Genomic DNA, 455,817 nt, shown 5'->3' with positions numbered 1-455,817 from the left:
GTTGATCAAGGATGTCCAGGTCACCAAAAACGCCAAGGCCGGCAAGCCCTTGGCGTTGTCCATTGACCTGCGCCTGCAATACCTGGCCAACCGCGAACTGCGTAACGCGATCATCGAGAACGGCGCCAAGGCCGGCAGCCTGGTGATCATGGACGTGAAGACCGGCGAGATTCTCGCGATGGTCAACCAGCCGACCTACAACCCGAACAACCGCCGCAACCTGCAGCCGGCGATGATGCGTAACCGCGCGATGATCGACGTGTTCGAGCCAGGCTCGACCATGAAAGCGATCTCGATGAGCGCCGCCATCGAAACCGGCCGCTGGAAACCGAGCGATACCGTCGAGGTGTATCCGGGCTCCCTGCAGATTGGCAAGTACACCATCAAGGACGTATCCAAGACCGAAGGCCCGGTGCTCGACCTGACCGGCATCCTGATCAATTCCAGTAACGTCGGCATGAGCAAGGTCGCGTTCGATATCGGCGGCGAAACCATTTTCCGTCTGGCGCAGAAAGTCGGCCTCGGCCAGGACACTGGCCTGGGCTTCCCGGGCGAGCGCGTCGGCAATCTGCCGAACTACCGCGAATGGCGCAAGGCAGAAACCGCCACGCTGTCCTACGGCTACGGTGTTTCCGTGACCGCGATCCAGCTGGTCCACGCCTTCTCGGCCCTGGCCAACAACGGTCGCCTCGCACCGCTGACCCTGATCAAGACCGACAAGGCGCCGCAAACCACCCAGGTACTGCCGGAGGCCGTCGCAAAAACCATGCAAGGCATGCTGCAACAAGTGATCGAAGCCCCGCGCGGTGTGTTCCGTGCGCAGGTGCCGGCGTATCACGTGGGCGGCAAGTCGGGTACTGCGCGTAAAACCTCGGTCGGCACCAAGGGTTACGCCGTGAACTCCTACCGTTCGCTGTTCGCCGGTTTCGGCCCGATGAGCGATCCGCGTTACGCCATCGTGGTGGTCATCGACGAGCCGACCAAGGCCGGTTACTTCGGCGGCCTGGTTTCCGCGCCGGTGTTCAGCCGTGTGATGTCGGGGACCCTGCGCCTGATGAACATTACCCCGGACAACCTGCCACCTACTCAACAAGCGAACGCAACACCGGTCGTTCCGCTGAAAGCCAATGGAGGGCGCGGCTGATGTCCCTGAGCCTGAACAAGATTTTCCCTCACGCCGGCCACGATCTGCTGATTCGCGAACTCGCCCTGGACAGCCGCAATGTGCGTGCGGGTGATCTGTTCCTCGCTGTGCCGGGCGGGAAATTCGATGGGCGCGCGCATATGGTTGACGCCTTGCAGCGTGGTGCTGCCGCGGTGGCCTATGAAGTAGAAGGCGCCACGGTCCTGCCGATCACTGAAGTGCCGTTGATTCCGGTCAAAGGTCTGGCGGCTCAGCTGTCGGACATCGCCGGGCGTTTTTATGGCGAGCCGAGCCACCACCTGAACCTGGTGGGCGTGACCGGTACCAACGGCAAGACCAGCGTGACTCAATTGATCGCCCAGGCGCTGGACCTGCTCGGCCAGCACTGCGGCCTGGTCGGCACGCTCGGTTCGGGTTTCTATGGGGCGCTGGAAAGCGGCCTGCACACCACGCCGAACCCGATTGCCGTGCAAGCGACCCTGGCGGACCTGAAAAAGGCCGGGGCCAAGGCCGTGGCGATGGAAGTTTCTTCCCATGGCCTGGATCAGGGGCGCGTGACTGCCCTGGCGTTCGATGTGGCAGTGATGACCAACCTGTCCCGCGATCACCTGGATTATCACGGCACCATGCAGGCCTACGGCGAAGCCAAGGCCAGGCTGTTTGACTGGAATGACTTGAAATGCCGCGTGGTCAACCTCGACGACAAGTTCGGCCGGCAACTGGCCGCCGACAAGCGCGAGTCGCGGTTGATCACCTACAGCCTGGAAGACTCCAGCGCCTACCTGTATTGCCGTCAGGCGCAATTCGACGACGAAGGCGTGCGCGCCACGCTGGTCACGCCACAGGGCGAGCACCACTTGCGCAGCACCTTGCTCGGTCGCTTCAACCTGAGCAATGTCCTGGCGGCGGTCGGTGCGTTGCTCGGTCTGGATTACGCCCTGGACGAAATTCTCAAGGTGCTGCCGAAGCTTGAAGGCCCTGCCGGGCGCATGCAGCGCTTGGGCGGTGGCTCGCAGCCGCTGGTGGTGGTCGATTACGCCCACACCCCGGATGCCCTGGAAAAAGTGCTGCTGGCTCTGCGTCCACACGCCAAGGGCCGGTTGCTGTGCCTGTTCGGCTGTGGCGGCGACCGCGATCGCGGCAAGCGTCCGTTGATGGCCGAAGTGGTTGAGCGCCTGGCCGATGGCGTGCTGGTGACCGATGACAATCCGCGCACTGAAGACCCTGCAGTGATTTTCGATGACATCCGCGCCGGTTTCACGGCTGTGGATAAAGTGGAGTTCGTTGCCGGTCGTGGTCAGGCGATTGCCCGGTTGATCGCCAGTGCCTCGGCGGATGACGTGATTGTCCTGGCCGGGAAAGGTCACGAGGACTATCAGGAAATCAACGGCGAACGCCATGCCTTTTCCGATCTGGTCGAGGCCGATCATGCCTTGACCGCGTGGGAGGTGGCCCATGCTTAAGGCCTTGAAACTGAGTGAACTGACCGGTGCGCTGAGTGCTCGCCTGGTGTCCGCCGATGCCAGCTTCGACGGCGTTAGCATTGACAGCCGTGCAATCAAGCCGGGCCAGCTGTTTATTGCCCTGACCGGCCCGCGTTTTGACGGTCATGACTATCTGAATGAAGTCGCCGCCAAGGGCGCCGTGGCTGCGCTGGTCGAGCGTGAAGTCGCTGGCAGCACGCTGCCGCAGTTACTGGTCAGCGACACTCGCCAGGCCCTCGGTCAGTTGGGCGCGCTCAATCGCGCCGCCTACACCCATCCGGTCGCGGCCGTCACCGGTTCCAGCGGCAAGACCACGGTCAAGGAGATGCTTGCGAGCATTCTGCGCACCCGTGGTCCGGTGCTGGCGACCCGTGGCAACCTGAACAACGACCTCGGCGTGCCGCTGACCTTGCTCGAACTGGCACCGGAACACGCCGCTGCCGTGATCGAACTGGGTGCCTCGCGCCTGGGTGAAATTGCCTACACCGTCGGCCTGACCCGGCCGCACGTGGCCATTCTCAACAATGCCGGGACCGCCCACGTCGGCGAGTTCGGCGGCCCGGACAAAATCGTCGAAGCCAAGGGCGAGATCATCGAAGGGCTGGATGCCGATGGCGTCGCCGTTCTCAATCTTGACGACAAGGCATTCGGTATCTGGAAGGCGCGCGCCGGTGACCGCAAAGTGCTGACGTTTGCGTTGAGCAACGCCAGCGCCGATTTCTACGCCAGTGACCTGACTACCGATGCCCGCGGCTGCCTGGCGTTCAACCTGCACAGCCCTGAAGGCGTGGAGCGCGTTCAATTGAACCTGCTCGGCACCCATAACGTCGCCAATGCCATGGCCGCCGCCGCAGCCGCCCATGCCCTGGGTGTGTCGCTGTCTGGCATCGCCACCGGCCTTGACGCGGTGCAACCGGTCAAGGGACGAACCGTTGCGCAACTGGCCAGCAACGGCATGCGCGTGATCGATGACACTTACAACGCCAACCCCACCTCCATGTGCGCTGCCGTTGATATACTGGCCGGCTTTTCCGGTCGCACCGTCCTGGTGCTCGGGGATATCGGCGAGTTGGGCGAATGGGCGGAGCAGGGGCACCGCGACGTGGGCGCGTACGCCCGTGGCAAGGTTTCTGCGCTGTACGCCGTCGGGCCAATGATGGCTCACGCCGTGAACGCATTCGGTCCTCAGGCTTTTCACTTCAGCACGCAAGCTGAACTGATCAAGGCCCTGGACGCCGAGCAAGACACAAACACCACCATTTTGATCAAGGGGTCGCGCAGCGCTGCGATGGAAAACGTCGTCGCCGCCTTGTGCGGGTCCAGCCTGGAGAAACATTAATGCTGCTGCTGCTAGCGGAGTATCTGCAACAGTTCTACAAAGGCTTCGCGGTCTTCCAGTACCTGACCCTGCGCGGGATTCTCGGTGTACTGACCGCGCTGGTCCTGTCGCTGTGCTATGGCCCGTGGATGATCCGCACGTTGCAGAACCGTCAGATCGGTCAATCCGTTCGCAACGACGGCCCGCAGTCGCACCTGTCCAAGTCGGGTACACCGACCATGGGCGGCGCGCTGATTCTGTCGTCCATCGGTGTCAGCACCCTGCTGTGGGCTGACCTGAGCAACCGTTACGTCTGGGTCGTTCTGCTGGTGACCTTGCTGTTCGGCGCCATCGGCTGGGTCGACGACTACCGCAAGGTCATCGAGAAGAACTCCCGTGGCTTGCCGAGCCGCTGGAAATATTTCTGGCAATCGGTATTCGGTCTGGGTGCGGCGATCTTCCTTTATATGACTGCCGCCACGCCGGTGGAAACCACGCTGATCCTGCCGATGCTCAAGGACTACAGCATTCCGCTGGGCGCCGGCTTCATCGTGCTGACCTATTTCGTCATTGTCGGTTCGAGCAACGCGGTCAACCTGACCGACGGCCTCGACGGCCTGGCGATCATGCCGACCGTGATGGTTGGTGGTGGCCTGGGCATTTTCTGCTACCTGTCGGGTAACGTGAAGTTCGCCGAATACCTGCTGATTCCTTACGTACCGGGCGCAGGCGAGTTGATTGTGTTCTGTGGCGCGTTGATCGGAGCCGGCCTGGGCTTCCTGTGGTTCAACACCTATCCGGCACAAGTCTTCATGGGTGACGTCGGCGCACTGGCGCTGGGCGCGGCCCTGGGCACCATCGCGGTGATCGTCCGTCAGGAAATCGTCCTGTTCATCATGGGCGGCGTGTTCGTGATGGAAACCCTGTCAGTCGTCATTCAGGTCGCCTCTTTTAAACTGACCGGTCGCCGCGTATTCCGCATGGCGCCCATTCACCACCACTTTGAACTCAAGGGCTGGCCCGAGCCGCGCGTGATCGTCCGTTTCTGGATCATCACCGTGATTCTCGTGCTGATCGGCCTTGCCACCCTGAAGCTGAGGTAGAAACAAGTGTCTCTGATCGCTTCTGACCACTTCCGCATCGTTGTCGGCCTCGGCAAGAGCGGCATGTCCCTGGTTCGCTTCCTGGCGAACCGGGGCGTGGCGTTTGCCGTGGCCGATACGCGGGAAAATCCACCGGAACTGGCCGCGCTCAAGCGTGACTATCCGCACGTGGAAGTGCGTTGTGGCGAGTTGGATGTCGAGTTCCTGTGCCGTGCCGACGAGCTCTACGTGAGCCCCGGCCTGGCGCTGGCGACCCCGGCCCTGCAGGCCGCCGCCGCCCGTGGCGTGAAATTGTCCGGTGACATCGAGCTGTTCGCGCGTAACGCGAAGGCGCCGATCGTGGCCATCAGCGGCTCCAACGCGAAAAGCACCGTCACCACGCTGGTCGGCGAAATGGCGGCTGCGGCTGGCAAGCGAGTTGCCGTCGGCGGCAACCTCGGCACCCCGGCGCTGGACCTGCTCAGCGACGATATCGAGTTGTACGTGATGGAGCTGTCGAGTTTCCAGCTGGAAACCACCGACCAACTCAACGCCGAAGTGGCGACCGTGCTCAACATCAGCGAAGACCACATGGACCGTTACAGCGGTCTGCCGGCCTATCACCTGGCCAAGCACCGGATCTTCCGTGGCGCCAGGCAGTTCGTGGTCAATCGCCAGGACGCCCTGAGCCGTCCGCTGATGGGCGAGGGCCAGCCATGCTGGACCTTCGGCCTGAGCAAACCCGATTTCAAGGCTTTCGGTATTCGTGAAGAAGACGGCGAGAAATACCTGGGCTTCGAATTCCAGAACCTGATGCCAGTGCGCGAATTGAAGATTCGCGGCGCCCACAACCAGTCCAACGCCCTGGCAGCCCTGGCCCTGGGCCATGCCGTCGGCCTGCCGTTCGATGCCATGCTGTCGAGCCTGCGCACCTTCGCCGGTCTCGAGCATCGCTGCCAATGGGTCCGCGACCTCGACGGCGTGGGTTACTACAACGATTCCAAGGCCACCAACGTCGGTGCCGCACTGGCGGCCATCGAAGGCCTCGGCGCGGACATCGACGGCAAGATCGTGCTGATCGCCGGTGGCGACGGCAAGGGTGCCGAGTTCAAGGACCTGCGCGATCCGGTGGCGGCCAACTGCCGCGCCGTGGTCCTGATGGGGCGTGACTCCGACAAGATCGGTGAAGCCATCGGCGATGCCGTACCGCTGATCCGCGCCGGTTCCCTGGTCGAAGCCGTCGAGCAATGCCGCGCTGCAGCCCAGTCGGGCGACGTGGTGCTGCTGTCGCCTGCCTGCGCCAGTTTCGACATGTTCAAGAACTACGAAGACCGTGGTCACCAGTTCGTCCAAGCCGTGGAGGATCTGGCATGAGCCTCAAAGGCATCATCAAGCCGTATCCATCGCCGCTCATCACCGGGCGCGGTATCGACCTCGACTTCCCGATGCTCGCCGGCTGCCTGACGCTGCTCGGCCTGGGGCTGATCATGATCGCCTCGGCATCGACCGAAGTGGCGGCCGTGCAGTCGGGCAGCGCCCTGTATTACATGATTCGCCACCTTATTTACGTGGTGCTGGGCCTGGGTGCCTGCATCGTCACCATGATGATCCCGATTGCCACCTGGCAACGCCTGGGCTGGCTGATGCTGCTGGGGGCGTTCGGCCTGCTGGTGATGGTGATCATCCCGGGGATCGGTCGTGAAGTGAACGGTTCGATGCGCTGGATCGGATTCAGTTTCTTCAACGTCCAGCCATCCGAGATCGCCAAGGTGTTCGTGGTGATCTACCTCGCCGGTTATCTGGTGCGTCGCCAGAAAGAAGTGCGTGAAAGCTGGATGGGCTTCTTCAAGCCGTTCATCGTGCTGCTGCCGATGGCGGGCCTGCTGCTGATGGAGCCGGACTTCGGTGCCACCGTCGTGATGATGGGGGCCGCGGCGGCGATGCTGTTCCTTGGCGGCGTCGGGTTGTTCCGCTTTTCCCTGATGGTGGTCCTGGCCGTCGGCGCAGTGGTTCTGTTGATTCAAATGCAGCCGTATCGAATGGCGCGTCTGACCAACTTTGCCGACCCATGGGCCGACCAGTTCGGCGCTGGCTATCAGTTGTCCCAGGCATTGATCGCCTTCGGTCGCGGCGAATGGCTGGGCGTGGGCCTGGGCAACAGCGTGCAGAAACAGTTCTACCTGCCGGAAGCCCACACTGACTTCGTGTTCTCGGTCCTGGCCGAAGAGCTGGGTGCGGTGGGTTCGTTGTGCACCGTGGCACTGTTTGTCTTCGTGTGTATTCGTGGCATGTACATCGGTTTGTGGGCTGAAAAGGCCAAGCAGTTTTTCGCAGCTTATGTGGCATACGGTCTGTCGTTCCTGTGGATCGGCCAGTTCCTGATCAACATCGGCGTGAATGTCGGCCTGCTGCCGACCAAGGGGCTGACCCTGCCGTTCCTCAGTTATGGCGGTAGTTCGTTGGTGATTTGCTGCGCCTGTCTCGGCTTGTTGCTGCGCATCGAGTGGGAAAGTCGAACCCACCTGGGCAGCGAAGAGATGGAGTTCCATGAGAGCGACTTCGCCGAGGAGCCGAACCATGGGCGCTAACGTCATGATCATGGCTGGCGGTACCGGTGGCCACGTGTTCCCGGCGCTGGCCTGTGCCCGCGAATTCCAGGCGCGCGGCTACACCGTGCACTGGCTCGGCACCCCGCGTGGGATCGAGAACGATCTGGTGCCGGCGGCCGGTATCGAACTGCATCGGATCAATGCCAGCGGTCTGCGCGGCAAGGGCAAATTGTCCCTGCTAAAGGCACCGTTCATGTTGTTCAAGTCGGTCTGGCAGGCGCGGGCGATCATTCGCCGTCTGCAGCCGGTCTGCGTCGTTGGCTTTGGTGGGTTTGTGACCGGTCCTGGCGGCGTCGCGGCCAAACTGGCCGGTGTGCCGGTGATCGTTCACGAACAGAACGCCGTGGCCGGTACCGCCAATCGGTTGCTGGTGCCGTTGGCCGCCCGAGTCTGTGAAGCGTTCCCCGACACCTTTACCCTGTCGGACAGCCGCCGGACCACCGGTAATCCGGTGCGCACCGAGCTGTTCCTCGAGACATCGCGACCTGCCCTGGCCGGTCGCAAGGCGCGTTTGCTGATCCTGGGCGGAAGTCTGGGCGCAGAACCGTTGAACAAGTTGCTGCCTGAAGCCCTGTCGCAAGTCGCTGCCGATTTGCGTCCGGAAGTGTTCCATCAGGCCGGCAAAAACCACGATGAAGTGACTGCAGAGCGTTATCGCGCGGCTGGCGTCGAGGCGCAGGTGCAGCCCTTCATCAAAGACATGGCCCAAGCCTACAGCTGGGCCGACCTGGTGGTATGTCGCGCAGGCGCGCTGACCATCAGTGAACTGGCCGCCGCCGGTCTGCCCTCGATGCTGGTGCCTTTGCCTCACGCCATCGATGATCACCAGACCCGCAACGCCGAATATTTGGCCCGTGAAGGCGCAGCCTTCCTGATGCCACAAAGAACGACTGGCGCAGCGGATCTTGCCGCTCGCCTGACAGAGGTCCTGATGCAACCACAACGACTCAACGAAATGGCTACCGCGGCACGCCGCCTCGCCAAACCCGATGCCACCCGTAACGTGGTCGATAGCTGCCTGGAGGTGGCCCATGGTTGAGAGTCAGAAAGCCATGCCGCAACCAGAAATGCGCCGCATCCGTCGCATCCACTTCGTCGGTATCGGCGGTGTGGGCATGTGCGGGATTGCCGAAGTGCTGCTGAACCTGGGTTATGCCGTGTCCGGCTCTGACCTGAAGGCTTCGCCGGTGACTGAACGCCTGGAGTCCTTCGGCGCGCAGATCTTCATCGGCCATCGCGCCGAGAACGCCGCGGCCGCCGACGTGCTGGTGGTGTCGAGCGCCGTGAACACGTCCAACCCGGAAGTCGCTACCGCGCTGGAACGCCGTATCCCGGTGGTGCCACGTGCAGAGATGCTGGCTGAGCTGATGCGTTATCGCCACGGTATCGCCGTTGCCGGTACCCACGGCAAAACCACGACCACCAGTCTGATCGCTTCGGTGTTCGCCGCCGGTGGCCTGGACCCGACATTCGTGATCGGTGGCCGCCTGAATGCCGCGGGCACCAATGCCCAGCTTGGCACCAGCCGCTACCTGATCGCCGAAGCCGACGAAAGCGACGCCAGCTTCCTGCACTTGCAGCCGCTGGTGGCTGTGGTCACCAACATCGACGCCGATCATATGGCGACCTACGACGGTGACTTCAACAAACTGAAGAAAACCTTCGTCGAGTTCCTCCACAACCTGCCGTTCTATGGTCTGGCCGTGGTGTGCCTGGACGATCCGGTGGTGCGTGAAATCCTCCCGCAGGTCAAGCGTCCGACCGTTACTTACGGCTTCGGCGAAGACTGCGACGTGCGCGCCATCAACGTGCGCCAGCAAGGCATGCAGACCTTCTTCACCGTACTGCGTCCCGACCGCGAGCCACTGGATGTTTCGGTGAACATGCCGGGCAACCACAACGTATTGAATGCCCTTGCGACCATCTGCATCGCCACCGACGAAGGCGTCAGCGATGAAGCCATCGTCCAGGGCCTGTCCGGGTTCCAGGGGGTCGGCCGACGCTTCCAGGTCTACGGCGAACTGCCGGTGGACGGCGGCAATGTGATGCTGGTCGATGACTACGGTCACCACCCGACGGAAGTCGCGGCCGTGATCAAGGCCGTACGCGGTGGCTGGCCGGAGCGCCGCCTGGTGATGGTCTACCAACCGCACCGTTACAGCCGCACCCGTGACCTGTACGACGATTTCGTCAATGTGCTGGCCGACGCCAACGTACTGCTGCTGATGGAAGTCTATCCGGCCGGCGAAGAGCCGATTCCGGGCGCCGACAGCCGCAAGCTGTGTAACAGCATCCGTCAGCGTGGCCAGCTCGACCCGATCTACATCGAGCGTGGCGTCGACCTCGCGCCAGTGGTCAAGCCGCTGCTGCGCGCCGGCGACATCCTGCTGTGCCAGGGCGCCGGTGATATCGGCGGTCTCGCACCAAAACTGTTGAAAAGTGAGTTGTTCGCCGGTGCCGTTGCCGCACCGGAGAAGGGGAAGTTGAAATGACTGTTGCCTACGCCAACCTGGTCTCCACGATCGCGCCGAAAGACTTCGGCCGCGTCGCCGTGCTGTTCGGCGGCAAGAGCGCCGAGCGTGAGGTCTCCCTGAAGTCGGGTAACGCCGTTCTGGACGCACTGCAAAGCGCCGGTGTGGACGCGTTCGGCCTCGACGTGGGCGATGACCTGCTGCAGCGTCTGCTCAACGAAAAAATCGACCGCGCCTTCATCATCCTCCACGGCCGTGGCGGTGAAGACGGCAGCATGCAGGGCCTGCTCGAATGCCTGGGCATTCCGTACACCGGCAGCGGCATCCTGGCTTCGGCCCTGGCCATGGACAAACTGCGCACCAAGCAGGTCTGGCACAGCCTGGGCATTCCAACCCCACGTCACGCGGTACTGAGCAGCGAGGCCGATTGTATTTCGGCGGCGACGGAACTGGGCTTCCCTTTGATCGTCAAACCGGCCCATGAAGGTTCAAGTATCGGTATGGCCAAAGTGAGTTCCGCGTCCGAATTGATCGACGCATGGAAAGCGGCCAGTACCTACGATTCGCAAGTGTTGGTCGAGCAATGGATTCACGGTCCGGAGTTCACCATCGCCACCCTGCGTGACCAGGTGTTGCCGCCGATTGCCCTGGGCACCACGCACAGCTTCTACGACTACGACGCCAAGTACATCGCCAACGATACCCAGTACCGCATTCCGTGCGGTCTGGACAGCGCCAAGGAAAAGGAACTCATGGACCTCACGGCGAAAGCCTGTGAAGCGCTGGGTATCGCCGGTTGGGGCAGGGCAGACGTGATGCAGGACGCCGAAGGGCAGTTCTGGTTCCTGGAAGTCAACACCGCACCGGGCATGACCGATCACAGCCTGGTGCCGATGGCGGCGCGTGCCGCCGGTCTGGATTTCCAGCAACTGGTTCTGGCCATTCTGGCCGAGAGCGTTGTCGGCAAGACTGCCGGTAACCAAGAGTCGACGAGAGGTTAAGGCCATGCAAGGCGCTCAGCTCAGACATCAGCCCACCGCACCGACCGGCCGCAAGCCGGTACCGCGGGGGGCCAGCCGAATGGTGGCCAAAGAGCCGATGTCCGCGCGCCTGCCGAAAGCCAACTTCGGTTTTCTCAAAGCGTTGTTCTGGCCGGTACTGCTGGTGGCTTTGGGGTTCGGTACTTATGAAGGCGCGACACGGTTGTTGCCGTATGCCGACAGGCCGATCACCAAGATCAACGTGCAGGGCGACCTGAGTTACATCAGCCAGCAAGCGGTGCAGCAGCGGATCGCCCCCTACGTGGCGTCGAGCTTCTTCACCATCGACCTGGCGAGCATGCGCACCGAGCTGGAACAGATGCCATGGATTGCCCACGCCGAAGTGCGCAGGGTGTGGCCGGATCAAGTGGTGATCCGCCTGGAAGAACAACTGCCGGTGGCCCGTTGGGGCGACGAGTCGCTGTTGAACAACCAGGGCCAGGCCTTCACCCCGCGCGAGCTGGCGAACTATGAACACCTGCCACAGCTGTTCGGCCCACAGCGGGCTCAGCAGCAAGTGATGCAGCAATACCAGGTACTGAGCCAGATGCTCAGGCCGCTGGGCTTCTCGATTGCACGCCTCGAACTGCGTGATCGCGGCAGCTGGTTCCTGACCACCGGCCCCGGCAGTGCGGGTCCCGGGATAGAACTGCTGCTGGGACGCGGCAACCAGGTGGAAAAGATGCGCCGTTTCATCGCCATCTATGACAAGACGCTCAAAGAACAGATTACGAACATTGCGCGCATCGATCTGCGCTACGCCAACGGCCTCGCTGTTGGCTGGCGGGAACCTGTAGCGCCCACGGCAGCCCAACCCGCTGTCGCGAAGAATTAAGAAGAGGCAGGACCCATGGCAAACGTGCAAAGCGGCAAAATGATCGTCGGTCTCGATATCGGCACCTCCAAGGTGGTGGCGCTGGTGGGCGAGGTCGCGGACGACGGCACGCTGGAAATCGTCGGGATCGGCACCCATCCGTCCCGTGGCCTGAAAAAAGGCGTGGTGGTGAACATCGAGTCCACCGTGCAATCGATCCAGCGCGCCATCGAAGAAGCGCAGCTGATGGCTGGTTGCCGCATTCACTCGGCGTTCGTCGGCGTGGCCGGTAATCACATCCGCAGCCTGAACTCCCACGGCATCGTGGCGATTCGTGATCGCGAAGTCAGCTCGGCGGACCTTGAGCGTGTGCTCGACGCTGCCCAGGCCGTGGCGATCCCGGCTGACCAACGCGTGCTGCACACCCTGCCGCAGGATTACGTAATCGATAACCAGGAAGGCGTCCGCGAACCGCTGGGCATGTCCGGCGTACGTCTGGAAGCCAAGGTCCACGTGGTCACCTGCGCCGTCAACGCTGCGCAGAACATTGAAAAATGCGTGCGCCGCTGCGGTCTGGAAATCGACGACATCATTCTCGAGCAACTGGCTTCCGCGTACTCGGTACTGACCGATGACGAGAAAGAGCTGGGCGTGTGCCTGGTGGACATCGGTGGCGGTACTACCGACATCGCGATCTTCACCGAAGGCGCGATCCGTCACACCGCGGTGATCCCGATTGCCGGTGACCAGGTGACCAACGACATCGCCATGGCGTTGCGCACTCCGACCCAGTACGCCGAAGAAATCAAGATCCGCTACGCCTGTGCACTGGCCAAACTGGCCGGTGCCGGTGAAACCATCAAGGTACCAAGCGTTGGCGACCGTCCACCACGTGAGCTGTCCCGCCAGGCCTTGGCCGAAGTGGTCGAGCCGCGCTACGACGAGCTGTTCACGCTGATCCAGGCCGAACTGCGCCGCAGCGGCTACGAAGACCTGATCCCGGCCGGCATCGTGCTGACCGGCGGTACGTCGAAGATGGAAGGCGCTACCGAACTGGCCGAGGAAATCTTCCACATGCCGGTGCGCCTGGGCGTGCCTCACGGCGTGAAAGGTCTGGATGACGTGGTACGCAACCCGATCTATTCCACCGGCGTCGGCCTGTTGATGTACGGCCTGCAGAAGCAGTCCGACGGCATCTCGTTCTCGGGCATCGGCAGTCGCGACAGCTACAGCAACGAAGAGCCACAGGCTCCGCTGCTGGACCGCCTGAAGAAGTGGGTCCAGGGCAATTTCTGAAGATTTACCGCAATACCGTTACACCGAAGCACGCAGTAGGCGAAAAAACTAGAGAATGTAAAGGAGAGGGAAAATGTTCGAACTCGTAGACAACATCCCCGCAAGCCCGGTAATCAAAGTTATCGGTGTCGGCGGTGGCGGCGGCAACGCTGTCAACCATATGGTCAAGAGCAACATCGAAGGCGTTGAGTTCATCTGCGCCAACACCGATGCTCAAGCGCTGAAAAACATCGGCGCGCGGACCATCCTGCAACTGGGCACCGGCGTGACCAAGGGTCTGGGCGCTGGCGCCAACCCTGAAGTCGGCCGTCAAGCCGCTCTGGAAGACCGTGAGCGCATTGCCGAAGTGCTGCAGGGCACCAACATGGTGTTCATCACCACTGGCATGGGCGGCGGTACCGGTACCGGTGCTGCGCCGATCATCGCCGAAGTGGCCAAGGAAATGGGCATCCTGACCGTTGCGGTCGTGACCCGTCCGTTCCCGTTCGAAGGCCGCAAGCGTATGCAGATCGCCGACGAAGGCATCCGCATGCTCTCCGAAAGCGTCGACTCGTTGATCACCATTCCCAACGAGAAGCTGCTGACCATCCTCGGTAAAGACGCCAGCCTGCTGTCGGCTTTCGCCAAGGCAGACGATGTACTGGCCGGTGCCGTCCGCGGTATCTCCGACATCATCAAGCGTCCGGGCATGATCAACGTCGACTTCGCCGACGTGCGTACCGTGATGAGCGAAATGGGCATGGCAATGATGGGCACTGGCTGCGCCAGCGGTCCGAACCGTGCACGCGAAGCCACCGAAGCGGCCATTCGCAACCCGCTGCTGGAAGACGTGAACCTGCAAGGCGCTCGCGGCATCCTGGTGAACATTACCGCCGGTCCGGATCTGTCCCTGGGTGAATACTCCGACGTGGGTAGCATCATCGAGGCATTCGCCTCCGAGCACGCGATGGTCAAGGTCGGTACCGTTATCGATCCGGACATGCGCGACGAGCTGCACGTGACTGTCGTTGCCACAGGTCTGGGCGCTAAAATCGAGAAGCCTGTGAAGGTCATCGACAACACCGTTCACACTTCGATGGCTGCACAGCCACAACAACAGGCCCCTGTTCGTCAGGAAGCTCCAGCGGTGAACTACCGTGACCTGGACCGTCCGACCGTCATGCGCAACCAGGCTCAGGCCGGTGCTGCGACTGCCGCGAAGATGAATCCGCAAGATGATCTGGACTACCTGGACATCCCGGCTTTCCTGCGTCGTCAGGCCGATTGATGGAATGTATCAGGGCTATGAAGGTGATTGGTGTTCAGCAAAGGCGTGGTCTGCTATCATCGCCAGCCTTTGTTGATACCAGTTCGCAATTTGCGCTGAAGCGGCCCAAGCCATGATTAAACAACGCACACTGAAAAATATTATCCGTGCCACAGGTGTAGGCCTGCACTCCGGGGAGAAGGTCTACCTGACCCTCAAGCCTGCGCCTGTCGACACTGGCATTGTGTTTTGTCGCGCTGACCTCGACCCTGTGGTGCAAATTCCTGCCCGCGCGGAAAACGTCGGTGAAACCACTATGTCGACCACGCTGATCAATGGCGACGTCAAAGTGGACACGGTAGAGCACTTGCTCTCGGCCATGGCTGGCCTGGGCATCGATAACGCCTACGTCGAGCTCTCCGCGTCCGAAGTCCCGATCATGGATGGCAGCGCTGGACCCTTCGTATTCCTGATTCAATCGGCAGGCCTGGAAGAACAGGACGCCGCCAAGAAATTCATCCGCATCCTGCGTGAAGTGACAGTGGAAGACGGCGACAAGCGCGCCACTTTCGTCCCTTTCGAAGGGTTCAAGGTGAGCTTCGAGATCGATTTCGATCACCCGGTTTTCCGGGACCGCACCCAAAGTGCAAGCGTGGATTTTTCCAGCACTTCGTTCGTAAAAGAAGTCAGCCGCGCCCGTACTTTCGGTTTCATGAGTGACATCGAGTACCTGCGCAAGCACAACCTCGCACTCGGCGGCAGCGTTGAAAACGCTATTGTGGTCGACGCCGATGGCGTACTGAACGAAGACGGCCTTCGCTATGAAGACGAATTTGTGAAGCACAAGATTCTCGATGCAATTGGTGACCTCTACCTGCTGGGCAATAGCCTGATTGGTGAGTTCAAGGGCTTCAAGTCCGGCCACGCACTGAACAACCAGCTGCTGCGCAAGTTGATTGAGCAGACAGATGCCTGGGAAGTCGTGACGTTCGAAGACGCCAGCACTGCACCGATCTCTTACATGCGTCCGGTTGCGGCCGTGTAAGCAAAAAACCTCTCTAGTTTTTTAAAGGCTGCCTTCGGGTGGCCTTTTTTTATGTTCCGAAGTTTGTAGTGCCTGGGCTGGCCTCATCGCGAGCAGGCTCGCTCCTACAGTGGATTGCATTCCCCTGTGGGAGCGAGCTTGCTCGCGATGGCGTCTGCCCATCCAATGAAAATCCTATTCGGCACACACCACCCGGTTACGCCCCCCTTCCTTGGCCTGATACAGCGCCTTGTCGGCACTGAACAGCAATTGCTCCAGGTTGATATCGCTGGCCGCCGTCCAGGTGGCAATACCGATACTCACACTCATCGGCGGCTCACCGGCGTCCACCAGTGGCAGTTTCTGCACCGCCTCGCGGATGTACTCGGCGATCTGCTTCGCGCCTTCACTGTCAGTTTCGGCCAGGACCACCGAAAACTCCTCGCCGCCATAGCGCGCCACCAGATCCGTCGGGCGATGGACATTGGCGCGCAGGACCTCGGCCAACGCCCGCAAGGCTTCGTCGCCGGCCTGATGTCCGTGCCGGTCATTGAAGGCCTTGAAGTGATCGGCATCGATCATCAGCAACGACAACGGCCTGCCACTGCGCTGCGCACGAAACCACTCATGGCGCAGGGTCTGATCAAGGGATCGACGGTTGGCCACGCCGGTCAAGGCATCGGTGGCCGCCAGTTGCGCCAATTCCTGCTCGGCACTTTGGCGCCGTCGCAGCTCGCGGCAGAGCAGCCAGGTCAGCCACAACAGGCCAATGCACAAGACCCCTGTTGCACCGCTGATCACATAGGCCGTGCGGTTCCAGGTGGCGAACACTTCGTCGATGGAAAGGGCCACGATGACGGTCAGCGGAAGATTGCCGACCCGGGTAAAGGTGTACAGGCGCCGTTGATGATCGACACTCGATACGCTTTCAAAGGTACCACTGCGCTCGCGCAGCATGCGTACGACGTTGGGACGGCTGGAGAGGCTATTGCCGATGGCGTTTTGCTCCCGGTACGGTTTCTGCGCCAGGAGGATCCCGTCATCGTTGATGATGCCCAGCGTACTGCCGTTGCCGATGTCGAGGCTGTTGAACAGTTGGTCGAAGTAGCTCATGCGCATCGACGCCACCGCGACCCCCAGAAACTCACCCGTGGGCGAAGAAATGCGCCGGCTGAAACTGATGCGCCATTCGTCGCTGTCATCGCAGTCGCAGCGTGGCTTGAACGGTCGGCTGATAAACATGCCGGTGTCGTGATTGAAGGCATGGGCCAGGAAATAATCGCGGTCAGCGAAGTTGCCCGGTTTCGGCTCGATCAATGATGAGTCGGCCAGCACGTCGCCGTGCTTGTCCAGCAGCAGGATGTCGCCCTTGTAGCGCGCAGTGGTGGAGCGGTCGAACAGCACCAGATGACGGATCTGCGGTGCAACCTGTTTAAGGTCGTCCCGTTGGGCGGCGGCGATCAGGCCCTGCAAGGTCAAGTCATAGAGCTCGACCGTACGCAGGACATCGGTATCGATCAGTTGCGCGATGGTGGTCGCGCTGCGTGTGGCGGTCTGCTGGGCGTAGGCGTGTTCGCGGATCAGCAGGAAAGTGACGATGCACAGGATCGAGATGACGGTCAGGGTACTGCCGAAGATCACCATGATCTCGGGTCGCCCGGTCGGGCCTTGAAAATGTGCGGTGCGGCTTGCGGTCATAGGGCTGACGTTCGCTAAAGGGACGCTCTAAGCGTAGTTGCATAAACGTAGCAGCCGAGTGAATCGTTCCCGTTGCTCGAACGATTGATCTTGGGTGTGGGCGTCAGTGACTTTCATTGCGCAAATTGCAATGAAGGCCGAGTCGCCACTATAAAAAAAGCCGCTGACAGCAGCGGCTTTGAAGACAACCTCTCAAAGGGAAGAGCCGATGAAAAGTGTTGAGGGAAACGGGAGTGATCGGTGCGGGTCAGCTGTCTTTCTCGGCCAGTGGCTGGGCCTGGATGCTGGATGCCTGCGGGGCTTGGGAGTCTTGAGCAGCCTTGGCCGTCATCTCGATCTGATGCTCTTCGAACGTTGCAGCGCGTGCGGCGTTATGCGCAACGAAAGTCTGCGATTCTTCCGCCATCGCCAATGGCGACAGGAACAAAGAGGACAAAACGAAAGCGCTGGCAATACCCATACTGTTGGACATTTTTAAAACCTTCTTGCTTGGCAAGTGCTGTTTGGTGCGGGCAAAGATAAGGATATGAGGCGAGGGGAAAAAGAGCGGATTCATGAAAGGACTATTGCGGTTATGGCAATAGTTGGTTGGCCGCACACTTGTGTTCAACCCGTAACCAAGGTGGGAGCGAGCTTGCTCGCGATAGCATCACCTCGGTTCAGAAGTTGCACCGAGTCGCCTGCATCGCGAGCAAGCTCGCTCCCACAAAGGAGAGGGTTTCAGACGGGCAGATGAATCCCGAACGTATTCATCCCATGATCACTGCGCACGAACACATCGCCGCCATGCATCAACGCAATCGCCTTGACGATGGCCAGCCCCAAACCGTGATTGTGGCCGCTGTTGCTGCGCGACGCATCGACCCGGTAGAAGCGTTCGAACAGGCGCGGCAGATGTTCGTTGGCAATCGGCGAACCCGGGTTGGCGACGCCGATGCTGACTTGATGCTCCTGGGCTTCGATCCGCACTTGAATCACCTGCCCGGGCGCGGTGTGCTGCACCGCATTATTCAGCAAGTTGATCAATGCCCGGCGCAGATGGGCGATCTCGATGCGCACCTGCGCGTCACCACTGACCTCAACCTGGACCTGAGCGTCTTCGAGAATGAAATCCAGATATTCCAGGGTCGTGGCCACCTCATCGGCCAGCGAGGTTGAGGTGAGCTTGGTCGCCTTGCTGCCCTGGTCGGCGCTGGCGAGAAACAGCATGTCGTTGATGATCGAACGCAGTCGCTCAAGCTCTTCGAGGTTCGATTGCAGCACTTCGAAGTAGTGCTCGGCGGAGCGCCCGCGGGTCAATGCGACCTGGGTCTGGCCGATCAGGTTGGTCAGTGGCGAGCGTAGTTCGTGGGCGACATCGGCGTTGAATGACTCAAGGCGCGAGTAGGCTTGCTCGACCCGTTCCAGGGTCGAGTTGAACGAGCTGACGAATTGATCGAGTTCCGGCGGCAACGGTGACAATCGCAAGCGCCCCGAGCGCAACGGCGGGGCCAGGCGCTGGGCTTCCTGGGACAGTTTGATCAGCGGCTTGAGCCCGATCCGCGCCACCCAATAACCCAGTGCCGAGGCCAGCAGAACACCGGCAATCGCCAGGCTGATCAGTGCGACCAGCAGGTGATGCTGGGTATGGAAAAACGTTTCGGTGTCGATGGCGATCATGAAGCGCAACGCTGGGCGCTGGTCCTTGGCCGGAAACTCGCTGACCAGCACTTTCAGCGGATACGGGTGCTCCGGCAGATGCATGTCGCGCGTGCCCAGCGGGCCTTGGGCAAAGGCACGGATCTGCGAGGTCAGGTTGCCGTATTCGTAGTGTGGATCGCCGCTGATGATCCAGAAACTGATGCGCTTGTCTTCTTCGCTCAGCAGGTTGAGCTTGTTGTTGATCTTCACCCAGTGCTCAGGCGTGCCGTAACGGCCGACCGTGGATTCGAGCACGCTGTAGCGCGCATCGAGTTCGGCTTCTGGCAGCAGGCCCAGGCCCTTGTCGACCTGCTGGTACAGCGCCCAGCCGATCAGCAGGAACACCAGCAGCGCCACCAGCGTGAACATTGCGCTCAGACGCAGGGCGATGGAATTACTGGACACCACGGCTCTCCAGCACATAACCCATGCCACGAATGGTGTGCAGAAGTTTCTCTTCGAACGGCCCGTCGAGCTTGGCCCGCAGGCGTTTGATCGCGACTTCGACGACGTTGGCGTCGCTGTCGAAATTGATGTCCCAGACCATCTCGGCAATGGCGGTTTTCGAGAGGATTTCACCCTGGCGCCGGGCCAGTACACTGAGCAGCGAGAACTCCTTGGCGGTCAGGTCCAGGCGTGTACCGGCGCGGGTGGCCTTGCGGCTGATCAAATCTATCCACAGGTCGGCGATGCTCACTTGCACCGGTTCATGACCGCCGCTGCGCCGGGTCAGCGCTTGCAGGCGTGCCACCAGTTCAAGGAAGGAAAACGGTTTGCCCAGATAGTCATCGGCGCCTTCACGCAAGCCCTTGATGCGGTCTTCCACACGCTCGCGGGCGGTGAGCATGATCACCGGGGTTTGCTTGCGCGCACGCAGGGCGCGCAACACACCGAAGCCGTCGAGGCCCGGCAGCATGACGTCGAGGACGATCACCGCGTAGTCGCTCTCCAGCGCCAGGTGCAGACCTTCCACACCATCGCGGGCCAGATCCACGGTGAAACCCTGTTCCGTCAGGCCGCGATGCAAATAGTCTGCGGTTTTTTCTTCGTCTTCGATAATCAGAACGCGCATGACCCCGCCTCAGTCTGTGGTCGCCAGCACCGGTTCTGGCGCAGGTTTAGGTCGATGGAATAGCCGCTCAAGCCACAAGTATATGACCGGTGTGGTGAACAGCGTCAGCGCCTGGCTCACCAGCAAACCGCCGACCACCGCGATCCCCAGGGGCTGGCGCAATTCGGCGCCGGTGCCATAGCCGAGCATCAACGGCAGAGCGCCGAGCAGGGCGGCGAGGGTAGTCATGATGATCGGCCTGAACCGTGTGATGCAGGCCTTGAAAATCGCGTCCTCAGGCGACATTCCGCCATTGCGCTGCGCTTCGAGGGCGAAGTCGATCATCAGGATGCCGTTCTTCTTGACGATACCGATCAACAGCACCAGTCCGATCAAGGCCATGATGGAAAAGTCCTGGCCGCAAATCCACAGCATGATCACCGCGCCGAGGCCCGCCGAAGGCAAGGTCGAAATGATCGTCAGCGGGTGCACGAAGCTCTCGTAGAGCACGCCGAGAATGATGTACACCGCCAACAGCGCCGCCAGGATCAGCCACGGCTGGCTGGCCAGCGAACTCTGGAACGCCTGGGCCGCGCCCTGGAAATTACCGCTGATGGCGGTCGGCATGCCAATGTCGGCCTTGGCCTGGTTGAGCATGATCACCGCATCGCCCAGTGCCACGCCGGGGGCCAGGTTGAACGACAGGTTGGCGGCGGGGAACATCCCGTCATGGGCGATGGACAGCGGGCCGACAGTCGGCGCATCGAACCTGGCCAGGGCCGACAGCGGCACCATTTCCCCGCTCAGGGGCGAGCGCAGGTAGAAGTAGTTGAGGCTTTCGGCCTTGCCGCGCTGCTTTGTATCCAGTTCCAGGATCACGTTGTACTGGTTGATCTGGGTCTGGAATTCATTGACCTGACGCTGGCCGAAAGCATCGTACAGGGCTTCGTCGACGTCACTGGCGGTGAGGCCGAAACGTGCAGCGGCGCTACGGTCGATGCTGATGTGGGTGATGCTGCCGCCCAGTTGCAGGTCGTTGGAAATATCGCGGAACGCCGGGTTGCTGCGCAGTTTTTCCGTCAAGCGTTGGGTCCAGGTGCTGAGGGTCGCACCGTCGTTGCTCTTGAGCACGTATTGGTACTGGGCGCGGCTCGGGCCGGAGCTGAGGTTGATGTCTTGCCCCGCACGCAGGTACAGGACGATGCCCGGGACTTTCATCAGTTGCGGGCGAATCCGGTCAATGAACTGACTGGCCGAGACATCGCGGTCGCTGCGTTTTTTCAGGGTGATCCAGAAGCGGCCGTTAGCGATGGTCTGGTTGCTGCCGGAAACCCCGACCGAGTGCGAGAACGTTTCCACCGCAGGGTCGGCGGCGACGATTTCCGCCATTGCCAGGTGTTTTTTCACCATGTCGCCGTAGGAAATGTCGGCAGCGGCTTCGGTGGTGCCGAGGACGAAACCGGTGTCCTGGATCGGGAAGAAACCTTTCGGGATCAGAATGTACCCGGCAACGGCCAGGCCCAGTGACAGGCAGAACACGCCGATCATCAAGCGCTGATGGGTGAGGGCGTGGCGCAGGCCTTTTTCGTACCATGCCAGCAGACGCTCGCCAAAGCCCGGTTTGTCGTGGGCATGATGCACGGGCGCGCGCATGAACAGCGCAGCGAGGGTCGGTGCCAACGTCAGCGAAACCACCACCGAAATCATGATGGTGGAGGTGGCGGTCAGGGCGAACTCCTTGAACAGCCGGCCGACCACACCGCCCATGAACAGCAGCGGAATGAACGCCGCCACCAGCGAGAAACTGATCGACACCACGGTAAAACCGATCTCGCCGGCACCCTTGATCGCCGCCTCGCGCATGCCGTCGCCGGCCTCCAGATGCCGGTGAATGTTCTCCACCACCACGATCGCATCGTCCACCACAAAGCCCACGGCGACCACGATCGCCACCAGCGTGAGGTTGTTCAGGCTGAAGCCCATGACGTACATCAGCGCAAAGCTGGCGATCAGCGACACACCGAGCACTGCCGACACGATCAGCGTGGCCGACAGTTGGCGCAGGAACAGCGCCATCACCGCCACCACCAGCATCACAGCGATCATCAAGGTGATTTCCACCTCGTGCAGCGAGGCGCGGATGGTCTGGGTGCGGTCGATCAACACCTTTACCTGCACCGAGGCGGGCAACATCGCTTGCAGCGCCGGCAGCGCGGCCTGAATGCGATCCACGGTCTCGACGATGTTGGCGCCTGGCTGGCGGAAAATCACAAGGTTCACGCCCGGTTGCGAGCCCGCCCAGGCCTGAACGTAGGCATCTTCCGAACCGTTGACGACTTTCGCGACATCCTTGAGGTGAACCGGTGCACCGTCCTTGTAGGAAACGATCAACTGGCTGTATTCGTCGGGGTGGAACAACTGGTCGTTGGTCGACAGGGTTGAAATGCTTGATTCGCCGTACAGCGCCCCTTTGGCCAGGTTGAGGCTGGTCTGCTGGATCGCCAGGCGAATGTCCGCCAGGGTCAGGCCGATGGCGGCGAGTTTGTCGGCGGACACCTGGACACGGATCGCCGGACGCTGCTGACCGGTGATGACGACCTGGCCTACACCGTCGACCTGACTGAGCTGACGGGACAACAGGGTTTCCGTCAGGTCGCTGAGCTCAGGGCCAGGCATCAGCGAGGAGTTGACGCTGAGGATCAGCACCGGGCTGTCGGCCGGGTTGACCTTGCGCCAGGTCGGCAGGTTCGGCATGTCCTTGGGCAGTTTGCCCGCGGCGGTGTTGATCGCTGCCTGCACTTCCTGGGCGGCGGTGTCGATGCTCTTGTCGAGGGTGAATTGCAGGGTCAGGTTGGTCGAGCCCAGTGCACTGCTCGAGGTCATCTGGGTTACCCCGGGAATGGCACTGAATTGTACTTCAAGGGGTGTGGCCACCGAGGAAGCCATGGTTTTCGGGCTGGCGCCGGGCAGTTGCGCGGCCACCTGGATGGTCGGGAATTCTGCCTCCGGCAACGGCGCTACCGGCAGGCGCGGAAACGCGATGACACCCAGCAGCACCAGGGCGAACGTCAGCAGGACCGTGGCCACCGGGTGGTCGATGCACCAGGCTGAAATCGAACCATGGCCCTTCATTGCGCCGCCTCCGATCGCACCACCTGAGGTGGCTCGGTCAGCACTTGCACAGTAGCGCCGGGCTTGAGCCGCGACTGACCATCGCTGACCAGAACATCACCCGGCTTCACACCCTTGATGATGTCCTGGCCGCTGCCTTGATAGACCATCTGCACCTGCACGGCTTCGACCTTGTCACCATTGACCCGGTACACGAAGTGCTGGTCGAGGCCGCGTTGTACGACTGTCGGCGGCACCACCAGCGCGTCTTTATCCAGGGCTGTCTGAATCTTTACCGTCACCAGCAGGCCCGGCCAGAGTTTCTGTGCGTCGTTGTCGAATTCGGCTTTGGCGCGGATGGTGCCGGTGTTGGCGTTGATCTGGTTGTCGATCAGGGTCAGGTGACCTTCGCCGAGCAGGTTGCCGGTTTCGCCGTCGGTGTCGGCCCCAATGTAGGCCTTGACCCGGGCGTGCTGTGGGTCGTTGATCAGGCCTTGCAGGGTCGGCAGCATTTGCTGCGGCAGGGAGAATTCCACAGCGATCGGGTCGATCTGGGTCACGGTGAACAGGCCTTGGGTGTCGGTCATGCGCAGGAAGTTGCCTTCGTCGACGGTACGAATGCCGACACGACCGCTGACCGGGGAGCGAATTTGTGTGTAGGAAAGCTGTACCTCGGCGGAGTCAATCGAGGCCTGGTTACCTTGGGCGGTGGCCTTGAGCTGGTTGACCAGGGCTTGTTGCTGGTCGTAAGTCTGCTTGGACACGCCGTCGTCGACACTCAACAGCTTGTAGCGCTTGAGGTTGACCAGCGCCACTTGCAGTTGCGCCTGGCTTTCGCCCAGTTGTGCCCGGGCCTGGTCGAGGCTGGCGCGGATCGACCGGTCGTCGATGGTGGCCAGCAGGTCACCTTTTTTCACCAGTTGGCCTTCCTTGACCAGCAGTCTGGTGAGGATGCCGTCGATTTGCGGGCGGACCACGACGCTGTGCAGGGACAGTACCGAACCGATGCCGCTGACGTAGCGCGGTACGTCTTTTTCGGCGACGGCGACCACGCGCACCGGGATGGCGGTGGGGGTGGCGAGTTTGGCCTTGGCCGGTTTGGTGGCGTACCACAGGCCCAGCGCTGCCAGGACGATCAGAAGGGCGACGAGCAGGGCGGATTTTTTCTGGATTCGCATGCGAGTGGGGCGCCGGGGCTGGGTGGTCGGTAGGTGGGTAAGGTAGTTTCCTTTATAAACCTGTTTGCTGGTCAGGAGGGTGACGGCTAACTGACGGCGCTGTCAGTTTGGGGGGACTTGGCGGCCTTTGGGCCGACCATGTTCTTGGTTGACCGTGTACATATCCGTTTCTTCGGTAACGGCCACTTCTGGTTTCGCCCTTACGGCGACTCACTTTTTTTAACAAGCGCCTCAAAAAAAGTAAGCAAAAAAAGCGCTCGCCCCGAACGTCCGGCCCCTCGCTGGGGCTCGGCGTGCCTTCGCTCCGGCATTCATCCGGGGGCATTGCCCTCCGGTCGGCTTCGCTTCGACCTACATGCAATGAGTTCGACTGCGTCGAACGGCGCTGCGCGCCAATCCCCGGATGAACACCTCCGCTCAGCCTACCGAGGGGGCGGGTGGATCAAGATCAAGAGCTGCAGGCGAGCTAACGCTCGGCCTGATGAGTGGTGAGAAGCGTGGGTGTACGCTGATCTGTTTTTGCTCTTCTGTGGGAGCGAGCCTGCTCGCGATGGCGGTGTATCTGCTCACAGAGATTTGAATGTGAGAACGCCATCGTGAGCTCCCACAGGGGATCAATCCTTGAACCGATGGATCAATTCGCCACCCGAACCCCACCCAGGCTCCCGCTCAATTCATACGCCGCCAATTCCGCCTGATGCGCCGCCAGCAATTCTGGCAACGATCCACGCAAATACTCGACCCAGGTCTTGATCTTCGCATCCAGGTACTGGCGCGACGGGTAGATCGCATACAGGTTCAGTTCCTGGGAGCGGTAGTTGGGCATCACGCGCACCAGTGTGCCGTTGCGCAGGCCTTCTATCGCGGCGTACAGCGGCAGCACCCCAACGCCCATGCCGCTGATGATCGCGGTTTTCATCGCGTCGGCGGAGTTCACCAGGAAGGGTGAGCTGTTGATGGTGACCATTTCCTGGCCATCAGGGCCGTCGAAGGCCCATTTCTCCAGCGGAATCACCGGGCTGACCAGGCGCAGGCAGGCGTGGTTGAGCAGGTCGCTGGGTTTTTGTGCGCAGCCGTTGGCTTTGACGTAGGCCGGCGAGGCGCAAACGATGCTGTAGGTGATGCCCAGGCGCTGGGAGACGAAACCCGAATCCGGCAGTTCGCTGGCGAGGACGATGGACACGTCGTAACCCTCGTCGAGCAGGTCCGGCACGCGGTTGGCCATGGTCAGGTCGAAGGTCACGTCCGGGTGGGTCTTGCGGTAGCGGGCGATGGCGTCGATCACGAAGTGCTGGCCGATGCCGGTCATGGTGTGCACTTTCAGTTGCCCGGCCGGGCGTGCGTGGGCGTCGCTGGCCTCGGCTTCGGCTTCTTCGACGTAGGCCAGGATCTGTTCGCAGCGCAACAGGTAGCGCTTGCCGGCTTCGGTCAGGGCGATGCGGCGGGTCGTTCGGTTGAGCAGGCGGGTTTGCAGGTGGGCTTCCAGGTTGGAGACCGCGCGCGAGACGTTGGCCGTGGTGGTGTCCAGTTGAATGGCGGCGGCGGTGAAGCTGCCGGCTTCGGCCACGTAACTGAAGGCGCGCATGTTTTGCAAAGTGTCCATGGGGTGCTCTCTCGTCGAATGACAAATTGTGACACGAAGTTTCTGTTTATTTACAGGCGACTAAAGATCTACCAACGGATTATCTCGTTAACGGTAACAAAGATTCACAGGAATCCCAGCTTATCGCCCTTCAGGCCGCCCCATAGAATTGCGCAACTTGGCAAACCGGGGGCACGGCCCCAGCCGCACAACCTGTGGGAGCGAGCTTGCTCGCGATGGCGGCGGTTCAGCCAACACAGATGTTGAATGTGGCTCCGCTATCGCGAGCAAGCTCGCTCCCACAAATGCGGCGCTGTTTCCAAAAAACGTGTACCTCTCCCTATTTCAGGAAATCGCAGCAGTGCCGCGTCGCATCAGCAGAGCGCTTCAGCCGCTCAGTGTTTTGGCTTTATCCCTGGCAATCAGCGGCTGCATCGGAACCGGAGGTATTGCCCCACAGGGCAAGGCGCTGGAAGCCAACTCACTGGCTACCGACGAAGCGATCCAGAGCGCCGCGCAAGATGCGCACTGGCCCACCGCACAATGGTGGCAAGCCTACGGCGACCCGCAACTGAATCGCTGGATCGACCTCGCCCTGCAAGACAGCCCGACGCTGGCCATGGCCGCCGCCCGGGTGCGTCAGGCCAGGTCCATGGCCGGCGTGGCCGAAGCGGCCGAATCGCTGCAGATCAATGGCGAGTCCACCCTCAAGCGTCACAACTGGCCTACCGACCAGTTCTATGGCCCTGGTGAGCTGGCCAACAGCACCACTTGGGACAATAACGCAGCGCTGGGTTTCAGCTATGCCCTCGACCTCTGGGGCCGCGAAAGCAATGCCACCGAGCGCGCCGTGGACATGGCGCACATGAGCGTTGCCGAGGCTCGTCAGGCCCAGCTCGAGTTGCAGGACAACATCGTCCGGGTCTACATCGAGCTTTCGCTGCATTACGCACAGCGGGACATCGTTGAAGCGACCTTGAAGCAGCAACAGCAGATTCTCGAACTGGCGCAAAAGCGTCTGGACGGTGGCATCGGCACCCATTTCGAAGTCAGCCAAGCTGAAACACCGTTGCCGGAAACCCATCGCCAGATCGATGCCCTCGATGAAGAAATCGCCCTGAGCCGCAACCAGCTCGCCGCCCTCGCCGGCAAGGGCCCGGGGGAGGGCGCGCAGTTGCTGCGGCCAACGCTGTCGCTGGGTGCGCCGCTGAAACTGCCGTCGTCGCTGCCGGCGCAATTGCTCGGTCAACGCCCGGACGTGGTCGCCAGCCGTTGGCAAGTGGCGGCGCAGGCGCGGGGTATCGATGTCGCCCATGCCGGTTTCTACCCGAACGTCGATCTGGTCGGCAGCCTTGGCTACATGGCCACCGGCGGTGGAGCCCTGGAGTTCTTGACCGGCAAGAAACTCAACTACAGCGTGGGACCGGCGATTTCGTTGCCGATCTTCGATGGCGGGCGCTTGCGCTCGGAGTTGGGCGAAGCCTCGGCGGGTTATGACATCGCCGTGGCCAAGTACAACCAGACCCTGGTCAACGCCCTGAAAAACATCTCCGACCAGTTGATCCGCCGCGAGTCCATGGACAAACAGCAGGCGTTCGCCGCCGAGTCGGTGGCCACTGCGCAGAAGACCTACGACATCGCGATGATCGCCTACCAGCGTGGCCTGACCGACTACCTCAACGTGCTCAATGCCCAGACCTTGTTGTTCAAGCAGCAGCAAGTGCAGCAGCAGGTTCAGGCGGCGCGCCTCAGTGCCCATGCCGAACTGGTGACGGCGTTGGGCGGTGGTCTCGGTGCCGGTATTGACGTGCCGAACGCCGAACAGACTCAAGTGCCGAAAACCCCGAGCCTTTTGCGTTGAACACGAACCCACAGGTCCTGAGTCTGACCTTATTTTTATTGAGCAGGATTTCATGACTCCCTTGCCCGCACCCTTGCGCTGGCTGTACTCCCTGGAATGGCGCCGGGGTTTCTTCGACTGGGCACGCAGCGACGGCGTGACTTGGGTCTACATTTTCAAGGTACTGTTCGCGGCATTCCTGGCGTTATGGCTGGCCATGCGCCTGGAGCTGCCGCAACCGCGTACGGCGATGATCACCGTGTTCATCGTCATGCAGCCGCAAAGCGGCCAGGTGTTCGCCAAGAGTTTCTATCGTTTTCTCGGCACCCTGGCCGGGTCGGCGGTGATGGTCGCGCTGATCGCCCTGTTTGCGCAGAACACTGAGCTATTCCTCGGTTCGTTGGCGATCTGGGTCGGTATCTGCACGGCCGGCGCCGCCCGCTGCCGCAACTTCCGCGCCTACGGTTTCGTCCTCGCCGGATACACCGCGGCGATGGTCGGCTTGCCCGCGCTGGCCCACCCGGAGGGGGCGTTCATGGCGGCGGTCTGGCGGGTGCTGGAAATCTCGTTGGGTATTCTCTGTTCGACCCTGATTAGTGCCGCCATCCTGCCGCAATCGGCTAGCGCGGCGATGCGCAATGCCTTGTATCAGCGCTTTGGTGTGTTCGCCCTGTTCGTCACCGACGGCTTGCGCGGTCGCAGTCAGCGGGAGGCGTTCGAGGCCGGCAACGTGCGTTTCATCGCCGAAGCCGTGGGCCTGGAAGGCTTGCGCAGTGTCACGGTGTTCGAAGACCCGCACATGCGTCGGCGCAATGGCCGGCTCAGTCGCCTGAACAGTGAGTTCATGGGCATCACCACGCGCTTCAATGCCTTGCACCAGTTGCTCGAACGCTTGCGCAGCAGCGCGGCGGACACCGTGGTGGCGGCCATCAAGCCGGGTCTGCAGGACCTCGCCGAGTTGCTCGACGGCTTCAGCGGTCGTGCCCTGACCAGCGCCGATGCGGCACGCCTGGTCGCGGTGCTGAGCGCCTACAAGGAAGGTTTGCCGGCGCGAGTGCGCTGTCTGCGGGCGACGTTCCAGCAGCACAATCCGAGCGATGCCGAGCAACTGGATTTCCACACCGCGTACGAGCTGCTCTATCGCTTCGTCGACGACTTGCACGGTTATGCACAGACCCACGCCTCCCTGGCCGATCACAGTCACGAACGGGAGCGCTGGGACGAGCCGTTCACCCCGCAAACCAACTGGATGGCAGCGGCAGCATCGGGAATTCGCGCAGCGTTCATTCTGGCGGTATTGGGCAGCTATTGGGTGGCAACCGCCTGGCCGAGCGGGGCGACCATGACCCTGATTGCCGCCGCGACGGTGGGCCTGTCCGCCGCCACCCCGAACCCGAAACGCATGGCCTTTCAGATGGCGTGCGGGACATTGCTCGGGGCGCTGATCGGCTTCGTCGAGATGTTTTTCATTTTCCCGTGGATCGACGGATTCCCGTTGCTGTGCGTGATGCTCGCGCCGGTGATCGTGCTGGGCTCGTTCCTGACTTCGCGGCCGCAATACGTCGGCGTCGGCCTGGGTTTGCTGATCTTCTTCAGCACCGGTTCGGTGCCGGACAACCTCACGGTCTACAACCCCTACACCTTCATCAACGACTACATCGCCATGGTGCTGGGCATGCTGGTGTGTGCAGCGGCCGGGGCGATCATTCTGCCGCCCAACAGCCGCTGGTTGTGGCGTCGGCTGGAGCAGGATTTGCGCGGCCAGGTGGTGTACGCCATCAGCGGCAAGCTCAAGGGATTGGCGTCGAGTTTCGAAAGCCGGACCCGCGATCTGGTGCATCAGGCCTACGGCTTCGCGGCGGGCCAACCGCAAGTGCAGCGGGACTTGCTGCGCTGGATGTTCGTAGTGCTGGAAGTCGGCCACGCGATCATCGAGTTGCGCAAGGAACAGGCGATTTTGCCGGTGCATCCGGCCTATGCCGAATCCCGGCCGTGGCGCCAGGCGATCCGGGTGATGGGGCGTGCGCTGGTGCGGCTATTCCTGCAACCGAACAGCAGCAATCTCGAACGCGCGCTGATTGCCGTCGATCACGCGATCAGCCGTGTGCAGTCCACCGACGAACCCTTCGCCCCGCACTTCGATACCTCGGCGTTGCGCCGGGTGAAGAGCTACCTGCACTTCATCCGCACCTCTCTGCTCGATCCGCAATCACCGCTCGCCGCCTTCGCAAACAGCCAGCCCCAAGGACTTGAACATGCCTCGTGAAATCGCCTTCCACGGCGTGTACATGCCGACCATGACCCTGATGTTTTTCATCGCCGCGGCGCTTTCCTGGGCGCTGGACCGGTTCCTGTCCGGGTTCGACCTGTACCGTTTTTTCTGGCATCCGGCGTTGCTGCGCCTGAGCCTGTTTACCTGTCTGTTCGGCGCGCTGGCGCTGACTGTCTACCGTTGACTCTCTATCACTGAGAATGCCCCGATGAAAAAGTTTTTCAGCCTGCTCGCGACCTTGCTGGTGCTGGCCCTCGCGCTGTGGATCGGCCGCTCCTTGTGGGAGCACTACATGAACACGCCATGGACCCGCGACGGCCGCGTGCGCGCCGATATCATCAACGTCGCCGCCGACGTCACTGGCGAAGTGGTGGACGTGCCAGTGCGCGACAACCAGTTGGTGAAGAAGGGCGATTTGCTGATGCAGATCGACCCCGAGCACTACCGTCTCGCAGTGAAACAGGCACAGAGTCTGGTGGCATCGCGCAAGGCGACCTGGGAGATGCGCAAGGTCAACGCCCATCGTCGCGCCGATATGGACAACCTGGTGATCTCCCGGGAAAACCGTGACGATGCCAGTAACCTCGCCGAATCGGCCCTGGCCGATTACCAGCAGGCCCAGGCGCAACTGGAAGCCGCCGAGCTCAACCTGAAACGCACTGAAGTGCGCGCGGCGGTGGACGGCTACGTGACCAACCTCAACGTGCACCGCGGTGACTACGCGCGCATCGGCGAGGCGAAAATGGCCGTGGTCGACATGAACTCGTTCTGGGTCTACGGCTTCTTCGAGGAAACCAAGCTGCCCCACGTGCGCGTGGGTGATAAGGCCGACATGCAACTGATGAGCGGCGAAGTGCTCAAGGGCCACGTGGAAAGCATCTCGCGTGGCATCTACGACCGCGACAACCCGGAGAGCCGAGAGCTGATTGCCGATGTGAACCCGACGTTTAACTGGGTACGTTTGGCGCAGCGAGTACCGGTGCGGATTCACATCGATGAAGTGCCGGAGGGTGTGCTGTTGGCGGCGGGGATCACTTGTACGGTGGTGGTCAAGCAAGGTGATGGGGCATAACCCATTCCCCTGTAGGAGCGAGCCTGCTCGCGAAAAACCTGAGAGCGACGCGTGCTTTCTGAATGCCTGCGTTATCGTTGACGTCCATCGCGAGCAGGCTCGCTCCTACAGTTGATCAGCAAAACGTCTCCTGCAAATGCCGCCAAAGGATCTTGCCTTCCACCTTCTCGAACACCACGGTCGAGCGACGATCCGAGTGTAGTCCGGTCGCATCGGTCTGCTGTTCGCGGTAACTCACGGTCGCGCCACCGTCGTGCAACGCAATACCACGCAACTCACTGAGCTCGATGCGGAACCCGAGCTTCTTGCCGCCCGCCAGCGAGAACAATTCGTTCAGCGCGTCAAAGTCCAGCACCCGGCCGAGCGGCGAGACCATGGAGAACTGCGGCGAAAAACGTGTCAGCAGTTTTTCGAGTTCGCACGCGTCACGTTCTTCGGCCAGCCATTGTTCGATGGCCACGTGGGCCTGGATCACTTCTTCGAAGTATTCGGTGTAGTCGGGCATGTTGATACCTGAGTTCTGGGGTGTTTGTTCCGGCGCCATCGCGAGCAAGCTCGCTCCCACAGGGGGCATCTGGGTGGCATAGATGGCATTCATACCCACAATCCCTGTGGGAGCGAGCTTGCTCGCGATAGTGGCACCGTGGTCTCAGAGCTGCCCACGCAGCCCGAACCGCTTCATCAGCCCGGACTCGAGCCAACCCTTGGGCAACAAACCCGCCAGCAGCGGCAACGCGCGGCTGCCATTGCCCAGGCGAATCAGTCGCGGTGGCTTGTCCTGCTGCACAGCCTTGAGCAAACCGACGGCAAATTCACTGGCCGGGGTCGGGTTGTCCTGAGAGGCTTTGGCCCGGGCGCGTATGCCTTCGCGCAGCGGAAACCATGGCGACTGTTCGCTGATCAGTTGCTCGGCTTCGTGCCCGGCATTCCTGGCGAAACTGGAAGCGATGGCTCCCGGCTGGACTTCCATTACCCGCACACCGAACGGCGCCAGTTCCATGCGCAAGGCATCGCTCAAGGCATGCACGGCGGCTTTCGAGGCACAGTAGGCCCCGGCGAATGGCGTGACCAACACACCCGAAACGCTGCCGATATTCACAACCAATCCTTTGGTCCGGCGCAGCACGGGAAACATCGCGCGAGTGACGCCGACGATGGCGAACACATTGGTTTCGAACTGGCGCTGCATGGCTGGTACGCCACCATCGAGCAGCGGTCCCATGGCGCCATAACCTGCGTTGTTGATCAGCACGTCGAGACCACCGCGCTCCTGGTTGATGCGTTCGCTCAACTGCTCAAGGGCAACACCGTCGTTTACGTCAAGTTGCACGGCGGTAAATCCGGCAGCGCTCAGCATGGCAACATCTTCGGTCTTGCGCGCACTGGCCCAGACTTCATAGCCGGCGACTTTGAACGCGTCGGCAAGGGCGCGGCCAATGCCGCTGGAGCAACCGGTAATCAACGCAACGGGCATGGCGCATTCCTTGTGCAAAAAGGGGGGAGGGATCAGTCGGAAAAACTACCCTGCAATCGCTCGGCGCGAAACTCCAGGGTTTCCGGACGGTAGCCAGGGCGCAGTGGCGGCAGCGGCAAACAGTCTTCCCAGTTGCCACCGGCCTGCAACTCACCAGGACCACGATAGCGCGGGGCGGTGTATTGATTGTCGGCCAGGTTCACCGTATCGCCCGGTGCATAAGCCGCGACCCGCCAACGCAACTCAGTGAGCGGCACGTCATTGCCGTTGTTCAGGGTCAATTGCAATGGGCGGTCGGCGGGGCACTGCTGCGGCGCGTAACTGATGCGCAACTCCAGGCGTTGCAGTTGCTTGAGTTCGTGGTGGTCCATCCAGATGACCCAGGTGGCGACGATGCCCAGCCCCACGGCGGCGGCCACAGATACGGGCAAGGCCTTGGCCGGATAGCGCAGCAACAGGATCAGCCAGGTGATGACCAGCAGGACGCCGATGAACATGACGTGAAATCTCGGGAATAGAGAGGGTCATCCTACCTAAGCGCGGGTGGGGTTGGCGATGGGCGATTCGGTGGTGTGCCGACTGGCCCCATCGCGAGCAAGCTCGCTCCCACAGTGTACCGAGCCGAGCACAAAATATGTGATCAACCCAACACCCTGTGGGAGCGAGCTTGCTCGCGAAGAGGCCAGGCAAGGCACTACAAAAACTCAGTACAAAAAAGCCCCCGCCCAGCCTGCTGCGGATAGGGAACGCAGCAGGCTGGACGGGGGCTTCTGTTTTACTGAACGTTACTGCGCGATGGTTTTCACCGACACGCCACGCTCGACCGGCGTCGAGCGCCCGTAGATATCTTCAAACCGCTCGATATCGTCTTCGCCCAGGTAGCTGCCCGATTGAACTTCGATGATCTCCAACGGAATCTTGCCCGGGTTGCGCAAACGGTGAACCGAAGCGATCGGAATGTAGGTCGACTGGTTCTCGGTCAGCAGGAACACGTTCTCGTCACAGGTCACCTCGGCGGTGCCGCTGACCACGATCCAGTGCTCGGCGCGGTGGTGGTGCATCTGCAGGGACAGGCAAGCCCCCGGTTTGACCGAGATGTGCTTGACCTGGAAGCGACCGCCCATGTCCACCGAGTCGTAGGAGCCCCACGGACGGTAGACCTCGCAGTGGTTCTGGGTTTCGCTGCGGCCTTGTTCGTTGAGGGTGTTGACCATCTGCTTCACGCCTTGGACCTTGTCCTTGTGGGCGATCATCATGGCGTCCTTGGTTTCGACCACGACGATGTTTTCCAGGCCGATCACCGACACCAGCTTGCCGTTGCCGTGGATCATGCAGTTTTTGCTGTCCTGGATCACCACGTCGCCTTTGGTGACGTTGCCGTTGGCGTCTTTTGCATTGACTTCCCACAGCGACGACCAGCAGCCGACATCGCTCCAGCCCGCGGTCAGCGGCACGACGCAGGCGCGTTGGGTTTTTTCCATCACCGAGTAGTCGATGGAATTGTCTGGGCAGCACGCGAAGGTGGCTTCGTCGAAGGTGATGGTGTCGGCATCCTGGTGGCTGCGCTCCAGGGTCAGCACGCAGGTGTCGTAGATGTCCGGATCGTGCTTCTTCAGCTCTTCAAGGAAGCGGCTGGCGCGGAACAGGAACATGCCGCTGTTCCAGAAGTAACCGCCGGACTGGACGAACTCGGTGGCGCGCTTCACATCGGGCTTTTCGACGAAGTGCGAGACGCGGCTGACGCCTTCAGGCAGCAGCGAGTCGTTGGTCGACTTGATGTAGCCATAACCGGTTTCCGGCTTGGTGGCCGGCACGCCGAACAGCACCATTTCACCGTTTTCTGCGGCGACGGTGGCCAGGGCCAGGGCGCGTTGCAGGGCTTTCTGGTCTTCCAGCACGTGGTCCGCCGGCAGCACCAGCATCAGCTCGTCGCGACCTTCATTGACCAGCATCAACGCGGTCAGGGCCACGGCCGGCGCGGTGTTGCGACCGAACGGTTCCATCAGGATGCGCTGGGTTTCCAGCTTGCGCGCGGCCAACTGCTCGTTGACGATGAAGCGGTGGTCCTTGTTGCAGACCACGATTGGCGAATCCATGCCTTCGAACACCAGGCGTTCCAGGGTTTGCTGGAACAGGGTGTGTTCGCCGGTCAGGGCCAGGAACTGCTTGGGGAATTGCTTACGGGAAAGCGGCCAAAGACGTGAGCCACTACCACCTGACAAGATCACCGGAATCATGTTTTTACTCCTTGAAAATCGATTGGTTAGAGCTACTGCGTTCTGTCGTTTCACTCTTGTTTTTGTTCCGTGTCCGGATTGACGCCTCGGTCCTTGTGGGAGCTGGCTTGCCTGCGATGGCGGTCTCAAGGGCCTCATCGCGGGCAAGCCCGCTCCCACAGGGATTGGGTCAAGCCAGACGAATGTATTAGCGCGTCGACACCGGGCGTTTCACCCAGACCGGCGACAGGCTGCTGCCGCTGCCAGTGACGTACAGCACCGCGGCTTCACCGCGTTCCAGGGCGACCGGTTTCACGTCGCCGACTTTGGTGGTGCCGTCGTACAAGGCCAGGCTGACCTTGACCGGGTTGATTTCACGCTCGCCGCGACCCTTGGGCGCAACGTTCGGGACCACGTCGGTCTTACCGTCGGCGGTCTTCAGGGTCAGCGCCTTGTCGCTGAGGTTTTGCACGCGTACCAGGGACTTCTGTTTGTTCTTGAACGGCGGCTCTTCGATCAGTTGCGGGGCGCCACTGGCGTTGTTGACCAAGGTGTAATAGTGGTCGCCGGCCAGTTTCACCGGCAGGCTCTGGCTACCGACCTTGGCGCTGTAGTCGCCGCCCGGCATGAAGCTGAAGTCAGTGCTGGACAGTGGCGCGACGTCGCTCAGGTTGGTGCTGCCGACGGTGGCGCTGACTTCGGCGTTGCCGGCGTTGTAGATGCGCACGAAGGTCGAGCCTTTCGGTGCGGTCGGGCCGTACAGGGCGGCGTCGCCTGCGGCGAAAGCCTGTACCGACAGCACGCTGAGGCCGGCAACCAGGGCAAAGCTTTTAGCGAGACGACGAGGAGTTGTAGTGAAAGTCATGGTGTACCTCTCTTTCAGTTTTGCGCCCGGTCGGGCGTCTCGGATTTAGTGTTTGCAGCTACGTTTTGTTGGCGGGCGCCGGCTTGTTTAAGCTCTGCGACCCACTGCGGGTCGGCGTCGCCGATTTCGTTGTTCACGGGCAGATATCGTTCAGGGAACTCCCAGATCAGCACCTGTGGCGGGCTGTTCTTGAAGGCGTCGCTCTTGAGGTAGCTGAGCATCGGCAGAATCGGGCCGTGGCCGTCTTCGGCGTAATTGACCACGTCGCTGTTCAGCGCTTGCTTGAGCGCACCGACGAAGTTCCAGTTGGGGTTGGCGCTGTAGCTGGTGCCGATCAGGGCCACCGGCACTTCGGTGTTGGCGAACAGCGCGTCGTCACCGGCGGATTGATCTTCAGCCACGACCGTATTGCGCTTCTGCAATTGCTCCTGTTTAGGCATCAGGTTTTCGAACAGCGGGTCCAGTGGCAGGAACAGACGCAGGTCGCCCTTGTGCGTAATGGTTTCCGCAGGTTCAGTGACGAAACGCTGGGGCTCGCCGCTTAGCGGGTACTTGTCGGCAATGGTCCTGGCCAGACGGTTGGCGGCGATCTCGGCACCTTGCGGCGTCCAGTGGGTGTCGGTGCGCAGGAACACTTGCTGGCCATTCTGCTTGGCCTGTTGCAGCGGGCCGAGCAGGTCAGGGGCCGGAATACGGTCGGCGGCCAGGCGCTGGTGGAAGTCCTTGTAGAGGTTGGCGTGGATGCTCGCCGGTTTCACTTCACCGAGGTGTTCCGGGTACAGGCGCACCTTGGCCGGCACCACCGCCATCACCAGTTGCACGCCTTTTTCCTTCAAGGTCTGGCGTACGCCTTCGACCAGCGCGTAATTGCCTTGCAGGTTCAGCTCTTCGTTGACTACCGGGTGGAATTCTTCATCGCTGTACAACCACTGGTCGCGACCGAGCACCACGCCCGGACGACCTTCGTTGAACAGTTTGAAATCCAGCGCGGCCCAGAGGTTGGTGCCCAGGCGTTTGATCGGGAACTCGTCGTCGTAGTGCGTTTCCACGGCTTTGCTCCAGCGGCCGTTGAGCACAGTCGCATCGGCGTTGGTGCTGAAGCCGAAGAAGCTGCGCACCGACCACAGACCGAGCACCAGCAAGGTCACCAGGAACAGCGCGATGTAGAAGATGCGTAATGAGCGGGTCATGGTCAGATCCCTCAGAACTGGAAGTAAAGGAACGGCGAGAAGCTCTGCGCCGAGAGTTTGAGAATCGAGGCAATGAACAGCAGCAGCACCAGCGCACGCATCACGTAACGCGACCAGTCAGCGGTCCAGTAGGCCGGTTGCACCTGGGCTTCGACGCCGACGGTGTAGCCTGGCTGGTGGATGCTCGCCGGGTTATCCCCAGGCACGGCCTTGATCGTTCCCGGTGTCGCAGCGGCCGGGCCGTCGGTGTCGACGCTCACGGCAGGCTTGGTCTTGACCGGAGGCTGGTTGGTGTAGAAGTCGCGCAGGCCGAAGAACGCCAGGGTCACGTAGGCCACGATCAGGGTCGCCACTTGCAGACCGGTGAGGCTGGCCTGGTTGAGTTCCGACAGCGACCAGTCGCCGAAGCTGAACATCGCGCCGTACATGCGCCCGGCGACGTGCAGGTTTTCCGCGCGGAAGATCACCCAGCCCATCACCACCAGCAGGAAGGTCAGTGCCCAGCGGATCGGGTTGAAACTGCGTGGCGAGGTGTTCAGGCCGATGGCTTTTTCAATCGCCAGCCACATGCCGTGCCACGCACCCCAGACGATGTAGGTGATGTTCGCGCCGTGCCACAGACCACCAAGCAGCATGGTCAGGAACAGGTTGCGATAGGTCATCAGCGTGCCTTTGCGGTTACCGCCGAGGGTGATGTACAGGTAGTCACGCAGCCAGGTCGACAGGCTGATGTGCCAGCGCCGCCAGAACTCGGTGATCGACTGGCTGATGTACGGCTGCTTGAAGTTTTCCATGAAGCGGAAACCCATCATCAAGCCCAGGCCGATGGCCATGTCGCTGTAACCGGAGAAGTCGAAATACAACTGCGCGGTATACGCCAGGGCGCCGAGCCAGGCATCGCCCGTGGTCGGGTTTTGCAGGGCAAAGCAGTGGTCGGCCACCACCGCCAGGGTGTCGGCGATGAAGACTTTCTTGATGAAACCCTGCATGAACCGCGTGCAGCCCTCGGAGAACTTGTCGAGGGTGTGGGTGCGGTTGTTGAACTGGTCGGCCAGGTCACGGAAACGCAACACGGGGCCTGCGATCAAGTGCGGGAAGATCGCCACGAACGCTGCGAAGTCGATCAGGTTGCGGGTCGCCGGGGTGTCGCCACGGTAGACGTCGATGATGTAGCTGATGGACTCGAAGACGTAGAACGAGATCCCGATCGGCAGCAGCACGTGGGTCAGGATGAAGGGTTCCAGGCCCACCGACGTCATCATTGCGTTGATGCTGTCGACGCCGAAGTTGGCGTACTTGAAGTAGCCGAGGATGCACAGGTCGACAGCCACGCCGAGCAGCAGCCAGCGCTGCGCCGGTTTGGTCCTGACCCCGGCGGCACCGACTTTCAGGCCGATCCAGTAGTTCCACAGCGTAACGCCGGCGAACAGCGCGAGGAAGTCCACACGCCACCAGGCGTAGAACACGTAACTGGCAATCAGCAGCAGCAAATTGCGATAGCGTTGCCCGCTCAGATAGTACAAGCCGAGGAAGATCGGCAAGAATAAAAACAGGAACACGTTGGACGAAAAAACCATCCCGATCTCTCCTTGTTTGAACCAACAGTCAAGGGCCAACGGCCCCCCCAAACCCCCCACGGAAATCCGGGGGGCTAACTCACAAAACTCACTTTCGACACCGACCCTGTGGGAGCGAGCTTGCTCGCGATGAGGGAGTGTCAGTCGACATCGATGTTGAATGTCAGACCGCTATCGCGAGCAAGCTCGCTCCCACAGGTTTTGTGTCTGTCTTCAAGAACCCTTGCTGCCCTTTTCATTGGCCGGGTCGTAGACCTTGGTCAGGTCACCGCCGAGGCGGAAGGTCTTGAACGGTTGCATCTTGTGCTTCTTCGCCAGCACCTCGGGCGAGCAGGTGTAGAGCGAGCAGAACGGTTCGAGCCAGGCGAATTTCGAGTCGACCTTCAAGTCGGTCATGTCCTGTTCCTTGCCGTTCTTTTCCTCGAACTCATCCGGGTCTTTCACCCCGGCGAGCACGCGATCACCCAGGCGTTTCAATGCGCCGTTGTTTTCCTGGCGCAAATCCACACCGTTGACCTGGGCGAAACTGGCGATCATCGCCAGCGGCGGCAGGGCGTAGTTGTGGTAGGCCAGGGCCCGTTGCTGACGCTTGAGTTCGTTGGGCAGGTAGCCGTCGGCGTCGACCTGGTTGGCGCCGACCTTGTATTCCTTCACTGCCCAGTCGAACAGGTCGCGACGGTTGGTGGCGACGGACGTGGCCATCACCGACCAGGCGGCCCAGTACGAGTGGTTGTTGGTCTGGTCGAGCGGCAGGTTGTCCCAGTCGCTGACCACCTGGTCGGCCATCTTGCTGAACCAGGCTTCGATCAGCTGCGACTCTTGCTGATGGTTGGCCAGCGGACGGGAGTCGGAGAATTTCAGGCGAATGTACGACGACGCCATGCTGCCCAACGCCCATTTGCGCATGGACTTGCCGGTGTGGTTGAAGTCCTTGGACATCAGCGCATCGGCCTTGGCCCAGGCGGTCAACCAGGTCAGCGTGCACTCCAGTTGTTCCGGGCGGCCGTCACGCATGAACTGCATCACGCGCTTACTGATGCCTCGCTCGATCTTGGTGATGTCGGCGGTGCTTTCGCGGAAGGCTTTTTCCGACTGCTCGTTCAGGGTCGCGCGGGCCTTGTCCGAACCTTCGTATTTGCTGCGAAATTGCAGCGAGCCGGTGTACGGCGTCGGCATCGCATCGCAGCCTTCGCTCTTGTCGCCGGTTTTGATTTTTTCAATCGGCGCGAAGTATCCCTGCGGCGGGCGCAGTGGCGCCGCAGCCTGCGCTGCACCGGCGAACATCGCCAGGCTTAACAGGGTGGGTGCCAACAAATTTGAAAGTATCGGATTTCGCATAGCAGACCTCATTGCCCGACCGAAGCAGTACGCTGTTCGGCGCTCGGGAATACGTTGCGTTTGCAGATTTTCGCTTCGACTTTCTGTGGCGTGGTGGCGTTTTCAGGCCCCTGGATTTCGACGGCCAGCAGATTCTGCGTGGCCCAGTCTTCGTCCGTGCGCAACTCGAAGGCGAAACGCCCGTCGGTATCGGAGGTTTCCGGTTTTTCGATCTTGATGTCCTCGTGGCGTCCGTTCATGTACCAGAGGGTGGCTTGCAGGGTTTTCACCGAGGTGTCGGCGAAGCGGATGTCGACCTGGTGACTGCCGTTTTGCAGGTTCAGGTTTTTGCTGTTGACCATCAGTTCATTCTTGCCCGGCTTCAGGGTGGTGCTGCCGGACATCTGCGCATCCTTGCCTTCGCAACCGTTGTCCAGCAGCGCCATCATCTGGCGGTAGATGGTTTCCTGGTCGAGGCGATACAGCGGCGAGAATTCCCAGATGAGAATCTTCGGCGGGTTCTTCTGGAACTCGTCGCTGCCCAGGTACTGCAGCATCGAACCTTCCAGGCCGCCGCCGGGGAACGCCACGTTGAGAATGTCGGCGCCGATGGCCTCTTCGAGGAAACCGGCGAAGTTGTAGTTCTTGCCGCTGTGGGAGGTACCGACCAGGGTGATTTCCGGATTGCCGGAATCGCCGAACAGATCGCCATCGCCCGCTTCGCCCTTCGGCTCGGTGGTGAACTGATCCATGTACTGGATCGCGTAGCTGGTGCCACAGAGTTGACCGGCCATGTTGTGCAATGTTCCGGTCTTGCCCATGCGCCCCGACTTTTTGGTCTCGAATTCGCGCTTGGGAATGTCGGCGAATTCAGGCAACTGTTTGACTTTCTCGGCGACGATTTTCGCCGTGCGCTGGGCACCGTACGGGGTCCAGTGCTGGTCGCCACGGAAGTAGAAATCGTGGGCGGGCAGGGTGTCGGGCAGTTGCTCGTTGGTCAGCGGCGACAGGTCCGGAACGACATAGCCCATCTGCGCAAAACGACCGAGCATGGACTTGTAGTTCCTCAGCGCCTTGTCGAAGTCGAAGCTGGCTTTCTCTGCCGGATTGAGCTTGTTGCGGTTCACCAGGCCACGGGTCGGCTGATAGACCACGACCAGTTCGACGCCTTTGCTCTTGAACGCATCGTGCAGTTGTTTCATGCGTTTGTAGCCGGCGGGCGTGGTGTCGAATTCGGTGCGCAGGTCTTCCTGGGTCCGGAACAGCCAGTCGCCCTGAGCCTGTACCAGGGTGGTGAAGTTCTGCTGATAACGGGTGGTGTAGTTCTTCGCATCGTGGGCGGCCGGGCACAGGCTGCAGCACGGTTCTGCGGTGAAGCTAGGCGCTTTGACCTCATCGGCGCGAGCACCACCGCTGGCGGCGAGAATGCCGGCGGTCAGGGCCGACAGGCTGAGTAATTTGATCAAGTGTGGGTGCATAAGATTATCCTCAGTCCCGCATTTCGGTCTGGCGTTCGACGGGGTCGATCAGCACGGCTTTCTGCTGGCGCACCAGCAGGTCGAGAATTTCATCCTGGCGCTCGCCGAGAATCCCCGAAAAGCTGATGCCGCTGGATTTGGTCGGGGCGAGCATGGACACGCGATACAACTCGACACTCAGCGGCGAGTCGATGGACAGCGGCCCGCTACCGTTGGCCGCCAACTCACCGCCGACCACGATCAGCGACACCTGGGCGTCGAACGGGTCGAGCTTGATGTCACGGTCGGTGTTGCTCAGGTCCTTGATGTGGCCATAGACGCCGGTCAGGCCGTTGGCCATGGCGACGTTTTCGTACAGGCGAATGTTCACGCTGTTACGAATGCGGATGCCGTGGCGACGGTTGCTGACGACTTTGTTGCCCCACAGCAGGTTGTCGGCACTCTCGTAGAGGGTGATGCCGTCGGTGTGGTTCTGGTAGATCTCGTTGTGGGCGATCAGGTTGTTCACGCTGTTACGGTCGATCACCAGGCCCGACAACTTGTTGTCGTAGCTGCGGTTGTTGAAGATGAAGCTGTCGTTGACCTCACGGGAAATAATGATCCCGTGCTTCTTCTTGGTCCCGTACACCGTGTTGTCGGCAATGATCAGACCGTGGGAACGGTCGTGGGGGTCGATGCCGTAGACGATGTTGTCTTTGTAGGTGTTGCCCTTGACCACGAAGTCGCGGGTTTCATAGCAGTAGAAGCCGTACCACATGTCCGAGAACTCGGAGCCGACGATCCAGCCGGTCGGCTCAGGGCGCTTGAGCACCTTGGCCATGTTCGGCGTGTACTGGGAAATACTCACGCCGTAGGATTTACTGTTGGCGTAGCCGAAACTGGCGATCTTGCTGTTGGCGATGTAGGTCTCGGTGCCGCCCCAGGACAGCAGGAACGGACGGAATTCCTTGGGCGAATTGAACGTCGCCGGGCCGTTGTCTTTCTCGCGCCAGCCAGTGATTTTTGTGTCACGCACGAACAGCTGGCCGTCGTTGACCAGGAACGAGCCGGCTTCCTGGGACAGGCGCAGTTCCTGGGTCTGCTTGTCGATTTCCAGGATGCCGTGGCGACCGACCACGATCGGCAACTTCGCCAGGAACACACCCGGCGAGGTTTCGCTGAAGTACTGCTTGGGGACCTTTTTCGCCAGGTCCTTGAGGTTCATGTAGCCGTCGTCGACGAAGATCGCCTGGGGGATGCCGTGCTGACGCACTACCCACTCGGCCATCTTGTTGTCGCCACCGATGAAGTCCTTCAGGGCGTCTTCCTGCATCATCCGGCGCAGGCTGATCTTGCCCGGTTTGCTGCGCACGATCTTCGCGGCGATGGCTTCGGCTGTGTAGCCGGAAACGTCCGGCAGTTTCGGCGTGGCCAGTTCCAGCGGCGCGGTCGGTGCGCTGCTGACGGTGTAGGTCTTGGCCTGTTGCAGTTCCTTGGCCGTGGTTGCCGGCTTCGCCGGCTCCACATTGGCGAAGCCAGTCGCACTGGCCAGGAGCATCGCGCCGGCCAGCAGGCTGATCGAGCCTTTTCGGGCTGGATGATTCATCTGGGAGACTCCCTTCGCAATGTGCATCAGAAGCGCCAGATCACGTCGATGAACGCGCGGTGCATGTACGAATCGACTTCCTTGCCGTACGCATCGCCTGGCTTGAACACGCCGCCACGAAAGCGCACCAGGGCCGAAGGCTCATCGATCGCCTGACTCATCGAAGCCGGCAACAGGCCTTGCTTGAAGTACTTGGTCACCACCAGGTCCATTTCCTGACCGAGGTCTTTCTCGCCATCGTTCAGCGGCAGGGACGTACTGGAGAGGATCGCGCCAGTCACGTCATCGGTATTGTTCTGCACTGCGTCGATGCCGTTGCTGCCGACCGGCTTGTTGCCGTCGACGCGCCAGAATTTGTGGTAGATCAGGCTGGCGTCGTATTCGTCGTTGAGCATCCACGAACCGAACAGAGTGGCGCTCTGCATGTTGTTCATTTCGCCACGGAAGGCCTCGCCGAAACGGTGCACGCGCGAGCGGGTACCGGTGTAGTTCGAGCGGTTACTTTCCAGACCGTTCTGTTCATAGTCTTCGCTGGCGCGGGCGTAGGCCGCACCGACTTGCCATTGCGGATCGAGGCGCAGGCGAACACCCAGATCGGTGGCCCAGCCATCGACATCGCCGCTGCGCTTGGCTTGTGCGGGAGCGGTGCCATCGGCGTTCAGCGGATTGACCGTGTCACGGTCGCCGCTCATGCCGGTGATGCTGCCCCAGTAGTTGACTGTGTTGGTATTGCGCCAGTTGTAGGCGTCGCTGTCGGCAGTGAGGCCGAGCCAACTGATGTCGCCGTTCTGTTTCTTGTCCAGCGAATCGCTCGGCACGCCCGGTTGTGCGTAGTCGAGTTTGCCGTCGTCGTGGGTGTGATGACCGCGGATGCCCACCCAGTTGCCCGGTGTCCACTGGTACGCCGCATCGGCGTAAGCGTGCAGACGATCCTTGTCCTCTGGCGCAAGCTCCTTGAGGTCGGTGCGGTACTCGCTGAAGCGTTCGGCGATACCGACGTTGGCGCGCAGCAGGGTGGTGTCGAAGGTCCAGTTAAGGGCTTCGATGTTGGTGTCGCGCCATTGGCCGTCGTCATTGCGCAGGCGCTGGCGACCGAGCTTCAGGATCTCGCCGGGGTAGGGCGTGAAGCCGCTGTAGCCGACCCAGAACTCACGCATCGCCAGGTAGTTTTTCTTGGTCTCGCGATCACCATTGTCGGTGTTCTCGGCGCCATCGGATTGTTGCAGGGTGTCGGTCTCGATGATGTCGGTGGACGTCACCGCCTGACCCATGGCGTAGGCGCTCCACGCGCCGCTTTCGCCGTAGACCCAGGGACGCAGGTCGAGACCGACGCCGTTGACGTCGCCGCCGTCGGCGGTGCCGAGGTCACGGTCGTCTTCGGACTGGCCGGTGATTTTTACGTCCAGGCCGAAGTTCTTGGTTTCTTCAGTCATCGCAGCCAGCGTCGGGCAAGACCAGATCAGCGCGAATGTCAGGCCGATGCCGGCCTTCATGAATGGATTCAACTTCATTGGGATTCCTCGCCATCTTCTTCTTGCAGGGCATGCAGTTCCGGCGTGTTCGGGCTCAGGGCACCGCGCACGGCCTGTTCTTGTTTCAACAGGCGTTGGGCCTCGGCCAACCGGTCGGGCGGCAGTTGCGTTTGGATTGTTTGCGCAAGCTCGGTGGCTTGCGGAGTGTTCTGGGCCAGGGCCAGTTGGCTGAAGACATAGGCGTTCAGCGGATCCGGCTTGGTGCCCTTGCCTTGGGAAAACAGTTGGGCGATGGCGAAGTCGGCGCTGTTCTGGCCGTTGCGCGCAGCGGTCAACAGATGGTCGAGGGCCTTCTGCGGATAGACCTTGCCCAGGTAGCCACGGCGATAGATCTGGCCGAGGTAGTAATCGGCAGCGACTTCACGGCCGACGGCTTTCTGGAAATGCGCTTCGGCAACCTTGGCGTCGGCCGGTACCAGTTTGCCTTCGAAGTAGAGCTTGCCCAGCAACAGCTCGGCGCGGGGCTGGTCGGCAGCGCGACCGTTGTCCAGGTACTTCATCATCTGGTCGACGTCGCCGAGTTCCGGGAAGTCGTAGAGCAGTTGCGCGAGGGTGACCCACGACGCCGGGTAGCCCGGTGCGATCGGTTCGAGCAGCGACTGTGCGGTCTTCTCGTCGGTCTTGCCCAGGGACGCATCGGCAAGCACGCGGGCGACGCTGTCGACGCGCTGCGCCGAAACGGTGCCTTGGGCATGAGCCGCTTGCATCTGCTTGATCAGCTCGGTCTGTTGCTCTGGCTTGGCCTGTTTCTGATAAACCGTGGCCAGTTCGACGTAGCAGATGTCGCTGGTGTTGAGCGCGGCCTTGCAGATTTTTTCCACGTCATCCAGATGCTGGTCGTAGGTGCCCTGGGTGCGATAGAGCAGCACCTGCGCCAGACCCGCTTCCGGCTTGCCTTCGGCGCGCCATTGGCTGATCTGCTGCTGGGCATTCACGTTGGGGAAGCTGTGCGGGTATTGCAGGTACAGCATCGCCAACGGGATCAGCGTATTGCCTTCGCCCGCCGCGGCGGCTTTTTTCAACAGGGTTTCGGCTTCGTGTTGCTCCGCTTCGGTGGAACCGGGCTTGGCTACCAGCAGACGACCGAGGCGTGCCTGGGCGCGCGGCGAAACGCTGGCCGCGGCGCGGTAAGTCGCCTCGGCCTGTTTCATCTGCGTCGGGTCACGGCTGTCGACCTGGATATCGGCCAGGCCAACCTGGGCTTCGCTGTAGCCCAGGTCTGCCAGTTGCCGATAGTTCTGCGCGGCGGTGGCGGTATCGCCACGTTTGAGCGCTTCGTTGGCCAGGCGCTGGTCGGGCAGGCCGGCGCAGCCGCTGAGGCTGACCGCCAGGGCTAGCGAACAGAACGCAAATCCCATGTGGGAGCGAGCTTGCTCGCGATGCGGCTGGCTCGGTGCATCAGACAGACCGCGTCGATCCCATCGCGAGCAAGCTCGCTCCCACAGGGTCGGCGGCGTGTTGAGGGTTGGAGTAGTCACAGGCATGTCCTCGACTTAAAGACCGACAGCCATGGCTTTGTCGATCAGCCAGTTCAGGTTCGGGCCACGGTCGCTGTTCACTTCCACCGGGCGGCCGGCGAGGGAGCTGTCCAGGGTTTCGTCCGGCTGGATCAGCACGCGGATGTCCGAAGACAGGTCGGCGCTTTTCAGGCTGGTGCTGCTGACGATCTTGCCGGTGCGGCTCTTGTCCTCGCCGGCGATCTGGAAGCGCACCGAAGTACCCGGGCGCACGTCGCCGAACTGGCGATAGGAGAAGCGCGCTTCAACATTGGCTTCGCTGTTACGCGGCACCAGTTGGAAGATCACGTCGCCCTTGCTGGCGTACTGACCGTTGGCGACCATTTGCTGGGCCACGGTGCAGTCGCAAGGCGAGGTCAGGGTGCCGGTCATCTGCTTGCCGAACAGTTCTTCAACCTTGGCCGGTTGCAGTTGGTCTTCGTCCAGATGGCCCTTGAGCACGTCGAGCATGCTGGTGCTGAAGGTCGCCAGCGGTGCGCCCTTGGCGGCCACGCCGTCGGCTTTCACCAGGCTCTGCACGGTGCCGTCGCGGGGCATGGTGATGTTCACGCCCGGCACGCTGACCAGACCGGCCTGGGCGTGGCTGACGAAGTACATGCCATACACCGATTTGAAGACAAAGCCGAATGCAGCCACGCCGACAACGAAGATCCCCAGGCTGAAGGTCACGGCTTTCAGGCGTCCGAACGCGGACATGCCGTGGCCGCCGTCCTTGACCTTGCGCGCCTTGGTGAAGTTGTCGCGCTGCAGGGTCGCCAGCATTTCACCCACGCTGACGATGTCGCCAGCCAGGTGCGAAGTGATCAGGTGGCGCAGGGTCGAGATGTCCCGTGGTTCCAGGTTCTGGAACTGGCAGCCGGCGCGTCCGGTCTCGCGATCGAAGGAGCGGACCTGCAACTCGACGTCCATGGCCAGGCCGAGGTTGTCGATGACGAATTGCAGGCGGGCCTTGTACACGTCACCCATCTTCAACGGCAATTGACCGGCATTGAACGCCAGGCCACCGGCGGACAGGTCGATCACCCGGGCTTCGACCGGCGTCCGGTCAGGGCCGAAGAAACGCAACTTGGCCGGGATTTTCACTCGGGCGTGTTGGCGCTGGGCTTCGGATTCGTGCACTACGTTGGCGTTGACGGCGGTATTCATAAAGGCGATTTCCTGGTTAATTCAATAAGGGGGCGGTCAGACCATCAACAGCAGCACGGCGACAAAAATGCTGCCGGCAGAGAAGGTCATGGTCCGAGACGACCAGGTGTTGAACCAACGTTGAAAGCTGGCGAGATCACGGGTCAGAGACGTGGGTTGGCGGGTCCAGGACTGTTGGTCGAGGCGGAAGAACACGTAGATCTTCACCAGCGCGCCGACGATCTGGTTGTAATAGAGAATCGCCGGGTAAGCCGGGCCGATCCGGTGTCCGGAGCACGACAGCAACAAGGTCAGGATGAACCGGGTGATGCCGATCCACAGCAGGTACACCAGGATGAACGCGGTGCCGTACTTGAAGCTGGCGATCAACGCCACGGTCAGGCCCAGCAGCGAGGTCCACATCGACACGCGCTGGTCGAACAGCACCACCGAAGTGAACACGCCGAGGCGTTTGACCCCCAGGCCCAGGGCACGGGAGTTCTGCCGCAGGTTGTTGCCGTACCAGCGGAACATCAGTTTGCGGCTGGCCTTGATGAAGCTCTTTTCCGGCGGGTGTTCAACGGTGTTGATCGCCGCGTCGGGCACGTAGAACGTGTCGTAGCCCAGGCGCATCAGGCTGAACCAGCTCGACTTGTCATCGCCGGTAAGGAACTTGAAGCGACCCAGGCGCCAATGTTGCAGCGAGTCGCTTTCCACGTCGGCGATGAAGTCCGGGTTGGTGACCACGGTGGCGCGGAACACCGACATGCGGCCGGTCATGGTCAGCACGCGCTTGGACAAGGCCATCGAGCACATGTTGATGTGACGCTGGGCGAAACGCAGCTTGTGCCATTCGCTCATGATGTAGCCGCCGCGCACTTCGCAGAATTCGTTGGTGGTCAGGCCACCGACGTTGCCGAACATCTGGAACCACGGCACGGTCTTGAGCACCACGCCTTCGGCCAGCACGGTGTCGCCATCGATCACCGCGACCACGGCGCGATCATCCGGCAGGTGCCGGGAGATGGCGCGGAAGCCGTAGGCCAGGCCATCGCGTTTGCCGGTGCCGGGAATGCGCACGAAGTCGAGCTTGACCCGGGACGGCGGGTTCATCCGTTTCCACAGGCTTTTGACCAGCAGCTCATCGGACATTTCCACGATGGAGCAGACCACGGTGGTCGGCAGACCGCAGTCGATGGCCTCGCGGATCACCGAGCTGTAGACCTGCGCGGTGGTCAGGGCGTCGATGCGGAAACTGGTGACCATCAGGAACACGTGGGACGGGTCAGCCGCTTTGCCCAGCTTGCGCACTTTGCGCCGCAGGTGCGGGTAGACGATGTACAGAAAAATCATGCCGCGCACAAAGTGGGTGGCACCCATCGAATAGCGCCAGATACCCACGGCGCCAATCAGGAAAATAAAGTCCTTCGACTCGGAGTCGAACGTGGACACGGGCAACGCCATGGCGAGGCCCATCAGTAAACTCAGGTAGAACAGCCAACCGGCGGCCTGGAGTAGGCCGTGTTTTAGCCTGTGCATAATCGGAATCCTAAAGTCAGTTGCAAGCCCCAAGCTTCAAGCCCCAAGCGAGGAGCTTTGAACTTGCGGCTTGGAGCTTGAAGCTTGCGGCTGCTTTACCAGCAGATACCTTCAGTCCGGCCAGTCACGCTGGTGGCCTTGGACATGAAACCGACCAGGTCGATCACTTGCTTGCCGTGTGGAACTTCCTGCACCAGCGCGCGGAACTTCTCGTCGCGGTTGCCGAGGATGATCACGTCGGAGTTGTTGATCACCGCGTCGAAGTCGGAGTTGAGCAAGGACGAGACGTGAGGGATCTTCGACTCGATGTAGTCCTTGTTCGCACCGTGAACGCGGGCGTACTCGACGTTGCTGTCGTAGATGCTCAGGTCATAGCCCTTGCCGATCAGCATTTCCGCCAGGTCGACCAGCGGACTTTCGCGCAGGTCGTCGGTGCCGGCCTTGAAGCTCAAGCCCAGCAGGGCGACTTTGCGTTTGTCGTGGCTGGAAACGATGTCGAAAGCGTTCTGCACCTGGGATTCGTTGCTGCGCATCAGCGAGTTGAGCAACGGGGCTTCCACGTCCAGGGAACCGGCGCGGTAGGTCAGGGCACGTACGTCTTTTGGCAGGCACGAGCCGCCGAAGGCGAAGCCTGGGCGCATGTAGTACTGGGACAGGTTGAGGGTCTTGTCCTGGCAGACCACGTCCATCACTTCACGACCGTCGACGCCGACCGCCTTGGCGATGTTGCCGATTTCGTTGGCGAAGGTGACCTTGGTGGCGTGCCACACGTTGCAGGTGTACTTGATCATCTCGGCGACCGCGATGTCCTTGCGGATGATCGGTGCGTCGAGCTCTTCGTACAGCGATTGCAGAACGTCGCCGGACGCCTTGTCGAATTCACCGATGACGGTCATTGGCGGCTGGTCGTAGTCGGCGATGGCGGTGCTTTCGCGCAGGAACTCAGGGTTCACGGCCACGCCGAAATCAACACCGGCCTTCTTGCCGGAGCAGTCTTCGAGAATCGGGATGACCACATTGGCCACGGTACCCGGCAGTACGGTGCTGCGCACCACGATGGTGTGGCGGGTGGTCTTGTCACGCAGGACAAAACCGATTTCGCGGCACACTGCCTCGATGTAGTTCAGTTCCAGATCGCCGTTCTTCTTGCTCGGCGTGCCTACGCAGATCATCGACAGGTCGGTGTCGCGAATCGCCTCGGCGAAGTTGGTGGTGCCACGCAGACGACCTGTCTGGATGCCCTGGGCCAGAAGTTCACCCAGGCCTGGTTCAACGATCGGCGATTTGCCGGCATTGATCATATCGATCTTGTCTTTGGCCACATCGACGCCAACGACGTCATGGCCCCGTGCAGACAGGCAACCGGCACATACTGCGCCGACGTAACCCAAACCAAAAATGCTGATGCGCATCGCAATTACCTCTCTGTTATCAAGCCTGTAAACATCAAGCCATTAAATGGCCGGAGTTAATGGTATTCAGCGTGTTTTAGTGCACTCGCAAGTGTGCCTTACAGGCACGACAATGCCCTGTGCTGGCATATAAGTTACGAGTGTCTAAATAAATGCACTCAAGGGGTGCGCAACTAGGCCTTGTTGTTATGATTTGCCCTGTTATGCAGCCGATCCTCCTGTCGGAAGGATGCAGGTGCAACAGCCTTGCACGCCTGATGTCAGGCCGAAAGCCCGTGGATCAAGCGGTTGGGTGCTCGGGTGAGCACGTTTATAGGGGCGCTGTCGTGGCCTTGTAGGGGATAGTCATACCGCGTTATCTCCTGTCCGATTGCTGTTGTCCAAATCGGTGATTAGTCAGCGCAAGTTAATATTACAACTTCGCTACACGAATCGCTTATCTGCGTAAGTTATCTCGTACACGCTCGGCGAGAATCGTTACCGGTGGTATGAGCGGCTCGTTTGGACATAGTTCCAGCCCACTCATCGCGAAATCTGAAATTTCTTGAAATATTGAGAAAGATGGCACTGCTCTCAAATTGATAGCACTTGCCGTTTCGCCCTTTATATATAGGCGGCTCAACAGAGGGGATATTTTTTTGCCACTACTGTTAAAAAAAGTCAGTGCCACTACGCAAAAAAATGATTGAAGTCGAGTGAAACTAAAGTTAGAAAATCAGTTGGTGTTTTTATGGCGCCAAAAAAATGGCGAAATGACAGGGAAGTCTGAAGTGAATCAAGGGTCGGCGCACGAGGGTTTGTGGAGGTCGTGCACCGACCGGATGCATCACTCTGGTGCGTGATCGCGTAGAAACACCAGATTGTCCGGCTTGGACTGTTCGGCGCTGTAGCGATAGCCTTGAACGTCGAACTGCTTGAGGGTGGCCGGGTCGTTAATGCGTTCTTCGATGACGAAGCGACTCATCAAGCCACGGGCCTTTTTCGCGTAGAAGCTGATGATCTTGTACTGGCCGTTCTTCAGGTCCTTGAATTCGGTATTGATGATGCGTGCGTTCAAGGCGTTGCGTTTGACGGCCGAGAAGTACTCGTTGGACGCCAGGTTGAGCAGCACGTCATCGCCTTGATCGACCAAGGCTTCGTTCAGCCACTCGCTGATGCGCGTGCCCCAGAAGGCATACAAATCCTTGCCCCGAGCGTTGGCCAGTTTGGTGCCCATTTCCAGGCGATAGGGTTGCATCAGGTCCAGCGGGCGCAGCAGGCCATAGAGGCCAGAGAGCATGCGCAGGTGTTTTTGGGCGTAATCGAAATCCGCTTCGCTGAGGGTTTGCGCATTCATGCCGGTGTACACATCGCCCTTGAAGGCCAGCAGCGCCTGCTTGGCGTTTTCCGGGGTGAACGCGGGCGTCCAGCTGCCGAAACGCGCGGCGTTGAGCCCGCCGATCTTGTCGGACACGTGCATCAATTCGCTGATTTGCGCGGGCGTCAGCTCGCGCAATTGCAGGATCAACTCCTGGGAGTGGTCGAGGTACTGCGGCTGGGTGAAGCGCTGGGTCGCCGGCGGTGTTTCATAGTCGAGGGTCTTGGCGGGTGAAATCACCATCAGCATGAAGTCGTCTCCTTTAATCGTGGCGGCGATTCTAGGGGGTTGTCCTCGTTGACTCCAGCTATCGCGTCCATAGGTGATGACTGGTGGCATAGCACAAAACCTGTGGGAGCAAGCTTGCTCGCGATGACGGTGTGTCAGCTGACATCATTGTTGAATGTCAGATCGCTATCGCGAGCAAGCTCGCTCCCACAGTGGTTCAGTGTTGCTGCAGGAGGTGTGTGTGGATCAGCTATAGTGCCGCGCGGGTTTTGTTATGGAGACATCCCATTGCGTATCGCTTTTCTCATTTCGATCTGGCTACTGAGCTTCGGCGCCATTGCGGCTCCGGGCGATGTGGCGACGCTCGATCGCAGCACCTGGCCGGAGAAACTCGGCAACCCGACACTGTTCGACGTGGCGTCCAGGGCCGAGATCCTCATGTTTTCCAGTGTCCTGTTGGCCAGCGAGTCGCTGGATGAGCCCGCCCTGGCCCAGCGCCTGGGCCTGCGCACGATCAATCTGGAGTCGGTCGACCGGGTTCGTCAGCGCATGTGGCAACGGCTGCTGGCCAACTACAACTTCGCCCAACAGAGTTGCGACCAGGATGCCTCCTTCTGTTTTCTGGTCGAAGACATGCCCACCTTGCGCGAGCAGGCTGCCAAATTCCAGGTCGGCGCAGACAGCTATTACATCAAGTGGGCCGAGCCGAGCCGTGCGTTCCACACCCAGTACCTGGACGAACAGTTGCGCAAGGCCGCTTTGTTCCCGCAAACCAGCAGCGAAGTCGATCATTTTGGCGACTATGAGCGCAGCGGCGACGGGATGCATGACCGGCTGTTTCTGCTGACCTTCGACAGTGCCGCCAACGCCGCACCGGATAACACCGCCTGGGTCGCCGAGTACCTGCGCAAGTCGAACATGAGCGGGACGTTCTTCGTCCTCGGCAAGGACATCCAGGCCCGTTTGGCCGAACATTCTGTGAGTAACCTGCAAGCGACCTACTCGAGCCAGTGCATCGGCGTACAAGGCTGGGAGTTCCGTTCCCACAGCCACTGGCAGGACTGGCAGGACTCGGTGCGCCGCAGCGCCGAACTGGTCAAGAGCAAGCTGCCGGAGAACTACGTGCCCCTGTTCCGTCCGCCCGACGGTCAGCGCCGTTCCGATGCCGAAGGCTTCTTCAAGACTCAGGGGTTGCAGGTAGCGTTGTGGGACATCGACGCCCAGGATGGTGCCGGCAAACTCAAGGGCAACCCGAGTGCGCAACGGGTGCTGACCCTGATGCTGCTGTGGCGGCACGGAGTGATCAATTTCAATGTGAAACAGGATGCAGTGAAAACGGCGTTGCCGTGGCTGGTCACGCAAACGGCGCCTGTCGGGATCGGCTGGGAGGATTGCCAGGATGCGTTTCGCTGAAAATGACAAAACCCCGTAAACATTGGGTTTTTGGCAATTTTGGAAGGGGATTCGTTGCAGGTGGACTTCCGACTTTAAACGGGTGATGGCAGTCCGCCAAGTGCTATTGGTCAATCTGCAAAATAAACTTCAAAAAAGCGTCAAAGTACTTTTTTCTGTCACACGTTTTGGAGTATTACGAAGACAGACCGCCGAAACCTGCAACACAGGTGGCGTCTTCCAAGACCCCGCATGTATGCAGAACACTTGAGTCCCCGCAGGTGTATTCGGCAGTCACTTCGAGGCGCAGCACCGTCAAGGTATTGCGTCGAATGGCTCCCACAAAGGTGACCGAGTATGGATGATCACGGACGTAGCTCTTCTTCCAACCAGCCAATCCTTTATGTACTCGATACCAACGTATTGATTCACGATCCAAACGCGCTGCTTAACTTCGAAGAACACCACGTCGCGATCCCGATGACCGTGCTTGAAGAGCTCGACAAGCTCAAGAGCGGGCATCACAGCGTAGCCGCCGAATGCCGCCAGGCCATCCGCCTGATCGACAAGACTCTGGGCGATGCCTCACCCGAGGACGTCGAGCAGGGTGTGCCGATCCAGCGTGGCAAAAGCGGACCCAAGGGTTTGCTGTCAATTCTGATGAGCAAGCATGCCGAGCCGAATCTGATTCTGCCCGAGCACCTGAACGACAACAAAATCATCAATCAACTGATCGACCTGCACGCGCGCGATCCGAAGAAGCCCGTAGTGCTGGTCACCAAAGACATCAACATGCGCCTCAAGGCGCGCGCCTGCGGAATCGCGGCCGAGGACTACAGCACCGACCAACTGGTCGACGACGTGTCCTTGCTGCCCAATGGCTACCACAACATGACCGGCTCTTTCTGGGACCGCGTGAGCAAGGTTGAAACCCGTCAGGACCACGGCCGCACCTGGCATCAGGTGCAATTGATCGACAACCTGCCGGCGGTGCACATCAACGAATTCATCATTGATGAACAGGGCTTTGTCGGCTGGATCAAGGAGATTGAAGAGGACCGCTTGCTGATCCTCGACCTGCACCAGGAACCGCTGCTGCACCAGGAAGCCTGGGGCCTCAAGCCGCGTGATATCTATCAGAGCCTGGCGTTGTACGCCTTGCTCGATCCGGATATCCACCTGGTCAACCTGTCGGGTGCCGCGGGTTCGGGTAAAACCATCCTGGCGCTGGCCGCTGCGATCGAGCAGACCATGGTCAGCAAACGTTATCGCCGCATCATCGCTACCCGTAGCGTGCAGGGCCTGGATCAGGAAATCGGCTTCCTGCCCGGTACCGAGGCGGAAAAAATGGAGCCGTGGCTGGGCGCCATCACCGACAACCTCGAAGCCTTGCACATGGATGACGAAAGCACCCATGGCAGCGTCGACTACATCCTCAGCAAAGTGCCGTTGCAGTTCAAATCCCTCAACTACATCCGGGGCCGCAGCTTCCAGCAGAGCCTGATTCTGATCGACGAATGCCAGAACCTCACGCCGCACCAGATGAAAACCATCATCACCCGTGCCGGTGCCGGTTCCAAAGTGGTGTGCCTGGGCAACCTGGCACAGATCGACACCCCTTACCTGTCCGCGACCAGCTCCGGGCTGACCTACCTCACTGAACGCTTCAAGGACTTCCCGAACGGGGTGCACATCACCCTGCAAGGGGTACCACGTTCGATCCTGGCCGAATACGCCGAATCGCATCTGTAACAGTCCACCGGAACCGGGCGGCCGCAAGGTTGCCCGGTTTTTTGTACGCGACGTAAAGGCTGTGCCTCAGGGCAGACCCAATACCGATGAGTGTGTTTCTGCAAAGCCTGGGGCGAAAGCAGTCTTGTTTACAGAGGTTGCGAAAAATAGCCCTTGAGGGTTTCCGTAAGAATTGATTGAGCGTTCAATACCACTTGGGTCGGCTCAGACTGTGAGCTACTAAACTTTTTTCGCGCCCAACTGAAAAAGAAGGGGCCATCAATAATATGTTCATTGTGTTCCGACAAATATAACTTGGTCACGGAAGCATATCTGGGGAAAACGTGAAAATGCAGTTCATGATTGAGTTCGGAAATACGCATTATGTATACTTTTTCAGGAGAAAATAGAGTGTTTAAGGCTCGCTCCGTAAATGCTAGCCCACTCATCAGTTCGGCACTTTCCTCTGCGCTTAGTTCTGCAAGTCTTGTTATGTCCCGCTTAAGAGAAATAATCATGTAGCCAGGGATATCACAGTCCCGGCAATGAGAGATTATGATGTGTTTTCCTGAGTAAATTGTCCGTGCTGACATGACTAACCTTCCGTGTGCCAACCATGGTTAGCGTGTAGGGCCCGCGCCGTTGAGCTCCTGCCGGAGGTCGGCAGAAAAGGGCGCGTGTTCATGATTTCTTCAGGAGATCCTGGCTGATGACTGCCGGAAACTGCGCCGGGAGCAATAGCGTAGACTTGGATATTGGATTTACTGAATTCGCGTGCCAAAGACCTTTTGTGATACCACTGACTTGAGTTTGTAGGGTCGTGAATTTTGTTGGTCAGTTTTTCTCGAATTAACAACTCGGTCAATCATTCAGTTGTAGGAAGTTTCACGGCAGGTTATGGGTGCGGACTTTCGGAGAGTTCTTACGTCGAGACTTGTTATAGGATAATCAGTAAGTTATCAACTGGTGAACAAGGTTGAGTCGTTCGGCGATGTGAAAAAAAGCGCATTTCCAGTAGGGTTTTGTTACATGTATTTCTGTTGTTTGGCAGTGTTTGTAAGCTTAATAAGGAATCGCATTTGTAACAGTCCACCGGAACCGGGCGGCCGCAAGGTCGCCCGGTTTTTTATGCCCAACACAAATCCAAATGTAGGAGCGAGCCTGCTCGCGATGGACGTCAACGAAAACGCGTGCTGCCTGAATGACCGCGTTGTCCCTGCGTTTTTCGCGAGCAGGCTCGCTCCTACAGGGGGATTGTGTGAGCCGATAATCGTGCGTGCGGAAAATTGACCCGCAGGTTTACAATCGACGCTCCTGATCAGGAGTAATCCCGTGCTGACTCATCTCGATTCCCAAGGTCGCGCCAACATGGTCGACGTCACTGAAAAAGCCGTGACGTTCCGTGAGGCGACCGCTCAAGCGCTGGTGCGCATGCTGCCCGAAACCCTGCAGATGATCGTCAGTGGCGGCCACCCCAAGGGTGATGTGTTTGCCGTGGCACGCATTGCCGGTATCCAGGCGGCGAAGAAAACCAGCGATCTGATTCCCCTGTGCCATCCGCTGATGCTGACCGGTGTCAAGGTCGAGCTCAGTGCCGAAGGCGAGGATTCGGTGCGCATCGTGGCGCGTTGCAAGCTGTCAGGGCAAACCGGCGTCGAGATGGAGGCCCTGACCGCTGCCAGCGTCGCCGCGCTGACGATCTACGACATGTGCAAGGCCGTGGACCGTGGCATGACCATCGAAAGCGTGCGTTTGCTGGAGAAGGTCGGCGGCAAGAGCGGACATTTCCAGGCGGAGCAGTCATGAACGTTACCGTAAAGTTTTTCGCCCGTTATCGTGAAGCGTTGGGTCTGGATTCGGTGAAAGTAGAAGGCAACTTCGCCACCGTCGACGACGTCCGCGCACTGTTGGCCCAACGTGACGGTGCCGAGGTGTTGAGCGAGCAGAACCTGATGTGCGCCCGCAACGAAGACCTGTGCCAGCTCGACGAGCCGGTCAGCGACGGCGATGAAGTGGCGTTCTTTCCGACTGTGACCGGAGGCTGAACCATGGCGATTCGCGTGCAGTCCACGGCGTTCGACCCTGGAGCCGAAGTCAACGCCATGCACGATGCCAATGTCGGCGTGGGTGCAGTGGTGAGTTTTGTCGGCTACGTGCGCGACTTCAATGACGGCCTCGACGTCGCCGGGATGTTCCTCGAACACTATCCCGGCATGACTGAAAAAGCGTTGGGCAAGATCGCCATCGAGGCAGAGCAGCGCTGGCCGCTGCTCAAGCTGGAAGTGCTGCACCGCATCGGCGCCCTGGAGCCGGGCGAGCCGATAGTCTTCGTCGGCGCGGCCAGCGCCCATCGTCAGGCGGCATTCGACGCCTGCGCCTTTGTCATGGATTACCTGAAAACCCGTGCGCCGTTCTGGAAGAAAGAAAACACCAGTGATGGGCCGCGTTGGGTCGAGGGGCGTGACAGTGATCATGCGGCGGCGGATCGCTGGAAGCAGTAGTTTCTGCGGCGTTCTTTAGTCAGTCTTCGCGGGCAAGCCCGCTCCCACAGGGTTCTGCGTCGTACACAAAGTTTGTGTTCATCCAGATCCACTGTGGGAGCGAGCTTGCTCGCGATGAGGCCTTTCGATTCAACCAATCATTCCCGGATTCACCACCCGACCATCGGCCGGAACGGGCTGCATTTACCTCATTGACGGTTAATACATAAAAGTCCAGTATGGAATTATAAGTACAAAAAAGTTTCCACCCGTTTCAGCTTTTTCTTCTGTCTTGCCAAACCAACAACAACCGCGAGAAAACGAACATGAAGAAGTTCCCCCTCATCACCGGTCTGGCCCTGAGCCTGTTGGCGTGCAGCTCTGTGTTCGCCGCCGAGAAAACCCTGCGCATCGGTATCGAAGCGGCGTATCCACCGTTCGCCTCGAAAACCGACAAAGGCGAAATCGTCGGTTTCGACTATGACATCGGCAATGCCTTGTGCGCACAGATGAAGGCCAAGTGTGTGTGGGTCGAAGGCGAGTTCGATGGTCTGATTCCGTCCCTGAAGGTGAAGAAAATCGACATGGCGCTGTCGTCCATGACCATCAATGAAGACCGCAAGAAGTCGGTGGACTTCACCCACAAGTACTATTTCACTTCGTCGCGTCTGGTGATGAAGGACGGCGCGGTGGTGGATGACCAGTACGCCAGCCTCAAGGGCAAGACTGTCGGTGTGCAGCGCGCCACCACCACCGACCGTTACGCCTCCGAGGTGTTCGAGCCCAAGGGCATCAACGTCAAGCGCTACAGCAACAACGAAGAAATCTACATGGACCTGGCCGCCGGTCGCCTCGACGCGATTTTTGCCGACACCATTCCACTGAATGACTTCCTGTCGATGCCCCGTGGCAAGGGTTACGCCTTTGTCGGGCCGGAGCTCAAAGATCCGAAATATGTGGGCGAGGGTGCCGGGATTGCAGTGCGCAAGGGCAACACCGAGTTGGTCAGCGAGCTGAACACGGCCATTGATGGCATTCGCGCCAGTGGTGAGTACCAGAAGATTTCCGAGAAGTACTTCAAGTCTGATATCTACGGCGACTGACAAACCGCCATCGCGAGCAAGCTCGCTCCCACAGGTTCAGTGGTGTACATATCTCTTGCGCACGACTCGGACACTGTGGGAGCGAGCTTGCTCGCGATGAGGCCCTTCCAGCACATTTCTCAGGGCTCAGCCCTTCAATTCCTTCAAATGCTTGTACACCGTCGCCCGGCCCATGTTCAGCACATTGGCCACGTAGTTCGAGGCGCTTTTGCCCTTGAATGCGCCTTCGGCGTGCAACGCCAGCACCAGTTCGCGCTTGTGGTCGCGGGTCAGCAGATTCAGGCTCAACTGGCGCTCACGCAGCCAGGCGTGGAGGAAGGTGTTGATCCGCTCCTGCCAGTCATCGCGGAACAGTGCATCCGGTTGCGGGATCAGCTTGGTCGGCGACAGGAACAGGTCCAGGGCGGCCTTGGCATTCTCGAACAGCGAAATATTCAGGTTGATGCACAGCACCGCCAGCGGATGACCTTCGCTGTCCCGTAGCACCGTGCTGAGGCTGCGAATCTTCTGACCATCCCAGTTGAGCTTTTCGTACGGCCCGATATTTCGTTCGCTGACATCGTCGCTGAGCATGTCTTCCAGCGCCGAGTCGTCGCCGATTTCCCGCTTGGACAGGTTGTTGGCGATGTAGTCGACCTTTTGCGTGCGCAGGTCGTGCAGCACCACTTCGGCGTGGGGAAAAAACAACGTGGCGATGGCGTCGGCAATCGCGTGGAAGTTATCCAGGGACGTGTCGTCCAGGGCCGAGTCTTTTTCGGGGGCGTTCATACAGTGGAACTCCAGGCAGCGTCAGCGCCCCATCAAAGGGGCGCTGAAAGTGTGCCGTAATCGTGTGGGCACGTCACCTGAGGATCAGGATCAGCCGAGGCGGGCAGGGGAGAGCATTTCGGCATTCAGGCCGAAACGGCCGAGCGACTCGGGCAACGCTGCACCGCGCACCAGTGCCGCGCTGGCCTGGCCCATGGCCGGCGAAGTCTGGATGCCATAACCGCCTTGTGCCGCGACCCAGAACAGCCCCGCTACCTGTGGGTCGAAGCCGGACAACAGGTCGCCGTCGCCGACGAAGCTGCGCAGGCCGGCCCAGGTGCGGGTCGGGCGGCGAATGGTCAGGGTCGTGGCTTCTTCGATCTGGTAGATGCCCATGGCGATGTCCAGCTCTTCGGGCTGCACGTCGTGGGGTTCCACCGGGTCGGCGTTGGCTGGCGAGCCGAGGAACATCCCGGCGTCGGGTTTCATGTAGAAGGACTCGTCGAGGCTGACCAGCATCGGCCAATGGTGGATGTCCACGCCTTCGGGGCCGGCGAAGATGAACGCGGCACGGCGTTTGGGTTGCAGGCCCAGGGGTTTGGCGCCGGCCAGTTCGCCGATCTTGTCGGCCCAGGCGCCAGCGGCGTTGATGATGATTGGCGCGTTGAACGTCTGGCTGTTGGTCTGAACGTGCCATACACCTTGTTCGTCGCGGCTCAGGCCGACGACTTCGCTGTCGGTATGCACTTCGCCCTGGTTGCGGCGGATACCGCGCAAATAGCCCTGGTGCAGGGCGTCGGTGTCGATGTCGCTGGCGGTCGGGTCGTAGATAGCGCCGTAGACCTTTTCCCGGCGCAGGATCGGCACCAGCGCGCAGGCCTCGTCGGTGCCGAGCAATTGCATCTCCGGCACCGTGGTTTTTGCGCTCTGGTATTGCCTGTTCAGTTCGTCCGGGTCGCCGGTCAAGTCCACGGTCATTTCGCCCCGCGGGGTCAGCAGCGGGTGTTCGCAGAAACCGCTGGGCGGGTTGTCGAAAAAGTCCCGGCTGGCCAGGGTCAGCGCCCGCACTTGCGGGGTGCCGTAGGCCGCGGTGTACAGCGCCGCCGAACGGCCGGTGGAGTGATAGGCCGGATGGGATTCGCGTTCGAGCACGATCACGCGGCCGTGCTGCGACAACCAGAAACCTGTGGAAGCACCGGCAATTCCGCCGCCGATGATGATGAAGTCTGCCTGGCTCATGAACGTCTCCTGATGGGGCGTAAGTGCCTATGGTGAAGAAATTTTCTGTGGGAGCGAGCTTGCTCGCGATTGCGGTCAATCATTCAGCATGGATGTCGACTGACTTGACGCTATCGCGAGCAAGCTCGCTCCCACAGATGAGTGGTGGTGTCAGTGAGATAGGCGATAGATCGCATTGGCCAGCGCAATGTCTTCCAGGCCCAGGCCGATGGAGCGGAAAAACACGTGACGGTCGTAGTCGGGGCGCTGCACCTTCTCGCTGAGCAGGTCGGGCAGGTCGCCAACAATCGCGCCCTTGTCCCAGCCGTGCCGTTCGGCGGCGATCAGCATTTCGCCGGCCGAGCCCGGGGTAGTCAGGCGATAGTCACAGAACACCTGCATGTCGTTGAGGCTCTGCGGCGGCACTTCGTGGGCACGCGGCGCATTGGTGCTGATGGAGGTGATCAACGCCGGTTTGCGCAAGCTCGATGGATCGATCACCGGACCGGCGGACGAGGTGCAGAGCATGATCACGTCGGCGTCCTGAACGGCAGCTTCGCGACTGTCGACGATGTTCAGGCGTGGCTCGATGTTTTTCAGCAGGCTCACGGTTTCGGCATCTTCGCTCAAGCTCGGCGAGTACAGGCTGATGCTCTGCCAGTCGCGCAGGCCTTTCACGTAGTGCAGGTGCGCCTGGGCCACTTTACCGCTGCCGATGATGGCCAGACGATTGGCTGTGAGTGGCGCCAGGGCGTCGACTGCCACGGCGGTGGTGGCCGCCGTGCGCGCGGTGGTCAGTTCTCCGGCATCGCACAGCAACAGCGGCTGGCCGGTCTGCATCGACATCAGCAGCGTCCATGCAGTCACCAGCGGCCCCTGTTCACGGACGATGTACGGTGACGTCTTGATCCCGTACACGCCGTCTTCGGCCAGCACGCCCAGGTAATTGATGAAGTCGCCGGCACCCTGCGGGAACTCCACCAGTTGCTGCGCCGGTTGCACCGCTTGCCCGGCGGCCAGGTCGCGGAACAGTTTGCGTAGAATCTGCGGCACATCGACTCGCGCCAGATACTCGCGGGCCTGGGCTTGGGTGATCACTTGGGGAGTACTGGACATGGTCGGCTCCGGGATTTGAATTAAACTAATTTGTCCATTATGGACTTTTAGTTCTCTAGAACAATATCCGGGCGAAAAAAAAGCGCAGTCCGTTGCCGGCTGCGCTTTTCTTTTCAGCGTCGCTTAATGAGGACGCTTGCGCTCAACCGCCCGCAACAGATGCGTCGGTGGCGTTTCACAGCTGATCTTGCGCCCCAGCTTTTCCTCGATGGACGGTAACTGGTAGGAGTCGTCTTCACCGGCAAAGCTGATGGACACACCGTCGGCACCCGCACGACCGGTACGACCGATGCGGTGCACGTAGTCGTCCGGCACTTCCGGCAGGGTGAAGTTGATCACGTGGCTGATGCCGTCGATGTGGATACCGCGACCGGCGACATCGGTGGCGACCAGTACGCGGATCTTGCCTTCGCGGAAGCCTTCGAGGGTCTTGATGCGCTTGTGCTGCGGCACGTCGCCGGACAGTTGCGCGGCGTTGATGCCGTCGCGCACCAGGCGTTCTTCGATGCGCCGCACTTCATCCTTGCGGTTGGCGAAGACAATGACCCGCTCCCAACCATTGTCGTTGACCAGGTTGTAGAGCAGCTTGTACTTGTCGGCACCGGCCACCGCGTAGATGTGCTGCTCGACGTTTTCGTTGGCAACGTTCTGCGATTCGATCTCGACGATCGACGGATCGGTGGTCCATTGCTTGGCCAGGTTCATCACGTCTTCGGTGAAGGTCGCGGAGAACAGCAGCGTCTGGCGCTCGGACTTCGGCGGCGTCTGGCGAATGATCTGGCGCACTTGCGGGATGAAGCCCATGTCGAGCATGCGGTCGGCTTCGTCCAGCACCATCACTTCGACCATGTCCAGATGCACGTCGCCGCGCTGGTTGAAGTCCAGCAGGCGGCCCGGCGTGGCCACGAGGATGTCGCAGTGGCGGGCTTCGAGGTGCTTGAGCTGCTTGTCGAAGTCCATGCCACCGACGAACGTCATGACGTTGAGGCCGGTGTACTTGGTCAGGTCGGCGGCGTCCTTGGCGATCTGCACCACCAGTTCGCGGGTCGGCGCGATGATCAGTGCCCGTGGCTCACCCATGTAGCGCTCTTTCGGCGGCGGGGTTTGCAGCAACTGGGTGATGATCGAGATCAGGAACGCAGCGGTCTTGCCGGTACCGGTCTGGGCGCGGCCGATGGCGTCTTTGCCCGCGAGGGTGAAGCCCAGCACCTGTGCCTGGATCGGCGTGCAATACGGGAAGCCCAGATCCTGGATGGCGTGCATCAGTTCAGGGGCGAGTTTGAAATCGTGGAAGCGGGTCTTGCCTTCCTGGGGTTCGACGACGAAGTCTTCGAGTTTCCATGGGATGACCGGTGCCTTGGGCTTGGGTTCGCGGCGCGGTTTGGCGGGTTTCGGCGTGTCGCTGCGCGGCTGCTCCGGGGCTGTGATCGCCGCAGTGTGGGCGTCTTCTACGGTCTTCGGCTCGTGCTTGGGTGCAGTCGTGGTGGCGGTCCGTTCAGACTGATTGCCGTCGGTGCGGTGGCCGGGAGCGTGAGACGGAGCGCTGGGGACTGGCGCGAGTTGCTCAGTCTCGCTTTTACCGAACATTTTCTTGAGTGCTTTGAGCACGGTCATCTCATCAATTGGTTAAGGAATGTACGCCGGGCAGTGTAATGCAAGAATCGGGCGCGGCGTAGTGGGATGGATCAAAGGGCGCTTTTAAACAGAAATGCTTAACGCAAGCGCTCGGCGAGCCAGACGCCGATGTCGCGAATTTCTTCGGGTAACACTTCGTGACCCATTGGGTATTCCTGCCATGTCACGGTGACACCACGCAGCTTCAAGTGCTCGTAGGCGCTGCGCCCCATCGAGTTCTGCACCACATCGTCGTACTGGCCGTGCAGGCACAGCACTGGAATGCGCTGCTGGCTGGCGGACATTTCCAGTTGGTCACTGAAAGTCGGTGCATAAGTGGAGAGGGCGAGTACGCCACCCAGTGGTCCCTGCCATTTCAGAAACGCGGTGTGGAGCACAACCGCACCACCCTGTGAAAAACCTGCCAGGAAAATCCGCGAGGCGTCTATTCCGCTGGCCTTCTGCGTTTCGATCAGTTCGATGATCCAGTTGGCAGATTCTTCCAATTGCTCGCGGTTGATCGCGCGCGCGGGGCTCATGGCCAATATGTCGTACCAACTCGGCATCTCGTATCCGCCATTGATGGTGACGGCGCGGCTCGGCGCCTGGGGCAAAACAAAGCGGGTGCTCAACAGGGTTTCCTGCAGGGCTTCGGCCACTGGCAGGAAGTCGTAGCGATCGGCACCCAGGCCGTGCAGCCAGATAACGCAGGCATCTGCGGTCTTGACGGGTTCAAGAATCAAGGGGTTGGTCATGGCTGCTCCAAAAGTGTGCGTGCGCTCTTATTGAGTGCTAAGGCTGAGTGCGTGTCTGGTTGATCAGTTACGAAGATGTCGCAAGGTTACAAGTTTTGCTATTGACCTGCAGCTGAACCGCTTCGGAGAGCAGTGTGGTACGGGCTTTGCTATGGCGAAGTCTGTATGAAAAATCCCACGCCTGTCGGTAACACTATCAGGCCAAGGTTATTAGTGGGATTGAAAAGAATCCGGTGATGGATGTTCGCCAAAGGCCGATATGGGGCTTCGCGAACGTGAAAGGGCTACAGCCCGTTCGGCCGACTGGTGAGAGTGAGTTTTCCATGACGTGGATTTTCTCCTACTAGACTCATAGCTAACGTCTTACGTCGGTTGACCCCCAAAACAAGCCAACACGGGTCGACTACGCCTCAAAAGGGTGCGACAGGACTCACGCTCCGACACAACAAGAGCAAAACTGGAGGTTTGAATGAAGATGTTGAAATCCACCCTGGCTATCGTGACTGCAGCCGCAGTACTCGGTGTCAGCGGGTTTGCCCAGGCGGGCGCAACCCTGGATGCAGTGATGAAGAAAGGTTTCGTGCAGTGTGGCGTCAGCGATGGCTTGCCAGGCTTCTCGGTTCCGGATTCCACCGGCAAGATCGTGGGTATCGATGCTGACTACTGCCGTGCAGTAGCGGCGGCTGTCTTCGGCGACGCGACCAAGGTCAAGTTCAGCCAGTTGAACGCCAAGGAGCGCTTCACCGCGCTGCAGTCCGGCGAAATCGACATTCTGTCGCGCAACACCACCATGACCAGCTCCCGTGACGCGGGCATGGGCCTGAAATTCCCGGGCTTCATTACCTACTACGACGGTATCGGCTTCCTGGTAAACAACAAGCTGGGCGTCAAGAGCGCCAAGGAACTGGACGGTGCAACCATCTGCATCCAGGCCGGTACTACTACCGAGTTGAACGTTTCCGATTACTTCCGCGGCAACGGCCTGAAATACACCCCGATCACCTTCGACACCTCCGACGAAAGCGCCAAGTCGCTGGAATCCGGTCGTTGCGACGTACTGACCTCCGACAAATCCCAGCTGTTCGCCCAGCGCAGCAAGCTGGCTTCGCCGAAGGACTACGTGGTTCTGCCGGAAACCATTTCCAAGGAACCTCTGGGCCCGGTCGTACGTAATGGCGACGACGAGTGGCTGGCCATCGTGCGCTGGACTGGCTACGCCATGCTCAACGCTGAAGAAGCCGGCATCACTTCGAAGAACGTCGAAGCCGAAGCCAAGGGCACCAAGAACCCTGACGTTGCCCGTCTGCTGGGTACCGACGGTGAATACGGCAAAGACCTGAAAGTGAAGAAAGACTGGGTCGTGCAGATCATCAAGCAAGTCGGCAACTACGGCGAAGTGTTCGAGAAAAACCTCGGCAAGAGCACTCCGCTGGAAATCGACCGCGGGCTGAACGCTCTGTGGAACGCTGGCGGCATTCAATACGCACCACCAGTGCGCTGATGGTTCTATCACCCGGTGGGCCAACCACCGGGTGATGTTCTGTTCCATTATTTCCGGGGCACTTCATGCAAAATTCAATCGGCGCACCAAAGCAGAGGCTCAGCCTCAGCGATCCACGCGTGCGTGCTTGGGTATTCCAGATCATCACGATTATCGCGGTGGTCTCGCTGGGCTGGTATCTGTTCGATAACACCCAGACCAACCTGCAACACCGGGGCATTACCTCCGGTTTCGACTTTCTGGAGCGCAGTGCCGGTTTCGGCATCGCTCAACACCTGATCGACTACACCGAAGCGGACACATACGCCCGGGTGTTTGTCATTGGTCTGCTCAACACCTTGCTGGTGACCTTCATCGGCGTGATCCTGGCGACGATCCTGGGTTTCATCGTGGGTGTGGCGCGGCTGTCGAAGAACTGGATCATCGCCAAGCTGGCGACGGTATATGTGGAAGTCTTCCGCAACATTCCGCCGCTGCTGCAGATCCTGTTCTGGTACTTCGCGGTGTTCCTGACCATGCCGGGGCCGCGCAACAGTCATAACTTCGGCGACACCTTCTTCGTCAGCAGCCGTGGCCTGAACATGCCGGCCGCGTTGATGGCGGACGGCTTCTGGCCGTTTATGACCAGTGTTGTAGTCGCCATCGTCGCCATCGTGCTGATGAGCCGCTGGGCCACCAAGCGCTTCGAAGCCACCGGTGTGCCGTTCCACAAGTTCTGGGTTGGCCTGGCGATGTTCCTGGTCATCCCTGCGCTGTGTGCGCTGATTTTCGGTGCACCGGTGCACTGGGAAATGCCGAAGCTGCAAGGCTTCAACTTCGTCGGCGGCTGGGTGTTGATCCCGGAACTGCTGGCGCTGACGCTGGCTTTGACCGTGTACACCGCGGCGTTCATCGCCGAGATCGTGCGCTCTGGCATCAAGTCGGTCAGCCACGGCCAGACCGAAGCGGCGCATTCCCTCGGCCTGCGCAACGGTCCGACCCTGCGCAAGGTGATCATCCCGCAAGCCCTGCGCGTGATCATCCCGCCGCTGACCAGCCAATACCTGAACCTGGCGAAGAACTCCTCGCTGGCGGCCGGTATCGGTTATCCGGAAATGGTCTCGCTGTTTGCCGGGACCGTGCTCAACCAGACCGGCCAGGCGATCGAGGTGATTGCCATTACCATGAGCGTGTACCTGGCGATCAGTATCAGCATTTCCCTGCTGATGAACTGGTACAACAAGCGCATTGCGCTGATCGAGCGGTAAGGAAAAGCGCATGAGTACTCATACTTTCAAACCCGACATGCCACCGCCGGCCAAGGTCTTCGGCCCGATGGCGTGGATGCGCGCGAACATGTTCTCCAGCTGGCTCAACACCCTGCTGACCCTGTTTGCGTTCTACCTCATCTACCTGGTGGTACCGCCGATCCTGCAGTGGGCGATCCTTGACGCCAACTGGGTCGGCACCAGCCAGGCCGATTGCACGAAGGAGGGCGCCTGCTGGGTGTTCATCCAACAGCGCTTCGGCCAGTTCATGTACGGCTACTACCCGCCGGTACTGCGCTGGCGCGTGGACCTGACGGTGTGGCTGGCGATTGTCGGCGTGGCGCCGTTGTTCATCTCGCGCTTTCACCATAAGGCGGTGTACGGGCTGAGCTTCCTGGTGCTGTACCCGATCATTGCCTGGTGTCTGCTGCATGGCGGCGTATTGGGTCTGGACGCCGTGGCGACCAGCCAGTGGGGCGGCCTGATGCTGACCCTGGTGATTGCCACCGTCGGCATCGCCGGTGCGTTGCCACTGGGGATCGTCCTGGCGCTGGGCCGTCGTTCGAACATGCCGGCGATTCGCGTGGTCTGCGTGACCTTCATCGAGTTCTGGCGCGGCGTGCCGTTGATCACGGTGCTGTTCATGTCCTCGGTGATGCTGCCGTTGTTCCTGCCGGAAGGCATGAACTTCGACAAGCTGCTGCGGGCGCTGATCGGCGTGATCCTGTTCCAGTCGGCCTACGTGGCCGAAGTGGTGCGCGGTGGTCTGCAAGCAATTCCCAAGGGACAGTACGAAGCGGCGGCGGCGATGGGCCTGGGTTACTGGCGCAGCATGGGTCTGGTGATTCTGCCGCAGGCCCTGAAACTGGTGATCCCCGGCATCGTCAACACCTTCATTGCGCTGTTCAAGGATACGAGCCTGGTGATCATCATCGGCCTGTTCGACCTGCTCAACAGCGTCAAGCAAGCCGCCGCCGACCCGAAATGGCTGGGCATGGCCACCGAAGGCTATGTGTTCGCCGCCCTGGTGTTCTGGATTTTCTGTTTTGGTATGTCGCGCTATTCCATGCATCTGGAACGCAAGCTCGACACTGGCCACAAGCGCTAAGTCGCTACCTAATTTAGGAAGTTTTGTGATGAGCGAAGCAATCAAACAGCCTGTGAGCCCTGAAGGCATTATTCAGATGCAGGGCGTGAACAAGTGGTACGGTCAGTTTCACGTACTCAAGGACATCAACCTCAACGTCAAGCAGGGCGAGCGTATCGTGCTGTGCGGCCCGTCGGGTTCCGGAAAGTCCACCACCATCCGCTGCCTCAACCGTCTGGAAGAGCACCAGCAGGGCCGCATCGTGGTCGATGGCGTGGAGCTGACCAACGACCTCAAGCAGATCGAAGCGATCCGCCGTGAAGTCGGCATGGTGTTCCAGCACTTCAACCTGTTCCCGCACCTGACCATCTTGCAGAACTGCACTCTGGCGCCGATGTGGGTGCGCAAGATGCCCAAGCGCAAGGCCGAGGAAATTGCCATGCACTACCTGGAACGCGTACGCATTCCGGAGCAGGCGCACAAGTACCCGGGGCAACTGTCCGGCGGTCAGCAACAGCGCGTGGCGATCGCTCGCGCGCTGTGCATGAAACCGAAGATCATGCTGTTCGACGAACCGACGTCAGCACTCGACCCGGAGATGGTGAAAGAGGTACTGGACACCATGATCGGCCTGGCCGAAGACGGCATGACCATGCTCTGCGTGACCCATGAAATGGGCTTCGCGCGCACCGTGGCCAACCGCGTGATCTTCATGGACAAGGGCGAAATCGTCGAACAGGCTGCGCCGAACGACTTCTTCGACAAGCCGCAGAACGAGCGCACCAAGCTGTTCCTGAGCCAGATCCTGCATTGATCAACCCCAGGCACTGAATTAAACCCGGACATGTTCCGGGTTTTTTTTTGCCTGCGGAAAACTCATACCCCTGTAGGAGCGAGCTTGCTCGCGATGGACTGGAGAGCGCCGCGGGGTACCTGCCAACCAGCGTTATCGTTGACGACCATCGCGAGCAAGCTCGCTCCTACAAGGGGGGCTGTTGCCGTTCTGGGATATGTTGACTAACATGTCAGAAAATTCATCCTATGATTGGATGAAAGGGCGAATTCCATGTCAGAAATTTCTCCATTAGTGAAACGATCCCTGGTCGATCAGGCCCTGGATCAGTTGCGCCTGCGCATCAACCAGGGCACCTGGGTCGTGGGTCAGCGCTTGCCCACCGAGCCTGAGTTGTCCGCCGAGCTGGGCATCAGTCGCAACACCGTGCGCGAAGCCATGCGCGTGTTGGCGTTTTCCGGGTTGATCGAAATCCGTCAGGGCGACGGCAGTTACCTGCGGGCGGTGGTCGATCCGCTCGATACGTTGAAGGCGCTGTCCCGTTGTTCTCTTGATCAGGCCCGGGAAACCCGGCACATCCTCGAAGTCGAGGCCATTGGCCTGGCGGCAGTGCGCCGAACCGATGAAGATCTGGTGGCTTTGCGCGAGGCCCTGAGTGTCAGCGGCAGCCACTATCACGGCGATCTCGACACCTACATCGCCTGCGACCTGGTGTTTCACCGCCGGTTGGTGGACGCCGCACACAACCCGACCCTCAGCGAGTTGTATCGCTATTTCTCCAGCGTCGTCGGCGCCCAATTGCGCCAGATCCTGAACATCGTCCCGCGCCGTCAGGAAGTGTTCGACCTGCACATCGCGTTGCTCGATGCCGTCGAGCAACGCGACCCGGAACGAGCCAAAGCCCTGTCGAGGCAGTTGATCAATGAACCTTGAAACCGAGAAGTCCATGCACCGCAGTGAGTTATCCACAGCCCTCAAACGTTCGGCCGAGCTGGAAGAGTTGCTGATCGATGCCGAGGCCGATGACGAACAGGTCCAGCAAGCTCACCCGGTTCTGCACCGGCCCTGGCTGTTGCTGCTGGGCCTGATTCTGGTGGCGCTGAACCTGCGCCCGGCGCTGTCGAGCATGGCGCCGATGCTCAGCGAGGTCTCGAAGTCCCTTGGCTTGTCGGCGTCCGCGGCGGGGTTGCTGACCACGTTGCCGGTGCTTTGCCTTGGCCTGTTTGCGCCGTTGGCACCTGTGCTGGCGCGGCGATTTGGTGCGGAGCGGGTGGTGCTGGGCATTCTTCTGACCCTGGCGGGCGGGATCATCCTGCGCAGTTCGTTCGGTGAAATCGGTCTGTTTGCCGGCAGTGTGCTGGCCGGTGCCAGCATCGGCGTGATTGGCGTGTTGCTGCCGGGCATCGTCAAGCGCGACTTCCCGAAACAGGCCGGGACCATGACCGGTGTCTACACCATGGCCCTGTGCCTGGGTGCGGCGATGGCGGCGGGTGCGACCGTGCCGTTGAGTGAACACTTCGACAAGAATTGGGCGATGGGCCTCGGCTTCTGGGTCATTCCGGCATTAGCGGCCGCGCTGTTCTGGTTGCCGCAAGTCGGCCAGAAACACGGCGCGCACAACGTCGCCTACCGGGTTCGCGGATTGCTGCGCGATCCGCTGGCCTGGCAAGTGACCTTGTACATGGGCCTGCAATCGTCCCTGGCCTACATCGTTTTCGGCTGGTTGCCGTCGATCCTGATCGGACGCGGCCTGACTCCGACCCAGGCCGGTCTGGTGCTGTCGGGTTCGGTGATCGTTCAACTGGTCAGCTCCCTCGCCGCGCCATGGCTGGCGACGCGCGGCAAGGATCAGCGCCTGGCGATTGTGATCGTGATGGCCCTGACCCTCGGCGGTCTGTTCGGTTGCCTGTACGCCCCGATTGAAGGTCTGTGGGGCTGGGCGATTGTGCTGGGGCTGGGGCAGGGCGCCACGTTCAGCCTGGCATTGACCCTGATCGTGCTGCGCTCGCGGGACTCCCACGTTGCGGCGAACCTGTCGAGCATGGCCCAGGGCTTCGGTTACACCCTGGCGTCCATGGGGCCGTTCGCGGTCGGCATCGTGCATGACTGGACCGGCGGCTGGACGGCCGTGGGCTGGATCTTCGGTGTCATCGGCCTTGGTGCGATCCTCGCCGGCCTGGGGGCCGGACGTGCGTTGTACGTGCAGGTCGAAAGCGAAAAGGTCTGATTCCCGCACACTGTCGGTATTCGTCTTGCGAATGCCGATAGTGTTCGACCCATTTGCAGACTATCGTGCAGGCAATCTTTCGATACCCATTGCACAACAGGGAGTCTGCCCATGAGTGAAGTCCACAGCGCCTTGATCACCCGTTTCTACCAGGCCTTCCAGCGTCTCGACGGCGAGGCGATGGCTGCCTGCTACACCGATGACGTGGTGTTCAGTGACCCGGCGTTCGGCGAGCTTCGTGGTCGTGATGCTGGCGATATGTGGTGCATGCTCACCACCCGCGCCAAGGATTTCTCCCTGACCTTCGATCATGTCCGTGCCGATGATCGTATCGGTAGCGCCCATTGGGTCGCGACCTATCTGTTCAGCCAGACTGGCAATACCGTGGTCAATGACATCCAGGCACGCTTTGTCTTTCGCGATGGCAAGATCTGCGAACATCACGACAGTTTCGACCTGTGGACATGGTCACGCCAGGCCCTGGGTTTCAAAGGTCTGCTGCTGGGCTGGACGCCACTTGTTCGCAACGCCGTTCGCTCACAGGCCCTGAAGGGGCTGAAGGCATTCCAGGCCAGTCGCTGATAAGATCGCGGCTTGTTTTCCTTCAAGCCCTGATCGTTACGTGACCACCCTCAGCGAAAGCCCTGTCGACGCCGACACCCCCGCGAGCAAAACCTGGTTCGTCTACCTCGTTCGCGCGGCCAACGGTTCGCTCTATTGTGGGATCAGCGATGATCCCGTGCGTCGCTTCGCCAAGCATCAAAGCGGCAAGGGCGCGCGATTCTTTCTTTCCAGCCCGGCCATGGCCCTGGTCTACACCGAACGCTGTCGCGACAAAAGCGATGCGTTGCGTCAGGAGCGGCTGATCAAGAAACTCAAGAAGAGCGCCAAGGAATGCCTGGTGGCGAGCGCAGCGAGCACAGCCCCTGGCTTATCACTCTGACTGATCGGTTCCCATCAGGCAGATCTGTAGGCTGCCAGGTGATTGCGCGCTAAGCTGCGGACTCCTGATCCTTGCGGCGGAGCCGAGCATGTCCGAGTTGATTCTGCATCATTACCCGACGTCCCCCTTTGCCGAGAAGGCCCGCCTGCTGCTGGGCTTCAAGGGCTTGTCCTGGCGCTCGGTGAAGATCTCGCCAGTGATGCCAAAACCGGATCTCACGGCGTTGACCGGTGGCTATCGCAAGACACCGGTGTTGCAGGTCGGTGCCGATATCTATTGCGACACGGCATTGATTGCCCGGCGACTGGAGCAGGAAAAGGCCTTGCCGGCGTTCTTCCCGGAAGGTCAGGAAATGATTGCCGCGTCCTTTGCCGCCTGGGCTGATTCGGTGGTGTTCCAGCATGCGGTGAGCCTGGTGTTCCAGCCGGAATCGATTGCCGTGCGTTTCGGTAATTTACCGCAGGAAGCGATCAAGGCGTTCCTGGCCGACCGCGCCGGTTTGTTCAGTGGTGGTAGCGCGACAAAATTGTCTACCGAACAGGCGAAGCACCAGTGGCCGACGATCATGTCGCGTCTGGAGCAACAGTTGCAGCGCGAGGAGGGTGACTACCTGTTTGGCGAGCCGTCGATTGCCGACTTCGCCCTGGCTCATTGCCTCTGGTTCCTCAAGGCCACGCCGGTGACGGCTCCGTTGGTCGAAGCTTATCCGGCAGTCAATGCATGGCATGCGCGGGTATTGGGCTTCGGTCATGGCGCATCCAGCGAGATGAGTTCCGAGGAGGCTCTGGCAGTGGCGCGCACGTCCACGCCAGCGGCTTTGCCGGATGAGCAATTCGTCGATCCCAATGGATTCAAGGCAGGGCAGCAGGTAGTGATCGCAGCCACGGACTACGGTGTGGATCCAGTGGCAGGGGAGTTGTTGTTTGCCGGCCGCGAAGAACTGATTGTACGGCGCGAGGACGAGCGCGGCGGTGTGGTGCATGTGCACTTCCCGCGGTTTGGTTTCCGGATCGAAGCCTGCTGAAAAAAAAACCTTGTGGGAGCGAGCTTGCTCGCGATGGCGGACTGACATTCGACAAAATTGTTGGCTGTGTTGGCCTCATCGCGAGCAAGCTCGCTCCCACAGTTACTTCAACGCAGCCAGAATCGCATCCGGGTCATACCCGCGAATCAGCGTCCCGTTCACATCGATGATCGGAATGCCCCCACCGCCCAGCGCCTGATAGTCCTCGCGCGCGGCAGCATCCTTCTCGATGTCGAACTCCTTGTACGCAATGCCTTTCTGGTCGAGGAAGCGCCGGGTCAGCTTGCAGTAACCACACCATTCGGTGGCGTAGAGCACAACGTTGGCCTTGGCCTGCGTCTGCGCCGACACCACTTGCGATGGATTGAACACCCGCTCGATCTTGCCCCAGTTCTGATAGGCCACGACCACCAGCAGGATCAGCAGGAATTTCTTCAGTACGCCGCCGAGCATCAGTTGCGACGCTTCAGCTGATCGGTGAGCGAAGTGGGCAGGCCCTTGATGATCAACGTGCCGGCTTCCTCGTCGTACTCGATCTTCGAGCCCAGCAGGTGTGCTTCGAAACTGATCGACAGGCCTTCGGCGCGACCAGTGAATCGGCGGAACTGGTTCAGGGTGCGTTTATCGGCCGGGATTTCCGGCGAGAGGCCGTAATCCTTGTTGCGGATGTGATCGTAGAAAGCCTTCGGGCGTTCTTCGTCGATCAGCCCCGACAACTCTTCCAGGCCCATCGGCTCACCGAGCTTGGCCTGGCTACTGGCGTAATCCACCAGGGTCTTGGTCTTCTCGCGGGCGTCGTCTTCCGGCAGGTCTTCGCTTTCAACGAAATCACTGAAGGCCTTGAGCAGGGTGCGGGTTTCACCTGGACCGTCGACGCCTTCCTGGCAGCCAATGAAGTCGCGGAAATACTCCGAAACCTTTTTGCCGTTCTTGCCTTTGATGAACGAAATGTACTGCTTGGATTGTTTGTTGTTCTGCCACTCGGAAACGTTGATCCGCGCCGCCAGGTGCAACTGGCCAAGGTCGAGGTGGCGGGATGGCGTCACGTCCAGTTCGTCGGTTACGGCCACGCCTTCACTGTGGTGCAGCAGGGCGATGGCCAGGTAGTCGGTCATGCCTTGCTGATAGTGTGCGAACAGCACGTGGCCACCGACCGACAGGTTCGATTCCTCCATCAGTTTCTGCAGATGCTCGACCGCCACGCGGCTGAACGCAGTGAAATCCTGACCGCCCTCGAGGTACTCCTTCAGCCAGCCGCTGAACGGGAACGCGCCGGATTCCGGATGGAACAGGCCCCAGGCTTTACCCTGTTTGGCGTTATAGCTTTCGTTGAGGTCGGCGAGCATGTTCTCGATGGCCGCAGACTCAGCCAGTTCAGAGTCGCGGGCGTGGAGAACTGCAGGTGTGCCGTCGGGTTTTTTGTCGATCAGGTGGACGATGCAATGACGGATCGGCATGGGCTTCTCGGCTGAATGAAGAGAGGAGGGCGCGCTCCCCCGAAAAAGCGCCCAGTGTACCGCAACCACTGGTTTTGGCGCGGTGCGAAGGGCAATTGACGGGCGACCGACGGCGCTTATGCAGTTTTTTCCTGTTTTAGCGCAATAAAGCTGACCAAATGGGTAGCTGGAGGCGGATATTTCCCCGTCTCTGTGCTAGCTTTGCCCGGTCTTGCGCGAAGTCACTGCGTTAAGCGTGCAGTCAGCATTTGTCAGGTCGAACCAAACCCTGATTTCGGTATCTATAACCCCGATCCCGAGGTTATTTGGCCGAGGGTGCCAGATCCAGAAGATCGGGCTCGATAGCTGACATTGCACTCTGCAATCCATATGAATTTGATAGGGAAGGAACACTAAATGGCTCTTACTAAAGACCAACTGATCGCCGACATCGCTGAAGCTATCGACGCGCCGAAAACCACCGCGCGTAACGCTCTGGACCAACTGGGCCAAATCGTTGCCGATCAGCTGGAAAACGGCGGCGAAATCACTCTGCCAGGTATCGGCAAGCTGAAAGTGACTGAGCGCCCTGCCCGTACTGGCCGTAACCCTTCGACTGGCGCTGCCATCGAAATCGCTGCCAAGAAAGTGATCAAGCTGGTTGTGGCCAAAGGCCTGACCGACGCTGTTAACAAGTAAGACTTGTTAAAAAAAACCGTGCACCGGAGCGATCCGGGCACGGTTTTTTTGTGCCTGCGATTGTAGGAGCGAGCCTGCTCGCGATGGGCGCAAACGATAACGCGGGCAGTCTGAATGAACGCGTTGCTCTCAGGTTTTTCGCGAGCAGGCTCGCTCCTGCAGGTGGACGTGTTTTAGTTTTTAGGCGCCCAACGTTCGCGCCAAACCTGTTGCTGGACTGGAGTCTGGAAAGTCCACGCCACGAAGCGGCTCTGCTTCTGTCCCTGACCCATTTCCACTACCTGACTGTCCAGCGCGCCAGCCTTGTTCAGGGCCGCCTGGATCGCCGGCAGGTTCGACGCCTTCGACACCAGTGTGCTGAACCACAGCACTTGTTGCGCCACCTGCACACTCTCGCTGACCAGTTGCGTGACGAAACGCACTTCTCCGCCCTCACACCACAATTCCGCCGCTTGGCCGCCAAAGTTCAATACCGGCAGCTTGCGTTTCGGATCGGCCTTGCCCAGGGCTCGCCATTTGCGTGTGCTACCCCGTGTGGCCTCGTCCAGCGAGGCGTGGAACGGCGGGTTGCACATGGTCAGGTCGAACCGCTCTGCGCTCTCCAGCAGGCCGGTGAGGATCTGCTTGGGGTTGCTCTGCTGGCGTACCTGGATCGCTTTGTTCAGGCCATTGGATTGAATGATCGCCTTCGCCGCGGCGATGGCGGTCGCATCGATATCGGAACCAAGGAACTGCCAGCGATAGTCGCTGTAACCGATCAGCGGATACACGCAGTTGGCGCCCATGCCGATGTCCAGCACCTTCACGGCGGCGCCACGGGGGATCACACCGTCATTGCCACTGGCCAGCAGGTCGGCGAGGAAGTGCACGTAATCGGCGCGGCCTGGCACCGGTGGGCACAAGTAGTCGGCCGGAATGTCCCAGTGAGCGATGCCATAGAACGACTTGAGCAGTGCTCGGTTGAACACCCGCACGGCTTCCGGGCTGGCGAAGTCGATGCTTTCCTTGCCGTACGGATTGATGATTACGAATTTCTTCAGTTCCGGGGCACTTTTGATCAGCGCCGGAAAGTCGTAGCGACCCTGATGGCGATTGCGCGGGTGCAGGCTGGCCTTTTCCTTCGGGGCGACGGCCGTGGCCGGGGTCTTCGGGGCAGGCTTTTTGCGCGCAGGCTTGGGGGAGCGGGGGGCGGTCATGGCGGTGGTCGATTCGGGTATGGCTAAAAGTGGCGGGCATTGTCCCACATCCGGCCCGTGTGAACCCAATTGTGGCAAACACCGCTGTCCCTTGTGGGAGCGAGCTTGCTCGCGATGGCGGTCGGTCAGTCAATATTGATGTTGAATGTTATGGCCTCGTCGCGAGCAAGCTCGCTCCCACAGGGGATTTTTGGCGTTTGGGAAAATGGGACAGCAGGCACAAAAAAGGGAGGCCATTGCTGGCCTCCCTTTTTCATTGCGACTCGCCGTTACAGGCTGGCAATCCGCGCATGCTGCTCGGCCAGCTTGCCCAGGGCCTGTTCGGCCTCGGCCAGTTTGGCGCGTTCTTTCTCGATGACTTCAGCCGGTGCCTTGTCAACGAAACCGGCGTTGGACAGCTTGCCGCCGACTCGTTGCACTTCACCTTGCAGACGCTGGATTTCCTTGTCCAGACGCGCCAGTTCCGCACCTTTGTCGATCAAGCCGGCCATTGGCACCAGCACTTCCATCTCGCCGACCAGCGCGGTGGCGGACAGCGGTGCTTCTTCGCCAGCAGCCAGTACGGTGATCGATTCGAGGCGCGCCAGCTTCTTCAGCAGGGCTTCGTTCTCGGTCAAGCGACGCTGGTCCTCGGCGCTGACGTTCTTCAGGAACAGCGGCAGCGGTTTGCCCGGGCCGATGTTCATTTCGCCGCGGATGTTACGGGTGCCGAGCATCAGGCCCTTGAGCCATTCGATGTCATCTTCGGCCGCCTGATCGATGCGTGTTTCGTTGGCCACTGGCCAAGGTTGCAGCATGATCGTCTTGCCTTCGATGCCGGCCAGCGGCGCGATGCGCTGCCAGATTTCTTCGGTGATGAACGGCATGAACGGGTGCGCCAGACGCAGGGCGACTTCCAGTACGCGAACCAGGGTGCGACGGGTGCCGCGCTGGCGTTCGACCGGAGCGTTTTCGTCCCACAGCACAGGCTTGGAGAGTTCCAGGTACCAGTCGCAATACTGGTTCCAGATGAACTCGTACAAGGCTTGTGCTGCCAGGTCGAAACGGAACTGGTCAAGCTGGCGGGTCACTTCGGCTTCGGTGCGCTGCAGCTGCGAAATGATCCAGCGGTCAGCCAGGGACAGCTCAAAGGCTTCGCCGTTCTGGCCGCAGTCTTCGCCCTTGTCCAGTACGTAGCGCGCCGCGTTCCAGATCTTGTTGCAGAAGTTGCGATAGCCTTCGACGCGGCCCATGTCGAACTTGATGTCACGACCGGTGGACGCCAGCGAGCAGAAGGTGAAGCGCAGGGCGTCGGTGCCGTAGCTGGCGATGCCTTCGGCGAACTCGTCGCGGGTCTGCTTCTCGATCTTCTTCGCCAGTTTCGGCTGCATCATGCCGGAGGTGCGTTTCTGCACCAGGGCTTCGAGCTCGATGCCGTCGATGATGTCCAGTGGGTCCAGGACGTTGCCCTTGGACTTGGACATCTTCTGGCCCTGGCCATCGCGCACCAGGCCGTGGACGTAGACGGTCTTGAACGGAACCTGCGGAGTGCCGTCTTCGTTTTTCACCAAATGCATGGTGAGCATGATCATCCGGGCAACCCAGAAGAAAATGATGTCGAAGCCAGTCACGAGGACGTCGGTGGAGTGGAATTTCTTCAGGAAGTCGGTTTTTTCCGGCCAGCCGAGGGTGGAGAACGTCCACAGGCCCGAGCTGAACCAGGTGTCGAGAACGTCGTTGTCCTGTTGTAGCGCAACGTCCGGGCCGAGGTTGTGCTTGGCCCGCACTTCGGCTTCGTCGCGACCGACGTAGACCTTGCCCGACTCGTCGTACCAGGCCGGAATCCGGTGGCCCCACCACAACTGGCGGCTGATGCACCAGTCCTGGATGTCGCGCATCCACGAGAAATACATGTTTTCGTACTGTTTCGGCACGAACTGGATACGGCCGTCTTCAACGGCGGCAATCGCAGGCTCGGCCAACGGCTTGGTGGACACGTACCACTGGTCGGTTAGCCAAGGCTCGATGACGGTGCCGGAGCGGTCGCCTTTCGGCACCTTCAGGGCGTGATCGTCAACGCTGACCAACAGGCCGGCGGCGTCGAACGCGGCCACGATCTGCTTGCGCGCTTCGAAGCGGTCGAGACCGGCGTATTCGGCCGGGATCTTGCCGTCGATGGTTTCGTTCAGCGTGCCGTCGAGGTTGAACACCTGGCAAGCCGGCAGGACCGATGCGTTCTTGTCGAAGATGTTCAGCAGCGGCAGGTTGTGACGCTTGCCGACTTCATAGTCGTTGAAGTCGTGGGCCGGGGTGATTTTCACACAGCCGGTGCCGAATTCAGGGTCGCAATAATCGTCGGCGATGATCGGGATGCGGCGGCCAACCAGTGGCAGCTCGACAAATTTGCCGATCAGGGCTTTGTAGCGTTCATCGTTCGGGTTAACGGCCACGGCGGAGTCGCCGAGCATGGTTTCCGGGCGAGTGGTCGCGACGATCAGGAAGTCGTTGCCTTCAGCGGTCTTGGCGCCGTCGGCCAGCGGGTATTTCAGGTTCCACAGGAAACCTTTCTCGTCGTGGTTTTCCACTTCGAGGTCGGAAATCGCCGTGTGCAGCTTGGTGTCCCAGTTGACCAGGCGCTTGCCGCGGTAGATCAGGCCGTCTTCGTGGAGGCGGACGAAAGCCTCTTTAACGGCCTCCGAGAGGCCGTCGTCCATGGTGAAGCGCTCGCGGCTCCAATCTACGGACGAACCGAGACGACGGATCTGACGGCTGATGTTGCCACCGGACTCATCTTTCCACTCCCAGACTTTCTCGAGGAATTTCTCGCGGCCCAGGTCATGGCGGCTCTGGCCCTTGGCTTCGAGCTGACGCTCCACCAACATCTGCGTGGCGATACCGGCGTGGTCGGTACCCGGCTGCCACAGGGTGTTGCGACCCTGCATGCGGCGGAAACGGATCAGGGCGTCCATGATCGCGTTGTTGAAGCCGTGACCCATGTGCAGGCTGCCGGTGACGTTCGGCGGCGGGATCATGATGGTGTAGGACTCGCCCGCGCCTTGCGGGGCGAAGTAATTCTCTGACTCCCAGGTGTTGTACCAGGAAGTTTCAATGGCGTGCGGCTGGTAGGTCTTATCCATGCGCGGCGGGACCCTATTGGCATTTATTCAGGAAAAGCCGGGAAGTATAGCGGGGATGAGCCCATGCGCGTAGAGCGAGGTGACAATGGGTGGGGGAAAAGTTGTGGTTTTTCGGGGAGTGTTTTGTCTGCAATGACGCCATCGCGGGCAAGCCACGCTCCCACAGGATCAGTGTCGATCACAAAATAGTGGTTCGACAAAAAACCTGTGGGAGCGGGCTTGCCCGCGAAAGCAATCTGTCAGGCGATCTGATTCAAATCGTTATGCCGCGTTTCCTTCAGGCACAGCACCGCGATCAAACTCAGCACCGCCGCCGCGGACACATAACCGCCGACATAACTCAACCCGCCCATTGCCACCAGTTTCTGGGCGAAGAACGGGGCCGCGGAAGCACCGACGATACCGCCCAGGTTGTAGGCCGCCGAGGCGCCGGTGTAGCGCACGTGGGTGGGGAACAGCTCCGGCAGCAACGCCCCCATAGGCGCAAATGTCACACCCATCAGAAACAGTTCGATGCACAGGAACAACGCCACGCCCCAGGTCGAGCCTTGGGTCAACAGCGGTTCCATGAGGAAGCCGGACAGGATCGCCAGCACACCGCCGATGATCAGCACCGGTTTGCGACCATAACGGTCGCTGGCCCAGGCCGACAGCGGGGTTGCGGCAGCCATGAACAACACCGCGAAGCACAACAGGCCGAGGAAGGTTTCGCGGCTGTAGCCGAGCGTTGCCACGCCGTAACTCAGGGAAAACACGGTGGAGATGTAAAACAGCGCGTAGCACACGACCATCGCGCCGGCGCCCAGCAAGACGGGTACCCAGTATTGGCCGAACAGCTCGAACAGCGGGATCTTCACTCGTTCCTGGCGCGCCATGGCGTTGGCGAATACCGGGGTCTCATGCAGCTTGAGACGAACGTACAGGCCGACCATCACCAGTGCGGCGCTGAGCAGGAACGGAATACGCCAGCCCCATGAGCGGAACTGTTCGTCATCCAGCACCACGGCCAGGGTCAGGAACAGCCCGTTGGCCGCCAGAAAGCCGATGGATGGACCCAGCTGCGGGAACATGCCGAACCACGCGCGCTTGCCTTTCGGCGCGTTCTCCGTGGCCAGCAATGCCGCGCCGCCCCATTCGCCGCCCAATCCAAGGCCCTGGCCGAAGCGCAGGACGCAAAGCAGGATCGGTGCCCAGGCGCCAATGCTGTCGTATCCCGGCAGCACGCCGATCAGCGTGGTGCACACGCCCATCAGCAGCAGCGAGGCGACCAGGGTCGACTTGCGGCCGATACGGTCGCCGAAGTGACCGAAAAGGGCCGAACCCAAGGGGCGTGCAAGGAAGGCGATGCCGAACGTGAGAAAAGCCGAAAGCATCTGGGCGGTGCCGGATGTCTGCGGAAAGAACACCGGGCCGATCACTAGCGCGGCGGCGGTGGCATAGACGTAGAAGTCGTAGAACTCGATGGCGGTACCGATGAAGCTTGCGGTGGCCACGCGGGTGGCGGAGTTCGTCGGTTGCGCAGGTGTGGAGTCGCTGTAAGTCGTGCTGGTCGTCATGCGGTTATCCCTGACAGTCATGTGCTCCAGTGGAGCGAATTATTATGGTCGAGAACCCAGGGATGTGGGCGGAGGCACGGTCGCTGTTCAAGGTAGGAACAGTCGTCGGTTTGTTGCGGACTTTGCTGGTGGACAGGCCGGATACAGCGAAGTGCGGGGTAAGCACGGGGCCGGCGAGGCTTGGGTAAGCGTTTCGATTATAGGAAGGTGGCTAACGATCGAACAAGAGGGCTTGCGAGGACATTGTGGCGAGGGGGCTTGTCGGAACGCCGCACCGCCCCGTTCGGCTGCGAAGCAGTCGTAAAGTCGGCAGCCACGGTGTACCAGATGAAAAGTAGTTGCATGGTTTAGCACTGCTTCGCAGCGCAACGGGGGCAAGCCCCCTCGCCACAAGGATTTGTGTCGGGTTTTAGATAACGACAGGCATCGGGCTGGTCTGCCAGATCAGCACTCGCGTGACACGGTTTTCCTCGGTCTCGAGAATTTCCAGGCGATACCGACCGATCTTCAGGCACACCGCGCTTTCGGGAATGGTTTCCAGGGCCTCGGTGACCAGACCGTTCAGGGTTTTCGGGCCATCGCTGGGCAGGTGCCAGCCGAGGCTCTTGTTCAGCTCGCGAATGGACGCGGCACCGTCGATCACCAGGCGTCCGTCGGCTTGCGGATGAATGTGTGGGTTGTCCAGGCTCTGCTGGCTTTCGAACTCGCCGACGATTTCTTCGAGAATGTCTTCCAGGGTGACGATGCCCAGCACTTCGCCGTATTCGTCGACCACCATGCCCAGGCGCCGCTGCTGCTTGTGAAAGTTGAGCAGTTGCAGTTGCAACGGGGTACTTTCCGGCACGAAGTACGGCTCGTGGCTGGCTGCCAGCAACGCTTCCCTGGTCAGGCTCGCATCGGGCAGCAAGTGAAGGATGTGTCGGGTGTTGAGGACGGCTTCGACCTGGTTGATATCACTGTGGAACACCGGCAGGCGCGTGCGCTTATTGTGGCGCAGTTGTTCGATGATTTCCTCGATGGAGTCATCGAGATTGATGCCGTCCACGTCGCTACGCGGTACCAGGATGTCATTGACGGTAATGTTGTCCAGCGCGTGGATGCCTGGCAGCGGGTGGGGGCGGCTTGCGGTTTCGGAGGGCGCATGCCGCTCCGTCAGCGTTTCGTCCTCGCTTTGTTGCACCACTTTGGCTTTACGGGCGAATGGGCGCGTCAGCAGCTGACTGATGCTGTTGAGCAGCCATGCCGCGGGATAGATGACTTTCAGCGGCAACCGCAGCAGGTTGTTGCCCTGGGCCAGGATCGCATCCGGATAGCGGGTGGCGAGGGCGCGTGGCAAATAGTCGGAAAACACCAGCAACATGGCGCCCGCTCCGAGGCAGGCGACCCACGGGCCGTTCTCGGCCCAGGTGAACAAGGCCAGCAAGGTGCTGATGACCACCACGAGTGCACGGCAGAGGGTGTTGCAAAAAATCAGGCTGGCCAGTGGGAAGCTGAGTTTCGCTACCGGTTTGTCGCTGGAACGCGTTGCGGTGCGCTGGGCCAGCAAATGCTGGTGCGCCGCTTCGATGGCGGTAAACAGCCCTGACCATAAAACCAGCAGGGTCAATACCGCGAGCATCGGCCCTATGGGCAAGTCGTCCATTAATGCCGCCCGTCAGATATGCAGGATGTATTCACGAACCAGCTTGCTGCCGAAATACGCCAGCATCAACAGGCAAAAACCGGCCAGGGTCCAGCGAATGGCTTTGTGCCCGCGCCAGCCAAGGCGATTGCGTCCCCACAGCAGCACGCTGAAAACGACCCAGGCCAGGCAGGCCAGCAGTGTTTTGTGCACCAGATGCTGGGCGAACAGGTTCTCGACGAACAGCCAGCCGGAAATCAGCGATAGCGACAACAGCGTCCAGCCGGCCCAGAGGAAACCGAACAGCAGGCTTTCCATGGTTTGCAGTGGCGGGAAGTTCTTGATCAGCCCGGATGGGTGCTTGTGCTTGAGCTGATGGTCTTGAATCAGCAGCAACAAAGACTGGAACACCGCGATGGTGAACATGCCGTAGGCCAGGATCGAAAGCAGGATGTGGGCGAGGATGCCCGGCTCCTCAACGATGACCTGTACCGTGCCGGCGGGAGCAAAATGCGCCAGCAACACGGTCAAGGCCCCAAGCGGGAGCAGCAGGACCAGCAGGTTCTCCACCGGAATCCGCGAGCAGGCCAGCAGGGTCAGTGCGATGACCGCCACGGCTATCAGGCTGGCGGCACTGAAGAAGTCCAGGGCCAGGCCGGTCGGGGTCAGCAGGTGGGTGAGCAGGCTGGCGCTGTGGGCCAATACGGCGAGCACGCCGAGCATGACCAGCAGGCGTTTGTTGACCTTGGCGCCGGACGCCAGGCGAGTGCCCTGGTAAATGGTCGCAGCGGCGTACAAGCAGGCGGCGGCGAGAGTAGTTAGCAAGCTGGGTGACAAGGGGAGCATAAATCCTGTTAGGCAAGCCCGAAAGTCGCTGAGTTTGGCATAGAACCCCCGCCACACGAAAGACCGCGCAACCCGACGGCGAGGTGTCCGCCGGCCGCAGTCTTCGCTATAATCCGCGACCTGCCCACGCCGCAGGCTCGCCGAGCACACGTTTAGTCCGGTCCGGGCCGCCATTATCCCGGTCTACACAGGGCCTGAAAGGATCGCGCAATGTTTGAAAACTTAACCGACCGTCTCTCGCAGACGCTGCGCCATGTCACCGGCAAGGCCAAGCTGACTGAAGACAACATCAAAGACACCCTGCGTGAAGTGCGCATGGCGTTGCTCGAAGCCGACGTCGCCCTGCCGGTGGTCAAGGACTTCGTCAATTCGGTCAAGGAACGCGCCGTCGGCACCGAGGTGTCACGCAGCCTGACGCCGGGCCAGGCCTTCGTGAAGATCGTCCAGGCCGAACTCGAAAGCCTGATGGGCGCGGCCAACGAAGATTTGAACCTGAGCGCAGTGCCGCCAGCGGTCATCCTCATGGCAGGTTTGCAGGGCGCTGGTAAAACCACCACCGCCGGCAAGCTCGCGCGCTTCCTTAAAGAGCGCAAGAAGAAGTCGGTCATGGTCGTGTCCGCCGACGTTTATCGTCCAGCGGCGATCAAACAGCTGGAAATGCTCGCCGGTGAAGTCGGCGTTACCTTCTTCCCGTCCGACCTGAGCCAGAAGCCGGTCGCGATCGCGCAAGCGGCTATTAAGGAAGCCAAACTCAAATTCATCGACGTGGTCATCGTCGATACCGCCGGTCGCCTGCACATCGATGAAGAGATGATGGGCGAGATCAAGGCCCTGCACGCCGCGATCAACCCGGTCGAAACCCTGTTCGTGGTCGACGCCATGACCGGCCAGGACGCCGCCAACACGGCCAAGGCCTTCGGCGATGCATTGCCGCTGACCGGTGTGATCCTGACCAAGGTCGACGGTGACGCCCGTGGCGGTGCCGCACTGTCGGTGCGCGCCATCACCGGCAAGCCGATCAAGTTCATCGGTATGGGCGAGAAGAGCGAAGCGCTCGATCCGTTCCATCCTGAGCGTATCGCCTCGCGCATCCTCGGCATGGGCGACGTGCTCAGTCTGATCGAGCAGGCGGAAGCGACCCTCGACAAGGACAAGGCCGACAAACTGGCCAAGAAGCTGAAGAAGGGCAAGGGCTTCGACCTCGAAGACTTCCGCGATCAGCTGCAACAGATGAAGAACATGGGCGGCCTCGGCGGGCTCATGGACAAGCTGCCGAACATGGGTGGCGTGAACCTGGCGCAAATGGGCAACGCCCAGGGTGCGGCAGAGAAGCAATTCAAGCAGATGGAAGCCATCATCAACTCCATGACCCCGGCCGAGCGCCGCGACCCTGAGATGATCAGTGGTTCGCGCAAGCGCCGGATCGCCATGGGTTCCGGCACCCAGGTGCAGGACATCGGCCGCTTGATCAAGCAGCACAAGCAGATGCAGAAGATGATGAAGAAGTTCTCTGCAAAAGGCGGAATGGCCAAGATGATGCGCGGCATGGGCGGAATGTTGCCCGGCGGCGGCATGCCAAAGATTTAGTGTCCAGTCACGCCAATACTGCTCAATTTTGGCGGCGCCTGTGGACCTCATGCTGCGTTGCCGCTCCTCGCCATAGCCAGCTATGACTCGTCGCGGCGCCTTGCCTGAGGTCCACAGTCACTCGCCAAAATATGAGCATTATTGGCGAGACTGGACAGAAGAATCCGCGCCGGTCATCGCACCGGCGCAGACCCGCAAGGAAGCGGGATCTCCAGCAAACCCGCACTTGGCGGGAGCTGACCGGCCGTTTTCAACGACGGCTCTATAGCAAATCTGCATGGCGGCCGATAGACCGCCGGAAAAAGTCATTTGCAAAAGTCCGGATATTCCTTAGAATATGCGGCCTTTCGGGCACCCATGCCCGCTGTGCCTTTAGATTTGCAGCACCGACTACAGGAACGATGTTCACATGCTAACAATCCGTCTTGCCCTTGGCGGCTCCAAAAAGCGCCCGTTTTACCACTTGACCGTAACCGACAGCCGCAACCCGCGCGACGGTTCGCACAAGGAACAGGTTGGCTACTTCAACCCTGTTGCCCGTGGTCAGGAAGTTCGTCTGTCCGTGAACCAAGAGCGCGTAGCCTACTGGCTGAGCGTTGGTGCACAACCTTCTGAGCGCGTTGCTCAGTTGTTGAAGGAATCTGCTAAGGCTGCGGCCTGAGCAATATGAACGCGACGCCAGCCATTGCTGATGATTTGATCGTTATCGGCAAGATTTATTCTGTTCACGGCGTTCGCGGCGAAGTGAAGGTGTACTCCTTTACTGATCCGATTAAAAACCTGCTGGACTACAAAACCTGGACGCTCAAGCGTGACGGTAATGTAAAGCAGGTAGAGCTGGTCAGCGGACGCGGGAATGACAAGTTCCTGGTCGCAAAGCTCAAGGGTCTCGATGATCGCGAAGAAGCTCGTCTTCTGGCCGGTTATGAGATCTGCGTGCCGCGCAACCTGTTCCCTGAACTGACCGACGGCGAGTACTACTGGTACCAGCTGGAAGGTCTCAAGGTCATCGATACGCACGGACAATTGTTCGGAAAAATCGATCACCTGCTGGAGACCGGCTCGAACGATGTCATGGTGGTCAAGCCTTGCGCTGGCAGCCTGGATGATCGCGAACGCCTGTTGCCCTATACGGAGCAATGCGTGTTGGCCGTCGACCTGGTCGCGGGCGAGATGAAGGTGGATTGGGACGCGGATTTCTAAGCGTGGCTAACTTGCGCGTAGAAGTGATCAGTCTGTTTCCCGAGATGTTTTCCGCCATCAGCGAGTACGGCATCACCAGTCGGGCGGTGAAACAGGGGCTCTTGCAGCTCACCTGTTGGAATCCGCGAGACTACACGACGGATCGACATCACACTGTGGACGATCGCCCGTTTGGCGGTGGTCCGGGCATGGTGATGAAGATCAAGCCCCTGGAAGATGCTCTGGTTCAGGCCAAGGCAGCAGCCGGGGAGGCGGCGAAGGTGATTTACCTGTCCCCCCAAGGCCGTCAACTGACTCAGTCGGCGGTACGCGAGTTGGCGAATCTGGATGCATTGATCCTGATTGCCGGCCGCTATGAAGGCATTGACGAGCGTTTTATTGATGCTCATGTCGATGAAGAGTGGTCGATTGGCGACTATGTACTGTCTGGCGGCGAGCTGCCGGCGATGGTCCTGATCGATGCGGTTACACGACTGCTGCCTGGAGCTTTAGGGCATGCGGACTCCGCAGAGGAAGATTCCTTTACGGATGGTTTGCTGGATTGCCCGCACTACACCCGACCGGAGGTGTATGCGGATCAGCGTGTTCCCGACGTATTGCTAAGTGGCAATCACGCGCACATCCGGCGTTGGCGTTTACAGCAGTCCCTTGGTCGGACCTTTGAACGACGCGCCGATCTTCTGGAAAGCCGCTCGCTTTCTGGAGAAGAGAAGAAGCTGCTCGAGGAATACATCCGCGAGCGGGACGATAGTTAACAACGTATCGATGGTAGATCCGACGATTTACCTTAGGAGCACAGCATGACTAACAAAATCATCCTTGCACTCGAAGCAGAGCAGATGACCAAAGAGATCCCTACCTTTGCCCCGGGCGACACCATTGTCGTTCAGGTGAAAGTGAAGGAAGGCGACCGTTCGCGTCTGCAAGCGTTCGAAGGTGTTGTTATCGCCAAGCGTAACCGCGGCGTAAACAGTGCATTCACCGTTCGTAAAATCTCCAACGGTGTTGGCGTAGAGCGTACTTTCCAGACCTACTCCCCGCAAATCGACAGCATGGCTGTCAAGCGTCGCGGTGACGTACGTAAAGCCAAGCTGTACTACCTGCGCGACCTGTCGGGCAAAGCAGCTCGCATCAAGGAAAAACTGGCTTAAGTCCAGCTTCCGATGCAAAAAAAGCAGCCTGCGGGCTGCTTTTTTGTTGCCTGCGGTTTAACGAATTCTCCGGATCGCGGCCTGACGCGAGACCGGGTTGCGGCCATCGCGAGCAAGCTCGCTCCCACAGTAGATCTTCTGCGACCACAATGCCTGTGAACGCCATAGATCCCCTGTGGGAGCGAGCTTGCTCACGATGCAATTTACGTAGCGTCGCTGGTTTCAGGCTGAATCAACGCCAACAACGTCCACCCTGCTGAAGGCTTGACCGCACTGTCCGGCGTCACCACATGCACCCAGCCACTGTCATCACGAGCAAACAGCAGAGTCGCACGCTCGCCATGCAACGCCTGATAATCCTCCCAGCCAAAGCCCTCGGTCAGGTTCGTGCTGTACAACTCACCCCCCTGATGCAGCTGATTGGCCAGCTTGATGTAGGTTAACTCCTCATTGCCTAGCAAACGCCCGCGATGTTCATGGCTGGCGCGATGCTTGTCGGTGCGTCGGCTCTCCTGGCCGCTGGCCAGTCCGAACAGCCGTTGATGGCCGAAATCATGGCGAAAACGCATTGCGGCGAGGGTGTTCAACTCGCCGGACGGTGACAACGCCAGCAAATGTCCAAGCCCGACCAGATCCAGATGCGCATCGGCATGTTGCGAGGCCGGGTTGCCAAAATAGGTCGGCAAGCCTTCCATCCGGGCTGCGCGAATGTTTTCCCAGCTCGAATCCGTCAACAGTACGCGACTGCCCAGTTGCTGCAGGGCCTTGCCCAGCGTGCGCGCAGGTCCGTTGGCGCCGATGATCAGAAAGCCGCTCGGTGCCGGTTCCGCCACCTTCAGCAGGCGCGCCAGCGGTCGTGCCGTCGCGCTTTGCAACACCACCGTGCCGATGATCACCGCAAAGGTGAGCGGCACCAGCAGCAACGCTCCCTGGTGACCGGCCTCATGCAAGCGAATGGCGAAGATTGCCGACACCGCCGCTGCCACGATGCCCCTTGGGGCAATCCACGCCAGCAGCGCCCGTTCGCGCCAACCCAGGCTGGAGCCCGCCGTGCTCAGCAGCACATTCAAAGGGCGGGCGATGAACTGAATGACCAGCAGCAAAATCAGCACCAGAGGCCCGAGACCGATCATGGCGTTCAGGTCCAGCCGTGCCGCCAGCAGAATGAACAGGCCGGAGATCAGCAACACGCTGAGGTTTTCCTTGAAATGCAGGATGTGCCGTACATCCACGCCTTTCATGTTGGCCAGCCACATGCCCATCAGTGTCACGGCCAGCAACCCGGATTCATGGGTGACCTCGTTGGAGGCAATGAAAATACCCAGGACTGCCGCGAGCGCCGCCAGGTTGTGCAGGTATTCCGGCAGCCACTGGCGGCGAATCAGGGTGCCGAGCAACCAGCCACCAAAAATACCGAACAGGCTCCCGCACAAAATCACGCCGCCGAAGGTCAGCAGGCTTTCCTTGAGGCCGTTACCTTCGGCACTGGCAATGATGAAGCTATAGACGACTACCGCCAGCAGGGCGCCGATGGGGTCGATGACAATGCCTTCCCAGCGCAGGATATTGGCAATCGACGCTTTCGGGCGCACGACGCGTAGCATCGGTACGATCACGGTCGGCCCTGTCACCAGGGTCAGGCTGCCGAACAGGATGGCCAGCAACCAGTCGAACCCCAGCAGCCAGTGAGTGGCGACAGCAATGACCACCCAGGTGGAGAGGGCGCCAATGGTGACCAGGCGATGGACGACGCTGCCGATTTCGCGCCACTCGGACAGATGCAGGGTCAGGCTGCCTTCGAACAGGATCAGCGCCACCGCCAAGGACACCAGCGGCATCAGCAATGGCCCGAACATTTCTTGCGGGTCGAGCAAGTGCAGTACGGGGCCAGCCAGGATGCCGGTCAGCAGCAGAAAAAGAATCGCCGGCAATTTCAAGCGCCAGGCCAGCCATTGGCAAAGCAGTGCCGCCGCGCCTATCCCGCCAAATGCCAATAAAATCTGCTGCTCGCTCATTGCTGCTCCCTGTTCCTTGAAATGGCGGCCTATGAAAGACTAGCGGCCGTTTTCATGTCCAATCTTAATTTTGCGTGCAGCCTCAAGGCTGCATGATTCGAGTACCCATGCCTGCCATCGATCACCCGCTGATAGACCAATTCCTCGATACCCTGTGGTTGGAGAAAGGTCTTTCCGACAACACCCGCGATGCCTATCGCAGTGACCTGGCGCTGTTCAACGGCTGGTTGCAGGAAAAAGGGCTGGAGCTGATCAACGCTGGCCGCGAACTGATCCTTGATCACCTGGCTTGGCGTCTGGAACAAAACTACAAGCCTCGTTCCACTGCGCGATTTCTCTCCGGTGTGCGTGGGTTCTATCGCTATTTGCTGCGGGAAAAACTCATCGCCGTCGATCCGACCCTTCGCATCGACATGCCGCAGCTGGGTAGGCCGCTGCCGAAATCCTTGTCGGAAGCCGACGTGGAGGCGCTGTTGAAAGCGCCGGACCTGAGCGAAGCCATTGGCCAGCGTGACCGGGCCATGCTTGAAGTCCTGTACGCCTGCGGCCTGCGAGTGACAGAGCTGATCAGCCTGACGCTGGAGCAGGTCAATCTACGTCAGGGCGTGCTGCGTGTGATGGGCAAGGGCAGCAAGGAGCGTCTGGTGCCGATGGGTGAAGAGGCAATTGTCTGGGTCGAGCGCTACATGCGCGATGGCCGTGGCGAACTGCTCGGCGGGCGTCCCAGCGATGTGTTGTTCCCGAGTCAGCGTGGCGAGCAGATGACCCGTCAGACCTTCTGGCACCGGATCAAGCACCAGGCCAAGGTGGCCGGGATCGGCAAGTCGCTGTCGCCGCACACCTTGCGCCATGCCTTCGCCACGCATCTGCTCAATCACGGTGCAGACCTGCGGGTGGTGCAAATGCTGCTGGGGCACAGCGATTTGTCTACGACGCAGATCTACACCCATGTTGCCCGGGCGCGCTTGCAGGATTTGCACGCCAAGCATCATCCACGCGGGTGAACTTCCCGAGATCCGCTTTTCTGTGGGAGCGGGCTTGCCCGCGAAGAGGTCGGCACATACAACATTGATGTCGCCTGATACGACGCTTTCGCGAGCAAGCCCGCTCCCACAGGAGATTGTGTCGCCACAAATGTCTTGCATCAGGTGCATTCGGCCATGTGGGCCTTATGTGATAGGCTGGGCCGGTTTGCACGATGGGCGTTTATGACCCGGTGTTTCGGCACGGGCGTTCTGATCGTCCCATTTGTCCGTCTTCAGGAGTTCTCATGCGTCTGACCCAGATTTTCGCCGCCGCAGCCATTGCGTTGGTCAGCACCTTTGCCGTCGCCGATGACGCGGCCGACAAAGCCATTCGTAAAAGCCTGGAAAACCTCCAGCTCGAAGTGCCGGTAGAGACCATCACCGCCAGCCCGTTGCCAGGCCTGTATGAAGTCAAGCTCAAGGGCAGCCGTGTGCTGTACGCCAGCGCCGACGGCCAGTACGTGGTTCAGGGCTACCTGTTCGACCTCAAGGACGGCAAGCCGGTCAACCTGACCGAGAAGACCGAGCGCCAGGGCATCTCCAAGCTGATCAACGCCATCCCGGTTGCCGAAACCGTTGTCTACCCGGCCATTGGCGAAACCAAGTCGCACATCACCGTTTTCACCGACACCACCTGCCCGTACTGCCACAAGCTGCACGCCGAAGTGCCTGAGCTGAACAAGCGCGGCATCGAAGTGCGTTACGTCGCGTTCCCGCGTCAGGGCCTGGGCTCGCCGGGTGACGAGCAACTGCAAGCGGTGTGGTGCTCGAAAGACAAGAAAGCGGCCATGGACAAAATGGTCGACGGCAAGGAAATCAAGGCCGCCAAGTGCGATAACCCGGTCTCCAAACAGTTCGCCCTCGGCCAGTCGATCGGCGTGAATGGCACACCGGCCATCGTTTTGGCCGACGGTCAGGTCATTCCGGGCTACCAGCCTGCGCCACAAGTCGCCAAACTGGCGCTGGGCGCGAAGTAAATTCGCATCGTCACGGCAAGCCTTGACGATCATGGTCCGGTAGCGACATTCGCCGGGCCATCAATAGAGAGCCGCGAGTCTGCGGTTGTTTTCACGGCCGGCCTCGAGTCGGCCGTTTTATGGGGAGTTCACAGTGAAACCGGTCAAAGTAGGCATCTGTGGGTTAGGAACCGTCGGTGGCGGTACCTTCAACGTACTTCAGCGCAACGCCGAGGAAATTGCTCGTCGTGCCGGGCGTGGAATCGAAGTGGCACAAATTGCCATGCGCACGCCAAAGCCTCAGTTCCAAACGACCGGTATTGCGATTACCAACGATGTCTTCGAAGTGGCCACGAACCCTGAGATCGACATCGTCATAGAGCTGATGGGCGGCTACACCGTTGCCCGCGAGCTGGTACTCAAGGCCATCGAGAATGGCAAGCATGTGGTCACCGCGAACAAGGCGCTTATCGCCGTTCACGGTAATGAAATTTTCGCCAAGGCCCGCGAGAAGGGCGTGATCGTTGCGTTCGAAGCGGCGGTGGCCGGTGGCATCCCGGTGATCAAGGCGATCCGCGAAGGCCTGTCCGCCAACCGCATCAACTGGGTAGCCGGCATCATCAACGGCACCGGCAACTTCATCCTGACGGAAATGCGCGAGAAGGGTCGCACCTTCGAAGACGTATTGGCCGAAGCCCAGGCCCTGGGTTACGCCGAAGCCGATCCGACCTTCGACGTCGAGGGTATCGACGCCGCTCACAAGCTGACGATCCTGGCATCCATCGCGTTCGGTATTCCGTTGCAGTTCGACAAGGCTTACACCGAAGGCATCACCAAGCTGACCACCGCCGACGTGAACTACGCCGAAGCGCTGGGCTACCGCATCAAGCACCTGGGCGTGGCGCGCAGCACCGCGGCCGGTATCGAACTGCGCGTGCACCCGACGCTGATCCCGGCCGATCGCCTGATCGCCAACGTCAACGGCGTGATGAACGCGGTGATGGTCAACGGCGATGCTGCCGGTTCGACCCTGTTCTACGGCGCTGGCGCCGGCATGGAACCGACCGCTTCGTCGGTGATCGCCGACCTGGTGGACGTGGTCCGCGCCATGACTTCCGACCCGGAAAACCGCGTACCACACCTGGCGTTCCAGCCGGATTCGCTGTCGGCTCACCCGATCCTGCCGATCGAAGCCTGCGAAAGCGCCTACTACCTGCGCATCCAGGCCAAGGACCATCCGGGCGTATTGGCTCAGGTCGCGAGCATCCTTTCGGAGCGCGGCATCAACATCGAGTCGATCATGCAGAAGGAAGCCGAGGAGCACGACGGCCTGGTGCCGATGATCCTGCTGACCCACCGTGTGGTGGAACAGCGCATCAACGACGCCATCGCTGCTTTGGAAGCCTTGGCGGGTGTGGTCGGTCCAGTTGTACGGATCCGTGTCGAGCACCTGAACTAAGCCGATATCGTTGACCGGGCTCGCTTGCGGGCCCGGCACTACGAACACTGTCCATTGGAGTCAGTCATGCGTTACATCAGTACCCGCGGCCAGGCACCGGCCCTGAATTTCGAAGACGTCCTGCTGGCTGGTCTTGCCACCGACGGCGGTCTGTACGTCCCGGAAAACCTGCCACGTTTCACCCAGGAAGAAATCGCTTCCTGGGCCGGCCTGCCGTATCACGAACTGGCCTTCCGCGTCATGCGCCCGTTCGTCACCGGCAGCATTCCAGACGCCGATTTCAAAAAGATTCTTGAAGAAACCTACGGCGTGTTCGCCCACAGCGCCGTTGCGCCGCTGCGTCAGCTGAACGGCAACGAATGGGTGCTGGAGCTGTTCCACGGCCCGACCCTGGCGTTCAAGGACTTCGCCCTGCAATTGCTCGGTCGTCTGCTCGACTACGTGCTGGAAAAGCGCGGCGAGCGCGTGGTGATCGTAGGCGCTACTTCCGGTGATACCGGCTCGGCCGCCATCGAAGGCTGCAAGCACTGCGAAAACGTCGACATCTTCATCCTGCACCCGCACAACCGTGTGTCCGAGGTGCAGCGTCGCCAGATGACCACGATTTTCGGCGAGAACATCCACAACATCGCCATCGAAGGCAACTTCGATGACTGCCAGGAAATGGTCAAGGCGAGCTTCGCCGATCAGAGCTTCCTCAAAGGCACTCGCCTGGTCGCGGTGAACTCGATCAACTGGGCGCGGATCATGGCCCAGATCGTTTACTACTTCCACGCATCCCTGCAGTTGGGCGGCCCGGCGCGTTCGGTGTCGTTCTCGGTGCCAACCGGCAACTTCGGCGACATCTTCGCCGGTTATCTGGCGCGCAACATGGGCCTGCCGATCAATCAGTTGATCGTCGCCACCAACCGCAACGACATCCTGCACCGCTTCATGAGCGGCAATCAGTACGTCAAGGACACCCTGCACGCCACGCTGTCGCCGTCGATGGACATCATGGTCTCGTCGAACTTCGAACGCCTGCTGTTCGACCTGCACGGTCGCAACGGCGCGGCCATCGCCGGGCTGATGGATTCGTTCAAGCAGGGTGGCGGTTTCAGCGTCGAGCAAGAGCGCTGGACCGAAGCCCGCAAGTTGTTCGACTCGCTGGCCGTGGATGACGCGCAAACCTGCGAAACCATTGCCGAAGTCTACGAGCAGACTGGCGAAGTGCTGGATCCACACACAGCCATCGGCGTGAAAGCTGCCCGGGAATGCCGTCGCAGCCTGGATATTCCAATGGTGATCCTGGGCACCGCCCACCCGGTCAAATTCCCGGACGCCGTGGAAAAAGCCGGTGTAGGAAAAGCGCTCGAACTGCCGGTACATCTTTCTGATTTGTTTGAGCGAGACGAACGTTGCACCGTATTGCCAAATGACCTGAAGGCCGTGCAGGCCTTTGTCAGCCAGCATGGCAACCGCGGCAAGCCGCTGTAACCGGTCAGCGCTGTTACATTTTGAAGCCCGTCTCCTGACGGGCTTTTTCATTTCTGCATGCACACTTGTCGTGTTATCGCCGCGAAGGGACAGGCGAATGGATCACCAAGGACGTGGGAATGCTGTTTACAAGTGTGTTCAAGCCAGTCGCGCGCTGGCTGTTTTTATTCGGCATGCTGGGAATCGCCGAATGGGGAGGGGCAAGCCCTGCATCGATTCAGGAGCGTGGGAAGTCTGCCGCACGGTCAATGGTCGTGCTGGATGACCAGGAGTTGCAGTGGATGGCCAAGCATCCTCGGGTCGTGGTCACGGCGCTGGAATACCCGTTGTACCTGTTCAAGGATGAACATGGCCAATGGACGGGCTTGAACAGTGACCTGCTCAAGCGCATCAGTGACATGACGGGGTTGCAGTTCGTTTACCAAGAGTCTTTTTCCACCGATCAGATGCTGGCCCATCTGGAAAGCGGCGCTGCGGATTTGAGTACGACCCTGGCGATGAATGACGAACGCAAGGCGTTTCTCGATTTCAGTCATGCGTTCGGCGGTGCAGGATGGGTCTTTCTCGGGCAGGCCGGAGCACCACCGGTGCAGTCGCTGGAGGATCTGGCGAAGCGGGTACTGGTGCTGCCGACCCGGCATGCACTGGAAGCGATGATCCGTCGCAATTATCCGTCCATCGAGTTGCGTTCGGTTAAAACCTACGCCGAAGCCCGTGCCTGGGTGGAAAGCGGCGAAGCCTACGCCACCATCGAAAGCGAAATCGGCGCCCAGCTTATTCCGTCGGGCCGGCTAAAGATCGACGCCGTGGTGCCGGGAAAATGGGATGCGGATTATCTGGCGGTGCGAAAAGGCCAGCCGCAGTTGCTGAGTATCCTCAACAAGGCGCTTGAGGCGTTTCCTGAACAGGAGTTGCGCGGCCTTCGCCTGAAGTGGTTCGGCGGCGCTACCGCGCCACAGGCGCCTGGCCTCTGGCAGCGGATTGACCAGTGGGTTTGCTGGGGCGTGTTGGTGGTCAGCCTGTTCGGTCTGTTGTCCCTGCTCTGGAATCGGCGGTTGGCGGTGGTGGTCAGGCAACGGGTCGAGGCTCAAAGCAGTCTGCGCGATCAGCTCGCCTTCCAGCATGCCCTGATGGATGCCATGCCTGACCCGATGTTTGTCCGTGATCTGCAAGGGCGTTTGATCATGTGCAACAAAAGTTATGAGGACGCCTTGTCGACGCGTTTTGACCGGATGCAGGGGCGGCAGTTGATCGAGGTCGATGCCATGCCCAGACAAACCGCGGAACTGCTGCATGCCGAGTTCATGGCGCAATTGAGTACGCGCAGGACGCGCTTTTTCGAGCGTCAATTGATGTTCAAGGACGGTGTCAGGGATATCTACCAGTGGACAGTGCCCTTTTATACGGCGGATGGCCAGCTACGAGGATTGTTGGGGGGATGGGCCGACATCGCCCGGCGCACCCGACAGACGTGATGGTTGGGTTTTTTCTCTGTCATGTTCGCCGTGCATGCTCTCTTGACTGGGCTGCAGGTTCGCCTGCAGTCAGTACCCAGAACTTTCTTCTCGGGCCAGCGGTCATTTGTAGTAGGCATGCCCCAGGCACGTTGTTTTCGGACTATTGAGTGGTGATCGGGATGGAAAGTATCAGTCTGTTGCTCGGTGAGGCGCTAAGCCCGTATCAGGTTACGTTGACCCCGTCAGGCATTCGTGGCGAATGCCGGGTGACCCTGAAGAATGCTATCGGCGCGACCGTGGTCGAGCGCGAGTTCAATCAGGCCCAGTTGAATGACAAACGCCTGCTGACGGATGTGGTCGACGGTTTGCATCGCGACGTGCTGATTGCTGAAGGACGCCTTGAGCCTTGTGTGATCGCAGCATTGCGTAATGCGGCGCAGGACAAGCTGCTGGCCAGCCGCAATTGAACGGTTTTTTGCGGGAACCTTCCCGCGCCCAGGTCAGTCAGACTTTGTAACAGCAGGATCAAGCATTGTGCTCCGGTGCTTGTAGCTTGCTGCTACTGGTCTCCAAGCAGACCACGTTTGACCCCGAGTCGTCTCCCCACTTCTCGGGGTTTCTTTTGCCCGGGATTTGTCAGGGGTGCGCCAGATTGTCGAAAAACGCCTTGGTGTCTTTCAGGTAGTCGCTGCGGCTTTCGGGATCCAGCCAGGCGGCGTAGGCCTCATCTAGGCGTTCACGGGGAAGGGTGCGCAACACCTGATTGATTTCGACAATGGCCTGCCGGCCCTTTGGCGTGTCGGTGCAACCGATATAACCGGACAGGTATTTGCCCGTGCCACGGATCGGATAGAACTGCAATTCATCCTCGGCAATGCCTTGCAGCGAGGCCTGGTAACGTATTTCCGGGCGATAACCCAACAGCAGGCGCAAGCGTCCCAGGCGCTGCATCTGCAGCAGGCTGCCCAAGGCGTCGTTACCGTAATGAGGGGCCAGCGCGTCGACTGGCGCTTGCTTGAGCAGTCCGTCGAGGTATTCGCCGTAATTGCGCTCGGCAATAATTCCCAGTTTTTCGTTACCGCTGGCGAGCAGCGCTGCCAGGTCCACTTCGTCGTCCTTGATAAAGGGTGTCAGCACTTTCTGGTCGACGCGCCGCACGGCCAGGCCATTGCTCATGGCGCGGAAGACCGGAATGGAAAAGGCGATCCACTTTTCCCGTTCCTTGCTCCAGTTCAGCGCCGCGTCGCAGACGAGGGACGGTTCGTGGAGCATTTGCAGGCCACGCGCGCGATTGACCCTCATCACGCTGTGCTGGTATTGCGGCATGCCGGCAATCAACATTGGAAGCAATTGATCGATAACGCCCAGACCCTTTTTCGGCCCGTCGAAAATCGTCAGCGGCGGCAGGTCGCGCTTGAGCCAGATCAGGGGTTCCCCGGTTTGCGCCAGGGCTGACGGGATCGGTCCAGGGAGCAGGAACAAGATCGCCAGCATGCACAGCAGCCGCCCGCCGCGTGGCGGGCAGTGTCGAGTGGGCCATGCGGGCAGGTGCCTCAGCCTAGATGGCTCCGTCTTTGCGCAACTGTGCAATCTGCGTCGCGTCATAGCCAAGTTCCTGGAGTACCTGTGCGTTGTGCTCACCCAGTTGTGGCCCGACCCATTCACATTCCCCGGGTGTCTCTGAGAGTTTCGGCACAATACCCGGCATCTTGAAGTCTTTGCCATCCGGCAGCTTGGCTTGCAGGAACATTTCCCGCGCCAGGTACTGGGGGTCATTGAACATGTCTTCGGCGCTGAAGATCCGGCTGGCCGGCACCTCGGCCTGATTGAGCTGCGCCAGCACCCTGTCCAGCGGCAACGAGTTGACCCAGCGATCGATGACGCCATAAATCTCGTCGCGTCGGGCATCGCGGCCATCGTTGCTGGCAAGCTGGGGGTCGTTGGCCAAGTCTTCCCGGCCAATGATCAGCATGAAGCGTTTGAAAATCGCGTCGCCATTGGCGCCGATCTGCACGTGCTTGCCATCGGCACTGGTGTGGATCGAGGACGGGGTGATGCCGGGCATGATATTGCCCGTGCGTTCGCGGATGAAACCGAATACGTCGAACTCCGGAACCATGCTTTCCATCATCGCGAAGATGGCTTCGTACAGCGCCACGTCCACCACTTGCCCCAGACCGCCGTTGACTTCGCGATGACGCAGGGCCATCAGCGCGCCGATCACGCCCCAGAGCGCGGCAATCGAGTCGCCGATGGAAATGCCGGTGCGCACGGGTGGGCGGTCTTCGAAACCGGTGATGTAGCGCAGGCCCCCCATCGACTCACCGACCGCGCCAAAGCCGGGCTGATCCTTCATCGGGCCGGTCTGGCCGAAACCCGACAGCCGCACCATGACCAGTTTCGGGTTCAAGGCGTGCAGGACGTCCCACCCCAGGCCGAGTTTTTCCAGGACGCCGGGACGAAAGTTTTCGATCAGTATGTCTGCCTCACCCAGCAGCTGTTTCAGGATGGCCTGACCGTCGGGGTGCTTGAGGTTGAGAGTCAGGGACTTTTTGTTGCGGGCCTGGACGAACCACCACAACGAAGTGCCTTCATACAACTTGCGCCATTTGCGCAATGGATCACCGCCGTCCGGGGATTCGATCTTGATTACGTCGGCGCCGAATTCCGCGCAAATACGCGAGGCAAACGGGCCGGCAATCAAGGTGCCCAATTCGATGACTTTCAGACCGGAAAGCGGTTTGGCGGTGAACGGCATGCTGGATCCTGTGGGGCAAAGGTTGAGCGGATAGAGCGTTTTAACATAGCCGACTGTCAGACGCTCCAGCTTGATTGTGTTCAATTCGTGGATTGCCCGTCGCATCGGTTAGACTTGCCGCCTTTCCTCGTATCAAGAAGCCCGTACATGGCCCAGCCGTCCACGACCTACAAGTTTGAACTGAACCTCACCGACCTCGACCGCAGCGTCTATGAGAGCGTGAAGCAGACCATCGCCCGTCACCCTTCGGAAACCGAAGAGCGCATGACCGTGCGCCTGCTGGCCTACGCCCTCTGGTACAACGAGCAGTTGTCTTTTGGCCGTGGTCTGTCGGAAGTGGATGAACCGGCCTTGTGGGAAAAAAGCCTGGATGACCGCGTCCTGCACTGGATCGAAGTCGGCCAGCCGGATGCCGAGCGCCTGACCTGGTGCTCGCGCCGCACTGAACGTACCAGCCTGTTGGCCTACGGCAGCCTGCGCGTGTGGGAGGGCAAAGTGGTGCCGGCGGTGAAAAACCTGAAGAACGTCAACATCGCTGCCGTGCCTCAGGAAGTCCTGGAAACCCTGGCCAAAGACATGCCCCGCGTCATCAAGTGGGACGTGATGATCAGCGAAGGGACGATCTTCGTCACCGACGACCGTGGTCAGCACGAAGTCCAGTTGCAGTGGCTGGCCGGTGAGCGCGGCTGATTTTTCGCAACTGCCCCGCGTCACCCGGTTTTATCCTACGTATTGAAGAGAAGCATCTTTCACCCCATGCGCATCGAACCTCGCCTGCTGCCCGACACCCTGCCATTCCTCGGTGATATTCCGCCGCTGTTGACCCGCCTGTACGCGGCTCGGGGCGTGCTGTCCGAGGCGGAACTGGACAAGAGCCTGGCGCGGTTGATTCCGTTCCAGCAACTCAAGGGCATCGATGCCGCCGTGGATCTGCTGGTGACTGCGCTCGAACGGCGTCAGCGCATTCTGATCGTCGGCGACTTTGATGCCGACGGCGCGACGGCAAGCACCGTGGGCACCTTGGGTTTGCGTCTGTTGGGGGCGGCACATGTCGACTATCTGGTGCCCAACCGATTCGACTACGGCTATGGCCTGACACCGGAAATCGTCGCGGTGGCGCTTGAGCGTCAGCCGCATTTGCTGATCACCGTCGACAACGGCATCTCCAGCGTCGAAGGCGTGGCAGCGGCGAAAAAGGCCGGGCTCAAGGTGCTCGTCACCGACCACCACTTGCCCGGTGACGAGCTGCCGTTGGCCGATGCCATCGTCAATCCGAACCAGCCCGGCTGCGAGTTTCCGAGCAAGGCGCTGGCCGGCGTCGGGGTGATTTTCTATGTATTGATGGCCCTGCGTGCGCGGTTGCGCGAGCTGGGCTGGTACACAAGCAAGCCGCAGCCGAATATCGGCGAACTGCTCGATCTGGTGGCTCTTGGCAGCGTGGCCGACGTGGTGCCGCTGGATGCCAACAACCGGATTCTGGTGCATCAGGGCCTGGAGCGGATTCGCGCTGGACGTGCCCGGCCGGGGATCAAGGCGATCCTCGAAGTGGCCAAGCGCGATCATGCGCGTATCACCTCCACCGATCTGGGCTTCATTGTCGGCCCGCGCCTGAACGCAGCAGGGCGCCTGGACGACATGAGCCTGGGCATCGAATGCCTGCTGACCGAAGACGCAGGTCTGGCCCGTGAGATGGCGGCGCAACTGGACGGCATGAACCAGGATCGCAAATCCATCGAGCAAGGGATGCAGCGCGAAGCGCTGGCGCAGCTCAAGGATCTGCCGGTGGAGTCGATGCCGTTCGGCTTGTGCCTGTTCGATCCCGAGTGGCACCAAGGCGTCATCGGTATCCTCGCGTCACGGATGAAAGAGCGCTATTTCCGCCCGACCATCGCCTTTGCCGATGCCGGGGATGGCCTGCTCAAGGGCTCGGGGCGTTCGGTCCAGGGCTTTCACATCCGCGACGCCTTGAGCGTGGTGGCGGCGCAGCATCCGAATCTGATCACCAAATACGGTGGCCACGCGATGGCGGCCGGCCTGACGCTGCCGGAAGCAAATTTCCCCTTGTTCGCCGAAGCCTTTGACGCTGAAGTGCGCCGGCAGCTGCGCGAAGAAGATCTGACTGGTCGCCTGTTGTCGGACGGCACCCTGGCGGTGGAAGAGTTCCACCTGGAGCTGGCTCGTGCCTTGCGGCATGCCGGTCCTTGGGGACAACACTTCCCGGAACCGTTGTTTCATGGGGTGTTCCAGTTGGTCGAGCAGCGCGTCGTTGGCGAGCGGCATCTTAAAGTCGTGCTCAAAAGTGAATGTGGTTCGGTGAAACTCGACGGCATTGCCTTCGGGATCGATCGCGATATCTGGCCGAATCCGACCATCAAATGGGTGGAGCTGGCCTACAAGCTCGACCTCAACGAGTTTCGCGGGAACGAAACGGTTCAATTGATGATTGCCCACATCGAACCGCGTTGACCCGACACCTGCAGGAGCGAGCTCGCTCGCGATAGTCGTGAACGATGGCGCTGGGGGCCTGATACCCCGCGGTGTCCTGTCGTCCATCGCGAGCGAGCTCGCTCCTACAAGGGGCAACATCCCTCGATGTCGACTAGGCTCTAAGCACTGCTTGATTTTGGCCTTGTGACGTCTTGTCGAATTTTTTGCCCGCGGGGGCGGGTGCTGTACCTTTTTCCTGTCACTCGTCGACTATTCAAACAGAACCTGGAGCCTGCCCACTGATTCGAGAGGTGCCCCATGAGTCTGCTGCTTGAACCCTTTACCCTTCGCCAATTGACTTTGCCCAACCGCATCGCGGTATCGCCGATGTGCCAGTATTCCAGTGCCGATGGCCTGGCCAATGACTGGCATCTGGTCCACCTCGGCAGCCGTGCTATCGGCGGGGCCGGGCTGGTGTTTACCGAAGCCACGGCGGTCACCGCCGACGGGCGTATCACGGCCGAGGATCTCGGTCTGTGGAATGATGAACAGATCGAACCCCTGCAACGCATCACCCGCTTCATCAACGCCCAGGGCGCCGTTGCCGGCATTCAGCTGGCCCATGCCGGGCGCAAGGCCAGCACCCACCGGCCGTGGCTCGGCAAGCATGGCAGCGTCAAACCCGACGAGGGCGGCTGGGTACCGGTCGGACCTTCGCCGATTGCGTTCGACCCGCAGCACACCCAACCCAAACAACTGGATGACGACGAGATCGCCAAAGTGATCCAGGCCTTTGTCGATGCGGCAAAGCGCTCACTGACGGCCGGTTTCAAAGTGGTCGAAGTGCACGCGGCCCATGGTTACCTGTTGCATCAATTCCTGTCGCCGTTAAGCAATCAGCGTCGCGATCAATATGGCGGTTCGTTCGAAAATCGTATTCGGCTGGTGCTGCAGGTCACCGAAGCGGTGCGTGCGGTGTGGCCTGAAGAGTTGCCGGTGTTTGTCCGGGTCTCGGCCACCGACTGGGTGGAAGACGGCTGGAACCCCGATGAAACCGTAGAGCTGGCCCGCCGCCTCAAAGCCTTGGGGGTCGACCTGATCGACGTCTCGTCGGGCGGGACGGCAGTCAATGCCGAAATTCCCACAGGCCCCGGTTACCAGACCCGCTTCGCCGAGCGGGTGCGCAAGGAGTCGGGCATGGCCACCGGCACAGTCGGCATGATCACCGAACCGGCCCAGGCCGAGCACATCCTGCGCACCTGTCAGGCGGACATCATCTTCCTGGCCCGTGAGTTGTTGCGCGATCCGTACTGGGCGCTCCACGCGGACGACGACCTGGGCGGGCACAAGGCCGTGTGGCCGGCGCAATATCAGCGGGCGACTCACCGTGAGCAGCCCATTCATGAATCGGATTTGCGCGACTGAAATCCATCGATACGAAAAAGCCCCTGAATCGTGAGATTCAGGGGCTTTCGTTTATCCGGATCGTGTTCAGGCCGCTTCGATCTTGTTGCGGTTTTGCTCGACCTTGTTCAGGTAATCCTTGAGTTTTTCCTGCTCCGCGGCTGTGGTGAACAAGCCGAGCTTGCTGCGCCGCCAGAGGATGTCGTGTGCGGTAGTGGCCCATTCTTCACTGCACAGGTAATCGACCTCGCGGGTGTAGAGACCGCCGCCGATATGCTCGCCCATATCGCTGAGGTCCTGTACGCCTTCGAGCATGCGCCAGGTACGGCTGCCGTAGGAGGTGGCCCAGCGGCGAGCAATATTGCTTGGTACCCAGTCGAATTTGTCGCGGATACGTGAGCTCAAGGCCTGCGGGGTGGTCATGTCTTCACCGCCCGGCAGCGTGGCGCTTGCGGTCCAGCTTGGCTGGATGTGCTTGAAGTAGGGTGCCAGTTGCGCCAGCGCCGACTCGGCCAGTTTGCGATAGGTGGTGAGCTTGCCGCCGAACACCGACAGCAACGGAGCCTCTTCGCCAGTGCCGGACAGCGCCAGGGTGTAATCGCGGGTCACGGCCGACGGGTTGTCGGATTCGTCGTTGCACAGCGGGCGCACACCGGAATAGCTGTGCAGGATGTCCTCGCGGCTGATTTGCTTTTTGAAATGGGCGTTGACCACGTTCAACAGGTAATCGGTTTCGCCGTCGGTAATTGCAACCTTCGCCGGATCGCCGGTGTACTCGCGGTCGGTGGTGCCGATCAGGGTGAAGTGATTCAGGTACGGAATGGTGAACACGATGCGCTGATCTTCGTTTTGCAGGATGTGCGCGTGTTCGCCTTCGTACAGTTTCGGCACGATCAGGTGGCTGCCCTGGATCAGGCGGATGCCGTAAGGCGATTCCATCTTCAGGTCATCGCGAATGAACCTGGCGACCCAGGGCCCGGCCGCATTGACCAATGCCTTGGCGCGGATCGAAAGCAGGCTGCCATCGGCGCGCTCCAGGTGCAGGTGCCACAGGCCCTTGGTGCGACGAGCGCTGACGCAGCGGGTCTGGGTGTGAACGTGGGCGCCTTTTTCCCGGGCGGCCATGGCGTTCAACACCACCAGGCGGGCGTCGTCGACCCAGCAGTCGGAGTATTCGAAGCCCTTGGTGATTTCGCTTTTGAGCGCGCTGTCGGGGCCGAACTTCAGGCTTTTCGAACCTTGCAGTTGCTCGCGCTTGCCCAGGTTGTCATAGAGGAACAGACCGGCACGAATCATCCACGCCGGGCGCAGGTGTGGGCGGTGCGGCAATACGAAACGCATTTGCTTGACGATGTGCGGCGCCTTGGCCAACAACACTTCGCGTTCAGCCAGGGCCTCACGCACCAGGCGGAATTCGTAATGTTCGAGGTAGCGCAAGCCACCGTGAATCAGCTTGCTGCTGGCCGACGAGGTATGGCTGGCCAGGTCATCCTTTTCACAAAGGAACACTGAGAGACCGCGTCCGGCGGCGTCCGCTGCGATCCCCACGCCATTGATCCCGCCACCGATGACGGCGATATCGTAGACCTCGGCGAGAGGGGGCGTAGGCAAGGTGGAAGTGGGCATCGGCTCGGCCTCGGAATTCTTTGATGTTCTGTATTTGAATTCGAACATTAATGTTCATTTGCGAAAATACTAGCCCATAAAGACGCCCACAGCCAGTCAGCTTCGATTGAAAATACTCATCGAAGGGCCGTTAAAGGAAAATTTACGAACATTGAAAGGTTGCAGGCTGCTTTTGTGGCGAGGGGGCTTGCCCCCGCTCGACGGCGAAGCCGTCGCAGGTTGGGGCTATGAATGTGCCTGTCTGAACTCGGCTGAATGGTTTTAGGGCCGCTTCGCAGCCCAACGGGGGCAAGCCCCCTCGCCACGGGGGAAGGAGGGGGGTTAAACGACTTCCAGCCGAACCTTGTGCTGGTTCAACAACTGCGCCAGCGCCGGGGAGGGCTGCTGATCGGTGACCAGGCAGTCGACCAGGCTGATCGGCCCCAGGCGAATCATGGCGTTGCGCCCGAACTTGCTGGAGTCGGCCGCGAGGATCACTTGCCGGGCATTGGCGATGATCGCCTGGGATACCCGCACTTCCTGATAGTCGAAGTCCAGCAGGCTGCCGTCTTCATCGATGCCGCTGATGCCGACCAGGGCGAAATCGACCTTGAACTGATTGATGAAGTCGACACTGGCCTGACCCACCACGCCACCGTCGCGCCGCACGTTGCCGCCAGTGAGCAGGACATCGAAATCGTCCTTGGCGCTGAGCATGGAGGCGACGTGCAGGTTGTTGGTGATGATCTTCAGGTGACTGTGGTTGAGCAGTGCCCGGGCAATGGATTCGGTGGTCGTGCCGATGTTGATGAACAGCGAGGCATGGTCGGGAATCTGCGCGGCAATGGCTTCGCCGATACGCTGTTTTTCATCGCGCATCTGATCGGCGCGCATGGCGTAGGCGGTGTTTTCAACGCTGGAGTCGTAAGCCGCGCCGCCGTGGTAGCGACGCAACAAATTGGCTTCCGCGAGCTGATTGATGTCGCGGCGAATGGTCTGCGGGGTAACTACGAACAGCGTGGCCATTTCCTCGATGCTGACATAGCCGCGTTCGCGGACCAGTTCGAGGATTTGCTGCTGACGGGGAGGCAGATTCATGGGGCGTCCTTTGGGCTGCCGTGCAAAATTTGCCCATGATGCCGCAGGAATCTGCTCCCGACCAGTTACATACAGATACGAGCCTGCGTCTTGGCTTATTCAGTCTCGTCTTCAGCCGCCCAATCGCGGGTACGGCTGACCGCTTTTTTCCACCCCGCGTAGAGTTTTTCCTTCGCCGTTTCATCCAGCGTCGGCTCGAACTTGCGTTCGATCACTGCCTTGCCGCGCAACTCTTCCAGGCTGCCCCAGAAGCCGCAGGCCAGACCTGCCAGGTAAGCTGCACCCAGTGCCGTGGTTTCGCGCATTTGCGGACGCTCGACCTGCGTGCCGAGGATGTCGGCCTGGAACTGCATCAGGAAATTGTTCGCCACCGCGCCGCCGTCCACGCGCAGGGCCTTGAGGCGTTCGCCGGAGTCCTGTTGCATGGCGTCGAGCACGTCGCGAGTCTGGTAGGCAATCGATTCCAGCGCTGCGCGAATGATGTGATCTACGCGCACGCCGCGGGTCAGGCCGAACAAGGCGCCACGGGCGTACGGGTCCCAGTAGGGAGCACCAAGACCGGTGAAGGCCGGCACCAGGTACACACCGTTGCTGTCCTTGACCTTGTTGGCGAAGTATTCGGTGTCGTGGGCGTCGTTGATGATCTTCAGTTCGTCACGCAGCCATTGCACTGTGGAGCCGCCGTTGAACACCGCGCCTTCCAGCGCGTAGGCCACTTCGCCACGTGGGCCGCAGGCGATGGTGGTGAGCATGCCGTGTTGGGACTTAACGGCTTTGTCGCCGGTGTTCATCAACAGGAAGCAGCCAGTGCCGTAGGTGTTTTTCGCCTGGCCTGGCTCGACGCACATCTGACCGAACAGGGCGGCTTGCTGGTCGCCAGCGATGCCGCCGATGGCGATACCGCTTTTGGTGTGACCGTAGATTTCCGAAGAAGACTTCACTTGCGGGAGCATCTCACGCGGGATGTCGAGGACCTCCAGCATCTTCGCGTCCCACTCCAGGGTGTGGATGTTGAAGAGCATGGTGCGCGACGCGTTGGTGTAGTCGGTGACATGCACCTTGCCACCGGTGAATTTCCAGATCAGCCAGCTGTCGACGGTGCCGAACAACAGCTCACCGTTGCGCGCGCGTTCGCGGCTGCCTTCGACGTTGTCGAGGATCCACTTGAGCTTGGTGCCAGAGAAGTACGGGTCGGTGACCAGGCCGGTGGTGTCGCTGATGTATTGCTCGTGGCCATCGCGCTTGAGCTGCTGGCAGATCTCGGTGCTGCGTCGGCACTGCCAGACGATGGCGTTGTAGATCGGGCGGCCGGTGTTCTTGTCCCAGACCACGGTGGTTTCGCGCTGGTTGGTGATGCCGATGGCCGCCACCTGGTCGTGGTGCAGGCCGGCTTGTGCCAGGGCCTCGACCATCACGGCGCTTTGGGTCGCGAAGATTTCCATCGGATCGTGTTCGACCCAGCCGGCTTGCGGGTAATGCTGTGCGAACTCCCGTTGGGCGGTGCAGACCACGTTCGCGTCGCGGTCGAAAATGATCGCGCGGGAGCTGGTCGTACCCTGATCGAGGGCAATGATGTAGTTCTTATTCTGTGTGTCGGTCATGTCGATTGCCTTGGACGAAATAAGGGAGTGAGGTCTGGCGCGCGATCAAAGGGCAGGGGCACGCGCCAACGGTATCAAGAAGTTCTGGGTTTGCCGTCAATGGCAGCTGTTGCATCCTTTGTAGCAGGTACGGCGCTGGGCAGATGGCGGGCAATCAGCCCGCGATAGGCGGCAGCACCGAGGCAGGCACCGACAATCGGTGCAAAAACAGGAATCAGGAAATACGGGATATCGCGTCCGCCAGTGAAGGAAATTTCACCCCAGCCAGCGAAGAAAGTCATCAGTTTAGGGCCGAAGTCCCGCGCAGGGTTCATGGCAAAACCGGTCAGCGGTCCCATCGAGCTACCGATCACCGCAATCAACAGGCCGATCAGCAGCGGTGCCAGCGGGCCTTTGGGCAGGCCATTGTTGTCATCGGTCAGGGACATGATCACGCCCATCAGGATGGCCGTGATGATCACCTCGACCAGAAATGCCTGGGCGGTGGTCAGCACCGGGTTCGGGAAGGTGGAGAACACGGAGGCCAATTCGAGGCTGGCTTGAGTGCCGCGAACCATATGGTGCGTTTGTTCGAATTCGAAGAATAGATTGCTGTAGAGCGTGTAAACCAACAGCGCTCCACAGAAGGCACCCGCCACTTGGGCGAGTATGTAGAAAGGCAATTTACGTTTTTCGAAGTCCGCGAAAATGCTCAGGGCAATGCTGACGGCAGGGTTCAGATGAGCCCCGGAAACCCCAGCGGTAAGGTAGATCGCCATGCTGACGCCGACACCCCAGATAATGCTGATTTCCCACAAGCCAAAACTGGCACCCGCGACCTTGAGCGCGGCAACGCAACCTGTACCAAAAAAGATCAGCAGCGCCGTACCCAGAAACTCGGCCATGCATTGGCTCGAGAGCGACGGTTGTTGTAAAGCAGTTGTCATTGAAACCTCATTTTTTTTGTTGTCTGGCGCTTTTTCCATCATGGTCGGAGCGCGGTTTTCGCCGAGGCAGGATCCCCATCCTGGTCGCGGTTTACTGCTGGGTGCAGCGGTAGGACGTTTCGTACAGTTTCATAAACGAAAAAATATAGACAAGAAACGCTGCTGTCAAAGGTCGAAAGTGAACCGTCGGTCACAAAGAAACTATTCGCTGTATGAATGACCGGGTTGTTGAGGAATGGGGTGGCCAGGCAATGGCGTCATGAATGCGCCGCCGTAGAGCCTTTTAATGATCAATGTCCTAGAATCGGGCGCAGTATTTTTCTTCTGCCGCCCAGTCTGGAGCTGTCATGACCCCCGCATTGGATTTGTTGAAAAAGGTTCGGGCCGAACATCGCGTACACAGTTACGAACATGACCCCAAGGCCGCCTCCTACGGATTGGAAGCGGCGGAAAAACTCGGGCTCGATCCGGCGCAGGTGTTCAAGACCTTGCTGGCGGCCAGTGAAAAGGGCGAGTTGCTGGTGGCCGTGGTGCCGGTTGTCGGCAGCCTGGACTTGAAAGGGCTGGCCCACGCCGCGGGCGTGAAAAAGGTCGAAATGGCCGACCCGGCGGCAGCGCAGCGCTCTACCGGCTATCTGTTGGGCGGGATCAGTCCGCTGGGGCAGAAAAAGCGCTTGCGTACCTTCATTGATAATTCGGCCCAGCCCTTCGCCAGCATTTTTGTCAGTGCGGGGCGGCGTGGGCTGGAAGTCGAACTGGCACCGGCGGTGCTGGCCGAGCACACCCAGGCCAGATTTGCCGATATCGGCCGTGCGTGAACATCATCGGAGTCCGCGCAGCGCTGTATGGTGAAAATCAGCCTGCTCTGTCACTGGTGCCGGTTTGGTCAGCACGGCATGCTCGACGGTCTGACAAAAGGGAGAAGCTTATGCAACTGGAGTTTCATCAGGTCGACGCGTTCAGCAATCAGCCATTTAGCGGCAATCCGGCGATGGTCTATCGGCTCGACACATGGCTCGCCGATGAGTTGATGCAAAAGATTGCCGCCGAACACAACCTCGCCGAAACGGCGTTTGTCGTGCGTGAAGGGCAGGGCTGGCACATCCGTTGGTTTACACCGACCACCGAGGTGCCATTGTGCGGTCACGCGACGCTGGCTAGCGCTCATGTGCTGTTCGATATTTATAAGGAGCCCGTCGAGCGACTGGACTTCACCTGCAAATCCGGCCCGTTGGGCGTGACCCGTGAAGGTGGGCGGCTGTGGCTGGATTTCCCGGCGATCACTGCATCGCCGGTGAACGTGATCTCGGACATCGAGCGTGCACTGGGCGTGAAGGCTGTTGAGGTACTGGCTTCAAATGAGCTGTTCGTGGTGCTGGAGTCGGAGCAAGCCGTGCTCGACTGCAAGCCGGACATGGTGGCCCTGGCGAAACTGCCATGGCTGGGTGCCATCGTGACGGCGCGGGGCGAGCAGCACGATTTCGTTTCCCGCTACTTCGCCCCGGCAATCGGCATCAATGAAGACCCGGTGACCGGATCGACCCATTGCCTTCTGATTCCGTACTGGTCAAAGCGTTTGGCCAAGTCGAGCCTGACGGCTTTTCAGCGTTCGGCGCGGGGTGGGGAATTGTTCTGCCAACTGGAAGACGATCGGGTGAGGATCGGCGGCAATGCGACCCTGGTTGCCAGTGGCACGCTGATGCTGGGATAACGCAAACCCACTGTAGGAGCGAGCTTGCTCGCGATGGACGTCAACGATAACGCGTGCAACCGGAATGAACGCGTTATCCAGACGTTTTTCGCGAGCAAGCTCGCTCCTACAGAGGGGGGGTGTATCAGTTGGCCGTGCTGTAGCGCCGGACACCTGATTCAACAGCTGGAATCTGCGCCGCCGTGCTGCCGGACGCCTGGAACAGCACCAGGTGTTCAGCCGCGACACGAATACCCACCTCCGCCCCAATCTGACGATCGACATGGCTCGGGAAGATCGCCTCCAGCTGTGCGCCTGTCGGCAGTTGCAAGCGATACAGGGTCGTTGCACCCAGGAACGTCTTGCCGGCAATTCGCGCCTTCAGTGCGCTGTCCGGGGCATAGACGATATCGTCCGGGCGCAGCAACACATCCACGGCGCCACCTACCGGCCAGGTGTAGGCCCGATTGCCGCGCAGCTCACCCAGTTCGGTTTGCACCGATTCTGGGCTGCTCAACTGACCGCGAATGAAATAGCCCTGGCCGATGAAACTCGCGACAAAAGGTGTCAGGGGTTCGTGATACAGGTTGTAGGGCGTATCCCACTGTTCCAGGCGACCTTCCTTGAACACTCCAACGTGGTCGCTGACCGCGAAGGCTTCTTCCTGGTCGTGAGTCACCAGAATCGCGCTGGTGCCACGGGCCTTGAGGATGTCGCGTACTTCATGGCTTAGCTTGCGGCGCAACTCGCCATCAAGGTTGGAGAAGGGTTCGTCGAGCAACAGCAGTTGCGGTTCCGGCGCCAGGGCACGGGCCAGTGCGACACGTTGCTGCTGACCTCCTGAAAGCTCGTGGGGGAAACGCTTGCCGAGATTCTTCAGGTTGACCAGTTCCAGCAGCTCTTCGGTCACGCGATCCTTTTGCGGATGCTTGCGAATGCCGAAGGCGATGTTGTCGGCCACGCTCAAATGCGGAAACAGCGCGTAGTCCTGGAACACCATGCCGATGCGACGTTTCTCCGGCGCAAGGGTGAAGCCGGCGCTGGAAATGGTCTCGCCAGCCAGCTGGATTTCGCCTTCGTGCACCGGTTCGAAACCGGCAATCGCCCGCAGGGTGGTGGTCTTGCCGCAGCCCGACGAGCCCAGCAGGCAACCGATGTCGCCTGCGTTCAGGTGCAGGTTGAGGTTCTGCACCACGCGCTGGTCTTGATAGCCGCAGGCGAGGTTGCGCAGGTTGAGCAGTAATGGCTGGCTCATGCGTGGTGATACGCCGGTTCGACGAGGAACTCGAGCAGGGCTTTTTGCGCGTGCAGACGGTTTTCGGCTTGATCCCAGGCCACCGAGCGCTTGTCATCGAGCAGGTCGATGCTGATTTCCTCGCCGCGGTGCGCTGGCAAGCAGTGCATGAACAGCACGTCTTCAGCGGCCAGGTCGAGCAGGGCGCGGTTGACCTGATACGGCGCGAACAGTTGCAGACGCTTGGCGGTTTCCTCTTCCTGGCCCATGGAGGTCCAGACGTCGGTGCTCACCAGATGTGCACCACGCACGGCTTCCTTCGGATCGCGAACGATGGTGACCCGATCGCCGGCCTTGGCCAGGAACACCGGGTTGGGTTCATAGCCTTCCGGGCAGGCTACGCGCAACTGGAAGTCGAACTGGATCGCCGCTTCTATATAGCTGTTGCACATGTTGTTGCCGTCGCCAATCCAGGCCACGGTCTTGCCCTGGATGGAGCCGCGATGTTCGAGGAAGGTCTGCATGTCGGCCAGCAACTGGCACGGGTGCAGGTCATCGGACAGGCCGTTGATCACCGGTACGCGGGAGTTGGCGGCGAATTCGGTCAGGTTGCTGTGGGCAAAGGTACGGATCATCACTGCATCGAGCATGCTCGACATGACGATGGCGCAGTCGCCGATCGGCTCGCCACGACCCAGTTGGGTGTCACGTGGCGACAGGAAGATCGCCTGCCCGCCGAGCTGGATCATGCCGGCCTCGAAGGAGATCCGGGTACGAGTCGAGGATTTCTCGAAAATCATTCCCAGGACGCGGTTTTTCAGAGGCTCGAACAGTACGCCGCGGTTACGCAGGTCCTTGAGCTCAACGCCTCGACGGATCACGCTGACCAGCTCTTCGGGCGTGCAATCCATCAGGGAGAGAAAGTGCCTTGCGCTCATCATTGACTACCTTTTGCTACAAACCGCAGATGCTCAAAGCCTTGTTTAACGGAACAACGGGCGAGACCTGCGGCGTAAGCCGCACGGGGCGACGAAATAGGGGAAGGCGCGATCTTATAATTAAATGTCGCGTCTTACCAATAGGGCTACAGTTTTTAGGGAGTTTCAGAGGTGCTACGGGTTTACCGAGGTAGCGCTTTTGAAGCCTGTTTCCTGATAGCGGCGGTTCATTTGTACACCGGCCCCTCGGGGCTTGGCAATCAGGCGCGGCGGCAATGGTGCGCTGACAGTCGGTTTTTGACTTGTCATTCATCAGCGCCGGACTTGATGTGCACTGGCGCCTGATCGGCGAGCAGACCGGCGCGCATGGCCCCCACGGACCGATTGAAACCCTTCAGGAAATTCAGTTGCAGACGCCGCCCAGGCTGCCTTCGAACTGAACTCGGAGGGCCATCGGCTGGCCTGATAACCCTCGATTCACAAGACGAACGTCGCTGGCGTGTCGGCGGCTCTGGCGCCATAGTTTTGTTTCCGCGGCCTACGTTGCCCGCCCATAACAAGACAGAGACTGGCCATGACCAAGACTCTCCATCACCGTGCGTGCCATTTGTGCGAAGCCATCTGTGGCCTGACCATCGAAACCACCAGGGTCGAAGGCGGTAACGTCCAGATCACTTCGATCAAGGGCGACCCCCAGGATACGTTCAGTCGTGGGCACATCTGCCCCAAGGCCGTGGCGTTGCAAGACATTCAGAACGATCCGGATCGCCTGCATCAGCCGATGCAGCGGGTGGGCAATGAATGGCAGCCCATCGAGTGGGAAGCGGCATTCAATCTGGTCGCCGAACGCCTCGCCGCCATTCAGGCGCATCACGGGCAAAACGCGGTGGCGGTCTATCAGGGCAACCCGAGCGTGCACAATTACGGGTTGATGACCCACAGCAATTACTTCCTCGGCCTGTTGAAAACCCGCAACCGGTTTTCCGCGACGTCGGTCGATCAATTGCCCCATCACCTGACCAGTCATTTGATGTACGGCCACGGTCTGCTGCTGCCGATCCCGGACATCGACCACACCGATTTCATGCTGATCCTGGGTGGCAATCCACTGGCTTCGAACGGCAGCATCATGACCGTGCCGGATGTGGAGAAACGCTTGAAGGCGATACAGGCCCGGGGTGGCAAGGTGGTGGTGGTCGATCCGCGCCGTAGTGAAACGGCGGCGATTGCCGACCAGCATCTGTTCGTACGCCCGGGTGGTGATGCAGCGCTGTTGTTCGGCCTGCTCAATACCTTGTTCGCTGAAGGTCTGACCCGCGACAGTCATCTGCCGGTGGACGGCCTGGAGGACGTACGGGAGGCCGTCGCACCGTTCACTGCCGAGGCCATGAGTCCGTTGTGCGCCGTACCGGCCGAACAGATCCGCCAGTTGGCGCGGGACTTCGCCGCGGCACCGAGTGCAGTCTGCTATGGCCGCATGGGCGTCTCGACCCAGGCCTTCGGTACTCTGTGCCATTGGGTGGTGCAGTTGATCAACCTGGTCACCGGCAATCTCGATCGCGTGGGTGGTGCCTTGTGTACCGAGCCAGCAGTGGATCTGGTGGCGTCGACCTCGGGCGGGCATTTCAATCTGTGGCAGAGCCGGGTTTCCGGGCGCCCGGAGTACGCCGGAGAGCTACCTGTCTCGGCGCTGGCCGAAGAGATGCTCACTGAAGGGGAAGGGCAAGTCCGCGCGCTGATCACCGTGGCGGGCAATCCGGTGTTGTCCACACCCAATGGCCGACAACTCGAACAGGCGCTGGACGGGCTGGAGTTCATGGTCAGTATCGACCTGTACATCAATGAAACCACGCGTTACGCCGACCTGATCCTGCCGTCCACATCGGCGCTGGAAAACGACCATTACGACACCACGTTCAACCTGTTCGCGGTGCGCAACGTCAGCCGTTTCAACCGCGCCATCCTCACCAAACCCCAAGGTGCATTGCACGACTGGGAGATTTTCGTCGGCCTGGCCAAGGCATTTGCCGTCAGGACCGGCAAAGAACTGAAGCCCACCATCGCCCCTGCGCAAATGATCGATCGCGGCTTGCGCATGGGAATGTACGGCGACAATTCAGAGCACAAGCTGTCGCTGGCGACTTTGTTCGATCATCCCCATGGCGTCGATCTGGGCGCGCTCAAGCCTAACCTGACGCCACGCCTGAAGACAGCCAATCAACGCATCCAGGCCGCGCCTGCGGCGATTCTCGCTGACCTGGCGCGCTTTGCAGCCTTGAAGGCGCCGGCCGCCGACGAGTTGTTGATGATTGGCCGCCGGCATGTACGCAGCAACAATTCATGGATGCATAACTATCATCGGTTGGTAAAGGGCAAGCCACGTCACCAGTTGCTGATGCATCCGGACGATCTGGCCAGTCGCGGGCTCAGCGACGGACAGCGCGTTCGGGTCAGTTCGCGGGTGGGTGTGATCGAAGTCGAAGTGCTTGGCAGTCTGGACATGATGAAAGGCGTGGTCAGCCTGCCTCACGGCTGGGGGCACGCGCGGCCGGGCGTGCAAATGTCGATTGCCAGCAGTCAACCGGGCTCCAGCGCCAACGACCTGACCGACGAACGCCAGATTGACGAACTGTCGGGAAATGCCGCGCTCAATGGTGTGCCGGTGATCGTGGTGGCGGCGTGAATCAGTCAGACGGAGAGACCGAGCAGGGCGCTCGGCTTTCCGTTACAATGCGCCACCGTGCCGACCCATGAGTCGGAAAGTTCAGCCGAGGTGCTCCATGGATATCATCGAAACGATTAAAGAGCAGATTGCCAACAACACCATTCTGCTTTACATGAAAGGCTCGCCGAATGCCCCGCAGTGCGGCTTCTCCGCGAAAGCCGCGCAGGCCGTGATGGCGTGTGGCGAAAAGTTTGCGTACGTGGACATCCTGCAGAACCCGGAAATCCGCGCCAACCTGCCAAAATACGCCAACTGGCCAACCTTCCCACAGCTGTGGGTTGCCGGTGAACTGGTCGGCGGTAGCGACATCATGACTGAAATGGCTGCTGACGGTTCGCTGCAGAGCCTGATCAAGGACGCCGCCGCCAAGGCTGCTGCTCCAAAGACCGAAGCCTGATTCGCTTCCTGTAGGAGCGAGCTCGCTCGCGATGGACTAAAGAACGCCGCTGGGTGTCAGGCTCCCAGCGTTATCGTTAACGACCATCGTCGGAACGCCGCCCGGAGCAAGCTCGCTCCTACAAGAGCAGGCAATAAAAAGCCCCGCCACTCGAAAGAGGGCGGGGCTTTTTATTGCATCGAGATTAATGGCGTAGAACTTACTCGTCTTCGCCCATCTGCGATTGCAGATAGTTCTCAAGGCCCACTTTATCGATCAGGCCCAGTTGGGTTTCCAGCCAGTCGATATGTTCTTCTTCGGACTCGAGGATATCTTCAAGCAGTTCACGGCTACCGAAGTCGCCAACTTTTTCGCAATGCGCGATAGCCACTTTGAGATCGGCATGGCCGGTTTTCTCGATACGCAGGTCACACTCAAGCATTTCCTTGGTGTGCTCGCCGATGTGCAGCTTGCCCAGGTCCTGGACATTCGGCAGGCCTTCAAGGAACAGGATGCGCTTGATCAGCTTGTCCGCGTGCTTCATCTCGTCGATGGATTCGTGGTACTCGTGCTTGCCGAGCTTGTTCAGGCCCCAATCTTCATACATGCGCGCATGCAGGAAGTATTGATTGATCGCGACCAGCTCATTGGCGAGGATCTTGTTGAGATGCTGGATGACTGTAACGTCGCCTTTCATGATGGGGTCCTGCCCTGTATTAGCTGTCAATAGAGCAGAGTTTGAGCCTCGTATTTAATAGTGTCAAACCTAAGTTATTGAAACTTAAATGAAAATTAATCGGAATAAGAATGTTTGTGTTCCGCGTCTAGAGCATAACTAGTTGATTTTGAGGCATAAAAAAACCGGACATATGTCCGGTTCTTTGAAATTCGGTGTTTAAGCCGCGGTAAATTCTGCTGGATAAGGAATTGCAGCCTGGGCCGTTTGCAGTTTGGTCAGGGTCTCGCGGACCACTTCCTTGGCGAGGCAGGCACATTTGCCGCACTGGCTCGCAACGCCGGTGGCCACACGGACTTCCTTGTAGCTGCAGCATCCTTCATAGATCGCATCGCGGATTTGACCGTCGGTGACGCCAGTGCAGAGGCAAACATACATAGGGAAGGACCGTCGCTGATTGTGACTCAATTGCGATGGATCTTAATGTTAACGAGAATGATTGTCAAAGTGGTTTCAGAGCACTTTTCGTCATAAACGGGTATGGCTGACGAACGGTCTGCCTGGCAAATCGGTGATCCAAAACCGGCGGGGATTTCATCGTACGGGGAAAAAACAGCTAAGCCAGCTCAAACACGCGGTGTATGATGGCCGGTCTTTTGCGACCGGGGATCGTGTCACAGGGCTGTCGCCTCAGGGTGGCAGGCTGATGCGAACCCTGTTTCTCACGCTATTACACCAGGAGATATCCAATGAGCGTACTCGTAGGCAAACAAGCCCCTGACTTCACCGTACCGGCCGTACTCGGCAATGGCGAGATCGTTGACAGCTTCACCCTGTCCTCGGCGATCAAAGGCAAATACGGCCTGGTGTTCTTCTATCCACTGGACTTCACCTTCGTTTGCCCGTCCGAGCTGATCGCTCTGGACAACCGCATGTCTGACTTCAAGGCACGCAACGTTGAAGTGATCGCTGTTTCGATCGACTCGCACTTCACCCACAACGCATGGCGCAACACTCCAGTGAACAATGGCGGTATCGGCCAGGTTCGCTACACCATGGCTGCCGACATCAAGCAGGACATCATGAAGGCCTACGACGTTCAGTCCGCTGATGGCGTGGCTTTCCGTGGCGCGTTCCTGATCGACGACAAAGGCGTTGTCCGCTCGCAGATCGTCAACGACCTGCCGCTGGGCCGTAACATGGAAGAGCTGATCCGTCTGGTCGACGCTCTGCAATTCCACGAAGAGCACGGCGAAGTCTGCCCTGCCAACTGGAAAAAAGGCGACAAAGGCATGAACGCTTCGCCAGAAGGCGTTGCTGCTTACCTGACCGAGCACGCTGCCGCTCTGTAAGGCGTTCCAGGTATAAAAAAACCGGCCTTCGAGGCCGGTTTTTTTATGTGCTGAAGTCCTTGTAGGAGCGAGCTTGCTCCGGGCGGCGTTCCGACGATGGAATCATGAACACTGCGGGGAACCAGGCTCCCCGCGTTATCGTTCACGACCATCGCGAGCAAGCTCGCTCCCACATTGATTCGTGAGTGCACTCAGTCGCCGAAATCTTCCCAACCACCCATCTGCTTCCAGCGATTGACGATGCCGCAGAACAGCTCTGCCGTCTTCTCGGTGTCGTAGCGAGCCGAGTGAGCCTCGCGACCGTCGAAGTCGATGTCCGCTGCCTGGCACGCTTTGGCCAACACGGTCTGGCCGTAAGCGAGACCGGCCAGCGTTGCGGTATCGAAGCTGGAGAACGGATGGAACGGATTGCGCTTCATGTCCAGCCGCGCAACCGCCGCATTCAGGAAGCCCAGGTCGAAACTGCTGTTATGCCCGACCAGGATCGCCCGTTTGCAACCGTTGGCCTTGAGGGCCTTGCGCACGCCGCGGAAGATATCGTTCAGGGCAGACTCTTCACTCACCGCCATGCGCAGCGGGTGATCGAGCTTGATCCCGGTGAATTCCAGGGCTGCCGCTTCGATGTTCGCGCCTTCGAACGGCTCGACACGGAAAAAGTAGGTGTGATCCGGGTAAACAAAACCCTTTTCATCCATGGCGATGGTGGTCGCGGCGATCTCCAGCAGGGCATCGGTGGCCGAGTTGAAGCCACCGGTCTCTACATCGACGACAACCGGCAGGTAACCACGAAACCTTGCCGCCATTGGATGACGAGGGCCGCCTCCGCCGCCATTGCCTTCCAGTTCGTCGTCGAAATGGTCTTCACTCACGCGTGTTCCTCCAGCAGGCGCCAGCGCAGTTTTTCACCGGCGCGCAGCGGGATAACGGTCAGCTCGCCAAATGGCAGGCTGGTCGGGGCGGTCCACTCTTCGCGGACCAGGGTGATGCGATCGGTGTTGGCCGGCAGACCGTAGAAGCGCGGGCCGTTGAGGCTGGCGAAGGCCTCGAGCTTGTCCAGCGCATTGCGCTGTTCGAAGGCTTCGGCGTACATCTCGATTGCCGCATAGGCGGTGTAGCAACCGGCGCAGCCGCAGGCCGCTTCCTTGGCATGCTGGGCGTGGGGGGCCGAGTCGGTGCCGAGGAAGAACTTGTCGCTACCGCTGGTGGCCGCGTCGAGCAGGGCTTCCTGGTGGGTATTGCGCTTGAGGATCGGCAGGCAATAGAAGTGCGGCCGAATCCCGCCCACCAGCATGTGGTTGCGGTTGTACAGCAGGTGATGCGCGGTGATGGTCGCGCCCACGTTGGCCGAAGCCGAGTTGACGAACTGCACGGCGTCCGCGGTGGTGATGTGTTCGAAGACCACTTTGAGGGTCGGGAAGCGCTCGACCACACGACGCAAGTGCTCGTCGATGAAGATTTTTTCTCGGTCGAACACGTCGACATCGCCCCGGGTGACTTCACCGTGGACCAACAACGGCATCCCGACTTCGGCCATGGCCTCGAGTGCAGGGAAGATTTTGTCGATGCTGGTGACGCCAGAATCCGAGTTGGTGGTCGCGCCGGCCGGGTACAGCTTGGCGGCGTGAATGAATCCGCTGGCCTTGGCCTCGCGAATTTCTTCAGGCTGGGTGCGGTCGGTCAGGTACAGGACCATCAGTGGCTCGAACAGGCTGCCGGTCGGGCGGGCAGCGAGAATCCGCTGCCGATAGCCGTCGGCTTCGGCCGCATTGCGTACCGGTGGAACCAGGTTGGGCATGATGATGGCGCGGCCAAAGGTGCGCGCGACATCCGCGACGGTATTGGTCAGCACGGCACCATCGCGAAGATGAATATGCCAGTCGTCGGGACGCAGCAGGGTCAGGCGGTCGGACATGAGGGGATTCCAGGCGGGTCAAACTCAAGGGAATGCTACCGGAAAAGACTCTTGCAGGCACTCGCTATCAAGTTTTGCAGGAAGCTTCCGATATCCAACAGGTATGCCGTAAACATGTGTGTGTCGGTCTTTTCGTTGTAGAAGCCAGTGGAGCCTCCCGTGCGCCAGCGTTATTTAGCCTTGCTCAGTGTGTTTGCCAGCCTTCCGGCCATGGCGCTCACTTTCCAGACACGTCTGGAGAACATTGAGTGGACGGTCGAAGGCGACAAGTTCGAATGCCGCCTGACTCAGCCGGTTACCGATTTCGGTTCGGGCGAGTTCGTGCGTCGTGCCGGCGAGCAGGCGACTTTCCGTCTGAAAGCCTACAACCCGATGATCGGCGGTGGTTCGGCCACCTTGCTGGCCGCTGCCGCGCCGTGGCAGCCGGGCCGTGACGATATCAACCTGGGCACGGTGAGAATCGGCAGTGGCAACGTATTGTTCAATAGCTCACAGGTTCAGGCCGGGCGTCTGATTAGTGGCCTGATGGACGGTCGCAGCCCGGTCGTTCGACATTCCTCGGGGGATGGGCGGGTGTCGGAAGTACGCTTGTTGCCGGTCAGGTTCACCAAGGCGTTTGCCGACTACCAGGGTTGCGTGGCGAAACTGTTGCCACAGAATTTCGAACAGGTGAAGCAATCGGAAATCGGCTTCCCCGGCGGCGGAATCGAACTCGACAGCGCCGCAAAAGCCAAACTGCAGGTAATGCTGGAGTACATGAAGGCCGATCCGACGGTCAATCACATCGAGCTCGACGGTCACTCCGACAACAGCGGCAATCGCCTGACCAACCGCGACCTGTCGCGGCGCCGAGCCCTGGCAGTGATGGAGTTCTTCAAGGCCAACGGCATCCAGGAATCGCAAATCACCCTGCGTTTCCATGGCGAGCGTTATCCGGTGGCGCCTAACACCAACAACACCAACCGCGCGAAGAACCGTCGAGTAGCAGTGCGCCTGGAGCGCGGAGCACCCGCGGAACAAGTCGCCCCGCAAGCGACGAAAGCGGCCACTTCGGCCACTTCCTGACCCGGCTGTAATCGTCGCGCCCTCGACATAATCTGTCGCTTCGTCGTCATAAGCTGTCGCGCCACTGTAAATTATTCTGCATGAGCGGTAGACTTCCCGGCTTTCCGTAGAACCCCGTGGAGTGATGGCATGGCGGACGTAAACAAGGTCGTTCTGGCGTATTCCGGCGGCCTGGACACTTCGGTGATCCTCAAGTGGCTGCAGGATACTTATAACTGTGAAGTAGTGACCTTCACCGCTGACCTGGGTCAGGGCGAAGAGGTCGAACCTGCACGCGCCAAGGCTCAGGCCATGGGCGTCAAAGAGATCTACATCGACGACTTGCGCGAAGAGTTCGTGCGCGATTTCGTTTTCCCGATGTTCCGCGCCAACACCGTTTACGAAGGCGAGTACCTGCTGGGTACTTCCATCGCTCGTCCGCTGATCGCCAAGCGCCTGATCGAAATTGCCAACGAAACCGGTGCAGACGCCATTTCCCATGGCGCCACCGGCAAGGGTAACGACCAGGTTCGTTTCGAGCTCGGTGCGTACGCCTTGAAGCCAGGTGTGAAAGTGATCGCTCCTTGGCGCGAGTGGGACCTGCTGTCCCGTGAAAAGCTGATGGATTACGCCGCGAAGCACGCGATTCCGATCGAGCGCCACGGCAAGAAGAAGTCCCCGTACTCCATGGATGCCAACCTGCTGCACATCTCCTATGAAGGCGGCGTGCTGGAAGACACCTGGACCGAGCACGAAGAAGACATGTGGCGCTGGACCGTTTCCCCGGAAAACGCTCCAGACAAGCCGCAGTACCTGGAACTGACCTACCGCAACGGCGACATCGTCGCGCTGGACGGCGTCGAAATGACTCCGGCCACCGTGCTGGCGACCCTGAACCGTATCGGTGGTGAGCACGGTATCGGCCGTCTCGACATCGTCGAGAACCGCTACGTGGGCATGAAGTCCCGTGGCTGCTACGAAACCCCTGGCGGCACCATCATGCTGCGTGCCCACCGTGCGATCGAATCGATCACCCTGGACCGCGAAGTGGCTCACCTCAAGGACGAGCTGATGCCCAAGTACGCCAGCCTGATCTATACCGGCTACTGGTGGAGCCCTGAGCGTCTGATGCTGCAACAGATGATCGATGCGTCCCAGGTCAACGTGAACGGCGTTGTGCGCCTGAAACTGTACAAGGGCAATGTGATCGTCACTGGCCGCAAGTCCGACGACTCGCTGTTCGACGCCAACATCGCTACCTTCGAAGAAGATGGCGGCGCGTACAACCAGGCGGATGCCGCGGGCTTCATCAAGCTCAACGCCCTGCGCATGCGCATTGCGGCGAACAAAGGCCGGAAGCTGTTCTGAGACCTTTGACATCGTGATGGATACCTGACCTCGTCCTCGACGAGGTCAGGTACCTGAAAACGGGGTGTGATACCAGTTACTGTGTTGTCGGGTGTTTTCGTTTCCGCTGATGATTTACTGTTTTTCTCCTTCTCGATGGCCTGACCTGTACTACAGGTTGCTGTTCGCCGGTTGCCCGGCGTGATCAATGACCGACAATCTGTGCGAGTCCAGATTGTAGGCCACATAAAAGGCGGCACCGCGTTTGCTGGCCTGCTTTGTATGTCCAAGCGCACTGGCTTTCAGTAATTTCTCCGAAACGGCACAAGTGACAAACAGAATCACGTACGCCGTCTTTTCCCGTGGCCTCTGGATTTTTTCCAGCAGCGCTCCAAACTCGACCTCTTCGCTCATCCAGCGCACATCAACGATGTACAGGTCTTTTACCGGTTCCGGTAACTGAAGGTGATGCTGAACAGAGACAGTGGTTTGCAGACCAATCCCGGTTGGCGGGTCCTGTGCGCCACAGGGCGTTCGGGCTGACCGCCAGTCATTCGCTGACGTTTCCAGTGTGGGGTTTTCAGGCGGTTTTGCGGACGCTTTTTTTTCCGAGCGCCCAACATCATCCATGACCTTCATGAAGTGCTTTCCCTTTTCAAAATCGGAGGGTGCATAAAGTGATTTATAGTTGAAGTTGAGTGTCGCGAAAAAAAGCAAAAGTAAATAAAACGGAAAGCTGATCAGGAACCAGACGTAGAGTTCTCTTTCCTCCTGATCAAGGAAGGGTAGAGAGACGGCTGCCGACGTTTCAGAGAGCGCTGCGAATATCGCGATAATTGTCATTGGGTTGGTGATTCGTTTTTTTATCATATTCTGTACTCATGCCGGGTTGTCTGTTCTCGAGTGGTTTATGAAGTTGGTTCGATGTGGTGCCTATTGTAGTGATTTTGATTGTCTGCTGGTTTTTGACAGGTTTTTATTTGTTTGTTGTATTGCTCTTCGGTTTCTTGAATTTTTGGCGTGTTTTAATGATTGCTCAAAAAATATTATTTGCTGTAAGAGTAATTGGATGCGAAGTGTGTGATATTTCTGGTGTGAGTGTTGAGTGCGAAAATATCAGTTACGTTTTAGCGGAAAGGTAGGGGCTAGTGTTTGTCAGGGCGCGACCGGATCAAGCTGGCTCTCGAAAAATTCTGGTCGTAAATCGACACAGGTGGCTGCTGGAAAGTGCGACACACTGACGCTGATACAGTTTTAAATTCATTCTGTTCGAGGGATTTTTGTAGGAGGAATCCGTGTTGTTTGTAGGGGATGTCTCTTGGTGTGGGTGGCCGGGAGGGGCGACATGCCATGGGTGAAACGACTAGGCTATTGTGCGGGCTCTAAAAATTCGAACAGCGAAAATTGGACTTGCCCATGAATAAAGTGCTGATCGTGGATGATCACCCCGTCATTCGTCTTGCGGTACGTATGCTAATGGAGCGTCATGGCTACGAAGTTATTGCAGAAACCGATAATGGTGTGGACGCACTGCAACTAGCCCGAGAACTTATGCCGGACATTGTCATTCTGGATATCGGGATTCCGAAACTGGACGGGTTGGAAGTCATCGCGCGTTTGTCTTCGACTTCAATGCCGATGAAAGTGCTGATTTTGACTTCCCAGGCGCCGGGAAATTTTTCGATGCGTTGCATGCAATCCGGTGCAGCCGGTTATGTCTGCAAACAACAAGATCTCACGGAGTTGCTCAGTGCAATAAAGGCCGTTTTGTCAGGCTACAGTTACTTTCCTAATCAAGCCTTGCATACCGTACGATGCAGTTTGGGGAATGCCAGTGAGGCCGATATGGTCGATCGATTGTCGGGGCGGGAAATGATGGTCCTGCAGCAGTTGGCCCGAGGAAAGACCAATAAAGAGATTGCCGATGGGATGTTTCTCAGCAATAAAACAGTCAGTACTTACAAGACCCGCCTGTTGCTCAAGCTGAATGCGCGGTCTCTGGTCGATCTGATCGAACTGGCACAACGCAATGGTCTGGTGTGATGGCATAACTGCGCGACAAGGGGCGCCTATCGGGGTACGGCACTTAGCAAAAAAAAGCCTCCGTTTCGGGAGGCTTTCAGGTGTCATAAATCAAAATCGTAATCGGCCAATTGCTTTTGCAGTCGGCGCTCCTCCAGCAGGTTGTCGATGGTGCGGCGTTTGCTCAGATTAGTTTTCGCTACTTCAACCACCGGTTCAGCATCATCGGTTTCGGCGGTGGTGAAATCGTCTTCTACGTCTAATTGCTCTTTGCCAGTACTCATTTAGTTGCTCCAGGCTAAGAAGGCCTTTGGCGCCCCTTATATCGACATTCTCCCGGCGGGTAAAAAAGATTTTTTCAATCGACAAATCAATAAACCCAATAGCGCCTCAATCGTCGGAGGTTTTGTGCTTGTATTCGCACAAATCCTCGATCCGGCAGCTTCCGCATCGGGGCTTGCGGGCCAGGCAAACATAGCGACCATGAAGGATCAGCCAGTGATGGGAGTCGAGCAGGTACTCCTTGGGCACGAACTTCATCAGTTTTTTCTCGACTTCCACCACATTCTTGCCGGGAGCAATGCCAGTCCGGTTGCTGACCCTGAAAATATGCGTGTCGACGGCCATGGTCAGCTGACGGAATGCCGTATTGAGTACCACGTTGGCGGTCTTGCGGCCGACGCCGGGCAGTGCTTCCAGCTCTTCGCGGGTTTGTGGGACCTCGCCGGCGTGACGCTCGACCAGCAAACGGCAGGTTTCGATCACGTTTTTCGCTTTGCTGTTGTACAGCCCGATGGTCTTGATGTACTCCGACAGCCCTTCGACACCCAGGGCATGCATCGCTGCCGGGGTATTGGCGACCGGGAAAAGCCTGGCTGTGGCCTTGTTGACGCCGACATCGGTGGACTGCGCCGAGAGAATCACGGCAATCAGTAATTCGAAGGGGGAGGAATAGGCCAGTTCGGTCTTTGGTTCCGGGTTGTCCTCGTGCAGTCGGCGGAAAATTTCCAGACGTTTTGCGGCATTCATGGGCAGTGCGTTTCCTCGAAGGCAATCAATGTGTGGGCGTCGGGCGCCAGGCCTGCCAGGCGGCGATCAGGAGTCCGAGCATGATGAACCCGCCAGGGACCAGTGTGGTCAGGCGCAGTCCGCCGTCAGCCACCAGCACCCAGCCATGCCAGTCAGTTTGCGTTGCACCGAACAGCCACGATAGATGGTTTCCAAGTGTTCCGTTGCCGATGAGTTCGCGCAGCAGGCCCAGCGTGATCATCAGCGTGGCAAACAGGCTATTGAGTCGCAGGCGTTGACGCCAATCGCTCTGAAAGACCCCGGTGTGTTCCAGTACAACGCATTGCAAGGCGATCAAGGCTCCATAAATCCCCAGATGCTGCTGCCATTGCAGCGACCAGGCTTGTGCCATGAGTTCCGCGCAACTGGTGAGGGTGGCTGCCAACAGGATGCTGGCCAGCATACGGGTCGCCGGGACCAGTCGAGATCGCAGGGCACCCATGGCCAGACCGAACAACTGAGTCACCACCAAGAACATCAGGCACAGGCCAACTGCAGCCATCAGCGAGTGGGTGACGCCGATCAGTGGCGTCAGCATCAAGGCGTTGCGCAGAGTCGATGAGTTATCCATGGGCAGGGATTCCGAGCAGTTGTTGCCGGTGTTCATCGAAGTAGCGCAAGGCATCGTGGACGGCATTGATCACCGCTCTTGAGGTGATGGTTGCGCCTGCGATCTGATCGAACTGTCCCTGATCCTTTTTCAGCGCCCAGCCGCTGTCACCGGGTTCTGTTCGAGACTTGCCGGAAAAAACCTGGAGCCAGGCATTGGGCCAGTCGGCGATCCGAGCCCCAAGTCCTGGTGTTTCCGACTGTTTGAGGGTTTTGACGCCCAGCAACCTGCCATTGGCGTCGACTGCGATCAACAGGTCGATGGCACCGGCGTAGCCAAGGGTTTGACTGCGCAGCAAGACCGCGACGGGCTGATCGGCCCGGGTCGCCAGATAACCACCCAGCAAGGTGCTGTTGGTCAGTGCGGCTGCTTCAATCGTTATGGGGTGTTCGAGTGGTTGATTGTCGTAGCTGTCCGGCGCGATCAGGTCCAGCAGGTTACGGCTGTCGATCAGGCGCTGTTCGGCTGCAATGCGTGGCGCGCTGCCGAGTTGTACGAAGTACGTCACGCCAAGGCCCAGTGCGGCCAAAAGCACCACAAGCGCGATGCTTGATGTCCGGTTCATGGCGCCTCCGGCTGTTGCCTGGCCGCCACGAACCGCTCCAGCGCCGGCACGCACAGGTTCATCAACAGCACAGCGAAGGCGATGCCGTCCGGGTAGCCACCCCAGGTACGAATCAGATAAGTGAGAAGCCCAACACCAGCGCCGAACAACAGTTTCGCGCCAGGGCTTCTGGCGCCGGACACCGGTTCGGTGATGATGAAGAACGCACCCAGCATGGTCGCGCCGGTCAGCAGATGAAACAACGGCGAGCCATGGGAGTCGGAGCCCGAGCCGTTCCAGCACAACAGGCTGATGATGAACAGGCTGGCCAGCATGCCGACCGGTGCATGCCAGCTGATCACCCTTCGTTGCAGGAGAAACGCTCCACCCGCCACAAAGGCCAGGTTCACCCATTCCACCCCCCGGCCGCCAAAGTGGCCGAATGCCGGGTTGCCGGCAAACAGTTCATCCATGGTCAGGCTTTTGTTGATCCGCAGACTGTCCAGTGCCGTGGCCTGCACCCACGCATCCGGCACATGGCCGATGCCAAACACGTGCTGCAGGCCGCTCAACAGATCCATGCCATGGGGCAATGGCCAATGGGTCATTGGTTGGGGAAAGGTCACCAGTACCAGAGCCAAGCCAAGCATCGCCGGGTTGAAGGGATTCGAACCGACGCCACCATACAAGTGCTTGCCGAACACCATCGCAGAAGCGGCAGCACTGAGGGTCAGCCACCATGGGCAGTAAGGCGGCAGTGCCAGAGCCAGCAATGTGGCACTGACCAGCGCGCTACCGTCACTCAAAGTTGGCCCCGGCGGCTGCTTGCGCCATTGCACGACGGCGGCCTCGACGGCCAACGCGGCAGTGGCCGCCAGAAGCAGATTGATCAACACACCCCAGCCGTACAGCCAGAACGCCGCCAGGATTCCCGGCAGCGTGGCCAACAGCACCAGTTTCATCGCCTGTTGCAGGCGATCATCCACCACGTCAAGGGCTGGCATGGGCGTCCACCAGGCGTTCGGCTTCACCGAGTGCGCGTTCCAGGGCTTCGATTTGTTCCGCTGGTGCTTCGTTGGCCTGAGCCTTCTTGAGTTCGGCGCGACGCATGGCCAACTGGATCTTGGCCCGTTTCAGATCGGCATCATTTGACGACGCAGCTGCGACCGTCGGCGCAGGGGAAGGTGGAGCGGCGCTTTCCAGTTGCGCCAGGTTTTGTTCGGCGGCTTCGAACTGTTGTTGCAGTGTGATCAACTGCGATTGCTGTTCGAAGGTCGGCGGATGCCCGAAGGCCTTCAGCGATTTGTGCAACTGCGCCCGACTCATCGCCACCTCGATCTTGGCCTTTTTCAGCGCGGCATCGGCATTGGCGGTTTTCTGTGCGCGGACGCGCTCGAGGGCCGCCTGCACCGGGTCGGCTGTCGTCTCGGCAGGTTGTGCGGCTCGCTGCCTTGCCTGGCGCTCGGCGATTTTCTGTTGCTCCTCACGCTGCAGGCGGGCATTGCGTTGTTCGAAGCGGCGCCGTGCGTGATCGCGCTTGAGGTTGCGGGCCTGCCGCGCCTGCGGTGTGAGAGCCAGGCCCCCGACAACAGGCAGTACAGTGTTCGGCTGCAATGGGCGCATTTCGATGCAGTCCACCGGGCACGGTGCCACGCAGAGGTCGCAACCGGTGCACTCATCAATGATCACCGTGTGCATCAGCTTGGCCGCGCCGACGATGGCATCGATCGGGCAGGCCTGAATGCACTTGGTGCAACCAATGCACTCGGCCTCGCGGATATAGGCGATCTGCGCAGGTGCCGAGCCGCGAGTGATGTCCAACTCCAGCACCGGCACCTTCAGCAGTTCAGCCAGGGCCGCGATGGTTTCGTTGCCTCCGGGCGGGCACTTGTTGATCGGCTCACCGCTGGCGATGCCTTCGGCATACGGCTTGCACCCGGGGTGCCCGCACTTGCCGCATTGGGTTTGCGGCAAGAGTGCGTCGATGCATTGAATCAGACTCATGTTTTGATCAGTCCGCTGAATCCGAGAAAAGCCACTGCGATCAGGCCGGCACCAATCAGGTCGATCGGCAAGCCGCGAAAGGGCAGGGGAACATCGTTGTCGGCCGTGCGTTCACGCAAATCAGTGAACAGGCTCAACACCAGCCAGAAGCCCAACCCTGCACCGAGGCTCAAGGCAGTGGCGTGAAAGAAGCCCTTGTCTTCCTGAGCATTGAGCAGGGCCACGCCGAGTACGCCAGCATTGCCTAGCAGCAACGGCCAGAGGCCTTCGAATGGTAGTGTCGAAAACAACCGCGCCAGCAACTTCAGCAACGGGCTGATCAGCAGCACGCTCAATGGCAGAAACACAAACAGACGCAGCGGCGTCAATTGTAGTGGCACCAGCATCCATTGATAGAGCGCGTAGCCGAGCATGCCCACGACCAGCATCAGGCATGTCGTCGCAATGCCCAGGGCATGTACCTGACGACGCTGACCGGCCAACAGTGGATCGACGGCCAATGGCCATTGCAACACGAGGTTGTTGATCAGGGCAGCACTGATAAGCGTAAGCAGGATTTCGGTCATTGTTCGTGCCGACAAGAACGGTAGTTTTTGTAGGAGCGAGCTTGGTCCGGGCGGCGTTCCGACGATGGACTCAAGGGCGCTGCGTTCAACCTGTGGACACGCATAATCGTTAACGACCATCGCGAGCGAGCTCGCTCCTACAGGAGATGGTCTAAAAAGCTTAGGCATTATCCGGCAAGGCGGGAGGGTGGGCCAGACATGAAAATCCCACAGCCGCGCCAGGCACGACTGTGGGATCGATTTGCCGCAGACCTTACTTGATGCGCTGGCCAGGCTTGGCGCCGCTGTCAGGGCTGAGCAGGTAGATTTCTTCTCCGCCAGGGCCTGCCGCCATCACCATGCCTTCGGAGATACCGAACTTCATTTTCCGTGGCTTGAGGTTGGCGATCATCATGGTCAGGCGCCCATCGAGCTTGGACGGGTCCGGGTAAGCGCTCTTGATCCCGGAGAATACGTTGCGTTGCTCGTCACCGATATCCAGGGTCAGGCGCAACAGCTTGTCGGCACCTTCCACGTGTTCAGCCTTGACGATCAGCGCGACACGCAGGTCGACAGCGGCAAAGGTGTCGAACTCGATTTCCGGCGACAGCGGATCCTTGGCCAGTTCGCCATTGCCGGCAGGTGCGGCTTCGCCAGTGTCGGTCTGGCTGGCGGTCAGGTCTTCTTTCGAGGCGTCGGTCATGGCTTGCACTTTTACCGGGTCGATGCGGGTCATCAGCGGCTTGAACTCGTTCAGCTGGTGATTGCCGAGCAAGGTCGCGTGATCGTTCCAGGTCAGCGGCGCGACGTTGAGGAACGCCTCGGCGTCGGCGGCCAGCAGCGGCAGCACCGGCTTGAGGAAGATCACCAGTTGGCGGAACAGGTTGACGCCTGTGGCGCAGATGGCCTGGACTTCATCCTGTTTGCCTTCCTGTTTGTTCAACGACCACGGCGCCTTGTCGGCGATCCAGGCGTTGGCGCGGTCGGCCAGGCCCATGATCTCGCGCATGGCACGGGCAAAGTCGCGGGCTTCATAGGCGTCGGCGATACCTGGCGCGGCGGCCAGGAAGGCTTCGGTCAGTTCAGGCGCGGCGTTGGTGTCGACCATTACGCCGGCATTGCCCTTGTTGATGAAACCGGCACAACGGCTGGCGATGTTGACGACCTTGCCCACCAGGTCGGAGTTGACCTTCTGCACGAAGTCTTCGAGGTTCAGATCGAGGTCATCAACGCCACGGCCCAGCTTGGCCGCGTAGTAATAGCGCAGGTATTCCGGCGACAGGTGGTCCAGGTAGGTCCGGGCCTTGATGAAGGTGCCGCGGGACTTGGACATTTTCTGACCGTTGACAGTCAGGTAGCCGTGCACGTTGATGCCGGTCGGCTTGCGGTAGCCCGCGCCCTCGAGCATGGCTGGCCAGAACAGGGCGTGGAAGTTGACGATGTCCTTGCCGATGAAATGGTACAGCTCGGCGGTGGAGTCCTTGCCCCAGAACGCGTCGAAGTCCAGCTCCGGCGTGCGGTTGCACAGGTTCTTGAAGCTGGCCATGTAACCGATCGGCGCATCCAGCCACACGTAGAAGTACTTGCCCGGCTCGTCGGGGATTTCAAAACCGAAATACGGTGCATCGCGGGAGATGTCCCACTGTTGCAGGCCGGCATCCAGCCATTCGGCGATCTTGTTGGCGACGGCATCCTGCAGGGTGCCGCTGCGGGTCCAGGTTTGCAGCATTTGCTGGAAGTCTGGCAGCTTGAAGAAGAAGTGCTGGGAATCCTTGAGCACTGGGGTGGCGCCGGAGATCGCCGACTTCGGATCCTTCAGGTCAGTCGGTGCGTAGGTCGCACCGCATTTTTCGCAGTTGTCGCCGTACTGGTCTTCGGTGCCGCATTTCGGGCAGGTGCCCTTGATGAAGCGGTCGGCCAGGAACATTTTCTTTTCCGGGTCGAAGTACTGGGTGATCGAACGCGTGGCGATGTGCCCGGCGTCACGCAGCTTCAGGTAGATCTGGCTCGACAGCTCACGGTTTTCTTCGGCGTGAGTGGAGTGGAAATTGTCGAAGTCCACCAGGAAGTCGGCAAAGTCGGCGCTGTGTTCGGCCTGGACGTTGGCGATCAGTTGTTCCGGGGTGATGCCTTCCTTTTCCGCGCGCAGCATGATCGCCGAACCGTGGGCGTCGTCGGCGCAGACATAGATGCATTGATTGCCGCGGTGCTTCTGGAAGCGCACCCACATATCGGTCTGGATGTATTCCAGCATATGGCCGAGGTGAATCGAACCATTGGCATAGGGCAGGGCGCTGGTGACGAGGATCTTGCGTGGCTCGGACATGGGGCTCGGCTACTTGATGAAACGGAGGTCGGCCACTATAAAGCGCCGGCGCATATTTTTCACCCTGTGAGCCTGTTTCCGGATGCATAGCTGGTGAAAACTGTGGCGAGGGGGCTCGCCCCCGTTCGACTGCGCAGCAGTCGTAATAAGGCTGATGCGATCCAATTGTCGGAACCGGGCTGCCGGGATTGGGGCGGCTTCGCCACCCAACGGGGGCAAGCCCCCTCGCCACATGAATGCCTTCGCAACAAATGGTCTACAGGCATGCCGCCTCGGGCGCAGAACAGGTACGATACCCACTATCTTTTCCAGTCCTGTTTTCGGAGTTGCCCATGAGCGCCGTCAATCGCGCAGCGGTGGAAGCCGTCCTTCGCCAATACACCGACCCTTACCTGAACCTGGACCCGGTCAGCGCCGGGTGCGTGCGCAACATCGAGATTCAGGGCGACCGCGTCAGCGTTCAGCTTGAACTGGGTTACGCCGCCGGTCTGTTCAAGAGTGGCTGGGCGCAGATGCTGGAAATGGCCATTCAGGGGCTGGATGGCGTGGCAAGTGCCAAGGTCGAAATCACTAGCGTGATCGCCGCGCACAAGGCTCAGGCGCAGATTCCGGGCTTGGCGAACGTGAAAAACGTGGTGGCCGTGGCGTCCGGCAAGGGCGGCGTGGGCAAATCCACCACGGCGGCCAACCTGGCCCTGGCTCTGGCCCGGGAAGGCGCCAAGGTCGGGATTCTCGATGCGGATATCTACGGTCCGAGCCAGGGCATCATGTTCGGCATCCCCGAGCGTACCCGCCCCGAGGTCAAGGATCAGAAATGGTTCGTTCCGCTCAAGTCCCATGGCGTCGAAGTGATGTCCATGGCTTTCCTCACCGACGACAACACGCCGATGGTCTGGCGTGGGCCGATGGTTTCGGGCGCCCTGTTGCAACTGGTCACCCAGACCGCGTGGGGTGACCTCGATTACCTGGTCATCGACATGCCGCCAGGCACCGGTGACATCCAGTTGACCCTGGCGCAGAAAGTGCCGGTGGCCGGTGCGGTGATCGTGACCACCCCGCAGGACCTGGCATTGCTGGACGCACGCAAGGGCGTGGAAATGTTCCGCAAGGTCAACATCCCGGTGCTGGGCGTGGTGGAAAACATGGCCGTGCACATCTGCTCCAACTGCGGACATGCCGAGCATCTGTTTGGCGAAGGCGGTGGTGTGAAACTGGCCAACCAGTATGGCGTTGAACTGCTGGCTTCGCTGCCGCTGTCGATGGTCATCCGCGAGCAGGCCGATGGCGGCAAGCCAACAGTGATCGCCGAGCCTGATAGCCAGATTGCGATGGTTTACCAGGAACTGGCCCGCCATGTCGGCGCGCGGATCGTGTTGCAGGAAGCGTTGACGCCGGCGATGCCGAACATCAGCGTCAGCGACGACTGAGGGTGTGAACGCAATCCCCTTGTAGGAGCGAGCTTGCTCGCGATGGTGGGTCAGTTACACCAATGTGCCTGACACACCATCGCGAGCAAGCTCGCTCCTACAGTAGTTGTTTTGTGGTGGATTTAGAGACGCAACCCGCCATCCATCTCCAGAATCCGACCGGTGTAATAGTCGTTCTCGAAGATGTAAGCCGCCGAATGGGCGATTTCCTCAGGCTTGCCCATGCGCTTGAGCGGGATCCCCGCAGTCATCTTCTCCAGCGCTTCAGGCTTCATGCCCAGGGTCATTTCGGTTTCGATGAAGCCCGGTGCAATGCCGGCGACGCGAATGCCGTAGCGTGCCAGTTCCTTGGCCCAGGTCACGGTCGCCGCAGCAACACCGGCCTTGGCGGCGGAGTAGTTGGTCTGACCGACGTTGCCGGCGCGGGAAATCGACGAGATATTGATGATCGCGCCACTGTTGTTCAGCTCGACCATTTTCGCCGCGACTTCACGGGTGCACAGGAACACGCCGGTCAGGTTGACGTCGATGACGGCCTGCCACTGGGCCAGGCTCATCTTGGTCATTTCGCCATCCTTGACCTTGAGCAACAGGCCGTCGCGCAGGATCCCGGCGTTGTTGATCAAGCCATGGATCGCGCCGAAGTCTTCAGCGACCTGGGCAACCATGTGGGTCACTTGCTCTTCGTTGGCCACGTTGCACAGGTAGGCGCGGGCCTCGACACCTTGGGCCTTGCAGGCCGCGACGGCGTCGTCGAGTTTTTCCTGGTTCAGGTCCACCAGCGCGAGTTTCGCGCCCAGGCCTGCGAAATACTCGGCCATGGAGCGGCCTAAACCCTGGCAACCGCCAGTGATAATGATTACTTTGTCAGTGAGTTGCATTCGCATGCCCCGGTAGCAGGTCTGAGTGGTTTCCTTTAGAGAGCCTCTCGATCTGCGCCTGACCTGGCCTGGCTGCACATGAGAACTGCCCCCGATGGCGTGCTGGGACTTTCGCCAGCAGCTCGTCCGTTTTTCTGACGGATTCTATTTAAGGAGTCATAAATTGAGCGTTGAAGCGGCTAAGCATGCACGAGAATTGCTTCTCAAGGAATACCGTGGGGTGCTCTCGACGCACTCCAAATCAATGCCCGGTTTTCCGTTCGGTTCCGTGGTTCCGTACTGCCTGGACGAGCAGGGCCGGCCGCTGATCCTGATCAGCCGCATCGCCCAGCACACTCATAATCTGCAAAAAGATCCGAAATGCTCGCTCTTTGTCGGCGAACGTGGTGCCGAAGATGTCCAGGCCGTTGGTCGACTGACTTACCTGGCTGAGGCGCAGCAGCTCGAAGACGAAGCCGCCATCGACGCGGCCTCCGAGCGTTACTACCGCTACTTCCCGGAGTCGAAGGGTTATCACAAGGCCCACGATTTCGATTTCTGGGTGCTTGAGCCTGTACGCCACCGTTACATCGGCGGTTTTGGCGCGATTCATTGGGTCAACGAGCTGACCCTGGCCAACCCGTTCGCCGGCAAGGCCGAAGTGAGCATGGTCGAGCACATGAACGCCGATCACGCCAAGGCCATCGCCCATTACGTCGATCTGGCCGGGCTGCCGAAAAACGTGCCGGCGCAAATGGTCGGCATCGATTGCGAAGGCATGCACCTGCGCATCGGTCAAAGTCTGTACTGGTTACCGTTCCAAGCGCCTTGTAATACGCCGACACAAGTTCGCGAAGCCTTGGTTTCTCTGGCCCACGCCGATCATTGGCCGAAAAATGAAGTGGCCGACGCTTGAATTCACGAAACGGCGACGTCATCTAAGGTGAACTGGCAAGGCATTCTTGCGTTGAGGAACCATTTGATGCGCCCTTTTTTGTTGCTCTTTCTGCTGTTCCCGGTGTTGGAGCTGTTCGTATTCGTCAAGGTGGCAGGGTCCATCGGGTTCTTCCCGGCCCTGCTGCTGATCATTCTCGGCTCGATGTTCGGCGTGTTTGTGCTGCGCATCGCCGGCCTGGCCACGGCCCTGCGTGCCCGTGAAAGCCTGAGCCGCGGCGAACTGCCGGCCCAGACCATGCTCGAAGGCCTGATGCTGGCATTGGCCGGTGGCCTGCTAATTCTTCCGGGCTTCATCAGCGATGTGATCGGCCTGTTCATGCTGCTGCCGTTCAGTCGTCGCCTGCTGGCGAGTAAAATGCGTCAGCGCGCCGAAGAGCAGGCGATGCGTCAGCGAGCGTTCGCCGACGACCTCCAGGCCCGTGGCGGCCCGGCGCCTCGCGAGCCGCTGGGCCGCGAGCCCAACGTGATCGAAGGCGAGTTCGAACACCGCGATACCAAGTAATACGCACATCGACACGGCACCTTCGGGTGCCGTGTTCGTTTGCGGGGCATCGACCTGAAAATTTTTTCACCGCCGCCCTTGTAATAAGCTTATGCGCCCTTATGTAACGGTCACCGCAAGGTTTCTGGCGAACAAGCCAGACAGACTTCCGCGGTTCGCTTGACGAACCGCAACCGGCACCGCCGGCCTTTGTTAAACCCGCCGGGACTACACCGGCCGATGAAAACCACAATTAGGAGAGATCGACAATGAAGCTTCGTCCTCTGCATGACCGCGTCGTCATCCGTCGCAGCGAAGAAGAAAAGAAAACCGCTGGCGGTATCGTCCTGCCAGGTTCGGCTGCTGAAAAAGCCAACAGCGGCGAAATCCTCGCTGTAGGCACCGGCCGCGTACTGGAAAACGGTGAAGTGCGTGCACTGTCCGTGAAAGTGGGCGACAAGGTTGTGTTCGGTCCTTACTCCGGCAGCAACACTGTGAAAGTCGACGGCGAAGACCTGCTGGTAATGAGCGAGAACGAAATCCTCGCCGTTATCGAAGGCTGATACCCCCGTTCATTTTCCCGCTACTACAAAGTATTTAAGGAATATCGATCATGGCTGCTAAAGAAGTTCTGTTTGGCGATTCCGCCCGTAAAAAAATGCTCAAGGGCGTCAACGTCCTGGCTGACGCAGTAAAAGCGACCCTGGGCCCGAAAGGCCGTAACGTGATCATCGAGAAGAGCTTCGGCGCTCCGACCATCACCAAGGACGGCGTTTCCGTCGCCAAAGAAATCGAACTGGAAGACCGTTTCGAAAACATGGGCGCGCAGCTGGTCAAAGACGTTGCCTCCCGTGCCAACGATGACGCTGGTGACGGTACTACCACCGCTACCGTTCTGGCTCAGTCGATCGTCAACGAAGGCCTGAAAGCCGTCGCTGCCGGCATGAACCCGATGGACCTCAAGCGCGGCATCGACAAGGCGACCATCGCCATCGTCAAAGAGCTGAAAAACCTGTCCAAGCCATGCGCTGACACCAAGGCTATCGCCCAGGTCGGCACCATCTCGGCCAACTCCGACAACTCCATCGGCGACATCATTGCCGAAGCCATGGAAAAAGTCGGTAAAGAAGGCGTGATCACCGTTGAAGAAGGCTCGGGCCTGGAAAACGAACTGTCGGTTGTTGAAGGCATGCAGTTCGACCGTGGTTACCTGTCCCCGTACTTCGTCAACAAGCCAGAGACCATGGTCGCTGAGCTGGACGGCCCGCTGATCCTGCTGGTCGACAAGAAGATCTCGAACATCCGCGAAATGCTGCCAGTGCTGGAAGCCGTTGCCAAAGCCGGCCGTCCACTGCTGATCGTGGCCGAAGACGTTGAAGGCGAAGCCCTGGCGACTCTGGTTGTGAACAACATGCGTGGCATCGTTAAAGTCGCAGCCGTCAAGGCTCCAGGCTTCGGCGATCGTCGCAAGGCCATGCTGCAGGACATCGCCGTTCTGACCGGCGGTACCGTTATCTCCGAAGAGATCGGCCTGAGCCTGGAAAGCGCAACCCTGGAAAACCTGGGCAGCGCCAAGCGCGTGACCCTGTCCAAGGAAAACACCATCATCGTTGACGGTGCTGGCGTACACGGCGACATCGAAGCACGCATCACTCAGATCCGTGCTCAGGTTGCCGAAACTTCCTCGGACTACGACCGTGAAAAACTGCAAGAGCGTCTGGCCAAGCTGTCCGGCGGCGTTGCAGTGATCAAGGTTGGCGCTGGTTCCGAAGTTGAAATGAAAGAGAAGAAAGCCCGCGTTGAAGACGCCCTGCACGCTACCCGTGCAGCCGTTGAAGAAGGCGTGGTACCTGGCGGTGGCGTTGCGCTGATCCGCGCTCTGCAAACCCTGAACGATCTGAAAGGCGACAACGCTGATCAGGACGTAGGTATCGCTGTTCTGCGTCGTGCCGTTGAAGCACCGCTGCGTCAGATCGCTGCCAACAGCGGTGACGAGCCAAGCGTTGTGGTCAACGAAGTCAAGAACGGCAAAGGTAACTTCGGTTACAACGCTGCGACTGGCGAATACGGCGACATGATCGAAATGGGTATCCTGGATCCGACCAAGGTCACCCGTTCCGCGCTGCAAGCTGCATCGTCGATCGGCGGTCTGATCCTGACCACCGAAGCCGCTGTTGCTGATGCACCGAAGAAAGAAGGTGCAGCTGGCGGCGGTATGCCAGACATGGGCGGTATGGGCGGCATGGGCGGCATGATGTAAGCCAGCCTTACCCCTGTACGAAAAAACCCCGTCTGCGAAAGCAGGCGGGGTTTTTTATTGCCTTCAATTTGGGGTTGGCTGGAGATTGCGTCGCGCCCATCGCGGGCAAGCCACGCTCCCACAGGATCTGCATCGTCTCTGTGGGGGCGTGGCTTGCCCGCGAAGGCGTCAGGTCAGGCGCTGACAGGTTCTGCACTTGCCTCGCGATCCGCCCTCAAGGCCGGTCGATACAGAACGTAGTAATACGACCCCAAACAAATCAGCCAGCAGAACACCGCCGTCCACACGTTGTGCGAGAAGAAGTGTGCGCCCTGCATCATCCGCCCGATGGAGAACACCGAGCCGAGGGCAAAGGCGAAGACCAACGCTGCGCGAGCCATGCGCGGGCGACGGTCACGCAGTACGAAAAACAGGGCAAACAGGGTGAAGCCGGTGGCCGCATGGCCGCCGGGCCAGCAACGCCCTGGTTTATCGGTGTGCGGGCGAGGACTCAACAGTTCGCTGTAGGTTTCGTGACCGCCGAATTGTTCGAGGCTCCATGGGCATTGCACCGCGGTCACTGCTTTGATGGGCGTGACAAAGGAAGTCGCCAGGCCCAGGGACAGCACCAGGCAACCCAGTTCCCGCTTGAGCGGTTTGAGCCTGGCCATGAAGAACGAAGCGATGAAGGCGAGGATGGCAAACACCGAGAAGGCGATGACCACTTGCTTGGCGCGATCGTGCAGGATGTCCTCGAGGAAGTAACTGTGGCGTCCGATGAATTCCCCGGTGACCGGGTCGTAAAACAGCTTGGCCAGGTCCATGTCCAGACTGGTCAATTCGAGCAATACCAGAATGATCGCGACTACGGCGGGGACTCCAAGGCACACCCAGAAATTGAGCGGACGAGGGGCAGGGCGGGCAAGGGTCGAAACCATGCTAGTTCCTTGATCAGTGAATGTTCTCAAATGCGCAGCCGCGCAGAGTTTGAGCCCGACTCTGTCGCCAGCATGTGAATCGCCGGTGAAAAACTCGTTAAGGCTGTAATCGGTCAATTTCCGCGCTTTTGCGCTTCACTCAGTCCTAGCCCTGAGCGGAACTTCGCCTTAAGCTGCGCGGGCCACGACGGCCGTTACTGTGGACGGAGAGATACCCATGCGAATTCTATTGGTTGAAGACAACCGCGATATCCTCGCCAACCTGGCCGATTACCTGGGGCTCAAAGGCTATACCGTCGATTGCGCTCAGGATGGTCTGTCGGGCCTGCATCTGGCGGCCACCGAGCATTACGATTTGATCGTGCTCGATATCATGTTGCCCGGCATCGATGGCTACACCCTGTGCAAGCGCCTGCGCGAGGATGCTCGCCGCGAAACGCCGGTGATCATGCTCACGGCCCGCGATCAACTGGATGACCGTCTGCAGGGCTTCAAGTCCGGCGCCGATGACTATCTGATCAAACCGTTCGCCCTGTCTGAGCTGGCGGCGCGGATCGAAGCGGTCATGCGCCGAACCCAGGGCGGCGGGCGGCGGACCTTGCAGGTCGGCGACCTTAGCTACGACCTCGACACACTGGAAGTCACTCGCGAAGGCCGGTTGCTGAAACTCAACCCGGTCGGCCTGAAGTTGCTGGCCGTGTTGATGCAGAAAAGCCCTCATGTGTTGCGCCGTGAAATTCTTGAAGAAGCGCTCTGGGGCGACGACTGCCCGGACAGCGACAGCCTGCGCAGTCATGTCCACCAACTGCGCCAGGTGATCGACAAGCCGTTCGCCAAACCATTACTGCAAACCGTGCACGGTGTGGGGTATCGCCTGGCCGAGGGCCGTGATGGAGTTTAAGCAGAGCCTTGCTCAACGCATCATCATTGCCTTTGCGCTGATGAGCGCACTGGTGGCGGGTGCCTTTGCCATGGGCATCGTGGCGACCGTGCACCTGGTGGAGGAAAAACTGATTTCGGCCGGTCTGGGCGGCGATTTGCAGCGCCTGTTGCTGATGGACAATGTCACGGACTGGAGCCACCGACCCGAACCGGACCAATTGTTCTACTTCAGCAACGGGCCAGGCGATTTCAATTTGCCCAAGGATTTGCGGCATCTGGAGCCGGGTTTCCACGAAGTGTTCCGCGAAAACCTGTCGTACCACGCCATGGTCGAAATCGTCGACGGCCGACGTTACGTGCTGTTGCAGGACCAGAGCGATTTTGAAGAGCGCGAGCGGGTGCTGTTTGCCGTGGTGCTGGTGGGTTTCGTACTGAGCCTGGCACTGGCTGTATTTCTCGGCTGGGTGCTGGCACGCAAGGTCATGGCGCCGGTGGTACGGTTGGCCCGCCAGGTACGCCATCGCGATCAACTGCTGGGTTTGGCTCCTCCCTTGGCTCCGGATTATGCCGCCGACGAAGTGGGCGAACTGGCCGTGGCCTTCGACGCCACCCTCGGGCGCTTGCGTCAGGCCCTGACCCGCGAGCGTTTGTTCACCAGCGATGTCAGCCACGAATTGCGTACGCCCCTGATGATCCTGGCCAGTTCCTGCGAGTTGTTGCTGGAAAACCCAGGTCTCGATCAGCGCGGTCGCGCTCAGGTCGAGCGCATTGCCCGGGCATGTGAAGAAATGCGTGAGCTGGTGCAAACCTTCCTGATGCTGGCCCGCGCCAAGCGCGAAGACAACAGCATGTCGCCGCAGCAGCCCCTGGGCCAGGTAGCCGAGGGCCTGGTCGGTCTGTGGCGCGGCCCCATTGAAAGCAAAGGGTTGAAACTGATCTTCGAACCGGGCAACCCTGAGGCCAAGGGCTACAATGCGACGCTCCTGCACGCGGTGATGGGTAACTTGCTGCGCAACGCCTTGCACTACACAGAACGGGGCTTCATCCGCCTGAGCCTGACGGGCACGGGATTTCTGGTCGAAGACAGCGGTGTGGGCATTCCCGAGGAAAAACGCGAGGCAATGTTCGAACCCTTCGTTCGGGGCACTGAAAAACGCGGGGAAGGCTTGGGCCTGGGGCTTTCACTGGTGCAGCGGATTTGTGAAAACCAGGGCTGGAGCGTCAGCCTGACTACGATGGAGCCCAGTGGCTGCTGTTTTCAGGTGGAGCTGTCCCGAACTTGATTTGTTAAGTCAGGCGTTCAGCAAACCCTGTCAACGCCGTAAAACCCTGTAATATTTCAGGTTTTCCCATAACGATATTTTCACAAATGGATGACCAGACGCCGACACTACAAAATCTAAGGTAGCTGCTATCAGAAGTTCAGGAGACCTGATGATGGACGGCCCGATCAAGCTCGATTTTTCCGAAAAGTACGACGATCAACACGCGCAACGCTATTTGCGCAAACACCAGGAAGGTCTCGGCCGTCGATTGTCCCACTGGCGTGACGAACAACTGGCGCGCAAGGCTCTGGCCCTGGTTGGCGAGCCTGGTCTGGTCCTCGATTTGCCTTGTGGTGCAGGGCGTTTTTGGCCCTTGTTGGCGGAAAAATCCAACCGTGTGATCATCGGTGCCGATAACTCGCAGTCCATGCTGAAGGTCGCAACCCAGGCGCAACCTGCCGATGTGGTGAAGCGGGTACAACCCTTGCACACATCTGTATTCGACATCGCCTTGCCGGACAACGCCGTCGACAGCATTTTTTGCATGCGTTTGCTCCACCACGTCGGTGAAGCCAAGCATCGCATGGCTATTTTGCGTGAATTCGAGCGGGTTTCCCGCGACAGCGTGATCCTTTCGCTGTGGGTCGATGGCAACTTCAAGGCCTGGAAACGCAAGCGTTCGGAGAAAACCCGTGGGCAGGAAGGTTACCAAAACCGGTTTGTGTTACCGGCCGCTACCGTAGAGAAGGAATTTGAGCAGGCGGGTTTCCGAATCCAGGAACAACTGGACTTTTTGCCGCTCTATGCCATGTGGCGAGTTTACGTATTACGCAAGAGGTAACAGGATGGCAGTGCAGTGTGCAGCAGAAACGGAAGTCGTTCCCCAGGACCGCTTCGATTACTTTTGGAATCAGCGCGGTGAATGGGTAGAAGAACCCAACGTCCGTCGCGGCGGGGAAAGCGGCGTTCAACGCCTGATGGGCAGTGATGGTCAACTGCTCTACGTCAAGCGCCAGACCGGGCATATCCATCGTAGCTTTCAGCATCCTTTCGGGCGGCCGACGGTCATGCGCGAGCATGCTGCGCTCACCGGTGTGACCGCGCTTGGCGTACGGGTTCCGGAAATCGTTTTCTGTGGCGCACAGCGCGATCCTGTGCACAAGTGGCGTGCCTTGCTGGTCACCAAGTCGCTGGACGGCTTCGAGGAAATCGATCGCTGGTACGCCGGTGGCGGTCGCGAGCGTCATGGTGAAGCCATAAACGAACGAGTGCTCAAGGACCTGGCTGAAAACCTGGCTCGCATGCATAAGGGCCGCTGGCAGCACGGATGTATTTACGACAAGCACGTATTCGTTCGCGTGACCGGTGAGGGCGAGACGGCCAAGGTCGAAGTGGCCCTGATCGATCTGGAGAAATGCCGACAGCGTTTGACGGCCCATCGCGCAGCTGTCCATGACATGAAGCAATTGCGTCGCCACTCGTCGTTCAGCGACGCAGACTGGGAAAAACTCATCTACTTTTATGAGACGGCGTTTGGCAGCGCTATCAAGGGTTTATAGCGATGAAACTCGAAATTGCACGAGGTTTGTTTCTGGTAGGAGCCTTGGCAGTTGCATCGATCGCGATGGCAACCTGGGAGCAACCACGCCCCCAGGTTCTCAGCTCGATAAACGCAGAAGAACATTGTCCGTTGCCACGGATTGCCAAGGCATCCGTGGCCACTCGACCCGATCATGACTTGTTGCTGTTCATGTTCGGACTTTCTCAGGGATTGAGGCCGCAGAGTTGAACCGATTGAAGCCAAAATGAAAGGCCTCGCTGATGCGAGGCCTTTTTTTATTGCCCTGACTTCGGGCTCCCACAGGTTTTTCTGCATCAGGGTTTATCCGGCTTGGCCAGCAAGGTGTAGACGCAAGGCAATACAAACAAGGTGAACAGTGTGCCGATCGACATGCCGGTCGCGATGACCGTGCCGATGTCGAACCGGCTGACCGCGCCAGCACCGCTGGCGATGATCAATGGCACCATGCCGAACACCATTGCCGCCGTGGTCATCAAGACCGGACGCAGCCGGATGGCCGCCGCTTCCTCCACCGCTTCCCGTGCGGTCAGGCCCTTGTCCTTGCGTAACTGGTTGGCGAACTCGACGATCAGAATGCCGTGTTTGCTGATAAGCCCGATCAAGGTCACCAGCCCGACCTGGGTATAGATGTTCATGCTCGACCAGCCCAGGAACAGCGGAATCAATGCACCGCAGATAGACAGAGGCACGGTGACCAGGATCACCAACGGGTCGCGGAAGCTTTCGAACTGGGCCGCCAGCACCAGGAAAATGATCGCCAGCGCCAGGGCAAAGGTGACCCACAGGGCACTGCCTTCCTGAACGTACTGCCTCGATGCGCCGGCGTAGTCGAAGGCAAAACCGGCGGGTGCCTCTTCCCGGGCGATCTGGCGCACGAGGTCGATGGCTTCCCCCATGCTCACCAGCGGCACGCCGGACAGGATGGCCGAGTTGAGTTGCTGGAACTGGTTCAGCTGTCTCGGTCGGGCACGGTCGGTGACGGTGATCAGGGTCGACAACGCCAACAGTTCACCCTTGGTGTTTTTCACGTAGTAATTGTTCAGCCAGTCCGGATTGTCACGGAACGGCCGCTCGACCTGGGCAATGACCTTGTAGCTGCGACCTTCAATGGTGAATCGGTTGATCTCGCCTTCACCCAGCAGGGTCGCCAGAGTCCCCCCCAGGTCCTGCATGGAAACCCCCATCTGCGCAGCCTTGGCACGGTCGATATCCACCACCACTTCCGGCTTGTCGAAGGCTAGGTCAACGTGGACAAACGCAAACTTGCCGGATTCCTTCGCACGTTTTTTTACCCGGTCGACCACCTGCAGCAGCAATTCGTAATCGTTGGCGGAGTTGATGACGAACTGGAACGGCACGCCTTCGCCGGTGCCCGGCAGCGACGGCAGGTTGAAGCCGAAGATCTGCAGCCCCGGGATCTTTTCCAGTTTGGCTTGCACCTCGGGCAGGATCGCCATTTGCGTTCGACTGCGATCGTCCCATGGCTTGAGCAGGAAACCGCCGATGCCCGATTGCACGCCGTTGAAACCGTTGATCTGAAACGACGAGTAGTACTCGGGAAACGCCTTGAAGATCGAGACGAACTCGTCGGTGTAGGTGTTCAGGTAGTCGAGGTTGGTCGGTTGCGGGGCGTTGGCAATCATGAAAATGATGCCCTGATCCTCATCCGGCGCCAGTTCCGATTTGGTGAAGTTGAGAAGGACCGGAATCAGGCACAACACGATCACGGCGAACACCAGCACCACCGGCCGGGTGTTGAGGGTGCCGTGAAGCAGGCTCTGGTAGCGGCGCTTGAGGCGTTCGAAAATCATGTCCAGGCGATGGGCCAGGCCGCTGGGGTTCTCGTCGTGACGCAGCAGAAACGCACACATCATCGGCGACAGGGTCAGGGCGACGATACCGGAAATCACCACCGCGCCGGCCAGGGTCAGGGCGAACTCCTTGAACAGCGCCCCGGTCAGGCCAGTCAGGAAACCGATCGGTGCGTACACCGCCGCCAGGGTGATAGTCATCGAAACCACCGGCATGGCGATTTCCCGGGCGCCTTCAATGGCGGCCTCGAGCGGTGTCCTGCCTTCCTCGATGTGACGGTGAATGTTTTCCACCACCACGATGGCATCGTCCACCACCAGGCCGATGGCCAATACCATCGCCAGCAGGGTGAGCAGGTTGATCGAGTACCCCATCATCTGCATGAAGAACATGACGCCGATCATCGACAGCGGGATGGTCACCACCGGGATCACCACCGAGCGCAGGGCACCGAGGAACAGGAACACCACCACGATCACGATCAGCACCGCTTCGAACAGGGTCTTCACCACTTCGTCGATCGAGGCCTGGATGAACAGGGTGGCGTCGTAGGCGATTTCACCCTTGAGGTTCGGCGGTAGCTGGGCCTCCAGGTCCGGCATGATCTTGCGCACTTCCTTGATCACTTCCAGCGGGTTGGCGCCGGGCGTCGCCTTGATGCCGATGTACACCGACGGGGTGCCACCGAACGAGCTGATGGAGTCGTAGTTCTCCGCACCCATTTCCACGCGCGCCACATCCCGCAGCAACACTCGGCTGTCGCCATCGACCTTGAGCGGAATCGTCCCGAAGGCTTCGGCGGACTTGAGTTCGGTATTGGCGTTGATGCTGGTGACCACGTATTCGCCCTTCACCTCGCCGGCGGCAGAGAGGAAGTTGTACTGGCGCACCGCATTGGTCACATCGCTGGCACTGAGGCCGAAACCCGCCAGCTTCATCGGGTCCAGCCACAGGCGCATGGCAAATACCTGGTTACCGAGGATCTCGGCTTCGGCCATGCCGGGCAAGGTCGCCAGCTTGGGCTGGATCACCCGTGACAGGTAATCGGTAATCTGCGGGTTGCTCAACTCCTTGCTGAAGTAGCTGATGTACATCAGCACTGACGCATCGGCCGATTCTTTGCTCAGCACCGGGTCTTCAGCGTCCTGGGGCAGCTGGTTCTTGACCTCGTTGGCCTTGGCCAGCAGTTCGGTAAACAGACGGTCGCTATTGGCGCCGACGCGCGCGTAGATCGAGATCACCGAGAAATTCTGGCGACTGACCGAGGTCATGTAGTCGATGCCCTCGGCGCTGGCCAGGCTTTGCTGCATCGGTTGGGTGATGTAGCCCTGGATGGTCTCGGCGTTGGCCCCGGGGTAGGCGGTGGTCACCGTGATCAGGGCGTTTTCCATTTGCGGGTACTGGCGTAGCGGCAGCTTGCTCCAGGCCTGAAAGCCCAGTAGTACAATCAACAGACTGACCACGGTAGCGAGAACCGGACGGCGGATGAACGGGTCGGTAAAAGCCATGGGAATTCCTTGATCAGTCCGCGCGTGGCTGGCTGTTCTGCCCGGCCAGGGTCTTGTCGTCGCTGATGGCAATGCGTGAGCCGTTATCCAGTTTGAGCTGGCCGGCGGTCACCACTTTCTCGCCGCTCTGCACGCCTTTGGTGATCATCACTTGCCCATCGCGGCGTTCGCCGGTCTCGACAAACCGCCGTTCGGCGATCAGCACCGGTTGGCCCTTGTCGTCCTTTACCAGGCTGCCATCCTCGGCTTTCTTTGGTACGGCCACATACACCGAGTTGCCGTAGAGCGTGTAGGTAATCGCGCTTTCCGGCACCACGATGCGCGGTTGCGGGTCGGGCAGGAGCACCTGGAGGCTGGCGAACATGCCTGGCATCAACTTGCCATCGGGGTTGGCCAGGGTGGCGCGGACCTGCACGTTACGGGTGCTGTTCTCGACTTTAGGGTTGATTGCACTGATGGTGCCGGGGTACTCCACGGTCGGATACGCCGCGACAATGACCTGCACTGGCTGGCCGAGCGCAATCTTCGGCACCGACTGCTCGGGCACAAAAAAGTCGACATACAGGCTACTGAGGTCTTGCAGGGTGGCGATCATGGTGCCACTGGCCATGTAGTCGCCAACGTCCACCTGACGAATGCCAATGGTGCCGCTGAACGGCGCGATGATGCTTTTTTTGCCGAGCGCAGCCTTGAGTTGATTGACCGTGGCCTTGCTCTTTTTCAGCACCGCCGAAAGTCGGTCGAATTCGCCTTTGGAAATGGCCTGGCTGCCGACCAGTTGGCTACCGCGACCGTAATCAAGCTGTGCCAACCCGAGGTCGGCCAGAGCAGTTTCCAGCAGGGCACTTTCAACGGCGCTGTCGAGGCGCAGGAGTGGTTGGCCGGCCTTGACCTTCTGCCCCGACTCGAACTGGAGATCGATGACGGTGCCATCGGTCTCCAGGCTCAGGTCCACCCCCTGCAATGCCTTGAGCGTGCCAACGGTAGGCAGGCGGGCTTGCCATGGGCGCTCGGTGGCGGTGGCCACGGCAACGCTGACGGCCGGTCTGGGCACAGAGAAGCCTTGAACCATCGTATAGATCGAGAAGGCTTTGTACGCAGCCAGGGCCAGCACAATCAATAGAACCACACCCAACATGATCAGCATGCGGCGACGCAGCATATTCCAGTTCCTTGGAGAAAATCAGGTGAGACAGCAGGGAACATTACCGCGAGTGTAGAGGGTAAATCCAACTGCCGTTTTTACAGGTTGTGAGGTATTAGAGGGGGGAAAGCCTGAAAAGATTCGCCGTCTCGGGTCTCACCTGCGGGGTGTACGTCATCCCGATGCAGGCGCGGCCCAGGCCGGCGATCTTTTCAATGATTCAGGCCATCAGATGCAGATGGTTGTCCCAGAGCCCTGCGGGTAGCTCCAGCGGTTTTGCAACGAGGTTTGTCTGGCGGCAATCGTAGTAGCGGCAGCGCCCCTGGCCCGAGGTCACGACAAAACCATCGGCCACGGCACCGACCCCGGCGCAATCGGGCAGTGGCGCGTCCAGGCGTACTTCACCGCTGTCCAGGTCCCAGATGAAAAAGCGGTTGCCCCGCGGTGCGGTCAACGCCACCAGGCGCAAGTCGCTGTGTATTGCGACGCTGGCGGTGTAGTGTCCCATGGCCTGCAACTGGTGCTCGGGTACCGGGAACGCGACGAAGGGCTGACCGGGGCGCTTGATCGCCAGCAACTCCGACGACTCGTGGGCCGCACCCATGAACTGCTGGCTGGCGACGATGGTGCCGTCGCTGGCGATGGCCAGATGACGCACGCTGTTCATCTGCTGGGCGAGGGTTTCCTTGCTCAGCAGGGTGCCGTCGCGGTGCATCAGGACCAGGCTCGGTTCCATGGCGCTGAGGTTCATCTCCACCCGGCTTTCGGCCTCGGTGCGAATCCCGCCGTTGGCCACCACCAGGGTTTCGCCATCGGGCATCCACGACACCTGATGCGGACCGAGGCCGTGGGTGGAAATCTCACCACCGTGCACCAGCCGTTCGCCTTCGAACTTATACACGCCGAGCAGGCCGCGCCCCGGATCGGAGGTGTCGTTTTCCGTGGCGTACAGCCAGTCGCCGCTGTGGTGAATGACCGCGTGCCCGTAGAAGTGCCGGTTCGGCTGTGACACCACGGTTTGCAGGAGCGCGCCGTCGCGCAGGTCGATCAGGTAGCTCTCGGTGCCCGGACGGCGAGCGACGAACAGCGCAATCGGCTGTGTCGGGTGGTTGATGATGTCGTGGCAACGCTGGCCGACCCGGGTGGCGAACACTTGGGTGCCATCGAGCCGATAACCGACGGCGTAATGCTGGCCGTCGGTGTCGTCCCGTGCCGAAAGCAACAACGGACTCCTGTCCTTTTGCTTGAACAGCTTCCAGCCGCCCAGCGTCACTGCACCCAGCAGCAAACTACCTAATGTCAGAACCTGGCGTCGCAGCATGGAACCGGCCCTCATCAGTCACCGTCGTTGGCGTTGAAGCCCAGCTGGATGCCCAGTGCCTTGGCCAGATCGGCCTCGTGCAGGCGATGGACGACGTTGAGGCTGTCATACAGCTCGTTGAGTTGCTGGCGGCCGGCCTCGTCATTGAGCATGTCGGTCAGCGAGCGCTGGTTGCCGGCGAACAGCTTCAGCGAGGCGGCATAGGCTGCATCGATCTTGTCGGCCAACGGCTTCTGCTCGCTCGGCAACAGGCCGCGCAGGCCTTTGTTATCCACACCTTCCCAGACGGTCCTGGCGGCCGCGAGGCTGGCTTCGAGGCTGGTCAGGGACGCCTGGCTGCGCCATGCATCGGCCTGGAATGGTTGCGGCACGCCCTTGCTCTGGCGGCCCATCGGCGTGCCGAGCTTTTTCTTCAGGGTGTCGATGGCGGTGACTTGCACGCGCAGCAAATCGGCGATCGCTTCGTGGGAGTCCGCGTAGCGCTGGTTCGGGAACTTGCTCATTTGCGCGAGCATGCCGTCGGTGTTGTTCCAGGTTTGCAGAATTTCTTCGGCCAATTGCTTCTGGCGTTCGCCGATGGCGATCAGCAGCGGGCAGTATTTGCTCTTCTGCTCAGCGTTGGCCACGTCGGGCTTGCTGTCGAACAGAATGTATTCGTAGGCCGAGAGCCCCTGTACCACGACGCTGGACTTGGCCAGGGCGGCGGCATCGATTTGCGGCTGGGCGGTGACCAGTTGCTCGACCTGACGGCCGACCAGGTTTTTCTTGTCCGGCCAGAACTGCACTTGCCACGAACGGTTGCCTTCGGCCAAAGGCCCGATCAGCAGCGGTTGCAGTTCGGCCCAGGCTTTTTGCGCATGCAGGAAGTCGGCACGGGCGGTTTCCAGGTTTTCCTTGCCTTCGCAGTAGGCGAGGGCGCTGACCGCCAATTGACGGTCGGCCTCAACCCAGCGGGTGTAGGTCGGCAGGATCACCGACTTGGCAATGGCCGCCGACGTGACCGCTTGCGGGTCCTGGGGCGAGCAGGCGCCCAGGGCGAGGGCGGCAAGGCTGGTGAACAACAGTTTGGGACGGAACATGTCGGGCTCCCGCGAGTGGAATGCGTGTTAAAGGGAATTCAGGAACGCCAGCAACGCAGCGCGTTGCTCGGCATTGAAAGACAAAACCTGTTGTTGCGCCGCAGTCGCCTCGCCGCCATGCCAGAGCACGGCTTCGAGCAGGTTGCGGGCGCGGCCGTCGTGCAGGAACTGGGTGTGGCCGCTGACCGCCTGTGTCAGGCCGATGCCCCATAACGGCGGGGTGCGCCATTGGCGGCCGCTGGCCTGGAATTCGCTACGGTTGTCGGCCAGGCCGTCGCCCATGTCATGCAGCAGCAGATCGCTGTACGGGCGAATCACTTGATTGGCCAGTTCAGGTTCGGCGGCATTGGCGGCGGTGGTGTATTTCGGTGTGTGACAGGACTGGCAACCGGCCTGATAAAACAGGGTCTTGCCGGCCAGCACTTCAGGGGCGTTGACGTCACGGCGGGCCGGTACGGCAAGGTTGCGGCTGTAGAACAGCACCAGGCGCAGGATGTTGTCGCTGACTTCCGGCTCGCCATCGGGGCCGTTGCCACTGGGTGCCTGTTTGCAGGCCGTTTGCGCGTCCGTGCAGTCATCAAGGGGTCTAAGGCTGGTTGTGAGCCCCATATCTCCCGAGAACGCGTGGACATTCTGTTGATTGAGGTTCGGTTGTCCGGCTTTCCAGCCAAATCGTCCCAGAACGGTCTTTTGCAGAGCGTCATCCCAGACCCGGTTCGGTCGCCCGTTGATGCCGTTGTTCGCCTTGGCCTGTGCCTCGGCGTTGGCCAGGATCGCCTCCTCGGGGATCGCTTCGAGCAGGCCCAGGCCAATCATTGGCGGCGCCACGCGGGCCGAGAAACGGGTGTCGGGGTGCATCGGGCCGTAACCCAGCTGGGTGATGTTCAGGCTCGGTTTGCGTAACTCGACTTCGGTGCCGTCCTTGAAGCGAACCGGCACGGGGGTGTAATCGACCCGCACTTTGCCTTCGGGGGCCACGCCGGGTACGGACATGTCCTGGAACTGGCCGCCGTAGACGGGCTCCGGCACCACGCCGAGCTGTTCGATGACCTTGGCATACGCCGGGGCATCGGGAATCGACAGGCGTACCAGCATCGACACCGCGTTCACATCGTCGGGCGTCGGCGGATGGCCGCGGCCGTCCTTGATGTGGCAGCCCTGGCAGGCATTGGTGTTGAACAGTGGACCGAGACCATCGCGAGCGGTCGTCGTCGACGGGGCGATCACCCAAGGGCTGCGGAAGAAGCTGTTGCCGACACTGAAATCCACACGCCGTGATGGCGGCAGGTTCGCCGAGGGCATGGAAAACGCGTTCTGATCGGTCTTGCGCACCGTCGCACTGCCGCCGGAGCGGGCTTCACCGGGTTCGGCCCGGGTGAATTTCGGGGCGTCATCGCAGGCACTCAGGCCCAGGGCCAGAAACAGTGCGGACAAGCGAAGAGGCAGCGGGGGCATCAGACATCCTGCAAGACGAGCAAAACAAGGGCGCAAAGTCTAACAGGGGATGGGAATTTGAATAAGAGGAATTATCGTTTGCTTGATGTGGGGCAAGGTTTTCACTTGAGACCGCGGTGCAGCCATCGCGGGCAAGCCACGCTCCCACAGGGATTGAAGGTGCTCACAGATGATGTGATCAGCACGGATACTGTGGGAGCGGGCTTGCCCGCGATGAGGCCATGAGCGTCACCCAAAAAGCAGGCAAGAAAAAGGCGACCCGAAGGTCGCCTTTTTCACTCGGCCAGCGTTGATCAGAACTCGTGATCAGCGTTGTCCGGGTTCAGGTCGGCGATACCCAGTTTGCCAGCGGCGGCTTCGATCGAACCGGTCTGCTTGACCAGGGAAGCGATGGCGTCACGGACGATCTGGTTGCCTGCGGTGTTGCCGGCAGCGATCAACTGGTCGTAGTGCTCGCCCTTGTTGGCGTGGTCGACCATGATCTGAAGCTTGGCTTCAGTGGCGGCCAGGTCGTCTTTGAGCGCGGTGTCGGCAGCCGGGTCGGCTTTGGCCACCAGGGACGACAGGCTGGCGCCGGTCATTTTGGTGCCATCGACGCGAGTGTATTCACCCAGGTACACGTTACGAATGCCCTTGGCATCGTAGAAGTGCGAGTTGTGGGTGTTGTCGCTGAAGCAATCCTGTTCGTCTTCCGGGGAGTTGGCTTCCAGGGAAACCTTCATGCGCTCGCCCGCCAGTTCGCCCAGGGACAGGCTGCCCATGCCGAACAGCATTTTGCGCAGGCCGGTTTCAGCCGGTTCTGCTTCCAGGGTGGCGCGGTAGTTGTCGGCCACGTTCGGCTTCCAGTTACCGACCATTTCTTCCAGATCGCTGACCAGCAGCTGAGTCACGGACTTCAGGTAGGCACGACGACGATCATTGTGACCGCCGGTAGCGCCTTTGCCTTCCAGGTAGTCCGAAGCCGGACGGTTGCCGGCGCCAGGGCCGGTGCCGTTCAGGTCCTGGCCCCAGAGCAGGAATTCGATGGCGTGGTAGCCGGTGGCGACGTTGGCCTCGGAACCGCCCAGCTCGTTCAGGCTGGCGAGTTTTTCCGGGGTGATGTCTTTGACATCGACCTTGTCTTCGCCGATCTGCACTTGAGTGTTGGCGATGATGTTGGCAGTGGCACCCGGGTTGCCCAGGGCGTGTTCGTAGGATTTGTCGACGTAGTCGATCAGGCCTTCGTCCAGCGGCCAGGCGTTCAGCTGACCTTCCCAGTCGTCAACGATGGTGTTGCCGAAACGGAACACTTCGCTCTGCAGGTAAGGCACGCGAGCGGCAACCCAGGCAGCCTTGGCGGCTTTGAGGGTGTCGGCGTTCGGCTTGGCGAGGAAGGCGTCTACGGCGGTTTGCAGGGTCTTCGCGGTGGATTCGGCATCGCTATAAACGGCGAAAACGATGTCGGCGTAATGGGCGACAACGGCTTTGGCGGCAGCTTCGTCGACCTTACCGGCAGCGGCAGCGGCAGGCGCAGTGGCTGGAGCAACCGGGGCAGCTGCAGTGCTGGCAGCTGGCGCGGCAGCTTTTTCTTGGTCTTTACCTTCGCCGCAACCGGCGAGGGAAATAGCGATGGCCAACAGACTGGCGGTAGCCAGAGGCATACGAATCATGGCGAACATCCTGCTTCGATAGGGGTGGAGTCGTGCTATGCACACGCAAAACTGCGACATAATGCAAATCTTTCGCATTATGTGTAAAGGGTTGTACCTGTAAATATTTCTTATTCACGTGGCGTGGCGCACGGCCTTGTAGGAGCGAGCTTGCTCGCGAAGGACCTCAAGGCGACGCGTTTTTTCAGGCTGCCCGCGTCTTCGTTCACGACCATCGCGAGCAAGCTCGCTCCTACAGGGGGGGTTACAAAATAGCCGCATTGCTGCGTTGGGCCTGCTTGAGGTAAACGCCCAGTTCCCGTGCCGGCAACGGTTTGCTGTAGTGATAGCCCTGACCTTCGTGGCAGCCTTCGGAAATGATGTAGGCCTCTTGCTCGGCGGTTTCCACGCCCTCGGCAATCACCTGCATGCCCAGGCTTTTGCCCAGCTGGATGATGGCGCGAACGATGGTCGCATCGTCGTCGTCATCGAGCAGGTCCTGGACGAAGCTCTTGTCGATCTTGATCTTGTCCAGAGGCAGGCTCTTGAGATAGCTCAAGGACGAATAGCCGGTTCCGAAATCGTCGATGGCGATCAGCGCGCCGGAGCGGCGCAGGCTGAGCAAGTGCTGGGCCGCGGTGCTGATGTCTTCCATCAGACCGGTTTCGGTGACTTCCAGCTCCAGGCTGCGCGGTGGCAGGCGGTACATCTGCAGCAGGTTGTTGACCACCCGTGGCAGTTCGGCGTGGTGCAGTTGAACCGTAGACAGGTTCACCGCCATGCGCAGGTCGGAGAAACCCTGGTCATGCCACTCGCGTAGTTGTTTGCAGGCCTGGTCCAGCACCCATTCGCCGATGGCGATGATGGTGCCGTTCTGTTCGGCCAGCGGGATGAACAGGTCCGGCGGCACCATACCGTGCTCGGGGTGTTGCCAGCGAATCAGGGCCTCGACGCCCACCACGCGGTTGTCGCGGTAGCTGATCTGCGGTTGATAGACGAGGTAGAACTGATTGCGGATCAACGCATCGCGCAGGTCTTTTTCCAGCTCGCGGCGGCGACGCATTTCGGTATCGACGCTGGCGATATAGAACTGATAGCGGTTGCGCGAACGGGTCTTGGCCAGCGTCATGGTCTGCTCGGCCTTTTGCAGCAACTTCTCGGTGCTGTTGCCGTCCTCGGGGAACAGGGTGATGCCGATAGTGGCGCGCAGGCGGATCTCCTGATGATCGAGGGCAAACGCCGCTTCCAGGTCATCGAGAATGCTTTGCGCCAGCTCGGCGGCTTCGTAGGGCTGCTCGATATCGGCCTGGACCAGGGCGAACTGGTCGCCGCCGAGGCGGGCGAGGGCGCCTAGGCGACCGCTGTGACCGCGCAGGCGATCGGCCAGGGCCAGCAACAATTGGTCGCCGGTCTGGTAGCTGAACTGCTCGTTGATGCCCTTGAAGTCATCGAGGCCGACACACAACACCGCAACCCGGCGCTGCAATTTGCCGGCGTCGATAAGGATCTTGTCCAGTTGCTGCTGCAATTGCTGCCGGTTCGGCAGCCCCGTCAGGAAATCGTACTGGGACATGCGCACCAGGCTGTTTTCCGCTTCGTGGCGCAGATGGGTATTGCGTTCGATGGATTCGAGCAACTGGTTGGCGGTATTGATCCAGATGCCCAGTTCGTTGTTCTCGTGGCCCTTGAGCAGCGGAATCTTGTGTTCGCTGGGACGATCCGGATTGATTTCCGTGAGGTGCTCGATGATCCGCGACAGCGGCTTGGTCAGCAGCCAGTGGTAGACCAGGTACAACACCAGCCCCATGGCGAGCGCGCGCAGGACGCCGGAAATGAAGATGATCACCGAGCTGACAATGAACCCTTGGCCGTAGGTGGCGGTATCGAGGGTGATGCTCAGGTCCCCGTAATACTCACTGTAGGGCCCGCGACCGACCAGTTGGGTGGTAAAGGTGCGTTCCTTGCCAAGAATCAGGTCGGTCAGCCAGCGGCTGTGGGAGTGCTGCAATTCGCGGGTTTTTTGCGCGAGCATGGCTTCGTTGGGGTGGCCGATGGAGGCCTTGCGCACGGCGGCGTCCTGAAACAGGCCTTCGATCACCTGCATGCCCATTTCCCGGTCCAGGCTATAGACGGCCTGGGTCGAGGGGTCGCGAAACATGTCGAGGATGCGTTCGGCATCGCTGGCGACGGCCTGGCGTGTTTTATAGGCATCGAACACAATCTGCGCGCAGCTCAAGACCACGCCGACGATCAATGCCGACAGGAGTACGACCCGGAGCAACTTCACCGACAAGCTGTTCTTGAGTTCCAGCTTCAAAGGGTTATTCCTTGTTCCGTGCGGGTAGCATCAAGTTGCCATGAGTATTGGCAATCCCGTGATGGCAGTCAAAGGGACAATCATCCTTGGGGGATTTTGCCTGCTGCTTGGCCGATTTGCAGTTGACCTGGCGAGTTAGCCTATTAGTACTGTGTCGGTTGTCGAGTCCTTCAACTTGAGGGGCGGGATGGAGATATTTTCCTTTTGTTTGATGTTAGTCGGCGTGGGCGGGGGAGCAAGGGGCTGGAGGCTGGTTTCATCTTGGGAAATTGGCTTCGTCCGGGTTTTTTTTGGGGGGGGGACATATCCATTGCTGCGGTAACGGCAGCTGGCGGTTTCGCCCTTACGGCGAGTCCCTTTTGTCAAACGACACAAAAGGAACCAAAAAGTCTCGCCCCGAACGTACGGCCCCTCGCCAGGGCTCGGGGTTCCTTCGCTCCGGCATTCATCCGGGGGCATCGCCCTCCGGTTGGCTTCGCTGGCACCTACATGCGATGTGTTCGACTGCGTCGAACGGCGCTGCGCGCCAATCCCCGGATGAACACCTCCACTCAGCCTGCCGAGGGGGCGGGTGGATCAAGATCAAGAGCTGCAGGCGAGCTAACGCTCGGCCTGTTGAGTGGTGAGGAGCGTGGGTGTATGCCGCCTTTTCTTTTGCTCTTCTGTGGGAGCGAGCTTGCTCGCGATGGACGTCAACGATAACGCGGGCTGCCTGAATGCCCGCGTTGTTCAGACGTTTTTCGCGAGCAAGCTCGCTCCTACAGGGATCTTCAGTGGCCACAAGTCCCGACTGAAAACCGGGGACCCAATGTGAGCGAGCCTGCTCGCAAAGACGGCGGGACAGTCGACATTGTACTTTCAGCCACATACCAACATATCGTTTCCACACGCCCGCGTGGGAGTGTGGCCAGAGATGCTCCGCGTTACGTTTTGGGCGTTAGCGCGGTGTAGGAAAGCGCCAGAAGTTTCCCACGCAGTTTTCAGGTTGTCCGTCGGAAGCGGGCTGAATAACCTTTGGCTGTCGCTGAAACTCAGCGATCGGGTGTGAGAACCCGGCTACTTATGGTCATCCAGAGCCTGTGCACGCATAATCGCCGCCAGCTAATCCGCTGTCTGTAAATGCGTCATGGCGGCTGTGTGCGGGCAGACTTAGGTCTGGCCCGGGTGTCCATACCGGTTTCTCACCTCGCACATAGCTGCCACCTCTTCACCGCGTGAGAAACGGCAAGTGGTGGCCCCAGCGCTAGAGGAATGGTTTTATGGACAAATTAATCCCTGATCCCCCCTGCAACACCACCAAACCCTACAGCCCTCGCACCATGTTCATGATCGTCCCCGACATGGACACTGAAAGCCTGCTTGCCCACGCCTGTGAATCACTGGCTTCAGCCAATGTCATGGCGAGTGATTTCGCCACCTGCCTGGCTGGCCCCCAGCGCAACACGGCGCTGGCCATTTCGCAGATTGTCATGTTGGCGGAGCTGGCGGTGAATCGTGCGCTGGATAACCTCGATCCACAGTAGTTGGCAGGCTGACCGCGTTATCGTTCTTCGCGAGCAGGCTCGCTCCCACTGGCTCGGGGGGTGATCTGTGGGAGCGAGCCTGCTCGCGAAGACGGCGGGACAATCACCACCGTCCCTTTGCTCATATTCCTTCCATAAAAAAACCCGGCAAAAGCCGGGTTTTTTGACTGGCATCGAGCTTAAGCGGTGAAGGTTTTGCCTTCGAACTGCTCAGCCACGAATTTCCAGTTGACCAGGTTCCAGAACGCTTCGACGTACTTCGGACGCAGGTTGCGGTAGTCGATGTAGTAAGCGTGTTCCCAGACGTCGCAGGTCAGCAGCGGGGTGTCGCCGTTGGTCAGCGGGTTGCCGGCGCCGATGGTGCTGGCCAGGGCCAGGGAACCGTCAGCCTTCTTCACCAGCCAGCCCCAACCGGAACCGAAGGTGCCGATGGAAGTCTTGCTGAACTCTTCCTTGAACTTGTCGAACGAACCGAAGGCCGCGTTGATGGCTTCAGCCAGTGCGCCGGTTGGTTGACCGCCAGCGTTTGGCGCCAGGCAGTTCCAGTAGAAAGTGTGGTTCCAGACCTGAGCGGCGTTGTTGAAGATACCGCCCGAGGAAGTCTTGACGATTTCTTCCAGGGTCTTGCCTTCGAACTCGGTGCCTGGCACCAGGTTGTTCAGGTTCACGACGTAGGTGTTGTGGTGCTTGTCGTGGTGGAACTCCAGGGTTTCCTTGGAGATGTGCGGCTGCAGGGCATCGTGTGCGTACGGCAGTGGCGGCAATTCGAAAGCCATGATGATTCTCCTAATCAGGTCAGTTGCGGTGAGCGCAAGGCCGATCACGGGCGGCCAGACAAGCGCCGGGGAGTTTGTACTCTTTGCGGCGCAGGGAGTCGGATCATAGCACCGGGGGGGCGGCATAACCACGCAACAACTGTGTGGAATAGAGGTTCCGCCAATCAGATGGCCGCGATCAGCTGCAGCGCTACGGCAAACATCATCACCGCCACCAACAGATCGAGAATTCGCCAGGTGCCGGGCCGGGCGAGCCACGGTGCCAGCCACGCCGCACCGAGGGCCAGGGTGAAGAACCACAGCAGCGAGGCACTGGCCGCGCCGACGACATAAGCGCCGGGCTCGGTTTGTTGGGCGCCCAGGGAGCCGATCAGCAAAACGGTGTCCAGATAGACGTGCGGGTTGAGCAAGGTCACCGCCAGCGCGCTGAGCATCACCGCCCGCAGCGAACGTACGGTCTGGCCTTCGCCCTGCTCAAGGCTCTGCTTCGAGAAGGCCCGGCGCAGCGCCTGGCTGCCGTACCACAACAGGAACGCTGCGCCGCCCCAGCGTGCGATGGCCAACAGCGTCGGGTTCTGCGCCAGCACCGTCGCCAGGCCGAATACCCCGGCGGCTACCAGCAGGGCATCGCAGGTCACGCAGAGTGCCGCCACCGGCAGGTGATGTTCACGCCGCAGGCTTTGCGCCAGGACAAACGCATTCTGGGTGCCGATCGCCATGATCAGGCCGAAGGCCACGAGCAGCCCGTTCACATAACTTTGCCACATGATTTTTTACTCCGCGTTGGCTGCCAGATCCCGCAGCACTTGCAGGGCACGGTCGGCGTCGGCCTGGCCGACGAACAAATGGTCGTGGTAGTAGCCGGCAATCACGTTGCAGCTGATTCCGGCCTTGCCCAATGCCGTGGCGAACGCGGCGGTCAGGCCGACGGCTTCGAGGGCCGAATGTACGTTCAAGGTGATCCAGGCGGCGATGTAGTCGAAGCTGAATCCGGCTGTTTCGGCGTGGGAACGCTCGAGAATCACGGTCAGGCCTTCCTGCTCGCGGAAGCTGCCGACAATCTCCAGATCCGTAGGCAATTTACCGTCGCGCAGGGTGCAGAACACGTATTCGCCTGCGTTGAGTTGCGGGCTCATGCTGCGCAGCAGCGTTGCCAATGAAGTTTCGCCAGCCATGTGGGTGATCCTTGTTCAAGAGTTCTTGCTGGTCATTGTCCTTGTGAAGGTTGTATAAGAAAAACCAATCTTGCTGATCGCTCATTAGGAAAACTGATGTTCGACTATAAATTGCTTTCTGCCCTGGCCGCCGTGGTCGAACAGGCCGGTTTTGAACGGGCGGCCCAGGTACTGGGCTTGTCGCAATCGGCGATTTCCCAGCGTATCAAGCTGCTGGAAGCGCGGGTTGGTCAGCCGGTGCTGGTGCGGGCCACGCCGCCAACGCCGACGGAAATCGGTCGACGGCTGCTCAACCACGTGCAGCAGGTGCGATTGCTTGAACGGGATTTGCAAAGCCTGGTGCCGGCGCTGGATGAAGAGGGCCTGCCGGAACGCCTGCGGATCGCCCTGAACGCCGACAGCCTGGCCACTTGGTGGGCGCAGGCCGTGGGGGCGTTTTGCGCCGAACAGCATCTGCTGATGGATCTGGTGGTCGAAGACCAGACCGTCGGTCTCAAGCGCATGCGCGCCGGTGAAGTGGCGGCTTGTGTCTGCGCCAGCGAGCGACCGGTGGCGGGGGCGCGCAGTGTGTTGCTGGGGGCCATGCGTTACCGTGCGCTGGCCAGCCCCGCCTTTATTGCCCGGCATTTTCCGCAGGGCGTACGCGCCGATCAGTTGGCCCGAACCCCGGCGCTGGTATTTGGCCCGGACGATTTCCTGCAGCATCGCTACCTTGCGTCCCTCGGCGTCGAGGGGGGATTCGAACACCATTTGTGCCCGTCCTCCGAAGGTTTTATCCGCTTGGCGGAAGCCGGTCTGGGCTGGGGGCTGGTTCCGGAACTGCAGGTGCGCGAGCAACTGCAACGGGGTGTATTGCAGGAGCTGCTGCCAGATAAGCCGATCGATGTGCCGCTGTACTGGCATCATTGGCGTAATGGCGGCCAGTTGCTGGGGCTGCTCACCGATCAATTGGTCAGCGCATCGAAGCAATGGCTGGTGCCCTTGGACTGACGCGCAGCGTCAAGACCTCACGTAATACGCAAAACGAAATATTCGGAGCAATTCATGAAGATTCTGGTTACCGGCGCAAGCGGCTTCATCGGCGGGCGCTTTGCGCGTTTTGCCCTGGAGCAGGGCCTGGACGTGCGGGTCAACGGTCGCCGGGCCGAGAGCGTGGAGCATCTGGTACGCCGGGGAGCCGAGTTCATCCAGGGTGACTTGAGCGACCCGGAACTGGCGCGCGAGCTGTGCTCGGACGTCGAGGCCGTGGTGCATTGCGCCGGTGCTGTTGGATTATGGGGACGTTATCAGGACTTCCATCAGGGCAACGTCCAGGTCACCGAGAACGTGGTCGAAGCCTGCTTGAAGCAACGGGTTCGGCGGCTGGTGCATTTATCGTCGCCGTCGATCTACTTCGATGGTCGCGATCATCTGGGCCTGACCGAAGAACAGGTGCCCAAGCGCTTCAAACACCCTTTCGCCGCCACCAAGTACCTGGCCGAGCAAAAAGTCTTCGGTGCCCAGGAGTTCGGTCTCGAAACCCTGGCCCTGCGCCCGCGTTTCGTCACCGGGGCCGGCGACATGAGCATCTTCCCGCGCCTGTTGAACATGCAGCGCAAGGGGCGCCTGGCAATCATCGGCAATGGTCTGAACAAAGTTGATTTCACCAGCGTGCAAAACCTCAATGAGGCGTTGCTCAGCAGTTTGCTGGCCAGCGGCTCTGCGCTGGGCAAGGCTTACAACATCAGCAACGGCACGCCGATTCCCCTGTGGGATGTGGTCAATTACGTCATGCGCAACATGGAAGTCCCACAGGTCACCCGCTACCGTTCCTACGGCCTGGCCTACAGTGTGGCGGCGCTCAACGAGGGCGTGTGCAAGTTGTGGCCGGGGCGTCCCGAACCGACGCTGTCGCGTCTGGGCATGCAGGTCATGAACAAAAATTTCACCCTGGACATCAGCCGCGCGCGGCATTATCTGGATTACGATCCCAAGGTCAGCCTCTGGACGGCGCTCGATGAATTCTGTGGCTGGTGGAAGGCCCAGGCTGTTCGCTGACGCTCGAACAACGACCCCCGACTGAACCGGATTCGGGCTTGGGGGTCAATGGTTGCGGCTGTGGGGTTTATACTGCGCGGCATAAAGCCATTATGTGATTCACTAAGGTTGATTCAATGTCCATGCGAAACGATGCCAACGACGACTTCGATGATGTACCGAGCCTGCGTGCAGACGTTCTCGATGACGACTTTGCGCCCACCGCCCGCACGGTCGTGCATTCGCGCACGACGCCGGTGGTGAAGGTCAAGGCGGCGAGTACCGGTGCCTTGTGGGCGTTGGTCGGGGCGTTGTTCTTTGCGTTCGCGGGCCTGGCTTGGTGGAGCTTTCAGCAGATCTCCCTGATGGAGCAGCAACTGGTGGCGACCCAGGAAAGCTTCGCGCGAATCAGTGAGGAAGCGGCAGGGCGCCTGCAGGATATTTCCGGAAAGGTTGTTGCCGGCCAGACCAGTGTCACTACCGACAGCGAGGCCTTGAAGCTGCAAATCCGCCAGCTGGAAAGCAAGCTCCAGGACCAGAACGCCCAGCAGCAAGGTGTTGCCGGCCAGGCCTCGGACCTGGACAAGCGACTGGCACAAATGACCGCGCAAACCACCGAACTGGATAAGCGCCTGGCGCAATTGAATACCCAGAACACCGAACATCAGACGGCCAATACCCAGTTGCAGACCCAGGTCAAAGCATTGAGTGCTGAATTGGCCACCCTGAAAAGTGCCCCGTCGGACGCTGAAAAACTCGATGCACAACTGAAGAGCCTGGGCGCCGATATCACAGCGCTGAAGAAACAAGGCAACCCAAGCGCTGCTATCGAGCGTCTCGAGCAAGACATGATCGTGCTCAAGAGCGAGCAGGACAACCGTCCAGCGGTCACGCAGGGCTCGACCAATACCGCCGAGTTCGATGCGTTCCGCAGCCAGGTCACCCGCAACATCAATACCCTTCAGGCGCAGATCCAGAACCTTCAGCAGCAACTGCGCGCCCGGCAGTAATCCGAACACTTGTGGCGAGGGGGCTTGTTGTGGCGAGGGGGCTTGCCCCCGTTAGGTGGCGAAGCCGCCCCAAATCCATTCGCCGCGGTTTACCAGATCAACCGCGGTGCCTGATTTACGACTGCTGCGCAGCCGAACGGGGGCAAGCCCCCTCGCCACAAAAGCCTATGACCCTGTTCTGGCGAATATTCGTACATATCCCATTGCCGTCTACGCTCTTGAAACACCATCAGGAACGAGGGATGCGCAATGGGGTTTCTGCATAGGTTTACCTTGCTGTGCGGCATGTTTTTGTTGTGCCTGGGCCAGGCGCAAGCCGCCGGGACGGAAAAGGACGACAGCAAGGCGGCCATTGCCCTACTGGAAAAAGCCCTGGCCTACTACCACCAGAATGGCGACAAGGCCTTCGCGGCGTTCAGCCGCCAGGGTGAGTTTGTCGACAAGGACCGTTATGTCTTTGTGCTCGACACCAAGGGCGTGATGCTTGCCAGCGGCGGGCCGTCGTCGGCGTTGATCGGCCGGGACGTCTCGCAAGTGCTCGGGCCGGACCTGCAGAAAGCCTTCAAGGACGCCCTGAAAGTGCCGGAAGGCAATGGCATCCAGCAGGCGGAATATCGCTGGCAGAACTGGAATGACGGCAAGGTCGAGCGCAAGCATGTCTACTACCAGCGCGTTGGGCAGCGGATTCTGGCGGTCGGTTATTACCTGCCACGGGCCTCCGCCGAACAGGCCATGGCCTTGCTGAACAAAGCGGCAACCGATCTGGCCAAGGACGAAAAGGGCACCCTGACGGCGATCAATTCCCTCAAGGGCGGCTACCTGCAGGATGATCTGTATGTGTTTGTCGTCGACCTGGATACCCAGCGTTACGTGGCCCACGGCACCAACCTGCGGCTGATCAATACCGACTTCAGCAAGATCGTGGACCCGGAAGGCAAACCGGTGGGCGAGCCGATTCTGGCGTTGATGGCCCAGCAGGATTACGGCGAATACGAATACCGCTGGAAAAACCCGGTGACCGGCAAGGTCGAGAACAAGCATGCCTACCTGAAGAAGGTCGGACATTTTCTGGTGGCTGTCGGGTATTACAGCCCTTGATAGCCTTCGCGATGTAGGAGCGAGCTTGCTCGCGAAGGTCGTAAACGATAACGCGTAAAACCAGATGCCCAGCGGCGCCCTTGGATTTTTTCGCGAGCAAGCTCGCTCCTGCAGATATCTAGCGAACCTTGTCCTCGCGCCCGCGCAACAACATGTTCGGCATGGCAATCGCCGCCGCCAGCCCAAGCAATGAAACGGCCGCGCTGACCGTCAGCAAATGCCGGAACGTCAGTAACAATTCGGCACGCAGGGTGTTCTGCGCGTCACCCGGCGCGGCATTCAAACCGTCCAGCAACACATTCCCCGAGCTGCCTTCGGCAATCAGCGACGAACCGGCCAGGTGCGCGAAACTCGAATCCTGCAACAACGCCAACAGCAGCGCCGACATCAATGCCACACCCACGGCACCACCCAGCGAACGGAACAGGTTGGTGGTGCTGGTGGCTACACCGATGTCCCGCTGGTCCACCGAGTTCTGCGTGCCGACCAATGACGTCGGGAACTGCATGCCCGAGGATATCCCGCAGAGCAGCATGAATAGACTGCTCACGACGAACGCCTGCGGCGGGCTGAACGCCATGCCGATAATCGAGACAGGCATCAGCGCCGCACCGGTAAGGATCATCGGTTTGTAGCGCCCGGTGACCGAGGTGCGGCGGCCTGCGAAATACGCGCCAATCGGCAAACCCATGGCCAAGGGCAGCAGGTGCAGGGCGGCGCTGTCGGCACCGGCGCCGGTGACGCTCTGAAAGCGCAGCGGCATCAATACAATCAGCGAGATGGCCTGGAAACTGGTGAAGAAAATCGTGCACCAGCACAGGATCGCATTGCGGTTGGCGAACAGATGCATGGGCAACAACGGTTCTCGCGCCCGTCGCTCGTGGACGACGAACAGCCCCAGCACCAGTACCGCACAAGCGAGCAGCGCCAGCACCTCGGCACTGCGCCACGAATGGCCCTGGCCGACCTGGGTGATGCCCAGCAACAATGCTGTCAGCCCGATGATCATCAGCACGGTGCCCAGGTAGTCGATGATCGGTTTGCGTTGCGGAATCGGCAGGCCCACCAGCGTGCGATAGGCGACCAGCCAGGCGCCCAGGCCCAGTGGCAGGTTGATCAGGAACACCCAGCGCCAGGACAGGTATTCGGTCATGTAACCGCCGAGCACCGGGCCGGCCACGCTGGCCACGGCATACATGCTGCTGAAATAGCCCTGATACCGGCCGCGCTCCCGTGGCGGCACGATGTCACCGATGATCGCCTGGCTCACCGAAATCATTCCGCCGGCCCCGATGCCCTGGAGGATCCGCGCCAGCACCAGTTGCTCCATGCTCTGGGCCATGCCGCAGAACACCGACGCCAAGGTGAACAGGCCCATGCCGAACAGCATCAGCTTGCGCCGCCCGTACAGGTCACCCAGTTTGCCGTAGATCGGCACCGCCACGGTCATGGCCACCATGTAGCCGGAAATCACCCAGGCCAGCAGGCTGACGTCCTTGAATTGCGCGGAAATGGCCGGCATCGAAACGGCGACGATGGTCTGGTCCAACGCACCGAGAAAAATCGCCAGCATCAGGGCGATCAGCACGCTGCGAATGGCCGGTTTGGGCGTTTCAGGCTGGTGGAGATTGGTCACGGGAAAACCTGCGGGCAGTGATTGACCCGCAAGAGGCAAGGCGAGCGGGGATGCTCGCCAGTGTAAGTCGATAGGAAGCTATTCGATAGCCTCATAAGGAAGCCCGACGTAGTTTTCTGCAATGGTTTTGCGACCCGCCTGCGAATCGACAAAATAGTCCAGTTCCGACTCGGCAATGCGTTGGCTAAAGGCATCGTGATCATCAAAGCGGTGCAGCATCGAGGTCATCCACCAGGAAAAACGCTCGGCTTTCCACACCCGGCGCAGGCAGATTTCCGAGTATTTCTCCAGCAGATCAAGGCGATCGTCGCGGTAAACCTTGACCAGGATGTTGAACAGCGTGCTGACGTCACTGGCCGCCAGGTTCAGGCCCTTGGCCCCGGTGGGCGGGACAATGTGCGCGGCATCACCGACGAGGAACATCCGCCCGTACTGCATGGGTTCGACGACGAAGCTGCGCAGCGGCGCGATGCTTTTCTCGATGGACGGGCCGGTTACCAGTTTTTGCGCAAGATCGACCGGCAGGCGGTTTTTGAGTTCGTCCCAGAAGCGTTGATCGGACCAATCCTCGACATTTTCCTCTGCGGGCACTTGCAGGTAGTAACGGGTGCGCGTCGGCGAGCGCATGCTGCACAAGGCGAAACCGCGCTCATGGCGCGCGTAGACCAGTTCTTCGTGGACCGGCGGCGTGTCGGCCAGGATCCCGAGCCAGCCGAAGGGATAGATCCGTTCGAAGACTTTCAGGCTGTCGGCGGGAATCGATTGTCGCGCCACACCGTGGAAGCCGTCGCAACCGGCGATGTAGTCGCAGTCAAGTCGATACGGCTCGCCGTCCTTCTCAAAAGTGACAAACGCTTCATCGGTTTTCATGCCGTGGGGAACGACGTTGCTGGCCTGGTAAATCGTCTGCGCGCCCACCTCCCGACGAGCGGCCATCAGGTCACGGGTGACCTCGGTCTGGCCGTAGATCATCACCGTCTTGCCGCCGGTCAATGCTTGCAGATCGATGTGTACCTGGCGCCCGTCGAGGGCCAGTTCGAAGCCACCATGGACCAGTCCCTCGGCGTCCATGCGCTGACTCACGCCGGCCTGACGCAACAGCTCTACCATGCCTTGTTCAAGCACGCCGGCGCGGATTCGGCCGAGTACATAATCGGGGGTTTGACGTTCGAGAACGATGTTGTCGATGCCGGCGTTGTGCAGCAATTGGCCGAGCAGCAAGCCTGAGGGGCCAGCACCGATAATGGCAACTTGGGTTTTCAGTGTTTTCATTGTTCTTATGACTCGCAAGCTCCACACGACCTGGGCCGGTGAATGATTTTTATGGATCGAGTGCTTGCATTTTTCCCTTGCGAGTCTGTCAATTGAAGGTGAAAACTGAGCCGATAGCTGTACATTCTGCCAATCGGTGCGATTATCGCCCGAGATCAACCCCGAGGCCTGGATTGAAGTGATGAACAAGCCTGACCTGCCTTCGATTCCGGTGTTCAAGCTCTACGGTGAAAGCCTGGATTGGCCGACCCCGGACTTGCTGCACTGTGAAACCATTTCCAAACGCAGTCGCGAACATCATTGGGAAATCAAACCTCACCGCCACGCTGACTTGTGCCAGTTGCTCTTCGTATTCAAAGGTCAGGCCGAGCTTGAAATCGAAGGCAAGCGAACGCAACTGGTGGAGCCGGCAATTCAGATCCTGCCACCGCTGTCGGTGCACGGCTTTCGTTTTTCCGAGGACGTGGAAGGGTTTGTCGTAACCCTGGCCGCGCCGCTGATCGCCCACCTGCAGATGCAGTTGGGGCAATCGGTCAATGCCTTGGCCCAGTCCGAAAGCTACCCGGCAGGCAAGGACGCCGAGTACCTCAACAGCCTGTTCAGCGCCTTGCAGAACGAATACACCAGCCATCAACCGGCGCGGGAAATGCTCATGCATTCGCTGGTCAGCGTGATTGTGGTGTGGATCAGCCGCCAGGTGATCCAGCGTCGCACCGCCATGGCGCGACCGCAGCGGGCCCGGGAATATCTCAACGGCTTTATTCAACTGGTGGAAGAGACGTATCGCCAGCACGTCAAGGTCGAGGATCTGGCACACCGGCTGGGAATTTCCGTGTCCCACCTCAACGGCACCTGCCGTGAGCTGGCGGGGCAACCGGCGTTGCAGATCGTGCACGAACGGCAATTGCTGGAGGCCAAGCGTTTGCTGACCTACACCAGCATGACCATTTATGAAATGTCCGACGTGTTGGGTTTTTCCGATCCGACCAACTTCACGCGCCTGTTCCGGCGTCGTGTGGGGATTTCGCCCAAAGCGTTTCGCGACCGCTTGAAGGCCGATCAGGACAACGAAGCCTGACCCCCTTCGTTACCGGAGGGCGTTGAGGGTGGCGTTGTGGGGGATGCAGCGCTCGAAGTTGCAGCTCGCGGCTTCACGGGGCAGGTTGCGCAGTTGCTCGACGCGCCAGGCCGCAGCGCCATAAAGCCCGAGCGTGACCGCACAGGTGATGAAAATCGCGAGGTATCTTCTTGTTCTGATGTTCATGGCGTTGACCTCTGAACGAATACCTTTCGGTATTACTTTGAGCATAGGTCAGCGCCGGTGAGTTACCAGCAATAGCGCGGTATTCAGAACACTGATCACCCCTGTGGGAGCGAGCTTGCTCGCGATAGCGGTGGATCAGTCGATATCATGGGTGAATGTTCGGCAGCCATCGCGAGCAAGCTCGCTCCCACAGGGCTTCCATTTACAACCCGATGTCCCATTCCGGTTCTTGCGGAAACCTCACCACCAGAAAATCCAGCAAGCTGCGCAACGCCGCCGGCATGTGCTTGCGCGAGGCATACACCGCATACACGTTCATTTGCCGGGGTTCGGCCGTCGGCAGCAGGCGAATCAACTCGCCGCTGTGGATGTGCACGCCGGCCTGGTAGGTGGGCAGCATCGCTACCCCGGCGCCGGCTATCGTTGCGCGCAGCAGTGTGCTGGCCTCGTTGGCGCTGATGTTGCCTTGCACCGGTACTGAAACCTGCTCGCCGTCCTGTTCGAAATGCCACAGGCTTTTGCCGAAGTAGGAGTGGGTCAGGCAATTGTGCAGGCTCAAGTCCTCGACCCGTTGCGGCGCCGGGTGCTCGCGCAAGTAAGCGGGGGACGCGCAGATCACCGAGCGGCAAACCGTCAGGCGGCGGGCGATCAGGTTCGGGTCCAGGTCGTTGCTGGTGCGGATCGCCAGGTCGATGCGCTCATCCACCAGGTTCACGGTGCGGTCGAGCATCTGCATGTCGATGCTGACACCGGGGTAGCGTCGGACATAGGCGGCCATGGCGTCGGCCAATTGCGCCTGGCCGAAGGAGGTGCTGACGCTGATTCGCAGCAGGCCGCGGGGTGCGTCATCCGGTTCGCTGACGGCAGCTTGCATGTCGGTGGATAAATCGAGCATCTGCCGACAGCGGGGCAGGATCTCGGTGCCGGCGGCGGTGAGGCTCAACTTGCGTGTGGTGCGATGCATCAGGCGCGCGCCGACCCAGTCTTCCAGCTCCGCCAGATACCGCGACACCACCGGCCGTGACAGCTCCAGATGATCGGCGGCGGCCGACTGGCTGCCGAGGTCGACCACCGTGACGAACACACGCATTGCTTGAAGACGATCCATGATTTGCCCGCTTTCAGAAACAAACTATGTTCAAGCATCGCATTTTTTGTACCGAGTCAGGCAACTAAGCTCTGTTCCTCTGTGTAGGAGCGAGCTTGCTCGCGATGGTCGTTAACGATAACGCGGGATACCGGTTATACGCGGCGCCTTCAAGTCCATCGCGAGCAGGCTCGCTCCTACAAAAGGCATCGCCAAACATGGCATCGGGATCACGGAGCAACAGATGATCGGTTTCACCTCACTTAAGCGAGTTTTGCTGGCCACCACCTTCGGTTTTGCCGCCCACGCCAGCGCCTCGACCCTGACGCTGGATGTCTACAACCCCGGCGAAAAAGCCATCTTCCCGGTGACCTCGGTGCTGGTCAGTGGCGAGAAAGAAGCGATCCTGGTGGATGCGCAATTCGGCAAATCCCAAGCCGAACAGGTAGTGGAAAAAATCCGTGCCAGCGGCAAGCAGTTGACCACCATCTACATCAGTCACGGTGACCCGGACTACTACTTCGGCCTCGATACCCTGACGGCCGCATTCCCCAAGGCCAAGGTCCTCGCCTCGCAGCCGACCGTCGACCACATCAAGCAAACCGTCGAGGGCAAACTGGCATTCTGGGGCCCGAAAATGGGGGCCGACGTGCCTGTAAAAACCATCGTGCCGGACGTGCTCAAGGGTGACAGCCTGATCCTCGAAGGGCAGAAGTTGCAGGTGGTGGGTCTTGAGGGCCCGCAGCCGGATCGCAGCTTTGTGTGGATTCCATCGATCAAGGCCGTGGTTGGTGGTGTCGTGGTGGCGCAAAACATCCACGTCTGGATGGCTGACACGCAAACTCCGCAGTCCCATGCCGATTGGCTGACTACGCTGCATGCCATTGAAACCCTGAAACCGCAGACCGTGGTGCCGGGTCATTACCTTGGCGAGAGCGATCGCTCACTGACGGCCGTGCAGTTCACCGCCGCCTACATCAAGGCCTTCGACGAAGAAACCGCCAAGGCCAAGGATGCTGCCGCGCTGATCGCCTCGATGAAAAAACGCTTCCCGACCCTGGGCGATGAAAGCTCCCTGGAGCTGAGTGCCAAGGTCGCCAAGGGCGAGATGAAGTGGTAACCGGAAGCACATGAAGCTGAAGCAAGTTTTGAGATGAAATTGATTACCTGTGGCGAGGGGGCAAGCCCCCTCGCCACAAAGGTCAGCGCAATTTGATACCGATACTTTCAAGCCAACTGGAGAACGTCATGAGCAAAATCGCAATCATCGGTGCCACCGGTCGTGCCGGTAGCCAAGTGCTGGAAGAAGCCCTGCGGCGCGGCCACAGCGTTACTGCCATTGCCCGCGACACATCGAAAATAGACGTGCGTGAAGGTGTGGTCAGCAAGGAAGTCGATGCCCTTGATGCCGCTGCGTTGCAAGCTGCGATTGCGGGCCATGACGTAGTCATCAGCGCCGCACATTTCGCGACCCTGCCTGCCAGTGCAGTCGTTGGCCCGGTGAAAAAAGCCGGGGTTAAACGTTTGCTGGTAGTGGGCGGGGCGGGTTCGCTGCTATTGCCCGATGGCGCTCGAGTGATCGATAGCGAAGGTTTCCCTGAGGCTTACAAGGCAGAGGCCAGCGCCGGTGCCGAATTCCTCGCAAACTTGCGTCAAGAGCGGGATCTGGACTGGACCTTTCTGTCGCCATCGGCCGAATTTGTCGAGGGCGAGCGCACCGGGAAATTCCGCATCGGCCAGGATGATTTGCTGGTGAGCAGCGAAGGGCGCAGCTGGATCACGTTTGCCGATTATGCGATCGCGATGCTCGATGAAGTGGAAGCCCCGAAGCATTCGCGGCAGCGGTTTACCGTCGGTTCTTGAGGTCACTGACTTCCTGTAGGAGCGAGCTCGCTCGCGATGATCGCCAACGATAACGCTGGGAACCTGATACCCCGTTGCGTTCTCAGGTTCATCGCGAGCAAGCTCGCTCCCACAGGGTGGTGCACCAGGATTTTGCGGTTTTACCGCGATTGCGCTTGCTCCACCAACCACCCCATCAGTTCACGCAACTTCGGCGAAGGCCCGGGTTTTTCCGGGAACACCAGGTAATAGGCCAGTCCCGTTGTCACTTTCAAATCGAATGGCATGACCAGCCGCCCGGCGTTCAGGTCATCGCCGATCAGCGACCAGTCGCCAATCGCCACACCCGTTCCCTGGGACGCCATCGACATCGCCAGGTCCAGTGTTTCGAAGTGCTGGCCCTTGCCGACATTGGTCAAATGCACATCCGCGGCTTTCAACCAGGCTTTCCAGTCCCGTTCATCGCGGGTCGGATGCAGCAACAGGTGTTGTTGCAGATCGGCCGGATTTTGCAGGGGCATGGGGCCTTCGAGCATCGGTCTGGAACACACCGGCGTGAGTTGTTCATCGAAGAGTTTTTGTGACATCAATGAATCGTCCGGCGGTGAGCCGTACATCACCGCCGCATCGAACTGCTCGCGATGAAAATCCACCCCGTGCTTGACCGTGGTGGTCAGTTCCACCGGCACGTCCGGGCGTTCCCTTTGCCATTGCAACAGACGCGGCAGCAACCAGCGCATCACGCAGGTCGGTGCCTTGAGTTGCAGGGTTTCACGCTTCTCGCCGATCTGTTCAACGGCCTCGTCGATCAGGCCGAAAATCTGCTGGACCCGTGGCAGCCATTCCCGTCCCTCGGCTGTCAGGTCCAGGCCTCGGGCCAGGCGGATGAACAGTTCATAACCCAGATGATCTTCCAGCCCGGCGATCTGCCGACTCACCGCGCCCTGGGTGATGTGCAGCTGTTCGGCGGCCCGGGTGAAATTGCAGCACTGCGCGGTAATCAGAAAAGTGTGCAGCGCCGGCAGGGGAGGCAGTCGTTTCATTGGGATCCAAGGTATGACGTGAGGACATGGCTAGTATGACTTTTTATCCATTGTTGCGGCTACCTGTCGCCCGTTCCAATGAGGCCATTCCCGGGCCTGCGAATCCATCATAAACACAGCGCACGCCCGGCGTCTCAAACGAACAAAAAGGGCAAAGACATGGCGACGTGCGGCGAAGTATTGGTCAAGTTACTCGAAAACTACGGGGTCGAGCAGGTGTTCGGCATTCCAGGGGTGCATACCGTGGAGCTGTATCGCGGGCTGGCCCGTTCGAGCATCAACCACGTCACGCCGCGCCATGAACAGGGCGCCGGCTTCATGGCCGACGGCTACGCCCGTACCAGCGGCAAACCGGGTGTGTGCTTCATCATCACCGGCCCTGGCATGACCAACATCACCACCGCCATGGGCCAGGCCTACGCCGATTCGATCCCGATGCTGGTGATCTCCAGCGTGCAATCGCGCAGCCAGTTGGGCGGCGGTCGCGGCAAGCTGCATGAACTGCCGAACCAGGGCGCACTGTGTGCCGGTGTCGCGGCGTTCTCCCACACCCTGATGTCGGCGTCGGAATTGCCGGGTGTGCTGGCTCGCGCCTTTGCACTGTTCCAGGCTGGCCGTCCGCGTCCGGTGCACATTGAAATTCCGCTGGATGTTCTGGTTGAAGAAGCCGACGACTTGCTCGCCAGTCTGCCGGTCAATATCGACCGCGCCGGTGCTTCGCCGAGCGCCGTGTCGCGCATGGCCGAATTGCTGGCCGGCGCCAAGCGTCCGCTGATTCTCGCCGGTGGCGGCGCCATCGACGCGGCCGTCGAGCTGACTGAGCTGGCTGAACTGCTGGACGCGCCGGTCGCCCTGACCATCAATGCCAAGGGCATGCTCGCCTCCGGCCACCCGCTGCTGATCGGCTCGACTCAGAGCCTGGTCGCCACCCGAGCGCTGGTCGCCGAGGCCGACGTGGTACTGGCCATCGGCACTGAACTGGCCGAGACCGACTACGACGTGACCTTCGCCGGTGGCTTCGAAATTCCTGGCAAGTTGCTGCGCGTCGATATCGACACGGACCAGACCGTGCGCAACTACCCGCCGCACGTGGCGCTGGTGGCCGACTCGCGCAACGCCGCCCAGGCTTTGCTCAGTGCCCTGTCGCACAAATCCCTGGCCGAGCGTCGCAACGATTGGGGACAAGTACGTGCCGCCCGTCTGCGTGAAGACCTGGCCGCAACCTGGGACGCACCGACCCTGGCCCAGACCCGCTTCCTCGAAACCGTGCTGCAGGAACTGCCGGACGCGGTGTTCGTCGGCGATTCGACCCAGCCGGTGTACACCGGCAACCTGACGTTCAACCCGGAGCGTCCGCGTCGCTGGTTCAACTCGTCCACCGGTTACGGCACCCTCGGCTACGCCTTGCCGGCGGCGATTGGCGCCTGGCTGGGTGGCCGCGTCGAAGGTGGCGCGCGTCCTCCAGTGGTGTGCCTGATCGGCGACGGTGGCCTGCAGTTCACCTTGCCGGAACTGGCCAGTGCCGTTGAAGCGCGCACCCCGGTCATCGTGCTGCTGTGGAATAACCAGGGCTACGAAGAGATCAAGAAATACATGGTCAACCGCGCCATCGAGCCGGTGGGCGTGGATATCTACACCCCGGACTTCATCGGTGTGGCCAAGGCATTGGGTTGCGCCGCCGAAGCGGTCAGCAGTGTCGAGCAATTGCGCGGCGCATTGCGGGTGGCTACCGATCGCCAGGGCCCGACCCTGATTGAAATCGACCAGACCCAGTGGATGCAGGCGGTGTCGAAATGAGCTTCCCGACGACTCTGGATGGCCTGTACATCAACGGCCAATGGTCGGCCGGCAACGAACACCTGCGGGTGATCAACCCGGCGACCGAAGCCCTGTTGACCACCGTCAATGGCGGCGACGAACGCGCGGTTGATCAAGCCGTGAACGCAGCGACCCAGGCGTTCGCCGACTGGTCGAAAACCACGGGCGCCGAACGCGGTGCGATCCTGCGCAAAATCGCCACGGGCGTGCAGGCCAGCCGTGAAAAACTGATGCACTTGCAGTCGAGCAACAACGGCAAACCGCAGTTCGAAGCCGCGATCGACGTCGATGACGTGATCGCCACGTTCGAGTATTACGCCGGTCTGGCCGAAGGCCTGGATGCCAAACAAGACAGCGCGGTAGAGCTGCCGACCGACGACTTCAGCGCTCGCCTGCGCCGCGAGCCGTGCGGTGTGGTCGGCCTGATCGTGCCGTGGAATTTCCCGATGGTCACCACCGCGTGGAAACTCGCCCCGGCCCTGGCCGCCGGTTGCTGCGTGGTGCTCAAGCCTTCGGAAGTGACGCCGCTGCCGGAACTGGAACTGGCCGCGATCATCGCTCAAGCCGGTGTGCCGGCGGGTGTCTTTAACCTGGTGTGCGGCACCGGCCTTGCCGTTGGCGCTCCGCTGTCGGCAGACCCGCGCATCGCCAAGGTGTCGTTCACCGGCAGCAATGCCGTTGGCGTGCAGGTCATGCAACGGGCGGCGGAAACCGTCAAAGGCGTGAGCCTGGAGCTGGGCGGCAAATCTTCGCTGTTGGTGCTGGCCGATGCCGATCTCGAACTGGCGGTGGAAGTGGCCTGTGGCGGTGGTTTCTTCAACGCCGGGCAGATGTGCTCTGCCACCAGCCGCGTGCTGGTCGCCGATGAACTGGCCGATGAATTCCTGAGCCGAGTGAAGGCCCGTGCCGAAGCCATTCGCGTGGCCGACCCGTTCGACCCGAACGTGGAAATGGGCGCGCTGGTCAATCAGGCGCAATACCAGCGCGTGCTCGGTCACATCGATCGCGGTTTGAGTGCCGGTGCCAAGCTGGTTTGCGGTGGCAATCGCCCGGCCGACCTGCCGCGCGGGTATTTTTTGCAGCCGACGGTGTTCACCGAAGTGCCCCTCGACAGTGCGTTGTGGAATGAAGAGATTTTCGGCCCGGTGATCTGCGTGCGCCGTTTCGCCTCCGAGGCCGAAGCGATTGCCCTGGCCAACGACAGCCAGTTCGGCCTGGTCGCCAGTGTGGTGACGCGCAATGCACAGACCGCTGACCGCGTTGCCAATGCTTTGCAGGCGGGGCTTGTGTGGATCAACGCGCCGCAGGTGATCTTCCCGCAGACCGCCTGGGGCGGCTACAAGCAGAGCAGCATCGGCCGCGAATTGGGGCCATGGGGCTTGCAGGCTTTCCAGGAAATCAAACACGTGATCCGGGCCGTCTGACGCCTGGCACTGTGTAGGAGCGAGCTTGCTCGCGATGGACGCATGGACGACACGGGCTGTCTGATGCCCCGCATTATCGTTGACGTCCATCGCGAGCAAGCTCGCTCCCACAAGGAAAAGGAGGCATGCGCTGGCGTCATGGCTTCAATGAGTTTTTATCGATAGTCAGGTGTTTTACGCGACCTCAGGATGAACTTGCCGGCTCAGTCAAGCCCCGAAAATACGAGGGATAACGCTGGTCCGGTCGCGCGGATGCAACAGTTTCGACCTGCCTCATACCTACAAAAACAAAGGGAGTCCGTAATGGGCGAGCATGATCTGAACAGACGTCAATTCATCAAGACCGTAGGCGTAGCCTCGGTTGCAGCGGCAGCCATGAGCATGCCGTTCATCAAGGCCAATGCCAGCGACACACGCTTTGCCGGCAAGACCCTTCGTCTGCTGACCTGGTCCGATGACACCGGCCTGGCCGCACTGCGCAACATCGCCGCGACGTTCGAAGACAAGTACGGCTGCAAGGTCATCGCTGACCGCACCGGCAGTACCTCGGAAATGGTCGCCAAACTCAAGGCCGGCGGTGATCGTCCGCAGTACGACATCATCACCCTGGCAGGCGTTGGCGCCGAAGGTCTGGCCGCCGCCAACCTGCTGGAAAAACCCGACCTCAACCGCATTCCCAACCTCGTCGATGTACCGGAGAAATACCGCACCGGCGCCAATGGCCACGGTATCGGTTACCTGCTGTGGTGCAATAGCCTGGTCTACAGCACCCGCACCCAGAAAGAAGCCCCGACCAGCTACGCCTCCCTGTGGGATGCCGACGCGGCGCCGAACATCTTCCTGCCGCCGCCGAACTGGACCGAGGCCATGGACCTGATCATCATCGCCGCCAAACTGGCCGGTGGTGACGAACACAACATCGAGCCTGGCTTCAAGAAGCTCGCCGAGCTGAAGGATCGTGTGGTGACCCTGGGTGAAAACCCGAACCAGATCGCCGAACTGTTCCGCACCGGTTCCCTGGACATGGGCGGCCTGTACGCACCAGCCTTCTTCCCGAAACAGATCCGTGATCCGAACTACGGCCTGGGCGCCACGTTCGGCATGAAGGAAGGTTTCTACACCGACCTGATGCTGTCGGTGATGCCGAAGAACCGTCCGGGCGATACCGACATGGCCTACGCCTTCATCAACCACTCTCTGGACCCGCTGGTGCAGGGCAAGATGGCTGAAGACATCTACAACGGCCCGGTCAACGCCAAGGCGATCATTTCCGCCGAAGCACGCAAGAGCCCGTACATCCTCACGCCGGAGCAGATTGCCGAGAAGGCGATCATGCACGACAACGCCTTCCTGGCCAGCGTGCATGACCAATGGATTCGTCGTTACACGGAAATCTTTTCTTCCTGATCTGTGGGAGCGAGCTTGCTCGCGATGGACGTTAACGATGACGAGGGTTGCCTGAATGAACGTGGCGCCCTCACTTCCTTCGCGAGCGAGCTCGCTCCTACAGGGGATCGGGGTTCACACCCCGCGTCCGTGTGCCATTGATCCTCCATTGACGAGACCCTTTGCTATGGAACACCAACCTCTGACTCATCCGCTGAGTGCCGCCCCCGTGCGCGCCGCTCGGGGTGTTTCGCCGACCGCGCGCGCCTGGCTTTTCCTCACGCCGTCGATGCTGTTTCTCGGCGTTTTGATTGCCGCGAGCCTGCTGGTACTGCGCATGAGCGTGGGCACCAAAGGCGCGGAATGGTCCGGGTTCAGCCTGGCCAGTTACGCCCAGTTGCTGGAACCCTATTACCTCAAGTCGCTGATGCTGACCCTGCGCCTGGCGCTGATCAGCGCGGTGATCGCAGTGATTCTGGCGATCCCGGTGGCCTACACCATGTCACGCCTGACCTCGCCGTTCGTGCGACGGATCTTCCTTGCGGCGGTGTTGCTGCCATTGCTGGTCAACCTGCTGCTGCAAAGCTACGGCTGGCTGGTGATCCTCGGCCCTGGCGGCATGCTCAACCAGGCACTGATGGGCCTGGGCCTGATCAAGCGCCCGATCATGCTGTTGTACAACCAGAACGGCGTGTTGATGGGCTTGGTGCAAACCGCCTTCCCGCTGGCCGTGTTGCCGATTGCCAGCGCCATGCGCGGTGTCGCCCGCAGCTACGAAGAAGCTGCCGCCACCCTGGGCGCCAGTCGCTTCCAGGTGTTCCGCCAGGTGGTATTGCCGATGAGTCTGCCGGGGATCATTACCGGTGCGACCCTGGTGTTCGCCTACAACGCCAGCAGTTTCGTGGTGCCCTTGCTGCTCGGAGGTCGGCGCGTGCCGATGCTGGCGGTGATGGTGCATGACCAGATCGCCCCGCTGATGAACTGGCCCGCCGCATCCGCTGCCGGCGTGGTGCTGATCGTCACCACCCTCGCGATCATGACCTTGTCCGAATACATCACTGGCCGTCGTCGGCGCATGCTGGAGGCTTCCCAATGAGCACCCTGACCAAAAAGCGTTATGGGCTGTTGCCCGGCGAGACCGGCAAGTTTGCCGGCATCCTTTCCGGCTTCATCCTGCTGCTGGCGGTACTGCCGATCCTGACCATGATCGTCATGTCCTTCAGCGGCGCGTCGAACCTCGACTTCCCGCCGAGCAGCTACAGCCTGCAATGGTACAAGGCCGCCTGGCACACCTTCGTGTCGCCGGACGCCAGTGACGTCCTGAGCCTCGGCCAGGCCATGTCTACCAGCCTGCTGGTGTCGTGCCTGACCATGATTTTCGCCACGATCATCGCGGTGCCGGCGGCCTACGCGCTGACCCGTTGCGAGTTCCGCGGCAAGGCGGTGGCGCTGCAACTGATGTCGTTGCCGCTGGTGTTTCCGATGGTGGTGCTGGGCCTGGCGTTGCTGCTGGTGTTCGACAGCCTGCCGTTCCACATGACCACCTCGCGCCTGGTGATTGCCCACGTGATCCTCGCGTTGCCATTCGTGGTGAAGAACTGCACGGCGGCGATGCTCTCCATCGGCAGCGAAGTCGAAGAGGCCGCGCAAATGCTCGGTGCTTCACCGCTGCGGGCGATTGTCGATGTGGTGGTGCCGTTGATGAAGTCGGGGATCCTGGCGGGCATGCTGCTGGCGTTCATCGTCTCGTTCAACGAATTCACCGTGACCTATTTCCTCTACACCATCGACGTCATGACCGTGCCGATCTGGATGTACAGCCGCACCGTGTCTTCGCTCGACCCAACCGTATTTTCGTTTGCCGTGCTGATCGTGCTGATCGACTTCGTCCTCATCTGGGCGCTGGAGAAGCTGGTTGGTGAAGGTGGCGTTTCGTTCTGATTTCTTGAGGTGATTCTTATGTCTGGTCTGATTCTGGAAAACGTCGAGAAACATTACGGCTCGGCCTGCGCGGTAAAGGATGTAAACCTGCATTTGCCCGAGGGCAAACTGGTGTGTTTCCTCGGTCCTTCGGGCTGTGGCAAAACCACCTTGCTGCGCATGATTGCCGGGCTGGAAACCCTGAGCGGTGGCGAGATTCGCCTGGACGGTGAGGACATCGGCCACACCCCGGCGCATCTGCGTAATTTCGGCATGGTGTTCCAGTCGCTGGCGCTGTTCCCGCACATGACGGTGGGGGAGAACATCGCCTATCCGCTGAAACTGCGTGGCGTCAGCAAGGCTGACCAGCAGGCGCGGGTGGTGGAATTGCTGGAACTGATCCAGCTGCAAGCGATGATCAATCGTCCGGTGGCCAAGCTGTCCGGCGGCCAACGCCAGCGCGTGGCGATTGCCCGGGCGATTGCCAATCACCCGAAAATCCTCCTGCTCGACGAGCCTCTGTCGGCGCTGGATGCCAAGCTGCGCGAGTCGATGCAGGTGGAAATCCGCCAACTGCAACAACGCCTGAACATCACCACCATCATGGTGACCCACGACCAGCGCGAGGCCATGACCATGGCCGATATCGTGGTCGTATTGGGTGAGCACAAGGTGCAGCAGGTGGGCACGCCGATCGAGATCTATCGCCACCCGGCCAACGAGTTCGTCGCGGACTTCATCGGCTCGGGCAACATCTTCCCGGCCACGGTGCTGGGTAACGGCAAGGTCAGTTTGCCGGGCGGCGATGCGCTGCAAGTACCGATCTGCAGCAGCATCGTGGTCGGTGAAAAGGTGAAGATGCTGATTCGCCCGGAAGACCTGCAACTGTCCGCACCCCAGGCGACCGCGGGCAACCGCTTGCTGGGCAAGGTGACGTTCGTGCGCGATATCGGCGCGACCATCGAGACCACGGTGGAGTGTTCCGGGGTGTCGTTTACCGCGCTGAGCACGCCATGTCAGGGCTTTGGCCTGAGCGTTGGTCATCCGGTGTCGGTGACCTTGCCGGTGGAGGCATGCCGGGTACTGGGCGCCTGATCCGGATTTGATATTGGCCTCGCTGGCCTCATCGCGAGCAAGCTCGCTCCCACACTGGATCGGTGTACACCGGACCCTGTGGGAGCGAGCTTGCTCGCGATGGGGTCGGCACAACCAACACAAATTCTGGATCAGACTGACAACCGCAATCGCGCCAGATCCCGCAACGGCGGCGCCCCGAACAACCGGCTGTACTCCCGGCTGAACTGCGACGGACTCTCATACCCGACCCGATACCCCGCCGCCGAAGCCTCCAGCCCTTCGGCGAGCATCAGCCGCCGTGCTTCCTGCAGGCGCAGCTGCTTCTGATACTGCAACGGACTCATCGCCGTCATCGCCTTGAAGCGGTGATGCAGCGTCGACACGCTCAGGTTCACTTCCTTGGCCAATTCATCAATGCGCAACGGCTGTTCGAAATTGCCGTTGAGCCATTTGATCGCCTGGCTGATGCGATGGCTCTGGCTGTTGGCGATGGCGATTTCGTACAGCCGATGCCCCTGTTTACTGCGTAACAGGCGATAGAGGATCTCCCGGCGAATCAGCGGCGCGAGCATGGCGATGTCTTTTGGCGTGTCCAGTAACCGTGCCAGGCGCAGCACGGCGTCGAGCATCGCGGTGTCGAGTTTTTCGACATAGAGCCCGCGCCCGGTCGGCCGGGTGGGCACGCCGAGGGGGCCGGCGTCAGCGATCAGTGCGGTGATTTCCGTCGGGTCGATGTCCAGGCGCAAGGCCAGGATCGGTTCCTCAGGCGAGACATCCACCACTCGTCCACTGAGCGGCATCGAGACCGAGACCACCAGGTAGTTCAGCGGGTCGTAGTTGAAGTATTCGTTGGCCAGCTGAACTTCCTTGCGCCCCTGGGCCATGATGCACAGCGCCGGTTGCGCGAGCACCGGGGCGAACTCGTGGGACTGGCTGTGGCGGGACATGAACAGCGAGCCGATGGCCGTGGCATAACTGCCATCTTCGGCGGTGTTGCGGCGGATGATGGCCGCCAGTTCCGCGCGCTGCTTTTCCATGTCGGTGTCCAGCGGGGCTTGAAGGTGATCGAGCGACGACATGCGAGGCATCCTCGGCAAGGCATGAAGGGAGTGGTGCAGAGCATAAGTTTGTGCAAGCGACAGCGGTAGACACATCCTGCCGGATGCTTGCCTGATTCTGCCAGGGGTCGACCGGCGGTGTAGCCAATAGAGCCTTGTGCCGCAAGAACTTGCTTGAAACTCGTATGGCAGAACCGTGACAGGGTTTTACAGCTTGTTACAGGCTGGCGATGAAGTTTCGCAGGATTGTGCAACGCGCCGGCAGGAATCGACTAACGAGACAGGCGTCGCGGCCCTTAACCTTTGATCCTGTCGCAGCCCGTCCCCCGGCTGCCACGCGACTCCCCGGGAGGGTTGAACATGTCCACGCAGATCCCCGTCAGTCATATGGCCTTCGTTCGAGCGCGCGCCGGGCGCTCGGAGGAACTCGGTGTGCGCCTCAGCGCCCTGATCGAACCGTCCCGCGCAGCGCCAGGCTGCCTGAGCTTTGCCTTGCAGCATTCGCAATGCGATCCGGAGCTGTGGCTGGTGTCCGGTTTCTGGAGCAATCAACAGGCCATGACCGCGTACTTCAGCACGCCGGCGATGGAGATTTTTGCCGAGCTGGTGCAGGAGCTGGTGGTCAACAGTCTGGATTTCCACACCTTCAAGGATGTCTCGGCGGCGCAGGCCCTGGGGCAGTCCGCAGTGGCGGTACACAAACTGGCCGGTTGAGGGTTTAATGACGGCATTCTCAACCAGCCAGGATTCGCGACATGGCACGTAAAGCCTTTGAACACTTCGAAGCTGTTTCCGCTGTAGTACCGGGCGAGGGTGGTTACCACGCCGCTATCGCCGTCAAAGCGCTGGGTGGTTCCGGCGCCCCGCGTTTTCACAAAGTGCTGGAAGGGCAGATCTTCAAGACCGCCCATGACGCCGACCTGGCAGCGGCCAAAGAACTGACCCACCTCAAGGACGTCAAAGAAGACGCCGACCTGCTCTGGTGATCACTTCACCGCCCCCGGGCGGTACATCTTGAACAACGCCTCAGGCCCCAGCTGGAAATAATCCGCCGGCCCGCCGCCGCGCAGAATCGGTTCTGCCGCGGCGGTGTCGTATACCCCGTCCTTCAACAGCCATTTGGCGATATGCACGGCGACCACTTCGCCGAGGATCAGCCAGCTCGGCACCACGTTGCCGTCCGCCCGTTGCAACTGAATGATCTGCGTGACCTTGCACTCGAAGGACACCGGGCTCTCGGCGACCCGTGGCACCTGAATGACCTTCGAGGCAGCGGTCGTCAGCCCGGCCAGTTCGAATTCGTTGACCTCAGGCCCGACCATGGCGCAGCTCTGGTTCATCTGCTCGGCCAGCGGCCGCGTGGCCAGGTTCCAGGCGAACTCGCCGGTCTGTTCGATGTTGTTCAGGCTGTCTTTGCGCCCGACGCTGGAAAACCCAATGATCGGCGGAATGTAGTTGAAGGCGTTGAAGAAACTGTAGGGCGCCAGGTTCAGGTGGCCCTCGGCATCCTGTGAAGAGATCCAGCCAATGGGGCGCGGACCGACGATAGCGTTGAACGGATCGTGGGGCAGGCCGTGGCCGTTGGCGGGTTCGTAGAAGTGGATGTCGTCAGGCATTGGAGAGAATTTCCGGAGCGGGCTGGAGGCGCTCATGGTGCAAGCACGCGCCGCAGATTTCCAGCCCGACCTCATCCCCTGTAGGAGCGAGCTTGCTCGCGATGGTCGTTAACGATTACGCGTGTTCCCTGGCTGAACGCGGCGGGCTTGAGTCCATCGCGAGCAAGCTCGCTCCTACAGGTTTTGAAGCCGGATCAGCCGATAGCTTCAGCGCTACCGGTTTTGTCGAAACCGTCGGCAGCGATAGCGTCCGCGCTACCGGTTTTATCGAAGCCGTCAGAAGCATAGGTGCCCGAGTGGCTGCGTTCGATGGCGGCGCTGGCGCCGGAGCCGTAAGAGGCCGAGCCGGTTTTGTCGTAGCCATCGGCGGCGAACGTGTTGGCGGCCAGTACGGAAAGGGCCAGGGCAAGGATCAGTTTGGTCTTCATGGTAGTGACTCCCGTCTCGTTGGCGTTTAGTGGAAAAAAGCCAAGACGCCAGATATATCGATTAATTTTCGCAATTAAATCCTGCTACCTATCGATTAATTGGATGTTAAGGCCGTCAGGCTTTTTCGCTTTCAAGGACTGAGTGAGCGCATCGCAATGAATCGATCAGGTCGTTAAAGGTTGGGCGGCGAGCATTAACGCGTGATTAATCGGCTCTTTTACCTGGGTGACGGATTTTTCATGAAGCCTGTGGAGAACAGGTTCGGCAAGCGCGAGGGTGCGCAGTTGTCCTGATAGACCGAGTTGCGCCTATCGCGAGCAGGCTCGCTCCCACATTGGACCGCATTCCTCCCGGGGTACGCGGTCAACCTGTGGGAGCGAGCCTGCTCGCGAAGGGGCCTTGGCAGTCACCCTTGCGGTAACTGCCTGACGTCTGTCAGTCAGTGACGATCCGCGAATGCTTGCGGGTGTCTTTCATGGTGATGTACACCAGCAACGACACGGCAATACACGCGGTGACATACCAGTAGTAACCCGTCTCCATGCCAATGCTCTTGAACCACAGCGCGATGTATTCGGCGGTGCCGCCGAAGATCGATACGGTCAGTGCGTACGGCAGGCCCACGCCCAGGGCGCGGATTTCGGTCGGGAACAGTTCGGCTTTCACCACGGCGTTGATCGAGGTGTAGCCGCTGACGATGATCAGCGCCGCCATGATCAGGAAGAACGCGCCCCACCAGGTCGTAATGGTGTGCAGGGTGGTCAGGATCGGTACGGTGAACAGCGTGCCCAGGATGCCGAAGGCAATCAGGATCGGCCGACGACCGATTTTATCCGACAGCCCGCCGATGATCGGTTGCAGGCACATGAACAGGAACAGCGTGGCAGCGGAAATGGTGGTGGAGTCGGAAATGCTCATGCCGACGGTATTCACCAGGTATTTCTGCATGTAGGTGGTGTAGGTGTAGAACGCCAGCGTACCGCCCATGGTCAGGCCGACCACGGTCATCAGTTCCTTGGGGTGGCGCATCAAGGTGCGCATCGCGCTTTCCTTGGCTTTTTCTTTCTTGGTGAAGGACTCGGTTTCTTCCATGCCACGACGCAGGTACAGCGCAACCACGGCACACAGCGCGCCGATGGCGAACGGGATGCGCCAGCCCCAGGCGTAGAGCTCCTCGGTGGTCAGGAAGTTCTGCAGGACAATCAGCACCGCCAAAGCGATGAGCTGACCGGAGATCAGGGTCACGTACTGGAAGCTGGAGTAGAAGCCGCGACGCTCCTTGGTCGCCATCTCGCTGAGGTAAGTGGCGGAGGTGCCGTATTCGCCACCCACCGACAGGCCTTGCAGCAAGCGCGCGAACACCAGCAGGATCGGCGCGCCGATGCCGATGACTTCATAACTCGGGCTCAGGGCGATCAGCAGCGAGCCGAAGCACATCAGGTACACCGAGGCCATCAGGGCCTTTTTGCGCCCGACCTTGTCGGCATACAGACCCATCAGCCAGCCACCGATCGGACGCATCAGGAAGCCCACGGCGAAGATCGCGGCGGTGTTGAGCAGTTGGGCGGTGGTGTCGCCTTTGGGGAAGAAGGTCTTGGCGAAGTACAGGGAGAAGGCGGCGTAGACGTACCAGTCGTACCACTCGACCATGTTGCCAACGGAACCGCTGAAGATCGACTTGATGCGGCTGGAAGTGGTTCTTTCTTTGGCCGGCGCGGCAGCCGACCCAAGCGGCAGGGAGTTGGAGTTATCCATTGAAGGATCCTTCATTTAATTGTTTTTGTGGAGCGCGATGAAACGCAGCCTGCCAGGGCTATAGCAGGAGCTGTGCCAACGGGGAGAGGGCCGGTTTAGAGGGGGTAGAGTGTTTCGGTGAGCGGAAATCCGCTTATTCGTGGCGGGTGATGGGCGGAAAATTGCTTACGGTTTTGTTGGTTGCTTTGCCTGTACAGGTCTCATCGCGAGCAAGCTCGCTCCCACAATGTTTGGCGTACACAGATCCACTGTGGGAGCGAGCTTGCTCGCGATGGGGCCAGGGCAGACACCACAAAAATCAGGCCTCGGGCAAAAACATCTCCCGGCTCAACCCATGCCGCTGCATCTTTTCATTGAAGGTCCGGCGCGGCAGTTGCAGTTCTTCAAGCACCGCTTTCACGTCGCCCTTGTGCCGGGTCAATGCCGCACGCAGGCATTGCGCTTCGAACGCTTCCTGCTGAGCCGCCAGTGACTGGCCGGGCTCGATGCCCAAGGGCTCCGGCTCACCGAGCCCCAATACCTGACGCTCGGCGACATTCGCCAATTCGCGCACGTTGCCTGGCCAGTCGTGGCTCAGCAGGTGACTCAACTGGGCGCCGCTCAACGGTGGAAATTTGCGTCCCAGGCGTTCGGCGGCGTTTTGGGCAAAGGATTCGAACAGCAGGGGTATGTCTTCACGGCGTTCGCGCAAGGGCGGCAGGCGTAGCTCAGCGACGTTCAAGCGATAGGCCAGGTCTTCGCGAAAACGTCCGGCCCGCGCTTCGTCGAGCAGGTCCGGCTTGGTCGCGGCAATGATGCGCAAATCCACGCGGATACTCTGGTTCGAGCCCAGCCGTTCAAGCTTTTGCTCCTGCAACACCCGCAGCAGTTTCACTTGCTGGGCCAACGGCATGCTTTCGATTTCATCGAGAAACAGTGTGCCGCCGTCGGCGTACTCCAGTTTGCCAATGCGCTTGCCGGACGCCCCGGTGAACGCGCCGCTTTCGTGACCGAACAGCTCGGCCTCGAACAATTGCTCGGGGATGGCCGCGCAGTTGAGTGCGACAAAGGGCTTGTCGGCCCGCGGCCCGAAGTCGTGCAGGCAACGCGCGACCAGTTCCTTGCCGCTACCGGTTTCGCCACGAATCAGCACGTTGACCGGCAGTGCTGCCAGGTCCAAAACTTGCCGACGCAGGGTCTGCAGACCCCGGGACACGCCGAGCAGCGTGGCATCCAGTTTGGCGCGGTTGTCCGCCTGTTCGTGCAGCGCGCGGTTTTCCAGCACCAGCCGGCGTTTGTCGAGGGCGCGGCGCAGGCTGCCGAGCAGGGTTTCCGGGCTGAAGGGTTTTTCGAGGAAGTCGTAGGCACCGTCGCGCATGGCTTCGACGGCCATCGGTACATCGCCGTGACCGGTCAGCAGGATCACCGGCAAATCGGCATCCCGGCGCTGCACCTCGGCCAGCAGTTCGAGGCCGGTCATGCCAGGCATGCGCACATCGCTGAGAATCACCCCGGCAAAATGCCTGGGCAATTGCGCCAGGCATTCATCGGCGCGACTGAACAACTGCACCTCGAAACCCGACAGGCTCAACCATTGCTCGACGGCACTGCGGATGCTGCTTTCGTCGTCGACCACGATCACTGAGTTCAGCATGGTTCATGCACCTCCAGGTCGATGGGCAAGGTCACGGTGAACACGGCACCTTTGTCATGATTGTCGGCACTCAAGCGCCCGCCGGATTCGTGAACGATGGCAAACGATACGGCCAAACCGATCCCCAGGCCATCGCCCACCGGTTTGGTGGTGAAGAACGGATCGAAGACCTTGGACAGGTTCTCTTCGGCGATACCGCCGCCGTTGTCGATCACACTCAGGCGCCATAGTTGTTCGTCGGCTTCGAGGCGGATTTCCAGGCGTTTGCAGGGCTTGTCCTGCATTGCATCGAGGGCATTGCGCAGCAGATTGATCAGCACCTGTTCCAGGCGAATCGCATCGCCACGCACCCAGGCCGGGCGGGTCAGATGCAGCACGGTGCTGACCTGTTCGTCGCGCAGCCGGGTGTCGAGCAGTTGCAGCGACTGATCCACCACCGCCGCCAGGTCCAGGCGTTCGCGCAAACCGCTGGGGCTCTTGCGGGCGAAGGTTTTCAGGTGGCCGGTGAGGGCCGCCATGCGGGTGAGCATTTCATCCACCGGCTTGAGCGCCTTGTAGGCGTCGTCGACGCGGCCGTTGTCGAGCAGCAGGCGCAAGGTCGCCAGCTGCATGCGCTGGGCGGTGAGCGGCTGGTTGATCTCATGGGCCAGGGCGGCGGACATCTGCCCCAGCGCCGCGAGTTTGGCCGACTGCACCAGACCTTCCTGGGCGGTGCGCAGGTCGCGGGTACGCTCTTCTACAAGCTGTTCGAGTTCTTCGCGACTGCGCTGACGCAGTTTGGCCAGGCGCCAGCGCTGGTTGAGAAACAGCAGCAGGAACACCAGGGTCAGCCATAGCCCGGCCGCGGCGAGGGCAGCATTGCGGCTGTCTTCGAAGGCGACTTGTGGGCGCCGCAGCAGGTGCAGGGTCCAGCCCTCGGTATTCAGCGGCAGGGATTCCCACAGGTAATCCGCCTTGCCGTCGGGGCCGTCGACCCGAGCCAGGTCGCTGTTATCGTCGAAGCGCCGCAACGATTGAAACTCAAGCGGCGTCAGCGGCTGCTTGTCGTACTGGCGGGTGGTCTTGAGTTCGGCATGATCGCTGTCGCTCAGCGGCTTGAGCAAGCGATAGCGCCAGCCCGGCTGGTTGGCGATGAAGATTATTCCACGTGCGTCGCTGACCAGCAGTGTGTCGCTGCCCTGGCGCCACTCGCGTTCCAGTTCGGGGAATTCCAGTTTCACCACCATGGCGCCGAGGAACTGGCCATCGTCATCGCTGACCGCGCTGGAGAGGAAGTAGCCGGGAATTCCGCTGGTCACCCCCACGGCGTAAAAGCGCCCGGTGCCCTGGGTGCGGGTCTGGTTGAAATAGGGACGGAAACCGTAGTTGTGGCCGACATAACTGCTGGGCAAACGCCAGTTGCTCGCCGCCACGGCGAGGCCGGTGTGATCGAGCAGTTCCAGGGTCGATGATTGGGCGGCGCCGTTGATTTTTTCCAGTTTGCGGTTCAATGCGTCCTGCTGTTCGGAACTGACCTTGCCCTTGAGCGCCGAGCGCAGCTCCGGGTCCAGCGCCAACACCGCGGGCAGGGCGCGGTAACGTTCGATCAGGGTATGCAGGGACGTGGCATACAGCGCCAGTTGCTGATTGGCGCGAGCCGCGTCTTCGACCATTGACTGGCGCACGGTGTGGCGCATGGCCAGAGTGGCCGCGATGGCAGCACCGGCAATGATCAATACGGTATAGAGCGCCAGGCGCAGGGATCGAGATGACTCAAACATGCAGGGCTTACACAAGGAATACGGAGGGGGCGCACGATAACATGAGCGACTTGGCCCTTGTAGGAGCGAGCCTGCTCGCGATGGAAGTCAACGATAACGCGGGGCATCAGACAGCCCGTGTCGTCCATGCGTCCTTCGCGAGCGGGCTCGCTTCTGCAGGGGGATGGCCTGGCAATAAAAAAGGCGACAGGGATAACCCTGTCGCCTTTTCTGGAGCAGTCCAAGCGCTTACTGCACTTCTACCGCCAGGCTTTCACTGATCTTTTTCTGCCAGATGGCAGGACCGGTGATGTGTACCGACTCACCTTTGCTGTCGACGGCAACAGTCACAGGCATGTCTTTCACGTCGAACTCGTAGATCGCTTCCATGCCCAGTTCGGCGAAAGCCACCACGCGGGACTTCTTGATCGCTTGCGCTACAAGGTAAGCCGCGCCGCCGACTGCCATCAGGTAGACGGCCTTGTGGTCCTTGATCGCGTCGATTGCGGTCGGGCCGCGCTCGGATTTGCCGATCATGCCCAGCAGGCCGGTTTGCTCGAGGATCTGACGGGTGAACTTGTCCATCCGCGTGGCGGTGGTAGGACCGGCCGGGCCAACCACTTCGTCACCGACCGGATCGACCGGGCCGACGTAGTAGATGAAGCGACCCTTGAGGTCCACCGGCAGGGTTTCTCCCTTGTTCAGCATCTCGACCATGCGCTTGTGCGCAGCGTCGCGGCCGGTGAGCATCTTGCCGTTGAGCAGGACGGTTTCGCCCGGCTTCCAGCTCTGCACTTCTTCCGGGGTCAGGGTGTCGAGGTTGACGCGACGGGCCGACGGACCTGCTTCCCAGACGATTTCCGGGTAGGCGTCCAGCGGTGGCGCTTCCAGCGAAGCAGGGCCGGAACCGTCGAGCACGAAGTGTGCGTGACGGGTGGCGGCGCAGTTCGGGATCATGCACACCGGCAGCGAAGCGGCGTGAGTCGGGTAGTCCATGATCTTCACGTCGAGCACGGTGGTCAGGCCACCCAGGCCCTGGGCGCCGATGCCCAGTTGGTTGACCTTCTCGAACAGCTCCAGGCGCATTTCTTCAATGCGGTTCTGTGGGCCACGGGCCTTCAGCTCGTGAATGTCGATGGATTCCATCAACACTTCCTTGGCCATGACGGCAGCTTTCTCGGCGGTGCCGCCGATGCCGATGCCGAGCATGCCCGGTGGGCACCAGCCGGCGCCCATTTCCGGAACTGTCTTGAGCACCCAGTCGACGATCGAGTCGGACGGGTTGAGCATGGCCATCTTCGACTTGTTCTCGGAGCCGCCGCCCTTGGCTGCCACGTCCACTTCCACGGTGTTACCCGGAACGATGGAGTAGTGGATGACCGCCGGGGTGTTGTCCTTGGTGTTCTTGCGAGCGCCCGCCGGGTCGGCGAGGATCGAAGCACGCAGGACGTTTTCCGGCAGGTTGTAGGCGCGACGTACGCCTTCGTTGATCATGTCGTCCAGGCCCATGGTGGCGCCATCCCAGCGCACGTCCATGCCGACACGCACGAACACGGTGACGATACCGGTGTCCTGGCAGATCGGGCGGTGGCCGGTGGCGCACATGCGCGAGTTGATCAGGATCTGTGCCATCGAGTCGCGGGCCGCTGGCGATTCTTCGCGCAGGTAGGCCTCGTGCATCGCCTGGATGAAATCCACGGGGTGGTAGTAGGAAATGAACTGCAGGGCGTCGGCAACGCTCTGAATCAGGTCGTCTTGCTTGATCACGGTCATGAGTCGCGCTCCTCTAAAAGACGGGAACATTCAATAAGGTGCTTGCAGCTTGGGTGCATCGGTCGGTTGCAAGCACCTTTCAAGGCACGCCGGGCAAGCTGGCGCGACGCTAAAAAGGCGCGGCAGTATACCGCGCCTCGCGGACAGGCACACGCGCCGGCAGTCAATCGTTGGTCGCATAGAAGCAGCTGCAAGCGGCAAGTTTGAAGCTGCAAGAGGAGTGCGTGGCTTTTGTGGCGAGGGGGCTTGCCCCCATTCGGTTGCGAAGCAGCCGCAAAACTGGTGAAAACAATCCGCCTGACACAACGACCTGTCTGTTACCGGGACTGCTCCGCAGTCCAACGGGGCGATGCGGCGGTCCGACAAGCCCCCTCGCCACAGGGTCGCGCAAGGCTCGACCGTCGATCCCGAAAATTGAATGGTCATTTATCGGCCACGCCACTAAAGTGACATTCGGTCTGTAGAGTAGGACGCTCTGTCAGTCTCCTTTCATTTGGTGAGTCAACGATTGACCCAAAACGCCATCCAGCGCCTGTTGCTCAAACGTTTCGCCCTCGCGGCCGGCACCTATGCCCTGGCATTGCTGTTGCTGTGGCTGGCGTTTTTTACCGGTCACTACAACGCGCCGCTTTCCAGTGTCGCCATCGGCAGCGCACTGGTAGTGATCAGTCAGGCCATCCTGTTCGCGGTGTTCTACAGCGGCTGCAACCTGCGCTTCGCCGACCCCAGCCTGACCGAGGCACAAGTGTTGCTGGGGCTGGGTTGGCAAACCTGGCTGATTGCCCATCTGGACGAAGCCCGGGGCGCGTTTCTGGTGTTTTACGTGCTGATCCTGCTGTTCGGCCTGTTCCATCTGTCTCGCCGGTCTTTAGTACGATGCGCGCTGCTGGTGTTTTTGAGTTTCAGTGCGATCACGCTGTGGGAGGGCTACCACTTCCAGCTGCCTGACCCGGCCATGGCGGTGTTGCAGGTCTGTGTGCTGTTCATCGTGCTGGTGTGGCTGGTGCTGTATGCCCGCTATGTCCAGGCCTCGCGACAACGCATGCGCCAGCGGCGTTTTGCCTTGCAGGCGCACCAGGACACGTTGCGCGGGATGATGCGCCAGCTCGAAGACCTGGTGGCCACCGACGAGCTCACGGGCCTGTTCAATCGTCGGCATTTCCTGCGCCTGGCGTCACGCGAGCTGAACGCCATGGACGCCGGTGTCGTGCATGGCCTGGCGCTGATAGACCTCGACCATTTCAAACGCATCAACGACCTGCACGGTCATGCTGCCGGCGATCAGGTGCTGCAAGCCTTTGCCGGCGTTGCCAGCGCGTGCCTGCGTGACGGTGACGTACTGGCTCGCTACGGTGGCGAAGAGTTCGTGGTGCTGCTGCCCGATTGCGATGCCGACAGTCTGACTTCGTGCTGCGAACGGCTGCGCATCGCGTTCACCGATGTCGAGCTGATTGGTCTGAATGTACGCAACCTCAGCCTGTCCGCCGGCATGACCCTGCTGGAATTGGGTGACGACCTCGATGATGCGTTGCAGCAGGCCGATCAGGCGCTCTATCGCGCCAAGCGTGACGGCCGCAACCGATGCGCGGCAGCGTGGGAGAACGTCGATGCCTGAGCTGCGGGTCGGCGAGCGCCATTGGTCGGTGGCGGCGGGCAGCAATCTGCTCGATGCACTGAATCAGAACGGTGTGCCAGTGCCTTACAGTTGCCGCGCCGGCAGTTGTCATGCGTGCCTGGTGCAGTGTGTGCGGGGCCTGCCGAACGACAGCCGCCCCGATGCCTTGAGTGCACAGCAGCGTGAACAAGGCTGGCGGCTGGCGTGCCAGTGCCAGGTGGTCGAGGACTTGCAGGTGCACGCCTTCGACCCGCAAACCGATGGTCATCCGGCCGAAGTCGCGGCGGTCGATTGGCTGACTACCACGGTGCTGCGCTTGCGGGTAATCCCCCAGCGACCGTTGCGTTATAGCGCCGGGCAGCACCTGGTGTTGTGGGCGGGCAGCGTGGCGCGGCCGTATTCCCTCGCCAGCCTGCCGCAGGAAGACCGTTTTCTGGAGTTTCATCTCGATTGCCGCACGCCCGGGGAATTCAGCGATGCCGCCAGGCAAATGCGCATCGGCGATCCGATCCGTCTCGGTGAACTGCGCGGCGGTGCCTTGCATTATGACCCTGACTGGCACGCCCGGCCGTTGTGGTTGATGGCGGCCGGCACCGGATTGGGGCCATTGTTTGGTGTCTTGCGCGAAGCATTGCGCCAGGATCACCAAGGCACCATCCGCGTCATCCACCTGGCCCATGATGCCAATGAGCACTACCTGGCCAAACCCCTGCAAGCCATGGCAACCAGCCGTCCGAACCTGAGTGTCGAACTGTGGACCCCGGCCGAGTTGCCAGCGGCTTTGGCGCAACTGCGGCTTGTTTCCCGGCAAACCCTGGCCTTACTCTGCGGAGGCCCCGACAGTGTCGACGCCTTTGCCCGGCGTCTGTACCTGGCGGGATTGCCGCGCAATCAACTGCTGGCCGATGTGTTCCTGCCCCGTGGTTGAGCGCTGACTTTTCAGACGCGAGACCTGCCATGACCGATGCCATCCAAGTTGAACGCGAACGCGGCTTGTTGACCCTGCGCCTGAATCGCCCGGACAAGAAAAACGCCCTGACCCGCGCCATGTACAGCCACTTGGCCGAGGCGCTGAAACAGGCCGACAGCGACCCGAATGTCAACGCCGTGTTGATCACCGGCTCTGCCGAATGCTTCACCGCCGGCAACGACATCGCCGATTTCATCCAGCAACCGCCGAACAGCCTCGACAGCCCGGTGTTCCACTTCATGCTCAACTTGCTCGAATGCCGCAAACCGGTGGTCGCCGCCGTGGCCGGAGCGGCGGTGGGCATTGGTACGACCATGTTGCTGCATTGCGACCTGGTGTACGTCAGCCGCGACGCCCGCCTGCGCATGCCGTTCGTCAACCTTGGTCTTTGCCCGGAGTTCGGTTCCAGCCTGATCCTGCCGCGTCTGCTCGGGCAGGCCAAGGCGGCGGAGTTGTTGCTGCTCGGTGAAGGTTTCAATGGGGAGCAGGCTGCCGCGTGGGGTATTGCGTCCGAAGCCTTGGGCAGTGGCGAAGAAACCTTGGCCAGGGCGCGGGAGATGGCGTTGCGATTCGAGTCGCTGCCGCCGGAAGCAGTGCGTATCAGCAAGCAATTGATGAAGGCACCGGACCGGGAGCTGTTGCGCAAGGTGATTGAAGAGGAGGGGGCGTTGTTCACTCAGCGGCTGCGGTCGCCGGAGGCGTTGGCGGCGTTGACGGGGTTTATCAAGCGGCATTGAATCTTTCGCTGACTGGGCCGGCCCCATCGCGAGCAAGCTCGCTCCCACAGTAGATTTGTGTACACCAAACCATTGTGGGAGCGAGCTTGCTCGCGATGAGGCCAGCCTGAACAACACAACTATCGGATCAGAATGCAAAAAGCCCCGCCATTCACATGGCGGGGCTTTTGTTTTTCAGCAGCCGGTCACTCAGACCATCGGATCGCCAACGTGCAGGATCTTCATGCCGTTGGTGCCACCGGTAGTGTGGTAGCTGTCGCCTTTGGTCAGGATGACCCAGTCGCCTTTCTGTACCACGCCGCGCTTGACCAGCTCGTCGATAGCCTTCTGGCTGACTTCGTTCGGCGCCAGCGAAGCCGGGTCGAACGGGATGGTGTACACGCCACGGAACATTGCCGCGCGAGCCTGGGCTTCGCGGTGCGGGGTGAACGCGTAGATCGGCACCGAGGAGCGGATGCGCGACATGATCAGCGGGGTGTAGCCACTTTCGGTCAAGGCGATGATCGCCTTCACGCCCGGGAAGTGGTTGGCGGTGTACATGGTCGCCAGCGCGATGCTTTCGTCGCAGCGCTGGAATTCCTTGCCGATGCGGTGGCTGGAGGTCTTGCTGGTCGGGTGCTTTTCGGCACCGACGCAGATACGCGCCATGGCCTGAACGGCTTCCAGCGGGTACAGGCCAGCGGCGCTTTCGGCCGAGAGCATCACGGCATCGGTGTAGTCGAGCACGGCGTTGGCTACGTCGGACACTTCGGCGCGGGTCGGCATCGGGTTCTGGATCATCGACTCCATCATCTGGGTCGCCACGATCACCGCCTTGTTGTGGCGGCGTGCGTGCAGAATGATTTTCTTCTGGATGCCCACCAGCTCGGCGTCGCCGATTTCCACACCCAGGTCACCACGGGCAACCATCACCGCGTCGGACGCCTTGATCAGGCCGTCGAGGGTTTCGTCGTCGGCCACGGCTTCGGCGCGTTCGATCTTCGCCACCAGCCAGGCAGTGCCGCCGGCCTCGTCGCGCAGTTGACGGGCGTACTCCATGTCGGCGGCGTCACGCGGGAAGGATACCGCGAGGTAGTCGACTTCCATTTCCGCGGCGAGCTTGATGTCGGCCTTGTCTTTTTCAGTCAGGGCCGGAGCGGTCAGGCCGCCACCGCGACGGTTGATGCCTTTGTGGTCGGACAGCGGGCCGCCGATGGTCACGGTGCAGTTCAGCTCGGTGGCGGTGGCGGTATCGACGCGCATCACCACGCGACCGTCGTCGAGCAGCAGCTCGTCGCCCACACCGCAGTCCTTGACCAGGTCCGGGTAGTCGATGCCGACCACTTGCTGGTTGCCTTCGGTCAGAGGATGGCTGGTGGAGAAGGTGAATTGATCACCGATCTTCAGCTCGATCTTCTTGTTGGCGAATTTGGCGATACGGATTTTCGGGCCTTGCAGGTCACCCAGCAGGGCGACGAAGCGGCCGTGCTTGGCAGCGAGGTCACGCACCAGCTTCGCGCGAGCCTTGTGCTCGTCGGGGGTGCCGTGGGAGAAGTTCAGGCGGGCGACGTCCAGGCCAGCCAGAATCAGCTGTTCGAGAACTTCCGGCGAGTTACTGGCTGGGCCAAGGGTGGCGACGATTTTGGTACGACGGACGGACATGCAAAGACTCCTGAGTTCAAGCGCTGAGTGAGGCTACTATGCTCCGAAGGTGTAGTCATTGTTCGTATGCACTACTTTTCGTGAAGAGCTTGGTTTTTTCGAAGAACCTGGTTATTGCCTTCTTTATAGAACCGCGCAACTTTGCATCCGGCAGCCTGAAGATTTCCGACCATGGGTCGATACAGCGTTCATGACAGGAGATTTTCCCATGCGTTGCGTACTCATTGCCGCCCTTGCCATCAGCGCCCTCAGCGTCACGGGCTGCACCCGTTGGTCGATGAACCATCATTTGAACAATGCCTACAAAGCCTATGACCGGGGCAATTGCGAGCAAGTCATGCTTGAACTGTCCAAGGTCGAGCGCGAAAGCCGGGCGCGACCTTATGTGTGGCCGGAAGCATCGATGATGCGCGGCCTTTGCCTGGAACGGCAGAAGATGTTTGTCGATGCGGCGCAGACGTATCAGTTCATCATCGCCTCGTACCCACAGAGCGAATACGCCTACCGCGCCCGAGCCCGTCTGGAAACCCTGCAAAGCCTGGGTCACTACCCGTTGCGCAGTGCCGCCGCGACAAAATCCACGCAGTTCTGACGGCCGCAACCCTCTGATCGCTGGCTCCCCGGCGGTGGTGAGCTATAGTCCAGGGAACCGGTTTTAGAGCGTTGTCTTTGATGAACCGGGGCAACACCTGTGACCGGCACAAGCAAGACTCTGCGCTACAAGGACTGGCGCACCGGAAGCGGGGAGAGCGGGCAAAGACTTATGCATACCCGTTCCGAAGCAGTAGTGCGGCTCTGCTTAAGAGCCTTGCATAGCGAATTTGCACATGTTCACTGACCGCCGAATCGAGCGGCATCAACTGCCGTACTTCCTGAAAGTGTTCAACGGCATCACCGGCAAACCCATCGGCTACCTGGGCAATGTCTCCGAAGACGGGCTGATGTTGATCAGCCAGCTGCCGATGATGATCGGCGCGGACTTCAGCCTGCGCCTGAAAATTCCCGCCAGGGAAGGTGGTCTGCGAATCATCGACCTGCAGGCCTGTTGCCTGTGGTGCCACGAAGACGCGACCCCCCAACATTTCGACGCCGGGTTCAGCCTGCAACGGGCACCGCCGGAGTATGGGCAACTGGTAGAGGCGTTGAAGCAGTACTTCAGTTTTCTGCCGCTGCCGGCTTCGGCGTGAGAGGTAAATGATCACTCTCGGAGTGAGTACTCCCGTTGAAGTCACCACGGGCCTTTTTCATTCGACAACGGCCGTCAATTGCCCGCTATTGAGTTGAGTCGCTTGCAAGAACCCAGTGTGTTTGATCATCGGCGCGAGATCGTTTCGAGGAAGATAGTTGATCTCCAACGTACTGCCTAACATCAATAAACCTATAGTAGTGAATTTTTCCGGTTTCGAAATAAAAGCATGCTGGTTATTCCAATCCCTTCTTAATACCTGTCAGTTCTGACAGTGGCGAATGAGTAACTGATCGAGTTATTTTGTTTTCGCTGTCTTTTAGTGTCTTCGTGGAGGTGAAAAATGAATGCCAAGGCTGATAAAGAAAATCTTGTGGTGGAAAAGCTTGTGATGAAGTACGTACTGGCTGATGATTTTAAAGGTGGTTCATTTGTAGAGGCCGGTGATGGTGATGAGTTTTCCGATAGCTTTTGGGATGGTGTGGAGGTTTCAATCTTTCATCATCGCCATATTCGAGTTACGGAGTTGACGGGGCAGATAGAATATCAGTATAAATTTGTTGGCGAGCGGGTATATTTAAGGACGTTGAGATATAACCTGACAAGTCGGCCGAGCAATCAGTATTGGTATCGCGCAAATATTGATGTGCTGCTTGAGAGCTATGGCTCGCAGCGTGTGAATTCACCTGACGCTATGAGTCAAAACGCGCAGTGGCACAGCTATATCGTGAACCTGAACGTTGCTCTGGATCCCGCGATCCCTCCGATGGTGAACTTTAGAGTTGAGTATGATGGGGGAAATAATGGTGTTGGCGAGCGGGACAGTTGGGGGAATAAGACTGCTCTGGTTCGGCGATAAATTAAATCGTTCTACTGTTTTTAGTAATTGGTATTGCTTGTGTTGTTAATGATTCTTTTAGGTGTCTAGGTGTGTATGGCTTTTGGTTAAAAGGCGGCAGCATTTCAAAGTGTTTGATAAGATGTTTTCGATGCTATTCATTTTGAGTATGCTGCTGTCGGTTTTCTGGGAGCTGATTGTTTTGTTGTTGGCAAGGTAATAGATGTTTTTTGCAGGATATGCATATGTTTGATTGTGCCTGATGCCAAGCCCCCTACAGCGTTCCGCTTTTTTTCCAGTTCAGGTAACGGGATAACAAGTCCACGCCCAGTTCACGGGGCAGGATATTTAGCACTGATACTCCCTGAACATTTAACTTTTCATGGAGTTCGGCCCGCGCATTGAGGTAATCCACCGTCCCGCAGTAGGCCAGTGCCTCCGACAAGGTTTGCACGGGGGCCTGGCGAAGGTGGTCGAGTACGTCTTCCCTCAGGCTCGCGACCAGCACCTGATGCTGCCGGCTCAGGCGGTGGATGGCCGGAAGCAATTCATCGTCGTCCTCTTCGCGCAGGTTGGTCACCAGCACCACCAGTGCCCGGCGTTTTTGCCGTGCCAGCAGTTGCGTGGCCGCGGCTTGATAGTCGGCGCTGCGTTGGGTGCTGTTCAAGTCATAGACGGTGTTGAGCAGGGTGTTGAGATGGCTGGTGCCTTTTACCGGCGCGAGGTAGCGCGGCTGTTCGCTGGCAAAAGTACTCAGGCCCACGGCGTCGCCCTGACGTAGAGCGACGTAGCTGAGCAACAAACAGGCGTTGAGGGCGTGATCGAAGTGCGACAGCTCATCATCCTGGCTGCGCATGTGCCGGCCGCAGTCGAGCATGAAAATGATTTGCTGATCGCGTTCGTCCTGATATTCCCGGGCAATCGGCGTGCGCTGGCGCGCGGTGGCTTTCCAGTCGATCTGGCGCAGGCTGTCGCCCTCGCGAAATTCGCGCAATTGATGGAATTCCAGGCCCAGGCCCCTCCGTTGTTTCTGGCGGACGCCAAGCTGGCTGAGCCAGTTGTCCACCGCCAGTAATTGCCCTTCATAGAGACGGGCGAAGTCGGGGTAGACGCGGGTGGCGTCGGGCAGGTCGAGCAAGCGTCTTTGCGACCAGAGCCCCAAGGGGCTTGGCAGGTTGATTTCGCAGTGTTCGAAGCTGAAGTGGCCGCGCTTGAGCGGGCGCAGGCGATAACCGGCCAGGCTGTGCTGGCCGGGTTGCAGCTCGACCGTCAGCGGCAGGTTTTCGAAGCTCAGGCCCGGTGGCACATGGTCAAAGACTTGTACCTTCAGCGGTTGCGCAAAGTCGTGTTCGACCGTCAGTTGCACCTCGCTCCATCGACCCAGCGCCAGGCTGCCGGGTATCTGGCGTTTCAGCCGGGGCGACGGCAGGCGCTTCACGCACACCGCATCCAGCAGTGCCAGCGTCAGCAGCGCCAGCAGCAACCCCCAGTTGATCGCCATGAGATTCGTCGGAACCGAGACCTCCAATGCCACCAAAGTGCCCGACACAATGGTGCAGGCCAGCAGGATCAACAGCCAGACGAGCACCAGGCGCGAGGGTTTCACAGGCGCGGCGCCGGCACTTGGTCGAGCAACTGCTGGAGCACCTGATCGACATCCAGACCCTCGATATCCAGCTCCGGCGCGATGCGCACACGATGGCGCAGCACGGCCAGGGCGCAGCCTTTGATGTCATCCGGAATCACGAACTCACCGCCGCGCAGCAGCGCCCGGGCCCGGGCACATCGCACCAGCGCGATGGATGCGCGTGGGCCGGCGCCGAGGATCAAACCAGGCCAGTTGCGGGTGGAACGGGCCAGGCGCACGGCGTAATCGAGCACCTGGTCGTCCAGTGCCAGGTCGCTGGCGATGCGTTGCAGGGCCAGTACATCCCTGGCCTGCAATAACGTGCGCATCGGTTGGACATCAAGCATGTCGGCCCGGGTCGAGCGGCTGACCTGACGCACCATGTCCAGCTCCTGCTCGGCGTCGGGGTAATCCATGCGGACCTTGAGCATGAAGCGGTCCAGTTCAGCCTCCGGCAGGGGGTAAGTGCCTTCCTGTTCGATCGGGTTCTGCGTGGCAAGCACCATGAACGGTTGCGCAATCGGCAATGGACGGCCTTCGAGGGTGACTTGCCGTTCCTGCATGGCTTCGAGCAGCGCCGCCTGGGTTTTCGCCGGGGCGCGGTTGATTTCGTCGGCCAGTAGCAAGTTGGTGAACAATGGCCCTTTGCGCAGTTTGAATTGTTCAGTCTGCAAGTCATACACGGCATGCCCGGTGACATCGCTGGGCATCAGGTCCGGGGTGAACTGGATGCGTGCGAACTCGCCGCCGAAGCAGCGGGCGAGGGCGCGCACCAACAGGGTCTTGCCCAAACCGGGCACGCCTTCGAGCAGCACGTGGCCGCCGGCGATCAGTGCCGTCAGGACGTCGTCGATCACGCTGTCCTGGCCAATCACCGCTTTTTGCAGTTCTTTGCGTACGGCCTGGGCCAGATGGCCGGCACGCTGACGCTGTTGAGCGGCATGGCTCGGTGCGTCGGGCTCGATCGGTTGACTCACGACTTCCGGAGCCTTGTTAGCAGTTACATTTGTTTTATCTTCCATAAATCAGTCACTTATCTAATCTAACTTTTTTCACGTATTTTTTTACGCGTGGAACGAGTGAGTGACTGCCAATCTGTCTCATTGCAAACCCATGGCAACCCTTCATTTGAGCGTTCGTCAGGGGTGGAGGTTAGTCTATGACGGTCAACTGCCGACATTTCCTGCCTTGCTTGGGGGAATTTGGTTCAATGAGTGAATCAAACGCTGCTGTCGGGTCGGCACGATAAGGTGTAGCAAAGCCTTGCCGTGTCGCGGCAGTCATTCGGCCATCCCTGAACCAAGGGTGATGCGAGCGAAAAAGCATGGCTGGAACTGCTTGAAACGTATCTGCCGCACCGGTATCAGGCGGCAACGGCGCATGTCGTAGATAGCAGGGACGGGTTCAGCCAGTGACAATTTCACAGCAGAGCAAGCCTGCAACACTCCTTCTGCCTACACAGAATTTAGCTGTGTTGCATCGACCGGTTGAATCCACAGCCGAAAGCTGCCGACCGTCAAGGGCTGCTACCGACCTGGAGCAGTCGGCGAACAGAATAATGGCAAATTAGTGGCTATGCTTGGTCTGCTGTCGAAGCTGATCAGGCAGTCCGGCAGGCTGCGCGGAAATGACCCGCAACGTGCCCTGTGTAACCCGACTATTCTGCATGAAGCATCCAGTTCAGGGGCGCAAATGCGCAACGACACTCGGGAGCTTCGCTCACGAAAACCAGCGTGAATCCAGAACAGAGAAAAAATTTGGCTAATGCTACGTGCGGTGTGTTCTCAGGTTCAGGTGGCGGCACAAAAGGTCAATTGGTTTCCGAATACCGCTTCTATTGGTCAATTTAGAAGGATTATGTTTGGAGATTGTGAAATGGATTTTTTCAGGAATAAAACCGCCGCAAAGCAAGCCATACCCACCAGTTCAAATAAGCCGCGCTCGACCAAATGGCACCGCATGTACTTTTTTCTTGCGGGATTCGACGTGCTGGTTGTTGTGCTGAGCGTGCTATTGAATCACCTGATCGTCGATACCTATCACCGCTCCATCAAGGCAAACCAGTCGTGGGTCCAACAGCTGTCGAGCTATTCAACGCTGGGCAGCCTGGCTTCCACAGTCAATGCGCCGGGCAATAATGTGTTCGATACACATAATGTTGAAGCCGAATCGCGGAACATGAATGAAGCCTTGCGCGCCTTCAACGAGCATTTGGCAATGGCCAAAAAACAGTTGGAAGTACGGATCGCCAATGAGGCTGAACACAGTGCAGATATACAGGCCTTTACCCTTGCATTGAAGGATGAGGTGGGTGCAGTTGATGCCGCGATGGTCGAAATGGTGAACGAGGCCTTGCTGATCTTTTCCTACTTCAGGGAGGGGCAGTCGGACAATGCCGGCAAACGCATGGCAACGATGGACAGGAAGTTTGCCCTGTTGCTCGCCTCACTCAGTACCGTGCGGGATCGCGTTGGCCTGATTCAAAGCAAGCTCCTGGAGGAGGAGCTTGAGTCGGTCGAAGAACTGCGCCGGGTCGAATACGCGATCATGGTGTTCGTGCTACTGATGGTCAGTGCGGCCGTTATCTACGGGGGCAAGATCAGGCGCGAAATGGAGTCGCAAGCAGCCGAAAGGGAAGGTTATCTGGCAGTGCTGCGCGAAAGCGAGAAGCAGGCCCGCCAGCAAGCATCGCTGCTGGACAAGGCCCAGGACGCCATTGTCGTTCACGGGATGGATAACCGCATCCTGTACTGGAACAAAAGTGCCGAGCGTCTCTACGGTCTGTCAAAGGAAGAGGCACTCGGCAAATCGGCACAGGAGTTGATCTACCAGGGTAGCGCCGCTTTCAATGCGGCCACTGACAGCCTGATAGAAACGGGTGACTGGGCGGACGAAGTTACACTTCGACGCCGGGATGGCTGCACCATCACGCTCGAAAGTCATCGAACCCTGGTGCGAGACGATGATGGCCAGCCGCAATCCGTTCTGTCGATCAATACTGACATCACCCACCGTAAGACCGCTGAGCAAGAGGTCCAGCGTTTGGCCTTCTACGATCAGTTGACCGGGCTGGCCAACAGGCGGCTCATGTTGGACCGGTTACAGCATCTGCTGGCGGGCAGCGCCCGTAGCCTGCATACGAACGGGATAATTCTCATTGACCTGGATAACTTCAAGGCACTGAACGACACGCTGGGGCATGACAGAGGCGACATGTTGCTGCAGCAAGTTGCTCTGCGCCTTTGCGGCTGCATACGCGAGAGCGACACCGTGGCTCGCCTGGGCGGAGACGAATTCGTCGTCCTGCTGGATGGCCTTAATGAGAATCCTCCAGACGCAGCTATCCAGGCCAAGGCTATTGGCGAAAAGATTCTCAACTCTCTGAACATTTCCTACCAGTTGGATGGATATGAGCACCACAGCACCCCCAGCCTCGGCATTGCGCTGTTCCAGGGGCAACTGAGCACAGCGGACGATATTCTGAAGCGCGCTGACCTGGCGATGTATCGCGCCAAGGCGGCGGGCCGCAATACCATGCGCTTCTTCGATCCGGAAATGCAGGCGGTCGCCACGGCACGCGCCAGACTGGAAGTAGACTTGCGCCAAGGCTTGCAGGACAACGAATTCCTTCTTCATTACCAGCCGCAGGTGAATAGTGAGGGCCGTATCATTGGCGCAGAGGCACTGATGAGATGGCGGAATCCTGAGCGCGGAGTCGTGTTTCCAGGCGAGTTCATTCCATTGGCAGAGGAAACGGGGTTGATTCTGCCATTAGGCCGTTGGGCGCTGCAGGCAGCCTGCACTCAGCTGGTTGCCTGGACAAAGCGTTCGGAAACCGCCCGACTGGGTATGGCTGTGAATGTCAGCGCCCGCCAGTTTCACCATCCGGACTTCGTCGAGGAGGTACTGCAAGTACTGAGATACACGGGGGCCGATCCGAAGAAATTGAAACTGGAACTGACCGAAGGCCTGCTGATAGAGGATATGGAAGGTACTGTCGCCAAAATGATCGAGTTGAAAGAGATCGGCATAGGCCTTTCGCTGGATGATTTCGGAACCGGCTACTCGTCACTGTCATACCTGAAGAGCCTTCCGCTGGATCAACTCAAGATCGATCAGTCCTTCATCAGAGATGTGCTGGTTGATCCCAACGACGCCGCCATCGCCTGCGCGATTGTGAGTCTGAGCCAGATATTGGGGCTTTCGGTGATTGCAGAAGGTGTGGAGACAGAAGCTCAGCGCATCTTTCTGGTCAAGCATGGCTGCCAGACCTACCAGGGATTCCTGTTTTCCCCGCCACTGCCAGCCGAACAATTTGAGGAGTATGTTCACGAAAGATTAATGGCGAGTACTGATTTCACACGGACCAAGTCTAAATCGCCATAACTTCGTAGGTGCCTGGGGACGTCCGCTTTCGGCTGTGGATTCAACCCAATGCGGACGATGAGAGGCCGACTCAAATGTGGCTTGCACCCGCAACTGCCGGAGGTAGCCTCGAACAGCTCGTAAGGGACTGTCTTCTAATCCAATGGGAATCCAACACTTGTCAGGTGCCAGATCATAAGGCGTTCCTCAAGGTTTGCAGGTGGGCGACCTGGCGGCTGAATTCAACGCTGGAAAGCCGTTGTTTCGGCCGCGGGCTCATGGCCTGGCTGATGGCGCGTGTGGGTTGGCCGGTCAGGCGCGCGAGCACCAGCCATTGTTCGGCAACGCCGAGCTGTTCAAAACCGAGGTGACGACGCCGTACACGCCGCAGGATGTCTTGCTGCAAGGCTTGCAGCAGGCCGGCCTGACCGTTGCGGCGCAACAGGAAGTCGGCACTGGCGCGCAGGTGCTCCTGCAATTGCCGGCGTGCTTTCGGAGCCGCTTCCAGCAGCGGTCCCTGGCGCACGCCAAAGTGCCAGAAACCCAGGCCGATCAAGGCGAACAACGCGACCAGCGCCTGGGGGAAGTAACGCAGCAGCAACGTCAGCAGGCTGTCGTGGTCGGTGTTGAAGATCAGCGTCACGCGGGTGTCGGCGGTCAGGTACCAGAGCAGCCAGGCGTTGTCGTACCGGTCGATGGTCGGGGTTTTCCACAGGTCGGCATCGGTGACCACGATGATCGAACCGAGCCCGTGGTCGAGTTGCATCATGTGCGTGGCCCTGGCGCTGTTGGCCCAGGCCAGGGCGAGGTTTTTCGGGTCTTCGAGATGGAACGCGGTATCGAAACCGACATAGGCCGGGGCGTCTTCGTCTTCCAGATAGAGCTTGGTCAGTTGCGGGTACGGATCGTCACCGACATCCGGCGGTGGGTCCTTGAGGTCTTTGCTCAAGGACTGGTGCAGTTGCACCCGGTCGAGCAGCAGGTCATTGCTATGGCCGAGTTTTTTATCCCACAGCGACTCGGCGACGAACAGAAGCCGCCCGCCGGCCCGGGTCCAGTTCATCACCTGGTCGATCTGCCGTGGGGTCATGTTGTAGCGTTCCCCGAGCAACAGCAGGCTGTGTTGATGCGGGTCGAGGCTGGGCAGGATATCGAGGCCGTTGGCGTGGCCGACCTTCAGGCCTTGCTTGCGCAGGAACAACTCGGCCGCCAGATAAGGGTTGGCATTGGCTTCGGGGGAGGGGCCGTGATCGATTTCGGTCTGGTAGGGAGTCGCCTTGAGGTACAGATAAACACTCAACGCAGCCAGCAACACGGCCATCAACGCACCGGCTATCGAACCCCGGCGCCGACTCAACGGACAGCCTCCGGACCGAACAGAACACGCCAGCCGTTACACAGTTCCTGTTGCACTTGAGCGGGCGGCAGGCGATGCCCGTAGGCCATGTTTTGCCAGTGCCCGGTCAGGTTTTGGCTGTAGGCCAGCAAGGCCGGCTGCTGCAGTAGCTCGACACGCCGAAGCACCTGGCCTTCGGTGTCGGCGGCCTTGAGCGCGATATTGAAGTCGTGCAGCAGGCGGCTGAGCAGAGCGCGATAGAGCAAGCCAAGCGCTTCGCGTGGGTGGGCTTGCCAGAGGCTTTCGGCGTGGGCGGCGATGTCGGCGGGCAGGGATTCGGGCTTGAGGTCCAGGCCGAACGCCTGCTGCGGTAACGGTCGCGTGGCTTTGACATTGAGGGGCGGTCGTCGGCTGACGAACGCCTGCAGCCAGTCGCGATAGCGCCAGATCAACAGGCCGACGGCGCCAATGACGATGCCCCACAGTACGATTTCGATCAGTGTCGCCAATGCCCCGAAGCGTTGCCCCTCGAACAGCTTCAACAGCGCCTTCAACCATTGTGGTGTCTTGCCGTCGTCCAAAGCTTCAGCATTCGGTTGCTCTTCGCCAAAGCGGTAGCGCGTGACCGATTCCCGGTTCTTGAAGGGCGCCTGTTCGAGGATCGCCTTGATGCTGTCCCTGGAGGCCTGACTGGTAAGGGGCTGGCCCAGCAGGCGCGGGCTGTCGGGTGAGAGGGCCGGTTCTGTGGCCCATGCGTTGTGGGTGGTTGGCATCAGCATAATCACGGCCATCAACAGGACAGCGCCTGCACTGACCAGGCGTTGGCGCATCCGGCGAAACACCAGTTCGATATCCCAGGCCTCCAGCACGGTGCGCCGGTTCAGGTACAGACTGAAACCGCAGGCGACATAGATCGGTTCCCAGGTCACCAGCACCAGTGCATAAAAGGCATTAGTCAGGTGTTCCAGCCAACGCCAGTCCTGGGGGGCCGCCGAGATCAGCGACTGCCAGCTCCAGTCGAGCGCGACCTGTTGTGGCAGCAGCAGATAGAACAACACCATCAAGCCGACCCACAATGCGCCTTCCAGGTGCGCGCCGATGATCGTCAGCCAGCGTGCGGCGCCGGCGTCTCGCTGCAACAGCACCTGTAGGCGTTGTTGCCGTTGCTGCCCGTCCAGTCCTTCGAGTTGCACCACCGGCATCACGAAGCTGCGGGGCAAACTCAGGCGTCGCCAGGTCAGGCTGGCCAGCAATTGCGGCTTGAGCAGGCGTGGCCATTGGCGCAGGGCCTGTTTGAGCGTGGGCGTTTCACCGAACATGGCTTTGGACAGGATGTATAGGGGGAGGCGTTCGAACGCCGGCTTCAGCCACCAGAAAATGAACACGGCGAGATCGGGCGAATCCCAGAGCCCCCAACTGAGCAGCGCGAAAACCGGCAAGGTGACCAAGGCCCAACTGGTCATCAACAGGCGTCGGTGGCGTTGGCTCAGCAGCACCCCCAGGTCCATGGCTTCCCAGGTCGAGCGGGGGCGAATCACCACCGTGGCGTCACTCAGGCGCATGGCGCTGACGTCCGGCAAACACGAGATAAACCACCACCAACAGCCAGAGCGCCGCGCCGACCAGATATTTGGTCTGGTGCGAAGGGCCGGTCATTGACGACCAATAGGCTTCGATAAACGCCGCGATCAACAGAAACAGCATGACCCCGCAGATCAGCAGCACGCTCTTGCGCGCAGCTAATCGCAAGGCCTCGGCCCGTGGCAGGCGCCCCGGGGCGACCAAGGCCCAGCCCAGCTTCAGACCGGCGGCACCGGCCAGGGCGATGGCGCTGAGTTCGAAAGCGCCATGGCCGATCACGAATGACCAAAAGGTTTGCCCGTAGCCGACGTAGGTCAGGTGCCCGGCCACCGCACCGATCATCAGGCCGTTGAAAATCAGGAAAAACACGCTGCCCAGACCGAACAGCAAACCACTGGCGAAGGTCTGAAAGGCAATGCCGATGTTGTGCATGATGTAGTAGCCGAACATCGCCCAGTCCTCACTGGCGGCTCGTTCCGCTGTGCGCCCGAGGTGACCGGCGACGGGGTCGTACATGCTTTGCATTTCGCTGACCTGCTCGGCGGGGATCAGGTTGTAGACCAGCGCCGGGTACAGGTACACCAGCAGCGCGAAACCGGCCAGGCTGCCAAAAAACATCAGGCTGGCGGCGAGGACAAAACGCCACTGTTCGCGCACCAGTCGCGGAAAGTCGGCCAGGATGAACGCCAGCACATTGGCTCCCAAATGGCTGCGATGACGGTAAAGCTGTTGGTGTCCGCGCAGCACCTGTTGCTGCAAGGAGTCAATCAGAAAGCTGCTGTAGCCACGCTCCCGTGCCAGTGCCAGGTGTTGGCAGAGGCGTCGGTAGTCCTTCGGGAAGCTGCCGGCGTCGGGAGCCTTGCCGTCCCGTTCCAACTGCTCGAGCAGATGGGTGAAATGGTCCCATTCGGCCTTGTGCCGGCTTTCAAAAAGGCTTTGCTTCATGTCGGCCCCAACAAGCCGCGGGCGATGCCGTTGAGCTCGGTCACTGCCTGCGGCGGTTGGACTTGCAAGGGGTGGGCGAGAATCGAAGCCAGTTCATTGACCCGCGCTTCGGAGAGTTCACCCTGGCGCTCGGCAAACCCGAGGATGGCCCGTTGCTCGGTGAGTGTCAGGACAAAGGCCGGGCGGCGGGGCCGGGCTTCGGGGAGCTGGGGGCGGGTGTGCGGTCGTTCGCGGTAGATCACCAGGGTCCCGGCGGCGATATCGCCGAGGCGCTTGAAGTGGGGATGTTGCAGGCAACTGATGGCCCCGAGGAAGTAACCGAACGGCAGCAGGTCGACAACGCGCAGCAGGTTGCGCAACAGCGACGCCGACCAGCCGACCGGGGTGCCATCGTCGTGCACCACCTGCAGGCCCATCCATTGCTTGCCCGGCGAGCGACCGTGATTCAGCACCTCGAACAGCACCATGTACCACCAGCTCACCACGAACAGCAGGATCGAGCCGAGCCCGGCTCCGAGTTTGCCGAGCATCGCCAGCACAATGAACAGCACGCCCAGGACCAGGCCGCGCAAACCAAGATCAATGGAGAATGCCAGCGCACGGACCATCAACCCGGCCGGGCGCAGTGGCAGGTCGACGCCCTCCGGCGTTTCGACCTGGTACCGCGTATCCAGCGGCGGTGACAGCGGCGCATTCCGTGGCTGTGCTGTGGTCTCGAGCATGGGCAACCTGATGATGTGGCCTTATTCGGGATTGTGTATCCATTCGATGCTAGCAGCCTATTCGAGGGGCGGGGGCCGGGGGAAACGACATAACTATGTATTGCATGGTGAGTCGCGCAAGGTGCTTGAATGACAAGACTACTGGCCGGGGCGGGCGGTGAACGCCTAGACTTTGCCGATCTTCAGTTCAGGAATCGCCCGTGACCTCCATTTTCTGGTACGACTACGAAACCACTGGCATCAATCCCCGTAGTGACCGTCCGTTGCAAATGGCCGGCCTGCGCACCGACTTCGATCTCAATGAAATCGACGAGCCGGTCAATCTTTACTGCCAGCCCAGTGACGACATCCTGCCGCATCCTGCCGCCTGCGCGATCACGGGAATCACCCCCGGGCAACTGCAAGAGCACGGCTTGAGCGAAGCCGATTTCATGACCCGGGTGCATGCCCAACTCGCGGCGCCCGGTACCTGTGGTGCGGGGTATAACACCTTGCGTTTCGATGACGAGATGACCCGCTACAGCCTGTACCGAAACTTTTTCGACCCCTATGCGCGGGAGTGGCAGGGCGGCAATAGCCGCTGGGACCTGATTGATGTGGTGCGCGCCGCCTATGCCTTGCGTCCCGATGGCCTGGTCTGGCCGACCGATGACGAGGGGCGGGTCACGCTCAAGCTCGAACGCCTGACCGCTGCCAATGGCATCGATCATGGCAATGCCCACGAAGCACTGTCGGACGTTCGCGCGACGATCGCCCTGGCGCGCCTGATACGGGAAAAACAGCCAAAGCTGTACGACTGGTTATTTCAACTGCGCAGCAAGCAAAAAGTCATGGACCAGATACGCCTGCTGCAACCGCTGGTGCATGTTTCCGGACGTTTTTCGGCCGCGCGCAACTATGTGGGGGTGGTGTTGCCGCTGGCCTGGCACCCGCGCAACAAGAACGCCCTGATTGTCTGTGATCTGCACCTGGATCCCCAGGGCCTGCTCGACCTGGATGCCGAAAGTTTGCGCCAGCGCTTGTATACCCGCCGCGACGAACTGGCCGAAGGCGAGTTGCCGGTGCCGTTGAAGCTGATTCACATCAACAAGTGCCCGGTGGTGGCACCGTTGTCAGTACTTCGCCAGGAAGATCAGCAGCGTCTGGGGCTGGATATGGCGCTGTATCAGCAGAGGGTGTCGCAGCTCAATGACGCCCGGAAAGTTTGGCTGGATAAAATCCTGGCGATTTATGCCCGCGAAGACTTTTCCCAGAACCAGGATCCGGAGCAACAGTTATACGATGGATTTATCGGTGATCGGGATCGACGATTGTGTGAACAAGTCAGGACCGTTGACCCGATGCAATTGGCACAAGAGCAGTGGCCCTTCGATGACGAACGTTTGCCTGAATTGCTGTTTCGATATCGCGCACGCAACTTTCCCGACACGTTGAATTCCGAAGAGCAAGAGCGCTGGCGAATATTCTGTCAGAAACGTTTGTCAGACCCTGAATGGGGTGCGCCAAATACCCTTGAAAGTTTTGTAGAAGCCGCGGCCCAATTGAGCGTTAGTGCTACTGCGTTTCAGCAGGGGGTGCTCGGTGAGTGGCAGGATTATGTCCAGGGACTGCGCCAGCGTTTGAGTCTTTGAAATCGAACATGCCAGGGCTTAAACGCCGGGCATAAATAACGCCAGCATTTGCTGGCGTTATTTTTTGTCACGGATCCATCTGCGACAAGCTCTGAGGCTTAGCCCAGCAGGGTAGCCCAGCCTTCCACCACGTCACCGCCCCACTTGGCTTTCCACTCTTTCAGAGTCTTGTGGTTGCCACCTTTGGTTTCGATGACTTCACCGTTGTGCGGGTTTTTGTATTGTTTAACTTTGCGAGCACGCTTGGTGCCGGTAGTTTTCACTGCACCGCCGCGTGGTGCCTTGGTTTTGGATTCTGGATCCAGCAGCGCGATGATGTCACGCAGGGACTTGGAGTATTCACCCATCAGGGTGCGCAGTTTGCCTTCGAATTCCAGCTCGGTTTGCAGTTTGTCGTCTTGGGACAGGTTCTTCAAACGGGCTTGCAGCTCTTTGATAGCTTCTTCGGTGGCGCGATATTCGTTGATCAAGGACATGTGGACTACCTTATGTTGTGCGCTGGATGGCAGGTGACAGTGCGGCAATAATAGTCACGGTGTTTCATCAAGTAAACATTTAAGGCAAGTTTATTCAATTTAATTGCCGGGGTTCTGGCGCGCATTGGTAGTGCGATTATTAGTGTGGTCCCGGTCTGTCAGATATACATAAATTAACAATTGGCCGGCACCGCAAGAGCATCTGTGCAAGCAGGCACTGCTGGTGTCCGCCCTGCCGCACTGACCTTCCGGCAGGGCGAAACGTCAACAATACTGCAGTTTTGTTGCGCAATCGCTAGAATGGCGGCCTTTGCGAAGTTCTGGAGTTCCCCCCTCATGCGCACTTTTCGTCTGGTGATTTCTTGCCCGGACCGTGTTGGCATCGTTGCCAAAGTCAGTAACTTTCTGGCATCACACAACGGCTGGATCACTGAAGCGAGCCATCACTCGGACAATCTCAGTGGCTGGTTCTTCATGCGTCACGAAATCCGTGCCGACTCCCTGCCATTTGGTATCGAAGCGTTTCGTGAAGCCTTTGCCCCGATCGCCGAAGAGTTCTCGATGGACTGGCGCATCACCGATACCGAGCAAAAGAAGCGCGTGGTCCTGATGGCCAGCCGCGAGTCGCACTGCCTGGCCGACTTGCTGCACCGCTGGCACAGCGATGAACTGGACTGCGAAATTTCCTGTGTGATTTCCAACCATGATGACTTGCGCAGCATGGTGGAGTGGCACGGTATTCCGTACTACCACGTCCCGGTCAATCCGCAGGACAAGCAGCCAGCCTTCACCGAGGTTTCGCGCCTGGTCAAGCAACACGATGCCGAAGTGGTGGTACTTGCCCGCTACATGCAGATCCTGCCGCCTGAGTTGTGCAGCGAATACGCGCACAAGGTCATCAACATTCACCACAGCTTCCTGCCGTCGTTCGTCGGTGCCAAGCCGTACCACCAGGCCTCCCTGCGCGGCGTGAAGCTGATTGGCGCGACTTGCCACTATGTGACCGAAGAGCTGGATGCCGGCCCGATCATCGAGCAGGACGTGGTGCGCGTCAACCACAGCGACAGCATCGAAGACATGGTGCGTTTCGGCCGCGATGTCGAGAAAATGGTGCTGGCCCGTGGCTTGCGTTATCACCTGGAAGACCGCGTGCTGGTGCACGGCAACAAGACCGTCGTCTTCTGACAGACGTACGTCACAGTTGAAATTCGAAGGGCCTGGGCGTTCAATCGCTTCAGGCCCTTCGCCGTTTTTGCACCGAGGACATGACCATGGCCGATCCACTGGACAAAGCCACTTCCAAGGCTCCCGCCACGCTGGGCGAGGGTTGCCTGAGCCGCTACGACCCGGATGACATGGGGCCTGAAACCGGTACGGAGTTTCCCGACGCCGCGCAGTTGTGGGAACAGTTGCAGCAAGAGCCCGAGGACAAACCTAAGCCTGCCTGAGTTTCATCAACTTCTTCAGCAGCGGCCGACCCAGCATCAGCAGAAACACCGGCCCACCGACCAGTAAGTAGAAGTAATAGGTTACCGCCCGCCAAATCAGGATCGCCGCGGCTGCCGTGGACTTCCCGACCATGGGCGCCAGCAGCGCAGCGGACGTCAGCTCAGCCGCCCCGGCTCCGCCCGGCAGCAGGCTGAATTGCCCGGCGCTCAGTGCCAGCATCTGGATCAGAAAACTCCAGGCCCACTGCAAATCCGCGCCGAGCCCGCGCAACGCCAGGTACAGCACGCTGTAGCGCAGGCCCCAATGCACACAGGTCAGGGCGAATACCTTGATCAAGGTCTGCACGGGCAACTTCAACGTGTCGGTAAACGCCGCCAGAAACTGCAGGAGTTTGCGCGCCCAGCGCATTCGAGTGGCCGCTTTGACATTGAGTCGGGCGAGCCAACGACCACTCAGGCGAATCAATAATCGGTGATAGCGCGCCACCATGACGCAACTGATCAGGCCGCCGAACAGCGAAACGGCGCTGACCATCAGCATCCATTCCATACGCTGGCTGAGGTGCTGGAACAGGGCGTAAATCAGAATCCCGCTCAGGGCACAGAGAAAAAACAGCAAGTCGCTCAGTTGATCCATGGCAAACACCGCACTGCCCCTGGCCGGACGCACGCCGTGACGCGCCAGCAAAGCCATGATCGTCAGAGGCCCGCCACTGCCGCCGGGCGTGGCGCAGTAGGCGAATTCGGCGGCCATCACCACGCCGAGGCTCCTGAGCCGGCTGACCTTGTCGCATTGATCCCCCAGCAATAGGCGCAAACGCAGGGTGTTCACCCCCCAGCACAACAGGATCATGCCGAACATGATCAGCACCCACGGCAGCGGAAAGGCGGTCAGCCGAGACCAGATTTCGCTGCCGCCCAACAGTAATGGAATCAGCACTGCCGCGAGCAGACCGACGAGCAACAGCAGTGCGCGACTCATGCGGCACGGCCCAGTCGGCCGTTTTGCATCGCCAGCCAGTGGGCCTTGGTCATTGGCATCCGTCCGTTGTCGAGCTGGCGCTCAAGAGTTTTTAGCCAGTATCGGCGCGAGAACTCATGGCGCATGTCCACCGGGTGCAGACCCAGGCGAATCACCGGAGCGTGCTGCCAGCGCTGTTCACGCCGGTCGCTGACGAGCTTCGACACACCCCGGCGCCAGGCACTGCGCGCACTCCAGACCAGCCCCGGCGCCTGGAGCGCGGTGAAATCCGGTAGCCGGTATAAATGTTGCGAGTCGCTGGTGTAACTCAGCGGCAATTGGCGCAATGCCTGGCGAGTGCCTTGGCTCATCAGCCAGGCTGGGGCGACGAACCCTTCCAGCGGCCAGTCATGGCGGTGGAACATCTCGATGCCCGAACGCAGGCGGGCGAGGGCGTCTTCCTGCGACAAACGGTAAAACTCGCCTTCGTGGGTGTAGATCCGGCGCATGAACCAGTCGCTGGGATTGATGGTCATCGGCCCGTCGTCGTAATGGAAATAGCCATGCAGTGCCAGTTCGTCGCCTCGGGCGACCCTGGCACTGAGCTGGCGGCAAAATTGCGGATGGGCGTCCAGATTGTTGTGTTTGTGCAAATCCGGCACCACCAGCCAGGTGATCGGTACGCCACCCAAAGCGTCGACGGCTTTGACGAACGGCTGGTAATCGGCCCAGGTGGGCGGCGCCACGTCGTGCAGTACCAGCAGTAAAGCGGGACTGTTCATGGGCTCAACCATTGGCTGTCAGCGGCCATTGGCTGCCGAGCACGGCGTGGTAGTGACGCAGCAAACTGGTGACCACCGTGTCCCAGGCATAACGTCGTTCGACATGTAATCGCGCCTGTTGGCCCAGCGCCACGCTGCCCGAGCCGAACAGTTCTCGAACAGCGGTGGCCATCGCGGCGGGATTGTTCGGCGCACAGAGCAGGCCGCAGTCCTCGGTGACGATTTCTTCGAACGCCCCGGCCGCCACGGCTACCACCGGAATACCGCTGGCCATGGCTTCGAGTATCACCAGGCCGAAGGTTTCCTGATCGCCAGCGTGGAGCAAGGCGTCGGCGCTGGCCATCAGGCGGGCCACCTGCGCCGCCGGGCAGAACTCGTCGATCACCGTCACGTTGGAGGGCACGGCCGTGGGCATCGACGACCCAACCAGCAGCAGGTGATAGCGTCGGCCCAGGCGTTTCATGCAGTCGAGCAGCACCGGCAGGTTTTTTTCCTTGGAACCGCGCCCGGCAAAGATCAAGAGGTGGGTGTTTTCGTCCAGACCCAGTTCGGCCCGCAGCCCGGGGTCTCTGGCATCGGGATTGAAGGTTTGCAGGTCAACGCCGAGCGGCTGCACGAAGACATTCCTGACCCCTAGCCCGGTGAGTTTGTCGGCCATGACCCGGCTGGGCGCCAGGACCCGGTCGAAGTTGCCGTAGAGCTTGCTGACATAGGCCTCGACGTTGTTGGTCACCCAGTTGCCCATGCGGTTGCTGACCAGCAGGGGCAGGTCCGAGTGATAAAAACCGATGATCGGCACATCGAGTTGGCGCCGCGCATCCAGCGCCGCCCAAGCGGTGAGGTAGGGGTCGCCGACTTCGATCAGGTCGGGTTGCAAGTCTTGCAGGACATTGCGCCAGGGCGCCAGACGCAGAGGAAAGCGATAGCCCTTGCCGAAGGGCAGGGCAGGGGCGGGAACTGTGAAGATGCCATCCTGCTCTCCAAAGGATGATCCGGGGATCAGCAAACTGTGGCGAATGCCTGGCTTGATGCCCAGGCGACGGTGCTTGGCATCCAGATAAGTGCGCACGCCTCCGCTGGCAGGGGCGTAGAACATGGTGATGTCCGCGATATGCACGATGAACGATCCTCCGGTCCTGTTACTCCTTTGGTTGACCTATATGAAGGATAGATGTTCGGTTGGGGTTGTGCGGGGGGGGGGGGGGATGTCGGCGGGGGGATGTATCGTTTGGCAGGCCGCTATCGCGAGCAAGCTCGCTCCCACAGGAATCTTTGTCGCACTATAGATCTACTGTGGGAGCGAGCTTGCTCGCGATGAGGGCGGTGAGGTTGCCTTAGATCCTGAAGCTACCTACCAACTGCTTCAACCGCGCCGCCTGCTGCTCTAGGTCCGAGCACGCGCGCAATGTCGATTGCAGGTTTTCCACACCTTCCTGGTTCAGCGTGTTGATTTCGGTGATGTCGACGTTGATCGACTCCACTACGGCGGTCTGTTCTTCGGTCGCGGTGGCCACCGACTGGTTCATGCCGTCGATTTCACCGATACGCAGCGTCACGCTGTTCAGGCGCTCACCCGCAAGGTTGGCGATTTCCACGCTGTCCTGGCTGTGGCGCTGACTGTCGCTCATGGTGCTGACCGATTCCCGGGCGCCGACCTGCAGCTCCTCGATCATGGTTTGCACCTGTTGCGCCGATTCCTGCGTGCGATGTGCCAGGTTGCGCACTTCGTCCGCCACCACGGCAAATCCACGACCGGCTTCACCGGCGCGTGCGGCTTCAATGGCGGCGTTGAGCGCCAGCAAGTTGGTTTGCTGGGAAATGCTGGTGATCACTTCGAGAATCTGCCCGATGTTCACCGTTTTACTGTTCAGCGATTCGATGTTGGAACTCGACGCACTGAGCATGCTCGACAATTGATTCATCGCCACGATACTGCGGTCCACCACTTGCTGGCCGTCTTCGGCCAGGCTGCGGGCATCGCTGGCCTGGCTCGAAGCCTGAGCGGCGTTACGGGCAATTTCCTGGGCGGCGGCGCCGAGCTGGTTGATTGCGGCCGCGACGCTGCTGGTGCGCGAGGCTTGCTGGTCGGAGTTGAACATCGACGAATTGGAAGCGGCCACTACGCGCAATGCCACTTCGTTGACTTGCCCGGTGGCCGAAGACACTTCGCGGATCGAGCCGTGAATGCGCTCGACGAAACGGTTGAACGCGGTGCCCAGAGTGCCGAATTCGTCATTGTTCTGGATGGTCAGGCGCTTGGTCAGGTCGCCTTCGCCGTCGGCGATGTCGGCCATGGCGCGGGTCATGACGCGCAACGGCTGGGTCAGGATGCGAATCAGCATGCCGAGCAGGGCGATGATGATGGCCACGGCAATGATGGTCGCAACCACAGCCGAGGTGCGGAATTCGCTGAGCATCGAGTAGGCTTTTTCCTTATCGACCGACAGACCGATGTACCAGTTGACCGATGACAAGCCTTTGATCGGGGTGAAGGTCACGATGCGGGTTTTGCCGTCGACCAGGATTTCGCTCATGGCGCTGCTGATGGCCGGCGTGTTTTGCGGGTAGACATCCTTGAGCGTCTTCATCGCCAGCGCTTTGTCGGGATGTACCAGGATCTTGCCGTCGGAGCTGACCAGGAACGCATAACCCATGCCGTCGAAATCCAGCTTGCCGAGGCTGTCGGCGATCACCTGCAAACTCAGGTCGCCACCGACCACGCCGATGTTCTGGCCGTCCTTGATAACGCTGTCGACAATGGAAATCACCAGTTGGCCGGAGGCCAGATCAATATAAGGCTCGGTCAATGCCGAACCGCTGCTGCCTTGCGCGCTCTTGTACCAGGGACGTGCACGCGGGTCGTAGCCATCGGGCATCTTGCTGTCCGGGCGAATGATGAAAGAACCATCCTTGCTGCCGAGGTAGGCGCCCATGAAGGTCGAGGTCACGGCTTTTTGTACAAGCAGGCTGGAAACGTTGTCGGCATCGGGGTTGAGCGCAACAGTTTGTGACAGGTTTTCAATCAGCAGGCTGCGCCCGTTCAACCAGGTCTGGATATTGTTGGCGGTCACTGCGCCCATTTCCTGCAGATAATTTTCCAGGTCTTGGCGGATGGCGTTGCGCTGCAAGTAGTCGTTGTACAGCGTAAAGGAGGCGAAGGCGGCAATCACAATGAGGGCGGCAGCAAGCAGGATTTTATGGCTGAAACGCAGATTTTTGTTCATGGCTTGGGGTTCCGCTAAGGTCTTAATGTCCAGCGCGTGCTTTTATAAAGGGACGCACGACGGGCAAGGTTGAAAGCAAGTGAATTTTCCGACTCTCCTTAGGGAAATTTCCGACCAGATCGTGTCTGACTGCTTTGTCGTTATCTCTATCGGCCGTGTAGGACCAAAGATTAATCATGGGTGACCAAATGCCTGACTCATTGCAACTCGTTATCGGCGCCGATCCAGAAGGGCAGCCGGCTGCCCAGGCCATGCGCCTGGCGAACCGCCACGGATTGATCGCGGGCGCGACCGGCACCGGCAAGACTGTCACTTTGCAACGAATGGCCGAAGCTTTCAGCGATGCCGGCGTGGCGGTGTTCGCCGCGGACATCAAGGGTGACCTGTGCGGCCTCGGCGCCGCCGGCAATCCCCAGGGCAAGATCGCCGAGCGGATTGCCGGGATGCCCTGGCTCAACCACAAGCCTCAGGCTTATCCGGTGACGTTGTGGGACATACACGGTCAGTCCGGTCATCCTTTACGCACAACCTTGAGTGAAATGGGGCCGCTGCTGCTGGGCAGTCTGCTGGAGCTGACTGACAGTCAGCAGTCGGCGCTGTACGCCGCGTTCAAGGTGGCGGACCGCGAAGGCCTGTTGTTGCTTGATCTCAAGGACCTGAAGGCATTGCTCAATCACCTGCGGGACAACCCCCAGTTGCTGGGCGACGATGCGGCATTGATGACCACCGGCTCCAGCCAGGCATTGCTGCGACGTCTGGCGACCCTGGAGCAACAGGGCGCCGAAGCCTTGTTCGGCGAGCCGGCGCTGCAACTCGAAGACATCCTCCAGCCCACGGCGGACGGGCGCGGTCGCATTCATTTGCTGGATGCCAGCCGCCTGGTGCATGAAGCGCCGAAAGTCTACGCGACGTTCCTGCTGTGGCTGCTGGCAGAGCTGTTCGAACAGTTGCCTGAGCGTGGCGATGCCGACAAGCCATTGCTGGCGCTGTTCTTCGACGAGGCCCACTTGTTGTTCAACGGTACGCCCCAGGCCTTGCGTGACCGTCTGGAGCAAGTCGTGAGGCTGATTCGTTCGAAAGGCGTGGGCGTGTATTTCGTCACCCAGTCGCCGGGTGACCTGCCGGATGATGTGCTGGCGCAGTTGGGGTTGCGCATCCAGCACGGTCTGCGTGCGTTCACCGCCAAGGAACAGAAGTCCCTGCGCGCGGTGGCTGAGGGTTTCCGGCCGAACCCGGCGTTTGATGCGTTGTCGGTGCTGACCGAGCTCGGGATCGGGGAGGCGCTGGTCGGCACCCTGCAGGAAAAAGGCACGCCGGAAATGGTCCGGCGGGTTCTGGTCGCACCACCGCAATCGCGGATCGGGCCTTTGACCGGTGCAGAACGCACAGCGTTGATTGCCGGTTCGCCGTTGCAGGGGCGTTATGACAAGCCGATTGACCGTGATTCGGCCTATGAGGTGCTGATGGGACGCAAGGGCCTGGCACCTGAGCCCGAAGCGGAGCAGGGTAAACAGGAACCGAGCTTCACCGAACAGGCGGGAGAGTTCCTCGGCACCGCGGCAGGGAAGGCACTGAAATCGGCGATGCAACAGGCGGCGAACCAGATTGGCCGACAGTTGGTGCGCGGGTTGATGGGGTCGTTGCTAGGCAGCAAAAAACGCCGCTAGCTTGAGCGAATACAATCAATGTGGGAGCGAGCTTGCTCGCGATAGCGGTCTGCTATTCAACGGATATGCCGTCTGACACACCGCCATCGCGAGCAAGCTCGCTCCCACATTGGATTTGTATCAGGTTCTGGTTTTGGCGTGCGCCGCCAGTCGCTCCAGCGCTGCCCGCAAATTCGGGTCGCTGATCCCATCGGCCGTGGCCTGGATGGTCGCTGCCGCGTCGTTGGACAAATCCATGGTATGCCCGGCCGCACCTTGCTGAACGGTCGGCGGTTGAACTTTGAACAGGATCCGGGTCAGATTGGCGAACTCATCGAACATCTGCAATTGCCGTTGCAGGCGCTTTTGCTGGTAGCGCAGGCGGGTTGCCCAATGACCGTCGGTGACAATCAGCAACAAACTGCCTTCGCGCCAGGAAGCCACGTGGCAATGCTCGCGAGCGGCGGGTTGCAATTGACTTTCGAGCAAACGTTGCAGATGACCCAGGCGTTGAGCGTGGCCGAGAATGGCCTTCAGCGGCTTGGCTTCGCGTAGTAGAACGGCAGGTACTTTGGCCGTAAGTGGGCGAAATGCCATGATCAGACACCTGAAGTAACAGAGGCGCCATGGTAGCAGAAAGCACCGAGTGCACCCGCCCATTGCTTTTGTGGGTGCTTTACCCATTAAATCAACAACTAACTTCTGCCTTGAACGGCTTGAAGTTGAGCAAAACGCCCTTATTTTAAGTGAGCCCCGTCAAAGCGCTGTGCCAGCATCGTGGAATATCGCCACTTTCCTCTCCATCGTTTCCGGGTAGAATGCTCGTTCGCATGCGGCCATGAGGGCTGCACGGGCGACTCACGGGGCCGCCCTCCATCCCTTTAGTGTGGAAGATCCTGCCGATATGTTTGCGCCTTTGTTAAAGAAACTTTTTGGAAGCAAGAACGAGCGTGAAGTCAAACGCATGCTCAAGACGGTGCAACTCGTCAATGCCTTCGAAGAGCAAATGGTGGCCCTTTCGGACGATCAATTGCGTGCCAAGACAAGCGAGTTCAAGGCCCGCATCGCCAAAGGGGAATCCCTCGACAAACTGCTGCCAGAAGCCTTTGCGGTCGCCCGCGAAGCCGGCAAGCGTGTCATGGGCATGCGCCACTTCGATGTCCAGCTGATCGGCGGCATGACCTTGCATGAAGGCATGATCGCGGAAATGCGTACCGGTGAAGGCAAGACCCTGGTGGCAACACTGGGCGTTTACCTCAACGCGCTGTCCGGCAACGGCGTGCACGTTGTGACGGTGAACGACTACCTGGCCCGCCGTGACGCCAACTGGATGCGCCCGCTGTATGAATTCCTCGGCCTGACGGTCGGCGTTGTCACGCCGTTCCAGCCGCCGGAAGAGAAGCGCGCTGCCTACGCCGCCGACATCACCTACGGCACCAACAACGAATTCGGTTTCGATTACCTGCGCGACAACATGGCGTTCAGCATGGAAGAAAAATTCCAGCGCGAACTCAATTTTGCCGTGATCGACGAAGTCGACTCCATCCTCATCGACGAAGCCCGTACGCCGCTGATCATCTCCGGTCAGGCCGAAGACAGCTCCAAGCTGTACATCGAGGTCAACAAGCTGATCCCGCAGCTCAAGCTGCACGTTGAAGAAGTCGAAGGCGAAGTGACCCAGGCCGGTCACTTCACCGTCGACGAGAAGACCCGTCAGGTCGAACTCAACGAAGCCGGTCACCAGTACGTCGAAGAAACGCTGACCCGCATCGGCCTGCTGGCTGAAGGCGAGAGCCTGTACTCGGCCCACAACCTGAGCCTGCTGACTCACGTTTACGCCGGCCTGCGCGCGCACAAGCTGTTCCATCGCAACGTCGAATACATCGTGCAGGACGGTCAGGTCGTACTGGTCGACGAGCACACCGGCCGTACCATGCCGGGCCGCCGCTTGTCCGAAGGCCTGCACCAGGCCATCGAAGCCAAGGAAAACCTGAACATCCAGGCCGAAAGCCAGACGCTGGCGTCGACCACTTTCCAGAACTACTTCCGTCTGTATAACAAACTGTCCGGCATGACCGGTACGGCCGACACCGAAGCGTTCGAGTTCCACCAGATCTATGGCCTGCAGGTCATGGTGATTCCACCGAACAAGCCGCTGGCCCGTAAGGACTACAACGACCTGGTGTTCCTGACTGCCGACGAGAAATACGCGGCAATCGTGGCCGACATCAAGGAAAGCATGGCCGCGGGTCGTCCGGTCCTGGTCGGTACCGCCACCATCGAAACCTCCGAGCACATGTCCAGCCTGCTCGTGAAGGAAGGCATCGAACACAAGGTCCTGAACGCCAAGTTCCACGAAAAGGAAGCCGAGATCATTGCCCAGGCCGGTCGCCCGGGCGCGCTGACCATCGCCACCAACATGGCCGGTCGTGGTACCGACATCCTGTTGGGTGGTAACTGGGAAGTGGAAGTGGCTTCCCTGGAAAACCCGACCCCTGAGCAGATTGCCCAGATCAAGGCCGACTGGCAGAAACGTCACCAGCAAGTGCTCGAATCGGGCGGTTTGCAGGTGATTGCCTCCGAGCGCCATGAATCGCGCCGTATCGACAACCAGTTGCGTGGTCGTGCCGGTCGTCAGGGCGACGCCGGTTCCAGCCGTTTCTACCTGTCGCTGGAAGACAGCCTGATGCGCATCTTCGCCTCTGACCGGGTGAAGAACTTCATGAAGGCCCTGGGCATGCAGCCTGGCGAAGCGATCGAGCACCGCATGGTGACCAACGCTATCGAAAAGGCCCAGCGCAAGGTTGAAGGCCGCAACTTCGACATTCGCAAGCAACTGCTCGAGTTCGACGACGTCAACAACGAACAGCGTAAAGTGATCTATCACATGCGTAACACGTTGCTGGCCGCCGACAACATCGGTGAGACCATCGCTGACTTCCGTCAGGACGTGCTCGAGGCCACCGTCAGCGCGCACATTCCTCCACAATCGCTGCCTGAGCAGTGGGACGTGGCCGGTCTGGAAGCCGCATTGCAGAGCGATTTCGGTGTGGCGCTGCCGATCCAGCAGTGGCTCGACGAAGACGACCACCTGTACGAAGAAACCCTGCGCGAGAAACTGATGCAGGAACTGATCGCGGCGTACAACGAGAAAGAAGACCAGGCGGGCGCCGAAGCGCTGCGCACCTTCGAGAAGCAAATCGTTCTGCGCGTACTGGACGACCTGTGGAAAGACCACCTGTCGACCATGGATCACCTGCGCCACGGTATCCACTTGCGTGGCTATGCCCAGAAGAACCCGAAGCAGGAATACAAGCGCGAGTCCTTCACCCTGTTCTCCGAATTGCTGGATTCGATCAAGCGCGATTCGATCCGTGTGCTGTCCCACGTTCAGGTTCGTCGCGAAGACCCGATCGAAGAGGAGCAGCGCCTGCGTCAGGAAGCCGAGGCATTGGCCGCTCGCATGCAGTTCCTGCATGAAGAGGCTCCAGGCCTGGAGCAACCGGAAGCGTTGGGCGAAGAGATTGACGTTGCTCTCGCTGCTGCACCGGTTCGCAACGAGCAGAAGCTGGGTCGCAACGAGTTGTGCTACTGCGGTTCGGGCAAGAAGTTCAAGCATTGCCACGGGCAGATTCAGTAAAACCCGTTTCAATCGCTGAAATACCCGCGCCGCGACCGGCTTCTGCCGTCGCGGCGTTTTACCATTCGAACCACCGTTCTGCTGAAACGGTGCTGACATCATTTATAAAGGAGCGCATTCATGGCTGTTGGTCTTGGTCCTTTGCCAACGTTGCACCCGGTTGCCGGTTTTGAACTCGGTATCGCCTCGGCTGGCATCAAGCGCCCGGGGCGCAAGGATGTTGTGGTCATGCGCTGTGTTGAGGGCTCCACGGTTGCCGGCGTGTTCACCTTGAACGCCTTTTGCGCCGCACCGGTGATCCTGGCCAAGCAACGCGTACAAGGCGCTGTGCGTTACCTGTTGACCAACACCGGCAATGCCAACGCTGGCACGGGCGAACCTGGCCTGGCCGCCGCCGAGCGCACTTGCGCGAAACTGGCCGAGTTGACCGGTGTCGATGCCAGCCAGGTGCTGCCGTATTCCACCGGTGTGATCGGCGAGCCGCTGCCGGTCGAGAAAATCGAAGGCGCGCTGCAAGCGGCCCTCGATGACCTGTCGATCCACAACTGGGAAGCTGCCGCCACCGGCATCATGACCACCGACACCCTGCCAAAGGGCGCCAGTCGTCAGTTCCAGCACGACGGTGTGACCATCACCGTTACCGGCATCAGCAAAGGCGCCGGCATGATTCGCCCGAACATGGCGACCATGCTCGGCTACATCGCCACCGACGCCAAAGTCTCCCGCGACGTGCTGCAAAACCTGATGCTCGATGGCGCCAACAAGTCGTTCAACCGCATCACCATCGACGGTGATACCTCGACCAACGACTGCTGCATGCTGATCGCCACCGGTCAGGCTGCGCTGCCGGAAATCACCCGCGCCGAAGGCGAACTGTTTGCCAAGCTCAAGCAAGCGGTGTTCGAAGTGTGCATGGACGTAGCCCAGGCCATCGTTCGCGACGGTGAAGGCGCGACCAAATTCGTCACCGTTGAAGTCAACGGCGGCGGCAATCACCAGGAGTGCCTGGACGTCGGTTACACCGTGGCCCACTCGCCGCTGATCAAGACCGCGCTGTTTGCTTCGGACCCGAACTGGGGTCGCATCCTGGCGGCCGTCGGCCGTGCCGGTGTACCGAACCTGGACGTGAGCAAGATCGACGTGTTCCTCGGCGACGTATGCATCGCCAGCCGTGGCGCGCGCGCGGCGACCTACACCGAAGCCCAGGGCGCGGCGGTGATGCAGCAGGAAGAAATCACCATCCGTATCGAGTTGGGTCGTGGCGATTGCAGCGAAACCATCTGGACTACCGACCTGTCCCACGAGTACGTGAAGATCAACGCGGAGTACCGTACGTAAGACCGAGTCGATCCGATCGCGGGCAAGCCCGCTCCCACAGGTTCAGTGGCGCACACAAATGTTGTGTTCAGCGCGGTCACTGTGGGAGCGGGCTTGCCCGCGATGACGGATGACCAGACGCTAAAGATTTTGGCCTGTCCACCTCATCAAAAGGTCCCGAACATGAGCTTGCACCTGATCATCGGCGACAAACTGCTTTCTTCCTGGTCCCTGCGCGGCGCCCTGGCTCTGGATCTGGCCGGTGCGGTCTACACCGAAGAACTGATCAAGCTGAATCAGCCGGACACCCGTGAGCGTCTGCTCAAGCATTCGCCGACGGGCAAGGTCCCGCTGCTGAAAACCGAACACGGTACCATCGCCGACTCCCTGGCGATTGCCGAATACCTGGCAGAACAGTTTCCCGACGCGAACCTGTGGCCCAAAGACACCGTCGCCCGTGCCCAGGCGCGTTCGGCGTGCGCGCAGATGCACAGTGGCTTTTTCGCCATGCGCGGCAACATGCCGTTCGACCTGGGCCATGACGCCCCTTTGTCACCGGTTCCGGCTGACGTTCAGGCCGACATCGAACGCATGTCGGCGCTGTGGGCCGAGTGCCGTGCTGCCGCGACAGAAACCGGACCGTACCTGTTTGGTCGTATCAGTCTGGCGGATGTGTTCTTTGCACCCATCGCCGTGCGCCTGCGCACCTATCGGGTGAAACTGTCCGTGGCTGATGAAGCCTATGTTGAAACCCTCTACCAATGGCCAGCCTTCAAGGCCTGGCAGAAGGCCGGACTGGAGGAAATCGAGCGGTGAAACGAGTTCATGTAGCCGCCGCCGTTATCCGTGATAACAACGGCAAGATCCTTATCGCCCGCCGTGCCGATACCCAGCACCAGGGTGGCCTGTGGGAGTTTCCCGGGGGCAAGGTCGAGGCCGACGAGTCGGTCGAAACCGCACTGGCCCGCGAACTCCATGAGGAACTGGGCATCGTGGTCGGCGCGGCGCGCCCGCTGATCAAGGTCCGGCACGATTACCCGGACAAGCAGGTGTTGCTGGATGTCTGGGAAGTCTCGGCGTTTAGCGGCGAGCCCCACGGTGCCGAGGGACAGCCGCTGGCCTGGGTGACACCCCGCGACCTGTCGGATTATGAGTTCCCTGAAGCCAACCGGCCGATCGTCGCGGCCGCACGGTTACCCGAGCAGTACTTGATCACCCCGGAAGACCTGGAAACCCCCGCGTTGCTGCGTGGTATTCAGAAGGCCATTGCCGGCGGCGTCAAGCTGATCCAGTTGCGTGCACCGAACGGCTACGACCCGAAATACCGCGACCTGGCAGTGGATGCTGTGGGGTTGTGTGCCGGCAAGGCGCAATTGATGATCAAGGGGCCGTTCGAATGGCTGGGCGACTTCCCGTCCGCCGGTTGGCACATTACCGCGGCGCAACTGCGCAAATACGCAGCGGCTGGCCGACCGCTACCGGCATCGCGCTGGCTGGCGGCGTCTTGCCATAACGCTGAAGAGTTGGCGCTGGCCGAACAGATGGGGGTGGATTTCGTGACCCTGTCGCCGGTTCAACCGACCCTGACTCACCCTGGTGCCGAGCCGTTGGGTTGGGAGCAGGCATCGAGCCTGATCGAGGGCTTCAGCAAGCCGGTGTTCCTGCTTGGCGGGGTCGGTCCGGCTGAAGTCGAGAAAGCCTGGGCGACGGGTGCGCAGGGTGTGGCGGGGATTCGGGCGTTTTGGCCTGAGGCCTGATTCTGTGCTGTAGCTTCTGACGCCATCGCGAGCAAGCTCGCTCCCACAGGTTTTGTGAACGCCACAAGTCCACTGTGGGAGCGAGCTTGCTCGCGATGAGGGCCTGGCAGGCGCCGATTAAACCTCAGGCTTCGCCGCAGGCTGCCAAAGTATCTCCGCCACTCCCTGACGCTTGGCAATCAGCCGCGCCACCACAAACAACAAATCCGACAACCGATTGATGTACGCCAGGCCAACCCCGGCCAACGGTTCAATCGCGTTGAGCTGCTGACATCGCCGTTCTGCGCTGCGCGCCAGGCTGCGGCAGACATGGGCCTGGGCAATCAGCGTCGAGCCGCCGGGCAAGATGAAGTTTTCCAGCGGCCCCAGCTCTTCATTCCACAGATCAATCGCCGCTTCCAGTCGTTCGATTTCCGCTGCATTCAACGCCTGATACACCGGCATCGCCAGTTCGCCACCCAGATCAAATAACCGGTGCTGGCAGGGGGCCAATACCTCGATCACTTCGTTCAGGTCCGGAAACTGACCCGTTTGCGCTGCCAACCCGGCCAGCAACACGCCCACCTGACTGTTCAGCGTATCGACTTCGCCAATGGCCTCGATCCGCGGGTGATCCTTGGGCACGCGACGACCATCGCCCAGCCCGGTCTCGCCTTTGTCGCCAGTGCGGGTGTAAATCTTCGACAAACGAAAGCCCATGGTTACCTCGATAGCAGATTGAGTTGTTGCGAGACAGGCGGCGTGCTCGCCAGGGGCAGGCGCAAGGTGAAGCAGGTGCCTTGGCCAAGCGTCGATTGCACTTCCATCTGCCCTTTGTGGTTATTGGTGACGATGAAGTACGACACCGACAGGCCAAGCCCGGTGCCCTGGCCGATTTCCTTGGTGGTGAAGAATGGTTCGAAGGTCCGTTTGCGCACGCTTTCGCTCATGCCGATGCCGTTGTCCTCGACCTGAATTTCCGCCCATGGCGGGTTGAGCCTGGTGCGCAGAATGATCCGTCCAGGCTCGCTGTCATCTTCGCGCTGGTGGATGGCTTGCGCAGCGTTTTTCAACAGGTTGAGCAGCACTTGCTCCAGTTCGTTGGCGGTGCCGGGGACCGGTCCCAACGCGGGATCGAACTGACGAATGATGGCCTGGCCCTTGAAGTCGAAGCCGATCGCCAGGTCAAAATCGTTACCGGCGATCTCCACCGCCTGGTCGATCAGGGCGGGCAGGTCGCAGGGGGCCATCTGGCGGGTGCTGCGACGACTGAAGCTGAGCATGTGGGTGACGATTTTCGCCGCCCTGGCACCTGCCTGCTGGATGCCGTCGAGCAACTGTGGCACCTCGCGAACTTGCAGGTACTGGTTGACCGTCGTCAGTTCGATGCCGGCCTGTTCAGCCACTTCGAGGTTCTTCGGCAAATCGGGTGACAGGCGTCGGCGAATGTTTTGCACGTTGTGCAGGATCGCGCCCAGCGGGTTGTTGATCTCGTGGGCCATGCCGGCGGCCAGACCACCCACCGAAAGCATTTTCTCCGACTGCACCATCATCTCTTCCAGGGACAGGCGCTGGGTGATGTCATCGATCCGGATTACCACGCCACGCCCGGCACCGCCCATCAGCGGGTAGAAAGTCAGGGCGTAGTGGCGGGGCTCATCGTCCTTGAGCCAGGTGACACGTTCGATCTTGGCCACCGTATGCTGCTCGACCGTTTCCTTGAGTTGCGGCAAGAACGGCTTGAGCGGTTCGAAGGCGAGGAAGATAGGCTGGTTCAGGGCTTCATCGAGACGCGTGCCGGACAGGGCACTGGCCTCCTGGTTCCATTGCGTCACGTAGAGCTGTTCGTCGAGTGCGATCAGCGCCGACGGCATGGAGTCGATGATGCTGTTGAGGTAGTTCTGGAAACCGGTGAGCTTTTTCTCGATCTTGCTGCGCACCTGGACTTCGAGCTCCAGTTTGCGGTTGGTATGGCGGGTTTCCTCTGCCAGACCCTGGGCCTGGTCGTAGGCTGCCTGGGAGTCGTCCCTGGCCCGCTTGAGTTGCTGCTCCCTGGCCTCGATCCGCGAAAGCATGGTATTGAACGCCTCGGCGAGGCTGCCGATTTCATCGTGGTTTCCGCGCGAAGCACGCAGTGCATAGTTTTCTTCACGGGTTACCTGCCGGGACAATTCCTCGAGTTGGTGGATCGGCCGGGTAATCAAGCGCTTGATCTGGCGGGCAATGATCAGCCACAGCAGCACGCTGAAGATCAGAATCCCCAGGCTGGCCGTCAGGGTCCCGGTGTAGAACGCCACTGGCAGTTCGCTCGTGGCCACCAACAGCAGGTGCCCTGGTGCCGCACCGGTGCGGGCCAGGGGGATGACCTGGTTGGTACGAAACTCGGTGGCCTGCCAGTCTTCGATATGCCGGAAACGCTTCGGCAGTTCCAGGTTGTCGCCATGCTGCAATTGCGCCAATCGCTCACCCTTTCCGTCATACAGGGCCGCCGCGCGCAACGGCGAATAGCTGTTGAGTTCATTGAGCAGGCGCTCGGCGCTTTGCGGTGACGCCAGCGCTTCGGAGGCCAGGCTCGGGTTGGATATCAGGCGGCCGATGGTCTGCAGAGCCTGGGGCGCCATGCTTTCCTGGGAGATGTAGTAGGCGGCACTGATAAAGGTCAGGTTGGCAACCAGCAGGACGGTGACCATCAGTACCAGCAGGGCGGCCAGCAGTTTCTGGCCGACGGGCAGGTTTTCAAGGCGCTGGCGCAATGGCATCGGATTCATCGCAGACAAGGAACAAGTGGCCAGCGTAGCCGCTGCTCAGTCGCTGGGCAATCCAAGGCTTTGCAGGCGAGCGATCAACCTTGCCTCAAGTTGATTGAGGTGAGGCAGGTTCAGTTGATGACGCCCGGCCACTTTGCAGGCGTAACCGAGCAGGTAGCTGATTTCCGTGCGGCGCTGGCTCGTGACGTCCTGATGCATCGAGGAGTAGTTGGCTGCGGTGGCGTGAATCACTCGTTCGACTTCCTGCTGCAGGTTTTCGGCGGCTGCCGGCTGACCACAACGCTCAAGCAACTCCGCCAGTTCGCCGCACAGGGTGGCGACCTCACATTGATGTTGCTGCAAACCGCCGTTGCGGCAATCGTGCAGCACCGTCAGCGGATTGATCGCACAGTTGAGGGCGAGTTTGCGCCACAGCCTGGTCAGAATCTCCGTGCTCCACTCGTGGGGAATGCCGGCAGCGCTCAGGTCATCAAGCCAGATCGGCGCCACCGGATGGCTCGCATCCCCCAGCCAGGTGAAGCCATGCCCGGCAAACACCACGCGCCAATCGCCATCGCGGAAGGCGCCTTCTGTGCTCGAGGCATAGATGCAGCGTGCCTGAGGAACCTGTGCGGCTACCGCGTCCTGACTGCCCAGGCCATTTTGCAGCAGGATCAGTTCGGCGCCTGGTGCCAGGCGTGGCGCCAATCGAGCCACCGCACTTTCGGTATCGTAGGCTTTGCACGCCACCAGCAGGCGGTGGATCGGTTGCGGGTTGTCGGCTGTCTCGGCGGGCACGGCATAGTGTTGCGCCTCGCCGTGTTCCACCAGTGTCAATCCACCGGCAGTCTCATAGGCCTGCAGTCTCGCGGTGTCCCGCAGGATCAGCCTGACCGGCACGCCAGCCCGTGCCAGACGTGTCGTCCATAATGTGCCGAGGCTGCCGGCGCCCAGTACATGCCAGGTGGTGGACATCAGCTTTTTGCTCTGTTTAAGGCGTGCATCGGCAGCTCACAGTGAATGATGGGAAAGACCCGTTATAATCAGCGCGGATTTTAACCGCAAGCCAGGCGCGCTCCATCGGTGCGCCTTTATATTTGGAGAGATTACATGCCGTCGTTCGACGTGGTATCCGAACTGGACAAACACGAAGTCACCAACGCGGTCGAGAACGCCGTCAAGGAACTCGATCGTCGTTATGACCTGAAAGGCAAAGGCAGCTTCGAGTTCAAGGAAAAAGACCTGACCGTCAACCTGACCGCCGAAGCGGATTTCCAGCTTGAAGCGATGATTGAGATCCTCAAGCTGGCGCTGGTCAAGCGCAAAATCGACGTGCAGTGCCTTGAAGTCAAGGACGCGTTCGCGTCGGGCAAGCTGATGAAGCAGGACGCCGTCCTCAAGGAAGGCATCGACAAGGAGCTGGCGAAGAAAATCGTCGCTCATGTCAAAGACGCCAAGCTCAAGGTCCAGGCGGCCATTCAGGGCGAGCAGGTTCGTATCACCGGCAAAAAGCGTGATGACCTGCAAGAAGCCATTGCAGTGCTGCGGGCCAAGGAATTCGGCATGCCGCTGCAGTTCAACAACTTCCGCGACTGATCTTGAAAGCGGGAACCTCCTGGCGTTTGCGACGTCGGAGGCCCCAGCAACGGCAGAAACGATTGAGCCCGTCGCGGTTGGATCTTTCTGCCGCTTTTTTTACGCATGCCGGGTAGCCGGAAAACAGGAGAATGTAGATGGACTTAAATGCCGAGGTAGACAATCTGGTCAAGGTATCCCAAAGCTGGATCCCGATGATCATGGAATACGGCAGCCGTGTACTGCTGGCGGTCATCACCCTGGCCATCGGCTGGTGGCTGATCAACAAGGTCACGAAAAAGCTCGGCGGCCTGATTGCATTACGTAATGCCGACCTGGCGCTGCAAGGCTTTATCAGCAGTCTGGCGAACATCATCCTCAAGATCCTGCTGGTCGTCAGCGTGGCCTCGATGATCGGTGTGGAAACCACTTCGTTTGTGGCGGCGATTGGTGCGGCAGGCCTGGCCATTGGCCTGGCCTTGCAGGGCAGCCTGGCGAACTTCGCCGGTGGCGTGCTGATTTTGCTGTTCCGTCCGTTTCGCATCGGCGACTGGATCGAGGCTCAGGGTATCGCCGGTACTGTCGACAGCATCCAGATTTTCCATACCGTACTGCGTACTGGTGACAACAAGACCATCATCGTGCCGAACGGCAATCTGTCGAATGGCATCATCACTAACACAAACCGTCAGCCGACTCGTAAAGTCGTGTTTGATGTAGGCGTTGATTACGAAGCGGACCTTCAGAAAGCCCGTGAAGTTTTACTGGAATTGGCCAGGGACCCGCGAGTATTGACAGATCCGGAACCACAGGCAGTTGTTTCTACCCTGGGTGACAGTTCGATCACGCTTTCGCTTCGTGTCTGGGTAAAGACTGCCGATTACTGGGATGTGTTGTTCATGTTCAACGAACTATCCCGTGATCGCCTGAGAGAGGCCGGCATTGATATTCCATTTCCACAGCGGGTTATTCGTGTGGTTCAGGAGTCTGCGGTGCAGTGACAGGTCATTTGAACAATGTCTGATTCTTTGGTCAGGCATGTTCTGTAAGGGGCAGGTCGTTAAAGCAGTCAAGCGACAGCCAACAAAAAGGCCCATCCGAAGATGGGCCTTTTGTTTTGTTACCGCAAACTAACTGGATGCGATTACAAAACCGACAGCGGGTAGTCGACGATGAAACGGAACTCTTTCACGTCGCCTTCACCTTGGTCGGCGTTAGCGAAGTGCCATGCCTGACGAATACGGAAGGACAGGTCTTTTGCCGGGCCAGTCTGAACAACGTACTTGGCTTCGAAGTTGGTTTCGTTGTGCTTGCCATCTGCACCGTACAGACCAGCGTAAGCGCTGTTGGCTGGAGTGTTGGTGCCGTCGATGTCCCAACCTTTAACGTAACGGGTCATGAAGCTCAGACCTGGAACGCCGTACTCGGCCATTTTCAGGTCGTAACGAACCTGGGCAGACTTCTCGTTCGGAGCGTTGAAGTCAGAGTACTGGATGGAGTTGGCGAGGAAGATCGAGTCACCGCCGCGGTTGTTCTTGCCAATACCGATGTAGTCGAACGGAGTGTCACCGTTGACCTTCTGGAAGCCCAGGGTAATGGTGTGTGCTTTCAGGAATGAGAAAGCAGCCGCCAGGGAGAACGTGGTGTTGCTGATATCGCCGACTTTGGCATCGCCAGTGTCTTTGGTGTTGTAGATGTTACCGTCCAGGTTCAGCGACTCGGAGTCGGTGAACGGGATGGTGTAGTTCAGGTTGGCGTAGTACTGGTTCCAGATGTCTTCCAGCTTGGCGCCGTACAGCGATGCGCTCAGGTTTTCGGTGAAACCGTACTTGCCGCCGAAGTAGTCGATCTTGTTGGCGGAAACGCCGGCGTAGTTTGCAAACAGGTCGCCGTCACGGGCGTTTTTGTCCTGGCTGCTACCCGAGTAGAAGTGACCGGCCTCGAGGTCAAGGTCTTTGATCTCGCTGCTCTGCAGTTGGATACCGCTGGCAGTTTGCGGCAGGATACGGGAGCCGCCCACAGCGAACACTGGGGAAGTGCTTGGCTGCATGTCGCCGACTTTCAGCTCGGTTTTGGAAACGCGGAATTTAACGGCGCCACCGGCTTTACCCTGGCTGTCGTTGACATCGCGAGAACCGTTGGCGTTAACGGTGTCGCTACGGCTCATGTTGCCGCTACCGCTAGTGCCGTCACCACCGTCCAGCTTGATTGCCAGGTAACCGTACGCATCAACGCCGACACCGATCAGGCCTTGGGTGTAACCGGAGCTGTAGTTAGCCCAGATGCCCTGGGTCCAGTCTTTCTGGTCACGGGCACCGTCTTTGTTATCACGGTTGAAGTAGTAGTTGCGAACCAGCAAGTTCAGCGTGCTGTCTTCAACAAAACCTTTGGCTTCAGCCTGGTCACTTACGAAAGGGGCGGCCGTAGCCAATTGGGTACTGGCTGCTGCTGCAACTGCCAGTGCGATCATGCTCCACTTCATCACGCGCATCGTGATTTGCTCCTTTGGTTTTAGAAGAGTACTGCCGTCCCACCTGTTTTATTATCTGGGCGGCTCTTTCTTTTTGTGTCGGCGCAAACTTATATCACGCCGACAATGTTGGCGATACTTGCGCATCTAACCTTTCGCCTTCTTTACGACCCTGTCGCAAACAGCGTGGTAGATGTCGCAAATTTCCAGCTCCGACGCAACCGGGCGGACAACTTTAATGCTGTTTTTTGCGCCTTGTCGTCGGTAAAAAGAGTCCTGGTGAAACGTTTGAATCTCCATCGGGCTACCTTGCCACTGTTTTTTTTGCCTGAGGGCCTCCGCTTCCAGCGGGTGCGACTCGGGCGATGTTGGGTATGAATGCAACAAGCGTGCACAAAATCGTGTTTTTTCACGATTATTTTATAATTGACTGCCAGGTGCTGTAAAAACCTCATAAAACCGGGGGGTTCAAGCGCTTTTAGTTTGGGCTTGACGCCTTGCCTGACATCATGTTTCGGCCTTCTGGTCGACAGTCTGGCAACCAAAAATGTTACCGGTTCACCCCACCACTGAGTAAATGGCGGATGTCGAAGCGTTCAGCGTAGACCCACTGTGCGGTTTTGGTGCAAAAAATTTTAGCCCTGTACTGAATTCATCTCTGTTGGCCGCTTGCCTGTAGCGAACTTTTCCTTGTTGATCAGTCATTTCGACGTTTGTTGCCTGTCGTTCGGTTCTGTAAAGGTGCGCGGCAGCGAAAATTGTCCCATTCGGGGGCGGCTGTCAGCTTTCCACTGGCGCTCGTGGCTTCGATGCAAGGTTCGCCGTGAAGCCTGCGCCGTTCGCAGGTATGCTGCTGTCCGGTCGCTTGGTGCGCTGTCCCTCTGGATGGGCGCTAAGCTGAAAATGATGGCCCGGCGGGAGTACGCGCAGTGTTCACTTTAGATCCACGACTTCAACAAGACACGTTACCGATCGGGGACTTTCCGCTCTGCCGGTTGCTGCTGTCCAACGATTCGAACTATCCCTGGTTCATCCTGGTACCTCGTCGCGAGGCTATCAGCGAGATATTTCAGTTAGATGTCCTAGAGCAGCAACAGCTTTGGCAGGAAACGACAGTGCTGTCGCAAGTGCTCAAGGACGCGTTCGATGCGGACAAGTTGAATGTGGCGGCGCTGGGCAATGTCGTGAGTCAGTTGCACATGCATGTGATTGTGCGCAAGCGCGAAGATGCCGCCTGGCCAGCGCCGGTTTGGGGTAAACATCCGGCGAAACCCTACAGTTCGGAGCAGATCGCCGCGATTCGCGAACGTTTGCGCTTGATTTTGACCGATGAATTTACGTTTCTGGAGGGCTGAAGCATGAGCCTGGAAGAGCGCGTTACCGAGCTTGAAAGCCGTCTGGCGTTTCAGGATGACACCATCCAGGCGTTGAACGATGTGCTGGTGGCGCAGCAGCGGGTGGTCGAGCGCCTGCAGCTGCAAATGGCTGCGCTGCTCAAACGGCAGGAGGAAATGGTCGGGCAGTTCGAGTCATTCGAAGAAGAGGCGCCGCCGCCGCACTATTAAGAGCGTCGCAGGCATGAAAAAACCGCGGACAGCTCAGCTGTGCGCGGTTTTTTTTAGCCTTGAATCAGCGGCGCGGCAGTGCGGCGATCACATCTTCGGCTTGCAGGCCCTTGTCACGATTCATGACGGAGAACTCCACGCGCTGGCCTTCGACCAGGACACGGTGGCCTTCGCCGCGAATGGCCCGGAAGTGGACGAAGATATCGTCACCGGAGTCGCGGGAGATAAAGCCGAAGCCCTTGGATGTGTTGAACCACTTGACGGTGCCGGTATCGCGGTTGCTCATGTCGTAGCTTGGCGAGGTGGCGGCTGGTGACGACTTGTAGAAGCTGATGCCCAGGTGCAGGGTAACGGCGATCAGGGCTGCGACCAGGCTGAACAATACAGCGGGTTGACCGGCGATGACGGGCATCGGTGCGATCAGCGTCAGGGTCTGCAGGACCACGCTCAGAACCAGCAGGGCGCTGACCAGGTTTTGCAGTTGGTGACGCGGGCCTTTGTTCCAGTAAGGGATGACAGGCGCAAGTGTGAGGTTGAGCAGGCCGAAAAAGGCCAGGTACAGCGCGTCGGGTTGTTGCAGGTAAGGTAAGGCTTCGGATTGCAGGCTAGGGATGAAGGACAGCAGCAAGGCCGCTGCGCCTATCAACAGATGGACGATTTTCAACATTTTGATTAACTCACGTTAAGACAGCTCACAAGGAAGAGCTGATGGCGCACGGTTCGCTTCAAGATAATAAAGAGGCGTTGGACACGTACCCGGTATCAGCCTATGCGCCGAGCCCGGTAAAAATGGGCGCTGGCGACACGCTGTCTATTTAACAGCAAAGCCGCAGGCTACTCAAATCAGCGCGTCCGGCGGCACTTTTTGGGGGGGATTTGCCACGGGTTGCCCGAAGTTCCGGGGCTGCGGCACAACGGCGGGTTTTGTCAGGCGCCTTGAAGTGTTGTACGCGCTCTTCTTTCCTACGCCATTCCATTAGGTGCTTCTGAAGGGGGTATCGCTTCGCTGCGTGGGAAAATGTCCGGAGTAGGATGCTCTCCAGGGTCTGCCAAACGTTGTTGGCTTATCCTACGTCGAGGGTCATAAAGTCGGCTGGAAAAGACCTTTGCACTGCGTTTTTATAAGTCGACACACAGTTGCGCTTAAAGAAACCAGGATGGCAAAGGAGTGTCAGCGTTATGGTTTATGAAAGGCAGGAAGAGGGGCGATACGGTTCGCACAAGGATGTAAAGGTTGATCCGTTTGTTCGCGAGTTCGATATGGGGCTGGCGCAGCCCTTGTCCCGCTCCGTGCGATTGAATGGCTTCGCCACCTGTTTGCGGCTCGAGCAGGTTTATTGGGATATTTTGGGGGAGATGGCCCGGGTCAATGGTTGCTCGGTCAACAACCTGTTGTCTCATGTGGATCGCGAAGTTCATTTGCGTCACGGCGGGGTAAGGAACTTCAGTGGATTGGTGCGGGTTGTCTGTGTCGTGCACAGTCTCAAGGAAGGGGGTTGCATCGCCACTGCCTAGTCTGGGCGGCGAAAACAGCAGAGTGTCGGTCTGTGCAGTCTTACGGCTGCACAGGCCGCATTTAATGGATATAATCCCGCTCTTTGCCGCAAAACCCTGCGTTCGCGGTAGCAATCTGATCGCCGAGACAACCTCCATGCCGATGTACGATTATCAATGTGCTTCCTGTGGTCATCAGTTGGAAGCCATTCAAAAGATCAGCGATGCACCGCTGGTCGACTGCCCTGCCTGTCAGGCGCCAGAGCTTAAAAAGTTGCTGTCCATGCCGGGCTTCCGCCTCAGCGGCACGGGTTGGTACGAAACCGATTTCAAGACCGGTTCCAAGAAGAACCTGGCCGGCGGCGACAAAGCTGACTAAGGTCTGGAACCTGAGTTGAACGACACGCGCGCTCTTGCATCACCCGACGACTTTTTTAAAGGCGGGGCTGCTGTAGGATCTCCACCGAATTTCGAATTACGAGAAGTGAAACCACGACCATGATGCGCAGCCATTATTGCGGCCAACTGAACGAAAGCCTGGACGGCCAGGAAATTACCCTTTGCGGATGGGTCCACCGCCGCCGTGACCACGGTGGGGTGATTTTCCTCGATATCCGTGATCGTGATGGTCTGGCCCAGGTCGTGTTCGATCCGGACCGTGCTGAAACCTTCGCCGCTGCCGATCGCGTGCGCAGCGAGTACGTCGTGAAGATCACCGGCAAGGTTCGCCTGCGTCCGGCCGGCGCGACCAACGCCAACATGGCGTCGGGCATGATCGAAGTCCTGGGCTACGAGCTGGAAGTGCTGAACGAGTCGGAAACCCCGCCGTTCCCGCTGAACGAGTTCTCCGACGTCGGCGAAGAAACCCGCCTGCGCTATCGCTTCCTCGACCTGCGTCGCCCGGAAATGGCCGAGAAGCTGCGTCTGCGCTCGCGCATGACCACAAGCATCCGCCGCTTCCTGGACGAGAACGGCTTCCTCGACGTCGAGACGCCGATCCTGACCCGTGCCACCCCGGAAGGCGCACGCGACTACCTGGTGCCGAGCCGTACTCATGCCGGTTCGTTCTTCGCCTTGCCTCAATCGCCGCAGCTGTTCAAGCAACTGCTGATGGTGGCCGGCTTCGACCGTTACTACCAGATCGCCAAGTGCTTCCGTGACGAAGACCTGCGTGCCGACCGTCAGCCGGAATTCACCCAGATCGACATCGAGACCAGCTTCCTCGATGAAAAAGAGATCATGGGCCTGACCGAGCAAATGATCCGCAACCTGTTCAAGGAAGTGCTGGGCCTGGAATTCGGCGAGTTCCCGCACATGACCTTCGAAGAAGCCATGCGCCGCTACGGTTCCGACAAGCCAGACCTGCGTAACCCGCTGGAACTGGTGGACGTGGCCGATCAGCTCAAGGAAGTCGACTTCAAGGTGTTCAGCGGCCCCGCCAATGACCCTAAATGCCGTATCGCTGCCTTGCGCGTCCCGGGCGGGGCGAGCATGCCGCGCAAGCAGATCGACGACTACACCAAGTTCGTCGGCATCTACGGTGCCAAGGGCCTGGCGTACATCAAGGTCAACGAGCGTGCCAAGGGCGTTGAAGGCCTGCAGTCGCCAATCGTGAAGAACATCCCTGAAGACAACCTCAACGTGATCCTCGATCGCGTCGGTGCGGTCGACGGCGATATCGTGTTCTTCGGCGCCGACAAGGCGAAGATCGTCAGCGAAGCCCTGGGCGCTCTGCGGATCAAGCTCGGCCACGACCTGGACCTGCTGACCTGCAAGTGGGCACCAATGTGGGTCGTCGACTTCCCGATGTTTGAAGAAAACGACGACGGCAGCTTCACCGCCTTGCACCACCCGTTCACCGCGCCGAAGTGCACCCCGCAAGAGCTGGAGGCCAATCCGGCTGGCGCTCTGTCCCGTGCCTACGACATGGTATTGAACGGTACCGAACTGGGTGGCGGTTCGATCCGTATCCACCGTAAAGAGATGCAGCAGTCGGTGTTCCGTCTGTTGGGCATCAACGAAGCGGAACAGGAAGAGAAATTCGGCTTCCTGCTCGATGCCCTGAAATACGGCGCACCACCGCACGGTGGCCTGGCCTTCGGTCTGGACCGTCTGGTCATGCTGATGACCGGCGCCCAGTCGATCCGTGAAGTGATCGCCTTCCCGAAAACCCAGAGCGCGGCGGATGTCATGACTCAGGCGCCGGGCCAGGTGGATGCCAAGGCATTGCGCGAGCTGCACATTCGTCTGCGCGAAACGCCTAAGGCCGAGTAAGGCTGACCTGAAGGGCGCATCTGTGGATGCGCCCTTTCCTTTATAGGCAGAGCAGTTCAAGATTTTTGTTTGCCGGCCGGCGCAATGCAGCGCGGCGGGCAATGTTTCAAAGAGAATTCGGAGCGAGTTATGGCAGGTCATTCCAAGTGGGCGAACATCAAGCACCGCAAAGAACGTCAGGATGCCAAGAGGGGCAAGATCTTCACCAAGTGGATTCGTGAGCTGACCGTCGCTGCCCGTCAGGGTGGTGGTGATCCAGGCTCCAATCCGCGTCTGCGCCTGGCCCTGGACAAGGCCCTGGGTGCGAACATGAGCCGCGACATCATTGATCGTGCCATCGCCCGCGGAACCGGCGCTGCCGACACGGACGACGTGGTCGAACTGACCTACGAAGGTTACGGTCCGGGCGGCGTGGCGGTGATGGTCGAATGCATGACCGACAACCGTAATCGCACCGCAGCCGCTGTTCGTCACGCGTTCAGCAAGTGCGGTGGCAACCTGGGGACTGACGGTTCGGTGGCCTATCTGTTCGAGCGCAAGGGGCAGATCTCCTTCGCTGCCGGCGTTGACGAAGACGCACTGATGGAAGCCGCCATGGAAGCCGACGCCGATGACGTGGTGACCAACGAAGACGGTTCGATCGACGTTTTCACCTCGTTTGCCGGATTCTATTCCGTGCGTAACGCACTGGAAGCGGCGGGCTTCAAGGGTGACGACGCTGAAATCGTCATGTTGCCGACCACCAGCGCCGAGCTCGATCTGGAAGGCGCCGAGAAAGTCCTCAAGCTGATCGACATGCTCGAAGACCTGGATGACGTGCAAAACGTCTATTCCAACGCGGAGATTCCGGAGTCGGTGGCCGCGCAGCTCGGTTGAGAGCGCCGTCTTTGTAGGAGCGAGCTTGCTCGCGATAAACCTGAGAGCGACGCTGATTTCAAACGTTGCGTTATCGTTAAGGTCCATCGCGAGCGAGCTCGCTCCTACAGCGTGCGGTGTTCTGGCCGACGCGTTATTTCAATTTATCCGCAGGCGTTATGACTTTAATTCTTGGTATCGACCCCGGTTCGCGCATCACCGGTTACGGTGTGGTTCGCGATACCGGCCGTGGCTGTGAGTACGTCGCCTCCGGTTGTATCCGCACCGGTGCCGGCGAGTTGCATGAGCGACTGCAGATTGTCTACCGCGGGGTGCGGGAGATCATTCAGACTTACCACCCGGTGACCATGGGGATCGAAAAGGTGTTCATGGCCCGTAACGCCGATTCCGCCCTGAAACTGGGGCAGGCCCGTGGTGCCGCGATCGTGGCGGGAGCCGAGGAAAGCCTGGAAATTGCCGAATACACTGCAACCCAGGTCAAGCAGGCGGTCGTCGGCACCGGTGCGGCCAACAAGGAACAGGTGCAGATGATGGTCATGCACATGCTCAAACTCACCAGCAAACCGCAGATCGATGCTTCGGATGCCCTGGCCATTGCCATCTGCCACGCTCATACCCGTTCCAGTCTGTTACCCCATGGTCTGGGAGCTGCACGCAGTCGTGGCGGGCGCCTGCGTCTCTGATAGCATCAGCAATCATTTTCATGGAGTGAGGGTATTCCGCCTGTGTTGTCGGCGGTATTCCTCGCTCTATCAGTCGCTGGCCATGAGCTGGCCAACGCTCAAGGATTTGTAACGTGATTGGACGTTTGCGCGGCACCCTGGCTGAGAAGCAGCCTCCCCATCTGATCCTGGATGTAAATGGCCTGGGCTATGAACTTGAAGTGCCCATGACGACCCTTTACCGCTTGCCGTCGGTCGGTGAGCCGCTAACCTTGCACACGCATTTGGTCGTGCGCGAAGACGCACAGTTACTCTATGGTTTTGTCGGCAAGCGTGAACGCGACTTTTTTCGCGAATTGATCCGTCTCAATGGCGTCGGGCCGAAACTGGCCCTGGCCTTGATGTCGAGCCTGGAAGTCGACGAACTGGTTCGTTGTGTACAGTCACAGGACACGTCGGCGCTGACCAAGGTCCCGGGCGTCGGCAAGAAAACCGCCGAGCGTTTGCTGGTGGAACTCAAGGATCGCTTCAAGGCCTGGGAAACCGTACCGGCCATGTTCGCCCTGGTGCCGAACCAGCCGGATGGTCCGGCTCCGGTGAACACTGCCGAGACTGACGCCGTCAGCGCCTTGATTTCCCTGGGCTACAAGCCCCAGGAAGCGAGCAAGGCAGTGTCTGCGATCAAGGAGAAAGATTTGAGCAGTGAAGACATGATCCGCCGCGCCTTGAAGGGAATGATCTAAGTGATTGAAGCTGATCGTCTGATCGCTGCCACGCACAGTCCGCGTGAGCGCGAAGAAGTCCAGGACCGAGCCATTCGCCCGGTCAGCCTGGCCGAATACATTGGCCAACCGACCGTTCGCGAGCAGATGGAGTTGTTCATTCAGGCTGCGCGCGGTCGTAATGAATCCCTGGATCACACGCTGATCTTCGGGCCGCCCGGCCTGGGCAAGACCACCCTCGCCAACATCATCGCCCAAGAAATGGGCGTATCGATCAAGAGCACCTCGGGGCCGGTGCTGGAGCGCCCCGGTGACCTGGCGGCGCTGTTGACCAACCTTGAACCCCACGATGTGCTGTTTATCGACGAGATCCATCGCCTGTCGCCCATCGTTGAAGAGGTGCTGTACCCGGCCATGGAGGATTTCCAACTCGACATCATGATCGGCGAAGGTCCGGCCGCGCGTTCGATCAAGCTGGACCTGCCGCCGTTCACCCTGGTCGGCGCAACGACGCGGGCGGGGATGCTCACCAACCCGTTGCGTGACCGTTTCGGCATCGTTCAGCGTCTTGAGTTCTACAACAACGCCGATTTGTCGACGATTGTCAGTCGTTCGGCGAGCATCCTCGGTTTGCCGCTGGACCCGGAAGGCGCCTTCGAAATCGCCCGCCGTGCCCGTGGCACGCCACGGATCGCCAACAGGCTGCTGCGCCGGGTGCGTGATTTCGCCGAAGTTCGCGCCAAGGGGCATATCACCAAGCCGATTGCCGACCTGGCGCTGAACCTGCTGGATGTCGACGAACGTGGCTTCGATCACCAGGATCGGCGTCTGTTGTTGACCATGATCGAGAAATTCGACGGCGGGCCAGTCGGGGTCGACAGCCTGGCTGCCGCCATCAGTGAAGAGCGTCACACCATCGAAGACGTGCTGGAGCCTTACCTGATCCAGCAGGGTTACATCATGCGCACGCCACGGGGGCGGGTGGTGACGCGGCATGCCTACCTGCATTTCGGCTTAAACATTCCGTCACGATTGGGCGAAATGCCCGTGGTAGACGAGTTTCTTGAAGCCGCTGACGATTAATTAACATTGCGTGCTGATTTTTTCGGGCAATGTAGGGTCCCAGGACCGTACTTTCACGTGAAAGCCGCAGAACAATGAAAAACAGTTGCCATGCCGGATTGGCAACCTGAGGAGTAAGCACTAGAGTATGCGCGCGCAAAACGGGCTTGAGCCTTTCGCACATCGTTGTCGCGTTTATTACGAGGACACCGATGCGGGCGGCATCGTGTATTACGTTAATTACCTCAAGTTTATGGAACGGGCTCGAACCGAGCGGCTACGAGATCTGGGCTTTGCCCAATCCACGCTGGCCGGGGAGGACCTGTTGTTCGTCGTGCATTCCAGCGAAGCGCGCTACCACGCGCCGGCGCGACTGGATGACGAACTATTGGTAAGCGCTGAAGTAATCGAATTGAACCGTGCCAGCCTGCGCTTCAAGCAGCAGGTCAGGCGGGCAGCGGATAACACACTGCTCTGCGAAGGGCAGTTTCTGGTGGCCTGTGTGCGCACTGAAAGTTTAAAACCCCGGGCCATTCCCGAAGCTCTACGAGCGGCCTTTGCCGACGTGAGCGGCGCGGGTACACACTCAAAGCAGGAGATAAAGCGTGGAAGCTAACGTCGTCGACCATTCCTCCATGTGGAGCCTGGTCAGCAATGCCAGTATCGTGGTGCAACTGGTAATGCTGATCCTGGTAGCCGCATCGGTGACCTCGTGGATCATGATCTTTCAGCGCAGCAACCTGCTGCGCGCCGGTCGACGTGCCCTGGAGAGCTTTGAAGAGCGCTTCTGGTCAGGTATCGACCTGTCCAAGCTGTACCGTCAGGCCGGCAGCAATCCGGACCCTGATTCGGGTGTCGAACAAATCTTCCGTGCCGGTTTCAAGGAATTCTCCCGTCTGCGCCAGCAGTCAGGCGTTGACCCGGAAGCGGTCATGGAAGGCGTGGCGCGTGCCATGCGCGTTGCCATTTCCCGCGAAGAAGAAAAGCTTGAGCAGAGCCTGCCCTTCCTGGCCACCGTTGGCTCCGTCAGCCCGTACATCGGTCTGTTCGGTACCGTCTGGGGGATCATGAACTCCTTCCGCGGTCTGGCGACCGCCCAGCAAGCGACCCTGGCCACTGTGGCCCCGGGTATCGCCGAAGCACTGATTGCCACCGCGATCGGTCTGTTCGCTGCCATTCCAGCCGTTATCGCTTACAACCGTTTTGCTGCGCGCAGTGAAACCCTGCTGGGCCGCTACTACACCTTCGCCGACGAGTTCCAGGCGATCCTGCACCGCAAAGTGCACACCAGCGAAGAATAAGCAGGTAATTTCCAATGGCTTTAATCGCTCGAGCTCGCAAAAAGCGCAAGCCGGTCGCCGAGATGAACGTAGTGCCTTACATCGACGTGATGTTGGTACTGCTGGTCATCTTCATGGTGACCGCGCCGATGCTCAATCAGGGCGTGAAAGTTGATCTGCCCAAGGTTTCCAGCGAAGCCTTGCCGCAGGACAACAACACCCAGGTCCTGACCATTTCCATCAAATCCGACAAGACCTACTACTGGAACCTTGGTAGCGAAGTCGACACCGAAAAGCAGCAGGATCGGGCCATGACCCTGCCGCAGATGACTGACGCGGTGACCAAGATCATTCGCGTCGGCAACGAAGGCGGCAAGCGTACCCAGGTCTTCATTCGCGGCGACAAGAGTGTCGATTACGGCTCCGTAATGGGTGCCATGGGCGGGTTGCAGAAAGCCGGGGTCGGTAATGTTGGCTTGATTACCGAGGCGCCCTGATGCAGCAACAGCGAGAGCCGTCCGCCTCGGAAAGCTACTTCTGGCCTAGTGTCTGGGCGATTGGCTTGCACGTGCTGGTGTTCGGCATGCTGTTCGTCAGCTTTGCCTTTACCCCGGAACTGCCGCCGGCCAAGCCGATTGTCCAGGCGACCTTGTACCAGCTGAAATCGAAAAGTCGGGCCACCACCCAGACCAATCAGAAGATTGCCGGTGAGGCGCAGAAATCTGCTGCGCGTCAGACCGAAGTCGAGCAGATGGAACAGAAAAAGGTCGAGCAGGAAGCGGTGAAGGCTGCGGAACAAAAGAAAGAAGAGGCTGCTCAAAAGGCCGAAGAAGCCAAGAAGGCCGACGAGGCGAAGAAAGCGGACGAGGCGAAAAAGGCTGATGAAGCCAAGAAAGCCGACGATGCGAAGAAAACCGCGGAAGCCAAGAAGGCAGAAGAGAAACAATTGGCTGATATAGCCAAGAAGAAAGCCGAAGAAGAAGCCAAGAAAGCTGCGGAAGAAGAGGCCAAGAAAGCGGCCGCTGAAGAAGCCAAGAAAAAGATCGTCGAAGACGCGAAGAAGAAAGCCGCGGAAGACGCCAAGAAGAAAGCTGAAGCTGAAGAGGCGAAGAAGAAAGTCGCCGAGGAAGCGAAGAAGAAAGCTGCTGCCGATGCTGCGAAGAAGAAATCGCAGGATGCGGCGCGTAAATCCGCCGAAGACAAAAAGGCCCAGGCCCTGGCAGATTTGCTTTCAGACACGCCGCAGCGTCAGCAGGCCTTGGCCGATGAGCAGGGCGACGAAGTCGCCGGCAGTTTCGATGACCTGATTCGTGCGCGTGCAGCGGAAGGCTGGGCTCGTCCACCTTCGGCACGCAAAGGCATGACGGTCGTGTTGCAAATCGGCATGTTGCCGGACGGTACGGTGACTTCGGTCAGCGTGTCCAAGTCCAGTGGCGACGGTCCGTTTGACGCATCGGCTGTTGCAGCGGTGAAGAATATTGGACGTTTGACAGAAATGCAGGGAATGAAGCCGAGTGATTTCGCTCCGTATCGTTCATTCAAGATGACATTCACACCTGAGGATCTAGCCTTGTGAGAAACCTTCTTCGAGGAATGCTGGTCGTTATCTGCTGCATGGCAGGGATGGCGATGGCAGATGAGAAAAACATTCTGGTTACCAGCGGCAGCGATCGGGCGACCCCGATCGCAGTCGTGCCGTTCGGCTTCCAGGGCGGTAGCGTGCTGCCGGACGACATGGCGGAAATCATCGGTAACGACCTGCGCAACTCGGGTTACTACTCGCCGCTTCCAAAGCAGAACATGATCAGCCAGCCGAGCCAGGCCAGCGAAATCATCTTCCGTGACTTCAAGGCACTGGGTGCCCAGTACGTCATGGTCGGCAGCATTGTGCCGGCGGGCGGTCGCCTGCAGGTGCAATACGCACTGTTCAACGTGGCCACCGAGCAGCAAGTGCTGACCGGCAGCGTGTCCGGCGGCGTCGATCAGTTGCGCGACATGGCGCACTACATCTCCGACCAGTCGTTCGAAAAACTCACGGGTATCAAGGGTGCCTTCTCGACTCGCCTGCTGTACGTAACGGCCGAGCGTTTCTCCGAGAACAACACTCGCTACACCCTGCAACGTTCGGACTACGACGGTGCTCGCGCCGTGACCCTGCTGCAGTCGCGCGAGCCGATCCTGTCGCCGCGTTTCGCACCGGATGGCAAGCGCATCGCTTATGTCTCCTTCGAGCAGAAGCGTCCACGCATCTTCATGCAGAACATCGACACCGGTCGCCGTGAACAGATCACCAACTTCGAAGGCCTGAACGGTGCGCCAGCCTGGTCGCCGGACGGCAATCGCCTGGCGTTCGTACTGTCGAAAGACGGCAACCCGGACATCTATGTGATGAACCTGGGTTCGCGTCAGATCAGCCGTGTCACCAACGGTCCTGGCATCAACACCGAACCGTTCTGGGGCAAGGATGGCTCGACCATCTACTTCACGTCCGACCGTGGCGGCAAACCGCAGATCTACAAGACCAGTGCCGGTGGTGGCGGTGCCGAACGCGTGACTTTCGTCGGTAACTACAACGCCAACCCTAAATTGTCGGCTGATGAAAAGACGCTTGTCATGATTCACCGTCAGGATGGCTTCACCAATTTCAAGGTGGCGGCCCAGGATTTGCAGCGCGGTAGTGTAAAAATCCTCACTGATAGCACTCTGGACGAGTCGCCTACTGTTGCGCCCAACGGCACCATGGTAATCTACGCCACCCGCCAGCAGGGCCGGGGAGTCTTGATGCTCGTGTCCATCAATGGACGCGTAAGGCTCCCGCTTCCTACCGCACAAGGCGAAGTCAGAGAACCTTCCTGGTCCCCTTACCTGAACTGACGCGGCGCTATACGTTGTACTTAACACACTGGGGTTCATTAGGAGTTTCACGATGGAAATGCTGAAGTTTGGTAAATTTGCTGCGCTGGCACTGGCCATGGCTGTAGCTGTAGGTTGCTCGTCCAAAGGCGGCGACAATGCCGGTGAAGGCGCGGTAGATCCAAACGCTGGTTACGGCGCAAACACTGGTGCAGTTGACGGCTCCCTGAGCGAAGAAGCTGCTCTGCGCGCTATCACCACTTTCTACTTCGAATACGACAGCTCGGACCTGAAGCCAGAAGCCATGCGCGCTCTGGACGTTCACGCCAAAGACCTGAAAGCAAACGGCGCTCGCGTTGTTCTGGAAGGCAACACCGACGAACGTGGTACTCGTGAGTACAACATGGCACTGGGCGAGCGTCGTGCGAAAGCCGTTCAGCGCTACCTGGTACTGCAAGGTGTTTCCCCAGCTCAGCTGGAACTGGTTTCCTACGGCGAAGAGCGTCCAGTTGCTACCGGCAACGACGAGCAGTCCTGGGCTCAAAACCGTCGCGTCGAACTGCGTAAGTAATTCGTCATGCGAACGTGCCGTCGTGCTGTAACTGTTCTGGCTCTCAGCCTCGCGCCGCTTGCGGCGTGGGCTGCGGTTCCTGTGGTCGATAACGACTCCGGCTATAACAATAGCGGGAGCAGTTATCCGCCTGCAGGTTACGGTACGAACGGCGCCTATGCCGGGGGAGGGGTTTCGGCCCCTGTCTCGGCACAGGGCGAGCTGTTCAACCAACTGCAATCAATGCAGCAACAGATCGAGCGCCAGCAAGGTGCGATTGAAGTTCTGCAAAATGATGTAGCGCGCATGAAGCAGGAAAACCTGGAGCGATATCAGGATCTTGATCGGCGCATAGGAACCGGCGTTGCACCAGCCGCGACTCCTGAAAATTCTTCCACCGGTGGCGATTTGAACGCCCCCGGTGCAGCAGCTGGTGCAGGGGCAGCTGCCGCCCAGGCACCGGCCGCAGGTAGCGAACCGGCGGATCCGGCGAAGGAAAAGCTCTACTACGATGCTGCCTTCGACCTGATCAAAGCCAAGGATTTCGACAAGGCCAGTCAGGCTTTTGCCGCATTCCTGCGCAAATACCCGAACAGCCAGTACGCGGGCAACGCCCAATACTGGTTGGGCGAAGTGAACCTGGCCAAAGGCGATCTGCAAGGCGCAGGTCAGGCATTTGCCAAGGTTTCGCAGTTGTATCCCAAGCACGCCAAAGTGCCGGACTCGCTGTACAAGCTCGCTGATGTAGAGCGCCGCTTGGGGCATACCGACCGAGTCAAAGGCATTCTGCAGCAGGTGGTTTCCCAATATCCGGGCACTTCCGCCGCTCAGTTGGCCCAGCGCGATCTGCAAAAAATGTAAGCCTGCTTGACCCGTTTCAAAGAAACCCGCGCTTGTCGCGGGTTTTTTCGTTAGAATTCACGCCCTTTTTATGAAACACGCTTTTGGGGGCCTGCGCTTTGCCGGGGTTCCTTCAAGTGCCTGACGGAGGCGGACAGCCTGTTTAGCTGTTACGCCCGTGGCGACTATGCAAGACACATTGAGAATCACCGAAGTTTTCTACTCGTTGCAGGGTGAAACGCGGACTGCCGGCCTGCCCACTGTTTTTGTGCGCCTGACCGGTTGCCCTCTGCGTTGCCAATACTGCGACAGTGCCTACGCGTTCACCGGCGGGACCATTCGCACGCTCGACGACATCCTCGAGCAGGTCGCAGGATTTCGCCCGCGTTACGTCTGCGTTACGGGCGGCGAGCCCCTGGCACAGCCCAACGCCATTCCCTTGCTCAAGCGCTTGTGTGACGCCGGTTACGAAGTGTCGCTGGAAACCAGTGGCTCCATCGATATCTCGGCAGTCGATACCCGGGTCAGTCGCGTTGTCGACCTGAAAACCCCGGGTTCGAAGGAAGCGCACCGCAACCGCTACGAAAACATCGAGCTGCTCACGCCCAACGATCAGGTGAAGTTTGTCATCTGTTCGCGAGAGGACTATGACTGGTCTGTTTCCAAGCTGATCCAGTACGGTCTGGACCAGCGCGCCGGTGAAGTCCTGTTCTCGCCAAGTCACCATGACCTCAATGCCCGGGATCTGGCGGACTGGGTGGTGGCAGACAACCTGCCAGTGCGTTTGCAATTGCAGCTGCATAAATATCTATGGAATGACGAGCCGGGGCGCTGAAATGACTGAACAACTCAATACTGCTGAAAAACGTGCGGTCATCCTGCTGTCCGGTGGCCTGGACTCGGCGACCGTCGTGGCCATGGCGCGCGCCGAAGGCTACAGCTGCTACACCATGAGCTTCGACTATGGTCAGCGCTCTCACGCTGAACTGTACGCCGCCGAGCGTGTGGCGCGGGACCTGGGTGTGGTCGAGCACAAGGTGATCGGCCTGAACCTGAACGGCATGGGCGGCTCGGCCCTGACCGACAGCAGCATCGATATTCCAGAGGAGCTCGGTGAAGGCATTCCCGTGACTTACGTGCCTGCGCGTAACACGGTGTTCCTGTCCCTGGCCCTGGGCTGGGCAGAAGTACTCGGCGCACGGGATATCTTCATCGGCGTTAATGCGGTGGATTACTCCGGTTACCCGGACTGCCGTCCCGAGTTCATCGAGTCGTTCGAGCGCATGGCCAACCTGGCAACCAAAGCCGGTGTTGAAGGCAATGGCTTCCGTATTCAGGCACCGCTGCAAAACCTCAGCAAGGCGCAGATCGTCCAGGCGGGCGTGAAGCTTGGCGTGAACTACGGGCTGACCGTTTCCTGCTATCAGGCCGACGATGAAGGCCGTGCGTGCGGCAAGTGCGACAGCTGCCGACTGCGTGCGGAAGGCTTTGCAGCGGCCGGAATCAGCGATCCAACCCCTTATTTTTGATTTATTTCAAAATAGGTGTTGAATAGTCCTTAAAAATCAGTATTATACGCGCCACCACACAGCGGGTCGTTAGCTCAGTTGGTAGAGCAGTTGGCTTTTAACCAATTGGTCGTAGGTTCGAATCCCACACGACCCACCATTTTTGGCGGTTTAGAAAATCCGGAAGGCCCACGCAAGTGAGGATTTCCGGGTTTTTTTTTGCCCGCGATTCAGGTCCGCCTCGTTGCGGGCTGCTGCCCATGACTCAGATCAGAATCACCTTTTGCATCCATCGGATATTCTGTAGCCTTGCGCAGCTTCAACGCTGTCCGTGCCTGATGAATACTCACTTTCCCGGCGGTACCCCGTAGGGTCCGGAGCCGGGTGTATACTCGACTTTCGCGCGAATGCGCCTGCAGGTCTTGCGAACATGACGCAAATTTCCGAACGCCTTCTGGTTCAAGCCCACCTCGACGCCAAACAGCCCAAGCCGCTGACTGCCGATGAAGAGGCTTATTACCGTGCTGCCATCGCTGCCGAGCTCAAGGCTCAGGACGCGGTGCTGGTGGCCCACTTCTATTGTGACCCTGTCATTCAGGCGCTGGCCGAAGAGACGGGCGGTTGTGTTTCCGACTCGCTGGAAATGGCCCGTTTCGGCAACGCCCATCCGGCCAAGACCGTGGTCGTCGCCGGCGTGAAGTTCATGGGTGAGACTGCCAAGATCCTCAACCCGGAAAAACGCGTGCTGATGCCGACGCTCGAAGCGACCTGTTCGCTCGACCTGGGTTGCCCTGTGGACGAATTTTCCGCGTTCTGCGATCAACACCCGGAGCGCACGGTGGTGGTGTACGCCAACACTTCGGCTGCGGTAAAGGCCCGAGCGGATTGGGTGGTGACTTCAAGCTGTGCGCTGGAGATCGTCGAAAGCCTGATGGACAACGGCGAGACCATCATCTGGGGCCCGGACAAGCACCTGGGGACCTACATCCAGCGCCAGACCGGCGCCGACATGCTGCTGTGGGACGGTGCCTGCATCGTTCACGAAGAGTTCAAGTCCAAGCAGCTTGAAGACATGAAGGCGCTGTATCCGGATGCGGCGATTCTGGTGCACCCGGAGTCGCCGACCTCGGTGATCGAACTGGCGGACGCCGTGGGCTCCACCAGTCAGTTGATCGCGGCGGCACAGAGCCTGCCGAACAAGACGCTGATCGTTGCGACCGACCGCGGCATTTTCTACAAGATGCAGCAGTTGTGCCCGGACAAGGTCTTTATCGAAGCCCCAACGGCGGGTAACGGCGCGGCGTGCCGCAGTTGTGCACATTGCCCGTGGATGGCCATGAACACCCTTGAGCGCACGCTCAAGGCGTTGAAGGAAGGGGCGAACGAGATCTTTGTCGATCCGGCACTGATCCCGCAGGCGATCCGGCCGCTCAAGCGCATGCTCGATTTCACCCAGGCGGCGCGGATGAAGCTGGCCGGTAACGCCTGAGATCTTTCAACCAGGCCCAAAAAAACTGTGGGAGCGAGCTTGCTCGCGATAGCGGTGTATCAGTCACCATTGAAGTTGACTGACACCACGCCATCGCGAGCAAGCTCGCTCCCACAGTGGTTTCTGCGTCGGGAAATTATTTGGTCTTCTTCGGAATCCGCACCAGTTCGGTATTGGAGTAGATGTCATGCCAGCTGCGTTTCTGTTTGTCGAACAGCGACCAGAAGAATCCCAGGCCAACACACAGCAACGAAGCAATCGACACCACAAAGCGCAGCAGCGCCTGCCACAGGCTGATGGACGAGCCATCGGCATTCTGTACGCGGATGCACCAGACCTGCATGCCCAGGGTCTGACCGGACCAGGTCCAGAATTTGGCGAAGAAGCCGAACAGTACGAACAGCAGGACCGTGGAGAGCAGGGGATCGCCGTCCAGCGCCCCGGCTTCGGTAAGGGTGCGCATCCTTTCTTCGCCGATGATCGCCATCTGGATCATCTTGTAGATGCCGCTGGTGACGATCAGCAGGGCGGTGCACAGCAGGAAATCATAGAACATGGCTGCCAGGCGACGACCCAGGCCAGCGGCAGGAAAGTCGCCCTGGGGGGTAAGCAGGTGTTTCGACATGGCAGGCTCTCGGCGAAAAAGAAGCCATTTTACGGATTTACGCGCACAAAAAAGCCCCTGATGTCAGCATCAGGGGCTTTTTCGTTACAGAAGATTAGGCTTCTGCTTGTACTTCGTCCGCCTGCATGCCTTTCTGGCCCTGCACGGCGATGAAAGTCACTTTCTGGCCTTCTTTCAGGCTCTTGAAGCCGTTGCCCTGGATGGCGCGGAAATGCACGAACAGATCCGGACCGCTTTCAGGAGTGATAAAACCAAAACCTTTCTCGTCGTTAAACCACTTGACGGTACCGCTCTGACGTTGGGACATTTCTTATTTCCTTTGACGCAAAAATTAATGACAGTCTCCTTCTCATGAAAGAGTACTGGGGCTGGTTGCAGGAGAGTAAGAAGACGTCGAACGGGATGTAGCTAACTTGTAGGCTACTGCCCAGGTCACGATTCCAAGCGACCCATGCAAACACAGTGAACAAACTCTACGCCAACTACGGGAGAAAAAACAAGCCCCGTGTAGGCCCCGTATTTCCTCAGGTTGATGGCAAAGTAAGTCCACTAGTGGGGCCTTATTCACTAACCTTGTTCAATTGTTTTCGATCGTTATAAGCAAAGTTCATAATCGAAGCTTATAGCCAAACAATGCACTATTTTATGGCGGTTGCGTTACACATTAGTGCGCCGTTAACGCAACCGCGTTACTTATAGGAACATTCAATCAGCCGCGATAGTAGCGTTGTGGAACAAATGGCATTTTGCTTACAAGCAAAGGCACCTTTTTCCCACGAACGATCGCCCAGACCGGTGTGTCCAGTGCGATGTAAGCGCTGTCGACGTAACCCATGGCTAGCGGGCCGCCCAGGGTTGGCCCGAAACCACCGCTGCAGACGCTGCCGATGATGTCGCCGGCTTCGTTGACGATCTCGGCGCCTTCGCGCACGGGTGTACGTTCCTGTGGTAGCAGACCTACACGTTTGCGGCTCACGCCTACCTGTTGCTGGGCGAATACGCTTTCGGCGCCCGGGAAGCCGCCGGCCCGTGCGCCATCAGCGCGACGTGGCTTGGAGATCGCCCACAGCAGGCTCGCTTCGATCGGGGTGGTGTCGGTGTTCATGTCGTGGCCGTACAGGCACAAACCCGCTTCCAGGCGCAGGGAGTCGCGGGCGCCCAGGCCGATGGCGGCCACTTCGGCTTCAGCGAGCAGGGCGCGAGCCAGGGATTCGGCATTGGTGGCGGGTACGGAAATTTCGAAACCGTCTTCACCGGTGTAACCCGAACGGCTGACAAAGCAGTCCACGCCCAGCAGCTTCACGCGGGCGAACTGCATGAAAGTCATCTTCGCCACTTCAGGGGCCAGACGTGCAAGCACGGTCACTGCAGCCGGGCCTTGCAGGGCGAGCAGGGCGCGCTCTTCGAACAGCGGTTCGATCGTGCACTGGTCGCCAATGTGCTTGCGCAGGTGTGCCAGGTCCTGGTCCTTGCAGGCGGCGTTGACCACCAGGAACAGTTCGTCATTACCCAGGTTGGCGACCATCAGGTCATCGAGGATGCCGCCCGTCGCATTGGTGAACATCGCGTAGCGTTGCATGCCCACTGGCAGGTCGATGATGTCCACAGGCACCAGGGTTTCCAGGGCCTTGGCGGCATTGGCGCCGGTCAGGCGAATCTGGCCCATGTGCGAGACATCGAACAACCCCGCCTGGTCGCGGGTGTGCTGGTGTTCTTTCATCACGCCCAGCGGGTACTGCACGGGCATGTCGTAGCCGGCGAAGGGCACCATGCGGGCGCCGAGTTCGATGTGCAGTGCGTGCAACGGAGTTTTCAACAGTTGTTCGGTGGACATATTCAGCTCCTGAAAAAGGGTGCAGATGAGCGCGCATCAGCACTCGATAATGTTGACCGCCAAACCGCCACGGGCGGTTTCCTTGTATTTGCTTTTCATGTCGGCGCCGGTCTGGCGCATGGTGCGGATGACCTTGTCGAGGGAGACGAAGTGTTGTCCATCGCCGCGCAGCGCCATGCGCACCGCATTGATGGCCTTGACCGAGCCCATGGCGTTGCGCTCGATGCAAGGCACTTGCACCAGCCCGCCAATCGGGTCGCAGGTCAGTCCGAGGTTGTGTTCCATGCCGATTTCCGCGGCGTTTTCCACTTGCTGCACGCTGCCGCCGAGTACTTCGCACAAGGCACCGGCGGCCATCGAGCAGGCGACGCCGACTTCACCCTGACAGCCGACCTCGGCGCCGGAAATCGAGGCGTTTTCCTTGTACAGAATGCCGATGGCTGCGGCAGTGAGCAGAAAGCGCACCACGCCGTCGTCATTCGCGCCGGGGGTGAAGCGCATGTAGTAATGCAGCACCGCCGGAATGATCCCGGCCGCGCCGTTGGTCGGTGCCGTGACCACGCGCCCGCCATTGGCGTTTTCTTCGTTGACCGCCAGCGCGTAGAGGTTGACCCAGTCCAGCACCGACAGGGGATCGCGCAACGACGATTCCGGGTTCTTGCACAATTGCCGATGCAGTGCGGCGGCCCGGCGCTTGACCTTCAGCCCACCGGGCAGGATGCCTTCATTGCGGCATCCGGCGGCGACGCAGTCCTGCATCACTTGCCAGATTTTCAGCAGGCCGGCGCGGGTTTCCGCTTCCGGACGCCAGGCGCTTTCGTTGGTCAACATCACCTGGCTGATGGACAGCCCGTATTTGACGCAATGACCGAGAAGATCCTTGGCGCTTTTGAACGGAAAGGTCAGGGGTGTGGCGTCTTCGACGATGCGGTCGGCGCCGGCGGCGTCTTCATCGACCACAAAACCGCCGCCGACCGAGTAGTACTCGCGGCTGCGGATCTGCAGGCCCGCGGCGTCGAAGGCGCGGAAAATCATGCCGTTGGGGTGATAGGCCAACGGTTTGCGAATCATCGCCAGGTGTTCTTTCTCGTTGAACGCAATGCAGTGTTCGCCGAGCAGGTTCAAGCGGCCGTTGCCGCGAATCTCTTGCAGGCGCGCGGCGACGGTCTCTGTATCCACGGTGTCCGGGTGTTCGCCTTCCAGGCCGAGCAGCACAGCCTTGTCACTGCCGTGGCCTTTGCCGGTGGCACCAAGCGAACCATACAGCTCGACTTTGACGCAGGCGGTGGCTTCAAGCAGGTTTTCGCGGCGCAAACCTTCGGCGAAGCGCGCAGCGGCACGCATCGGGCCGACGGTGTGGGAACTGGAGGGGCCGATGCCAATCTTGAACAGGTCGAACACGCTTAACGACATGGTGGTTCTCCGGTTTCTTGTTATAGGAATTCACGGAACATAAGACTTGGCACAGATCCCTGTGGGAGCGAGCTTGCTCGCGATAGCGGTCGTTCAGTCGACATCGATGGTGGCTGTCAGTCCGTCATCGCGAGCAAGCTCGCTCCCACAGGGTTGTGGGGTGTTCTGGAAATTGGGGGCGGATCAATCCGCCCCCTCATTCGTTTAAGCGTAGCTTTCGATCGACGGGCAGGCGCAGACCAGGTTGCGGTCGCCGAACACGTTGTCGACGCGACCGACCGGTGGCCAGTACTTGCCTTCGATCAGCGACGCAACCGGGTAAACCGCCTGCTCACGGCTGTACGGGTGCGACCATTCGCCCACCAGTTCCTTGGCGGTGTGCGGCGCGTTTTTCAGCGGGTTGTCGTCCTTGTCCAGCGTGCCATTTTCCACTGCGCGGATTTCTTCGCGGATGCGGATCATGGCGTCGCAGAAGCGGTCCAGTTCTTCCTTGGATTCGCTTTCGGTCGGCTCGATCATCAGCGTGCCTGCCACCGGGAACGACATGGTCGGCGCGTGGAAGCCAAAGTCGATCAGACGCTTGGCGACGTCATCGACGCTGATACCGCTGCTGTCTTTCAGTGGACGCAGGTCGAGGATGCACTCGTGCGCCACCAGGCCGTTGCTGCCGGTGTACAGCACTGGATAGTGCTCTTCCAGGCGACGGGAGATGTAGTTGGCATTGAGGATCGCCAGCTGCGAAGCACGCTTGAGGCCCGCGCCACCCATCATACGAATGTACATCCAGGTGATCGGCAGGATGCTCGCGCTGCCGAACGGTGCCGCGCAAACGGCGCCTTCCTTGCGCTCCATCTGTGCGTGGCCCGGCAGGAATGGCGCCAGGTGCGACTTCACGCCGATCGGGCCGACGCCCGGGCCGCCACCACCGTGGGGAATGCAGAAGGTCTTGTGCAGGTTCAGGTGCGAAACGTCGCCGCCGAACTTGCCCGGGGCACAGAGGCCGACCATGGCGTTCATGTTGGCGCCGTCGATGTACACCTGACCGCCGTTGTCATGAATGATGCCGCAGATTTCGCGGATGCCTTCTTCGAACACGCCGTGGGTCGACGGGTAGGTGATCATCAGCGCGGCGAGGTGTTCGCGGTGCTCGATGGCCTTGGCTCGCAGGTCTTCGATGTCGACGTTGCCTCGGGCGTCGCACGCGGTGACGACCACGCGCATGCCGGCCATTTGTGCGGTGGCCGGGTTGGTGCCGTGGGCCGACGACGGGATCAGGCAGATGTCGCGACGGTCTTCGCCACGGCTCTGGTGGTAGGCACGGATCGCCAGCAGACCTGCGTATTCACCCTGGGAGCCGGCGTTCGGTTGCAGGGACACCGAGTCATAACCGGTGGCGGCGCAGAGCATCGCTTCCAGCTCGTCGGTCAGTTGCTGGTAGCCAGCGCTTTGCTCGGCCGGGGCGAACGGGTGGAGGGCGCCGAACTCGGCCCAGGTCACCGGGATCATTTCGCTGGCGGCGTTGAGTTTCATGGTGCACGAACCCAGCGGGATCATGGTGCGGTCCAGCGCCAGGTCCTTGTCCGCCAGTTTGCGCAGGTAGCGCATCAGCTCGGTTTCCGAGTGATAGCGGTTGAACACCGGGTGGCTGAGGATCGGCGACTGACGCACCAGCGTGGCCGGGATGGCGCTCTGCACCGAGGCGGCGAGGGCGGTGAAGTCCGGCAGGGCCTTGCCGTCGGACAGCAGGCTCCACAGGGTTTCAACGTCGGCCTGAGTGGTGGTTTCGTCCAGGGACAGGCCCAGGCGCTCACCATCGACCACGCGCAGATTGATGCGCTGGGCGTGTGCCTTGTCGTGCAGGGCGGCGGTTTGCGCGCCGGCCTTCACCGTCAGGGTGTCGAAGAAGCTCGCCTGCTCGACGCTCAGGCCCAGTGCGCTCAAGCCTTTGGCCAGGATCGCGGTCAGGTGATGCACGCGATTGGCGATTTGCGTCAGGCCTTTCGGACCGTGGTACACGGCATACATGCTGGCGATGTTGGCCAGCAGTACTTGCGCGGTGCAGATGTTGCTGGTGGCTTTCTCGCGGCGGATGTGTTGCTCGCGGGTCTGCATGGCCAGGCGCAGGGCCGGGTTGCCGAAACGGTCTACGGAAACACCGACCAGGCGGCCCGGCATGTCACGCTTGAACGCGTCCTTGGTGGAGAAGTACGCCGCGTGTGGGCCACCGAAGCCCAGCGGCACGCCGAAGCGCTGTGCACTGCCGATGGCCACGTCGGCGCCGAATTCGCCCGGCGCAGTCAGCACGGTCAGGGCCAGCAGATCGGCAGCCACGGCGACGAGGGCGTTGGCAGCGTGGAAGCGTTCGGTCAGCTCGCGGTAATCGAACACATCACCGTTGCTCGCCGGGTATTGCAGCAGCGCGCCGAAGAACGGCGTTACGTCAGTCAGTTCGCGCTCGTCGCCAACCACCACGTCGATGCCCAAAGGCTCGGCACGGGTGCGCAGTACGTCGAGGGTTTGCGGGTGGCAATGCACGGAAGCGAAGAAGGCGTGGCTGCCTTTGTTCTTGCTCAGGCGTTTGCAGAAGGTCATGGCTTCGGCAGCGGCGGTGGCTTCGTCGAGCAGCGAGGCGTTGGCGATCGGCAGGCCGGTGAGGTCGCTGATCAGGGTCTGGAAGTTCAGCAGCGCTTCGAGACGACCCTGGGAAATTTCTGGCTGGTATGGGGTGTAGGCGGTGTACCAGGCCGGGTTTTCCAGCAGGTTGCGCAGGATCGGCGACGGCGTGTGGGTGCCGTAGTAGCCCTGGCCGATGTAGGTCTTGAACAGCTGGTTTTTAGTCGCGATGGACTTGATCAAGGCCAGGGCATCGGCTTCGCTCAAGCCATCTTCCAGGCCGAGGACGCTAGTGCCCTTGATGCTGTCGGGAATCACGCTGGCGCTCAGGGCTTCCAGGGAGTCGAAACCGAGGCTGTTGAGCATGGCTTGCTCGTCACCGGCGCGCGGGCCGATGTGACGGGCGATGAATTCGTTGGCGGTAGTCAAATTGATCTGGGTCATGTCGGTGCTCCTCAGGCTTCGGCTTGGGCTTTGATCAGGCGGTCGTAGGCGTCCTGATCCAGCAGTTGGCCGACAGCGGCGGCGTCGCTTGGTTTGAAACGGAAGAACCAGCCTTCGCCCAGCGGATCTTCGTTGACCAGTTCAGGGCTGCTGTCGAGCGCCGGGTTCACTTCCAGCACTTCGCCGTCCAGCGGCATGTACACGCCGCTTGCAGCCTTTACCGATTCCACGGTGGCGGCTTCGGCGCCTTTGTCGTAGGACTGCAGCTCAGGCAGTTGAACGAAAACCACGTCGCCCAGGGCGTTCTGTGCGAAAGCGGTGATGCCGACCGTGACGCTGCCGTCAGCTTCGGTGCGCAGCCATTCGTGATCTTCAGTAAAACGCAACTCGCTCATGGAAACTCCTAAGGGGCCAGACTCGTCTGGTGGACGCGATTGAAGGCTTGGGCAATGCCCAGGTTATGGAGGACTACATAGCAAGAACGCGGCCAACGTTGTTTTTATTGTTATTGATCAATGATTTAGGTGGTTTCGACAAACGCTGAAATTCACTCGTTGTAGCGAAATCGATACGGTATATGTCAAGGATAAAAGCCGAGGTGGATCAAAGCCTTGCACAGCCGTGATCGGAGAGGGGTGTAGCGATATCGTTCCGCTGTAGCGCTTTCAGTACAGGTGGAGGTCGTTTTTGGCGCGGTTTCGCACCGGACACAAAACCTGTGGGAGCGAGCTTGCTCGCGATGAGGGAGTATCAGCCGACACAAACGTTGAATGTAATACCGCCATCGCGAGCAAGCTCGCTCCCACAGGTTTGTTCGGTGTCAGGCCTCAGGCCTTGCTCGGAATCCCGTACTTGCGCAACCGATGGGCAATCGCCGTGTGGGAGGTTTGCAGACGGGTCGCGAGTTGCCGGGTCGAGGGGTAGCTGGCGTAGAGTTTTTCCAGCAGGGTTTTCTCGAACTCGTCCATGGCCTGTTCCAGGCTGTCGACGTCATGGTCGCCCTGGCGGGCCACCGAGGTGCCGGCGATGTCCAGATCGCCGATGTCCACCAGGCTGCTTTCGCAGATCGCCGCGGCGCGGAAGATCACGTTCTGCAGTTGCCGCACGTTGCCTGGCCAGCGGTTGCCCAGCAGCGCCGGATAAGTGCCCGGCGCCAGACGACAGATCGGTCGCTGGATCTGCGCACAGGCCTGCTGCATGAAGTAGCGGGCCAGCAGCAGGATGTCCTGGCCGCGTTCGCGCAGGGGCGGCACTTCGACGTTGAGGACGTTGAGGCGATAGAACAGGTCCTCGCGGAACAGGCCTTCGCTGACCATTTTTTCCAGGTCGCGGTGGGTGGCGCTGAGGATCCGTACGTTGACCTTGACCTCACGGTCACCGCCGACCCGGCGAAAACTGCCGTCGTTGAGGAAACGCAGCAATTTGGCTTGCAAATACGGCGACATCTCGCCGATTTCATCGAGAAACACCGTGCCCTGGTTGGCCAACTCCATCAGTCCCGGCTTACCCCCTCGTTGTGCGCCGGTGAAGGCGCCGGGGGCGTAGCCGAACAGTTCACTTTCGGCGAGGTTCTCCGGCAATGCCGCGCAGTTCAACGCCAGAAAGGGGGAGCTGTGCCGGGCGCTGATGGCGTGGCAGGCGCGGGCCACCAGTTCCTTGCCGGTGCCGGTTTCGCCCTGGATCAGCAACGGTGCATCGAGGGCCGCCACCCGCTGGGCGCGCGCCTTGAGGGTGCGGATCACCGGGGACTCGCCGAGCAGGGCATCGAAACCTTCGGCGTGGTCATGGTGCAGCGCGGAAAGGCGTTCGCCGATGCGGTTCGGTTGGTACAGGGTCAGCAGGGCGCCGGCGTCGGTGATCGGTGTGGCGTCGAGCAACAGGGTCTGGCCGTTGACGGTGATTTCCCGCAGCGGCAGGCGAAAGCCGTGTTCGAGCAGGGCGTCGAGCAAGGCCGGGTCGGCAAACAGGTCGGCCACGCTTTCACCGTCCGGTTCGCGGCCGTACAGGGCGATCAGGGCCGGGTTGGCCAGCAGTACCTTACCGTCACTGTCCAGTGCCAGCACCGGGTCGGTCATGGCTGCGAGCAAGGCGTCGAGCTGCAAGTGCCGGCGCTGGCCGGGCAGTATGTCGACCACCGTCACCGCTTGCACGCCACGCACGCTGAACAGGGCATCGCGCAATTCCTCGAGGACTTGCGGGCTCAGCGTCGGGGCGTCGATATAAACATTGGGCGGGACCATTTCCACCGCATCCAGGTTCAGATTGCGCCCGCCGAGCAGGGCCAGGACTTCCTGGGTGATACCGACGCGGTCGATGAAGCTGACGTGGATACGCATGGGGCGGTCTTGGGTTCTGCAGTGCGAAGGGTGGCAAGTATGCCTTGGGGCGGGCTAATGGTGAAATCCTGCGCGGACTTCAATTGAGCGAACGCCCCCTGTGGGAGCGAGCTTGCTCGCGATGGCAGTGTGTCAGTCAACATCAATGGTGGATGACAGGCCGCTATCGCGAGCAAGCTCGCTCCCACAGGGATCGGTGGTGTTCACAGAGTCCGGGGTTATTCCAGATGCTCGGGTTTGACCGGGTCGCCCGATTTCATGTTCAGTTGTACCCGCACGTCCTCGAACATGGCGTCGTAATGCTTGTGGATCGAACCGATGTTGCTATGGGTTTTCGGGATGCCGTGCTTCTCGGCAATCTTGGTGACGTTGCTGGCGAAGTTGTAGGCCATGTCCTTGGGCAGGAAGAACGTCTCGCTCATGTCCTTGCCCTGGATGCTGCCGTGCATCTTGAACTGCATCCCTTTGCCTTCCTTGGGATCCTGGGCGATTTCATAGTCGATGCAGATGTTGTAGCTGACGTCATCCTTGTTCAGCGCGTGTCGCTCGATGTGCAGGTGACCCGGCTCGAACGTTGCCATTGTTGACTCTCCTTCAAAAGATCTTGAATCAGGGCCGGCCCCAGGCCTGCCCCGCCGTTTCGTTTACTGATAGCTGATGCCCGGTGTCGCCGTACTGATGCGCGTACCGGCCTTGCCCTGGACGATCGCTTCGATGTCCGAGAGCGAGCCGATCACTGCGACTTTCCCAGTATGGCGCGCGAATTCGCAGGCTGCCTGCACCTTCGGTCCCATGGAGCCGGCGGCGAAGCCGAGTTTTTCCATTTCGTCGGGGTGGGCCTGGGCGATGGCTTTCTGCGTGGGTTTGCCAAAGTCGATGAAGGCGGCGTTGACGTCGGTGGCGATCACCAGCAGATCGGCTTCAAGCTGTTCAGCCAGCAGCGCCGAGCACAGGTCCTTGTCGATGACCGCTTCGACGCCCTCGAGTTTGCCGGGCGAGGTATACATGGTCGGAATGCCGCCACCGCCGGCGCAGATCACGATGCTGCTTTTTTCCAGCAGCCATTTGATCGGACGGATTTCGAAGATGCGTTTCGGTTTCGGGCTGGCGACCACGCGACGGTATTTGTCGCCGTCCGGGGCAATGGCCCAGCCTTTCTCGGCGGCGAGTGCTTCGGCCTCTTCCTTGGTATAGACAGGGCCGATGGGTTTGGTCGGGTTCTTGAAGGCCGGGTCATTGGCATCGACTTCGACCTGGGTCAGCAAGGTCGCGAAGGGCACTTCGAAGTCCAGCAGATTGCCCAGTTCCTGTTCGATGATGTAGCCGATCATGCCTTCGGTTTCGGCACCGAGCACGTCCAGCGGATAAGGCGAAACCGAGGTGTAGGCCGCCGCCTGCAATGACAGCAGGCCGACTTGAGGGCCATTGCCGTGGGCGATGACCAGTTGGTTGCCGGGATGGATCTTGGCGATCTGTTCGGTGGCGATCCGGATGTTGGCGCGCTGGTTGTCAGCGGTCATGGATTCGCCCCGGCGGAGCAGGGCATTACCGCCAAGAGCTACGACGATACGCATGGTGCTAGTCCTTCTAAAAGAGAAGTAAACGGGCGACTCGGTCTGTCGATGGAGCCCTGACCCTGTGGGAGCGAGCTTGCTCGCGATGGGATCGCCTCGGTCTGTCAGATGCACCGCGGCGCTGCCATCGCAGGCAAGCCAGCTCCCACATTGACCGTGTTCCGTCAGTGGGAGCCAGTCAGCCGTTATAGATCCGCCAGCGTCGACACCAGAATCGCCTTGATGGTGTGCATGCGGTTTTCCGCTTGCTCGAAGGCGATGCAGGCCGGCGACTCGAACACGTCATCGGTCACTTCGATGCCGTTGCTCAGGTACGGGTACTGCTCGGCAATCTGCTTGCCGACTTTGGTATCACAGTTGTGGAACGCCGGCAGGCAGTGCATGAACTTGGTGCGCGGGTTACCGGTGGCTTTCATCAGTTCGGCGTTGACCTGATACGGCAGCAGTTGCTGGATGCGTTCGGCCCAGGCTTCAACCGGCTCGCCCATCGACACCCAGACGTCGGTGTGGATGAAGTCCACACCCTTGACCGCCGCTTTCGGGTCTTCGGTGAGAGTAATGCGCGCACCGCTTTCTTCGCCGTACTGTTTGCAGCGCGCCACCAGGTCGTCCGCCGGCCACAGGGCTTTTGGCGCACAGATGCGCACGTCCATGCCGAGCTTGGCGCCGATCAGCAGCAGGGAGTTGCCCATGTTGTTGCGCGCATCGCCCAGGTAGGCGTAGCTGATCTCATGGATCGGCTTGTCGGCGTGCTCACGCATGGTCAGCACGTCGGCGATCATTTGCGTCGGGTGATATTCGTCGGTCAAGCCGTTGAACACTGGTACGCCGGCGAACTTGGCCAGTTCCTCGACGATTTCCTGCTTGAAGCCACGGTACTCGATGGCGTCATACATACGCCCGAGCACACGGGCGGTGTCCTTCATGCTTTCCTTGTGGCCGATCTGCGAGGAGTTCGGGTCGATGTAGGTGACGTTGGCGCCCTGGTCATAGGCTGCTACTTCAAACGCGCAGCGGGTGCGGGTCGAGGTTTTTTCGAAGATCAGCGCGATGTTGTTGCCCTTGAGATGCTGCTGTTCGGTGCCGGTGTACTTGGCACGCTTGAGGTCGCGGGACAGGTCGAGCAGGTAGCGCAATTCGCGAGGGGTGTGGTGTTCCAGGCTCAGCAGATTGCGGTTATGGATATTGAACGCCATTTTGGATCTCCTAAGGTGTCGGTAATCCCCTTGGCCTGCGCATGCCCTTGGGTAGAGGGCAGCGCGGTCCAAGGCAATAGGTTAGTAGTCAATCGGGTCGCGGATGATCGGGCAGGTCATGCAATGGCCGCCGCCCCGTCCCCGGCCGAGTTCGCCGGCGCTGATGGTGATCACTTCCACACCGGCTTTGCGCAGCAGGGTGTTGGTGTAGGTATTGCGGTCGTAGCCGATGACCACGCCTGGCTCCACGGCCACTACGTTGTTGCCGTCGTCCCATTGCTCGCGTTCGGCGGCGAAGCTGTTGCCGCCGGTTTCCACCACGCGCAACGCTTTGAGGTTCAGGGCCTGGGCCACGGTGTCGAGGAAGCTGGTTTCTTCGCGGCGGATGTCGATGCCGCCCGCCTTGCTTTCATCGGGGCGCAGGGTGAAGGCGACAATCTGGTTCACCACTTCCGGGAAGATCGTGACGAGGTCGCGATCGCAGAAGCTGAAAACGGTGTCCAGGTGCATCGCCGCGCGGGATTTCGGCAGGCCGGCGACGATCACTTTCTCCACGGCTTTGTTTTTGAACAGGTTCACCGCCAGTTGGGCAATGGCCTGGCGCGACGAGCGTTCGCCCATGCCGATCAAGACCACGCCGTTGCCGATCGGCATCACATCACCGCCCTCAAGGGTGGAGTTACCGTGGTCCAGGTCCGGGTCGCCGTACCAGATCTCGAAATCTGCTTTGGTGAACTCGGGGTGGAATTTGTAGATGGCGGTGGTCAGCAGGGTTTCCTGACGACGTGCCGGCCAGTACATCGGGTTGAGGGTGACGCCACCGTAAATCCAGCAGGTGGTGTCGCGGGTGAACTGGGTGTTGGGCAGCGGTGGCAGGATGAAGCTGGAGTTGCCGAGGAAGTCGCGGAACATCTCGATGGCCTTGCCACCGAAACTGGTGGGCAAATCGTCGCCTGAGACGCCGCCGATCAGGAACTCGGCGATGTGACGCGGTTCCAGGCTGCGCAGCCACGAAGAGGTTTCATTGATCAGGCCAAGGCCCACCGAGTTGGCGGTGACCTTGCGCTCCAGAATCCAGTCCAGGGCTTCGGGGATGGCGACGATGTCGGTCAGCAGGTTGTGCATTTCCAGCACATCGATGTTGCGTTCGCGCATCTTGGTAACGAAGTCGAAGTGGTCGCGCTTGGCCTGGGCCACCCACAGCACATCATCGAACAGCAGTTCATCGCAGTTGTTCGGGGTCAGCCGCTGATGGGCCAGGCCTGGGGAGCAAACCATGACTTTGCGCAGTTTGCCGGCCTCGGAATGGACGCCGTACTTAACTTTTTCCGTGGTCATTACAGTGATCCTCCAGATGACAAAAACAGGGGGGTTACAGAGTCAGGAAGCCGTCATAGAGACCGTAGGCCGCCACCATGGCGCCGACGACCACCGTAGCGAAAATCAGCTTCTCGACGTTGGTGAAAACCGGTTTGTTGATTTCCAGCTTGGCCTTGGCGAACAAGATCACACCGGGGGCGTAGAGCAGGGCGGACAGCAGCAGGTACTTGATGCCGCCGGCGTACAACAGCCAGACCGCGTAGATCAGGGCCACGGCGCCGATGATGAGATCCTTCTGCCGCTCGCCCGGGGCGCCTTCGTAGCTTTCGCCGCGCACCGCCAGCAGCAAGGCGTAGGCTGCCGACCACAGGTAAGGCACCAGAATCATCGAGGTGGCGAGGTAGATCAGCGACAGGTAAGTGCTGGCCGAGAACAACGTGATGATCAGGAAAACCTGGACCATGGCGTTGGTCAGCCACAGGGCGTTGACCGGTACATGGTTGGCGTTTTCCTTGCGCAGAAACTCCGGCATGGTGTGGTCCTTGGCGGCGGCGAACATGATCTCCGCGCACAGCAGCACCCACGACAGCAGCGCCCCCAGCAACGAGATGATCAAACCGACGCTGATCAGCACCGCACCCCAGTGACCGACCACGTGCTCCAGCACGGCGGCCATCGACGGATTCTGCAGTTTGGCCAGTTCCGGCTGGGTCATGATCCCCAGCGACAGTACGTTGACCAGGACCAAAAACAGCAGCACGGTGACGAAGCCGATCACGGTGGCCTTACCCACATCGCTGCGTTTTTCCGCCCGGGCCGAAAAGATGCTCGCGCCTTCGATGCCGATGAACACCCACACGGTGACCAGCATCATCTTGCGCACCTGGTCCATCACGCTGCCCAGGTCCGGGTTCTTCAGGCCCCAGATGTCGGCGGTGAAGATGTCCAGTTTGAAGGCGAACAACGCAATCAACATGAACAGCAGCAGCGGCACGATCTTGGCGACAGTGGTCACCAGGTTGATGAACGCTGCTTCCTTTATTCCTCGCAGTACGAGGAAATGTACCGCCCACAGCAGCACCGAGGCGCCGATCACGGCAGCGGGGGTATTCCCCTCCCCAAATATCGGAAAGAAGTAGCCGAGGGTGCTGAACAAAAGTACGAAGTACCCCACGTTGCCCAGCCAGGCACTGATCCAGTACCCCCAGGCGGACGAGAAGCCCATGTAGTCGCCGAACCCGGCCTTGGCGTAGGCGTAAACCCCGCCATCAAGATCGGGTTTGCGGTTGGCCAGGGTCTGGAACACGAACGCCAGGGTCAACATGCCGACGGCGGTGATCGCCCAACCGATCAGAATGGCGCCGACATCCGCGCTGGCCGCCATGTTTTGTGGCAAGGAAAATATCCCGCCACCAATCATCGAACCCACGACTAACGCAACCAGCGCGCCGAGTTTCAGTTTTCCGGGAGCTTCAGACATTGCATGACTCCAATGCAGGAGAAGAGAGGCAACAGACTAATTCCGTTGACTGCTGAATCAGCTGACTTAGATCACTAAATTAGAGTGTTCCCAGTTTATTGGCGGAGTGCCATCATTTACGGTGTTTCTGCCTGTAATGCCTGTTCTAGAGCCTTTTTCAGTTTGTTTTAGCACTTTTTGTATTTGTTTCGAATTATGACGCTAGTTGGGGTTTTCGAATCTGCAAGTTTTGTTTATGCGTTTTTTGTACAGAGTTGACATATTAAAAGTGCGTATAAAACAAATGAATATATCGGTGTCAAAATAGCCATTTTGTGCAAGTAAAAAAGAGGCTGGTTGGCGTTATCCAACAAACGTTATTACTCTTCATCAGTTTAGTTGACGCTCGTTATGTGACGATCTCGCGGCCGTTGCCGCCCACCAACGAAAAATGGAGATGCAACGATGTCGCAATCACCGAACAAGCTTCGCCTGAGCGCGCTGATCGCGCTGGTGGTGGGTTCGATGATCGGCGGCGGGATTTTTTCCCTGCCGCAGAACATGGCGGCCAGGGCCGATGCCGGGGCGATCCTGATCGGTTGGGCAATCACCGCCGTCGGCATGTTGACCCTGGCGTTCGTGTTCCAGACCCTGGCCAATCGCAAGCCGGAGCTGGACTCCGGGGTGTACGCCTATGCCAAGGCCGGGTTCGGCGATTACATGGGTTTTTCTTCGGCCTGGGGCTACTGGATCAGCGCCTGGCTGGGCAACGTCGGCTACTTCGTGCTGCTGTTCAGCACCCTCGGTTATTTCGTTCCGGTGTTTGGCGAAGGCAACACGCCGATCGCCATCGCCTGCGCTTCGGTGCTGCTCTGGACCGTGCATTTTGTGGTGATGCGCGGGATCAAGGAGGCGGCGTTCATCAATCAAGTGACCACCGTGGCCAAGATCGTACCGCTGATCATGTTCATCGTGATCGCCGCCGTGGCGTTCAAGGCGGATATCTTCACCGCCGACATCTGGGGGCGCAACAACCCGGAGTTCGGCAGCGTGATGGATCAGGTTCGGCACATGATGCTGGTCACCGTATTCGTGTTCATCGGTATCGAGGGGGCCAGTGTCTATTCGGCCCGGGCGGAGAAACGTTCCGACGTGGGCCGGGCGACGGTGATCGGGTTCATTGGGGTATTGGCACTGCTGGTGCTGGTGAACGTGCTGTCGCTGGGCATCATGACCCAGCCGCAACTGGCGAAACTGCAGAACCCCTCGCTGGCGGCAGTGCTTGAACATATCGTCGGCCCCTGGGGCGCGTTGCTGATCAGCGTCGGCCTGGCGATCTCGCTGTTGGGGGCCTTGTTGTCCTGGGCGTTGCTGTGCGCCGAAATCCTGTTCGCCACGGCGAAAGACAAGACCATGCCGGCATTCCTGACCAAGGAAAACGCCAACCATGTGCCGGTCAATGCGATGTGGCTGACCAACTCGATGATCCAGTTGTTCCTGCTGATCACCCTGTTTTCCGCCGGCACCTACACCAGCCTGATTTACCTGGCGTCCTCGATGATTCTGGTGCCGTACCTGTGGTCGGCGGCCTATGCGGTGTTGTTGTGCGCACGGGGGGAAACCTATCAACAGGCACCCGCCGAGCGGGTCAAGGACCTGCTCATTGGTGGCATCGCTCTGGGCTACGCGGTGTGGTTGCTGTATGCCGGCGGCCTGAAGTATTTGCTGCTGTCGGCGCTGCTGTATGCGCCGGGTGTGATCCTGTTCGCCAAGGCTCGTAATGAGCAGGGCAAGCCACTGTTCACGGTTGTCGAGAAAGGTATTTTCACCTGTGTCATCGGTGGTGCGGGGCTGGCGGCTTACGGGTTGTACAGCGGGTTGCTCAGTCTGTGAGGTTGTTGCTGGCGTACCAGCCGCCCTATGACTGGCCGGCGCTCCTGGGGTTCTTGTCGGCGCGGGCGATCATGGGCCTGGAAAGGGTGGTCGAGGGTGTGTACTCGCGCAGCATCGACCTGGATGGCGTTCACGGTACGTTTTCGATCCAGCCTGCTACATCCGATGCACTTGAGCTGACCCTGGACTTTCCGGAGGCTGCGGCCGTGCCTGAGATCGTTGCGCGAGTGCGGCGAATGTTCGACCTGGATGCCGACCTGTCCACGATTCACCGGCACCTGGCGGTTGATCCGCTGATGGCGCGGTTGATTGCCGAACGCCCGGGCCTGCGCGTACCCGGGGCGTGGGACGGGCTGGAGCTGGCGATCCGCGCGGTACTGGGGCAGCAGATTACGGTGGCGGCGGCGATCCGCCTGGCGGGGAAACTGGTAGCGCAGTACGGCACGCCATTGAGTTCAGCGCTACCGGGATTGACCCATGTTTTTCCCCGGGCCAGCGTTTTGGCAGGCGCAGATCTGGCAGCGCTGGGCATGCCGAAAAGCCGAGGCCGGACCTTGTCGGGGTTGGCTCAGGCACTGCTCGATGATCCGCGATTGTTTGAGCCCGGCCGGGAGGGGGGCGTAGCGCGGTTGCTGGCGTTGTACGGGATTGGTGACTGGACGGCGCAATACATTGCCTTGCGACAGTTGCGGGAGATGGATGGGTTTCCCAATGGTGATGTGGGGCTGATCAATGCGTTGACGGCGCTGGAGGGGGGGCCGGTGACAGCCAGGCAACTGTTGCAGCGGGCTGAAGGGTGGCGGCCGTATCGAGGGTATGCGGCGCAGGTGCTGTGGACTTCCTTGAGTCGGGCGGACTGAGCTGATCCGGGATTTGTGCTGCTGTTTCTGGCGCTATCGCGAGCAAGCTCGCTCCCACAGGTGAGCGAGACCTTCCGAGCGACCGTGATCAACTGTGGGAGCGAGCTTGCTCGCGATGGCGATATGACTGTCACCACCACTGTGCGGGATGTGAACCCAGTTCAGTCGCGGGCAAGATCCATTGCAGAGGCGTTCCTGTGATCTTCAGAGGCGCCTGCAACCGATGCGCCGGCCCCCAGGGTGTCTGCTCCACCATCAACTCCTGATCCTGATCATCTTCCGCACGTAACGCTTCACTCGTCCCCGCCCCATGCTCGATCAACAACTTCGCCGTACGCGCCAACGACAATCGCGCCGAACCCCCGATACCGTCGCTCAACCGCTGCGCCAACAACCGGATCGCACTGGCCGCCATCAGATACCCGGTGGCGTGATCGAGGGCCTGCGCCGGCAATGGCGTCGGTTTTTCCGACTGCTTCCAGCGCATGCCCGCTTCGGCAATGCCACTGCTCATCTGCACCAGGCTGTCGAAGCCCCGCCGATTTTGCCAGGGGCCGCTCCAGCCATAGGCGTTTAGACAAACATCGATCAGGTCCGGGTTCAGTTGCCGGCGCTCATACATGCCCAGTCCAAGTCGTTCCAGTGCATCGGCACGATAACCATGAAGCAGAATGTCGGCGTCCTTGAGCAGGCATTCGAATACGGCACGGTCGGACTTGTCGTTCAGATCAAGACGCGCGCAGCGTTTTCCCAAGGTGACTTCCGGCACCACTCCAGGTTCGTTCCAGGTCGGCGGATCGATGCGCAGGACATCGGCGCCCAGGCCTGCCAGAAAGCGACTGGCGATGGGGCCGGCCAGTACCCGGGTCAAGTCCAGCACCTTGATGCCAGCCAGTGGTCGAGCCACAGAACCTGTCCACGGTTGGAGGCTCCGGCTTGGGTGGTTGGCGAATTGAATCAAGGGTTCGGCGTTTACTGCCTGGCCTTGAGGATGGACCTGCCATTGTTCCCAGGTGCGCATTTCGGCGGCACAGCCACCGGCATCGACCACAGCCTGTTCCAGATCGCTTTTCGCCCACCGAGCCACTTTGTCGGCCATCGCTGCGCGGTCGGTACAGGCACCGAGCACGCTTTCGGCAGCGGCGCGGTGATGGGGCGCGTTGGTGTGCAGGCGAATCCAGCCATCGCGGGTGGCGTAGTCACCCGCGATCGGGTCCCACAACGGCGGAACGCTCCAGCCAAGCGGGCGAATCGAGGTTGCGAACCAGAATGACGCCAGGCGTCGGTCAACTTCAAGGTCGGGCAGGCGCCCGGTTTGTTGGTGCAGCAGTTCGCTGGCAGCCTGGCCGGCGACGGCCATGCTGGCGCAGGCCAGATCAGTGACGGCAAACGCCGAGGGCAGGGCGCCACTGGACGTGAATGGAATCGGGGTGTGAGGCAAACCGAGCGCGGCTTGAATGGACGTGAGCAGATCAGTCATCGAAGGCCCTCCGGAGCGAGAGCCCGATCATAGTTCAAAAAAATCCAGGTCAGATGAAATCCCTGTGGGAGCGAGCTTGCTCGCGATAGCGGACTGTCAGTCGACATCAATGTTGAATGTCAGTGCGTCATCGCGAGCAAGCTCGCTCCCACAGGGGATCTTCGGTAGGTTCTTTAAACGCGGAACTGATCCATCAACTTCATCTGGTGGGTGGTCAGGGAGTTGAGCTGGCTGCTGATCTGCGCCGATTCGGTGGCCTGGCCGGTCAGGGTTTCGGTGACGGTGCGGATCGCCGAGACGTTGCGGTTGACCTCTTCGGCGACGGCGCTTTGCTGTTCGGCGGCGCTGGCGATTTGCAGGTTCATATCGCTGATCACGGTGACTGCATCGCTGATCTTGCCCAAGGCCTGGACGGCCTGCTGGATCTGCCCGGCGTTGCTGTGGGCCTGGGTCTGGCTTGAGTGCATGGTGGCGACCACGCCGCGGGTGCCGCTCTGGATGCGTTCGATCACCAGGCGAATTTCTTCCACCGAGTCCTGGGTGCGTTTGGCCAGGTTGCGCACTTCATCGGCGACCACCGCAAAACCACGACCGCTTTCACCGGCACGGGCGGCTTCGATGGCGGCGTTGAGCGCCAGCAGGTTGGTTTGTTCGGCGATGCTGCGAATCACCTCCAGCACCGAACCGATCTGCTCGCTGTTGACCGCGAGGGCTTCGACTTCGGTCACGGCCTTGCTGACTTCTTCGGCCAGTTGATTGATGTCGCGGGTGCTGCGCTCGATGATTTGCATGCCGTCGCGGGCCGACTGGTCGGCACCTTTCGCCGCGTTGGCCGCGTTCGAGGCGCTGTTGGCGACATCGTGGGCGGTGGCGCTCATTTCGTTGGACGCGGTGGCGACCTGGTCGATTTCGCGGAACTGCACCTGCATGCCTTCACTGGTCTGGCGGGCGATTTCCGAAGACTGGTCGGCCGTGCCACGGGCATCGGTGATGCTTTGCTTGATCTGCGCGATGGTCGGTTGCAGCTTGTCGAGGAAGCGGTTGAACCAGCTCACCAGTTCGCCCAACTCGTCCTTCTTGCTGTAGTGCAGGCGCTGGGTCAGGTCGCCGTCGCCACTGGCAATCGCCTTGAGCATGTCGGCCACGCTGTTGATCGGGCGGGTCACGCCGGACGCGGTAAGCCACATCAGCAGCAGACCGATCACACCGGCAATCACTGCCACCGACAGTGCCTTGATCGTGCCGCTTTGCTGAGCATCGTCGAGTACCGCTTGCAGTTTCACTGAGTCGGCCAGCAGCACTTGCTTGGTGAGGTCGATCACCACGGCCCAGGCCTTGGCATCGGCAATCGGGCTGACCGGGTACACCGCGCGGATCAGGTCGCCTTGCTGGAGAATCTTCGGCGCGCCACTAGCAAGCAACTGCAGGATGTCCTTGCCATCGCCGCCCAAGGTGTCGCCGATGTTCTTGCCGACTTTGCCGGCGTCGACACTGTAGGCGGCCAGCACGCCAGTGCCGGAAACGATGAGCATGTGCCCGGCACTGTTGAACAGGTCGCGCTGGGAGTCGACCGCCGCCGCTTGCAGGGCGTCGAGGGCGATGTCGATGCCGACCACGCCGATGGACTTGCCATCTACCAGCAGCGGTACGGAAATGGTGGTCATCAACATTTCCTTGTTGCCGACCGTATCGGCATACGGGTCGAGCAGGCAGATGCGCTTGCTGTCCCGCGGGCAGGTGTACCAGACGTTGTACGGCGTGCCGCTGAGGTTCAGGGTGGTTTTGGTCATGTCTTCTTCGACCATGATCGTGTTCAGCGACTCACCCCCGGCGCGGCTCCAGTACGTGGCGAAACGGCCGATCTCGTTGGACTGGCGGGCGGCGTCATTGACGAATTCGCTGTCCTTGCCGTCCAGCCCATTGGGTTCGAACGCCAGCCAAATGCCCAGCACTTTGCTGTTGCGCTCGAAGGCGGTTTTCAGGCTCTGGTTCAACTCTTCTCGCAAGATGCCGGGCTCGAGGGAGCGTTTGGCGGCCAGGTTGCGCATGTCCTGGATCTGGTCCGCGAGGGCGGTCACCACCGTCAGGGTTTCACCGAACGTCTTCTGCACCCGCACCGCCTGCTCGGCGGCCTTGGCCTGGAGCAGGTCCTGCACGCTGGCGGTAAGCATTCTGCTGCTGGAATCGCTGACCAGATCATCGTTCTGATTGGTCTGGTAGATGTTCATACCCACTATCAAGGCGACTACGCCCAGCAGGCACAGACCGGACAGCAGGACGATTTTCAGGCGAATGGACAGTGAGTCGAACATAGGGCGAGCTCGCGAATGGATGAAGTGTTGGCTGTGGGCCGTTTTGGCTCACTCGCTAAATCCATTTAGCGCCGATCAATGCACATCGGCGTGGCGAAGAGGTTACATGAGGGGCAACCCGACGAGCGGTAGTTGTTGAACGTTTGCGCAGAAAAATGTGCCGAAAATGGGGATAAAAAGAGGAAAAAGCGCGGGGTGAATTCAGGGGGCATCAGGGACGCCGGTCTCGAAGCGCCTGAATGAAATTCACAAAATACATATGTACCGCTTCTCATAAACGGCAGGACGTTTCAATGCAGATGCCACCTCGGTGGAACACTTCCGGAAGCTTTGGCTTTCGGCATCTGACAGAAAATAATGAGAAGACTCTATGTGGATTTCTTGCTTTAAAAGGACCGGGTTGCGCTCGGTGTTGTTGATTTGGGGGATGTTGTTGGCGGCAGGCGCGGCTCCTGCCATGTCTTTTCTGAACTCGGCAGCTATTTCGGGTATTGCCTCTCAAATTCCCTCGGCGGCCACGGTACTGCCGGACAAGCTGAACACCCTCAAGGAAAGTCTGGCTGACGAAACGGATGTGAAGCAATACAGCTTCATGGCGGTGCGGGGGCAGGATGTGTGGATCCGTGCGAGCGGGACGAAAGGCGGGCCATTGACGCTGGAATACAATCGCGATGGAAACTGGGCCGTAATCCCTTGGGGTACACCCTTAACGGTTTCTGGTTTGCAGCCGAATCAGGAAGTTCAGGTTCGCATCTCGAAGAAACCGTCCGCCCCGTTCGTGGCGGGTGATATCTACACGCTTGAGTTTGGTTCTGCACCTTACTACGCCGACAGTCGCGTCCGGGGCGATGCCGGTGAGCTGCCGCTGTACTGGGCGACCACGCAGGCCTACAGAGTCCTGAACTGGTCGGTCCGATTGAGGGATTCGACAGGGCAGCCGCTCGAAGGCGCTAAAGCTACCTTGATATTGAACAAGGGGGGGGATGACGAAAGGTTCGACCTTATAACGGACAGCACTGGTAGCGCCGCGCAAGCCCTTGAGTTGGGCAGGTGCTATGGCCAGTTGAAGTCTGATCCTTTCTGGACCAGCAGTGGCAAGTATCGCTATAAGTGGGAGGTCGAATACAACCTGGGATATTGGTCGATTCAGGTTCAAGACAAAGAGGCGTCGGGGGTGGGCGGTCACAACGTGCCGAACGTTTCATTCGCTCAGATATGCTATCAAAACATGTTGCATAACTAGATCCGGCATATTCCCGGCAATGCGGTGATGTACACCGCTTTGCCGGGCTTTTTTTCAAACGATCAGGCCTCGATGTGCAGTCCCTGCTTTCTCTCGCTCGGGTCCTTTTCGGCTTTTTTATGCAATTGATCCAGCCAGGAGTCTGAACTTCCCAGGTCCAGCGCACCTTTGTTCAGCAATAATCCATAGTCAATCATGTTGTGGAAGTTGCTCAGGTCCAGTTTCACCTTGCCCTCGAACTGTGGCTTATCCAGCTGAATCAACTCGATTACGGTCTTGGCGTGCTTGAGGGTCAGGGGTTGCAAGCCTTTGGCCTCGTTCAACAGGGTGTTCAATACTTCCTCATCCCTGGCAGTCAGGGTGTCGGGGGGCGAAGTGACTTTCAACTGACCGTCTTCGGCCACGGTGAAGCCCATTACGTTATGGGCCAGGCCAGACCATTTGTTTTGCAGGTCTTTTTTGAAGTCGGAGTAAATCCCTTCCATTTTTTTGAGCATCAAATTTGCCTGGAATTCATGATGCCTGATCATTGAATATCTAAAGCTTTTTATCTGAGGGGGTAGGTCATAGAACCCGTTAAGTGATTCGAGCGTATTCAAGAAATCCTCCACCTCATTCAGTTTTTCGCTGCTGAGATTTCTAGGTTCACTTCGAGGAGCTCGGAGTTTCTCGATGGTCAACCTTATCCTGTCATCCATTACCGGAATGTCGACTTTCTCAAGCTGGGATTTTTCCGTGTTCGCCTTCACTGTTTGCGGATACGGAACTTGAAAAGATGCAGCGGCACTTACATTCATGTCAGCTTCTCATTGTGTGGGTTCATCGTGCTTAACGGCCAAACCCGGTCATGGATGACCTGATAAACACGTAGGAGAAGTCCGAACAGGAAGTAGGTACTTTCAAGTATGCCGTTGTCGGCTGTCACAGGGCGGTTTGAAGAGGTTTCAGGTGACTTGCGGCAGTGATTCCGGCCGTGACCAGATCCACAGATTGCCCAGCCCCATGCCGGCAATCGCCAGGTAAATCGGCCAGCCATGATCGAGCATTACCAGCATCAGACCGGCACACAACAACATGCTGACCGTGGCGCTGATTTTTGCCCGACGCGCGATGATCTTGCCGTTGCGCCAGTTATGGAGGATGGGGCCGAACAGCCGGTGGTTTTCCAGCCAGGCACTCAGGCGCGGCGAACTGCGGGTCGCGGCCCAGGCGGCCAGCAGGATGAACTCGGTGGTTGGCAGGCCGGGTATGACGATGGCGATCAGGCCGATGCCCAGGCTGACATAGGCCAGCAGGCCGAAGAGGAGGCGGGAGAGTCTGGAGGAGGCTGGCATGGGCTCAAGGCAACATGTGAGGCTGATCGAAATCTTACGGATTTACTTCGTTCCTTGTGGGAGCGAGCTTGCTCGCGATAGGGGGGTATCAGTCGACAGTAATGCTGTCTGGAATACCGTCATCGCGAGCAAGCTCGCTCCCACAGGGGAATGTGGTATGTCAGGCGACTTCCGGAGCGCTGGCGTAAGCCCGCTCCAGCAACACGGTAAAACGGTTGAACGCGTCGATAGCGCCTTTTTCCACTTCGGCTTCTTCCTGGGCGCTGAATGCCAGGCCGTCCAGGGTTTTGACGAAGCTCTTCCAGCCTTCAGCGCGGCCGCCGGCCGGTTCGCCGAGGTGGCGGGCGCCGAAGGTTTCGCTCAGGCCAAGGCCCACGGCACGCTTGATGAGGAACGCCGCGCCGAGCTTCGAGCCTTCGGAGACGAAGATCCAGCCCAGGGCCTCGGCCTTGGTCGGGTTCTTCAGTGCACCGGCGACAGGTGCCGGCACGTCGGTGTCCAGGTCCGCGAGGTCGGCCCTGGCTGCATCGGCACGACAGCGGGCCGGCAGATCCGGGACGATGGCGGTCAGTTCGGCATCGTTGTACAGCGACACCAGTTCCGACTGGAACAGGTACTGCGCCACCACGAAACGGGCGAAATTGGCCGGGGTTTCAAACGGGGCATGAGCCTTGACCAGGGCATCGAGCTTGCTGTGCGGCTCGTGGGTGATCTGGTTCAAACGTTGCGAACGCAGGTTGGGGCGTTGTTCGGTGGCCTGGGTAGTCATGGCAATTCCTTGGAGAAAGAGAGGCGCTTGGTAACGAGACGAACAGGAAGGCGCCTTACAGTAAAAAATCCTCACCGGGCGGCTTGATGAAACCGCCAGGCGAGATGAGCGGATCAGATATCCCAGATCAGGTTGACCGCAAAGTTGCGACCCGGCTGAGTCAGGCGGTCGAGGTTGGCCGGTTGGGTCACCGAGGCTTCGCCGACGCTGTCGTAGCCGCGCACGTCATCCCACAGCCAGTACTTCTTGTCGGTGAGGTTGTAGACGCCGCCGCTGACGGTCACGTCGTCGGTCACCTTGTAGAACGCGCTCAGGTCCAGAATGCCGAAACCGGGCGTCTTGAACTGGGTGCTGGTGCCGTCCGGGGTCTTGAAACTGGTGCTGTCGACGCGGTCTTTCGTTTTCACCAGCGTCCAACTGAGCAAGCCGCCGTAGGTGTCCTGGTCGTAGCCGAGGCCGAATACGCCGGTCAGCGGGTTGACGCTGTTGAGCGGCTCGCCGTTGTCGTCGTTGCGACCGTAGGCATAGGCCACCGAGCCCTGGGTGTAGAGGCCTTGCGGCGCGCCGAAGGCGTCGAGGTTCAGGCGTCCCTTGACCTCGGCACCCTTGATGGTGGCGTGCTTGATGTTGTTGCTCTGGAACGTGGTCTCGGTGTATCCCGGAGTGATGGCGTTCTCGTTAATGAAGTCGCGGTATTTGTTGTAGAACACCGCTACGTCAACCGAGCCCTGCTCGAAGTTGCCGCGCAAACCCGTCTCGTAGCTTTTGCTTTTTTCCGGTTCGAGGTCAGGATTAGGCGCTACCCGATAGCCGCCGGCGATGTTTTCGAAACGACCGTACAACGCCTTGGCGGTCGGGGTGCGGAAGCCTTCAGCGTATTTGCCGTACCAGGTGTAATGGTCGTTGAAGCTGTAGGTGGTGCCAAAATTCGGCGACAGGCGATGCCAGGTTTTGGTCTCGTCGCTCACCGTACCGTTGCCGCTCTGGTCGGCGGTGGCCAGGAACTCTTCGGTGATGTGCGGCTTGAGCTCGGTGTAGTCGTAGCGAGCACCTGGCGCAAAGGTCCAGTTGCCCCAGCTGATCAGATCCTGGGCGAACAGGCTGTAGCTGTTGACGGTCGGGTCCGGGAAGTCACTGGCGGGTGTCAGCGTGTCGGTGGCACTAGGGGCGCCAATGACCCGGCAGGATCCGGCCACGGTCAGGCAGGTGCCGGTGCCGGTACGCAGGCCGGTGATTTTGTCCTGCTTGATGGTGGTGCCATAGGTGACGAGGTGGTCGGTGTCGGCGATGGCAAACGACTTGTCAGCCTGGGCATCGAATACCCATTGGCGGTCCTTGTAGGTGGTATCGCGGTTACGCAGCACGGTTCGTGACGGCGGCGCGTAGATTTCCTCGGTGCTCTGGTCGGTCTTGGCGATCTGGTAGTTCAGCGTCCACTTGATGTTGTCGGCCAGGGCGCTGTCCAGACCGAAGCTGTGTTCCAGGCCAAAGCGTTCACGGGTGATCGTGTCGTTACCGGTACGGGACTTGTAGTAGCCGAAACCGCGTCCGGCATTGAACGGGCCGCCCACTGCGCTCAATTGATTGGTGTCGCGGTCGTCCTTGTAATGCTCATAGGTCAGGCCCAGGCGCGCGTCGTCGGCGTAATTCCAGCCCAGTTTTGCCAGCACGCTGGTGGTGCGAGCGTCCTGGGGGTTGGCTTCAGTACGGTTCAGGCCAGTGCCGCCGGTTTCGCCATAGGACTCTGTTTCATGACCGTTGCGTTGACTGAGATGTAACAAGCCATCGAGCTCGCCGGTGCGGCCGGCGACGGTGCCGGACGTCAGCCAGCTGTCGTCGGCGGAGCTGTAACCGGTTTTCAGGCGCGCACCGACATCCTTGCCCGGTTTGATGATGTCGTCCGGGTCCAGCGTGTAGTAGCTGACGGCGCCGCCAATGGCATTGCTGCCGTACAAGACAGAGGCCGGGCCACGGAGGATTTCCACACGCTTGACGATTTCCGGGTCGACATAGTTGCGGTTGGTCTGGGCATAGGGGCCGTTGAAGAAGCCGTCGGGTACCTGCACGCCATCGACCTGGGTCAGCACGCGGTCGCCATCGATGCCGCGAATGTTATAGCCGGTGATACCGGCCCGCTGGCCTGCGCCGCCTACCGAAACACCGGGTTCGTAGCGCACCAGCTCCTTGATGGTATTGACGTTGTTGCGGTCCAGATCTTCGCGGGTGTAGACAGAGACCGTGCTCGGCACGCTATTCACAGACTGTTCGTTACGGGTGGCGCTGATGGTCACCTGATCGAGATTCAGGGCGCTGCTACCACTGCGCTTTTCCAGAACGATGCTGTTGTTGCCCAGTTTGCGATAGCCCAGGTTGGTCCCCACCAACAGGCGATCCAGGGCTTTCTCCGGCGACAGCGAACCACGGACGCCCGGCGAGGCCACACCTTGCGCCAGCTCCGACGACACGCCGACCTGCCAGCCCGTTACGGTGGTAAAGGCATTGAGTGCCGACACCAGTGATTGCTGGGGAATGGCGAACGAGTAGTCGCCCATTTTGCGGCTCGACTGCTCGGTGGCGGTGGCGGCCATGAGCGGTGCGGTACCGGCCATCAGGATGGCGGCGGTCAGCAGCGACAGCACGCGGGAAGGTGTAGGGGCTTGGCGGGTAAGGCGAGGGGACATCGATAGCGCTCCGTGTCGCACGAATCTTTATAGGTGCTGATTGGCATGGTGAGATGCGAATCAATTGCATTGGCTATAACGAGACGTACGGGGTTTGGCTATCGAGTAAAAATAATTCTCATTCAGTTCAGGATGACCAGCGCCGGGAATTCCTGGAGCCGGGCCGAGGTGATGTGGGCCAGGGAGCGAACCACGTCCAGCGGCTGATCGAGACGGTAGTTGCCGGTCACGGTGACATCGGCCAACTGTTCGTTGTTGTTGATGATCCAGCCCGGGTAGTAGCGGCGAAGTTCTGCCAGTACCTGGTTCAACGGGCAGTTTTCGAACACCAGCCGTCCCTGGACCCACGCCAGGTCGGTGGCGGCATCCAGCTTGGCCGGGCGGTCGAAGCCGTTGGGACCGATGCGAATGCTTTCCCCGGCGGACAAGCGTACCCGCGCGTCATCCCGAGTGGCGCGCAAGTCGACGTCGCCGCGCTGTACCCGTACCTGCGCCACGCCGTCGAGGTAACGCACGGCAAATGCGGTATCGCGAACGCTGGCCGTGACCGGGCCGGCGTCGATTTCCAGTGGTTGGCCGCGATTGGCCTGCACTTCGAAAAACGCTTCGCCCTGATACAGGCGGGCAACACGTTGCTGGTCGTTGATGGTGCTTGAGAACGCCGAGTTGGTATTGAGCAGAACCCTGGAACCGTCCTCCAGTTGCAGGCGCTGGCGTTCGCCGACCACAGTCAGGTGATCGGCCTGCAGGCGCATCGGCAAACTGCTGAAACTGAACAGCCCGAGCAGCAGCACGGCGGCGGTGGCCAGTGGTTTCCAGTGCGGACGCAGACGGGCGAGGACAGTGACTTTCGCCGGACGGGCGGCCAGGCTTTGCGCGCATTGCGCCACTTGCGGGCCGTCCCAGATCGCCTGGGCCTTGGCGAACGCCTGGGCATTCAACGGATCGGCGTCGAGCCATGCATGGAATTGGCGGCTCTGCTCCTCGTCGGGACTGCCGAGCACAATCAGCCAGTCCAGGGCCTGGTCCATCGCGCTTGCGGGGTCCTGCGCCGATGAAGGCTCGGGGGAGCGGTGGTTGTCCGTCACGGTGTTTCCTCGGCAGTGTCTGTGCACGGCTGTTTTTTTAGTGAAGCGTAAAAGTGGGCCAAGGGTAGCAAAGCCCGATGATCAGCGCAGTCGGTCCAGGTAAGCGCAGGGCCTTGGCGCTCAGTTGGCGTTCAAGCGATCGGCAACCCCAATGCAGATCGACATGATCAGTTTGAGTTCTTTCTGCACGGTGCTGAGGGACACGTTCAACTCCTCGGCGATTTCCTGGTAACTGTGCCCGTGCAGGCGGCTGAGGATGAAAATCCGCTGTTGGCGGGTACTGAGTTCACTGAGGCTCACGTTCAAACGCTCCAGCAATTGTTCGGCGTGGGCGGCGTCTTCGGCGCTGCTGGTGGCGGCGGCGATGCTGTGCATCACCTCCTGCGGCACGTCGTCGACCATCGTGCGCGAATGGATGCGCCGCGCGCGCAAATGGTCCAGCGCCAGGTTGCGCGCCGTCTGGAAGACAAAGGGCTCAAGATGATCGATGGCCCGTTCGCTCAATGCCCGGGTCACCCGCAGGTAAGTTTCCTGCAAGAGGTCTTCAGCGGTGCTGTGATTGTTGACCATCCGCTCCAGCGTGCGCAGCAGGGAGGTGCGCTGGGTGAGGAAAACGTGGTTGAAGCGCGACTGACTCACGGGAGAACCTGATCCATTTCGAGTAGATGATAATGCTTATCATCTACTCGAGTGGTCAAGCACTGATTTGTGACGCTTTACGCGCGACCTTGCAAATAGGTGGCGTAATCGGGAATCCGATGGAGGTGCGCCTGATCCATCAGCGGGCTGCTGAGCAGGTAGTCGGCGCTGCATTCGTTGCACGCCACCGGGATGTTCCACACTGCCGCGACCCGCAGCAACGCCTTGATATCCGGGTCGTGGGGCTGTGGCTCGAACGGGTCCCAGAAGAACACCAGCATGTCGACCCGCTGCTCGGCGATTTGCGCACCGAGCTGCTGGTCGCCGCCCAGTGGCCCGCTGATCATGCTTTGCACCGGCAGATCGAGGCGTTGTTGCAACAACAACCCCGTGGTGCCGGTGGCGACCAGATCATGCTGGGCCAGCCTGTCTTTTTGCCGTTCGGCCCAGTCCAGCAAGAACACCTTGCAGTGGTCATGGGCAACCAGGGCGATACGCTTGCGCGCCGCCATGGTCTTTTGCGTAAAGCTGATACCGATCATCGATGCTGGCTCCAGAAATGACACGTACCCTGTAGGAGCAGCCGGTCGACGCTCGATTGCTCGCGATGGACTGTAGAACACCGCGGGGCATCAGGTTCCCCGCGTTATCGTTCACGACCATCGCGAGCAAGCTCGCTCCTACAAGAAGGAAGGGACGTGCTGCTTATTCTGCGTTGCACAGCGCCAGGCAGTTATCGAGCATGCGGTTGGAGAAGCCCCATTCGTTGTCATACCACGCCAGTACCTTGAGCAGCTTGCCGCTGGATTTGGTGTGGTTGGCGTCGAAGATCGACGACAGCGGGTTGTGGTTGAAGTCGCTGGAGACCAGCGGCAGGGTGTTGTACCCAAGGATCTTCGAGTGCTGGCTGGCTTCTTTCATCAGCGCATTGACCTCATCGGCCGACGCTTCGCGCTTGAGCTGCACCGTCAGGTCCACCAGCGATACATTGATGACCGGTACGCGCACCGACATGCCGGTCAATTTGCCCGCCAGTTCCGGCAGCACCAGGCCCACCGCTTCAGCAGCACCGGTCTTGCTCGGGATCATGTTCTGGGTGGCCGAACGGGCGCGGTACGGATCGACGTGATAGACGTCGGTCAGGTGCTGGTCGTTGGTATAGGCGTGAATGGTAGTCATCAGACCGCTTTCGATGCCCAGCTCGCGGTGCAGCACCTGGGCCACCGGGGCCAGGCAGTTGGTGGTGCACGACGCGTTGGAAATGATCTGGTGCGATTGGCGCAGAATGTCGTGGTTCACCCCGTAAACGACGGTGGCGTCGGCGCCTTTGGCCGGGGCAGAGATAATCACTTTGCGCGCGCCCGCCGTAATATGCGCAGCGGCCTTGGCCCGGTCGGTGAACAGACCGGTGCATTCGAACACCACATCAATCTTTTCCGCGGCCCAGGGCAGGTCGGCCGGGTTGCGGATGGCACTGACCGAAATGCGGTCGCCGTTGACCGTCAGGCTCTCCTGGTCGTGCTGGACATCGGCATCGAATGTGCCGTGAACGGTGTCGTACTTGAGCAGATGAGCGTTGATCGCGCTGTCGCCCAGGTCGTTGATGGCGACGATCTGCAGATCCTGACGGTAGCCCTGGGTATAGAGTGCGCGCAGGACATTACGGCCGATGCGGCCAAAACCATTGATTGCGATTCGAAGAGTCATAGTGCGGCGCTACCGTCGTTTTGTTGTTGGAATTACAAGATTATTCGCAAAAAAATAGAAAACAAGCCTTTTTGATGGCAATATTTTGTTCAATCTACAACGAGTGACCTGAATCAACTGGTCCAACCGATCAAGAAAACCGTCTGTCATCCCATCGACACCGGCCTTTGATCAGCATAGACAATCAGGTCGCCACATCCGTTAGCCTGGAGTTCTACACATGCATCCCCGCGTCCTTGAGGTCACTGAACGGCTTATCGCCCGCAGCCGCGCCACGCGCGAGGCCTACCTTGCATTGATCCGCGGTGCGGCCAGCGACGGTCCGATGCGCGGCAAGCTGCAATGCGCCAACTTCGCCCATGGCGTGGCCGGTTGCGGCAGCGACGACAAGCACAGCCTGCGGATGATGAACTCCGCGAACATCGCGATAGTTTCGTCATATAACGACATGCTCTCGGCACACCAGCCGTACGAAGTCTTCCCCGAACTGATCAAGAAAGCCCTGCGCGAAATCGGCTCCGTCGGTCAGTTCGCCGGTGGCACGCCGGCCATGTGCGATGGCGTGACCCAGGGCGAGCCGGGCATGGAGCTGAGCCTGCCGAGCCGCGAAGTGATCGCGTTATCCACCGCCGTGGCGCTGTCCCACAACATGTTCGACGGCGCGCTGCTGCTCGGCATCTGCGACAAGATCGTGCCGGGCCTGATGATGGGTGCGCTGCGCTTCGGCCATCTGCCGATGATCTTCGTGCCGGGCGGGCCGATGGTGTCGGGCATTTCCAACAAGCAGAAAGCCGATGTGCGCCAGAAGTACGCCGAAGGCAAGGCGACTCGCGAAGAGCTGCTGGAATCGGAAATGAAGTCCTACCACAGCCCTGGCACCTGCACCTTCTACGGCACCGCCAACACCAACCAGTTGCTGATGGAAGTCATGGGCCTGCATCTGCCGGGTGCGTCCTTCGTCAACCCGAACACGCCGTTGCGCGATGCCCTGACCCGCGAAGCCGCGCACCAGGTCACGCGCCTGACCAAGCAGAACGGCGACTTCATGCCGATCGGCGAAATCGTCGACGAGCGTTCGCTGGTCAACTCGATTGTCGCGTTGCATGCCACGGGCGGTTCGACCAACCACACCCTGCACATGCCGGCCATCGCCATGGCGGCGGGCATTCAATTGACCTGGCAGGACATGGCCGACCTCTCCGAAGTCGTGCCGACCCTGAGCCACGTCTACCCGAACGGCAAAGCCGACATCAACCACTTCCAGGCTGCGGGCGGCATGTCGTTCCTGATCCGCGAACTGCTGGAAGCCGGGCTGCTCCACGAAAACGTCAACACCGTGATGGGTCACGGCCTGAGCCGCTACACCCAGGAGCCGTTCCTCGACAATGGCCAACTGGTCTGGCGTGAAGGCGTGACCGACAGCCTCGACGAAAGCATCCTGCGTCCGGTCGCCCGTGCATTCTCGGCCGAAGGCGGCCTGCGGGTGATGGAAGGCAACCTCGGTCGCGGTGTGATGAAAGTCTCCGCCGTGGCCGTGGAAAACCAGATCGTCGAAGCGCCGGCCATGGTGTTCCAGGATCAACAGGACCTGGCCGATGCGTTCAAGGCCGGTTTGCTGGAGAAGGATTTTGTCGCGGTGATGCGCTTCCAGGGCCCGCGCTCCAACGGCATGCCAGAGCTGCACAAGATGACGCCGTTCCTCGGTGTGTTGCAGGATCGCGGCTTCAAAGTCGCGCTGGTGACCGACGGGCGCATGTCCGGCGCGTCGGGGAAAATCCCGGCGGCCATTCATGTCAGCCCCGAAGCTTATGTCGGCGGCGCTTTGGCGCGGGTACAAGAGGGCGATATCATCCGCGTCGATGGCGTCAAAGGCACCCTGGAGCTTAAGGTGGACGCCGAAGAATTCGCAGCGCGCACGCCGGCCAAGGGCCTGTTGGGCAACAACATCGGCACCGGTCGCGAGCTGTTCGGTTTCATGCGCATGGCCTTCAGCTCGGCGGAGCAGGGCGCCAGCGCCTTTACTTCTGCCCTGGAGACGCTTAATTGAAACTGGCTTTGGTCGGTGACATCGGTGGGACCAACGCACGTTTCGCGTTGTGGAAAAACCAGCAGCTGGAATCGGTCCAGGTGCTGGCAACGGCAGATTTCCCCAGCCCTATCGATGCGATCAGCCTGTACCTTAATGGTCTGGGGCTGGCGCCGGGTTCGATCGGTTCGGTGTGCCTGTCGGTGGCGGGCCCGGTGAGTGGCGACGAATTCAAGTTCACCAATAATCACTGGCGCCTGAGCCGCAAGGGCTTTTGCCAGACCTTGCAGGTGGATCAGCTGTTGTTGGTCAACGACTTCTCGGCCATGGCCCTGGGCATGACCCGTCTGCAGCCCGGCGAATTCCGCGTGGTCTGCGAAGGCACGCCGGAGCCGTTGCGCCCGGCGGTGGTGATTGGCCCGGGCACCGGCCTGGGCGTCGGCACCTTGCTCGATTTGGGCGCGGGCCGTTTTTCCGCGTTGCCGGGGGAGGGCGGTCACGTCGATCTGCCATTGAGCAGCCCGCGTGAAACCCAACTCTGGCAGCACATCTTCAACGAAATTGGCCATGTCAGTGCGGAAACAGCCTTGAGCGGTGGCGGCTTGCCCCGTGTCTATCGGGCGATCTGTGCGGTGGACGGGCACACGCCTGTGCTCGACACACCGGAAGCCATCACCGCTGCCGGGCTGGCGGGCGACCCGATTGCCGTGGAAGTGCTTGAGCAGTTCTGCTGCTGGCTCGGTCGCGTGGCCGGCAATAACGTACTGACCACCGGTGGACGCGGTGGCGTGTACATCGTGGGCGGGGTGATTCCGCGCTTTGCCGATTTCTTCCTCGAAAGCGGTTTCGCCCGGTGCTTCGCCGACAAGGGTTGCATGAGCGATTACTTCAAGGGGATTCCGGTGTGGCTGGTGACAGCGCCGTATTCCGGGTTGATGGGCGCGGGTGTGGCGTTGGAACAATCAATCCCCGCTTGAAACCCGATTACCTGTAGGAGCGAGCCTGCTCGCGATGGACGTCAACGATAACGCGTGCTTTCTGAATGTACGCGGTGCCTTCAAGTCCATCGCGAGCAGGCTCGCTCCTACAGTGGTTTTGTGGTGTTTGTAAAATCGGTGCTTAAGGCATAATCCGCCCAATTCAAACAACAAGGACGCCGCCCGTGAGCTCAGTCAACAAGTCGATTTTGTTGGTCGATGACGATCAAGAGATACGCGAGTTGCTGGATACCTACCTGACCCGCGCCGGTTTCCAGGTACGTACCACGCCCGACGGTGCCGGCTTTCGCCAGGCGCTGAACGAGGCGCCGAGTGATCTGGTGATCCTTGATGTGATGTTGCCCGACGAAGACGGCTTCAGCCTGTGCCGCTGGATTCGCCAGCATCCGCGCCAGGCGCAGGTGCCGATCATCATGCTCACCGCCAGTTCCGACGAAGCCGATCGCGTCATCGGCCTGGAACTGGGCGCCGACGATTACCTCGGCAAGCCCTTCAGCCCACGGGAGTTGCAGGCACGGATCAAGGCGTTGCTGCGCCGCGCGCAGTTCGGTCAGGAGCGCAGTGGCGGTGAGGTGCTGGCCTTCGATGACTGGCGGCTGGACATGGTCAGCCATCGGCTGTTTCACATCGACGGCGAAGAGGTGATTCTTTCGGGCGCCGATTTCGCGCTGCTGAAACTGTTCCTCGATCATCCACAGGAAATCCTCGACCGCGACACCATCGGCAACGCCACCCGCGGCCGTGAACTGATGCCCCTGGATCGCATCGTCGACATGGCGGTCAGCCGGTTGCGCCAGCGTCTGCGCGACACGGAAAAACCGCCACGGCTGATCCGCACCGTGCGTGGCAGCGGCTACCAACTGGCGGCCAACGTGGTTGCCAGCAATGGTCACTGAGGCTTTGCGCAAGCTCGCCACCAAGGTGCCGATGCCGCGTTCGCTGCTCGGGCGGATGTTGCTGTTGACCCTGCTGGCGGTGTTGTTCGCCCAGGCATTGTCGAGTGTGATCTGGGTGTCGCAACTGCGCGCCACGCAGCTCGAGGGCCTGGTCACCAGTGCCCGCAGCCTGGCCCATTCAATGACCGCCAGCGTCAGTTATTTCCGTTCGTTGCCGGTGGCGTTTCGGCCCCTGGTGCTCGATCAATTGCGCAGCATGGGCGGCACCCGGTTCGTGGTGACGCTCAACGACAAACCCCTGGGCATGGAAGTGCTGCCCATCACCCCGCGTAAAGAGGCGGTGCTCAAGGCGGTTGACGAAGTGCTGCGCCAGTCCCTCGGCCAGGACACGGACATCTCGGTGACTTTCGTCAGCCCGGAAGACCTGCGCATCTTCAATGGCGGCCTGAAGCTCGATGAATTGCCACGTTCCTGGGCGCATTACGCGCTGACCCTGGAACCGGTGAACCCGCCAGTGCTGGTCACGCAGATCCAGATGGCACCGGGGGAATGGCTGTACATCGCTTCGCTGTTGCCCGAGCCCTACACCAGTCTTGAAGAGCAGGGCCTGCCGGCGCAGCAGGTGTGGTTCATCGTCCTGACCAGTAGCTTTTTGCTGTTGTTCATCGGCCTGCTGGTGCACTGGCAGAGTCGTCCGCTCAAGCGCCTGGCGCGGGCGGCGCGGGACCTGTCGTTGGGGGCCGACGTGGAACCGGTGGCCGAGGGCGGTGGCAGCGAAGTGGTCGAGGTCGGGCGCGCCTTCAACACCATGCGCGAGCGCATCAGCCGTTACCTGACCGAACGCAGCCAGTTGTTCAGCGCCATTTCCCACGACCTGCGCACGCCGATCACCCGCTTGCGCCTGCGGGTTGAATTGCTCGAAGACGAAACACTGCAAGCCAAGTTCGGGCGCGATCTGGACGAGCTGGAGTTGCTGGTCAAGGGCGCGTTGCAATGCGTGAAAGACACTGACATCCACGAGAACATCGAGCCGGTGGATCTCAACCATGTGCTCGATTGTCTGGTGGAGCCTTATCTCGCGCCGAACGGCAACGGCCGCGTGACCCAGCAGGGGCGGGCGCTGGCGGCGTACCCGGGCAAACCGCTGGCGCTCAAGCGCTGCATCGGCAACCTGATCGACAATGCGCTGAAGTACGGGCAGAACGCGCACCTGCACATCGATGACGACGAAAGCGCGTTCATCCTGCATGTCGATGACGAGGGGCCGGGCGTGCCGGAGCAGCGCCTGGAGCAGGTGTTCGAACCGCACTTCCGCCTGGCCGGGCAGCAGCAGGGTTACGGCTTGGGGCTGGGGATTGCCCGCAACATTGCCCATAGCCATGGTGGTGAGGTCAGCTTGCAGAATTTGCGTGAAGGCGGGTTGCGGGTAACGTTGCAGTTGCCCCGCTCAGTGGATTGACACCACCCTGTGGCGAGGGGGCTTGCCCCCGTTGGACCGCGAAGCGGTCCCAAAACCATCACCCACAGACTGCCTGTAAAAATCAGGTCGCTGATTTTACGACTGCTGCGCAGTCGGACGGGGGCAAGCCCCCTCGCCACAAGTATTTCACTCAATGTCTGTGTCCATTGTCACAGGCTGGTGACATAACCCACCCCCTTCGTTACAAGCCGACCTTCGTCCGTTGTTTATGCTGCCCCACAGTCATAACAACAAAAAAGGTACGCCATGGACACCTTCCAACCGGCCTTCAGCAGTTGGCTGAACGCACCTGCCCATCAGCAATGGCTCGCCACCGAAGGCTTGCGCCTGCTGACCTTCGCCAAGGCTTCGAAACTGCCTGAAGGCTTCGGCAACCTCGATGAAAAAGGCCGCCTCCCGCCTGATGCGCAAGCCCAGACCATGAACACCGCGCGCATGACCCACAGCTTCGCCATGGCCCATGTCCAAGGGCTGCCGGGCTTTGCCGAGCTGGTGGATCACGGTGTCGCGGCACTTCGCGGGCCACTGCGGGATGCGCTGCATGGCGGTTGGTTCGCGACTGCCGAACATCGCGACGGCAATACCGGCAAGAACGCCTATCTGCATGCCTTCGTCGCGCTGGCCGCCAGTTCTGCGGTGGTCGCGCAGCGCCCCGGTGCGCAAGCCTTGCTCGATGACGCGATCGATATCATCGACACTTATTTCTGGAGCGAAGAAGAAGGCGCGATGCGCGAGTCTTTCAATCGCGACTGGAGCGAAGAGGAGGCGTACCGGGGCGCCAACAGCAACATGCACGCCACCGAGGCCTTCCTCGCCCTGGCCGATGTCACCGATGACAACCGTTGGCTCAGCCGTGCCCATCGGATTGTCGAGCGCGTAATTCATGGCCACGCCGCCGCCAACGATTACCTGGTGATCGAGCATTTCGACCGCGCCTGGCAGCCACTGCGGGACTACAACCGCGACAATCCGGCCGACGGCTTCCGCCCCTACGGCACCACCCCGGGCCATGGTTTTGAGTGGGCGCGGCTGTTGCTGCACCTCGAAGCTTCGCGGGTGAAGGCCGGGATGCTCACGCCGGGCTGGCTGGTCACCGACGCGCAAAAACTGTTCGAGCACAATTGCCTCCATGGCTGGGATGTCGATGGCGCGCCGGGCATTGTCTACACCCTGGACTGGGACAACAAAGCGGTGGTCCGCCATCGCCTGCACTGGACCCATTGTGAAGCCAGTGCAGCCGCCAGTGCGCTGCTCAAACGCACCGGTGAAGAGCAATACGAACACTGGTACCGACTGTTCTGGGAATTCTGTGACAGTCATTTCATCGACCGCGAAGACGGCAGCTGGCATCACGAACTCGACCCGCTGAACCGTCCGAGTGCCGATATCTGGCCCGGCAAGCCTGATCTTTACCACGCCTGGCAAGCCGTGTTGATTCCGCGCCTGGCGCTGGCGCCGAGCATGGCCACGGTGCTGGCGCAGCCGTCCCAGAGCGGTTCTATGTAACCATGCGGTGACATTCGCGCATCCCTTCGTTACCTGCGAGGGGATATCCCCTGTTTAGAATCTTATGCAGCGCAAGCAACAGACTTGCATGCATAACAACAAGAAAGGTGCTCCTAGATGAATGCGATTTCTCGCCTCGCTACTGTCATTTCTCTCGCTTCCCTGTCTGCGCTCCCCCTCAGTGTCCTGGCCGCCGAATCCAAAGGTTCCGTTGAAGTCGTTCACTGGTGGACTTCCGGTGGTGAAAAAGCAGCGGTCGATGTCCTGAAGGCTCAAGTCGAAAAAGACGGCTTCACCTGGAAGGACGGCGCAGTCGCCGGCGGTGGCGGTTCCACGGCCATGACCGTACTCAAAAGTCGCGCCGTAGCCGGCAACCCGCCGGGCGTTGCCCAGATCAAAGGCCCGGACATCCAGGAGTGGGGCAGCACTGGCCTGCTCAGCACCGACGCGTTGAAAGACGTTTCCAAGGCGGAAAACTGGGATGGCCTGCTGTCGAAGAAAGTCTCCGACACTGTGAAGTACGAAGGTGACTACGTCGCCGTGCCGGTGAACATCCACCGCGTCAACTGGCTGTGGATCAACCCTGAAGTGTTCAAGAAAGCCGGGATCGAAAAAGCCCCGACGACCCTCGAAGAATTCTATGCCGCCGGCGACAAGCTCAAGGCCGCCGGCTTCATCGCGCTCGCCCACGGCGGTCAGCCTTGGCAGGACAGCACCGTGTTCGAAGACGTGGTGCTCTCGGTCATGGGCGCTGACGGTTACAAGAAAGCCCTGGTCGACCTGGACCAGAAAACCCTGTCCGGCCCGGAGATGACCAAGTCGTTCGCCGAGCTGAAAAAAATCACCGGCTACATGGACCCGAACCGTGCCGGTCGTGACTGGAACATCGCCGCCGCCGACGTCATCAGTGGCAAGGCCGGCATGCAGATGATGGGCGACTGGGCGAAAAGCGAGTGGACCGCCGCGAAGAAAATCGCCGGCAAGGACTACCAGTGCGTAGCGTTCCCGGGCACCGAAAAAGCCTTCACCTACAACATCGACTCGATGGCGGTGTTCAAGCTCAAGGCCGATCGCAAGGGTGACATCGCTGCCCAGCAAGACCTGGCCAAGGTCGCGTTGGGTACCGACTTCCAGAAAGTCTTCAGCATGAACAAGGGTTCGATCCCGGTGCGTAACGACATGCTGAACGAAATGGACAAGCTCGGCTTCGACGAGTGTGCCCAGAAGTCGGCGAAGGACTTCATCGCGGACGACAAGACCGGCGGCCTGCAACCGAGCATGGCGCACAACATGGCCACCTCCCTGGCCGTGCAGGGCGCGATCTTCGACGTGGTCACCAACTTCATGAACGACAAGGACGCTGACCCGGCCAAGGCCAGCGCCCAACTGGCCTCGGCTGTCAAAGCTGCCCAGTAACTCGTAATCGCCGCAGGTGATCCTGCGGCAAACCCCAGAGAGAGCTCCATCCCATTGTGGGAGCGAGCTTGCTCGCGATGGACTACCAGGCACCGCGCCAATCCAGACAGGCCCCGGTGTTCTTGATTCCATCGCGAGCAGGCTCGCTCCTACAGGGGGGAACTCTGTCCGGATTTCACTTCTCCACCTGGATTATCCCGATGAGCTCTGTGGCGTTTTTCAGCAAAGCCTCACCGTTCGATGCGCTGCAACGCTGGTTACCCAAGTTGGTACTCGCGCCGAGCATGCTGATCGTGTTGGTTGGCTTCTACGGTTACATCATCTGGACGTTCATTCTGTCCTTCACCAACTCCAGCTTCATGCCGAGCTACAAGTGGGTCGGCCTGCAGCAATACATGCGTCTGATGGACAACGACCGCTGGTGGGTCGCGAGCAAGAACCTCGCGGTGTTCGGCGGCATGTTCATCGGCATCAGCCTGGTGCTGGGCGTGTTCCTCGCGGTGCTGCTGGATCAGCGCATTCGCAAGGAAGGCTTCATCCGCACCGTCTACCTGTACCCGATGGCGCTGTCGATGATCGTCACCGGTACCGCGTGGAAATGGCTGCTCAACCCAGGCCTGGGCCTGGACAAGATGCTGCGCGACTGGGGCTGGGAAGGCTTCCGTCTCGACTGGCTGGTGGATCAGGATCGCGTGGTCTACTGCCTGGTGATCGCCGCCGTGTGGCAAGCCTCCGGGTTTGTCATGGCGATGTTCCTCGCCGGCCTGCGCGGTGTCGATCAATCGATCATCCGCGCTGCGCAAGTCGATGGCGCGAGCCTGCCGACCATCTACCTGAAGATCGTCCTGCCGAGCCTGCGCCCGGTGTTCTTCAGTGCCTTCATGATCCTGGCGCACATCGCCATCAAGAGCTTCGACCTGGTCGCGGCGATGACCGCGGGTGGTCCTGGCTACTCCTCCGACCTGCCGGCGATGTTCATGTATTCCTTCACCTTCAGCCGTGGCCAGATGGGCATCGGTTCGGCCAGCGCCATGCTGATGCTCGGCGCCGTGCTGACCATCCTCGTGCCGTACCTGTACTCCGAGCTGCGAGGCAAACGCCATGACTAATCAACTCGGAAAATCGGGTATCAGTTTCAGCCGCATCGCGATCTACGCAACTCTGTTGCTGGCGGCAGCGGTGTACTTGATCCCGTTGGTGGTAATGCTGCTGACCAGCTTCAAATCCCCGGAAGACATCCGTACCGGCAACCTGCTGAGCTGGCCGACCGTGATCGACGGCATCGGCTGGATCAAGGCCTGGGACGTGGTCGGCGGCTACTTCTGGAACTCGGTGAAGATCACCGTGCCGGCGGTGCTGATCTCCACGTTCATCGGGGCCATGAACGGCTATGTGCTGTCGATGTGGCGCTTCCGTGGTTCGCAACTGTTCTTCGGCCTGTTGCTGTTCGGCTGCTTCCTGCCGTTCCAGACCGTGCTGCTGCCAGCCTCGTTCACCCTCGGCAAGTTCGGCCTGGCCAACACCACCACCGGCCTGGTGCTGGTGCACGTGGTCTACGGCCTGGCGTTCACCACGCTGTTCTTCCGCAACTACTACGTGAGCATTCCGGATGCGCTGGTCAAGGCCGCACGGCTCGATGGCGCGGGCTTCTTCACGATCTTCCTGAAGATCCTGCTGCCGATGTCGATCCCGATCGTGATGGTCTGCCTGATCTGGCAGTTCACCCAGATCTGGAACGACTTCCTGTTCGGCGTGGTGTTCGCCAGTGGCGACGCCCAGCCAATTACCGTGGCCCTGAACAACCTGGTCAACACCAGCACCGGGGCCAAGGAATACAACGTTGATATGGCCGCCGCGATGATCGCCGGGCTGCCGACACTGCTGGTCTACATATTCGCTGGCAAGTATTTCCTGCGCGGGCTGACGTCCGGCGCGGTCAAGGGGTAGAACATGGCAACTCTCGAATTACGCAACGTCAACAAGACCTACGGCCCCGGTTTGCCGGACACCCTGAAGAACATCGAACTGAAAATCGATGACGGTGAGTTCCTGATCCTGGTCGGCCCGTCGGGCTGCGGCAAGTCGACCTTGATGAACTGCATCGCGGGCCTTGAAACCATCAGCGGTGGCGCGATCCTGGTGGACGACGCCGACATCAGCGGCATGAGCCCCAAGGATCGCGACATCGCCATGGTGTTCCAGTCCTACGCGCTGTACCCGACCATGAGCGTGCGCGACAACATCGCCTTCGGCCTGAAGATCCGCAAAATGCCGACCGCCGAAATCGACGAAGAGGTCGCTCGGGTTTCCAAGCTGTTGCAGATCGAACACCTGCTCAGCCGCAAGCCCGGCCAGCTCTCCGGCGGCCAGCAACAGCGCGTGGCGATGGGCCGTGCCCTGGCGCGGCGGCCGAAGATTTATCTGTTCGACGAACCGCTGTCCAACCTCGACGCCAAGCTGCGGGTCGAGATGCGCACCGAAATGAAACTGATGCACCAGCGCCTGAAAACCACCACGGTCTACGTGACCCACGACCAGATCGAAGCCATGACCCTGGGCGACAAAGTGGCGGTGATGAAGGACGGGATCATCCAGCAGTTCGGTACGCCGAAGGACATCTACAACAACCCGGCCAACCTGTTCGTGGCGAGCTTCATCGGTTCGCCGCCGATGAACTTCATCCCGCTGCGCTTGCAGCGCAAGGACGGTCGTCTGCTGGCGCTGCTCGACAGCGGCCAGGCCCGTTGCGAATTGCCGCTGGGCATGCAGGACGCCGGTCTTGAAGACCGCGAAGTGATCCTCGGCATCCGCCCTGAGCAGATCATCCTGGCCAACGGCGAAGCAAACGGGTTGCCGACCATTCGTGCCGAAGTCCAGGTCACCGAACCGACCGGGCCCGACACCCTGGTCTTCGTCAATCTCAACGACACCAAGGTCTGCTGCCGCCTGGCGCCGGACGTGGCGCCGGCGGTGGGCGAGACCCTGACCCTGCAATTCGATCCGGCGAAAGTGCTGTTGTTCGATGCGAAAACGGGTGAACGACTGGGCGTCGCCGGCGTAGCGAAAACCGAATCGCACGCTGCCAACGTCGCACAGTTCAAAGGTAGATAGAGATCAATGTGGGAGCGAGCTTGCTCGCGATAGCGGAATGACATTCAACATCTTTGTCACCTGATACACCGCCATCGCGAGCAAGCTCGCTCCTACAGGGGGGGATTGGCAATGCGCGGCCTGTCGCGCGTTGCACCGGATGTAACCGCGTTAAAAAAAGAAAAGTTAATAACAATAAAACGAGGAAGTAGGGATGAAGATGAAGAACAAGGCCCGGTTGATCTGCCAGGTTTCAGCAGCGGCAGCACTGGTTCTGGCCGGCAATGCGATGGCCGATGAAGCGTTCAGCTCCGACTCCAGGTGGATGACGGGCGATTGGGGTGGCGAGCGTACCAAGCTGATCGAGCAAGGCATCGACATCAAGATGGACTACGTCGGTGAAGTCGGCGCTAACCTGCATGGCGGCTTCAACGATGACAAGACCGCGCGCTACGCCGACCAGTTTGGCCTGGGCGCGGCGCTGGACCTGGAGAAGCTGTTTGGCTGGGATAACACCCAGGCCAAGATCCAGCTCACCAACCGTAACGGTGAGAACATCTCCAACGACCGTATCGGCGATCCGCGTGCCGGCACCTTGAGTTCCTCCCAGGAGGTCTATGGTCGCGGCCACATGGTCCGTCTGACCCAGTTGTGGATTCAGCACCAGTTCTTCGACAACAAGCTGGACGTCAAGGCCGGTTACTTCGGTGAAGGTGAAGACTTCAACACCTTCCCGTGCGAGTTCCAGAACCTGGCGTTCTGCGGATCCCAGGTGGGTAACTGGGCCACCAACATCTGGTACAACTGGCCGGTCAGCCAGGCGGCGATCCGTGTGAAGTACAACATCAATGACGAGCTCTACGCCCAGATTGGCGCGTACAACCAGAACACGTCGCAACTGGAGCACGGTAACGGCTTCAAGCTCAGCGGCAGTGGCACCAATGGCACCGTCCTGCCGGTCGAGCTGGTCTGGTCGCCGAAGGTCAACAACCTGCCGGGCGAATACCGTGTCGGTTACTACAAAAGTACCTCTGATGCCGACGACGTTCTCAAGGACGACAACGGCCAGAACGCAGCGACCACCGGCAACCCTTATCGCGTCCACGATAGCAAGCACGGCTACTGGTTCGTCGCGCAGCAGCAACTGACCAGCCACAATGGCGATGCTTCCCGTGGTCTGAACATCGCGGCCAACGCAACGTTCCATGACAAAGACACCAACTTCATCGACAACTACCAGTCGCTGATGTTCGTGTACAAGGGCCCGTTCGACGCGCGTCCGAAGGATGACGTGGGCATCGGTTTCGCCCGTATCCATGTCAACGATGACGTGAAGAAAAACGCTGAACTGACCAACGCGGCCAACGGTGTTTCGGAATACGACAATCCGCTGTTCTCGCCCATTCGTGAAACCGAATACAACTACGAGATCAACTACGGCTTCCACGTGACCAACTGGCTGACCGTGCGTCCCAACCTGCAATACGTCACTCACCCGGGTGGTGTGGATGAAGTCGACAACGCGCTGGTGGCCGGCCTGAAAATTCAGTCGGTGTTCTAACGCGTCTGCGATAAGCTTCTCTCCATGTGCGCATATTTGCGGACAGCCATGGCTGTCCGCTTTTTTTTGTGTGGCGAGGGGGCTCGCCCCCGTTGGACTGCGCAGCAGTCCCTTTTTGGGGCCGCTTCGCGACCCAACGGGGGCAAGCCCCCTCGCCACAAAAAGCGCTCTACAGGATTGTGAGAATGTTGAGTACACCCATGTTTTTCAGGACCGTGGCACATGCTTGAGCATCCGCTACAACGCTTCTTCAAATCCTTGCGCGAACGTCCGGTGTTCGCGTGGGAGCGCTATCAGACGCGCGATGTGCTGGTGATCGATCATCCGCTGTGTCAGGCGGTGTTCAGTCGTCAGGGCGCGCAGTTGTTGCACTTCCAGCCCAAGGGCCAGAAACCCTGGCTGTGGTGTGCGGCAAAGTGGCCGCAGGTCGGCGCCATTCGCGGCGGCGTGCCGGTGTGTTGGCCGTGGTATGGCCGGCATCCGAGCGAAAACGCCTGGCCGTCCCATGGCTGGGCGCGGTTGCTCGACTGGAAGCTGCTCGACAGCAACAGTGACGACGATGGCGTGCGATTGCACTGGCAACTGAAGTTGTGTGACTGGCAGGTGGACCTGCACGCGCACCTGGGTGAGCGCATGGAACTGCGTCTGAGCACCGAGCATCAGGACGACATGCCGTGCCAGTTGAGCCAGGCTTTACACGCTTACTGGCGTATTGGCGATGTCAGTGAGATAGCGCTGTCTGGACTCGAAGGCGCGCAGGGTTACGATCAGTTGAGCCGACAGGTTTGTCAGCAGGAAGGCGAGTTACGCGTTGATGGCGGGTGTCAGCGGGTGTTCCAGCACGACGGCGAATTGCAGTTGAACGACCATGCCTGGCAGCGGGCGTTGTGCATTGATACCGGGGATACGGCAGACACGGTGGTGTGGCATCCCGGTTCACGCCCGTTGCTCGGCGTGACCTGGAACGAGATATCCGAATTCGTTTGTGTAGAGGCCGCTAGCGGCGGTACCGACAGCCTGTGTCTGAAACCTGGGGAGCGGGCGCATTTGAGTTTGCAGGCGCGGGTGGGGGCTTAGCTCTGGATTTGCGGTGCTGCGTCTGCCGCCATCGCGAGCAAGCTCGCTCCCACACTGGATCTTCGGTGAACACAGTTTTTGTGTTCAACACCAATCCCCTGTGGGAGCGAGCTTGCTCGCGATGAGGTCAGAACGATCAGCGCAAATGTTGGATCAGTTGAACTCATCTCCAACCGGATACCGGCTGGCATTCAGGCTTTCCTTGATCTTGCGCAAATGCGGCTGGAAGTCCACGCCACGGCGCAAGGTCATGCCGGTGGCGAGTACGTCCAGCACGGTCAGCTGGATGATCCGCGACGTCATCGGCATGTAGATGTCGGTGTCTTCCGGCAGCGGGATGTTCAGGCTCAGGGTGCTGGCCTTGGCCAGTGGCGAGTTCTCGGCGGTCAGGCCAAGCACCGAGGCGCCGTTTTCCCGGGCGATGCGCGCCACTTCCACCAGTTCGCGGGTGCGACCGGTGTAGGAAATGATCACGAACAGCTCGCCGGTATGGGCCACCGAGGCAATCATGCGCTGCATCAGCACATCCGCGTGGGCCGTGACGGCGAGGTTGAAACGGAAGAACTTGTGCTGCGCATCCAGTGCCACCGGGGCCGAGGCGCCGAGGCCGAAGAAGTGGATCTGCCGGGCCTGGATCAGCAGGTCGACGGCGCGACTGATCAGGTTCGGGTCCAGTGCCTGGCAGGCGCTGTCCAAGGAGGCGATGGCGCTGCCGAAGATCTTCTGGGTGTAGGCCTCCGGATTGTCATCGGCCTCCACCGCACGGCTGACATAGGCGGCGCCACTGGCCAGGCTCTGGGCCAGTTGCAGTTTGAGCTCGGGGTAGCCGCTGACACCGAACGAACGGCAGAAACGGTTGACCGTCGGCTCGCTGACCGAGGCGGCCTGGGCGAGGGCGGCGATGCTGAAGCGGGTGGCCTGCTGCGGGTTGAGCAGGATCACCTCGGCGACTTTGCGTTCGGCCTTGTTCAGCTCTTCAAGGCGATTCTGGATTTGCTCCAGTAAATTTCGCACGCGGTCCATATAAGTATCCTTTACACCTGCGCCAACAAGCGCGCGGCTAATGCAAAAAGGGCCTTTGGTGAGGCCCGTAACGGTGGCCTATCCTACTGATGGCTCCGACCGACCACCACTCGGAATCTGTATTTTGCGAAAATGTTGTGGTTATTACTACATTTTCCCTTGAGTGATGCCTTGAAAAAAGGTATTTGTAGCTTAACTTGATAAAAGAACAAACATCATGCTCTCGATTACGGTTGAACCGTGCACCTTTGCCTTGTTCGGCGCCCTTGGCGACCTGGCCTTGCGCAAGCTGTTTCCTGCCCTCTATCAACTCGACGGCGCCGGCCTGCTGCACGAGGACACACGTATTATCGCGCTGGCCCGTGAGCCGGGCAGCGAGCAGGAGCACCTGGCGTTCATCACCTCCGAGCTGCGCCGCTATGTCGGTGCCAAAGAGCTGGACGAAGCCGTGGTCGAGCGTTTTCTGGCGCGCCTGAACTACCTGCACGTCGACTTCCTCAACCCCGATGATTATGTGGCCCTGGCCGAATCCGCCGGCAGTTCGCAGCGGGTCATCGCCTACTTTGCGACTCCTGCCGCCGTGTATGGCGCGATTTGCGAGAACCTGGCCAAGGTCGGCCTGGCGCAAAACACCCGTGTGGTGCTGGAAAAACCCATCGGTTCGGATCTGGAATCCTCGCGTAAGGTCAACGATGCCGTGGCGCAGTTCTTCCCGGAGAACCGCACCTACCGCATCGACCACTATCTGGGTAAAGAGACCGTCCAGAACCTGATCGCCTTGCGTTTCGCCAACAGCCTGTTCGAAACCCAGTGGAACCAGAATTACATTTCCCACGTGGAAATCACCGTGGCCGAGAAGGTCGGTATCGAAGGCCGTTGGGGTTACTTTGACAAGGCCGGCCAGCTGCGGGACATGATCCAGAACCACCTGCTGCAACTGCTCTGCCTGATCGCCATGGACCCGCCGGCCGACCTGTCCGCCGACAGCATCCGCGACGAGAAGGTCAAAGTGCTCAAGGCCCTGGCGCCGATCAGCCCGGAAGGCCTGACCACTCAAGTGGTGCGCGGCCAGTACATCGCCGGCTACAGCGAGGGCAAAGCGGTACCGGGGTACCTGGAAGAACCCAATTCCAACACCCAGAGCGACACCGAAACCTTCGTCGCCCTGCGTGCCGACATCCGCAACTGGCGCTGGGCCGGCGTGCCGTTTTACCTGCGTACCGGCAAGCGCATGCCGCAGAAGCTGTCGCAGATCGTCATCCACTTCAAGGAACCGTCGCACTACATCTTCGCTCCCGAGCAGCGCCTGCAAATCAGCAACAAGCTGATTATCCGCCTGCAACCGGACGAAGGCATTTCCTTGCGTGTCATGACCAAAGATCAAGGCCTGGACAAGGGCATGCAGCTGCGCAGCGGTCCGTTGCAGCTGAATTTTTCCGACACCTGGAGCAGCGCACGGATTCCCGATGCCTACGAGCGGTTGTTGCTGGAAGTGATGCGCGGCAATCAGAACCTGTTTGTCCGTAAAGATGAAATCGAAGCCGCGTGGAAGTGGTGTGACCAGTTGATCGCCGGGTGGAAAAAATCCGGTGATGCGCCCAAGCCGTACGCGGCCGGGTCCTGGGGGCCGATGAGCTCCATTGCTCTGATCACGCGGGACGGGAGGTCGTGGTATGGCGATATCTGATTTGAAACTGCCGCAGGGCGTCAGCGCCCATGCATACAAGAGCCCGGTGCTGCTGGCTGAAAGCCTGGCACTGAACGTGGCGAAACAACTGAGCGACGCGATCGACGCCCAGGGCACTGCGACCCTGGTGGTGTCCGGTGGCCGCAGCCCGGTGGCGTTTTTCCAGCACCTGGCCAAGCAGACGCTGGACTGGTCGAACGTGGTGATCAGCCTGGCCGACGAGCGCTGGGTGCCGGTCGAACACGCCGACAGCAACGCCGGTCTGATCAAGCGTTACCTGCTGCAAGGCCAAGCGGCCAAGGCGCAGTTCCTGAGCCTGTACAGCGCCAGTGCCAACCTGGAACAGGCAGCCGAGCAGGCCGACCGCTTGCTGTCGGAGTTGCCGGTGATCGACGTGCTGATCCTCGGCATGGGCGATGACGGCCACACCGCATCGCTGTTCCCCAACAGCCCGAACCTTGCCGAGGCATTACAGGTCGATGGCGTTCGTCGCTGCTGGCCGATGCTGGCGCCGACCGTGCCGCATCAGCGCCTGACCATGAGCCGTGCGCTGCTGGCTTCGGCCAAACATAAAATTCTGTCGATCTCCGGTCAGTCCAAACTGACCACCCTGAGTTTCGCGCTGGCCGGTGACGATGTCGCCGAAATGCCGGTGCGCGCGTTTCTGCAACCCACGTTAGAGATTTACTGGTGCCCATGAGCCAAGGAACAGCCGCTATGACAAACCCATCCCCGACCGTTTCCATGGCGGATAAAGTTGCCCTGATCGACAGTATTTGCGCGAAAGCGCGGATTTTGCCGGTGATCACCATTGCCCGCGAGCAGGACGTTCTGCCGTTGGCCGATGCCCTCGCGGCCGGTGGCCTGACGGCCCTGGAAGTCACCCTGCGTTCGCAATTCGGCCTCAAGGCCATCCAGATTCTGCGTGAGCAGCGTCCGGAGCTGGTGACCGGTGCCGGCACTGTGCTGGATCGCCACATGCTGGCGGCGGCGGAAGCGGCCGGCTCGCAATTCATCGTCACGCCGGGTATCACCCGCGACCTGCTGGAAGCCAGCGTCGCCAGCCCGATTCCACTGTTGCCAGGCATCAGCAATGCCTCGGGCATCATGGAAGGCTACGGCCTGGGTTATCGCCGTTTCAAGCTATTTCCGGCCGAAGTCAGCGGCGGCGTCGCGGCCATCAAGGCTCTGGGCGGCCCGTTCGGCGAAGTGAAATTCTGCCCGACCGGCGGCGTGGGACCTGCCAATATCAAGAGCTACATGGCATTGAAAAACGTCATGTGCGTGGGCGGTAGCTGGATGCTTGATCCGGAGTGGATCAAGAACGGCGACTGGGCCCGCATTCAGGAATGCACCGCCGAGGCTTTGGCGCTGCTGGACTGATCGCTTCACCCTACACCTCGTTGTGTGTTCTACGGCTTTACGGTGCGCTTGGTCGGTGCACCGTTTTTTTTTGCCTGAAGAAAGTTGTCGTACCCCTGTGGGAGCGGGCTTGCTCGCGATAGCGGTGTGACAGATTGCATGGATGTTGACTGACACGACGCCAACTCGAGCAAGCTCACTCCCACAGGGACAAGGACATCATGCGATACATAGTTACCGCATAACGAAAATCGACCGGTGCTAGCCTGCGTTCATCTTATGGAAGAGAGAACGTCATGGACGCTACCACCTCAGCTGCACCCCCGGCACCGGTCTACCTGCTGTCTCCCGAACAGATTGCCGGCCCGTATTTCCGCAACCCCAAACTGATCCGCAGAAACATCAGCGAAGGCGCCGAAGGCGTTCCGTTGGTGCTGCGGCTGACCATTGTCGATGCCATGACCGGCGAGCCGGTCCCCGATGCGCTGGTGGATATCTGGCACTGCAATGCCCGCGGTGCCTATTCGGGCTGGAGCAAGATCAACCCGGACGTCGAGGTCGATACCGGTGATATCGGCGCCGTCCCGCGCACCGATGACGATACCTATCTGCGCGGCGGGCAGTTCACCGACAAGTCGGGCATCGTGCGCTTCACCACGATCTATCCCGGTTTTTACGCCGGTCGCGCATTGCACATTCACGTCGCCGTGCGCATCACGGCCGGTAACAACTATCTGCAAGAACGGCATGTTGCCTGGGTCGGGCAGCTTTACCTGCCTGAGGTGGCCTCTCGTTCGGTACTCGGTAGCCGACCGTACAGCGGCCGAACCGTGCCGGCACTGACCAACGCTCAGGACTATTTTTATTCAACCATGGGCGGTGAAAAATCGATCTTGAGTGTGCACACCCTGGGGCGGGATTCGGCTGAAGACGGCTACTTCGGGCAGATGACCATCGGCATCGACACGTTCGCCGTGTCGACACAGATCAAGCCCGAGGACTTTGACAAGTACACCGTCTGAGGTCAGCCCAGTTCGCTCAGCGCCCTGACCAGCACATCCATGTCGGCCGCGGTGGTGGTAAGCCCCGGTGTAATGCGGATGCACGGACCGCATGCCGCGCCACTGCGGGTCACGGTGAACAGGTTGTATTCATTGAGCAGGCGCTCGACCATGGTTTGCTGGTCGGCATGCCGGGTAAAGCGCATTGAGGTAATGCCGCAATACAGGCGTGGGTCATCCGGGGTCAGGACTTCGACGCCCGGCAACTGCCGCGCCGCAGCGACCCAGCGGTTGCGCAGATAATTGAGCCGCGCGCCCTTGGCCGCGGCACCGCCCATCGCCCAATGTTCTTCGAGCACCAGCGGCAGGGTCATCAGCGCCGGGATGTTGGGGGTGCTGTACGAGGTACGGGCGCGAATGTCAGTGGGTGGAAAATGCATCTCGCCCATGTCCGGGTCGATGTCGGCCAGGCGTTCGGGTGCGATGTAGATAAAGCCGAGCGTCAGCGGTGCGCCGATCCACTTGTGCAGATTGAAGCCGGCGAAGGCGATACCGAGCTCGGTCAGGTCGAATTCAAACTGGCCGAGGGCATGGGCGCCGTCGAGGATGACGTCGATGCCCTGTTCCTTTGCAGCGGCTGCAATCGCCTGCACCGGCATCACCAGGCCCGTGCGATGGGTGACGTGGGTCAGGGCCATCAGCTTCAGCCGCGGATAGCGCGCGAAGGCTTCCCGATAGGTATTGAGCAAGCTGTCGAAGGTTGCCGGGTGTGCGTGTTCGATCTCGATCACTTCGACACCGCGATTACGCGCCAGCCAACGCATGGCGCCTTTGACCGTGTCGTATTCCAGATCGCAAACCAGTACCTGGTCGCCGGGCTGCAGCCGGTTGTAGTTACGGATCAGCGACTGCAAACCTTCCGAGGCGTTACGGGTCAAGGCGATGCTGTCGGCGGGTACGCCAATCAACCTGGCCAGTTGCGCGCGGATCTTCAGGCTGTCGCCCTGTTCGAAACGCTGGCGCACGTACACCGAATTGCTGCGGTTGATCAGTTCGATGTTGCGCTGATATTCCTCGACCACCGTGCGCGACATGCGTGCGAAGTAACCGTTCTCCAGGTTGAGCGGGCCGGGTTCGACATCGTAGCGGTCGGCAAAGGTTCGCCAGAAGGCTTCATCACGGGCGCGGCGGGTGTTGTCGGGCATGGGGTACTCGGTAGGTGATTCAGTGGCGCGGGGCCGGCTTGCCGTGTTTGGCGCGCAGCGGTTCGAGCAAGTCCGACAAACCGTTGTGATCGATCTCCTGCATCAGGGCCAGCAGGCCGCCCAACTCGCCATGGGGGAAACCCTCCCGGGCGAACCAGTTCAGGTAAGGGCCGGGCAGGTCAGCAATGATTCGACCCTTGTATTTGCCGAAGGGCATTTCACGGGTGATCAGCAGTTCGAGCTTTTCAGGGTTCATCGATCAGTCGTCTTGATTCAGTCAGTCTGGAAAATACAGGCATTCTGCATGCAGGCCAAATGACAGATCATGCAAATAAAACGGATACAGATTTTTTGATAATGGATAACTATTTGAAAAGTAAAGAATAGTTAGACGATTCCGAGCTGGCACGCAGAGTGCAACGTTCCTTACACCGTTCATCCGTCGTAAGGAGTTGAAAAATGACCGACATCAAAAAAGAAGCGATTTCTGTACTCAACGACCTGATTGAAACCAGCAAGGACGGTCAGGCCGGGTTCAAGACATGCGCTGAAGACATCAAGCACCCTGAACTCAAAACCCTGTTCATCAATCGGGCGAGCGATTGTGGTACGGCCGCTGCGGAGTTGCAGTCTGCCGTGCGTTCACTGGGTGGCGATCCGGAAACTTCCACCAGTGTCAGCGGCGACTTGCACCGTCGCTGGGTCGACGTGAAGTCGATGTTCACCGGCAAGGGCGAGGAGGCCGTGCTCAATGAAGCCGAGCGCGGAGAAGACCATGCGTTGAAGGCTTACCGCGACGCCATGGAGAAAATCAACAAGCACAACCTGGTGGGCATTCGCGACCTGGTTGAGCGTCAGTTCCACGGCGTGCAGCGTAACCACGATCAGGTCAAGGCCCTGCGTAACCAGGCGCGTGCACGTTCGTAACGACTGGTTGAAATAACTGTGGGAGCGAGCTTGCTCGTGATAGCGCCAGATCAGTCAACATCAATGTTGAATGTCAGGCCCTCATCGCGAGCAAGCTCGCTCCCACAGTTTTTGCCCCGTCAATCAGCCGATGCTGATTGCCGGCAGCGTGGTCAACGTCACACTCTGTTGCTTGCGTGGCGCGAGGATTTCCGCCTCGCCATCCACCACCAGTTCATCGCGCTGGTTGAACACGCGAGTGGCGATGCGCACGCGAAACTTCGGCAGTTTTTCCAGGATTTCCAGGCGCACAGTCAGGGTGTCGCCGATCTTCACCGGCTTCTGAAAGCTCATTTGCTGGCCGATGTAGATGGTTCCCGGGCCAGGCAACTCGCAGGCGACCGCCGCGCTGATCAACGCGCCGCTGAACATGCCGTGGGCGATGCGCTCCTTGAACATGGTGCTGGCGGCGTATTCGGCATCCAGGTGTACCGGGTTGTGGTCGCCGGACATCGCAGCGAACAGCTGGATGTCGCGCTCTTCGACCGTCTTGCTGAAACTGGCGGTCTGCCCGACTTCGAGGGCTTCGTAAGGGGTGTTGGTAACCTGGGTCATCTGTCTCAATTCCTGTGACGAATTAAAAAATTCACAAAAAAAATCTATTCGGACCGGTGCGGCCGAGGAGCGCTCAAGGCCTGTGCGATCCAGTTCAGCACATCGGCGATGATTTCATCGCGGTTGCTCTCGTTGAACAGTTCGTGCCGCGCCTGTGGGTAAACGGTCAGTTGCAGGTGCTGGCTGCCGGCCGCCCGCAGCGCGTCGGCCAGATCCTTGAGACGTTTGCCTTCGCTCACCGGATCACATTCGCCGCCAATCACCAGCAGCGGCAGGCCCGGGTCGATCTGCGCGAGATTGGACGCTTTGCTGATTTGCTGCAAGCCGCCGAGCAAGTCGATCCACAGTTGATTGGTGCAACGGAAACCGCAGAGCGGGTCGTTGACGTACAGATCGACCTGCGCCGGATCGCGGCTGAGCCAGTCGAACGGTGTGCGTGCCGGCTTGAATTTGTTGTTGAACGAGCCGAACGACAGCCATTCGATCAATGCGCTGCGTCCTGTGCGGCCCTGGCGCAGGCGTTCGAGACGGGCGATTTGCCGTGCCGCGCGATAAAGCGCCACAGGCTGGAAGTTCGAGCCGCTGAGGATTGCCCCGTGCAGGCTGGCACTGTGGTGCAGCAGATAGGCCTGGGCGATGTAACTGCCCATGCTGTGACCGAGCAGCACGATCGGGACGCCAGGGTGCTGCTGGCCGATGTGCTGGTTGAGGCTGGCCAGGTCGCTCACGACCTTGCACCAGCCATCGTCATCGGCGAAATGCCCGAGTGTCCCGTTTTCGGCAGTTTTGCCATGTCCACGCAGGTCCGGCGCGCACACGCCATAGCCCTGGTCACAGAGCTTTTGCGCAAGGGGGCCGTAACGACCGCTGTGTTCGGCCATGCCGTGGGCCAGCAGAATCATTGCCTTGAGGCTGCCGTCGGGAAGCCACTGGTTGACGAAGAGGCGGCTGTGGTCGCTCGTGGTCAGCCAGAAAGTGTCATGGATCATGGCGGTTCCTTTGCATGAGGCTGCCTGGTCGCAAACAGCTCGTTGCAGTTTATAGCGCATCCTTGGCCGGGCGTCTGATCAGCCTACGCCACGGCAAGAAGATTCATACGGTCAATGACGGCCGTGGGCATATTTGCCTGCTACGTCATAACTGCTAGTGTCCGTGAAGCTCCGCTTTTTGCATTTTTTTTGAAAAATGACAGAAAAGTGGCCCCGGATAGATTCAGGTCAAAGAGGACAAGAACAATGCAACCTGATTTCTGGAATGACAAACGCCCGGCCGGTGTACCCCTGGATATCGATCTGGGAGCCTACAAGTCGGTGATCGAGGTGTTCGAGCGTTCCTGCAAGAAGTTTGCTGACCGCCCGGCGTTCAGCAACATGGGCGTGACCCTGACCTACGCCGAACTGGAGCGCCAAAGCGCGGCCTTCGCCGGTTATCTGCAAGCCCACACCGACCTGGTGGCGGGGGACCGCATCGCGGTGCAGATGCCCAACGTCCTGCATTACCCGATCGCCGTGTTCGGTGCCTTGCGCGCCGGGTTGATTGTGGTCAACACCAATCCGCTGTATACCGCGCGGGAAATGCGCCATCAGTTCAAGGACTCCGGTGCCCGGGCGCTGGTTTACCTGAACATGTTCGGCCAGAAAGTCCAGGAAGTACTCCCCGACACCGATATCCAGTACCTGATCGAAGCGAAGATGGGCGACCTGATGCCCACCGCCAAGGGGTGGCTGGTCAACACGGTGGTGAGCAAGGTCAAGAAGATGGTCCCGGACTATTCCTTGCCCCAGACCGTTTCCTTCAAGAGTGCGCTACGCATGGGCCGTGGCCTGGGTATCAAGCCACTGAAGGTCGGCCTCGACGACATCGCCGTGCTGCAATACACCGGCGGCACCACGGGCCTGGCCAAGGGCGCGATGCTGACCCATGGCAACCTGGTGGCGAACATGCAACAGGCACGGGCCTGCCTGGGACAGTTCGGTAGCGACGGGCAACCGTTGTTGCGCGAAGGGCAGGAGGTGATGATCGCGCCGCTGCCGCTGTACCACATCTATGCCTTCACAGCGAACTGCATGTGCATGATGGTGACGGGCAACCACAACGTGTTGATCACCAACCCACGGGACATCGCCGGCTTCATCAAGGAACTGAAGAACTGGCGGTTCTCGGCGTTGCTGGGTCTGAACACATTGTTCGTTGCGCTGATGGATCATCCGGACTTCAAGACCCTGGACTTCTCCAGCCTCAAGCTCACCAACTCCGGCGGCACTGCGCTGGTCAAGGCCACCGCCGAGCGTTGGGAACAACTGACCGGTTGCCGCATCACCGAAGGTTACGGCCTGACCGAAACTTCGCCGGTGGCCTGCACCAACCCCTATGGCGACCAGTCGCGGATCGGCACGGTCGGCCTGCCGGTGCCAGGCACCACGCTGAAAGTCATCAATGATGACGGTGTCGAACAACCTTTGGGCGAACGCGGCGAGCTGTGCATCAAGGGCCCGCAGATCATGAAGGGCTACTGGCAGAAACCTGATGCCACGGCCGAGGTGCTGGATGCCGAGGGCTGGTTCAAGTCCGGTGACATTGCGGTGATCGACCCGGATGGTTTCGTGCGTATCGTTGACCGCAAGAAGGACATGATCATTGTCTCGGGCTTCAACGTGTACCCGAACGAAATCGAAGACGTCGTGATGGCTCACCCTAACGTCGCCAACTGTGCGGTCATCGGTGTGCCCGACGAGCGGTCGGGGGAGGCGGTGAAGCTGTTCGTGGTGGCCCGTGAAGCAGGGGTCAGCCTTGAAGAGCTGAAGGCTTACTGCAAGGAGAACTTCACGGCGTACAAGGTACCGAAGCATATCGTGCTGCGGGAGTCCCTGCCGATGACGCCGGTGGGCAAGATCCTGCGGCGGGAGTTGCGTGATATCGCCTGATCGGTGAATGGCCGATCCCTGTAGGAGCGAGCTCGCTCGCGATGGACGTCAAGATAACGCGCCCTGTCTGAATGATCGCGTTGCCCGGACGTTTTTCGCGAGCAAGCTCGCTCCTACAGGTTTAAGCGAAAGCCCCGGATTTCGGGGCTTTCAGGGACTTATAGAATTTTTGCTCTAAAATGACCAATCGCTAGTCTTGAGTCACGGATGTGACCGTAGAGGCCGCTTTTGGCTCTAGTCGACCCTTGGCAAAGCTGCTACTCTCGGCGCGCTTTGTGACTTCTCGGCCTTCTATCAGCCAGATTCACCAATGACCAAACACCAATAATAATCGCATCAAATGCGGTGCTGAATTCGCGTTGCTGAGGAGTGGGCTTCCATGATCGAAGACTTTTGGAAGGATAAGTACCCAGCTGGGATTGCTGCCGACATCAATCCCGACGAGTATCCGAATATTCAGGCAGTGTTGAAGCAATCCTGCCAACGCTTCGCCAACAAGCCGGCATTCAGCAACCTGGGCAAGACACTCACCTACGGTGAACTGTACGAATTGTCCGGTGCGTTTGCCGCTTACCTGCAACAGCATACCGATTTGCAACCCGGCGATCGAATCGCCGTGCAACTGCCCAACGTGTTGCAGTACCCGGTAGCCGTCTTCGGTGCAATCCGCGCCGGGCTGATCGTGGTCAACACCAACCCGCTCTACACTGCGCGGGAAATGGAACACCAATTCAACGACTCCGGTGCCAAGGCCCTGGTCTGCCTGGCCAACATGGCGCACCTGGCGGAAGCCGTGGTGCCGAAAACCGGCGTCAAGCACGTGATCGTCACCGAAGTCGCCGACCTGCTGCCGCCACTCAAGCGTCTGCTGATCAACAGCGTCATCAAGTACGTGAAGAAGATGGTGCCGGCCTATCACTTGCCCAAGGCCGTCAAGTTCAACGACGTGCTGAGCAAAGGCCTGGGCCAGCCAGTGGCGGAAGCCAACCCGGCCAGTGGTGATGTCGCGGTACTGCAATACACCGGCGGCACCACTGGCGTGGCCAAGGGCGCGATGCTGACCCACCGCAACCTGGTGGCGAACATGCTGCAGTGCAAGGCGCTGATGGGCTCCAACCTCAATGAAGGTTGCGAGATCCTGATCACGCCGCTGCCGCTGTACCACATCTATGCGTTCACCTTTCACTGCATGGCGATGATGCTGGCGGGCAACCACAACATCCTGATCAGCAACCCGCGCGATCTGCCGGCGATGGTCAAGGAACTGTCGAAGTGGAAGTTCAGCGGCTTCGTTGGCCTGAACACGCTGTTCGTGGCCCTGTGCAACAACGAAGGCTTCCGCAAGCTGGACTTCTCCGCGCTGAAAGTCACCTTGTCGGGGGGCATGGCCCTGCAACTGGCCGCGGCCGAACGCTGGAAAGCGGTGACCGGTTGCGCCATCTGCGAAGGCTACGGCATGACCGAAACCAGCCCGGTGGCGACGGTGAACCCGATCCAGCACATCCAGGTCGGCACCATTGGCATTCCGGTACCGTCGACCCTGTGCAAAATCATCAATGATGCCGGTGTCGAGCAGCCGCTGGGCGAAATCGGCGAGCTGTGCGTGAAGGGGCCGCAGGTCATGAAGGGCTACTGGCAGCGCCAGGAAGCCACGGATGAAATCCTCGACAGCGAAGGCTGGTTGAAGACCGGTGACATCGCACTGATCCAGCCCGATGGCTTCATGCGCATTGTCGATCGCAAGAAAGACATGATCCTGGTGTCCGGTTTCAACGTGTACCCGAACGAGCTCGAAGACGTGCTGGCCACTCTGCCGGGCGTGCTGCAATGCGCGGCCATCGGTGTGCCGGACGAAAAGTCGGGCGAGGCGATCAAGATCTTCATCGTTGCCAAGCCAGGCGTGACCCTGACCAAGGAACAGGTGATGGAGCACATGCGCGCCAACGTCACCGGCTACAAGGTCCCGCGCTCCGTGGAGTTTCGCGATGCACTGCCGACCACCAACGTCGGCAAGATCCTGCGTCGTGAATTGCGCGATGAAGAGCTGAAGAAGATCAACGCGAAGAAAGCCACCGCGTAATCAACAAAAAGCCCCGCCGATGCGGGGCTTTTTGTTTTTAGCGAAACCAGAAGTGCCTTTGTGGCGAGGGGGCTTGCCCCCGTTCGACTGCGCAGCAGTCGCAGATCCTGTGGGCTCGGTGAGTCTGATGGACTGCAGTTGCAGATATCAGGGCCGCTTCGCAGCCCAACGGGGGCAAGCCCCCTCGCCACAGGGATCGGTGTTACAAGCGAAACGGTGCGAAGTTGACGTTGGTGCCAGCCGGGCGCATGTCCTGCAGGAAGGAGTCCTTGTCGGCGCTCAGTTCCAGGCTCAATGCCGCCTTGCGCTTGCCTTCATTGCGCACCACCAGGCCTTCGAGCTTCTCACGCAGGAACACGGTCGGCACTTTCAGGTGCAGCAGTTCGTCGGTGTCCGGCGTGTGCATCAGCAGGTGAATCCACTCGTACTGACCCACGGCCAGGCGCGATACCGGGATGTCGAACCACCAGATATTGCGGTTGCGGTTCAATTCGGTGAAGTGGCAGTTGTTGACGCCAAGCACAGCACCGCCGAGTTCCTGGTTTCTGCGGGCAATGGCCTGCTTCTTATCGAGTTTCATAACGTTCCTACGGGATTGGATCTTCAGCGCCAAGGCCTGAATGTGTTGCGCATTCTCAAGGGTTGGCCCGCAAACATAAAGCGCAACCTGCACTGAACGATGAAATGTCGTGGTGAAATAAATGAAACTCCCTGCAAAAGCCCCCGGTCAACCTTGTGTAACGACTTTCCTGCATTGAAATGTCTTTAATGAAAAGAAGACGCGGCCATCTTCAGATGGCCGTTTTTGTGTCAGCCTGAACTTGCACGCTGAATTTGTTTCAAAGTCGCCAACTGGGCTACCTTGATGAAAGAAAACAGCCCCTGAGTCGCCACGACTTCACCCCAAATCCGTATGCGGCGAATGGAGACGCTAATGATTTTCCCGGACATGAGAGGCTTGCCCCTGCACCGTGTGATGATGCGCACGGTCACCGAGTTCATCGCCGACGAGATGTCGACCTATGCCTCGGCGTTGGCCTATCAAATGCTCTTTTCTCTGTTTCCGTTCATTCTGTTTCTGATCGCCCTGATCGGCTTCCTGCATCTGCCCGACTTCTTCTCCTGGCTGCGCCTGCAATCGGAACTTGTATTGCCGCCCCAGGCGCTGGAGCAGGTCAACCCGGTGATCGACCAGCTTCAGCAGTCCAAGGGGGGGCTGCTGTCAGTGGGTATCGTAATTGCGCTGTATACCGCCTCCGCCGGTGTGCGGCTGATGATGAGCGCGATGAACGCAGCCTACGACGTGGTTGAAGGGCGCCCGCTGTGGAAACGCTTTCCGTTGTCGATCATCTACACCGTCGGCATTGCCGGCATGCTGCTGATCGCCGCAGCGCTGATGGTGCTCGGACCGCAGGTGATGGGCTGGATCGCTGCGCAAGTCGGGCTTGAGTACTTCATCGTCACCCTCTGGACCATCGCGCGCTGGCCGGTGATCGTGATTCTGCTGATGGTCGCGGTGGCGTTGATCTACTACGTCATGCCCGACGTCAAACAGGAATTCCGCTTCATCACCCCAGGCTCGGTGCTGGCGGTGGTGGTATGGATCATCGCGTCCCTGGGCTTTGGCTTGTACGTCAAGGAGTTCGCCAACTACAACGCCATGTATGGCAGTATCGGTGCGATTATCGTGCTGTTGCTGTACTTCTACATTTCCGCCGCGGTGCTGCTGCTGGGCGCGGAGATGAATGCCGTGATCGAGCACATGTCACGAGAGGGCAAGGACCCTGGCGAAAAAGTGGCTGGCGAGCATGGTCCCGTCCATGAGGAAAAGCACCACGTGTCGGGGCTGGGCCGCGATCATTCACAACCGAAACCGACCATTGACGAAACCTGATCATGATTCGTGAAATTCTGAAAATGGGCGATGAGCGCCTACTGCGCATTGCCCCGCCAGTGCCGGCCGAAATGTTTGACAGCCCCGAGCTGTGGCAGCTGATCGATGACATGTTCCAGACCATGGAAAGCGTGGGGGGCGTTGGCCTAGCTGCTCCGCAGATCGGCGTCGACCTGCAACTGGTGATCTTCGGTTTCGAGCACAGCGAGCGTTATCCGGATGCCGAAGCCGTGCCGCAGACGATCCTGATCAACCCGTTGATCACACCGCTGAGCCCGATCCTGGAAGAGGGCTTTGAAGGCTGTTTGTCCGTGCCTGGCCTGCGTGGCGCGGTGCAGCGTTACCAACAGATTCGCTACGAAGGCGTAGACCCCAAGGGTGAGCCCATCGTGCGTTTTGCCTCGGGGTTTCATGCGCGGGTGGTGCAACATGAGTGTGACCACCTGATCGGCCGCCTGTACCCGTCGCGCATTACCGACTTCAGCAAGTTTGGCTTCACCGAGGTGATGTTCCCGGACCTGGATCCCAACGCGGACGACTAGACTCACTGCAAACCCCTGTGGGAGCGAGCTTGCTCGCGATGGCGGTGTATCAGTTGCCTACAATGCTGACTGACCGGACCTCATCGCGAGCAAGCTCGCTCCCACATTGGATCTCCAACTGGCTTGAGTCAGTTAAACGCCTGGCGCCAACCCCATAGCAATCATCGGCTTGCTGCGCGCGTATCGGCTCAACCGTTCAACCATCGCGTAAGGCATCGGCGGATCGAAAGTAAACCCGCGCCGCTCATAAAACCCCCGCAAATCCGGATGACAGAACAACCACACCGGCTGTTCGCAATCCTTCACCGCTGCCGCAATCAACCCGGCGGCAAGCCCTTGTTCGCGACAGGCCGGATTGACAAACAACCCGGTCAGCCAATGCCCGCCGGACACCGGACGCAAACACAGCGCGGCAACTATCTGGTCACGTCGGGCTACCCACAACTGCGCGTCGCGCACGGCTTTCATCGACGATTGGTGAGCGCGGTAGAACTTGTTCATCAATGGCCATAAAGGCTCGTCGAGCAGGGTGTATCGGGTCTGGGGCATGGTTTTGGACTGTCGGTATGCAAAGCGGGCGATTATAAAAGAACGCGCGCGCCGGGATAGGTGTATACCTGATCTCACATCCCCATGAGTGGAGTACGCATCATGTCCAAAGGTATGGATTCAAAGAAATCGGCGAAAAAGAAACCGGTGAAAACCGCCATTGAAAAGCGCGCGGACAAGAAGGCCAAAAAAGTTGGCGTATTCGGTCACTGATCCGCGTTGATTGATCGCTCCCATGCAACATGGGAGCGATCCTCCTGAAAATAATCTGCAAGATTTCCCAAGGCCATTGCACAGAACGGGACTGGTCCCCGATCTGAGCAACGCCATGCCCCATTACTTTGATAGCGCCCACCAAGAAGAAATCGAAACACTGCGCCGACGCTTCACCGCGCGCACCGAATGGCCGACCTGGTTGCTGTTGATCGGTGTGTATGGCGGCTGGTTTGGCATCGTGTTGAACAGCCATCGATTGGGTTTATGGTGGAGCACGCTGTTGCTGACTCCATTGCTGGTGCTGTGGTTATCCGTGCAACACGAACTGCTGCACGGTCATCCCACGCGCTGGCCAACCCTGAACAAAATCCTTGGCTACGCGCCGTTTGCCGTCTGGTATCCGTACACCCTGTATCGCGACAGCCATTTGCAGCATCACCGCGACGAGGACCTGACGATCCCCGGTCGCGATCCGGAAAGCCGTTACTTGAGCGCCGGGCAGTGGCAGGGCAGTTCACCGCTGGTGCGCAGCCTGCATTGGCTGAACAAAACCGTACTCGGTCGTTTTTCCCTGGGGGCACCGCTGGCCTTGCTGGCATTGGCCCGTGAAGAGCTGCAACGCCTCGGGGCAGGCGAGCGCCAGGCTTGGCTGATGTGGTTGAGTCACGGCTTGATGACCGGGTTGATGCTGCTGTTCATCGCGAACTTCAGCCTGTTGCCGGTTTGGCATTACCTGTTTTTGATCAGTGTGCCGGCGCTGTCGATCGCCATGATTCGCTCCTACTATGAACATCGACCTCATGCCGCGCCGGAGCAGCGCACGGTGCTCAATGAAGCGGCGTGGCCGTGGCGCTGGCTGTTCCTGAACCTCAATTTTCATCTGGTGCACCACGAGTTGCCGGGGTTGCCCTGGTACGACTTGCCCCGCGCCTACAGGGCCCGCCGCGAGCAATGGCTGGCGCGTAGCGGCGGGTTTCTGGTGCGGGGTTATGGGCAGTTGTGGCGTGAACATGGAGTCAAGGCCATCGACAGCCCGAGGCATCCGTTTTACTGATTTGTTGCTACCAACTGAGTTCCCTTGTGGGAGCGAGCTTGCTCGCGATGGCGTCGTGTCAGTCAACATCCAGGCAATATGTCACACCGCTATCGCGAGCAAGCTCGCTCCCACAGGGGGGCTTTGTTACATGGAAAACTTCGATGACCCAACACTTCGCCGAACTGCTGATGTACACCGCCCCCGAACCCATCCACCAGGCCAACGAACGCTGGCTGGCGCGAATCCTCGAGCACCTGGGCGACACCCGCCGGGATGCCGAAGGCCTGTCACTGCTGGACTTGTGGTTGTCGCCGCACTTGTTGCTCACCCAAACCTGCGGCTATCCGCTGATGACGGCATTGCGCGGCAAGGTCCGGGTGCTGGGGCGGCCTCGTTATGAGCTGCCGGACAGCAGTGGTGGCAATCATTGCAGCCTGCTGTTGTGCCGCGTCGATGACCGGCGACAGACCTTGGCGGATTTTCGCCACAGCCGAGGGGTGATCAATAGCCAGGACTCCAACAGCGGCATGAATCTGCTGCGCCACCAGTTGGCGTCGTTGCAACGTGACGGGCGGTTTTTCTCTCAGGTCGGGATCAGCGGTAGCCATCGCGAAAGCCTGCGCTGGTTACGCGAAAACCTTGCCGATCTGGCGGCCATCGACAGCGTGACCTTTGCCTATCTGGCACGCCACGCCGCAGAGGAAGTGGCCGGTTTGCGGGTGATTGCCCGCAGTGCGCTCAGTCCTGCCTTACCGTTCATTACTGCCGCGACGGTCAGGGATGAGCAGGCTGAAGAGCTCCTGCGGGTGATGAACCTGGCGTTGCGCGAGCTGCCGGAGGTTGCCGAAACCCTCGGTTTGCCAGAGGTACTGCCCACCAACGAAAGCGACTATCAGATTGTGCTCGCCTACCAGCATGAGGCCGAGGTGCTGGGGTATGGGGATTTGCGATAGCGGCCAGTCAGGTATTTTTTAAGTCCATAAATGAATATAAAAATAAGTTTTAAATATTATTAATGAATAAGGCTCCTTGCTAGGATTCGCCTCACCGGACCACCGGACATTCAGCGACCCCTAACCCAGGAGCCCCTATGTCCGGCGCCGATATTCATCATCGCAAACAGGTGGACGGATTGTTCCGCGCCCACTACCTCTGGCTCTGCACGCGCCTGCGTCAGTCCCTGAACGATGCCGCCGCTGTCGAAGACATTGCCTGCGAAACCTTCGTGCAACTGTTGCAGGCCCCTGGCCTGACGGCAATCCGTGAACCCCGTGCGTTGCTCACCACCATCGCCCAGCGCCTGCTCTATCAGCGTTGGCGTCGAGGTGACCTGGAGCGCCAGTACCTTCAACAACTGCAACAGGCCGAGTCGATCCACGCCCAATCGCCGGAAGAACTGGCTCAGGTGTCCCAGACCCTGACCCGTGTGGATCGCAGTCTTCAGCGGCTACCCGGCAAAGTCCGCTCGACCTTCCTGCTGTCACGGATCGACGGCCTGACCTATCCGCAAATTGCCGCTGCGCTGGGCATCTCCCAGCGTTCCGTCAGCGACTACATGACCCGCTCCCAGGCCCTGTGCGACCGGCACAGCGCCAACCAATCCCTGAACCGTCCCCTCCAGAACAAGAGGTCCGCATGAGATCGATCAAAACCCTGCTCGGCAGTTCGTTGCTGGCCCTGAGCCTGTTGTCCCACCCGGCATCGGCCACGGAAAAAGCGGCACCTATTCACTTTGGTGACCTCACTTGGGAAAGCGGCAGCCTCATCACCGAAATCCTGCGCCTGATCGTCGAAAAAGGTTACGGCTACCCGACCGACACGCTGCCGGGCAGCACCGTCAGCCTTGAAGCGGCGCTGGCCAAAAACGACATCCAGGTCATCGGTGAAGAGTGGGCCGGACGCAGCCCCGCCTGGGTCAAGGCGGCGGCGGAGGGCAAGGTATTCGGCCTTGGCGATACGGTCAAAGGCGCCACCGAAGGCTGGTGGGTGCCGGAGTACGTGATCAAGGGCGATCCGGAGCGCGGCATCAAGCCCTTGGCCCCGGAGTTGAAATCCGTTGCCGACCTGGCGAAGTACAAGGACGTGTTCCGTGACCCCGAAGACCCGAGCCGCGGACGCTTCCTCAACAGCCCGACCGGCTGGACCTCGGAAATCGTCAACAGCCAGAAACTCAAGGCCTATGATCTGACCGCCAGCTACGTCAACTTCCGCACGGGGTCCGGTGCCGCGCTGGATGCCGAGGTGGCCTCGTCGATCCGCCGTGGCAAACCGGTGCTGTTCTACTACTGGTCGCCGACACCACTGCTGGGGCGGTTCAAACTGGTGAAACTCGACGAGCCGCCGTTTGATGCCGAGGCCTGGAAAACCCTGGCCGATGCCAACAACCCGAACCCCAAAGGCACGCGCTCGATGCCGGCCAGCCTGGCCATCGGCGTATCGGCACCGTTCAAGGCGCAATACCCGGACCTGGTGACGTTCTTTGAAAAGGTCGATTTGCCGATTGATCTGTTGAACCAGACCTTGGGTCAGATGAGTGAAAAACGGCAGAAACCCCGGGAAGTCGCCGAAGCGTTTTTGCGTGAGCAGCCGCAGGTATGGAAGGGGTGGGTGCCGGGAGAGGTGGCCACCAAGGTAAGTGCCAGCTTGTAGTTTGTTCTGAAAGTTCTGCAGTGTTTGAGCTGCAACCATTCGCGAGCAAGCCCGCTCCCACATTGAATCTGTGATTTCCACAAAACCTGTGGTCACCGCCGATCCCCTGTGGGAGCGGGCTTGCTCGCGAATGGTCTACAGCCTTAAGCCAATTCGGCAGCCAGCGCCGCTCTCACTACCGACCGCTGATCTGTCTTGTTCTCCGAGTATTTCCCCCCTCGACAAGCTGCTGAACCGATTTTGTCCTCAGTAGTGGCAGACTAGTGGCCTTGCAAGCCCGAGGTTGCTGTCTATGATCAGGTGTAACTAACTGTATCGAGCCTCATGAGGTGGTCGATCTCTGGTCGCAGAGTGCGCAATCGAAGGCACCAACACTTGATGGCAAGGAGCTGTCCGCTAAATGGAATTTGTTGTGAATCTGTTAGGGCTGGCCCGAATGCGGGCTATCAAGAGAAGGATGTCTTGATGAGCGTGTCGCTGTAAGGACCCTCCGATTGAACATCATTTATCACCTGACTAGTCCTTCTTTTTGGAGGGATGCGTGTGCCTGTTCCACGGAGCGTAGTGGTGGATTTGAAAGACCTGCAACGTTCATCAATCAAAAAACCGCGCGGAAGGTGATACGACAATGTTCAACCTACATCACAAGGCCGACCTGCTGGAAATTGAACGGTTCAGTTGCGCGCTGACTGAGGCTAATGCCAAGTTGGCGGCGATCAGTCATTCGATGGCGATGATTGAATTCACTCCGGACGGCATCGTCATCGATGCCAACGAAAACTTTTGCAATGCCATGGGCTACAGCGCTGACGAAGTGCGCGGCAAACATCACCGGGTCTTTTGTGAAGAACAGTATTACCGCAGCGATGAGTACATCAAATTATGGCGTGACCTGGCGCGGGGCGAGCCGCTGAGCGGAACCTTTTTGCGCTTGCACAAGAGTGGCCGGGAGATCTGGCTCGAAGCCAGTTACATGCCGGTGCTGGGCCCCGACCGGCAGGTGAAAAGTGTGATCAAGGTGGCCACCGACATCACCGCACGGATCAACAAGGAACACGAAAACGAAAGCAGGCTCTCCGCGATCGGCCGCTCGATGGCCGTGATCGAATTCACGCCCGAAGGCAACGTCATCAGCGCCAACGAGAACTTCCTGAAAACGATGCAGTACTCGCTCAACGAAGTGGTGGGGCAGCATCACAGCCTGTTCTGCCACCGTGCCGAAGCCGAGTCCCAGGGCTACCGGAATTTCTGGGCTTCGCTCAACCGCGGCGAATATCACTCCCATCGTTTCGAGCGCAGGAACAAGCAAGGTCAGACGGTATTCCTGGAAGCCTCCTACAACCCGTTGTTCGACGCCAAGGGGCGGTTGTACAAGGTGGTCAAGTTCGCCAGCGATATCACCCACCAGATGACCACCCTGCAAACCGCCGCAGAATCGGCCCACAGCACTTCGGTACAAAACGACGTCTGTGCGCGCAAGGGGTCCGAGGTGGTGCAGCAGACGGTGCAGATCATCCAGGACATTTCCCGGGACTTGAACGAGGCGGCTCTGAGCATCGACGCCGTGAGCAAACAGTCCGACATCATCGGCACCATCGTGCAGACCATCCGCAGCATTGCCGATCAGACCAATTTGCTGGCGCTCAACGCGGCGATCGAAGCGGCCCGTGCCGGAGAGCACGGGCGCGGGTTTGCGGTGGTGGCCGATGAAGTGCGCAGCCTTGCGGCGCGCACCAGTCAGGCGACGCTGGAGATTGTCGAGGTGGTGCGCAAGAACCACGATTTGTCGCTCAGCGCGGTGTCGAGCATGCAATCGAGCTTGAGTCGAACCGGCCTCGGCGTGGAACTGGCGAACGAGGCAGGGGAGGTGATTCTGGAAATCCAGCAGGGCTCGCGGCATGTGGTGGATGCGATCAGTCAGTTCAACTCGACGTTGCAATTGAACTAGTCGCGGTAACTGCGATGGTCGATAACGCGTGTTTTCTGGATATACGCGGCGCTCTTGCATCCATCGCGAGCGAGCTCGCTCCTACAAAAAATGCCGACCCACTGTAGGAGCGAGCTTGCTCGCGATGGACGTCAACGATAACGCGTGAAAGCTGGTTGAACGCGGTGTTCTCAGGTCCTTCGCGAGCAAGCTCGCTCCTACAAAAAACAGCGCGGCATTTTGCGGCTCCTCAAGGCAAGCCGTTGCAGCCGTGCTTGAGGAATCCCGGACGCTGCGCCAGACGCTGGAAGTATTCATCGACGGAGGGGTAATCCGGACGCTCGATCGGCGTCATCAGCCAGCGATTGACCGACAAACCGATGACAACGTCGGCCAGGGTAAAGTGTGGTCCGGCGACATACCCCTTGGTGGTCGCGAGTTGATGTTCGAGGATGCCCATTTTCTGGTTCCAGTCACGGATGCCGACTTCAAGGCTATGCGGGTCCTGGAATTCCGGGTCCTTGCGCACCAGTGACATGAACGGGTATCTCCAGGACGGATTGAGCTCGGTGGCTTGCCAGTCCATCCACTGCTCCACCCGAGCGCGGGCGGCCGGTTCGGTGGGCAGCAACTCGCTGTGATGGTGGTGGTGTTTGCCAGCCAGATAGCGGCAGATGGTATTGGACTCCCACAACACGCCGGCTTCATCGATGATCACCGGCACCTGTGCGTTGGGATTGAAGCGCAGGAACTCGGGGCTGTGGGTGGACGCGAAACCACTGCCCCAGTCCTCGCGTTCGTAGGCAATACCCAGCTCCTCGCAAGTCCACAGGACTTTTCGGACGTTGATGGACGAGGCTTTGCCGAGAATCTTTAGTGCATGTTCCATTTTGCTACTCCGTCAGCGAATCATGGCGTCGGGAATTCATAGTGTGCCTGCCGACGGCTGACATCAAGTCTGCAGGATCCGCAGGACCAGACGTAAACCTGTAGGAATGGTCCGTAGGCAAGGGGTATCAGAGGATTTCTGCAGACAGTGATTTCTTGCGGAATTACCTACGACTACGCCAGAATCCGCCGACTTGTGCGCCTGGTATCCGGACTCGTATTGTTCCGTGTCGCTGCAAATTCAGCGATCGGGTCTAGCAGCCTGGATACTTTAGACGCATGGCGTCCACCGTTCGTGATCGGTTCACGTTATGGCGGCTGTGTGTGGGAAGACCTTCGGGTCTACCGGGTTCTAGAGTCCTGGTCTGCTAGCCCGCGCACGGCTGCCACCTTAATTTCGTCTAGCAGCGAATCGTGGCAGCTCCATCACTCTAGGAGCATTGCCATGTTCAAACCCACGCCCAACCCCCCACGCAATCCCAGCCCAATGTTCACCATCTCACCCGGCATCAACAACGAAACGCTGTTGGCGCACGCCTGCGAATCACTGGCCTCGGCGAGCGTCATGACCAATGATTTTGCGGCTTTTCTGGAAGGCAGCCATCGCAACACGGCGCTGGCGATTGCACAGATCATCATGCTGGCCGAACTGGCGGTGAACCGGGTGCTGGATAACCTCGATCCGCAGGATTGAACACTGAGCGGGGGCGAGAGGCTTTCCCTGTGGCGAGGGGGCTTGCCCCCGTTCGGCTGCGGAGCAGTCGTAATCCAGTTCACGGGTTTTACCTGTATGACTGCGGCGCTGTTTTTGGGGCTGCTTCGCAACCCAACGGGGGCAAGCCCCCTCGCCACAAAATCTGACTTCACAGCGGGTGTGTCGTGCTTACGTGCTTTCGCGCACCTTCAACTCAAACCCCATGTCCTGCACCGGTTTGGCCACGGTGTTACCGGCCATCAGCGTGAGCATCTGCTCCGCCGCGCGACGGCCGATGGCTTCACGCGGGGTATTGATGCTGCTCAGGCGCGGGACCATGTGTTCGGACATGGGCAAGTCGTTGAAGCCGAGGATCGCCACCTGTTCGGGGATCTTGATCCCGTTGCGCATGGCTTCCAGCAAGGCGCCCTGGGCCAGGTCGTCGTTGCCGAAGAAGATCGCATCGACGTCCGGATGACTGGCCAGCAGTTGCAGGAACAACTCACCGCCGAGGCCGACGGAGGAGGAGCGGGGCGTCAGCACTTCCAGGTCCGGGTCATACCGACCGGCCTTTTGCAGGGCTTTGCGGAAACCTTCGCCGCGCAACAAAGTGCGCTGGTCCAGCTGCGCGCCGATGTAGGCCAGGCGCTTGCGGCCGCGGGACAGCAAGTGTTCGGCAGCCGTTTCGCCGGCCGCCAGTTGCGAAAAGCCAACGCAATTGAGCCCGGCGGCGCTGTCCAGTTCCATCATGTACACGCAAGGAATATTGCTGGCTTCGATCATCCGCCGCGAACTTTCGGTGCGGTCGAAACCCGTCAGCAATAAGCCGCGCGGTTGATAGGCCATGTAGTTTCGCAGCAGGTTTTCTTCTTCATCGCGCGAATAATGGAAGTTGCCGATCAGCACTTCGAAGCCCTTGGGGCGCAAAACCCGATGAATGGCTTCCAGGGTGTCAATGAACAGCAGGTTGGACAGCGACGGCACCAAAACCACGACTGACTGGCTCTGGGCCGAGGCCAAGGCGCGGGCGGCAGGGTTGACCACATAGTTGAGCTCAAGCGCCGCTTTTTGCACCTTTTCCACAAGTTCAGTGGCCACGGTGCTGACGCCACGCAAGGCGCGGGAGGCGGTGATCGGGCTGACGCCGGCCAGTCGGGCAACTTCGTTCAGGGTAGGGCGGCCAGTGGTGCGAGTATTTTTATCGTTCTTGGTTGTGTTCATCGATGGCTTGCCAAACAAAATTCAAGGTACTAAGGTAGCGCTGTCTCGATGCAGCTGCAAATGCGTGAGCGAGGGTTCGCCTGATCCTTGCTTTTTGGTGTTGGGACCTAACCTGCTGCAACCCATAAAATGACAAGAAAGGCGTCGGCAACTTCTGCTTTTGATCTAGTGTCATAACTGGCAAAGGTAGCGCTGTCTGCGCGCTGAGGTGTTACATGAATCATCCCATCACCGCCCTGGTCATCATGGGCGTTGCCGGTTGCGGCAAGACGTGCGTCAGCGAGGCCTTGTGCCATTTGAGCGGCGCCACTGCCATTGAAGGCGACTCTTTTCACCCTGCCGCCAATATCGAAAAGATGAGCGCGGGGATTCCCCTGAACGATGAAGACCGTGCCGGCTGGCTCGACAGCCTGTGCGATGAACTGCGCCGTGTCGACGCCAAGGGCCAGCGCCCGGTGCTGACCTGTTCGGCTCTCAAGCACGTCTATCGCGAACGTCTGCGCAGTGCCTTGCCGGGCCTGGGCTTTGTGTTCCTTGAGTTGACCCCCGAAGTCGCCGCCGACCGTGTCTCCCATCGGCCAGGCCACTTCATGCCGTCGACCCTGATCGACAGCCAGTTCGCCACCCTCGAATCGCCCGTCGGCGAGCCGTTGACCCTGGCGCTGGATGCTTCGACCTATAGCGTCGAGCAACTGGCGGCGCAGGCTCATGCCTGGTGGCAGGTGAACGGCCTGAAGCAGGCGGTATGACTGTGCTCGCAAAGACAGCGCTGTCCTCACGACTTCTGATCAACCCGCTTTAATAACAACAACAACCAGGAGACACCCCTAATGTTTGGCATGTCCCACGAGACGTTCCTGCTGCTCGATGCAGTGGTCACGGTGATCGGGCTTATCGTCCTGATCACCAAGTTCAAGTTGCACCCATTCCTCGCACTGATCATCGCCGCAGCCTTCCTCGGGCTGACCTCCGGCATGCCGATCGGCACCATCATCAAGGCGTTCCAGGACGGCTTCGGTGGCGTGCTTGGTTTCGTCGGCATCATCCTGGCGCTGGGCACCATGCTCGGCAAAATGATGGCCGAATCAGGCGGTGCGGATCAGATTGCGCAGACGTTGATCCGCGCCTTCGGCAAGGACAAGGTGCAGTGGGCGATGATGTTCGCCGCGTTCCTGGTCGGCATTCCGCTGTTCTTCGAAATCGGCTTCGTGCTGCTGATTCCGCTGGTGTTCATCGTGGCCCGTCGCACTGGCGTGTCGATCATCAAGATCGGTATCCCGCTGCTGGCCGGTCTGTCCGCGGTACACGGCCTGGTGCCGCCGCACCCGGGCCCGCTGCTGGCCATTGGCGTGTTCGGTGCCGACATCGGCAAGACCATTCTGTACGGCCTGATCGTTGCGTTGCCAACCGCCATCATCGCTGGCCCGATCTTCGGTACGTTCATTGCCAAGCACATTCCCGGTCACCCGAACCAGGAGCTCGTGGATCAACTGGCGCGCGAATCGGATTCGGCCGATCTGCCGAGCTTCGGCATCACGCTGGTGACCGTGCTGCTGCCGGTGTTCCTGATGCTGCTCAAGACGTTTGCCGACGTGGTGCTGCCCGATGGCAACATCTTCCGTGCCTTCATGGACCTGATCGGTCACCCGATTTCGGCGTTGCTGCTGGCGTTGCTGCTGTCGCTGTATACCTTCGGCTACAAGCAGGGCATCGGTTCCAGCCAAATGATGAAATGGCTGGATGCCAGCCTCGCGCCGACCGCCGCGATCATCCTGATCATCGGTGCCGGTGGTGGCTTCAAGCAGATGCTGGTGACCAGCGGCGTGGGTGATGTGATCGGCCACATGGCGGTGAACGCACAGATCTCGCCGATCCTGCTGGCCTGGCTGGTGGCGGCGGTGATTCGTATCGCGACCGGTTCAGCGACCGTGGCGACCATCACTGGCGCCGGCATCGTGGTGCCGGTGGTGGGGATGATTCCGGGTGTGAACCGTGAGCTGCTGGTGCTGGCCACCGGTGCAGGCTCCCTGATCCTGTCCCACGTCAACGACGCCGGTTTCTGGTTGGTGAAGCAGTACTTCAACATGACCGTGGCCGAAACCTTCAAGACCTGGACCGCGATGGAAACCATCCTCTCCGTGGTTGGCTTGGGCTTTATCCTGTTGTTGTCGCTGTTCGTCTAAGCGATTCGACAGACACAAAAAAACCGCAGCGATGCGGTTTTTTTGTGTTCGAAGGGTGAACCTGTTCATTGTGGCGAGGGGGCTTGCCCCCGTTCGGCGGCGAAGCCGTCGTAAAACCAGTTAACGCATTTTGCCTGAAGCACCGCGGTGACTGGTTTTGGGATTGCTGCGCAACCCAACGGGGGCAAGCCCCCTCGCCACAGGAATGTTCTTGCCACAGGTTTTTGTGTCAGGCGTTGGTTTTCGGTGCCAACCCATCCGCCCTGAACATCCCGCGAATCCCGCGTACGGCCTGACGAATCCGGTCCTGGTTTTCGATCAGGGCGAAGCGCACGTGATCATCGCCGTACTCGCCAAACCCGACGCCCGGCGAGACACACACCTTGGCTTCGGCCAGCAGTTTCTTGGCGAACTCCAGCGAGCCCAGGTGCGCATAAGCCTCGGGAATCTTCGCCCAGACGTACATCGACGCTTTCGGGTTTTCGACCATCCAGCCCAGTTCATGCAGACCCTTGACCAGCACATTGCGCCGCTGCCGATACTGCTCGGCGATGTCGCGCACGCATTGCTGATCGCCTTCAAGCGCAGCGATGGCCGCCACTTGCAGCGGAGTGAAGGTGCCGTAGTCGTGGTAGCTCTTGATCCGCGCCAGGGCATTGACCAGTTCCGGGTTGCCGACCATGAAGCCAATGCGCCAGCCGGCCATGTTGTAGCTCTTGGACAGGGTGAAAAACTCCACCGCAATGTCCTTGGCCCCGGGCACTTGCATGATCGACGGGGCTTTCCAGCCGTCGTAGACGATGTCGGCGTAGGCCAGGTCGTGTACCACAAGCACGTCGTACTGCTTGGCGAGGGCGATCACTCGTTCGAAGAAATCCAGCTCCACGCACTGGGCGGTCGGGTTGGACGGGAAACCGAGGATCATCATCTTCGGCTTCGGGATCGAACCGCGAATGGCCCGCTCCAGTTCAGCGAAGAAATCCACGCCCGGCACCAGCGGCACCGACCGCACCTGGGCGCCGGCAATCACGGCACCGTAGATGTGAATCGGGTAGCTCGGGTTGGGCACGAGCACGGTGTCGCCCTGATCCAGGGTGGCCAGCATCAGATGCGCCAGGCCTTCCTTGGAGCCGATGGTGACAATGGCCTCGCTTTCCGGGTCGATGTCGACCTCGTAGCGGTCCTTGTACCAGTTGGAAATCGCCCGGCGCAGGCGCGGAATGCCCTTGGACGTCGAGTAGCCGTGGGTGTCTTCGCGCTGGGCCACCGTGACGAGTTTTTCGACGATGTGCGGCGGCGTGGCGCCGTCGGGGTTGCCCATGCTCAAGTCGATGATGTCTTCGCCACGACGACGGGCGGCCATCTTCAGCTCGGCAGTGATGTTGAAAACGTAAGGGGGGAGTCGATCTATGCGCGCAAAGCGGCGCGGCGAACCTTGTTCGGCCATTGTTGCCTCGGATAACGTAAGCGCCCGGAACCGTCCGAGCGACGCTGGTCACTGCGGTGACCTGTGGCGGAATGTAAGGGCAGCTGTGGCAGACTGTCCAGCCTCAATGTAAACAAATTTTTCCGAAGGGTAGGGTTTGATGGAATTTACCAGCGGCTTCTTGCTGAGCCTCTCGCTGTGCCTGGATATCGGCGTGGCCAACATCGCGATGATCACCCTGGCCATGCAGCGCGGCTATTTCCAGGGGTTTGCGTTGGGGCTGGGGACTTGTGTCGGCGACCTGATCTACGCGGTACTGGCACTGGCCGGCATGACCGTGTTGCTGCAATACGAAACCGTACGCTGGGTGTTGTGGATCGGTGGCTCGGCGCTGCTGGTGTACTTCGCGGCGAAGATGATCTATTCGGCGATTCACCACGAAGCGGTGCTGGCGCAATCGGCCGAGGTGGGGCACAACTCCCATCGCAAGGAGTTCTTTCGCGGGATCTTCCTGGCCATGTCGTCGCCCAGCGCGATTCTCTGGTTCGCTGCGGTGGGTGGCACGCTGATCGCCCGTTCCGGCGGTGGTGGCGCCGTCAGTTCGGCGCTGTTTCTCGGCGGTTTTCTCTGCGCAGGGATTCTCTGGTGTGTCGGGCTGTGCTTTGCTGCGAGCCACGGCGGCAAGTTGCTCGGCGACAAGCTACTGCGGTATTCCTACATGGCATCGGCAGCGATCTTCTGCTATTTCGCGGTCTACGTGATCCTATCGGGTTACAACGAGTTTGTCGGTTCAGGCGCCGTCGAGCAATTGCACGCCCTGTAATTGGGCGAATCGGGTTTGGCTTCTATACTCCCAGCCGAACCCACTTTTTGCTCCAGGAGTTGAGCCATGGATGAGCAAACACGCGTCGAACTGGCGGAGCCACGCTTCGAACACGGACACTTCCTGCTGATTGCAGGGCTTGGCGGAACATTTACCCAACAATCCGTTCAAGGCATTCCCGAACTCTGGGAGAAACTCATCCCGCATCTGGGCCATATTCCGGGCCAAAAAGGCGAAGTCACCTACGGTGTCTGCTGCAATTTCGACGGCAAGGGCGGCTTCGATTACATCGCCGGGGTCGAGATCAGCAAGCTCGACGACTTGCCCGAAACCTACCGCTGGGTAGAAGTTCAGCCGCAGCAGTACGTGGTGTTCGAACACAAAGGACCGCTGGACACCCTGCCGCAAACCTTTCAGTACATCCATGGCACGTGGCTGCCGCAGTCCGGCCACGAGCTATTGGCGGCTCCGGAGTTCGAACGCTACAGCGAAGACTTCAATCCCAAACTCAACACCGGCAAGCTGGAAATCTGGCTGCCGATCAAGGCATGACACCTGCACGAGAGGCGGATCAGCCGATTCGTCTCTCGATGTCCCACAGCAGCTGATTTATCATCCCCAGCCTTTCCCATGCTGATCCCGAGCTGCCATGAACACCGTCATCCGCAACGTCACCCCCGCCGATCTGGACCGCTGCTTTGCCATCGAAACCCTTGCCTATGAAGGTGACGAAGCCGCGACCCGCGAGAAAATCGCCACCCGCATCGCCACCTGGCCCGAGGGTTTTATCGTCGCTGAAGTGGACGGGGTTGTCGCCGGTTTCATCAACTCCGGTGCGGCGTACCAGGTGGAAATGTCGGACGAGGCGTTCAAGGAACTGATCGGCCACGACCCGGCCGGGCCGCATGTGGTGATCATGTCGGTGGTGGTGCACCCGGATTATCAGGGGCAAGGCCTGGCGAAGCACCTGATGGCCGAGTTCATCGAACGCATGCGTGCGATGGGCAAGGTCACCATCAACCTGATGTGCAAGGAGCGGCATATTCCGTTGTATGCCGGGTTCGGCTTTGCCTACGTTAAACCCTCGGCCTCGGACCATGGCGGCATGGCGTGGCATGAGATGGTGCTCGAACTCTGATCCGACATAGATCCCCTGTGGGAGCGAGCTTGCTCGCGATAGCGGACTATCAGTCGACATCGATGTTGAATGTTACGCCGCCATCGCGAGCAAGCTCGCTCCCACAGTAGTTTTGTGGTGTTGGTGGGGGCTGTGTTCAAAACACCAACCCCATCCGCCGCTCATACCCGATCCGGCCCTTGTATGCCTCGCCGCTGTCGACAAAGCCAAACCTGGCGTACAGGGCGATGGCCGCCTCGTTGTCGGCATCCACTGACAGCTCCAGCCCCCTGATTTCCGGCCAGGCCAGGCGCGCCGCCTCGGGCAGCGCTTGCAGGCAGGCCTTGCCGTAGCCCTTGCCCTGGACGCGTTGATCGACTTGCAGCGCATGCAGCGTGGCGCTGTGCTCATCGGCCCAGGCCGGCAACACCGGCGGGCGCTTGAGCAGCAGGAACGCGACGGGCACATCCTCGGCCAGCAGGGCGAAGCCCTTGACGCCAGGGCCGGGCTTGGACAACAGCGTGTGCAAGGCGCCGTGGATGTCACCCGAGAATCTGATCTGTTCCGAATGCACTTCAATGGCCTCGACCTGTTGGCGCTGCAGTGCATTCAGGCTTTCATAAGGCACGAGTCGGGCTGTCACGGGAGTGTCCTTTTTCCATCACAAATGAGCCTCGGATTCTAGCGAGTTTGTTTTCCCGGATTATTTTTATTTCACCTGTCGATTCACCGGATCGCCAGACGACTAAGGGTGTCTTCACTATAAAAACCACGGAGAACCACCATGAACTCGCAAACCCAGATCCAGAATCTCATCGAGAACTATCGTCAAGCGGTCATGGCCAAGGACATTGAAAAAGTCATGGCCCTGTATGCCGATGACATCGTCTCCTTCGACGCGGTCAAGGCCCTGCAATTCAAAGGCAAGCCGGCGTATCGCGCGCATTGGCAGGCCTGCATGGAAATGTGCCCCGGCCCGCACATCTTCGAATTCGACGAAATCACCATCGAGCCGTCCCAGGAAATTGCGTTCGCTCACTGGCTGGCACATTGCGGTGGCACCAACGACAAGGGCGAAACCCAGTCCTGCTGGATGCGCGTCACCGCCTGCTATCGGCAAGAAGCCGGGCTGTGGCAGATCGTCCACGAACATTGGTCGGCGCCGTTCGACATGACCAGCGGCGCGACGCTGTTCGACCTCAAGCCCTGATCGTCGGGAAGCCGAGCCAGAATGCCAATCAGCGGCCATAGTTGATCGTTCGATAAGGAGAGCGTGATGAAGTATTTATGCCTGGTCTACAGCGATGAGCAGCTGCTGCATTCGCTGCCGGAAAGCCCGAAGGACGAAGAGTGCATGGCCTATGCCGAGTCGATCCAGGGCAGTGGCCGGATGGTCGCCGCCGAGGCGCTGGAGTCGGTACAGACCGCCACCACCGTGCGCATGCGCAACGGCAAGATGTCGATCACCGACGGGCCATTCGCTGAAACCAAGGAGCAACTGGCCGGTTTTTATCTGATCGATGCCAAGGACCTCAACGAAGCCATCCAGGTCGCCGGGAACATTCCGGCGGCCCGGGTCGGCAGTGTCGAAGTGCGCCCCGTTCGGCAGTTGAATCCTTAAGATGCCGGGGCTGCCGGTTCAGGCGCAGGTCGAGCGGGTCTATCGCGAAGAGTCGCGGCGGATTCTTGCGACCCTGATTCGCTTGCTGGGGGATTTCGACCTCGCCGAAGAGGCCTTGCACGAGGCGTTTTTCATCGCGGTCGAACGCTGGCAGCGTGACGGCGTGCCGGACAATCCGCGGGCCTGGCTGGTGTCCACCGGGCGCTTCAAGGCCATCGATGCCCTGCGCCGGCGCGCACGCTTTACCGCGTCGCAGCCCTTGCTGATCGCGCAACTGGAGGAACTGGAGCAGGCCGACTGGAGTGATGAAGACGTGGAAGACGATCGCCTGCGGCTGATCTTCACTTGCTGCCACCCGGCCCTTGCGGCCGACGCACAAGTGCCGCTGACGCTGCGGGAAGTCTGCGACCTGACCACGGAAGAAATCGCCCGGGCCTTTCTCTCGGCCCCGGCCACCATCGCCCAGCGCATCGTGCGCGCCAAGGCGAAGATCCGCGATGCGAAAATCCCTTATCAAGTGCCGACACTCGCTGAGCTACCCGAGCGCCTGGACAGTGTATTGCGGGTGATTTACCTGGTGTTCAACGAGGGGTACTCGGCGTCCATCGGGGCAGAACTGATTCGTGAGGATTTGACCCGCGAAGCGATCCGCCTCGGCCGGTTGCTGGTGGAGTTGTTGCCGGAGCCGGAGGTGATGGGCTTGCTGGCGTTGATGCTGTTGCACGAGTCGCGCCGCCCGGCCAGGACCTCGGCGAGCGGCGAGCTGATTGTGCTGGACGAACAGGACCGTTCGCTGTGGGACGCCGGGTTGATCCGCGAAGGCTGCACGCTGGTCGAGCGGGCGCTGACCATGGGACGATTCGGACCTTATTGCCTGCAAGCGGCGATCGCAGCGGTGCACGCCGAAGCCCCGACGGCGGGGGAAACCGATTGGCCGCAGATTGTCGGTCTGTATGACGTCCTGCTGCGGGCGGTGCCGTCGCCGGTGATCGAGTTGAATCGCGCGGCGGCGATTTCGCAACGCGATGGTCCACTGGCGGGGCTGACGCTGGTCGACGCCATTCTGGAGCGGGGAGAACTGCTCGACTACCACCTCGCGTATTCGGCGCGGGCGCAATTCTGTTGGCAACTGGGTCGCAAGCAGGAGGCACGGGCGGCATGGGAACGGGCGCTGGCGTTGACCCGACAGGAGCCGGAGCGGCGGTTTATCGAAGAGCGGCTCAAGGCGTTGGAGTGATGCGACCGTTCTGACCTCATCGCGAGCAAGCTCGCTCCCACAGGGATTGATGGTGTACTCGATACTGTGGGAGCGAGCTTGCTCGCGATAAGGGCCGAAGGACCTTCACTCCAGCGTTTTGCCCAGCAACCAGCTCCCACAGGGATTGATGGTGTACTCGATACTGTGGGAGCGAGCTTGCTCGCGATAAGGGCCGAAGGACCTTCACTCCTCCAGCATCTTGCCCAGCAACCAGCTCCCCGCCGGCCCCGGCGGATTCAGCCGCGACCACAACGCATCCACCGACACCGTTTTCGGCCAGCCGCGCACCACCAGTTCCTGCAACGTACCGGGCCCGAACCGCTCGACCAGCCAGCGGGGCAACGGCGCCCAGCCGAATCCGCCCTGGGCCATTTCCAGCAGCATCAGGTAACTTGGCGCCGACCAGACGCGGCCCTTCGCCCGGCTTTCATAGGGATTGATGATGGTGGCCAGACGCAGTTCGCGGTGTTGCTGCAGTACGTCCCGGTCGACGTAGTCCAACGTCGCCAAAGGATGTGTCGGGGACACGAACAAGGCGATTTCCGTGCGCTCGTCCACCGTCGAACTGACCAGGTCCGGCGGGTAGCTGTCCTGCATTTCGGCGAAGGCAATCTGCGCCCGGCCGCTTTGTACCAGGGACATCAGATCATCGCATTCGGCGATCAGACACTCGAGCTCCAGGTCCGGGTAACGCTGCTCGAAGGCACTGAGGGCGGCTTCGAAGCGGTCCGACTGATAGGTATCGGACAGCGCCACCGTCAGCTTCGCTTCCACCCCTTGGGACAGTTGGCTGGCGGCTATTTCCAGGCGACTGGTGGCGGCCAGGATGTCTTCGGCCCGTTGCAGCATGACGTGTCCGGCCGGGGTCAGGCCGGGCTTGCGGCTGCTGCGGTCGAACAGCGTCAGGTTCAGGTCGATTTCCAGGCTGGCCACCGCCGCACTGATGGTCGACTGACTGCGGCCCAATTTGCGCGCCGCGGCGGAAAACGAGCCTTGGGTCGCGGCTTCGACAAACGCCAGTAACACTTCGTGAGAGGCCATAAACTATCGTCTTGATCGATGGTTATTGGTTATGAAGTATCGGTGTGCTGATGGATCATGGCAACCACAGTCACCCAAGGGAGTTCGGCCATGAGCGCCAACAAATCCATTACTGAGCGTATTTTTCAAGCCATCGGCTTCGAACTGCTGGCCATCCTGATCTGTACCCCATTGCTGGCCTGGATCATGAAGAAACCGATGCTGGAAATGGGCATGGTCACCATCCTCATCGCCGGCCTGGCCCTGGCCTGGAACGTGGTCTTCAACGGTATGTTCGATCGGCTGCTCAAGCGCCTCGCCATCGCACACAACGCCTGGGTCCGCGTGGTGCATGCGCTGTTGTTCGAAGGCGGCCTGGTCGCCCTCGGCGTGCCGCTGATCGCCTGGTGGCTGAATGTCAGCCTGTGGCAGGCGTTCTTGCTGGATATCGGTGTGTTGCTGTTCTTCCTGCCGTACACCTACGTCTACCACTGGGTGTATGACGTGGTTCGGGAGCGGATGCTGGTGACTCGTGAGGTTTGCTGAGTCGTGTTTGAACCGGTTTTTGTGGGAGCAAGCTTGCTCGCGATGGCGGTGTGTCAGTCAACTTCATTGCTGAATGTCAGACCGCTTTCGCGAGCAGGCTCGCTCCCACAGGTTTTGCACCCGATCAGACGTGGAAGTAACCCACGCACGAATCGAACGGCAGGCGCTTGAGTTCGATCTTGTTCAGGTCGAGCACTTCACGCAGGGCCTTGGTTTCGCCCGGGAAGTTGCGGTAGGCGACTTCGTCGAGCACCACGATCGCGCCTTTGGGCATGTACGGCAGGAAGGTTTCCAGCGCGACTTTGGTCGACTCGTACAGGTCGGTGTCGAGGATCAGCATGGCCACGACCAGGTCGGGACGGGTCTTGACCCACTCCGGTACGGTCTTGACGATGTCGCCCTTGACCAGTTCGCAGCGCGGAATGCGATTGACCGGGCGCAACAGGTCGTTGGCGTCGATCATGTCCTGGATCAGCGACTGGTCGGTGTCGGCGAACATGGTTTCGTTGACGTCGGCCGGGTCTTCTTTCTTGTCGATGCTCTGGAAGCCTTCGAAGGTGTCGAAACCCACGATCGAGCGGTTGATCGCATACGGTTCGAGAATCATCGACAAGTGCATGTAGAGCATCAACGAGTTGCCCTTGTACACGCCGCACTCAATGATGGCGCCCGGCACTTCCGCGACCTTCTTGAACAGCTCCATGCGCGACAACGCGGCAGTCACGCCAATGCGGTTGGCGAAGACGAACGGAGCGTCGGCCACGTATTCGGCATCGACCCGTTTCAGGACGTTGGTACGGGTTTCGTTGTACTGGGCCTCGGCGGGCGTGATGCGACGCTTGGTCATTGCGGGATTCCTCGGAAATTCGAAAAGTCGTGGACGTGGAAGTAGTCTTTGAAGCCGGCGCCAACATCCGGGCAGGCGCTGTCGACGTTAATCGCGCCGCGCTGGTGCTTGAGGTCGTCGAGGTGCATCAGGCGAAAGTCCACGCTGAAGCGGGTTTGTTGCGTGTAATTGGGAACGGTGCCGTGCAGGTGCGAACCCGAGAACACCAGCATCTCGGCGGTGTTGCCGGCGATGCGCAGTTCAGAGGCGCTATTGATCGCTTCGGTGGGCACCGGGTGCTGGCGCGCCTCTTCCTTGACGTTGTCCTTGGCGCGCTGGCGTTGCACGCCGATCCAGTCGGACAGGCTCCACTGCGCCGAGGTGTTTTTCACCGGGGCGTCGAAGTAGGCCGGGTTGATCATCATGGTCTGGTCAGGCTGGATCGTGTAGACCGGCATCCAGGTATTGATCTGGCAGTCGACACCGCCGTACCAGGTATCGCGATGGGGTTTGTAGGCGTAGCTGACGCCAGCGTGCAGGTAGTCGTAGTTGGGTACGACACGGATGCGCGGGACGTCGAAAATGAACTCCTCGGGAGCGGCACCGATTTCGTCGGTGAAGCTGCGGATCAGCTCCTTGGCACGCAGGCTGTTGGTGAACTGGCCCTTGAGCCGAGTCACCAGCACCACGAACTCTTCCACCGGCATCAGTGTGTGCAGCGCCTGGTGGTTGGTCTCGCCATCGAAGGCCGCCGTGATGCTTTCCTGGGCAAAGGCACAGAGTTCTTTGGCGGCGCGTAACTGCGTGTTCAGGAAAATATCGCCCGCGTAAATGGCTTCTTTAAAGTCAGCTTTCTGTTGCAGCTGATTGATGTACAGATTCACGGTTCCTCTCCTGAATACATCGAGTGTCTTATGAGTCGGCACCACGCTGGCAAACTGAAGGGCTGCCGGACGAGTTGTGCGTCAATAAAGCGCAGCCCTTGAGTTCGCGAGCAAATGCCGTGCCGCTGGACGAAAAAATCCCGACGGGAAAACCCGCCGGGATGATGTGCTTCGAACTTGTACCCTGTGGGAGCGGGCCTGTCGGAACGCCACACCGCCCCGTTCGGCTGCAGAGCAGTCCTCAATCCTGCTAGTGCGGTTTGAATGACCGAGTGCTGGGGCGGCTGCGCCACCCAGCGGGGGTAAGCCCCCTCGCCACAGTTGATCAGTGTGTCAGGTGATGACGGGGACTCAATAATCCTGCTGCTTGCGAAACGCCCAGCGCCCGGCGATCACGGTAAAGGTCGCGACCAGCGCCACCAGGATCCAGAAACCCTGCGGGTCATCCGCCAGCGGAATGCCGCCGACGTTCATGCCGAAGAAACCGGCGATGATGTTGATCGGCAGCGCCAGCACCGTCACTACCGTCAGGGTGAACAGCGTGCGGTTGGTCTGTTCGTTGATGTTGGCGGCGATTTCTTCCTGCAACAGCTTGATCCGCTCACCCAGCGCGGTGAGGTCGTTGATGATCAGCGCGAACTCCTCGGTGGATTTGCGCAGCTCCTTCACGTCTTCCTTTTGCAGCCATTGCGGCGGCCGGTTGAGCAGGCGCAGCAATGAGCCTGGCTCCAGCGCCAGCAGCCGTTGCAATCGCACCAGCACTCGGCGATTGGCGCCCAGCTCGGCGCGGTTGGTCGACAGCCGTGAGGACAGCAATTCGTCTTCGATCTGATCCACGCTCTGACTGGTCTTGCGCACGATCTGGGTCAACACCTCACCCTGGTCGCGCAGCAAATGCACCAGCAGCTCCAGCGGGGAGCGAAAGCACTCCCGGGCCTTCACCGACGAGCGCAATTTGTCCACCGAGTGCAGCGGTTGCAGGCGGGCGCTGATGATCAATTGACTGCGGGCGCACACCCACAGGGTCGAGACATCCGACGAGACCATGTTGCTGAGGTTGAACACCACATCGTTGACCACTGCCAGCAGTGCGGAGTCGACATGCTCGATGCGCGTCGAACGCGAGCCTTCGTGCAGCGCTTCGAAAAACTCTTCGGGCAACTCCAGATGGCTTTTCATCCAGCGCTCGCACGCGGCATGGGCCAGGTTCAGGTGCAGCCAGAGAAATTGCTCATCGCTTTGCGGCTGTTGCAGGTACTGCAAGGCCTCGGCGGAATTGATTTCCCGACCGGCCTCACCGGGGCGAAAACTGAAACCGTAAAGCAGGCCGAACAGATCCGTGTCGCGATGGCTTTGATCGATGCTGTGGTTCATGAGGACTCGCAAGGGGAGGCGCCTGTCACATGTTTTACAGGTTCACTTGAGCGGCATCATCGCAAGCGGGAATGACGTTTTTGTGACAGAAAAACAACGCAAAAAATTGTTCTACCGGTGGTCGGGATTTTCTCAAGAACCGCTCTGGCTAGCCGATCACGCTTGGGTTAGGTTGCGCGCCGCGGGCCTGGGCCGGGACCGCAGACAGGGATGTCCGGACACTTTTCACGCCTTAACGGGCGTGCCCCATTCCTGTCATGAGTACCCTGCGATGCTTTTGCAAAAGTCCCTGAGAGCACAAATTCTCGCCCTGCTGAGCGGCAGCCTGCTGGCGATGCTGTTGATCGCCCTGGCGTGCTTTCACTTCCTGTCCAGCGGCGTGCAGAACTACGCCAATCTGATCGAAGGCCCGCTGCACACCTCGCAATTGATCGATGAAGCCAACCTGCAATTCAAGGTGCAGGTGCAGGAATGGAAAAACGTCCTGCTGCGCGGCAAGCAACCGGCGGACCTGAGCAAGTACTGGGGGCAATTCGAGGGGCGTCAGCGCGATGTGCAAAACATCCTTGGCGAACTGGCCGCGCAGAAGGGCATAGAACCGCAACTCAAGAGCCGCATCGAGCGCTTGCGTGACGAACATCGCCAGTTGGGCGCGGCCTATCAGAAGGGCCGGGACGCGTTCGTGGCCGCCGGTGGTGACCCTGCGGCGGGCGACGCGGCGGTCAAGGGCGTGGACCGCGCAACCAGCGATCAGATGAGTGAACTGGTCAGCGAGTTGCGCAAGCAGGGCGCCGAGCAATCGACACTGATCAGCGCCAGTGCCGAGCGCACGGTGTTGCTGGGGCTGGTCGTGATGCTGGTTTCGGGGGTACTGATCGGCCTGCTGAGCTTGTGGCTGGTCAACCGCAACCTGGTCGAGCCGATCCGCAAACTGATCGAATACGTGGCGCAACTCAGCCAGGGGCGTATTGCCGAGCGCGTGGCCAGCACCCGTCAGGACGAGTTGGGCAAACTGGCGATGGCCGCCAACACCCTGCGCGATTTCCTCGCCGAAACCTTCAGCCGTTTGCAGCGCAGCGCGTCGGACCTGGACAGCGCCAGCGGTGAGTTGAACTCGATCGCCACCGTGATGGCCGGCGGCACCAACGAGCAGTTCAACCGCACCGATCAGGTGGCCACGGCGATGAACGAAATGTCCGCCACCGCACAGGAAGTGGCCCGGCATGCCGCCGAAGCGGCGCGGGCCGCCGACGATGCCGACCAGTCCGCCCAGCAGGGCGAAAAAGTCATGCAGGGCACCATCCACACCATCACCCAGATGCGCGGCGAAATCGCCAACACCGCCACGGTCATCCGCCAACTGGAAACCGACAGCGGACGCATCGGCAAGGTTCTGGAGGTGATTCGCGGGATCGCCGAACAGACCAACCTGCTGGCACTCAATGCAGCCATCGAAGCGGCCCGCGCCGGTGAGGCCGGACGCGGATTCGCCGTGGTGGCCGACGAAGTGCGAAGCCTGGCCCAGCGCACGGCGGCGTCGATCATCGAGATCAACCAGATCATCCAGACCGTGCAGACCGGTGCAATCGAAGCGGCCCAGGCGATTGAAAGCGGTCAGTCGCGCAGCGAACAAAGCGTGCAGCAAGTGACGGAGGCCGGTGCCATGCTCGAACGCATCACCCTGGCCGTGGAAGCCATCCGCGACATGAACCGCCAGATCGCCACTGCCGCCGAAGAGCAGACCTCGGTGGCCGAAGACATCTCGCGCAACCTCACCGAGATCACCAGCATCGCGAGCACCAACCTGGACAACGTGCAGCGCACTGAAGCGGCCAGCACCAACCTGCACGGCTTGTCGGGGCAGTTGAACGAGGTGACGGCGCGCTTGAGCGCTTGAATCCCGAAAACGCAAAAGCCGCACGATGTTCCCATCGTGCGGCTTTTGTCTGTTTGGGGATTACGTGTCCTGTTTGTTTTCCAGGACCTTGCCGTTGGAGGCATCGATGTCCACATCCCACTCGACGTTCTTGGCGTCACGCAGTTCAACTTCGTACTCGTAACCGTTGAAGTGGTTGTCCAGCTCGGTCTTGGTAATCGTTGCACCCGGATGCAGATCCAGCGCGATCTTGTTCAAGTCTTCCAGTGGCTTGATCTTGCCTTCCTTGACCAGTTGCGGGATTTGATCGACTCGCACATCGGCCTGGGCCAGGCCGGCGGTGAGGGTCAGGGCTGCAGCGGTAAACAAAGCAGTCAGGGTCTTCATGGGCTTCTTTCCTTGGGTGATCTGTTTAAGTGAGATCAGGTTAGCCTGTGTAACTTAATCCACCCTTAAATCCCTCAACATGTCCTGCATCAATCCCTGTGGGAGCGTGGCTTGCCCGCGAAGGCGGAGTGTCAGTCAACGTTGATGTTGAAGCTGATGGCCCTATCGCGAGCAAGCTCGCTCCCACAGGTTTTTGTGCAATAGCGCATCAATACCCGTTGTTCTGTAGCACCTGCGCAACACTCGCCGCCGGGCGTTTATAGAACTTCAACAACTCACTGGCGCGATTGGTGAAAATGCCGTCGACACCGGCGTCCATGACTTTCTGGTAGTCCACCGCATCGTCGATGGTGTAGACGTGCACCAGCAGGCCCTGATCGTGGGTGTACTGGTTCATCCAGGGTTGCACCAGATCCGAGTAGCTCTGGTCGCCACCCTGGGTCAGTGCAGCGGACGGGCCGGTGCCGATGGCGCCCTGGGCCTTGGCGTAGTCGACCCAGTGCTGGAATTCGGCTTTGTCCTTCGGTTGCTGTTTGGCGTAGTAAGCGGCTTTGTCCTTTTCGCCGGACTCGGCAAATGTCACCTTGGACTTGGGCTCGATACTGCCTTCTCCGACCCACAGCAGCAGGATCTTCGGCACCTTCGGCATCTCTTTTTGCAGCAGTTCGAGGCTGCTCTTCTCGAAAGTCTGCAGGACCACCTTGCCTTTGCCTTGGCCGACCGCCAGCTCGTTTTTTGCCAGTTTCGAAGCGGTCGGGCTCAGCCAGCCCCGGTCCTGAAGTTTTTCCTTGAGGTCGCGTTCGATGCCGGGGAACTGCTTGGGCTCCTTGGTCTCGATGTACAGGCCGGGCTTGTGCAGGCTGTTGCCCTCGGCGATGTCGATGATTTCATCAAAGGTCAGAATCTTCAGGCCCGCGAAGGCGGGACGTGCGCGATCCGGGTACGCGGCATTGAACCAGCTGCCCGCGTCCAGGGTTTTCAGTTCGGCCATGGTGAACGCATTGGCGGGGCTGTCCTTGCGCTCGGGGAATTTGCTGGCGACGTCGGTGGTGCGTTGCAGATTGTTGTCGTGCAGGGCAAACAGCACGCCATCCTTGCTGCGCTGCAGATCCAGTTCCAGGTAGTCGGCGCCCAGGTCGCGGGCAGTCTTGTAGGCGGCGGCGGTGGATTCCGGCGCATCGAACGATGCGCCGCGGTGGGCGATCACCGCTGGACGCGGAATGTCCAAGCGGGTCGCCAGTGCCGCGGGACCGGGTTCGCTGGCGGCCTGTGCGTGGCCGAGGGCGAGCAACAGGCTCAGTAACAGGGCGCTTTTAGTAAAGGTTGCGGGCATGGTCGAGATCCTTTCGCAATAAGTGAGCGGTCCCTTTTAACAACTCATCGTTGCAGACGCTATCACCAGACCGACACAAACCTGTCGAAAGCTGATTTTCGTCAGCGCTTTTGTGCGCCCGTTTGCAGTACGCTGAGGCCCTGCAATTTCCCCGGCAGAGGGAAACGCAGGCCCTGCGTGCAAACCAACGATCACCATTGCGGGGTTTACCATGCGCATCACTTCCCAGCTCATCTGCCAGGCTGCCGACCAACTCAAAGGCTTCGTCGGCCTCAACCGCAAGACCGGGCACTACATTGTGCGCTTCAGCGAAGACTCGTTTGGCATGGACGTGGCGGACGACGGCATCATCCCTGTCAGCGAATTCGTCTGGGCCGCGGGCCCCGGGCAGGTCATGACGCTCAAGCGTGAATTGATCCAGTTGCTGCTGGACCAGAACATCGATGACCGGATCAACATCACCGAGCCGTTGCGGGTGTACATGAACCGGCGGGAAGTGCCGGAGATTTCGGCGGTTCGCAGTCTGGTTCAGGGGTGAGTTTTTGCGGTGAATTGACGGGCCCCATCGCGAGCAAGCTCGCTCCCACAGTAGATCTTTGTCGCGCACAAATGTTGTGACCGACCGGGATCAAAATGTGGGAGCGAGCTTGCTCGCGATGGCGGCCTGAAGAACTCTAAATCAGTCACTGATTGAATCCGTAAGCCCGCTCAACCCGGCACACCCGCGTATGACACCGCGCATACCAGGTCGAGCGCCCACGCTCGCGAATCGCACTGTGCTCCGGATGATGCTTCCACGCCAGAATGGCCGCTTCACTGGCCCAGTACGACACGGTTATTCCCAACCCATCCTCGCCCCGCGCCGACTCCACGCCGAGAAACCCCGGCTGTTCGCGGGCCAGTTCCAGCATCCGTGCAGCCGCTTCGGCGTAACCCTGGTCACCCTCGGTGCGCAGTGAAGTGAAGATCACCGCGTAATAAGGCGCAGCTGGCGTATCGGCCATCATTACGAGCGCCCCGCACAGGCTTCGACAAAGGCGCCAACCAACGGCGGCAATACGCCCTTGAGCGCCGCCCGCTCGGGCTGGAACAAGGTCGCGACAAAGAACGGATGACCGCTGAGTTCGACCGCCCGCAGTCCGTGTTCCGAATCGTGGCCGACGGCATGTAGTTCGCGCTTGAGCAACTCCCCTTCGAACTGCGGATTCACACCAAAACGACAGCGATAGCCTTCACGAATCTCGGTGCTTTCGTAGGCCTTGGCGAGCAACGAACCCTCAAGCAAATCAATCGTATCGACCGCTTCCACCAGCGCACACGACAGTGGCGTCAGCAGCGCCCGCGCGGCATCGGGATTTGTCTCGCCGTGTTCGGCATCCGACCAGCCCAGCACGTTTCGCGCATATTCCAGCACCGCGTGTTGAAAACCACCGCAGGTGCCGAGGAAAGGTCGCCGTTGTTCGCGGGCAAAGCGAATCGCCAGCAATGCACCGTCCATGCTCCGGTAAGGGCTGGCCGGCACACACCAGAACCCGTCGAATGTGTGCAGCGGTGTCTCGACGTGGATTTCATCGGTGGTCAGCCATTGCCATTGCACGTTCGGGCCACTGTGTTCAGCGGCCATTTCGAGGGCGACGGGAATGGCCTGGTGGGCGGTGACTTGCGGGTCGTAGTCGCCGATCAGGGCGATGCGAATCGGGCGGGTTTCCATGTGGGGCCTCTGCACTTGTTGATTGCTGGTGCCCACTATAGATTGGCGCTCACGCACTCAATATTGGCGTTTTCCCAAGTGATCAATGCAGTGACGCACTATCGATTGGACTACCCGGACCTGGCCCTGATCCTCGCGCTGGTACGTGGCGGCTCTCTGGCCCGGGCAGCGCAACTGTTGAAGGTGGATGTTTCGACGGTGTTTCGAGCGGTGCGCCGGCTGGAGGGTGCACTGGGTCAGCAACTGTTCGAAAAAAGCCGCGCCGGGTACCTGCCCACCACCCTGGCGCAGTCCCTGGCTGAACAGGCCGAGCGCGCTGAACAGGCTCTGGAGGCGGCACGCATTGGTGTGGAGCAGGGCGGAGAAGTGATCAGCGGCATCGTGCGCCTGACCTGTACCGATTCGGTCCTGCAAGGTTTGCTGTTGCCGGCGCTGGCGCAGTTCATGCCGAACTATCCGGCGCTGACCCTTGAACTGAGCACGTCCAATGATTTTGCCAACCTCAGCCGTCGGGATGCCGATATCGCCCTGCGCCTGACCCGCACGCCACCGGAGCATCTGGTGGGAAGGCGGCTGGCGGACATTTCCTATCGCGTGTGTGCCAGCGAGCGATACCTGCAATCGGTCAATACCCCTGACCTGGCCTCATTGACCTGGATAGCCCCGGATGACTTCCTGCCTGATCACCCGACCGTTACCTGGCGTCGCCAAGCCTTGCCGGGCGTAACGCCGGGCTATCGCTGCAACAGCATGCTGTCGGTGACCGAGCTGGTCAGGGCCGGTCTGGGTGTAGCGGCGTTGCCGGATTTTTTGATCGGCGACGGATTACAGCCGCTGAGCGAACCCCTGCACGGATACGACACCGCGCTGTGGCTGCTGACCCGTCCCGACTGCCGCGCTTTGCGCTCGGTGGTCACCTTGTTCGATGAGTTGGGGCGAGCGCTGAAACTGCCGTGAAACCGTTCAGGTTCCTGGCTGAAGCTCACTAAAGCCTCAGTGCCGGTTTCATTCTGAAACACATCGCGTCATTCAAATCAGAGCCATCGATCCTTCGACGCCGCCGTCGAACTTGTCATTTATTGCAACTGATAGCAGGCCAGAAACATGTCCAGCGCGGAGTCTGCCACCTGGTGTTGTTCTTCGGGTGACAAGCCTGGTTTGCCCATGGAAATCTGCGGCCAGAAGGCAAACGACTTGAGCAGCCCCTGCACCTGTTGTGCGGCAAAATCAGGGGCAATAGCTTTCAACCGACCATCGGCCTGAGCGGCACGAATCCAGACCGTCAGCCCTTCTTCGCGCTCGCCCATTCGCGCCACCATATCCTGCGCCCGCTCCGGGGAATGAATCGTCGCCGCTATCGCCACCCGCGCCAGGTCGAGAAAATTGTCATCGCCCAACATTTGCAGCTTGGCCATCAGCAATCCGCGCAATTGCTCACGCAACGGCAGGTCGGGACGGTAGGCCGTTTCCTGTTCGGCCGTCACCCGGGTCCATAATTGATTGAGGATCTCGGCGAACAACTCTTCCTTGCTGGGAAAGTGGTTGTACACCGTGCGCTTCGACACACCGGCAGTGGCAGCAATCTTGTCCATGCTGGTGATCTCGAAACCGTTGTCACGGAATTCGTTGATCGCGGCATGAATGATCGCTTGGCGTTTTCGGTCGGTGAGGCGCTGTGGAGCTGTCATAAGTACGCTTCGGCAGGAAGAAGGGAGGAATTACACTCAGCAGTTTACTTGTCATCGACTTTGATGCAACCTAGAAACTACACTGTGCAGTGTAATGTTTTGTTAATCCTGCCCAGCAAAAATAGAAAGTCCGGCTGATGCGTGCGTGCTTTGGCCATTTATCGTCCCAAAACGGAAAGTCGCGTCATGCGCGGTTTTTCTGGAGTCATTCAGTCATGGCCAATTCAAACTCCCCGGCGGACAACGCCTCCACACCTGAAGCGTCCCGACAGGCTCAAGGGCAGTACCAAAACTTCACGCCGGTTCAACGTTTAAGCTTTGGCAAAACCATGGGCGTCCTTTGGAACGTGCTGTTCCACAAACCGCAAAACACCCGCCCGAGCGCGCCCGTCCCGGTGCAAGCCCTGACTCAAGCCGCGCTGATCGCAGCGCCCAACCACAGCGTCTATCGACTGGGCCACTCCACGGTGTTGCTCAAGCTGCGCGACAAATTCTGGATCACCGACCCGGTCTTCGCCGAGCGTGCCTCGCCCGTACAATGGGCTGGCCCCAAGCGTTTCCACCAGCCACCGATCAGCCTGGAAGAATTGCCACCGATCGAAGCGGTGATCCTGTCCCACGACCACTACGATCACCTGGATCATCAGGCCGTGCTCAAGCTCGCGGACAAGACCAAACACTTCCTTACCCCGCTGGGCGTAGGCGACACCCTGATCAAGTGGGGCATCGACGCGAGCAAAGTCCGCCAGCTGGATTGGTGGCAAGGCACGGAAGTCGATGGCATCCAGTTCATCGCTACCCCGTCGCAGCACTTTTCCGGCCGTGGCCTGTTCGACAGCAACAGCACCCTCTGGGCCTCGTGGGTGATGATCGACGGCGACACGCGCCTCTTCTTCAGCGGCGACAGCGGCTACTTCGACGGCTTCAAACGCATCGGCGAACAGTACGGTCCATTCGACCTGACCCTGATGGAAACCGGTGCCTACAACGTCGACTGGCCACACGTGCACATGCAACCCGAACAAACCCTGCAAGCCCACCTCGACCTCAAGGGCCGCTGGCTACTGCCAATCCACAACGGTACGTTCGACCTGTCGATGCACGCCTGGTACGAACCCTTCGACCGTATCCTGGCCCTGGCCTGGGAACGCAACGTATCGATCACCACGCCGCAGATGGGCGAGGCGTTCAACCTGATGCATCCGCAGCGCGGTAGGGCGTGGTGGTTGGCGGTGGAAGGGGAGAGTGATCGGGTGGTGGCTCATAACGCGTAGAGTGATTGGTTGAGTTGTAGACCTCAGCTAAAAACCACTTCAATTCGGCCCTCTTTGCGTGAGCGCGGGGCCGACTTGACCACGATTTGCACATCACGCCCGAGAAGTAACAAGCACTCCATCATCTTGGCCTCACTGATCCCACGAAATTTACCGCGCAACATTTCAGATAGCTTGGGCTGTGACAGACCTAAAATTTCAGACGCCTGAACCTGGGTCAAATGACGAGCCTTGATGATTTCGCCAATTTTTGCAGCCAATTGGGATTTGACTCGCATTTCATTGGCGTTCGGTGTCCCGAGGTCTTCGTAGACGTTGCCACTGCCTTCTTCGATTTCAATCATGTTCTGATCCTTTTGCGTGTTCCTGCGCCGCTTGAAGTCTCTTCCTGATCAAATCGATGTCGTGCTGCGCGGTTTTGATTCCCGTGGTCGACTTTTTCTGAAAACAGTGCAGAACATAAACAGCATTACCAAAACGAACGGTATAAACGGCGCGATAGGTGTTCGTATCGAAGTCCTCAATCAACTCAAGGACTCCGGCACCACCAAAGCCTTTCAGTGGTTTTGCATCTGGGTGCTTCTTGTTGCTTTGGGCCAGATCAAGAGCGTGGCCAAAAACGTCCTGTACATCTGCAGGCATCTGCTTGAGGTCTTTTTTACTGCTGCTAACCCACAGGAGTGGCTTCCTTGTACTCATGTGAAAATATACCTAAATGGGAATAATCGTCAATCGATAAGTTGGCTCACTCCACCATCGCAAAATCCGCCCGCCCAACCGGATTCGGCGTAGAGCCTTTGACGTTCATCCCTCGACCCGGCGCAAATCCCGGGAAGAACACCAACCCCTCCGATTCGAACCGATAGGCCAGCGCCAGGCGCGTGACATCCAGCACCTCCTGGCGTGCCTCGAAGCGTTGAATGGCATCCACCGAGACCCGGGATTCCCGCGACAGCTCTTCCACACTCCAGCCCAGCATCGCTCGGGCCTGGGCGCAGTGGGCCGGGGTGAATTGGAAGAGGGCGATACGTTCCAGGGTGATTTTCATCGCTTGAGAGGCCATGGTGTTCTCCGGGCTCGAGAGTGTTGGTTCAAAATATACTGTGTTTTTGTACAGTTGTTTTGAGCCCGGATCAAACGCATTTTTTGATTTGTCTTTTCAGACAGACGAACGGTGCTGCGCTTACTTGCCCGCCAACCCCGGCGCTTCCCGCACGATAAAGTGATCCAGATTCTCGATGTTGGCGCTGAACACCCCGAACGTCTGCTCGGGGTTTTTCTTGCTCGGCACCTGCTTCAGTTCGGGCGTTACGCCATAAAAGAAGCAATACAACTCCCGCCCGCTCTCGATGGCGTGCTTGATCTCCTCCAGGAACGCTTTGCGCTTGCGATAGCTGTCGATCAGCTTTTTGCTCAGGTAGACATTGACCGAGTAAGGCTTTTTCTCGAACCAGACCTTCTTCTCGAAATCGATGCGAAAGCTCTGGGTATAGTCCTTGATCTCCTTGACCTTGCCCCAGTAAATCAGCCCCTTGTTGTCCTGCAGGTATTCGATTTTCTTGAAAAACGACCCGTAGGGCGCGGTGTGCTCGCCAATCTTCAGCGGCACGCGCTTGAGCAAATCCTTGTCGTCGAAGTTCGACACAAAACACTCCACCGGATGGGCGAAGACGCTGGTCTTGTCCGGTGCTGATTCCCTGCTCGGTTGCTCGACATTGCTTGCCACCGAAGGCGTCAGCGACTCATCCCGCACCCCGTCCGCCGCGACCTTCGGGCTGGACGGCTTACGCACGTATTCACGCCGAGTCAGTAACAATTCCGACGGGAAATTTTCCTCGCGGCTGTCATCCGTTTCCGTCTCATCCACACCCGACGCTGGCGTCCTCAAGCTGACATAAGGGCAGCCCTCGACATGCCGCGTACTCGGCAAGTTCTTGAAGTGCGGCGTGCGCACGTAATTCACATTCTTCGCGTTGAACGTGCCCAGCTCATTGGTCGCATCGAACGCCAAACGACAGGCATCGTTGGGGCACTGGAAGTGTTCCTTGGCGGAGTCGAAATCCATCGTCTCGTCGAAATTCAGATCCCGAACGTCGTAGATCGACAACTTGTCGTTGAGGCCGAGGCAATAGGCGAGGTCGAATTTCATGTCGGGTTCCAAATCCTTTAGGTGAACAGCTTCCAGTGATGGCGCATTCGAAGCAATAGCTACACTCAGATCACTTCGATATCGCCGAGCCTGCACAGTCCATCAAAGAGGGCGGTTCATGAGCCATTCAGATGCTTCGCCCCCTCTCCCGGAGCCAGGCCGGATAGCCCGCCGGGATGAACAGACCGGCTGGCGCCGTTCGGTACCGGGGCTGAGCATGCTGCGCGAATACCAACCGGCATGGTTGCGTTACGACATCGTGGCCGGCCTGGTGCTGACCACGATGCTGGTGCCGGTCGGTATCGCCTATGCGGTCGCTTCAGGCGTGCCAGGCATATATGGCCTCTACGCGACCATCGTTCCGCTGCTGTTCTATGCCTTGTTCGGCCCCAGCCGAATTCTGGTGATGGGGCCGGATTCCTCCCTGGTGGCCGTCATCCTTGCCGTCATCATTCCACTCTCCGGCGGCGACCCGCAGCGAGCCGTCGCCCTGGCGGGCATGATGGCGATCGTCTCGGGAGCGGTGTGTATCCTGGCCGGGATCGCGCGCCTGGGTTTCATCACCGAGCTGCTGTCCAAACCGATCCGCTACGGCTACATGAACGGCATCGCACTGACCGTTTTGATCAGCCAGTTGCCCAAGCTGTTCGGTTTTACGATTGAGTCCGACGGCCCATTGAACAACATAGGGGCCATCGCCTCAGCGGTGATGGAGGGGAAGGTCAACTGGACCACCTTCACGGTGGGCGGGCTCACCCTGGCGGTGATCCTGCTACTAAAAAGGTGGCCGCGACTACCGGGCATCCTGATCGCCGTGGTTGGCGCGACAGTCGCCGTGGGCGTACTCGACCTTGCGACACGCGCCGGAGTGTCGGTTCTCGGTTCGCTCCCCCAGGGCTTGCCCGGTTTTGCCATCCCCTGGATCACCAGCGCCGACATCGTCCCGGTGTTGATCGGCGGTTGCGCCGTCGCACTCGTCTCGTTCGCCGACACCAGCGTGCTCTCCCGCGTCTATGCGGCGCGGACCCGAACCTATGTCAACCCGAACCAGGAAATGGTGGGCCTCGGCATCGCCAACCTGGCGGCCGGTTTTTTCCAAGGCTTCCCGATCAGCAGCAGCTCGTCACGGACCCCCGTGGCCGAGGCCGCCGGAGCCAAAACCCAAATGACCGGCGTCGTCGGCGCACTGGCGGTTGCCTTGCTGCTGGTGGTGGCACCGGACCTGCTGCAACATCTACCGTCCAGCGCCCTGGCGGCAGTCGTGATCGCCTCGGCCATCGGCCTGATCGAAATCACCGACCTGCGCCGGATCTATCGCATCCAGCGCTGGGAATGCTGGCTGTCGATCGTCTGCACCGTCGGCGTGGCCGTGTTCGGCGCGATCGAGGGCATCGGCCTGGCCATCGTGATTGCCGTCATAGAATTCCTCTGGGACGGCTGGCGCCCGTACTCCGCGGTATTGGGCCGCGCCGATGGGGTCAAGGGCTACCACGACATCAAACGCTACCCCGACGCACGCCTGATCCCCGGCCTGGTCCTGTTTCGCTGGGATGCACCCTTGTTTTTCGCCAACGCCGAACTGTTCAGCGACCGAGTGCTGGACGCCGTAGCGGCATCGCCCACGCCCGTGCGCTGGCTGGTGGTCGCCGCAGAGCCCGTCACCAGTGTCGATGTGACGTCTGCCGACATGCTGGCCGAACTGGACGACACCTTGCATGCGGCGGGTATTGAGTTGTGTATTGCCGAGATGAAGGATCCGGTGAAGGACAAGCTGAAGCGGTTCGGGTTGTTTGCACGGTTGGGGGAGACGGCGTTTTTTCCTACGATTGGGACGGCTGTGGATAGTTATGTGGCGAATTATCGGGTGGATTACAGGGAGCGGGAAGATGAAGGGAACGGATTGCCGTGAAACCCGCGAGATTGAAATAGAGACTTCACATCAAGGAGCGAACCATGCCGAACAACTGGCCCGCAGGGATTGAGCACGTCGTCGTGCTGATGATGGAAAACCGTTCGTTCGACCATTTGCTGGGGGATTACACAAGCATCAATGCCGCGTGTGACGGTATCAACCGCAAGGCGCCCAGCACCAACCCGTTGAAGCTGGCCAACGGTAATTCGACGGTGATCACTCAAGCGTCGGAGTTCCCGGAAAACTACAGCCTGTGGGCACCGCCGCCCCCTCTGCCTCCGGCGCTGCCGCCGGGCAACAGCGAGGGTTTCGACCTTGGCCACGAGTTCGTTAACGTGGAGAAGCAACTCGGTGTCTCCTTCAAGACCAGCCCGGCCAACCCTACGCTCGCCGGTTTTGCCCAGGACGCCTACGACAAGGCCCGCAGCGACCTGAAGGTGTACAAAACCTGGTCGCAATCCATGGCCCAACGGGCGATGAACTACATCCCGTTCGGCGCCACGCCAGCGAAGGATACGCTGCCGGCCATCCACGGATTGGCGCGTAACTTCACCGTATGCGACCGCTGGTTTTCCTCGGTGCCGGGCCCCACCTGGCCGAACCGTTTTTTTGCCATGCTCGGCAGTTGCAATGGTCACCTGCTGATGCCCTCCACGGGCACGGTGCTGGCCGGCATCAAAAGCCTGATCGCACAGTTCGGCGGTGAGAGTATTTTTTCGCTGCTGCGCAACAACGGCCACGATGCGCGCATTTATTCCGATGGCGCGATCCCGCTGGCGGCGCTGGTCAAGGGTGGTTTGCAGCACCTGAGCATCGACGACTTCAAGTCGGACGTCGCCGGTAACAGGCTCCCCGAACTGTCCTGGATCGAGCCGAGCTATGGCCTGCTCAACGGAAAACTCGGGCCCAATGTGTCGCATCATCCACCCGAAGATTTGCGCTTCGGCGATCAGTTTGTCGGTGAAGTGTTCAACGCCTTGTCGGCCAACACCGCTGTCTGGAACAAAACCCTGTTCGTGCTGCTGTACGACGAACATGGCGGCTTCCATGACCACGTGGTACCGCCGACTTGCGTGGCGACCGGTTCAACGGTCGATGTCCCGTGGAAAAATCCATTCACCCGCCTCGGCGTTCGGGTGCCGGCGATTCTGGCTTCGCCGTGGCTCAAGCCAGGCTTGATTCCCTGGACGGGCAACGTCCAGGCCCAGCATTACGATCACACCAGCCTGCTGGCGTTTCTTTGCGATCACTTCAAATTGCCGCGCAGTGCCCTCGGCCCGCGGGTGGTCGCGGCGCAGCACTTCGGCAACGCACCTATCTGGCGCGCTGCACCGGGTGTAACGGCTGCGCCAAAATTGGCGGCCACTGTGGTGCCCAGTCGCGTCGGGTTGCCATTGATCGAGTCGGAGCTGGCGACCCAGAGTCGGCAGGTGGTGGACAGCGCCACCGGTTACCTCGACGGCCTCGATCCAGAGCAGATCTGGAAGAGCAGCGCCCAATGGGTCAGCGGTTTTCTCGGCAACCGCAGCCGCGCCCTGGCTGATCCGGCTCAGGCCGCGCTCACGCCTGCCGCGCCCAGTGCGGACAGCCTGGAGGCGAAACTGCGGCGCTTGCAGGATTTGATGGTCACCGCCCAAGGGCTAGCCGTTCGCCCCGTTGCAGTGCCTGCCAGCAAAGCCTTGGCAGAACCGGGAGTGGAAGTCGCGCCAACGCGGCTGCGCGTCCTGTGCCTGCCTGGTGTCGGTTTCACGCCAGCCGGCCAAGGGCAGGGCGGCATCGATGCGAACTGGCAGGACCAATGGCGCACATTGATCCGTACTCAACTGGCGCAGAACGGTCGCCCCATCGATGACCAGGACATCGACTTCCTGTCCTTCGACGAGCAACTCAAGGAGGGACCGGACTTCGCCCAGATCACCCGAGGCCTGGCGATGCTGAGCGCCGACGCCAGGGGCAAGGCCGACGAGAACTTCGGCAGTTGGGGCCTGCCGGTCAATGAGATGTTGCGCACCACCGTCGGCGCCATCGTGCAATGGATCGAAGACGCCGAGTTGCGCACGGCGTTGACTCAACATCTGTTGGCGAAGATCGAGGCATTCAATCCGCAGATCATCTTCGCTCAAGGGCTGGGCAGCTTGATCGGCTATGACGCCCTACGCCGCTCGGTGGCAAAAAAAGGTACGGCACTCAAGCGCATCGATGGCCGAGTGTTCGTCAGCTTCGGCTCACCGATTGCACTGCCGCTGGTGATGCGCGAAGTGTGGGGCGGGCGGGTGCTGCGGTTGAGTGAAAACGGTCGAGGTATCCGCCGCTGGTTCCACCTCCACAACCCCAACGACGGCTTGCTGGCCCGACCGATCACCTCGCCGGATTCAGCGCGAGTCGACCTGCAAACCGAATTCAGCGTGCAGCTGCGTGATGACCTGCTCGACCTCAATCACGCCGCCCAGGCCTACTTGTCCTCACCCACCAGCCAGACCGGCCTGTGGCCGCAACTCGCCCGCGATGTGGTGGCGGCGCGAGCGCTGGAAGTGCCGGCATTCCTGGCCCGCAGCGGTCAACGCAAACGTCGCGCCCTGGTGGTCGGCATCAACGATTACCTCGACCCGAGCGCACGCCTCGAGGGCTGCATCAACGACACCTACCTGATCAGCCGCATGCTTCAGGAAAGCGGCTACGATGCCGGCGACATCCGATTGCTGCACGACGCCCGAGCGACCCGGGCCAACTTCGTCGAACGCCTCGAATGGCTGGTGGAAGGCGCCCGTGCCGGCGACGAGCGCGTACTGTTCTACTCCGGCCACGGCACTCAACTGCCGGTCTACAGCAGCAGCGGCGAAGCCGACTGCATGGACGAAACCCTGGTACTCCACGACTTCGACTGGGACGACGAAAGCACCCACTTCACCGACAAACTGTTCCGCCAGTTCTACAGCCACCTGCCATTCGACCCGGACGGCCACGGCGCCAAACTCACCGTCATGTTCGACTGCTGCTACGCCGGCGGCATGACCCGCGGCAACGGCCGCGTGCGCGGCATCACCCCACCCAGCGACATCCGCCACCGCATGCTGCGCTGGGACCCCTACGCCGGCGACTGGGACCGCCGCGTCTACGCCACCGACGCCGACCGCCGCGACTTCAGCGAACAAGACAACAAAACCCGCGGCCTCACCCGCACCCGCACCACCCAAGGCGCCGCCACCGGCCTGCGTCCCGAAAAAAAAGCCCAACTGCTGCGCCAAACCAAACTCTACGGCCACCACGGGCCCTACATGCCCCTGATGCTCTACGCTGCGCGGGAGAACGAAAAGGCCAATGAGTATGAGGTGGGGTCGAACAGCTATGGCGCTTTCACCTATGCGTTGGTTGAACAACTGCGCAAGTTGCATCAGGAGGATGCGACGTTGGGGTTTGATCAGTTGATTGAACGGGTGGGGAGTGTGTTGAGTGCGAGGTCGTTGGGGCAGACGCCGGAGATTGTTGGGCCTAGTGGGGTTAGGGCGGCGGTTTGTCCGTGGCGGATTAGTGGGTTGGGGAGGTGAGGTTTTAGCTGTATTGCGGGTGAAGAAAAGGGCCGCTGGAAAATCCAGCGCCCCTTTTAGCATCGAAACTCTAAAGCCTGCCCCAGATCCCCTGTGGGAGCGAGCTTGCTCGCGATTCGCAAAATCAGCACAGCAAGCAAGTCAGCCACAGGCTAATGTTCCGCTCGGTTATTCCGGCTTCAGCCGTTTCACCTTTGTATAAAGCAAAGCAGTGAACTTCTCCCGATCACTCGAATGGTGACAACGCCGATGGCAGTTCGGGCACAGCGCTACAGCATTGCTCGGACGGTCTGAACCTTCCTGTGCCAAATGCTTAACGTGGTGAACCTCAAGAAACGGACTGCCTGACTTTTCAAACGGAGCAGGGTTGCCACAGCCTTCGCATTTACCTTCAGCCTGTTGGCGAACCCACGCTCTCACTTCCGGATCGCGAACATACGACTTTCCGCTGGACTGAGTTTGCTCTGGTTTCTCAATCCCCTTCGGCTCGGCTTTAATCGGTTGTCGCTCAAGCTTTGCAGCTCGCTGCTCCAGTGTGGCCTCGTCGGCTGTCGGGGCGAAGTCCTCGGGAGTTATAGGACCTGGAGCATTGAGTGCTTTACGAATGCTCTTCGTAACATTGGCACCGACATTCTTGGCAGGCTTGTATCCCTTGATAGGTTCTCGACCCAGTTCGACCATAACCGTAGAAATGTTCTGCATTCGAAACTCAACCGAACCTTTGGTCCGACCGGCTAAAGCACCCTCGCGCAGGACGCGATTTTCATGCGTCTTGTTAATCGCCTGACCGTTCTGCTCGCGAGAAAGCATGCTGAGATAGGCATCGACCGCAGCCTGAATCTCTGTGTCACTCCAATCGCTGCTGTTCTTTTTCGTATCCATACAATCGCCGAGGGTGAAATACCCTCGGACGATACGGAGTGGCCACTACAACTGTCTACGAAAATTCCTACACAAAACGGAGACGAATCTCGCAAGCGATCCTACAAGCACGTCACTTAACCCACCGATTGCTTCGACAACTGAAACACCTGCACCACCTTCCGCCACCAAGGCTTAATCACCGGCGTCCGATGTTGTGAGTGATCGAACAATAGGTAAGGCATGTCCCGCAACCGAATCCAACCTTCATCCTGCCAGTGCAGCAAGCTCAGCGACATCTCCGGCCAATCCAACAAACTCAGCATCGGTCGATCCGAATTGTCCGACTGCTCCGCATCACGTAAGGCTGGCACCACTTGATGGGTGATCCACTCACGCAGCAACCGATTTCCAGGCGCGTAGTGATACACCAACAGTGCATATACGCCGGATTCACTGAGCATCAACTGCTTTTCCGGTTGCCGGTAATATTCAATCCACAATGTTCGGTGCTGGTCCTTGTCTAGCTTGTTGACCATGCGCTCACTTAGATGGAAACCCATCAAGCGGCCGATATCACGGGCGCAAAACCATGGTTGATTTTCAAGGAGAAGGGCGTGTAGAGGGAGGTTGTGGCGAGTGAAAATTGTCGAAATGTACGGATCAGATATGACTGATCTTTGAGGTGCCGCAGAGCGGTTGTGCGTGTCGACTGGCATTTCCATTACCCCTACGTATGAAGTTGATGAGGGCCGAACCCGACGTAGAGGATCTAAGAAATCCCAACAAGCTATCCCTTTCAGACACAGGATTACGCATTTATAGCTGATAACAGCATGCGGTCTGTGTGGCGAAATTAGCTTCTACGTTGGGCGTTTCTTAGGCACCTGCAATAGAGCTTAGAGCTGCTTGGAGTGGCCCTCAATACAGACGGTGCTGGAATTTCTGTAGGAGGTTTAGCTACTGCTGAGATGACGCGTAAGTGTTTTCCTAGCCAACAAAAAGCCCCGATCAGATCGGGGCTTTCAGATGTTCGATTTGTCGATTCAAGTCGTCAAATCGCGGCTAGCTTGGGAATCAATCCCAGCTAAGTGCACCACCAGTCTGATACTCAATAACCCGAGTCTCAAAGAAGTTCTTCTCTTTCTTCAAGTCCATGATCTCGCTCATCCAAGGGAACGGGTTAGTGGTCCCTGGGTACTCTTCCTTCAAACCGATCTGCGACAGGCGACGGTTAGCGATGAACTTGAGGTAGTCCTCCATCATCGCCGCGTTCATGCCCAACACCCCACGAGGCATGGTGTCACGTGCGTATTCAATCTCCAGCTGAGTACCTTGCAGGATCATCTGCGAGGCTTCTTCCTTCATCTCGGCATCCCACAAATGCGGGTTTTCGATTTTGATCTGGTTGATCACGTCGATGCCGAAGTTCAGGTGCATGGATTCGTCGCGCAGGATGTACTGGAACTGCTCGGCGACGCCGGTCATTTTGTTGCGGCGGCCCATGGAGAGGATCTGGGTGAAGCCGCAGTAGAAGAAGATGCCTTCCAGAACGCAGTAGTAGGCGATCAGGTTGCGCAGCAGTTCTTTGTCGGTTTCGACGGTGCCGGTTTCGAACTTCGGATCGGAGATCGAGCGGGTGTATTTCAGGCCCCAGGTGGCTTTTTTCGCGACCGATGGGATCTCGTGGTACATGTTGAAGATTTCGCCTTCATCCATGGCCAGCGATTCGATGCAGTACTGGTAGGCGTGGGTGTGGATCGCCTCTTCGAAGGCCTGGCGCAGGATGTATTGGCGGCATTCCGGGTTGGTGATCAGGCGGTACACGGCCAGGACCAGGTTGTTGGCAACCAGGGAGTCGGCGGTGGAGAAGAAGCCGAGGTTGCGCATTACGATGCGGCGCTCGTCGTCGGTCAGGCCTTCCGGGTTTTTCCAGAGGGCGATGTCGGCGGTCATGTTGACTTCTTGCGGCATCCAGTGGTTTGCGCAGCCGTCCAGGTATTTCTGCCAGGCCCAGTCGTACTTGAAGGGTACGAGTTGGTTGAGGTCGGCGCGGCAGTTGATCATGCGCTTTTCGTCAACGGCGACACGGGCGGAGGCGCCTTCGAGTTCGGCGAGGCCTTCGGCGACGTCGAGGGAGTCCAGGGCAGCTTTGGCGCGGGCAACGGCGGCGGAGTCAGCGGCGGTCACGGCACGGGCTTCCAGGGCGGCGGCACCGCCGGCGCTGTCGAGACGGTCCATGTTGGCTTCGGTGGCGTGGCCAGCGTTGGCGCTCTTGACTGCTACTTCCGTGTCTTCTTTGTCGAATTCGTCCCAGCTCAGCATGACGTGTCGTCTCCTGCGTGAGGGCCAGTGTGCCCGTGTGAAATTGGATAGGTCGGTTTTTCACACGGCCTTACTGGCCGCGTTGGATCTAAAGGAATCGTTTTTTGCGGCAGCTATACGCAGGCATCAAACAGAATTTTGTACGGGGTTCCGAGAGCCACTGATGGGCGCAGCAAGCGTTGATCGCTTGTGCGGGGCTTCAGACTGGCTTTTCGTCCCTGTAAGGGAATATTGCAGGCCCGTTTAAGGCCGCATTATAGGGAAGTTTTGCGTGCTGTGGTGCGGCGAAATGGCTCACGGAACGGTCGACGGGGGCCGTTTTTCGGTCGGAGTGAGGGTTTACAGGGCTTTGAACGATGTTGGCGGGGGAAGATTTTTTTTCTTAATTTTTTGCCTCTGATTATTTTTGTTCAAGAAATGACCAAAAAAGGCTTTTTTCACTACATCTTGTGTTTCGGTGGGGTTTTCTCAGGCTCCAGACACAACTAAGCCCGACCGAAGTCGGGCTGTGAAGTCACGCTGGCGGATCAGCTCAGGCGAGCGGCACCGACGTGATCGGCACCATCGGCGGCTAGACGGGCTGCGCCGGTGTGGTCGGAGCCATCGGAAGCCAGTTTGCCTGCCCCGACGTGATCGGCGCCATCGGCGGCGAGGCGGGCTGCGCCGGTGTGGTCAGAGCCGTCGGAGGCGAGTTTGCCTGCCCCGACGTGATCGGCACCATCGGCGGCGAGACGGGCGGCGCCAGTGTGGTCAGAACCGTCGGAAGCGACAGCGGCTTCAGTGGTGTAAGCAGCCGAGCCGGTGCGGTCGTAACCATCGGCGGCGAAGGTGTTGGCTGCCAGGACGGAGAGGGTCAGGGCGAGGATCAGTTGGGTTTTCATGGTTGTTGCTCCAGATTCGTGGGTGTTGTTTGTCTTGGGTTGCAGTTGATTCTACGTCTGCTATTTCGATTAAAAAGCGCAAATAAATGCTTAAAATAATCGAATTAATCGATCGTTAAGGTTCGGCGCTTCATCTGCCTGATCGCGGCGGGTGGGTCGAACCTTTTGGGGGAGGGGTGAAGCAGGGGATCAGCCGTTGGAGCAGCCATTGCCCATCATGCTGTAGCGCAGGATATGTCGTTGGCCGTGGGAGTCTTCGTATTCCATTTTCATCGGCACAACTTCACACACGTTCGGGGCTTCGCTCATGGAGATCACTTTGGCGATGTCCAGGTGGGTGGAGTAGGTGTATTCCTCTATTGCTGGTTGTTGCTGCGCGACATCAGTCGGGACCTCGTTTGCCATGGCGGTTGCGCACAGACTGCTGAGGGCCAGAACCAATAAAGCTTTCATTTGAAATTTACCTTTTAGAGGTCGAAAGGGGGCACGCAATCTTTTTGGGATTGCGTGTGGAGCTTCGGTATCAGGGGTTTGATTAACTGCCTTCGTGGGGGCTGCAACTTGGTTAATCAGGTTGCCTTGTTGGCGTGGCTGATTTTAGGCGTCGACGCTTCGTCCATATAGGCGTGGTTTTGATAAACACTTTTGACAGATCCTGTAACAATCCCTGAATAACCTCTTCTTTTGTAGGAGCGAGCTTGCTCGCGATGAACCTGAGGGCTCCGCGGGGTGTCAGGCTAGGCGCGTTATCGTTGACGACCATCGCGAGCAGGGCTCGCTCCTACAGGGAACTGTGGGCGGAGTAGGGGTATTCACGACATTTTGTAGGGACTTGTTACTACCATCGTCGAATGGTTCTATAGCCCCGGCCCGGCTAAAACAGGGTCATACAAAAACAACTATTCCACCGAGGTAAGAAAGATGAGTGCGGCTTCCCTGTATCCCGTTCGTCCCGAGGTTCTGGCTAACACGCTGACCGACGAGGCGACCTACAAGGCCATGTACCAGCAGTCGGTCGTCAACCCGGACGGCTTCTGGCGCGAGCAAGCCAAGCGCCTCGACTGGATCAAGCCTTTCACCACGGTGAAGCAGACTTCCTTCGACGATCACCATGTCGACATCAAATGGTTCGCCGACGGCACCCTGAACGTTTCCTACAACTGCCTGGACCGTCATCTGGCCGAGCGCGGCGATCAGGTCGCGATCATCTGGGAGGGCGATGACCCTGCCGAAAGCCGCAACATCACTTACCGCGAACTGCACGAGCAAGTGTGCAAGTTCGCCAACGCCCTGCGTGGTCAGGACGTGCACCGCGGCGACGTGGTGACTATCTATATGCCGATGATCCCCGAAGCCGTGGTCGCCATGCTGGCCTGTACCCGGATCGGCGCGATTCACTCGGTGGTGTTCGGCGGCTTCTCCCCGGAGGCCCTGGCCGGTCGCATCATCGACTGCAAATCCAAAGTGGTTATCACCGCCGACGAAGGCATTCGTGCCGGCAAGAAGATCCCGCTCAAGGCCAACGTCGACGACGCGCTGACCAACCCGGAAACCAGCAGCATCCAGAAAGTCATCGTGTGCAAGCGCACCGGTGGCGACATCAAGTGGAACCAGCATCGCGACATCTGGTTCGAGGACCTGATGAAAGTGGCCGGCACCGTGTGTGCGCCGAAAGAGATGGGCGCCGAAGAAGCGCTGTTCATCCTTTACACCTCCGGCTCCACTGGCAAGCCGAAGGGCGTGCAGCACACCACCGGCGGCTACCTGTTGTACGCAGCCATGACCCACGAGCGCGTGTTCGACTACCGCCCGGGTGAAATCTACTGGTGCACCGCCGACGTCGGCTGGGTCACCGGCCACAGCTACATCGTCTACGGCCCGCTGGCCAATGGCGCGACCACGCTGCTGTTCGAAGGCGTGCCGAACTACCCGGACATCACCCGGGTGGCGAAGATCGTCGACAAGCACAAGGTCAATATCCTCTACACCGCACCGACCGCGATCCGCGCCATGATGGCCTCGGGCACTGCGGCTGTTGAAGGCGCTGACGGCAGCAGCCTGCGCCTGTTGGGTTCGGTGGGCGAGCCGATCAACCCGGAAGCCTGGGACTGGTACTACAAGAATGTCGGCAAGTCCCGTTGCCCGATCGTCGACACCTGGTGGCAGACCGAAACCGGCGGCAACATGATGAGCCCGCTGCCGGGCGCTCATGCGCTCAAGCCAGGCTCTGCGGCGCGTCCGTTCTTCGGCGTGGTGCCGGCCCTGGTGGACAACCTGGGCAACATCGTCGAAGGCGAGGCCGAGGGCAACCTGGTGATTCTCGATTCGTGGCCAGGCCAGGCACGTACGCTGTTTGGCGACCATGACCGCTTCGTCGACACTTACTTCAAAACCTTCCGTGGCATGTACTTCACCGGTGACGGCGCCCGTCGCGATGCCGATGGTTACTACTGGATCACCGGTCGGGTGGACGACGTGCTCAACGTGTCCGGCCACCGCATGGGCACCGCCGAGATCGAAAGCGCGATGGTCGCGCACCCGAAAGTCGCCGAAGCCGCTGTGGTCGGTGTGCCGCACGACATCAAGGGGCAGGGCATTTATGTCTATGTCACCCTTAAGAACGGTGAAGAGCCGAACGAGCAGCTGCGCCTGGAACTGAAAAACTGGGTGCGCAAGGAGATCGGCCCGATTGCTTCACCGGATGTGATCCAGTGGGCGCCGGGGCTGCCGAAGACTCGTTCGGGCAAGATCATGCGCCGGATTCTGCGCAAGATTGCGACGGCTGAATATGATGGGTTGGGGGATATTTCCACCCTGGCTGATCCGAGTGTGGTGCAGCATTTGATTGATACCCACAAGACCATGAATGTCGCGTAAGCGGCGGTTCTGAGTCACTTAAACGCCCTGTCAGGTGTTGAGCCTGGCGGGGCTTTTTTGTGCCTGGGTTTTTGTGTTGGTTGGGCTGGCCTCATCGCGAGCAAGCTCGCTCCCACAGGGGATCTGTGGTGAATGCGATATTTGCGTTCGACACAAAACCATTGTGGGAGCGGGCTTGCTCGCGATAGCGGTTTAGCAGGCGCTACAGCAACATCTACCAATAATTATCGGGATAATCTGTCGGCATTTTCCTACTGTTACCTGCGTTCTTTCAGGTTACTGAATGTGTAACCGCATCGCGCCAATACGGGGCATTGGGAAACGCCGGTGCTTAAAAGCGGGCCTGAAATGCGCCTCAAAAAAATAAGCCGCTACACTGCGCTTGCCGGATTAGAAGGGTTTGCCAATAATAGGCCCGCAATTTGCAACGTAGATCGGTTCACTATCTTTTGCTCTTGCATGATTTTGCAGGGCTGTCAACGTGCTAAAACGGCTTTCTCGGTGCTTCTGTAATTAGTTGTCGCATTGAAGAAATATCGGCCTCGGGCCTGTCGTTAGAATGCCGATCACTCGCTCGTCGTTGCTCGTGTTGAATTTCAACACCCGCTTCCCAGGACGCAGCACTGCTTTCTGGTTCCACTCATTCGCATATTGGGCTGTCGCTCACTCTGCCGTTTTTGCCCTTTACCGATGGAGTCCCAAGATGAAGAAACTCGTGCTGCTTGGCGCCCTGGCACTGTCCGTGCTGTCCTTGCCAACCTTCGCCGATGAAAAACCTCTGAAAATCGGTATCGAGGCGGCTTACCCTCCGTTCGCGTCCAAGGCGCCGGATGGCAGCATCGTTGGTTTCGACTACGACATCGGCAACGCGCTGTGCGAAGAAATGAAGGTCAAGTGCGTGTGGGTCGAGCAAGAGTTCGACGGCCTGATCCCTGCGCTTAAAGTGCGCAAGATCGACGCGATCCTGTCATCCATGTCGATCACTGAAGATCGCAAGAAGTCCGTGGACTTCACCAACAAGTACTACAACACTCCGGCTCGCCTGGTCATGAAGGCCGGCACTCAGGTCAGCGAAGGCCTGACCGAGCTCAAGGGCAAGAACATCGGCGTGCAGCGTGGTTCGATCCACGAGCGTTTCGCCCGCGAAGTCCTGGCCCCGCTGGGTGCCGAGATCAAGCCTTACGGTTCGCAGAACGAAATTTACCTCGACGTGGCCGCCGGCCGCCTCGACGGCACCGTGGCAGACGCTACGCTTTTGGATGACGGCTTCCTGAAAACCGATGCCGGTAAAGGCTTCGCCTTCGTCGGCCCTGCGTTCACCGACGTCAAATACTTCGGCGACGGCGTAGGCATCGCGGTGCGCAAGGGCGACAAGGAAGATCTGGACAAGCTCAACAACGCCATCGCAGCCATTCGTGCGAACGGCAAGTACAAGCAAATCCAGGACAAGTACTTCGCCTTCGATATCTACGGCAAGTAATTCGTCCCAGCGACAAGTCCGAAATGGCGCAAGCAACAGGATCTCTGAGGTTTGCGCCATTTTTTCATCCCAACTTTCGAGGACCTGAATCATGTTGAAAGGCTACGGGGCTGTCATCCTCGATGGCGCTTGGCTGACGCTTCAGCTCGCCTTGTCGTCCATGGCCATGGCCATCGTTCTGGGCCTGATCGGCGTGGCACTGCGTCTGTCGCCGGTGCGCTGGCTGGCCTGGCTGGGCGACCTGTATTCCACGGTGATCCGCGGTATTCCCGACCTGGTGCTGATCCTGCTGATTTTCTACGGCGGCCAGGACCTGCTCAACCGCGTCGCACCGCTGCTCGGCTTTGACGAGTACATCGACCTGAACCCGTTGGCGGCCGGTATCGGCACCCTGGGCTTCATCTTCGGCGCGTACCTGTCGGAAACCTTCCGTGGCGCCTTCATGGCGATCCCCAAGGGTCAGGCCGAAGCCGGCATGGCCTACGGCATGAGCAGTTTTCAGGTGTTCTTCCGGGTGTTGGTACCACAGATGATTCGCCTGGCGATTCCGGGTTTCACCAACAACTGGCTGGTATTGACCAAGGCTACCGCGCTGATTTCGGTGGTGGGTCTGCAAGACATGATGTTCAAGGCCAAGCAGGCGGCCGATGCCACCCGCGAGCCTTTCACCTTCTTCCTCGCAGTAGCCGCGATGTACCTGGTGATCACCAGTGTGTCGTTGCTGGCATTGCGTCACCTTGAGAAGCGCTACTCGGTAGGCGTAAGGGCGGCTGATCTATGATCTTCGACTACAACGTCATTTGGGAGGCCATGCCGCTGTACCTTGGCGGCCTGGTGACCACCCTCAAACTGCTCGCGCTGTCGCTGTTCTTCGGCTTGCTGTGCGCCTTGCCGCTGGGCCTGATGCGCGTCTCGAAGAACTCGGTCGTCAACATGTCGGCCTGGCTCTACACCTACGTGATCCGCGGCACGCCGATGCTGGTGCAGCTGTTCTTGATCTACTACGGTCTGGCGCAGTTCGAAGCCGTGCGGGAAAGTTTCCTCTGGCCGTGGCTGTCCAGCGCAACGTTCTGTGCGTGCCTGGCGTTCGCGATCAACACCAGCGCCTACACCGCCGAAATCATCGCCGGCAGCCTGCGCGCCACGCCGAACGGCGAGATCGAAGCGGCCAAGGCCATGGGCATGTCGCGGGTCAAGATGTACAAGCGCATCCTGCTGCCGTCGGCCCTGCGTCGCGCGCTGCCGCAGTACAGCAACGAAGTGATCATGATGCTGCAGACCACCAGTCTGGCGTCCATCGTGACCCTGATCGACATCACCGGTGCCGCGCGCACGGTCAACGCCCAGTTCTACCTGCCGTTCGAGGCGTACATCACCGCTGGCGTATTCTACCTGTGCCTGACCTTCATCCTGGTGAAGCTGTTCAAGATGGCCGAGCGCCGCTGGCTGGGCTACCTGGCCCCGCGCAAGCACTGATATCACTGACTGACTGTTTTTGTGAGAACCGACAGCATGTACAAACTTGAAGTCCAAGACCTGCATAAACGCTATGGCAGTCACGAAGTGCTCAAGGGCGTGTCCCTGAAAGCGGCAGCCGGCGATGTGATCAGCATCATCGGTTCCAGTGGCTCCGGCAAAAGTACTTTCCTGCGTTGCATCAACCTGCTGGAGCAGCCGCACGCGGGCAGGATTCTGCTCAACAACGAAGAGCTGAAGCTGGTGGCGAACAAGGACGGCGCGCTGAAGGCCGCCGACCCGAAACAGCTGCAACGCATGCGTTCGCGCCTGTCGATGGTGTTCCAGCATTTCAACCTGTGGTCGCACATGACCGCGCTGGAAAACATCATGGAAGCGCCGGTGCATGTGCTTGGCGTGTCCAAGGCTGAAGCGCGCGAGAAGGCCGAACACTACCTGAACAAGGTGGGCGTGGCCCATCGCAAGGATGCTTACCCTGGGCACATGTCCGGCGGCGAGCAGCAGCGCGTGGCGATTGCCCGTGCGCTGGCGATGGAACCTGAGGTGATGCTGTTCGACGAACCGACCTCGGCCCTCGACCCGGAGCTGGTCGGCGACGTGTTGAAAGTCATGCAGGCTCTGGCCCAGGAAGGCCGGACCATGGTCGTGGTGACCCACGAAATGGGCTTTGCCCGTGAAGTGTCGAACCAGCTGGTGTTCCTGCACAAAGGTGTGGTTGAAGAAAGCGGTAACCCGCGCGAAGTGCTGGTGAACCCGCAATCCGAGCGTCTGCAGCAATTCCTGTCGGGTAGCCTGAAGTAATCGCTCCCGTTACGCACCAAATTAGGCCATGCTGCGCAGCGCGCGCCAGATGGTCTAATTTGGTTGCAGCCGCTTTTGGCTTCTAACACTGTTTTCGTTTCGGATTGCCCACCATGACTGCCCATCGAATTGGTTTCCTGATTTGGCCCAGCACTAAAGCACTGACGCTTGCGCTGGCTGAGGAGGCCTTGCGTGTTGCCCAGCGTGTGCATCCAGACGTGGTTTACGAACTGTCGTTCCTGCAGGCCGAAGCGCCGAGCGAAAGCGCCTGGCAATTGCCGGGTGAGGCGTGGACCGGCAAGCTCGAAAACTTCCAGAAACTGTTCCTGCTCGCTGACGAACCACCGACCGCACTGGCGCCGGCGCTCAGCAGTGCGCTCAAGCAACTGGTGCGTTCCGGTTGCGTGATCGGCGGTCTGTCGGCCGGTGTTTACCCGCTGGCGCAGTTGGGTTTGCTCGACGGTTATCGCGCGGCTGTGCATTGGCGCTGGCAGGACGATTTCGCCGAGCGCTTTCCGAAGGTCATCGCCACCAGTCACTTGTTCGACTGGGATCGCGATCGCCTGACCGCGTGCGGCGGGATGTCGGTGCTCGACTTGTTGCTGGCCGTGCTGGCCCGCGATCACGGTGCGGAACTGGCCGGTGCGGTATCCGAAGAACTGGTGGTCGAGCGCATCCGCGAGGGCGGCGAACGCCAGCGCATTCCGTTACAGAACCGCCTGGGTTCCAGCCATCCGAAGCTCACACAAGCAGTGTTGCTCATGGAAGCCAACATCGAAGAACCGCTGACCACCGACGAAATCGCCCAGCACGTGTGCGTATCCCGTCGGCAGCTGGAGCGGATCTTCAAGCAATACCTCAACCGCGTGCCGAGCCAGTATTACCTGGAACTGCGCCTGAACAAGGCCCGGCAGATGTTGATGCAAACCAGCAAGTCGATCATCCAGATCGGCCTGTCCTGTGGCTTCTCCTCGGGGCCGCATTTCTCCAGCGCCTACCGCAATTTCTTCGGTGCCACGCCGCGGGAAGATCGCAACCAGCGGCGCAGCAGCAGCCCGTTCGAATTGTCATCGGTGCCGCCGGAGCGCGGCTGATCAGCACCTGATCCCGATCAGTCTTCCGGTTCGGACGCCTCGGACGTCGACACCTCCAATTCTGCCCGATCGATCACTTCCTGAATGCCGAAGTCGACACTGGTCAGCCTGAAATACTCGATCAGGGTCTGCAGGCTGTCTTCGGAGAACGGATTGCCCCGCAAGTTGATGCTTTCGGCGACTTCCAGCGGCAGTTCGAGGACGTCGGCGGGTATCCGGCTGATTGCGTTGTCGCTCAGGTCTACGGTTTCCAGGCTCTTGAGCTGCAACAGTCCAGCGGGTAATTCGGTGAGCCCGCAGTTGTCCAGTTGCAGGGTCGCCAGGTCCGCCATCTGGCTGATATCTGGAGCCAGCCCCAGCGGATTGTTCCTCAAGTCGATGAATTCCAGGCGGGCCATCTCGGCCAGGTTCAGGGCAGACTGCGGGGTCAGGGTGATGTTGCAGTCGAGGAGATTGAGCGATCTCAAATCGCTCATCCGGAAGATCGCCTCCGGGATATCGCCCAGTCTGAAGTCGTTGATAACGAGGGTCTTGAGTTTGGGGAAGCACTCCAGGAATCCGGTGACGCCTGTGGTCAGGCCACTTTCGCTACTCAGGTAAACCAGAGAAACATGGCTGAAATCTGCGCTCAGTGTCGGCAGGTTACCGGTAATCCGTGTCTCCAGACTCAGGTCATAAGTAGTTGCTTGCAGTGAAACGTCGAAGTCCTCCGGGTCGCTTTCCCGGCGCCAGCAGCGCAGTACGGACTCTCTGAATGCGTCCCGCGTCGAGTGTTCGATCAGCAGTTGCTGGGCAGTGAAGGGTTGATTGCTGTGGGGGTGGACGGCGGGAATATTGCCGGTCCAGGCGGACAGGTCGTTCTCCAGGGTGGTGAGTTCGACTTCCAGGCGGGTCAGTTCGACTCGCCCCTCATCCAGGGTCCCGGGCAGTTTGTAGACGAATTTGCTGGCGTCTTCCTGGTCCATCCAGGGGTACAGTGCCTGCGCGCGGTGGATATCTGTTTCTTCGGCAAAGATACCGAAGTCCTGACGGGTCTGCTGGAAGTGCTGTTTGAGGCGTTCGCGGGCTGCGTTTGAAAGCGGATTGTTGCCCAGGTCGAAACCCTCCTGGGTGCGTTGTTGCAGTGTGAACAATGCGCTGGGCAACTCTTTGATCTGGTTGTTATTGAGCAGGGCGGTGCGCAGGCGTGGGCGAGTCAATAATTCGCGCGGGAGTTCAGTAATGCCCGTCTGCGATAAGTCGATGTAATTCAAATCGGGCATGCTGCCGACATCGGGTGTCAGGCCCAAGGGGTTCTTGTACAGGTCCATTGTGGTCAACCGATGCAGGCCCGCGAGCCCGACTTGGCTTTCGGGGCTGAGGGTGATCGCGCAATTGCTCAGAATGAGTTCTTCGAGTTGCAACGATGGAAGGGTGTCCGGTAAGTGGCCAAGGTTGAAATCGCGCAGTTTCAGGATGCGTAAACCGGTAAAGCTGCGCAGAAACTCATGCATGCCCCGCGTGGCGCTGCTGCCTTCCAGTGTAAGCATTGTGACGCCGCTGAAGTCGGTGCTCAGGGCTGGCAATTCGCCGATGATCGGTTGGAAGAAGTTGAAGTCGACTCTTTCAAGCGCGGTCTCGGGAAGGGTCCATTGCTGTCGCCAGCAGTCCATCAGGTCGATGGTGAACTGTCGACGGAGCTGCTTTTGTGCAGCGAATTGCTCGGGAGTGACCCTGAGTTGTGTGTCTGGAATAAACAGCGGAATTTCGTCGCGCCAGGAAGAAAGCGTTTCCTGGAGCTGCGTGTGTTGAACCATAAGCCGATTCAGTTCTGCCCGCGGTCCGTTTGGGTGCTGTTGCAGGCGTTCGACGAAGGCGTCGAGCTCTTCGGCGGATAGATGGGGGAACAGTGTCTGAGCCCGAGCTTGCAAGGTAGGTGTGTTGCGTGGCATTTGACGATACCCGTCACCGCCACCGAGCAAGCGCATTACCTTTGGGTCGTAGGTGGGTTTGAGGTTGGGGTGTCGAGCCAGCAGCGAGCTTAATGCGTCACGGCTCAAGGCGTGATTGCGAATTAACTGTTTGAGTCGTTCACCTTCACCGATATGAAGGTTCAGGGCGGTGCGTTCACTGTCCGGCATGGCCTGTAATAGGCATGCGTAAAGCGAGTCCATGCCGCTGAGTTCTTCGCCGTCTTGATCGAACGCCTGATACTCGCCTTCTACTCTGAGCACCAGCACTTTACGCAGGGGCGCGTCGGCACTGCCAACGCTGTCGATCAGGAGGCCTTCATGGGCGTACTGGCGGGTTTCCAGTCGTAGCTGTCCCGTCCAGCCTGGCAGTTTTTCCAGGGTGTGCAAGGCCAGCCGGTCGGTGTCGAGGTTGTTCTCGGTCGATGGCAAATCAAGCCCCTCGTAGGCGCGTGTCACTCGTACTTGTAATCTGGCCTCCTGGCTCAGCTCGACCAGGCGAGGGGAAATGGTTGGTTTTTTCAGCTGTTGCAGTTCCTGTTCGTTTGCTGTGTTCACAATCGCTTCTGCAACGCTGCTTGGTAGTCCGGGCTCAGCATCCATGACTGCTTGTATGGGGCCTTGAGCGCCCCGTTCGAGTCTGCGATAACGCTGATCGAACAGGCCTTGCCGTTTCTGTTCGGCAAGCCGCGCGAGTATCTTGCGCAACCGCTGCGCCCGGTTTTCCAGGCCAGGGGAGGGGTGACCGAATTCTTCGCCCATCAGCGTTCTGGCTTCGCTGTCCGACAGGGTCAGGAGAAAGGTTTTCAGCAGGTCGCCGTCGGTGAGGCGGGTGGCGTCGATTTCCACCACGGGTACATCGGGCGCCGGGCTTTGCCAAAGGGTTTGCGCATTTTCGTCGATCAGTCGCAGGCCTTTGTTTGCCGGCCAGTAACCGTTTTCATTGAGCAGTTCCAGCTGTGTCACGGGATCCGCCTTGAGGGAGTGCTCCGGCTGGTCGCTGCCGATCTGATCAATAAAGGTTTGTATGTCCTGATCGATCCTGAAGCGTTTGAGTGTGTCGGCCAGTAACGGCGGCACCTGCCCGGCATGCACGTGTATCTTGCGCAGGGTATCTTCGTGGCTGCCGCTGATGCTGAGGATGCGCTCGCGGGTGCTGGCCGAAAATCGCTGCATGTCCGGGCCGATACGGTGCAGCACGGTGGCCTGGTCCCAGCTCAACGGCTGGTCGAGTTCGGTTTGCCAGGCGCCGGTGCCGTTGTGCCGCAGTTGTGGTTTGTAGGCGTCAGGGCGGGAGGGGTGGTCGATGCGGTACTCGCCGATGACGGAGTCCTCGCTGACGGCGTAGTTTTTGCCTTCCAGGGGTAACAGGGTTTTACCTTGATGCCTGTGCAGTCCGAGTGAATCCGGTTTTGAGTCCGCTGGGAGTGTGGCGGGGTGCTCGTAGGCGGTCAGGTCGGGTTTCCAATAGCGGGTTTCGCCATTGGGCCGCTTCACCGAATTGAAACGGTCGATGAACTGCACAATTTCCTTGGGCAGGATCGCGCGAAATTCTCCCGCCGCGATCACGCCACCCACCGCAAAGGTGCCCAGTTGTACGGCGGATTCAACAACGCCCATGAAATGCTCGAAGGCCTCGGTGGTGTGGCCCTCGGCCCAGTCAACAATGCTTTCGAAGGTTTCGTCGAGCAACTGGTAGGCCATGTAGGCCAGCATCAACTCGCCAAGGAAGGGTACGAACGGCAGGGCAATAAAGGCCGCGATGTTCAGCAGGGTCGAAGCTATTTCCGTAAAGGAGTCCCATAAGGCCCAGCGGGCTCTCTGGTCGACTGTTGCGGTGGACACGGCGATCACTCGCGCATCGTTGAGGATCTTGTTGAGCTTGCTCTGATAGAGGTGGGTCAAGAGATCGTCTTTCACCGGTGTGGCCGCAATGTGCAAGTCGGGACGTTGGTTGGGGCGCTCTCGCCAGGTCGGGTGCGGATCGCCCGGTGGAACAGGCTGCCAGGTTAAAGGTGATAGCTCGTTGTTCAACTGCGCGAAAAAGTGCCCACGATCCTCATGATTGATGAATCGACTGAAAAACTGTTGGTATTCGGGGGCACGCAAGCGCTGACCAAGTTCCTCGGCGAATGCGGCGGTTGAACTGTATTCCTTGATCGGGTGTTCGGGGTCGTCAGGAATGTAGGCCACCACTCTGACCACTTCTGTTGCGCGCTCCAGATCCGGTGCAAACAAAACGATGCCAGTCAGGCGAGCGTTCATGATTGTCAGTTCATGGTAGCCCCAGGGCAGACCATGCAAACGTAAAGAAGGCAGGTTGTCGAGCAAGCCAAGAGTCAGTCGGTGGACGTCACTGCCCAGCAATTTTTGCATCTGCGCCATGTGCAGGGCAGCGGTGAGTGCGGTTTTCTGGCTGTCGTGAATTTTCGATTTCAGTATTGCCGCGGCCACGGGATTGCTGATGCCAAGGTTGTCGTCCAGATACTCTTTATAGCGCTGGCCAATGTCCAGTTCCCGGCAGAGGCTGGTAAAAGCCGTGATGGGCATCTTTTCCAGTATCTGCGGCAATGTATTGAATTGCCCGGTAGCAGAGGGGGGCGTGATGTAAGTCGAGGCGGGCTCGAAGGCGTCTGCTTTGGTTTCGGTGCTTTCAAAATTGTGCAGTGCGGCATCCAGCAGGGACACCGTCCAGGTGCGCGCAGCGCCGGATTTCAGCCGAAGCCATGGGATGTGAGCCGGGATGTAAAGGCGAAGGAACGTTTTACGAGCGTCCAGTTCCAGGCCGAATCGGGTCTTGAGCGCCGCTTCGAGAAGTGGTTCGGCGAAGTCGGCGGGGCTCTGCAGCTTTGCCATCATTTGATCAACCTGGTTCTGGCTGGTCACATGACGGGCAATGAGTTTGCCCAGTTCTGCATGCTGATGGGGTGGAGCGTCCTTGAGCCCGGCCGGAATGCCTGGCGCGCTGTTGCGCAGTGCCTCACGCCGTTGAGGCGTTGCTTGGCGGAGCCAGGAGGGGATCACGTTGATCAGGTGCTGATAGTGAGCGTCTGGCCTGAAGGCGTCGCGAGCAATGTCGGTATGTTGGGTATTCATGCGGTTAAGGTGACCATCGAAGTGGGATGAGGCCCTTAGGAAACCGCGCGAACCCGGACGCTGTGCGGTACATATTTACCGCACTCGGGTCATTGCCATGAGTTACAACGCAGCAAGCCTGCCGCAAACGTCCGCCGCCAGTTAAACTGCGCCTTTGCGACCCTATATGTCGCATTGCCGTAAACCCGGGAAAATCCGGGGTTTGCGCTATAAGAAGTTGTCGCTTGGCGGCAAGGCCGGGCTGAAAACTGTCCTTACAATCCTCACCAAGCTCGCCAGTTTCAGGCGAGTGTTTTCTCTTCAGGAGACTCCGATGTCCGTTGAGCACGCTGCGGTACAACGCGCCGATTTCGATCAGGTAATGGTTCCCAACTATGCGCCTGCCGCATTCATTCCTGTGCGTGGCGCCGGTTCCCGCGTTTGGGACCAGTCCGGTCGCGAGCTGATCGACTTCGCCGGCGGGATCGCCGTCAACGTATTGGGTCACGCGCATCCGGCGCTGGTCGGTGCCTTGACCGAGCAGGCGAACAAGCTGTGGCACGTGTCCAATGTGTTCACCAATGAGCCGGCCCTGCGCCTGGCGCACAAGCTGGTTGACGCCACCTTTGCCGAGCGCGCCTTCTTCTGCAACTCCGGCGCCGAAGCCAACGAGGCCGCCTTCAAGCTGGCCCGTCGTGTCGCGTTCGACCGTTATGGCAGCGAGAAGTACGAGATCATCGCCGCGCTCAACAGCTTCCACGGCCGTACCCTGTTCACCGTGAACGTCGGTGGCCAGTCGAAGTATTCCGATGGCTTCGGTCCGAAGATCACCGGCATCACCCACGTGCCGTACAACGATCTGGCTGCGTTGAAAGCTGCCGTTTCCGACAAGACCTGCGCCGTGGTCCTGGAGCCTATTCAAGGTGAGGGCGGTGTACTGCCGGCCGAACTGGCCTACCTGCAAGGCGCCCGCGAACTGTGCAACGAGCACAACGCGCTGCTGGTGTTCGACGAAGTGCAAACCGGCATGGGCCGTACCGGCCACCTGTTCGCCTACCAGCATTACGGCGTGATCCCGGACATCCTGACCAGCGCCAAGAGCCTGGGCGGTGGTTTCCCGATCGCCGCCATGCTGACCACCGAAGACCTGGCCAAGCACCTGGTCGTCGGCACCCACGGCACCACTTACGGCGGCAACCCGCTGGCGTGCGCTGTCGCAGGTGCGGTGATCGACGTGATCAACACCCCAGAGGTGCTGGCTGGCGTCAATGCCAAGCACGACAAGTTCAAGGCACGCCTTGAGCAGATCGGCGAGAAATACGGCCTGTTCACCCAGGTCCGTGGCCTGGGTCTGTTGATCGGCTGTGTGCTGAGCGATGCCTGGAAAGGCAAGGCCAAGGACATCTTCAACGCCGCTGAACAAGAAGGCCTGATGATTCTGCAAGCCGGCCCGGACGTGGTGCGTTTCGCCCCGAGCCTGGTGGTGGAAGACGCCGATATCGATGCCGGTCTGGACCGCTTCGAACGTGCCGCGGCAAAACTGACGCAAGCCTGATAGACCCTTCGACGCCTGACCTTTCAGGCGTCGAACCCAATTTTTATGCCGGGCCCGCTTTACTGTAGGAGCGAGCTTGCTCGCGATGGTGGATCAGCCACATTGGTGTCGACTGACACTCCATCGCGAGCAAGCTCGCTCCCACAGGAGTTCCAAGGCGGCCCCGGCTTATTTCCCTCAAAAGAGTTTTAGAAAGGAGTGACACCATGCTGGTGATGCGCCCCGCGCAAATGGCTGATCTGGGCGAGGTACAGCGTCTGGCTGCGGACAGTCCGATTGGTGTCACTTCCTTGCCGGATGACGTTGAGCGCCTGAGCGACAAGATCGCGGCAAGCGAAGCCTCGTTCGCCGCCGAAGTGAGTTTCAACGGTGAGGAAAGCTATTTCTTCGTCCTCGAAGACTCCGCTACCGGCAAGCTGGTCGGTTGCTCGGCCATCGTGGCGTCGGCCGGTTACTCCGAGCCGTTCTACAGCTTTCGCAACGAAACCTTCGTGCACGCTTCCCGCGAGCTGAAGATTCACAACAAGATCCACGTGCTCTCCCAGTGCCACGACCTGACCGGCAACAGCTTGCTGACCAGCTTCTATGTGCAGCGCGAGTTGGTGGGGTCGCCTTGGTCGGAGCTCAACTCCCGTGGCCGTTTGCTGTTCGTGGCCAGCCATCCGGAGCGTTTTGCCGATTCCGTGGTGACCGAAATCGTCGGTTACAGCGATGAAAACGGCGACTCGCCGTTCTGGGATGCCATCGGCCGCAACTTCTTCGACCTCAACTACGCCGAAGCAGAGCGTCTGTGCGGGCTGAAAAGCCGTACGTTCCTTGCCGAACTGATGCCGCATTACCCGATCTACGTGCCACTGCTGCCGGACTCCGCTCAAGAGGCCATGGGCCAGGTGCACCCGCGCGCGCAGATCACCTTCGACATTCTGATGCGCGAAGGTTTCGAGACCGATCACTACATCGACATCTTCGACGGTGGCCCGACCCTGCATGCCCGTGTCTCGGGGATCCGTTCGATCGCCCAAAGCCGTGTGGTGCCGGTGAAGATCGGTGAGCCGGTCAAAGGTGTCGGTCGCCAGTACCTGGTTGCCAATGCCCAGTTGCAGGATTACCGCGCGGTCATGCTCGAGCTCGATTACGCGCCGGGCAAACCGGTGACCCTGGACCTGGAGGCCGCCGAAGCCCTGGGTGTCGGCGAGGGTGCCAGCGTGCGCCTGGTCGCGGTTTAACAGCGACCTGGCCTGATTGCTCGTTTAGAAAGCAGCGAAGTTTCACGGGTGGCGCAAGCGGCCCGTTTGAGGAGATAGCATGATCGTTCGTCCCGTACGCAGCAGCGATTTACCCGCTCTGATCGACCTGGCCCGCAGCACCGGCACCGGCCTGACCACCTTGCCGGCCAACGAAGAGCGGCTGGCCCATCGGGTCGGCTGGGCCGAGAAGACCTTTCGCGGCGAAGCCGGGCGGGGCGACGCGGACTACCTGTTCGTGCTCGAAGATGACGACGGGCGCGTGGTGGGTATTTCCGCCATTGCCGGCGCCGTTGGCCTGCGTGAGCCCTGGTACAACTTCCGGGTCGGTCTGACGGTCAGCGCTTCGCAAGAGCTGAACATCTATCGTGAAATCCCGACGCTGTTCCTGGCCAACGACCTGACCGGCAACTCCGAGCTGTGCTCGCTGTTCCTGCACGCCGATTACCGCAGTGGCCTCAACGGTCGCATGCTGTCCAAGGCGCGGATGCTGTTCATCGCCGAATTCCCGCAACTGTTCGGCAACAAGATCATTGCCGAAATGCGCGGTGTTTCCGACGAGGCCGGGCGTTCGCCGTTCTGGGAAAGCCTGGGCCGGCACTTCTTCAAGATGGAATTCAGCCAGGCTGACTACCTGACCGGCGTGGGCAACAAGGCGTTCATCGCCGAACTGATGCCGAAATTCCCGCTGTACACCTGCTTCCTGTCGCCGGATGCGCGCAACGTGATCGGTCAGGTTCATCCGGACACCGAGCCGGCGCTGGCCATGCTCAAGAGCGAAGGTTTCAGCTACCAGGGCTACGTCGATATCTTCGACGCAGGCCCGGCGATCGAGTGCGAAACCGGCAAGATCCGCGCCGTGCGCGACAGCCAGGCGCTGGTGCTGGCCGTCGGCACACCGGGTGACGATGCCACGCCATTCATCATTCACAACCGCAAGCGCGAGGACTGCCGGATCACTGCCGCGCCTGCACGTCTGGCCGCCGGCACCCTGGTGGTCGACCCGCTGACCGCCAAACGTCTTCAACTCAACGCGGGCGATCAAGTGCGCGCCGTGGCGTTGTCCGCAGCTCGGGAGTCGAAATAATGAAGTCGCTTTACATCGCAGGTGAATGGCTGGCAGGTGGGGGCGAAGCCTTCGAGTCGCTGAACCCGGTGACCCAGCAGGTGCTGTGGTCCGGCGTCGGAGCCACCGCCGGTCAGGTCGAGTCGGCTGTGCAAGCGGCGCGTCAGGCGTTCCCGGACTGGGCGCGGCGCACCCTGGAAGAGCGTATCTCGGTGCTGGAGGCCTTTGCCGCCGCGCTGAAGAATCACGCTGACGAATTGGCTCATACCATCGGCGAAGAAACCGGCAAACCCCTGTGGGAAGCGGCGACCGAAGTCACCAGCATGGTCAACAAGATTGCCATCTCGGTGCAGAGCTACCGCGAACGTACCGGCGAGAAGAGCGGGCCGCTGGGCGATGCCACCGCTGTGCTGCGCCACAAACCCCACGGTGTAGTCGCGGTGTTTGGTCCGTACAACTTCCCGGGTCACCTGCCGAACGGCCATATCGTGCCGGCACTGTTGGCCGGTAACAGCGTGCTGTTCAAGCCAAGCGAACTGACACCGAAAGTCGCTGAGCTGACGGTCAAGTGCTGGATCGAGGCTGGCCTGCCAGCTGGCGTCTTGAACCTGCTGCAAGGCGCTCGCGAAACCGGCATCGCCCTGGCGGCGAACCCGGGCATCGACGGGCTGTTCTTCACCGGTTCCAGCCGCACCGGCAATCACCTGCACCAGCAATTCGCCGGTCGTCCGGACAAGATCCTGGCGCTGGAAATGGGCGGTAACAACCCGCTGGTGGTCGATCAGGTCGCCGACCTCGATGCCGCGGTGTACACCATCATTCAGTCGGCGTTCATTTCCGCCGGCCAGCGTTGCACCTGTGCCCGTCGCTTGCTGGTGCCGCAAGGTGCCTGGGGCGACTCGTTGCTGGCGCGCCTGGTGGCGGTCAGCTCGACCCTCTCAGTCGGAGCCTTCGATCAGCAGCCGGCGCCGTTCATGGGCTCGGTGGTTTCCCTTGGCGCTGCGAAAGCGTTGATGGATGCGCAAGAGCATCTGCTGGCCAACGGCGCCGTGGCGCTGCTGGAAATGACGCAGCCTCAGGCTCAATCGGCCTTGCTGACCCCGGGCATCCTGGACGTGAGCGCCGTTGCCGATCGTCCTGACGAAGAGCTGTTCGGCCCGTTGCTGCAGGTGATCCGCTACGCTGATTTTGAAGCGGCGATCGCTGAAGCCAACGACACCGCCTACGGTCTGGCCGCCGGCCTGCTCTCGGACTCCGAAGCACGCTACCAGCAGTTCTGGCTGGAAAGCCGCGCCGGTATCGTCAACTGGAACAAGCAACTGACCGGTGCCGCGAGCAGCGCGCCATTCGGCGGCGTAGGGGCCTCGGGCAACCACCGCGCCAGCGCTTACTACGCGGCGGATTACTGCGCGTACCCGGTGGCCTCGCTGGAAACGCCGAGCCTGGTATTGCCGTCGGCCCTTACGCCTGGCGTGAAGATGGCGTGATGCCTATCGCGGGCAAGCCCGCTCCCACAGGTTCGGTGGCGTTCACATATCTTGTGTACGACGCAATCACTGTAGGAGCGAGCTCGCTCGCGATGGCCGCGACGCGGTCTAAAAGAACAGTTACTGAAGCCTATAACAACAGATTCTCGTGGAGCCTCGCTGATGAAATCCTATGAAGTCAATTTTGACGGTCTAGTGGGGCCGACCCATAACTACGGCGGCCTGTCCTACGGCAACGTCGCGTCCCAGAGCAACAGCCAGCAGTCTTCCAACCCCAAGGAAGCGGCGCTGCAAGGCCTGGCAAAGATGAAAGCGCTGATGGAAATGGGTTTCCAGCAAGGCGTACTGGCACCGCAAGAGCGCCCGGATGTGGCTGCACTGCGTCGCCTGGGCTTTGGCGGCACCGACGCTCAAGTGATCGAACGCGCTGCCCAAGAGGCGATGCCGCTGCTGGTGGCCAGTTGCTCGGCGTCGAGCATGTGGGTGGCCAACGCCGCGACCGTCAGCCCGAGCGCCGACACCGCTGATGGCCGCGTGCATTTCACCGCCGCCAACCTCAACTGCAAATACCACCGCAGCATCGAACACCCGACCACCAGCCGCGTGCTGGGGGCGATGTTCGCTGACCAGAAACACTTCGCCCACCACGCCGCCTTGCCGGCCGTGGCGCAATTCGGTGACGAAGGCGCGGCCAACCACACGCGTTTCTGCCGTGAATACGGCGAAGCCGGTGTCGAATTCTTCGTGTTCGGCCGCAGTGCGTTCGACACCCGCTACCCGGCACCGCAGAAGTACCCGGCGCGCCAGACCCTCGAAGCGTCCCAGGCCGTTGCCCGTTTGCACGGCTTGAGCGATGACGGTGTGGTCTACGCCCAGCAGAACCCGTCGGTGATCGATCAGGGCGTGTTCCACAACGACGTGATCGCCGTGGGTAATGGTGAAGTGCTGTTCTATCACGAGGACGCGTTCCTCGAGACCGAGAAGATGCTCGCTGAATTGCAGAGCAAACTCGCCAAAGTCGGTGGGAAATTTCAGTCTGTGTGTGTGCCACGTTCCGCCGTCAGCGTGGAAGACGCGGTTCGTTCCTACCTGTTCAACAGCCAACTGCTGTCGCGTCCTGACGGCTCCATGCTGTTGATCGTGCCGGAAGAATGCCGTGGCAACGAGCGTGTCTGGCAGTACTTGCAGGGTTTGACCAGCTCCGGCGGCCTGATCCGCGAAGTGAAAGTCTTCGATCTCAAGCAGAGCATGCAGAACGGCGGTGGCCCTGCTTGCCTTCGACTGCGTGTCGCGCTCAACGAAACCGAACTGGCGGCCGTCAACCCAGGGGTTATCATGACGGCACCGTTGTACGGCACACTGACCGAATGGGTCGAGAAGCACTATCGCGACCGCATGACCGAAAACGATCTGGCGGACCCGCAATTGCTGCTTGAGTGCCGGACGGCACTGGATGAACTGACGCAAATCCTTAAACTGGGCGCGGTTTATCCATTCCAGATCAATTGATCGACGGCGCGCTTCGGGCACGACAGCGCGCCGCTTCATCTCAAACGAGAGCGTAATTACATGAGCGACAAACTGCAGCTGATCCTTGAAGACACTGACGGCACGCAACTGGAAACCTCCTGCACCCGCGTCGCGGTCATGTGGCAAGGCAAAGAGCTGTGGATCCAGCACGATGGCCGCGGCCAACTGCTGATCGGCGTGGACGTCGAAGAAGGCGACGCCGAGTACGCCAACCTGCTGTTGCGCCCATTGGCGACTAATCTGGTAAGTCTGCAACTGGAAATGGAACCGGCTGACCTCGGTGACGACGAGGAACACGTCCACGGCCCGGACTGCAACCACGATCACTAAGGAAACCGCTCTATGCTCGCCCTCGGCAAACTGCTTGAACTGACCCTCGCCGGCCGCGAACCGGCGGAGAAGACTCAACTGACTGTCGAAGGCGTGCGCATGCGCTGGTTGAGCGAAGGTGCGCTGGAAGTCCGGCCACCTGAAGCCCGTGACAACGGCCTGGACCTGCTGCTGTCGGCGGGGATCCATGGCAACGAAACAGCGCCGATCGAATTGCTCGATCGCCTGTTGCACGACATTGCCCGTGGCGACTTGAAGCCGCGTGCACGTATTCTGTTCCTGTTCGGCAACCCGGAAGCGATTCGCAAGGGCGAGCGTTTCGTCGAGCAGGACGTCAATCGGCTGTTCAATGGCCGTCACGAACAAAGCAGCGGTTGCGAAGCCCTGCGCGCCTGTGAGCTGGAACGTTTGGCTGCCAGCTTCTTCAGCCTGCCGGATCGCCAGCGCCTGCACTACGACCTGCACACGGCGATTCGTGGCTCGAAAATCGAGCAGTTCGCCTTGTACCCGTGGAAGGAAGACCGCCAGCATTCGCGTCAGGAACTGGCGCGCCTGCGTGCTGCCGGCATGGAAGCGGTGTTGCTGCAGAACAAGCCGTCCATCGTGTTCAGCTCCTATACCTACGACAAGCTGGGTGCCGAGGCTTTTACCCTGGAGTTGGGCAAGGCGCGGCCGTTCGGTCAGAACGACGGTGTCAACGTCTCGCTGCTGGAGAGGCGCCTAAAGCAGATCATCGAGGGCACCGAACCAGAACTGACTGAGGACGCGCTGGACGGTTTGCAGCTGTACAGCGTGGCGCGAGAAATCATCAAGCACAGCGACAGCTTCCGCCTGAACCTGCCGGCGGACATCGAGAACTTTTCGGAGCTGGAAGTGGGTTACCTGCTGGCGGAAGATATCGCCAACACCCGCTGGATCATCGAGGAAGAGGGTGCCCGGATCATCTTCCCGAACCCCAGGGTGAAGAATGGTTTGCGTGCCGGCATCCTGGTCGTGCCGACCACCGACGAAAACCTGGCCTGATTACGGCATTTAACCTCTGTAGGAGCGAGCTTGCTCGCGATGAATCTGAAAACGCCGCGGGGTGCCAGGCTTCCCGCGTTATCGTTGACGACTATCGCGAGCAAGCTCGCTCCTACAAGGTTTTCGGCTTTTAGACAGCTACCGCGCGCGGTTCAGTGCGGCGCAGCGAACGGATTTTCAACAGCGTATCCGCACAGGTCTTTGCCGCTTCCTGGCCTTTATGCAGGAAATGCTCGAAGAAGAACTTCTGGTGTTCTTCGCCGGCATGGAAGTGGTGCGGGGTCAGGGACACCGAGAACACCGGCACTTCGGTTTCCAGTTGAACCTGCATCAGGCCGCTGACCACCGACTGGGCGACGAACTCGTGACGGTAGATCCCGCCGTCCACCACCAGGGCTGCGGCGACGATGCCGGCATAACGACCGGTCTTGGCCAGCAACTTGGCGTGCAGGGGCATTTCAAAGGCGCCGCCGACTTCGAAGAAATCGATGTCGGATTCCTGATAACCCTGGGTAATCATTTCGGCGACGAAGCCTTTACGGCTCTGATCGACAATGTCCTTGTGCCAGCAGGCCTGGATGAACGCTACGCGCTCGCCCTGATGGTGTTTGCTTTTGCTGTCGATTGCGGTGGGTTGCATGTTCTGACTCCTGTTTGTGTGAAAAACAGGGCGTTATGAATCGAAGGGGATCTGAGGGTACGCACGCTCGCACGAATGCCGGCGGACGGCCCTTTGTTGTCAATCCCGTTCTCTCTTCATCCGGACTATGACCGTCGGCCCCGGGATCACACCGGGTCTGCTGACCTTGCTGTCAGGCACCGCCGAAGCCGTGCTGTCACCAAGCGCTCGCGGGCTATGCGCATTGCGCGCAATTACCGCCGGTGGGGAGTTGCACCCCGCCCTGAGAACGTTTTTGCCGCCCAAATGTTTGGCGGCGCAGCGTTTTTATCACATATTTGCGGTATGCGCATGACCCCTTTTGGATGATTGTCATCGACTTTTCCGTTGGATTAATCGGCCTTTTCCTACGCAAGGGTTGATTAATCGTCGCCATGCCCGCAGTAATTCTTTCCTGAAAGGGATTTCCCCTGCTTACCGAGGCCAGATTCATGAGTGTTATCGATCTTCGCAGCGACACCGTCACCCAACCTTGCGCCGGCATGCTTGAGGCAATGACCAAGGCCGCCACCGGCGATGACGTGTATGGCGAAGATCCGACGGTCAATCACCTGGAAGCCGAACTGGCCAGGCGCCTGGGTTTCGCCGCAGCACTGTTCGTGCCGACCGGCACCATGAGCAACCTGCTGGGGTTGATGGCCCATTGCGAGCGCGGTGATGAGTACATCGTCGGCCAGCAGGCCCACACTTATAAGTACGAAGGGGGTGGCGCGGCGGTGCTTGGCTCGATCCAGCCGCAACCGCTGGAAGTGCAGGCCGATGGTTCGCTGGACCTGGCGCAGGTCGCTGCTGCGATCAAACCGGACGACTTCCATTTTGCCCGCACCCGTTTGCTGGCGCTGGAAAACACCATGCAAGGCAAGGTCCTGCCACTGGAATACCTGGCACGGGCGCGCAGTTTTACCCGCGAGCATGGCTTGCAACTGCACCTGGACGGCGCACGTCTGTACAACGCGGCAGTGAAGCTGGGTGTGGATGCCCGGGAAATCACCCAGTATTTCGATTCCGTCTCGGTGTGCCTGTCCAAAGGCCTGGGCGCACCGGTCGGTTCGGTGCTCTGCGGCTCGGCCGAGTTGATCGGCAAGGCCCGGCGCCTGCGCAAGATGGTCGGTGGCGGCATGCGTCAGGCCGGGGTTCTCGCGGCGGCAGGCCTGTATGCGCTGGATAACAACGTAGAGCGCCTGGCCGATGACCATGCCAACGCGCAGTTGCTGGCCGAAGGCCTGCGCGGGGCGGGGTTCGAGGTCGAACCGGTGCAGACCAACATGGTTTATGTGCAGATGGGCGACCAGGCCGAGGCCATCAAGGCCTTTGCCGCCAAGCGCGGGATCAAACTCAGTGCCGCCGCGCGTCTGCGCATGGTCACGCACATGGACGTCAGCCGTGCGCAAATCGAGCAGGTCGTCGCGACATTCGTCGACTTTTCGCGCAAGTGATAGCGTTAGCACTCCAATTGACCGTTTCTATCGTATAAACACGCTGTACCCCGCGCGCAGGGCCGATATAATGCGGCCCTTTGCCGTCGCTTCGTCTGTTGACGTTTCGAACAGGCCTTTGGCCGCAGCCTCCGTGGAAGAACCTAATGAAAAGCGCAGAAATCCGTGAAGCCTTCCTTCGCTTCTTCGAAGAGCAAGGCCACACCCGTGTAGCCTCCAGCTCTTTGATTCCGGGCAACGACCCAACCCTGCTGTTCACCAACGCGGGGATGAACCAGTTCAAGGACTGCTTCCTGGGCCAGGAAAAGCGCGCGTACACCCGCGCTGTCAGCAGCCAGAAATGCGTGCGCGCCGGCGGCAAGCACAACGACCTGGAAAACGTCGGTTATACCGCTCGTCACCACACCTTCTTCGAAATGCTGGGTAACTTCAGCTTCGGTGATTATTTCAAGCGTGATGCCATCAGCTACGCCTGGAACTTCCTGACTTCCGACAAGTGGTTGAACCTGCCGAAGGAAAAGCTCTGGGTCACCGTCTACGCCAGCGATGACGAGGCGTACGACATCTGGACCAAGGAAATCGGGGTTCCGGCCGAGCGCATGGTGCGCATCGGCGACAACAAGGGCGCACCGTACGCCTCCGACAACTTCTGGACCATGGGCGATACCGGCCCGTGCGGTCCTTGCACCGAGATTTTCTACGATCACGGCGCCGACATCTGGGGTGGCCCACCGGGCTCGCCGGAAGAAGACGGCGACCGTTACATCGAAATCTGGAACAACGTGTTCATGCAGTTCAACCGCACCGCCGATGGCGTGTTGCACCCGCTGCCAGCGCCGTCGGTCGACACCGGCATGGGCCTGGAGCGGATCAGTGCCGTGCTGCAGCACGTTCACTCGAACTATGAAATCGACCTGTTCCAGAGCCTGCTGAGCGCTTCGGCCAAGGCCATCGGTTGCACCAACGACGCTCAGGCTTCGCTGAAAGTCGTGGCTGACCACATCCGTTCCTGCGGTTTCCTGATCGCCGACGGCGTGCTGCCGTCCAACGAAGGTCGTGGCTACGTGCTGCGCCGGATCATCCGTCGCGCCTGCCGTCACGGCAACAAGCTGGGCGCCAAGGGCAGCTTCTTCTATCAGATCGTCGCGGCCCTGGTCGCCGAGATGGGCGAAGCGTTCCCTGAGCTGAAATCCCAGCAGGCGCACATCGAGCGCGTGCTGAAGGCCGAAGAAGAGCAATTCGCCAAGACCCTGGAGCAGGGCCTGAAGATCCTCGAGCAGGATCTGGCTGAGCTCAAGGGCGACGTGGTGCCGGGCGACGTGGTGTTCAAACTCTACGACACCTATGGCTTCCCGATGGACCTGACTGGCGACATCGCTCGCGAGCGCAGCCTGACCATCGACGAAGAAGGTTTCGAGCGTGAGATGGAAGCCCAGCGCGTTCGTGCCCGTTCCGCCAGTTCCTTCGGCATGGACTACAACAGCCTGGTCAAGGTTGATGTGGACACCGAATTCACCGGTTACACCGCTCACAGCGGTTCCGCCAAGATCGTTGCTCTCTATAAGGACGGGCAATCGGTCGACGTGTTGAGCGAAGGCGAAGAGGGCGTGGTCGTTCTCGATCAGACGCCGTTCTATGCGGAATCCGGTGGTCAGATTGGTGATTGCGGCTTCCTCCAGGCTGGCGCTGCGCGTTTCGACGTGCGCGACACCACCAAGACCGGCGGTGCGTTCCTGCACCACGGTGTGCTGGATTCGGGCAGCCTGATCGTTGGCTCGCCAGTTCAGGCGCAGGTGGATGCCGAGGTGCGTCACGCCACTTCGCTGAACCATTCCGCGACTCACTTGCTGCACGCAGCATTGCGTCAGGTGCTGGGCGATCACGTTCAGCAGAAAGGCTCGCTGGTCGACAGTCAGCGCCTGCGCTTCGACTTCAGCCACTTCGAAGCCATCAAGCCTGAACAACTGAAAGCGCTGGAAGACATCGTCAACGCCGAGATTCGCAAGAACTCCGAAGTTGAAACCGAAGAAACCGATATCGAAACCGCCAAGCAGAAAGGCGCCATGGCGCTGTTCGGCGAAAAATACGGCGACAACGTACGCGTACTGAGCATGGGCGATTTCTCCGTCGAACTGTGCGGCGGTATCCACGCGAACCGTACCGGCGACATCGGCCTGCTGAAAATCATCAGCGAAGGCGGTGTGGCATCGGGCGTGCGTCGTATCGAGGCAGTCACCGGTGCGCAAGCGCTGGCTTACTTGAACGCGGCGGAAGAACAACTCAAGGAAGCGGCCAGCCTGGTCAAGGGCAGCCGCGATAACCTGATCGACAAGCTGTCGGCTGTGCTGGAGCGCAACCGTCTGCTGGAGAAGCAACTCGAGCAGTTGCAAGCCAAGGCTGCCAGTGCCGCGGGCGACGATCTGTCGGCCCAGGCGCTGGACGTCAAGGATGTGAAAGTGCTGGCCGTGCGTCTGGACGGTCAGGATGGCAAGGCGCTGCTGGCGCTGGTCGATCAACTGAAAAACAAACTCGGCCGCGCAGTGATCCTGCTCGGCAGTGTCCATGAGGAAAAGGTCGTTCTGGTTGCAGGCGTAACCAAAGACCTGACTGGCCAACTCAAAGCCGGTGATTTGATGAAGCAAGCCGCTGCGGCAGTGGGCGGGAAGGGTGGTGGTCGTCCAGACATGGCGCAAGGCGGCGGTACCGACGCTGGCGCACTGGATGCGGCACTGGCCCTGACCGTTCCGTTTGTAGAGCAGGGTCTATAAGGCAGTACTTGCGGCCCGCAGTCTAGTGGTGGGCCGCAACGCTGTTTGAGTGATTATTTGGGCGCCCTTCATGGGCAGAGGCGGCTTTGAAATGGCTTTGATCGTACAGAAATTTGGAGGCACCTCGGTCGGCACTGTCGAGAGAATCGAGCAGGTCGCCGACAAGGTTAAGAAATTCCGCGATGCCGGCGATGACCTGGTGGTTGTGCTGTCTGCAATGAGCGGCGAAACCAACCGTCTGATCGATCTGGCCAAGCAAATCAGTGGCGACGGCCAACCGGTTCCGCGCGAGCTGGACGTGATCGTTTCCACCGGTGAGCAGGTGACGATTGCCCTGTTGGCCATGGCGCTGATCAAGCGCGGCGTGCCGGCGGTGTCGTACACCGGCAACCAGGTGCGGATTCTGACGGATAGCGCGCACAATAAAGCGCGTATCTTGCAGATTGATGACCAGAAGATTCGCGGTGACCTGAAGGCAGGTCGTGTGGTGGTTGTCGCCGGTTTCCAGGGCGTCGACGAGCACGGCAACATCACCACCCTCGGTCGTGGCGGTTCCGACACCACCGGCGTGGCGCTGGCGGCAGCCCTGAAGGCTGACGAATGCCAGATCTACACCGACGTCGACGGCGTCTACACCACCGACCCGCGTGTGGTGTCCGTGGCTCAGCGCCTGGACAAGATCACCTTCGAAGAGATGCTGGAAATGGCCAGCCTCGGTTCCAAGGTGTTGCAGATCCGCGCGGTCGAGTTCGCCGGCAAGTACAACGTTCCGCTGCGCGTACTGCACAGCTTCAAGGAGGGTCCGGGCACCCTCATTACTATTGATGAAGAGGAAACCATGGAACAGCCGATCATTTCCGGTATCGCTTTCAACCGCGATGAAGCCAAGCTGACCATCCGTGGCGTGCCAGACATCCCGGGCGTTGCCTTCAAGATTCTCGGCCCGATCAGTGCCGCGAACATCGAAGTCGACATGATCGTGCAGAACGTCGCGCACGATAACACCACCGACTTCACCTTCACCGTGCACCGCAACGACTACCAGGCGGCGCAAGCCGTGCTGGAAAAAACCGCTGGCGAGCTGGGTGCCCGTGAAGTCGTGGGCGACACCAAGATCGCCAAGGTGTCGATCGTCGGCGTTGGCATGCGCTCTCACGCAGGCGTGGCCAGCCGCATGTTCGAATCCCTGGCCAAGGAAAGCATCAACATCCAGATGATCTCGACTTCGGAAATCAAAGTCTCCGTAGTGATCGAAGAGAAGTATCTGGAACTGGCTGTGCGCGCTCTGCACACGGCTTTCGAACTGGACGCACCGGCCCGCCAGGGCGAGTGATGCGTTTGCCAAAAGGCGCGGTCTGACCGCGCCTTTTGTTTTTTTGAATGGCGTGACCCCCGAGACTGTTCTTTTGCTCGCGCTAGTCAATACTCAGGCATGTAGGGCTGCGACCGCTCCGGTTGTGGGTCGAGTGCCTTTTTTTTGCAGACTGTTGTCCCTGAAATGTAATGCGTGAGGAGAAAGGTATGCTGATTCTGACTCGTCGGTGTGCAGAAAGCCTGATTATCGGTGATGGCGAAATCACCGTGACCGTGCTCGGCGTCAAAGGAAATCAAGTGCGTATCGGTGTTAATGCCCCCAAAGAGGTAGCTGTTCACCGGGAAGAAATTTACCTGCGTATCAAGAAAGAGAAGGACGAAGAACCAAGCCATTAATTTTTATCGTTTTTTATGTTTGCAAACGGGGAAGAAGCTGGTTAATATACGCCCCGTGTTGCGGAGAGCTGGCCGAGTGGCCGAAGGCGCTCCCCTGCTAAGGGAGTACACCTCAAAAGGGTGTCGGGGGTTCGAATCCCCCGTTCTCCGCCATTATTTGCGTAGTACGTTGTAATCTGGCTTTTTCGGTAAGTTGTTGAAATTACTAGAAAAAGTGCTTGACATAGAGATTAGACGGCCTATAATGCGCGGCAACAAATGCACTCGTAGCTCAGCTGGATAGAGTACTCGGCTACGAACCGAGCGGTCACAGGTTCGAATCCTGTCGAGTGCACCATTTAAGAGTTAGTTACAGCAATGTAAGTAACTTGGTTTCAACCAGTTGTGATCTGGTATAAAAACACAAATTGCACTCGTAGCTCAGCTGGATAGAGTACTCGGCTACGAACCGAGCGGTCACAGGTTCGAATCCTGTCGAGTGCACCCATACAACAGAAAGCCCGCATTTAATGCGGGCTTTTTGCCGTCCGGGATTTGGCTTTTCCTTTCGTGCATCCCCTCTCGTCGAACTCCACCTGTGCACTACGACCTCGCAGGGTGTCGTAGCGGTAGCTCGTGGCTGAATTTCGAATACTGATCCTGTCTGGCTTGCCGAGGGCGCTTTCGACGTCTTGCTGGCTCATGCCGGCGATCACTCGCTGATTGATGATCGCCTCCCGGCGCTCCCTGGCATTGATCAGGTTTCCACACTTGTCCTGCGCCTGACCGACCACGGTCGGCTCTCTGCTTCGAATTTTCATACCTGATGTTTCGCGGGGCTCGGCTGGCGGCATAAGCGCCATCGTGCTGCCAGGTGTAAAGGCACGGGCGTCCTGAAGTGAAATATTCTCTCCCGCGGCACAACCCAGTGTGGTGAAGGTAATGCGCCCATTGGCAGCCTCACAGCGCTGAACGGTGGTGGCGACCGCCAAGGGCAGGGGGCTGAGCAGGGTGAAAACCAAAAAGAATTGTGCAACTGATGGCATCAGGCGTCCTCCGTGACGTTCCTTTTCAAGGGTAGCGGCTACAATTTTCGAAGGGGTGTGTGTTTTCTTTTCGGAATACGTCGTCGCATTTTCATGGATCAGGCCGATGCTCAGGTTTGTTGTGCAAGCGCTTGTTTCAGCCGAGATTTTTTAACGTTTAAAACCGTCAGGCGGTGTATCATTGCGCCCGTCAGCCCCGCCGGGGCTTGTGGAATACCTCCATGGACTTACCCAGTAGTTACTCAGTACCCCGTTTCACCAATCATGAATTGACTGATTGATCCTTCCGGCGTGCCCCGCTGCTGGGAGTGGAGTTCGCCTATGTCCGAAGTTGAAGTAAAGAAAACGCAGGAAAGCTTGCAGGATCGCCTGGCTCAGGTGGTTGAGTTGCTGCAGCGCCAGCGAGTTGTAGAAGACCTGACTCACCGCCAGGAAGGCCCGCATCATGACCGGGTGGAGAACCTGGTCCACCGGCAGAACCTCGTCGAGTTGCAACGCAAACTTGATGACCTGCACTCCGCCGACGTCGCCTACATCCTTGAAGCCTTGCCGCTGGACGATCGTCTGACGCTCTGGCAACTGGTCAAGGCCGATCGCGACGGCGACATCCTTCTTGAAGTATCCGATTCGGTCCGTGAATCACTGATCGCCGACATGGACGATCACGAGCTCCTGGCAGCCGCCAAGGACATGGATGCCGACGAACTCGCTGACCTGGCCTCCGAGCTGCCGCGAGACGTCGTCCATGAGCTCATGGAGACCCTCGACCAGCAACAACGCGAGCGCGTGCGTTCGGCTCTGTCCTATGACGAGGAGCAGGTCGGTGCGTTGATGGACTTCGAGATGGTGACCATCCGCGAGGATGTCAGCCTTGAAGTGGTCTTGCGTTATCTGCGCCGTCTCAAGGAGTTGCCGGGCCACACCGACAAGCTGTTCGTGGTCGATTACGACGGCGTGCTTAAGGGCGTGTTGCCGATCAAGCGTTTGCTGGTCAACGATCCGGACAAACAGGTTTCCGAGGTGATGGCCAGCGATCCGGTGAGTTTCCACCCGGACGAAGACGCCTACGATGCCGCCCAGGCATTCGAGCGTTATGACTTGATCTCCGCACCCGTGGTCGACAAGAACGGCAAGCTGATCGGCCGTCTGACCATCGATGAAATGGTCGACCTGATCCGTGAAGAGAGCGAAAGCGAAGTTCTCAACATGGCGGGTCTGCGTGAAGAAGAAGACATTTTTGCATCGGTCTGGAAATCCCTGCGTAACCGTTGGGCCTGGCTGGCGATCAACCTGATTACCGCGTTCGTGGCTTCTCGGGTCATCGGTTTGTTTGAGGGTTCGATCGAGAAGCTCGTGGCGCTTGCGGCGTTGATGCCGATCGTGGCGGGTATCGGTGGTAACTCGGGTAACCAGACCATCACCATGATTGTTCGGGCCATGGCGCTGGACCAGGTGAGCACCGGCAATACCTCGCGCCTGATGCGCAAGGAACTGGCGGTAGCGCTGATCAACGGCGTGATCTGGGGCGGGGTGATCGGTGTGGTTGCCTACCTGCTCTATGGCAGTTGGTCTTTGGGCGTGGTGATGACTGCCGCGATGACGCTTAACTTGCTACTGGCGGCGTTGATGGGGGTTTTGATCCCGATGACCCTGGCAAAGATGGGGCGCGACCCGGCGATGGGGGCCAGCGTGATGATCACGGCCATGACCGACAGCGGCGGCTTCTTCATCTTCCTGGGGCTGGCGACAATCTTCCTGCTCTGAAGCCTTGTTCATCGAAAACCCGTCTTTGGCGGGTTTTTTTGTGCCCGGATTTCAGGCAAAAAAAAGCCAGCGATCAGGCTGGCTTGGGCTTACTGGCAGAATCAGGAAGCGTCGGCGGTCATTTCAGCGTCATGGGCGATCAGCGAAACAAGGGCGTTCTGCTGTCGATGGGAGAGCTGGCGGAAGCGCTGCAGCAACTCCCGTTCGTGCAAGGAAAGCTCCGGGCTGTCCAGGCGCATGCTCAACTCTTCTCCCAGTGCGCCTTCCTGAATAAGACTCTGCTCAAGGCGCGCAATGATTTCGGAGTTCATGCTGCGATGATGATTGCGAGCCACCTCGGCAATGCGTTCACGCATTCCGTCTGGCAGACGTACGACGAACTTGTCAGCCGTACGGCTGGAATAAATTGCCTGTTTCAATGGGCGCATATATTTAACCGGTTAGTTCAGGGGAGCGGTTTTCGGGATTGGCCGCAGGATGTCTGGTAGGACAAGCGCTCTGACCAAATGTTCAACCTGAATTGATAGAGGCGCGCATCATGCCTCAAAGCAGCCAGATCCTTGGCGCCAATTATGTGACAAATATTGAACCGAATAAAGGCGTTCTGCCAGCACCAATTATCAGAAACGCGGACTGGTTTGAAAAGTTCGACCAGGCCGCATCGCTTATCGCTTTCTCCACCCGACGAAAGGTTGCCGGCGGGCAGGAAAAAGTGAACTCGGACCCTGTTCCTTGTCTTTTATAGGATAGTGGCAAATTGCCGATTTACTAGGGGAAGTCGTATAGCGGGGGTGAATTCAGGATGGATGGCAGGCCCTTGCAGCGGGTCTGCCATGTCAGGATCAACGCAGTACCGGATCAAACTTGATCTTGCGCCCGGCGATCAATGCGAGCACGAACAGCGTGCTGAATACGCCACAGGCGATCAGGGGGAGAGTGACGACCATGTCCTGGGTCAATGACAGATGGAAAATGCCGCTCAACAAGGCGAGGGTGAAGAAACTCGCGGCTGATCTGGACATGCTGTGCTCCTGGTAAAGGTCATTCAAAATACCAAACGTTCGGCAGACGGAGCCGGCATCAGGATGTTTTCCTGGTCGATCTCCTGACTGACAAGGCTGTGCCGGTCGCTCGTCACTGCCAGCTGCGGTGCCTTCTGCAACTGAAGGTAATGCGGCATACGTTGGGCAACCTGCGTAGCGCTGCTCTGGGGAACAAAATGAACGCCTGCTAAAACCACCAGTGCGATTGCAGACAAGAGTGAAAGGGCGCTCTTCATGGGGCGTACCTCGGTTGTTCTGTGAGAACAGCAGAAGCAGCTCGCATGCCAGAGTCTATCGACAATTAAATTCTTTAAAAACAATGAATTAAGTTATTTTTGGTAAAGCGCCATATTGCATTTTGCAATGATGGCTTTTTGCAGTGATGCAATTTGCATGGTAAACAAGTCCGCGCCCGGCCGAGGCGTCTGCCTACACTTAAAAAGCCTACGGACGACATGACAAAAGCCAGCCCGGCCGTTAACATGCACGCCGTCCATCGCACCGCGTATCGTCGCGGTCAACCTGTGTCTCAGTAGCTCAATTGGATAGAGCATCCCCCTCCTAAGGGGAAGGTTGGCAGTTCGAACCTGCCCTGGGACACCATATTTTTCAGCTCCCCCCGCCTGTTTCAACGCTTCCTTTTCACGACTTGTAGATAAAGTTCTGCAAGTTCAGGCGCCATGGATTTATCGAAGCCTTCAACTCTGCCTTCGCGCCTTTCCGTCTCCTCTCCCACGTAGTCTGAATCTCCCATCCCGTCTGGGAGTGCGCGGGGGAGTAGGTACAGGTTGGTGCGGCAGGATTTACCGGGAACGACATCAGTATTGCGAGAGCCCTGTCCCTGGCCACCGAAAAGGACGGCGAAACGGTGACGGCCTAACCCTTAAAGTGGGGGGAGGCCGTCTTGCATCGACTTGAAATTCAATCCAGTTCTACCCAGGCGGACTCGGTTGGTGCTTCGTTGGTGAGCCCGTGTTTGAGCGCATACATCAACAAGTCGATGCGGTTGATGAGATCTAGCTTTTGATAGATGTTGCTGAGGTGGTTGTGCACGGTGTGCTCGCTGATCCCCAGGCGCCCGGCGATGCTCACATATTTGGCGGACGGTTCGCCCACGATGGCGCGAATCAGTTCTCTCTCGCGCAGCGTCAACCGCGCCTGTTTCGCCCGCTCCAGATTGCATTTCATGGGTGTATGTCTGGACGCGGCATAGCCGGAAAGGCCGCCAGCCCAGGCTCTATCCATTGCGATGTCGCTATGGTGGACCTTGAGGATGGCCTGGATGATCGATTCCGTCGGGTCTTCCGCCAGCACGATGCCGCGAGCGCCAGCCTCTATCGCCTGAGCAGCGGGGACGACTTCGTACAGGCCCTTGAGCAGCAGCACTTTCATTTCGGCGCTACGGGTGAGTCCCGCGACGACATCCAGAGGGTTCAGCGCATCCGGAAAGAAACTGAAAAAAATGACATCGGGCCGCAGCTGATCGGCAAGATCCAGCGCCTGGGTATAGGTGGTGGCCTGTCCTGTCACTTCCATGCAGGGCATTCTGGCATTGATCAAGTCGTGAAGGCCCTTGAGTACGAGGGGGCGACAATCGATCAACATCACGCCAATTGGCTCTTTTTGGTCAGTCATGATCTTCCTGACCTCCTTGAAAAACCAATGATGGCCTCCACCCGCTGGCCTTCCCGGGTCAGCAACTTGCTCACCGGGGCGCAGCGATTGAAGGATGGATTCGAACGCCGGGAGGCCATGATGATGCCCGCCCAGGCATTGGCAACCAGCGACCCGGGGGCCATTTCCATCAACAGCACTGGCACGTGGGGCGAACTTTTCCATAAGGCAGGCAAAGCCCGGGAGAGAAGTTCAATACAAATAATTATCAGTGGTTTACGCATGATGATGTGCTCCCTCCCGCCTCTCAACTGATTCTAGGTCAGCCCGGAGCGCTGCCAACCTGTCCATCCGTCAGTCCTCGATACAAGCCCGGTGCGGACAGACCTGAGCGATGTACTCAAGGAGGGGAGTAAACCTCGAAAATCAAGGTATTAGGCTCGCCATGGGTGGCCAATGGCCAAGGTCTGATCCGGATTGCGTTCGTCAATTAATCGACGAGTGGTGTTCACTTAGGAACGCTAATATCAGCTTAGTCAATTTATCGGCGATCTCTGTCTGGTCAGCCACCGGCATTTGCGGGTGTTCATGTATCGCTGGTGTTCATGTATCAGCACTTTTTCGTGCGCGAGGTCTCGTTTTCAGTAAGGCCTACACCTATTCAGAACGGGCGTAGGGGAAGGTTCTCAAGGGAATGCCATGGCTGGCCGATAACACGGGCAGTCAGGGACTTGTTCGTCTCTTCCGGTCGACATGGGGCGCACTCTCTATGAGAAGGTGTTTGATGGCCTAGTGCTACCAGTTATCATCAGCGCGCCAAAACAGGGGCTGCGAAGCTGAGTCCGTCCGTGTATTTGCCTTTGGGTTCTTCTTCTTAAATTGCCTGGAAATCTTCGATGCTGTCGTATCACCAAAAGCGTTTTCTGATCGTCGATGATTTCTCGGACTTCCGCAGTTCGGTCAGGTCGATGTTGCGCGAACTGGGCGTCAAGGAAGTGGACACTGCCGATACCGGTGAGCAGGCGCTGAAAATGTGCTCGCAGAAGGCCTACGACTTCATCCTGCAGGACTTTCACCTGGGTGACGGCAAGAAGAACGGCCAGCAGGTGCTCGAAGACCTGATGGAAGAAAAGCTGATCAGCCATGAGGCGGTGTTCGTCATGGTCACCGCCGAAACCAGCCAGGCCATGGTGCTCAGTGCGTTGGAGCATGAGCCCGATGCCTACCTGACCAAGCCGTTCAACCGTTCCAGCCTGGCTCAGCGCCTGGAGCGCCTGGAGCAGCGCAAGACTCTGCTCAAGCCGATCCTGCAGGCCCTCGACCGGGGCAAGCCGATGGAGGTGCTCAACGCCTGTATCGCCCTGTGCAAACAAGATATTCGTTACTCGCCGTTGTGCCTGCGCTATCGCGCCGATGCCCTGCGCGAACTGAATCAGAACGAAGCGCTGGAGCGCCTCTATGACGGCATCATCGCCGACCGCCCGTTGCCATGGGCGTTTGCCGGGTTGGGCAAGTTGCTGTTCAAGCGCGGTCAGGTCGGGCAGGCCAAGGGCATTTATGAGAAAGCCTTGAAAGTCTTCCCGATGATGCCGTCGCTGTATGACGGCATGGCGGATGTATTGGTCGCCGAAGGGGACACCAAGGGGGCGCAGCGCGTCCTGGAAGAGGCGATTCGCCTGTCGCCGCTGGCGGTGCGTCGCCAGGCGTTGCTCGGTAAGCTGGCGATGACCAACGAGGACTTCGATACGGCGGCCAAGGCCTATCGCCAGGCCGTGAGCCAGGGCGCCCAGTCGCGGTTCAAGGATGCCGAGAGCAACCTCGGCCTGGCCCATGCATTGATCAGCAAGGGCAGCGAACGGGGCCTGGACACGCGGACCCGTCTGGAAATCAACACCACATTGAGTGCCGTGGCCAAGGAAAACCCTTCCGATCCGGGCCTGCAAATCCGCGCGCGCCTGATGAAGGCCACCAGCCTGTTGCTCAACGACGCCGAGACGGCCGACAAGCTTACCGAGCAAGCCTTGCTGCGTCTGGACGGCATGGAGCAATTCATGAGCGCCGAAGCGGCGTTGCTGGTGGCCAAGCAACTGAAACTGCTCGGGCAGACAGAGGCCGGTACCGCGATGCTGAAAAACTGCGTGGAAATCTACGGTGACGATCCGGTGGTCATGAAGGACATCGCCAAGCAGACCGACGACCCGAGCATCCTCAATTCCGGCAACGCCGCCGCGGAACTCAACCGTCAGGGCGTGCGCGTGTACAAGACCGGCAACCTGGTGGAGGCCCGGCAGGTATTTCGCAGGGCCCTGGCGATGCAACCGAAGAACATCAGTATCGCCCTGAACATGGCGCAGTCGTTGTTGCATGGCACCGATACCAGCGTTCCCTCGGCAGAGCTGGAGGAGTGCCAGGTTTGCCTGAAATTGGTCGGCCTGATGCCCGACACCGACGCGCGCTATCCGCGTTACCAGAAGCTGAAAAGCAAGGCGTTTGGCCAATGAACGACAACGAACCGGCACTGGATTTCTCCACGGTGATCGCCTCGACCGTGCACGACATGAAGAACTCGCTGGCCATGCTGATGCAGGCCCACAGCCAGTGGCTGGGGCGATTGCCGGAGTCGGCGCGGCAGGCGCCGGAGCAGGGTGTGATCGACTTCGAATTCGCCCACCTCAACGGCATGCTCGTGCAGTTGCTGGGGCTGTACAAGCTCGGCGTCAACCAGATGCCGCTGCAACCGGCCTACCATGAACTGGACGATTTCATCGAAGCGCAACTGGCTTGTCATCAGGAGGTGTTCGCCAGCCGCGGGATCATGGTCACCTATGAAGTGGACCCGCTGAGCCCGCTGGGTTTCTTCGATCGTGAGTTGATCGCGTCGGTATTGGCCAACTGCATCAACAACGCCATTCGCTTTGCACGGCATGCCGTTTTGATCAGCGTCAGCGACGAAGCCGGGCAACTGGTGTTGACCATCAATGACGATGGCGAGGGGTATCCGGCGCAGATGATCGAACGTCAGGTCGATTACTTGCAGGGTATCAATCAAAGCACCGGCAGCACCGGGCTGGGCCTGTACTTTGCCGGGCGAATTGCCGCGCTGCATCAGCGCAACGGCGTGGGTGGGCGTACCGAAATCAGCAATGGCGGGCCGTTGGGCGGAGGGGTGTTCCGCCTTTACCTGCCCTGACAGACAGCATTTTTTTCGACGCTGCTTGAAATTCCGAACACGTGGAGCCTATTTTGTACGGTCGCCGTTCGCGGCCCGCACAATAACAAGGATAGCGTCATGACGACCGTTGGCCTGAGTTCACTCGCGCAGCGATTGACGGGCATTGATCAAGTTGAATGTGTCACGCCGGATTTGAATGGCGTACCACGGGGCAAAGTGATGACCTCCGAGGGGTTTCTCGACGGTCGACGTTTGCAGATGGCGCGGGGCGTGCTGCTGCAATGCATCATGGGCGGATATCCGCCGGCACGGTTTTACGGCAGCGATGATGGCGACCTGGCGCTGATCCCGGACCCTGCACAAATCCACCGCTTGCCCTGGAGCCATCCACCGCGGGCCTTGGCCATTTGCGATGCGGATGAACTGGGCACCACCACCAGCTCCAACCTGTCGACCCGTGGTCAGCTCAAGGCGGTGATTGCCCGTTACGCGGCCCGCGGCCTGGCGCCTGTGGTGGCGACCGAGCTCGAGTTTTTTGTCTTCGCACCCAACACCGATCCGACCCTGGCTTTTCAACCGCCACTGGGGCTGGACGGTCGCCGCGAAGATGGTCAGTCGGCGTTCAGCGTCAGTTCCAACAACGGCTTGCGGCCGTTCTTCAATGAAGTCTACGAGTGCATGGCTGCGTTGGGGTTGCCTCGCGATACCTTCATGCACGAAATGGGTGTCAGCCAGTTCGAGATCAATCTGCTGCACGGTGATCCGCTGTTGCTGGCCGATCAGACATTCCTGTTCAAGCACCTGCTCAAGGAAGTGGCCCTCAAGCACGGCCTGAGCGTGGTGTGCATGGCCAAGCCGTTGGCGCATACGCCGGGCAGTTCGATGCATATCCATCAGAGCGTGGTCGAGATCGATTCCGGGCGTAACGTGTTCAGCGACGAGGCGGGGCAGGAGACGGCCACCTTCCGCCACTTCATTGCCGGTCAGCAAACGTGCATGGCCGATTTCACTGCGTTGTTTGCGCCGAACGTGAACTCCTATCAGCGCTTGTGCCACCCTTACGCCTCACCGAATAATGCCTGTTGGTCCTACGACAACCGGGCGGCCGGCCTGCGCATTCCGGCCAGTTTGCCGGTGGCCCGTCGGGTCGAGAACCGCTTGCCGGGGGCCGATGCCAACCCGTATCTGGCGATTGCCGCAAGCCTGGCGGCGGGGTTGCATGGCATCGAGAAGACATTGGAGCCGAGCGCGCCGATCCAGGGTGAGTTCGAGGTGCCGGACAATCTTTCGTTGCCGTGTACCTTGCATGCGGCACTCGAGCGTCTGAAACGTAGCCAGTTGGCCAAGGAACTGTTCGGCGCGGAATTCATCGAAGGCTACATCGCTTCGAAGACCCTGGAACTGACCAGTTTCCATGATGAAATTACTCCCTGGGAAAGGCGTGTTTTAGCAGCCCAGGCCTGACGTTCCGTCGACATCCGGCTATCGTTTAGCGATAGCCGATTCTCACTGCAAGGAGCCGCTCGGAACGCCGATGCGCCAAATCTGGAAATCCTTTCGAGCATTGTATTTCGCCTCGCTGATGATGTTGATCGGCTCGGGTCTGTTGAGTACTTACCTGGCGTTGCGCCTGGCTGCCGACCATGTCGACAGTCTGTGGGTCGGTGCGCTGATGGCTGCCAACTATTTCGGCCTGGTGCTGGGGGGCAAGATCGGTCACCGGTTGATTGCCCGGGTCGGGCATATCCGGGCCTATTCGGCCTGTGCCGGGATCGTTGGCGCGGCGGTGCTCGGCCATGGCCTGGTGGACTGGTTGCCGGCCTGGCTGTTTTTGCGGGTGATCGTCGGCCTCGGCATGATGTGCCAGTACATGGTGATCGAGAGCTGGCTCAATGAGCAGGCCGATGCCAATCAACGTGGCATGGTCTTCAGCGGCTACATGATCGCTTCGTACCTGGGGTTGGTGCTGGGGCAGTTGATTCTGGTCATGCACCCAGGGCTGGGGCTTGAACTGCTGATGTTGGTCGCCCTGTGCTTCGCGCTATGCCTGGTACCCGTGGCCCTGACCCGGCGCATTCACCCGGCACCCTTGCACCCGGCACCGATGGAGCCACGGTTCTTTATCAAGCGCGTGCCGCAGTCACTGAGCACGGTGCTCGGAGCGGGCCTGATCGTCGGTTCGTTCTACGGTCTGGCACCGCTGTATGCCTCGCAGCAAGGGTTGTCCACCGAGCAGGTCGGTCTGTTCATGGGTAGCTGCATTTTTGCCGGGCTGCTGGTGCAGTGGCCGTTGGGCTGGTTGTCCGACCGCTACGATCGGGCCGTGCTGATCCGCAGTTTCGCGTTCAGCCTGGCACTGGCTGCACTGCCGCTGGCGATCATGCCGCAGGTGCCGCTGGAGGTATTGTTCATCGCCGGGTTCCTCTGTTCGCTGGTGCAGTTCTGCCTGTATCCGTTAGCGGTGGCGTTCTCCAATGACCACGTCGAAGGTGATCGCCGGGTGTCCCTGACGGCAATGTTGCTGGTTACCTATGGCGTGGGTGCGAGTATCGGGCCGCTGGTGGCAGGCGTGCTGATGAAGCTGTTCGGCAGCCAGATGCTCTATGCGTTCTTCAGTTTCTTTGCGTTGGTGCTGGTATGGCGGATTCGCCCGAAAGCAGTGACCAACCTGCATCAGGTCGACGACGCACCGCTGCATCACGTGGCCATGCCGGACAATATGACGAGTTCGCCACTGGTGGCCTGCCTCGACCCGCGTGTTGACGAGCAGGTGGTGCAGGATCAGATGCACAGTCCGGTGAGTACCGGGCCAGAGCCTGAATCAGAACCTGTCACCGAAACTGAATCCGATCAGCCGCCGCAAGACCCTGATACAGGGCGGGACCCTAACTTCAGCGAGGCCAGGCCTTAAAACCGGGGCACAAAAAAACGGGCAGTCACCGCAAGGGACTGCCCGTTTTTTGTTGATGCGCTATCAGATGTCGTCTTTGTCGAAGCGACGCGCTTCGCGTTGCAACTGGTAGACGAAGCGTTCGACCTGACGTTGCACCAGCCCGCTCATGTTGTGGAAGCGAACGCCGGCGAAGGTGGTGGAAATCCTTTCTTCGAAGTGCAGATAACGCAACTCGACCGGCGCGGTCATCTTGCCGAAGGGCAGGTCGGCGTTGAAACGGTCGTAAACCTGACCCAGTTGCAGGCTGCCGGTGATGTCGCCGTCGAAGCGCAGTTTGCACCCGGTGGCGGAAATATCCAGCAGCTTGCCGCTGATGGGCGCCTTGAGTTTTTCGCCGTCGAGGTTGACGTTGACCAATTGTGCCAGCTTCAACGCGGCGCGGAAGGCATTGCGGCGCTGGTGGTACACCACTTCATCGGGCAGGGGGCCGCGATAGCAGCGGCTGCCACCGGATTCGTCGATGTTCAACTGGCCGTTGCTTTCCCAGGCAATGCGTACGCCTTCGTGGAAGCCTTCGACCCTGAACGACTCGCCCGCCAGCAGGTAACGCTCGCCGTCACGGGGAATCATTTCGTCCAGGGCAATCATGTTGCTGTCACGGTCCAGGTCCACCAGGTAGCTCTGGAAGCGCTGGCTGCGCTCGTGGAACGTGATGATCAGCGGGTCATGGCTTTCGAGCAACTGGCGCAGGTTGCTGGAGATTTCCAAGGGCGTGGAGAGCACCTTGGGTGGCTGCGGAGCATCATCCACGGATAAGGCATTGGACACGTTTAATCAATCTCCAGACAAAATTTGACTACGACTGGCTATCAGTTTGCCAGTATGTTGCGCGTCTTGATAGAGCAGGGGCATTGACCGGCTCATGCCTGACTGAGCGGGCGCGGCTTGGCAAGCTTGGAGAATGTTCCGCTGGCATCGTAAAGCGCCGGGGTTTCACCACCGTTGAGGATTTTCAGCTGGGTGGCTGTAGCGGCCTGTTGAGTGAGGATCGACTGGCCGTTGTTGGCGTTGATGGCCTGGCACTGGGCCAGGAGATCGGTCAGCACGTCACTTTGCGCCAGCAACTGCTCGCCAATGCTCGACTGGCTGGCCAATTGCTCCAGACCGCCACGGTTGGTCGGCAGGTTGAGGTTGGCAAGGATTTCACTGCGCTTGCGGCCATGCTGTTCGAGCAAAACGACCAATGCCTGTTTCTGCGCCAGGATGTTCTCGAGCAATGGCATGTCGCGGCCATGCAATGCGAGGGATTCGGTCTGCAGTAACTCCAGCAGGTGTTGCGCTGGGGCAAAGTCGTCGGTGATCAGTTGCAGTAAATGAGTGTCGTGCATGGCTGGCCTTGGGTTTTAAGCGTCCAAAAGCCTGGCGCCGGCGGTGGCCTAGCGCTGGGCTTCGAAGTTGAGCAGTTTGCTGGCTACACGGTTGCTGTCGACTTTATAGCTGCCATCGGCAATCGCTGCTTTCAATTCGGCCACGCGGGCTTTGTCGACGGCAGGCTGATCGCGCAGCTGTTCAGTGACCTTCTGCAACTGTTGAGCCTCATCGCTGAGATGTACCGATTCCCCGCTTTTGACGGTACCGGCCTGTTCGGCCGCGGACTCCAGCGGCGCGGATTTGCCGGCCTCGGCACTTTCCTTGCTGGCGCTGGTACGTGTACTGCCCGTCAGGGACGAGGAGCTGTTCAAACGGCTGAAATCGATGACCATGATAAAAAACCTCTGGGAATTTGGACGCTTGCCATGGTTTCGGCCATTCCCTGGAAAACTTTAGGCTCATTTATCAATGAACCTTGCGCGCGTCAGCGCATGCCCTGCATGGAGCACAGTCTAGGGAACAGCCGCGGCAAGCGCCACATTCTGATGAACAGAGCGAATTACATGGACACTTCCACCTGCCCCGGCGCCATGACCTGCGCCTTGATGACTCGTTGGGAATTGAGGTTTTTCACCCGGATCTGCTCGCTCAGGCTGCCGTTTGACAGGGCTTCTCCCGGCATGCGCACGCTGAGGGTACCGCTGCGGGCGGTTATCACCACCTGATCACCCTTGCGGATGACTTCGGCCTGTTCGATATGCACCAGGGTAATCACCTGGTCGGCGACCATTGGTCGGGTCAGTCGCTGCCCGATCGCCTGATCGAGGGCGGTCAGGTAGCCCTGGCTGATGAGGCTGATATCGCGCTCGCGCAGGACCACATCCCCAGGCTCGACAATGGCGGCACGGCGCAGTGGCCGGGCGCTGGTCACGACATCGCGAAACAGGCGGACTTGAGCGGGTACGAACACCGTCCAGGGGGAAGCGCCCTCGCAGCGAACCTTGACCGTAACCCGTCCCAGCGGCTTGGGACTCTCGAGTGTTGCTGTCAATTCCCTGTCGCACATGGGCATGTGCATGCGCGGATCGAGCTGGTTGACCTGGATCTCGTAGCGACCCTCCGTTTGACTGGTCGCCAGATAGTCTTCTACGGTGAATTCAAGAAAGCCCTGAGTGACGCCGATAAGCATGTCAGGCAAGGTAACCGCGTCAGCAAGGGCAGGGCTGCCAGCGTTGAACAGGCAAACAGCCGCCAGCACGCCGAGCAATTTGCGGTACGGTGTGGTCAGGCGTCGAAAAAATGTCGGTTTTGTGTTCATAACGATTAAAAAAGCAAGCGCCGTGCCGTTTAGTGATGAAGGCGCGTCGCAACAACACTTGGCGTTGGCGTAGGAGTCTGGCATGGCTGGTGTAATGGATTCGGTAAACCAGCGCACGCAACTGGTGGGGCAGAATCGCCTTGAGTTGTTGTTGTTCCGTCTCGACGGCCAGCAACTGTACGGGATCAACGTGTTCAAGGTTCGGGAGGTGCTGCAATGCCCCAAACTGACGCTGATGCCCAAATCCAGTCCTGTCGTGTGCGGCGTGGCGAACATCCGGGGGGCGACCATTCCGATCCTTGATCTGGCGATGGCGACTGGTTCCGGCGCGTTGAAAGACAAGAACAGCCCCTTCGTGATCATCACGGAGTACAACACCAAGACCCAGGGTTTCCTGGTCCGCTCGGTGGAACGCATCGTCAACATGAACTGGGAGGAGATCCATCCGCCGCCCAAGGGCACCGGGCGCGATCACTACCTGACGGCGGTGACGCGGGTCGACAATCAGTTGGTCGAAATCATCGACGTCGAGAAGGTGCTGGCGGAAGTGGCGCCGACGCCGGAAGCGATTTCCGTGGGGGTGGTGGATGTCGAAACCCAGCACAAGGCGCTTTCGTTGCGCGTGCTGACGGTCGACGACTCGTCGGTGGCGCGCAAGCAGGTCACGCGCTGCCTGCAAACGGTCGGCGTGGAAGTGGTGGCGTTGAACGACGGTCGGCAAGCGCTGGACTACCTGCGCAAACTGGTGGACGAGGGCAAGAAGCCGGAAGAAGAGTTCCTGATGATGATCTCCGACATCGAGATGCCGGAGATGGACGGGTACACCCTGACGGCGGAAATCCGCAACGACCCGCGCATGCAAAAGCTTCATATCATCCTGCATACTTCGTTGTCGGGGGTTTTCAATCAGGCGATGGTCAAGAAGGTCGGTGCCGATGACTTCCTGGCCAAGTTCCGTCCTGATGACCTGGCATCCCGGGTAGTCGACCGGATCAAAGCAGCAGATATCAGCTAGGGGTTCGCACCCCTGGCAGTCAACACGATTTAAGAGGCGGCATCATTGTCTACGGGTAATTTGGATTTCGAACAGTTCCGGGTATTTCTGGAAAAAGCCTGTGGCATTTTGCTCGGTGAAAACAAGCAGTACCTGGTCTCCAGCCGTCTCAACAAACTGATGGAACAGCAAGGCATCAAGTCTTTGGGGGAACTGGTTCAGCGCATGCAGACCCAGCCGCGCAGCGGTTTGCGCGAGCAGGTGGTGGATGCCATGACCACTAACGAAACCCTGTGGTTTCGTGACACCTACCCGTTTGAAGTCTTGAAGAACAAGGTACTGCCCGAAGCGATCAAGGCCAGTCCCGGTCAGCGCCTGCGCATCTGGTCGGCAGCATGCTCGTCGGGCCAGGAACCGTATTCGCTGTCGATGTCCATCGACGAGTTCGAGCGGGTCAACATGGGCCAGTTGAGGATGGGCGTACAGATTGTTGCCACTGACCTGTCCGGTACCATGCTGAACAACTGCAAGACCGGCGAGTACGACAGCCTGGCCATCGGCCGCGGCCTGTCGCCTGAGCGCCTGCAGCGTTATTTCGACCCGAAAGGGCCGGGGCGCTGGGCGATCAAGGCGCCGATCAAGAGCCGGGTGGAATTCCGTTCCTTCAACCTGCTGGACAGCTACGCGAGCCTCGGCAAGTTCGACATCGTGTTTTGCCGCAATGTGTTGATCTACTTCTCCGCCGAGGTGAAGAAGGACATCCTGCTGCGCATCCACAGCACATTGAAGCCAGGCGGTTACCTGTTTCTCGGTGCTTCCGAAGCGTTGAACGGTTTGCCGGATCATTACCAGATGGTCCAGTGCAGCCCGGGGATCATTTACCAGGCGAAGTGAATTTGCCGGCGTCATCGAAAACGGGAGTCCTTATAGGCTCCCGTTTTTTGTGTGCTGATTTCTTGCAAACGCTGCTGACCCCTGTGGGAGCGAGCTTGCTCGCGATAGCGTCCTGACAGTCGAGTTCAACTTTCCCTGACACACCGCAATCGCGAGCAAGCTCGCTCCCACAGGGGCGGCGGTGTTCTGAAAAGGGTGAGGAGGCGGCAGAAAAGCGGCATCCGGCGGAAAACCGTTGCCGCTTTTCTGGCATTGCCATGTTGCCATGGCCTGCAAGCCCCCGGTTTCCGGGGGTTTTTGAATTGGCATGGGGCTTGCTAAGTTGATTCTACGAAAAATCAGGTCACCCGAAGGTTTCCCGACATGAGCATCAGCTTCGATAAAGCGCTCGGTATCCACGAACAAGCCCTGGGCTTCCGAGCCCAGCGTGCCGAAGTCCTGGCCAACAACATCGCCAACGCCGATACCCCGAACTACAAGGCTCGGGACCTGGACTTCTCGAAAGTGCTCGCCGAGCAGAACGAGAAAACCAAAAGCGGCACTTTCGCCTTGAACATGACCAACAGCCGTCATATCGAGGCTGAAGGCCTGGGCAATGGCGACGAGTCGTTGCTGTATCGCACGCCGATGCAACCGTCGATTGACCAGAACACCGTGGACGCCCAGTTGGAGCAGTCGAACTACGCGGAAAACGCGATCGGCTTCCAGGCCAGCTTCACCCTGCTCAACAGCAAATTCAAAGGGCTGGTGTCAGCCCTGCGCGGAGAGTAAGCCATGTCTCTATCCAGTGTTTTCAACATTGCCGGTAGCGGCATGAGTGCGCAGACCACGCGTTTGAACACCGTCGCTTCGAACATCGCCAACGCCGAAACGGTCTCGTCGAGCATCGACCAGACCTACCGTGCGCGTCACCCGGTATTCGCCACCATGTTCCAGGGCGGGCAGAGCGGCGGCAGCAATTCGCTGTTCCAGAGCCAGGACGCCGCCGGTCAGGGTGTTCAGGTGCTGGGTGTAGTCGAAGACCAGAGCAATCTTGACGCGCGCTACGAGCCGAACCATCCGGCGGCCGATGCCAAGGGTTACGTCTACTACCCGAACGTCAACGTGGTAGAGGAAATGGCCGACATGATTTCCGCGAGTCGTTCGTTCCAGACCAACGCCGAAATGATGAACACCGCCAAAACCATGATGCAGAAGGTCCTGACCCTCGGTCAGTGATAAGGGGCGCCTCAGATGAGTGTTACCGATTCCACCAGTGGTTTGAGCCTCAACGATATCCTGGCCAACTCCTCGATCAAGACCAGCACCACGACTGACGGCCTCGCGTCGGCAACCGGCAGCGCCACGGGCAACAAGGCCCTGGGCAAGGATGCATTCCTGAAATTGCTGGTTACTCAGTTGAAAAACCAGAACCCGCTGGAACCCCAGGACAACGGCGAATTCGTGGCCCAGCTGGCGCAATTCAGTAGCCTGGAAGGCATCACCACGCTCAACGATACGGTGACCGGCCTGGCCAGCAACTACAACTCGTCCCAGGCCTTGCAGGCGTCGTCGCTGGTGGGGCGTTCGGTCATCGCTCCAGGCGACAAGGCCGTGGTCGATACCACCAAGAGCCTCAGCGGCACGGTGGTCGTTCCGTCTTCGGTGGCGTCTGCCACCCTGAAGATCACCGACGCAGCCGGCAAGACAGTGCGCACCATCGATCTCGGTTCACAGAAGGCCGGCAACGCCAGCTTCATCTGGGACGGCAAGAACGATGCGGGTGAGACCGTACCTGCAGGCACCTATACCTTCGGCGCCACGACCACGATCGATGGTCAGTCCGTTGCGTTGATCACCAACCTGCCCGCGACCGTCAACAGCGTGACCATCAGCCAGACCGGCGGTGAGTTGATGCTCAATCTGGCCGGGCTGGGCAGCGTTGCTCTGTCCAAAGTACAAACCATTGGTATGTAGAGCCGACTAACACGGCATAAAGGAGTGGATGATGTCTTTTAATATCGGCCTTAGCGGTCTCTATGCAGCCAACAAACAACTGGACGTGACCGGCAACAACATCGCCAACGTCGCGACCACCGGTTTCAAATCGTCCCGTGCAGAATTCGAAGACGTGTACTCGGCGACCCGCCTGGGTACCGGCAGCAAGACCGTCGGCAACGGCGTGCGCCTGGCCAACGTTTCCCAGCAGTTCGGCCAGGGTGACGTGAGCAACACCGGCAACGTGCTCGATATGGGTATCCAGGGCAATGGTTTCTTTGTCCTGAGCAACAACGGCTCGCTGACCTATACCCGTGCCGGTACGTTCAAGACCGACAAGGAAGGCTACGTCACCAACAGCGACGGTACTGCCCGCCTGCAAGGTTACGGTGTGGACTCCAACGGCAAGATCGTCAATGGCGTGCTGACGGACCTGCGGATCGACACGTCCAACCTGGCACCGAAGTCCACCAGCACCGTGTCGTCGACGATCAACCTGAACTCGACGTCGGCAGTGATCGACCAGACGGTTGCGGCGAACAAGTTCAACCCGTCCAAAACCGAGACCTTTACCAAGTCGTTCAGTACCCCGATCTACGATACGCAGGGTAACCAGCACACCATGGATCAATACATGGTCAAGACTGGAGCGAACACGTGGGACACCTACACACTGATCGATGGCCGCAATCCGGATGGCAGTGATCCTACTGTTACCGCGCCGGTTGCTTCGACCATGTCGTTCGATTCCACCGGCAAACTGACTTCGGTCAGCACGCCAGTGACGCCACCAACCACGCCACCGACTTCGGTGATCAGCAGTGACCTGAAAATCACCAACTGGACCCCGGGCAGTGTCACCAATGGCGTCTGGACAGCCAACGGTGCCGCAGCCGATCCAGCAGGGTTGACCATCGCCATGGCCAACACTACCCAGTTCAATGCCGATACCGCGCGTTCGATTCCGGCGCAGAACGGTTACGCCACCGGCCAGATCACCAACCTGACCATCGACGGCAGCGGTGTGCTGCTGGCCAACTTCAGCAACAACCAGACCAAGCCGATCGGCCAGATTTCCCTGGCCAGCTTCACCAACGAGCAAGGCCTGCAGCCGGTAGGCGGCACCAGCTGGAAAGAAACCTACGCTTCGGGTATCCCGGGCTACGATGCGCCGGAGACCGGCACCCTGGGTTCGATCGTTTCCAACTCCCTGGAAGAGTCCAACGTCAATCTGACCAACGAACTGGTCGACCTGATCAAGGCGCAGAGCAACTACCAGGCGAACGCCAAGACCATCTCCACCCAGAGCACCATCATGCAGACCATCATTCAGATGACTTGATGCCGGTTGGCTGAACATGCTGCACAAGGAGCCCTTCGCAAGAAGGGCTTTTTTGTGCTCGCCGAAAGCCTGTAGGAGCAGCCGGTCGAGGCTCCTACAGGCAGGCAAAAGACCCGCCAGAGGCTGATCGGGGGTTTCGAGCAAGCACCTTTGGGTGCTTGCTGGCTCAGCTTATTGGCAAGCTTCGCAATCCGGCTCGTCGATGGCGCAAGCCTTTGGCACTGGAGCGGGACCTGCAGGCGCCGCCAGGACCGAGTCGTCACCGTGGTTGCCGCCGCTGGAAACCGCGTTCAGCTTGCCGGTGTTGATGGTCGACTTCTCGGTGCTGGTCGCAGCCAGGGCACGGAGGTAGTAAGTGGTTTTCAGGCCACGGTACCAGGCCATGCGGTAGGTCACGTCCAGTTTCTTGCCCGAAGCGCCAGCGATGTACAGGTTCAGCGACTGAGCCTGGTCGATCCACTTCTGACGACGGCTGGCGGCGTCAACGATCCACTTGGTGTCCACTTCGAAGGCAGTCGCGTAGAGCTCTTTGAGTTCTTGCGGGATGCGCTCGATCTGCTGCACAGAACCGTCGTAGTACTTCAGGTCGTTGATCATGACCGAGTCCCACAGACCGCGAGCCTTCAGGTCGCGAACCAGGTACGGGTTGATCACGGTGAATTCGCCCGACAGGTTCGATTTCACATACAGGTTCTGGTAGGTCGGCTCGATCGACTGCGATACGCCAGTAATGTTGGCGATGGTTGCGGTCGGTGCGATGGCCATGATGTTGGAGTTACGGATACCTTTCTGCACACGGGCGCGAACCGGTGCCCAGTCCAGGGATTCCTTCAGGTCGACATCGATGTACTTCTGGCCACGGGCTTCGATCAGGATTTGTTGCGAATCCAGCGGCAGGATGCCTTTGGACCACAGCGAACCCTGGAAGGTCTCGTAGGCGCCACGCTCATCAGCCAGGTCGCATGAAGCCTGGATCGCGTAGTAGCTGACCGCTTCCATCGACTTGTCGGCGAACTCGACGGCAGCGTCGGAACCGTAAGGGATGTGCTGCAGGTACAGCGCATCCTGGAAGCCCATGATGCCCAGGCCGACCGGACGGTGCTTGAAGTTGGAGTTCTTCGCTTGCGGCACCGAGTAGTAGTTGATGTCGATAACGTTATCGAGCATGCGCACGGCAGTGTTCACGGTGCGTTCCAGCTTGGCGGTGTCCAGCTTGCCGTCGACAATGTGGTTCGGCAGGTTGATCGAGCCCAGGTTGCAAACGGCGATCTCGTCCTTGTTGGTGTTCAAGGTGATCTCGGTGCACAGGTTCGAGCTGTGGACCACGCCCACGTGCTGCTGCGGGCTGCGCAGGTTGCACGGGTCCTTGAAGGTCAGCCATGGGTGGCCGGTTTCGAACAGCATGGACAGCATCTTGCGCCACAGGTCTTTGGCCTGGATGGTCTTGAACAGCTTGACCTTGCCCGGGTACTCGGTCAGGGCTTCGTAGTACTCGTAACGCTCTTCGAAGGCCTTGCCGGTCAGGTCGTGCAGATCCGGCACTTCGGATGGCGAGAACAGGGTCCACTTGCCGTCATCGAAGACACGCTTCATGAACAGGTCAGGGATCCAGTTGGCGGTGTTCATGTCGTGGGTACGACGACGATCATCACCGGTGTTCTTGCGCAGTTCGATGAACTCTTCGATGTCCATGTGCCAGGTTTCCAGGTAGGCACAGACAGCGCCTTTGCGCTTGCCACCCTGGTTAACGGCGACGGCGGTGTCGTTCACTACTTTGAGGAACGGTACAACGCCCTGGGACTTGCCGTTGGTGCCCTTGATGTACGAACCCAGTGCACGGACTGGCGTCCAGTCGTTGCCCAGGCCGCCGGCGAATTTGGACAGCATGGCGTTGTCGTGGATCGCGTGGTAGATGCCCGACAGGTCATCCGGCACGGTGGTCAGGTAGCAGCTCGACAGCTGTGGACGCAGGGTGCCGGCGTTGAACAGGGTCGGGGTCGACGACATGTAGTCGAAGGACGACAACAGGTTGTAGAACTCGATGGCACGGGCTTCGCGGTCTTTCTCTTCGATCGCCAGGCCCATGGCCACGCGCATGAAGAACACCTGCGGCAGTTCGAAACGGATACCGTCCTTGTGGATGAAGTAACGGTCGTACAGGGTTTGCAGGCCCAGGTAGGTGAACTGCTGGTCGCGCTCGTGGTTGATCGCCTTGCCGAGTTTTTCCAGGTCGAAATTGGCCAGCTCAGGGTTCAGCAGCTCGTATTCGATACCTTTGGCGATGTAGGCCGGCAGCGCCTTGGCGTACAGGTCGACCATCTCGTGGTGAGTGGCGCTCTCGGCTACACCGAGGAAGCCCAGGCCTTCGGCACGCAGGGTGTCCATCAGCAGGCGCGCGGTCACGAAAGAGTAGTTCGGCTCGCGTTCAACCAGGGTGCGGGCAGTCATTACCAGGGCGGTGTTGACGTCGGTCAGGGCCACGCCGTCGTACAGGTTCTTCAGAGTTTCGCGCTGGATCAGGTCGCCGTCGACTTCTTCCAGGCCTTCGCACGCTTCGGTGACGATGGTGTTCAGGCGACCCATGTCCAGTGGCGCCAGGCTGCCGTCGGCGCGGGTGATGCGGATCGACGGGTGAGCGTTGACCGCTTCCTCGGCCGGGGCGTGGGCAGCGCGTTCTTTCGAACGACCGTCACGGTAGATTACGTAGTCGCGGGCGACTTTCTGCTCGCCGGCACGCATCAGGGCCAGTTCGACCTGGTCCTGGATTTCTTCGATGTGGATGGTGCCGCCCGATGGCATGCGACGCTTGAAGGTCGCGGTGACCTGTTCGGTCAGGCGGGCAACGGTGTCGTGGATTCGCGACGAGGCAGCGGCGGTGCCGCCTTCAACTGCGAGAAACGCTTTGGTGATGGCGACGGTGATTTTGTCATCGGTGTAGGGAACGACAGTGCCGTTACGCTTGATCACACGCAGTTGGCCTGGCGCGGTGGCGGACAGATCCGAATTCGAATCAGCGGCCTGCGGCAAGGTGCCCTGCGGGTTCTCGCGAGTTGTGTCGGTTTGCATGGGGGGGGGTCTCCACATTCTCTATGTTTGTTTGGGCACCATCACGGTGCCCACCGTTCCGTCCTGAAGCACTACAACCGGCGAGCGCCGGGCATAACAACTTCGGGACAGTAGGAAGGGGGCTATAGGGCGCCGCTTCCATGCCGAAGTCTTTGGTCTCACGCCTTGGGCCTGAGACCGGAGTCCTTTGAGGGTGACAGTTGGGACTGCAACACCCGTACCGTTTTGACCACTCGGGGCCGAAATACAGTAGCCATCCGCACGCGCGGTTTGGTCTTTCAAAAATACGTATGGTTCAACCGGACAGAGGCAATAAAAGCGCTTGAAATTGGTGTCTGGTTTGTGTTTGGTTTTTCGCGCAAAACCCTACATCTAGGGGTTTTTTAGCGCCGGGGTACAAGATAATGCGTTTTGGGGGGCGATTGCAACGTACTGCCTGTGGATAAACCTGTGCGTAAATTGTGTGTGAAAGAGGTAACCGGCGTGTAGGCCGCGACGCTGCTGGACCGGACCTTTTTTCAGCGATTTTCAACCATCGAAAACGCTCGGGCGGATTTTTAAGGGCGCGAACCCTATCACAAAAAACCCTGTTGTCCGAACGCATTTACCCGCTTGTGTTCTCGACGGGCGGCGTTTATACAATCGGCCCAGTGTGTATACATATTTATCCCCCCGAATCATTACAAAAAGAGGGGCGGATCCTTCCTTATTAGTGTTTTTGGCAAGCAGAGGTCACCCGTGGAGCAAGAAGCCTGGCAGGTATTGATTGTGGAGGACGACCAGCGACTGGCCGAACTGACCCGCGATTACCTGGAAGCCAATGGCCTGCGTGTATCGATCGAAGGCAATGGTGCGCTCGCTGCGAATCGCATTATCAAGGAACAACCGGACCTGGTGATCCTCGACCTGATGCTCCCCGGTGAAGATGGCCTGAGCATTTGCCGCAAGGTCCGCGCCCGATATGACGGCCCGATCCTGATGCTCACTGCCCGCACCGATGACACCGACCAGATTCTCGGCCTGGACCTGGGGGCTGACGACTACGTCTGCAAACCGGTACGCCCGCGCCTGCTGCTGGCGCGCATCCAGGCGCTGCTGCGCCGTAGCGAAACGCCCGAAGTCGCCCCGGAAAAACAGCGGCGTCTACAGTTCGGCCCGCTGATCGTCGATAACGCCTTGCGCGAAGCCTGGCTGCAGGGCAACGGCATCGAGCTGACCAGCGCCGAATTCGACCTGCTCTGGCTACTGGTGGCCAATGCCGGGCGTATCCTCTCCCGGGAAGAGATCTTCACCGCGCTGCGGGGCATTGGCTATGACGGTCAGGACCGCTCCATCGATGTGCGCATCTCGCGCATCCGCCCGAAGATCGGCGATGACCCGGAGCATCCACGGCTGATCAAGACCGTGCGCAGCAAAGGTTATCTGTTCGTTCCCGAGGCTTGCGTAGATCCGTCCCTGTGAACTCAATCTTCCTGCGTATCTATGGCGGCATGTGCGCCGCGCTGATTCTGGTGGCGGTGCTCGGTGTGCTGGCGTTGCACCTGCTGAATGAGGTGCGCAGCGAGCAATACCGCGAGCGCCTGGCCCACGGCACGTTCTCGCTGATGGCCGACAACCTGCAACCGATGAACCAGACCGAACGACATCGGGCCTTGCTGGTGTGGGAGCGGCTGCTGGGGATTCCACTGGCGCTGAAAACTTTTGCCGAGACCGATCTCGACCTGACCCAGCGCACCCGTGTGTTGCGCGGTCAGGCACTGGTGGAACAGACCGGGCCGCACGCAGCGAAGGTCTACAAGCTGGTCAGCGACAAGGAACAGTTGATGCTCACCGGGGAAGTGCAGCAGATCAGCGAGCAACTGGCCCGGGCGACCATCTACCTGTTGACCGATGAACTGGTGCGCACCCCGGTCGCCGACCAACCCTTGCGCCTGGCGCAATTGAAGGAAAGCAAGGGTTTCGGCTTCGATCTGCGCCTGGTCACGGTTGACGAGGCGGACATGGATGAAGACCAGAGCCGTCGGGTATCCGAGGGCGATACGGTGATGGCGCTGGGCAAGGGGGGGGATTCGATCCGGGTATTTGCCGGCATGGTGGGCACGCCGTGGGTCCTGGAAATCGGCCCTTTGTATCAGATGAATCCTTATCCGCCGGAGTGGTTGGTGTTGATCGCCGCGCTGGGCCTGACGCTGATCGGTTTGATCGTCTATCTGTTGGTGCGTCAGCTGGAGCGACGCTTGCGTGGCCTGGAAGCCGCCGCCACGCGCATTGCCAAAGGCAGCCTGGAAACCCGTGTGCCGGCGCGCGGCGCGGACTCGGTGGGACGGCTGGCCTCGGCGTTCAACGGCATGGCCGAACACTTGCAGCAGTTGCTGGCGATCCAGCGCGAACTGGTGCGTGCGGTGTCCCACGAATTGCGCACGCCGGTGGCACGCCTGCGCTTTGGCCTGGAGATGATCGGCTCGGCCACCACACCGCAAGCCCTGGAAAAATACTGCCAGGGCATGGACCACGACATCGAGGACCTCGACCGGCTGGTGGACGAGATGCTGACTTACGCGCGGTTGGAGCAGGGCTCGCCGGCACTGAACTTTCAGCGGATCGATCTGGATGCCTTGGTCGATCAGGTGATCGAAGAACTGGCGCCGTTGCGCGCCGACGTCACGGTGCAACGGGGCTTGTGTCTATCGGCTGCCGATAACGACGACGCCTGGGTCGAGGCTGAACCGCGCTATCTGCATCGGGCGATCCAGAACCTGGTGACTAATGCCATGCGCCACGCGCAATCACGGGTAACCATCAGCTATCAAGTGGGGCAGCAGCGATGCCGAGTGGATATCGAGGATGACGGGCCGGGTGTGCCGGAGTCGGCGTGGGAGAAGATCTTTACGCCGTTCCTGCGTCTCGACGACAGCCGTACCCGCGCGTCTGGAGGCCATGGGTTAGGCCTGTCCATTGTGCGGCGCATCATCCATTGGCATGGCGGGCGCGCGTTGATCGGCAAGAGCAAGAGCCTGGGCGGGGCGTGCTTCAGTCTGAGCTGGCCGCGCAATCAGGAGAAGCGTTGAGCCTTGTGTTGTCTGTTGCGGCCCCATCGCGAACAAGCTCGCTCCCACACTGGATCCCCTATGGGAGCGAGCTTGCTCGCGATGGCGGCCTGACAGGCACCAAATACTTCATGCCTTGATGCTGACCAGACTCAGCAACTGCCCGTCCTTGACCCCGAACTGCGCATCCAGCTCGGTGCCATTGCGCCATTCGCTGGACAGATCAATGAGCAATCGCAACCGCACCTCACCCGACTCACGCCACTCCAGCACTTCGGCGTGTTCGAAATAAAAGCGTTGCTGAACGATCGGATAGAGCGCCTTGAACAGGCTTTCCTTGACCGAGAACGTCAGGGTGACCAGCAACGCCCGTTGATCGTGATCACCGGCCGCCATGCGCTGTAGCTCCGGCGGATTGAGGATTTCCCCGGCCAGGCGTTCGGCCCGTTCGGCATTGAGCAGGTTTTCCAGGTCCATGCCCAAGCCGCGCCAATGGCTTTTGTTCGCCACGATCGCTGCGGCCCGGCCAGTGCTGTGGGTGATCGAACCAGTGATATGAGCAGGCCAGACCGGTGCCCGGTCTTCACCGATGGCCGGAATGAAACTCAAGCCTTCCAGTCGCTGTAACGCGGCCCGGGCACACACTCGCCCGGCGAGAAATTCCGCCTGCCGTTTGGCCACCGAGCGCTGGATGCTCGCCGGCGCTTCGACAGCGCTGCGCTGGAAGTCATCGCTGTCCAGTCGGGCGCTATCGAAATGAGTACTCAGCAGGACCGTATCGGGCAGCGCAAACGGCAGCGGCCAATGGTCATCGAGGGGCGTGCAGCAGACGGGCAGGGCGGGGGTTGAGTTCATATCTGGCATTTTGCCGGGTTGGCCTGAGGCTGGGTAGTGCAAAGCTTCTGACGAGTTGGTAGTCGGTGCCCGCCTTTTCCATTGCATGGTCGGATCTGCTGCTGAAACGTGTCGAAATATTCGGGGCGGGTCGGTTCAGCCCAGGTTCAGGGTGCGTTCAGGGGGAGTTCAGGGCGCGGTGCGTAACCTTGCCTCGTACCCAAAAAACAATCGGCACATGAGGAAACTCCCCAATGACTGGATTCAAAAAACTGCTTCTGGCATTCACGGTTCTGAGCGCAAGCACCGCAGCTTTCGCGTCCGACGACAACTTCGCCAGCCTTACTCTTGGACAGACCAGCGACAAGGTTAAAAAATCCCACGCCCTGAACGACAACCTCAATCACCCGAACGCCGATGGCGTAATCGGCAAGGACACCACCTGGGGTGTTCGTCTGGGCCAGCAAAACACCAAGGGCCGCTACTACGCCACTTACGACAATGTGTCGGGCTCGCACAACGGCATTAAACTGCGTCAGGAAAATCTCCTGGGCAGCTACGATCTGTTCTACCCGGTGGGCGCTAGCACCAGGCTGTTCGGTGGCGCCACGGCCGGCCTGACCAAAATGACTCAGGAGTCGCCAGGCTTCAGCCGCGACAGTGATATCGGCTACGCCATCGGTGGCCAAGTGGGTGTGCTGCAACAGGTTTCGCAAAACACCTCGGTTGAACTGGGTTACCGTTACCTGCGCAGCAACGCCAGCACCGAGATGAGTGAGCGCGGCGGCAGCAAGCAGGGTTCGCTGGACCTGACCAGCAGCGCCCAGACTTACCTGTCCGCCAACTACGCTTTCTGACAAGCGTTTCGTGAACGGCCTGCGCCGGATCAGCCCGAGTGACTGATCCGGCGTTGCCATGTTAGCTCTTGAGGTGCGACGTTGCGCCTATGGAGATGTTGATTTGCCCGGGAGAGCAATATGAAATTGCTGGTCGTCGAAGATGAAGCGCTGCTGCGTCATCACCTGCAAACCCGCCTGACGGAGAGCGGCCACGTGGTCGAGTCCGTGGCCAACGCCGAGGAGGCGCTGTACCAGACAGCCCAGTTCAACTTTGACCTGGCGGTGATCGACCTCGGTCTGCCGGGCATTAGCGGGCTCGACCTGATCCGGCAGTTGCGCTCAAGTGGCAAAACCTTCCCGATCCTGATCCTCACTGCGCGCGGTAACTGGCAGGACAAGGTCGAAGGCCTGGCCGCCGGCGCCGATGATTATCTGGTCAAGCCGTTTCAGTTCGAAGAACTGGAGGCCCGCCTGAATGCCTTGCTGCGACGCTCCAGCGGTTTCACCCAGTCGACCATCGTCGCTGGCCCGTTACTGCTGGATCTGAACCGCAAGCAGGCGTCCCTCGACGATCAGCCGTTGGCACTGACTGCGTATGAGTACCGCATTCTCGAATACCTGATGCGTCACCATCAGCAAGTGGTGCCCAAGGATCGCTTGATGGAACAGCTCTACCCGGATGACGACGAGCGTGATCCGAATGTGATCGAGGTGCTGGTCGGCCGTCTGCGCCGCAAACTGGAGGGGCCGGGCGGGTTCAAACCGATCGACACCGTGCGCGGCCTGGGCTACCTGTTCAACGAGCGTTGCACTTGATCCGTTCGCTGCGCATACGCTTGATGCTCGCCGCCACGCTGTTGGCGGTGTTGTTCATGCTGGCGTTGCTGCCTGCGATGCAGGGTGCCTTCAGCCTGGCGCTGCAGGACTCCATCGAGCAGCGTCTGGCATCCGACGTGACCACGCTGATCTCGGCCGCCCGGGTGGAGAACAACAGCCTGCAGATGCCAGCGCAATTGCCCGACGAGCGCTTCAATCTCACCGACAGCCGATTGCTCGGCTATATCTATGACCGTGAAGGGCAACTGGTCTGGCGTTCGAAGGCGACCCAGGAAGAACGCATCAACTACAAGCCGCGCTATGACGGACGTGGCAGCGAGTTTGCGCGGATCCGCGAAGCCAATGGCCAGGAGTTCTTCGTCTACGACGTCGAGGTCAAGTTGCTCGGCGGCAAAAGTGCAGCCTTCAGCATCGTGGCGTTGCAGCCGGTTCGCGAGTACGAACTGACCCTCGAAGGTCTGCGGGAAAATCTCTATCTGGGTTTTGGCGCGGCACTGCTGGTGCTGCTGGCGTTGCTGTGGATCGGCCTGACCTGGGGCTTGCAGGCATTGCGGCGCTTGAGCCAGGAACTGGACCAGATCGAAGGTGGCACCCGCGAAAGCCTCAGTGAGGAACATCCCCGGGAGTTGCTGCGCCTGACCGGTTCCCTCAACCGTTTGCTGCATAGTGAGCGTGAGCAGCGCAGTCGCTATCGTGATTCCCTCGACGACCTGGCTCATAGCCTGAAAACGCCCTTGGCGGTGCTGCAAGGCGTCAGTGAAGACATGGCCCAGCGTCCCGAGGATCGCGATCAGGCCTGGGTGCTGCAAACCCAGATCGAACGCATGAGCCAGCAGATCAGCTACCAGTTGCAGCGCGCCAGCCTGCGCAAAAGCGGCCTGGTACGTCATCAGGTGCATTTGCGGCCGGTACTGAAAAGCTTGTGTGACACGCTGGACAAGGTTTACCGCGACAAGCGCGTACACGTCGCGTTCGATTTGCCCGACCCATGTTACGTACCGATCGAGCAGGGTGCCCTGCTGGAAATGATGGGCAATCTGCTGGAAAACGCCTATCGCCTGTGCCTGGGCGAAATACGCATCAGTGTGCGTGAAACCCTCAGCGGCACGCAGTTGTGTGTCGAGGACGACGGCCCTGGCGTACCACAGGATCAGCGCGCACGGATTCTCGAGCGCGGAGAACGCCTGGACCGCCAGCACCCGGGGCAGGGTATCGGCCTGGCGGTGGTCAAGGACATCATCGAGAGCTACCACGCCCAGCTGACCCTGGGGGATTCACCGATGGGCGGAGCGGCGTTCCGGATTTATTTTCCGGCGGTGTGAACGGGTATTTGATAGCAGTCTTTTCGGGCTACAGGCATCAAGCGTTAAACGACCGGCAACAATGTTTTGTTGGCGTTCAGCCGTTTGGTGGCAAGTAATAAGCCTCGCCTTTATTGACGACATGCACACGCAGAGTCTGTGTTGCTCGCATGAGTGGATAGGGGCTGAAGCGTTACAAGCCACCAAAGGAGATAAGGATGGAAAGGAAGAAAGTTTGGCTGACGTTTGACGACGGTCCTCGGCAAGCCCAGACCGAAACCGTGCTGGAAACACTGGAGCTGTTTGATATCAAGGCAACGTTTTTTATTGTTGGCAATCTGGTTGCCAGGCATGGCGAGCGTATCAAGCGCATCCTGGGCGAAGGGCACCGGATCGGCAATCACACTTACGATCATCTAAGACTGGTCGGCCAGGACAAAGACACCATCATCGATCAAGTCAAAATGACGGAGCAGGCGCTGACTCCCTACCAGCAGCCGGACCTGATCATGAGGCCGCCTTATGGCGCTCACGACGCGATGGTCGATCGCACTGTCGCCGAGTTGGGGTACCGGCAGGTTCTCTGGAACGTGGATACCCTGGACTGGAGCAGCAACTACCAACCGGGGGGCTGGGTATCCCATGGTGTTGAGCAAGTAAGGAAAAGAAAGAATTCCATTGTGCTGATGCATGACATACATGCGACCACGGCCAATAATCTTGGCCGGTTCATCGGACAAGTAAACCTGCTGGGCGATGTGGACTTCGAGTCACCGGCCACACTGGCGATTGCGCCGGTCAGTCAGTTGAATATGTATGTGGTGGTAAGGGGCGATACATTGTCCACAATTGCCAGAGAGTTTTATGGCGATGCTGCCAAATACCTACTGATCTTTAATGCGAACAGGTCGGTGCTGGATCATCCAGACAAAATTTACCCTGGCCTGTCACTGATCATCCCGCCTCCAGGGTAAACGTTCGCCAAATCTGGACGGGGTATTCCCCTGGTACGTTCGGGAGGACACCAGTGATCACTGCGTAACGCGGGTGCTGAAAATTCAGCTCTCCTGCGCCCGATAAGCCCCCGGCGTCAGCCCCGTCCACTTCTTGAACGCCCGGTGAAACGCCGACGGCTCGGAAAACCCCAACTGCTCGGCGATCTGTTGCAACGACAGGTCGGCGCGGCTCAGGTGATAAATCGCGATGTCCCGGCGCAACTGGTCCTTCAATTCCTGAAAGCTCGAACCCTCTTCCCGCAAATGCCGGCGCAAGGTCTGCGGGCTGATGTGCAGGTGGGCGGCCACGGCTTCCAGGTCGGGCCAGTGTGAACTGTCGCGACTGAGCAAGCGCCGCAGGCGGCTGCTCAAGCTGTCGCCATCGTCCGGGCGCGAGAGCAGGTCGGCGGGGGAGCGTTCGAGGAAATGCTTGAGGGTGCGTTCATCCTGCAACAACGGCATGGCCAGGTAGCGGCTGTGAAACAACAGGCTGCTCTGGGGCCTGGAAAACTCAAGCGGACAGGAAAACAGCAGGTCGTATTCGGCGCCGTGTTCCGGCCGGGGGTAGCTGAACGTGGCCTGTTCCAGGCGAATGCGCTGGCCGATCAGCCAGCTGCCGAAACGGTGCCAGATCACCAGCAGGCTTTCACTGAGGAAATGATCCGGGTCCCAGAGCTGCGAGTCGTCCAGGCTCAGGCGCACCCATTCATCTTCGCGGCTCAGGGTCAAACGCGGCGCCCCGGGGAACAGGCTGTAAAACAACAAGCCGCGATGGAGTGCCTTATCCAGGCTGCGACAGTGAATCACGGCATGGCACATCATTGCGAAGCTGCCCGGCCTGCTTGGGGCTTGCCCGAACCCGAGGTACTCGTCGTCCAGTGCCAGCCATAACGCCTGGATCAGTTGGGTGAATTGCTCCGGAGCGATGCGTGCCCGGGGTTCGTCCAGCAACTCGGGGCTGATTCCCAGTTGCTGTAGCAGGCCCGAATAGTCGTAGCCGTGCCGACGCGCACCACACAGGGCGGCGCGGGCGAAGTGACTGGCGATGGTACGTTCGCGCATGGCAGCAGATCTGACCGTTGATCGACGGATGTTAGCTGCGCGCCGCGGGCGTGAACAGGGCGGATATCCGCCAAATTGCAGGACGACTTTCAGTGCAGGGGCGGAAATCCGCCACATGCTTGTACCCGTTCGGTGACAGGGAATTCGCTGCAACCCCAGATATAAAAAGGCTTGCAGGGATTTTACGGAAGGTGGCACGGGCCTTGCGATACAACGAGCAGATGCCTGCCGTTGCGCAGCTCGAAAAAACAAATCCCTCCAGTGCAGGAGGGTTCGCAATCGCGGTGTTGCGGGCAACAGCTGGATGTTGTCACCGGGCACCCTTGAGGAACTTTGCAATGACGACTCGTCAGCCACTGTACAAATCCCTGTATTTCCAGGTGATCGTTGCCATCGCTATCGGCATTTTGCTCGGTCACTTCTACCCGCAGACCGGTGTAGCCCTCAAACCGCTGGGTGACGGGTTCATCAAACTGATCAAAATGGTCATCGCGCCGATCATCTTCTGTACCGTCGTCAGTGGTATCGCCGGCATGCAGAACATGAAATCGGTCGGCAAGACCGGCGGCTATGCGCTGCTGTACTTCGAAATCGTGTCCACCCTTGCCTTGCTGATCGGCCTGGTCGTGGTCAACGTCGTGCAACCGGGTGCCGGCATGCACATCGACGTATCGACCCTGGATACCAGCAAAATCGCTGGCTTCATCTCGGCTGGTAAAGACCAAAGCATCATTGCCTTTGTCCTCAACGTGATCCCGAACACCATCGTCGGCGCGTTCGCCAACGGCGACATCCTGCAAGTGCTGATGTTCTCGGTGATCTTCGGTTTCGCCCTGCATCGCCTGGGTGCCTACGGCAAGCCGGTGCTGGACTTCATCGATCGCTTTGCTCACGTGATGTTCAACATCATCAACATGATCATGAAGCTCGCTCCAGTCGGTGCGTTCGGTGCGATGGCGTTCACCATCGGTGCCTACGGCGTCGGTTCGCTGGTGCAACTGGGCCAGTTGATGATCTGCTTCTACATCACCTGCATCCTGTTCGTGCTCCTGGTACTGGGTGCCATCTGCCGCGCGCACGGTTTCAGCGTCATCAAATTGATTCGCTACATCCGTGAAGAACTGCTGATCGTGCTGGGCACTTCCTCTTCGGAATCCGCTCTGCCACGCATGCTGATCAAATTGGAACGCCTGGGTGCACAGAAATCCGTTGTGGGTCTGGTGATCCCGACTGGTTACTCGTTCAACCTCGACGGTACGTCGATCTACCTGACCATGGCCGCTGTGTTCATCGCTCAGGCGACTGACACCCCAATGGACCTCACTGCCCAGATCACCTTGCTGCTGGTGCTGCTGTTGTCCTCCAAGGGCGCCGCCGGTGTGACCGGTAGTGGCTTCATCGTGTTGGCTGCCACCCTGTCCGCCGTGGGCCACCTGCCGGTTGCCGGCTTGGCGCTGATCCTCGGTATCGACCGCTTCATGTCCGAAGCCCGTGCCCTGACCAACCTGGTGGGTAACGCTGTTGCGACCCTGGTCGTGGCCAAGTGGGTGAAAGAGCTGGACGAAGACACGCTGCAAGTCGAACTGGCTTCCGGCGGTCGCGGTATCTCCGACGAGCGTGAAGTAGACGACCTGGGCGTGGCCGAAGGCCCAGCCCCGGCCAGCGTCAAGTAAACGCTCAACAGAAACTCGGCCTGCAATGAAAAACCCGCTTCGGCGGGTTTTTCATGCCTGCGATTTGAGCGCAACGGTCACCGCCAGTGACGCATCAGGTGATTGCTGCGATGTTCTCGGCTGCCTAGGCTTGGAGGATCGCACTGGAGAACACTTATGCTCGGTCCACTGGCATCACTCAAGGTTCTGGATTTCTCGACACTGCTACCGGGGCCGTTCGCCTCGTTGCTGCTGGCGGACATGGGCGCCGAAGTGCTGCGCATCGAATCGCCGACCCGCATGGATTTGCTGCGGGTGTTGCCGCCCCACGATCAAGGTGTGTCAGCCAGTCATGCCTATCTCAATCGCAACAAGCGCAGCCTGGCCCTGGATCTCAAGCAGCCTGAGGCGCTGGAGGTGATCAGGTCGTTGCTGCAGGACTACGACATTGTGCTCGAGCAGTTCCGTCCGGGTGTCATGGAGCGTCTGGGCCTGGGTTACGAAGCCCTGAAGGCGATCAATCCGAGACTGATTTATGTGTCGATCACCGGCTATGGCCAGACGGGCCCCTACAAGGACCGCGCCGGTCATGACATCAACTACCTGGCCCTGTCCGGGCTGGCGAGTTACACCGGCCGTGCCGACACTGGGCCGTTGCCGTTGGGCATGCAGGTGGCGGATGTCGCCGGTGGTTCGCTGCACGGGGTGATTGGCTTGCTGGCGGCAGTCATCGCCCGACAGCAAACCGGGCAGGGCCAGCACCTGGATGTCAGCATGACCGACTGCGCGTTCAGCCTCAATGCGATGGCCGGTGCCGGGTATCTGGCCTGCGGCGTCGAGCCGGGACCGGAAAACCAGGTGCTCAATGGCGGCAGTTTCTACGATTACTACCGCTCCCGGGATGGGCGCTGGCTGTCGGTGGGCAGCCTGGAGCCGGTCTTCATGAAACAGTTGTGCACGGCATTGGGTCTGGAGGAATTGGCCGGCCTCGGCCTGTCACCGCAACCGGCGCATCAGAAACAGCTTAAAGACGCGCTGAAGCTCGAATTCGAAAAGCATGACTTTGCCGAGTTGCGCGCGCTGTTCGCAGAGCTGGATGCGTGTGTCGAGCCAGTGTTGAGCCTGGGAGAAGCGCTCGGTCATCCGCAGTTGCAGGCGCGGGAGTTGGTGGCCGACGTACCTCGTGGCGATGGCTCGACCCAGGCGCAGATGGCTTGTCCGCTGAAGTTTTCGCAAGGTTTGCCGGAGCCCCGGCATATTGGCGCGGCGCTGGGGCAGCATACGGATCAGGTGTTGGGAGAGTTGGGGTTCAGTGCTGAGCGGATCGAGCAGTTGCGGCGGGCCAAGGTGATTCTTTAGTGCCTGTCAGGCCGCCATCGCGAGCAAGCTCGCTCCCACACTGGGTTTGTGTCACGCCACAGATTCTCTGTGGGAGCGAGCTTGTTCGCGATAGCGGCAGCACAAACACCGAAAATCCAACTACTCGACCCGCATCTCGCCACTGAACACCAACGTATTGCGGCACCGCCGACACAAATACCGCCGTCCCTGCCGAACCAGGCTGTGGCGCTGTGCCGAAAACGGGAAGTCGCTGTCGACGCACGGGCACTTGTAGATGTAGCGGGTCACGCTGCGGCGTTTGACGTCATAGGTGTGGCAGCGGTTGGGCGGCAGTTCGTACACACCGCGCATGATCAGTTGCCACTCTTCACCATGGGGTTGGATGCGGTCGCCGAACAGTTGGTGGGCGATCAGGTGCGCGACTTCATGGGCCACGGTCTGCTTGAGGAAATCTTCGGTGTTTTCCCGGTACAGCTGCGGGTTGAAGCGCAGCAGGTTCTCGTGCAAATGCGCGACACCGGCTTTTTGCCCGCGCAGCTTGAGGCTCACCACGGGGCGCTTGAAAGGTCGTTTGAAAAAGGATTCGGCTAGTTGGAAACAGTCTTCGACGCGGGTATTGAGTTGCTCGGGCATGCTTGATGGATCTCCAGAGCGGTCGAGTATGCCGCAACCCTCGGACCTTGCGAATCACCAGGTTGCCGAATGGTCGTGTGCGTTCTCGTTGCTGAAGAATGAAAAGACCGCCTTGCGGCGGCCTTTGTCGGCAGTTCTGATTTTCAGTGATGAGCGGCTAGCTGGTGTAGACCGGGCCCACGCCGAGTCCCCAGACAATTACTGTGAACGCCATGATGGCGACCAGCACCACCAGGCCTACGGCGAGCACCGAACTTGAAAACAGGAAGCCCTCGTCAGATGGAATGTTCATGAATGTCGGCAAGCCCACATACAGCAAGTACACCGTGTAGCAGATCGCTGCGGTACCGACGATCATCCCCAGCCACAGGTGTGGGTACAAGGCGGCGAGACCGCCGATGAACAGCGGTGTAGCGGTGTAGGTGGCAAACGCAATGCAACGGGCCAGGCTTGGGTTGGCGTCATAGGTGCGGGCCATCCAGTGGATGAAGGCGCCCATTACGGCCACACCACCGAGCATCGCCAGGTACGACATGACCGTCATCCATATTGCGCTTTCTACGGTCAGCATTACGGGAGGTCGATTGCCGATGACCCAGCCGACCTGTGTGGTGCCAATAAAGGCAGACACGGCGGGGATCGCCGCCAGGATCAGCGTATGGGTCAGGTACATGTGGCTGATGCTTTCCTCCTGGTCGCCACGGATTTCTTTCCATTCTTGGTCAGGGTGGGTGAAGAGCCCCACTACGTGATGGATCATGCCAGTCACTCCTCTTGTTTTTACCGTCGCCCCCCAGTGGAGCGCCTACGGGCCAATGCGGCCAAGCAAGTCATAGGTCTGAATTTGTATGTGACCTTATGTCGCAGTATAGGGAGGAGTTTCCTCAGAGGGAGTAAGGGCTTTAGAGCAAATCGCGCTGTAAACGCAGTTGTTAATCGCCGCAGGGTCTGTGGCGAACAGCCCTTTTGGCGAGGCACTTCGCCCCTGAGGCGTTTTTGCGTAAAATGCCGGCCTTTCGTCACACCTCACGGATTTCGCGTCATGGGCACTCTCACGGTCAACCAGAACAAACTGCAAAAGCGCCTTCGCCGACTGGCCGGTGAGGCAGTTGCCGATTTCAACATGATTGAAGACGGCGACAAGGTCATGGTCTGCCTGTCCGGTGGCAAGGACAGCTACACCATGCTCGATGTGCTGATGCACTTGCAGAAGGTCGCGCCGATCAAGTTCGAGATCGTGGCCGTGAACATGGACCAGAAGCAGCCGGGTTTCCCGGAGCACGTGCTGCCGGCCTACCTCAAGGAACTGGGGATCGAGTACCACATCGTCGAGAAAGACACTTACTCGGTGGTCAAGGAATTGATCCCGGAAGGCAAGACCACCTGCTCGCTGTGCTCGCGCCTGCGTCGCGGCACGCTCTACACCTTCGCCGATGAAATCGGCGCGACCAAGATGGCCCTCGGTCACCATCGCGACGACATCGTCGAAACGTTCTTCCTGAACATGTTCTTCAACGGTTCGCTCAAGGCCATGCCACCGAAGCTGCGCGCCGACGATGGTCGTAATGTGGTGATCCGCCCGCTGGCCTACTGCAACGAAAAAGACATCCAGGCCTACTCGGACTTCAAGCAATTCCCGATCATTCCGTGCAACCTCTGCGGTTCCCAGGAGAACCTGCAGCGTCAGGTGGTCAAGGAAATGCTGCTGGACTGGGAACGCAAGACCCCGGGCCGTACCGAGAGCATTTTCCGTAGCCTGCAGAACGTGATCCCGTCCCAACTGGCGGATCGCAACCTGTTCGACTTCACCAGCCTCAAGATCGACGAAAGCGCCGCTTCGCGCTTCGTCAACGTGGTCAACCTCTGACCACAACTACTGTGGGAGCGAGCCTGTGGTGAGGGGGCTTGTCGGAACGCCGCACCGCCCCGTTTGAGTGCGTAGCACTCACAAGATCTTTGGTGCTTGGGAGATCTTGGGGCCGCTTCGCAGCCCAACGGGGGCAAGCCCCCTCGCCACAGGCACACTCTACAACTGTATTTTGTTTCAACCTCCAGGAGAGGGCATGCGCGACTACAAGTGGCTGAATGAGTACTGCTTGAACCGCTTCGGTTCGGCGGCTGAACTGGAAGCCCATCTGCCCGTTCCCAAGACTCCCGCGCAACTGCGCAAGATCAGCGACGATCGCTACCTCTCGATGATGGCGCTACGGGTGTTCCGCGCCGGGCTCAAGCACAGCCTGGTGGATGCCAAGTGGCCGGCCTTCGAAGAAGTGTTCTTCAGGTTCGACCCGGAAAAAGTCGTGCTGATGAGCGCCGAGCACCTTGAGCGCCTGATGCAGGACACGCGGATCATCCGTCACCTGGGCAAGCTCAAGAGCGTGCCGCGCAATGCGCAGTTCATACTGGACGTGGCCCATGAAAAGGGCAGCTTCGGCGCGCTTATCGCCGACTGGCCGGTGACCGATATCGTCGGGCTCTGGACCTTCCTGAAAAAACGTGGACATCAGTTGGGCGGGCTGTCAGCCCCGCGCTTCTTGCGGATGATCGGCAAGGACACCTTTGTACCGAGCTATGACGTGGTGGCGGCGCTGAATGCGCAGGACATCATCGACAAGGTGCCGAGCAGTCTGCGCGACCTGGCGTTGGTGCAGGACGTGTTCAATCAGTGGCATGAGGAAAGCGGCGGGCGGCCGATGAGCCAGATTTCGATGATGCTGGCTTACACAGTCAATCATTGAGACCGAGTCGCCCCAATCGCGGGCAAGCCCGCTCCCACATTGGATCTGTGTCGTTCACAAAATCCCCTGTGGGAGCGAGCCTGCTCGCGATAGCTGTGGGTCAGGCGACGGAGGGTTCGCCCTCGCCAGCCAACTTGCGGTTCAACTGATACCGCCAGCGCACATACAGCAGCGCCGAGCAAAACACCGCCAGACTCGCGCCCATCTCCAGCAAGCCGAAGACTTGCCGGTTCGGGTCATAGGCAGCCAATGCGCCCTTGATGAAGTACAGGTTCACCACAAAGCACATCCACGAATGCCCGCGAGGGCTGCCGACGATCATCCCCGGTGCCAGAATCAGCAGTGGCACCAGTTCGATCAACAGGATCACCCAGGGGCGTGCCCCATGCAGATCGGCAATCGCCAGGTAGTAAACACACAGCAGTCCCACCAGGCCGAAAAAGCACAACAGGCTGATGGCGCGCATCGCCTTGACGCGTGGTTCGAGCCATTCGAGGGCGGGCAGGATCTTCGGCTTCTTGGCCAACTCAGCTCTCCAGTTTCTGTGCGGTCTTGGCCAGGCGCAGACCCAGCGCGCGGCACAACGCCACTTCATGGGCATCCAGACCGCTTTTGCCGTCGGCGCCGGCGTGGTGGCTGGCGCCGTATGGCGTACCGCCGCCCTGGGTTTCCAGCAGTGCCGACTCGCTGTAGGGCAGGCCGGTGATCAGCATGCCGTGGTGCAGCAACGGCAGCATCATCGACAGCAGCGTGGTCTCCTGGCCGCCGTGCAGGCTCGCGGTGGAGGTGAACACACCCGCCGGTTTTCCCACCAGGGCGCCGGTCAGCCACAGGTTGCTGGTGCCGTCGAGGAAATACTTCAGTGGTGCCGCCATGTTGCCGAAGCGGGTCGGACTGCCGAGCGCCAGGCCGGCACAGTTCTTCAGGTCGTCGAGGCTGGCATACAGCGCGCCTTCGTCGGGAATCTCCGGCGAAACGGCTTCGCACTCGCTGGAAATCGCCGGCACCGTGCGCAGGCGGGCCTCAAGCCCGGCCTGTTCGACACCACGTGCGATCTGCCGGGCCATTTCGTTGGTCGAGCCGCTGCGGCTGTAGTACAGAACCAGAATGTACGGTGCACTCATGGCAACAGTTCCAGGATCTGCTCCGGTGGGCGGCCGATGATGGCCTTGTTGCCGACTTCGAGAATCGGTCGTTCCATCAGTTTCGGGTGGGCGGCGATGGCGGCAATCAATTGCGCTTCGCTCAGGCTGCTGTCGGCCAGGTCAAGGGTCTTGTACTCGTCCTCGCCGGTGCGCAGCAATTGCCGGGCGCTGATCCCGAGTTTGCCCAGCAGGCTCTGGATTTGCGCGGCGTCCAGCGGAGTGTCCAGGTAACGGACCACGGTCGGGGTCAGGCCACGGGCTTCAAGCAGTTCGAGCGCACCGCGGGATTTCGAGCAGCGCGGATTGTGATAAAGCGTCAGATCGGTCATGAGCGGGTCGCATCTTGCGTAAGGTGGCGGCTATTCTAACTGTGCAGCGCGCAATCCAGAACCGTAAGAGGCGATGGGTCGCAGGTGCATTCAATTTTTGACAAGGAACACGACATGACAAGGCGACTGGCAGCAGCATTGGCGATCATCGGAGCGTTGATGCTAGGGGGCTGCGGTAATGACTATGGCATCGACCAGGACGGCCACAAGATCGCCGCCGACCGGCTGGACGGCAAATGGCTGGTCCTCAACTACTGGGCAGAATGGTGCGGGCCTTGCCGTACCGAGATACCGGAGTTGAATGCCTTGGCTGAGCAGCTCAAGGATAAAAAAATCGGTGTGTTCGGGGTCAACTTCGACAATGTCCAGGGGCAAGAGCTGAAGGACGCGAGCGAGAAACTTGGGATCAGGTTCACCGTGCTGGCCCAGGACCCTTCCGAACTGTTCGAGCTGCCGCGCAGCGAAGCATTGCCGGTGACCTACATCATCGATAACAAGGGCAAGGTGCGTGAGCAGTTGATGGGTGAACAGACGGCGGCGGGGGTGATGGCGAAGCTTGAGGCGTTGCAGGCGAAGAATTGATCAGATGATCGTTTTCATTGTGGTCAGGGGCTTTTTGTGGCGAGGGGGCTTGCCCCCTCCCCACAGGTTTCACCGTGCTGAAAGGGCGATCAACCCTCCTCGAGCCACCAACGCAACGGCTTGCCTTCGGCTGGCCAGAAGCGTATCTGCTCGATCGGGGAGACGTCCCAGCGCTGGACGTTTTCCAGGGCCTGAAGGAAGCGTTTTTCCTGTTCCATCAGTGCCGGCGCGCACAATTTGCGGGTGCTGCCGATTTTGCCGAAGGTCAGTTTGTCGCCATCGAGGGTGTACGGCGCGAACCAGTGGTTGCAGCCGCCATTGCCGTAGGCCCGGCCATCTTCGTCGAGGGTGACGGTCAGGTGGCTGTAGTCCATCAACGGCCGCTCGCCGATCCACTCCAGAATGTAGCTGCGGTTCTGTTGCAGTTGCACCGGCTCGGCGGCGCAGCCCAGCAGGCCGGCACCGACCATGGCGGTCAGAGCGAGGCCTTTCATCACGCAGGCTCCTGGCATTTCGGGCACAGGTGTTTCTCGCCAACGCTGGTCCAGCCCAGCTCGGCGATCCGCGCGGTGGCGGCAGGCTTTTCGGCCTTGTTGCCCAGCTTGGCATCGACGGCAAACTCGAAGCTCAGCTCTTTGGCACAGCTGTCACAGTTCACTTGCCAGGTGTGGATGGCCAGTTCGCCGAACACCGGGCCACTGGCTACCGCGACCCATTGGCCGGGCGGGTTGATCAGGTGGCGAACCGTTTCGACGGTCAGGCGCATGGACAAGTCCTTGGCACCCTTGAGGGTCACAACCAGCACGTCATTGTTGCGAATCGAACCACCGTTGCCGGTGACTTGATAGCGCCCCGGCACCAGGGCGCGGCATTCAGTGAGGGTGTGTTGCGGGTTCATCAGGCTGTAGCGGAAATCGTGTTCGACCATGGGTCCTCCAAATATGCGCGATATGCTAGCACGGGCTTGTACGCCGCATCGCGCAGGTAGATGACCTTCGATCCGTTTCAGTCTCCCGTCACCAGGTTTTCCGGGGTGCCCGCCGTCCAGGCTGCAATGTTGTGTAATGTGGTGGCGGCAATCGCGTCCAGTGCTTCGCGGGTCAGGAACGCCTGGTGCGCGGTGACGATCACGTTGGGGAAGGTCAGCAGCCGTGCCAGCACATCGTCTTGCAGCGGCAGGTCGGAGCGGTCCTCGAAGAACAACTGCGCTTCCTCCTCATACACATCCAGCCCCAGGTAACCCAGGCGACCGTCTTTCAGGGCATCGATCAGTGCCGGGGTGTCCACCAGACCGCCACGCCCGGTATTGATCAACATCGCGCCCGGTTGCATGTGCGCCAGGGACTCGCGGTTGATCAAGTGCTTGCTCTGCTCGTTGAGCGGGCAGTGCAGGCTGATGATCTGCGATTCGGCCAGCAATTGCGGCAGGCTCAGGTAGCGAGCGCCGAGGGCTTCGACCTGCGGGTTGGGGTAGGGGTCATAGGCCAGCAACCGGCAGCCAAATCCGCTCATGATTTTGGCGAAGGTGGCACCAATCTGACCGGTGCCGACCACGCCGACGGTTTTGCCCACCAGATCGAAACCGGTCAGCCCCTGCAGTCTGAAATCCCCTTCGCGAGTGCGGTTGTAGGCGCGGGGCAAGCGGCGGTTGAGTGCGAGGATCAGCGCTACTGCATGTTCGGCAACGGCGTGGGGCGAATAGGCCGGGACACGCACGATGGCCAGTCCCAGGCGTTTTGCTGTCGGCAAGTCGACATGGTTGTAACCGGCCGAGCGCAGGGCGATCAGGCGTGTGCCTCCAGCGGCCAGGCGCTCGAGTACCGCAGCGCCAAGGTCATCATTGATGAACGCGCAGACCGCTTCATACCCTTGGGCGAGCGCTACCGTGTCGAGGCTCAGGCGCGCAGTCTGAAATTGCAGCTCGATGCCGGCCGGTTGCCCGGCCGCGAGAAAGCTGTCGCGGTCGTAGTTCTGGCTGCTGAAAAGAATCGTACGCATGCGGTGCTCCTTGAAGGTGGCCTGCGCCGTTGAGCAAGCCGGCATTCGACAGTCCTCAGGTTAACTCGCCGGCAGCCCTTCGCGATTGCGCTGCATCAAGCATTCATGCGCGCCTGGGCTGCCAGGCGATTGATTGCCCGGTCGAGCTCATCCAGTGCCAGGCTGGCTTTCGGGTCCTGTTGCTTGAGCAGGGTTTCGCTGCGTTGGCAGGCCGCACGCAATTGCGGTACGCCGCAGTAACGCGTCGCGCCATGCAGGCGATGGACCCGTTCGACCAGAGCGTTGTGTTCATTGCTTTGCCGAGCCAGTCGGATGGCTTCGCGGTCAGCCTCCAGTGACGCCAGCAGCATCGCCAGCATGTCCGCGGCCAGATCGGCCTTGCCGGCAGCCAGGCGCAATCCTTCCTCGTGGTCGAGCACCAACAGGTCATGGGTGCCAGCATGCCCATCGCCGGAGCGCTCCGGGCTGTGATTGCGCAGCGCCAGGCCGCTCCACTTCAGCACCACTTGTGCCAATTGCCGTTCGCTGATCGGTTTGGTCAGGTAGTCGTCCATGCCGCTTTGCAGCAGCGCGCGTTTTTCGTTGGCCATGGCGTGGGCAGTGAGGGCCACGATCGGCAGGGGCGTGCAATGGCGTTCGCTTTCCCACTGGCGGATCGCCTCGGTGCTCTGGCGACCGTCCATGCCGGGCATCTGCACGTCCATCAACACCAGATCGAATGTCTCGTTCTGCACCGCCTTGACGGCGGCATAACCGCTTTCCACCGCGAGTACCTTGGCGCCCATGTCTTCGAGCAGGGTTTGCACCAGCATCAGGTTGGCCGGATTGTCGTCGACGCAAAGCACCTTCGGGGCACGGCTGGATACCGGTTCGCCCGGCTCGCTGCGCATAGACCGCGGGTTGACCAGGTCAGACAGGGAGCGTCGCAGCTTGCGGGTGCAGGCCGGTTTAGCCTGGAGCTGGCTGTGGGGGTTGGGCACGGAAAGATGGAACAGCGTCTGTTCCGTGGTCGGGCACAGCACCAGCACTTTGCAGCCCAGATGCTCGAGGTCCCAGATGTGCTGGTTGAGGCGTTCCGGCGGCATGTCGTTGCTGGTGATGCCGAGCACGGCGAGGTCGATCGCCTGATCGGTCTGGTGGGCGGCGGTGACGCCATTGGTCAGGCTTTCCAGGGTATTGAACGGTGTGGTGCTGAGGCCGCAGTCTTCCAGTTGATGCTGCAACGCCTGCCGTGCCAGCTCGTGGTTTTCCAGTACCGCCACCCGTCGCCCGAGCAAGGGTGCCGAGGGCAGGTCTTCGGCATCGTCGCGGGTTTTTGGCAGGCTCAGGCTGATCCAGAATTCCGACCCTTCCCCCGGCGTGCTGTCGACGCCGATCTCACCGCCCATCTGTTCGATCAGGCGCTTGGAAATCACCAGGCCCAGGCCAGTACCACCGGGTTGCCGCGACAGCGAGTTGTCGGCCTGGCTGAAGGCCTGGAACAGGGCGCGTACGTCCTGGTTCGACAGACCGATGCCGGTGTCCTGAATGCTGATGCGCAACTGCACGGTGTCTTCGTGTTCTTCTTCGAGCATGGCGCGGGCGACGATGGTGCCTTCGCGGGTGAACTTGATCGCGTTGCTCACCAGGTTCGTCAGGATCTGCTTGAGCCGCAGTGGGTCGCCCACCAGCGACAGCGGCGTGTCCCGGTACACCAGGCTCACCAGTTCCAGCTGCTTGGCGTGGGCAGCCGGGGCGAGGATGGTCAGGGTGTCCTGTAGCAGGTCGCGCAGGTTGAACGGAATATGGTCGAGCACCAGCTTGCCGGCCTCGATTTTCGAAAAGTCGAGAATCTCGTTGATGATGCCCAGCAGGCTGTCGGCGGATTTTTCGATGGTGTCCAGGTAGTCGAGCTGGCGCGGGGTGAGCTCGCTTTTTTGCAGCAGGTGGGTGAAACCGAGAATGCCGTTGAGCGGCGTGCGGATTTCATGGCTCATGTTGGCCAGGAATTCGGACTTGATCCGGCTCGCTTCCAGGGCTTCCTTGCGCGCCAGGTCCAGTTCGATGTTCTGGATCTCGATGGTTTCCAGATTCTGGCGCACGTCTTCGGTGGCCTGGTCGATGCTGTGCTGCAATTCTTCCTGCGCATTTTGCAGGGTGCCGGCCATGCGGTTGATGCCGGAGGCCAACTCGTCCAGTTCCTGACTGCCGAGTGGCGGCAGGCGGGTTTCCAGATGACCGTCCTTGAGTTGAGCCACGGCTTGCTTGATCTGGCTCAATGGCCGATTGATCGTGCGACCCATGCGCAAGGCCAGCAGTGCCGCACCTATGAGCCCCGCCGCGATTAACATCAGGCTGGCGAACAGGCTGCGGTAACCGCGCAACAGCATGCTGTTATGGGACAGTTCAAGCTCGACCCAGCCCAGCAGGCGGTCGGCTTCTTCGGGAATCACGTCCCCGGCCAGGTTGCGGTGCTTGCCGAATACCGGCAGCAGATAGCGGGTCGCATCGTTGCCACTGCGGCGCAGCATCTGCGTGCCACTGCCGGAGGGTGTCTGGTTGAGCATGGTCGGGCCGGCGTGGGCCAGCAGCGTGCGGTCAGGAGCCAGGAAGGTCACGGCCCGCACGTCGGTTTGTTCCAGGGCCTGGGTGGCGATGCGTTCGAGCAGTTCGTTGTCCTGATGGCCCATGGCTGGCGCCGTCAGTGGAGCCAACTGCTCGGCGATCATTTCGCCGCGCTGCATGAGCTGGGTTTGCAGGTCAGCCTGTTGCATCCAGGTAAAATATCCCCCCAGCACCAACGCCATCAGGCTGGTTGGCAACAGGGTCAGCAACAGCACGCGGCCTTTGATTCCCAGTTTCTTGAGCACGCATCTCTCCTGCATCCCGCTATTTATAGGCCTGCACATGCATCCGCCATGCACCACTTGCGCAGTGTAGCGATTTGCTCGCGGGCAATCTTCGTAAAAATGGTGCCGTCATTCGTCGGTCCGGACGACTCATTGGCAATACGGACAAACGGTGGGTTGCCCCTGGCGAGGCAATCTTGAATAATCGCTCAACTGAGAATTATTTGCAGATAGTCATGACTCCCATCACTGCCGGCCTTCCCCGAATCCTGTCCATCGAAGACGACCTTGTGCTCGGCGCCTACGTTCATGAGCATCTGGACCGCAGCGGCTTCCAGGTGACCTGGTGCCAGAACGGTCAGGAAGGCCTGGACATTGCCCGCCGGCAACCATTCGACGTGGTGTTGATGGATATTCTGCTGCCGGGCCTGGACGGCCTGGCGGTACTGACCCAATTGCGCCAGAGCCATTCCACCCCGGTGTTGCTGATGTCGGCCCTCGGTGCTGAGGCCGATCGCATCAGCGGCTTTCGCCTGGGGGCTGATGATTACCTGCCAAAGCCCTTCAGCATGGTGGAGTTGCGGGTGCGCATCGAAGCCATTCTGCGGCGGGTGGCACTCGACCGCCGACCGGCACCCGCAGTGCCGGCCCCGTCGATGGACAGCCTGCGTTTCGACGATGAAAGCTTCGAGGTCTTTTATGGCGAACAGGCCGGTGGCCTGACCCGCAGCGAGTATCGGTTGCTGGAGACGCTGCACCGCAGCGCCGACGAAGTACTGAGCAAAGCCTTTCTTTATCAACAGGTGCTGCAGCGCGGTTACGCGGCCCATGACCGCAGCCTGGACATGCACATCAGCCAGATCCGCCGCAAGCTCAAGGCCATTGGATATACCGAGCGCGAAGTGCGTACGGTTTGGGGCAAGGGCTACATCCTGAGCGCCGCCGATGACATGTAACTTGCCGGGCAGGCATTCGCTGTTCTGGAAACTGGCCTGTCTATTGGTCGCTTTCTGTCTGCTGATGATCTGGCTGAGTTGGTCTTGGGGCCGTTACATGGAGCAACGTAACCAGTTCCTCTCCGATGAGGCCCGCGGCATCCTGTCCGGTTATGCCGCCGAAGCCGAGCAGGCATGGCAGCAGCGTCAGAGCGCTGGTATCGATGACTGGCTGCAAGGCATGCATCAGCGGGAAAAAGGTTGGGTCGGTGTCATCGGCGGTGATTTGCAGTCCTTGAGCAACCAATCGCTGACGGACAAGGAAGTCGAACGCCTGACTTTTTTGCGCGGCCTCGATTGGCCCATCCACAAGAAAGGCCGGCCGTGGATGCGCATACCCTTTCCCGGTGACCCCTCCGTCGGCAGCCTGGTGATCGAGTTGCCCAAGCGCTTCGTACCCGGGCGTTACCGGGTGTTCTGGCGGGTGATCACCAACGGAGTGATTCCGGGATTGTTCACCTTGCTGTTGTGCGTCGGGCTGTATCGTTTGTTGGTGGTGCCGCTCAACAGTCTGCGTGAACAGGCCAATGCCTGGCGTGCCGACCAACTGAATGTGCGCCTGTCGAGCCGCACCACCAATCGTTCCGATGAATTGGGCGAGTTGGGCAGGGCGTTCGATCACATGTCCGAGCGCCTGCAAAGCACTGTGGCCTTGCAGCAGCAACTGCTGCGCGACTTGTCCCACGAATTGCGCACGCCCTTGAGCCGCCTGCGGGTGGCCAGTGAAAGCGAGCAGGGGCTGGAGCCATTGCGCGAACGCATCGGCCGTGAAGTCGATGGCATGCAGCGCCTGGTGGAAGACACGCTGCAACTGGCGTGGCTCGATACCGAGCGCACCCGATTGCCTGACGAAGCGATCCAGATCCAGGCCTTGTGGGAAATGCTCACGGAGAACGCCTGCTATGAAAGTGGTTGGCCCGATACGCAGTTGCAATGCACCGTAGATTCATCCTGTTGGGTTCGCGGTCATCTCAACACCCTGGCCCAGGCATTGGAAAACATTCTGCGCAATGCGATTCGGCATTCACCTGATGGTGGGGTTGTCCTGCTCGGCGGCCAGCGTGATGGAGATTTCTGGCATCTATGGCTGGAGGATCAGGGCGGCGGCGTGGCGGAAGCTGATCTGGAGCGGATCTTCCTGCCGTTCACCCGACTCGATGGTTCGCGGCCGGGGGATGGTGGATTTGGGTTGGGCTTGAGCATCGCCCGAAACGCGGTGCAGCGTCAGGGCGGACAGTTGTGGGCACAGAACACCGGAACCGGGTTGCGCCTGAACATGCGGTTGTTGGCGGATGTTGATAGCGCCAGTGCCGACGCCATCGCGGGCAAGCCCGCTCCCACACTGACCGTGCTTGAACCGCGAAACCTGTGAGCACCCCGGCACCCTGTGGGAGCGAGCTTGCTCGCGATTAGGCCCTCCTGTTCACCGCAACATATCTGCTTATTCCTATAAGCCATAAGCACCGCACTTTGCGTGATATGGCCTGGGAACGTTTGCCGGTATGATAGTCGCCCCCGCAGTCTGGATTGCGAATACGCCATGACCTTGCAGTACCCAACCATCGCCGATTGCGTCGGCAACACTCCGCTGGTCCGTTTGCAGCGCCTGCCCGGCGCCACCAGCAATACCCTTTTGCTCAAGCTCGAAGGGAACAACCCGGCGGGTTCGGTCAAGGACCGTCCGGCGCTGTCGATGATCACCCGCGCCGAGCTGCGCGGGCAGATCCACGTCGGCGATACGCTGATCGAGGCGACCTCGGGCAACACCGGGATCGCCTTGGCCATGGCCGCTGCGATCAAGGGTTACAAGATGATCCTGATCATGCCCGACAACTCCAGCGCCGAGCGCAAGGCAGCCATGACGGCCTATGGCGCCGAGCTGATTCTGGTCAGCCAGGAGCAGGGTATGGAAGGCGCCCGTGACCTCGCGCAGAAGATGGAAGCCGAAGGCCAGGGCAAGGTACTGGATCAGTTCGCCAACGGTGACAACCCCGAGGCGCACTACACCACCACCGGCCCGGAAATCTGGCGCCAGACCCAGGGCACCATCACCCATTTCGTCAGCTCCATGGGCACCACCGGTACCATTATGGGTGTGTCGCGCTACTTGAAAGAGCAGAACGACAACGTGCAAATCATCGGTCTGCAACCGATGGAAGGCTCGGCGATCCCGGGGATCCGCCGCTGGCCTCAGGAATACCTGCCGAAGATCTACCAGGCTGACCGCGTGGACCGGATCGTCGACATGGCGCAAAGCGAAGCCGAAGACGTGACCCGTCGTCTGGCCCGCGAAGAAGGCATTTTCTGTGGCGTGTCCTCGGGCGGTGCCGTGGCGGCAATGTTGCGCCTGTCCAAAGAAGTTGAAAACGCGGTGATCGTCGCGATCATCTGCGACCGTGGCGACCGTTACTTGTCGACCGGCATTTTCGACGCGCCCAACTGATGGCCAAACATGAAAGAGGCCTGCGCTTCCAGCCCACCGGCGGCAGCAAGGCCCCGCAAGTCCCGACCGGCAAAAAGCAACGCCTGACCATCGAGCGCCTGGCCAATGACGGTCGCGGTATCGCGTTTTTCGAAGGTCGCACCTGGTTCGTCATCGGCGCATTGGCCGGTGAAGAGATCGAGGCGCGCGTCCTCGGTGCCCATGGCAAAGTGGTCGAGGCGCGCACCGAACGGGTGTTCAAGGCCAGCGAACTACGCCGCCCTGCACCGTGCGCCCATGCCGGCCGCTGTGGCGGTTGTAGCGTGCAGCATCTGCCCCACAACGAACAGCTTGCCCTGAAACAGCGCATGCTCGCCGAGCAGTTGTCGAGAGTCGCGGGCGTCGAACCCGATGAGTGGGCAGCGCCATTGAGCGGCGCGGAGTTCGCTTACCGCCGTCGCGCCCGCGTCGCGGTGCGCTGGGACATGAAGGCAAAAAAACTCGAAGTCGGTTTCCGTGCCGCTGGCAGCCAGGACATCGTGGGCATCGATGACTGCCCGGTGCTGGTACAGCCCTTGCAACCGATCATGGCCTGCTTGCCGGAGATGCTGCGGCGCTTGAGCAAACCCCAGGCACTCGGGCATGTGGAGTTGTTCAGCGGCTCGACGCTGGCGGTTTTACTGCGGCACATGGCGCCGTTGTCCGATGCCGACCTGACGATCCTCAAGGAATTCTGCGCGTTCCATGAAGCCCAGTTGTGGCTGCACGGCGATGGCGAACCGCAACCGGTCGAGGCCGATCAGTCGTTGGGCTATCGTCTTGAACAGTGGGACCTGGAGCTGGCGTATCGTCCCGGGGATTTCATTCAGGTCAACGCCGCCGTCAACGAAGCGATGGTCGCCCAGGCGCTGGACTGGCTGAAGCCGACAGCGGATGAGCGCGTACTCGACCTGTTCTGTGGCCTGGGCAATTTTGCCTTGCCGCTGGCCAAGGCCGCTCGTGAAGTGGTGGCGGTCGAAGGCGTGCAGGTGATGGTCGATCGGGCCGCGGCGAATGCGGCCAGCAATAATCTGCATAACGCGAAGTTTTTTCAGGCCGATTTATCCCAGCCTTTGACGGACGCCGAATGGGCCGCCGAAGGCTTTTGTGCGGTACTCTTGGACCCACCGCGTGACGGTGCTTTCGAGGTTGTGCGCAAGCTCAGGAGCCTGGGCGCCGAACGTTTGGTGTATGTGTCGTGCAACCCTGCAACTCTGGCGCGCGACACGGTCGAATTGATCAAGCAGGGCTACCGGTTAAAACGTGCCGGGATTCTCGATATGTTTCCTCAAACGGCACATGTCGAGGCCATGGCGTTATTTGAAGCGAGCTAGGATGCTCGTCTGGTCCGACTGGCCCGCCCGTGCAGCCGCGCACCCAGCCCGACGTGGGCGCACCGGCAACGAAGGTCAGCGATTTGACGCATTGAATCTGCGTCGTAGGGAAGGTAAGCAAGATGGTACAGGTGAGAGCACACCAGCCGATCAACACCGACGGCAGTATCAATCTCGAGGCTTGGCTCGATCATGCGGTCAGTGTCGATCTGGCACTGGATCGCGAAGCCTTGAAAGAGGCCTGCGAGTACGCTCGCGAGGCCGAACAACAAGCCAATGCGGCACAGAATCTGTGGTCGGAAGGTAACTCGACTTTCCGTACAGGGCTTGAGATCGCCGAGATCCTCGCCGATCTCAAACTCGACCAGGACTCTTTGGTCGCCGCGATCCTGTATCGAGGCGTGCGCGAAGGCCAGATCAAGTTGCCGGCCGTCAGCCAGCGCTTCGGTCCGGTGGTGTCCAAGCTCATCGACGGCGTGCAGCGCATGGCCGCGATCAGCGACAGCCTGAGTCCGCGAAAATCCCTGGTGCTGGGCACCCAGGGCCAGGTGGAAAACCTGCGCAAGATGCTGGTGGCCATGGTTGACGACGTTCGCGTTGCCCTGATCAAGCTGGCCGAACGCACGTGCGCGATCCGTGCGGTGAAAACCGCCGACGACGAAAAGCGTAACCGTGTGGCCCGTGAAGTCTTCGACATCTACGCGCCATTGGCCCATCGGCTGGGTATCGGTCATATCAAGTGGGAACTGGAAGACTTGTCCTTCCGTTACCTGGAACCGGACCAGTACAAGCAGATCGCCAAGCTGCTCCATGAGCGGCGACTGGATCGCGAGCGCTTCATCAGCGACGTGATGAGCCAGCTGAAAAACGAACTGCAGGCCACCGGCGTCGATGCCGACATCAGCGGCCGCGCCAAACACATCTATTCGATCTGGCGCAAAATGCAGCGCAAGGGTCTGGAGTTCAGCCAGATCTACGACGTGCGTGCCGTGCGCGTGCTGGTGCCGGAAATGCGCGACTGCTACACCGCGCTCGGTATCGTTCACACTCTGTGGCGGCATATCCCGAAAGAGTTCGACGACTACATCGCCAACCCGAAAGAAAACGGCTACCGCTCGCTGCACACGGCGGTGATCGGTCCGGAAGGCAAGGTACTGGAAGTGCAGATCCGCACCCACGCCATGCACGAAGAGGCTGAGCTGGGGGTATGCGCCCACTGGAAGTACAAAGGCACCGACGTCAAATCCGGTTCCAATCACTACGAAGAGAAAATTTCCTGGCTACGCCAGGTGCTCGAATGGCACGAAGAACTGGGCGACATCGGTGGCCTGGCGGAACAGCTGCGGGTCGATATCGAGCCGGACCGGGTCTACATCTTCACCCCGGACGGTCACGCCATCGACTTGCCGAAGGGCGCGACCCCGCTGGACTTCGCTTACCGCGTGCACACCGAAATCGGTCACAACTGCCGCGGCGCCAAGATCAACGGGCGCATCGTTCCGCTCAACTACAGCCTGCAAACCGGTGAACAGGTCGAGATCATCACCAGCAAGCACGGCACCCCGAGCCGTGACTGGCTGAACCCGAACCTGGGTTATGTCACTACGTCGCGGGCACGGGCGAAGATCGTTCACTGGTTCAAGTTGCAGGCTCGCGACCAGAACGTCGCGGCCGGTAAAACCTTGCTCGAACGCGAACTCAATCGCCTCGGCCTACCAGCGGTGGATTTCGACAAGCTGGCCGACAAGGCCAACATGAAAACTGCCGAAGACCTGTTCGCCGCCCTCGGCGCCGGGGATTTGCGCCTGGCGCAACTGGTAAACCTCGCGCAGCAACTGGTCGAGCCGGAGCGTGGCAACGAACAGCTTGAACTCATACCACGCAAGGCCACCGGCTACAAACCGGGCAAGCGCGGGGACATCCAGATCCAGGGCGTCGGCAACCTGATGACCCAGATGGCCGGCTGCTGCCAGCCATTGCCGGGTGATGCCATCGTCGGTTACATCACCCAGGGCCGCGGCGTGAGCATTCACCGCCAGGACTGCGCCTCGGTGCTGCAACTGAGTGGGCGGGAGCCGGAGCGGATCATCCAGGTCAGCTGGGGCCCGGTACCGGTGCTCACCTATCCGGTGGACATCATCATCCGCGCCTACGACCGTTCCGGGTTACTGCGTGACGTCTCGCAGGTTTTGCTCAATGAGCGGATCAACGTGCTGGCGGTCAACACCCGCTCGAACAAGGAGGACAACACCGCGCTGATGTCCCTGACCATCGAGATTCCGGGGCTGGATGCATTGGGGCGGTTGCTGGGGCGGATTTCCCAGTTGCCGAACATCATCGAAACCCGGCGTAACCGTACACCTTGATGCATGTTCAGCGCCGATCCACTGTGGGAGCGAGCTTGCTCGCGATGACGGTTCAACATTCAACACAGGTGTTGTCTGACTGTCCGCTATCGCGAGCAAGCTCGCTCCCACAAGGGACTTTGCAGTGAGAGAGATTGATGCATTCACTTGAAGATTTATTGCACCTGATGAACCGCCTGCGCGACCCGCAGTACGGTTGCCCGTGGGACATCAAGCAAACTTACGCCACCATCGTCCCCCACACTCTGGAAGAAGCCTACGAAGTCGCCGACGCCATTGAGCGCGGTGACTTCGATCACTTGCAGGGGGAGCTCGGCGACTTGTTGTTCCAGGTGGTGTATTACAGCCAGTTGGCCCGGGAGGAAGGGCGCTTCGAGTTTGAAGGTGTGGTCGACAGCATCACCCGCAAGCTGATCCGTCGTCACCCCCATGTGTTCCCTACGGGCGACCTCTATGCACCGCTGGATGTCCCGCGCCTCAGCGAAGAGCAGGTCAAGCAGCGCTGGGAAGAGATCAAGGCCGAGGAGCGCGCAGAGAAGTCCTGCGCGCCCGAACAGCTGTCATTGCTCGATGACGTCCCCGCTGCATTACCGGCGTTGTCACGTTCGGCGAAATTGCAAAAGCGCGCGGGGCAGGTCGGGTTCGACTGGCCGGACGCCTTGCCGGTGCTCGACAAAGTGCGTGAAGAGCTCGATGAAGTCCTCGAAGCCATGTCGGAAAATGATCCCGAGGCCGTGGCCGAAGAGATCGGTGACCTGCTGTTCTCCGTGGTGAATCTGGCGCGGCACCTCAAGGTTGATCCGGAAACCGCACTGCGGAGTGCCAACGGCAAGTTTGAAAGACGCTTTCGTTTTATCGAACAGGCATTGCGCGACACCCGCCGTCCCATGGAAGATTGCACCCTCGAAGAGTTGGACGCCTTGTGGGGCGAAGCCAAACGTCAGGAAAAGAATTTGCCCAGCTGCGGTTGAGCAGTGGCCTAAGTGAGTAATAAGCACCATGAGCATTTCCCTTCGCGACCAGTTGCTCAAAGCAGGGCTGGTCAACCAGAAGCAGGCCAAGCAGGTCAGCAAAGACAAGCAGAAACAGCAACGCCTGGCCCACAAAGGCCAGATCGAGCTGGATGACTCCCAGCAGCGCGCGGCACAGGAAGCCATGGCCGAGAAGGTCAAGCGCGACCAGGAGCTCAACCGCCAGCAGCAGGAAAAGGCTGAGGCCAAGGCCCGTGCCGCGCAGGTCAAGCAATTGATCGAAGTTTCGCGCCTGCCGAAATTGACGACCGAGGATTACTACAACTTCGTCGACGACAAAAAGGTCAAGCGCATCTGCGTCAACACCCTGATGCGCAACAAGCTCAGCAGCGGTTCGCTGGCCATCGTGCATCACGCTGGCGGCTACGAAGTGATTCCGCGCGAGGCGGCATTGAAGATTCAGGAGCGCGACCCGCAACGCATCGTGCAGCTGAATGTGCAGACCGAAGAAGTCAGCGTCGAGGACGATCCGTATGCGGCCTACAAGATCCCTGATGATCTGATGTGGTAATCGCTCCTCTTCCATTACATGTTTGTTAGTACATTGCTTGATTAATGAATTGAACCCGAAAGATCGCGTCGATACGATCTCTCGGGTTTTCTTTTGCCCGAAATATTCTCAGGGGAGAGAACTAATGGAATGAAATTAAATGAATAAGGATATTGTCAATGCTGGTAAGTATCGCCTCGTTACGCCAACCCACTTTTAAATCGCAGCTTTCACAGCCGCGACAACCCGATCAATCCATTCACGATTATCTGGACGACGAGCTTGTCGCACGAGCGGAGCTTGTGCGCCGAAAGATCAAGATCGCTGCGAAAGCTGCTCGCGACGATCACGGCAGGCCCGCGTGCGTTTTCGTAACCCTGCCCGAGTTTTTCTGGAACATTCCCTGGCACGAAGTCCGTAGTGAACAGGAGCTTCACGAACTGAACTCTGCTTATCTGACGAAGGTGACCGAGTGTGTGACGCTGTTGATAAGTGATCTGCCAGTGCAGCGCTACGGCAAGATCGTTTTATTGGCAGGAAGTTGTGCGACGCTGATCAAGGTGGGAGAGGGGGAGTCGAGCTATTACGATGTCATTAATTATGTGCTCACAATTTCCAATAAGGAATACGAGGTCGACATGCCGCTGATGTCGATGTGGCCGAAGCGTTATGTGTCAGGAATCGATTTTGGAAGACATGTAGGGTCGGAAGACGGGTACTGGTTTTTCAAGTTGTTCGATGAGATTGTGGTACGGGTAAAGAAGGTCAGTAGTGTACAGGCCGAGCACAGTTACTTTGGTGGCTACGAAGGAATATTTATTAATAGTCTTGTAGTGGGTTGCCCATTCGGCATCAACTTGTGCCTCGATTATGCGGTGTTGAAAGACGGTGAACGGGACAAGGAGGTTGAACTGGCGGGGGCCAAAATCGATTTCCTGATCGCCTGTGGCATGGACTTCGATGACGGCAAGCGTCATCTATCTTCGCTTCAGTTTGCCGTCCGCAATGACGGCATGGGCGATGGTGAGTGCGAGGTGGTGAAACTTGAGGCGGGCTGGATCGTCGGTGTTGTTCCTTCGGTGGTGATCGACGACTCCCTTCATTTAGCGGCCGTTCAGATTGCCTGAGCCGCGTGCTCCGGTTGCAGTCTGCCCGTGCGGGAAGGGGCAGGCTGCACGGTGGTGGAGTCTGTCTTCAACCGGTTGCGAGCTCGCGGTTGCGCTCGAGCATTTCCAGTTCGGCCCTGTAGTTTTGCGCGTCGATCTCGGAGTGGAACATCCCGACCAGCAGGTCTTGTTGATGCACGTCCCAGATCCGGATACCGGCGGCTACACCCTCGTGGGATTTATGTGAATCGTCGCGTTCAGTTACTTTTACAGTCATCTGCTAGCTCCAATCTCTGTTATCTGCAGCAAGGCGTGTGCAGGGCTCTGTTATATGTTTTGTTAGCTTGCTAAGTAAATAACTGAGTTTGGTAACGGTTTTTTGCAAAAATGGAAACAGTCCTGCAGCCCGCGGAATCCGCGACATTCAGTCGCATGGCGTTAAGTTTCATGACAAACGTTTCATGTTGAAGGCACCACAAATCCAGTGTCGAGCACTGAAACTGTGGGAGCGAGCTTGCTCGCGATGGCGGTGGGTCAGACAGCAATGATGTCGATTGACACTCCCTCATCGCGAGCAAGCTCACTCCCACAATGGTTGTGGTGTCGAATTCTTTGAGGCCAAAAAAAACGCCCCGAACCAGTCGGGGCGTTTTCATGTGCGACTCAGCAGAGGGAAATTACTTACCTTCCCAGCGCTTCAGTACCAAAGTGGCGTTGGTGCCACCGAAACCGAAGCTGTTGCTCATCACGGTGTTGATGGTGGCGTTTTCGCGGGTCTTGGTCAGCACCGGCAGGTCGGCCACTTCAGGGTCCAGCTCGTCGATGTTGGCGGAGCCGGCAATGAAGTTGCCTTCCATCATCAGCATGCAGTAGATCGCTTCGTGAACGCCGGCAGCGCCCAGGGAGTGACCCGACAGGCTCTTGGTGGAGCTGATGGCCGGAGCCTTGTCGCCGAACACTTCACGCACACCTTTCATTTCCGCGACGTCGCCGACCGGGGTCGAAGTGCCGTGGGTGTTCAGGTAGTCGATCGGGGTGTCGACGGTGGACAGCGCCTGCTGCATGCAGCGGATCGCGCCTTCGCCGCTCGGGGCAACCATGTCGTAGCCGTCGGAGGTCGCGCCGTAGCCAACGATTTCCGCGTAGATCTTCGCGCCGCGGGCCAGAGCGTGTTCCAGCTCTTCAACCACGACCATGCCGCCACCGCCAGCGATGACGAAACCGTCACGGTCTGCGTCGTAGGCACGGGAAGCTTTTTCCGGGGTGTCGTTGCGCTTGCTGGACAGGGCGCCCATGGCGTCGAACAGGAACGACTGGCTCCAGTGCTCTTCTTCACCGCCGCCGGCGAAGACGATGTCCTGCTTGCCCATCTGGATCTGTTCCATGGCGGTACCGATGCAGTGAGCACTGGTGGCGCAGGCAGACGCGATGGAGTAGTTCAGGCCCTTGATCTTGAACGGAGTGGCCAGGCAAGCGGAAACGGTGCTGCTCATGGTCCGCGTGACGCGGTATGGGCCGACGCGCTTGACGCCTTTCTCGCGCAGGATGTCCAGCGCTTCCATCTGGTTCAAGGTCGATGCGCCACCGGAACCGGCGATCAGGCCGGTACGCGGGTTGGAAACCTGCTCTTCGGTCAGGCCGGAGTCAGTGATGGCGTCTTTCATGGCCAGGTAGGCATAAGCTGCCGCGTGGCCGACGAAGCGATAGATCTTGCGATCGATCAGTTCTTCAAGGTTGAGGTCAATGGAGCCGGAAACCTGGCTACGCAGACCCATTTCGGCATATTCCGGGTTGAACCGGATGCCAGGGCGGCTTGCACGCAGGTTAGCGGAGACGGTCTCTTTGTCATTGCCCAGGCAAGAAACGATGCCCAGACCAGTGATAACGACGCGGCGCATGCGGATAACCCTTAGAAGTTGTCAGTGGAGGTGAACACGCCGACCCGGAGGCCTTCGGCGGTGTAGATTTCGCGACCGTCGACAGTGACCGAACCGTCGGCGATGGCCAGGTTCAGCTTGCCCTTGAGGACGCGCTTGATATGAATGTTATAGGTGACTTTCTTGGCGGTCGGCAGGACCTGGCCGAAGAATTTCACTTCGCCCGAACCCAGCGCACGGCCACGGCCCGGCAGGCCTTGCCAGCCCAGGAAGAAGCCGACCAGTTGCCACATGGCGTCGAGGCCCAGGCAGCCCGGCATCACCGGATCGCCTTCGAAGTGGCAGGCGAAGAACCACAGGTCCGGATTGATATCCAGCTCGGCGACCAATTCACCTTTGCCGTACTTGCCACCTTCTTCGCTGATCAGGGTGATGCGATCAACCATCAGCATGTTCGGGGCGGGCAGTTGCGCGTTACCAGGGCCGAACAGCTCACCGCGACTGCAGCGCAGCAGATCTTCCCGGGTAAAGGCGTTTTGTTTGGTCATGCGAGCTCCTCAATAGTCCCATGCGGCAGGTGGGGCAAATCTTCCCGGCCGATCGAAGCGTTCATGCCTCGAACCGGCAGCCTACTCATAGACTATTGCGTTGTGGTGAAAGTCACAGCACCAAGGACATGAATGTACACTTGTGCACTGAAATTATTATTCAAGCCCCTTTTCGGGCCTGTTCGGGTGACTAAGACTGCCGCACTTTCGCCTTTCACGCCAGTCGCAGATGGTCGAAAGGCCTGTACTACTGCACCCAACGCTGAAGAATTTGCTGCAGATCAGTCCGTTTGAACGGCTTGGCCAGGTAATCGTTCATCCCCGCCGACAGACAGGCTTCGCGGTCACCCTGCAAGGCATTGGCGGTCAGGGCGATGATCGGCAGGTCGGTGCAACCGGGTAGATTGCGTATTTGTCGGGTGGCTTCATAGCCATCGATGATCGGCAAGCGGCAATCCATCAGGATCGCTTCGAAGATCAGGCTCTCGGCGCTGCGTACCGCCTGCGCGCCGTCGGCAGCGACACTGACCTTGAAGCCCATGCTGCGCAACATGGCTTCGATGACGGTCTGGTTGACCGGGTTGTCTTCGACCAACAACACATTGCGTCCTTCGCCGTTGCTGTTGCGCGATTGCGCGCGAGGGGGTAGCAGCGGTTGTGTCTGCTGGTGCAATGCCAGGGGAATTTCCAGGGTGAACACCGAACCGCGGCCTTCCTCACTCTGCGCGCGCAAGGTGCCGCCCATGCGTTCGGCCAGGGTACGGGCAATCGGCAGGCCCAGCCCCGTACCGCCGTAGCGTCTTGAAATAGAACTGTCGGCCTGCTGGAAAGCGTTGAACATCAATTCCAGGCTTTGCGCCGGGATGCCGATGCCGCTGTCGCGCACGGTGCAGGTGAACCACAGCAACTCGTGGTCCAGCGACTGCCACTGCGCCTCGATCGTGACGCGGCCGTGCTCGGTGAACTTCAGCGCATTGCCGACCAGGTTGACCAGTATCTGACGGATACGCGTCGGGTCGCCCTTGACCTGCAAACCGCGCATGTCGTCGGGGATCATCAGTTGCAGGTCCAGACCGCGTTGCGCGGCGCTGTGCTGGAACGACTGGGCGCAACTGCCGATCAGGTCGGTGAGGTTGAACGCAATGTGTTCCAGCTCCAGCTCTGAACGTTCGATCCGCGAGAAATCCAGGATGTCGTTGATGACCTTGAGCAAGTGCTCGGTGGATTCGGAGGCCAGCGCCGCGTACTCCACCTGCTCCTCGGTCATGTCGGTGGTTTCCAGTAACTGCAGCATGCCCAGTACGCCATTCATCGGCGTGCGCAGTTCATGGCTCATCATGGCGAGGAAATCGGATTTGGCGTTGTTGGCCTTTTCCGCTTCTTCGCGGGTCTGGATCAACTGCGCCATGGCCTGATGCTGTTCGCGGCTGGCCTGCTCGAGACCGCTGGCGAGGTTGTTGATGTGTTGCGACAGCGCCCCCAGCTCGGTGTCGTCGACAATGGGCAGCGGTGTGTTGTAATCGCCGTCCTGGATCGCCTTGACCGCATTGCCGATATCACGGATCGGTTTCGACAGGCTGCCCGCCAGGCGGCGGGCCACGATGAAGGTAAACAGCAGGGCAAACAGCGCCAGGATGGCGGCCTTGAGCACGATTTCCTGTTGGCGCCGGCTGAAGGCATCGTTGGACAGCCCGACGATCACCCGACCGAGGTAGTCCTCGGTGGGGGCGGCAGTGGCGGTTTTGCTGCTCTGGAAAAAATCATTGTGCAACGCGATACGCTGGAGCCGTATCGGTGCCTGGAACACTTCGAGCTGTTGCGCGCGATTGTGGTGTTCGCTCGGTTGTTCGACGTACACCAGAACCCGGTTTGCACTGTCCTGGATCTCCAGAAAACTCACGTTGGGCGTGGCCAGCGTCGCCTTGAGCAAGGTTTCGAGCACTTCGATGTTGCCCGAAATCACGCCGTACTCGGTGGCCGGGGCCAGTTGATTGGCGATCAACTGGCCGGTGTGGGAGATTTCCTGACGCAGATCCTGGATGCGCACGAACGTGAAGAAACTGATCAGCAACAAGGTCAGCAGCAGTGCAGGGCCGAGGCTGATCAGTTGGGTGCGAGTGTTGATGTCCCAGCGACGGCGCAAGCTCATGGACGGCGTTCTCCTTCAGCCAGCAGTGTGGCGACAGACGCTTCGTTTATCTGTTCGATACCCAATGAACGTGCGACTTGCGGGTTGCTCGCGACCTTGAATCGATGGGGATAGTGCGTGCGCGGCCAGGTGGCCGGTGGCTGGTCGAGCAATTCGTCGAGGACCGCCAGCCAGTCGCTCTGATCGCTATAGGTGCTGGCCAGGCTTCCGGCCTTGACGAATCCGGCGTTGGGTCCGATCAGGGCCACTTGCCGCGAATAGCTGCTCAGCAGCAGGTTCTTTGCGGTTTGCGGGTTGTACAGGTCGGCATCGTCAAGTCCCAGCAACACGTCGCTGTTATTTAGCAGTGCCTGTAATGGACGACTGTCGTGAATGTTGTCCCAGCGCTGGGCGACCATCTCAAGACCCAGGGGGAGGGCGGCCTGACGCAGCTCATTCAACAGAAATTCACTGTGGGTGTCGTAGAGCACGCCGATGCGCCTGGCTTGTGGCAACAGGGTGCGGGTCAAGCGCAACTGGCGGTCCAGTGGTGGATCGCTCCATAGCAGGCAAAGGCGCGCAGGCAACGTATTGTTCAAGCGTTGCCGGGCTTGCAGGCGGCTGATGCGCAATACGAGAGTCGCCGGGCCCTGGGCGTTTTGCAGGCGCCAGTCGAGGCTGGGCAGGTCGAGCAGTATCAAGCGGATGTTTTCCGGCAGCTTGTCCGGTATCGGCATTTTGGCCAGCGTCTGGAAGCGTACGTTATCGCGTGGTCGCAACTCGCTCAGGGCCTGGGTAAACGCCCGCACACCGGGGCTATCTTCGGCCCCCGTGAGCAAAATGTCGGCCGCGTTACTCGCCAGGCTGCCCAGCAGGCCGCTTGTCAACAGGCAGAGTATGGCCAGCAGCCGACCCAGGGGAGGCATTCTGCAGGCCGGGCGATTCGGCATCTTAAAGCTCCAGCTCGGCGCTGAAATACATCACCTGGCGCTGGTCATAATTATTGTCGATGAAGGTGGTCGGCTGATTGTCCAGCCGTTGCTGGAGCACCCCGGCCAGTTCCAGGCTGGCGTTGCCCAAGGCGATACGTTTGGCGATGCGCGCATCGACCCGTTCGAAGCGGTAGCCGTTGAGGGCGTCATCGCCATAATAGAAAAGCGCACTGTTCCAGCCTTGGCCCCAATCGCGCAGCCATCCGGCCGAACCACTGTTACTTGCAGTCTGCCTGGCATCCAGCGGATTGCTGGCATCGGTATCGACGTAGGCATAAGTCAGTCGTAGGCGATCGAGGCTGCCGACACGCCAGTCGAGCTGGGTTTCGACCCCCGAAAAGCGCGCCTTGTTGGCATTGCTGGCAATGTACTGATTGTTGCGCAGCGGCTCACTGATCATGCCGGTGATTTCGTCGTGGAACAGCTTCACGTCGAGCGCCAGCCCCGGTTCGGGAAAATAGCCGTTGTAGCCCAGTTCCCGGGAGCGCATGTGCTCTTGATCAAGGTCGCCGGGGCCACGGGTCTTGACGAAATAACGGGCGCTGGGCTGGCCAAACGCACCGGGCTTGAGGTTGGTGACCTGATAACTCCAGTTGACGTTGTTCTCGAACATGTTCGGTGAGCGGATGGCCTCGGAGTACACCGCACGCAAGCCGTGGCGGGGGTTGATCAGGTAGTTGACCGCCATGCGGGGTGTCAGCGAGCTGCCGGTCAACCGGGTGTCCTCGAACATGGCGCCGCCTTGCAGCAGCCAGTGTTCGGTGGCACGCCACTCGAACTGGCCGAACGCCCGCCAGATCCTGTCATCGAGCGTGCCATTGAAGTAGGTTTCGGAGTCCGCCCGGTCGTAGCGATAGTTTATCCCGCTGACCAGCCGCAGGTTATCGGCAAGGCTCAGGGTGTCCTGCAGTTCGAGGTCGTAGCGCGATTCCCGGGTGCTCTGGTCGATGTCGCCGCAAACGGTCTGGCTCGCGCCGTTGCGCCATTGATCGAGTACCTGGTTGGCCAGCGCCTGCTCGGCGGGCGTCCCGGCCGGCGCACCAGAGCCGATGAACCGCGTGATATTGCGGGCCAGGCGTTCGGTGTAGTTCGGGTTCAATTGCCAGAGCTCGGTCAGTTGCGGGCTGAACGAAACTTCCGCGTCGCAGGCGCGCCAGGTTTGCTGGCGATCCCAGTGTTGGGCCGAACCCTGGATGTAAAGGCTGTGGTCGGGATTGACGTCCAGATTCCAGCGCAATGACCCGGCGTAGTCCTTGGCGGTGACGTCGGAGTCGTCGCCCGCGCGGGTAATCCCCGGGAACACCGGCCGGTAGGTATAGGGCCGCTGGTTGGTGCCGTCCTTGGCATTCAATTGCCAATCGAGGCTTTGCCGTTCGTCGAGGCTCTGGCTGACGGCGAGGTTGAAGCGATCGAGGCGACGACTGTCATGGTAGGCGGCGCCGGTTCGGTCAGTGTCGAAACCGTCGTCTTGCTGGCCGGACAGGGACAGGCGCAAGTCACCGTCCTCCCAGCCCACGCCCTGGCTGGCGTAAAAGTCGTTGATGCCGCGCTGGCCCTGGGTGACCTTCATGCGCGTACCGTGACTGTTGGCGGGCCGCCGGGTAATGATGTTGACCACCGCCATCAGGGCATTGGCGCCGTAGCTGACGGTATTCGGCCCGCGAAAGACTTCGATGCGCTCGATGTCTTCCATGGCCACCGGAATGTCACTCCAGTCCACGGTGGCCAGGCCGGCGCGATACACCGAGCGCCCGTCGATCAGCACTTGCATGCGCCGCGCTTCATTCGCATTGGTGCCGTGGTAGTTCACCGTCGCCTGATTGCCGCTGATGTTGCCGACCATCATCCCCGGCACCAGGCGCAGCAGTTCGCTGATGTCACGGGCACCGCTGGCGTGGATCAGGGCACTGTCGATCACCGTCATGCTTCCCGGCACGGCCGCCGGCGACTGCTTCAGGCGCGTGGCGGTGAGTACTTGCGGCAGTGGTTCGCTGTCCAGGAACAAGTCGTCGGCCAGCGCCGGCGAGCTGAAAATCAGCGCCAGAACCAGAGGTGAATGCGGTGAAGGAGAGCCCGGAGACACAACACATCCCTGTCAGTGATTGTTGGCGCGCATGTTAACCGAGCCGAATGACTTTTCCATTCACGATGTCTGCATTTTCCTCGGTTTTATTGGTCTTCTTCCTACGGGTGCAGGTATTTGATGTCGGGGCTGGCCGTCGATGGACTGCCCCGTATAATGCCGACATCGCCACTGGTATGGATTAACGGATTGCATATGACTGAACAGCGCCCGATTGCGGTCCTGGGAGGCGGAAGTTTTGGAACCGCCGTGGCTAATCTGCTGGCCGAGAACGGGCATCAGGTCCTTCAGTGGATGCGTGACCCCGAACAGGCCGAGGCCATTCGGGTCAATCGCGAGAACCCGCGTTACCTCAAAGGCATCAAGATTCTGCCCGGCGTCACACCGGTCACCGACCTGCAAGCCACCCTGGACGCCTGCGACCTGTGTTTCGTCGCATTGCCCTCCAGTGCGCTGCGCTCGGTGCTGATGCCGCACGCCGAACGCTTGACCGGCAAAATGCTCGTGAGCCTGACCAAAGGCATCGAAGCCCACACGTTCAAGTTGATGAGCGAGATCCTCGAAGAGATCGCCCCGCAGGCGCGCATCGGCGTCCTGTCCGGACCCAACCTGGCCCGTGAAATCGCCGAGCACGCGCTGACCGCCACGGTGGTCGCCAGTGAAGACGAAGAACTCTGCCAGCAGGTTCAGGCCGCGCTGCACGGACGCACCTTTCGTGTGTACGCCAGCGCCGATCGTTTCGGCGTGGAGCTGGGCGGGGCGCTGAAAAATGTCTACGCGATCATCGCCGGCATGGCGGTGGCGCTGGGCATGGGAGAAAATACCAAGAGCATGCTGATTACCCGGGCATTGGCGGAAATGACCCGCTTCGCGGTGAACCAGGGTGCCAACCCGATGACCTTCCTGGGGCTGGCCGGCGTGGGCGATCTGATCGTGACCTGTTCGTCGCCCAAGAGCCGCAACTATCAGGTCGGCTTCGCCCTCGGCCAGGGCCTGAGCCTGGACGAGGCGGTCACGCGCCTGGGCGAAGTCGCCGAAGGGGTCAATACCCTTAAAGTGCTCAAGGCCAAGGCCCAGGAGGTTGGCGTGTACATGCCGCTGGTCGCCGGGCTGCACGCGATCCTGTTCGAGGGGCGCACGCTGGAGCAGGTCATCGGTCTGTTAATGCGTGGCGAGCCGAAAACCGACGTCGACTTTATTTCCACCAGCGGTTTCAACTAATCACGCTTGCCAGAAAAGCAGGGAGTTGCGCATGAACGATCCAAAAATAGAAGCCAAGTACGAGTCCATCCTGCTGCGGGTGCTGTGGATGATCCTCTTCGTGCTGGTGTGGCAAGTGGCGCAGTTCATCCTCGGCGCCGTCGTGCTGGTGCAGTTGATCTATCGTTTGTTCTATGGCGCCCCAAGCGCCAGCCTGATGAATTTCGGCGACAGCCTGAGCCAGTTTCTGGCGCAGATCGGTCGTTTCGGCAGCTTTCACAGCGACCAGAAGCCCTGGCCGTTCGCCGACTGGCCAACGCCGCGTACACCGGAAGGTGAGGCGCCGCATGTCGTGGCACCGGCACCGCATCCGGCCCGAGATGAGGAACCCAAGCTATGAAACTCTGGGTATTGCGTCATGGTGAAGCTGTACCACACGGCTCCCGCCCCCACGATTCGGAGCGGGAATTGACGGATAACGGTCGTAAGGAAGTATTGAAAATCGCCGCAGAGCTGATGGGTCAGCCACTGACCGGCATTTACGCCAGCCCGTACCTGCGAGCGCAGGAAACAGCGCATCTGGTACGAGACGCATTGGGTTTCGAACCGGAAATCCGCACCGTCGAGTGGCTGACACCGGACACGGAGCCGGACAAGGTGGCCGAACAGATGGTCGCGGTAAGCAACGTTTTGCTGGTCAGTCACAACCCGCTGGTGGGGAATCTGCTGAGCTACCTGCAGCATGGTGCCGGACATCCGCCGGAAAGGGTCAGCACTGCCGGTCTGGCGGAGCTCAAGGGTGAAGAGCTGCTGGTCGGGTCAATGAAACTCGACAGCATCAAGCACCCGTAACACCGCTTTTCTGTGGGAGCGTGGCTTGCCCGCGAAGGCATCGACTCGGTCATGCCTGATAAACCGCGGAACCTGCATCGCGGGCAAGCCACGCTCCCACAGGTACGTCATAACCCGAAAAGTTTTGTATGAAATAGTCAACCAAGCACTTGCTTGGTTGACTACGCTTGCTCCAGACCAAAATCACAGGAGCGAGTCGCATGTCTGCTGCTTTTCGTTTGCCGCTGGACGTTTTCTACGAGCGTGAGGCCCGTCATCCCCGCCAGCGCTTTCTGGTCCAGCCTGTCGGGGGCGGCCAGGTCGAGACCTTGACCTGGGCGGACGTCGGTCATCAAGCACGCTGCGCCGCCCACTGGCTGCGAGCGCGGGAACTGCCGCAGGGCAGCCATATCGCCCTGATCTCGAAAAACTGTGCGCACTGGATCGTTGCCGATCTCGCGATCTGGATGGCCGGGCATGTGTCGGTGCCGTTGTACCCAAACCTGACCGCCGAGACCGTTGCCCAGGTACTCGAACATTCGCAAGCAGCGCTGGCATTCATCGGCAAGCTCGACGACTGGCCAGGTATGTCCCGTGGTGTCAGCCCCGACCTGCCGACCATCAGCCTGCCCCTGCATCCTCCCGGCGACTTTGATTTCAGTTGGGACGACCTGCAACGCAGTTCGCCCATACAGGACAATCCCAAGCCCGACGCCGATCAACTGGCGACCATCATTTACACGTCCGGCACCACGGGCATGCCCAAGGGTGTGATGCACAGCTTCGGCACTCTGGGGTTTGCCACCACCCGCGGCACTGCGTTGTTCGGTCTCAACGAGTCGGACCGGCTGTTGTCCTACCTGCCGCTGTGCCACGTTGCCGAGCGCATGTTCGTCGAGCTGGCATCGATCTATACCGGCCAAACGGTGTTTTTCGCCGAGAGCCTCGATACCTTCCTCACCGACCTGCGCCGTGCGCGCCCGACCGCACTGTTTGGTGTGCCGCGCATCTGGACCAAATTCCAGATGGGCGTGTACAGCAAGATCCCGGCAAAACGTCTCGACTTCCTGCTCGGCCTGCCGATCATCGGCAAACGGGTCGGGCATAAAGTCCTCGCCGGGTTGGGGCTGGATGCGCTGCGCATCGCGTTGTCCGGCGCGGCTCCGGTACCGCAGACCTTGTTGCAGTGGTACCGCAAACTGGGGCTGGACGTGCTGGAGGTCTACGGCATGACCGAGAGTTGCGGCTACTCCCACATCGGCCTGCCGGGCCAGAACAAACCGGGCTGGATCGGCAAGCCGTGTCCGGAGGTCGAAGTGCGGATCGCCGAGACGGGGGAGGTCATGGTGCGCAGTGGTGCGACCATGCTCGGGTATTACAAGGAACCGGAAAAAACCGCCGACACCATTACCGAGGACGGCTTCCTGCGTACCGGCGACAAGGGCGAGGAGGACGCCGAAGGCAATCTGCGCCTGACCGGGCGCCTGAAGGAAATCTTCAAGACCAGCAAAGGCAAGTACGTGGCCCCGGCACCGATTGAAAATCGCCTGGCCGTGCATTCGCGCATCGAACAGGTTTGCGTGGTGGGCGATGGCTTGAGTGCGCCGCTGGGTTTGTGCGTGTTGTCGGCGGTCGGCCAGCAGGATGCCGGCGGGGCCGCGCGTGCCGGTTTGCATTCGAGCCTGGAAAAACTGCTGGAGGAGGTCAATGGTGCCCTCGACAAGCATGAACAACTTCGGCGCCTGGTGGTGGTCAAGGACAGTTGGGCCGTGGAAAACGGCTTTCTTACCCCGACCCTGAAGATCAAGCGCAACGTGATCGAAGCGGCTTACGGTGAACGCTTTGAGGAATGGAGCGAGCGCAGCGAAGCGGTGCTGTGGCAGGATTGATCCACGAACAAAACCAACGAGGAAACTCTGCGATGAGCCTGTGGCGCACCACCCCGAACATCGAGCAGTTGAACGCAATCCAGAAAAACACCATCGGCGAAGTGCTGGACATCCGTTTCGAAGCTTTTGACGATGAGTCCCTGACCGCCAGCATGGTCGTCGATCACCGCACCCATCAGCCTTACGGCTTGCTGCATGGCGGTGCCTCGGTGGTGCTGGCCGAATCGGTCGGCTCGATGGCCAGTTACCTGTGCATCGATGCCAGCAAATTCTATTGCGTGGGCCTGGAAATCAACGCCAACCATTTGCGCGGCCTGCGCAGCGGACGGGTGACGGCGGTGGCCAAGCCGATCCACATCGGCCGCACGACCCATGTCTGGGACATTCGGTTGACCAGCGATGAGGGCAAGGCCAGTTGTGTGTCGCGACTGACCATGGCAGTGGTGCCCTTGGGTGAGAATCCGCCGGCGCGTTGAACCAAAACCATAGCTTTGACCGGACTGTCATCATTCCTGTCAGTTACGGTCATTGCTGTAGGACGCGGTCTTGCGGACAATCTACACCTGTTCTCGCTTATGGATTTGCAGGTATGTCGCAACAGATCTTTTTCGCCCACGCCAATGGTTTTCCTTCGGGGACCTACGGCAAGTTGTTTGCGGCGCTGGCACCCGAGTTTCAGGTGACGCATCTGGAGCAGCACGCCCACGACCCGCGTTTCCCGGCGGACGACAATTGGTACAACCTGGTGGATGAGCTGATCCATCACCTGCAACAACAGGCCGAACCCGTGTGGGGCGTCGGTCACTCCTTCGGTGGCGTGTTGCACCTGCATGCGGCCTTGCGTTGCCCCGAGTTGTATCGCGGGGTGGTGATGCTCGACTCGCCAGTGCTGACCCGGACCGATCAATGGGTCATACGGGCGGCCAAACGCTTTGGTTTCATCGACCGCTTGACCCCGGCCGGGCGTACCCTGGGCCGCCGTGAAGAATTCGCCGACCTGGAAAGCGCCCGGAAGTATTTCGCCGGAAAAACCCTGTTTCGTGGCTTCGACCCGGAATGTTTCGATGCCTACCTGCAACACGGCTTGCATCAGGTCGGCGACAAGTTGCGCCTGCGGTTCGACCCGGCCACGGAAATCAGTATCTATCGCGGTGTACCGCACACCAGCCCGGGCAGCACCCGGCAGTTGCAAGTGCCGCTGGCGGTGGTACGCGGGCACAACAGCCGCGTGGTGATGCGCCATCACGCCAGTTCGGTCGACCGCCTGCCGTTGGGCGAGTCGTTGACCATGCCTGGCGGCCACATGTTTCCGCTCGAACGTCCCCTTGATACCGCTGACATGCTCAAAGGCCTGTTCTACCGTTGGGACGGCCGTCGACAACAGGATTGCGCATGAACCACGTCGTCGAAGAGGTCCGTCTGAGCCTGCCGCACATCGAACTGGCGGCGCACCTGTTCGGTCCTGAAGACGGATTGCCGGTCATTGCCCTGCATGGCTGGCTGGACAACGCCAACAGTTTTGCCCGTCTGGCGCCGAAGCTTAAAGGCCTGCGCATCATCGCCCTGGACATGGCCGGTCACGGTCATTCCGGGCATCGCCCGCCGGGAGCCGGCTACGCCATGTGGGACTATGCCCACGACGTGCTGCAAGTCGCCGAACAGCTTGGGCTGAAGAAGTTTGCGTTGATGGGGCATTCGATGGGCGCCATTGCTTCGTTGATCATCGCCGGGTCGATGCCCGAGCGGGTTACCCACCTGGCGTTGATCGACGGCATCATTCCTCCTACAGACAAAGGTGAAAACGCTGCCGAGCGCATGGGCATGGCCCTGCAGGCGCAACTGGATCTGCGGGAAAAGCGCAAACCGGTCTACGACACCCTCGACCGAGCCGTCGAAGCGCGCATGAAAGGCCTGGTGGCGGTCAGCCGCGAGGCCGCAGAACTGCTGGCGCAGCGTGGCCTGATGCCGGTGCCGGGCGGTTACACCTGGCGCACCGACAATCGCCTCACACTGCCATCGCCGCTACGCCTTACCACCGAACAGGCCATGGCCTTCGTCCAGCGGGTCAAGTGTCCTGCAACACTGGTGGTTGCCGCCGACGGCATGCTCGCCAAACACCCAGAGTTGCTGGAGCGTCTACCCTTTAGCCGGGAACAGCTGCCAGGCGGCCACCATTTGCACCTCAATGATGAGTCTGGTGCCGATCTTGTCGCAGACTGTTTCAATCGGTTTTTCGCCATTCCTTGACTTGCGCCGGGCAACTGTCGAGGCTTGGCGGGTTGAAAAGGGAGACAACCATGATAGATCTCTACACCGCTGCGACCCCGAATGGCCACAAGGTCTCTATCGTGCTCGAGGAACTCGGCCTGCCCTACACGGTGCATGCCTTGAGTTTCGACAAAAAGGAGCAGAAGTCCGCGGACTTCCTCAAGATCAACCCCAATGGCCGGATTCCGGCGATTGTCGACCGCGCCAATGGCGATTTCGCCGTGTTCGAGTCAGGCGCCATCCTGATTTACCTCGCTGAACAGACCGGCAAACTGATGCCATCGGACCCGAAGGGGCGTTCGCTGGTATTGCAGTGGCTGATGTTCCAGATGGGGGGCATCGGCCCGATGCAGGGCCAGGCCAACGTGTTCTTCCGCTACTTTCCGGAAAAACTCCAGGGTGCCATCGACCGGTATCAGCATGAAACCCGTCGCCTCTACGAAGTGCTCGACACGCGGTTGCAAGGCGTGGAGTTCCTCGCCGATCAGTACAGCATTGCCGACATTGCCACCTTTCCCTGGGTGCGCGGCTACGAGTGGTCGGGCGTCTCGGTGGAAGGCTTGACGGCGTTGCAACGCTGGATGGCAACCATGGAGGACCGGCCGGCGGTGCAGCGTGGCCTGCAAGTACCGAAACGCGCCGATGAAGCCAGTATTATCAAGGGCGCCCAGGCCATGCTGATCCGATGAGTCTATCCATGCGTTCATTCAGTTTGCTGGTGCTGTGCAGTTTCAGTCCCTTGTTATTCGCCGCCGATGTTCCGGGCAGTCAGGACCTGCCGATAGTGCCGCGCATGGTCGACGCCCAGATTGTCGACTATCGCCCCGCCGCCGAACTGGAGCGGATCTACCCGTTGGGCTCGATCCGTAAAATCAGTGGCCAGTTACGATTCGACGGCCAGGTCAGTGCCCGCGGCAACGTCACTTCGGTGACCTACGAATTACCCTCGGAGCATTCATCCATCGAGGCGTTCACCGCTGCCCGCGAGGCTTTGCAACAGCAGGACGCCGGGTTGCTCTTCTGGTGCCAGGCGCGCGATTGCGGTGAAAGCAGCCTCTGGGCCAACCAGGTCTTTGGCAACGCCAAGCTGTATGGCGCCGACGATCAGCAAGCCTATTTGTTGCTGCGACTTGCTGCTCCAAGGGACAACACGCTCGTTGCGCTGTACAGCATCACCCGCGGTAATCGCAAAGCCTACCTGCATGTCGAACAGTTCGAGGCTTCGACACCGCTGGGCGAGTTGTTACCGACCTCCGCGACCTTGCTGCGTGAACTCAAGAGCACCGGCGAACTTGATTTTGCCACGTTGAACAGCGCACCTGACGAGACCTGGCTCCGCTTGATTTCTCGCGGACTGAATCTGGACACCACCTTGCGGGTCAGCATTTCCGGAGCGAACGCCGAAGCCTGGCGTCAGGCCCTGATTGCCCAGGGCGTGCGTGCCGCGCGGCTGGAAACCGGTAGTGCCGAAGGCTCTGGCCTGCACATCGAGCTATTGCGCTAGGCTGTACCGGGCGAGCGCGTACGTCGCGTTCGCCTACTCTTTTGCTGACTGACTTTTTCGAGACTTTTGATGATCAATAACGATCGCCTGTTGGTGCAGATCCTGCTCGTGGCGTTGTTCGGCGCGAGCTTCTGGGTGATGGCGCCGTTCTGGTCGGCGATGTTCTGGGGCGCGGTCCTGGCGTTTGCCAGTTGGCCGCTGATGCGCTTGCTGACCCGTTGGCTCAATGGCCGCGAGTCGCTGGCGGCGGCATTGCTGACGCTGGGCTGGATGGTGTTGGTAGCGGCACCCTTGGTGTGGCTGGGTTTCAACCTTGCCGATCATGTGCGCGATGCCACGGTATTCATCAAGGATGCTCAGGTTGAGGGGCTTCCCGAAGCGCCGCTGTGGCTGGGTTCGATTCCCCTGGTGGGCGGGCGGCTGGTAGGGATCTGGAACAGTATCGATGAGCAGGGCGCGGCGATGATGGTGTCGCTCAAGCCTTATCTGGGGCAGGTGGGTAACTGGTTGCTGGCGCGCAGCGCGCAGATCGGCGGCGGTATTCTCGAACTGACCCTGAGCGTCGTCTTCGTATTCTTTTTCTATCGTGACGGGCCGCGCCTGGCGGCATTTGTACACACACTGCTGGAGCGGCTGATCGGTCAACGGGCCGGCTACTACATTGAGCTGGTGGCGGGCACGGTACAACGGGTGGTGAACGGTGTGATCGGCACTGCGGCGGCCCAGGCGATCCTGGCGCTGATCGGGTTCCTGATTGCCGGCGTACCGGGTGCGCTGGTGCTTGGCATCGTGACGTTCATGCTCAGCCTGATCCCGATGGGCCCGCCGCTGGTGTGGATTCCGGCAACCGCGTGGCTGGTCTGGAAAGGCGAGTACGGGATGGCCATATTCCTCGGGATCTGGGGCACATTCATCATCAGCGGTGTCGACAACGTGCTCAAGCCGTACCTGATCAGCCGTGGCGGCAACCTGCCGCTGGTCATTGTGCTGCTTGGGGTGTTTGGCGGGTTGATTGCCTTTGGCTTTATCGGCCTGTTCATCGGCCCGACATTGCTGGCGGTGGCCTACAGCCTGTTGATCGACTGGAGCACGACCCAGGCACGGGGTGAAGATCGCCGGCCCTGAGATTTGTATTCAACTCCGGGCGGCGATCCGACGAAGCTTTTGACTCAGGTTGCTACGTTCAGGTGCTTGCCCACGCTTGCCACGTTATCGAGCGAATACTGCTTGCTCAGGTTGGCGACCATTTTTTGCAGCGCGTCATTTACGCTCGATTGATCGGAAGAGCTGTTGGTGTTCTGCTCCCGACCGGCCTGCAGGGCTGCCTTGAGTTCATCACTGCTGACGCCACCGCTGCTGTCGCTGTCCAGCGCCTTGAGCAGCGCGGTGCTGGTGTCGGTGCTGGTCGACGAGTTGCTGTTGCTGGCCTGTAACGCGCTGCTCAGTTCATCGCTGCTGATGGTGCCATCGCCGTCGGCGTCCAGCGCGCTGATCAATGCGTTAGCGAGGTCGGTGTTGGGGGCTTCATCGCCTGGCGGAGGCGGCGGGGGAGCCATCACGGCCATTTCTTCGCCGCTCAGGCTGCCACTGCCATCACTGTCGAGGTCGGTGAAATTCTTGCTCAGGTTGACCAGTAAACCGTCGTCGGTTTGCTGCGACAAAACACTCTTGAGTTCATTTTGATCGACCGTGCCATCGCTATTGCTGTCGAGTTTGGCCAACAGGTCTTTCTGCAATTGCTGGTTGCGGGTGCTATTGGATGTGGTGCTGCTGGTGTAATTCGAGTAATTGCTGCTGATGCTGCCGATCATCGGGCTCACTCCTTGGAAAGATAAACCGGTGGTGTACCGGCTTATGCAGACTCAAGGGGCGAGTTGTCGCGGATATGTGGAGTTTGTACCGAGTGGTACACATGGCTGTCAGCCTCGCCAATATCCCTGTGGGAGCGGGCTTGCTCGCGAAGAGGGAGTGTCAGTCGACGAAAATGTTGTCTGGCACACCGCATTCGTCGGAACGCCGCCCGGAGCAAGCCCGCTCCCACAATGGACCGGTGTGGCTTTCAGGTCCGGGGCAGGCGAATCACCGCCGTCAGGCCGCCGCCCGGAGTTTCTTCCAGTGTCAGCTGCCCGCCCATCCGTTGCGCGGCCTCCCGGGCAATGGTCATGCCCAGGCCAACGCCGCCGGAATTGCGATTGCGCGAGCCTTCAAGGCGAAAGAAGGGTTCGAACACTGCTTCACGTTGTTCCGGGGCGATGCCCGGGCCATGGTCGATGACCCGAATCTCCAGCTGTTCACGATGGTCTTGCAGGGTAATCAACGCCTGTCCGGCATAGCGCAGGGCATTGTCCATCAGGTTGTTGATGCAGGAGCGCAAGGCTATCGGCTGAACTTGCAGGGGGGCGCAGTGGCCGCTGGCCTGGACGTTCGCGCCCTGGTCCTGGGCATTTTCGCTCAGGGATTCCACCAGCGCTTGCACGTCCATCCACTGCGGAGCTTCGCTGGTGCGTTGTTCATGCAGATAGGTGAGGGTGGCGTCGAGCATGCTGATCATGTCGTCGAGGTCTTGGCGCATCTGACCTTGCAGCTTTTCGTCGTCGATTTTCTCCAGCCGCAGCTTGAGCCGCGACAGCGGCGTGCGCAAGTCGTGGGACACGGCGCCAAGCATGCGCGAACGCTGCTTGACCTGTTCCAGGATGCGGCGCTGCATTTTGTTGAACGTGTGCGCTGCTTGCCGTGCTTCCCGTGGTCCCGACTCTTCCAGTGGCGGGCTGTCGAGGTCTTCGCTCAAACGCTCGGCCGCGTCGCTCAGGCGCTGGATCGGCCGGCTCAGCAGTTTGGCGCCGTACCAGGCGGCAATGATCAGTGAGACCAATTGAAACGTCAGGGGTACCAGGGGGCCGCCGAACCACGGCCGTGGTGGCCGTTTTTCGAGGTTTGGGTCCAGTGGTGGGCGTGGCCCGTCCAGGCCCTCGGAAAACTCCGGTGGAGGCGGCGGTGGCGGCGGGCCGTAATGATGAAACCAGGCAAAGGCCAGCAGGTGCGCGAGGATAATCGCCAGCAACAGCACGCCAAACAGGCGGCCGAACAGCGTATCGAAGCGCCCGCGCATCAGCCGATGTCTCGGGCATCGAACAGGTAACCCTCGCCGCGAACGGTCTTGATCAACTGCGGAGCCTTGGGGTCGTCGCCGAGTTTCTGGCGCAGGCGCGACACCAGCAGGTCGATGCTGCGATCAAAGGCTTCGATCGAACGACCACGAGCGGCGTCAAGCAGTTGTTCCCGGCTGAGCACGCGGCGCGGACGTTCGATAAACACCCAGAGCAGGCGGAATTCGGCGTTGGACAGCGGCACCACCAGGCCATCGTCGGCAATCAGTTGCCGCAGCACACTGTTCAGGCGCCAATTGTCGAAACGAATGTTCGCCCGCTGTTCGCTGCGGTCATCGCGCACCCTGCGCAGGATAGTCTGGATCCGCGCCACCAGTTCGCGAGGCTCGAACGGCTTGGCCATGTAGTCGTCGGCGCCCAGTTCGAGGCCGATGATCCGGTCGGTGGGTTCGCAGCGGGCCGTGAGCATCAGGATCGGGATGGCTGACTCGGCGCGCAGCCAGCGGCACAGCGACAGGCCGTCCTCACCGGGCAGCATCAGATCGAGCACCACCACGTCGAAATGCTCCGCCTGCAACGCCAGGCGCATCGCGGCACCATCGGTGACGCCGCTGGCGTGAATGTTGAACCGGGCCAGGTAGTCGATCATCAATTCGCGGATCGGGACGTCATCGTCGACGATCAGGGCACGAATGCTCCAGCGTTTGTCGTCACCGGGCGTTTTTTGGTCGTCGTTCACGGGTGCTGGGGTGTTGTGCATGCGTGCGTTCATCTGCCAGGTAGGCTGCCAACCACAAAGATAGGCTGCGAGGTTGTGGTTCCAGCATAGGCGTCCGGCCCTGAGGCGGGAAGCGCTGTTGCAGGGACCTGTTGCGGTTGCCGAGGGTAGCGGGCCTGGGTGTTGCGGGCGTGTCGTGTGTGTATCGAACTCGACACAATGGCCTCAAGGGCTAGTCTTGCCTGAGCCGTCGCGACGATTTACCGATCATCGGGTCCCGCAGCGGCGCTGGTTCCGCTACAATGCGCGCCGATTTCGACTTGCCTGAGAGCCCACTCATGTCCGCCTGCCAGACTCCCATCATCGTCGCCCTGGATTTCCCTACCCGTGACGCCGCACTGAAGCTGGCCGATCAGTTGGACCCGAAGCTGTGCCGGGTCAAAGTCGGCAAGGAACTGTTCACCAGCTGCGCCTCGGAAATCGTCGGCACCCTGCGCGACAAGGGTTTCGAAGTGTTCCTGGACCTCAAGTTCCACGACATCCCGAACACCACCGCGATGGCCGTCAAGGCGGCGGCGGAAATGGGCGTGTGGATGGTTAACGTGCATTGCTCCGGCGGCCTGCGCATGATGGCTGCGTGCCGTGAAGTGCTGGATCAGCGCACCGGTCCTAAACCACTGCTGATCGGCGTGACCGTCTTGACCAGCATGGAGCGTGAAGACCTGGCGGGCATCGGCCTGGACATCGAGCCACAGGAGCAGGTGCTGCGCCTGGCCGCCCTGGCGGAAAAAGCCGGGATGGACGGCCTGGTGTGCTCGGCCCTCGAAGCCCAGGCACTGAAAGCGGCGCACCCGTCGCTGCAACTGGTGACCCCGGGGATTCGTCCGGCGGGCAGCGCCCAGGACGATCAGCGCCGCATTCTGACGCCACGTCAGGCGCTGGATGCCGGTTCCGACTATCTGGTGATCGGCCGTCCGATCAGCCAGGCGGCGGATCCAGCGAAGGCACTGGCTTCGGTTGTGGCTGAACTGGCCTAAACACCGCTAAACCTGTGGGAGCGAGCAAGCTCGCTCCCACAGTGGTTTTTGGGTGAGTCTAAATATCGGGTTAGACCTTCAACACCAACTTCCCGAAATTCTCCCCGCTGAACAATTTCATCAGCGTCTCCGGGAAAGTCTCCAGTCCTTCGACAATATCTTCCTTGCTCTTGAGCTGCCCATTGGCCATCCAGCCGGCCATTTCCTGGGCGGCGCTGGCGTATTGGGCGGCGTAGTCCATCACCACAAACCCTTCCATGCGCGCGCGGTTGACCAGCAGTGACAGGTAATTGGCCGGTCCCTTGACCGCTTCCTTGTTGTTGTACTGGCTGATGGCACCGCAAATCACCACCCGCGCCTTCATGTTCAGGCGGCTCAACACCGCGTCGAGAATGTCGCCACCCACGTTATCGAAATACACGTCGACGCCCTTCGGGCACTCGCGCTTGAGGCCGGCGAGGACGTCTTCGCTCTTGTAGTCGATAGCGCCATCGAAACCCAGTTCATCGATCAGGAACTTGCACTTGTCGGCGCCACCGGCGATGCCAACCACCCGGCACCCTTTGATCTTGGCGATCTGCCCGGCAATGCTGCCCACGGCGCCCGCCGCGCCCGACAGCACCACGGTGTCACCGGCCTTCGGAGCGCCGACGTCGAGCAGGGCGAAGTACGCCGTCATCCCGGTCATGCCCAGCGCGGACAAGTAACGTGGCAGCGGTGCCAGTTTCGGATCGACCTTGTAGAAGCCTCGCGGTTCGCCGAGGAAGAAGTCCTGCACACCCAGGGCGCCGTTGACGTAATCCCCGACCGCGAACCCCGGGTTGTTCGACGCAATGACTTTGCCCACACCCAAGGCGCGCATGACTTCGCCGAGCCCGACCGGCGGGATGTAGGACTTGCCCTCGTTCATCCATCCACGCATGGCCGGATCCAGGGACAGGTATTGGTTTTCGACCAGTATCTGACCCGCCGCAGGCTCGCCGACCGGTACTTCCTGGTAGGTGAATGTCTCGCGGGTCGCCGCGCCAACCGGACGTTTGGCGAGCAGGAATTGGCGATTGGTCTGGGAGGTCATGGCAGGCACTCAAGTTGAATGAAGCTTTGTTGATAGCCGGTCAGCGACGATGCTGCAAGTTCGGCTGATGCGGCGAATGCAGGTTGATCCAGTGCAGTGATAGTTGGTACGGCAGTTCCATCACTGCAACTCATGGGCGCCCAACCGGAGCCTTGATAGTGCTGCCGTGTTCAAGACCTCCATGGCTAGACTGGTCCTACGCGATTCCCCGCATTCTTCTTTTTGAGGACATAACAAAATGAGCATGACGTTTTCTGGCCAAGTGGTCGTGGTGACAGGCGGGGCGGCCGGTATTGGCCGCGCGACCGCCCAGGCATTTGCCGCCGAGGGCCTGAAGGTAGTAGTGGCCGATATGGACGTGGCAGGCGGCGAGGGCACGGTGGCGCTGATTCGTACCGCCGGTGGCGAAGCGACCTTCGTGCGCTGCAACGTTACCCTGGAAAACGATGTAAAAAATCTGATGGGGGAGGTGGTCAATACTTACGGTCGCCTCGACTATGCCTTCAACAATGCCGGCATCGAAATCGAGAAGGGCAAGTTGGCCGAAGGTACCCTCGACGAGTTCGACGCGATCATGGGCGTCAACGTCAAAGGTGTCTGGCTGTGCATGAAATACCAGTTGCCGCTGCTGCTGGCGCAAGGGGGCGGCGCGATCGTCAATACGGCATCGGTGGCCGGCCTTGGGGCGGCGCCGAAAATGAGCATCTACGCAGCCTCTAAACATGCGGTGATCGGCCTGACCAAGTCAGCGGCCATCGAATATGCCAAGAAGAAAATCCGGGTCAACGCCGTGTGTCCGGCGGTGATCGACACGGATATGTTCCGCCGCGCTTATGAAGCCGACCCGAAAAAAGGCGAGTTCGCCAACGCCATGCATCCGGTCGGTCGCATCGGCAAGGTCGAAGAGATCGCCAGCGCGGTGCTGTACCTGTGCAGCGATGGCGCGGCATTCACCACGGGGCACTCATTGGCCGTGGACGGTGGCGTTACCGCGTTTTAACTCGACATACCAATACCAGACACACTGCGAACCTGTGGGAGCAAGCTTGCTCGCGATGACGGAGTGTCAGTCGACATCTATGTTGGCTGGCTCCGTGCCATCGCGAGCAAGCTCGCTCCCGCAGGTTTTTTTTGGGTTCCGCTAAAGGGCCAGGCAATGTGTTTCAAATGATTAGATCGAATGGTTTTGGCGGCGTTGTCGCACAAGTCTTCGAACACGCCTGTGATTAACTGCTAATCGCAAAATCAACAGGGGTTTGCTTGCTCATGGAATTGAGAATCGACCGACAGGCGCTGGTGCCCGTCGTACAGCAAATTGTTGACGCGCTGACCTGCTGGCTTCATTCCAGCGGGGTATCGCCCGGTACGCGCCTGCCTTCGGTGCGACAGATCGCGCGGATCAATTTGCTCAGTCAGTTAAGCGTCGCTCAGGCTTGTGAACGCCTGGTGACACAGGGAATGCTGGTGTCAGGTCATGGAGCCGGCTATGCGGTTGCCGATCCGGCATTGGCCACAGGTACAAAGCACGAGCCGGTGTGGTTCGAGGGGGCGGAGCCCGATCACGGGACTTTTTCGAGTGAGTTGAGGCTTGGCTGTGGTGGGCTGCCTGAAAGCTGGCGCGAGACAGACGATCTGACTTACGCGATTCGGCAAGTCAGTCGTACCGACACGGCCAGCCTGTTCAACTACAGCACGCCGTTGGGTTTGCCAGCCTTGCGACAACAGATCCTCAAGCACCTCAGGCAGCTGGATATCCGGGCAAAGGACAACCGGATCATGACCACGGCGGGTGCCAGTCAGGGGCTCGACCTGATTGTGCGGACGCTGTTCAAGGCCGGTGACTGTGTGGTCGTGGAGAGTCCCGGTTATCCGGTGCTGTTCGATCTGCTCAGGCTGCACGGCATCCACATGGTCGAGATACCGCGAACACCGCGCGGGCCGGACGTGGAGGTGCTCGAGTCGGTGCTGGTCAAACACCGGCCCCAAGGGCTGTTCATCAATAGCTTCTATCACAACCCGACCGGCAGCAGCCTTGCACCGGTGGTGGCGCGCCGCCTGCTGCAACTGGCCAGGGCCTTCGGTGTGCAGGTGATCGAAGACGACGTTTATGCGGATTTGCACAGCGGTTCCGGTATGCGACTGGCTGCGCTGGACGACGATGTGATCTACGTGGGCAGCTTTTCCAAGACCCTCAGCAGTTCCTTGAGGGTCGGTTTCGTGGTGGCCGATGCCGAAGTCATTACACGTCTGGCCGAGGTCAAGATGATCAGTGGCATGGGCGCTTCGCGATTTTGTGAATCGGTGCTGGCGTGCCTGTTGGCTAACGGTGCCTACCGCAAACTGGTACAGCGTCAGCGCCAACGCTTGAGCAGCGACCGGCTGGTGGTGCTGCAATTGCTCGAAGATGCCGAGTGGGAAGTTTTCGGCAAGCCGGCGGGAGGCCTGTTCATCTGGGCGCGATCACGAATGTCCGACTACGATCAGCTGCGAACCCAGGCACGGCGCCTGGGTGTACTGCTGTCATCGAAGACCGCCTTCAACCCCTCGGGTGAGGCCAGTGACTGGCAGCGTATCAACGTGACATATGCCTGCGATCCGCGTGCCCGGGCGTTCTTTCAGGCCACTGCCCGGGATCGACCTCAAGCGTTCTGAAAACGACGTTGACGTAGCTTTTTGCCATTATTCCGGAGCCAGAGCCTTGTGTTGCCACTGGCCCGTTGCGAATCTGCGTCTACAGACTTTGGCAGGGGACTAAGTGCAATGAAATCGGCCGTGCAAGGACGTTTTGCCAACCTCGGTATGGCGAAAAAACTGGGTGTCGGGTTTGTCCTGGTGCTGTTGTTGACTGCGCTGGTGGCGGGCATTGGCGTTTGGTCCCTGCAAACCATCAGCCAGCGCTTCGATGGGCTCAAGCAAATGTCATCGCTCAACAGCGGTTTGCTCAAGGTGCGGCTACTGGAGCAGGAGTACGCCTTGCACGGCAATCCGAAAACCGTCGATGCCCTGCACGAGGGCGTCGATGGCTTGATCGCCCTGGCCGGCCAGCTCAAGGCCGCGTCTGCGGCCAACGTGCCGGTGATGAATGATGTCGAACAGTCCCTGGGAGCCTATCGCAAGGCCTTCGACGAGTTTGTCTCGCTCAGCCAGGCCAAGGACCTGGCGCTGGAAATGGCCAGTTGGTCGGTGTCCAGCGTGGCCAATAACCTTGATGTATTGCAATCCGGGCTCACCGATGACGGCGCCTATACGCTGAAAGACTCCGAAGGCAAGGACGGTGCGCAATTCATCGAGCAGGCCAGTCAGGTCAGCCAGGTTTCACGCTTGATGCTGCAAGCCATGAATGAAGCGCGCGTGCGTCTGGATCAAAGCCGCAAAGGCGACGACAGCGCCGGGCAGGGCAAGATCGAACAGGCCAGCCAGGCATTGGCCCAGGCCGAACAGCTCAAGACTACGGTCAAGGACGAGGGTTACCAGACCGTCCTCAATGAGGTGATGGGTCATATCGTCAGTTTCAGTGACAAGCTCGCCGAGTACACCGGCCTGCTGGAACAGGAAAAAACCGTCTATCAACAATTACACCAGCGCGCAGCCCAAGTGGTCGAGCGGGTGGATCAGGCTTATGTCGCGCAAGACCTGGCGATGCAGGCTGAACTGAAAAAGAACTCGCTGCTGATCATTGGCTCTTCCGCCCTGGCCTTGCTGGTTGGGTTGGTTGCCGCGTGGTTCATCACCCGGTTGATCGTGGCACCGCTGCGCCGTGTGATTCAGGTGGCGCAGCAGATTGCCTCAGGGGATTTGAGTGCGACCATTGACGTGACCCGCCGTGACGAAATCGGCCAGTTGATGCAGGCAATGCAACAAATGGGCGCGGGGCTCAGCCATATAGTCAGCGGCTTGCAATCGGGTATCGAGCAGTTGGCGACTTCCGCCCAGTCGTTGTCGGCGGTGACTGAACAGACCAATCTCGAAGTCAGCACGCAGAAGGAGGAAACCGAACAGGTCGCCACCGCAATGAATCAGATGACGGCCACGGTGCATGACGTCGCGCGTAATGCAGAGGAAGCTGCGCTGGCCGCGCAAACCGCTGACGGCAAGGTTGAAAGTGGTCAGCAGGTGGTGCGCCAGAGCATGGCGCGGATCGAGCAGTTGGCGGACTCGGCCACCTCGGCCAGTTCGAGCATCGAAAGCCTGAGTGCGGAAATACAGAACATCGGCACGGTTTTGAGTGTGATCAAAAGCGTGGCGGAGCAAACCAATCTGCTGGCGTTGAACGCGGCGATCGAGGCAGCCCGGGCCGGCGAGCAGGGCAGGGGCTTTGCAGTGGTGGCCGATGAAGTGCGTGCGCTGGCCAAGCGAACCCAGCAATCGACCGAGGAAATCGAACGCCTGGTCAGCGCTTTGCGCTCGGCGGCGCAGTCGTCGGTGCAGCAGATCCAGAGCAGTGGCGAGTTGGTGAAGCTGGCGGTCAGCGATGCCTTGCAGACCGAGAGTGCGCTGGGAAGCATTGCGGCGGCGGTATCGTTGATCCAGCAGATGAACCAGCAGATCGCCGCGGCAGCCGAGGAACAGAGCTCGGTGGCCGAGGAGATCAACCGCAGTGTCACCAGTATTCGCGCCAGTGCCGATCAGTCATCGCTGGCGATGCAGGGCAATGCCGCGTCGAGTATTCAGCTGGCGCAACTGGGGGTTGAACTGAAGGGGATGGTGGGGCATTTCAGGCTTTGAAATGATCTTCGGCCAGGCTAAAAAAGCCACCTCTCGGTTAATGCTCATCAGTTAACACACTAAACCTGTGGGAGCGAGCTTGCTCGCGATGGCGGACTGTCAGGCACCCCTTGTGTGACTGTCCAACCGTCATCGCGAGCAAGCTCGCTCCCACAGGGTGGCGGTGTTCAAATCGTTGACTGATTGGCATTAACCTCTAGGTGGCTTTTCCATTTTCGCTGATCAGTCGTAGATCGCTTTCTTCTTCCAGTCTGCGTCAACCTCGACGTCCTTGAGGCCTTCGGTCAACTGGTTGACCTCGCCTTCGACCGGAGCGATGCGATCCATGACCTGGTCGTTGGCCCTGGCCAGGAGTTTTTCCAGGTATTCCAGTTGCTCGGCATAGACCTGTGGTTCCTGCTGTTTGCGCAGGTATTGCACGCCACGCTCGAATGCCAGGCGGGCCTGCCCGGGCTGGTTCTGTTGCAGGGAGTGCTGGCCGAGGTTGTTGAAGAACTCGATGTGCAGCAGCACCAGGATGTGGCGCACTTCACGAATCCAGCGCTTGGCTTCGTTGGGGGGCAGGAAGCCGTCCTGTGCCGCGCGGGTAACCTGGCCGTGCAGGGCTTCGAGCAGGAAGCGTACATCCTTGGCCTTGGCTTCAGTCTGGATCGGTGCCGGCGGATTGTTGACCGGGATGGATTCACCCTGGCCGACAAGGGTTTCCAGTTCGGCGATCCGTGCCTTGAGGTTGGCGCTGGATTTTTCCAGGTTAAGCAGGCGCTGACAGACGTTCAGTTCCAGGCGGGCCAACAGCAGCTTGAGGGCCGGGGTCATCAGCTGGCCGGGGAACGTCTCGGTGATTTCGCCGCAGCGTCGCAGGCGATCGTTGAGCTCAATCTTGGTACGGGCCTTTTCCAGCTTGTTGTTTTCCACCACATGGTTCATGTAGCCAATGGCGATCAACAGTGCGATCCCGGCTACGACTAGCAGGGTGATCATGAGTGGCGTCACCGGTAAGACCTCTTTATAGGTTACGCATGCGGGTTGAGTGGCTTGGCATTTGAGCCCCCAGGCCCGCACGACGGGTTGGATCGGACATGCTTGTTCTTGTATCGGCCGGAGCAACGCTTCTATGAATGATGGCACTCGATACTCAGATTGCCATCATCGGGTGGACTATAACGTCTTGGCGGGTGCCAGAATATAGGCGTCAAACGCCGGGCAGCGGAAAAACCGCAATGGCTCCCAAAAGCAGGGCGAAGTCATTGATTTAAATAAATTTATATCAGGGGGTTGACGACCTCTCAATCCATCCATAGAATGCGCGCCACTTGCAGCGTAAAGCACACAGCGAAACGAAGCAGGGAGTGAATGTTGTACGTGTGTCCCCTTCGTCTAGTGGCCTAGGACACCGCCCTTTCACGGCGGTAACAGGGGTTCGAGTCCCCTAGGGGACGC

Annotated in this window: 409 protein-coding genes, 6 tRNA genes, 6 pseudogenes and 1 riboswitch (1 of these 422 only partly in view); of the genes and pseudogenes, 233 read left to right on the top strand and 188 right to left on the bottom strand. The window is 59.9% G+C overall.

Features of this window, described 5'->3' with window-relative positions; genetic code table 11:
• From AC1RDQ_RS15070 to lpxC, 13 genes are all read left to right on the top strand, one after another.
• Positions 1–1,144: the 3' portion of a peptidoglycan D,D-transpeptidase FtsI family protein gene (locus tag AC1RDQ_RS15070; RefSeq protein ID WP_173677933.1), read on the top strand. It extends 596 nt beyond the left edge of the window; only the last 1,144 of its 1,740 coding nucleotides appear in the window; its start codon lies off the left edge, out of view; its stop codon occupies positions 1,142–1,144.
• A complete protein-coding gene (locus tag AC1RDQ_RS15065; RefSeq protein WP_057713360.1) occupies positions 1,144–2,607 on the top strand; it encodes a UDP-N-acetylmuramoyl-L-alanyl-D-glutamate--2,6-diaminopimelate ligase in 1,464 nt (487 codons plus the stop codon). The genes AC1RDQ_RS15070 and AC1RDQ_RS15065 overlap by 1 nt, the downstream gene beginning before the upstream one ends.
• On the top strand, positions 2,600–3,967 hold the full coding sequence (locus AC1RDQ_RS15060; RefSeq protein WP_492587626.1) for a UDP-N-acetylmuramoyl-tripeptide--D-alanyl-D-alanine ligase: 1,368 nt from the start codon (positions 2,600–2,602) through the stop codon (positions 3,965–3,967). The genes AC1RDQ_RS15065 and AC1RDQ_RS15060 overlap by 8 nt, the downstream gene beginning before the upstream one ends.
• Positions 3,967–5,049, top strand: a complete 1,083-nt coding sequence (gene mraY / locus AC1RDQ_RS15055) for a phospho-N-acetylmuramoyl-pentapeptide-transferase (RefSeq protein WP_015096766.1) — start codon at positions 3,967–3,969, stop codon at positions 5,047–5,049. The genes AC1RDQ_RS15060 and mraY overlap by 1 nt, the downstream gene beginning before the upstream one ends.
• A gap of 6 nt (positions 5,050–5,055) precedes the next feature.
• A complete protein-coding gene (murD, locus tag AC1RDQ_RS15050) occupies positions 5,056–6,402 on the top strand; it encodes a UDP-N-acetylmuramoyl-L-alanine--D-glutamate ligase (RefSeq protein ID WP_492587624.1) in 1,347 nt (448 codons plus the stop codon).
• Positions 6,399–7,616, top strand: coding sequence for a putative lipid II flippase FtsW (ftsW, locus tag AC1RDQ_RS15045; protein ID WP_056726220.1), 1,218 nt, complete (start codon positions 6,399–6,401; stop codon positions 7,614–7,616). Before murD ends, ftsW begins: the two co-directional genes overlap by 4 nt.
• Complete coding sequence (murG, locus tag AC1RDQ_RS15040) at positions 7,606–8,676, top strand: undecaprenyldiphospho-muramoylpentapeptide beta-N-acetylglucosaminyltransferase (RefSeq protein WP_046041926.1); 1,071 nt, start codon at positions 7,606–7,608, stop codon at positions 8,674–8,676. The genes ftsW and murG overlap by 11 nt, the downstream gene beginning before the upstream one ends.
• Positions 8,669–10,129 carry a UDP-N-acetylmuramate--L-alanine ligase gene (murC, locus tag AC1RDQ_RS15035; protein WP_007989894.1) on the top strand — a complete coding sequence of 487 codons (1,461 nt, stop codon included), beginning with the start codon at positions 8,669–8,671 and terminating at the stop codon, positions 10,127–10,129. Before murG ends, murC begins: the two co-directional genes overlap by 8 nt.
• Entirely contained in the window at positions 10,126–11,109 is a 984-nt protein-coding gene (locus AC1RDQ_RS15030; protein ID WP_057713365.1) for a D-alanine--D-alanine ligase, read from the top strand. The genes murC and AC1RDQ_RS15030 overlap by 4 nt, the downstream gene beginning before the upstream one ends.
• A gap of 4 nt (positions 11,110–11,113) precedes the next feature.
• The gene (locus AC1RDQ_RS15025; RefSeq protein WP_057713366.1) at positions 11,114–11,983 is read left to right on the top strand and encodes a cell division protein FtsQ/DivIB; all 870 of its coding nucleotides are present in this window, start codon (positions 11,114–11,116) and stop codon (positions 11,981–11,983) included.
• A 15-nt stretch (positions 11,984–11,998) separates the two neighbouring features.
• Positions 11,999–13,258 carry a cell division protein FtsA gene (gene ftsA, locus AC1RDQ_RS15020; protein WP_007989901.1) on the top strand — a complete coding sequence of 420 codons (1,260 nt, stop codon included), beginning with the start codon at positions 11,999–12,001 and terminating at the stop codon, positions 13,256–13,258.
• A gap of 73 nt (positions 13,259–13,331) precedes the next feature.
• A complete protein-coding gene (ftsZ, locus tag AC1RDQ_RS15015; protein WP_007972612.1) occupies positions 13,332–14,525 on the top strand; it encodes a cell division protein FtsZ in 1,194 nt (397 codons plus the stop codon).
• A 112-nt stretch (positions 14,526–14,637) separates the two neighbouring features.
• Entirely contained in the window at positions 14,638–15,549 is a 912-nt protein-coding gene (lpxC, locus tag AC1RDQ_RS15010) for a UDP-3-O-acyl-N-acetylglucosamine deacetylase (protein ID WP_007916984.1), read from the top strand.
• Between the two features lie 174 nt (positions 15,550–15,723).
• Here the strand turns inward: lpxC and AC1RDQ_RS15005 are convergent, their stop codons facing one another.
• The 7 genes from AC1RDQ_RS15005 to AC1RDQ_RS14975 all read right to left on the bottom strand — a co-directional run bounded on the left by AC1RDQ_RS15005 (position 15,724) and on the right by AC1RDQ_RS14975 (position 25,849).
• Entirely contained in the window at positions 15,724–17,226 is a 1,503-nt protein-coding gene (locus AC1RDQ_RS15005; RefSeq protein ID WP_492587622.1) for a sensor domain-containing diguanylate cyclase, read from the bottom strand.
• Between the two features lie 247 nt (positions 17,227–17,473).
• Positions 17,474–17,698 carry a hypothetical protein gene (locus AC1RDQ_RS15000; protein ID WP_057713368.1) on the bottom strand — a complete coding sequence of 75 codons (225 nt, stop codon included), beginning with the start codon at positions 17,696–17,698 and terminating at the stop codon, positions 17,474–17,476.
• A 248-nt stretch (positions 17,699–17,946) separates the two neighbouring features.
• On the bottom strand, positions 17,947–19,311 hold the full coding sequence (locus tag AC1RDQ_RS14995; RefSeq protein WP_218494228.1) for a heavy metal sensor histidine kinase: 1,365 nt from the start codon (positions 19,309–19,311) through the stop codon (positions 17,947–17,949).
• Positions 19,301–19,978, bottom strand: coding sequence for a heavy metal response regulator transcription factor (locus AC1RDQ_RS14990; protein ID WP_056726212.1), 678 nt, complete (start codon positions 19,976–19,978; stop codon positions 19,301–19,303). Before AC1RDQ_RS14990 ends, AC1RDQ_RS14995 begins: the two co-directional genes overlap by 11 nt.
• A gap of 9 nt (positions 19,979–19,987) precedes the next feature.
• Entirely contained in the window at positions 19,988–23,089 is a 3,102-nt protein-coding gene (locus AC1RDQ_RS14985) for a multidrug efflux RND transporter permease subunit (RefSeq protein WP_492587620.1), read from the bottom strand.
• Positions 23,086–24,246, bottom strand: a complete 1,161-nt coding sequence (locus AC1RDQ_RS14980) for an efflux RND transporter periplasmic adaptor subunit (protein WP_057713371.1) — start codon at positions 24,244–24,246, stop codon at positions 23,086–23,088. The genes AC1RDQ_RS14985 and AC1RDQ_RS14980 overlap by 4 nt, the downstream gene beginning before the upstream one ends.
• Positions 24,247–24,880: 634 nt before the next feature.
• On the bottom strand, positions 24,881–25,849 hold the full coding sequence (locus tag AC1RDQ_RS14975) for a LysR family transcriptional regulator (protein WP_057713372.1): 969 nt from the start codon (positions 25,847–25,849) through the stop codon (positions 24,881–24,883).
• 340 nt (positions 25,850–26,189) lie between these two features.
• Here AC1RDQ_RS14975 and AC1RDQ_RS14970 point away from each other — a divergent pair, with 340 nt between their 5' ends.
• Genes AC1RDQ_RS14970 through AC1RDQ_RS14955 form a run of 4 tightly spaced genes read left to right on the top strand, consistent with a single transcriptional unit; the run spans position 26,190 to position 31,012 of the window.
• Positions 26,190–27,689, top strand: coding sequence for an efflux transporter outer membrane subunit (locus AC1RDQ_RS14970; RefSeq protein WP_492587618.1), 1,500 nt, complete (start codon positions 26,190–26,192; stop codon positions 27,687–27,689).
• Between the two features lie 52 nt (positions 27,690–27,741).
• Positions 27,742–29,934, top strand: a complete 2,193-nt coding sequence (locus AC1RDQ_RS14965) for an FUSC family protein (RefSeq protein WP_492587617.1) — start codon at positions 27,742–27,744, stop codon at positions 29,932–29,934.
• Positions 29,924–30,124 (top strand): DUF1656 domain-containing protein, encoded by a 201-nt coding sequence (locus AC1RDQ_RS14960; RefSeq protein WP_090457594.1) that lies wholly within the window; start codon positions 29,924–29,926, stop codon positions 30,122–30,124. The genes AC1RDQ_RS14965 and AC1RDQ_RS14960 overlap by 11 nt, the downstream gene beginning before the upstream one ends.
• A 24-nt stretch (positions 30,125–30,148) precedes the next feature.
• Positions 30,149–31,012: an efflux RND transporter periplasmic adaptor subunit gene (locus tag AC1RDQ_RS14955; protein WP_492587615.1), complete on the top strand. Its 864-nt coding sequence runs from the start codon at positions 30,149–30,151 to the stop codon at positions 31,010–31,012.
• Between the two features lie 115 nt (positions 31,013–31,127).
• Here the strand turns inward: AC1RDQ_RS14955 and AC1RDQ_RS14950 are convergent, their stop codons facing one another.
• From AC1RDQ_RS14950 to yaaA, 16 genes are all read right to left on the bottom strand, one after another.
• On the bottom strand, positions 31,128–31,517 hold the full coding sequence (locus AC1RDQ_RS14950) for a DUF4440 domain-containing protein (RefSeq protein WP_492587665.1): 390 nt from the start codon (positions 31,515–31,517) through the stop codon (positions 31,128–31,130).
• A gap of 144 nt (positions 31,518–31,661) precedes the next feature.
• The gene (locus AC1RDQ_RS14945) at positions 31,662–32,486 is read right to left on the bottom strand and encodes an SDR family oxidoreductase (RefSeq protein ID WP_057713376.1); all 825 of its coding nucleotides are present in this window, start codon (positions 32,484–32,486) and stop codon (positions 31,662–31,664) included.
• A gap of 32 nt (positions 32,487–32,518) precedes the next feature.
• Positions 32,519–32,983, bottom strand: a complete 465-nt coding sequence (locus AC1RDQ_RS14940) for a hypothetical protein (RefSeq protein ID WP_057713377.1) — start codon at positions 32,981–32,983, stop codon at positions 32,519–32,521.
• Between the two features lie 288 nt (positions 32,984–33,271).
• Positions 33,272–34,723, bottom strand: coding sequence for a mannose-1-phosphate guanylyltransferase/mannose-6-phosphate isomerase (locus tag AC1RDQ_RS14935; protein WP_057713378.1), 1,452 nt, complete (start codon positions 34,721–34,723; stop codon positions 33,272–33,274).
• Between the two features lie 187 nt (positions 34,724–34,910).
• Positions 34,911–35,567 (bottom strand): alginate O-acetyltransferase AlgF, encoded by a 657-nt coding sequence (locus AC1RDQ_RS14930; RefSeq protein ID WP_489339189.1) that lies wholly within the window; start codon positions 35,565–35,567, stop codon positions 34,911–34,913.
• A 14-nt stretch (positions 35,568–35,581) separates the two neighbouring features.
• Positions 35,582–36,757 carry an alginate O-acetyltransferase gene (locus AC1RDQ_RS14925; RefSeq protein WP_057713380.1) on the bottom strand — a complete coding sequence of 392 codons (1,176 nt, stop codon included), beginning with the start codon at positions 36,755–36,757 and terminating at the stop codon, positions 35,582–35,584.
• 11 nt (positions 36,758–36,768) lie between these two features.
• Positions 36,769–38,334 carry an MBOAT family O-acyltransferase gene (locus AC1RDQ_RS14920; protein ID WP_492587613.1) on the bottom strand — a complete coding sequence of 522 codons (1,566 nt, stop codon included), beginning with the start codon at positions 38,332–38,334 and terminating at the stop codon, positions 36,769–36,771.
• 213 nt (positions 38,335–38,547) lie between these two features.
• The gene (locus AC1RDQ_RS14915) at positions 38,548–39,672 is read right to left on the bottom strand and encodes a mannuronate-specific alginate lyase (RefSeq protein ID WP_492587612.1); all 1,125 of its coding nucleotides are present in this window, start codon (positions 39,670–39,672) and stop codon (positions 38,548–38,550) included.
• Between the two features lie 8 nt (positions 39,673–39,680).
• Positions 39,681–41,129, bottom strand: a complete 1,449-nt coding sequence (locus tag AC1RDQ_RS14910) for an alginate O-acetyltransferase (protein WP_492587611.1) — start codon at positions 41,127–41,129, stop codon at positions 39,681–39,683.
• Positions 41,130–41,139: 10 nt separating this feature from the next.
• The gene (algG, locus tag AC1RDQ_RS14905) at positions 41,140–42,714 is read right to left on the bottom strand and encodes a mannuronan 5-epimerase AlgG (RefSeq protein WP_057713384.1); all 1,575 of its coding nucleotides are present in this window, start codon (positions 42,712–42,714) and stop codon (positions 41,140–41,142) included.
• 26 nt (positions 42,715–42,740) lie between these two features.
• Entirely contained in the window at positions 42,741–44,225 is a 1,485-nt protein-coding gene (locus tag AC1RDQ_RS14900; protein ID WP_090457585.1) for an alginate export family protein, read from the bottom strand.
• Entirely contained in the window at positions 44,222–45,724 is a 1,503-nt protein-coding gene (gene algK / locus AC1RDQ_RS14895) for an alginate biosynthesis TPR repeat lipoprotein AlgK (RefSeq protein ID WP_492587609.1), read from the bottom strand. The genes AC1RDQ_RS14900 and algK overlap by 4 nt, the downstream gene beginning before the upstream one ends.
• A 15-nt stretch (positions 45,725–45,739) precedes the next feature.
• Positions 45,740–46,909 (bottom strand): alginate biosynthesis protein Alg44, encoded by a 1,170-nt coding sequence (locus AC1RDQ_RS14890; RefSeq protein ID WP_057713387.1) that lies wholly within the window; start codon positions 46,907–46,909, stop codon positions 45,740–45,742.
• A gap of 36 nt (positions 46,910–46,945) precedes the next feature.
• Positions 46,946–48,427: a mannuronan synthase gene (alg8, locus tag AC1RDQ_RS14885; protein WP_057713388.1), complete on the bottom strand. Its 1,482-nt coding sequence runs from the start codon at positions 48,425–48,427 to the stop codon at positions 46,946–46,948.
• 95 nt (positions 48,428–48,522) lie between these two features.
• Positions 48,523–49,839, bottom strand: coding sequence for a nucleotide sugar dehydrogenase (locus tag AC1RDQ_RS14880; RefSeq protein ID WP_057713389.1), 1,317 nt, complete (start codon positions 49,837–49,839; stop codon positions 48,523–48,525).
• A gap of 826 nt (positions 49,840–50,665) precedes the next feature.
• Positions 50,666–51,445, bottom strand: coding sequence for a peroxide stress protein YaaA (gene yaaA, locus AC1RDQ_RS14875; RefSeq protein ID WP_057713390.1), 780 nt, complete (start codon positions 51,443–51,445; stop codon positions 50,666–50,668).
• Positions 51,446–51,712: 267 nt separating this feature from the next.
• Between yaaA and AC1RDQ_RS14870 the strand changes: the two genes are divergently transcribed.
• On the top strand, positions 51,713–52,837 hold the full coding sequence (locus tag AC1RDQ_RS14870; RefSeq protein WP_492587607.1) for a polysaccharide deacetylase family protein: 1,125 nt from the start codon (positions 51,713–51,715) through the stop codon (positions 52,835–52,837).
• Between the two features lie 336 nt (positions 52,838–53,173).
• Positions 53,174–54,568 (top strand): PhoH family protein, encoded by a 1,395-nt coding sequence (locus AC1RDQ_RS14865; RefSeq protein WP_008050144.1) that lies wholly within the window; start codon positions 53,174–53,176, stop codon positions 54,566–54,568.
• A gap of 128 nt (positions 54,569–54,696) precedes the next feature.
• On the opposite strand, the gene AC1RDQ_RS14860 is transcribed toward AC1RDQ_RS14865, so the two are convergent.
• Positions 54,697–55,140, bottom strand: coding sequence for an HIT family protein (locus AC1RDQ_RS14860; protein WP_492587605.1), 444 nt, complete (start codon positions 55,138–55,140; stop codon positions 54,697–54,699).
• Positions 55,141–55,879: 739 nt separating this feature from the next.
• Here AC1RDQ_RS14860 and moaC point away from each other — a divergent pair.
• The 4 genes from moaC (at position 55,880) to AC1RDQ_RS14840 (ending at position 58,130) form a co-directional block, all read left to right on the top strand.
• Positions 55,880–56,353 carry a cyclic pyranopterin monophosphate synthase MoaC gene (gene moaC / locus AC1RDQ_RS14855; protein ID WP_057713392.1) on the top strand — a complete coding sequence of 158 codons (474 nt, stop codon included), beginning with the start codon at positions 55,880–55,882 and terminating at the stop codon, positions 56,351–56,353.
• Positions 56,350–56,592 (top strand): molybdopterin converting factor subunit 1, encoded by a 243-nt coding sequence (gene moaD / locus AC1RDQ_RS14850; RefSeq protein ID WP_057713393.1) that lies wholly within the window; start codon positions 56,350–56,352, stop codon positions 56,590–56,592. Before moaC ends, moaD begins: the two co-directional genes overlap by 4 nt.
• Positions 56,593–56,595: 3 nt before the next feature.
• Positions 56,596–57,048 carry a molybdopterin synthase catalytic subunit MoaE gene (gene moaE / locus AC1RDQ_RS14845; RefSeq protein WP_007989960.1) on the top strand — a complete coding sequence of 151 codons (453 nt, stop codon included), beginning with the start codon at positions 56,596–56,598 and terminating at the stop codon, positions 57,046–57,048.
• 305 nt (positions 57,049–57,353) lie between these two features.
• Positions 57,354–58,130 carry an ABC transporter substrate-binding protein gene (locus AC1RDQ_RS14840; protein WP_057713394.1) on the top strand — a complete coding sequence of 259 codons (777 nt, stop codon included), beginning with the start codon at positions 57,354–57,356 and terminating at the stop codon, positions 58,128–58,130.
• Between the two features lie 126 nt (positions 58,131–58,256).
• On the opposite strand, the gene AC1RDQ_RS14835 is transcribed toward AC1RDQ_RS14840, so the two are convergent.
• From AC1RDQ_RS14835 to AC1RDQ_RS14815, 5 genes are all read right to left on the bottom strand, one after another.
• Positions 58,257–58,898 (bottom strand): helix-turn-helix transcriptional regulator, encoded by a 642-nt coding sequence (locus tag AC1RDQ_RS14835; RefSeq protein WP_007972668.1) that lies wholly within the window; start codon positions 58,896–58,898, stop codon positions 58,257–58,259.
• Positions 58,899–58,988: 90 nt separating this feature from the next.
• Complete coding sequence (locus AC1RDQ_RS14830) at positions 58,989–60,116, bottom strand: NAD(P)/FAD-dependent oxidoreductase (protein WP_492587603.1); 1,128 nt, start codon at positions 60,114–60,116, stop codon at positions 58,989–58,991.
• A gap of 150 nt (positions 60,117–60,266) precedes the next feature.
• Positions 60,267–61,211, bottom strand: coding sequence for an ornithine cyclodeaminase family protein (locus AC1RDQ_RS14825; protein ID WP_492587601.1), 945 nt, complete (start codon positions 61,209–61,211; stop codon positions 60,267–60,269).
• Positions 61,212–61,334: 123 nt separating this feature from the next.
• Positions 61,335–62,825 (bottom strand): ATP-dependent RNA helicase RhlB, encoded by a 1,491-nt coding sequence (gene rhlB, locus AC1RDQ_RS14820; protein WP_492587600.1) that lies wholly within the window; start codon positions 62,823–62,825, stop codon positions 61,335–61,337.
• A 98-nt stretch (positions 62,826–62,923) separates the two neighbouring features.
• Entirely contained in the window at positions 62,924–63,580 is a 657-nt protein-coding gene (locus AC1RDQ_RS14815) for an alpha/beta hydrolase (protein ID WP_057713399.1), read from the bottom strand.
• A gap of 469 nt (positions 63,581–64,049) precedes the next feature.
• Between AC1RDQ_RS14815 and AC1RDQ_RS14810 the strand changes: the two genes are divergently transcribed.
• From AC1RDQ_RS14810 to AC1RDQ_RS14770, 9 genes are all read left to right on the top strand, one after another.
• On the top strand, positions 64,050–65,081 hold the full coding sequence (locus AC1RDQ_RS14810; protein WP_008018591.1) for an amino acid ABC transporter substrate-binding protein: 1,032 nt from the start codon (positions 64,050–64,052) through the stop codon (positions 65,079–65,081).
• Between the two features lie 65 nt (positions 65,082–65,146).
• On the top strand, positions 65,147–66,328 hold the full coding sequence (locus tag AC1RDQ_RS14805; protein WP_057713400.1) for an amino acid ABC transporter permease: 1,182 nt from the start codon (positions 65,147–65,149) through the stop codon (positions 66,326–66,328).
• Between the two features lie 10 nt (positions 66,329–66,338).
• Entirely contained in the window at positions 66,339–67,436 is a 1,098-nt protein-coding gene (locus tag AC1RDQ_RS14800) for an amino acid ABC transporter permease (protein ID WP_057713401.1), read from the top strand.
• A 28-nt stretch (positions 67,437–67,464) separates the two neighbouring features.
• Positions 67,465–68,229, top strand: coding sequence for an amino acid ABC transporter ATP-binding protein (locus tag AC1RDQ_RS14795; RefSeq protein ID WP_007989979.1), 765 nt, complete (start codon positions 67,465–67,467; stop codon positions 68,227–68,229).
• Between the two features lie 252 nt (positions 68,230–68,481).
• Complete coding sequence (locus tag AC1RDQ_RS14790) at positions 68,482–69,141, top strand: FadR/GntR family transcriptional regulator (RefSeq protein ID WP_057713402.1); 660 nt, start codon at positions 68,482–68,484, stop codon at positions 69,139–69,141.
• Positions 69,131–70,435 (top strand): CynX/NimT family MFS transporter, encoded by a 1,305-nt coding sequence (locus AC1RDQ_RS14785; RefSeq protein WP_223501938.1) that lies wholly within the window; start codon positions 69,131–69,133, stop codon positions 70,433–70,435. The genes AC1RDQ_RS14790 and AC1RDQ_RS14785 overlap by 11 nt, the downstream gene beginning before the upstream one ends.
• Before the next feature lie 111 nt (positions 70,436–70,546).
• Positions 70,547–71,017, top strand: a complete 471-nt coding sequence (locus tag AC1RDQ_RS14780; protein WP_057713404.1) for a nuclear transport factor 2 family protein — start codon at positions 70,547–70,549, stop codon at positions 71,015–71,017.
• A gap of 40 nt (positions 71,018–71,057) precedes the next feature.
• Entirely contained in the window at positions 71,058–71,378 is a 321-nt protein-coding gene (locus AC1RDQ_RS14775) for a GIY-YIG nuclease family protein (protein ID WP_349736453.1), read from the top strand.
• 88 nt (positions 71,379–71,466) lie between these two features.
• Positions 71,467–72,402: a glutathione S-transferase family protein gene (locus tag AC1RDQ_RS14770; RefSeq protein WP_489339181.1), complete on the top strand. Its 936-nt coding sequence runs from the start codon at positions 71,467–71,469 to the stop codon at positions 72,400–72,402.
• Between the two features lie 102 nt (positions 72,403–72,504).
• On the opposite strand, the gene AC1RDQ_RS14765 is transcribed toward AC1RDQ_RS14770, so the two are convergent.
• Together AC1RDQ_RS14765 and yejK are read right to left on the bottom strand one after the other, a co-directional pair.
• Positions 72,505–72,855, bottom strand: coding sequence for a glutaredoxin family protein (locus tag AC1RDQ_RS14765; protein ID WP_057713407.1), 351 nt, complete (start codon positions 72,853–72,855; stop codon positions 72,505–72,507).
• On the bottom strand, positions 72,855–73,859 hold the full coding sequence (gene yejK, locus AC1RDQ_RS14760; RefSeq protein WP_008018580.1) for a nucleoid-associated protein YejK: 1,005 nt from the start codon (positions 73,857–73,859) through the stop codon (positions 72,855–72,857). Before yejK ends, AC1RDQ_RS14765 begins: the two co-directional genes overlap by 1 nt.
• 396 nt (positions 73,860–74,255) lie before the next feature.
• On the opposite strand from yejK, the gene AC1RDQ_RS14755 reads away from it, so the two are divergent.
• Positions 74,256–74,537, top strand: a complete 282-nt coding sequence (locus AC1RDQ_RS14755; RefSeq protein WP_007905514.1) for an HU family DNA-binding protein — start codon at positions 74,256–74,258, stop codon at positions 74,535–74,537.
• A gap of 173 nt (positions 74,538–74,710) precedes the next feature.
• Here the strand turns inward: AC1RDQ_RS14755 and rlmF are convergent, their stop codons facing one another.
• From rlmF to AC1RDQ_RS14730, 5 genes are all read right to left on the bottom strand, one after another.
• The gene (gene rlmF / locus AC1RDQ_RS14750; protein WP_057713408.1) at positions 74,711–75,733 is read right to left on the bottom strand and encodes a 23S rRNA (adenine(1618)-N(6))-methyltransferase RlmF; all 1,023 of its coding nucleotides are present in this window, start codon (positions 75,731–75,733) and stop codon (positions 74,711–74,713) included.
• Between the two features lie 269 nt (positions 75,734–76,002).
• Positions 76,003–78,849, bottom strand: coding sequence for a valine--tRNA ligase (locus AC1RDQ_RS14745; RefSeq protein WP_492587598.1), 2,847 nt, complete (start codon positions 78,847–78,849; stop codon positions 76,003–76,005).
• A 239-nt stretch (positions 78,850–79,088) separates the two neighbouring features.
• The gene (locus AC1RDQ_RS14740) at positions 79,089–80,405 is read right to left on the bottom strand and encodes an MFS transporter (protein WP_223501943.1); all 1,317 of its coding nucleotides are present in this window, start codon (positions 80,403–80,405) and stop codon (positions 79,089–79,091) included.
• A gap of 409 nt (positions 80,406–80,814) precedes the next feature.
• Entirely contained in the window at positions 80,815–82,047 is a 1,233-nt protein-coding gene (locus AC1RDQ_RS14735; protein WP_492587597.1) for a transporter associated domain-containing protein, read from the bottom strand.
• A gap of 12 nt (positions 82,048–82,059) precedes the next feature.
• Complete coding sequence (locus AC1RDQ_RS14730; RefSeq protein ID WP_154860474.1) at positions 82,060–82,872, bottom strand: cytochrome C assembly family protein; 813 nt, start codon at positions 82,870–82,872, stop codon at positions 82,060–82,062.
• Between the two features lie 210 nt (positions 82,873–83,082).
• On the opposite strand from AC1RDQ_RS14730, the gene ffh reads away from it, so the two are divergent.
• The 5 genes from ffh to rplS all read left to right on the top strand — a co-directional run bounded on the left by ffh (position 83,083) and on the right by rplS (position 86,813).
• Complete coding sequence (gene ffh, locus AC1RDQ_RS14725; protein ID WP_057713413.1) at positions 83,083–84,459, top strand: signal recognition particle protein; 1,377 nt, start codon at positions 83,083–83,085, stop codon at positions 84,457–84,459.
• 409 nt (positions 84,460–84,868) lie between these two features.
• A complete protein-coding gene (gene rpsP, locus AC1RDQ_RS14720; protein WP_007972721.1) occupies positions 84,869–85,120 on the top strand; it encodes a 30S ribosomal protein S16 in 252 nt (83 codons plus the stop codon).
• 5 nt (positions 85,121–85,125) lie between these two features.
• Entirely contained in the window at positions 85,126–85,662 is a 537-nt protein-coding gene (gene rimM, locus AC1RDQ_RS14715) for a ribosome maturation factor RimM (RefSeq protein ID WP_340312984.1), read from the top strand.
• Between the two features lie 2 nt (positions 85,663–85,664).
• Positions 85,665–86,417 (top strand): tRNA (guanosine(37)-N1)-methyltransferase TrmD, encoded by a 753-nt coding sequence (gene trmD, locus AC1RDQ_RS14710; RefSeq protein ID WP_007897583.1) that lies wholly within the window; start codon positions 85,665–85,667, stop codon positions 86,415–86,417.
• Between the two features lie 45 nt (positions 86,418–86,462).
• Positions 86,463–86,813: a 50S ribosomal protein L19 gene (gene rplS, locus AC1RDQ_RS14705; RefSeq protein ID WP_003175895.1), complete on the top strand. Its 351-nt coding sequence runs from the start codon at positions 86,463–86,465 to the stop codon at positions 86,811–86,813.
• A 203-nt stretch (positions 86,814–87,016) separates the two neighbouring features.
• Here the strand turns inward: rplS and AC1RDQ_RS14700 are convergent, their stop codons facing one another.
• Positions 87,017–88,828 carry a cation:proton antiporter gene (locus tag AC1RDQ_RS14700; protein WP_057713415.1) on the bottom strand — a complete coding sequence of 604 codons (1,812 nt, stop codon included), beginning with the start codon at positions 88,826–88,828 and terminating at the stop codon, positions 87,017–87,019.
• A gap of 107 nt (positions 88,829–88,935) precedes the next feature.
• Between AC1RDQ_RS14700 and xerD the strand changes: the two genes are divergently transcribed.
• From xerD to AC1RDQ_RS14670, 6 genes are all read left to right on the top strand, one after another.
• Positions 88,936–89,832: a site-specific tyrosine recombinase XerD gene (xerD, locus tag AC1RDQ_RS14695; RefSeq protein WP_492587595.1), complete on the top strand. Its 897-nt coding sequence runs from the start codon at positions 88,936–88,938 to the stop codon at positions 89,830–89,832.
• A 266-nt stretch (positions 89,833–90,098) separates the two neighbouring features.
• Entirely contained in the window at positions 90,099–90,830 is a 732-nt protein-coding gene (dsbC, locus tag AC1RDQ_RS14690) for a bifunctional protein-disulfide isomerase/oxidoreductase DsbC (RefSeq protein WP_057713416.1), read from the top strand.
• Between the two features lie 133 nt (positions 90,831–90,963).
• Positions 90,964–92,268: a homoserine dehydrogenase gene (locus AC1RDQ_RS14685; protein WP_057713417.1), complete on the top strand. Its 1,305-nt coding sequence runs from the start codon at positions 90,964–90,966 to the stop codon at positions 92,266–92,268.
• A gap of 66 nt (positions 92,269–92,334) precedes the next feature.
• Positions 92,335–93,744, top strand: coding sequence for a threonine synthase (gene thrC / locus AC1RDQ_RS14680; RefSeq protein ID WP_057713418.1), 1,410 nt, complete (start codon positions 92,335–92,337; stop codon positions 93,742–93,744).
• A gap of 119 nt (positions 93,745–93,863) precedes the next feature.
• On the top strand, positions 93,864–95,219 hold the full coding sequence (locus AC1RDQ_RS14675; RefSeq protein ID WP_057713419.1) for a transporter substrate-binding domain-containing protein: 1,356 nt from the start codon (positions 93,864–93,866) through the stop codon (positions 95,217–95,219).
• 161 nt (positions 95,220–95,380) lie between these two features.
• Positions 95,381–95,668: a DUF3509 domain-containing protein gene (locus tag AC1RDQ_RS14670; protein WP_046041997.1), complete on the top strand. Its 288-nt coding sequence runs from the start codon at positions 95,381–95,383 to the stop codon at positions 95,666–95,668.
• A 169-nt stretch (positions 95,669–95,837) separates the two neighbouring features.
• Here the strand turns inward: AC1RDQ_RS14670 and AC1RDQ_RS14665 are convergent, their stop codons facing one another.
• A complete protein-coding gene (locus AC1RDQ_RS14665; protein ID WP_492587594.1) occupies positions 95,838–96,806 on the bottom strand; it encodes a TIGR02285 family protein in 969 nt (322 codons plus the stop codon).
• On the bottom strand, positions 96,760–97,959 hold the full coding sequence (locus AC1RDQ_RS14660) for a CaiB/BaiF CoA transferase family protein (RefSeq protein WP_057713422.1): 1,200 nt from the start codon (positions 97,957–97,959) through the stop codon (positions 96,760–96,762). Before AC1RDQ_RS14660 ends, AC1RDQ_RS14665 begins: the two co-directional genes overlap by 47 nt.
• 147 nt (positions 97,960–98,106) lie before the next feature.
• Here AC1RDQ_RS14660 and AC1RDQ_RS14655 point away from each other — a divergent pair, with 147 nt between their 5' ends.
• From AC1RDQ_RS14655 to AC1RDQ_RS14645, 3 genes are all read left to right on the top strand, one after another.
• Positions 98,107–98,649 (top strand): YaeQ family protein, encoded by a 543-nt coding sequence (locus AC1RDQ_RS14655; RefSeq protein ID WP_007971297.1) that lies wholly within the window; start codon positions 98,107–98,109, stop codon positions 98,647–98,649.
• A gap of 66 nt (positions 98,650–98,715) precedes the next feature.
• Positions 98,716–100,425, top strand: coding sequence for a single-stranded-DNA-specific exonuclease RecJ (gene recJ, locus AC1RDQ_RS14650; RefSeq protein WP_492587592.1), 1,710 nt, complete (start codon positions 98,716–98,718; stop codon positions 100,423–100,425).
• A 279-nt stretch (positions 100,426–100,704) separates the two neighbouring features.
• A complete protein-coding gene (locus AC1RDQ_RS14645; protein ID WP_150814679.1) occupies positions 100,705–101,811 on the top strand; it encodes an NADH:flavin oxidoreductase/NADH oxidase in 1,107 nt (368 codons plus the stop codon).
• A gap of 66 nt (positions 101,812–101,877) precedes the next feature.
• Here AC1RDQ_RS14645 and glpD read toward each other — a convergent pair whose 3' ends face one another.
• From glpD to AC1RDQ_RS14625, 4 genes are all read right to left on the bottom strand, one after another.
• A complete protein-coding gene (glpD, locus tag AC1RDQ_RS14640) occupies positions 101,878–103,416 on the bottom strand; it encodes a glycerol-3-phosphate dehydrogenase (RefSeq protein ID WP_492587591.1) in 1,539 nt (512 codons plus the stop codon).
• A gap of 321 nt (positions 103,417–103,737) precedes the next feature.
• Positions 103,738–104,493: a DeoR/GlpR family transcriptional regulator gene (locus tag AC1RDQ_RS14635; RefSeq protein ID WP_007971301.1), complete on the bottom strand. Its 756-nt coding sequence runs from the start codon at positions 104,491–104,493 to the stop codon at positions 103,738–103,740.
• A 95-nt stretch (positions 104,494–104,588) separates the two neighbouring features.
• A complete protein-coding gene (gene glpK / locus AC1RDQ_RS14630) occupies positions 104,589–106,094 on the bottom strand; it encodes a glycerol kinase GlpK (RefSeq protein ID WP_057713425.1) in 1,506 nt (501 codons plus the stop codon).
• A gap of 74 nt (positions 106,095–106,168) precedes the next feature.
• Positions 106,169–107,020, bottom strand: coding sequence for an MIP/aquaporin family protein (locus AC1RDQ_RS14625; RefSeq protein ID WP_090457548.1), 852 nt, complete (start codon positions 107,018–107,020; stop codon positions 106,169–106,171).
• A 347-nt stretch (positions 107,021–107,367) separates the two neighbouring features.
• Here AC1RDQ_RS14625 and ybaK point away from each other — a divergent pair, with 347 nt between their 5' ends.
• A complete protein-coding gene (gene ybaK / locus AC1RDQ_RS14620; RefSeq protein ID WP_057713427.1) occupies positions 107,368–107,838 on the top strand; it encodes a Cys-tRNA(Pro) deacylase in 471 nt (156 codons plus the stop codon).
• Positions 107,839–107,948: 110 nt separating this feature from the next.
• Complete coding sequence (locus tag AC1RDQ_RS14615) at positions 107,949–108,731, top strand: PhzF family phenazine biosynthesis protein (protein WP_492587589.1); 783 nt, start codon at positions 107,949–107,951, stop codon at positions 108,729–108,731.
• A 124-nt stretch (positions 108,732–108,855) separates the two neighbouring features.
• Here AC1RDQ_RS14615 and AC1RDQ_RS14610 read toward each other — a convergent pair whose 3' ends face one another.
• Complete coding sequence (locus AC1RDQ_RS14610) at positions 108,856–109,965, bottom strand: ABC transporter ATP-binding protein (protein ID WP_492587588.1); 1,110 nt, start codon at positions 109,963–109,965, stop codon at positions 108,856–108,858.
• Positions 109,962–110,882 carry an ornithine carbamoyltransferase gene (gene argF / locus AC1RDQ_RS14605; RefSeq protein WP_057713430.1) on the bottom strand — a complete coding sequence of 307 codons (921 nt, stop codon included), beginning with the start codon at positions 110,880–110,882 and terminating at the stop codon, positions 109,962–109,964. Before argF ends, AC1RDQ_RS14610 begins: the two co-directional genes overlap by 4 nt.
• A gap of 302 nt (positions 110,883–111,184) precedes the next feature.
• Between argF and AC1RDQ_RS14600 the strand changes: the two are divergent.
• The 3 genes and pseudogenes from AC1RDQ_RS14600 to grxD all read left to right on the top strand — a co-directional run.
• Positions 111,185–111,322 (top strand): annotated as a pseudogene (locus AC1RDQ_RS14600) (hypothetical protein); the annotation flags it as partial.
• Positions 111,323–111,456: 134 nt separating this feature from the next.
• Complete coding sequence (locus tag AC1RDQ_RS14595; RefSeq protein WP_492587587.1) at positions 111,457–113,565, top strand: molybdopterin oxidoreductase family protein; 2,109 nt, start codon at positions 111,457–111,459, stop codon at positions 113,563–113,565.
• 97 nt (positions 113,566–113,662) lie between these two features.
• Positions 113,663–114,004 (top strand): Grx4 family monothiol glutaredoxin, encoded by a 342-nt coding sequence (gene grxD, locus AC1RDQ_RS14590; RefSeq protein ID WP_007971318.1) that lies wholly within the window; start codon positions 113,663–113,665, stop codon positions 114,002–114,004.
• A 199-nt stretch (positions 114,005–114,203) separates the two neighbouring features.
• Here the strand turns inward: grxD and bfr are convergent, their stop codons facing one another.
• Complete coding sequence (gene bfr / locus AC1RDQ_RS14585; RefSeq protein ID WP_057713432.1) at positions 114,204–114,680, bottom strand: bacterioferritin; 477 nt, start codon at positions 114,678–114,680, stop codon at positions 114,204–114,206.
• 198 nt (positions 114,681–114,878) lie between these two features.
• Positions 114,879–115,097, bottom strand: coding sequence for a bacterioferritin-associated ferredoxin (locus AC1RDQ_RS14580; RefSeq protein WP_007985869.1), 219 nt, complete (start codon positions 115,095–115,097; stop codon positions 114,879–114,881).
• A gap of 311 nt (positions 115,098–115,408) precedes the next feature.
• Between AC1RDQ_RS14580 and AC1RDQ_RS14575 the strand changes: the two genes are divergently transcribed.
• A complete protein-coding gene (locus AC1RDQ_RS14575; RefSeq protein WP_057713433.1) occupies positions 115,409–116,011 on the top strand; it encodes a peroxiredoxin in 603 nt (200 codons plus the stop codon).
• 191 nt (positions 116,012–116,202) lie between these two features.
• Here AC1RDQ_RS14575 and rnt read toward each other — a convergent pair whose 3' ends face one another.
• The gene (gene rnt / locus AC1RDQ_RS14570) at positions 116,203–116,880 is read right to left on the bottom strand and encodes a ribonuclease T (RefSeq protein ID WP_057713434.1); all 678 of its coding nucleotides are present in this window, start codon (positions 116,878–116,880) and stop codon (positions 116,203–116,205) included.
• Complete coding sequence (gene pyrC / locus AC1RDQ_RS14565; RefSeq protein WP_492587585.1) at positions 116,877–117,923, bottom strand: dihydroorotase; 1,047 nt, start codon at positions 117,921–117,923, stop codon at positions 116,877–116,879. Before pyrC ends, rnt begins: the two co-directional genes overlap by 4 nt.
• 159 nt (positions 117,924–118,082) lie before the next feature.
• Between pyrC and AC1RDQ_RS14560 the strand changes: the two genes are divergently transcribed.
• A complete protein-coding gene (locus AC1RDQ_RS14560; RefSeq protein ID WP_057713436.1) occupies positions 118,083–118,988 on the top strand; it encodes a flagellar protein MotY in 906 nt (301 codons plus the stop codon).
• A 129-nt stretch (positions 118,989–119,117) separates the two neighbouring features.
• Entirely contained in the window at positions 119,118–120,335 is a 1,218-nt protein-coding gene (locus AC1RDQ_RS14555) for an argininosuccinate synthase (RefSeq protein WP_007972320.1), read from the top strand.
• A gap of 150 nt (positions 120,336–120,485) precedes the next feature.
• On the opposite strand, the gene AC1RDQ_RS14550 is transcribed toward AC1RDQ_RS14555, so the two are convergent.
• Positions 120,486–121,184 carry a hypothetical protein gene (locus AC1RDQ_RS14550; protein WP_218494252.1) on the bottom strand — a complete coding sequence of 233 codons (699 nt, stop codon included), beginning with the start codon at positions 121,182–121,184 and terminating at the stop codon, positions 120,486–120,488.
• A 546-nt stretch (positions 121,185–121,730) separates the two neighbouring features.
• Here AC1RDQ_RS14550 and AC1RDQ_RS14545 point away from each other — a divergent pair.
• Positions 121,731–122,357, top strand: coding sequence for a response regulator (locus AC1RDQ_RS14545; protein ID WP_492587584.1), 627 nt, complete (start codon positions 121,731–121,733; stop codon positions 122,355–122,357).
• Between the two features lie 83 nt (positions 122,358–122,440).
• Here the strand turns inward: AC1RDQ_RS14545 and AC1RDQ_RS14540 are convergent, their stop codons facing one another.
• From AC1RDQ_RS14540 to metG, 8 genes are all read right to left on the bottom strand, one after another.
• Positions 122,441–122,620: a PA3496 family putative envelope integrity protein gene (locus AC1RDQ_RS14540; protein WP_007972325.1), complete on the bottom strand. Its 180-nt coding sequence runs from the start codon at positions 122,618–122,620 to the stop codon at positions 122,441–122,443.
• A 106-nt stretch (positions 122,621–122,726) separates the two neighbouring features.
• On the bottom strand, positions 122,727–123,365 hold the full coding sequence (gene nth, locus AC1RDQ_RS14535) for an endonuclease III (RefSeq protein ID WP_057713439.1): 639 nt from the start codon (positions 123,363–123,365) through the stop codon (positions 122,727–122,729).
• Between the two features lie 25 nt (positions 123,366–123,390).
• Positions 123,391–123,975, bottom strand: a complete 585-nt coding sequence (locus AC1RDQ_RS14530) for an Rnf-Nqr domain containing protein (protein ID WP_407514593.1) — start codon at positions 123,973–123,975, stop codon at positions 123,391–123,393.
• Positions 123,968–124,579, bottom strand: a complete 612-nt coding sequence (locus AC1RDQ_RS14525; protein WP_057713441.1) for an RnfABCDGE type electron transport complex subunit G — start codon at positions 124,577–124,579, stop codon at positions 123,968–123,970. The genes AC1RDQ_RS14530 and AC1RDQ_RS14525 overlap by 8 nt, the downstream gene beginning before the upstream one ends.
• Complete coding sequence (locus tag AC1RDQ_RS14520) at positions 124,576–125,562, bottom strand: RnfABCDGE type electron transport complex subunit D (RefSeq protein WP_349736441.1); 987 nt, start codon at positions 125,560–125,562, stop codon at positions 124,576–124,578. The genes AC1RDQ_RS14525 and AC1RDQ_RS14520 overlap by 4 nt, the downstream gene beginning before the upstream one ends.
• Positions 125,549–126,562 carry an electron transport complex subunit RsxB gene (gene rsxB, locus AC1RDQ_RS14515; RefSeq protein WP_492587583.1) on the bottom strand — a complete coding sequence of 338 codons (1,014 nt, stop codon included), beginning with the start codon at positions 126,560–126,562 and terminating at the stop codon, positions 125,549–125,551. The genes AC1RDQ_RS14520 and rsxB overlap by 14 nt, the downstream gene beginning before the upstream one ends.
• Complete coding sequence (locus AC1RDQ_RS14510) at positions 126,559–127,128, bottom strand: electron transport complex protein RnfA (RefSeq protein ID WP_154860461.1); 570 nt, start codon at positions 127,126–127,128, stop codon at positions 126,559–126,561. The genes rsxB and AC1RDQ_RS14510 overlap by 4 nt, the downstream gene beginning before the upstream one ends.
• Before the next feature lie 253 nt (positions 127,129–127,381).
• A complete protein-coding gene (gene metG / locus AC1RDQ_RS14505) occupies positions 127,382–129,433 on the bottom strand; it encodes a methionine--tRNA ligase (protein WP_056726133.1) in 2,052 nt (683 codons plus the stop codon).
• Between the two features lie 332 nt (positions 129,434–129,765).
• Between metG and apbC the strand changes: the two genes are divergently transcribed.
• Positions 129,766–130,860, top strand: coding sequence for an iron-sulfur cluster carrier protein ApbC (gene apbC / locus AC1RDQ_RS14500; protein ID WP_057713446.1), 1,095 nt, complete (start codon positions 129,766–129,768; stop codon positions 130,858–130,860).
• A 122-nt stretch (positions 130,861–130,982) separates the two neighbouring features.
• Here the strand turns inward: apbC and AC1RDQ_RS14495 are convergent, their stop codons facing one another.
• A complete protein-coding gene (locus AC1RDQ_RS14495) occupies positions 130,983–131,741 on the bottom strand; it encodes an SDR family oxidoreductase (RefSeq protein WP_492587582.1) in 759 nt (252 codons plus the stop codon).
• 163 nt (positions 131,742–131,904) lie between these two features.
• On the opposite strand from AC1RDQ_RS14495, the gene AC1RDQ_RS14490 reads away from it, so the two are divergent.
• The 4 genes from AC1RDQ_RS14490 (at position 131,905) to groL (ending at position 135,418) form a co-directional block, all read left to right on the top strand.
• Positions 131,905–132,636, top strand: coding sequence for a HugZ family pyridoxamine 5'-phosphate oxidase (locus AC1RDQ_RS14490; RefSeq protein ID WP_492587581.1), 732 nt, complete (start codon positions 131,905–131,907; stop codon positions 132,634–132,636).
• Between the two features lie 66 nt (positions 132,637–132,702).
• On the top strand, positions 132,703–133,179 hold the full coding sequence (locus AC1RDQ_RS14485; protein ID WP_492587580.1) for an FxsA family protein: 477 nt from the start codon (positions 132,703–132,705) through the stop codon (positions 133,177–133,179).
• Between the two features lie 248 nt (positions 133,180–133,427).
• Positions 133,428–133,721 (top strand): co-chaperone GroES, encoded by a 294-nt coding sequence (locus tag AC1RDQ_RS14480; protein WP_007985847.1) that lies wholly within the window; start codon positions 133,428–133,430, stop codon positions 133,719–133,721.
• A gap of 50 nt (positions 133,722–133,771) precedes the next feature.
• Entirely contained in the window at positions 133,772–135,418 is a 1,647-nt protein-coding gene (gene groL, locus AC1RDQ_RS14475) for a chaperonin GroEL (protein WP_090457529.1), read from the top strand.
• A 173-nt stretch (positions 135,419–135,591) separates the two neighbouring features.
• Here groL and AC1RDQ_RS14470 read toward each other — a convergent pair whose 3' ends face one another.
• The gene (locus tag AC1RDQ_RS14470; protein WP_492587579.1) at positions 135,592–136,335 is read right to left on the bottom strand and encodes a phosphatase PAP2 family protein; all 744 of its coding nucleotides are present in this window, start codon (positions 136,333–136,335) and stop codon (positions 135,592–135,594) included.
• Between the two features lie 217 nt (positions 136,336–136,552).
• Here AC1RDQ_RS14470 and colR point away from each other — a divergent pair, with 217 nt between their 5' ends.
• The 5 genes from colR (at position 136,553) to AC1RDQ_RS14445 (ending at position 140,271) form a co-directional block, all read left to right on the top strand.
• On the top strand, positions 136,553–137,236 hold the full coding sequence (gene colR / locus AC1RDQ_RS14465) for a two-component system response regulator ColR (RefSeq protein ID WP_007985839.1): 684 nt from the start codon (positions 136,553–136,555) through the stop codon (positions 137,234–137,236).
• Entirely contained in the window at positions 137,226–138,500 is a 1,275-nt protein-coding gene (locus AC1RDQ_RS14460; RefSeq protein WP_492587578.1) for a sensor histidine kinase, read from the top strand. The genes colR and AC1RDQ_RS14460 overlap by 11 nt, the downstream gene beginning before the upstream one ends.
• Positions 138,501–138,654: 154 nt before the next feature.
• The gene (locus AC1RDQ_RS14455) at positions 138,655–139,323 is read left to right on the top strand and encodes a class I SAM-dependent methyltransferase (protein ID WP_492587664.1); all 669 of its coding nucleotides are present in this window, start codon (positions 138,655–138,657) and stop codon (positions 139,321–139,323) included.
• 4 nt (positions 139,324–139,327) lie between these two features.
• Entirely contained in the window at positions 139,328–140,041 is a 714-nt protein-coding gene (locus AC1RDQ_RS14450; protein WP_340313043.1) for a lipopolysaccharide kinase InaA family protein, read from the top strand.
• A gap of 2 nt (positions 140,042–140,043) precedes the next feature.
• On the top strand, positions 140,044–140,271 hold the full coding sequence (locus AC1RDQ_RS14445) for a hypothetical protein (protein ID WP_079246712.1): 228 nt from the start codon (positions 140,044–140,046) through the stop codon (positions 140,269–140,271).
• Positions 140,272–140,357: 86 nt separating this feature from the next.
• On the opposite strand, the gene AC1RDQ_RS14440 is transcribed toward AC1RDQ_RS14445, so the two are convergent.
• From AC1RDQ_RS14440 to AC1RDQ_RS14410, 7 genes are all read right to left on the bottom strand, one after another.
• Positions 140,358–143,384: a multidrug efflux RND transporter permease subunit gene (locus AC1RDQ_RS14440; RefSeq protein ID WP_492587577.1), complete on the bottom strand. Its 3,027-nt coding sequence runs from the start codon at positions 143,382–143,384 to the stop codon at positions 140,358–140,360.
• Positions 143,385–143,397: 13 nt separating this feature from the next.
• Positions 143,398–144,546 (bottom strand): efflux RND transporter periplasmic adaptor subunit, encoded by a 1,149-nt coding sequence (locus AC1RDQ_RS14435; protein WP_090457521.1) that lies wholly within the window; start codon positions 144,544–144,546, stop codon positions 143,398–143,400.
• Positions 144,547–144,748: 202 nt separating this feature from the next.
• Positions 144,749–145,849: a DUF1513 domain-containing protein gene (locus AC1RDQ_RS14430; RefSeq protein ID WP_492587576.1), complete on the bottom strand. Its 1,101-nt coding sequence runs from the start codon at positions 145,847–145,849 to the stop codon at positions 144,749–144,751.
• Between the two features lie 14 nt (positions 145,850–145,863).
• Positions 145,864–146,928, bottom strand: a complete 1,065-nt coding sequence (locus AC1RDQ_RS14425) for an imelysin family protein (protein WP_223445979.1) — start codon at positions 146,926–146,928, stop codon at positions 145,864–145,866.
• Positions 146,929–146,955: 27 nt separating this feature from the next.
• A complete protein-coding gene (locus AC1RDQ_RS14420; RefSeq protein ID WP_340313057.1) occupies positions 146,956–148,383 on the bottom strand; it encodes a di-heme oxidoreductase family protein in 1,428 nt (475 codons plus the stop codon).
• 293 nt (positions 148,384–148,676) lie between these two features.
• Positions 148,677–150,032, bottom strand: a complete 1,356-nt coding sequence (locus AC1RDQ_RS14415; protein WP_492587575.1) for an imelysin family protein — start codon at positions 150,030–150,032, stop codon at positions 148,677–148,679.
• 244 nt (positions 150,033–150,276) lie between these two features.
• A complete protein-coding gene (locus AC1RDQ_RS14410) occupies positions 150,277–152,328 on the bottom strand; it encodes a putative bifunctional diguanylate cyclase/phosphodiesterase (protein WP_057713458.1) in 2,052 nt (683 codons plus the stop codon).
• 1,259 nt (positions 152,329–153,587) lie between these two features.
• Here AC1RDQ_RS14410 and AC1RDQ_RS14405 point away from each other — a divergent pair.
• The gene (locus AC1RDQ_RS14405) at positions 153,588–153,851 is read left to right on the top strand and encodes a DUF6124 family protein (protein ID WP_090457509.1); all 264 of its coding nucleotides are present in this window, start codon (positions 153,588–153,590) and stop codon (positions 153,849–153,851) included.
• A gap of 179 nt (positions 153,852–154,030) precedes the next feature.
• On the opposite strand, the gene AC1RDQ_RS14400 is transcribed toward AC1RDQ_RS14405, so the two are convergent.
• The 3 genes from AC1RDQ_RS14400 to AC1RDQ_RS14390 form a co-directional block, all read right to left on the bottom strand.
• A complete protein-coding gene (locus AC1RDQ_RS14400) occupies positions 154,031–154,627 on the bottom strand; it encodes a superoxide dismutase (protein ID WP_008022038.1) in 597 nt (198 codons plus the stop codon).
• A 164-nt stretch (positions 154,628–154,791) separates the two neighbouring features.
• Complete coding sequence (locus AC1RDQ_RS14395) at positions 154,792–155,394, bottom strand: LysE/ArgO family amino acid transporter (RefSeq protein ID WP_057713460.1); 603 nt, start codon at positions 155,392–155,394, stop codon at positions 154,792–154,794.
• 6 nt (positions 155,395–155,400) lie between these two features.
• Positions 155,401–155,802, bottom strand: a complete 402-nt coding sequence (locus AC1RDQ_RS14390) for an ACT domain-containing protein (protein WP_150813343.1) — start codon at positions 155,800–155,802, stop codon at positions 155,401–155,403.
• Between the two features lie 96 nt (positions 155,803–155,898).
• On the opposite strand from AC1RDQ_RS14390, the gene AC1RDQ_RS14385 reads away from it, so the two are divergent.
• From AC1RDQ_RS14385 to AC1RDQ_RS14370, 4 genes are all read left to right on the top strand, one after another.
• On the top strand, positions 155,899–156,792 hold the full coding sequence (locus tag AC1RDQ_RS14385) for a LysR family transcriptional regulator ArgP (RefSeq protein ID WP_057713462.1): 894 nt from the start codon (positions 155,899–155,901) through the stop codon (positions 156,790–156,792).
• Between the two features lie 54 nt (positions 156,793–156,846).
• On the top strand, positions 156,847–157,839 hold the full coding sequence (locus AC1RDQ_RS14380) for an NAD-dependent epimerase/dehydratase family protein (RefSeq protein ID WP_154863421.1): 993 nt from the start codon (positions 156,847–156,849) through the stop codon (positions 157,837–157,839).
• Between the two features lie 116 nt (positions 157,840–157,955).
• Positions 157,956–158,828, top strand: coding sequence for an ATPase (locus AC1RDQ_RS14375; protein ID WP_492587574.1), 873 nt, complete (start codon positions 157,956–157,958; stop codon positions 158,826–158,828).
• A 249-nt stretch (positions 158,829–159,077) separates the two neighbouring features.
• Complete coding sequence (locus tag AC1RDQ_RS14370) at positions 159,078–159,926, top strand: cache domain-containing protein (RefSeq protein WP_492587573.1); 849 nt, start codon at positions 159,078–159,080, stop codon at positions 159,924–159,926.
• A gap of 118 nt (positions 159,927–160,044) precedes the next feature.
• Here AC1RDQ_RS14370 and AC1RDQ_RS14365 read toward each other — a convergent pair whose 3' ends face one another.
• Together AC1RDQ_RS14365 and pobA are read right to left on the bottom strand one after the other, a co-directional pair.
• The gene (locus AC1RDQ_RS14365) at positions 160,045–161,562 is read right to left on the bottom strand and encodes an MDR family MFS transporter (protein WP_489846328.1); all 1,518 of its coding nucleotides are present in this window, start codon (positions 161,560–161,562) and stop codon (positions 160,045–160,047) included.
• A 78-nt stretch (positions 161,563–161,640) separates the two neighbouring features.
• Positions 161,641–162,834 carry a 4-hydroxybenzoate 3-monooxygenase gene (pobA, locus tag AC1RDQ_RS14360; RefSeq protein WP_057713467.1) on the bottom strand — a complete coding sequence of 398 codons (1,194 nt, stop codon included), beginning with the start codon at positions 162,832–162,834 and terminating at the stop codon, positions 161,641–161,643.
• Between the two features lie 181 nt (positions 162,835–163,015).
• On the opposite strand from pobA, the gene AC1RDQ_RS14355 reads away from it, so the two are divergent.
• Positions 163,016–163,912, top strand: a complete 897-nt coding sequence (locus AC1RDQ_RS14355; protein WP_150813337.1) for a helix-turn-helix domain-containing protein — start codon at positions 163,016–163,018, stop codon at positions 163,910–163,912.
• Between the two features lie 9 nt (positions 163,913–163,921).
• Here AC1RDQ_RS14355 and AC1RDQ_RS14350 read toward each other — a convergent pair whose 3' ends face one another.
• Positions 163,922–164,098: a hypothetical protein gene (locus AC1RDQ_RS14350; protein ID WP_007978514.1), complete on the bottom strand. Its 177-nt coding sequence runs from the start codon at positions 164,096–164,098 to the stop codon at positions 163,922–163,924.
• Positions 164,099–164,300: 202 nt separating this feature from the next.
• A complete protein-coding gene (locus AC1RDQ_RS14345) occupies positions 164,301–165,206 on the bottom strand; it encodes a LysR family transcriptional regulator (RefSeq protein WP_206743389.1) in 906 nt (301 codons plus the stop codon).
• 223 nt (positions 165,207–165,429) lie between these two features.
• Here AC1RDQ_RS14345 and AC1RDQ_RS14340 point away from each other — a divergent pair, with 223 nt between their 5' ends.
• Together AC1RDQ_RS14340 and AC1RDQ_RS14335 are read left to right on the top strand one after the other, a co-directional pair.
• Positions 165,430–166,305: an MBL fold metallo-hydrolase gene (locus tag AC1RDQ_RS14340; protein ID WP_492587572.1), complete on the top strand. Its 876-nt coding sequence runs from the start codon at positions 165,430–165,432 to the stop codon at positions 166,303–166,305.
• A 128-nt stretch (positions 166,306–166,433) separates the two neighbouring features.
• Positions 166,434–167,048, top strand: coding sequence for an NAD(P)-dependent oxidoreductase (locus AC1RDQ_RS14335; protein ID WP_492587571.1), 615 nt, complete (start codon positions 166,434–166,436; stop codon positions 167,046–167,048).
• A gap of 140 nt (positions 167,049–167,188) precedes the next feature.
• On the opposite strand, the gene AC1RDQ_RS14330 is transcribed toward AC1RDQ_RS14335, so the two are convergent.
• Positions 167,189–168,070, bottom strand: coding sequence for a LysR substrate-binding domain-containing protein (locus AC1RDQ_RS14330; protein WP_218494274.1), 882 nt, complete (start codon positions 168,068–168,070; stop codon positions 167,189–167,191).
• Between the two features lie 159 nt (positions 168,071–168,229).
• On the opposite strand from AC1RDQ_RS14330, the gene AC1RDQ_RS14325 reads away from it, so the two are divergent.
• From AC1RDQ_RS14325 to AC1RDQ_RS14300, 6 genes are all read left to right on the top strand, one after another.
• Positions 168,230–169,867: a 5-guanidino-2-oxopentanoate decarboxylase gene (locus tag AC1RDQ_RS14325; RefSeq protein ID WP_492587570.1), complete on the top strand. Its 1,638-nt coding sequence runs from the start codon at positions 168,230–168,232 to the stop codon at positions 169,865–169,867.
• Positions 169,864–171,312, top strand: a complete 1,449-nt coding sequence (locus tag AC1RDQ_RS14320; RefSeq protein ID WP_492587569.1) for an aldehyde dehydrogenase family protein — start codon at positions 169,864–169,866, stop codon at positions 171,310–171,312. The genes AC1RDQ_RS14325 and AC1RDQ_RS14320 overlap by 4 nt, the downstream gene beginning before the upstream one ends.
• Positions 171,313–171,615: 303 nt before the next feature.
• Positions 171,616–172,719, top strand: coding sequence for an extracellular solute-binding protein (locus AC1RDQ_RS14315; RefSeq protein ID WP_057713476.1), 1,104 nt, complete (start codon positions 171,616–171,618; stop codon positions 172,717–172,719).
• A 166-nt stretch (positions 172,720–172,885) separates the two neighbouring features.
• Complete coding sequence (locus AC1RDQ_RS14310) at positions 172,886–173,794, top strand: ABC transporter permease (RefSeq protein WP_057713477.1); 909 nt, start codon at positions 172,886–172,888, stop codon at positions 173,792–173,794.
• Positions 173,791–174,639: an ABC transporter permease gene (locus tag AC1RDQ_RS14305; protein WP_007978496.1), complete on the top strand. Its 849-nt coding sequence runs from the start codon at positions 173,791–173,793 to the stop codon at positions 174,637–174,639. The genes AC1RDQ_RS14310 and AC1RDQ_RS14305 overlap by 4 nt, the downstream gene beginning before the upstream one ends.
• An 18-nt stretch (positions 174,640–174,657) precedes the next feature.
• Positions 174,658–175,713: an ABC transporter ATP-binding protein gene (locus tag AC1RDQ_RS14300; RefSeq protein WP_057713479.1), complete on the top strand. Its 1,056-nt coding sequence runs from the start codon at positions 174,658–174,660 to the stop codon at positions 175,711–175,713.
• A gap of 131 nt (positions 175,714–175,844) precedes the next feature.
• On the opposite strand, the gene AC1RDQ_RS14295 is transcribed toward AC1RDQ_RS14300, so the two are convergent.
• A complete protein-coding gene (locus AC1RDQ_RS14295) occupies positions 175,845–176,774 on the bottom strand; it encodes an AraC family transcriptional regulator (RefSeq protein WP_492587568.1) in 930 nt (309 codons plus the stop codon).
• A gap of 339 nt (positions 176,775–177,113) precedes the next feature.
• Here AC1RDQ_RS14295 and AC1RDQ_RS14290 point away from each other — a divergent pair, with 339 nt between their 5' ends.
• Positions 177,114–177,467 (top strand): putative quinol monooxygenase, encoded by a 354-nt coding sequence (locus tag AC1RDQ_RS14290; RefSeq protein ID WP_057713481.1) that lies wholly within the window; start codon positions 177,114–177,116, stop codon positions 177,465–177,467.
• A 41-nt stretch (positions 177,468–177,508) separates the two neighbouring features.
• Positions 177,509–177,739, top strand: a complete 231-nt coding sequence (locus tag AC1RDQ_RS14285) for a hypothetical protein (RefSeq protein ID WP_150813329.1) — start codon at positions 177,509–177,511, stop codon at positions 177,737–177,739.
• Here AC1RDQ_RS14285 and AC1RDQ_RS14280 read toward each other — a convergent pair whose 3' ends face one another.
• The 6 genes from AC1RDQ_RS14280 to AC1RDQ_RS14255 all read right to left on the bottom strand — a co-directional run bounded on the left by AC1RDQ_RS14280 (position 177,740) and on the right by AC1RDQ_RS14255 (position 185,698).
• On the bottom strand, positions 177,740–178,369 hold the full coding sequence (locus AC1RDQ_RS14280; RefSeq protein ID WP_090457482.1) for a flavin reductase family protein: 630 nt from the start codon (positions 178,367–178,369) through the stop codon (positions 177,740–177,742).
• Between the two features lie 194 nt (positions 178,370–178,563).
• On the bottom strand, positions 178,564–178,797 hold the full coding sequence (locus tag AC1RDQ_RS14275; protein ID WP_090457481.1) for a hypothetical protein: 234 nt from the start codon (positions 178,795–178,797) through the stop codon (positions 178,564–178,566).
• Positions 178,798–179,233: 436 nt separating this feature from the next.
• Positions 179,234–180,553 (bottom strand): MFS transporter, encoded by a 1,320-nt coding sequence (locus AC1RDQ_RS14270; RefSeq protein ID WP_489846336.1) that lies wholly within the window; start codon positions 180,551–180,553, stop codon positions 179,234–179,236.
• Positions 180,554–180,851: 298 nt separating this feature from the next.
• The gene (locus tag AC1RDQ_RS14265; protein WP_057713486.1) at positions 180,852–182,186 is read right to left on the bottom strand and encodes a sigma-54-dependent transcriptional regulator; all 1,335 of its coding nucleotides are present in this window, start codon (positions 182,184–182,186) and stop codon (positions 180,852–180,854) included.
• Entirely contained in the window at positions 182,180–183,946 is a 1,767-nt protein-coding gene (locus AC1RDQ_RS14260) for a sensor histidine kinase (protein WP_090457477.1), read from the bottom strand. Before AC1RDQ_RS14260 ends, AC1RDQ_RS14265 begins: the two co-directional genes overlap by 7 nt.
• A gap of 228 nt (positions 183,947–184,174) precedes the next feature.
• Positions 184,175–185,698: a fumarate hydratase gene (locus AC1RDQ_RS14255; RefSeq protein ID WP_057396275.1), complete on the bottom strand. Its 1,524-nt coding sequence runs from the start codon at positions 185,696–185,698 to the stop codon at positions 184,175–184,177.
• A gap of 508 nt (positions 185,699–186,206) precedes the next feature.
• On the opposite strand from AC1RDQ_RS14255, the gene AC1RDQ_RS14250 reads away from it, so the two are divergent.
• Genes AC1RDQ_RS14250 through AC1RDQ_RS14240 form a run of 3 tightly spaced genes read left to right on the top strand, consistent with a single transcriptional unit; the run spans position 186,207 to position 189,020 of the window.
• The gene (locus AC1RDQ_RS14250; protein ID WP_057713488.1) at positions 186,207–187,313 is read left to right on the top strand and encodes a GGDEF domain-containing protein; all 1,107 of its coding nucleotides are present in this window, start codon (positions 186,207–186,209) and stop codon (positions 187,311–187,313) included.
• A complete protein-coding gene (locus AC1RDQ_RS14245) occupies positions 187,306–188,241 on the top strand; it encodes an iron-sulfur-binding ferredoxin reductase (protein ID WP_057713489.1) in 936 nt (311 codons plus the stop codon). Before AC1RDQ_RS14250 ends, AC1RDQ_RS14245 begins: the two co-directional genes overlap by 8 nt.
• Positions 188,242–188,270: 29 nt before the next feature.
• Positions 188,271–189,020 (top strand): enoyl-CoA hydratase-related protein, encoded by a 750-nt coding sequence (locus tag AC1RDQ_RS14240; RefSeq protein ID WP_057713490.1) that lies wholly within the window; start codon positions 188,271–188,273, stop codon positions 189,018–189,020.
• A 189-nt stretch (positions 189,021–189,209) separates the two neighbouring features.
• On the opposite strand, the gene pyk is transcribed toward AC1RDQ_RS14240, so the two are convergent.
• Positions 189,210–190,661 (bottom strand): pyruvate kinase, encoded by a 1,452-nt coding sequence (gene pyk / locus AC1RDQ_RS14235; RefSeq protein ID WP_007978464.1) that lies wholly within the window; start codon positions 190,659–190,661, stop codon positions 189,210–189,212.
• Between the two features lie 208 nt (positions 190,662–190,869).
• Between pyk and AC1RDQ_RS14230 the strand changes: the two genes are divergently transcribed.
• The 3 genes from AC1RDQ_RS14230 (at position 190,870) to AC1RDQ_RS14220 (ending at position 192,706) form a co-directional block, all read left to right on the top strand.
• Positions 190,870–191,253 (top strand): tetratricopeptide repeat protein, encoded by a 384-nt coding sequence (locus AC1RDQ_RS14230; protein ID WP_057713491.1) that lies wholly within the window; start codon positions 190,870–190,872, stop codon positions 191,251–191,253.
• Between the two features lie 235 nt (positions 191,254–191,488).
• Positions 191,489–191,848, top strand: coding sequence for a PilZ domain-containing protein (locus AC1RDQ_RS14225; protein ID WP_492587567.1), 360 nt, complete (start codon positions 191,489–191,491; stop codon positions 191,846–191,848).
• Between the two features lie 342 nt (positions 191,849–192,190).
• Positions 192,191–192,706: a hypothetical protein gene (locus tag AC1RDQ_RS14220; RefSeq protein WP_492587566.1), complete on the top strand. Its 516-nt coding sequence runs from the start codon at positions 192,191–192,193 to the stop codon at positions 192,704–192,706.
• Between the two features lie 253 nt (positions 192,707–192,959).
• On the opposite strand, the gene AC1RDQ_RS14215 is transcribed toward AC1RDQ_RS14220, so the two are convergent.
• Positions 192,960–194,291 (bottom strand): DUF58 domain-containing protein, encoded by a 1,332-nt coding sequence (locus AC1RDQ_RS14215; protein ID WP_492587565.1) that lies wholly within the window; start codon positions 194,289–194,291, stop codon positions 192,960–192,962.
• Complete coding sequence (locus AC1RDQ_RS14210; protein WP_150813322.1) at positions 194,288–195,289, bottom strand: AAA family ATPase; 1,002 nt, start codon at positions 195,287–195,289, stop codon at positions 194,288–194,290. The genes AC1RDQ_RS14215 and AC1RDQ_RS14210 overlap by 4 nt, the downstream gene beginning before the upstream one ends.
• A 333-nt stretch (positions 195,290–195,622) precedes the next feature.
• Here AC1RDQ_RS14210 and AC1RDQ_RS14205 point away from each other — a divergent pair.
• Both AC1RDQ_RS14205 and AC1RDQ_RS14200 read left to right on the top strand, forming a co-directional pair.
• Positions 195,623–195,727 (top strand): annotated as a pseudogene (locus AC1RDQ_RS14205) (hypothetical protein); the annotation flags it as partial.
• Positions 195,728–196,187: 460 nt separating this feature from the next.
• A complete protein-coding gene (locus AC1RDQ_RS14200) occupies positions 196,188–198,698 on the top strand; it encodes a putative bifunctional diguanylate cyclase/phosphodiesterase (protein WP_492587564.1) in 2,511 nt (836 codons plus the stop codon).
• A gap of 172 nt (positions 198,699–198,870) precedes the next feature.
• Here the strand turns inward: AC1RDQ_RS14200 and AC1RDQ_RS14195 are convergent, their stop codons facing one another.
• The 4 genes from AC1RDQ_RS14195 to AC1RDQ_RS14180 are packed head-to-tail and all read right to left on the bottom strand — an operon-like array spanning position 198,871 to position 203,261.
• Entirely contained in the window at positions 198,871–199,998 is a 1,128-nt protein-coding gene (locus AC1RDQ_RS14195) for a DUF4350 domain-containing protein (protein ID WP_492587663.1), read from the bottom strand.
• 32 nt (positions 199,999–200,030) lie between these two features.
• Positions 200,031–201,575: a DUF4129 domain-containing protein gene (locus AC1RDQ_RS14190; RefSeq protein WP_492587563.1), complete on the bottom strand. Its 1,545-nt coding sequence runs from the start codon at positions 201,573–201,575 to the stop codon at positions 200,031–200,033.
• Positions 201,562–202,539 (bottom strand): stage II sporulation protein M, encoded by a 978-nt coding sequence (locus AC1RDQ_RS14185; protein ID WP_492587562.1) that lies wholly within the window; start codon positions 202,537–202,539, stop codon positions 201,562–201,564. The genes AC1RDQ_RS14190 and AC1RDQ_RS14185 overlap by 14 nt, the downstream gene beginning before the upstream one ends.
• Entirely contained in the window at positions 202,536–203,261 is a 726-nt protein-coding gene (locus tag AC1RDQ_RS14180; RefSeq protein WP_489339141.1) for an RDD family protein, read from the bottom strand. Before AC1RDQ_RS14180 ends, AC1RDQ_RS14185 begins: the two co-directional genes overlap by 4 nt.
• Positions 203,262–203,461: 200 nt before the next feature.
• On the opposite strand from AC1RDQ_RS14180, the gene sbcB reads away from it, so the two are divergent.
• Positions 203,462–204,892 (top strand): exodeoxyribonuclease I, encoded by a 1,431-nt coding sequence (gene sbcB, locus AC1RDQ_RS14175; RefSeq protein WP_218494284.1) that lies wholly within the window; start codon positions 203,462–203,464, stop codon positions 204,890–204,892.
• A 98-nt stretch (positions 204,893–204,990) separates the two neighbouring features.
• Here the strand turns inward: sbcB and mvaT are convergent, their stop codons facing one another.
• Entirely contained in the window at positions 204,991–205,368 is a 378-nt protein-coding gene (gene mvaT, locus AC1RDQ_RS14170; protein ID WP_007933316.1) for a histone-like nucleoid-structuring protein MvaT, read from the bottom strand.
• A gap of 336 nt (positions 205,369–205,704) precedes the next feature.
• Here mvaT and purU point away from each other — a divergent pair, with 336 nt between their 5' ends.
• Positions 205,705–206,553, top strand: coding sequence for a formyltetrahydrofolate deformylase (purU, locus tag AC1RDQ_RS14165; RefSeq protein ID WP_057713501.1), 849 nt, complete (start codon positions 205,705–205,707; stop codon positions 206,551–206,553).
• An 86-nt stretch (positions 206,554–206,639) separates the two neighbouring features.
• Positions 206,640–206,816, top strand: coding sequence for a hypothetical protein (locus tag AC1RDQ_RS14160; RefSeq protein ID WP_173677941.1), 177 nt, complete (start codon positions 206,640–206,642; stop codon positions 206,814–206,816).
• On the opposite strand, the gene gpgF is transcribed toward AC1RDQ_RS14160, so the two are convergent.
• The 5 genes and pseudogenes from gpgF to AC1RDQ_RS14135 all read right to left on the bottom strand — a co-directional run.
• Positions 206,803–207,798, bottom strand: a complete 996-nt coding sequence (gene gpgF / locus AC1RDQ_RS14155; RefSeq protein WP_492587561.1) for a glucosaminyl phosphatidylglycerol flippase — start codon at positions 207,796–207,798, stop codon at positions 206,803–206,805. The two genes, AC1RDQ_RS14160 and gpgF, sit on opposite strands and share 14 nt — an antisense overlap.
• Positions 207,795–208,571 (bottom strand): N-acetylglucosaminyl phosphatidylglycerol deacetylase, encoded by a 777-nt coding sequence (gpgD, locus tag AC1RDQ_RS14150; RefSeq protein WP_489339139.1) that lies wholly within the window; start codon positions 208,569–208,571, stop codon positions 207,795–207,797. The genes gpgF and gpgD overlap by 4 nt, the downstream gene beginning before the upstream one ends.
• Complete coding sequence (gene gpgS / locus AC1RDQ_RS14145) at positions 208,564–209,676, bottom strand: N-acetylglucosaminyl phosphatidylglycerol synthase (RefSeq protein WP_492587560.1); 1,113 nt, start codon at positions 209,674–209,676, stop codon at positions 208,564–208,566. The genes gpgD and gpgS overlap by 8 nt, the downstream gene beginning before the upstream one ends.
• Positions 209,677–209,893: 217 nt before the next feature.
• On the bottom strand, positions 209,894–210,658 hold the full coding sequence (locus AC1RDQ_RS14140) for a methyl-accepting chemotaxis protein (RefSeq protein WP_412072454.1): 765 nt from the start codon (positions 210,656–210,658) through the stop codon (positions 209,894–209,896).
• 93 nt (positions 210,659–210,751) lie between these two features.
• Positions 210,752–211,783: pseudogene (locus AC1RDQ_RS14135) on the bottom strand (HAMP domain-containing protein); the annotation flags it as partial.
• 188 nt (positions 211,784–211,971) lie between these two features.
• On the opposite strand from AC1RDQ_RS14135, the gene AC1RDQ_RS14130 reads away from it, so the two are divergent.
• A complete protein-coding gene (locus AC1RDQ_RS14130; protein WP_057716569.1) occupies positions 211,972–213,450 on the top strand; it encodes a helicase HerA-like domain-containing protein in 1,479 nt (492 codons plus the stop codon).
• A gap of 120 nt (positions 213,451–213,570) precedes the next feature.
• Here the strand turns inward: AC1RDQ_RS14130 and AC1RDQ_RS14125 are convergent, their stop codons facing one another.
• Positions 213,571–214,026 (bottom strand): DUF721 domain-containing protein, encoded by a 456-nt coding sequence (locus tag AC1RDQ_RS14125; protein ID WP_090457454.1) that lies wholly within the window; start codon positions 214,024–214,026, stop codon positions 213,571–213,573.
• A 307-nt stretch (positions 214,027–214,333) separates the two neighbouring features.
• Between AC1RDQ_RS14125 and secA the strand changes: the two genes are divergently transcribed.
• From secA to AC1RDQ_RS14105, 4 genes are all read left to right on the top strand, one after another.
• Entirely contained in the window at positions 214,334–217,069 is a 2,736-nt protein-coding gene (secA, locus tag AC1RDQ_RS14120; protein ID WP_057713507.1) for a preprotein translocase subunit SecA, read from the top strand.
• A gap of 120 nt (positions 217,070–217,189) precedes the next feature.
• Entirely contained in the window at positions 217,190–218,407 is a 1,218-nt protein-coding gene (gene argJ, locus AC1RDQ_RS14115; RefSeq protein WP_090457453.1) for a bifunctional glutamate N-acetyltransferase/amino-acid acetyltransferase ArgJ, read from the top strand.
• Positions 218,408–218,569: 162 nt separating this feature from the next.
• Positions 218,570–219,202: a glutathione S-transferase family protein gene (locus AC1RDQ_RS14110; RefSeq protein WP_492587559.1), complete on the top strand. Its 633-nt coding sequence runs from the start codon at positions 218,570–218,572 to the stop codon at positions 219,200–219,202.
• Positions 219,199–220,143, top strand: coding sequence for a Nudix family hydrolase (locus AC1RDQ_RS14105; protein ID WP_489339136.1), 945 nt, complete (start codon positions 219,199–219,201; stop codon positions 220,141–220,143). The genes AC1RDQ_RS14110 and AC1RDQ_RS14105 overlap by 4 nt, the downstream gene beginning before the upstream one ends.
• Positions 220,144–220,260: 117 nt before the next feature.
• On the opposite strand, the gene AC1RDQ_RS14100 is transcribed toward AC1RDQ_RS14105, so the two are convergent.
• Genes AC1RDQ_RS14100 through AC1RDQ_RS14090 form a run of 3 tightly spaced genes read right to left on the bottom strand, consistent with a single transcriptional unit; the run spans position 220,261 to position 223,844 of the window.
• Entirely contained in the window at positions 220,261–220,842 is a 582-nt protein-coding gene (locus AC1RDQ_RS14100) for a cob(I)yrinic acid a,c-diamide adenosyltransferase (RefSeq protein ID WP_057713510.1), read from the bottom strand.
• 2 nt (positions 220,843–220,844) lie between these two features.
• Positions 220,845–222,881: a sensor histidine kinase gene (locus tag AC1RDQ_RS14095; protein ID WP_218494504.1), complete on the bottom strand. Its 2,037-nt coding sequence runs from the start codon at positions 222,879–222,881 to the stop codon at positions 220,845–220,847.
• A gap of 45 nt (positions 222,882–222,926) precedes the next feature.
• A complete protein-coding gene (locus AC1RDQ_RS14090; RefSeq protein WP_218494289.1) occupies positions 222,927–223,844 on the bottom strand; it encodes a putative 2-dehydropantoate 2-reductase in 918 nt (305 codons plus the stop codon).
• A gap of 135 nt (positions 223,845–223,979) precedes the next feature.
• Here AC1RDQ_RS14090 and AC1RDQ_RS14085 point away from each other — a divergent pair, with 135 nt between their 5' ends.
• Both AC1RDQ_RS14085 and AC1RDQ_RS14080 read left to right on the top strand, forming a co-directional pair.
• Entirely contained in the window at positions 223,980–224,465 is a 486-nt protein-coding gene (locus tag AC1RDQ_RS14085) for a YajQ family cyclic di-GMP-binding protein (RefSeq protein WP_007990750.1), read from the top strand.
• A 137-nt stretch (positions 224,466–224,602) separates the two neighbouring features.
• Positions 224,603–225,445, top strand: a complete 843-nt coding sequence (locus AC1RDQ_RS14080) for a mechanosensitive ion channel family protein (RefSeq protein WP_057713512.1) — start codon at positions 224,603–224,605, stop codon at positions 225,443–225,445.
• Positions 225,446–225,588: 143 nt separating this feature from the next.
• On the opposite strand, the gene AC1RDQ_RS14075 is transcribed toward AC1RDQ_RS14080, so the two are convergent.
• The gene (locus AC1RDQ_RS14075) at positions 225,589–226,935 is read right to left on the bottom strand and encodes an OprD family porin (protein WP_489339134.1); all 1,347 of its coding nucleotides are present in this window, start codon (positions 226,933–226,935) and stop codon (positions 225,589–225,591) included.
• Positions 226,936–227,843: 908 nt separating this feature from the next.
• On the opposite strand from AC1RDQ_RS14075, the gene AC1RDQ_RS14070 reads away from it, so the two are divergent.
• The gene (locus tag AC1RDQ_RS14070; protein WP_057713514.1) at positions 227,844–228,269 is read left to right on the top strand and encodes an HIT domain-containing protein; all 426 of its coding nucleotides are present in this window, start codon (positions 227,844–227,846) and stop codon (positions 228,267–228,269) included.
• Between the two features lie 3 nt (positions 228,270–228,272).
• Complete coding sequence (locus tag AC1RDQ_RS14065; RefSeq protein ID WP_008052459.1) at positions 228,273–228,479, top strand: SlyX family protein; 207 nt, start codon at positions 228,273–228,275, stop codon at positions 228,477–228,479.
• Between the two features lie 64 nt (positions 228,480–228,543).
• On the opposite strand, the gene AC1RDQ_RS14060 is transcribed toward AC1RDQ_RS14065, so the two are convergent.
• The gene (locus AC1RDQ_RS14060; protein WP_057713515.1) at positions 228,544–229,146 is read right to left on the bottom strand and encodes a cold-shock protein; all 603 of its coding nucleotides are present in this window, start codon (positions 229,144–229,146) and stop codon (positions 228,544–228,546) included.
• Positions 229,147–229,658: 512 nt separating this feature from the next.
• On the opposite strand from AC1RDQ_RS14060, the gene AC1RDQ_RS14055 reads away from it, so the two are divergent.
• From AC1RDQ_RS14055 to nadA, 18 genes are all read left to right on the top strand, one after another.
• On the top strand, positions 229,659–229,994 hold the full coding sequence (locus AC1RDQ_RS14055; protein ID WP_090457447.1) for a ribbon-helix-helix domain-containing protein: 336 nt from the start codon (positions 229,659–229,661) through the stop codon (positions 229,992–229,994).
• 136 nt (positions 229,995–230,130) lie between these two features.
• Positions 230,131–230,352: an FmdB family zinc ribbon protein gene (locus tag AC1RDQ_RS14050; RefSeq protein ID WP_032829812.1), complete on the top strand. Its 222-nt coding sequence runs from the start codon at positions 230,131–230,133 to the stop codon at positions 230,350–230,352.
• A gap of 119 nt (positions 230,353–230,471) precedes the next feature.
• A complete protein-coding gene (aspS, locus tag AC1RDQ_RS14045) occupies positions 230,472–232,247 on the top strand; it encodes an aspartate--tRNA ligase (RefSeq protein ID WP_007995642.1) in 1,776 nt (591 codons plus the stop codon).
• Between the two features lie 129 nt (positions 232,248–232,376).
• Positions 232,377–233,123: a YebC/PmpR family DNA-binding transcriptional regulator gene (locus AC1RDQ_RS14040; RefSeq protein WP_007977329.1), complete on the top strand. Its 747-nt coding sequence runs from the start codon at positions 232,377–232,379 to the stop codon at positions 233,121–233,123.
• Positions 233,124–233,281: 158 nt separating this feature from the next.
• A complete protein-coding gene (ruvC, locus tag AC1RDQ_RS14035) occupies positions 233,282–233,806 on the top strand; it encodes a crossover junction endodeoxyribonuclease RuvC (protein ID WP_008015799.1) in 525 nt (174 codons plus the stop codon).
• A 113-nt stretch (positions 233,807–233,919) separates the two neighbouring features.
• Positions 233,920–234,528, top strand: coding sequence for a Holliday junction branch migration protein RuvA (gene ruvA / locus AC1RDQ_RS14030; RefSeq protein WP_008052450.1), 609 nt, complete (start codon positions 233,920–233,922; stop codon positions 234,526–234,528).
• Positions 234,529–235,590 carry a Holliday junction branch migration DNA helicase RuvB gene (gene ruvB / locus AC1RDQ_RS14025; protein ID WP_057713517.1) on the top strand — a complete coding sequence of 354 codons (1,062 nt, stop codon included), beginning with the start codon at positions 234,529–234,531 and terminating at the stop codon, positions 235,588–235,590. It begins immediately after the preceding gene.
• 127 nt (positions 235,591–235,717) lie between these two features.
• Positions 235,718–236,185: a tol-pal system-associated acyl-CoA thioesterase gene (gene ybgC, locus AC1RDQ_RS14020; protein WP_489339133.1), complete on the top strand. Its 468-nt coding sequence runs from the start codon at positions 235,718–235,720 to the stop codon at positions 236,183–236,185.
• Complete coding sequence (tolQ, locus tag AC1RDQ_RS14015) at positions 236,175–236,870, top strand: protein TolQ (RefSeq protein WP_007897030.1); 696 nt, start codon at positions 236,175–236,177, stop codon at positions 236,868–236,870. Before ybgC ends, tolQ begins: the two co-directional genes overlap by 11 nt.
• A 23-nt stretch (positions 236,871–236,893) precedes the next feature.
• Positions 236,894–237,346, top strand: a complete 453-nt coding sequence (gene tolR / locus AC1RDQ_RS14010) for a protein TolR (RefSeq protein WP_162135951.1) — start codon at positions 236,894–236,896, stop codon at positions 237,344–237,346.
• Positions 237,346–238,425 (top strand): cell envelope integrity protein TolA, encoded by a 1,080-nt coding sequence (gene tolA, locus AC1RDQ_RS14005; protein WP_056726036.1) that lies wholly within the window; start codon positions 237,346–237,348, stop codon positions 238,423–238,425. Before tolR ends, tolA begins: the two co-directional genes overlap by 1 nt.
• Positions 238,426–238,442: 17 nt before the next feature.
• Entirely contained in the window at positions 238,443–239,723 is a 1,281-nt protein-coding gene (tolB, locus tag AC1RDQ_RS14000) for a Tol-Pal system beta propeller repeat protein TolB (RefSeq protein WP_167362903.1), read from the top strand.
• Positions 239,724–239,775: 52 nt separating this feature from the next.
• A complete protein-coding gene (gene pal, locus AC1RDQ_RS13995) occupies positions 239,776–240,273 on the top strand; it encodes a peptidoglycan-associated lipoprotein Pal (RefSeq protein ID WP_003178634.1) in 498 nt (165 codons plus the stop codon).
• Positions 240,274–240,279: 6 nt separating this feature from the next.
• A complete protein-coding gene (gene ybgF / locus AC1RDQ_RS13990) occupies positions 240,280–241,113 on the top strand; it encodes a tol-pal system protein YbgF (RefSeq protein ID WP_102670353.1) in 834 nt (277 codons plus the stop codon).
• 166 nt (positions 241,114–241,279) lie between these two features.
• Positions 241,280–241,927, top strand: a complete 648-nt coding sequence (gene queE, locus AC1RDQ_RS13985; RefSeq protein WP_492587558.1) for a 7-carboxy-7-deazaguanine synthase QueE — start codon at positions 241,280–241,282, stop codon at positions 241,925–241,927.
• A 1-nt stretch (position 241,928) separates the two neighbouring features.
• Positions 241,929–242,621, top strand: coding sequence for a 7-cyano-7-deazaguanine synthase QueC (gene queC / locus AC1RDQ_RS13980; RefSeq protein ID WP_090457445.1), 693 nt, complete (start codon positions 241,929–241,931; stop codon positions 242,619–242,621).
• A 63-nt stretch (positions 242,622–242,684) separates the two neighbouring features.
• A tRNA-Lys gene (locus AC1RDQ_RS13975) sits at positions 242,685–242,760 on the top strand.
• Positions 242,761–243,030: 270 nt separating this feature from the next.
• Positions 243,031–244,089 carry a quinolinate synthase NadA gene (gene nadA / locus AC1RDQ_RS13970; RefSeq protein WP_007995624.1) on the top strand — a complete coding sequence of 353 codons (1,059 nt, stop codon included), beginning with the start codon at positions 243,031–243,033 and terminating at the stop codon, positions 244,087–244,089.
• Between the two features lie 136 nt (positions 244,090–244,225).
• Here the strand turns inward: nadA and AC1RDQ_RS13965 are convergent, their stop codons facing one another.
• The 12 genes from AC1RDQ_RS13965 to arcD (AC1RDQ_RS13910) all read right to left on the bottom strand — a co-directional run bounded on the left by AC1RDQ_RS13965 (position 244,226) and on the right by arcD (AC1RDQ_RS13910) (position 258,924).
• On the bottom strand, positions 244,226–244,714 hold the full coding sequence (locus AC1RDQ_RS13965; protein ID WP_057713522.1) for an RDD family protein: 489 nt from the start codon (positions 244,712–244,714) through the stop codon (positions 244,226–244,228).
• A 94-nt stretch (positions 244,715–244,808) separates the two neighbouring features.
• Positions 244,809–245,021, bottom strand: a complete 213-nt coding sequence (locus AC1RDQ_RS13960) for a cold-shock protein (protein WP_007977299.1) — start codon at positions 245,019–245,021, stop codon at positions 244,809–244,811.
• 402 nt (positions 245,022–245,423) lie between these two features.
• Positions 245,424–246,548 (bottom strand): glycine cleavage system aminomethyltransferase GcvT, encoded by a 1,125-nt coding sequence (gene gcvT, locus AC1RDQ_RS13955; RefSeq protein ID WP_492587557.1) that lies wholly within the window; start codon positions 246,546–246,548, stop codon positions 245,424–245,426.
• Between the two features lie 36 nt (positions 246,549–246,584).
• Complete coding sequence (locus AC1RDQ_RS13950; protein ID WP_492587556.1) at positions 246,585–247,961, bottom strand: L-serine ammonia-lyase; 1,377 nt, start codon at positions 247,959–247,961, stop codon at positions 246,585–246,587.
• Between the two features lie 204 nt (positions 247,962–248,165).
• A complete protein-coding gene (gene gcvP / locus AC1RDQ_RS13945; protein WP_492587555.1) occupies positions 248,166–251,018 on the bottom strand; it encodes an aminomethyl-transferring glycine dehydrogenase in 2,853 nt (950 codons plus the stop codon).
• 11 nt (positions 251,019–251,029) lie between these two features.
• Positions 251,030–251,413, bottom strand: coding sequence for a glycine cleavage system protein GcvH (gene gcvH, locus AC1RDQ_RS13940; RefSeq protein WP_007996035.1), 384 nt, complete (start codon positions 251,411–251,413; stop codon positions 251,030–251,032).
• Between the two features lie 432 nt (positions 251,414–251,845).
• Positions 251,846–253,354, bottom strand: coding sequence for a transcriptional regulator GcsR (gcsR, locus tag AC1RDQ_RS13935; RefSeq protein WP_102670347.1), 1,509 nt, complete (start codon positions 253,352–253,354; stop codon positions 251,846–251,848).
• Between the two features lie 218 nt (positions 253,355–253,572).
• Positions 253,573–253,935, bottom strand: a complete 363-nt coding sequence (locus tag AC1RDQ_RS13930; protein ID WP_057713527.1) for a DUF5064 family protein — start codon at positions 253,933–253,935, stop codon at positions 253,573–253,575.
• Between the two features lie 63 nt (positions 253,936–253,998).
• A complete protein-coding gene (arcC, locus tag AC1RDQ_RS13925; RefSeq protein WP_492587554.1) occupies positions 253,999–254,928 on the bottom strand; it encodes a carbamate kinase in 930 nt (309 codons plus the stop codon).
• 185 nt (positions 254,929–255,113) lie between these two features.
• A complete protein-coding gene (locus tag AC1RDQ_RS13920) occupies positions 255,114–256,124 on the bottom strand; it encodes an ornithine carbamoyltransferase (RefSeq protein WP_057713529.1) in 1,011 nt (336 codons plus the stop codon).
• Between the two features lie 81 nt (positions 256,125–256,205).
• Positions 256,206–257,462, bottom strand: a complete 1,257-nt coding sequence (gene arcA, locus AC1RDQ_RS13915) for an arginine deiminase (RefSeq protein ID WP_154909411.1) — start codon at positions 257,460–257,462, stop codon at positions 256,206–256,208.
• Positions 257,463–257,496: 34 nt separating this feature from the next.
• Entirely contained in the window at positions 257,497–258,924 is a 1,428-nt protein-coding gene (arcD, locus tag AC1RDQ_RS13910) for an arginine-ornithine antiporter (RefSeq protein WP_492587553.1), read from the bottom strand.
• Between the two features lie 444 nt (positions 258,925–259,368).
• Here arcD (AC1RDQ_RS13910) and arcD (AC1RDQ_RS13905) point away from each other — a divergent pair, with 444 nt between their 5' ends.
• Both arcD (AC1RDQ_RS13905) and AC1RDQ_RS13900 read left to right on the top strand, forming a co-directional pair.
• Positions 259,369–260,796 carry an arginine-ornithine antiporter gene (arcD, locus tag AC1RDQ_RS13905; RefSeq protein WP_154860421.1) on the top strand — a complete coding sequence of 476 codons (1,428 nt, stop codon included), beginning with the start codon at positions 259,369–259,371 and terminating at the stop codon, positions 260,794–260,796.
• Entirely contained in the window at positions 260,793–261,656 is an 864-nt protein-coding gene (locus AC1RDQ_RS13900; protein WP_492587552.1) for a DNA-3-methyladenine glycosylase family protein, read from the top strand. Before arcD (AC1RDQ_RS13905) ends, AC1RDQ_RS13900 begins: the two co-directional genes overlap by 4 nt.
• 130 nt (positions 261,657–261,786) lie before the next feature.
• Here AC1RDQ_RS13900 and AC1RDQ_RS13895 read toward each other — a convergent pair whose 3' ends face one another.
• From AC1RDQ_RS13895 to AC1RDQ_RS13885, 3 genes and pseudogenes are all read right to left on the bottom strand, one after another.
• On the bottom strand, positions 261,787–263,136 hold the full coding sequence (locus AC1RDQ_RS13895) for a CoA transferase (protein WP_492587551.1): 1,350 nt from the start codon (positions 263,134–263,136) through the stop codon (positions 261,787–261,789).
• A 173-nt stretch (positions 263,137–263,309) separates the two neighbouring features.
• Positions 263,310–264,065, bottom strand: coding sequence for a methyl-accepting chemotaxis protein (locus AC1RDQ_RS13890; RefSeq protein WP_371319450.1), 756 nt, complete (start codon positions 264,063–264,065; stop codon positions 263,310–263,312).
• A gap of 102 nt (positions 264,066–264,167) precedes the next feature.
• Positions 264,168–265,184 (bottom strand): annotated as a pseudogene (locus AC1RDQ_RS13885) (methyl-accepting chemotaxis protein); the annotation flags it as partial.
• A gap of 721 nt (positions 265,185–265,905) precedes the next feature.
• Here AC1RDQ_RS13885 and AC1RDQ_RS13880 point away from each other — a divergent pair.
• Entirely contained in the window at positions 265,906–266,691 is a 786-nt protein-coding gene (locus tag AC1RDQ_RS13880; RefSeq protein ID WP_131726847.1) for a hypothetical protein, read from the top strand.
• Positions 266,692–266,753: 62 nt separating this feature from the next.
• Here the strand turns inward: AC1RDQ_RS13880 and AC1RDQ_RS13875 are convergent, their stop codons facing one another.
• The 8 genes from AC1RDQ_RS13875 to gap all read right to left on the bottom strand — a co-directional run bounded on the left by AC1RDQ_RS13875 (position 266,754) and on the right by gap (position 274,909).
• Positions 266,754–267,488 (bottom strand): hypothetical protein, encoded by a 735-nt coding sequence (locus tag AC1RDQ_RS13875; protein WP_131726848.1) that lies wholly within the window; start codon positions 267,486–267,488, stop codon positions 266,754–266,756.
• 147 nt (positions 267,489–267,635) lie between these two features.
• Entirely contained in the window at positions 267,636–268,025 is a 390-nt protein-coding gene (locus tag AC1RDQ_RS13870) for a YbaN family protein (protein ID WP_429520448.1), read from the bottom strand.
• Between the two features lie 160 nt (positions 268,026–268,185).
• Positions 268,186–268,794 (bottom strand): biliverdin-producing heme oxygenase, encoded by a 609-nt coding sequence (locus tag AC1RDQ_RS13865; protein WP_340313181.1) that lies wholly within the window; start codon positions 268,792–268,794, stop codon positions 268,186–268,188.
• A gap of 113 nt (positions 268,795–268,907) precedes the next feature.
• Positions 268,908–271,475, bottom strand: a complete 2,568-nt coding sequence (locus AC1RDQ_RS13860) for a TonB-dependent receptor (protein WP_492587550.1) — start codon at positions 271,473–271,475, stop codon at positions 268,908–268,910.
• A 122-nt stretch (positions 271,476–271,597) separates the two neighbouring features.
• Positions 271,598–272,563 (bottom strand): FecR family protein, encoded by a 966-nt coding sequence (locus AC1RDQ_RS13855; protein WP_492587549.1) that lies wholly within the window; start codon positions 272,561–272,563, stop codon positions 271,598–271,600.
• 120 nt (positions 272,564–272,683) lie between these two features.
• Positions 272,684–273,202, bottom strand: coding sequence for an RNA polymerase sigma factor (locus tag AC1RDQ_RS13850; protein ID WP_349735187.1), 519 nt, complete (start codon positions 273,200–273,202; stop codon positions 272,684–272,686).
• 77 nt (positions 273,203–273,279) lie between these two features.
• Positions 273,280–273,744, bottom strand: a complete 465-nt coding sequence (locus tag AC1RDQ_RS13845) for a methylglyoxal synthase (RefSeq protein WP_057713543.1) — start codon at positions 273,742–273,744, stop codon at positions 273,280–273,282.
• A 163-nt stretch (positions 273,745–273,907) separates the two neighbouring features.
• Entirely contained in the window at positions 273,908–274,909 is a 1,002-nt protein-coding gene (gene gap / locus AC1RDQ_RS13840) for a type I glyceraldehyde-3-phosphate dehydrogenase (protein ID WP_007974423.1), read from the bottom strand.
• Positions 274,910–275,129: 220 nt separating this feature from the next.
• Between gap and edd the strand changes: the two genes are divergently transcribed.
• The 11 genes from edd to AC1RDQ_RS13785 all read left to right on the top strand — a co-directional run bounded on the left by edd (position 275,130) and on the right by AC1RDQ_RS13785 (position 288,959).
• Positions 275,130–276,956 carry a phosphogluconate dehydratase gene (gene edd / locus AC1RDQ_RS13835; protein ID WP_057713545.1) on the top strand — a complete coding sequence of 609 codons (1,827 nt, stop codon included), beginning with the start codon at positions 275,130–275,132 and terminating at the stop codon, positions 276,954–276,956.
• Entirely contained in the window at positions 276,953–277,912 is a 960-nt protein-coding gene (locus AC1RDQ_RS13830; RefSeq protein ID WP_492587548.1) for a glucokinase, read from the top strand. Before edd ends, AC1RDQ_RS13830 begins: the two co-directional genes overlap by 4 nt.
• Before the next feature lie 185 nt (positions 277,913–278,097).
• Positions 278,098–278,829, top strand: coding sequence for a response regulator (locus AC1RDQ_RS13825; RefSeq protein WP_008050538.1), 732 nt, complete (start codon positions 278,098–278,100; stop codon positions 278,827–278,829).
• Positions 278,830–278,860: 31 nt separating this feature from the next.
• The gene (locus AC1RDQ_RS13820; protein ID WP_198530255.1) at positions 278,861–280,288 is read left to right on the top strand and encodes an ATP-binding protein; all 1,428 of its coding nucleotides are present in this window, start codon (positions 278,861–278,863) and stop codon (positions 280,286–280,288) included.
• Positions 280,289–280,555: 267 nt separating this feature from the next.
• Positions 280,556–281,815 (top strand): D-mannose isomerase, encoded by a 1,260-nt coding sequence (locus tag AC1RDQ_RS13815; protein WP_489339121.1) that lies wholly within the window; start codon positions 280,556–280,558, stop codon positions 281,813–281,815.
• 117 nt (positions 281,816–281,932) lie between these two features.
• Positions 281,933–283,231, top strand: coding sequence for an ABC transporter substrate-binding protein (locus tag AC1RDQ_RS13810; RefSeq protein WP_057713549.1), 1,299 nt, complete (start codon positions 281,933–281,935; stop codon positions 283,229–283,231).
• Positions 283,232–283,431: 200 nt separating this feature from the next.
• The gene (locus tag AC1RDQ_RS13805; RefSeq protein WP_492587547.1) at positions 283,432–284,340 is read left to right on the top strand and encodes a carbohydrate ABC transporter permease; all 909 of its coding nucleotides are present in this window, start codon (positions 283,432–283,434) and stop codon (positions 284,338–284,340) included.
• Complete coding sequence (locus AC1RDQ_RS13800) at positions 284,333–285,178, top strand: carbohydrate ABC transporter permease (RefSeq protein ID WP_007974434.1); 846 nt, start codon at positions 284,333–284,335, stop codon at positions 285,176–285,178. The genes AC1RDQ_RS13805 and AC1RDQ_RS13800 overlap by 8 nt, the downstream gene beginning before the upstream one ends.
• A gap of 3 nt (positions 285,179–285,181) precedes the next feature.
• Positions 285,182–286,342 carry an ABC transporter ATP-binding protein gene (locus AC1RDQ_RS13795; RefSeq protein ID WP_218494305.1) on the top strand — a complete coding sequence of 387 codons (1,161 nt, stop codon included), beginning with the start codon at positions 285,182–285,184 and terminating at the stop codon, positions 286,340–286,342.
• A 193-nt stretch (positions 286,343–286,535) separates the two neighbouring features.
• Complete coding sequence (locus tag AC1RDQ_RS13790; protein WP_057713552.1) at positions 286,536–287,882, top strand: carbohydrate porin; 1,347 nt, start codon at positions 286,536–286,538, stop codon at positions 287,880–287,882.
• A 222-nt stretch (positions 287,883–288,104) separates the two neighbouring features.
• Positions 288,105–288,959 carry a D-hexose-6-phosphate mutarotase gene (locus AC1RDQ_RS13785; protein WP_090457406.1) on the top strand — a complete coding sequence of 285 codons (855 nt, stop codon included), beginning with the start codon at positions 288,105–288,107 and terminating at the stop codon, positions 288,957–288,959.
• Between the two features lie 153 nt (positions 288,960–289,112).
• Here AC1RDQ_RS13785 and AC1RDQ_RS13780 read toward each other — a convergent pair whose 3' ends face one another.
• Positions 289,113–289,973 (bottom strand): MurR/RpiR family transcriptional regulator, encoded by an 861-nt coding sequence (locus tag AC1RDQ_RS13780; protein WP_170948639.1) that lies wholly within the window; start codon positions 289,971–289,973, stop codon positions 289,113–289,115.
• A 226-nt stretch (positions 289,974–290,199) separates the two neighbouring features.
• On the opposite strand from AC1RDQ_RS13780, the gene zwf reads away from it, so the two are divergent.
• The 4 genes from zwf (at position 290,200) to AC1RDQ_RS13760 (ending at position 294,053) form a co-directional block, all read left to right on the top strand.
• On the top strand, positions 290,200–291,669 hold the full coding sequence (gene zwf, locus AC1RDQ_RS13775; RefSeq protein WP_057713554.1) for a glucose-6-phosphate dehydrogenase: 1,470 nt from the start codon (positions 290,200–290,202) through the stop codon (positions 291,667–291,669).
• Positions 291,656–292,369 carry a 6-phosphogluconolactonase gene (gene pgl / locus AC1RDQ_RS13770; protein WP_090457404.1) on the top strand — a complete coding sequence of 238 codons (714 nt, stop codon included), beginning with the start codon at positions 291,656–291,658 and terminating at the stop codon, positions 292,367–292,369. The genes zwf and pgl overlap by 14 nt, the downstream gene beginning before the upstream one ends.
• Positions 292,370–292,386: 17 nt before the next feature.
• On the top strand, positions 292,387–293,052 hold the full coding sequence (locus tag AC1RDQ_RS13765; protein ID WP_008050561.1) for a bifunctional 4-hydroxy-2-oxoglutarate aldolase/2-dehydro-3-deoxy-phosphogluconate aldolase: 666 nt from the start codon (positions 292,387–292,389) through the stop codon (positions 293,050–293,052).
• Between the two features lie 275 nt (positions 293,053–293,327).
• Entirely contained in the window at positions 293,328–294,053 is a 726-nt protein-coding gene (locus AC1RDQ_RS13760) for an intradiol ring-cleavage dioxygenase (RefSeq protein WP_489847689.1), read from the top strand.
• A gap of 2 nt (positions 294,054–294,055) precedes the next feature.
• On the opposite strand, the gene AC1RDQ_RS13755 is transcribed toward AC1RDQ_RS13760, so the two are convergent.
• Positions 294,056–295,237 carry an aminotransferase class V-fold PLP-dependent enzyme gene (locus tag AC1RDQ_RS13755; RefSeq protein WP_492587546.1) on the bottom strand — a complete coding sequence of 394 codons (1,182 nt, stop codon included), beginning with the start codon at positions 295,235–295,237 and terminating at the stop codon, positions 294,056–294,058.
• A 19-nt stretch (positions 295,238–295,256) separates the two neighbouring features.
• Positions 295,257–295,493 (bottom strand): DUF3820 family protein, encoded by a 237-nt coding sequence (locus AC1RDQ_RS13750; RefSeq protein ID WP_003227425.1) that lies wholly within the window; start codon positions 295,491–295,493, stop codon positions 295,257–295,259.
• A gap of 203 nt (positions 295,494–295,696) precedes the next feature.
• Here AC1RDQ_RS13750 and AC1RDQ_RS13745 point away from each other — a divergent pair, with 203 nt between their 5' ends.
• A complete protein-coding gene (locus AC1RDQ_RS13745) occupies positions 295,697–296,164 on the top strand; it encodes a ferritin-like domain-containing protein (protein ID WP_492587545.1) in 468 nt (155 codons plus the stop codon).
• Between the two features lie 123 nt (positions 296,165–296,287).
• Here the strand turns inward: AC1RDQ_RS13745 and AC1RDQ_RS13740 are convergent, their stop codons facing one another.
• Both AC1RDQ_RS13740 and AC1RDQ_RS13735 read right to left on the bottom strand, forming a co-directional pair.
• Positions 296,288–296,758 (bottom strand): MaoC family dehydratase, encoded by a 471-nt coding sequence (locus tag AC1RDQ_RS13740; RefSeq protein WP_007995982.1) that lies wholly within the window; start codon positions 296,756–296,758, stop codon positions 296,288–296,290.
• A gap of 44 nt (positions 296,759–296,802) precedes the next feature.
• A complete protein-coding gene (locus AC1RDQ_RS13735; protein WP_090457399.1) occupies positions 296,803–297,747 on the bottom strand; it encodes an alpha/beta hydrolase in 945 nt (314 codons plus the stop codon).
• A 246-nt stretch (positions 297,748–297,993) separates the two neighbouring features.
• Between AC1RDQ_RS13735 and fadD2 the strand changes: the two genes are divergently transcribed.
• Both fadD2 and fadD1 read left to right on the top strand, forming a co-directional pair.
• Positions 297,994–299,682 (top strand): long-chain-fatty-acid--CoA ligase FadD2, encoded by a 1,689-nt coding sequence (gene fadD2 / locus AC1RDQ_RS13730; RefSeq protein ID WP_492587544.1) that lies wholly within the window; start codon positions 297,994–297,996, stop codon positions 299,680–299,682.
• A 379-nt stretch (positions 299,683–300,061) separates the two neighbouring features.
• The gene (gene fadD1 / locus AC1RDQ_RS13725) at positions 300,062–301,762 is read left to right on the top strand and encodes a long-chain-fatty-acid--CoA ligase FadD1 (protein ID WP_492587543.1); all 1,701 of its coding nucleotides are present in this window, start codon (positions 300,062–300,064) and stop codon (positions 301,760–301,762) included.
• Between the two features lie 202 nt (positions 301,763–301,964).
• Here fadD1 and AC1RDQ_RS13720 read toward each other — a convergent pair whose 3' ends face one another.
• Entirely contained in the window at positions 301,965–302,342 is a 378-nt protein-coding gene (locus tag AC1RDQ_RS13720) for a hypothetical protein (RefSeq protein ID WP_057713562.1), read from the bottom strand.
• 354 nt (positions 302,343–302,696) lie between these two features.
• Between AC1RDQ_RS13720 and AC1RDQ_RS13715 the strand changes: the two genes are divergently transcribed.
• On the top strand, positions 302,697–303,656 hold the full coding sequence (locus AC1RDQ_RS13715; RefSeq protein WP_340313217.1) for a YihY/virulence factor BrkB family protein: 960 nt from the start codon (positions 302,697–302,699) through the stop codon (positions 303,654–303,656).
• A 2-nt stretch (positions 303,657–303,658) separates the two neighbouring features.
• The gene (gene def / locus AC1RDQ_RS13710) at positions 303,659–304,198 is read left to right on the top strand and encodes a peptide deformylase (RefSeq protein WP_150813272.1); all 540 of its coding nucleotides are present in this window, start codon (positions 303,659–303,661) and stop codon (positions 304,196–304,198) included.
• Positions 304,199–304,330: 132 nt separating this feature from the next.
• Here the strand turns inward: def and AC1RDQ_RS13705 are convergent, their stop codons facing one another.
• Positions 304,331–304,747 (bottom strand): GNAT family N-acetyltransferase, encoded by a 417-nt coding sequence (locus AC1RDQ_RS13705; protein WP_492587542.1) that lies wholly within the window; start codon positions 304,745–304,747, stop codon positions 304,331–304,333.
• Between the two features lie 328 nt (positions 304,748–305,075).
• Between AC1RDQ_RS13705 and AC1RDQ_RS13700 the strand changes: the two genes are divergently transcribed.
• From AC1RDQ_RS13700 to AC1RDQ_RS13675, 6 genes and pseudogenes are all read left to right on the top strand, one after another.
• Positions 305,076–306,017 carry a fatty acid desaturase gene (locus tag AC1RDQ_RS13700; RefSeq protein WP_492587541.1) on the top strand — a complete coding sequence of 314 codons (942 nt, stop codon included), beginning with the start codon at positions 305,076–305,078 and terminating at the stop codon, positions 306,015–306,017.
• Positions 306,018–306,160: 143 nt separating this feature from the next.
• Positions 306,161–306,952: a phosphate/phosphite/phosphonate ABC transporter substrate-binding protein gene (locus AC1RDQ_RS13695; protein ID WP_492587540.1), complete on the top strand. Its 792-nt coding sequence runs from the start codon at positions 306,161–306,163 to the stop codon at positions 306,950–306,952.
• Positions 306,953–307,089: 137 nt separating this feature from the next.
• Positions 307,090–307,638 carry a sigma-70 family RNA polymerase sigma factor gene (locus tag AC1RDQ_RS13690; protein WP_492587539.1) on the top strand — a complete coding sequence of 183 codons (549 nt, stop codon included), beginning with the start codon at positions 307,090–307,092 and terminating at the stop codon, positions 307,636–307,638.
• A complete protein-coding gene (locus AC1RDQ_RS13685) occupies positions 307,635–308,648 on the top strand; it encodes an ABC transporter substrate-binding protein (protein WP_492587538.1) in 1,014 nt (337 codons plus the stop codon). The genes AC1RDQ_RS13690 and AC1RDQ_RS13685 overlap by 4 nt, the downstream gene beginning before the upstream one ends.
• Before the next feature lie 628 nt (positions 308,649–309,276).
• Positions 309,277–310,050: pseudogene (locus AC1RDQ_RS13680) on the top strand (PAS domain-containing protein); the annotation flags it as partial.
• A gap of 6 nt (positions 310,051–310,056) precedes the next feature.
• The gene (locus tag AC1RDQ_RS13675) at positions 310,057–310,596 is read left to right on the top strand and encodes a methyl-accepting chemotaxis protein (RefSeq protein ID WP_492587662.1); all 540 of its coding nucleotides are present in this window, start codon (positions 310,057–310,059) and stop codon (positions 310,594–310,596) included.
• A gap of 229 nt (positions 310,597–310,825) precedes the next feature.
• Here the strand turns inward: AC1RDQ_RS13675 and AC1RDQ_RS13670 are convergent, their stop codons facing one another.
• Positions 310,826–311,464, bottom strand: a complete 639-nt coding sequence (locus AC1RDQ_RS13670; RefSeq protein WP_492587537.1) for a glutathione S-transferase family protein — start codon at positions 311,462–311,464, stop codon at positions 310,826–310,828.
• A 444-nt stretch (positions 311,465–311,908) separates the two neighbouring features.
• On the opposite strand from AC1RDQ_RS13670, the gene AC1RDQ_RS13665 reads away from it, so the two are divergent.
• On the top strand, positions 311,909–312,157 hold the full coding sequence (locus tag AC1RDQ_RS13665) for a DUF6124 family protein (RefSeq protein ID WP_090457380.1): 249 nt from the start codon (positions 311,909–311,911) through the stop codon (positions 312,155–312,157).
• 189 nt (positions 312,158–312,346) lie between these two features.
• On the opposite strand, the gene gntR is transcribed toward AC1RDQ_RS13665, so the two are convergent.
• A complete protein-coding gene (gntR, locus tag AC1RDQ_RS13660) occupies positions 312,347–313,378 on the bottom strand; it encodes an HTH-type transcriptional regulator GntR (protein WP_057713572.1) in 1,032 nt (343 codons plus the stop codon).
• Between the two features lie 215 nt (positions 313,379–313,593).
• Between gntR and AC1RDQ_RS13655 the strand changes: the two genes are divergently transcribed.
• Together AC1RDQ_RS13655 and AC1RDQ_RS13650 are read left to right on the top strand one after the other, a co-directional pair.
• Positions 313,594–314,127, top strand: a complete 534-nt coding sequence (locus AC1RDQ_RS13655; RefSeq protein WP_492587536.1) for a gluconokinase — start codon at positions 313,594–313,596, stop codon at positions 314,125–314,127.
• An 81-nt stretch (positions 314,128–314,208) separates the two neighbouring features.
• Positions 314,209–315,561 (top strand): GntP family permease, encoded by a 1,353-nt coding sequence (locus AC1RDQ_RS13650; protein WP_015096544.1) that lies wholly within the window; start codon positions 314,209–314,211, stop codon positions 315,559–315,561.
• A gap of 229 nt (positions 315,562–315,790) precedes the next feature.
• Here the strand turns inward: AC1RDQ_RS13650 and alaC are convergent, their stop codons facing one another.
• A complete protein-coding gene (gene alaC, locus AC1RDQ_RS13645) occupies positions 315,791–317,008 on the bottom strand; it encodes an alanine transaminase (RefSeq protein WP_057713575.1) in 1,218 nt (405 codons plus the stop codon).
• Between the two features lie 139 nt (positions 317,009–317,147).
• Between alaC and AC1RDQ_RS13640 the strand changes: the two genes are divergently transcribed.
• The 3 genes from AC1RDQ_RS13640 (at position 317,148) to AC1RDQ_RS13630 (ending at position 318,948) form a co-directional block, all read left to right on the top strand.
• A complete protein-coding gene (locus tag AC1RDQ_RS13640) occupies positions 317,148–317,810 on the top strand; it encodes a LysE family translocator (protein WP_492587535.1) in 663 nt (220 codons plus the stop codon).
• A 66-nt stretch (positions 317,811–317,876) separates the two neighbouring features.
• A complete protein-coding gene (locus tag AC1RDQ_RS13635) occupies positions 317,877–318,362 on the top strand; it encodes a GyrI-like domain-containing protein (protein ID WP_090457378.1) in 486 nt (161 codons plus the stop codon).
• A gap of 97 nt (positions 318,363–318,459) precedes the next feature.
• The gene (locus AC1RDQ_RS13630) at positions 318,460–318,948 is read left to right on the top strand and encodes a GNAT family N-acetyltransferase (RefSeq protein WP_492587534.1); all 489 of its coding nucleotides are present in this window, start codon (positions 318,460–318,462) and stop codon (positions 318,946–318,948) included.
• A 136-nt stretch (positions 318,949–319,084) separates the two neighbouring features.
• On the opposite strand, the gene AC1RDQ_RS13625 is transcribed toward AC1RDQ_RS13630, so the two are convergent.
• Entirely contained in the window at positions 319,085–319,570 is a 486-nt protein-coding gene (locus tag AC1RDQ_RS13625) for a GNAT family N-acetyltransferase (RefSeq protein WP_090457375.1), read from the bottom strand.
• 141 nt (positions 319,571–319,711) lie between these two features.
• Between AC1RDQ_RS13625 and AC1RDQ_RS13620 the strand changes: the two genes are divergently transcribed.
• From AC1RDQ_RS13620 to AC1RDQ_RS13610, 3 genes are all read left to right on the top strand, one after another.
• Positions 319,712–320,137: a YybH family protein gene (locus AC1RDQ_RS13620; RefSeq protein WP_349735161.1), complete on the top strand. Its 426-nt coding sequence runs from the start codon at positions 319,712–319,714 to the stop codon at positions 320,135–320,137.
• 66 nt (positions 320,138–320,203) lie between these two features.
• A complete protein-coding gene (locus tag AC1RDQ_RS13615) occupies positions 320,204–320,548 on the top strand; it encodes a YciI family protein (RefSeq protein WP_102670306.1) in 345 nt (114 codons plus the stop codon).
• A 1-nt stretch (position 320,549) separates the two neighbouring features.
• Positions 320,550–321,785: an RNA polymerase sigma factor gene (locus tag AC1RDQ_RS13610; RefSeq protein ID WP_492587533.1), complete on the top strand. Its 1,236-nt coding sequence runs from the start codon at positions 320,550–320,552 to the stop codon at positions 321,783–321,785.
• 204 nt (positions 321,786–321,989) lie between these two features.
• Here AC1RDQ_RS13610 and AC1RDQ_RS13605 read toward each other — a convergent pair whose 3' ends face one another.
• Entirely contained in the window at positions 321,990–322,847 is an 858-nt protein-coding gene (locus AC1RDQ_RS13605) for a LysR family transcriptional regulator (RefSeq protein WP_492587532.1), read from the bottom strand.
• A 90-nt stretch (positions 322,848–322,937) separates the two neighbouring features.
• Here AC1RDQ_RS13605 and AC1RDQ_RS13600 point away from each other — a divergent pair, with 90 nt between their 5' ends.
• The gene (locus AC1RDQ_RS13600) at positions 322,938–323,372 is read left to right on the top strand and encodes a multidrug/biocide efflux PACE transporter (RefSeq protein ID WP_057713583.1); all 435 of its coding nucleotides are present in this window, start codon (positions 322,938–322,940) and stop codon (positions 323,370–323,372) included.
• 124 nt (positions 323,373–323,496) lie between these two features.
• On the opposite strand, the gene AC1RDQ_RS13595 is transcribed toward AC1RDQ_RS13600, so the two are convergent.
• The 3 genes from AC1RDQ_RS13595 to AC1RDQ_RS13585 all read right to left on the bottom strand — a co-directional run bounded on the left by AC1RDQ_RS13595 (position 323,497) and on the right by AC1RDQ_RS13585 (position 326,456).
• Complete coding sequence (locus AC1RDQ_RS13595) at positions 323,497–324,219, bottom strand: TylF/MycF/NovP-related O-methyltransferase (protein ID WP_056725897.1); 723 nt, start codon at positions 324,217–324,219, stop codon at positions 323,497–323,499.
• Positions 324,216–325,082, bottom strand: a complete 867-nt coding sequence (locus AC1RDQ_RS13590; protein ID WP_090457369.1) for a hypothetical protein — start codon at positions 325,080–325,082, stop codon at positions 324,216–324,218. The genes AC1RDQ_RS13595 and AC1RDQ_RS13590 overlap by 4 nt, the downstream gene beginning before the upstream one ends.
• 351 nt (positions 325,083–325,433) lie before the next feature.
• Positions 325,434–326,456, bottom strand: a complete 1,023-nt coding sequence (locus AC1RDQ_RS13585) for a transporter (RefSeq protein WP_492587531.1) — start codon at positions 326,454–326,456, stop codon at positions 325,434–325,436.
• Positions 326,457–326,727: 271 nt separating this feature from the next.
• On the opposite strand from AC1RDQ_RS13585, the gene AC1RDQ_RS13580 reads away from it, so the two are divergent.
• Entirely contained in the window at positions 326,728–328,353 is a 1,626-nt protein-coding gene (locus AC1RDQ_RS13580; RefSeq protein WP_429520473.1) for a methyl-accepting chemotaxis protein, read from the top strand.
• Positions 328,354–328,413: 60 nt separating this feature from the next.
• Here the strand turns inward: AC1RDQ_RS13580 and AC1RDQ_RS13575 are convergent, their stop codons facing one another.
• Together AC1RDQ_RS13575 and AC1RDQ_RS13570 are read right to left on the bottom strand one after the other, a co-directional pair.
• On the bottom strand, positions 328,414–328,719 hold the full coding sequence (locus tag AC1RDQ_RS13575) for a PepSY domain-containing protein (protein ID WP_218494322.1): 306 nt from the start codon (positions 328,717–328,719) through the stop codon (positions 328,414–328,416).
• A gap of 208 nt (positions 328,720–328,927) precedes the next feature.
• A complete protein-coding gene (locus AC1RDQ_RS13570) occupies positions 328,928–330,052 on the bottom strand; it encodes a glycerophosphodiester phosphodiesterase (protein WP_492587530.1) in 1,125 nt (374 codons plus the stop codon).
• 211 nt (positions 330,053–330,263) lie between these two features.
• Here AC1RDQ_RS13570 and AC1RDQ_RS13565 point away from each other — a divergent pair, with 211 nt between their 5' ends.
• The gene (locus AC1RDQ_RS13565) at positions 330,264–330,590 is read left to right on the top strand and encodes a DUF2025 family protein (protein WP_057713589.1); all 327 of its coding nucleotides are present in this window, start codon (positions 330,264–330,266) and stop codon (positions 330,588–330,590) included.
• Positions 330,591–330,735: 145 nt separating this feature from the next.
• On the opposite strand, the gene AC1RDQ_RS13560 is transcribed toward AC1RDQ_RS13565, so the two are convergent.
• Together AC1RDQ_RS13560 and AC1RDQ_RS13555 are read right to left on the bottom strand one after the other, a co-directional pair.
• Entirely contained in the window at positions 330,736–331,059 is a 324-nt protein-coding gene (locus AC1RDQ_RS13560) for an antibiotic biosynthesis monooxygenase family protein (RefSeq protein WP_492587529.1), read from the bottom strand.
• Complete coding sequence (locus tag AC1RDQ_RS13555; protein WP_492587528.1) at positions 331,059–331,763, bottom strand: CTP synthase C-terminal region-related (seleno)protein; 705 nt, start codon at positions 331,761–331,763, stop codon at positions 331,059–331,061. Before AC1RDQ_RS13555 ends, AC1RDQ_RS13560 begins: the two co-directional genes overlap by 1 nt.
• Positions 331,764–331,778: 15 nt before the next feature.
• Between AC1RDQ_RS13555 and AC1RDQ_RS13550 the strand changes: the two genes are divergently transcribed.
• On the top strand, positions 331,779–332,720 hold the full coding sequence (locus tag AC1RDQ_RS13550) for a LysR family transcriptional regulator (RefSeq protein WP_492587527.1): 942 nt from the start codon (positions 331,779–331,781) through the stop codon (positions 332,718–332,720).
• A 119-nt stretch (positions 332,721–332,839) separates the two neighbouring features.
• Here AC1RDQ_RS13550 and AC1RDQ_RS13545 read toward each other — a convergent pair whose 3' ends face one another.
• Positions 332,840–333,451 (bottom strand): TetR/AcrR family transcriptional regulator, encoded by a 612-nt coding sequence (locus AC1RDQ_RS13545; RefSeq protein WP_057713592.1) that lies wholly within the window; start codon positions 333,449–333,451, stop codon positions 332,840–332,842.
• A gap of 215 nt (positions 333,452–333,666) precedes the next feature.
• On the opposite strand from AC1RDQ_RS13545, the gene AC1RDQ_RS13540 reads away from it, so the two are divergent.
• Entirely contained in the window at positions 333,667–334,725 is a 1,059-nt protein-coding gene (locus tag AC1RDQ_RS13540) for an MBL fold metallo-hydrolase (RefSeq protein ID WP_154860386.1), read from the top strand.
• Positions 334,726–334,748: 23 nt separating this feature from the next.
• Here the strand turns inward: AC1RDQ_RS13540 and AC1RDQ_RS13535 are convergent, their stop codons facing one another.
• From AC1RDQ_RS13535 to AC1RDQ_RS13520, 4 genes are all read right to left on the bottom strand, one after another.
• Positions 334,749–335,069 (bottom strand): helix-turn-helix domain-containing protein, encoded by a 321-nt coding sequence (locus AC1RDQ_RS13535; protein WP_102670296.1) that lies wholly within the window; start codon positions 335,067–335,069, stop codon positions 334,749–334,751.
• The gene (locus tag AC1RDQ_RS13530) at positions 335,062–335,424 is read right to left on the bottom strand and encodes a type II toxin-antitoxin system RelE/ParE family toxin (RefSeq protein ID WP_102670295.1); all 363 of its coding nucleotides are present in this window, start codon (positions 335,422–335,424) and stop codon (positions 335,062–335,064) included. The genes AC1RDQ_RS13535 and AC1RDQ_RS13530 overlap by 8 nt, the downstream gene beginning before the upstream one ends.
• 46 nt (positions 335,425–335,470) lie before the next feature.
• Complete coding sequence (locus AC1RDQ_RS13525; RefSeq protein ID WP_007998876.1) at positions 335,471–335,788, bottom strand: helix-turn-helix domain-containing protein; 318 nt, start codon at positions 335,786–335,788, stop codon at positions 335,471–335,473.
• Between the two features lie 120 nt (positions 335,789–335,908).
• A complete protein-coding gene (locus AC1RDQ_RS13520; RefSeq protein WP_492587526.1) occupies positions 335,909–336,874 on the bottom strand; it encodes a hypothetical protein in 966 nt (321 codons plus the stop codon).
• A 118-nt stretch (positions 336,875–336,992) separates the two neighbouring features.
• On the opposite strand from AC1RDQ_RS13520, the gene AC1RDQ_RS13515 reads away from it, so the two are divergent.
• Together AC1RDQ_RS13515 and AC1RDQ_RS13510 are read left to right on the top strand one after the other, a co-directional pair.
• Positions 336,993–338,783: a SulP family inorganic anion transporter gene (locus AC1RDQ_RS13515; RefSeq protein WP_492587525.1), complete on the top strand. Its 1,791-nt coding sequence runs from the start codon at positions 336,993–336,995 to the stop codon at positions 338,781–338,783.
• Positions 338,784–338,827: 44 nt separating this feature from the next.
• Positions 338,828–342,331, top strand: coding sequence for an alkaline phosphatase family protein (locus AC1RDQ_RS13510; RefSeq protein WP_492587524.1), 3,504 nt, complete (start codon positions 338,828–338,830; stop codon positions 342,329–342,331).
• A gap of 168 nt (positions 342,332–342,499) precedes the next feature.
• Here AC1RDQ_RS13510 and AC1RDQ_RS13505 read toward each other — a convergent pair whose 3' ends face one another.
• From AC1RDQ_RS13505 to AC1RDQ_RS13485, 5 genes are all read right to left on the bottom strand, one after another.
• On the bottom strand, positions 342,500–343,213 hold the full coding sequence (locus tag AC1RDQ_RS13505) for an HNH endonuclease (protein ID WP_492587523.1): 714 nt from the start codon (positions 343,211–343,213) through the stop codon (positions 342,500–342,502).
• A gap of 116 nt (positions 343,214–343,329) precedes the next feature.
• Positions 343,330–343,911, bottom strand: coding sequence for a BRO-N domain-containing protein (locus tag AC1RDQ_RS13500; protein ID WP_492587661.1), 582 nt, complete (start codon positions 343,909–343,911; stop codon positions 343,330–343,332).
• Positions 343,912–344,269: 358 nt separating this feature from the next.
• Positions 344,270–345,517: a ribonucleotide-diphosphate reductase subunit beta gene (locus tag AC1RDQ_RS13495; protein ID WP_007978181.1), complete on the bottom strand. Its 1,248-nt coding sequence runs from the start codon at positions 345,515–345,517 to the stop codon at positions 344,270–344,272.
• A 527-nt stretch (positions 345,518–346,044) separates the two neighbouring features.
• Complete coding sequence (locus tag AC1RDQ_RS13490) at positions 346,045–346,398, bottom strand: hypothetical protein (protein WP_154947570.1); 354 nt, start codon at positions 346,396–346,398, stop codon at positions 346,045–346,047.
• Positions 346,399–346,587: 189 nt separating this feature from the next.
• Positions 346,588–346,851: a DUF2790 domain-containing protein gene (locus AC1RDQ_RS13485; protein ID WP_057713604.1), complete on the bottom strand. Its 264-nt coding sequence runs from the start codon at positions 346,849–346,851 to the stop codon at positions 346,588–346,590.
• Between the two features lie 468 nt (positions 346,852–347,319).
• Between AC1RDQ_RS13485 and acs the strand changes: the two genes are divergently transcribed.
• The 6 genes from acs (at position 347,320) to argR (ending at position 354,126) form a co-directional block, all read left to right on the top strand.
• Complete coding sequence (gene acs, locus AC1RDQ_RS13480; protein ID WP_090457340.1) at positions 347,320–349,275, top strand: acetate--CoA ligase; 1,956 nt, start codon at positions 347,320–347,322, stop codon at positions 349,273–349,275.
• A 703-nt stretch (positions 349,276–349,978) separates the two neighbouring features.
• Positions 349,979–350,755, top strand: coding sequence for an ABC transporter substrate-binding protein (locus AC1RDQ_RS13475; protein WP_056724133.1), 777 nt, complete (start codon positions 349,979–349,981; stop codon positions 350,753–350,755).
• A gap of 91 nt (positions 350,756–350,846) precedes the next feature.
• A complete protein-coding gene (locus AC1RDQ_RS13470) occupies positions 350,847–351,536 on the top strand; it encodes an ABC transporter permease (RefSeq protein ID WP_015096506.1) in 690 nt (229 codons plus the stop codon).
• A complete protein-coding gene (locus AC1RDQ_RS13465; protein WP_056724135.1) occupies positions 351,533–352,231 on the top strand; it encodes an ABC transporter permease in 699 nt (232 codons plus the stop codon). The genes AC1RDQ_RS13470 and AC1RDQ_RS13465 overlap by 4 nt, the downstream gene beginning before the upstream one ends.
• A gap of 36 nt (positions 352,232–352,267) precedes the next feature.
• A complete protein-coding gene (locus AC1RDQ_RS13460; RefSeq protein ID WP_057713607.1) occupies positions 352,268–353,032 on the top strand; it encodes an ABC transporter ATP-binding protein in 765 nt (254 codons plus the stop codon).
• 113 nt (positions 353,033–353,145) lie between these two features.
• Positions 353,146–354,126 (top strand): transcriptional regulator ArgR, encoded by a 981-nt coding sequence (gene argR, locus AC1RDQ_RS13455; RefSeq protein ID WP_150812124.1) that lies wholly within the window; start codon positions 353,146–353,148, stop codon positions 354,124–354,126.
• A gap of 17 nt (positions 354,127–354,143) precedes the next feature.
• Here argR and AC1RDQ_RS13450 read toward each other — a convergent pair whose 3' ends face one another.
• Positions 354,144–359,171 carry a dermonecrotic toxin domain-containing protein gene (locus AC1RDQ_RS13450; protein WP_492587522.1) on the bottom strand — a complete coding sequence of 1,676 codons (5,028 nt, stop codon included), beginning with the start codon at positions 359,169–359,171 and terminating at the stop codon, positions 354,144–354,146.
• A gap of 313 nt (positions 359,172–359,484) precedes the next feature.
• Between AC1RDQ_RS13450 and AC1RDQ_RS13445 the strand changes: the two genes are divergently transcribed.
• From AC1RDQ_RS13445 to astE, 7 genes are all read left to right on the top strand, one after another.
• Positions 359,485–360,705: an aspartate aminotransferase family protein gene (locus AC1RDQ_RS13445; protein WP_057713610.1), complete on the top strand. Its 1,221-nt coding sequence runs from the start codon at positions 359,485–359,487 to the stop codon at positions 360,703–360,705.
• Positions 360,706–360,911: 206 nt separating this feature from the next.
• Positions 360,912–361,931: an arginine/ornithine succinyltransferase subunit alpha gene (gene aruF / locus AC1RDQ_RS13440; RefSeq protein WP_046042322.1), complete on the top strand. Its 1,020-nt coding sequence runs from the start codon at positions 360,912–360,914 to the stop codon at positions 361,929–361,931.
• Between the two features lie 79 nt (positions 361,932–362,010).
• On the top strand, positions 362,011–363,036 hold the full coding sequence (gene astA / locus AC1RDQ_RS13435) for an arginine N-succinyltransferase (RefSeq protein WP_057713611.1): 1,026 nt from the start codon (positions 362,011–362,013) through the stop codon (positions 363,034–363,036).
• A complete protein-coding gene (gene astD / locus AC1RDQ_RS13430; protein ID WP_198530256.1) occupies positions 363,033–364,502 on the top strand; it encodes a succinylglutamate-semialdehyde dehydrogenase in 1,470 nt (489 codons plus the stop codon). Before astA ends, astD begins: the two co-directional genes overlap by 4 nt.
• 162 nt (positions 364,503–364,664) lie before the next feature.
• On the top strand, positions 364,665–366,011 hold the full coding sequence (gene astB, locus AC1RDQ_RS13425) for an N-succinylarginine dihydrolase (protein ID WP_090457334.1): 1,347 nt from the start codon (positions 364,665–364,667) through the stop codon (positions 366,009–366,011).
• Positions 366,012–366,071: 60 nt separating this feature from the next.
• The gene (locus AC1RDQ_RS13420; RefSeq protein ID WP_008057983.1) at positions 366,072–366,362 is read left to right on the top strand and encodes a hypothetical protein; all 291 of its coding nucleotides are present in this window, start codon (positions 366,072–366,074) and stop codon (positions 366,360–366,362) included.
• A gap of 12 nt (positions 366,363–366,374) precedes the next feature.
• On the top strand, positions 366,375–367,385 hold the full coding sequence (gene astE / locus AC1RDQ_RS13415; RefSeq protein WP_489339095.1) for a succinylglutamate desuccinylase: 1,011 nt from the start codon (positions 366,375–366,377) through the stop codon (positions 367,383–367,385).
• A 130-nt stretch (positions 367,386–367,515) separates the two neighbouring features.
• Here astE and AC1RDQ_RS13410 read toward each other — a convergent pair whose 3' ends face one another.
• Positions 367,516–368,025, bottom strand: a complete 510-nt coding sequence (locus tag AC1RDQ_RS13410) for a 6,7-dimethyl-8-ribityllumazine synthase (protein WP_057713615.1) — start codon at positions 368,023–368,025, stop codon at positions 367,516–367,518.
• Between the two features lie 103 nt (positions 368,026–368,128).
• A riboswitch (FMN riboswitch) is annotated at positions 368,129–368,299 on the bottom strand.
• A 196-nt stretch (positions 368,300–368,495) separates the two neighbouring features.
• On the opposite strand from AC1RDQ_RS13410, the gene ltaE reads away from it, so the two are divergent.
• From ltaE to AC1RDQ_RS13375, 7 genes are all read left to right on the top strand, one after another.
• On the top strand, positions 368,496–369,500 hold the full coding sequence (ltaE, locus tag AC1RDQ_RS13405; protein ID WP_218494338.1) for a low-specificity L-threonine aldolase: 1,005 nt from the start codon (positions 368,496–368,498) through the stop codon (positions 369,498–369,500).
• A 146-nt stretch (positions 369,501–369,646) separates the two neighbouring features.
• Positions 369,647–372,268: an alanine--tRNA ligase gene (alaS, locus tag AC1RDQ_RS13400; RefSeq protein WP_057713617.1), complete on the top strand. Its 2,622-nt coding sequence runs from the start codon at positions 369,647–369,649 to the stop codon at positions 372,266–372,268.
• Positions 372,269–372,359: 91 nt separating this feature from the next.
• On the top strand, positions 372,360–373,601 hold the full coding sequence (locus AC1RDQ_RS13395) for an aspartate kinase (protein ID WP_007971040.1): 1,242 nt from the start codon (positions 372,360–372,362) through the stop codon (positions 373,599–373,601).
• A 188-nt stretch (positions 373,602–373,789) separates the two neighbouring features.
• Complete coding sequence (gene csrA / locus AC1RDQ_RS13390) at positions 373,790–373,978, top strand: carbon storage regulator CsrA (protein ID WP_002554426.1); 189 nt, start codon at positions 373,790–373,792, stop codon at positions 373,976–373,978.
• 62 nt (positions 373,979–374,040) lie between these two features.
• A tRNA-Ser gene (locus AC1RDQ_RS13385) sits at positions 374,041–374,131 on the top strand.
• A gap of 107 nt (positions 374,132–374,238) precedes the next feature.
• A tRNA-Arg gene (locus AC1RDQ_RS13380) sits at positions 374,239–374,315 on the top strand.
• Positions 374,316–374,387: 72 nt separating this feature from the next.
• A tRNA-Arg gene (locus AC1RDQ_RS13375) sits at positions 374,388–374,461 on the top strand.
• Between the two features lie 23 nt (positions 374,462–374,484).
• Here AC1RDQ_RS13375 and AC1RDQ_RS13370 read toward each other — a convergent pair.
• On the bottom strand, positions 374,485–375,003 hold the full coding sequence (locus AC1RDQ_RS13370) for a hypothetical protein (protein WP_057713618.1): 519 nt from the start codon (positions 375,001–375,003) through the stop codon (positions 374,485–374,487).
• Positions 375,004–375,324: 321 nt separating this feature from the next.
• On the opposite strand from AC1RDQ_RS13370, the gene mgtE reads away from it, so the two are divergent.
• Positions 375,325–376,767, top strand: a complete 1,443-nt coding sequence (gene mgtE, locus AC1RDQ_RS13365) for a magnesium transporter (protein WP_007971042.1) — start codon at positions 375,325–375,327, stop codon at positions 376,765–376,767.
• Positions 376,768–376,868: 101 nt separating this feature from the next.
• Here the strand turns inward: mgtE and AC1RDQ_RS13360 are convergent, their stop codons facing one another.
• Complete coding sequence (locus tag AC1RDQ_RS13360) at positions 376,869–377,195, bottom strand: Arc family DNA-binding protein (RefSeq protein ID WP_008066583.1); 327 nt, start codon at positions 377,193–377,195, stop codon at positions 376,869–376,871.
• A 110-nt stretch (positions 377,196–377,305) separates the two neighbouring features.
• Here AC1RDQ_RS13360 and AC1RDQ_RS13355 point away from each other — a divergent pair, with 110 nt between their 5' ends.
• Complete coding sequence (locus AC1RDQ_RS13355; protein ID WP_079246716.1) at positions 377,306–377,512, top strand: hypothetical protein; 207 nt, start codon at positions 377,306–377,308, stop codon at positions 377,510–377,512.
• A gap of 97 nt (positions 377,513–377,609) precedes the next feature.
• On the opposite strand, the gene AC1RDQ_RS13350 is transcribed toward AC1RDQ_RS13355, so the two are convergent.
• Entirely contained in the window at positions 377,610–377,789 is a 180-nt protein-coding gene (locus AC1RDQ_RS13350; RefSeq protein ID WP_057713619.1) for a PA3371 family protein, read from the bottom strand.
• A gap of 23 nt (positions 377,790–377,812) precedes the next feature.
• Complete coding sequence (locus AC1RDQ_RS13345; protein WP_057713620.1) at positions 377,813–378,046, bottom strand: hypothetical protein; 234 nt, start codon at positions 378,044–378,046, stop codon at positions 377,813–377,815.
• A 290-nt stretch (positions 378,047–378,336) separates the two neighbouring features.
• Here AC1RDQ_RS13345 and AC1RDQ_RS13340 point away from each other — a divergent pair.
• Positions 378,337–378,413: transfer RNA gene (locus AC1RDQ_RS13340), tRNA-Arg, on the top strand.
• Between the two features lie 318 nt (positions 378,414–378,731).
• Here the strand turns inward: AC1RDQ_RS13340 and AC1RDQ_RS13335 are convergent.
• Both AC1RDQ_RS13335 and AC1RDQ_RS13330 read right to left on the bottom strand, forming a co-directional pair.
• Complete coding sequence (locus AC1RDQ_RS13335) at positions 378,732–379,445, bottom strand: response regulator transcription factor (protein ID WP_057713621.1); 714 nt, start codon at positions 379,443–379,445, stop codon at positions 378,732–378,734.
• The gene (locus AC1RDQ_RS13330) at positions 379,442–379,708 is read right to left on the bottom strand and encodes a hypothetical protein (RefSeq protein ID WP_090457313.1); all 267 of its coding nucleotides are present in this window, start codon (positions 379,706–379,708) and stop codon (positions 379,442–379,444) included. Before AC1RDQ_RS13330 ends, AC1RDQ_RS13335 begins: the two co-directional genes overlap by 4 nt.
• Before the next feature lie 612 nt (positions 379,709–380,320).
• Between AC1RDQ_RS13330 and AC1RDQ_RS13325 the strand changes: the two genes are divergently transcribed.
• From AC1RDQ_RS13325 to AC1RDQ_RS13310, 4 genes are all read left to right on the top strand, one after another.
• Complete coding sequence (locus AC1RDQ_RS13325) at positions 380,321–381,925, top strand: response regulator (RefSeq protein WP_492587521.1); 1,605 nt, start codon at positions 380,321–380,323, stop codon at positions 381,923–381,925.
• A complete protein-coding gene (locus AC1RDQ_RS13320) occupies positions 381,922–382,614 on the top strand; it encodes a sensor histidine kinase (RefSeq protein WP_492587520.1) in 693 nt (230 codons plus the stop codon). The genes AC1RDQ_RS13325 and AC1RDQ_RS13320 overlap by 4 nt, the downstream gene beginning before the upstream one ends.
• A 201-nt stretch (positions 382,615–382,815) precedes the next feature.
• On the top strand, positions 382,816–384,060 hold the full coding sequence (locus tag AC1RDQ_RS13315; RefSeq protein WP_167362901.1) for a glutamine synthetase family protein: 1,245 nt from the start codon (positions 382,816–382,818) through the stop codon (positions 384,058–384,060).
• Between the two features lie 70 nt (positions 384,061–384,130).
• Positions 384,131–385,507, top strand: coding sequence for an MFS transporter (locus AC1RDQ_RS13310; protein ID WP_154860372.1), 1,377 nt, complete (start codon positions 384,131–384,133; stop codon positions 385,505–385,507).
• 63 nt (positions 385,508–385,570) lie between these two features.
• Here the strand turns inward: AC1RDQ_RS13310 and AC1RDQ_RS13305 are convergent, their stop codons facing one another.
• The 4 genes from AC1RDQ_RS13305 to flgA all read right to left on the bottom strand — a co-directional run bounded on the left by AC1RDQ_RS13305 (position 385,571) and on the right by flgA (position 388,178).
• Positions 385,571–386,317, bottom strand: a complete 747-nt coding sequence (locus tag AC1RDQ_RS13305) for a flagellar brake protein (RefSeq protein ID WP_057713627.1) — start codon at positions 386,315–386,317, stop codon at positions 385,571–385,573.
• A 92-nt stretch (positions 386,318–386,409) separates the two neighbouring features.
• Positions 386,410–386,877: a flagella synthesis protein FlgN gene (locus tag AC1RDQ_RS13300; RefSeq protein WP_057713628.1), complete on the bottom strand. Its 468-nt coding sequence runs from the start codon at positions 386,875–386,877 to the stop codon at positions 386,410–386,412.
• 48 nt (positions 386,878–386,925) lie between these two features.
• Positions 386,926–387,252, bottom strand: coding sequence for a flagellar biosynthesis anti-sigma factor FlgM (gene flgM, locus AC1RDQ_RS13295; RefSeq protein ID WP_057713629.1), 327 nt, complete (start codon positions 387,250–387,252; stop codon positions 386,926–386,928).
• 167 nt (positions 387,253–387,419) lie between these two features.
• On the bottom strand, positions 387,420–388,178 hold the full coding sequence (gene flgA / locus AC1RDQ_RS13290) for a flagellar basal body P-ring formation chaperone FlgA (RefSeq protein WP_057713630.1): 759 nt from the start codon (positions 388,176–388,178) through the stop codon (positions 387,420–387,422).
• Positions 388,179–388,260: 82 nt separating this feature from the next.
• On the opposite strand from flgA, the gene AC1RDQ_RS13285 reads away from it, so the two are divergent.
• From AC1RDQ_RS13285 to flgE, 6 genes are all read left to right on the top strand, one after another.
• Positions 388,261–389,193 (top strand): chemotaxis protein CheV, encoded by a 933-nt coding sequence (locus AC1RDQ_RS13285; RefSeq protein WP_090457304.1) that lies wholly within the window; start codon positions 388,261–388,263, stop codon positions 389,191–389,193.
• A gap of 45 nt (positions 389,194–389,238) precedes the next feature.
• Complete coding sequence (cheR, locus tag AC1RDQ_RS13280) at positions 389,239–390,066, top strand: protein-glutamate O-methyltransferase CheR (protein ID WP_007980127.1); 828 nt, start codon at positions 389,239–389,241, stop codon at positions 390,064–390,066.
• 363 nt (positions 390,067–390,429) lie between these two features.
• Entirely contained in the window at positions 390,430–390,837 is a 408-nt protein-coding gene (flgB, locus tag AC1RDQ_RS13275; RefSeq protein ID WP_008051530.1) for a flagellar basal body rod protein FlgB, read from the top strand.
• A gap of 3 nt (positions 390,838–390,840) precedes the next feature.
• Complete coding sequence (flgC, locus tag AC1RDQ_RS13270) at positions 390,841–391,284, top strand: flagellar basal body rod protein FlgC (protein ID WP_102669966.1); 444 nt, start codon at positions 390,841–390,843, stop codon at positions 391,282–391,284.
• A gap of 15 nt (positions 391,285–391,299) precedes the next feature.
• Positions 391,300–392,022, top strand: a complete 723-nt coding sequence (gene flgD / locus AC1RDQ_RS13265; protein WP_057713633.1) for a flagellar hook assembly protein FlgD — start codon at positions 391,300–391,302, stop codon at positions 392,020–392,022.
• A 31-nt stretch (positions 392,023–392,053) separates the two neighbouring features.
• The gene (gene flgE / locus AC1RDQ_RS13260; protein WP_057713634.1) at positions 392,054–393,385 is read left to right on the top strand and encodes a flagellar hook protein FlgE; all 1,332 of its coding nucleotides are present in this window, start codon (positions 392,054–392,056) and stop codon (positions 393,383–393,385) included.
• A 171-nt stretch (positions 393,386–393,556) separates the two neighbouring features.
• Here flgE and AC1RDQ_RS13255 read toward each other — a convergent pair whose 3' ends face one another.
• Positions 393,557–396,451, bottom strand: coding sequence for a ribonucleoside-diphosphate reductase subunit alpha (locus tag AC1RDQ_RS13255; RefSeq protein ID WP_057713635.1), 2,895 nt, complete (start codon positions 396,449–396,451; stop codon positions 393,557–393,559).
• A 738-nt stretch (positions 396,452–397,189) separates the two neighbouring features.
• Between AC1RDQ_RS13255 and AC1RDQ_RS13250 the strand changes: the two genes are divergently transcribed.
• Together AC1RDQ_RS13250 and AC1RDQ_RS13245 are read left to right on the top strand one after the other, a co-directional pair.
• Positions 397,190–397,912: a response regulator gene (locus AC1RDQ_RS13250; RefSeq protein ID WP_008051517.1), complete on the top strand. Its 723-nt coding sequence runs from the start codon at positions 397,190–397,192 to the stop codon at positions 397,910–397,912.
• Positions 397,909–399,519, top strand: a complete 1,611-nt coding sequence (locus AC1RDQ_RS13245; protein ID WP_057713636.1) for an ATP-binding protein — start codon at positions 397,909–397,911, stop codon at positions 399,517–399,519. Before AC1RDQ_RS13250 ends, AC1RDQ_RS13245 begins: the two co-directional genes overlap by 4 nt.
• 108 nt (positions 399,520–399,627) lie before the next feature.
• Here the strand turns inward: AC1RDQ_RS13245 and AC1RDQ_RS13240 are convergent, their stop codons facing one another.
• Entirely contained in the window at positions 399,628–400,353 is a 726-nt protein-coding gene (locus AC1RDQ_RS13240; RefSeq protein ID WP_492587519.1) for a 4'-phosphopantetheinyl transferase family protein, read from the bottom strand.
• A 233-nt stretch (positions 400,354–400,586) separates the two neighbouring features.
• On the opposite strand from AC1RDQ_RS13240, the gene AC1RDQ_RS13235 reads away from it, so the two are divergent.
• The 4 genes from AC1RDQ_RS13235 (at position 400,587) to AC1RDQ_RS13220 (ending at position 404,283) form a co-directional block, all read left to right on the top strand.
• The gene (locus AC1RDQ_RS13235) at positions 400,587–401,189 is read left to right on the top strand and encodes a hypothetical protein (RefSeq protein WP_057713637.1); all 603 of its coding nucleotides are present in this window, start codon (positions 400,587–400,589) and stop codon (positions 401,187–401,189) included.
• A gap of 120 nt (positions 401,190–401,309) precedes the next feature.
• Complete coding sequence (locus AC1RDQ_RS13230) at positions 401,310–401,987, top strand: response regulator transcription factor (protein WP_057713638.1); 678 nt, start codon at positions 401,310–401,312, stop codon at positions 401,985–401,987.
• Complete coding sequence (locus AC1RDQ_RS13225; RefSeq protein WP_090457300.1) at positions 401,984–403,330, top strand: ATP-binding protein; 1,347 nt, start codon at positions 401,984–401,986, stop codon at positions 403,328–403,330. Before AC1RDQ_RS13230 ends, AC1RDQ_RS13225 begins: the two co-directional genes overlap by 4 nt.
• A gap of 197 nt (positions 403,331–403,527) precedes the next feature.
• A complete protein-coding gene (locus AC1RDQ_RS13220; protein WP_218494351.1) occupies positions 403,528–404,283 on the top strand; it encodes a polysaccharide deacetylase family protein in 756 nt (251 codons plus the stop codon).
• 84 nt (positions 404,284–404,367) lie between these two features.
• On the opposite strand, the gene AC1RDQ_RS13215 is transcribed toward AC1RDQ_RS13220, so the two are convergent.
• Positions 404,368–405,366 (bottom strand): AraC family transcriptional regulator, encoded by a 999-nt coding sequence (locus AC1RDQ_RS13215; RefSeq protein WP_090457296.1) that lies wholly within the window; start codon positions 405,364–405,366, stop codon positions 404,368–404,370.
• A gap of 338 nt (positions 405,367–405,704) precedes the next feature.
• Between AC1RDQ_RS13215 and AC1RDQ_RS13210 the strand changes: the two genes are divergently transcribed.
• Entirely contained in the window at positions 405,705–407,039 is a 1,335-nt protein-coding gene (locus AC1RDQ_RS13210) for a dicarboxylate/amino acid:cation symporter (RefSeq protein ID WP_057713642.1), read from the top strand.
• Positions 407,040–407,195: 156 nt separating this feature from the next.
• Positions 407,196–408,377 (top strand): CaiB/BaiF CoA transferase family protein, encoded by a 1,182-nt coding sequence (locus AC1RDQ_RS13205; RefSeq protein ID WP_057713643.1) that lies wholly within the window; start codon positions 407,196–407,198, stop codon positions 408,375–408,377.
• Between the two features lie 120 nt (positions 408,378–408,497).
• Here the strand turns inward: AC1RDQ_RS13205 and AC1RDQ_RS13200 are convergent, their stop codons facing one another.
• Complete coding sequence (locus AC1RDQ_RS13200) at positions 408,498–408,992, bottom strand: SprT family zinc-dependent metalloprotease (RefSeq protein ID WP_057713644.1); 495 nt, start codon at positions 408,990–408,992, stop codon at positions 408,498–408,500.
• A 157-nt stretch (positions 408,993–409,149) separates the two neighbouring features.
• Positions 409,150–409,752: a Yip1 family protein gene (locus tag AC1RDQ_RS13195; protein ID WP_007988750.1), complete on the bottom strand. Its 603-nt coding sequence runs from the start codon at positions 409,750–409,752 to the stop codon at positions 409,150–409,152.
• 282 nt (positions 409,753–410,034) lie between these two features.
• Between AC1RDQ_RS13195 and ttcA the strand changes: the two genes are divergently transcribed.
• A complete protein-coding gene (gene ttcA / locus AC1RDQ_RS13190; protein ID WP_008051493.1) occupies positions 410,035–410,859 on the top strand; it encodes a tRNA 2-thiocytidine(32) synthetase TtcA in 825 nt (274 codons plus the stop codon).
• A 196-nt stretch (positions 410,860–411,055) separates the two neighbouring features.
• Positions 411,056–411,730, top strand: coding sequence for a DNA-3-methyladenine glycosylase I (locus tag AC1RDQ_RS13185; RefSeq protein ID WP_057713645.1), 675 nt, complete (start codon positions 411,056–411,058; stop codon positions 411,728–411,730).
• A 100-nt stretch (positions 411,731–411,830) separates the two neighbouring features.
• Here AC1RDQ_RS13185 and AC1RDQ_RS13180 read toward each other — a convergent pair whose 3' ends face one another.
• From AC1RDQ_RS13180 to arsC, 3 genes are read right to left on the bottom strand one after another with little or no spacing between them, the layout of a single operon-like run.
• Positions 411,831–412,256, bottom strand: a complete 426-nt coding sequence (locus AC1RDQ_RS13180) for a DUF2069 domain-containing protein (protein WP_090457293.1) — start codon at positions 412,254–412,256, stop codon at positions 411,831–411,833.
• Between the two features lies 1 nt (position 412,257).
• A complete protein-coding gene (gene wrbA, locus AC1RDQ_RS13175; protein ID WP_057713647.1) occupies positions 412,258–412,854 on the bottom strand; it encodes an NAD(P)H:quinone oxidoreductase in 597 nt (198 codons plus the stop codon).
• Positions 412,851–413,204, bottom strand: coding sequence for an arsenate reductase (glutaredoxin) (gene arsC, locus AC1RDQ_RS13170; RefSeq protein WP_218494355.1), 354 nt, complete (start codon positions 413,202–413,204; stop codon positions 412,851–412,853). The genes wrbA and arsC overlap by 4 nt, the downstream gene beginning before the upstream one ends.
• Positions 413,205–413,318: 114 nt before the next feature.
• Between arsC and AC1RDQ_RS13165 the strand changes: the two genes are divergently transcribed.
• The gene (locus AC1RDQ_RS13165; RefSeq protein ID WP_057713649.1) at positions 413,319–413,786 is read left to right on the top strand and encodes a TlpA disulfide reductase family protein; all 468 of its coding nucleotides are present in this window, start codon (positions 413,319–413,321) and stop codon (positions 413,784–413,786) included.
• An 89-nt stretch (positions 413,787–413,875) separates the two neighbouring features.
• Here the strand turns inward: AC1RDQ_RS13165 and AC1RDQ_RS13160 are convergent, their stop codons facing one another.
• The 4 genes from AC1RDQ_RS13160 to AC1RDQ_RS13145 all read right to left on the bottom strand — a co-directional run bounded on the left by AC1RDQ_RS13160 (position 413,876) and on the right by AC1RDQ_RS13145 (position 418,633).
• Positions 413,876–414,280 (bottom strand): META domain-containing protein, encoded by a 405-nt coding sequence (locus tag AC1RDQ_RS13160; protein ID WP_057713650.1) that lies wholly within the window; start codon positions 414,278–414,280, stop codon positions 413,876–413,878.
• Positions 414,280–414,714: a hypothetical protein gene (locus AC1RDQ_RS13155; protein WP_056728017.1), complete on the bottom strand. Its 435-nt coding sequence runs from the start codon at positions 414,712–414,714 to the stop codon at positions 414,280–414,282. Before AC1RDQ_RS13155 ends, AC1RDQ_RS13160 begins: the two co-directional genes overlap by 1 nt.
• Positions 414,715–414,791: 77 nt before the next feature.
• Entirely contained in the window at positions 414,792–415,784 is a 993-nt protein-coding gene (locus AC1RDQ_RS13150; RefSeq protein WP_492587518.1) for a 2-hydroxyacid dehydrogenase, read from the bottom strand.
• Positions 415,785–415,879: 95 nt separating this feature from the next.
• Positions 415,880–418,633 carry a response regulator gene (locus AC1RDQ_RS13145; protein ID WP_407514759.1) on the bottom strand — a complete coding sequence of 918 codons (2,754 nt, stop codon included), beginning with the start codon at positions 418,631–418,633 and terminating at the stop codon, positions 415,880–415,882.
• 215 nt (positions 418,634–418,848) lie between these two features.
• Here AC1RDQ_RS13145 and AC1RDQ_RS13140 point away from each other — a divergent pair, with 215 nt between their 5' ends.
• From AC1RDQ_RS13140 to AC1RDQ_RS13105, 8 genes are all read left to right on the top strand, one after another.
• Positions 418,849–419,568 carry a response regulator transcription factor gene (locus AC1RDQ_RS13140; RefSeq protein WP_429520529.1) on the top strand — a complete coding sequence of 240 codons (720 nt, stop codon included), beginning with the start codon at positions 418,849–418,851 and terminating at the stop codon, positions 419,566–419,568.
• On the top strand, positions 419,558–420,979 hold the full coding sequence (locus AC1RDQ_RS13135) for a histidine kinase sensor domain-containing protein (RefSeq protein WP_492587517.1): 1,422 nt from the start codon (positions 419,558–419,560) through the stop codon (positions 420,977–420,979). Before AC1RDQ_RS13140 ends, AC1RDQ_RS13135 begins: the two co-directional genes overlap by 11 nt.
• Before the next feature lie 168 nt (positions 420,980–421,147).
• Positions 421,148–422,050 (top strand): cysteine synthase CysM, encoded by a 903-nt coding sequence (gene cysM, locus AC1RDQ_RS13130; RefSeq protein WP_340317579.1) that lies wholly within the window; start codon positions 421,148–421,150, stop codon positions 422,048–422,050.
• Positions 422,050–423,402 carry a 23S rRNA (uracil(1939)-C(5))-methyltransferase RlmD gene (gene rlmD, locus AC1RDQ_RS13125; RefSeq protein ID WP_492587516.1) on the top strand — a complete coding sequence of 451 codons (1,353 nt, stop codon included), beginning with the start codon at positions 422,050–422,052 and terminating at the stop codon, positions 423,400–423,402. Before cysM ends, rlmD begins: the two co-directional genes overlap by 1 nt.
• 122 nt (positions 423,403–423,524) lie before the next feature.
• Positions 423,525–425,768 (top strand): GTP diphosphokinase, encoded by a 2,244-nt coding sequence (gene relA, locus AC1RDQ_RS13120; RefSeq protein WP_090457279.1) that lies wholly within the window; start codon positions 423,525–423,527, stop codon positions 425,766–425,768.
• A gap of 137 nt (positions 425,769–425,905) precedes the next feature.
• Entirely contained in the window at positions 425,906–426,739 is an 834-nt protein-coding gene (gene mazG, locus AC1RDQ_RS13115; protein ID WP_492587515.1) for a nucleoside triphosphate pyrophosphohydrolase, read from the top strand.
• Between the two features lie 28 nt (positions 426,740–426,767).
• Positions 426,768–427,310 carry a DUF2058 domain-containing protein gene (locus AC1RDQ_RS13110; protein ID WP_008051468.1) on the top strand — a complete coding sequence of 181 codons (543 nt, stop codon included), beginning with the start codon at positions 426,768–426,770 and terminating at the stop codon, positions 427,308–427,310.
• Positions 427,311–427,468: 158 nt separating this feature from the next.
• On the top strand, positions 427,469–428,416 hold the full coding sequence (locus AC1RDQ_RS13105) for a hypothetical protein (RefSeq protein WP_492587514.1): 948 nt from the start codon (positions 427,469–427,471) through the stop codon (positions 428,414–428,416).
• 67 nt (positions 428,417–428,483) lie between these two features.
• On the opposite strand, the gene AC1RDQ_RS13100 is transcribed toward AC1RDQ_RS13105, so the two are convergent.
• From AC1RDQ_RS13100 to AC1RDQ_RS13075, 6 genes are all read right to left on the bottom strand, one after another.
• Positions 428,484–428,672: a hypothetical protein gene (locus AC1RDQ_RS13100; protein WP_057713661.1), complete on the bottom strand. Its 189-nt coding sequence runs from the start codon at positions 428,670–428,672 to the stop codon at positions 428,484–428,486.
• Between the two features lie 400 nt (positions 428,673–429,072).
• Complete coding sequence (fabB, locus tag AC1RDQ_RS13095) at positions 429,073–430,293, bottom strand: beta-ketoacyl-ACP synthase I (RefSeq protein WP_007974551.1); 1,221 nt, start codon at positions 430,291–430,293, stop codon at positions 429,073–429,075.
• A gap of 11 nt (positions 430,294–430,304) precedes the next feature.
• Positions 430,305–430,820 carry a 3-hydroxyacyl-[acyl-carrier-protein] dehydratase FabA gene (gene fabA / locus AC1RDQ_RS13090; RefSeq protein WP_003227150.1) on the bottom strand — a complete coding sequence of 172 codons (516 nt, stop codon included), beginning with the start codon at positions 430,818–430,820 and terminating at the stop codon, positions 430,305–430,307.
• A gap of 247 nt (positions 430,821–431,067) precedes the next feature.
• Positions 431,068–432,969, bottom strand: coding sequence for an ATP-binding protein (locus tag AC1RDQ_RS13085; protein WP_492587513.1), 1,902 nt, complete (start codon positions 432,967–432,969; stop codon positions 431,068–431,070).
• Positions 432,966–433,898, bottom strand: a complete 933-nt coding sequence (locus AC1RDQ_RS13080) for an ABC transporter substrate-binding protein (protein ID WP_492587512.1) — start codon at positions 433,896–433,898, stop codon at positions 432,966–432,968. The genes AC1RDQ_RS13085 and AC1RDQ_RS13080 overlap by 4 nt, the downstream gene beginning before the upstream one ends.
• Before the next feature lies 1 nt (position 433,899).
• Positions 433,900–436,023 (bottom strand): TonB-dependent receptor plug domain-containing protein, encoded by a 2,124-nt coding sequence (locus tag AC1RDQ_RS13075; RefSeq protein ID WP_492587511.1) that lies wholly within the window; start codon positions 436,021–436,023, stop codon positions 433,900–433,902.
• Positions 436,024–436,218: 195 nt separating this feature from the next.
• Here AC1RDQ_RS13075 and AC1RDQ_RS13070 point away from each other — a divergent pair, with 195 nt between their 5' ends.
• The 10 genes from AC1RDQ_RS13070 (at position 436,219) to AC1RDQ_RS13025 (ending at position 444,840) form a co-directional block, all read left to right on the top strand.
• Positions 436,219–437,244, top strand: a complete 1,026-nt coding sequence (locus tag AC1RDQ_RS13070; protein ID WP_442096879.1) for an NAD(P)H-dependent glycerol-3-phosphate dehydrogenase — start codon at positions 436,219–436,221, stop codon at positions 437,242–437,244.
• Between the two features lie 31 nt (positions 437,245–437,275).
• On the top strand, positions 437,276–437,623 hold the full coding sequence (locus AC1RDQ_RS13065; RefSeq protein WP_057713666.1) for a DUF4389 domain-containing protein: 348 nt from the start codon (positions 437,276–437,278) through the stop codon (positions 437,621–437,623).
• Entirely contained in the window at positions 437,620–438,075 is a 456-nt protein-coding gene (gene sixA / locus AC1RDQ_RS13060) for a phosphohistidine phosphatase SixA (RefSeq protein ID WP_349735087.1), read from the top strand. Before AC1RDQ_RS13065 ends, sixA begins: the two co-directional genes overlap by 4 nt.
• Before the next feature lie 200 nt (positions 438,076–438,275).
• Positions 438,276–439,943 carry an AMP-binding protein gene (locus AC1RDQ_RS13055; protein WP_218494368.1) on the top strand — a complete coding sequence of 556 codons (1,668 nt, stop codon included), beginning with the start codon at positions 438,276–438,278 and terminating at the stop codon, positions 439,941–439,943.
• A 32-nt stretch (positions 439,944–439,975) separates the two neighbouring features.
• Positions 439,976–440,419, top strand: a complete 444-nt coding sequence (locus AC1RDQ_RS13050) for a hotdog fold thioesterase (RefSeq protein WP_008003274.1) — start codon at positions 439,976–439,978, stop codon at positions 440,417–440,419.
• Between the two features lie 113 nt (positions 440,420–440,532).
• The gene (locus AC1RDQ_RS13045) at positions 440,533–441,339 is read left to right on the top strand and encodes an alpha/beta fold hydrolase (protein WP_150754038.1); all 807 of its coding nucleotides are present in this window, start codon (positions 440,533–440,535) and stop codon (positions 441,337–441,339) included.
• Positions 441,336–442,190, top strand: a complete 855-nt coding sequence (locus AC1RDQ_RS13040; protein ID WP_407514777.1) for an alpha/beta hydrolase — start codon at positions 441,336–441,338, stop codon at positions 442,188–442,190. Before AC1RDQ_RS13045 ends, AC1RDQ_RS13040 begins: the two co-directional genes overlap by 4 nt.
• A gap of 50 nt (positions 442,191–442,240) precedes the next feature.
• Entirely contained in the window at positions 442,241–442,900 is a 660-nt protein-coding gene (locus AC1RDQ_RS13035; RefSeq protein ID WP_489339078.1) for a glutathione S-transferase family protein, read from the top strand.
• A gap of 8 nt (positions 442,901–442,908) precedes the next feature.
• Positions 442,909–443,715, top strand: a complete 807-nt coding sequence (locus AC1RDQ_RS13030; RefSeq protein WP_057713671.1) for a DUF4892 domain-containing protein — start codon at positions 442,909–442,911, stop codon at positions 443,713–443,715.
• 69 nt (positions 443,716–443,784) lie between these two features.
• Complete coding sequence (locus AC1RDQ_RS13025; protein ID WP_057713672.1) at positions 443,785–444,840, top strand: AI-2E family transporter; 1,056 nt, start codon at positions 443,785–443,787, stop codon at positions 444,838–444,840.
• 44 nt (positions 444,841–444,884) lie between these two features.
• Here AC1RDQ_RS13025 and xopAW read toward each other — a convergent pair whose 3' ends face one another.
• From xopAW to AC1RDQ_RS13010, 3 genes are all read right to left on the bottom strand, one after another.
• Positions 444,885–445,526: a XopAW family type III secretion system calcium-binding effector gene (gene xopAW / locus AC1RDQ_RS13020; protein WP_492587510.1), complete on the bottom strand. Its 642-nt coding sequence runs from the start codon at positions 445,524–445,526 to the stop codon at positions 444,885–444,887.
• A gap of 248 nt (positions 445,527–445,774) precedes the next feature.
• Positions 445,775–446,824 (bottom strand): sensor histidine kinase, encoded by a 1,050-nt coding sequence (locus AC1RDQ_RS13015; RefSeq protein ID WP_492587509.1) that lies wholly within the window; start codon positions 446,822–446,824, stop codon positions 445,775–445,777.
• Positions 446,824–447,582, bottom strand: a complete 759-nt coding sequence (locus AC1RDQ_RS13010; RefSeq protein ID WP_340317611.1) for a response regulator — start codon at positions 447,580–447,582, stop codon at positions 446,824–446,826. The genes AC1RDQ_RS13015 and AC1RDQ_RS13010 overlap by 1 nt, the downstream gene beginning before the upstream one ends.
• Before the next feature lie 296 nt (positions 447,583–447,878).
• Between AC1RDQ_RS13010 and pyrF the strand changes: the two genes are divergently transcribed.
• Positions 447,879–448,577: an orotidine-5'-phosphate decarboxylase gene (pyrF, locus tag AC1RDQ_RS13005; RefSeq protein WP_008016546.1), complete on the top strand. Its 699-nt coding sequence runs from the start codon at positions 447,879–447,881 to the stop codon at positions 448,575–448,577.
• A gap of 70 nt (positions 448,578–448,647) precedes the next feature.
• Here the strand turns inward: pyrF and AC1RDQ_RS13000 are convergent, their stop codons facing one another.
• The gene (locus AC1RDQ_RS13000; RefSeq protein WP_492587508.1) at positions 448,648–449,652 is read right to left on the bottom strand and encodes an NADP-dependent oxidoreductase; all 1,005 of its coding nucleotides are present in this window, start codon (positions 449,650–449,652) and stop codon (positions 448,648–448,650) included.
• A 238-nt stretch (positions 449,653–449,890) separates the two neighbouring features.
• Here AC1RDQ_RS13000 and AC1RDQ_RS12995 point away from each other — a divergent pair, with 238 nt between their 5' ends.
• From AC1RDQ_RS12995 to AC1RDQ_RS12980, 4 genes and pseudogenes are all read left to right on the top strand, one after another.
• The gene (locus AC1RDQ_RS12995) at positions 449,891–450,652 is read left to right on the top strand and encodes an SDR family oxidoreductase (RefSeq protein ID WP_492587507.1); all 762 of its coding nucleotides are present in this window, start codon (positions 449,891–449,893) and stop codon (positions 450,650–450,652) included.
• Between the two features lie 266 nt (positions 450,653–450,918).
• The gene (locus AC1RDQ_RS12990) at positions 450,919–452,304 is read left to right on the top strand and encodes an aminotransferase-like domain-containing protein (RefSeq protein WP_492587506.1); all 1,386 of its coding nucleotides are present in this window, start codon (positions 450,919–450,921) and stop codon (positions 452,302–452,304) included.
• Positions 452,305–452,412: 108 nt separating this feature from the next.
• Positions 452,413–453,516: pseudogene (locus AC1RDQ_RS12985) on the top strand (HAMP domain-containing protein); the annotation flags it as partial.
• Positions 453,496–454,377 (top strand): methyl-accepting chemotaxis protein, encoded by an 882-nt coding sequence (locus AC1RDQ_RS12980; RefSeq protein ID WP_371918576.1) that lies wholly within the window; start codon positions 453,496–453,498, stop codon positions 454,375–454,377. The pseudogene AC1RDQ_RS12985 and the gene AC1RDQ_RS12980, both read left to right, overlap by 21 nt.
• A gap of 222 nt (positions 454,378–454,599) precedes the next feature.
• Here the strand turns inward: AC1RDQ_RS12980 and AC1RDQ_RS12975 are convergent, their stop codons facing one another.
• Entirely contained in the window at positions 454,600–455,358 is a 759-nt protein-coding gene (locus tag AC1RDQ_RS12975) for a hypothetical protein (protein ID WP_492587505.1), read from the bottom strand.
• Positions 455,359–455,743: 385 nt separating this feature from the next.
• Here AC1RDQ_RS12975 and AC1RDQ_RS12970 point away from each other — a divergent pair.
• A tRNA-Glu gene (locus AC1RDQ_RS12970) sits at positions 455,744–455,816 on the top strand.
• Position 455,817: the final 1 nt, after the last annotated feature.

Source organism: Pseudomonas sp. GW823-FHT02E01, from assembly GCF_058797535.1.
Note: the sequence above shows the minus strand (reverse complement) of the source record. Positions and strands in the feature narration are given on the sequence as shown.

Bases quoted from the DNA above. Each gene is read 5' to 3' on its own strand.
- AC1RDQ_RS13785 (WP_090457406.1), top strand. From the start codon at position 288,105: ATGCTTGAGCATCCGCTACAACGCTTCTTCAAATCCTTGCGCGAACGT.
- AC1RDQ_RS14450 (WP_340313043.1), top strand. From the start codon at position 139,328: ATGGCAGTGCAGTGTGCAGCAGAAACGGAAGTCGTTCCCCAGGACCGC.
- AC1RDQ_RS13195 (WP_007988750.1), bottom strand. From the start codon at position 409,752: ATGATCCATCACGTAGTGGGGCTCTTCACCCACCCTGACCAAGAATGG.
- AC1RDQ_RS13930 (WP_057713527.1), bottom strand. From the start codon at position 253,935: ATGGCAACGTTCGAGCCGGGTCACCTGCACATCGAGCGACACGCGCTG.
- AC1RDQ_RS13880 (WP_131726847.1), top strand. From the start codon at position 265,906: ATGTCTTTTCTGAACTCGGCAGCTATTTCGGGTATTGCCTCTCAAATT.
- AC1RDQ_RS14540 (WP_007972325.1), bottom strand. From the start codon at position 122,620: ATGAGTACTGGCAAAGAGCAATTAGACGTAGAAGACGATTTCACCACC.
- AC1RDQ_RS14920 (WP_492587613.1), bottom strand. From the start codon at position 38,334: ATGGTTTTTTCGTCCAACGTGTTCCTGTTTTTATTCTTGCCGATCTTC.
- AC1RDQ_RS14935 (WP_057713378.1), bottom strand. From the start codon at position 34,723: ATGATTCCGGTGATCTTGTCAGGTGGTAGTGGCTCACGTCTTTGGCCG.
- AC1RDQ_RS14745 (WP_492587598.1), bottom strand. From the start codon at position 78,849: ATGGATAAGACCTACCAGCCGCACGCCATTGAAACTTCCTGGTACAAC.
- AC1RDQ_RS14300 (WP_057713479.1), top strand. From the start codon at position 174,658: ATGTCTGGTCTGATTCTGGAAAACGTCGAGAAACATTACGGCTCGGCC.
- AC1RDQ_RS13510 (WP_492587524.1), top strand. From the start codon at position 338,828: ATGCCGAACAACTGGCCCGCAGGGATTGAGCACGTCGTCGTGCTGATG.
- edd (WP_057713545.1), top strand. From the start codon at position 275,130: ATGCATCCCCGCGTCCTTGAGGTCACTGAACGGCTTATCGCCCGCAGC.
- AC1RDQ_RS14395 (WP_057713460.1), bottom strand. From the start codon at position 155,394: ATGTGGCAAAGTTATGTGAACGGGCTGCTCGTGGCCTTCGGCCTGATC.
- AC1RDQ_RS14545 (WP_492587584.1), top strand. From the start codon at position 121,731: ATGAATAAAGTGCTGATCGTGGATGATCACCCCGTCATTCGTCTTGCG.
- AC1RDQ_RS14270 (WP_489846336.1), bottom strand. From the start codon at position 180,553: ATGGATAACTCCAACTCCCTGCCGCTTGGGTCGGCTGCCGCGCCGGCC.
- AC1RDQ_RS14555 (WP_007972320.1), top strand. From the start codon at position 119,118: ATGGCGGACGTAAACAAGGTCGTTCTGGCGTATTCCGGCGGCCTGGAC.
- AC1RDQ_RS14245 (WP_057713489.1), top strand. From the start codon at position 187,306: ATGCCTGAGCTGCGGGTCGGCGAGCGCCATTGGTCGGTGGCGGCGGGC.
- fadD2 (WP_492587544.1), top strand. From the start codon at position 297,994: ATGCAACCTGATTTCTGGAATGACAAACGCCCGGCCGGTGTACCCCTG.
- AC1RDQ_RS13370 (WP_057713618.1), bottom strand. From the start codon at position 375,003: ATGCCATCAGTTGCACAATTCTTTTTGGTTTTCACCCTGCTCAGCCCC.
- AC1RDQ_RS13155 (WP_056728017.1), bottom strand. From the start codon at position 414,714: ATGGTCGAACACGATTTCCGCTACAGCCTGATGAACCCGCAACACACC.
- AC1RDQ_RS13360 (WP_008066583.1), bottom strand. From the start codon at position 377,195: ATGCGCCCATTGAAACAGGCAATTTATTCCAGCCGTACGGCTGACAAG.
- AC1RDQ_RS13285 (WP_090457304.1), top strand. From the start codon at position 388,261: ATGGCTGGTGTAATGGATTCGGTAAACCAGCGCACGCAACTGGTGGGG.
- AC1RDQ_RS13655 (WP_492587536.1), top strand. From the start codon at position 313,594: ATGAATCATCCCATCACCGCCCTGGTCATCATGGGCGTTGCCGGTTGC.
- AC1RDQ_RS14385 (WP_057713462.1), top strand. From the start codon at position 155,899: ATGTTCGACTATAAATTGCTTTCTGCCCTGGCCGCCGTGGTCGAACAG.
- AC1RDQ_RS14275 (WP_090457481.1), bottom strand. From the start codon at position 178,797: ATGAAGACCAAACTGATCCTTGCCCTGGCCCTTTCCGTACTGGCCGCC.
- AC1RDQ_RS13505 (WP_492587523.1), bottom strand. From the start codon at position 343,213: ATGGATACGAAAAAGAACAGCAGCGATTGGAGTGACACAGAGATTCAG.
- aspS (WP_007995642.1), top strand. From the start codon at position 230,472: ATGATGCGCAGCCATTATTGCGGCCAACTGAACGAAAGCCTGGACGGC.
- AC1RDQ_RS14130 (WP_057716569.1), top strand. From the start codon at position 211,972: ATGCCTGACTCATTGCAACTCGTTATCGGCGCCGATCCAGAAGGGCAG.
- AC1RDQ_RS14280 (WP_090457482.1), bottom strand. From the start codon at position 178,369: ATGCCTGACGACATCCACTTCTACGAACCCGCCAACGGCCACGGCCTG.
- AC1RDQ_RS13870 (WP_429520448.1), bottom strand. From the start codon at position 268,025: ATGCCAGCCTCCTCCAGACTCTCCCGCCTCCTCTTCGGCCTGCTGGCC.
- ttcA (WP_008051493.1), top strand. From the start codon at position 410,035: ATGGGCACTCTCACGGTCAACCAGAACAAACTGCAAAAGCGCCTTCGC.
- ftsA (WP_007989901.1), top strand. From the start codon at position 11,999: ATGGCAAACGTGCAAAGCGGCAAAATGATCGTCGGTCTCGATATCGGC.
- AC1RDQ_RS13690 (WP_492587539.1), top strand. From the start codon at position 307,090: ATGTCCGGCGCCGATATTCATCATCGCAAACAGGTGGACGGATTGTTC.
- AC1RDQ_RS13685 (WP_492587538.1), top strand. From the start codon at position 307,635: ATGAGATCGATCAAAACCCTGCTCGGCAGTTCGTTGCTGGCCCTGAGC.
- AC1RDQ_RS13345 (WP_057713620.1), bottom strand. From the start codon at position 378,046: ATGAAGAGCGCCCTTTCACTCTTGTCTGCAATCGCACTGGTGGTTTTA.
- alg8 (WP_057713388.1), bottom strand. From the start codon at position 48,427: ATGCACAGGCTAAAACACGGCCTACTCCAGGCCGCCGGTTGGCTGTTC.
- AC1RDQ_RS15005 (WP_492587622.1), bottom strand. From the start codon at position 17,226: ATGACCGCAAGCCGCACCGCACATTTTCAAGGCCCGACCGGGCGACCC.
- AC1RDQ_RS14520 (WP_349736441.1), bottom strand. From the start codon at position 125,562: ATGCCAGCCCTTGACGTGGTGGATGATCGCCTGCAACAGGCGATGAAA.
- AC1RDQ_RS13875 (WP_131726848.1), bottom strand. From the start codon at position 267,488: ATGAATGTAAGTGCCGCTGCATCTTTTCAAGTTCCGTATCCGCAAACA.
- AC1RDQ_RS13675 (WP_492587662.1), top strand. From the start codon at position 310,057: ATGACCACCCTGCAAACCGCCGCAGAATCGGCCCACAGCACTTCGGTA.
- AC1RDQ_RS13845 (WP_057713543.1), bottom strand. From the start codon at position 273,744: ATGATCGGTATCAGCTTTACGCAAAAGACCATGGCGGCGCGCAAGCGT.
- AC1RDQ_RS13450 (WP_492587522.1), bottom strand. From the start codon at position 359,171: ATGAATACCCAACATACCGACATTGCTCGCGACGCCTTCAGGCCAGAC.
- AC1RDQ_RS14375 (WP_492587574.1), top strand. From the start codon at position 157,956: ATGTCCATGCGAAACGATGCCAACGACGACTTCGATGATGTACCGAGC.
- bfr (WP_057713432.1), bottom strand. From the start codon at position 114,680: ATGAAAGGCGACGTTACAGTCATCCAGCATCTCAACAAGATCCTCGCC.
- AC1RDQ_RS14260 (WP_090457477.1), bottom strand. From the start codon at position 183,946: ATGTTTGAGTCATCTCGATCCCTGCGCCTGGCGCTCTATACCGTATTG.
- astE (WP_489339095.1), top strand. From the start codon at position 366,375: ATGCTCGCCCTCGGCAAACTGCTTGAACTGACCCTCGCCGGCCGCGAA.
- AC1RDQ_RS14840 (WP_057713394.1), top strand. From the start codon at position 57,354: ATGAAGAAGTTCCCCCTCATCACCGGTCTGGCCCTGAGCCTGTTGGCG.
- AC1RDQ_RS14930 (WP_489339189.1), bottom strand. From the start codon at position 35,567: ATGACTTTCACTACAACTCCTCGTCGTCTCGCTAAAAGCTTTGCCCTG.
- yejK (WP_008018580.1), bottom strand. From the start codon at position 73,859: ATGCCGATCCGTCATTGCATCGTCCACCTGATCGACAAAAAACCCGAC.
- AC1RDQ_RS13560 (WP_492587529.1), bottom strand. From the start codon at position 331,059: ATGATGGCCGATACGCCAGCTGCGCCTTATTACGCGGTGATCTTCACT.
- AC1RDQ_RS13310 (WP_154860372.1), top strand. From the start codon at position 384,131: ATGCGCCAAATCTGGAAATCCTTTCGAGCATTGTATTTCGCCTCGCTG.
- AC1RDQ_RS13535 (WP_102670296.1), bottom strand. From the start codon at position 335,069: ATGATTGAAATCGAAGAAGGCAGTGGCAACGTCTACGAAGACCTCGGG.
- AC1RDQ_RS13255 (WP_057713635.1), bottom strand. From the start codon at position 396,451: ATGCAAACCGACACAACTCGCGAGAACCCGCAGGGCACCTTGCCGCAG.
- gpgD (WP_489339139.1), bottom strand. From the start codon at position 208,571: ATGGTTGAGCCCATGAACAGTCCCGCTTTACTGCTGGTACTGCACGAC.
- AC1RDQ_RS14925 (WP_057713380.1), bottom strand. From the start codon at position 36,757: ATGACCCGCTCATTACGCATCTTCTACATCGCGCTGTTCCTGGTGACC.
- queC (WP_090457445.1), top strand. From the start codon at position 241,929: ATGACTGAACAACTCAATACTGCTGAAAAACGTGCGGTCATCCTGCTG.
- AC1RDQ_RS13525 (WP_007998876.1), bottom strand. From the start codon at position 335,788: ATGGCCTCTCAAGCGATGAAAATCACCCTGGAACGTATCGCCCTCTTC.
- AC1RDQ_RS14910 (WP_492587611.1), bottom strand. From the start codon at position 41,129: ATGCACCCACACTTGATCAAATTACTCAGCCTGTCGGCCCTGACCGCC.
- AC1RDQ_RS14730 (WP_154860474.1), bottom strand. From the start codon at position 82,872: ATGCTCCCCTTGTCACCCAGCTTGCTAACTACTCTCGCCGCCGCCTGC.
- AC1RDQ_RS14080 (WP_057713512.1), top strand. From the start codon at position 224,603: ATGGACTTAAATGCCGAGGTAGACAATCTGGTCAAGGTATCCCAAAGC.
- AC1RDQ_RS14440 (WP_492587577.1), bottom strand. From the start codon at position 143,384: ATGGCTTTTACCGACCCGTTCATCCGCCGTCCGGTTCTCGCTACCGTG.
- AC1RDQ_RS13585 (WP_492587531.1), bottom strand. From the start codon at position 326,456: ATGAACCACAGCATCGATCAAAGCCATCGCGACACGGATCTGTTCGGC.
- ftsZ (WP_007972612.1), top strand. From the start codon at position 13,332: ATGTTCGAACTCGTAGACAACATCCCCGCAAGCCCGGTAATCAAAGTT.
- AC1RDQ_RS14615 (WP_492587589.1), top strand. From the start codon at position 107,949: ATGCAACTGGAGTTTCATCAGGTCGACGCGTTCAGCAATCAGCCATTT.
- AC1RDQ_RS15065 (WP_057713360.1), top strand. From the start codon at position 1,144: ATGTCCCTGAGCCTGAACAAGATTTTCCCTCACGCCGGCCACGATCTG.
- secA (WP_057713507.1), top strand. From the start codon at position 214,334: ATGTTTGCGCCTTTGTTAAAGAAACTTTTTGGAAGCAAGAACGAGCGT.
- murG (WP_046041926.1), top strand. From the start codon at position 7,606: ATGGGCGCTAACGTCATGATCATGGCTGGCGGTACCGGTGGCCACGTG.
- AC1RDQ_RS14100 (WP_057713510.1), bottom strand. From the start codon at position 220,842: ATGGGCTTTCGTTTGTCGAAGATTTACACCCGCACTGGCGACAAAGGC.
- AC1RDQ_RS14195 (WP_492587663.1), bottom strand. From the start codon at position 199,998: ATGGCCGTGTTGCTGGCTGCGTTGAGTGTTTATCTGTACCTCAAGGCG.
- astB (WP_090457334.1), top strand. From the start codon at position 364,665: ATGAAATCCTATGAAGTCAATTTTGACGGTCTAGTGGGGCCGACCCAT.
- glpK (WP_057713425.1), bottom strand. From the start codon at position 106,094: ATGACCGACACACAGAATAAGAACTACATCATTGCCCTCGATCAGGGT.
- AC1RDQ_RS14305 (WP_007978496.1), top strand. From the start codon at position 173,791: ATGAGCACCCTGACCAAAAAGCGTTATGGGCTGTTGCCCGGCGAGACC.
- AC1RDQ_RS13220 (WP_218494351.1), top strand. From the start codon at position 403,528: ATGGAAAGGAAGAAAGTTTGGCTGACGTTTGACGACGGTCCTCGGCAA.
- AC1RDQ_RS13810 (WP_057713549.1), top strand. From the start codon at position 281,933: ATGAATGCGATTTCTCGCCTCGCTACTGTCATTTCTCTCGCTTCCCTG.
- AC1RDQ_RS13540 (WP_154860386.1), top strand. From the start codon at position 333,667: ATGGCCAATTCAAACTCCCCGGCGGACAACGCCTCCACACCTGAAGCG.
- AC1RDQ_RS13890 (WP_371319450.1), bottom strand. From the start codon at position 264,065: ATGCAGGTGCAGTTCCGCGAAATCGACCAGGTCGCCACCGCGTCCAAC.
- glpD (WP_492587591.1), bottom strand. From the start codon at position 103,416: ATGCCCACTTCCACCTTGCCTACGCCCCCTCTCGCCGAGGTCTACGAT.
- AC1RDQ_RS14125 (WP_090457454.1), bottom strand. From the start codon at position 214,026: ATGGCATTTCGCCCACTTACGGCCAAAGTACCTGCCGTTCTACTACGC.
- AC1RDQ_RS14485 (WP_492587580.1), top strand. From the start codon at position 132,703: ATGCGCCCTTTTTTGTTGCTCTTTCTGCTGTTCCCGGTGTTGGAGCTG.
- AC1RDQ_RS13610 (WP_492587533.1), top strand. From the start codon at position 320,550: ATGCCGGGGCTGCCGGTTCAGGCGCAGGTCGAGCGGGTCTATCGCGAA.
- AC1RDQ_RS14945 (WP_057713376.1), bottom strand. From the start codon at position 32,486: ATGCCCGTTGCGTTGATTACCGGTTGCTCCAGCGGCATTGGCCGCGCC.
- AC1RDQ_RS13865 (WP_340313181.1), bottom strand. From the start codon at position 268,794: ATGACTACCCAGGCCACCGAACAACGCCCCAACCTGCGTTCGCAACGT.
- AC1RDQ_RS13465 (WP_056724135.1), top strand. From the start codon at position 351,533: ATGATCTTCGACTACAACGTCATTTGGGAGGCCATGCCGCTGTACCTT.
- AC1RDQ_RS13795 (WP_218494305.1), top strand. From the start codon at position 285,182: ATGGCAACTCTCGAATTACGCAACGTCAACAAGACCTACGGCCCCGGT.
- AC1RDQ_RS13800 (WP_007974434.1), top strand. From the start codon at position 284,333: ATGACTAATCAACTCGGAAAATCGGGTATCAGTTTCAGCCGCATCGCG.
- AC1RDQ_RS13410 (WP_057713615.1), bottom strand. From the start codon at position 368,025: ATGCAACCCACCGCAATCGACAGCAAAAGCAAACACCATCAGGGCGAG.
- AC1RDQ_RS14805 (WP_057713400.1), top strand. From the start codon at position 65,147: ATGCAAAATTCAATCGGCGCACCAAAGCAGAGGCTCAGCCTCAGCGAT.
- AC1RDQ_RS14040 (WP_007977329.1), top strand. From the start codon at position 232,377: ATGGCAGGTCATTCCAAGTGGGCGAACATCAAGCACCGCAAAGAACGT.
- queE (WP_492587558.1), top strand. From the start codon at position 241,280: ATGCAAGACACATTGAGAATCACCGAAGTTTTCTACTCGTTGCAGGGT.
- AC1RDQ_RS13395 (WP_007971040.1), top strand. From the start codon at position 372,360: ATGGCTTTGATCGTACAGAAATTTGGAGGCACCTCGGTCGGCACTGTC.
- AC1RDQ_RS13705 (WP_492587542.1), bottom strand. From the start codon at position 304,747: ATGCCCCAGACCCGATACACCCTGCTCGACGAGCCTTTATGGCCATTG.
- AC1RDQ_RS14960 (WP_090457594.1), top strand. From the start codon at position 29,924: ATGCCTCGTGAAATCGCCTTCCACGGCGTGTACATGCCGACCATGACC.
- AC1RDQ_RS14525 (WP_057713441.1), bottom strand. From the start codon at position 124,579: ATGAACCGGACATCAAGCATCGCGCTTGTGGTGCTTTTGGCCGCACTG.
- AC1RDQ_RS14110 (WP_492587559.1), top strand. From the start codon at position 218,570: ATGAGCTTGCACCTGATCATCGGCGACAAACTGCTTTCTTCCTGGTCC.
- AC1RDQ_RS13735 (WP_090457399.1), bottom strand. From the start codon at position 297,747: ATGATCCATGACACTTTCTGGCTGACCACGAGCGACCACAGCCGCCTC.
- arcC (WP_492587554.1), bottom strand. From the start codon at position 254,928: ATGCGTATCGTCGTAGCTCTTGGCGGTAATGCCCTGCTCCGCCGGGGC.
- AC1RDQ_RS14160 (WP_173677941.1), top strand. From the start codon at position 206,640: ATGGCCGATCCACTGGACAAAGCCACTTCCAAGGCTCCCGCCACGCTG.
- AC1RDQ_RS13025 (WP_057713672.1), top strand. From the start codon at position 443,785: ATGATCAATAACGATCGCCTGTTGGTGCAGATCCTGCTCGTGGCGTTG.
- fabB (WP_007974551.1), bottom strand. From the start codon at position 430,293: ATGCGCCGCGTCGTTATCACTGGTCTGGGCATCGTTTCTTGCCTGGGC.
- cysM (WP_340317579.1), top strand. From the start codon at position 421,148: ATGACCTTGCAGTACCCAACCATCGCCGATTGCGTCGGCAACACTCCG.
- pgl (WP_090457404.1), top strand. From the start codon at position 291,656: ATGGCGATATCTGATTTGAAACTGCCGCAGGGCGTCAGCGCCCATGCA.
- argJ (WP_090457453.1), top strand. From the start codon at position 217,190: ATGGCTGTTGGTCTTGGTCCTTTGCCAACGTTGCACCCGGTTGCCGGT.
- gcvP (WP_492587555.1), bottom strand. From the start codon at position 251,018: ATGACCCAGATCAATTTGACTACCGCCAACGAATTCATCGCCCGTCAC.
- gcvH (WP_007996035.1), bottom strand. From the start codon at position 251,413: ATGAGCGAGTTGCGTTTTACTGAAGATCACGAATGGCTGCGCACCGAA.
- AC1RDQ_RS13315 (WP_167362901.1), top strand. From the start codon at position 382,816: ATGACCTCCGAGGGGTTTCTCGACGGTCGACGTTTGCAGATGGCGCGG.
- AC1RDQ_RS13895 (WP_492587551.1), bottom strand. From the start codon at position 263,136: ATGACTGATCTGCTCACGTCCATTCAAGCCGCGCTCGGTTTGCCTCAC.
- AC1RDQ_RS14255 (WP_057396275.1), bottom strand. From the start codon at position 185,698: ATGACCGTGATCAAGCAAGACGACCTGATTCAGAGCGTTGCCGACGCC.
- AC1RDQ_RS13065 (WP_057713666.1), top strand. From the start codon at position 437,276: ATGAACGATCCAAAAATAGAAGCCAAGTACGAGTCCATCCTGCTGCGG.
- AC1RDQ_RS14915 (WP_492587612.1), bottom strand. From the start codon at position 39,672: ATGCGAAATCCGATACTTTCAAATTTGTTGGCACCCACCCTGTTAAGC.
- AC1RDQ_RS13760 (WP_489847689.1), top strand. From the start codon at position 293,328: ATGGACGCTACCACCTCAGCTGCACCCCCGGCACCGGTCTACCTGCTG.
- AC1RDQ_RS15000 (WP_057713368.1), bottom strand. From the start codon at position 17,698: ATGTCCAACAGTATGGGTATTGCCAGCGCTTTCGTTTTGTCCTCTTTG.
- AC1RDQ_RS13080 (WP_492587512.1), bottom strand. From the start codon at position 433,898: ATGCCGAATCGCCCGGCCTGCAGAATGCCTCCCCTGGGTCGGCTGCTG.
- AC1RDQ_RS13140 (WP_429520529.1), top strand. From the start codon at position 418,849: ATGACTCCCATCACTGCCGGCCTTCCCCGAATCCTGTCCATCGAAGAC.
- AC1RDQ_RS13815 (WP_489339121.1), top strand. From the start codon at position 280,556: ATGGACACCTTCCAACCGGCCTTCAGCAGTTGGCTGAACGCACCTGCC.
- AC1RDQ_RS13335 (WP_057713621.1), bottom strand. From the start codon at position 379,445: ATGACTGACCAAAAAGAGCCAATTGGCGTGATGTTGATCGATTGTCGC.
- AC1RDQ_RS13325 (WP_492587521.1), top strand. From the start codon at position 380,321: ATGCTGTCGTATCACCAAAAGCGTTTTCTGATCGTCGATGATTTCTCG.
- AC1RDQ_RS14955 (WP_492587615.1), top strand. From the start codon at position 30,149: ATGAAAAAGTTTTTCAGCCTGCTCGCGACCTTGCTGGTGCTGGCCCTC.
- zwf (WP_057713554.1), top strand. From the start codon at position 290,200: ATGCTCTCGATTACGGTTGAACCGTGCACCTTTGCCTTGTTCGGCGCC.
- yaaA (WP_057713390.1), bottom strand. From the start codon at position 51,445: ATGCTGATGGTGATTTCACCCGCCAAGACCCTCGACTATGAAACACCG.
- fadD1 (WP_492587543.1), top strand. From the start codon at position 300,062: ATGATCGAAGACTTTTGGAAGGATAAGTACCCAGCTGGGATTGCTGCC.
- AC1RDQ_RS13445 (WP_057713610.1), top strand. From the start codon at position 359,485: ATGTCCGTTGAGCACGCTGCGGTACAACGCGCCGATTTCGATCAGGTA.
- AC1RDQ_RS13565 (WP_057713589.1), top strand. From the start codon at position 330,264: ATGCGCATCACTTCCCAGCTCATCTGCCAGGCTGCCGACCAACTCAAA.
- colR (WP_007985839.1), top strand. From the start codon at position 136,553: ATGCGAATTCTATTGGTTGAAGACAACCGCGATATCCTCGCCAACCTG.
- AC1RDQ_RS13330 (WP_090457313.1), bottom strand. From the start codon at position 379,708: ATGCGTAAACCACTGATAATTATTTGTATTGAACTTCTCTCCCGGGCT.
- pyrF (WP_008016546.1), top strand. From the start codon at position 447,879: ATGTCCGCCTGCCAGACTCCCATCATCGTCGCCCTGGATTTCCCTACC.
- AC1RDQ_RS14580 (WP_007985869.1), bottom strand. From the start codon at position 115,097: ATGTATGTTTGCCTCTGCACTGGCGTCACCGACGGTCAAATCCGCGAT.
- AC1RDQ_RS14320 (WP_492587569.1), top strand. From the start codon at position 169,864: ATGAGCTTCCCGACGACTCTGGATGGCCTGTACATCAACGGCCAATGG.
- mgtE (WP_007971042.1), top strand. From the start codon at position 375,325: ATGTCCGAAGTTGAAGTAAAGAAAACGCAGGAAAGCTTGCAGGATCGC.
- AC1RDQ_RS13600 (WP_057713583.1), top strand. From the start codon at position 322,938: ATGAGCGCCAACAAATCCATTACTGAGCGTATTTTTCAAGCCATCGGC.
- arcD (WP_492587553.1), bottom strand. From the start codon at position 258,924: ATGTCTGAAGCTCCCGGAAAACTGAAACTCGGCGCGCTGGTTGCGTTA.
- gcsR (WP_102670347.1), bottom strand. From the start codon at position 253,354: ATGCGTATCCACGTCAGCTTCATCGACCGCGTCGGTATCACCCAGGAA.
- AC1RDQ_RS13745 (WP_492587545.1), top strand. From the start codon at position 295,697: ATGACCGACATCAAAAAAGAAGCGATTTCTGTACTCAACGACCTGATT.
- algG (WP_057713384.1), bottom strand. From the start codon at position 42,714: ATGAATCATCCAGCCCGAAAAGGCTCGATCAGCCTGCTGGCCGGCGCG.
- AC1RDQ_RS14090 (WP_218494289.1), bottom strand. From the start codon at position 223,844: ATGTCCACCACCTGGCATGTACTGGGCGCCGGCAGCCTCGGCACATTA.
- AC1RDQ_RS14975 (WP_057713372.1), bottom strand. From the start codon at position 25,849: ATGGACACTTTGCAAAACATGCGCGCCTTCAGTTACGTGGCCGAAGCC.
- AC1RDQ_RS14055 (WP_090457447.1), top strand. From the start codon at position 229,659: ATGGTTTATGAAAGGCAGGAAGAGGGGCGATACGGTTCGCACAAGGAT.
- rhlB (WP_492587600.1), bottom strand. From the start codon at position 62,825: ATGACCGTGCTCAAAGCACTCAAGAAAATGTTCGGTAAAAGCGAGACT.
- AC1RDQ_RS14425 (WP_223445979.1), bottom strand. From the start codon at position 146,928: ATGTTCCGTCCCAAACTGTTGTTCACCAGCCTTGCCGCCCTCGCCCTG.
- AC1RDQ_RS13615 (WP_102670306.1), top strand. From the start codon at position 320,204: ATGAAGTATTTATGCCTGGTCTACAGCGATGAGCAGCTGCTGCATTCG.
- arcD (WP_154860421.1), top strand. From the start codon at position 259,369: ATGTCGCAATCACCGAACAAGCTTCGCCTGAGCGCGCTGATCGCGCTG.
- AC1RDQ_RS14265 (WP_057713486.1), bottom strand. From the start codon at position 182,186: ATGCTGAACTCAGTGATCGTGGTCGACGACGAAAGCAGCATCCGCAGT.
- moaD (WP_057713393.1), top strand. From the start codon at position 56,350: ATGAACGTTACCGTAAAGTTTTTCGCCCGTTATCGTGAAGCGTTGGGT.
- gap (WP_007974423.1), bottom strand. From the start codon at position 274,909: ATGACTCTTCGAATCGCAATCAATGGTTTTGGCCGCATCGGCCGTAAT.
- AC1RDQ_RS13695 (WP_492587540.1), top strand. From the start codon at position 306,161: ATGACCCAACACTTCGCCGAACTGCTGATGTACACCGCCCCCGAACCC.
- AC1RDQ_RS13790 (WP_057713552.1), top strand. From the start codon at position 286,536: ATGAAGATGAAGAACAAGGCCCGGTTGATCTGCCAGGTTTCAGCAGCG.
- gntR (WP_057713572.1), bottom strand. From the start codon at position 313,378: ATGAACACAACCAAGAACGATAAAAATACTCGCACCACTGGCCGCCCT.
- AC1RDQ_RS13475 (WP_056724133.1), top strand. From the start codon at position 349,979: ATGAAGAAACTCGTGCTGCTTGGCGCCCTGGCACTGTCCGTGCTGTCC.
- AC1RDQ_RS15025 (WP_057713366.1), top strand. From the start codon at position 11,114: ATGCAAGGCGCTCAGCTCAGACATCAGCCCACCGCACCGACCGGCCGC.
- AC1RDQ_RS13500 (WP_492587661.1), bottom strand. From the start codon at position 343,911: ATGCCAGTCGACACGCACAACCGCTCTGCGGCACCTCAAAGATCAGTC.
- AC1RDQ_RS13100 (WP_057713661.1), bottom strand. From the start codon at position 428,672: ATGACTGTAAAAGTAACTGAACGCGACGATTCACATAAATCCCACGAG.
- AC1RDQ_RS13045 (WP_150754038.1), top strand. From the start codon at position 440,533: ATGTCGCAACAGATCTTTTTCGCCCACGCCAATGGTTTTCCTTCGGGG.
- AC1RDQ_RS14240 (WP_057713490.1), top strand. From the start codon at position 188,271: ATGACCGATGCCATCCAAGTTGAACGCGAACGCGGCTTGTTGACCCTG.
- AC1RDQ_RS13670 (WP_492587537.1), bottom strand. From the start codon at position 311,464: ATGGAACATGCACTAAAGATTCTCGGCAAAGCCTCGTCCATCAACGTC.
- lpxC (WP_007916984.1), top strand. From the start codon at position 14,638: ATGATTAAACAACGCACACTGAAAAATATTATCCGTGCCACAGGTGTA.
- alaC (WP_057713575.1), bottom strand. From the start codon at position 317,008: ATGGCCGAACAAGGTTCGCCGCGCCGCTTTGCGCGCATAGATCGACTC.
- AC1RDQ_RS13235 (WP_057713637.1), top strand. From the start codon at position 400,587: ATGACTGGATTCAAAAAACTGCTTCTGGCATTCACGGTTCTGAGCGCA.
- AC1RDQ_RS14435 (WP_090457521.1), bottom strand. From the start codon at position 144,546: ATGCTGCGTCGCCGCATGCTGATCATGTTGGGTGTGGTTCTATTGATT.
- AC1RDQ_RS14185 (WP_492587562.1), bottom strand. From the start codon at position 202,539: ATGAAGCAAAGCCTTTTTGAAAGCCGGCACAAGGCCGAATGGGACCAT.
- purU (WP_057713501.1), top strand. From the start codon at position 205,705: ATGCGCACTTTTCGTCTGGTGATTTCTTGCCCGGACCGTGTTGGCATC.
- AC1RDQ_RS14495 (WP_492587582.1), bottom strand. From the start codon at position 131,741: ATGCAACTCACTGACAAAGTAATCATTATCACTGGCGGTTGCCAGGGT.
- AC1RDQ_RS13055 (WP_218494368.1), top strand. From the start codon at position 438,276: ATGTCTGCTGCTTTTCGTTTGCCGCTGGACGTTTTCTACGAGCGTGAG.
- AC1RDQ_RS14985 (WP_492587620.1), bottom strand. From the start codon at position 23,089: ATGAAGGGCCATGGTTCGATTTCAGCCTGGTGCATCGACCACCCGGTG.
- relA (WP_090457279.1), top strand. From the start codon at position 423,525: ATGGTACAGGTGAGAGCACACCAGCCGATCAACACCGACGGCAGTATC.
- AC1RDQ_RS14310 (WP_057713477.1), top strand. From the start codon at position 172,886: ATGGAACACCAACCTCTGACTCATCCGCTGAGTGCCGCCCCCGTGCGC.
- rpsP (WP_007972721.1), top strand. From the start codon at position 84,869: ATGCTAACAATCCGTCTTGCCCTTGGCGGCTCCAAAAAGCGCCCGTTT.
- metG (WP_056726133.1), bottom strand. From the start codon at position 129,433: ATGTCCGAGCCACGCAAGATCCTCGTCACCAGCGCCCTGCCCTATGCC.
- AC1RDQ_RS13920 (WP_057713529.1), bottom strand. From the start codon at position 256,124: ATGGCGTTCAATATCCATAACCGCAATCTGCTGAGCCTGGAACACCAC.
- csrA (WP_002554426.1), top strand. From the start codon at position 373,790: ATGCTGATTCTGACTCGTCGGTGTGCAGAAAGCCTGATTATCGGTGAT.
- AC1RDQ_RS13085 (WP_492587513.1), bottom strand. From the start codon at position 432,969: ATGAGCTTGCGCCGTCGCTGGGACATCAACACTCGCACCCAACTGATC.
- AC1RDQ_RS13515 (WP_492587525.1), top strand. From the start codon at position 336,993: ATGAGCCATTCAGATGCTTCGCCCCCTCTCCCGGAGCCAGGCCGGATA.
- AC1RDQ_RS14990 (WP_056726212.1), bottom strand. From the start codon at position 19,978: ATGCGCGTTCTGATTATCGAAGACGAAGAAAAAACCGCAGACTATTTG.
- AC1RDQ_RS14950 (WP_492587665.1), bottom strand. From the start codon at position 31,517: ATGCCCGACTACACCGAATACTTCGAAGAAGTGATCCAGGCCCACGTG.
- AC1RDQ_RS14795 (WP_007989979.1), top strand. From the start codon at position 67,465: ATGAGCGAAGCAATCAAACAGCCTGTGAGCCCTGAAGGCATTATTCAG.
- AC1RDQ_RS13950 (WP_492587556.1), bottom strand. From the start codon at position 247,961: ATGTCGTTAAGCGTGTTCGACCTGTTCAAGATTGGCATCGGCCCCTCC.
- astA (WP_057713611.1), top strand. From the start codon at position 362,011: ATGATCGTTCGTCCCGTACGCAGCAGCGATTTACCCGCTCTGATCGAC.
- AC1RDQ_RS14965 (WP_492587617.1), top strand. From the start codon at position 27,742: ATGACTCCCTTGCCCGCACCCTTGCGCTGGCTGTACTCCCTGGAATGG.
- rsxB (WP_492587583.1), bottom strand. From the start codon at position 126,562: ATGAGTCTGATTCAATGCATCGACGCACTCTTGCCGCAAACCCAATGC.
- AC1RDQ_RS14445 (WP_079246712.1), top strand. From the start codon at position 140,044: ATGAAACTCGAAATTGCACGAGGTTTGTTTCTGGTAGGAGCCTTGGCA.
- AC1RDQ_RS13230 (WP_057713638.1), top strand. From the start codon at position 401,310: ATGAAATTGCTGGTCGTCGAAGATGAAGCGCTGCTGCGTCATCACCTG.
- ybaK (WP_057713427.1), top strand. From the start codon at position 107,368: ATGACCCCCGCATTGGATTTGTTGAAAAAGGTTCGGGCCGAACATCGC.
- AC1RDQ_RS13580 (WP_429520473.1), top strand. From the start codon at position 326,728: ATGCTTTTGCAAAAGTCCCTGAGAGCACAAATTCTCGCCCTGCTGAGC.
- argF (WP_057713430.1), bottom strand. From the start codon at position 110,882: ATGAGCGCAAGGCACTTTCTCTCCCTGATGGATTGCACGCCCGAAGAG.
- AC1RDQ_RS14610 (WP_492587588.1), bottom strand. From the start codon at position 109,965: ATGAGCCAGCCATTACTGCTCAACCTGCGCAACCTCGCCTGCGGCTAT.
- AC1RDQ_RS13620 (WP_349735161.1), top strand. From the start codon at position 319,712: ATGAACTCGCAAACCCAGATCCAGAATCTCATCGAGAACTATCGTCAA.
- AC1RDQ_RS13805 (WP_492587547.1), top strand. From the start codon at position 283,432: ATGAGCTCTGTGGCGTTTTTCAGCAAAGCCTCACCGTTCGATGCGCTG.
- AC1RDQ_RS13715 (WP_340313217.1), top strand. From the start codon at position 302,697: ATGATTTTCCCGGACATGAGAGGCTTGCCCCTGCACCGTGTGATGATG.
- AC1RDQ_RS14345 (WP_206743389.1), bottom strand. From the start codon at position 165,206: ATGGATCGTCTTCAAGCAATGCGTGTGTTCGTCACGGTGGTCGACCTC.
- recJ (WP_492587592.1), top strand. From the start codon at position 98,716: ATGCGCATCGAACCTCGCCTGCTGCCCGACACCCTGCCATTCCTCGGT.
- nadA (WP_007995624.1), top strand. From the start codon at position 243,031: ATGACGCAAATTTCCGAACGCCTTCTGGTTCAAGCCCACCTCGACGCC.
- thrC (WP_057713418.1), top strand. From the start codon at position 92,335: ATGCGTTACATCAGTACCCGCGGCCAGGCACCGGCCCTGAATTTCGAA.
- flgM (WP_057713629.1), bottom strand. From the start codon at position 387,252: ATGGTCATCGATTTCAGCCGTTTGAACAGCTCCTCGTCCCTGACGGGC.
- acs (WP_090457340.1), top strand. From the start codon at position 347,320: ATGAGTGCGGCTTCCCTGTATCCCGTTCGTCCCGAGGTTCTGGCTAAC.
- AC1RDQ_RS13635 (WP_090457378.1), top strand. From the start codon at position 317,877: ATGGATGAGCAAACACGCGTCGAACTGGCGGAGCCACGCTTCGAACAC.
- AC1RDQ_RS13460 (WP_057713607.1), top strand. From the start codon at position 352,268: ATGTACAAACTTGAAGTCCAAGACCTGCATAAACGCTATGGCAGTCAC.
- AC1RDQ_RS14220 (WP_492587566.1), top strand. From the start codon at position 192,191: ATGAATGCCAAGGCTGATAAAGAAAATCTTGTGGTGGAAAAGCTTGTG.
- grxD (WP_007971318.1), top strand. From the start codon at position 113,663: ATGGATATCATCGAAACGATTAAAGAGCAGATTGCCAACAACACCATT.
- AC1RDQ_RS14380 (WP_154863421.1), top strand. From the start codon at position 156,847: ATGAAGATTCTGGTTACCGGCGCAAGCGGCTTCATCGGCGGGCGCTTT.
- groL (WP_090457529.1), top strand. From the start codon at position 133,772: ATGGCTGCTAAAGAAGTTCTGTTTGGCGATTCCGCCCGTAAAAAAATG.
- AC1RDQ_RS13030 (WP_057713671.1), top strand. From the start codon at position 442,909: ATGCGTTCATTCAGTTTGCTGGTGCTGTGCAGTTTCAGTCCCTTGTTA.
- AC1RDQ_RS14900 (WP_090457585.1), bottom strand. From the start codon at position 44,225: ATGAAGTTGAATCCATTCATGAAGGCCGGCATCGGCCTGACATTCGCG.
- AC1RDQ_RS14095 (WP_218494504.1), bottom strand. From the start codon at position 222,881: ATGCCATTGCGCCAGCGCCTTGAAAACCTGCCCGTCGGCCAGAAACTG.
- AC1RDQ_RS14825 (WP_492587601.1), bottom strand. From the start codon at position 61,211: ATGTCCAGTACTCCCCAAGTGATCACCCAAGCCCAGGCCCGCGAGTAT.
- aruF (WP_046042322.1), top strand. From the start codon at position 360,912: ATGCTGGTGATGCGCCCCGCGCAAATGGCTGATCTGGGCGAGGTACAG.
- argR (WP_150812124.1), top strand. From the start codon at position 353,146: ATGACTGCCCATCGAATTGGTTTCCTGATTTGGCCCAGCACTAAAGCA.
- AC1RDQ_RS13165 (WP_057713649.1), top strand. From the start codon at position 413,319: ATGACAAGGCGACTGGCAGCAGCATTGGCGATCATCGGAGCGTTGATG.
- AC1RDQ_RS13650 (WP_015096544.1), top strand. From the start codon at position 314,209: ATGTTTGGCATGTCCCACGAGACGTTCCTGCTGCTCGATGCAGTGGTC.
- AC1RDQ_RS14420 (WP_340313057.1), bottom strand. From the start codon at position 148,383: ATGCCCCCGCTGCCTCTTCGCTTGTCCGCACTGTTTCTGGCCCTGGGC.
- AC1RDQ_RS13545 (WP_057713592.1), bottom strand. From the start codon at position 333,451: ATGACAGCTCCACAGCGCCTCACCGACCGAAAACGCCAAGCGATCATT.
- AC1RDQ_RS14595 (WP_492587587.1), top strand. From the start codon at position 111,457: ATGACCAAGACTCTCCATCACCGTGCGTGCCATTTGTGCGAAGCCATC.
- AC1RDQ_RS13720 (WP_057713562.1), bottom strand. From the start codon at position 302,342: ATGAAACTCGATAAGAAGCAGGCCATTGCCCGCAGAAACCAGGAACTC.
- AC1RDQ_RS13035 (WP_489339078.1), top strand. From the start codon at position 442,241: ATGATAGATCTCTACACCGCTGCGACCCCGAATGGCCACAAGGTCTCT.
- AC1RDQ_RS13015 (WP_492587509.1), bottom strand. From the start codon at position 446,824: ATGCGCGGGCGCTTCGATACGCTGTTCGGCCGCCTGTTTGGCGTGCTG.
- AC1RDQ_RS14225 (WP_492587567.1), top strand. From the start codon at position 191,489: ATGTTCACTGACCGCCGAATCGAGCGGCATCAACTGCCGTACTTCCTG.
- AC1RDQ_RS13150 (WP_492587518.1), bottom strand. From the start codon at position 415,784: ATGCGTACGATTCTTTTCAGCAGCCAGAACTACGACCGCGACAGCTTT.
- rlmF (WP_057713408.1), bottom strand. From the start codon at position 75,733: ATGACCGCCCCCCGCTCCCCCAAGCCTGCGCGCAAAAAGCCTGCCCCG.
- AC1RDQ_RS14455 (WP_492587664.1), top strand. From the start codon at position 138,655: ATGGACGGCCCGATCAAGCTCGATTTTTCCGAAAAGTACGACGATCAA.
- AC1RDQ_RS12975 (WP_492587505.1), bottom strand. From the start codon at position 455,358: ATGATCACCCTGCTAGTCGTAGCCGGGATCGCACTGTTGATCGCCATT.
- AC1RDQ_RS14295 (WP_492587568.1), bottom strand. From the start codon at position 176,774: ATGTCGTCGCTCGATCACCTTCAAGCCCCGCTGGACACCGACATGGAA.
- AC1RDQ_RS14655 (WP_007971297.1), top strand. From the start codon at position 98,107: ATGGCCCAGCCGTCCACGACCTACAAGTTTGAACTGAACCTCACCGAC.
- AC1RDQ_RS13555 (WP_492587528.1), bottom strand. From the start codon at position 331,763: ATGGAAACCCGCCCGATTCGCATCGCCCTGATCGGCGACTACGACCCG.
- ybgC (WP_489339133.1), top strand. From the start codon at position 235,718: ATGCGCGCGCAAAACGGGCTTGAGCCTTTCGCACATCGTTGTCGCGTT.
- AC1RDQ_RS14980 (WP_057713371.1), bottom strand. From the start codon at position 24,246: ATGCGAATCCAGAAAAAATCCGCCCTGCTCGTCGCCCTTCTGATCGTC.
- pobA (WP_057713467.1), bottom strand. From the start codon at position 162,834: ATGAAAACACTGAAAACCCAAGTTGCCATTATCGGTGCTGGCCCCTCA.
- AC1RDQ_RS13575 (WP_218494322.1), bottom strand. From the start codon at position 328,719: ATGAAGACCCTGACTGCTTTGTTTACCGCTGCAGCCCTGACCCTCACC.
- AC1RDQ_RS14530 (WP_407514593.1), bottom strand. From the start codon at position 123,975: ATGGATAACTCATCGACTCTGCGCAACGCCTTGATGCTGACGCCACTG.
- rlmD (WP_492587516.1), top strand. From the start codon at position 422,050: ATGGCCAAACATGAAAGAGGCCTGCGCTTCCAGCCCACCGGCGGCAGC.
- AC1RDQ_RS13355 (WP_079246716.1), top strand. From the start codon at position 377,306: ATGCCTCAAAGCAGCCAGATCCTTGGCGCCAATTATGTGACAAATATT.
- AC1RDQ_RS13040 (WP_407514777.1), top strand. From the start codon at position 441,336: ATGAACCACGTCGTCGAAGAGGTCCGTCTGAGCCTGCCGCACATCGAA.
- pal (WP_003178634.1), top strand. From the start codon at position 239,776: ATGGAAATGCTGAAGTTTGGTAAATTTGCTGCGCTGGCACTGGCCATG.
- AC1RDQ_RS13485 (WP_057713604.1), bottom strand. From the start codon at position 346,851: ATGAAAGCTTTATTGGTTCTGGCCCTCAGCAGTCTGTGCGCAACCGCC.
- flgA (WP_057713630.1), bottom strand. From the start codon at position 388,178: ATGAACACAAAACCGACATTTTTTCGACGCCTGACCACACCGTACCGC.
- AC1RDQ_RS13700 (WP_492587541.1), top strand. From the start codon at position 305,076: ATGCCCCATTACTTTGATAGCGCCCACCAAGAAGAAATCGAAACACTG.
- AC1RDQ_RS14645 (WP_150814679.1), top strand. From the start codon at position 100,705: ATGAGTCTGCTGCTTGAACCCTTTACCCTTCGCCAATTGACTTTGCCC.
- AC1RDQ_RS14735 (WP_492587597.1), bottom strand. From the start codon at position 82,047: ATGGACGACTTGCCCATAGGGCCGATGCTCGCGGTATTGACCCTGCTG.
- AC1RDQ_RS14800 (WP_057713401.1), top strand. From the start codon at position 66,339: ATGAGTACTCATACTTTCAAACCCGACATGCCACCGCCGGCCAAGGTC.
- AC1RDQ_RS13495 (WP_007978181.1), bottom strand. From the start codon at position 345,517: ATGCTGAGCTGGGACGAATTCGACAAAGAAGACACGGAAGTAGCAGTC.
- AC1RDQ_RS13010 (WP_340317611.1), bottom strand. From the start codon at position 447,582: ATGCACAACACCCCAGCACCCGTGAACGACGACCAAAAAACGCCCGGT.
- AC1RDQ_RS13960 (WP_007977299.1), bottom strand. From the start codon at position 245,021: ATGTCCCAACGTCAGAGCGGTACCGTCAAGTGGTTTAACGACGAGAAA.
- arsC (WP_218494355.1), bottom strand. From the start codon at position 413,204: ATGACCGATCTGACGCTTTATCACAATCCGCGCTGCTCGAAATCCCGC.
- AC1RDQ_RS14060 (WP_057713515.1), bottom strand. From the start codon at position 229,146: ATGTTGAAAATCGTCCATCTGTTGATAGGCGCAGCGGCCTTGCTGCTG.
- AC1RDQ_RS14140 (WP_412072454.1), bottom strand. From the start codon at position 210,658: ATGTTCAACTCCGACCAGCAAGCCTCGCGCACCAGCAGCGTCGCGGCC.
- AC1RDQ_RS12980 (WP_371918576.1), top strand. From the start codon at position 453,496: ATGCAGGCAATGCAACAAATGGGCGCGGGGCTCAGCCATATAGTCAGC.
- mvaT (WP_007933316.1), bottom strand. From the start codon at position 205,368: ATGTCCTTGATCAACGAATATCGCGCCACCGAAGAAGCTATCAAAGAG.
- alaS (WP_057713617.1), top strand. From the start codon at position 369,647: ATGAAAAGCGCAGAAATCCGTGAAGCCTTCCTTCGCTTCTTCGAAGAG.
- ftsW (WP_056726220.1), top strand. From the start codon at position 6,399: ATGAGCCTCAAAGGCATCATCAAGCCGTATCCATCGCCGCTCATCACC.
- AC1RDQ_RS14355 (WP_150813337.1), top strand. From the start codon at position 163,016: ATGAACAAGCCTGACCTGCCTTCGATTCCGGTGTTCAAGCTCTACGGT.
- AC1RDQ_RS14480 (WP_007985847.1), top strand. From the start codon at position 133,428: ATGAAGCTTCGTCCTCTGCATGACCGCGTCGTCATCCGTCGCAGCGAA.
- AC1RDQ_RS13520 (WP_492587526.1), bottom strand. From the start codon at position 336,874: ATGAAATTCGACCTCGCCTATTGCCTCGGCCTCAACGACAAGTTGTCG.
- AC1RDQ_RS14940 (WP_057713377.1), bottom strand. From the start codon at position 32,983: ATGTTCATCGGCGTCCTGCTGGTCATCACCTGGCTGATCCTGTTGCTG.
- AC1RDQ_RS14335 (WP_492587571.1), top strand. From the start codon at position 166,434: ATGAGCAAAATCGCAATCATCGGTGCCACCGGTCGTGCCGGTAGCCAA.
- mazG (WP_492587515.1), top strand. From the start codon at position 425,906: ATGCATTCACTTGAAGATTTATTGCACCTGATGAACCGCCTGCGCGAC.
- AC1RDQ_RS13605 (WP_492587532.1), bottom strand. From the start codon at position 322,847: ATGGCCTCTCACGAAGTGTTACTGGCGTTTGTCGAAGCCGCGACCCAA.
- apbC (WP_057713446.1), top strand. From the start codon at position 129,766: ATGAGCGCCGTCAATCGCGCAGCGGTGGAAGCCGTCCTTCGCCAATAC.
- murC (WP_007989894.1), top strand. From the start codon at position 8,669: ATGGTTGAGAGTCAGAAAGCCATGCCGCAACCAGAAATGCGCCGCATC.
- AC1RDQ_RS14780 (WP_057713404.1), top strand. From the start codon at position 70,547: ATGAGTGAAGTCCACAGCGCCTTGATCACCCGTTTCTACCAGGCCTTC.
- AC1RDQ_RS13070 (WP_442096879.1), top strand. From the start codon at position 436,219: ATGACTGAACAGCGCCCGATTGCGGTCCTGGGAGGCGGAAGTTTTGGA.
- AC1RDQ_RS13185 (WP_057713645.1), top strand. From the start codon at position 411,056: ATGCGCGACTACAAGTGGCTGAATGAGTACTGCTTGAACCGCTTCGGT.
- AC1RDQ_RS14350 (WP_007978514.1), bottom strand. From the start codon at position 164,098: ATGAACATCAGAACAAGAAGATACCTCGCGATTTTCATCACCTGTGCG.
- AC1RDQ_RS14340 (WP_492587572.1), top strand. From the start codon at position 165,430: ATGATCGGTTTCACCTCACTTAAGCGAGTTTTGCTGGCCACCACCTTC.
- AC1RDQ_RS14675 (WP_057713419.1), top strand. From the start codon at position 93,864: ATGCTGTTTACAAGTGTGTTCAAGCCAGTCGCGCGCTGGCTGTTTTTA.
- tolB (WP_167362903.1), top strand. From the start codon at position 238,443: ATGCTGGTCGTTATCTGCTGCATGGCAGGGATGGCGATGGCAGATGAG.
- AC1RDQ_RS15060 (WP_492587626.1), top strand. From the start codon at position 2,600: ATGCTTAAGGCCTTGAAACTGAGTGAACTGACCGGTGCGCTGAGTGCT.
- AC1RDQ_RS14550 (WP_218494252.1), bottom strand. From the start codon at position 121,184: ATGATAAAAAAACGAATCACCAACCCAATGACAATTATCGCGATATTC.
- AC1RDQ_RS14510 (WP_154860461.1), bottom strand. From the start codon at position 127,128: ATGACCGAAATCCTGCTTACGCTTATCAGTGCTGCCCTGATCAACAAC.
- AC1RDQ_RS13110 (WP_008051468.1), top strand. From the start codon at position 426,768: ATGAGCATTTCCCTTCGCGACCAGTTGCTCAAAGCAGGGCTGGTCAAC.
- AC1RDQ_RS13860 (WP_492587550.1), bottom strand. From the start codon at position 271,475: ATGTCCCCTCGCCTTACCCGCCAAGCCCCTACACCTTCCCGCGTGCTG.
- gpgF (WP_492587561.1), bottom strand. From the start codon at position 207,798: ATGAGTCGCGCACTGCTGTTGCTCGTCGGTCTGCTCGCGGCAGTGCTG.
- AC1RDQ_RS14815 (WP_057713399.1), bottom strand. From the start codon at position 63,580: ATGACCAACCCCTTGATTCTTGAACCCGTCAAGACCGCAGATGCCTGC.
- AC1RDQ_RS14575 (WP_057713433.1), top strand. From the start codon at position 115,409: ATGAGCGTACTCGTAGGCAAACAAGCCCCTGACTTCACCGTACCGGCC.
- AC1RDQ_RS13000 (WP_492587508.1), bottom strand. From the start codon at position 449,652: ATGACCTCCCAGACCAATCGCCAATTCCTGCTCGCCAAACGTCCGGTT.
- AC1RDQ_RS13320 (WP_492587520.1), top strand. From the start codon at position 381,922: ATGAACGACAACGAACCGGCACTGGATTTCTCCACGGTGATCGCCTCG.
- AC1RDQ_RS14880 (WP_057713389.1), bottom strand. From the start codon at position 49,839: ATGCGCATCAGCATTTTTGGTTTGGGTTACGTCGGCGCAGTATGTGCC.
- xerD (WP_492587595.1), top strand. From the start codon at position 88,936: ATGCCTGCCATCGATCACCCGCTGATAGACCAATTCCTCGATACCCTG.
- AC1RDQ_RS14765 (WP_057713407.1), bottom strand. From the start codon at position 72,855: ATGCTCGGCGGCGTACTGAAGAAATTCCTGCTGATCCTGCTGGTGGTC.
- AC1RDQ_RS14290 (WP_057713481.1), top strand. From the start codon at position 177,114: ATGTCCACGCAGATCCCCGTCAGTCATATGGCCTTCGTTCGAGCGCGC.
- AC1RDQ_RS13965 (WP_057713522.1), bottom strand. From the start codon at position 244,714: ATGTCGAAACACCTGCTTACCCCCCAGGGCGACTTTCCTGCCGCTGGC.
- AC1RDQ_RS13490 (WP_154947570.1), bottom strand. From the start codon at position 346,398: ATGAAAACCCAACTGATCCTCGCCCTGACCCTCTCCGTCCTGGCAGCC.
- AC1RDQ_RS12990 (WP_492587506.1), top strand. From the start codon at position 450,919: ATGGAATTGAGAATCGACCGACAGGCGCTGGTGCCCGTCGTACAGCAA.
- AC1RDQ_RS13050 (WP_008003274.1), top strand. From the start codon at position 439,976: ATGAGCCTGTGGCGCACCACCCCGAACATCGAGCAGTTGAACGCAATC.
- AC1RDQ_RS14330 (WP_218494274.1), bottom strand. From the start codon at position 168,070: ATGAAACGACTGCCTCCCCTGCCGGCGCTGCACACTTTTCTGATTACC.
- AC1RDQ_RS14325 (WP_492587570.1), top strand. From the start codon at position 168,230: ATGGCGACGTGCGGCGAAGTATTGGTCAAGTTACTCGAAAACTACGGG.
- AC1RDQ_RS13530 (WP_102670295.1), bottom strand. From the start codon at position 335,424: ATGAGTACAAGGAAGCCACTCCTGTGGGTTAGCAGCAGTAAAAAAGAC.
- flgE (WP_057713634.1), top strand. From the start codon at position 392,054: ATGTCTTTTAATATCGGCCTTAGCGGTCTCTATGCAGCCAACAAACAA.
- mraY (WP_015096766.1), top strand. From the start codon at position 3,967: ATGCTGCTGCTGCTAGCGGAGTATCTGCAACAGTTCTACAAAGGCTTC.
- tolA (WP_056726036.1), top strand. From the start codon at position 237,346: ATGCAGCAACAGCGAGAGCCGTCCGCCTCGGAAAGCTACTTCTGGCCT.
- AC1RDQ_RS14050 (WP_032829812.1), top strand. From the start codon at position 230,131: ATGCCGATGTACGATTATCAATGTGCTTCCTGTGGTCATCAGTTGGAA.
- AC1RDQ_RS14755 (WP_007905514.1), top strand. From the start codon at position 74,256: ATGGCTCTTACTAAAGACCAACTGATCGCCGACATCGCTGAAGCTATC.
- rplS (WP_003175895.1), top strand. From the start codon at position 86,463: ATGACTAACAAAATCATCCTTGCACTCGAAGCAGAGCAGATGACCAAA.
- AC1RDQ_RS13205 (WP_057713643.1), top strand. From the start codon at position 407,196: ATGCTCGGTCCACTGGCATCACTCAAGGTTCTGGATTTCTCGACACTG.
- AC1RDQ_RS13200 (WP_057713644.1), bottom strand. From the start codon at position 408,992: ATGCCCGAGCAACTCAATACCCGCGTCGAAGACTGTTTCCAACTAGCC.
- fabA (WP_003227150.1), bottom strand. From the start codon at position 430,820: ATGACCAAACAAAACGCCTTTACCCGGGAAGATCTGCTGCGCTGCAGT.
- AC1RDQ_RS14405 (WP_090457509.1), top strand. From the start codon at position 153,588: ATGGACAAATTAATCCCTGATCCCCCCTGCAACACCACCAAACCCTAC.
- AC1RDQ_RS14315 (WP_057713476.1), top strand. From the start codon at position 171,616: ATGGGCGAGCATGATCTGAACAGACGTCAATTCATCAAGACCGTAGGC.
- AC1RDQ_RS14430 (WP_492587576.1), bottom strand. From the start codon at position 145,849: ATGCTGCGACGCCAGGTTCTGACATTAGGTAGTTTGCTGCTGGGTGCA.
- AC1RDQ_RS13755 (WP_492587546.1), bottom strand. From the start codon at position 295,237: ATGCCCGACAACACCCGCCGCGCCCGTGATGAAGCCTTCTGGCGAACC.
- dsbC (WP_057713416.1), top strand. From the start codon at position 90,099: ATGCGTCTGACCCAGATTTTCGCCGCCGCAGCCATTGCGTTGGTCAGC.
- AC1RDQ_RS14810 (WP_008018591.1), top strand. From the start codon at position 64,050: ATGAAGATGTTGAAATCCACCCTGGCTATCGTGACTGCAGCCGCAGTA.
- AC1RDQ_RS14390 (WP_150813343.1), bottom strand. From the start codon at position 155,802: ATGGCTGGCGAAACTTCATTGGCAACGCTGCTGCGCAGCATGAGCCCG.
- AC1RDQ_RS13215 (WP_090457296.1), bottom strand. From the start codon at position 405,366: ATGCGCGAACGTACCATCGCCAGTCACTTCGCCCGCGCCGCCCTGTGT.
- AC1RDQ_RS14625 (WP_090457548.1), bottom strand. From the start codon at position 107,020: ATGACAACTGCTTTACAACAACCGTCGCTCTCGAGCCAATGCATGGCC.
- pyk (WP_007978464.1), bottom strand. From the start codon at position 190,661: ATGTCCGTCCGTCGTACCAAAATCGTCGCCACCCTTGGCCCAGCCAGT.
- ffh (WP_057713413.1), top strand. From the start codon at position 83,083: ATGTTTGAAAACTTAACCGACCGTCTCTCGCAGACGCTGCGCCATGTC.
- AC1RDQ_RS14830 (WP_492587603.1), bottom strand. From the start codon at position 60,116: ATGAGCCAGGCAGACTTCATCATCATCGGCGGCGGAATTGCCGGTGCT.
- ybgF (WP_102670353.1), top strand. From the start codon at position 240,280: ATGCGAACGTGCCGTCGTGCTGTAACTGTTCTGGCTCTCAGCCTCGCG.
- AC1RDQ_RS13630 (WP_492587534.1), top strand. From the start codon at position 318,460: ATGAACACCGTCATCCGCAACGTCACCCCCGCCGATCTGGACCGCTGC.
- AC1RDQ_RS13820 (WP_198530255.1), top strand. From the start codon at position 278,861: ATGCCGCGTTCGCTGCTCGGGCGGATGTTGCTGTTGACCCTGCTGGCG.
- AC1RDQ_RS14460 (WP_492587578.1), top strand. From the start codon at position 137,226: ATGGAGTTTAAGCAGAGCCTTGCTCAACGCATCATCATTGCCTTTGCG.
- AC1RDQ_RS13740 (WP_007995982.1), bottom strand. From the start codon at position 296,758: ATGACCCAGGTTACCAACACCCCTTACGAAGCCCTCGAAGTCGGGCAG.
- arcA (WP_154909411.1), bottom strand. From the start codon at position 257,462: ATGACCACGGAAAAAGTTAAGTACGGCGTCCATTCCGAGGCCGGCAAA.
- def (WP_150813272.1), top strand. From the start codon at position 303,659: ATGATTCGTGAAATTCTGAAAATGGGCGATGAGCGCCTACTGCGCATT.
- nth (WP_057713439.1), bottom strand. From the start codon at position 123,365: ATGAATGCCGCAAAACGTCTGGAAATTTTCCGCCGACTGCACGAGGAC.
- AC1RDQ_RS14415 (WP_492587575.1), bottom strand. From the start codon at position 150,032: ATGATTCGTATGCCTCTGGCTACCGCCAGTCTGTTGGCCATCGCTATT.
- AC1RDQ_RS13105 (WP_492587514.1), top strand. From the start codon at position 427,469: ATGCTGGTAAGTATCGCCTCGTTACGCCAACCCACTTTTAAATCGCAG.
- AC1RDQ_RS14230 (WP_057713491.1), top strand. From the start codon at position 190,870: ATGCGTTGCGTACTCATTGCCGCCCTTGCCATCAGCGCCCTCAGCGTC.
- AC1RDQ_RS13640 (WP_492587535.1), top strand. From the start codon at position 317,148: ATGGAATTTACCAGCGGCTTCTTGCTGAGCCTCTCGCTGTGCCTGGAT.
- AC1RDQ_RS14790 (WP_057713402.1), top strand. From the start codon at position 68,482: ATGTCAGAAATTTCTCCATTAGTGAAACGATCCCTGGTCGATCAGGCC.
- AC1RDQ_RS13160 (WP_057713650.1), bottom strand. From the start codon at position 414,280: ATGAAAGGCCTCGCTCTGACCGCCATGGTCGGTGCCGGCCTGCTGGGC.
- AC1RDQ_RS13300 (WP_057713628.1), bottom strand. From the start codon at position 386,877: ATGCACGACACTCATTTACTGCAACTGATCACCGACGACTTTGCCCCA.
- flgD (WP_057713633.1), top strand. From the start codon at position 391,300: ATGAGTGTTACCGATTCCACCAGTGGTTTGAGCCTCAACGATATCCTG.
- AC1RDQ_RS13570 (WP_492587530.1), bottom strand. From the start codon at position 330,052: ATGCCCGCAACCTTTACTAAAAGCGCCCTGTTACTGAGCCTGTTGCTC.
- AC1RDQ_RS14085 (WP_007990750.1), top strand. From the start codon at position 223,980: ATGCCGTCGTTCGACGTGGTATCCGAACTGGACAAACACGAAGTCACC.
- AC1RDQ_RS13135 (WP_492587517.1), top strand. From the start codon at position 419,558: ATGACATGTAACTTGCCGGGCAGGCATTCGCTGTTCTGGAAACTGGCC.
- AC1RDQ_RS14770 (WP_489339181.1), top strand. From the start codon at position 71,467: ATGTCCGAGTTGATTCTGCATCATTACCCGACGTCCCCCTTTGCCGAG.
- AC1RDQ_RS14180 (WP_489339141.1), bottom strand. From the start codon at position 203,261: ATGCTCGAGACCACAGCACAGCCACGGAATGCGCCGCTGTCACCGCCG.
- AC1RDQ_RS14370 (WP_492587573.1), top strand. From the start codon at position 159,078: ATGGGGTTTCTGCATAGGTTTACCTTGCTGTGCGGCATGTTTTTGTTG.
- moaE (WP_007989960.1), top strand. From the start codon at position 56,596: ATGGCGATTCGCGTGCAGTCCACGGCGTTCGACCCTGGAGCCGAAGTC.
- AC1RDQ_RS13420 (WP_008057983.1), top strand. From the start codon at position 366,072: ATGAGCGACAAACTGCAGCTGATCCTTGAAGACACTGACGGCACGCAA.
- AC1RDQ_RS14200 (WP_492587564.1), top strand. From the start codon at position 196,188: ATGGATTTTTTCAGGAATAAAACCGCCGCAAAGCAAGCCATACCCACC.
- AC1RDQ_RS13765 (WP_008050561.1), top strand. From the start codon at position 292,387: ATGACAAACCCATCCCCGACCGTTTCCATGGCGGATAAAGTTGCCCTG.
- flgB (WP_008051530.1), top strand. From the start codon at position 390,430: ATGAGCATCAGCTTCGATAAAGCGCTCGGTATCCACGAACAAGCCCTG.
- pyrC (WP_492587585.1), bottom strand. From the start codon at position 117,923: ATGTCCGACCGCCTGACCCTGCTGCGTCCCGACGACTGGCATATTCAT.
- AC1RDQ_RS14470 (WP_492587579.1), bottom strand. From the start codon at position 136,335: ATGGTTTCGACCCTTGCCCGCCCTGCCCCTCGTCCGCTCAATTTCTGG.
- AC1RDQ_RS13665 (WP_090457380.1), top strand. From the start codon at position 311,909: ATGTTCAAACCCACGCCCAACCCCCCACGCAATCCCAGCCCAATGTTC.
- AC1RDQ_RS14190 (WP_492587563.1), bottom strand. From the start codon at position 201,575: ATGCGCCTGAGTGACGCCACGGTGGTGATTCGCCCCCGCTCGACCTGG.
- AC1RDQ_RS14740 (WP_223501943.1), bottom strand. From the start codon at position 80,405: ATGACGACCAGCACGACTTACAGCGACTCCACACCTGCGCAACCGACG.
- flgC (WP_102669966.1), top strand. From the start codon at position 390,841: ATGTCTCTATCCAGTGTTTTCAACATTGCCGGTAGCGGCATGAGTGCG.
- AC1RDQ_RS14285 (WP_150813329.1), top strand. From the start codon at position 177,509: ATGGCACGTAAAGCCTTTGAACACTTCGAAGCTGTTTCCGCTGTAGTA.
- AC1RDQ_RS14065 (WP_008052459.1), top strand. From the start codon at position 228,273: ATGAGCCTGGAAGAGCGCGTTACCGAGCTTGAAAGCCGTCTGGCGTTT.
- AC1RDQ_RS12995 (WP_492587507.1), top strand. From the start codon at position 449,891: ATGAGCATGACGTTTTCTGGCCAAGTGGTCGTGGTGACAGGCGGGGCG.
- AC1RDQ_RS13470 (WP_015096506.1), top strand. From the start codon at position 350,847: ATGTTGAAAGGCTACGGGGCTGTCATCCTCGATGGCGCTTGGCTGACG.
- AC1RDQ_RS14665 (WP_492587594.1), bottom strand. From the start codon at position 96,806: ATGACGCGACGCAGATTGCACAGTTGCGCAAAGACGGAGCCATCTAGG.
- AC1RDQ_RS14865 (WP_008050144.1), top strand. From the start codon at position 53,174: ATGGATGATCACGGACGTAGCTCTTCTTCCAACCAGCCAATCCTTTAT.
- gcvT (WP_492587557.1), bottom strand. From the start codon at position 246,548: ATGTCCACCGAACAACTGTTGAAAACTCCGTTGCACGCACTGCACATC.
- AC1RDQ_RS14890 (WP_057713387.1), bottom strand. From the start codon at position 46,909: ATGAATACCGCCGTCAACGCCAACGTAGTGCACGAATCCGAAGCCCAG.
- wrbA (WP_057713647.1), bottom strand. From the start codon at position 412,854: ATGAGTGCACCGTACATTCTGGTTCTGTACTACAGCCGCAGCGGCTCG.
- AC1RDQ_RS13210 (WP_057713642.1), top strand. From the start codon at position 405,705: ATGACGACTCGTCAGCCACTGTACAAATCCCTGTATTTCCAGGTGATC.
- rimM (WP_340312984.1), top strand. From the start codon at position 85,126: ATGAACGCGACGCCAGCCATTGCTGATGATTTGATCGTTATCGGCAAG.
- AC1RDQ_RS14400 (WP_008022038.1), bottom strand. From the start codon at position 154,627: ATGGCTTTCGAATTGCCGCCACTGCCGTACGCACACGATGCCCTGCAG.
- AC1RDQ_RS14670 (WP_046041997.1), top strand. From the start codon at position 95,381: ATGGAAAGTATCAGTCTGTTGCTCGGTGAGGCGCTAAGCCCGTATCAG.
- AC1RDQ_RS14075 (WP_489339134.1), bottom strand. From the start codon at position 226,935: ATGCGCGTGATGAAGTGGAGCATGATCGCACTGGCAGTTGCAGCAGCA.
- AC1RDQ_RS14860 (WP_492587605.1), bottom strand. From the start codon at position 55,140: ATGTCAGCACGGACAATTTACTCAGGAAAACACATCATAATCTCTCAT.
- AC1RDQ_RS15030 (WP_057713365.1), top strand. From the start codon at position 10,126: ATGACTGTTGCCTACGCCAACCTGGTCTCCACGATCGCGCCGAAAGAC.
- ruvC (WP_008015799.1), top strand. From the start codon at position 233,282: ATGACTTTAATTCTTGGTATCGACCCCGGTTCGCGCATCACCGGTTAC.
- AC1RDQ_RS14660 (WP_057713422.1), bottom strand. From the start codon at position 97,959: ATGCCGTTCACCGCCAAACCGCTTTCCGGTCTGAAAGTCATCGAATTG.
- AC1RDQ_RS13350 (WP_057713619.1), bottom strand. From the start codon at position 377,789: ATGTCCAGATCAGCCGCGAGTTTCTTCACCCTCGCCTTGTTGAGCGGC.
- AC1RDQ_RS13595 (WP_056725897.1), bottom strand. From the start codon at position 324,219: ATGACCAAGCGTCGCATCACGCCCGCCGAGGCCCAGTACAACGAAACC.
- AC1RDQ_RS14700 (WP_057713415.1), bottom strand. From the start codon at position 88,828: ATGAGCGAGCAGCAGATTTTATTGGCATTTGGCGGGATAGGCGCGGCG.
- AC1RDQ_RS14835 (WP_007972668.1), bottom strand. From the start codon at position 58,898: ATGAACGCCCCCGAAAAAGACTCGGCCCTGGACGACACGTCCCTGGAT.
- sixA (WP_349735087.1), top strand. From the start codon at position 437,620: ATGAAACTCTGGGTATTGCGTCATGGTGAAGCTGTACCACACGGCTCC.
- AC1RDQ_RS13750 (WP_003227425.1), bottom strand. From the start codon at position 295,493: ATGAACCCTGAAAAGCTCGAACTGCTGATCACCCGTGAAATGCCCTTC.
- AC1RDQ_RS14635 (WP_007971301.1), bottom strand. From the start codon at position 104,493: ATGAATCTGCCTCCCCGTCAGCAGCAAATCCTCGAACTGGTCCGCGAA.
- AC1RDQ_RS14785 (WP_223501938.1), top strand. From the start codon at position 69,131: ATGAACCTTGAAACCGAGAAGTCCATGCACCGCAGTGAGTTATCCACA.
- AC1RDQ_RS13240 (WP_492587519.1), bottom strand. From the start codon at position 400,353: ATGAACTCAACCCCCGCCCTGCCCGTCTGCTGCACGCCCCTCGATGAC.
- ltaE (WP_218494338.1), top strand. From the start codon at position 368,496: ATGAGTGTTATCGATCTTCGCAGCGACACCGTCACCCAACCTTGCGCC.
- xopAW (WP_492587510.1), bottom strand. From the start codon at position 445,526: ATGATCGGCAGCATCAGCAGCAATTACTCGAATTACACCAGCAGCACC.